This window comes from Streptomyces sp. SLBN-31 (genome assembly GCF_006715395.1).
GTDB lineage: Bacteria > Actinomycetota > Actinomycetes > Streptomycetales > Streptomycetaceae > Streptomyces.
This window is the reverse complement of sequence record NZ_VFNC01000003.1, coordinates 1-454,811: the sequence shown is the minus strand read 5'-3', so window position 1 is coordinate 454,811 and position 454,811 is coordinate 1. Positions and strand designations below refer to the sequence as shown.

Sequence of the window (454,811 nt, the reverse complement as noted above, 5' to 3'; positions counted from 1 at the left end):
GCGTTCCCCGAGTGGACGCCCCGTGCGGCCAGCTGGGCGAAGGTCGTGCACGAGGTGCAGGGCCTGGCCGGCGGCACCGCGCACACCCAGCCCCTGCTCGTACGGCAGCGCATCGAGGCCCGTTACGGCCTGGACAGCTCCTCCGCGTTCGAGCCCTCCGGCGACCCCCACCGGGTGACCGTCGGCGTGGACTGGGGCGGCAACCGCGTCCCCGAGTTCTCCGCGGCCGTCGCCTCCGTGCTCGTCGCGGGCAACGAGAAGACGGCGGGGAAGATGTGCGACGGCCGCCTGGTCACCGTGATGTGGCTCGCCCTGGCCTGGCAGGACGACCCGATGCAGTCGCTGCGCGACGTGCGCCTCGACGACAGCCTGAGCGGCTCGGCGATCGTCCTGTCCCCGACCGACCCGCTGAGCATGACGGCGGCGCAGACGGACGTCGTACGCGAGCTGCTCGGCAAGCCGCGCGGCGCTGTCGAGGCCGCGGTGAAGGCGCACTGGGCCCAGCTGACGGCACCGACGGTGACGACGGCCGACGCGGCACGGCTGCTGGGGGCCGCGGTGCCGAAGGGGGGCGAGGAGAAGTGCGAGAACTGACGAGGGCCGACGCGACGCGGAGAGAAGGGCGAGGTCTGGTACGGGAGTTGGCGGCGCCCGTGTGCCGGACGGTGCCGTGGCGCGCGCTGGCCGGCGGCAACCTGCTGGGCCTCTTGGCGGCGGCTGTTCCCCGTCTGTCGGGCGGGGCGGGCGGGCCCTGGGTGGCCCTCGCCCTCCTGCGGGCCGCCGTCCTGGCCCACGCCCTGGCCCTGGCCTTCCTCCTGGACGACCCGGCCCGGCACACCACGGCCGCGGTGCCGGTACGGCGCCCGCTGCGCGTCGCCCTCCGCCTCGCACTCGTCGCGCCGGTCACCGCGCTGTGGTGGACGGCCGCACTCCTGCTCGTTCCGTCCTCGGTGCGCCCTCCCGCGGGCGCCGTCACCCTGGAGGCGGCGGCGACCTGCGCCCTGGCGCTGGCCGGTGCCGCACTCGCCGTCCGTCTCGCGGACGAGCCGCGGCCGGGGCCGTCGGTGGCGGCGGCGCTGCTGTTCACGGCCTTCCTGACCGTGCTGCTGTGGCCGGAGCGGTGGCCGCTGTTCTGCTCGCCGGGCGACCCCAAGTGGGGCGAGGCGCACGAGCGGTGGGCGTGGCTGCTGGCCGGGGCGCTGCTCGTGCTGGGGGTGTGCCTGCGCGAGCCGGTGCGCGGAAGGGCGTGGCGCCGGGGGCGCCGGCCGTCCCTCAGTCCGTCCGGCGCCTGAACACGGCCCGGGCGGGCTCAGGTCTCCGTGCGGAACATCAGGTCCGTCTCGTACGTGACGAACCCCAGCCGCTCGTAGACGGAGACGGCCGTCTTGTTGTCGGCGTCCACGTACAGCATCGCGTTCGGCAGCCCCTGTCCCGCCAGGTGCCGCAACCCGATCGTGGTGAGCGCCTTGCCCAGGCCCCCGCCCTGCTCGCCGGGCCGCACGCCCAGCACGTACACCTCGCCCAGCCCTTCCTCGGCGTGCACCTTCGTCCAGTGGAACCCGACGAGTTCGTCGCCGCGGAGGGCGAGAAAGAACCCGGCCGGGTCGAACCACGGTTCGGCCTTGCGGTCGTCGAGGTCGCGCTGGGTGAGGGAGCCCTGTTCGGGGTGGTGGGCGAAGGCGGCGGCGTTCACCGCGAGCCACGCCGCGTCGTCGCGGCCGGGCACGAAGGCGCGGACCGTGACGCCCGGCGGCAGGACCGGGTCGGGCAGGTCCAGGCCGGTCAACGGCCGCCGCATCTGCCGCAGTTCGCGGAACAGCGTCAGGCCGAGGACCTGCGCGAGGTGCCGCGCCGCCGAGTGCCCGCCGTGGGCCCACACCCGCAGCCGCTTGCCGGACGCGGCGAGGAGCGCCGTGCCCAGCGCCCGTCCGTGGCCGTGCCCGCGGTGGGCGGGGTGGACGACCAGCTCGGCGGCGGGCGCCTCGACCGGGTCGGTGTCCTCCAGCTGGGCGTAGCCGACGAGTTCGTCGCCGACCGTGAGCAACAGATGCGAGACGCCCTCGCGCGCGCCGCCGCGCAGCTGCAGGCGCCCCTGTTCCGACACCGCCTGCCGGCCGTCGGCCTCGGCGGCCTCGGCCAGCAGCGCGAGCACGGCCTCGGTCTGCTCGCCGGTCAGCGCGGAATGGGTCTCGATGGAGCGGGGGCGGCCCGTGCGTGCGGTGTCGTCGCTGGTCATGCGTACGAGGGTAAGGGGCGGCCGCGGCAAAGTGGCGGCACGGGACGAACGGAACACAAAGGCAAAGCGGAGGACAAAGGGAAACCAGGATGTAACCAAGAACCCCCTGTTGTGCTACGCGCGTTGACCCTAGGCTGCGCCGGACGGAGCCGTGCCGTTCGGCGACATCCAGCAGACCCACAGGGGGGCGCATGCCAGCCACTTCCCAGCCGTATCCGTACCGCAGACGCGCTTACCGCCTGCTCGCCGCAGCCGCCGGTCTGGCCACCGTCGGCGCTCTCGCCGCCGCGCTCCCGGCGGACGCGCACGAGAACACGGGCGGCCACCACCCGAGCCGCTACCAGGACGTGCAACTGCTGTCCTTCAACGACCTGCACGGCAACCTGGAGCCGCCATCGGGTTCCTCCGGCCGGGTCACCGAGCTGCAGGCGGACGGCACCACGAAGACGATCGACGCGGGCGGTGTCGAGTACCTCGCGACCCACCTGCGCGAGGCCCGCCAGGGCAAGGCGTACTCCATCACGGCGGCCGGCGGCGACATGGTCGGCGCCTCCCCGCTGGTGTCGGGCCTCTTCCACGACGAGCCCACCATCGAGGCGCTCAACAAGCTCGACCTGGACGTCACCTCCGTCGGCAACCACGAGTTCGACGAGGGTGCCAAGGAGCTGAAGCGGCTGCAGTACGGCGGCTGCCACCCGACCGACGGCTGCTACACCGACGAGGGCTTCGAGGGCGCCGAGTTCCCCTACCTCGCCGCGAACGTCCTCGACGAGAAGACGAACAAGCCGATCCTCAAGCCGTACTGGGTCTGGAAGAAGAAGGACGTCCGGATCGGCTTCATCGGCGTGACCCTGGAGGACACCCCGGGTGTCGTCTCCGCGGACGGGGTCAAGGGCCTGAAGTTCAAGGACGAGGTCGAGACCATCAACAAGTACGCCAAGGTGCTGCGGGCCCAGGGCGTGAACTCCATCGTGGCCCTGATCCACGAGGGCGGGCTGCCGGCCTCCGGCGCGTACAACTACGACTGCGACTCCTCGGGCGCCGGCTCCGGTATCTCCGGCCCGATCGTGGACATCGCGAAGAACATCACCCCGTCCGTGGACGCCCTCGTCACCGGCCACACGCACGCGGCCTACGTCTGCACGATCCCGGACCCCTCGGGCAAGCCGCGCATGGTCACCTCGGCCGCGTCCTTCGGCCGCCTCTACACCGACACCACGCTGACCTACGACCGCCTCACCGGCGACATCGTCCGTACGGCGGTGAAGTCGGCGAACCACGTGGTGACCCGGACCGTCGCCAAGGCCCCGGACATGACCGAGCTGATCGGCCGCTGGAACACCCTCGCCGCCCCGGTCGGCAACCGCCCCATCGGCTACATCTCCGCCGACGTCCCCAACACCGGCACCGAGTCCCCGATGGGCGACCTGATCGCCGACGCGCAGCTCGCGTACGGCAGGAAGCTGGACGCGGGGACCGACCTCGCGCTGATGAACCCGGGCGGGGTGCGGGCCGGCCTGACCTACGCGGCCAAGGGCGCCGAGGGCGACGGCGTCGTCACCTACGCCGAGGGCTTCACCGTGCAGCCGTTCTCCAACACGGTGAACCTGCAGGACTTCACCGGCGCCCAGCTGATCCAGGTGCTCAAGGAGCAGGTGAGCGGCACGAACACGGCGGCGCCGAAGATCCTGCAGCCGTCGGCGAACCTGACGTACACCCTCGACCTGACGAAGACGGGCGCGGACCGCGTGGTCACCGACTCCATCAGGCTGAACGGCGCCGCGATCGACCCGGCCGCCACCTACCGCGTCGCCACCAACAGCTTCCTCGCGGGCGGCGGCGACGGCTTCACCACGCTGGGCCAGGGCACCAACGACCTCGTCGGCTCCGACGACCTGGCGGCGCTGGCGGAGTACCTGACCGCCAACTCCTCCGCGAGCGGCCCGCTCGCGCCCCCGGCCGCGAACCGCATCACGATCGTGCAGTAGCCGCAGCTCCCCGGTCAGGGGCCCGGTGCCGACAGGCGCCGGGCCCCTTTCCTTTTAAATTCTGTGTAAGTAAGGGTTCGGTTCCTGAATTGACATAAGAATCTTTCACAGGATCAACTCAGGAACCTCTCAGTGGAATTGGCCTTTTCTGCCTTCGGGAATGCCGTAGTGTTTTCCATGTCGAAAGCGAACGGCGCAAACGACACCGAACCCAAGGAGAGCGCGATGAGCTTCCACAAGATCGTCCCGGTCAAGAAGCAGCACAAGCCCGCTGCGTCGGCCCCCAAGAAGCCGGCTCCGAAGAAGCCCGCCGCGAAGCGCCGACCGGTCGGCCAACAGTACTGACGGAATTCTTACCGGTAATTCACTCGCGCAAATCAAGAAAGGCACGGACATGAGCTTCAAGAAGATCGCCCCGGTGAAGAAGAACGACTGCAAGAAGGCCGCCCCGGCCGCCGCCAGGAAGCCGGCCCCCAAGAAGACCGCCCCGAAGCGCCGCCCCGTCGGCCACCAGGGCTGAGGCACACCGCGCGGCGGGGCCATCGGCGGGCGAACGAGCCCGCCCGGTGGCCCCGCCCGGCCATGTCCGCACCACATGAAGGGAGTTGCCGACGATGACAGAGGTCCGCGCGGCCTTCGGCCGGTTCTGGCCGCTGACCCGCGGCGACCGCAGACGGCTGGTGACGATCGTCGCCTGCGTGATCGTGTCCGCGATCGCCGAGACCGCCTCGATCCTGCTGTTCGCCGAACTCACCGACAACGCCCTGAAGGCCGGCTCAATCTCCGCCTTCTGGGGACCGGCCGGCGCCTGGCTCGGCGTGGCCGTACTCGGCGCCCTCGTCGGCTACCTCGGCAACTCGCTCGCCACCTGGACCGCGGAGAGATTCGTCCTGCGCCTGCGCGCCGGGGTGTTCCGGCACGTCCAGGACCTGCCGCCGCACTTCTTCCAACGGCACCGTCAGGGCGACCTGGTCGAGCGCCTCACCGGTGACGTCGAGGCCATCGAGCAACTCGTCGTCTCCGGAGTCGTCGGCACGGTCTCCGCCGCCTTCTCCGCCGTCTTCTACGCCTGCGCCGCCCTCTACCTGCGCTGGGACCTGGCCCTGGCCACCTTCGTCCTCGCCCCCCTCTTCCTCCTCGCCGCCCGCCGGTTCGCCGGCCGCATCAAGACCGCGTCCCAGGACGAGAGGGTCGCCGACGGCGCGATCACCTCGGTGGTCGAGGAGTCTCTGGGCAACATCGTCCTCACCCAGGCCTACAACCGCCGCGCGGACGAGGAGAGGAAGCTCGACCGCGAGGCCCGCGCCTGGATGCGGGCGAGCGTGCGCGGCGCCCGGCTCGGCGAGATGTACGAGCAGTTCGTCGAGGTCGTCGAGACGCTGTGCGTCCTCGCCGTGATCGGCCTGGGCGTCTGGGAGATCTCCGCCGGCCGCATGACCCTCGGTCAGCTCCTGGCCTTCGCCGCCTTCATCGGCTACCTCTACCCGCCGGTCCGCAGCCTCGGCCGGCTCGGGCTCACCCTCACCGCGGCCACCGCGGGCGCCGAGCGGCTCAACGAGATCCTCGACGCGAAACCGGCCGTCACGGACCCCGCCCGGCCGGTCGACGAGTGGCCCGTGCGCGGCTGGGTGGGCTTCCAAGACGTCTCCTTCCGCTACCCGGAGTCCCGCCGCGCCTCCCTGCGCGACGTGACCTTCTCGGCGGGCCCCGGCGAGCTGGTGATCGTCACCGGAGCGAGCGGCGCCGGCAAGTCGACCCTCTCCAAACTCCTCACCCGCTTCTACGACCCCGCCCGGGGCGTGATCACCCTCGACGGCGTCCCGCTCACCGACCTCTCCCTGCGCTTCCTGCGCGAGAACGTGGCCCTGCTGCCCCAGGAGACCCTGATCCTCAACGGCACGATCCGCGAGAACATCGCCTGCGGCCGACCCGGCGCCGGCCACGAGGAGATCGAGCGGGCGGCGCGGGAGGCGGCGGCGCACAACTTCATCACCGCACTGCCCGAGGGCTACGACACCCCCATCGCCCCCGGCACGGCCGCCCTCTCCGGCGGCCAGCTCCAGCGCATCGCCATCGCCCGCGCCATGCTGCGCGCCGCACCGGTCCTCGTCCTGGACGAGCCGACCGCGGGCCTGGACGCGGTGGCCGCCCGCCAGGTGGCGACCCCCCTGCGCAAGTTGATGGCCGGCCGCACCACGATCATGATCACGCACGATCTGAGCCTGGCGCCGGACGCGGACCGCATCCTGGTCGTCGACCGCGGCCGGCTGGTGGAGACCGGCACCCACCGCGAACTCCTCGCGCGCGGCGGCGCCTACGCGGCCCTGGCCGAACCGCTGCCGGACGCCGTGGCCGACCTGCCGCCGGCGCCGGACGAGACGGTGATCCTCAGGTGGTAGGCCGCAGGGCCCACCACCGCTGCAGCACGGCGCCGAGGACCCCGTAGAAGACCAGCGGCACGACCACCAGCAGCAGGAACAGATGCTCGGGGCGGCCGGTGACGACCTCCCAGAAGTCGACCGCGAACATGGCGAAGAACACCACGATCGCGCTGTAGCCGGCCCGGATCCACGCCTTGCGCCGGGCCGCGCCCTGCCGGATGAGCTCCTCGACCCGCGGCTGCGGCTCCCAGGCCAGGCTGCGGTACGGGGCGGCGGCCAGGCACAGCTCCGAGACCTCGGCGTACGGGTCGCCCAACTGCCGGTCGTCCAGGTGCCAGAGCAGGTGCCGACGGCCCTCGAAGTCGTACAGGTAGGTCAGCCACCTCGGACCCTGCGAGCCCGAACCGCGCAGGGCGGGCTCGACCCGGATGTCGTACACGTCGGCCCAGTACCAGGACCGCGACCGCAGGCGGCCCTGGACGTTGATGCCGGAGGCCGTGACGCGGGTGTGCGCCCGCAGCTGCTCCAGGGCGATCCGGACGAGGGTCGCCGTGAAGAGCACGCCGACCGACAGGGGCGTCCAGTGCGGCGGGCCGTAGCCGTCGGCGGACGGATCGCCGACGCCACCGGCACGGAAGAGGGCGTTCCCGCCGATCAGCACCGCCACGCCCAGCTGCAGCATCGGCGGCCTGCGCCGTCTTCGGTACACCCGCTCGATCGCGCCCGAGTCCCCGCCCATACGCCCACCCCATTCTGTTCGAGGTGATCGTAAGGCGGGGACCTTCGGGCGTCAGGAGGCGGTCGGCGTCCAGTCGCCCAGCCAGTCCGCGACCTCCTGCTGGGCGGCCTGGGCGTCGGTCAGCTGGGGCCTGTCGCCACTCGCCGCACCCGAGCCCGCGCCGGTGTTCATGTACTCGGCGAACCGGTCGTCCTTCCAGGAGAAGCCGCTCATGTCGGTCCACGGGGTGGTCCGGATCGCCGCGCTGAGGCTGGTGTTGCGGACGGTGGTCTGCGGGTCGAGGCTCGCGTCACCGCCGGCGTGCCAGGGGCGCCCGAGGTAGAAGGAGCGGTCGGAGACGTCCCCGTTCACCGTGGAGTTGGCGATCAGGATGCCGTGGCGGCCCGCGGCGGTCGACGGGGCGGTGACGTACCCCGCGGAGGTGCCGTTGTAGCGCTTCTTCAGGGTGATGACCGACTTGTCGATGACCGCGGTCGCCCGGCCGAAGATGAAGTCGACGTTGCCGATGACGTAGGAGTTCGCCATGTAGACCCGGCCCGGCTTGTCCTTGGAGGCGGTGTCGACGAGCAGGGTGTCCTGGTCCCCGCTGACGATGACGCCGTCCAGGAACACCTTGTCGGCGCTGGTGCGCAGGGCGACGGCCTGCTGGGCGATGTCGGTGTGCGCGGCCTCGTCGAAGTCGTTGGAGACGGTCAGGTTGCGGGCCTGGAAGTCGTCGGCGTCCACGGCGACGGTCGCGCTGCCGCCGGTGCCGTACGTCCCCGAACCGTCGGGCTTCTGCGTGCCGGATGCGTTGTTGTAGACGATCACCGTGTCCTTGCGGCTGCCGCCGGTGCCCTGGATGGTGACGTGCGGCTTGTTCGCCGGGACCTTCACCAGCTCGCGGTACGTGCCCGGTTTGACGGAGATGACGACCCGCGAGGTGTTGTTCGCGGGTACGGCGTTCACCGCGGCCTGCACGGTCCTGTACTGGCCGCTGCCGTCCTGGGCGACGGTGAGGGTGGTGGCCGCCGCTGCCTTCGCCTGGGTGACGGGGAGCAGGCCGTAGGAGACGGCCGAGGCGGCCGCGACGACGAGCGGGACGGCGACGGCGAGCGCGGCCTTGGACCGGCGGTGCTGGGCCATGGGGGGTTTCCAATCCGTGCGGGGACGATGACCGCTGATGGGTCGTCACCCCAGGGGGAAAGGTTGCCGGGTCGCCGTCCTACTGCGCCGACTCCGGCGGCGGCGTCGGCGCGCCCGGCAGCCGTACGGTCGCCACGGTTCCGCCGCCCCGCGCACGCTCCAGCGTCACCTCGCCGCCGGCCTGCCGCACCGTGCGGACCACGATGGACAGGCCGAGCCCGGAACCGGGCAGTGCGCGGGCGCTCGGGGAACGCCAGAAGCGGTCGAAGACGTGGGGGAGTTCGTCCTCGGGGATGCCGGGGCCGTGGTCGCGGACGGTCAGCACGCCCTCGCTCAGCTGCACCTCGATGGTGCCGCCCTCCGGGCTGAACTTCACCGCGTTGTCGAGGATGTTGACCAGCGCCCGCTCCAGGGCGGAGGGTTCCGCGCGAACGTACCAGGGCTGGAGGTCGGCAGTGATCGTCAGCTCGGGGCCGCGGAGCCGCGCCCGGCGCAGGGCCGCCTCCGCGGTGTCCTGCAGCGAGACCACCTGCACGCGCTCGCCCCGCTGCCCCTCCGACCTCGCCAGCTCCTGCAGATCGCCGATCAGCGCCGCCAGTTCGGTCATCTGCGCCTTCACCGACGCCAGAAGCGCCTTGCGGTCGGCCTCGGGGATGGGGCGGCCGGTCTCCTCGCTGCGGGTGAGGAGCTCGATGTTGGTGCGCAGGGAGGTGAGGGGCGTACGCAGCTCGTGACCGGCGTCCGCGATGAGCTGCTGCTGCAACTCGCGCGAGCTGGCCAGTGAGGAGGTCATCGAGTTGAAGGAACGGGACAGCCGGGCCACCTCGTCCTCGGCGTCGTCCTCCACGGGGATGCGGATGCCGAGGTCCTCGGTCCGGGCGACGTGCTCCACGGCCTCCGTCAGCTTGTCCACGGGCCGCAGCCCGGCCCGGGCCACGGCCAGCCCGGCGGCACCGGAGCCGAGGACGCCGATGCCGGAGACGAGGAGGAGGATGAGGGCGAGTTCATTGAGGGTCGACTGGGTGCCCTTGAGCGGGACCGCGAGTTGCAGAGCGACCCCCTGGCCGTCGTTCTGGTCGACGCCCAGATAGAGGGTCAGCACCCGGACGGCGTTGCCGTGGCTGTCGGTGCCGTTGCGGACGTTGCCCCGGAGGAACTCCGCCGCTTTGATCACGTTCTTGTCGGAGCCGGTGACCTTGATGGTGCCCGGGGAAGTGGGATCGACGCAGGGATCGCCGCTCTCCTTGATCGCCTGGACGTAGTCGTTCCGGCCGGGATAGTTCTGGGGGTTCTCCTGCGGTGTCTGGGTGCACCTCTGCAGGAGCTGGTTGACCGTGCCGGGGCGCCTCGCCATCTGGTTGAGGTCGTCGTTGACCTGCTCGTACAACTTCCCCTGCACGATGAACCAGCACGTCACCGACACCGCCGCCACCGCGAACGCGACCGCCGCGGCGACCAGCATCGCCAGCCGGGAGCGGATCGGCAGCGTCTGGAAGCGCCGTAGGACCTTCTTCACTCCGCCCCGCCCTGCCGCAGCACATAACCCACGCCCCGCACGGTGTGCACGAGCCGCGGCTCGCCGCCCGCCTCCGTCTTGCGGCGCAGGTACATCACGTACACGTCCAGCGAGTTGGACGACGGCTCGAAGTCGAAGCCCCACACCGCCTTCAGGATCTGCTCCCGGGTCAGCACCTGCCTGGGGTGTGCCATGAACATCTCCAGGAGGGTGAACTCCGTGCGTGTCAGCTCCACCTGCCGACCGGCCCGCGTCACCTCCCGCGTCGCCAGGTCCATCCGCAGGCCGGCGAAGGTGAGCGCCTCGTCCTCGTCGGCCGTGCCGGCACCGGCCGCCGCGGCGTAGGAGCTGCGCCGCAGCAGCGCGCGCACGCGGGCGAAGAGCTCGTCCAGCTCGAACGGCTTGACCAGGTAGTCGTCGGCGCCCGCGTCGAGCCCGGTGACCCGGTCGCCGACCGTGTCGCGGGCGGTCAGCATCAGGATCGGCGTGGTGTCGCCCGCGCCGCGGATGCGGCGGGCCGCGGTGAGGCCGTCCATACGGGGCATCTGGATGTCGAGGACCACGAGGTCGGGGCGGTAGGCGGTGGCCTTGTCGAGGGCGTCGGCGCCGTCGACCGCGACCTCGGTGTCGTACCCCTCGAAGGCGAGGCTGCGCTGGAGTGCTTCGCGCACGGCCGGCTCGTCGTCGACGATCAGGATGCGCTGCGGTTCACGGTCGCCGTCGGCGGGGCTCATGGGATCCGGTTCCTCGGGTGCGGTGGGGTGCGGAGCTGGACGATCTCAGCGTCGCACGGTTTCAGCCTCGTACGGTACGGCGGCGGGTGCGGGCGGCCGTCGCCCGTCGCCCGGCGACGAGGGCGGGGGCCAGCTCCGGCGCGCGGCCCGCCGGTGCGTGCAGTTCGTACGCCACCTCGAGGGCCAGGGTGAAGGCGGCCGGGTCGGTGGCGGCGCCGGGGTGGGAGACCTGCTTGATCATGACGTACTCCTTGCTGTCGCGGTGGTGCGTGGGTCAGCTGGTGGAGCCCGACCGGAGCGTGGCCAGGTCGGCCTTGACGGTGTTGATAGGGATGGCGAAGCCGAGGCCGATGCTGCCGGCGTCCGAGGAGGACGAGCCCGAGGAAGAACTGGCGGAGTACATGGCCGAGTTGATGCCGATGATGTTGCCGCTCGCGTCGATCAGCGCGCCGCCGGAGTTGCCGGGGTTGAGGGAGGCGTCGGTCTGGATCGCCTTGTAGGTGGTGGTGGACGAGCCGGTGTCGCCGTTGAACTGCCGGCCGCCGAACTGGAACGGCCAGTTGCCGCCGCCGCCCTGCTGCTGGCCCTGGCCCTCGTCGGTGGAGACGGTCACGTCACGGTCGAGGGCGGAGACGATGCCGCTGGTGACGGTGCCGGACAGGCCCTCGGGGGAGCCGATCGCCACCACCGTGTCGCCGACCTGGACGCCGCTGGAGTTGCCGAGGGTGGCCGGCTTGAGTCCGGAGGCGCCCTCCACCTTGATCAGGGCGAGGTCCTTCTTGCTGTCGGTGCCGACGAGCTTCGCGGTGTACGACTTGCCGTCACTGGTCGTCACCTTGATCGACTGGGCGCCGGAGATGACGTGGTTGTTGGTGACGATCTCGCCGCCGCTGGTGATGATCACACCGGAGCCGGTGGACGTGCCGTTGCTCAGCGTGGCGCTGACCTCGACCACGCTCGGGCTGACGGCCGCAGCGATGGAGGCGACATCGCCCTTCTTGCCGGCGGGCACCGCATTGGTCGTCGTGGAGCTGGTGGCGACGGTGTCGCTGCCGGTCAGCTCCTGGAAGGCGTACGCGGTGCCGCCGCCTATCGCCGCGGCCACGATCGCCACGGCGGCCAGCAGGGCGAAGGGGCCGCGGGCGCGCTTCTTCGCGGCCGGCGCGGCTCCGGGCGCGGGCTCGGCGGGGACGGTGGGGAGCACCGCCGTACCGCCGCCCTCTCCGCCGGCCATGGACCGGGCCTGGTCCTCGCCCGGCCGCGCGGTGGTACCCGGCGCGACGCTGACCGGCTCCGCCTGCGCGGGCCGGTACGCCGGCGGGGGCGGCCACTCCGGATTCACGGGGGAGGAGGAGTGCTGCTGGGCGCCCTGGTAAGGGTTCTCGTACTGCTCGTACTCGCCGTCGCGGCGGAAGCTCTCGGTCATGTCATCGAGCTTGTCGCGCGACCATGAGAGCTTCCTGAGTGCCCGCTGAGAACGCCGCCAGAACCTCGTATGCCCGATATAAAGCCGATGACGGCGGCGGGCGGGGGTCTCTCAGAAACCCCTCATGAAGTCAGTCGCAGCCGCAGGATCCGCGGACGACCAGCCGGGACGGGAAGGTCTTCAGCCGCTCCCGCCGGGCGCCCGCCACCCGCAGACCGTCGTCCAGGACGAGGTCCACGGCGGCCCGGGCCATCGCGCTGCGGTCGGAGGCGACCGTCGTCAGCGGCGGGTCCGCGAGCGCCGCCTCCTTGATGTCGTCGAAGCCGGCCACCGCCAGCTCGCCGGGGACGTCGATGCGCAGTTCCCGCGCGGCCCGCAGCACGCCGATGGCCTGGTCGTCGGTGGAGCAGAAGACGGCGGGCGGCCGCCGCGGCCCGGAGAGGATCTCCAGCGCTATGCGGTAGGCGTCGTAGCGGTTGTACGGCGCCTCGAACAGCCGCCCCTCGGTCGGCTTGCCGGCCTCCTCCATCGCGCGCCGCCAGCCCTCGACGTGGTCGGAGACCGGGTCGCCGACGGCGGGTGTCTCGGCGGTGCCGCCCATACAGGCGACGTAGTCGTACCCGTGCTGCAGCAGATGCTGCACGGCGAGGTGGGCGCCGCCCAGGTCGTCGGTGACGACCGCGACGTCGTCGATGGCCTCCGGCCGCTCGTGCAGCAGTACGACCCGGGCGTCCCAGGCGTCGATCTCGGCGGCGGCGAGGTCGTTCAGGGCGTGCGAGACGAGGATGAGACCAGAGACCCTCATGCCGAGGAAGGCGCGCAGGTAGTGGACCTCGCGCTCGGCGACGTAGTCGGTGTTGCCGACGAGGACCATCTTCCCGCGCTCGGAGGCGGCCTGTTCGACCGCGTGGGCCATCTCGCCGAAGAAGGGCTGGCGCGCGTCCGGGATGATCAGGCCTATGAGGTCCGTCCGGCGGGACGCCATCGCCTGGGCGACCCGGTCGGGCCGGTACCCCAGCTCCTTGATCGCGGCGAGGACACGCTCGCGCGTGGCCGGGGCGACCGGCCGGGGTCCGTTGTTGATGACGTAGCTGACCACGGCGGTGGAAGTACCCGCCAGCCGCGCCACATCGTCCCGAGTCACCTTGGCCACGCGCGGAGTCTACGCGGATATACCCGGTCCGGGCAGGGCGAGCGGAACCTTCCCGCCGCCTCCTGTGCACAGGCAATGCCCTGCCCAGGGGCCGGTCATGCCTCGGCCGGCACCTCGGCGCCGTCCCGCACGGACGCGGTGTCCGCTTCGTCCGCCTTTGCCCGTTCCGCCGTGGCCTTGGCCTCCTCGGCGACGCGGTCGGCCTTCTCCGGGGTAACGAATCGATAACCGACGTTCCGGACGGTGCCGATCAGCGACTCGTGCTCGGGGCCGAGCTTGGCGCGCAGCCGCCTCACGTGCACGTCGACCGTTCGGGTGCCGCCGAAGTAGTCGTAGCCCCAGACCTCCTGCAGCAGCTGCGCGCGCGTGAAGACGCGGCCGGGGTGCTGGGCGAGGTACTTCAGGAGCTCGAACTCCTTGAAGGTGAGGTCGAGGACCCGCCCCTTGAGTTTCGCGCTGTAGGTGGCCTCGTCCACGGACAGGTCGCCGTTGCGGATCTCCATGGGGGAGTCGTCGTTGACGATCTGCTGCCGGCCCATGGCCAGCCGGAGCCGGGCCTCGACCTCCGCCGGGCCGGCGGTGTCGAGCAGGACGTCGTCGATGCCCCAGTCGGCGGTGACGGCGGCGAGGCCGCCCTCGGTGACGACGAGGATGAGCGGACAGCCCGGGCCGGTGGAGCGCAGCAGCTGGCACAGGCTGCGGACCTGCGGAAGGTCGCGTCGGCCGTCGATGAGGATGACGTCGGCACCCGGGGTGTCGACGAGTGCGGGGCCCTCCGCCGGCGCCACGCGTACGTTGTGCAGCAACAGGCCGAGTGCCGGGAGCACCTCCGTCGACGGCTGGAGGGCATTGGTCAGGAGCAGCAGAGAACTCATACGTCTGGTTCCTCCTCGGTCCCTGCGAGGACGTGTGCGGTGCGTCACCTGCTCTGCGATCCCGAAGGCCCCGTACACCGGCGGTCACCTGGAGTTTCCCGCTTCGTATACAACGCTTCCGAAAGCACAAAAGGACCCGGGGGCTACGCTGCCCGAGTCCTCTGCCCAGCAGAATAGCCCACATGAGCACTACTCCGGCAGGTCATGTGGCTCGTTCCACCGTCCGTCCGCATCCCGAGACGATCAGACGTGCACCTTTGCGGACGTTTCTCCACACGGACGACGGAGTGACGATCGATTCCGTATACGATCCGCCGGCCGCCGTATACGACACCTCCGCGCCACCCTCCGTCGACCTCGTGTTCGTCCTCGCCCACGGCTTCACCGGCGACGTGGACAAGCCCCACGTACGGCGGGTGGTGCAGGCGTTGACGCAGTTCGGGGCGGTGGTCTCGTTGTCCTTCCGCGGTCACGGCGCCTCCGGCGGGTGGTCGACGGTCGGCGACAAGGAGGTGCTCGACCTGGCGGCCGCGGTGGAGTGGGCGCGCGGCCTCGGGCACACGCGCGTGGCGACCGTCGGCTTCTCCATGGGCGGCTCGGTGGTGCTGCGGCACGCGGCGCTGTACGGGCCGGAGCGCGGGGGGCGCACCGAAGCGGCCACGGACGCGGTGGTCTCGGTGAGTGCGCCGGCCCGTTGGTACTACCGGGGCACGGCCCCCATGCGGAAGCTGCACTGGCTGGTGACGCGCCCGGAGGGCCGCCTGGTCGGCCGCTACGGATTCCGTACGCGCATCCACCACCGGGAGTGGAACCCGGTGCCCCTCTCCCCGGTGGAGGCCGTCCCGAGGATCGCCCCGACGCCCCTGCTGATCGTGCACGGCGACCGGGACGGCTACTTCCCCCTCGACCACCCCCGCATGCTGGCCGCGGCCGCCGGTGAACACGGCGAACTCTGGCTGGAGGACGGCATGGGCCACGCGGAACACGCGTCGACGGACGAACTCCTGGCCCGCATCGGAGAATGGGCCGCCGACGCGGCGGGCTAGCCTTGCGCTGTACACGCAATCTCCGGCTACGCCGGTACACAGCCGATCGACTCGCCATTGATTGAGGAACGGATGCCAAAGGTCACGGTGCGCTACTGGGCCGCCGCGAAGGCCGCGGCCGGGGTCGCCGAGGAGGCCTACGACGCGGCCACCCTCGCCGAGGCGCTCGACGCCGTGCGCGAGCGACACCCCGGTGAACTCGCGCGCGTGCTGCAGCGATGCTCGTTCCTCATCGACGGTGACCCCGTGGGGACCCGCGGGCATGAGACGGTACGGCTGGCCGACGGCGGCACGGTCGAGGTGCTCCCGCCGTTCGCAGGAGGGTGAGGATGACCGAGCAGCCGTACCAGAACCAGGACCCCTACCAGCAGGGTTACGACCCCCAGTGGCAGCAGGCGTACGACGACCAGTACGCCCAGCAGTACACGCAGCAGTGGCAGGGGCAGACGTGGGAGACGCAGGTGCAGCCGCCGGTGTCGTACCAGCCGCAGCAGACGCCGCAGGCCCAGCCGTACGGGTATCCGCAGCAGCCGCAGCACGTGCAGCCGCAGCCGTATGTGCAGGCGCCCGAAGAGCCCCGGCAGGCCGGCGTTCCTGAGCCCGCCCCCGCCTACGGCCCCGCCACCGTCGCCGGGAACTCCCGCGTCACGGACGCCCAGCGGGCGCGTCTGGAGGGCCGTTCCCCGATCATCGAGCCGGGGATGCAGCCGGCCGCGCTCACGGCGCTGCTGGGTCTGCTGCTGTCCGGTGCGGCGACGTTCGGCTCGTACGCCCTCCTCGTCCCGCTCGTCGTCCTCCAGGCCGTCACGGCGGCGGGCTGGTTCCGGCTGAACGGCATGTGGCCCGCGCGGCAGGGCATCGCCCTCGCCTTCCTCGGCGCCGTGGTCGCGGACGTCGCGCTGCTCGTCGCGGGGCGCGGAAACGGGCCGGCGGCCATTCTCGGCACCCTCGGCGTCTGGGTCCTGCTCTCCCTGGTCCTGCAGCTGCGCTCGCACGCCGACCCGGACGAGCGGATGTACGGCCTGATGGCCACGGTCGCCTCGGCGGCGCTGGCGATCGCCGCGGCCGGCTACCTCGCCGCCGACGCGGACGCGGTGACGGTCGGCGCCGCGGCGGTCGCGGTGGCCGTCCTGGCCCGCGCCCTGCCGCTGCCGACGCCGGCGTCGGTCGTCGTCTCCCTGCTCGCCGCCGCCGGCGCGGGCATCGCGGTCGGCGGCATGACGGACTTCGGCACGAAGGGCGCCGTCCTCGGCGCGGCGGCGGCGGCGTGCGCCCTGATCGGCCACCGGGTGGCCAGTTATGACTACCCGTCGAGGTTCGTCCACTTCACGGCCGGCGTGGCGCTCCCGCTGAGCGCGGCGGCCCCGCTGGTGTGGGTACTGGGCCGGTGATTCCCAGCCCGTCCGGCGTCTGAGGACGAGGCCCGCACGGCCGACAGGGGGATGTGGGGGCCGCAAGCCCCCAGGGACGGTGCCCGAACTCCCCGCGCCCTACGTCACAGCTGATCGACAATCCCCCGGCCGAGCCCCCGGCCAGGGTTACGCTCGCGAACGGCGGCCACTCGAACCCTGGAGACCGCCGGACCGCCAGACCGTCAGATCTCCGCCGTCGTCGGCCAGTTGGGGGAACACCGGATGCGCGCCCTGCGAATACTCCTGATCGTCGTCGTGATCCTCGGCGGTCTCTTCGTGATCGCCGACCGCGTCGCCGTCCACTTCGCCGAGAACGAGGCCGCGGACAAGGTCAGAACCACCGAGAACCTGGCCTCCACCCCGGACGTCTCCATCAAGGGCTTCCCGTTTCTCACCCAGGTCGCCTCCGGTGAACTGGACGACGTGCAGATCGGCATCAAGGACTACGAGGCCGACACGGGCGCGGGCAAGGGCGCCGGCGTGCCGGAGACGATCCGTATCGACGACCTGAAGGCCGACATGAAGGGCGTCTCCTTCTCCGGCGACTACAGCTCCGCCACCGCGACCAGTGCGACCGGCACGGCCACGGTCGCCTACGACGAGCTCCTGAAGGCAGCCAAGTCCGAGCCGACGCAGATCTTCCCCGGCATCAAGGCCCAGGTCGTCGACCTGTCCGACGGCGGCAACGGCAAGATCAAGGTCAATATCAAGATCACGACTCCGGCCGGTGCACGGACGTACCCGGTGCTCAGCTCGGTCACCGTCCACGGCGACTCGGTGCAGGTCCACGCCGACGACCTGCCCAAGCTGGTCGTCGACCTCGCCGACGCCCGTATCCGCTCGATCACCGACTTCCAGCAGACCATCGACCGGCTGCCCGGCGGTGTGAAGCTGGACAGTGTGCAGGCCGCGAAGAACGGTGTGGAGATCACGGTGAAGGGTTCGAACGTCAGGCTCGCGGGGTAGTACGAGCCCCGGCGGACCGCGGATCGCCCGCGTACGGACAACGGGGCCGTCCAGAAGGTGAGACGCCGTCGTCCGTACCGCAGATGTGGTGACCGATAGGTGTCCCCCGGAGCCCTGCGACCACGGCTCGGACCCCGCACTCATCCCACATCCCGGACGATCGCGTCTCGCCATGTGACACGCCGGTGACACGCCCGCCTGTCCGTCCCTACGATCGACCGTATGAAGCGACAGGCGGACCTCACGAAGCGGCGGGCAGTAGACCTGTGCCGCGTCGCCGCCATGCTCTGTCGCCCCTTCTGAGCGGACGGCGCAGGCCTCCGCATCCCCCCGCCCTGTTCAGGGCACTGGTGCGCCGCCCCCGTGCGAGCGCGCGTACCCCTCACACTCGTATGCCCCGCCGCAACTGCCCCGGAGGAGAAAGAGCATGAGCCGCAGCGACGTCCTGGTCGACGCCGACTGGGTCGAGGCCAACCTCGACGACCCGAACATCGCGATCGTGGAGGTGGACGAGGACACGTCCGCCTACGAGAAGAACCACATCAAGAACGCGATCCGCATCGACTGGACCAAGGACCTGCAGGACCCGGTCCGCCGCGACTTCATCGACCAGGAGGGCTTCGAGAAGCTCCTGTCGGCGAAGGGCATCGCCAACGACACGCTGGTGATCCTCTACGGCGGCAACAACAACTGGTTCGCGTCCTACGCCTACTGGTACTTCAAGCTCTACGGCCACGACAACGTCAAGCTGCTCGACGGCGGCCGCAAGAAGTGGGAGCTGGACGCCCGCGAGCTGGTCGAGGAGGTCCCCGAGCGCCCGGCCACGAACTACAAGGCCAAGCCGCAGGACACCTCCATCCGCGCCTTCCGCGACGACGTCGTGGCGGCCATCGGCTCGCAGAACCTGGTCGACGTCCGTTCGCCCGACGAGTTCTCCGGCAAGCTGCTCGCCCCGGCCCACCTGCCGCAGGAGCAGTCGCAGCGCCCGGGTCACGTCCCGAGCGCGCGCAACATCCCGTGGTCGAAGAACGCCAACGACGACGGCACCTTCAAGTCGGACGAGGAGCTCAAGGAGCTCTACGCCGAGGAGCAGGTGGACCTGGCGAAGGACACCATCGCCTACTGCCGTATCGGTGAGCGCTCCGCGCTGACCTGGTTCGTCCTGCACGAGCTGCTCGGCGTGGAGAACGTCAAGAACTACGACGGCTCCTGGACCGAGTACGGCTCCCTCGTCGGCGTGCCGATCGAGCTCGGCGCCAACAAGTAACCACCCCCCCGTACACATCCGGAAACCCGACCGGCCTTCCTCCGGTCAGACCCCTCTTGGAGAAAGACATGTGTGGAGCGAAGGCCGGCGGCCCCGACGCCTCGACGATCAAGCCCGGTGAGACCACCATCCAGGGTCAGGTGACCCGCGACGGCGAGCCGGTGACGGGCTACGTCCGTCTGCTGGACTCGACCGGCGAGTTCACCGCCGAGGTCCCCACCTCCGCGACGGGCCAGTTCCGCTTCTACGCGGCCGAGGGCACCTGGACCGTCCGCGCCCTGGTTCCCGGCGGCACCGCCGACCGCACGGTCGTCGTCGCCGAGAAGGGCGCGCTCGCCGAGGTCGCGATCGCGGTCTGAGACACCGAGACCGGCGAAGGGCCGTACCCACGGGTGGACACCCGGGGCACGGCCCTTCGCCGTGCCCCGGCATACCCTGGAGACATGCTGGCGCGTCGCCGTCGTACGTATTTCGCCATGATGGGCACCTGCGTGGCGCTGTTCGTCCTGGCCTGGGGAGTCGTCCGGATCTGGTCGGTCCCGGCGGCCGTCGCCATGTGCGTGGTGGCGATGGTCATCCCGCCCGTCGCCGCGATGGTCGCCAACCGGCGCGGCCCCGACGACCGCTGGTGGGACGACCCGTCCGGGGACCCGCAGTCGGACGAGTGGTGGGACGAGCTGGACGGCAAGAAGCGCCGTCAGTAGACGAGCGCCTGCGTGTCCTCGCCCAGCGCCTCCTGGACGAACACCTGGGCCCCGGCGATCCGTACGCCCTCGATGACGTCCTTCTCCGTGATGTCCCGCCGGGCCGCGCACTGCGTGCAGAGCGTCACGCGGCCGCCCGCGAGCAGGGAGTCGAGCAGGTCCGGCAGCGGCGCCGCGTGTGGCAGCTCGAACTCGGCGGCCCGGCCCGGCAGCGCGAACCACGCGGACTCGCCGGTCAGCCACAGGGAGACGTCGACGCCGCTGGCCACGGCCACCGCCGCCACCGTGAACGCCTGGGAGCACCGCTCGGGAGCGTCCGCCCCCGCCGTCACCTTGATCACGAGCTTCTTCGCCATGGCCGAATCGTAATCAACGCTGCTACAACTCCGGCCCCCGGCCATGAGTCTCCTGTGAGCGCGCATACGGAATGCGTGCTTCACGTTTTGTGGGGGGACGTCTTGGAAGTACCCGAAGTGCCCGAACGGCCGAAGGAGCCGGAAAGATCGGAAGCGGTGACGGCGGAGATGCCGGAGATGCCGGTGGTGCCGTTCGGGGTCACCGCGCCCGCCGAGCCCGTCGCGCCCGCCGAGCCCGTCGCGCCCGCCGAGCCCTCCGTGTCGCGGCCGCGGCGCCGGGGCCGTACCGCCCTGCTGATCGCCTGTGCGGCGGTCCTGGGTGTCGTCGCCGGCACCTGCACCGGCTACCTCGTCCAGGCCGACCGTGAGCCGACGAGGCTGCCCTCGTTGTCCCAGCCGATGCTCGGCCGGTCGAAGGGCGACGCCCCCGAGCCGCTGTCCGCCGTGCAGGACCGTCAGGTGAAGGTCGACGGCGACCTGCGCAAGCTGCTGGTGAAGAAGCCCGGCGGCGCGAAGGACGCCGAGTGGCTGTCCGGCGACGGCTGGATGGACCTGGCCGAGTACGCCGGCAGCTACGAGAAGCCGGGCACGATGTTCGGCAACCTCGTGCGCGACGAGTTCCGCCGCGCCGCCGTCACCGGCTGGACCGTCAGCAACCACCAGACCACCGAGGTCTACCTGGTCCAGTACCGCCAGCACCAGTCGCTGGAGGCCGCCGACTCCAGCGACAACGGCCAGTACTGGGCCGCGAAGAAGGCCGGCACCGACAGCTGGCCCATCCCCGGCACCGGCAGCGGCATGGTCTACGTCCACAACAGGCCGGAGACGAAGGTCGGCTACGTGCCGGTGTACGGCGCGGAGGCGCACGCCTACCGCGGCGACGTCGCCATGGAGATCTGGATGTACGACACCAGGCCGATCCCGAAGGCGAAGATCATGGACCTGGCGAAGCGGCAGATGGAGCGGCTGTGAGCGAGAACCCCAACGAGCCGACCACCCGGCCGGCCGAGACACCCCCGGCGGCGCCGCTCGCCGCGGAGCCGCCCGTCGTACCGTCGGCGCCGCTCGCCGCGGAGCCGCTCGTCGCACCGTCGGCCGAGTCGCCCGCCGCACCGCACGGTGAGCCGGCCGCCGCGCCGCTGGGTGAGCCCTTCGCCGTGCCGTTCGCCGAGCCGGCCGCCCGCAAGCCCCGCAACCGTGGGCGTATCGCCGCCGTCGCCGCCTCCGTGCTGGTCGTCCTGGGCGTCGTGGCGGGTGTCGGCTACACCGTCGTCACCGTCGACGGGGCCGACCGCGATGCCGGTGCGGCCGTCTGGAAGTTTCCGGAGCAGAAGGCCCCCGAAGCGAAGAAGGCCCCGGTGAAGGGTCTTGCCGGTCTGCTCGTGGAGTACGGCGACGGCTGGAAGCGCGGGCCCGACTTCGGTCAGTTCGCCGCGGACTCGGAGCTCGGCGCCGCCCAGGCGACCGCGCTGCGCAAGGAGTCCCTGCGCGACCTGCCGCGCACCGAGCGCAAGCAGCTCGAGAAGCTCATCGACAAGGAGCACGTCAAGGGCATGGCGATGCGCAGCTACGCCAAGGAGGCGGGCAGCGCGTTCTTCACGGACACCGCCGTCACCGTGAACATCACGCTGTCGCGGATGGAGAGCCCGTCCGTGGTCCGCAGGCTGTCCAACTCGCAGAACGCCCTCTTCGACTCCCTCGACTTCTTCCGCAAGGGCCCGAAGATCAAGGGCCACGGCAACGCCCAGTGCTTCCTGCCGCCCAAGAGCCTCGACAAGCACCTGGACGCGATGTACTGCTCCGCCTACCAGGGGAACATCCTGGTCCACGTCACGGCCAACGGCGTGAAGCCCTTCGACTCCAAGGGCGTCGCGGAACTCCTGGCGGACCAGCTCAAGCGCATCGGCGATCCCGGGGAGGCGGTATGACCGAGCAGACGGAACAGCAGCCCATGGTGGTGCCGCCCATGCCGGAGGCGCCGCCGGTGCAGTCACCGGCCCAGCCGCAGCCGCCCGTCAAGAAGGACCGTCGCGTGCTGCGCGCGGTCCTGCGCTGGACCGCCGCCGTCACCGCGTTCGCCGCGGTCGGGGCGGGGACGGCGTACGGGATCACCGGGATGCAGCGGACCGACCTGCCGGGCCTCGCCACGCAGTCGGACGGGCGCTGGGACTACCCGACGCTCACCAGGCCGCCGCTGCCGTCCGGCAGCCCGGAGCCCTTCGCCGAGCGCAACACGGCCGGCACCCACTACGCCGACCTGCGCGCCCTCCTGCTGCCCGCGCCCGAGGGCGCCGTGGCGGACGGGAAGCTGCGCGGCACGGACGGCTGGCTGGCGACGAAGGACTTCCTGGCCGAGTACGCGCAGAAGGAGACCCGGGACAACCTCAAGCAGTCGTTCACCGACGACGGTCTGCGGCACATCGCGGCCCGCGGCTGGACCACCCCGGACGGCACGCGCACCCGCGTCTACCTGCTGCAGTTCGGCACGGCGGCGGTCGTCGACGACCTGTTCTCCAGTGAGGCCCCGGCCGACGGCCCCACCGACCAGCTGCGCGGCACCATCACCTCCGTCTTCGACAGGGACTTCCCGACCGAGGCCCACGACTACAACGTCGAGTACTCGGCCTACGTCGAGACGACGCCGTACGGAGCCGAGCAGACCCGGCAGGCGTACCTGTCCGCCGGTGACGTCCTCGCGGTGATCGTGCAGTCCAGGAAGGGCAGGGCGAAGCCCGTACCGTTCCGGCAGACGGTGGCGCTGCAGAGCCAGCTGCTCGGCTGACCGGGGTACGGGCGTACCTCACACGGAGCACCGGGCCCCGGCCGCGTAAGCTGGGGCCCGGCCCTGTGCACGTACCGCACCTCCGCTCAACAAGGAGCACGTCGTGGAGATCCTCTTCGAAACCCTGCTGGTCCTGGTCTGCGTGGGCGTCCTCGCCTTCGCCTACCTGACCGTGAAGAAGCTGTACCAGGGCCAGCGCTGAACCCTCTCCAGGAACCCCTCCAGGAACCCCTCCAGGAATAGCCACTCATGATCGAGATCCCGTCCGACCTCCACAAGGACCTCGTGCCCCTCGCCTTCCTGCTCGGCAGCTGGGCCGGCGCGGGCGTGCACGACTTCCCCGGCTCCGAGAAGTGCAACTTCGGACAGGAGGTCGCCTTCTCGCACGACGGCCGGGACTTCCTGGAGTACGAGTCCCACACCTGGGTCCTCGACAACGACGGCAACAAGGTCCGCCCGCTGGAGTCCGAGCACGGCTTCTGGCGGATCGACGCCGACCGCAAGGTCGAGATCACCATGGTCCGCAACGACGGTGTCGTCGAGGTCTGGTACGGCGAGCTGGCCGACAAGAAGCCGCAGATCGACCTGGTCACGGACGCGGTGGCGCGTACGGCGGCGTCCGGCCCGTACACGGGCGGCAAGCGCCTGTACGGCTATGTCAACAGCGACCTGATGTGGGTCGGCGAGAAGCAGACCCCCGAGGTCGAGCTGCGCCCCTACATGTCGGCGCACCTGAAGAAGGTCGTCACCCCCGAGGACGTCGAGCGCTGGGCCAAGGCCCTGCCGGACGACATGCCGGACGACGGGATCGCCTTCTTCAAGTAGTCCTAGACTCTTCGGTGTGGTGAGCACCGACTGGAAGAGTGATCTGCGGCAGCGCGGTTACCGGCTGACCCCGCAGCGGCAACTTGTGCTCGAAGCCGTGGACACCCTTGAGCACGCGACCCCCGACGCCATCCTCACGGAAGTGAAGAAGACGGCGTCGGGGGTCAACATTTCCACGGTCTACCGGACGCTGGAGCTGCTGGAGGAACTGGGCCTGGTGAGCCATGCCCACCTCGGCCACGGCGCCCCGACGTACCACCTCGCCGACCGCCATCACCACATCCACCTGGTCTGCCGGGACTGCGAGAACGTGATCGAGGCCGATGTCTCGGTGGCAGCCGAGTTCACCGCGAAACTGCGCCGGGAGTTCGGCTTCGAGACGGACATGAAGCACTTCGCGATCTTCGGCCGCTGCCGGGACTGTTCGCTGAAGAGTTCAACTACCGAGTCGTAGGCTTGTGCCCATGAAGAGCCCTCTGCTGTCCCTGCCCGGCGCCGTCCCCGCCGAGGGTGCGGACGAAGGCGTAGCCGCCCACTACGGCGATCTGTTCCGTGAGCAGCGCGCCCTCGCCGACGGCACCGGTTTCGTCGACCTCTCGCACCGCGGTGTCGTCACCGTCTCCGGCGAGGACCGGCTGAGCTGGCTGCACCTGCTGCTTTCCCAGCACGTCAGCGAGCTGCCCGCCGGCCAGGCCACCGAGGCCCTGATCCTCTCCGCCCACGGCCACATCGAGCACGCGCTGTACCTGGTGGACGACGGTGAGACCGTCTGGGCGCACGTGGAGCCGGGGACCCAGGAGGCGCTGATCGCCTACCTGGAGTCGATGAAGTTCTTCTACCGGGTCGAAGTCGCCGACCGCACGGCCGAGTTCGCGGTCGTGCACCTGCCGGCCGGTTCGATCGCGGAGGTCCCGGAGGGCGTCGTCGTACGCGAGACGTCGTACGGCCGCGACCTGTTCCTGCCCCGCGCGGGCCTGGAGTCGTACGCGGAGAAGGCAGGCCCCGCCGTCGGCATCCTGGCCTATGAGGCCTTCCGCGTCGAACAGCACCGGCCCCGCCTCGGCTTCGAGACCGACCACCGCACCATCCCGCACGAGCTGGGCTGGATCGGTACGGCGGTGCACCTGCAGAAGGGCTGCTACCGCGGCCAGGAGACGGTCGCCCGGGTGCAGAACCTGGGCAAGCCGCCCCGCCGTCTGGTCTTCCTCCACCTGGACGGCAGCGAGGTCCACCTCCCCACCCCCGGCACCGAGATCCGCCTCGCCGACGAGGACCCCGACGGCCGCAAGATCGGCTTCATCACGACGTCGGTACGCCACCACGAACTGGGCCCGGTGGCCCTCGCCCTGGTCAAGCGGAACGTACCGGTGGACGCGCGCCTGATGGCGGGGGAGACGGCGGCGGCCCAGGAGGTCGTCGTCGAGCCCTGACGTCCTCGGATGTGCGGCCTGACGTCCTCGGATGCCCGGCCTGATGTTCAGATGTCCAACAGGACGGTGAACGGGCCGTCGTTGGTCAGCGCCACCCGCATCCGCGCGCCGAACCGGCCCGTCGCCACCGTCGCTCCCAGTGCCCGCAACTGGGCGACCACCTCGTCGACGAGGGGTTCGGCGACATCGCCGGGGGCGGCGGCGTTCCACGTGGGGCGGCGGCCCTTGCGGGCGTCGCCGTAGAGCGTGAACTGGCTGATGACGAGCAGCGGGGCGTCGATGTCGCTGCACGACTTCTCGTCGTGCAGCATCCGGATCGACCACAGCTTGCGGGCGAGCTGGGCGGCCTTCTCCTTGGTGTCCTCGTGCGTGACCCCGACCAGGACGCACAGCCCCTCGCCGATGATCTCCCCGACCGTCTCGCCGTCGACGACCACGCTCGCGCCGTCGACCCTCTGCACCACTGCACGCATGCGACCATCATGCCGGGCCGCCCGGAGAGGGCCGTGCGCGGGTTGATTATTGATCCTTAACCCCCCATCTGGGGCCGATCGGGGGCACTCGGTCACATAGCGGCCACTTGGGGTGGCACGATGCTTTCCACACGCCGGTCGAGGGGACGGTAGAGGCACATGAGCACACCGAGTACCGGGCGGCAGCCCGTCTCGTGCAGGGGAGAGCGGGCGCCGTCGAGGCCGCCCACGCAGCGCACCGACAGTCCGGTCGGGCCGGTCGCACCGGTGGGTGCGGTGGCTACGGTCGGCGCGGTCGCGTCGGTCGGTCCGCGGCTGCCCGCCGACCCGCCCGAGCACGACCTGGCCCTGCTGAGCCTGCCCGAACTGCGCACCCTGCGCCGGGACGCCCAGCGCGACGAGGCCGACCTCAGCTACGTCCGCCGGCTGCTGCAGGGCCGTATCGACATCCTGCGCGCGGAGCTGGCACGGAGGTCTCCGGCCGGGGCGGCGTCCGTTGTCGAACGGCTCTCGGAGATCCTCACGGACGCTCCCGCCCGCCACCGCTCCTCGGCCCGCCACGTCACCCTGGGCACCCCGCACAGCGCGGAGTACCGGCAACTGGCCGCCGACATGCTGGCCGAGGTCGAACTCTCCGACCTGGCCGCCCGCACCGACCTGGAGCTGAACACCGCCATGGGCCGCCTCGTGCGGTACGAGCAGCAGGTCTCCCGCCGCCGGCAACGGCTCCAGCGCACGACGGACGACTGCAGCGCCGAGATCACGCGCAGGTACCGGGAGGGCGAGGCGCAGGTGGACGACCTGCTGGTGTGAGGCGGGGGAGCGGGCCGCTGCCGGTGCGAGGCGGGGGCCTCGGGCGCCGCGCGGCGGGGAAGTGGGCCGCCGGTGCCGCGGGACGGGATAAAGCCCGCGACACCCCGATCCCGTGCACCTACCGTGAGCCCATGAGCCTCTCCGCCGACATCGACGTCCGCCCGATCACCGAGGCCGAGTTCCCCGACTGGCTCCGCGCCGTGAACACCGGCTTCCTGCGCGAACCCACCCCGACAGAAGCCGAACTGGACGCTCGACGGCTCCAGTTCGTGCCCGGCCGTTATCTCGGCGCCTTCGACGGGGGCAGGTGTGTCGCGACGTTCCTCTCCTTCGCGCAGGAGGTCACCGCGGTCGGCGGCGCGCCGGTCCAGGCCGACGCGGTGTCCGGTGTCACCGTCACCGCCACCCACCGCCGGCGCGGCCTGCTCACCCGCATGATGGGCCGGGACCTCGCCGAGGCGAAGGAGCGCGGCGACGTCGTGGCCACGCTCATTGCCGCCGAGTACCCGATCTACGGCCGCTACGGCTTCGGTGCGGCGACCACCGCCGCCGAGTGGACCGTGGAGACCCTGCGCACCGGGCTCGATCCGCGCTGGTCCGGCCCGGCCGACGGCGCCCGCGTCGACATCGTGGACGCCGAGGAGGTCCGTAAGTTCGGCCCCGAGCTCCACGACCGCTTCCGCCGGGCCACACCAGGCGCCGTCAGCCGCCGGGACTGGTGGTGGCAGGTCAACACCGGCGCCCTGCGCTTCCAGCCGAAGTGGACCGAGCCGTTCTTCGCCGCGTACCGGGCGGCCGACGGCACGGTCGAGGGTCTGGTCGCGTACGACGTGGAGGACTGCTGGGGAGAGGGCAAGCAGCAGCCGCAGGACACGGCGACCGTGCGGGGGCTGATCGCGACGACCCCGGCCGCCGAGCGCGCCCTGTGGTACCACCTGGCCTCGATCGACTGGGTCACGCGGGTCAAGACCGGCCCCCGCGCCCCCGACGACCTGCTGCCCCACCTCCTGCCGGACCCGAGGGCAGCCCGTATCACCTCGCAGGCGGACTGGCTGTGGGTGCGGATCCTGGATGTCGTACGGGCCCTGGAGGCACGGACGTACGAGGGCGCGGGATCGTTGGTGCTGGAGGTGGCCGACCCGGCCGGGTTCACGGGCGGCCGCTACCGGCTGGAGGCGTCACCGCAGGGCGTGTCCTGCGTGCCGACGAAGGACAACGCCGAACTCTCGCTGAACATCACCGAGTTGGCGCGACTGTGGCTCGGCGACGAGTCGGCGCTGCGGCTGGTGGCGCTGGGTCTGGTACGGGAAGAACGAGCGGGCGCCGCCCTGGTGGTCGACGCCCTGCTGCGTACGTCCAGGCGACCTTGGTGCCCGGACATGTTCTGAAGCCCTTCCGCTCGACGACGGTTGCCTGTTCATCCGTAGCTGTGCTCTTCGGTTGTGGCTGTGCGGGTGGAGCATTCAGTTGTGGCTGTGCGGGTGGGACTGTTCGGTTGTCGCTGTGGAGTTGTGGCTGTGCGCGGACTGACCGGGCTCCCGGCTCCCCTCCGGAAGGGAGCCCGGCCAGTCGAACCGGGATCAGGCCTCGAGTCCGATGGACAGTACAGCCAACCCTTCGAAAGCTTGACCATGTCACCGAAGTTGGCGACCAACTTCACTTCACTTATCTCCGCTTGGAAGCGTCTCATAACCACCTTCCCCGGAACTGCCCAAAGATGGCGGGAAGTTGTAGTGTTTGGTTGTGGACCCGAAACACGCCTCCGCCAATGGAGGGACGCGGTCACAGCGGTCACAGAAGTCACATCAGGATGTGGCCGACGAGTTGCGCGCCCGGATCAGGTCGGGCCGGCTCCGCGCGGGTCAACGCATGCCCACGCAGGCGAAACTGGCCGACGAGTTCGGCGTCGAGCGCGGTGTCGTACGCCAGGCGCTGCGGATCCTGCAGTCGGAGCACCTGCTGACCAACGTATCCAAGGGGGCGCCCGCGACGGTGGCTCCCGATCCGGGGCTGCGCAGCGCCCTGACCGGCCCCGGAGCTCCGCCGTTGCCCACGATGGTGGCCCTCGCTCCCCGGATAGCGAACGCCTTCGCGGCCCCGAACGTCGAGATCGACGCCCTCTGCCTGACCTCGGTCTCCCTCACCCTCGCCATCGGCGAACCACTGCGCCAGATCCACGCGGGGCGATTGAAACCAGCCAAGTTGGACGTCCGTGTGCTGCTGCCCAGCCGTGATATCGAACTGGCGTTTCCGACGCCGGTGGACCCTTCCGTCGACGGCCGGCTGCAGCGCCGCTGGCTGGCCCAGCGCAACGCCCAGGGCCAGGTCCTCAAGCACAACCTGCTGGCCCTGCGGGCCACACACGGCATCGACGTCCGGGTCACCTTCCGCGCGCTGCCCTTCACTCCGCCGGTGAAGCTGTACCTGCTCAACGGCGTGGAGGCCCTCTTCGCGTACTACACGCTGACGCGACGCGAGGAGAAGATCGACCACGAGCACCTGGAGATGTACGACGCCGAGGGCACCCAGTCGATGCTGTTCGCCTTCGAGCAGGGCGCCGGCCTGCGCGACACCACCTTCGTCGAGCAGTCGCACCTGTGGTTCAACGCACTGTGGGAGACGATCAGTTCGGAGCTGTTGCTCACGAGCTGATGTCTCCCGCACTGCGTTGAACAGGCTGTTTTCTCGGCTCATAGAGCGGGCCCCGCGACCAGCAGGGCGAGCACGACGGCTCCCATCGAGCTGACGGTCGGGTTCTTGGCCTTGATGCCCACGGTGAGCAGGAGCAGGCCGATGATTCCGGACACGCCGTACTTCCACTGGATGGTCTGCTCGATGCCGACGACGAAGATGGCGGAGAGGAGGGCGAGGGCAGGCACGATGGTTCCCCCTTCAGGCGGCGGAGTCGGCGGGATCGAGGAAGCAGAGGAAGCAAAACTTCCGCCAACTGGACCAAGTTGGCAGCCAACTCTACTTAAGTTGTCCCCACTTGGCACCTACTCATAAACAAGTCACAAACAACTCCCGGTAGATGGATCTAAGTTGTACCGTTTGGTCGTGACCCAGGAGAACGTGGCAGTGAACGGCAGCAGAAGGCTCTCCCCCCAGGAGATCGCCGACATCCTGCGGGAGCGGATCAACGACGGCGACCTCAAGGCCGGCGACCGCCTGCCCACTCAGGCCGAACTGGCCGAGGAGTTCGGGGTGGAACGCGGCGCCGTCCGCCAGGCCCTGCGCGTACTCCAGGACGACGGCCTGCTGACCAACGTCAGCAAGGGCAGCCCACCGCGGATCGCTACGCCGGCGCCGGTCGTGGGCGAACCGCAGCCGACGATGGTGGGACTGGCGCCACGGCTGACGGAGGCGTTCGCGGCCGACCACGTCCGCGTGGACGCCGCGTGCCTGACCGCGGAGACCTTGATGCTGGCCCTGGGCGAGCCCCTCCGCAGCATCCACGCGGGCGACATACGCCCCGAGTCGATCGACGTCCGCATCCTGCTGCCGTCCCGCGAGATCGCGCTGGCCTTCCCGGTCCCCGTCGACGGCCGCGGCGACGACGATCCGGTCCACCAGCGCTGGCTGTCCCAGCGCAACGCCCAGGGCCAGGTCCTCAAGCACAACCTGCTGGCCCTGCGCTCCTCGCACGGCATCGACGTGCGGGTCACCTTCCGCGCCCTGCCGTTCACCCCGCCCATCAAGCTCTACCTGCTCAACGGCACCGAGGCCCTCATCGCCTACTACATGATCACCAAGCGAGAGGAGGAGTGGGACAGCGAAACCCTGCAGATGTACGACACCCTGGGCGGCAAGTCCCTCCTCTTCTCCTTCGAACGGCGAGCCGGCCAGCGGGACGCGGCGTTCGTGGAGCAATCACAGAAGTGGTTCGACGCCCTCTGGGAAACCATCACCACGGACCTGACACTCTCCTAGTGACTTCTGATGTGACGCAGACTGACCGGGTGACAGCAGAGACAGGGAACCTGCGCGAACTGATCACCCACGCCCGCTTCGTGCTCTTCGACTTCGACGGACCCATCTGCCGGCTGTTCGCGGGGCATGCGGCGGAGGACATCGCCGGGAGTTTCGTGGAGTGGCTGGAGATCCGGGGACTGTCCGGAGTGCTGACGGACGAGGAGCGAAAGTACGAGGATCCGCAGGCGCTGCTGCGTGTCGTGGACGTCCGGCACCCGGGCAGTGACCTGGTGACGGAGATGGAGGAACGTCTCACCACGGAGGAGCTCAAGGCCGCGTCGACCGCGATGCCCACTCCCTTCGCCGATCCGTTGATCCGCACCTGGACGGCGGTGGGTTCCCGCCTGGCCGTCACGACGAACAACTCGGCCCGAATGGTCCACGAGTACCTGGACAAGCGCGGTCTGCTCTCCTGTTTCGCGCCCCACATCTACGGCCGTACCCGCGACCTCGGTCAGCTCAAGCCCGACCCGCACTGCCTCAACCGTGCCCTGCGCGCCATGGGGGCGGCGCCGTCCGAGGCCCTGATGATCGGCGACTCACCCGCGGACGTAGAGGCCGCACGCCAGGCCGGCGTGCCGTTCCTCGGCTACGCGCGTAACGAGGTCAAGTCGAACGCCCTGAGGACCGCGGGCGCCGAGACGGTGGTCGACTCGCTGTGGCCCCTGCTGGAGATATTGAGGGGCGGCCGGTAGGCGGTCGACCCACGGATTTGACTGGCTTCAGGCCTGGGTCATGAGCAGGACCAGCATGATGGCCCCGATGGACGCGTAGGTCGAGTTGCGGGCCCGGATACCGGCACCGACGAGCAGCAGGCTGATCACCCCCAGCAGTCCGTAGCGCGTCTGGAGCAGCTGGTCCAGGGCCGCGCTGAGGACAGCGGCCACCAACTGGATCGCGATCATGGGTCCCCCTGACGTCGCTTGCCGAGAAGCGATCAACTTGCAGTCCAATTGGGCTGGTTGCCGCAAAATGGTTCTGCCCTGACTGGTTGATCCCTTAACCGGCGGGCGAGTTGGACTGACTATTTGACTGGAACTGGGTTTCCTCGGCGACGAAGAGAGGTACGGTCGCGGTGTGAGCGGCGATCAGGGCGGTGAGGGCGGCGGCGGCAGGTCCGCTCGCGTCGCCGCTGCTCTGCGGGCTCGTATGGCCGACGGGACCTACGCGCTGGGGTCCAAGCTTCCGGCGCAGCGGGAACTGGCCGATGAGTTCGGCGTCTCCAGAGACACTGTGCAGCGGGCGCTCGGTGAGCTGCAGAACGAGGGCTGGATCGCCTCACGTCAGGGCAGTGGCTCCACGGTCCTCAAGGACCAGCGGATCGACTCGCCGACGGTCGGCAAGTGGCCCGATCGCAAAGTCACGTTGGGGCGGCTCATCGGGCAGGCCTTTCAGCAGTCAGAGGTGACGCTGGACGTCTTCACGCTCACCGCGGAGTCCCTGGACGCGCACATCCGGTACCAGGGAGAGCTGATCCAGGCCGGTGAGATCAGGCCGGAGAGTGTGGCTCTGCGCGTCCTGTTGCCGGCCGAGTCCGTGGAGCTCCCGTACTGGCGGTCTCAGGACCCGGACGAGGACCGGCTCCTGAAGCGCCGGTACGTCGGCATCATGCGCCGGTCGACGGCGACACTGCGCAGCGTGATGAGCCAGTTGAAGACCTCGAACCTCGTGCCCTCGGTCCACTTCGAGGTCCGGCGGATCCAGCTCGCGCCGACCTTCAAGCTCTACCTGGTCAACAACGAGGAGGCGCTGCACGGCTTCTACGAGGTCGTCATGCGCCCCATAGAGCTTGAGGGTGGCCGGCATATCACGACGGCGGATGTGGAAGGCGTGGCCGCGCGGCTCACCCACCACGTGAAAGATCCGCATTCCCAGGGAGCGGTGTTCCTGGAGAGCATGCAGAAGTGGTTCAACTCCGCCTGGGACGTACTCGGCATTCCGGAGGCGAATTTGGGGGAAGCTCTCTGAGTGTTCGCGCAGCCCGAATGACCGGGTGGTGCGAGGAAACCACGACTTCCGCTCCCCGGTCTTTCATCTGCGTGGCCCGGGCCCTCTTCTTCGTGTAGCCGATGAATGAGGTTCCGGCCGACCGGGCGGCATCCAAGTCCGAGATCTTGTCGCCGATAAGGAGGCATTCGGAGGCCTTGACGGACAGTTTGTCGATGGCCCGCCGTACGCAGTCCGGATCCGGTTTCATGAGACGTGCGTCGTCCGGGTCCCGGCCGAAAACACCGTCGAAGTTCGAGTGGAGCCGCACCCCGGGGAGTTCGAGGTACCTCCTGATCGGGTCCTCGGCGTTGTTGCTCACGACGGCCAGGCGCTTGCCGAGATCGGATGACAGTACTTTCACGAGCGTGAGGACGCCCCACGCTCGTACGGCGGTCTCGACAGCCGCGTCCTCCGCCCGCGTCACGATGTCCTCGGCGCGCTTGAGGGCCACCGGACTCAGGTCGTCCGGCTCGGCGTCGTACATGAGCCTGAGGCGCAGAAGTGCGTGGTGCGAGTCGACGCACTCCTCGACGTCCGGAGCGAGGCGTGCACGGCCCCACTCCTCCCGCGCGGCGTGCTTGATGTCGTCCGCCACGTCCTTCGTCGTCGAGCGTGTGCGGGGATCCCTGGGCCGGCCGGCGAAGAGAGCGCAGATCGGCCCGTCGAAGTCGAAGAGGACCGCCTTCGCGCGACCGAGAAGGGCCAGCAGGTCACCCCGCGGGTCATCCTGGTCGTCGGTCGCGTCGTCCAAAGGGCCTCCTTGCGGTCGTCGTGCCAGTTTTGCGCACCGCGCGGGACGGCCGCCAGCGCTTCCGGCCGGTTCACGCGCAGGTGTCGGCTCCTTCGCGCGCATGTACGCCGATTAGACCAACGAGGCGACCGAACCCTCGAATACCCGGGTTCTGCACCGGCGCTCGACCGCCGGGTAGTAGCCTGCGTCCCTCTTCATCATCGGCTCGATCAGAATGGCCGGAACCCAGCGCATGACATCCGCCTCGCTCCCCGACAGTCCGTCGCGGATCGCCGAGTTGAGCGTCGACGGCAGTGTCGTCCGAGACACGTTCACGGGGTATCACCATGTGACGCGTGTCCTGCCCTACGAAGGCCGGATCTGGGTCAAATGCCGGGAGCCCCGCGCGCAGATCCTGTGGTTCGACCGCAGGTGCTTCACGTCGGAGGAGGAGCTGCTCCTGAACCTCAGGGAGCTGGAGATCGAGCGCGTGCCTGATGTCGTGACGATCGGCCGTACGCACTTTCAGGGGTTCATCGAGGGCCGGACTCTCGGCGTCCGGCACTGGTGGCAGAGCCGTCGCGTGCCCGAAGTCCTTACCGACCAGCTACTGGAGATCTTCCGCCAACTGGTGCAGATCCGGCCAGACATGCTCAAGGCGCAGCGGCGCTGCACGGCGGACGACCGATCCGATGACTACGACACCGACGGATTCCTGGAACGCCTGATCGTCTTCATGGAGGATCAGGTCTACGCAGAGAATCTGCCGCTGTTCGAGGGCTTGTTCAGTGAACTCGGAATCGGAGAGGAATCGTTCACCCGTTTGCGGAAGAGCGTATACGGTCTGGAGCGTCGGCCTTTCTCCCTGCTGCACGCGGACCTGCACCGTGAGAACCTCATCGTGGACCCCCAAGGTCACATCTGGGTCATCGACTGGGAATTGGCCATGGTGGGCGACCCGCTGTACGACCTGGCCACCCACCTCTATCTGATGAAGTTCCCGGAGCCGCAGGAAAGACGTATGGCTCAGGAGTGGAGCCGGGTCGTCGAGCGTGCGCGGCAAGGAAGTTCACTCGGCTGGGAGGACGACCTGCCGCGTATTCTCGCTTTCAAGAAGGCGCAGTCGGTCTTCACCGACGTCATTCGCGTCTCCCTGCAACTGGACCGGCGAGGCGACCTCAACTGGTTCGGCCTCCCCTTCGCCGCCACCAAACTGCACCGGATCCTCCTCGCGGCGGCCGAGCCCCTGGGACTGGACACCGTGCCGAACCACTCACGGATCGCGAGGGCCCTGGTTCGTTGGCACCGCACAAAGGACCTGGGCAAAAGACCCACGGCGGACGTCCCGACCCCCACATCCTGACCGTACGTGCCCCGCACACCACACGCACTGCGGTGGTTTCCTCAAGGCCGCCCTTCTGAGGAGCCGTTCAGCTCTTCAGCAGCACCTTGCCCAGGACCCTTCGCTCCTCCACGGCCCGATGGGCGTCCGCCGCCCGCTCCAGTGCGAACACCTCCCCGATGACGGGTCGCAGCCGGCCGCCCGACACCTCGTCGAGCGCGTGCGCCCTCAGACGCGTCGCCTCCACGGGCCCGAACTGCACGTCCCCGATGCCGAGCAGACTGATCCCCCGTCGCTTCGCCTCCTCGGCGTCCACAGCGGCGAAGCCGCCCGTCGGGGCCCCGTGCGCGGAGAACCGGCCGCCGTCCAGGGTCAACGCGAAGGCCTCCGCGCCCAGGCGTCCGCCCACCCCGTCCAACACCACGTCCGCGCCCCCGCCCAGCGCCTCACGGGCCCTCTCCGTCCACCTGTCGTCCGAGACGTCCACAGCTTGCGCCGCTCCCAACCGCCGTACCAGGTTCAGCTTCTCGTCCCCCCGAGCCGCCCCGACCACCCGGGCGCCTCGCGCCGCGGCCAGCTGGACCAGGAGCGTCCCCATGCCTCCGGACGCCCCGAGGATCAGCACCCGGTCCCCGGTCCCGACGCCCGTCAGCTCGATCAGGCCCGTCGCCGTCACCCCGTCGTGCACCAGCGCGGCCGCGGTCGACAGATCCACTCCCTCCGGCACGACCGTCGCCCCGTCCACCGCGGCCACCGCCCGCGAGGCGTAGCCGTCCCGCACGAAGGACGCGATCCGGCGCCCCAGCCACTCGTCCGGGACGCCCTCACCCGCCGCGATCACGGTTCCCGACACGCCACCCCCGGGGACGTACGGCGGTGCCACCGCGAAGTACTCCCGCCCCCACCCCGCCCGCACCTGCGTCTCGACGAAGATCGTGTCGACGTACGCGACGTCGATCACCACCTCTCCGGGACCCGGCATCGGCTCCGGCAGCTCCACCGGTACCAGGACCTCGGGACCACCGAACTCCTTCGCCCGCACCGCTCGCATGCTCCGCCTCCAGTCGTCGTGAGGACTCCCGGGCAGTCTTCGACCTCAACCGGACTTGAGGTCAAGCGCGCTGGTTACGCTCACCCCATGACCGACATGGGCCTGCGTGAGCGCAAGAAGCTGCGGATGTACGAGGTGGTCTCCGAGACCGCCATCCGCCTCTTCCTCGAGAAGGGCTTCGATGCCGTCTCCGTCGCCGAGGTCGCCGCCGCCGCGGGGATCTCCAAGCCGACGCTGTTCCGGTACTTCCCGGCCAAGGAGGACCTGGTCCTGCACCGGATCGCCGACCACGAGGCGGAGGCCGCCCGAGTGGTGGCCCAGGGGCCGACCCCCGTCGCGGCGCTTCGGCGGCACTTTCTCGACGGGCTGGAGCGGGACGACCCCGTCACCGGGCTCAACGACCACCCCCAGGTGCTCGCCTTCCACTCCCTCCTCTACGGCACCCCCTCCCTCGTCGCCCGCGTGTACGCCTACCAGCAGCGTTCCGAGGACGCGCTCGCGCAGGCGCTCGGCGGTGGGCTGGAGGCGCGGCTGGCGGCGGGGCAGATCGTCGCCGTGCAGCGGATCCTCGCGCTGGACAACTGGCGGCGGATCGCCGCGGGGGAGCGGGTCGAGGAGGTGCGGCCGGACGCCGTCGCCGCCGCTGAGCGCGCGTTCGAGATGCTCGCCGCCGGGCTGTCCCAGTTCGCCTAGGGCACCAGACGACCGGGCCCAACCCCCACCGCCCGTGCACCCAGCTCAGTTGCCCGCGTCGAGGAGAGGCACCAACTCCTGCTCCTCGTAGGTCAGATGGGCCTCCAGCTCCAGGGTCAGGCGCTCGACCTCGGCGCGTGCGGTCGCCGGGTCCGTGGTCTCGTCGGTCACGGCGCGGCGCAGGTCCGCCACGAGGACGGCGATCCGTTCGTGCTCCTCGCGCAGCCGCCGGAACGCCGGGGCGGTCCCGGGATGGTGGTCGGCGAGCAGGGGGAACATCATCGTGTCCTCGCCCGCGTGATGGTTGTGCAGGCCCTGGCAGAAGGTCAGGCAGTTGACGCGGAGCTGGGCGCCGAGGGTGCCGCCGCCCGTGCCGTTCGCCATCTCCTCCCGGATCAGGGCGAGTTCGCGGCGGAAGACGTCGTGGACGAGCCTGATCGCCTCGCCGGGGGAGGAGGCGTTGATGTCCGGGGGCCCGGGGCGGGCGATCTCGTGGAGGGCGACGACGGGGATGAGCCGGTCGGTCTTGCGCTGGTACGCCGCCCAGCCCGCGTCGGCCTCCACCGCCCGCGCCCAGGCCTGCTCCCGCTTCTCGCCGTCCAGTACGACGGCGCGCGCCCGGTACCGGAACACGCCGCTGTCGACGTCCACCTGAGGGTGTGCGAGGAGGTTGTGGTACCAGTCCGGGTGCCGGTCCGAGCCGCCCGCCGAGGCGATGACCAGGACCCGGCCGGCGCCGTCGGGGAGGTAGCCGACGGGGGTGGTGTGCGGGGTGCCGGTGCGGGCGCCGGTGGTGGTCAGCAGCAAAAGCCGGGCTTTCGCGAAGTACCCGGTCAGGCGGCCTTTGTTGGCGCGGAACTCGTCGATGACCTGTTGGTTGAAGTCGTTGGGCATGGGGTGCTTGCTCTCTCTGCGGCTGGAATCTTCCGAGGTTCCGAAGGCGGTGCAGAGAAAGCGGCGGGCTCCTGGCCCGCCGCGGCCTCACTCAGAGGCCGGGCACCCAACTCGCTCACGGCACAAGGCCGACCCGGCAGTCATGGGAAGGGACGGTAGCGTCGCGCTCATGACTGACGCCAGCGAATTCCCGTTCCGGTCCGTCCCCACCACCACCCTCGCCGACCTCCTCGGCCGCCGGCAGGTCATGGACATCGGTATCCGCCCGCTGTGGGGGCCCGTCGGGCGGGTGGCCGGCCCGGCCTTCACCGTGCGCTGCCCCCCGGGGGACAACCTCATGCTCCATGCGGCCATCCACCGGGCGGCAGCGGGTTCGGTCGTCGTCGTGGAGTCGGGGGACACCGACTGGGCGCTGGCGGGCGGCAACGTGTGCGCCGTCGCCCAGCGGCGCGGCATCGCGGGCTTCGTCCTGGACGGACTGATCCGTGACCTCGGCGAGGTCCGGGAGGCACGGTTCCCGGTCTTCGCCCGGGGCGTCATCCCGATCCCGGGCGCCAAGGCCGCCGCGACGCCGCTGAACGAGCCCGTGACCTGCGGGGGCGTACGCGTCGCGGCCGGTGACATCGTGGTGGCCGACGAGGAGGGCGTGGTCGTCGTCCCCGCCGCGAGCGGCGACGAGATCCTGACCGCCGCCCGCGCCAAGCTCGCCAAGGAGGCCGCCGAACCGTTGGAGGCGTGGGAGGCGGAGCACCGGGCCCGCATCGACAAGATCCTCGCGGAGCAGGGCTTCGAGGGCTGACGTCCGTTCCCTTCCCCGCCTTCCATCGCCGATGCTGTCCCTGATGCTGCTCTTCCTCGACATCGACGGAACGCTGCTGCCCTTCGGAGCGGCGGCGCCCTACCCGTCGTACACCTCGCGCTTCGTTCCGCCCGCCGCCGCGGCGGCGCATCCGCTGCTGGACCGCATCGACCCCGGGCTCGGCGCCCGGCTGGCGTCGCTGGGGTGCGAGCTGGTGTGGGCCACGACCTGGCTGGACGACGCGAACACCTGCGTCGCACCCTGGCTCGGGCTGCCACCGCTGCCCGTGCTCGACTGGCCCGACGCCGACGAACCGGCACGGCTGCACTGGAAGACCCGGCCTCTGACCGCCTGGGCGGCCGGTCGGCCCTTCGTCTGGCTCGACGACGAACTCACCGCCGCCGACCGCGCCTGGGTGGCCGCCCGTCACCCGGCGCCGGCGCTGCTGCACCGGGTCGACCACCGGTGCGGAGTGACCGACGGCGACCTCGCCACGGTGCGGGAGTGGCTGGGCGGGTCCGCGGCGCCCGTGTGATGGCGACCCGGCGGCCTCCCACGGGGCAACCTCGGGGCCACCTCGCTGGTCATCCGGCCATGACGCAGATTCTCAACGGCCGGGGCGTCTCCACGACGTTCGACTCCGACGGCGTCCACACACACGGTCCCGACAGCGGATCGACATCCCGCTCCCGGCGATCCAGGAGGTGCGGACCGCCGACGCGCGGACCGTCGAGTTCCTGCTCACCGACGGCACGATCCAGCGCGCCGAGGGCGGCAACCGGGTCGCCACCAGCAGCTTCGCCGAGGCCGTGACCGCCGTGCTGCCCGAGCGCCGGGACCCGGCCGCCGGCGCCGTGGTCACCGACACGGGCACTCCCTCCGACCCGGCCCTCTAGGTGATCATGGCCCTGTGCGCGCTCGTGGTCCTCGCCTTCATCGGGTACGCGGTCTGGGTCGGCCTCACCCACGGCGCGCGGGTGGTCACGGTGGTCGTCGGCGTGCTGCCGCTGGTGGCCGGCGTCGTCCTGCCCGTCTCGGGCATCGCGGAGACCGTCCGCCGGATCGTGCACTCACCTACGACCCGGCCGAGCGCGTGAGGGCCGCCCGCGCGGACTGGCTGCCCTTCGTCGTCGGCAGGGTGTACGTGAAGGTCTTCGGGGGTGCCTTCCGGCTGCCCTTCGGTGTCGTGATGGTCTTCGGCGTGCTGTGGTGACACCGGCGCCGCAGCGGATCACCTCCGGACGGCCCCGGCGATCCGCAGGGCCGCCTGCTCGGGTGTGAGGTGCGTGGTGTCCACGACCTCGGCCTCGGCGTGCAGCCAGGTGCGGGCCGCCTCGGCGTAGGGCTCCAGGTACCGGAGGCGGAAAGGGGAGGGGCCCATGACCGTGTCGCCTTCGATGCGCCCGCGGAGCGTCTCCCGGTCGGCGTGGAGGACGAAGTGCCGTACGGGGATGGCGTGTCCGGCGAGCCCGGTGCTGATCTCGCGCCAGTACTGCTCGACCAGGACGGTCATCGGCATCACCAGGGTGCCGCCGGCGTAGTCGAGCACCCGGTGGGCGGTCTCGACCACGAGCGGCCGCCACGGCGGCCAGTGCTGGAAGTTGTCCGTCTCGGGCAGCCCGGGCCTGATGTCCATGAGCGTCTCGCCGACCTTCTCGGCATCGAACACCCGGGACTCCGGCAGCAGCCGCTGCACGAGGGCACTCGTCGTCGTCTTGCCCACGCCGTGCGTGCCGTTGATCCACACGATCATGCCCCCACGCTAGCCCGCCCGAGTGGTTTAGCGCACTATTGCAAGCAGCTGCTTGCAATAGTTAGCGCGAGGGTGCACAGTGGAGTCATGGCATCGCTCAACGTCGGCAATCTCGGTGAGTACCTGCGCGAGCAGCGGCGCAACGCGCAGCTGTCGCTCAGGCAGCTCGCCGACGCCGCCGGGGTGTCCAATCCGTACCTGAGCCAGATCGAGCGCGGGCTGCGCAAGCCGAGCGCGGACGTGCTGCAGCAGGTCGCCAAGGCCCTGCGGATCTCCGCCGAGACGCTGTACGTCCGCGCCGGCATCCTCGACGCCGAGCGGGACCGGGACGAGGTGGAGACGCGCGCCGTCATACTCGCCGATCCCACGCTCGACGAGCGGCAGAAGCAGGTGCTGCTGCAGATCTACGAGTCGTTCCGCAAGGAGAACGGCTTCGGGACGGACGCGGCCGGCGACGAGGACGACGCGGCCCGGACCAACGCCGCGGTCGTCGAGGCCGTCCGGTCCGGCGACGGCACGGTGGACACCGAGGGCGACGACACCGTCGTACGCCGCAGCCGGAAGGCACCCGAGACCCGCGCGGCCGGCGGACGCAAGAACGCCGCGCGCCGCACCCGCACGTCCGACGGCAGCGACGCCGAACCGCACGACCCGCAGCAGCCTGCCGGCTGAGCAGAACTGCCCCGGGATTCAAAACCCTCAGCTGAAAGCGACCGGGAAGGACCATCGTCATGGCCATCACCGACGACCTCAAGAAGACCCTCAGCAACCCGACGCCGCTCTACTTCGCCGCCGGTACCGCGGACCTCGCCTTCCAGCAGGCCAAGAAGGTGCCCGCGCTCGTCGAGCAGCTGCGCGCCGAGGCCCCGGCCCGGATCGAGGCCGTGCGCAACACCGACACCAAGGCCGTGCAGGAGAAGGCGCAGGCCAGGGCCAAGGAGGCGCAGGCCCGCGTCAAGGAGACGCAGGAGTCCCTCCAGACCAAGGTCAACGAGTTCATCAGCAACCTCGACGGTGACTTCAAGAAGCTCGGCGCCACCATCGACGCCGACCTGAAGAAGTTCGGGGAGACCGCCCAGGACATCGCCCTGCGCGGTGTCGGCGTCGCCGCCGAGTACGCCGTCAAGGCCCGGGAGACCTACGAGAAGGTCGCCGAGCACGGCGAGCAGGCCGTGAAGACCTGGCGCGGCGAGGCCGCCGAGGGCATCGAGTCCGTGGCCGAGAACGTCGAGGAGCTCGCCGTCGCCGTCGAGCCCAAGGCCGAGCCGGTCGAGGTCAAGGCCGAGCCCAGGCCCGCCACGGCCACCGCCGTCTCCACCCCCAAGAAGCCCGTCGCCAAGAAGGCGCCGGCGCCCCGCAAGACCACCGCGAAGAAGACCCCGCCGCCCGCCATGTGACACGCACGGGTGAACGAGGACGGGCCGGGCACTCCACGGGTGCTCGGCCCGTTGTCCGGGTAGCGGGAGTCCGGCACCGGGTACGGTGACCGCGTAAGGACGAGCCGAGTCGGGTGGTGGACGTTGTGCTGATGCAGGGCTTCGCAGGGTTCCTGGGGCTGCTCTATCTGGCCATGGTGGTCCTCGCCGTGGTGGCGCTGGTGATGGCCGCGCTCTTCCGCGACGACGCCTACCGGGCGGCCGACAAGCAGAACAAGGGCTTCTGGCTGATCATCCTCGGCATCGCGGTGGCGGTGAACCTCCTGGTGCCGATGCTCTTCCTGCAGCTCGCGGGCCTGGTGGCCTCGATCGTCTTCTTCGTGGACGTCCGCCCCGCCCTCAAGCAGGTCTCGGGCGGCGGATTCGGCCGCCGCCGCGGCGGCGGCAGCAGCAGTGACGGCCCCTACGGCCCGTACAACGGCGGCCGCTGACCTGAACCTCCCGCGTGAGGGCCGAGGCTCCCGGCCGGAGGCCTCGGCTCACCCAGGGCTTCAGCCCACCCGGTCCAGCAACAGCACCGCGACGTCGTCCGTCAGCTCGCCGCCGTTGAGGTCGCGCACCTCGTTCACCGCGGCCCGCAGCAGTTCCTCACCGCCGAGCCCCTCGCCCAGCAGCCGCCGGACCATCTCCACCATGCCGTCCTGCCCGAGCCGCTCCAGACCCTCCCCGACCCGGCCCTCGATCAGGCCGTCGGTGTAGAGCATCAGACTCCACTGCGGACCCAGCTCGACCTGCATCCGCGGCCACCGGGCCCCGGGCAGCAGCCCCAGAGCGGGTCCGTTGTTGTCGTACGGCAGCAGCTTCGCGGGCCGCCCGGGCCGGGCGACCAGCGGCGAGGGGTGACCGGCCAGACAGAGCCCGGCCCGCCGCCCGTCCGGCGCGATGTCGACGGTGCACAGGGTCGCGAAGATCTCGTCGTCCGCCCGCTCGTGCTCCAGCACCTGCTGCAGGGTCCCCAGCAGCTCGTCCCCGCACAGTCCCGCCAGCGTCAGCGCGCGCCAGGCGATCCGCAGCTCCACGCCGAGCGCGGCCTCGTCCGGGCCGTGCCCGCACACGTCGCCGATCATGGCGTGCACGGTCCCGTCCGGAGTCCGTACGACGTCGTAGAAGTCCCCGCCGAGCAGTGCGCGCGACCGCCCGGGCCGGTACCGCGCGGCGAAGCGCAGCTGGGAGCCCTCCAGCAGCGGAGTGGGCAGCAGGCCCCGCTCCAGACGCCGGTTCTCCTGTGCCCGCAGCCGCCCCTCGGCGAGCCGCCGCTCAGCCGTGTCGGAACGTTTCCTCTCGACGGCGTACCGGATCGCCCGGCTCAGCAGCCGTGCGTCCAGCTCGTCCCGGAAGAGATAGTCCTGGGCGCCCACCCGCACGGCCTCGGCGCCGCGCTCGGCGTCGCCGGACGCGGTGAGCGCGAGGACGGCGTGCCGAGGGGCGAGCTGCAGCACGTGCCGGAGCACGGCGAGCTCGTCCTTCTCGGCGCCGCGCCCGGGGGCGGGCAGGGCGAGGTCGAGCAGGATGCAGTGCACGTCGTCGGTGAGCAGCCGCTCGGCCTCGGTGAGGTTGCGGGCGGTGCGGACCCGGACGGGGGTGCCGGCCGAGTCCCGCAGTTCGGGCACGACGGTGGAGCCACCCGGATCGTCCTCGATCAGCAGCAGCGTCAGAGGTGCGGTGGCGGCGTGGTTGTCGACCTTGGCTTCCTTGCTCGGGGACGGGTCCTTGGAGGTGCCGCCTCGGTGCGCGGCCGGCGCCTGACCACTCTCCGCGGCCGGGAACGCTCGCTGCCGCGGTATGGGTACGGGCATCGTCTTGAGTTCCTTCCCTCCCCCCGAGGGCGCGGTGGACCGAGGGACCTCGAACCACCGACGGGGACCATAGCGGTAGTCGGCGGGCGAGCGGAATGGTGTGGGCCACGTCGCCGACACACCGGCCACTGTCATATGCCGCGATCCCTACCGCAGTTGGACAGGTCGGCCCACCAGGGGGAATGACGAAGGTCACGTCCGCCCGCGTTTGAACGGGGCCTGTGGTGCCGTGCGTCACGTGGCGCCGGTCTCACGCGTCCGGCCGTACCACCCCGAGGATCGGCATGGATCCGGCGCCGGCGATCGTCACGGTCCGCCCGGGCCGCGGGGCGTGCACGATCGCGCCGTCGCCGATGTACATGGCGACATGACTGGCGTCGTCGAAGTAGATGATGAGGTCCCCGGGCCGCATGTCCTTGATGTCGACGTGCTTGAGCTGCTTCCACTGCTCCTGCGACGTACGGGGAATGGGGCGGCCGGCGTTCAGCCACGCCTGCGAAGTGAGCCCCGAGCAGTCGTAGGACTTCGGCCCCTCGGCGCCCCACACGTACGGCTTGCCGATCTGCTCGGTGGCGAACTTGACGGCCTTCTTGCCCTCTTCGGACGCCTTGCCGTTGATGTCGTGGAGGATCCCGGAGTCGAGCCAGGCGGTCTGCGCCTTGTAGGCGGCCTCCTGCTCCAGCTTCGCGAGCCGCTCCTTCTCCTCCTTCTGCAACCGCCCCTGGAGTTCCTCGGCCCGCGCGATCTGCTTCTTGATCTTCTTCCGGGCCGCGTCCTTCGCCTTGCGGTTGGCCTCCAGCTTCTTCCACTGCGCGGAGGCGTCCGCCGCGTACTGCTGCAAGTCCTGCTGGGTGCGGGTCATTTCGGCGATGAGCCCCTTGGTGGCCCGCTGCCCCTCCAGCACCCTGCCCGCACCGTCGAGGAACTCCCGCGGATCGTCGCTGAGCAGCAACTGCGCCTCGTCGGGCAGCCCGCCCCCGCGGTACTGCGCGGCGGCAGCGGCCCCCGCCCGCTTCTTCAACTCGTCCAGCCGCTGCTGACTCTTGACGATCTTCTTGGCCAGGTCGACGATCGCGGCGGACTGTGTCCGCGCCTGTTCCTCGGCCGCGTTGTAGGAGTCCGTGGCCACGGCGGCGTCGTGGTAGAGCCGGTCGAGCTTGGCCTGGACGGCCTCAAGCTCCTTGTTGGAGGCGGGAGTCGCCGACGCGCTCGGCGTGGGCGTGGGGCTCGCGAACGCCGTCCCCGGCACCGCCAGCACGGTGACCGCGCAGACCACGGTCACGGCAGTCGCGAACAGACCGCGCTTGCCCGCACCCATAGCGCTCCCCCAACCTGATTTACCGTCAGTAACTTACGGCCGCTCGGGGGATCGTGCCACGGTCAGACGCAAAACGACAGAGCCCGTCGCACGGGAAACTTCCCCCTACGGCCTCTCCCCATGACGATCTCCCCGCCTTTGTGACGAACGCCGCACCGCATCCGTTCCCCGCAGGTCAAAGGCCCAGATCCCGTCACCTCGAAGGCGCCAAGGCCCCCCACTCCACCGTCACTTCACCCTGCCGCCACCGCCCGGGCCCATCCATCACGGGCCAGTCGACCGCCAGATCCCGCACGGCCCGCATCCAACGCTGCCGCGCGCCATAAGAGGCATACGGTGACGCGGCGGCCCAAGCCCGGTCGAAATCACGCAAGAAAGAATGAACGGGCTCACCCGCGACGTTCCGGTGAATAAGGGCCTTGGGAAGCCGTTCCGCGAGATCCGACGGCCGCTCCAACGACCCCAGCCGCGCAGCGAAGGTGACCGTACGAGGCCCTTCCGGCCCGAGCGCGACCCACACATGCCGACGCCCGATCTCGTCACAGGTCCCCTCCACGAGCAGCCCGTCCGACGTCAACCGCCCACACAGCCGCTCCCACACCGAGGCCACCTCACCCTCGTCGTACTGCCGCAGCACGTTCGCGGCCCGAATGAGCACCGGCCGCCCCGCCACAGGGACCTCGAACCCGCCGTGCAGAAAGACGAGCCCCTCCCGCTCGTACGCCTTCGCCGCGGCAACCCTGGCGGGCTCGATCTCAATCCCCACGACACGCGTCCGCGGAGCCACGCCTCGCAAGCGCTCCAGCAACTCCACGGCGGTCCAGGGAGCAGCCCCGTACCCCAAGTCGATCGCGACGGGATCGACGGCCCCCCGCAACGCCCGCCCCTGCACCGCCGCGATCCACCGGTCCATCCGCCGCAGCCGATTGGGATTGGTGGTCCCGCGCGTCACGTTCCCCACAGGTCGACGAATGGCACGGGCGCTCATGCCCAAGAGCGTAGGCGCCCCCGACCGCCCCGCGCGCAACGGCGAGAAGGGGCCGTGCCGGGGGGTGCCCGCCGGCAGCGTCGGGCGTCCATCACCGTCCACGCCCGACCCAACGGCACCGCCCGACCGAGGACGGACACCCCCGGCACGGCCCCGACCCACAACGGACGCGCACACACGCACCCACCAAGCCTCACCGCGACCCCCACCAGGCACCCACCACGCACCCCACCCCCGAACAGTTGAGCGACACCCGGTAATGCTTCGGCAAAAACCCCACCCCCCGGAATGGGAACGCCTTCCTCCGCTGTTCACCCAGGTTGAAGGCCCAAGCCCGGCATGCCCGCAGCAAGGAGGAACGCCAAGTGAGCCGACTGAGGCTCCACCGCCGCCCCCGCCGCGTAGCCATGCTCTCCGTGCACACCTCCCCGCTCCACCAGCCCGGCACAGGCGACGCCGGGGGCATGAACGTCTACATCGTCGAGCTGGCCCAACGCCTCGCCGCGATCAACGTGGAGGTGGAGGTCTTCACGCGCGCCACCACCGCGACCCTGCCCCCCACGGTCGAGCTGTCCCCCGGCGTCCTGGTCCGCCACGTCGACGCCGGCCCCTACGAGGGCCTGGCCAAGGAGGACCTGCCCGCGCAGCTCTGCGCCTTCACGCACGGCGTCATGCAGGCCTGGGCCGGCCACCGCCCGGGCTACTACGACCTGGTCCACTCCCACTACTGGCTCTCCGGCCACGTCGGCTGGCTCGCGGCCCAGCGCTGGGGCGTCCCCCTGGTCCACGCCATGCACACCATGGCCAAGGTCAAGAACGCCAACCTCGCCGACGGCGACACCCCCGAACCCGCCGCCCGCGTGATCGGCGAGACCCAGATCGTCAACGCGGCGGACCGCCTGATCGCCAACACCTCCGAAGAGGCGGACGAACTCGTACGCCACTACGACGCCGCCCCCGCCAAGGTCGCGGTGGTCCACCCCGGCGTCAACCTCGACCGCTTCCGCCCCGCGGACGGCCGGGCGGCGGCCCGCGCCCGCCTGGACCTCCCGCAGGACGCCCTGGTCCCCCTCTTCGCCGGCCGCATCCAGCCCCTCAAGGCGCCGGACATCCTCCTGCGCGCGGTGGCGGCGCTCCTCGACGACCGCCCCGACCTGCGCTCCCGGATCGTCGTCCCGATCGTCGGCGGCCCCAGCGGCAGCGGCCTCGCCAAGCCGGAGGGCCTGCAGAAGCTCGCCGCCCGCCTGGGCATCGCGGACGTGGTCCGCTTCCGGCCGCCCGTGGACCAGGACCAGCTGGCCGACTGGTTCCGGGCGGCGTCCCTCCTCGTCATGCCGTCGTACAGCGAGTCCTTCGGCCTGGTGGCGATAGAGGCACAGGCGGCGGGCACCCCCGTGCTGGCCGCGGCGGTCGGCGGACTCCCGGTGGCCGTGCGCGACACGGAGACCGGCTTCCTCGTACGGGGCCACAACCCCGCCGACTACGCGCGCGTGCTCCGCGCCTTCGCCGACGAGCCCGCGCTCACCCCCCGCATGGGCGCCGCGGCCGCCCGCCACGCCCAGTCCTTCGGCTGGGACACCGCGGCCGCCGCCACGGCGGACGTCTACACGGCCGCGATGCAGTCGCACCGCCGTCGCGTACGCTCGCACCATGGCTGACGGAGAGCAGGCGACACAGGCGGCCCAGATCGTCGAGACGGTCCTGAAGGATGCCGAACTGGAGTGGGAGAGCCCGGCCCCCGGCAACTACGTCGTCCAACTCCCGGGCACCCGCAAGCTCAAGACGACGGTCTCCCTCCTGCTCGGCCGCCACTCCCTGTCGCTCAACGCCTTCGTCATCCGCCACCCCGACGAGAACGAACCCGCGTTCCACCGCTGGCTCCTGGAACGCAACCTCAAGCTCTACGGCGTCGGTTACGCCGTCGACCACCTCGGCGACGTCTACGTCACCGCCAAGCTCCCCCTGTCCTGCGTCACCCCCGACGAGATCGACCGTCTCCTCGGACAGGTCCTGGAGGCGGCGGACGGCAGCTTCAACACCCTTCTGGAACTGGGCTTCGCGACGGCCATCCGCAGGGAGTACGAGTGGCGCGTGTCCCGCGGCGAGTCCACAAAAAACCTGGACGCCTTCACCCACCTGACCGAACGCCCCACCGACTGAACCAGCCCCGGCCCCCGGCGACCGCCGCGACTTACGCAACGCCGCAGCACGGCGTAACTACAGCCCGGAGCGATCTCCCCGCCGTCCCATTTTCGTTGCGTACCGGCCCGGTGGCACCCCCACCAGTTTGCGGAAGTGGCGGGTGAGGTGGGACTGGTCGAAGAAGCCGGTGGCCGCGGCCACCTCGCCCGGGGGGCGGCCGTCGAGGAGGAGGCGGCGGGCGCGGTCGACGCGTCGGGAGTTGAGGTACTGGTGCGGGGCGATGCCGTAGGCGGTGGAGAAGGCCCGTACGAGATGGGCCGGGTGGGCGTGGAGGAGGGCGGCGGCGTCGTCCAGGGTGAGCCCGGCGACGACGTGCTCGTCGAGGAGTTCGCGCAGCCGGCGGGCGAGGGCGGGGTCGGGGCGGGGGTCGTTGGTGAGCAGGCGGGGCCGCAGGTGGGAGCGCAGGCGCTCGCCGATGAACGTCAGCCGGCTCTCCGCCTCCAGCTCGTCGCCGGGGTGCGCGAGGGCGCCGTGCAGCTGGCCGACGCGGAGGCGCAGCTCCGGGTCGCGCAGGTCCGGCCGGTCGACGGCGGGGCCGATCAGTCCGTCGGGCAGGTGGGTGGCGTCGAGGTACAGGACGCGTTTGCGGAAGCCGTGCGGGGTGGCGGGGGAGCCGTTGTGCGGGACGTGCGGCGGGAGCAGGGTGACCGTGTCGTGCGGGGTGCCGTGCTCGTGCCGGTCGAGGTCGTACCGTACGGCCCCGTCGTCCACGATCAGCAGCGTCCACGCGTCGTGGACGTGCATCGGGTAGGCGTACTCGGTGAAGTGCGCGTGGAAGACCTCCACGACGCCCGGCACGGTCGGGCGCCACGCGGAGACTTCCTGCCGGGTGGCCATGCAAAGAACGTACAAGACGAGGTCGCGGGGCGGTCGGCAGTCTCGTTCCATGAGCAGCGAACCCATCCGTTTCGACACCAAGATCGCCGTCCTGCTGCGCGAGGACCTGGAGCCCTGGCAGCGTCTGAACGTCACCGCCTTCCTGGTCAGCGGCCTGGGCACCCAGGTTCCGGAGGTGGTCGGCGAGCCCTACGAGGACGCGGACGGCGTCCTGTACCTGCCGATGTTCCGCCAGCCGGTGATGATCTTCGAGGGGGCGAAGGAGACCCTGACCGCGGCCCACGCGCGCGTGCTGTCCCGGGCGCTCCCGCGCGCCCTGTTCACCTCCGACCTCTTCGCCACGGGCAACGACCGCGACAACCGGGCGGCGGTACGGGCCGTGGGGACCGGGGACCTGGACCTGGTGGGGCTGGCGGTGTACGGGCCGAAGAACGCGGTGGACAAGGTGGTGAAGGGCGCACGGATGCACCCGTGACGATGCACCGTGACGGCTTCTGACGCCGTGCGGCCGGAGTACGACCGAATCCGCGACCGAATCTGCACAATGAATGCGCAACCACGGGTTGCCCGGGTTCGGTTGGGAAGGAGTTGTCCGGTTCGGTACGCCCGCCGCAACGGCTGCCGGGCACCTGGCCGGGCGCGCCTGTAGAGAACCCGGCACCAACTGGTGTGCACACGCACACGGTTCGGTCGCCTACGCGCCCAACTGCCCTGCTGGGGACGGGTACGGACTGGATGCCCGGCACCCGGCGTGGTTTGATCCTGCGCACCGCGGCATGCCCGTCTGTACCCCCAGCGGGGCCGCCTCCCCCCCCATGTGGACCATCCATGCGAAGGGCAGTTTCCCCATGAACTCCGCTCCCCAGGTGCAGACCCTCGAGATCTCCGACGCCGAGCTCGACAACGTCTCGGGCGGCCTGAGCCCCCAGGCCGACCTCACCGTCGGCGCCACGACGCTCGGCACCGCGGCCGTGCTGTCCGAGGTCGACTCGGTCAAGGCGACCGCCCTCGGCGTCGCCGGCGGCACCCTCGGCGCGCTGCCCCAGCACGTCGGCGTGAACGTCTGCCTCTGACGAACGCGAGCGTCGGCATCCGGCGCACACCCGCAGCAGCGAGCCCCCTACCGGCGGAGAAGGCGGTAGGGGGCTCGTCGCGTCAGGAGGGTTCGTCGCGCGCCCCGGTCAGCCGGCGGCGACCTCTGCCCTGGCGGCCACGGGCCGCTCCGCCGCCGGCCCCTCCTCCGGCATGCGCCGCATCAGCACGCCGTATCCCACGGCGGCCAGCGTCCCGACGGCCGCGCACAGCCCCCACAGCCATCCGGCGCCGAGGTGGTCGATGACAACGCCGGACATCAGGGGGGCGACGAGCGCGGCGAGCGACCAGGACAGGGTGTAGACGCCCTGATAGCGGCCGCGGCCGTGGACCGGGGAGAGGCGTACGACCAGGCCCGTCTGGGTCGGCGCGTTGATCATCTCGCCGAGCGTCCACACGCACACGGTCAGGGCGAAGACGCCGACCGACCCGGCGAAGGCGGTGAGTCCGAAGCCGTAGCCGGCGAGGACGGACGAGACGACGAGCAGCCGCCGGGGGTCCCGGTCGGCGATGAACCGCGTCACCGGGATCTGCAGGGCGACGATCAGGATGCCGTTGACGGCGATCGCGAATCCGTAGTCGGCGGGCGTGAACCCGGCCGTGCCCATCGCGACCGGCAGGCCGACCGAGCCCTGCTGGAAGACGAGGGCGACGAGGAAGGACAGGCCCACGACGGCCATGTACCGCCCGTCGCGCAGCACGGTCCCGAGACCGATCCCCTCCTCCGCCTCCTTCTGCGTCGCCGTCCGCTCGGGCCGCGACTCGGGCAGCTTCAGGAACACCACGACCGCGCAGACGGCGGTCATGCCCGCCTCGATCAGGAAGCCGGCGAGGTAGCTGAACTCGGCGATGAATCCGGCGGCCATGGAGGAGATCGCGAAGCCGAGGTTGATGGCCCAGTAGTTGAGCGAGAAGGCCCGCACCCGGTCCTCGGGGCGGACGATGTCGGCCATCATGGCCTGCACCGCCGGCCGGGAGGCGTTGGAGGCCATGCCGACGAGGAAGGCGACCGCGGCGATCGCGACGGGGTCGTGCACGAAGCCGAGCAGCGCCACGCAGGCCGCGGTGGAGGACTGCGCGATCAGCAGCGTGGGCCGCCTGCCCAGCCGGTCGGCCATCACCCCGCCGCCCAGCGACGAGACGACACCGCCGAGCCCGTGCAGCGACGCGACGAGACCGGCGTAGGAAGCGGAGTAGCCGCGGTCGAGCGTCAGGTAGAGCGCCATGAAGGTCGCGACGAAGGCGCCGAGCCGGTTGACGAGGGTGCTCGTCCACAGCCACCAGAACTCGCGGGGGAGTCCGGAGACGGTCTCCCGGGCGGCACGTCTCAGACTGGCGACGGACATGGCGGATCCCCCACAGGTGTAAGCGGCTCAGGCGGCAGGGACAACTTACGGAGATGGGCTCACGTGAGCCACTCGATTAACAGATGCCGTCAACTGTCCGGCCCTCGGGCAGCCACGCGACCGGGCTAATGCGTGGATTACGCTCTGACCCATGGCCGACGCACCGTACAAGCTGATCCTCCTCCGCCACGGCGAGAGCGAGTGGAACGCGAAGAACCTGTTCACCGGCTGGGTGGACGTCAATCTGAACGAGAAGGGCGAGAAGGAGGCAGTCCGCGGTGGCGAGCTCCTGAAGGACGCCGACCTTCTCCCCGACGTGGTCCACACGTCCCTCCAGAAGCGCGCGATCCGCACGGCGCAGCTCGCCCTCGAGGCCGCCGACCGCCACTGGATCCCGGTCCAGCGCAGCTGGCGCCTGAACGAGCGCCACTACGGCGCCCTCCAGGGCAAGGACAAGGCGCAGACCCTCGCGGAGTTCGGCGAGGAGCAGTTCATGCTGTGGCGCCGTTCCTACGACACCCCGCCGCCGCCGCTCGAGGACGGCGCGGAGTGGTCGCAGGCCGACGACCCGCGCTACGCGACGATCCCGCCGGAGCTGCGCCCCCGCACGGAGTGCCTGAAGGACGTCGTCATCCGCATGCTGCCGTACTGGTACGACGGCATCGTCCCCGACCTCCTGGCCGGCCGCACGGTCCTCGTCGCCGCCCACGGCAACAGCCTGCGCGCCCTGGTCAAGCACCTGGACGGCATCTCGGACGCCGACATCGCGGGCCTGAACATCCCCACCGGCATCCCCCTCTCCTACGAACTCGACGCCGACTTCAAGCCGGTGACGAAGGGCGGCAAGTACCTCGACCCGGAGGCGGCCGCGGCAGCGATCGAGGCGGTCAAGAACCAGGGCAAGAAGAATTAGTCCGCACCGCTCAAGGCCCCTGTCCGCGGTTCGTCCGTGGCAGGGGCCCTGGTTTCGTACCGGGGCGTCCCTTCGGTACGGTCCCGGGGCATGGTGGTGAACGGTCGTGTGCCCGAGAAGGTGGCGTGGGTTCTGGTTCGGGACGGCCGGGTGCTGGTGACGCGTAGTCACGGCAGGGATCGTTTCTACTTCCCTGGTGGTCACCGGGAGCCGGGCGAGTCCGACGGCGAGACGCTGGTGCGGGAGATCGACGAGGAGTTGCGGGCGGCGATCGACCCCGGCTCCATGGTGCACTTCGGCACGTTCGAGATCGGTGAGGGCCATCCCGAGCACGGCCCCTTCCGGATGATCTGTTACACCGCCGATCACCGCGGCGAGCTCACCCCGTCACGCGAGATCGCCGAGCTCGCTTGGTTCGCCCACGCCGACAGGGGGCGGGTCTCGGCCGTCGACGCGATGGTCTTCGACGCGCTTCACCGGGCCGGCCGGCTTTTCTGACCCGCGACCGCCGTCCCGCTCCTTCAGCCGCTCTCCGGCCCCCACCGCTCCGGTCCCACCCCGCGCCAGTCGATCCACGGCGAGTCCGCCACCTCGGAGGGGTCGATCTCCAGGCCGGCGCGGCGGAGGAACTCGGCGACGTCCACGACGTTGTGGGCCAGGCCGAGGATCTCGCCGTCCACGCGTACGCGTCGTCCGCCCGTGGGGGAGGGCGGGTGCACGATCACGCGTATCGGTCCGGTCATGCCCTCAGGATCGTCCGGGACATACGGTCCCGCATTCCGGTGCGTCATTCGAGGACTCCGTGTGGATCATGGCCGGTTCGGACGAGGCAGGCCAGGATCGCCCGCAGTCGTGGCGCGGCAGGGGGCAGCGCGGACACGGCCAGCATCCCGCCGCCCGTGACCGAGCCGCTCACCTCGCGTCCCGCCCGACGGTGTTCCATTCCTGCTGTGCCTCGGCGGCCGGGTCGGCGGGAAACGATCGCATGCTCGAATTCAAGCACGTGTTCGATTTATGCGTCCATCGCCGGCCCTCGGACGCCCGCCCAGTCCTGGAGCGCCAGGGCGTGTTCGCGGATCAGGGACATACGGGCCTGCCATTCCGGACCGGCGGTGTGGTGCGGGTGCGCGGTGATCTGGGCCCCGTGCTTGCGGTAGAGCAGGCCCGTCTCACCGTGGAACCACCCGTCCGCAAGCGCGTCGAGTCCGAGGAGGAGACCCGTGTCGCCGGACGCCGGCAGGGCCATCCACCCTCCGAGGAGCGCGAGCAGCGCACGCCGGACGCAGAGGGTGGCGGGGTGGACCCGCGGGCGGCGGTGCTCGTCCCAGAAGGGGAAGGCGCTGCCCCGGGGGAGCGGTCCGGGCGGCGGGTCGCTCAGTTCGAACGAGACGGTGCTGCCGTCCTCGAGGAGGTCGCTGACGCGCGAGGTGGTCCAGCCGATCTCCGGCCGCTCCTCGAGTACGGCGATGTCGCGGGCGAGGACCCCCGGGGTGAGCCGGTCGTCGGCGTCGAGGTTCTTCACGTACCGGCCGGTGGACCGCGCGAAGGCCAGCGTGCGCGCCACGTGCGGGCCGCCGTGGCGGGCCGTGGAGATCCGGACGCGCGGGTCGTCGTCGGGCAGGTGGGCGGCCGCGTCCACACCGGGCCCGTCCTCCTGCACGCACCACTCCCACGACCAGCCCTCGGGCAGTCGCTGGGCGCGCAGGGAGGCGTACGCGCTCGTCAGGAACCGTACGGCCTCGCCGTGCACCGGTGTGACGACCGAGATGACCTGGCGGTGGACAGGGGTGTGGGTGGCGGGCATCCGGTCCGGCGCTCCCGAGACGTGTCGTGGATCAACTCGCCGCCGAGCCTAGTACCGCCCTGACACGCCCACGGACGAAGGGCCCCAGTGTGCTCACCGGGGCCCTTCGCTCACATGGGACTCAACCGCACTGACACGGATTGCCCGACTGGCACCCGCAGCCGCAGCCCGAGCCGCAGCCGCACGCGCCGAAGAGCGGGAGGCTCTTGGTCTCGGCGGGCCGGTCCGTCTCGCGCTCCTGCGTCGGGTCGGGCGTGGTGGGGGCTTCGGCCATGGGTCCTCCTGGAGCCTAGAGGCTGGTGCCTGTGCCCATTGCATGCCCGCCGTGCTGGGCGCATCAACGGCGCACGGTGGCGTCCGCACGCCCTGGCGTCACAGGTCACGCCCCTCGGCCGTGCCGTCCGCACGCCTGGCGTCGGCGGTTACGCCCCCTCGGAGCCCGCCACCGGCTGGATCTCCGGCTGGATGTCCGTCTGCAGGACGTCCGCGTGCTCACCGGTCACCAGGAACACCACGCGCTTGGCGACGGCCACCGCATGGTCGGCGAACCGCTCGTAGTAGCGGCCGAGGAGGGTGACGTCCACCGCCGTCTCGATGCCGTGCTTCCACCGGTCGTCCAGCAGGTGCTGGAAGAGCGTGCGGTGCAGCAGGTCCATCTCGTCGTCGTCCTGCTCCAGCTGCATCGCCAGGTCGACGTCCTTGGTGATGATGACCTCGGCCGCCTTCGCCATGAGGCGCTGGGCGAGCTGGCCCATCTCCAGGATGGTCGCGTGCAGGTCGTGCGGGATCGCCCGCTCAGGGAAGCGCAGCCGCGCGAGCTTCGCGACGTGCTGGGCGAGGTCGCCCGAGCGCTCCAGGTCGGCCGACATGCGCAGCGACGTGACGACGATCCGCAGGTCGGTCGCCACCGGCTGCTGGCGGGCGAGCAGGGCTATGGCCCTGGCCTCCAGGTCGTGCTGGAGCTCGTCGACCTTCTGGTCGCCTTCGATGACGGCCTCGGCGAGCTTCAGATCGGAGTCGAGGATGGCGGTCGTGGCGCGCCCGATCGCCGACCCGACCAGTCGGGCCATCTCCACCAGACCGTCGCCGATCGAATCAAGTTCCTCGTGGTACGCGTCCCGCATCAGGGTCCCTCTCTTACCTACGTGTGCCTCGGGGCTTCGGGGATCGGAAACCAGCCGCCGAACCGCTGCCGTGACCCCCACGCTCCCACGATCCGGCCGGAACGCGTCGGATTCCGTCATCCCAAATGAACCATCCCTGGCTCCAAGGTGAACTCTGGGCGACGAGTGTTCGAGCTCGCACGTCGACGGCTGTGGTGATGTCGTACCCCCTGCTTAACCTGTTTGCATGGACGTGAACGCGGCGGTCGCCGCAGCGGCAGCGATCGCCGGGGTGCTCACCGGTGTGATCGCCATGCTGGCGTTCCGCTGGAGCGAGCGGGAGCAGAAGCGCCCCACCCGCACCTCATTGCACACCGACCCGATGCTTCCACCGGGGGTGGACACCGTCCTGTCCGTGCTCCGGTCCTCGGCCGTCGTCCTGGACGAGGCCGACGCCGTCGTGAAGGCCAGCTCCGCGGCGTACGCCCTGGGACTGGTCCGCGGTGGCCGGCTCTCGGTCGAGCCGATGCTGCAGATGGCGAGGGACACCCGGCGGGACGGGGAGATACGCCAGGTCGAGCTCGACCTGCCCCGCCGCGGGACCGGCCGGGGCGACGCCCTGGCCGTCTCCGCGCGCGTGGCGCCGCTCGGCTCCCGGCTGGTGCTGCTGCTGGTCGAGGACCTCACCGAGGCCCGCAGGATCGAGGCGGTACGGCGCGACTTCGTCGCCAACGTCAGCCACGAGCTCAAGACGCCCGTCGGGGCGCTCTCCCTGCTGTCCGAGGCCGTCATGGACGCCTCCGACGACCCGGAGGCCGTCGAGCGCTTCGCCGGACGCATGCAGATAGAGGCCACGCGCCTGACCAACCTGGTCCAGGAGCTCATCGACCTCTCCCGGGTGCAGAACGACGACCCGCTGGAGGACGCCGAGCCCGTCCGGGTCGACGAGCTGGTCGCCGAGGCCATCGACCGCTGCCGCCACCAGGCCGGCGCAAAGCAGATCACCATGGCCGCCGGCGGCACCGCCGACCTGCACGTCTGGGGCAACCGAGGCCAACTCGCCGCGGCCCTCGGCAACCTCGTCGAGAACGCCGTGAACTACTCCCCGGCCCGGACCCGCGTGGGCATCGCCGCCCGCCGGGTGACCGCGCCCGGCGGAGACATGATCGAGGTCGCCGTGACCGACCAGGGCATCGGGATATCCGACAAGGACAAGGAGCGCATCTTCGAGCGCTTCTACCGCGTCGACCCGGCCCGTTCCCGCGCCACCGGCGGTACGGGCCTCGGTCTGGCGATCGTCAAGCACGTGGCCGCCTCGCACGGCGGGGAGGTCACGGTGTGGAGCGCCGAGAACCAGGGCTCCACGTTCACCCTCAGGCTGCCGGAGGCGGGTGCGGCCCGTGACCGCGCCCAGCAGCATCCCTACCTCGACGGTCTCGACGAAGAGTCCGGCGAACCCAACGAGTCATCCCCGTACGAACCGCTTCCCGCCCCGGAGGTCCTTCCGTGACCCGAGTGCTCGTCGTCGAGGACGAGGAGTCCTTCTCCGACGCCCTGTCCTACATGCTCCGCAAGGAGGGCTTCGAGGTCGCCGTGGCGACCACCGGCCCCGACGGACTCGACGAGTTCGAGCGCAACGGCGCCGACCTCGTCCTCCTCGACCTGATGCTGCCCGGGCTGCCGGGTACGGAGGTGTGCCGCCAGCTGCGCGGCCGCTCGAACGTCCCGGTCATCATGGTGACCGCCAAGGACAGCGAGATCGACAAGGTCGTCGGCCTGGAGATAGGGGCCGACGACTACGTCACCAAGCCGTTCTCCTCGCGCGAGCTGGTGGCCCGCATCCGGGCCGTGCTGCGCCGCCGCGGCGAGCCCGAGGAGGTCACCCCGGCCGCTCTGGAGGCCGGCCCGGTCCGCATGGACGTCGACCGCCACGTGGTGACGGTCTCCGGCTCCAAGGTCGACCTGCCCCTGAAGGAGTTCGACCTGCTGGAGATGCTCCTGCGCAACGCCGGCCGGGTGCTGACCCGCATGCAGCTCATCGACCGCGTCTGGGGCGCCGACTACGTGGGCGACACCAAGACCCTCGACGTCCACGTCAAGCGCCTGCGCGCCAAGATCGAGCCGGACCCGGGCGCGCCCAGATACCTGGTGACCGTGCGCGGGCTGGGCTACAAGTTCGAGCCGTAGAAAGACCGAGGGCCCGGACGACGGGCCCTGTGACCCGGTCGCCGGGCCACGGACAAGGGCGGGACCTCGTGACGAGGTCCCGCCCTTGACGCGTGTGCGGGCTCAGCCCGCCGACGCGCTCGCGGACGCCGAGTCGGTCGGCGTGGCCGAGGTCGACGGGGAAGCGGCCGAGTTGGACGGGCTCGGGGAGCCCGACGCGCTGTTCGTCGGCGTGGCGCTGGGAGCGGTCGTGGGGATGGTGCTCGGACCCCACTTGGTGAAGTAGCTCTCGGCCGGGACGACGAAGCCGCGCAGGCTGACGTCACCGGTCTTGCTGAAGGTGAAGGTGATCTTCCGGACGCTGCCGTCCTGGACGGCCTCACGCCCGCTGGGCAGCACGGCGCTGGCGTTGCCCTTGCCACCGATCACCACGGAGCCGTGCGCCGGGACGACGAGCTTGCCGTTGCCCTTGGCCGGCTTGACCTCGGCGGTCTGGTTGACATTCGGCAGGGTGATCGAGTCCACGGTCTGCGCGGTGGCGCCGTTGTTGAACAGCGTCGCCGAGATCACGGCGGGACCGGTGGCCTGCGGATCGGGCTGGGTGATGATCAGTGCGTTCTGGACCTTGATGTCGCCGACCTTTACGGCCGCGTTGTCCGGCTTGACCTGCAGGGTCTGGGCATCGGATCCGGCGCCGCACGCGGCGAGCGAGGCGATCGAGAACGCGATGGCGGCGGCGGCGAGTGCGCCGCGTCGAAGGCTGCTGCTCACGGCGGCGGCAACTCCTTGACTCGAACGTGGCGGCTTGTAAAGCCGCCCTAAGTATCTGTCAGCGGCCATAGGTTACCGAGCCGTTCCCGCGCCGCCGCACCCGACCCTCCCTCAAGGTGCGGGCTTCCCCCCGCAGGGGGGTGGCACGGGGCTCGTCCGGCATTCACATAAGCGCCCGAGTCATAGTCCGAGCGACGGCACGCAAATCTTCGGTGAAGGAATGCGGGGCCCTTCCCGGAATTGATCACGTGGGCCTCAACCGGGCCCGTGGCCGACCCCCGGTGATCAATTTCCGAATCGACGCGGAAGTGACACCCGGCACCGAACGGAGTAGCGGAAGTCGCACATCTGGAACCGGACATATGAGGATGTTCGTCCCCTCCTGAGGGCCTCCAGATGCGTGTAACGTACGGGTTTCACCTCCCCCGCAGAGCCCCTCCGACCTGCGAATACCTCCTTCCGCTCGGCCCGCGCAGCACGTTCCTGTTGCTGTTGTCAAGCCCCGAGATATGCCCTGACCTGCGAAAACGCCATTCAGAACCCGCCGTTTCCGTGTTACCCTGGATAGCCACGGAAGGGGTACCTGTCACATGACGTTCAAGGTTGGCGACACCGTGGTCTATCCCCATCACGGGGCCGCGCTGATCGAGGCCATCGAAACTCGCCAGATCAAAGGCGTGGACAAGACCTACTTGGTGCTGAAGGTCGCCCAGGGTGACCTGACGGTACGTGTGCCAGCGGACAATGCGGAGTTCGTCGGCGTACGTGATGTGGTCGGTCAGGACGGGCTGGACCGGGTCTTCGAGGTGCTGCGCGCGCCGTACGCCGAGGAGCCCACGAACTGGTCGCGTCGTTACAAGGCAAACCTGGAGAAGCTTGCCTCGGGTGATGTCATCAAGGTCGCGGAAGTTGTGCGTGACCTGTGGCGTCGCGAGCGCGAGCGCGGACTGTCCGCAGGTGAGAAGCGGATGCTCGCCAAGGCCCGCCAGATCCTGGTGAGCGAACTCGCCCTCGCGGAGAACACCAACGAGGACAAGGCCGAGGCTCTGCTCGACGAGGTCCTCGCGTCCTGAACCACTGACGCAGGCGCAAGCCCGCTTCAGCACTCAGTACATCGAAATGCCGCGGTGCCCGATGACGTATTTCCGTCGCCGGGCGCTGCGGCATGTTCGTACCCAGACGCGCCGTGCCGGTACGTCCTCTCGGGGTGGGCCCCCGATACTTGGTGTGCCGGGCCCGGGCAGCTGGCTCGACCAGGGTCACGGAAGGGTCCGGTCAAGGCGTCGCGCCCGGCACTTCCCAGGCCATACCCAACCAGGCCGAGCACACAAACCTGACAGGAACCGATGTCTGACGATTCGCGTCCTTCGCCCACGGAACCGCGTACCGCCGCGGTGATCCCGGCCGCCGGCCGAGGAGTACGGCTCGGCCCGGGCGCCCCCAAGGCGCTCCGCGCGCTGGGCGGCACTCCCATGCTCGTCCACGCGGTACGCGCGATGGCCGCCTCCCGCGCCGTCTCCCTGGTCGTCGTCGTGGCCCCGCCCGACGGCGCCCCCGAGGTCAAGTCGCTCCTCGACGCCCACGCGCTGCCCGAGCGGACGGACTTCCTGGTGGTCCCCGGCGGCGACTCCCGCCAGGAGTCCGTGCGGCTCGGCCTCGACGCCCTGCCCCCCGACTACGACATCGTGCTCGTCCACGACGCGGCGCGGCCCCTGGTGCCGGTCGACACGGTGGACGCGGTGATCGAGGCGGTACGGGCGGGAGCACCGGCCGTCGTACCCGCGCTGCCCCTCGCCGACACGGTGAAGGAGGTCGGGCCCGCGGACCCGGGCGAGCCCGAACCGGTGGTGGCCACCCCGTCGCGGGCCCGCCTGCGTGCCGTACAGACCCCGCAGGGCTTCGACCGGGCCACGCTGGTCCGGGCCCATGAGGAGGTCACCGAGGACGTCACCGACGACGCGAGCATGGTCGAGCGGCTCGGTCTGCGTGTCGTGGTCGTCCCCGGCCACGAGGAGGCCTTCAAGGTCACCCGCCCGCTGGACCTGGTCCTCGCGGAGGCGGTCCTGGCCCGCAGGAGGCTCAACGATGGCTTCTGAGCCGTACCCGCTGCCCCAGGTCGGCATCGGCACCGACATCCACGCCTTCGAGGAGGGTCGCGAGCTGTGGTGCGCCGGCCTGAAGTGGGAGGGCGAGGGGCCGGGGCTGGCCGGCCACTCCGACGCGGACGTCGTCGCGCACGCCGCCTGCAACGCGCTGTTCTCCGCCGCCGGACTCGGTGACCTGGGGCAGCACTTCGGCACCGGGCGCCCCGAGTGGTCCGGCGCGTCCGGCGTCACCCTGCTGACGGAGGCCGCCCGGATCGTGCGCGAGTCCGGCTTCCGGATCGGGAACGTCGCCGTACAGGTCGTGGGCCCGCGCCCGAAGATCGGCAAGCGGCGCGACGAGGCGCAGAAGCTGCTGTCCGAGGCGGCCGGGGCGCCGGTGTCCGTCTCGGGGGCCACGACCGACGGCCTCGGATTCCCCGGGCGGGACGAAGGCCTGATGGCCATCGCCACTGCACTCGTGGTGCGGGTGGGCTGACGGAGGGCGGGGGCACCCGGGACCGAAGTCGTGAAGGTGCCCCTGTCGGCCGTACCGACCTGAAGCGACCACCTGTGTCACGAATACGTGCGGCCTGAACGGAAGGTCGCGAGGCACTGCCCGGCGCCCACTACCCTGGAGACGTGACTATTCGCCTGTACGACACCAGCGCCCGGCAGATCCGTGACTTCACCCCGCTCACGCAGGGCTGCGTCTCGATCTACCTGTGTGGCGCCACCGTGCAGGCGGCCCCCCACATCGGGCACATCCGGTCGGGGCTCAACTTCGACATCATGCGCCGCTGGTTCGAGTACCGCGGCTACGACGTGACGTTCATCAGGAACGTCACCGACATCGACGACAAGATCATCTCCAAGGCGGAGCAGCAGAACCGCCCCTGGTGGTCCATCGGTTACGAGAACGAGCGGGCCTTCACCGAGGGCTACACCGTGCTCGGCTGCCTGCCGCCCACCTACGAGCCGCGGGCGACCGGCCACATCACCGAGATGGTCGAGATGATGCGCGGGCTGATCGAGCGCGGGCACGCCTACGAGGCGGACGGCAGCGTCTACTTCGACGTGCGCTCCTGGCCCTCCTACCTGGAGCTGTCCCGGCAGGACCTGGACGAGATGCGCCAGCCCGCCGAGGAGGGCATCACCGGCAAGCGGGACCCGCGGGACTTCGCGATGTGGAAGGCGGCCAAGCCGGGCGAGCCCGACTGGGAGACGCCGTGGGGCCGTGGCCGTCCGGGCTGGCACCTGGAGTGCTCGGCGATGGCGCACAAGTACCTCGGCACCGCCTTCGACATCCACGGCGGCGGCCTGGACCTGATCTTCCCGCACCACGAGAACGAGATCGCCCAGGCCAAGGCGTTCGGGGACGACTTCGCGCAGTACTGGGTGCACAACGCCTGGGTGACCATGAGCGGCGAGAAGATGTCCAAGTCGCTCGGAAACTCGGTCCTCGTCAGCGAGATGGTCAAGCACTGGCGGCCGATCGTGCTGCGCTACTACCTCGGCACCCCGCACTACCGCTCCACCATCGAGTACAGCGAGGACGCCCTGCGCGAGGCCGAGTCGGCGTTCGCACGGATCGAGGGCTTCATCCAGCGGGTCGTGGAGAAGGCCGGGGGAGCCGTCGAGCCGTCGGCCGACGTCCCGCCCGCCTTCGCCGAGGCCATGGACGACGACATGGGCGTACCGCAGGCGCTCGCGGTGGTGCACACCACGGTCCGGCAGGGCAACTCCGCGCTGGCGGCCGACGACAAGGAGGCGGCCGTCGCCCGGCTCGCCGAGGTGCGCGCCATGCTCGGCGTCCTCGGCCTGGACCCGCTCGACCCGCACTGGGCGGGCGAGGCCGACCGGGGTGAGGACCTGCACGGGGTCGTCGACTCCCTGGTCCGGATGGTCCTCGACCAGCGCGAGGCGGCCCGGGCCCGCAAGGACTGGGCCACCGCGGACGCGATCCGCGACCAGCTCAACCAGTCCGGGCTCGTCATCGAGGACGGCCCGCAGGGCCCCCGCTGGAACCTCGGGCCCCGCTGACACCGCCCCCGATCCGAAGATCGATTGTGCCGCCCGGCCCTCCGGGCGGCACACTGCATAGACGTACGCACACACTTCCGTAGAGAACAGGTAGGTCATGGCCACCAACAACCGCCGCATGTCCGGCAAGAAGGGCGCGCAGGTCGGCAGCGGCGGCCAGCGGCGCAAGGGCCTGGAGGGCAAGGGCCCGACCCCGCCCGCCGAGATGCGCAAGGGCCACAAGAAGAACCGCGTCGCCAACGCCAAGGCCAAGCAGTCGGTACGGCGTCCCGCGCCCCGCGGGCGCGGCGGCAAGTCCGCCTCCGAGCTGGTCGTCGGCCGCAACCCGGTGGTCGAGGCGCTGCGCGAGGGCGTGCCGGCCTCCACCCTCTACGTCCAGCAGTTCATCGACAACGACGAGCGGGTGCGCGAGGCCCTCCAGCTCGCCGCCGAGCGCGGCGGCATCAACCTCATGGAGGCCCCCCGCCCCGAGCTCGACCGGATGACCAACGGCCTCAACCACCAGGGCCTGGTCCTGCAGGTCCCGCCGTACGAGTACGCCCACCCCGAGGACCTGGCCAACGCCGCGTACGACGAGGGGGAGGACCCCCTGATCGTCGCGCTGGACGGCGTGACCGACCCGCGCAACCTCGGCGCGGTCGTCCGTTCCGTGTCGGCCTTCGGCGGCCACGGCGTCGTCGTACCCGAGCGGCGTGCGGCCGGTATGACCGCCGGTGCCTGGAAGACGTCCGCCGGCACCGCGGCCCGTACGCCCGTCGCCCGTGCCACGAACCTCACCCGCGCCCTGGAGTCGTACAAGAAGGCGGGCATCGTGGTCGTCGGCCTCGCCGCCGACGGCGAGCACGAGATCGGTGAGCTGGAGGCCCTGCACGGGCCGGTCGTGATCGTGGTCGGCAGCGAGGGTAAGGGACTGTCCCGGCTGGTCGGCGAGACCTGCGACTTCCGGGTGCGGATCCCGATGCCCGGCGGCGCCGAGTCGCTCAACGCCGGTGTGGCGGCGGGGATCGTGCTCTACGAGGCGGCGCGCCGACGCGGCTGAACACCCGTGCCCTTACTCACCCGTGCGGGTCAATCTGGGCGTCCGGGACAAGCTTGACGGGGTCCGGACACATCCGGCGGGTCAAGACAGTGTCCTAAGCAGACGTCACTCGGTTAGATGAGTGTGGACACCAGAACACCCCGCACACCCACGGGGGACCGCTCGTCGGGATTCGATTCCGGGTTCGACGACGCTCCCGCGCTGAGCATGGTGAAGGTGCCGAGCGATCCGGCGCAGGTCATCGTCAATCACGCCAGTTTCCGTGTGCAGCTCGGCGCGTCGACGCGCGCCCAAAACCCGCGGATCGCACGGCACTTGACCAACACCGACGAAACCGCCCGGATCGCCGCCGTGGGCGTCGCGGCCGGGGCGGGGGCCAGTGCCGGCGGCCGCCGGCGGCCCGTCGTCTGGAGCGGCCGGTCCGCCCCCGACGACACCGGGGCCCACCGCCTGCTCCAGGCGGTGCGCAGCGGCAGCGTCCGGCACGGCGAGGACCCGTCCGCCGACACCGGAGCCACCCAGGTCATCCCGCGCGTCGAGGTCGCCGGCAGCTCCTACGACCAGATCTACGACGGGCTGGACGCTACGGTCGAGACGCCCCTCGTCGGCCCCCAGCGCACCCACGACGACACCGGCGGCACCCGCATGCTGCCCGACATGCGTCCCGTCGGCAGCGCCTACGACGAGGAAACGGCCTACGGCGAGCGGGAGTTCGAGGACTTCGACGAGGCGGACGGGGAGGACGGCGAGGACCGCCAGGGCAGGCGCCACGGCGACGACCCGGCGCGGCACGCCTACTACCCCGGCCGCCGCATGAACCTCGGCGTCGTCCTGCTCCCCCTGCGCATCTTCCTCGGCTTCATCTCCATCTACGCCGGCATGGGCAAGCTCTGCGACCCCGTCTACTTCGACGGCGGCAAGCGCGGCTCCATGGTCAAGTGGCTCAACACCCTGCATCCCTGGGAAGTCGCCGAGCCGCTGCGCCAGTTCGCGCTGCACCACCCCGTCGGCTCGGGCCTCGTGATCGCCTTCGCGCAGGTCCTCGTCGGCGTCCTGACGGTCCTGGGCTGCTGGCAGCGGGTGGCCGCCGTCTTCGGCGCCCTGCTCTCCGCGGCGCTCATCGTCACCGTCAGCTGGAAGACGGTGCCCGTCTACGACGCCCCCGACATCATCTACCTCGCCGCCTGGTCCCCGCTGATCATCGCCGGCGCCCCCGTCTACTCCGTGGACGGCCGTCTCGCGGGCGGTGCCTGGCGCCGTCTCGGCCCCCGCGCCGACATCTGGGAGTTGCGCCTCCACGTGCTGCGCCGGGGCGCCCTGATCACGGCTGTCGTCACCGGCCTCACCCTGCTCACCGGGTCACTGCTCGGCGGCGCGGTCCGTGACGCCGACCGCGTGGTCGTCCCCCGGCCCGGCGAGGCCCCGCGCAACGAACTGCCGGGCTCCCCGCTCCCGCAGGAGCCGGGCCGCCGGCACTCGCAGTCGCCGTCGGCGTCCCACGCGCCCACCCGGGGTGCCACCGCCGGCACGTCGCCCTCCTCCGGTGCGGCGACCCCCCCGGGCGCGACCCGCGGCGCCACCACCGGTGCCCCCAGCCAGACCCAGGGCACCGCGGGCCAGGCCCCGCCGCAGCAGTCCTCCCCGGCCGGAGGCGCTCCCAGCACCACCTCCGGCCCCACCTCGGGCGGCTCCGGCTCGACGGGCGGCTCCGGCTCCGGAGGCGCCTCCTCCGGTCAGCCGGGCCTGGTGGGCGGCCTGTTGGGGTAACCGAGCCGGTGGGCGGGATGCTGGGCGAGCCCACCGGCTGAGACGAGCGCCCCACGCGACCGAAGGGCCCCGCACAAAGTGCGGGGCCCTTCTGGTGGGTGGTGAGAGGTCCTCAGCGGCTCAGGGCCGCCAGTTCCTTCGCGGCCTCGGTCAGGTCCTTCGCCGTGTCGATGGCGCGCCAGTACGCGCCCTGGGGGATCGGGAAGCCGGCCAGCCGCCGCTCGCGGGCCAGCCGGGGGAAGGTCGTCCGCTCGTGGTCCCCGCGCTCCGGAAGCAGCCCGGCGAACTCCGGTGAGAACACGTACACACCGGCGTTGATCTCGAAGGTCGACGGCGGCGCCTCGATGAAGTCGGTGATGTGGCCGAACCCGTCGGTCTTCACCGCGCCCCACGGAATGCGCGGCCGGGCCAGCGCCAGCGTCGCGACGGCGTCCCGCTCGGTGTGGAAGTCGGCCATGTCCCGCAGGGAGAAACGGGTCCAGATGTCGCCGTTGGTGGCGTACCAGGGCCGGTCGGGGTGGGGCAGATGGGCGGCCGCGTACTTCAGGCCGCCGCCGCGTCCGAGCGGCTCGGTCTCCACGACGGTCGTGACGCGCACGGGCAGGTCGGCGGACTTCAGCCAGTCCTGCAGGACCTCGGCGAGATGACCACAGCTGATGACGACGTCCGTCACGCCCTCCTCGGCCAGCCAAACGAGCTGGTGGCCGATGATCGGCGTCCCCGTACCGGGGATCTCGACCATCGGCTTGGGCCGGTCGTCGGTGTAGGGGCGCAGCCGGGAACCCTGGCCTCCGGCCAGGACGACGGCTTGTACGGGGCGGGACGCGGTGGTCGGATGGGTCATGGACGGAACTGTACGGCGCGCCCCGCGCGCCGCTCGATCCGGCAGCCCATCCTTAATCAGCCGTTACCCTCCTCCGAACCGAACCGAAGGAGGGTCGGCCGAGTCAGCCCTGTGCGGCGACGACGCCGGAGGCGAAGGACGTGTCGCAGACCGGGCGGGCGTACGACTGCGCCCGGGTCGGCCCGTACACGCGCGCCGCGGCGCGGCCCAGGGCGCGGGCGATGGAGAAGCAGTGGTCGGCGAGCGAGGGGTGCTCGGCCACGGCCTGCTGGAGGTGGGTGAGGACCACGCCGGGGTCCTTGTCCTGCAGTTCGGTCAGGAGCCGGTCGCGCAGCACGTCCTGCGGGGACCGGTGGACCGCCGCGGCGCCGCTCTTGGCGTCGTCGATCGCGTCCGATGCGGTGAGCACCGAGTTGGACGGGCTCCCCGTCCAGTTGACCCGGGTGACCGCGAGGGTCCCGGACAGCACCAGAAGGACGGGCAGGACGAGGGCGAGGGTGCGGCCGACCCGGCGGGCGGGGCCCTGGCCGCGTCGCGTCTGTTGGTTAGTGGAGTGCTTCACGCGAGTGAGGGTAGCGCCCGGTAATGATTTGGCGACATTTAGTCACCGATTCGGGGGATGAAGTGGTGCCTCTTTTTGGGTACGGCGTTGACGTACGGCGCTCGAAATGACCGCTCTGCCGGGGTATTTGTCGACAACGAAAAGGGCCCCGCAGCAGGTCGCGGGGCCCTCTTCGTCAACCTGGTGGAATTCACCCCGGTCGGTGGTTTTGTGCGGGCGTCGGCTGACGTCAGTCGGTCAGGCGCTCACCGGTGGAGGTGGAGAACACGTGGGTCTCGCCCGGACGCGGGACCACGTGCAGCGTGGAGCCCTTCTCCGGCACCCGGCGGCCCTCGACGCGGACGACGAGGTCCTTGGTCTGACCGCCGACCTCGGCGGTGCCGTAGACGTAGCCGTCGGCGCCGAGTTCCTCGACGACGTTCACCGAGACCGCGAGACCGGCCGGGGCGTCGGCGGTGTCCTTCGTGAGGGTCGCGGCGGCGCCGCCGCCCTCCTCCACGATGTCGAAGTGCTCGGGACGGACACCCACGGTGACCGTCTTGTCGCCCTTGTCGGAGGCGGCCTTCAGGGCGTCACGGTTGACCGGGACGACGCTGTTGCCGAACTTCACACCGCCGTCGGTGATCGGCACCTCGACCAGGTTCATGGCGGGGGAGCCGATGAAGCCGGCGACGAAGAGGTTGGCCGGGCGGTCGTACATGTTGCGCGGGGAGTCGACCTGCTGGAGCAGACCGTCCTTGAGGACGGCCACGCGGTCGCCCATCGTCATGGCCTCGACCTGGTCGTGGGTGACGTAGACGGTGGTGATGCCGAGACGGCGCTGCAGCGAGGCGATCTGCGTACGGGTGGACACGCGGAGCTTGGCGTCGAGGTTCGACAGCGGCTCGTCCATGAGGAAGACCTGCGGCTCACGCACGATGGCGCGGCCCATGGCGACACGCTGGCGCTGGCCGCCGGAGAGCGCCTTCGGCTTGCGGTCCAGGTACTCGCTGAGGTCGAGGATCTTCGCGGCCTCCTCGACCTTCTTGCGGATCTCCGCCTTGTTGACGCCGGCGATCTTCAGGGCGAAGCCCATGTTGTCGGCGACGGTCATGTGCGGGTACAGCGCGTAGTTCTGGAACACCATGGCGATGTCCCGGTCCTTCGGCGGCAGGTGGGTGACGTCGCGCTCGCCGATGCGGATGGCGCCGGCGTTGACGTCCTCGAGCCCCGCGAGCATCCGGAGCGAGGTGGACTTGCCGCAACCGGACGGACCGACGAGGACGAGGAACTCGCCGTCCCCGACCTCGATCTCCAGACCGTCGACGGCGGGCTTCTCGGTGCCCGGGTAGATCCGGGTCGCCTTGTCGAACGTAACAGTGGCCATGGTGAATGGGCCCCCTTCTACCGGCAGGAACGTGCCGGACGATCCGTTGTAGGAAGGTGGTGGTGTAGTCCACGAGGGTGAACTGGCACAGGACGGTACCTGGCGTTCAGCCGTATGTCAGTACCTGTCGGCATGTGAACTTCGCGGAAATTTTCGACAGGGGGCGGCTGGGACCTGGGTACACTGCCACGGGCGCGTACGGGACGTACGCCCCCAGGCCTCCTTAGCTCAGCTGGCCAGAGCAACGCACTTGTAATGCGTAGGTCGTCGGTTCGAATCCGACAGGGGGCTCCGAGAAGTCCGGGCCGGACCTACTCCGGCCTGGACTTTCCTGTTCCGCGGCCGAGGTCCGCCAGCGCCTGGTCCGTCAGGCGGTAGGTCGTCCACTCGTCCTGGGGGCGGGCGCCGAGGGACTCGTAGAAGGCGATGGCCGGGGCGTTCCAGTTCAGGACGGCCCACTCCAGGCGCTGGTAGCAGCGCTCGACGCAGATGCCGGCGAGTTCGGCGAGGAGGGCCCTGCCGTGGCCGGCGCCGCGGGCGGTGGGGCGGACGTAGAGGTCCTCCAGGTAGATGCCGTGGACTCCCCGCCAGGTGGAGAAGGTGAGGAACCACAGGGCGAAGCCGACCGGCTCGCCCGTGGCGTCGTCGACGGCGATGTGGGCGTGAACGGCGGGCCGCTCGCCGAAGAGCGCCTCCCGCAACTGTTCCTCGGTGGCCTTCACCTCGTGAAGCGCCTTCTCGTAGTCGGCCAGCTCCCGGACCAGGGCATGGATGAGGGGGACATCGGCGACGGTAGCGGTACGGATCATGCCGCTGAGGCTAGCCGGGGTAGTCGCGCAAGCGCTGGGCCGTCTCCAGTTGGTGGGGGGCGAGGGGGCGGGTGTCCTCGATGTCCCAGAGGGCGTTCTGCAGGAGGCGGCCCAGGGTCCAGGCGCGGGCTCGGGCGCGGTCCAGGGCCAGGACGTCGGTCATGGCGTCGAAGCGCCAGCGGATCTCGTCGGCCTCGAAGCGGTTGTGGAGGGCGGGCCAGAGGTCGAAGCCGGGGTCGCCGGACAGTGGCTTGGGGTCGATGGCCAGCCAGGGGGTGCGGTCGGAGGCGAGAACGTTCTCGTCGTGCAGGTCCCAGTGCAGAAGGCGGTCGCCGGGTTCGTCGGCGACTTCCCGTACGGCGGCGGCGCAGTCGGCGATCAGGCGGCGGGCCCCGGCGTCCGGGACGCGCTCCAGGGCCCGGGGTGTCTGCTCCAGCATGGCCCGCGTGATGTCGCCGAGGCGGCGCAGACCGGGTGGGGCGGGCAGCGCGGTGAGGTGGGCGAGGAGCCGGGCGATGACCAGGACGGCCTGCCGGGTGCCGGGGAGGGTGGAGAGCATCCGGCCGGCGTCGAGGCGCTCCAGGAGCATGGTGCCGGTGGCCGGGTCGTGGTCGAGGAGACGTACGGCTCCGGCGCCGTCCCATGCGCGCAGCGCGACCGGCTCGCCCTCGCTCTCCTCGTCGAGGAGTTGCAGCTTGAGCACGGCGGGTGTGCCGTCCGCCCGCAGGACCGGCAGGACCAGCGCGCTGACGCCGTGCATCGGATCCCCGTCCGGGCGCAGGGCCCACCGTCCGAGGAAGTCCTCCGTGAGTCCCGCAAGCCCCGCGACGAAGGCCCGCCCCGCCTCGCCGTTGAACCTCTCCTGCGCGGTCGCCAGTCCGTCCGGGATGTCGATCACCCCCGCGACGATACTTGCGTGCGTGAATCGCCTCATGCGAATTTCCCGGGGTTTCGGCGATCGCGTACGGGCCTACGTCCGCAGTGCCCCCGGCACGTACGTGTGGCTGGCGGTGCTGTTCGTCACGACGGTCGCGCTGCACCACATGTCCCCGGAGTTCGAGCAGCAGTTCCTGCGGCAGCGGTCCACGAACATCCACGAGCTGTCGAACGACCCGGTGCGGGTGCTGGTGCAGAGCGCGATGTGGATCGACAGCGGCCACTGGCTGCCGTACGCCGTCCTCTACACCGTCTTCCACGCACAGGCCGAACGCTGGCTGGGGACGGTCCGGTGGCTGGTCGTGTGCGTGGCCGCGCACGTGCTGGCGACGCTGATCAGCGAGCTGGCGCTGCTGAAGGCGATCCGGGACGGGATGGCGCCGCACTCTGCGGTCAACACGCTCGACATCGGGGTGAGTTACGCCCTGGCCGGGGTCGTCGCCGTGCTCGTCTACCGGATCGCGGCGCCCTGGCGGTATCCGTACCTGGCGGTCGTGCTGGTCGTCTACGGGGTGCCGCTGCTGTCCACTCCCACCTTCACCGACCTCGGGCACTTCGTGTCCGTGGCGATCGGACTGGCGTGTTATCCGCTGGTCAGAGGGCGTGGAAAAGCATGGAATCCGAAGGAGACAGCGGCCGCTCGGAGGGGTTAGCGTCCCGGCCATGAGCAGCTTGGCGAGCAGTGGCGTCGTGAACGGTGGCATCTCCTTCTGGTACGCCGACGACGGCTTCCCCGTGGTGCGGGAGCCGCTCGTCGGGGACGCGACGGCGGACGTGGTGATCGTCGGGGGCGGGTTCACGGGACTGTGGACCGCCTACTACCTGAAGAAGGCGGTGCCGTTCCTGCGGATCACCGTCCTGGAGCAGAAGTTCTGCGGGTACGGCGCCTCGGGGCGCAACGGCGGCTGGCTCTACAACGGGATCGCCGGGCGGGACCGGTACGCGAAGCTGCACGGCCACGAGGCCGCCGTACGGCTGCAGAAGGCCATGAACGACACCGTGGACGAGGTCGTCCAGGTGGCCGCGGAAGAGGGGATCGAGGCCGGCGTCCACAAGGGCGGGGTGCTCGAAGTAGCCACCACGGCGGCGCAGTTGGCCCGGCTGAGGGCGTTCCACGAGCACGAGGCGTCGTACGGGGAGAAGGACCGTGAGCTGTACGGCGCCCGGGAGACGGCCGAGCGGATCCGGGTCGCCGGCGCCGTCGGCTCCAGCTGGACCCCGCACGGCGCGCGGCTGCACCCGGTGAAGCTGGTCAAGGGGCTCGCGGCCGTCGTCGAGGCCCTCGGGGTGAGCATCTTCGAGTCGACGCCGGTGACGGAGATCCGGCCCAAGCATGCCGTCACCCCGTACGGGACGGTCCGCGCGCCGTACGTGCTGCGCTGCACGGAGGGGTTCACCGCCGCTCTGAAGGGACAGCGGCGCACCTGGCTGCCCATGAACTCCTCCATGATCGCCACCGAGCCGCTCACCGACGCGCAGTGGGAGTCGGTGGGCTGGGCGGGCCGCGAGGCGCTGGGGGACATGGCGCACGCGTACATGTACGCGCAGCGCACCGCCGACGGCCGGATCGCGCTGGGTGGGCGCGGGGTGCCCTACCGGTTCGGGTCGCGGACCGACAACGACGGGCGGACGCAGGAGGCGACCGTCGAGGCGCTGCGCGAGATCCTCGTCCGGTTCTTCCCGTCGCTGGCCGGCGTGCGCGTCGAGCACGCCTGGTCGGGGGTGCTCGGGGTGCCGCGGGACTGGTGCGCGACGGTGACGCTGGACCGCTCGACGGGCCTCGGCTGGGCGGGGGGGTACGTCGGTTCGGGCGTGGCCACCACCAACCTCGCCGCGCGCACCCTGCGCGATCTGGTGCAGCTCGACTCCGGGCAGGGGCAGAGGACGGAGCTGACCGAGCTGCCGTGGGTCGGGCACAAGGTGCGCAAGTGGGAGCCGGAGCCGCTGCGTTGGCTGGGCGTGCAGGGCATGTACGCCACCTACCGGGCGGCCGACGAGCGGGAACGGACCGGCCACAGCGTCCAGTCGTCGAGGCTGGCGCGGTTCGCGGACCGGGTGGCGGGCCGGAACTGACGATCTTGGCCGGATTCTTTACCGGCTGATTGCGTTCACAGGAAGCTCTCAAAACCCCCTTCCCAACAAAGCTGTTGGCCAGCTCATGTCACCGCTCCAAGGGGAGGGCACTTCATGACAGGCATCGGCCGGCGAAGAAGACGTGTGTGGGTGGTGCTCGCCACGTCCGCGGCGCTGGGTCTGACCGTCACTCAGGCCCAGGCGTCGTCAGGCCGCATCAGTCCGTTCGGCGTACGGGAACTCCACCAGCAGGCCCTTCTGCACCAACAGCAGAAGGGCCTGTCGGCTTTCGACGAGGCGGGGGACGACGAGGACGGGGGTGAGGCGCAGGAGGAGGCCGAGCAGGCCGACCAGTACGCGGAGGCGCGCACCTCGCCGGGCATCGTGGCGCCGGGCGCTTACGGGGCGGCGTACGACGCCCTGAAGGATCTGCCGCACGCGCACGGCCGTTGGGACGACGTGACGCGGCTGCCGTACGACTCCGACGACCCGCGCTACCGGGACATCAACTCCAACTCCAGCGGCGGCGCGGGCCGGGTGACCGGCCGGGTCACCGGGCTGGCGGCCGACAACCACGGCTATGTGTACGCCGGTTCGGCCAACGGCGGTGTGTTCCGCTCCCGCACCGGCGGCGGCCACTGGACGAACATCTCCGACCACCTGCCCGCCCTGTCCACCGGCGACCTGCAACTCGACGGCCACGGCCGCCTCTGGTACGCCACCGGCGAGGCCAACACCAGCGCGACCTCCTTCCTCGGCACGGGCGTCTACGTGCTGGACGACCCACGGCACGGCAGCTTCGGCAAACGCGACCGGGTCGGCGGCGACGAACTGGAGTCGACCTCCATCAACGCCCTGCGGTTCGCCGGGGACAAGGTGTGGGCGGCCACTACCGCGGGCGTCTGGAGCCACTCCGCCAAGACCCTCAAGGGCCACTGGAAGCTGGAGTTCGCTCCCAACCCGGACTATCTGCCGGGCGGTTCGAAGGCGAGCGATCCCAGCGCGCCGTACAAGAACATCACCAGCGACATCGCGGTCGACCCGAAGGACCCGGGCAAGGTCGTGCTGGCCGTCGGCTGGCGCGGCGGGGACACCTACAACGGCTTCTACGCCAGGTCCGGCGGGAGCTGGCAGCGGCTCACCGGCCTCGGGGACCTGCCGAGCAACGCCGAGGACGTCGGCAACGTCACCTTCGCGCGCAGCGTGGACGGCTCGCGGTACTACGCCATCGACCAGTCGCCGGAGCAGACCGCGGAGAACCCGGACAGCGGGCTGGAGGGCATCTTCGTCTCCAAGTCCGGTTCACCGACCGGCCCGTGGACGCGCATCGCCACCTACCAGCAGCTGCGCGACTCCGGTTCGGCGCTCACCGGCGCCGGATACCAGCCCGGCATCCAGGCCTGGTACAACCAGTTCCTCACCGTCGACCCGAAGAACCCCGACCACGTCTACGCCGGTCTGGAGGAGGTCTTCGAGACCAAGGACGGCGGCAAGAACTGGAGTGTCCCCGGCCCCTACTGGAACTTCGGTTTCCCCTGCTGGTCCATCGACCCGGCCAAGCAGACCGGTGACTGCCACCAGACCGTCCACGCCGACCAGCACTCGGTCGCGATCGGCAGCAATGGCGGTGCGCCCTACGTCGTCGTCGGCGACGACGGCGGTACCTTCCGACGGCCGCTGAACGGCAGCGCCGACGCCTCCGGCCACGCCACCGACTGGAAGCCCCTGAACGACGGCACGATGGACGCCCTGCAGTACTACTCGGTCGGTGTCGGCGTCGACCCGTCCCGGAAGGGCCTCGCCGTCACCGGCGGCCTGCAGGACAACGGCCAGTCCCAACTGCGGGCCGGCGACCGGGTGATGGGCTCCAACTTCGGCGGCGACGGCGGCGACACGATCACCGATCCGGCCAACGGCTGCAACATCGCCCAGGAGTACGTCTACCTGGCGGTCTCCGTCACCAACAACTGCGCCGTGAACGACGGAAGCTGGGTCACCGACCCCTCGAAGGCGACCACGTACTCCGTCGCCCCGCCCGACAACGCCACTGGCGAGGCGCGCTTCATCGCCCCGCTGAACGCCGACATCAAGGACCCGGGCACCTGGGTCGCGGGCGGCCGGCACGTGTGGATCAACACCAAGGGCTACGCCATCCGCAGCGGCACCGAGTGGCTGAACGCCTACGACCTCGGCGCGGGCCACACGGCCACCGCCGTCGCCTCCTCCGGCGGCCGGGTGTACGCCGCCTGGTGCGGCCCCTGCAACAACCAGGGCTTCACCCGCGGCATCGCGGTGGGCAACGCCGACGGCACGGGCTGGCACCAGCTGAGCCTCCCCGTCGACGGCACGGTCCCCAACCGCTACCTCTCCGGTCTGGCGATCGACCCGAAGAACTCCGACCACGTCCTGCTCGCCGTCAACGGCTTCTCCCGCAAGTGGACCGAGGGCCCGGGCGCGGGCGTCGGCCACCTCTTCGAGACCCGGGACGGCGGCGTCACCTGGAAGGACGTCTCCGGGAACCTGCCGGACGTGCCCGCCAACTCCGTGGCGCTGCTCCGGGGCGGCACGATCGCGCTGGGCACCGACCTCGGGGTGCTGGTGCGCACGCCGGGCTCGAAGACCTGGCGGGTGGCCGGCGACAACCTGCCGACCACCGCGGTCATGCAGCTGCGCACCGGTCCGGACGGACGGCTGTACGCGGCCACGCACGGAAGGGGTATCTGGGCGATCGACACCCGCAAACTGCGGTGAGTCGCTGAGGCGGTGAACGGGAAGGGGAGGGGCCCGCGGTCCGTGCGGCCCCTCCCCGTCTCTGTGCCCCCGGCCCGGCCGGACGGCTAGGCGACGGGCTCCGGCACCGGTGCCTCGGCCGCCGCCCCGTGCCGGGGCGCCCGGGCCGTCACCATCAGCCCCGCGATCAGCCCCGCCAGCAGCATGATCCCGGCCGCGCACCAGATGGCGACCGTGTAGCCGTGCACCACGCCCTCCTTGGCGATCAGGGCCCGCTGGGCCGGGTCGTGCAGATGGGCGGCGATGTAGGTGGCGCTGCTGCTGGTGGCGATCGTGTTCAGCAGGGCCGTACCGATCGAACCGCCGACCTGCTGCGAGGTGTTGACGGTCGCCGAGGTCACCCCGGAGTCCTGCGGGGCGACGCCCGCGGTGGCGGTGGCGAACACCGGCATGAAGGTCAGGCCCATGCCGAGGCCCATCAGGAGCAGGGCGGGCAGGATCTCGGTGGCGTAGGAGGAGTCGACCGTCATCCGCGTCAGCAGCAGCATGCCGCCCGCCGCGAGGACCATGCCGGGGACCATCAGCAGCCGTGGCGGCACGCGGTTCATCAGGCGGGCGGAGATCTGCGTGGAGCCGATGATGATCGCGGCGGTCAGCGGCAGGAAGCCCAGGCCCGTCTTCACGGGCGAGTAGCCGAGGACGACCTGCAGGTAGTACGTCATGAACAGGAACAGCCCGAACATGCCGATGGTCGCGAGCCCCATGGTCAGGAAGCAGCCGGCCCGGTTGCGGTCCTTGACGATGTGCAGCGGCAGCAGGGGCATGGGCGCCCGGGACTGCCACCACACGAACGCCGCCAGGAGTACGACGCCCACCGCGAACAGCGTCAGCACCAGCGGGTCGTCCCAGCCGCGCGGCTGAGCCTCGGAGAAGCCGTAGACGATCGCGACCAGTCCGCCGCAGCCCAGCAGTACGCCGGGCACGTCGAGACGGGCGCCCGCGTGGCCGGGTCGGTCGTGCAGCAGGGCGAAGGCGCCGAAGACGGCGACGATCGCGATGGGGATGTTGACGTAGAGGCACCAGCGCCAGTTCAGGTACTCGGTCAGCAGGCCGCCGACGATGAAGCCGATCGCCGAACCGCTGCCGGCCAGGGCGCCGTAGATGCCGAAGGCCTTGCCCCGCTCCTTCGGGTCGGTGAACGTCGTGGTCAGCAGTGACAGGGCGGAGGGCGCCAGGACCGCGGCGAAGGCGCCCTGGAGCGCGCGGGCGCCGAAGAGCATGCCCGAGCCGGTGGCGGCGCCGCCGAGCGCGGAGGCGGCGGCGAAGCCGATGAGCCCGATGACGAAGGTCCGTTTGCGTCCGACGAGGTCCGCGATCCGGCCGCCGAGCAGCAGCAGGCCGCCGAAGGCCAGCGTGTAGGCGGTGATCACCCACTGCCGGTTGCCGTCCGACATGCCCAGGTCGCGCTGCGCGGAGGGGAGCGCGATGTTCACGATGGTCGCGTCCAGGACCACCATGAGCTGCGCGAGCGCGATGACCACCAGGCCCCACCAGCGGCGGGGATCGGCGTCCGCGGGACCGCCGGCCTCCGCTGTTCGGGTGACACCCATCTGGTCAGAAGACCATCCATCGGGGCGCATCGCATCTGGGAGCGGTTTGTGGCTGGTCATGGCTCCAGAACCACCTTTCCGATCGTCCGGCGTGATTGCAGTGCGTGGTGCGCGGCCGCCGCCTCGGCGAGCGGGAAGCGCGTCACGGCCGGGGTGAGCCGGCCGGCGGCGGCCTCGGCGAGGGCGCGGAGTTCGAGGGTCTGCAGGGAGGCCTTGCGCAGCATCGCCGGGCCCAGGATCTGCTCGGAGACGCCGTCCACCAGGTAGGGCGAGCCGTCGCGGATGCCCTCGGCGGACCAGCCGAAGACGAGGTGTCTGCCGCCGGGCCCGAGCAGGCCGACGGCCTGCCGGGCGACCTCGCCGCCGACGCCGTCGAGGACGAGGGTGGCGGGCCGGCCGCCGAGATGGGCGCGGACCTTGTCCGCCCACTGCGGGTCCCGGTAGTCGACGGCGAGATCGGCGCCGTCTGCCTGGACGCGGGCCGTCTTCTCCGGTCCGCCCGCGAGGCCCACGACGTGGGCGCCGGTGTGCTTCGCGTACTGCACGAGCAGGGTGCCGATGCCGCCGGCGGCCGCCGGGATCACGACGACGGCGTCCGGGCCGAACTCGGCGAACTGCACGATCCCCATCGCCGTACGGCCCGTCCCGATCATGGCGACGGCCTCGGCGAAGTCCAGGTTCCGCGGTATCTCGTGCACCCGGTCGACGTCCGCGACGGCCAGTTCCGCGTAGCCCCCGGGCGCGAAACCGAGGTGGACGACCACGCGCCTGCCCAGCCACAGCCCGGCGACGCCCTCCCCGAGGGACTCCACGACACCGGCGACCTCGCGGCCGGGGACGGTGGGCAGGGCGGGCAGTTCGGGCAGGGGGCCCTGAGCGCCCTCGCGCAGGGCGGTGTCGAGCAGGTGGACGCCCGCGGCCGCCACGGCGACCCGGACCTGGCCGGGGCCCGGCACCGGGTCGTCGATCTCCTCGTGGGTCAGGTTCCCGGGCGGGCCGAAGGCGTGCAGGCGGATGGCGTGCATGACGGACTCCCTGTGTGCGGCGTCGTAGGCATCCGACTCTCCAACCTCGACATTGGTTGAGGTCAAGTGGTGAGTGCGCCGGCGAGGCGTTCTCGATGCATAGGACTCCTCCCGCGCCCGGAATGTGACATGCGGGGTGTCGTCGCAGGTCAGGGCTATCGGCAGGGTGATTGTCAGTGGCGGGGTGCAGCATGGGGGCATGGTGAGGCGTGCGACGGGCAGGACGGGTGGGGACGGCGGCGCCGGGGGTGGCTCCGGTGGCGGCCTCGGGGGTGCACGGCGTACGGCGGTGAAGGCGGCGCGTCGGCCCGAGCTGCGGCTGTACGAGCTACGGCCTTTCGACGGCGGGGGGTTGGAGCCGGACGGGGACTACGATGGTCTTCAGTTCCGGGAGTCCGACTTCGCCGGTCAGGACGGCGGGGGCGCCCGGTTCCTGGACTGCGCGCTGACGGGGTGCGCGGTGGACGAGACGCGGCTGCACCACGCGCGCGTACTCGACTCCGTCCTGACGGGGCTGCGGGGCGTGGGCACGGATCTCGCGGAGTCGACGCTGCGGGATGTGGAGCTGGTCGACGCCCGACTGGGCGGGGTGCAGATGCACGGCGCCGTGCTGGAGCGGGTGCTGGTCCGGGGCGGCAAGATCGACTACCTGAACCTGCGCGCGGCCCGGCTCAAGGACGTCGTCTTCGAGAGTTGTGTCCTGGTCGAGCCGGACTTCGGGAGCGCCCGGCTGGAACGGGTGGAGTTCGTCGACTGCGTCCTCAAGGGCGCCGACCTGACCGGGGCGGAGCTGAAGGACGTCGACCTGAGAGCGGCGGCCGAGCTGGACATCTCGGCCGGGGTGGAGAGATTGGCCGGGGCGGTGATCAGTCCGTCCCAACTGATGGATCTGGCGCCGGTGCTGGCGGCCCAGATGGGGATCCGGGTGGAGGGCTGACGACGTGGGGAGCTTCTACGGGAACGTGCTCGTGGCGCGGGCGTGCGACGAGGTGGTGCCGCTGCTCGGCGGGCCGGACGGGACGGGCATACGGGGGTTCGCGCTGCCGGTCGGCCCCGGTCACACCGCGGTCTACCCCGACCCGGAGACCGACGCGCCGGACCTCGCCGGGCCGTTGAGCCGGCTGCTGGGGGCACCGGCGCTGGGGTCGTACGTCTTCGACTCGGACGTACTGATCATGCATCTGTACGCGGACGGGGAGCTGAGGCACGCCTACGACTCGTGTCCCGGGTACTTCGACGAGCCGGCGGTCGACGGGAACCCGGTGGAGGTGGGGGTGTTCGAGTTCCCCGAGCCGGTCGGCGCCGACCCCGACGCCTTCGTCCCGCTGGCCTTCGGCCCCGTGGACCGGGAGGCGCTGGAGTCCGTGCTGCGGGGCACGCCCCTGGACCCGGACGACGGCCAGGACGGACGGTACGTGTTCGCCAACACCCAGCACTACGACGCGATGCTCTGCCTCGGCCTGAACGCGTGCCGGCTGAGCACGGGGTACCACTACCTGTCCCTCGGCGGCCTGCCGCACGAGACGAAGGCGGAGGAACTGCTGGCGATCGGCTAGGAGATCTTCGAAGCCCTTGCCGTCAGGAGACCCTCGGGAAGCGGGCCTGGAGACTCCAGATCGCCGGGTTCTCGCCGAGGTCCTCGTGCAGGTCGACCAGGTCGGCGAGCAGGTCGTGCAGGAAGTCGCGGGCCTCACGGCGCAGTTCGGCGTGGGAGAAGGTCAGCGGGGGTTCCTCGGCCGGCATCCAGTCGGCCTCGATGTCCACCCAGCCGAAGCGGCGCTCGAAGAGCATGCGGTCGGTGGACTCGGTGAAGTCCAGCTCCGCGTGCTGCGGCCGGGAGGCGCGTGAGCCCGCCGGATCCCGGTCCAGCCGTTCCACGATGTCGCACAGGGCCCACGCGAAGTCGAGCACCGGCACCCATCCCCAGGCTGTGGACAGTTCCCGGTCCTGCTTGGTGTCGGCGAGATAGACGTCGCCGCAGAACAGGTCGTGGCGCAGGGCGTGGACGTCCACGCGCCGGTAGTCCGTCTGGGGCGGATCCGGGAAGCGGTTGGAGAGGGCGTAACCGATGTCGAGCACGTACGAGATGGTGTCACGCCCCGCATAGGATCTCGGACGTGTCCCGTTTCGCGCCCGTCGTCCCGGCCGCCGTCACCCTCCTGCTGGCCCTCACCGCCTGCTCCGGCGGCGTCCACGGCACCCCGGGCGGCTCGGGCGTGCACGACCCGTACTTCCCGAAGGCGGGCAACGGCGGCTACGACGTCGATCACTACGACCTGAAACTCGCCTACACCCCCGGCAAGGGCAGCCGGGCCGGCCGCCTCACCGGCACCGCGACCCTCACCGCCCGCGCCGGCGAGGACCTCTCCGCCTTCGACCTCGACCTCAAGGGCCTGGACGTCGAGGACGTCACCGTCGAGGGCCGACGCGCCCGCTTCAACCGCACCGGCCAGGAACTGACCGTCCGCCCCCACGACGACATCGACGCCGCCGAGACCTTCCGTGTCACCGTCCGCTACTCCGGCACCCCGGAGACCATCACCGACCCCGACGGCTCCCAGGAGGGCTGGCTGCCCACCGCCGACGGCGCCCTCGCCCTCGGTGAGCCGACGGGGTCCATGGCGTGGTTCCCCGGCAACGACCACCCCTCCGACAAGGCGACGTACGACATGGCGATCACCGTGCCGAAGGGCCTGCAGGCCGTCTCCAACGGCGAGTTGACCGGCGAGCGGACCAGCGGGAACCGCACGACCTACACCTGGCACACCGCCGAGCCGATGGCGAGCTACGTCGCCACGGTCGCCGTCGGCCACTACGACATCACCCGCTCCACCATCGGCGAGGACCGCCTGCCGGTGTACGTCGCCGTCGATCCGACCGAGGCGAAGTCGGCCCGCAAGGTGCTGGCGAAGCTCCCCGAGATCATGGAGTGGGAGGAGTACAACTTCGGCCCGTACCCCTTTTCCTCCACCGGCGCGATCGTCGACCGCCCGCATGACGCCGAGTACGCCCTGGAGACCCAGAACCGGCCCGTCTTCCACGGCGCCCCCGACACCGGCACGCTCGTCCACGAACTCGCCCACCAGTGGTACGGCGACTCCGTCACGCCGAGGACCTGGCGGGACATGTGGCTCAACGAGGGCTTCGCGACGTACGCGGAATGGCTGTGGGACGAGGACCACGGCGGCGACACCGCCCAGCGGACCTTCGACCGACTCTACGCCCACGGCGAGGACGACTACCCCGACCTCTGGTCCTTCCCGCCGGCGGAACCCAGCAGCGCCGCACACATCTCCGACTCGCCGGTCTACGTGCGCGGCGCGATGGTCCTCCAGCAGATCCGCCGGACCGTTGGCGACGACACCTTCTACGACATCGTCCAGGGCTGGGCCGCCGCCCACCGCCACGGCAACGCGGACACCGCCGAGTTCACGGCCTACGTCGAGAAGAAGGCCCCGGACAAGGACTTCGACGCGATCTGGAAGGACTGGCTGTACGGAAAGGGCAGGCCGGACCACCCGTGACGGCGACCCGGCCCGCTCAACGCCCGAATGTGCCGGGCTAGTTGACGTTGACGGCCTTCCAGGCGGCCGCCACCGCGTTGTACTCCGCGCTGCCCGCGCCGTACAGGTCGCTCGCCGCCTTCAGGGTGCCGGCGCGGGCCCCCGCGTAGTCGGTCGAGGACGTGAAGTACGTGCTCAGGGCCCGGTACCAGATCTGGTCGGCCTTGGCGCGGCCGACGCCGGTGACCGTCGAGCCGTCGTACGTCGGGGAGTTGTAGGACACCCCGTTGATCGTCTTCGCGCCGCTGCCCTCGCTCAGCAGGTAGAAGAAGTGGTTCGCGACGCCGGAGGAGTAGTGCACGTCGAGGCGGCCGACGTTGCGCGACCAGTAGTCGGCGGACTTGCCGTCCTTGCTGGGCTTGTCCATGTAGCGCAGCGGGGTGCCGTTGCCGTTGATGTCGATCTTCTCGCCGATGAGGTAGTCACCGGGGTCGGAGGAGTTGTTGGCGAAGAACTCCACCGAGGTGCCGAAGATGTCGGAGGTGGCCTCGTTCAGGCCGCCCGACTCGCGGCTGTACTTCAGCCCCGCCGTGGCCGCGGTCAGCCCGTGGCTCATCTCGTGCCCGGCCACGTCGAGCGAGGTCAGCGGCTTGACGTTGCCCTGGCCGTCGCCGTACGTCATGCAGAAGCAGGTGTCGTCCCAGAAGGCGTTGACGTACGCGTTGCCGTAGTGGACCCGGGAGTAGGCGGCCTTGCCGTCGCCCGCGATGCCGTTGCGGTTGAAGGCGGACTTGTAGAAGTCCCAGGTGACGGCGGCGCCGTAGGCGGCGTCGACGGCGGCGGTCTGGCGGTTGGCCGCGGTGCCGTCGCCCCAGGTGTCGTCGGCGTCGTGGAAGAGGGTGCCGGTGCCGGACGTGCCGCCGTTCAGGTCGTACGTCTTGTGCCCGCCGCGTCCGCCGTCGACGAGGTCGTAGCCGCCGGAGGAGGAAGCGGTGGTGCCCAGGGGTACCGTGCCGCTGTACATGGCCGTGCCCGTGCCGGTGTCGACGGCCTGGTAGTCGAAGATCTTCTTCCCGGTGGCAGCGTCCGTGATCACGTGCAGCTCGCTCGGGGTGCCGTCGTCCTGGAGGCCCTTGACGACCGACTCGTACGCGAGGACGGGCTTGGCGCCGGCCGCCCAGATCACCTTGCGGGTGGTGGCCTGCGAGGAGCCGGTGCCCGCGAGGGCGGTCTTCCTGGCGGAGGCGGCGGACACGGAGGCGTCGGTCGACGCCACGGATATCCGGGCCTTGGTCGCCTTGGTGACGCCCTTGAGGGTGCCGTTCTTCGCCACGTGCGTGACCAGGTCGCCGCCGAGGACGGGCAGACCGGCGTAGGTGCGCTGGTAGCGGGTGTGGACGGTGCCGTTCGCGTCCTTCACCACGTCCTGGACGACGAGCTTCTCCTGCGCGCCGAGCCCGAGTTCACGGGCGGTCGAACCGGCGGCCTCCTGCGCCGACCGGAGCGCGGTGGCGCGGGCCGAGGCGGTGAGGGGGAGGGCGGTGACGCCGCTGGAGTGCGCGGGCGCGGCGGTGGCGGCGCCGTTCTGCAGGGCGAGCACGACCATCGCGGCGGAGCCGATCAGGGCGGCGGTGCGGAGCGTACGGGAACGCTGTCTCACTCGGTCTCCTTCGAGCCGGCCTCATGGCTGAGGCACAGGTGCGGCACAGGTGGGGCACAGAGTTGCGGCGAGCGAGGAGAGGTTGTCACCTGAACGAACTTTTTGACAGACCGCCGTCAAGAATTTACGTGTTCTTGTCCGAATGACATGACGCGAGGTTCGCTATGCGGACGGAGTGGGCAGTGTGAACTCCACTTAGATCAAGCGCAGTTGACGGCGAAAATGTCACACCTGGGCGCCCCGGGGACGCGCGCTCACACGGGCGGGTTGGTCAGTTCCTTGCGCAGCACCGCGCACGGGCGGCCGAGGTCGCGGTCCGGGCGGTGGTCGATGACCTCGTAGCCGAGGGTGGTCCAGAAGGCGAGGGCCTTGGGGTTGTTCTCCAGGACGGCGAGGCGGACCGCGGTGCGGCCGGCCCGTCGGAAGCCGTCCTCGACGAGCGTGGCGAACTGCCGTCCGTGGCCCCTCCCGTGCAGGGTCGCGTCCACCATCAGCAGGCCGATCCACGGGTCCGGGTCGGCCGGGTCGGGGTGGTGGGCCAGGGTGATGGCGATGCCGACCAGCCGGCCCTCGCTGCGGGCGAGCAGGACCTCGGCGTCCGGGTGCGCCAGGTCGTCGGCCAGTGCGGTCGCCACCTGCTCCGGACGGATGTCGTCCGGGTCCGGGAACTCGCCGCTGAGCGCGTGGAACGCGCGGTTGGAGGCGTACAGGGCGGTCAGCTCGGTCAGGAGCTCTCCGGGGAGGGCGCCGTCCGTCGGCACGAGTCGTTCGAGGATCATGCGGCGGACGCTACCCGGGCGGGCGGACGCGGAGCGCCTGCTTTTCGCGTGCTCAGGCGCCGGCCTTGTCCAACGCGCTCTGCAGCGACTGCCTGTAGCCCGTGCTGGTGTACGTCGCCCCGGACACGGTGTCGATCCGCGCGCTCTGCGCCCGCAACGTCTCCTGGTCGAGCTTGGGGACGGCCGTCGCGTTGATGTCCTTGCTGCGGGCGGTCTCGTCCGGGTACTGAACCGCGCTCGCCGAGGTGATCCTGCTGCCGGTGAGAGTGATCCGCACCTGGACGGGCCCGTACTTGGTCTGGGCCGTGGCCCCGGTGACGGTACGGGTCGTGGGTGCGGCCGAGGTGGTCTTCGGGGCGAAGGGGGCGCTGCTGGTCCGCGTGGGGGCGGCCGACGTGGAGTGCGACGGCCGCGCGGAGGACGACGGGGTGCGCTTCTTCCCGGGCGTCTGCGACGGCGAGGGAGAAGCGGACGCGGAGTGCGCGGACGCCGAGGGGGACGCGGAGGCCTGTGCCGTGAGCTTGGGCGCGGGGGTGGCCGCCTGCGCGAGTCCCGGGTCGGTGGTCGGCTTCAGCGCGATCAGCAGCACGATGCCGGAAACGGCGCCGGCGGTGGCCAGCAGGGCATGGCGGAACGGATGCTTCTTCCTCACGGCAGCTCCAGCGCGTCAGCGGTACGACGTGTCACAGGTCCGCCCTAGAACTCGAACGACTCGTGGTGGATACGGCGGTGCGGCACGTCGTACGGCGCCGGCGGAGACGAAGCCGACGAGGAGCAGCAGCGCCGTGCCCACCGTCGCCTTGACCATGTCCGGGTAGCCGGTGACGACGGAGACCGTCTGCGGCACGATGCCGGTGTTCGCCTGGAGGGCGTACCCGTACAGGATCAGCACGACGTGGGCGAGGGTCAGCGAGAGCGCGTAACGGCCGCCGCGGGCGTGCCAGCGCACCACGCGTTCGGAGCCGACGCGGCGTTCCAGCGCGGGGACGCGTGCCATCTGGGCGATCACGAGGGCGATCGCGTATCCGGCGAGCAGTCCGGTGATGCGGCCCGCGTTGACCAGCCGGTCGGCCGTGGTCGCCGCGACGGCCGGGGTGCCCCGCCACCACAGCCACACCATGGCGGCCGCGCCCGCCCAGGAGAGCAGGAGCAGGGGCGCGGCGGGGGAACGCCGGGGGCGGATGCGGCGCATGGTCTGCCGCCGTCCCGCCCGGCTGTGCTGGATGGTCGTCAAGGCCGTCTTTCCTTCGCTCGCCTTGGCTTCCCCCGCATCCACCTCCAGCGCACCGGCCGGAGCAGACGTCACAGTCCCGCGCGCACCAAGTACGGGCTCTGGGTGGGCCGACCCGACCTGAGCGAAGATGTTCCCAGTAGCCACGCCGCATTCGGGGACGGAAGCAGATGACCACCCAGCCACCGCCGTACGGAAACCAGCCTCCGCAGGGCTTCGGCCCGCCGCCCCCGCAGTACGCCCCCACCCCCGCCCAACCGCCCGCCGAGGGACCCGAGTTCATGGCGGTGGACGTCCACAACTCCATCGTGGTCGACGTCACGGGCGTCGCCTTCGAGGATCACGGCGCGGCCGTCGAGTTCTCCTGGCCGGAGATTCAGAGCGTCCACTACAAGGCGAGCCCCAACGGCAAGGCCCTGATGATGGCGGTGGTCCTGCCGAACGGCCAGTTCTACGAGTGCGTCGTCCAGGCGAAGCCCAGAGCCCAGCTGGGCCAGTGGTTCGCGCAACTGGCGGCGGTGCTGGGGTACTACCGGCCGATGGGCTGGTAACGCGGCAGGTCGTCGGTCGAGATCGTCCAGTCGCCGATCGTGACGTCCTCCCCGTAGACGAAGTCCTTGCGGGTGGCGTAGCGGGGGCCGTCGGGGGTGGGGTGGATGTCGGTGAGGACGGCCCCGGTGCCGGTGCGGGGGTCGAAGATCGCGTAGACGGGGACGCCGATCAGGGGGTAGTCGCGCAGCTTGGAGACCCAGTCATTGTCCGGGTTCGAGCGCGAGACGATCTCCACGGCGGCGACGAGAGAGCGGGGGTCGAAGGAACCGTCTCCCTCCATCTCCGCCTCGCTGATCACCATGACGTCGGGACGTCGCATGACGCCCTCGGGTTCGTCCTCGACGTCGGGCTCACCCGTATGGGCCACCAGCTCCTCGGGCATCACCTTCTCCAGGCGCTGCCGGACGCGCAGCACGGTGAGTTCGTGCGGCTTCGAGGGCGACATCATGTCGAGGACGATCCCTTCCTTGGTGATCTCGAACTTGCCGGGAAGGGTGTCGTCCGTGGAGTGCACGAAATCCCGCATGACCCGGTAGAGGTGGGATGCGCCGTGCCGCGCTTCGTCCGGGGCGATGGTCATGGCGCTCGCTCCTCGTCGTCTGTGCCCAGGGGCAAGGATCGTCGCCTTCATGCTAGGCGGCCTCGGTGAGATCGGATCGGCAGTCACCACAGCGTCCAGGAACGGGCGAGCGGAAGGCGCGGTCGCAGCCGTCGCAGTTGTGGAGAGGGTGGCGGACGGTCGGCGGTGGCGCGGGAGTCCGCACGGGTGGCGGGGGCGGGAGCTGGGCCGTCAGGCGGTGGGCCAGCAGGGCGGCCGGACGGCACAGGGGTTCTGCGGGGAGGGCCGTGGTGAGGGCTTCTCGTACGGTCGTGGGGGTCACGTCCCGTTCCAGCCAGGCGGCCACGTCCGGGGCCAGGTGGGCCGTGTCCTGCTCGCTGAGCAGGAGGCGTCTGTCGTGGGTGCGGAGGGTCGCGAGGATCTTCGTGGCCTGCTCGATGAGAGCGGGGACGGGGTAGGCGGGGAGCGGCACCGGGGGGAGGGGTTTCGGCGCGGACTCCCTCTTCGGACGGGTGTGCCTGGGGCGCGGGGCGTGGTCGTCGGCGCGGTGGTCCGGCCGGTTGCAGGAGACCGTGCGCGTGACGATACGGCCGCCCGAGACACGTCTGCGTTCGCGGCGCAGGTAGCCGTGGGCTTCCAGCTCGCGCAAGGCGGCCGCGATACGGGTCGCCCCCTCGGGGAAGGGGGCGGCGAGTGTCTTGATGTCGACGTGGGCGCGCTGGGGCAGCGACTGGATGTGCGTGGCCAGGCCGATGGCCAGCAGCGACAGCTCCGGGTGCTGAGCCAGGTGGTTGCCGATCACCGTGAAGCGTGTGGTGTGGCGGGTGTGCTCGTGGACCAGGCCGCCGGTTTCGGAATGCCGCCGGATCGGGTGTTTGTTGGCCGCAACGCGGGACTGGGCGTGCGGGGGCGCGCTAGGGTTTTTCGTGTCCATCAGGAAGTTGTTGCCTTCCTCGGTGGTCAGGCCCTCGCATCGGGATGCCAGTCCCGGCGAGGGCCGTTGCATGTGTGCGGTTGTGTTGCGCTGAGAGTAGGGCAGGCAACCAGGGCAAAATCCAGCTGAGTTGGTGATGTTCACCCGGGCGGGTGAGGGGCTGGGGTTTGGCTTGGTGGGGGTTCTTTCACCGGGTTCTTTCTTGGAATAGGCGGCCCGTGCCGCCGGAATACGGTTCCACCGGAGCACGGTTCGCCGTGTTCCGGTCGAGGCGGATCTCGGCCCATACCGTCTTGCGCGGTGACAGCCCCGGCACGACCCCCCACTTGTCCGCGAGCGCGTCGACCAGTACGAGGCCGCGACCCGACTCGGCTTCGCAGTCGGGGAGTTCGGCGCACGGCATACGGTCACCCCGTGTGTCCGTGACCTCGATGCGCAGGGTGTCGGCGACCACGTAGAGCGTCAGGCGGAAGTCGCGGCCCGGTACGCGGCCGTGCGTCACCGCGTTCGCCGCCAGCTCCGCCACGATGTGCTCCGCGGGGTCCAACGGCAGCCCCCAGGCTCGGAGTTGTTCTGTGGCCAGCAGCCTCGCCAGGCGCGCTCCCCGCGGGGTGGGGGAGAGCTGCACGCTGAAGTTGCGGATCGGGGTGGGGGATTCCTCGTTCACGTCACTCAGCGTGGCCGCCGACGTCTACCGTGAGGAGTGACTGCGCCGTTGCGTACGGTGACTGTCCGGAGCTTGTCCGGTGCTGTCCGGACTGTCGGGACGGCCCGTAGGGGCAGGGGCGTGCGTAGGGCCAGTACGACGGAGGGGCACGCGGGATGTCGGTGGACGCGGAGGCGGGACGGCTCAGGTCCGAGGCGGACGAGCCGGGTTGGGAGGTCGACCCGGACGACGAGTGGGGCGTCGCGGTCATCGCCACGGTCGGGCGGCAGCTCAAGCTGCGGCGCGAGGCCGTGGGGATGCGCGCCGCGGACTTCGGCAAGGCCGTCGGGTACGGCGAGGACCTCGTCTACAAGATCGAGGGCGGGAAGAGGATTCCCCGGCAGGAGTACCTGGACAGGGCGGACGAGGTGTTGGGGGCCGGGGGGCTTATTTCGGCGACCTGGGAGGACGTGAAGAAGGTCCGGTACCCGAAGAAGGTGCGGGAGCTGGGCAAGCTGGAGGCTCAGGCGGTCGAGATCGGGGTCTACGAGTGCAACATCATCGCCGGGTTGCTCCAGACGCCGGAGCATGCCCGGGCGGTCATCGGGGCGGCGCAGCCGCCGTACTCGCCGGACGACGTGGAACGCATGGTGGCGGCTCGTCTGGCCCGGCAGTCGGTCTTCGACCGGGACCCGGCCCCATCGATCCACTTCGTGCTGGAAGAGGCACCGCTGCGTCGCCAAGTCGGGGGCACAATGATGTGGCGACGGCAGCTCGAACGTCTGCTGGAGGCGGGCCGGTTGAACAACGTCACGCTTCAGGTCATGCCGACCAACACCGACCCCCATCCGGGGTTGGACGGCAGGATCGAGTTGTTGAAGTTCCCGGACGGGACAGCCGTGGCCCGCGCAGACGGTTGGTTCAATGGCCGACCGACCAATGATCCGAAACAGCTGCGTGTCATCGAACTGCAATATGGGATTATCCGGGCGCAGGCTCTCCCGCCAAGGGAGTCGCTTACCTTCGTTGAGCAACTGCTGGGAGAAACATGATTCGCAAGGCCCCCATCGGGGACGCCTCCGAACTGGCGTGGTTCAAGAGCAGCTACAGCGGCGGCACGAACGGCGAGTCCTGCGTCGAGGTCGCCAACACCCCCGCCGCGATCCACGTCCGCGACTCCAAGCACGCCACGGCCGGCCCCCGCCTGGCCTTCGCCCCGGCGGCCTGGACGGTGTTCGTCTCGCAGGCGTGAGCCCCTGGCCGCGGCGTGCCGCAGCCAGGGGCTCCGCTCAGCGCAGCGCGTCTCAGACGTTGACGCCGAAGTCCTGCGCGATGCCCACCAGGCCGGACGCGTAGCCCTGGCCCACGGCGCGGAACTTCCACTCCGCGCCGTTGCGGTACAGCTCGCCGAAGACCATCGCCGTCTCCGTGGCCGCGTCCTCGGAGAGGTCGTAGCGGGCGATCTCGGCGCCGCCGGCCTGGTTGACGATGCGGATGTAGGCGTTGCGGACCTGGCCGAAGTTCTGCGAGCGGTTCTCCGCGTCGTAGATCGAGACCGGGAAGACGATCTTGTCGATGTCGGCCGGGAGGGCCGCCAGGTTGACGTTGATCGCCTCGTCGTCGCCCGCGCCCTCGCCCGTGCGGTTGTCGCCGGTGTGGACGATGGTGTTGTCCGGGGTCTGCTTGTTGTTGAAGAACACGAAGTGGGCGTCCGAGTAGACCTTGCCCTGCGTGTTGACCGCGATGGCCGAGGCGTCGAGGTCGAAGTCCGTGCCGGTGGTGGTGCGGACGTCCCAGCCGAGGCCCACGGTGACGGCGGTCAGGCCCGGAGCCTCCTTGGTGAGCGAGACGTTGCCACCCTTGGACAGGCTTACAGCCATGGTTGGGAGTCCTTTCCCTCGTTTATGTACGGCAGTGAACCTACAGCTACCGGTATGAACGCCAAGAGGGGTACGGAAGGTTCCAGCTCTCTTTACTTTCTTTACCGAACTCCGGGTGAACGACCGCCGACGATCGCCGACGTTAATCGCGTGACGTGTGCGGGTCAGGCGCGCGACCATGGGGGCATGTCCGGTCCCTACTTCATCCGCGGCTCCGTCTCGCTCCCCGAGGCCGAGCTCCTGTGGCGTTTCTCGCGCTCCTCGGGGCCCGGCGGTCAGCACGTCAACACCAGTGACTCCCAGGTGGAGCTGCGATTCGACCTGGCCCGGACCGAGGCGCTGCCGGAGGTGTGGAAGGCGCGGGCGCTGGAGCGGCTCGCGGGGCGGCTCGTCGACGGCGTGATCGCCGTCCGCGCGTCCGAGCACCGCTCGCAGTGGCGCAACCGCGAGGCCGCGGCCGTACGCCTTGCCGCGCTGCTGGCCGAGGCGACGGCGCCGCCGCCCAAGCCGCGCCGCCCGACCCGTATCCCGCGGGGTATCAACGAGCGCCGGCTGCGGGAGAAGAAGCAGCGCTCCGACACGAAGCGGGGGCGTACGGGCCGCGACTGGTCCTAGGGCGGCCCCGACCGGGATCGTCTGTCACATCGCCGCCGCGCCGTCCGTCATAGGACCATGAGCGACAACCGGATTCCCTCGCACAACGAATTCCTCGCCCGGCGCTTCGAGGCGCACCGCCCGCATCTGCGTGCCGTCGCCTACCGCATGCTCGGCTCGGCCGCCGAGGCCGACGACGCGGTGCAGGAGACGTGGTTCCGGCTGAGCCGTTCCGACACGGCCGGGGTGGAGAACCTCGGGGGATGGCTGACGACCGTCGTCGGACGGGTGTGTCTCGACATGCTGCGCTCGCGCAGGTCGCGCGCGGAGGAGCCGCTGGAGCCGTTGGCGGGGCACGCGCGCGTGGCGGACGTCTCCGGCGGGGCCGACCCCGAGCAGCACGCGGTGCTCGCCGACTCGGTGGGCGTGGCGCTGCTGGTCGTACTGGAGACGCTGACGCCCGCCGAGCGGCTGGCGTTCGTGCTGCACGACCTGTTCGCGGTGCCGTACGAGGAGGTCGGGGAGATCGTGGGGCGCAGCCCCGTGGCGGCCAGGCAGCTCGCGAGCCGGGCGCGCAGGCGGGTGCAGGGGGCCGACCGGGTGCGGGGCGGCGATCCCGGGCGGCGGCGGGCCGTCGTGGACGCCTTCCTCGCCGCCGCGCGGGAAGGCGACTTCGAGGCGCTGGTCGCGCTGCTGGATCCGGATGTCGTCGCCCGCAGCGATGCCGGCGTGAACACGGGAGCGGTGGCGGTCGCCAAGGGCGCGTCCAGCTTCCGGCACTTCGCGGCCGTGGCGCGGCCCGCGCTGGTCGACGGCGCCACCGGACTGGCCGTGTACGTCGACGGACGCCTGGACCGCACGCTGGCCTTCGCGTTCGTGGGGGACAGGATCGCCGGCATCGACATCGTGACCTCCCCGGAGCGCGTCGCCGAGTGCGAGGTGACCCTCCTCTAGAGGTCCAGGACGCCGACCGTCTGGTCGCCGCTGGTCTCTCCCGTGGTGCGGAAGCCGAGGCGCAGGTAGAAGTTCTCGGGCCCGTCCGGGCCGGGATGCCAGGTGACGTAGCACTGCTTCCCGCCGCGGCGGCGGATCTCCGCGGACACGGACTCGACTGAACCGGCCGTAGCCGCGGCCCTGCTCCCCGGCCGCGATGTTCAGCCGCCACAGCCCGGAGCGGAACAGGGTGCCGTCCTCCTTCCAGTCGATGTCGACGAAGGCCATCAGGAAGCCGACCGGGCGGTCGCCGTCGACGATCAGGCGGGGCCAGGCCACGCCCGGGGGATGCACGTACGCCTCCGCCAGCGAGTGTGCGACCGGCTCGACCGCGTGTTCCTGGTCCGGACGGATGCGGATGGCTAGGGCGGCTTCGAGATTGCCGGGGGTGATCTCGACCAGGCGGGGGCCGGGCGGCTCGGGCGTCGTCATGCGCCGACCCTAGGAAGCACCCACGCGCGCGTGCCACGCAATTACGCGTCTCACCCCCCGCGCGACGGCTCTCAGCCCAGCTGCCGGTAGCGCCCCCGGAAATACGTCAGCGGGCCGCCGGTCGCGCTCGGCACGTCCGCAGTCAGGACGCGACCGATCACCAGGGTGTGGTCCCCGGCGGTCACCCGCTGCTCGGTGCGGCACTCCAGGGTGGCCAGCGCGCCGCCCACCAAGGGGGCGTTCGTGGCCTTTCCGCGGACGTACGGGATGTCCTCGAACATGAGGCGGTCGCTGATGCGGCCCTTCATCGCGAAGCGGCCGGCGATGTGGCGCTGGCTCTCCGAGAGGACCGAGACCGCCCACAGGGGCTGTTCGTCGAGGAGGTCGTCCATGCGGGCGCCGGTGCGCAGGCTGACCAGGACCAGGGGCGGGTCGAGGGAGACCGACAGGAACGCCGTGGCCGTCATGCCGACGTCCTCGCCGGCCGGCGCCGTCGGGTCGTCGGGGTCCAGCGGCGGCTCCTGCGCGGTCACCAGGACCACGCCGGCGGCCAGCCGGGACATGGCGGCGCGGAACTCGTCGTTGCTCACCCCCTCAGCATGCCCGGAGGCGGGCTCGGCAGTGATCGGGGATGCGGCAAGGGGAGTCTTCAGCACACCCGGAACGCTAATCTCCGGCCCGCGCGGGCCGCATCGGGCGGGGGTCCGAGAACGGACCTAGGTCCTTCGGCGGACGGCGGGCGGTCCGATCACGTACGCTTCTGCGTCATCTCCACATCCGCACAAAGTTTGCGTTCAGTAAACGCACAGGGAAAACGCAGAAACACCACTCAATTGTTCATCTTTCGCTGTGACTTGAGTCACAAGGGCCATGAATTGTTGACCCTGTGTACCGAGTGGGCAGCGCGCTGTGATTCAGTGGCTGGGAAGCTGCCAGAACGATACGCCGATGAGAACCCTTGATTCGCTGCGAGGTCTCGGGGGGAGGGCGAGCAATGGAGACCGAGTCGGAGCCCTACGTCCGCCTTGCGACCCTGCGGCAACTGCACCAGGTCATGGCCGACATGAACACCGCACGCAGTCTTGCGGACACGCTGCAGACCGTCGCCGACGGCGTCGTCACCGGACTCGGCTACGAGCTGGCGTGCGTCAACCTGGTCCGCCCCGACGGCGACCTCGTCGTCGCCGCGTTCGCGGGCAATCCCGCGGCCGAGGCACTGATCACCGGCCGCGTCGGCTCCCGCGAGTCCTGGGAGCGCCGGCTGAGCATGGGCGAACACTGGGGCGACCTGGTCTTCATATCGCACACCGAGGGCTGGGTCCTCGACGACGACGACGTGCCGCAGTGGTACACCGACGGGCCCGCGCCCCGCTTCGAGGACGAGTGGCACCCCTCCGACCGGCTCTTCGCCCCGATGTACACGCCCGCGGCGCCCGGCGGCTCCTGCGGTGAGCTGATCGGCGTGCTGTCCGTGGACCGGCCGCGCAACGGCCGCCGGCCGGGCGCGTGGGGACGCGAAGCGCTCCAGATGTACGCGTTCCAGGCCGCCATCGCGATCAGCAACGCGCGTCTTCGCTCCAACATGCAGCGGGCACTCGTCAGGCTCGAAAGGGAGCAGCAGGCGCTCAGGGCCAGCGAGGAGAGCTTCCGGCAGGCCTTCGAGTACGCCCCCTCCGGAATGGCCATCGCCGAGATGGGCGGCGACCAGCACGGCCGAATACTGCGGACCAACGACGCCCTGTGCCGGCTGCTCGGCCGGCCCGCCTCCGCGATGCGCCGCTACTCCTTCTCCGACCTCGTCCACCCCGAGGACATCGGCACGCTGCTGCGGACCTCCGCCGAGGGCGGACGCGCGGAACTGCGGCTGGGCCGCCGGGACGGCACGTACGTGTGGGTCTCGCTGCGCAACAGTGTCGTCGCGGACGCCGCCGACGGGCCGCGGTTCCTGCTCACCCACGTCGAGGACATAGAGGAGCGCAAGCGCCGCGAGCTGCAGCTCGCCCACCGCGCCTCCCACGACTCCCTCACCGGCCTGCCGAACTCCGCCGAGCTGCGCTCGCGCCTGTCCTCGCGGCTGTGCCGGCGCGCCACCCACCCCGGTGCCCTGGAGTCCCTGGACGCGGCCTTCGGGCACCCCGCCTACGACGTCAACGGCCACGGCTTCGACCTCCGGCCGGGCGGCACCGAGACCTTCGACGCCTTCGACCACCATGTGCACACCGTCGCCCCCGAGGGCGAGCGCGACGACGGCACCAAGGGGCTCGCGGTCCTCTTCTGCGACCTCGACGGCTTCAAGTCGATCAACGACCGGTTCGGGCACAACGCCGGTGACGCGGTCCTCATCGAGGTCGCCCGGCGGCTGACCCGGGGCGTGCGCGACGGCGACACGGTGGCCCGGCTCGGCGGTGACGAGTTCGTCGTCCTCGCCGACGGCCTCGGCCGCGCCGACGCCCAGGACCTGGCCGTACGCCTGCGCAACGAGATCATCCAGCCCATCCGCGTCGACGGGCGGGCCATGCGGGTCGGCGCCAGCTTCGGCATCGGGTGGGCGCACTGCGGAATGACTGCGGACGAAGTGTTGAAGTCTGCCGACGAGCGGATGTACGTAGAGAAACGATCTCGTCCCAAACAGCACAGACGGGCCGGGTGAACCGCAGGTCAGGGCCGGGGTGGCGGAACGGTGCGATCCGAGTCACCCGTTTGGGGCACGGGGAGCGGGTAGGCTCGCGAGTCTGACCCCCCGAATCGCGATCGACCCGCACCGCTGAGGAGTACCCAGGGATGACGTCCGGCAACAACGGCGCCACTACGCCCGAGGACGACGACCCGTTCGGCTACCTCTACGCCGATGGGCAGGCCAACGGCGCCCAGCCGCCCTCCGGCGGCGGCTACGGCTACCCGAACTCCGTCAACCGGGTGCGTGCGGTCGGCCAGCGGCAGTACGGCCAGCCCGCCCCGGGGCAGCAGCAGACGGCCGCCTACGGGCAGGCGCCGCAGCAGCAGGGCGCCTACGGTCAGTCGAACGCCCACTACGCGGCGCCGGAGACGTTCCCCGGCGGCGGCGCCCCGACGGCGCCCCAGCAGACGGGTCACGGCGGGGGCGGCGGTCGCCGCGGGCCGAACACCAAGGGTCTGCTGATCGGCGCGATCGCCGTGGTCGCCGCGGTCGTCATCGGCATCGGCGTGGCGATGATGAACGGCAACTCGGACGACAAGGCGGGCGGCGGCGCCTCCCCGACCCCGACGACGTCCCAGAACACCAAGCCCAGCCAGTCCCCGAGCAACGCGACCTCGACGGACCTCCCGAAGACCGACGCGAAGGACCTCCAGCTGGGGGGCGGCGCGACCAGGGCCTCGGACGTCAAGGGCGCCAAGTCGGACGGCGGCACCTATGTGACGGGGTTCAACGCCGTCGGTTCCTCGATCACTTGGACCGTCGACAACATCCCTGCGGGCGGTAAGTACAGCGTCTACGTCGGTTACAGCGTTCCCGGCAAGGACGCCACTGCCACCCTCACGGTCAATGGCACGCCTTCCAAGACGCCCGTCGGCCTCAAGAACTGGGCCGGGGCCGCGCAAGGTGATTACGAGAAGGGCTGGACGAAGACGTACAACTGGGTCCAGCTCAAAAAGGGCACGAACACCGTCAATCTCTCGTGCGGGCAGGGCAACCAGTGCGACGCCCTGATCGACCAGCTGTGGTTGGTGAAGGGGTGGGTCGGTAGCTGAGGAACGGGCAGAGCCCCGCCGTCTCCGTCGAGATGGCGGGGCTCTGCCCGTTCCTGCCCACGTCTTGGTCGTATTTACTCCGTCGTAGTTCTTGCGCCAAGGCCAGTAAACCTTGTTGCCGCCGGACTGTTCGCTTACGAGTCTGATACGGACATGATGGTCGTCCCCCAGCGTGTCTATCAAGTTGAACGTCAGTCCCACAGTGGCTCCGGGGCCTGGCCAGTTGCTGATCTTGACACCGCCTGAAGCGCCCGTGGTCGCGCAGCCTGCTGTACTCGCGGCTTGCGCCGGGGACGTCATGATCGCAGTCAGTGCCAAGGCCGTGGTGGCGGTGTTAGTTGCCCGAGTGCTTTATTCATTTTTCCTCTTCCTGGCTCTTTCGCGGTAAAGGGTGAATGGGAAAGGATTTTAGGTGTCTTAATGGGTGACGAGAAAGCGATATTCTTGCGGTTGGCCGGAAAGGGTCGCTTCCCGGCGAAAAGCGAAGCTGCCGGGAAGTCGTTTAGCCGACTCACGCCTTATGCGGCACTGGTCTCCATCGAAACGGTTACCCGGCCCAGCAGGTCCTCGTAGGTCGTGTGGTCGAACTCGCCGGCCGTCTGGGCCAGTACGGTCGCCGAGGACAGGGCGACGGCGCGGGCCAGGCGGTCCGGCCAGGGGAGTTGCTCCACCAGGCCGGACAGCAGGCCCGCCACCACTGAGTCGCCGGCGCCCGTCGGGTTGCCATGGACGGCGGCCGGTGGGACGGCACGCCAGCGGCCCTCGGGAGCCGCCGCCAGGAGTCCCGCCTTGCCCAGTGAGGCGACCACCGCCCGGGCACCCCTGCGCCGCACGTCCTGCGTGGCGCGCAGCGGTTCGTGGGAGCCGGTGAGTTCGGCCAGTTCGTCGGCGTTGGGCTTGATCAGGTCGGGGCGCGCGGCGACCCCGCGGCGCAGCGGCTCCCCGCTGGTGTCGAGCAGCACGGGGACGCCGGCCGCCTTCGCCGTGCGGACCAGGCCCGCGTACGCGCCGACCGGCACCCCGGGCGGCAGGCTGCCGCACAGGGCCACCGCCGACATCGACGGCAGCAGGTCCTCGTAGACCTCCTGGAAGGCCGCCCACTCGGCGGGTGTGACCGTGGGGCCGGGTTCGTTGAGCTGGGTCGTGTCGCCGGTTCGCTCGTCGACCACGGCGATCGTGCGCCGGGTCGGGCCGCCGACCGGGACGAGCGCGTCCACCACCCGGGGCGTGCCGGTGAGCCGCTCCTGGACGCTGCGGCCGGTCGCGCCGCCCGTGAAGCCGGTGACCGTCACCTCGTGACCGAGGGCCGCGAGCACGCGGGCCACGTTCAGGCCCTTGCCGCCGGGTCGTTCGGTGACCTCGGAGACCCGGTGGGAGGCGTGCGGGCGCAGACCCCGTACGCGATAGGTGATGTCGAGAGCGGTGTTCAGCGTGACCGTGAGGATCACCTGGGCCGACCTCCCCCGAAGACTGTTGCCGATGCGTGCCGACCGGACGTACGGCGGCCGTCATATTTTCGCAGGACGACCGCCGCACTCAACACCCGGACACATCACCCCAGTTGTGGATCGACCACCCATTCACCCCGGCGCATCACGCCCTTGAGGTCGAATTGCTGGTCCAGCAGCACCAGGTCGGCGTCCTTGCCGGGCTCCAGCGAGCCGATCCGGTCGTCCATGCCCAGCAGCCGGGCGGGGTTGGCGGAGATCGCGGCGACCACGTCCTCGATCGGGAGCCTGTCGACGGTCACCGCCCGTTTGAACGCGCGGTCCAGGGTGAGGGTGGACCCGGCGATCGAACCGCCCTCCACCAGGCGTGCGACGCCCTCGCTGACCTCCACCTCCAGCGGGCCGAGCATGTACCTGCCGTCGCCGAAGCCGGCCGCGTCCATGGCGTCCGTGATGAAGGCCACGCGTCCCGCGCCTGCGCGGTGGAAGGCCAACTGGAGCGCGGCCGGGTGCAGATGGGTGCCGTCGTCGATGAGCTCGACGGTGATCCGCTCGTCCTCCAGGAGGGCGGCGATCGGGCCCGGGGTGCGGTGGCCGAGGGCCGGCATGGCGTTGAAGAGGTGCGTGGCGACCGTGGCGCCGGCGTCGATGGCCTGCACCGTCTGCTCGTACGTCGCGTCGGTGTGCCCGACCGCCGCGATGACGCCGTGCTCGACGAGGAGGCGTACGGAGTCGAGGCCGCCCGGCAGCTCGGTGGCCAGGGTGACCATCCTGGCCCTGCCGCGCGCCGCGTCGATCAGCTTGCGGACCTCGGCGGGGTCGGGGTCGCGCAGGAGTTCCTCGGAGTGCGCGCCCTTGCGGCAGGGCGAGATGAAGGGGCCCTCGAAGTGGATGCCGGCGATGTCGCCCTGCTCGGCGAGTTCGCTGAGCAGCCCGGCGCGCTGGGCGAGGAAGTCCATGTCCCCGGTGACGGTCGAGGCGACGAGGGTGGTGGTGCCGTGCAGGCGGTGGGTGTGGATGCCGTGGAGGACGTCCTCGACCGTGCCGGAGGTGAAGGAGGCCCCGCCACCCCCGTGGTTGTGGATGTCGACGAAGCCGGGCACCAGCCAGTGGCCGGTCACGTCGACGACGTCGGCGTCTTCGGAAGCCGCGCCGACGATCCGCGTGCCGTCGACGATGACGCGGCCGTCGTGCACGACCCCGGTGGGGAGCACCACCCGGGCACCGGCGAGAACCTTGCGAGAACCCATCAGGTGGTTACCTCCGTACGGTCGGTTGTGGTCAACAGGTCCCAGGCCAGCAGCCCGGCACCGAGACAGCCCGCCGTGTCCCCCAGTCCCGCGGGGACGATCGACGGGAGTTTCTGGAAGGTCACCCGGCGTTCGACGGCCTCCCGCAGCGGTGTGAACAAGGTTTCCCCCGCCTCGGCCAGGCCGCCACCGATGATCAGGGTGCGCGGGTCCAGCAGGGTGAGGGCGGTCAGCAGGCCGTCGGCGAGGGCGTCGATCGCGCCCTGCCAGATCCGGACGGCGTTCGGGTCGCCGGACGTGACGGCCCGCGCGCAGTCGGCGGCGTCCGCGTCCGGGTCGCCGCAGGCCTTCGCCCACGCCTGGCCGACGGCCGCCGCGGAGGCGTACCGCTCCAGGCAGCCGGACTGGCCGCACGGACAGGGGGTCCCCGCGGGCCGTACGACGATGTGGCCGATCTCTCCGGCGAAGCCGTGTGCGCCAGACTCCACTCGGCCCGCCATGCCGATCGCGCCCGCGATGCCGGTGCCCAGGGCGACGAACAGGAAGCGGTCGGCGCCGCGGCCCGCGCCGATGCGGCCTTCGGCGAGTCCTCCGGTGCGCACGTCGTGGCCGAGGGCCACGGGCGCGCCGAGCCGGTGGGAGAGCAGGTCGCGCAGGGGGACGTCGCGCCAGCCGAGGTTGGCGGCGTAGGCGGCCAGGCCCCGCGGCTCGTCGACGATGCCCGGGACGGCTACCCCGGCGGCCGCGGCGGGCTCGCCGAGGTGCTCGACGCCGTACCCGCGCAGCTCGGCGGCGAAGTCGAGGATGCCCTCGACGACGGCGTCCGGCCCGCGCTCGCGTCCGGTCGCGCGGCGGGCCCGGTGCAGCAGCTCGCCGCCCGCGCCGACGAGGGCGGCCTTCATCCCGGTGCCGCCCACATCGAGGGCGATGACGTGTCTCACGGAGGACAGTGTGACCCCACTACCCTTGAGAGGTCTAGTCCACTTGCGTGGTGTAGACCTTAGAGAGTCCACATATTGAACGGCGAGACAGTTGGAGCGTGGCGTAGCAGTGCAGCGGCGCAAGGCGGGAACGGTCGCGGCGGTCGCCGCGCTGGGGATGACGGCGACCCTCGGGGGCTGCGGTGTCACCGGCGGTTCGGGAGACGTCACCCTGAGACTGGTCGCGGCGGACTACGGCGACTCCGCCGCCAACGGCTCCCAGAAGTACTGGGACAAGCTGGTGAAGGAGTACGAGAGCAAGCACTCGGGCGTGAAGGTCGACGTCACCGTCTACTCCTGGAACGACGTCGACCGCAAGGTCAAGGAGATGGTCGACGCCGGCAAGGCCCCCGACATGGCGCAGATCGGCGCGTACGCCGACTACGCCGCGAAGGACGAGCTCTACACGGCCGACGACCTGCTCTCCATCAGCACCCAGGCCGACTTCGCCTCCCAGCTGGCCACCGCGGGACAGGTCAAGGGCGTGCAGTACGGGATGCCGTTCGCGGCCTCGACGCGGTTGCTCTTCTACAACAAGACCCTCTTCGCGAACGCCGGCCTGACCCCGCCGAAGACGTGGAAGCAGCTCGCCGCCGACGCCGCGGCGCTCAAGGCGCGCGGCGTGAAGTACCCGTACGCGCTGCCGCTCGGCCCGGAGGAGGCGCAGGCCGAGACGATGCAGTGGATGCTCAGCGGTGGCGGCGGCTACACCGACACCGTCGGGTCCTACGGAATCGATTCGGCACAGAACGTCGCCACCTTCGACTGGCTCAAGGACGACCTTGTCGGCAAGGGGCTGACCGGGCCGGTCGCGCCCGGCAACCTCAACCGCGCCGCCGCGTTCTCCGCCTTCGCCAAGGGTGAGGTCGGCATGCTCAACGGCCACCCCTCGCTGATGAAGATCGCCGCGAAGAAGGGCGTGAAGTTCGGCATGGTGCCGATGCCCGGCTCGGGCGGGCGGAGCAGCACCTCGATGGGCGTGGCCGACTGGATGATGGCCTTCAAGAAGAACGGCCACGCGCAGCAGGTCGGCGACTTCCTCGACTTCGTCTACGACGAGAAGAACGTCCTGGCCTTCTCGCGCGAGTACGACCTGCTGCCGGTCACCAACTCGGCGTCCGAGGTGATGAGCTCGGACGAACGGGACGCCGATCTCAAGCCGTTCCTGGACGAGCTTCCGCAGTCGGAGCTGTACCCGGTCGGCAAGAGGTCCTGGGCGGCGGTCAGCGCGGCGGTGAAGAAGCGGATAGGCCAGGCGGTCGGGGCCAACGGCAGCCCCGCCGCCACCCTCTCCCAGCTCCAGGCGACGGCGTCGACGGCGGAGAGCGCGGACTGACTGTCAGTGGCGGGGGCTACGGTTCGCCGTATGGAACCGGAGCAGCTGGGGGAGCGTGAGCGGGCCGTCCTCGCCCTGGAGCGCCGGGGCTTTCCCGGCCCCGGCGCCAAGGAGCGCGCCATACGGGAGGAGCTGGGCCTGGCCCCCGTCCGCTACTACCAGCTCCTGAACGCCCTCCTGGACGACGAGCGGGCCCTCGCCCACGACCCGGTGACGGTGAACAGGCTGAGAAGGGTGCGGGAGCGGCGGCGGTCCGAGCGCTGACGGTTTCCGCGCATCCCGTGAGCCGCGCATGCCTCGCCCCATCGCGGTTAGGGTCCCCGTATGGGCACCCACACGGACACGGACCCCCTGCCGACGCCCGTCACGCGGGCCGGGCGGGAGGGGCTCGCCGCGATTCTCGACGATCCCGGGAAGGCGGTGCTGGCCTTCGACTTCGACGGCACCCTCGCGCCGATCGTTCCCGACCCCGAACAGGCCCGCGCCCACCCGGACGCCGTTCCCGCGCTGGCCGCCCTCGCCCCGAAGGTCGCCTCCGTGGCGGTGGTCACCGGCCGGCCGGCCGAGGTCGCCGTCCGGCACGGCGGTTTCGCGGGCGTCCCGGGCCTGGAGCACCTGGTGGTCCTCGGCCACTACGGCGCCGAGCGCTGGGACGCGGTCAGCGGCGAGGTCGGCGCGCCCGCCCCGCACCCCGGCGTCGCCGCCGTCCGCGCCGAACTGCCGGGCCTGCTGGAGCGGTCCGGGGCCGGACAGGGCGCGTGGATCGAGGAGAAGGGCGGGTTCGCGGTCGCCGTGCACACCCGCCGCGCCGCCGACCCCCAGGCCGCCTTCGAGGCCCTGCGCGAGCCGCTGACCGCCCTGGCCACCCGCCACGGGCTGATCGTCGAGCCGGGCCGTCTCGTCCTGGAGCTGCGCCCGCCGGGCATGGACAAGGGCGTGGCGCTCACCCGGTACGTCCGCGAGACCGGCGCGTCGGCGGTGCTGTACGCGGGCGACGACCTGGGCGACCTGCCGGCCTACGCGGCGGTGGACTCACTGCGCTCCGAGGGCACGCCGGGGCTGCTGGTGTGCAGCGGCAGCGACGAGGTGACGGAGCTGAGCCGGAGGGCGGACCTGGTGGTCGACGGACCGGCCGGAGTGGTCCGCCTGCTGTCCGCCCTCACCGCTCAACTCGGCTGACACCTGCGGCTGACACCTGCGGCTGACACCTGCGGTTGACGCCTGCGGTTGACGCCTGCGGTTGACGCCTGCTCTCGCAGCGCGGCTCGTTTGACGGTTGCGCGCGGCGCCGCTCGGTCGATGTCTGTTCTCGCCGCGAGGCTCGGCTGACGGCTGCCCGCTGCGGGGTTCGGTCGATGTCTGTTCTTGCGGCGCGGCTCGTTTGACGGCTGCGCGCGGCGCGGCTCGGCTGACAGCTGCCCGCTGCGGGGTTCGGCCGGTGTCTGTTGTCGCGGCTCAACCCGGATGGCCGACAAGCGCGTTCAGCTGGTCCAGGAACCACTGCGCCGGGGGCAGCGCGGTCGCCGAGGCGGCCAGCCGCTTGGCGCGCTCGGCGCGTTCCCCGGCCGGCATGGTCAGCGCGGTGTGCAGGGCGCGCGCCGTGCCGATCACGTCGTAGGGGTTCACCGTCACCGCGTCCTCGGCCAGCTCCTCGTACGCCCCCGCCTCCCGGGACAGCACCAGCACGCACCCCTCGTCGGAGACGACCGGGACCTCCTTGGCGACCAGGTTCATGCCGTCCCGGATGGGGTTGACGAGGGCCACATCGGCCAGCCGGTAGGCCGCCAGGGAGCGGGCGAAGTCGTCCTTCACATGGAGCACGACCGGGGTCCAGCCGGGCGTTCTGTACCGGGAGTTGATCTCCTCCGCCACGCGCTGCACCTCGGCGGTGTAGTCCCGGTAGACCGCCAGGTCCTGCCGGGAGGGGTAGGCGAAGGCCACGTGCACCACCCGCTCGCGCCACTCCGGGTGGTCCTCCAGCAGCTGCCGGTAGGCCAGCAGCCCGCGCACGATGTTCTTCGACAGCTCGGTCCGGTCGACCCGCACGATCGCTTTGCGGCCCGCCCCGATCTCCTCCCGCAGGGCCGCCACCCGCTCTTCGACGTCGGCCTCGTGGGACCGGTTCCGCAGGAAGTCGGCGTCCGCGCCGAGACCGTGCACACCGACGCGTGTCTCCCCGAGGCCGCCCACGAGCGCCGTACACGCCGTGAACGCCTCCGCCCAGCGGCGGGTCAGGAAGCCCAGCCGGTCGGCGCCGAGCATGCCGCGCAGCAGCTGCTCGGCGATGTCGTCGGGCAGCATCCGGAAGTACTCCACCGGCGCCCACGGCGTGTGCGAGAAGTGCGCGATCCTGAGGTCCGGCCGCAGCTCCCGCAGCATCCCCGGCACCAGGCACAGGTGGTAGTCCTGCACCAGCACCGCCGCGCCCTCCGCCGCCTCCTGGGCCAGCGCCTCGGCGAAGGCACGGTTGTACGTCTCGTACGACGCCCACTGCCGCCGGAACTCAGCGTCGAAGACCGGCTCCAGCGGCGTCTGGTACAGCATGTGGTGGACGAACCAGAGCACGGAGTTGGCGATGCCGTTGTAGGCGTCGGCGTGCACGTCGGCCGGGACGTCGAGCATCCGCACGCCGGGCTCGCCCTCCCCGCGCCGCACCGCCTCCCGGTCGCCGTCGGACAGCGCGGAGCACACCCACAGCGCGCCCGCGTCGGGACCGATCGCCGACAGGCCGGAGACCAGCCCGCCGCCGCCCCGCTTGGCGGCCAGCGAGCCGTCCGGCTGGAGTGTGTACGAGACCGGGCCGCGGTTGGACGCGACCAGTACCTGAGGGGCAGCGTCGTGCGAGGAAGCCATACGCCTCAACGTAGCCCGGTCCACAAACGCATAAACGTAACGACCACCCGGTCCGCGTATGCCCTACGCCACCTTGCGGCTCGCATACTCCGCGATCTCCGTCATCGGCGGCCGCTCCTCCGTGTCCACGGAGTAGGTGCGCGGCTCGAAGCCGTCCGTGCCCCGTTCGAACTGGGTGAGGGAGGGACGGACGAGATGGCCGCGGGCCAGGCGGAGCTGGGCCGTGCGGTAGATGGCCGCCGCCATCCGGCCGAGGGCCTGGCCGTCCTGGTGGCGGTGCTTGCGGACGCCTACGTCGACCTGGGCGAGCGCGTCCAGGCCCACCAGATGCAGGGCGTCGACCAGCATGCCCAGCTCGACCCCGTACCCGACGGGGAACGGCAGCTGTTCCAGCAGGCTGCGCCGGGCCGCGTACTCGCCGCCCAGCGGCTGCACGAAGCCGGCCAGCTGCGGCCAGTGCATGTTGAGCAGGGGGCGGGCCATCAGCTCGGTGACCCGGCCACCCTGTCCCTGCGCCCCGCCGAGGGGACGGTCGTACATGCCCTTGACCAGGTCGATCCCGGGGTCGGTGAGCAGCGGGCCGACGATCCCGGAGACGAAGTCGGAGGAGAACTCCTTCAGGTCGGCGTCGATGAAGCAGACGATGTCCCCGGTCGTGACCAGCAGCGAGCGCCACAGGACCTCGCCCTTGCCGGGGACCGTCGAGATGCGGGGCAGGATGTCGTCGCGGTGCACTACCCGCGCGCCGGCCGCCGCGGCGACCTGGGACGTGCGGTCGGTGGAACCGGAGTCGACGACCACGATCTCGTCGACGAGCGGGACCTGCTGCATCAGGTCGTGGCGGATGATCGCGACGATGTCGCCGACCGTCTCCTCCTCGTTGAGCGCGGGCAGCACGACACTGACCGACTGGCCCGTGCGCTGTTTCGCGGCGAGGATCTGGTGCAGCGGGCGGTCGGTGACGGACCAGGAGTGGGTGCTCAGCCAGCGCTCGACTTCTTCCAGCACGTAGGCGGCTCCTCTGCGTTCTCTCGGCGAAAGGACCGGATTGTGATCCATCTCGCGGTTCGGACGGCTATCTCAACTGTCCTGGCCTTCGGTTACAGTCTTGAACAACGCTGATGACCATCGCATGTCGGGGGTCGTCTCGCGTTCAACGAGTTCAACAACCACATACCGCTCATCCAGAGGGGCAGAGGGATACGGCCCGATGAAGCCCCGGCAACCCTCCAGCCGGTCTCGTAGATCAACGTTGATCATTCCGCGAGGCTCCCGGCTAGGGAAGGTGCCAAATCCGTCTCACGGCGAGATGCGTCGTGAGGAAGATGAGGAGAAAGGGCCTCGCCTCACATGGCTGCGCAGACTGTTGCAAGCACCACCGACTCCACGACCGTAGACCTCGGGCCCGCCTCGGCGCTTTCCTGCCGCGAGTGCGGTCACCGGGTGCCGCTCGGCCCGGTCTTCGCCTGCGAGGAGTGTTTCGGCCCGCTCGAGATCGCGTACGACTTCTCGGCCTACGACACCGAGGAGCTCCGCAAGCGCATCGAGGCGGGACCCGCGAACATCTGGCGCTACGCGCCGCTGCTGCCCGTCCCGGCGGACGTGGCGGACAAGCCGAACATCAACCCCGGCTGGACCAAGCTCGTCAAGGCCGAAAACCTGGCGCGCGAGCTGGGTGTCACCGGCGGACTGTACGTGAAGGACGACTCCGGCAACCCGACGCACTCCTTCAAGGACCGCGTCGTCGCCCAGGCCCTGGAGGCCGCGCGCGCCTTCGGCTTCACCACGCTCTCCTGCTCCTCCACCGGCAACCTCGCGGGTGCCGTCGGCGCCGCCGCGGCCCGCGCCGGCTTCCGGTCCTGCGTGTTCATCCCGCACGACCTGGAGCAGGGCAAGGTCGTCATGGCCGCGGTCTACGGCGGCGAGCTCGTGGGCATCGAGGGCAACTACGACGACGTGAACCGCTTCTGCTCCGAGCTGATCGGCGACCCGGCCGGCGAGGGATGGGGCTTCGTCAACGTCAACCTGCGGCCCTACTACGCGGAAGGGTCCAAGACCCTGGCGTACGAGATCTGCGAGCAGCTCGGCTGGAAGCTCCCCGACCAGCTCGTGGTCCCCATCGCCTCCGGCTCGCAGCTGACGAAGATCGACAAGGGGCTGCAGGAGCTGATCAAGCTCGGGCTCGTCGAGGACAAGCCGTACAAGATCTTCGGGGCTCAGGCCGAGGGGTGCTCGCCGGTGTCGGTCGCCTACAAGGCGGGCCACGACGTGGTGCGGCCGCAGAAGCCGAACACCATCGCCAAGTCCCTGGCCATCGGCAACCCGGCCGACGGGCCGTACGTCCTGGACATCGCGCGCCGCACGGGCGGTGCCGTGGAGGACGTGAACGACGAGCAGGTCGTCGACGCCATCAAGCTGCTGGCCCGCACCGAGGGCATCTTCGCCGAGACCGCCGGCGGCGTGACCGTGGGCGTGACGCGCAAGCTCATCGAGAACGGCGTGCTGGACCCGGCCCTGACCACGGTCGTGCTGAACACCGGCGACGGCCTCAAGACGCTGGATGCGGTGGCAGGCACGGGGTTGACTGCGACCATTCGCCCCAACCTCGATTCGTTCCGCGAGGCCGGGCTCGCCTAGCCGATCTTTCGACTGCGGGCCGGTGGGGGCTGGTCGCGCCCACGCGGCGGTAGCCGCACACCGAACACAGCCCCGCGCCCCTGGGGCGCTTACCTGACCGGAGGTCTTGAACATGAGCGTGTCCGTCCGCATCCCCACCATCCTGCGCACCTACACCGGCGGCCAGGCCGAGGTGAGCGCCGAGGGTGCCACCCTCGCCGAGGTCATCGCCGACCTGGAGAAGAACCACACCGGCATCGCCGCCCGCGTCCTGGACGACCAGGGCAAGCTGCGCCGCTTCGTCAACGTGTACGTCAACGACGACGACGTGCGGTTCGAGCAGGGACTGGAGACGGCGACCCCGGACGGTGCGGGCGTGTCGATCATCCCGGCCGTCGCCGGGGGCTGACCGAATGACCGATCATTACCTTCGGTAACGCCGGTTACGAAGAGTTCATCGAATTGCCCCCTCCGTAAGAGAAGCGGAGGGGGCAATTCAGTGTGGTTGAGCGCGGTACAGTTGGGGAACGCGCTGCTGATCTCCGGATCGGGAGCCCAGAATTCCTGCCGCGTGCCCGTCGAGATGCAGCCAAAGTGTGCATGCCTTTCGCGGCTTTTGTTCCTTTTATGGAGCCCGACTTGCCCTGAATTCGGGCGAATTCTCACTACATTCCGGACCCCTGCCGTCCAGAATTCTCGTCCGATTGACCTGTTGCAGACGGCAGTTGGACAGATACATTCAGCCGCGGTCGACGCGTTCCGGCGCACGCCCCCAAACCGTGGGGGGTGAGGTCTGACCCGGATCCGCGAAGTGCGGATCTGTGCAAGGGCCAGTAATAGGGGAGTTAGGCATGGCTCAGGGCACCGTCAAGTGGTTCAACGCGGAGAAGGGGTACGGCTTCATCGCGGTCGACGGTGGTGCGGATGTTTTCGTCCACTACAGCGCCATCCAGATGGACGGGTACCGCACCCTGGAAGAGGGCCAGCGGGTCGATTTCGAGATCTCGCAGGGCCAGAAGGGGCCGCAGGCGGACATGGTCCGACTGGCGACCAGCTGAAGCACGCGCCGGGTAGACAGCAGCGTCGTTCTTCTTTTCTTCGGAGGGCTCGTACCCCATGGGGAGTCATGGGTGCGGGCCCTCCGGCATGCCCGCGCTCCGCACGGCCCGACGCGCTCCGTCTGCGCCCCCCGCGCCCGGCGCTCCGGGGGCTCAGTCCACGGGAGGCGCTTGCACTCGGCAGGGGCGAGTGCTAATCATTGGCGTTAGCACTCTGAAGGTGAGAGTGACAAAGAAGGACCGGGTCGGTGAGGCCCGCAGGCCGGGTGGGGCAAGGAACCCACGGGTCGGCGAGCCGTCCGTCGCGGGCGCGGGCGCGGTCCGAAGGAATCACCCCCAGTCCTGGAGGGACCACTTCACATGGCCAAGATCATCGCGTTCGACGAGGAGGCGCGGCGCGGCCTCGAGCGCGGCATGAACCAGCTCGCGGACGCCGTGAAGGTGACGCTCGGCCCCAAGGGCCGCAACGTCGTCCTCGAGAAGAAGTGGGGCGCCCCCACGATCACCAACGATGGTGTCTCCATCGCCAAGGAGATCGAGCTCGAGGACCCGTACGAGAAGATCGGCGCCGAGCTGGTCAAGGAAGTCGCCAAGAAGACGGACGACGTCGCCGGTGACGGTACGACCACGGCGACCGTTCTCGCCCAGGCCCTGGTCAAGGAGGGCCTGCGCAACGTAGCCGCCGGCGCCAACCCGATGGCCCTCAAGCGCGGTATCGAGAAGGCCGTCGAGGCCGTCTCCGGTGCCCTGCTGGAGCAGGCGAAGGATGTCGAGACCAAGGAGCAGATCGCTTCGACGGCCTCCATCTCCGCCGCCGACACCCAGATCGGCGAGCTCATCGCCGAGGCCATGGACAAGGTCGGCAAGGAAGGCGTCATCACCGTCGAGGAGTCCCAGACCTTCGGTCTGGAGCTGGAGCTCACCGAGGGTATGCGCTTCGACAAGGGCTACATCTCGGCGTACTTCGCCACCGACATGGAGCGTATGGAGGCCGTCCTCGACGACCCGTACATCCTGATCGCCAACTCCAAGATCTCCTCGGTCAAGGACCTGCTCCCGCTGCTGGAGAAGGTCATGCAGTCGGGCAAGCCGCTGCTGATCATCGCCGAGGACGTCGAGGGCGAGGCCCTGTCGACCCTGGTCGTCAACAAGATCCGCGGCACCTTCAAGTCCGTCGCCGTCAAGGCCCCGGGCTTCGGCGACCGCCGCAAGGCCATGCTCGGCGACATCGCCATCCTCACGGGCGGCGAGGTCATCTCCGAGGAGGTCGGCCTCAAGCTGGAGAACGCCACCCTCGACCTGCTGGGCAAGGCCCGCAAGGTAGTCATCACCAAGGACGAGACCACCATCGTCGACGGTGCCGGTGCCAGCGACCAGGTCGCGGGCCGCGTGAACCAGATCCGCGCCGAGATCGAGAACAGCGACTCGGACTACGACCGCGAGAAGCTGCAGGAGCGCCTGGCGAAGCTCGCCGGCGGTGTCGCGGTCATCAAGGCCGGTGCCGCCACCGAGGTGGAGCTCAAGGAGCGCAAGCACCGCATCGAGGACGCCGTCCGCAACGCGAAGGCCGCCGTCGAGGAGGGCATCGTCGCCGGTGGTGGCGTCGCGCTCATCCAGGCGTCCAGCGTCTTCGAGAAGCTGGACCTCGAGGGTGACGAGGCGACCGGCGCCAACGCCGTGCGCATCGCGCTCGAGGCCCCGCTGAAGCAGATCGCCGTCAACGCCGGCCTCGAGGGCGGCGTCGTGGTGGAGAAGGTCCGCAACCTCACCCCGGGTCACGGCCTCAACGCCGCGACCGGCGAGTACGTCGACCTGGTCAAGGAAGGCATCATCGACCCGGCGAAGGTCACGCGCTCTGCCCTGCAGAACGCCGCCTCCATCGCCGCGCTCTTCCTCACCACCGAGGCCGTCATCGCCGACAAGCCGGAGAAGGCCGCCGCGCCCGCCGGTGGCGGCATGCCGGGCGGTGACATGGACTTCTGATCCGCCTGACGGCTGATCAACGTCCCTAAGGAGGGCGGCACTTCCTGCTCCGGCAGGCGGTGCCGCCCTTCGGCGTGTCCGGGGTCACAGGGCGGCCGGAAATGCGGTGACGCGTGCGGCGGTTGACGCTGAAGCAGTGTCTATGCGTATGCACATACCGAGGAGTACCCCCGCGTGACCGCCACCACCTCCCGCGCCGCCGAGATCCTGTCCCGGCCCACCGCGATCAACGGCCTGACCGTCCCCAACCGCATCGTGATGGCGCCGATGACCCGCCAGTTCTCCCCTGGCGGCATCCCCGGCGAGGACGTGGTCTCGTACTACGCCCGCCGCGCCGCCGCCGGCGTCGGTCTGATCGTCACCGAGGGCACCTATGTCGGCCACGAGTCCGCCGGGCAGAGCGACCGCGTCCCGCGCTTCCACGGCGAGCAGCAACTGGCGGGCTGGCAGCGGGTCGCCGAGGCGGTGCACGCGGCGGGCGGCACGATCGTGCCGCAGCTGTGGCACATCGGCATGGTCCGCGAGCAGGGCGACCCGCCCTTCCCCGACGCCCCCGCCGTCGGCCCCTCCGGCCTGGTCACCGCCGGTGCCGAGCCGACCGGCCGGGCGATGACCCAGCGCGACGTGGACGACGTCATCGGCGCGTTCGCCGAGGCCGCCGCGGCCGCCGAGCGCATCGGCTTCGACGGCGTGGAGATCCACGGCGCGCACGGCTACCTGGTCGACCAGTTCCTGTGGGCGGGGACGAACCACCGCACGGACGCGTACGGCGGTGACCTCGTCGCCCGTGCGAAGTTCGCGGCGGAGATCGTCGCGGCCGTGCGGGAGACCGTGTCGCCCGAGTTCCCGATCATCTTCCGCTACTCGCAGTGGAAGCAGCAGGACTACACCGCTCGGCTCGCCGAGACCCCCGAGGAGCTGGAGGCGATCCTCGCCCCGCTGGCGGCGGCGGGCGTCGACGCGTTCCACGCCTCCACCCGGCGTTACTGGCTGCCCGAGTTCGACGGCGCCGACCTGAACCTGGCCGGCTGGACGAAGAAGCTGACCGGCAAGCAGGTGATCACCGTCGGGTCCGTCGGGCTCGACGGCGACTTCATCCGCGGGTTCGCAGGCGAGGGATCGCCGGTACGGGGCATCGACGACCTGCTCGACCGGCTGGAGAGCGACGAGTACGACCTCGTGGCCGTGGGGCGGGCCCTGCTGCAGGACCCGGAGTGGGCCGCGAAGGTGCTGGCCGGCCGCTTCGACGAGCTGAAGCCCTACGACGCGGCGGCGCTGAAGTCCCTGAGCTGAACGGCGACTCCGCGCCGACCGCCGACCGCGGCCGGCGCGGAGTGCGCGGGTTTGCTTGATTCCAGCAAGCTTGTTCGTTTGAGTGGACCGGCAGCCCCGCATCCCCACCCGTGAGGAGCCGACGATGACGACAGCGGAAGGTCCGGTCGTACGCACCGGAGCCGGCGCGGTGCGAGGACGTCTGGAGGGCGGGCTGGCCGTCTTCCGGGGCGTGCCGTTCGCCGAACCGCCGGTGGGTGAGCTCCGGTTCCAGGCGCCGCGGCCCGTGCGGGCCTGGGACGGGGTACGGGAGGCGTACGCGTTCGGGCCGCCGCCCCCGCAGGATCTCGGTATCCAGGGCCGCAGGGGCGTGCTGGACGCGCCCGACGGCGACGACTGGCTCACCGTCAACGTCTGGACCCCGCAGGCCGATCCGGCCGCGCTCCGTCCGGTGATGGTGTGGATCTACGGCGGCGCCTACAAACTGGGCCACTCCGGCAGCCCCGGCTACGACGCCCAGCGCATCGCGCGCGACGGCGACCTGGTCGTCGTCACCCTCAACTACCGGGTCGGCGTGGAGGGGTTCGCGAGCATCGAGGGGGCGCCCGCCAACCGGGGCCTGCTCGACCAGGTCGCCGCCCTCGAGTGGGTACGGGACAACATCACGGCGTTCGGCGGCGACCCCGGGCGGGTGACCGTGTTCGGGGAGTCGGCGGGCGCGGGGTCGGTGGCGGCGCTGCTGGCCATGCCGAGGGCGCGGGGGCTGTTCGGGCGGGCGATCGCCCAGAGCGTGCCGGGCACCTACTTCTCCGACGAACTCGCCCGGGACATCGCCGCCGAGATCGCCAGGGAGGCCGGTCTGCCGCCGACGGCGGCCGCGCTGTCCGCCGTGGACCCCCGGCAACTCACCTCCGCCGGCGAGGCGTTGAGCGCGAAGATGCGGCAGTACGAGGACCGGTGGGGGCGGGCGGCGCCCACGGTCACGCCCTTCTCGCCGGTCGTCGACGGCGAGGTGCTGCCCGTCACCCCCTGGCAGGCGCTGGCCGCGGGCGCGGCCCGGGACCTGGACCTGCTCGTCGGGCACAACCGCGACGAGTGGCGGCTGTTCCTCGTCATGGGCGAACTGCTCGGCAAGGTCACCGAGGAGCAGGCGGCGTGGGCGCTGCGGACGTTCGGGCCCGGACCCGACGCTGAGCGGGCCTATCGCGCCGCCCACCCCGACGCCACCCCGAGCGACCTGTACGAACGCGTCCAGACGGACTGGCTGTTCACCATGCCGAGCCTGCGGCTGGCTCAGGCGCAGGTGGTGGGCGGCGGCCGCGCCCACTTCTACGAGCTGACCTGGCCGGCGCCCGGCGCGGGCGGCGTCCTCGGCGCCTGCCACGGCCTGGACATCCCCCTGCTGTTCGGCACGTTCGAGGCCGACCTCGGCAACCTGCTCTTCGCGGGGAGCGGTGTGCCGGCGGAGGCGGAGGAGCTGTCGGCGCGCTTCCGCGCGTCGTGGACGGCGTTCGCGCGCACCGGCGACCCGGGCTGGCCGGCGTACGGGGAGGCGGACCGTCTGGTCCAGGTACTGGACGCCCGGCCCGAGGTGCGGCCCTACCCCGAGGAGGCCACGCGGCAGCTGTGGGAGGGCTACGAGTTCACCCCCCTGCCGCTGCTCTCCCAGGCCGACAGGGCCTAGGCCGCCTCGGCGTTCAGAGGTTGCCCAGCGGCTCGATGTCGACCTTCACCGGGGTGCCCCACACCCGCAGCACCTCGTAGTCGGTGAACTCGTGCACCAGCCGGTAGGCCATGGCGGCGCGCGGGCCCCGGCGCTGGGCGGCGAGATACAGCTCCGCCTCGCGCCGGTCCCTCCTCGGCGTACCGCACAGCTGCCACTCCTGCCCCGTCCACAGCTCCGGCAGCCAGCGCTGCTGGGGCTGGGGGCGGTCGCCCCGGACGCCGTAGCGGGAGGGCGCGGACTCGGTGGGGTGCACAGGCAGGGAGCCGCCGTTGAACTCGGCGCGGCGGGCCGCCCGGCGCCGGGTCTCGCAGAGCAGGCAGCGGTCGGGGGCGCTCTCGTCGACCGGGCCGTTCGGGTGCTCGGCGCAGCGGGTGGCGGGGGCCGCCGTGGAGACGCTCTCGTCCAGCAGGTCCAGGGCGCGCCGCAGATCGGCCCTGACCTCGTGCAACCTGGCGTCCGGGGTGTCGGCGGTGAGGGCCTCGCCGTGCTCGCCGAGGAGGCGGAGGGCTCGGCCCAGGGCGGTGAGCTGGGCGTGGTTCATGGGTAACAGTCTGCACCGACAACGGCCCCGGGCCGCCGGCGCCGGTCCCTCAGCGGGCCGCCGCCAGCGCCGCCCGCAGGTGTCCGCCGGACTCCTCGAGCAGCCGGGCCGCCGTGGGGCCGTCGACGTCCGCCAGGAGGGTGAGGATCGCGTTCTTCACCTCGCCGTCCGTGGCCGCCAGGGCCCGCTCGATCTCCTCGTCCGGCGCTCCCGTGGCGAGGGCGACGATACGGCGGGAACGGGCCCGCAGCTTCTCGTTCGAGGCGCGTACGTCGACCATCAGGTTCCCGTACGTCTTGCCCAGCCGGATCATCGTGATCGTCGAGAGCATGTTGAGGACCAGCTTCTGCGCGGTGCCCGCCTTGAGCCGGGTGGAGCCGGTGACCAGTTCGGGCCCTACGACGATCTCGATGCCGTGCTCGGCGGCCGCGGCGAGCGCGCTGTCGGCGTTGCAGGCGAGCCCGACGGTCAGCGCGCCCTGCCGACGGGCGTGTTCGACGGCCGCGATGGCGTACGGGGTGCGCCCGGAGGCGGAGATGCCGACCACCGTGTCGGCGGCGGTGAGGGCGAGCGCGTCCAGGTCGGCGCGGGCGAGGTCGGCGGAGTCCTCGGCGCCCTCGACGGAGGTGACCATGGCGGCGGGACCGCCCGCGACGAGCCCGACCACCTGTTCCGGATCGGTGTTGAAGGTCGGCGGGCACTCGGAGGCGTCCAGCACGCCGAGCCGGCCGGCGGTCCCGGCACCGGCGTAGACGAGCCGGCCGCCGCGGGCCATGCGCTCGGCGATGGCGTCGATGGCGGCGGCGATCTCCGGCAGCCGTGCGGCGACGGACGCGGGGACGGTGGCGTCCTCGCCGTTCATGAGCCGGGCGATCTCCAGGGTGGGCAGCCGGTCGATGTCGGCGAGGTCGGGACGGAAGGCCTCGGTGGTGAGCGATTCCAACTCGGCGCGCAGATCACGGGGGTTGGAGGTGGAGGTCATGGTGGAGCGGCTCTTTCGTGAAGTGCTGCCGGGAACGTGAGAGAGGGAGGGGCGAGGGTCTAGCGCCGGTGCCGGTGGGCGAGCGCCTCGTACGACGCGGCCAGCGAGGGCGCCGCCGTCTCGTACGTCTTCTGCGCCACGCCCACGAACAGGCAGTCCACGACCAGCAGTTGACTGGTCCGGGACGACATCGCGGCCGGCCGCAGCTCGCTCTCCCGGGCGATGGACGTGGTCAGCACGTGATCGGCGTACTGCGCGACCGCCCCGTCCGGCCGCCCGGTGATCGCCACGGTCGTCGCCCCGCGTTCGAAGGCCACCCGCAGCGGCTCCACGACGTCCCCCGTCGACCCGGAGTGCGTTATGGCGATGGCGACGTCACCGGCCCGCAGCTGCACCGCGTTCGTCACGGCCAGGTGCGGGTCGCTGTGCGCGTGGGCTATCAGCCCTATCCGCAGCAGCTTCTGCGTGAGGTCCTGGGCGACCAGCCCCGACGCGCCCACCCCGTACACGTCGATGCGCCGCGCGACGGCGGCCGCGGCGACCGCGGCCCCCAGCTGCACGGTGTCGAGTCCGGCCGCCGTGTCGGCGAGCGTCTGCTGCTCGTCGTAGGCGAGTTTGGCCACGACGTCGGCGATGGGGTCGTCGACGGCGATGTCGGTGGTGATGGCGGGGGCGCGGCCCGACTGCTGCTGCGCCGCGAGTCCGGCGAGGGCCAGCCGCAGATCCCGGTACCCCGGGTACCCGAGCAGCCGGGCGGTGCGGACCACCGTCGCCTCGCTGGTGCCGGTGAGCTCGGCGAGCCCGGTGACCGTGAGGGCGGCGCAGCCGGCCGGGTCGCCCGCGACGGCCTCGGCGACGCGCTGCATGGAACGTGTCATGGAGGGGGCGAGCGTGCGCACCTTGGCGGCGAGGGCCGCGGGGGCGGGCGGCGCTGTGCCCGGCGTGCCCGCACCATGCCCGGCGAAAATTTCCTTCACGTTCTGGGTCACGTATGAAAGATATTTTCGGCCGGGGCACCGGTCAAGAGTGCGCACAATGGGTGCATGGATCCCTCCGACACCCCCGAAACCCCGGGCACCCCGGTCGCCCCCCTGGAGCGGGCGCTGCACGTGGCGCGCGCCCTCGTGCTCGCCGACCTGGCCGCGGGGCGGGTCGCCGCGGCGGACGTGGTGTCCATGGTCGAGGACTCCGTCGCCCAGCGGCGCTGGTGGGTCGAGCAGTGGCCCGAGGGCGTGGAGTTCGTGACGGGGCTGGTCGCCCAGGACGTCCAGGACGCCCTGCTGGAGACGTACGGCCGCTGGCCGCTGTGCCCGGTCTGCGGCTCCGGCGACCCGCACGCGCTGGAGGTCGAGCCCGAACTGGGCGCCGATCCGCACTGGGTCTGCCACAAGGCGGGCGTGCGGGTCGCGGCGGTCGGGGCGCTGGGGCCGGCGACGGGCGGGACGCCCGCGTCGTGACCGTCTACATCGATCCGCCGGACTGGCCCGGCCACGGCCGCATGTGGTCCCACCTCATCAGCGACGTCTCCTTCGACGAACTGCGGCTGTTCGCCGACGCGTTGGGCGTGCCGCGGCGCGCCTTCGAGCGCGACCACTACGACATCCCCTCGCACCGCTACGCGGACGCGGTGGCCGCCGGGGCCGTGCGGGTCAGCAGCCGTGAGGTGGTGCGGCTGCTGACCGCGGCGGGACTGCGACGGCCCAAGGGCCGGGCTCAGCCCCCGAGTTCGTAGGCGAAAGACTCCTCTTCCTCGCTCACCCTGCGGAACCCGGCGCGGGTGAGGACCGCCTGGGAGGGGAGGTTGTCGCGGTCGACCGTCGCGAAGAGTGAGCGGACGTCGTCCCGGGCGAACGCCCAGTCGGCGAGGGCCCGCAGCGCCTCGGTCGCGTAGCCGTTGCCGCGGGCGGACTCGGCCAGGTCGTAGCCGACCTCCGCCCGTCCCTCCTCGTCCGGGACGCCGTGGAAGCCCATGCCGCCGACCGCGCGGCCGTCCTCCCGGCGGACGAGGGCGAAGACGCCGAACTCGGGCCGGTGGAAACCTTCTTCATAGGCCTTGAGCATGAAGCCGGCGGCCTCCCGCGTGCCCGTGAACGGGCCGCCGGGGACCCAGTCGAAGCCGCCGTCGCCGCCGAGCACCAGGTCGCGCGCGGACGCCGGCGTGATGCCTTCCAGGGTGAGGCGGTCGGTGGTGTGGACGAGGTTGTTGTTCCAGCGCCACTCGGTCACCGGTGCGCGGCCGGGCAGTTCGCCGCGCCCGGTGGCCCACAGCAGGGTGCGCCAGGCGTCGGCGCCGGGCCGGACGTGCGGGAAGATCGTGGTGAGGATGAACTCGGCCAGGGCGGACGGGGGTTCGTAGGCCACCCGCAGGCCGCCCGCGATGTCGTACGTGTGCAGCAGCACCTCGGCGACGCCCATCGCGGCGAAGCCCTCGCGGTTCGCGCTGCGGAAGGGGTACGGGTGGAAGGCGCGGGCCTCGCGCGGGGCGGTGCGGACCGCCGCGGTCAGCAGGGCGCCCATCGACTCGACGAGGTGCAGCAGGCCCGTGTTGTCGGTGCCCTCGTCGAGCGTGATCTCGAAGGGGACGTAGCCGTCGCGGGCGCGTCCGGCGAGGTTCGCCCCGTACCCGACGAGGCACTCCGCGATGTGGAACGCCGTCTCGTGGACGGTCCACTCCATCCCGGCCGCCCGCACCGCCGTCCAGTCCCGGTCCACCGCAGGCCGCAGTGCCGCGAGACAGCCCGCGACGGCCTCTTCCACCTGATCCCCGCCCATTGCACGCATGGGCCGAAGGCTATTCGGCCGCCTCCGCGGCGGTCGACAGGATTTCCAGCTCGGAGGAGAGGTTGTAACGGGCCGTCGCCTCCCACTTCTCCCGTCCGTACGGCGTGCTGAACAGCTGGGGCAGTGCGAGGAGTTGACGCAGCACGTCGGCCCGTCCCGCGCGGAAGGCGTCGTTCGGCACGAAGTGGTACTCCTCGCGCACGGCCGCGGTGTAGGCGGCGTACGCGGCGGGCGGCGAGGCGAGGACCGCGAGGTCGGCGTCGCACAGGACCTGGCCGTCGCGGTCGTCGTCGGCGGGGTCGTGGGTGACGGTGAGCCGGACGAGCCGGGCGACCTCGGCGGTGGTGTCGTCGGGGACGCCGGCCTCGGGGAGGGCGCGTTCGGCGAGGCGGGCGGAGCGCTCCTCGTTCTCGGACCGGTCAGGGAGGTAGACGGCGTCGTGGAACCAGGCCGCCAGACGCACCGCGTCCGGATCGTCCGCGTATTCCTCCAGCGTGTCGACGTGGTCGAGGACGGCGACGAGGTGGGCGAGCGTGTGGTACCGGCGCTGCGGCTCCTGCCAGCGGGCCAGCAGGTTGTCGGCGTACGGCACCGGGTCGGGACCGGTGGCGGAGCCTCGGGCTCCGTCCAGGGCGCGGGTCCAGCGGGAACGCAGGGCGTCGAGATCGGCCATGCGTCCATTCTCCCGCCGATCACCTCCCGCCCCTAGCGTGACCCCATGACTACTACGACTCCCGAAGCACGTGACCCCGAACTTCCCGGCCGTCTCCTGGTCGCCGAGCGCGACGCTCTCGTACCGCTGCTGCGGGCCCGGCCGGACGCGGACTTCGCGCTGCCGACCACCGGGTGCCCGGGGTGGACCGTGCGGGACGTGCTCGCGCACTGTTCGTCCGCGCTGATGCGGGTGGTGGAGAGCCGGTTCGAGAAGGGCGTCTTCTCTCCCGAGGCCAACGACCGCGACATCGCCGAGCGGGCGGAGTGGACCAACCGGCAGGTCGTCGACGAGCTGGAGCGCGGGATGACCGAGGCCGGACCGGTGATCGCCAAGGCCGGCGGCATCCTGGACATGGTCGCGCTGGGCGAGTGGGTGCACGCCGGCGACGTACGCGAGGTGTGGGGCGAGCCGGGCGCCTACGCCGGCGCCGGGCTCCCGGACGCGCTCACCCTCCTGGCCCGGATCACCCGCGAGAAGGGCCGGGCGCCGCTCCACGCCGACCTGGAGGACAGGGACGAGCCGCTGCTGCTGGGCGAGGTGAGCGGGGAGCGGACGCCGGCCCGTTTCATCGGCGACGCCGCCACCCTCGTACGGCTGTACGCGGGCCGTCCGGTGCCGCGGGAGGTCTCGTACGAGCTGGCGGGAGCGGAGGCGGGGGACCTGAACATCTTTGGCTGAGGGGCGTCGTCGTGCGGGCGGCGGCAGGGGCGTAGTCTGTGAATTGGACTAGACCTGTGCACCGAGGTCGTACCGCCTGCCCAATCGACGAATGGGGTCCCATGAGCAAGCGTGCAGTCCTGGAGGTGATCGCCCTCGACGCCGAGGACGCGGTCGCCGCCCAGGCCGGAGGCGCGGACCGCCTCGAACTGGTCACCGACATGGCGGCCGACGGCCTGACCCCGCAGGCCACCACGTTCACCGCGATCCGCGCCGCCGTCGACATCTCGCTGCGCGTGATGCTGCGGCTGGCCGACGGGTTCACGGCGGGAGACGTGGAGCGGCTGGCCGGGGTCGCACAGGACATGCGGGCCGCGGGCGCCGACGAGTTCGTGCTCGGGTTCCTCGACGGCGAGGGCTGGGTCGACCTCGCCGCGGTGGAGCGGGTCGTCGCCGAACTGGACGGCTGCCGCTGGACCTTCCACCGGGCGATCGACCACACCGTCGACCGGGACGGGCTGCGCAAGCGGCTGGACGGCCTGCCGGGCCTGGACACCATCCTCACCGCGGGCTCGGCCACCGGCGTCGACGACGGGCTCCCGACCCTGCTCGCCGAGGCGGCCAGGGGCGGGGAGCCCGGCTACGAGCAGCGACTGCTGGTGGGCGGCGGCCTCCGGCTGGACCACGTACCGCGCCTGCGCACCGCCGGCATCGACGCGTTCCACATCGGCGGGGCGGCGAGGCCCGGAGGCTGGGACGCGCCGGTGTCCGCGGAGGCCGTCGGTCAGTGGCGCCGGGTCCTGGACGAGTCGGCGCCCCGGTAGCCGCTCACCCTTCGAGCTGGGGCGGCAGCGGCGCCGCGTGGGTGACGATCAGGCCGGAGACGGCTCGGGTGAGGGTCACGTACAGCCGGCGCAACCCCGTCCGCTCGTCCGGCTCGCCGTCCACCACGGCCTGCGGTTCGTCCAGGACGACGTAGTCGTACTCCAGGCCCTTGGCGAGCGAGGCCGGAACCAGGGTCAGCCGGGTCTCGGCCGTCGTCTCCTCGCCAGGGGCCAGGTGGCCGATGCCGGCCGCCGTCAGTGCCTCGGCGAGTGCCGGAACGCGGGCGTCGGCCGCGATGAGACCGGTCGAGCCCTCGTTGCGCAGCAACTCCGAGCAGGCGGCGACGACTTCATCGGTGGCCGCGACCGTTCGCAGGTCGAAGAAGCCGGGGTTCTCACGGACCGACGCGACCGGGGCGAGGCCGGGGGCGATGTGCGGCAGGAGACGGGAGGCGTAGGTGATGACGTCCGTCGGAACGCGGAAACCGGCCGTCAGCTCCTCGATCACCCCGTCGGCCTTGCCCAGGTGCGCCAGGGCCTCGTCCCAACTCCGGGTCGCCCAGGGCGTGGTGCCCTGCGCCAGGTCGCCGAGGACCGTCGCCGAGCCCGTGGTGCAGCGGCGGCCGACGGCGCGGTACTGCATGGGGGACAGGTCCTGCGCCTCGTCCAGGACCACATGGCCGAGGGAGTGGGTGCGCTGGACGATGTCCGTCGTCTCGTCGATCAGCACCGCGTCCGCCGCGGACCACCTGGCGGCCTTGACGCTGCGCACCGGCTTCGCCCACAGGATCGTCTTGCGCTCCTCCTCGGCCAGGACGCCCTCCGCGTGCTCCGCCAGGAAGTCCGCGTCGGTCAGCAGCCGCAGCACCAGCTTCGCCGGGTCGACCGGCGGCCAGATCTGCTTCACCGCCGCCTTCACCGCCGCGTTGCGGGCCACCGCGTCCTGCACCCGGTCGTCCGGCGCCTCACCGGAGCGCTCCATCTGCACCAGCACCGCGTGCGCGATGCGCTGCGGAAGGGCCTCACGGGCGGCGCCGTAACGGATGTCCCGGTTCAGCAACTCACGCACGATGTCCTGCAGTTCGTACGCCGGGACCCGCCAGCGGCGCGAGCCGCGCACCACGACCACCGGCTCGTCCGGCATGGTCACGTGCGAATACACGGCCCGCCGCAGCACCTCGGCCATCCGCGCGTCGCCCTTGACGACCGCGGCCGCCGCGTCGTCCGTCCCGCGCACCTCCACCTGCGCCACCAGGTCGTCCACCGTCGCCTGCTGCACGGTCAACTCGCCCAGCGCGGGCAGCACTTGCTCGATGTAGTGCAGGAAGGACCGGTTGGGCCCGATGACGAGCGTGCCGGTGCGGGCGAGGCGCTCGCGGTGGGCGTACAGCAGGTAGGCGACCCGGTGCAGGCCCACGGCCGTCTTCCCGGTGCCCGGGCCGCCCTGCACGCACACCGTGCCGCCGAGTCCGGACCGCACGATCTCGTCCTGCTCCGGCTGGATGGTGGCCACGATGTCCCGCATCGGGCCGACGCGCGGACGCTCGATCTCCTGCTGGAGCAGCTTGCTGGTGCGCGCCGCCTCCGCCGGGTCGGAGAGGTGCTCGTCCTCGTACGCGGTGATGTCGCCGCGCGTGTAGCCGAAGCGGCGGCGCAGCGCGATGTCCATCGGGTCCTTCTTGGACGCCCGGTAGAACGGCTGCGACACCGGCGCCCGCCAGTCGATGACCATCGGGTCGCCGTCGTGGTCGTGCACGTGCCGGCGCCCGATGTAGAAGCGCTCACCCTCCGCGCCCTCGGCCCGGTCCGCGCCCGGAGCGTGCAGGTAGTCCAGGCGGCCGAAGAACAGCGGGGTGTCGCTGAGGTCGGCCAGCGCCTTGATCCGCTCGTCGATCTGGCGGGCCAGGACCTCGGCGTTGACCCAGTTCGCGGTGACGTCGCGGATGTCCAGCGACTCGACGTCCTCGCGCATGGCGCGCAGCGCCGCACGGGATCCGGCGAGGTGGGCGCGCTCGCGGGAGAGGGGGTCGTCCAGGGGCGCGGGGTCGTCGACGGACGTGGACAAGGGGGTGCCTCCGAAGGTGCCGCGGGTCGGGTGACTGCTGCTGCGAGATGCCGGCCGGTTTCCGTCCGGTCGGCGGCGCTCCGTCGAGGGAGGCGGGCAAGAGCGGAGATTTTAGGCGAGGGGGCGCTGCGGTGGCCAACCGTTTTTCCGGGGGTACCGGCCCGGTCCCCGGCTCCCCCTAGGGGTTCGCCCTTCCATCCCCGGGTGGACGCCTTCACCCACGGGGGGTACCCAGGTATCACAGCAAGTGGGGACCTTGGGCCGATGCTCTCCTTATGTCCGGGACGACACCATGGACACATGAGTGCAGCGACCATCACCCCAGCCCCCGGTCGCCCGTCCGGTGCGACCCCCGTCTCCGACCTCCACGGCACCCACCGCCTCGGCAACGCCCTCCGCGCCATCCGCGTCTTCGCCGGCGCCGCCTTCGACGTCGTCATACTCGGCGAGTACGGCGAGGAAGCGGGCGTCCGCCGCAGGTGATCCGCGGGACCACCTGAGTAGGTGGCCACGCGTGGGATGAGTATCCGTACCGGTGCCCCGCCGTCCCGCGCCCCGGTTCACTGCTCGTATGACCACACAGCACTTCGCGGCACAGCCCCCGGCCTCGCCGGACCCGGCCGGGCGGGACCCCAGGGCCTGGATCCCGCCGCTGGTCGCGACGGTTCTCCTGGTGTTCCTGGGCCCCGTGGCACTGTTCTTCGGCGGCCTGTCCGCCATGGCGACGGACGCCTGCGGCCCTGACGACTGCTCGTCGGCGCTCACCACCCGCCTGGACCTGATCTACGGCACCCTCGACTACGGCATCCTGCCCACCCTCGCCGCGCTCGCCACCGCCTGGGCCCTGCCCTGGAAGCTGCGCTGGCTGCCCGTCCGTGTCCTCGCCGCCGTCGCCACCCTGCTCCCGGCGCTGTTCGTGCTGCTGCTGGTGTTCACCCTGCCCGCGCCCTGAGGGCGGGCCTCAGCCCTCCGCCAGGAGTTCGTCCGCGTCCACGATCCGGTAGGCGTACCCCTGCTCCGCCAGGAACCGCTGCCGGTGGGCGGCGAAGTCCTGGTCGATGGTGTCCCGGGCGACCACCGAGTAGAAGTGGGCCTGGTGGCCGTCGGCCTTCGGCCGCAGCACCCGCCCCAGCCGCTGCGCCTCCTCCTGCCGCGAACCGAAGGTGCCGGACACCTGGATCGCGACCGTCGCCTCCGGCAGGTCGATGGAGAAGTTCGCGACCTTCGACACCACCAGCACGCTGATCTCGCCCTCGCGGAAGGCGTCGAAGAGCTTCTCGCGCTGGGCGTTGGAGGTCTCGCCCTTGATGACGGGCGCGTTCAGATGCTCGCCCAGCTCGTCGAGCTGGTCGATGTACTGGCCGATGACGAGGGTCTGCTGCCCGGCGAACCGGCGTACCAGCGCCTCCGTGACCTTCCGCTTGGTCGCGGTCGTCGCGCAGAAGCGGTACTTCTCCTCCTGCTCGGCGGTGGCGTACGCGAGCCGCTCGGAGTCGGTGAGGTTGACCCGGACCTCCACGCAGTCGGCCGGAGCGATGTAGCCCTGCGCCTCGATCTCCTTCCACGGAGCGTCGAACCGCTTCGGGCCGATCAGCGAGAACACGTCCGACTCACGGCCGTCCTCGCGCACCAGGGTCGCCGTCAGGCCCAGCCGCCGCCGCGCCTGCAGGTCCGCGGTGAACTTGAACACCGGAGCCGGCAGCAGGTGCACCTCGTCGTAGACGATCAGCCCCCAGTCCCGGGAGTCGAACAGCTCCAGGTGCGGGTAGACGCCCTTCCGCTTCGTCGTCAGCACCTGGTACGTGGCGATGGTGACGGGCCGGATCTCCTTGCGGGTCCCGCTGTACTCGCCGATCTCCTCCTCGGTCAGCGAGGTCCGCTTCACCAGCTCGTGCTTCCACTGCCGGGCGGAGACGGTGTTGGTGACCAGGATGAGCGTCGTGGACTTGGCCTGCGCCATCGACCCGGCGCCCACCAGCGTCTTGCCGGCACCGCAGGGCAGCACGACGACCCCGCTACCGCCGTGCCAGAAGTTCTCCACCGCCTGCTTCTGGTACGGCCTGAGCGCCCATCCGTCCTCGGCGAGCTCGATCGGGTGCGCCTCGCCGTCCACGTACCCGGCGAGGTCCTCGGCCGGCCAGCCCAGCTTCAGCAGCGTCTGCTTGATCTGTCCGCGCTCGGAGGGGTGCACGGCGACGGTGTCGGGGTCGATGCGGGCGCCGACCAGCGGCGCGACGCGCTTGGAGCGCAGCACCTCCTCCAGCACCGGCCGGTCGGTGGTGGTCAGCACGAGGCCGTGCGCGGGGTGCTTGCTCAGCGTCAGCCGGCCGTACCGGTCCATCGTCTCGGCGACGTCCACGAGCAGCGCGTGCGGCACCGGGTAGCGGCTGAACTGCACCAGCGCGTCGACGACCTGCTCGGCGTCGTGCCCGGCGGCACGCGCGTTCCACAGCCCGAGCGGAGTCACCCGGTAGGTGTGGATGTGTTCGGGCGCCCGCTCCAGCTCCGCGAAGGCCGCGATGGCACGACGGCACTCATCGGCCTGCTCGTGGTCGACCTCCAGGAGCAGGGTCTTGTCGGACTGGACGATGAGAGGACCGTTCACCTAGGCACTTCCCTTCCGCACGGCCAAACGTCCAGTGTGCCTCAACCGCGGGTGATCAGGTCCGGTCGGCCGGGGGCTCCGCCAGGCGGCGCAGGTGCGGTCCGTACTCGGGGTCGGCTAGGGCGTGCGCGAACTGGGCGGTCAGATAGGCCAGCGGGTTGCCGGTGTCGTACCAGCGGCCCTGGATGACCTGGCCGTAGGCGGCCTTGGCGGCGGCGTAGGCGTTGATGGCGTCGGTGAGGTAGATCTCGCCGGTGCGGTGTTCGTACCAGGCGCTGGTCTGCTTGCGCAGTTCCTCGACGATCCCCGGGGTGACGACGTAGCCGCCGATGGCCGCGTAGGCGGAGGGCGCGTCCTGCGGCTCGGGCTTCTCCACCAGGCCGGTGATGCGCAGCAGCCCGTCGCCGAGGTCCTCCTTGACGCGGGGGACGCCGTAGCGCTGGGAGTCGGCCGGGTCCATGGGGAGCAGGGCTAGGACGGGGCAGCTGGTGGCCTCGTAGGCGCGGATCAGCTGCTGGGCGCGCGGGATCTCGGCGACGAAGACGTCGTCCGGCCACAGGACGAGGATCGGCTCGTCGCCGGTGTGGCGGGCCGCGTTGAGCACGGGGGTGCCGTTGCCGTACGGGCCGTGCTGGTCGAGGTAGGTGATGTGGCCGCGCCGGGACAGCTCGGCGACCTCCTCGACGGCGTCGGCGTAGGCCGTCTTGCCGTCGGCCCGCAGCTGGGCGACGAGTGCGGGATTCGGCCGGAAATGGTCCTGGATCAGGCCCTTGCCGCCGGAGACGACGATCGTGATGTCGGTGATCCCGGACGCCACCAGCTCGCGGACGGTGTGCTCGATGACCGGCTTGTCGCCGACCGGCAGCATCTCCTTCGGGATCGCCTTGGTGAGGGGGAGGAGGCGGGAGCCCAGCCCGGCGGCGGGGATGACTGCGCGGCGGATCGTCGTGGCCATGGGGTCGGTCCCTTTCGTCGGTCGCGGTCCGTCGGGAGACTGCCCCTCTCGGGCCGCGCGGAGGCATGCGGAGGTCGGGTTCACGCCTCGTCGGCGAGCTCGGCCACTCCCGTCACCCGGTGCAGCGGGTAGGTCCGTACCTCGTCCGCGGTGTGGTCGTACGCCGTCACGAAGCCGCCCTCGACGCGGATGGGAGCGATGACGCGCTGGCTGGCGGAGCCCTCGGCGTTGACGTACCCGATCCACAGCGCCTCGCCGGTCAGTACGGCGGCCTGCATGGTGGCGAGGGTCTCGGCGGAGCCGGTGCGGGGCAGGTCGCCGCCGGCGAGCGGGGCGGCGGTGGGCTTGCGCGGGGCGGTCGCGGCCAGGTCACCGGCCCGGATGGCGCGGATCGCGGCGGCGAGAAGGGTGGGGTCCGGGGCCGGCGGACCGTCGGGGACCGGCTCGGGGGGTGTGCGCAGCGGGGTGCGGTGGGCGTCGGCGCGGGTGATCAGGACGTCGCCCTCGGCGGACTCGGCGGCCGGCGCGAAGCCCATCGCGCGCAGGCCGTCCAGGAGGGCGGCCGGGGCGGCCTGGGTGGCCAGCACGGTCGGGGCGAGGCGGCGCAGGCGCAGGGCGGCGGCCCGCTTGTCGGCCATGATCTCGTTGAGCAGGGCGTCGTCGTCGCAGCGCACGTACGCCGAGGCCGCGCCGACCCTGAGGTGCCCGTGCTTACGGGCCACGTCGTCGATGAGGTACGCCAGCGGCTGGGGGACCGGCGTACGGGAGTGCGCGGTGAGGAAGGCGTGCAGGTCGGCGGCGGTCTGCCCGGCGTCCAGGGCGCGGCGCACGGAGCCGGGCGTGAACCGGTAGACGGTCGCCCCGCCCTTGGACTCGACGTCCGCGAGCACTCCGAGCATGTCGGCGAGCGGCCGCTGCAGGGGGCCGGGTGCCACGGCCGTGAGGTCGGCCTGGAGCAGCACGTGGTCGAGGGGTTCGGGCAGCAGGGGGGCGAGCAGCCGGGCGGCGGCCGCGGAGGCGACGGCCTGCTCGGTGGGGGAGAGGGGCTCCACGACGACCGGCGTGTGGTGCACGGGGAGCTTGTCGCCGGGCCCGGAGGACTCCGCCGCCCTGGCGGTGGGCGCCGGCGCTCCCAGCAGGGCCCGGCCGTGGGCCGACAGCGCTCCGCGTCCCGTGATCCCCAGCAGTTCCGCCTCCGACAGCGTCCAGCGGGCGAGCCGGGCGCGCAGGTCGTCCTCGCGGCGCTGCGGGCGTTCCCAGGCCAGGCGGGCCAGCACCGACTCGGCCGACGGGGCGGTGCCCTCCGGCAGCCCGGCCAGCAGGGTCAGCACCCGGTGGCGCACCTCAGGCGCGGCGGACCGGTCGAGGCCCGGGCCCAGCGCCGACAACGTACGGTCCTTCGCGTCCCGCCCGCCCACCAGCCCCGCCGTCCGCGTCGCCGTCAGCCAGGCCTCCGCGAGCCGGGTCCAGCGCAGGTCGGCGGGCTGTTGAAGCCACTCGTCGTGCGCCGGGGTCGCCGCGAACCGTTCGTCGGCCTCCCCGTCGGACGCCAACAGCCCTGCGGCGTAGGCGAGTTCGACCCAGAAGGCGGCGACGGGCTCGGCGACGTCGAGGGCGACGGCGGTCCGCTTGAGGTCCCGCACGCTCAGGCCGCCCGCGCGCAGCACCGCGGGGCCGCCCTCGTCCCAGTCCTTCAGCAGTTCCTCGACCGTGGCCAGCGCGGTGTACGCCTGCCCGGCCGCCGTCGCGTCCACAACCTGTGGACGGTGTGCGGCCGTCGCCTCAAGGGCCGGCGGCATCGGCTCGGTGGTGCGGTGCGCGCGGCCGGAGCGCAGGTGCAGGGCCACCTCGCGGGGCAGGACGACGGTGCCGGGCGCGGTGGGCAGCAGCAGCCCGCGGTCCAGCAGCCAGCGCAGCCGGGGTGCCGGGTCCGCGGTGACCTGGCCGTATGGCGGCCCCCACACCAGCCGGTCGAGCACCTCCCGGGACTCCGCGGGCGCCTCGGCGAGCAGCGCGGCCATGCGGGCGCGGTCGCTGAACAGGCCGGTCAGCGCGGCGACCGCGGAGACCGAGTCGTGCGTCGAGGCGAGCCCCGCCTTCGTCACGATCTCCTGGACGCGGCCCGGCGACATGCCCGCCGTGGCCTCCTGCACCGTGGGCCCGAGCCCCGTCGGGGACGGGTGCTGCGCGGACGGCGCGAGCAGTTCGCGGGCCGTCCGCACCAGCCGCAGCCGCTCGTCGTCGCCCCACACCAGGGCCTGCGCGCGCAGGGTGCCCAGGGCGCGGGGGAGCGCGGCGGCGACGGCCGGATCGCCCTGGTCGCCGGTCATCAGGCCGAGCAGTTCCCCGTACGACACCGGGTCCCCGGCGACCGCCAGCGCCTGTGCCGTCTGCTGCGCGAACCGGTCCAGCCGTTCCAGGGCCCGCACGACCGAGGCCCGGGTACCGGCCCGGGTGGCCAGCTGCGTGAGGTCGGTGGGCACGGGGGTGATGAGATCGGGGCGGGCACGCAGCAGCTCCGACAGGGAGGCGTCGTCCCTGAGCCGGAGCGCCTCTGCGAGGGAACGTGGGCCGGGGGTGCTCATCTGACCCACGTTAGCGGGTACGAGATGGGGGCGTTCCGCAACGAAAGGTGCGGACGGGCGGAGAACGGGGTGTTCACCTGCGCTACCGTCGTTGCGACGGGGTATCCAACGCACCCGCCCCGGAGGGGACTTCGTGGGTATCGAGAGCGACAAGGTCGTCTACGAGTATCTGAGCCGCGTCGGCGACGTGGCGCAGCAGCGGCAGTTGCCCTCGGCCGCCCGGATGCGGCTGGTCTCGGAGCTGCGCAACGAGATCGACCGGCGGCGGGCCAAGGCCACCGTCGACAGCCCGGCCGCGGTGCGCCGGATCATCAACCGGCTCGGCAGCCCCGACGAGGTCGTCGACGCGGCCGGCGGCGCACCGTCAGGGGGAGGCGCGGCGACCCCCACGCACGTGCCGGTGCAGCGGGACGACGAACCGGCGGGAGAGGAACCGCGCAAGGGCCTGCGCCGGGTCGTACCGCGCCCCCGCCCGAGCGGACCGGTACCCCTGGACAAGCCGTCCGGCCCGTCCGACGCCCCCTCCCCGCCGCACCTCGCCGGAGCCCACGAACTCGGCGGCAGCGCGACCCGGCCCGACTGGTGGCGGGTGGACAGCGCGCGGTTCGGCGACAGTCTGCCTCCGGGCTTCGTCGGCGGTGTGGAGATCCCGGACCTGCTCAGTGCCCCGCGCCCGCAGGAGGAGCGGGAGCAGGCACCCGCGACCGAGAAGGCCGAGAAGGCCGGGAAGACCGTCGAGCCCGTGGCGGAGGTGGTGCCCGAGGCCGGCGCGCCCGTCGCCGTCCGCCGCCGGCTCCTTCCGCTGTCCTCCGGCCACTGGAGCAACCCGCTTCTGCTGATCGCCGCCGGACTGCTCGTGGCCGGGGCGGTCCTCGGGAACTGGTTCGCCCTGCTGCTCGGCTGGCTCATCGCCTACGCCTCCCGCCGCCTGACCCAGAACGAGTCCAAGTGGGCGGTCGTCGGCATGCCCGGCCTGGCGGTGACGGCGGGTGTGGTGTGGCTGTGGGGCCGCAACGAGGGCCGTTGGGGCGACCCCATCGCGCACGGGCACATGAACGACGCGATCTCCCAGACCTGGCCGTGGGTGGTGCGGGGCGCGGCGGTGCTGTCGGCACTGTTCGTCGTGTGGCGCTCGCAGCGCAAGGCGTAGGCGCGCGGACGAGGTACGTGGAGGTCACACCCGGCGGACGGCCGGCCGTCGTAGGGGCCGGGCACAATGGCCCATATGGCCACCACGACCCAGCCCGCCCTCACCGTCGGCTTCGACCTCGACATGACCCTCATCGACTCCCGGCCCGGCATCCACGCCTGCTACCGGGCGCTGTCCGAGCGGACGGGGACGTACATCGACGCCGACCTCGCGGTCACCCGGCTCGGGCCGCCGCTGGCCGAGGAACTGGTCAACTGGTTCCCGGCGGAGCGCATCGAGGAGATGGCCGATCTGTACCGGTCGATGTATCCGACGATCGCGATCGCCGCGACGCCCGCGATGGCCGGCGCGCGCGAGGCCATCGACGCGGTGCGGGCGGCCGGCGGGCGGGCGATCGTCGTGACCGCCAAGTACGAGCCGAACGCCCGGCTGCACCTGGAACACCTCGGCATCCGGCCCGACGAACTGGTCGGTGACCTGTGGGCCGAGGGAAAGGCGCCGGCACTGCGCGAGCACGGCGCCGGGGTCTACGTCGGCGACCACACCGGCGACGTGCGCGGGGCGCGCACGGCCGAGGCCCTGTCGGTGGCCGTGGCGACCGGACCGTGCAGCGCGGAGGAACTGGCGACGGCCGGCGCGGACGTCGTTCTCGCCGATCTCCTGGAATTCCCGGCCTGGCTGGCCGAATACGACCGGTCCGACTCCTATCGGCCCGCCCGCGCCTGACGCCGCCCGGCCGCGATCGAGCGCAGCACTCCGGCGGCGGCGATCAGGAAGCCGACGCCCATGAGCATGCTCAGTCCGAACATGAACGTGGGAAATGGCTTCGCGTGCAGGAGCAGCGGAGCCACTGTGACCAGAGTGGCCACGGCGCCGATGAAGAACACGATGGCGCCGGCACGGATCAGTCGGTCACCGGGCGCGGCGGAATTCGTTTGGGTTTTGTCACGCACCGGACCAGGGTAGTTCCCAGCGCGAAGGAACAACCCGGCGACGTCTTGTCACCGGCCTGAAGACCATTAGCCTTGGTACCGGCGGGTCCGTGACGACCCGCCCAAGTGCTATCAAGAGCCGTTTCCGAAGCAGTTTTCCGACGAGTACGAGGACGAGGACAGACGTGCCTACCGGCAAGGTCAAGTGGTTCAACAGCGAGAAGGGCTTCGGCTTTCTCTCCCGTGACGACGGCGGTGACGTCTTCGTCCATTCCTCGGTCCTTCCCGCCGGAGTGGAGACGCTCAAGCCCGGCCAGCGAGTGGAGTTCGGCGTGGTCGCCGGACAGCGCGGTGACCAGGCCCTCTCGGTGACGGTTCTGGATCCGACCCCGTCGGTCGCGGCGGCCACCCGCAAGAAGCCGGACGAACTGGCGTCCATCGTCCAGGATCTGACGACCCTTCTCGAGAACATCACTCCGATGCTCGAACGGGGCCGCTACCCCGAGAAGACCGCGGGAAAGAAGATCGCCGGGCTGCTGCGGGCGGTCGCCGACCAGCTCGACGTGTAACACCGCGGACCGGCCGGCATGGGCGAGATACGGACCGACTCCGGCGCCGGGGCCACCACCGCGGCCCCGTCCGCCGAGTTGCTGGAGCGCATCCGCAAGCAGCGCCGCCAGACGCTGGAGCTGCTCACGGTGTCCGCCGTCGGCCTGGTCCCGTGGACGATCCTGCTGTGGTTCACGCTGCCCAGCGGCTACACCGTCCGCCAGTGGCGCACTGCCTGGGTCGGCTTCGACGCCCTGCTGGTGCTCGCGATGGCGTGCACCGCGGTACTCGGCTGGCGCCGCCACCGCGCGGTCGCCGTGGCGGCCACCGCGACCGCGGCCCTGCTGCTGTGCGACGCCTGGTTCGACGTGTCCCTGGCGCTGGGCACCCCGGACGTATGGCTCTCGGCGGCCCTCGCGGTGGTCGTGGAGGTCCCTCTGGCGGTCTTCCTCATCCGCAAGGTCCTGGCCATGCTCTCCCTGGCCCACTGGCCACCGCGCACTCCTTTGGGAGACGGTGACCGGGAGGCTTTGAAGGGGCGCGGGGAACGGCGCGACTAGCCCCGACGGGCCCACGGCCGCGTGACGGCGGACCGTGGCACCCCGGTGGGCGCCGTCAGGGAAACTGCAACGCCTCCGGTCCCAGCGCCGGGACCAGCCCCTCGGCCGCCGCCCGCGTCAGCAGCCCCCGTACCGCCGCGTAGCCGTCGTCGCCCAGCTCGGCCGTGAACTCGTTGACGTACAGCCCGATGTGCTGGTCGGCGACGGCCGGATCCATCTCCTGCGCGTGCTCCATGACATACGGCCGGGACACCTCGGGCGCGTCCCAGGCAGCCCGTACGGACGTACGAATGGACTCGGCCAGCGACTCCAGCGTCCGCGCGCCCAGCGACCGCTTCGCGATGATCGCGCCCAGCGGGATCGGCAGCCCGGTGGTGTCCTCCCAGTGCTCGCCCATGTCCGCGAGCTTGTGCAGCCCGTATTTCTGGTACGTGAAGCGCGCCTCGTGGATGACGAGACCGGCGTCGACCTTCCCGTCCCGCACGGCGGGCATGATCTCGTGGAAGGGCATGACGACGATCTCGCCGACCCCGCCCGGCAGGGTGTCCGCCGCCCACAGCCGGAACAGCAGATACGCCGTCGACTTCTCGCTCGGCACCGCCACCGTGCGTCCGGTCAGGTCGGCGCCGGGCTCCCGGGTCAGGACCAGCGGCCCGCAGCCCCGCCCCAGCGCGCCGCCGCACGGCAGCAGGGCGTACTCGTCGAGGACGTACGGCAGAACCGCGTACGACACCTTCAGCACGTCGAACTCGCCGCGCTCGGCCATGCCGTTGGTGACGTCGATGTCGGCGAAGGTCACGTCGAGGGCGGGGGCGCCGGCCACCCGGCCGTGGGCGAGGGCGTCGAAGACGAAGGTGTCGTTCGGGCAGGGCGAGTACGCGATCCGCAGGGGCTGCTCACTGGTCATACGGGTTCCAACTCTCCAGGACGGGCACGAGCTTCCCGAAGGCCGTCGTCAGGGCGGCAAGGGCGTCGCCGATGCGCCACGCGGCGCGGTCGCGCGGACCGACGGGGTTGGAGACCGCCCGGATCTCCAGCACGGGCACATGGTGGGCGGCGGCCGCCTCGGCCACCCCGAAGCCCTCCATGGCCTCGGCGAGGGCACGGGGGTGGCGGGCGCGCAGCTCGGCGGCGCGCCCGGCGGTGCCGGTGACCGTGGAGACGGTGAGCACCGCGCCGGGGCGTGCGCCGGTCGCGCTCACGATGTCTCGTACGAGTGTTTCCGGCGGACGGTGGGTGACGGTTCCGAAGCCGAGTTCCGTCACCGGCACGAACCCGTCGGCCGTCTCGGCCCCGAGGTCGGCCACGGTGATCTCGTCGGCGACGACGAGCGAGCCGACGGGCGCCTCGGGCGGGAAGCCGCCGGCGATACCGGCCGAGACGACCAGGCCGTAGGGGGCGCCTTCGAGGGCGGCGGTGGTGAGCGCGGTGGCGGTGGAGGCGGCCGCGAGGGCGGGTCCCACCCCGGCGGCGATCACGGTCACCGCGGTACCGGTGAACGCCCTGGCCACCGCGTCCCGTTCGATCGGGACGGCGGTGGCGACCAGGACACGTACCGAGGACGTGATCAGTCGTCCTTCTTCAGCTTGAACGACCACAGGCCCGTCACGCCGGTGCCGTTCTTCTTGCCGTCGCCGGCCTTGATGGACACGAGCGTCGAGTTGCCCGTGGCGCCGTACTGCTGGTTGAAGAAGACGCTGCCCGGGATGGTGCGGTAGGTCTTGTCGCTGTCCTCGGTGAGCGGCTGACCGTTCATCAGGATCGTCCACCGCTTGTCGGCGATCTTCGGGTCGACGCCGAAGCGGACCGTCTCGTCGGGGTCGACCTTGATGGACTTGAGGTCGGAGTCCTTCAGGCACTTCGCCAGGTCCGTGGTGTTGAGGTTCTTGCTCTCACCACCGCACGTGGCCTCCGAGCTCACCGAGGAACGGCCGACCGTGACCGTCGACAGCGGCGTCGGCTTGTCACAGGCCGACAGGACGAGCAGTCCGGCGGAAACGGCGCCGGCGACGGCGACGGCGCGGCGGCGTCGCACAGCGGATTGCATGAAGGTCATGGCGGAAGGCTATAGGGAGCGCCTGACGCTCTCCTTACCTGGGGTGCGACCTGCCTGTGTGTTACGCCACGCGGGGCGTCGTCCCGCCCCCGTGCCCGGCCGAGCTCAGCAGCCCGCGCACCGTCGTCACCCAGCCCGCGGCGAGGACCGCGGCGGCCAGGCACAGGCCCGCCGTGCCGTTGAGCGGCATCACGATGCCGACCGCGCCGCCCAGTACCCAGGCCATCTGCAGCATGGTCTCCGAGCGCGCGAACGCCGAGGTGCGCACGAGCTCCGGCACGTCCCGCTGGATCAGCGCGTCCAGGGACAGCTTGGCCAGCGCCAGGCAGAAGCCGGTCGTCGCTGTGAGACACGCCACGAGGAACGCGCCGAAGAAGATCGCCGCGACGATCGCCGCGCCCAGCACCACGGCCAGGACGGTGACGATGATGATCTCCGGCGCCCGCTGCCGCAGCCACGCCCCGACCGCCGTGCCGAGCGCGTTGCCCGCACCGGCCGCGACCGCGACCACGCCCAGCGACACGGCCGCGCTGGAGCCGGTCAGCGGGTGCTCGCGCAGCAGGAAGGCGAGGAAGAAGGTCAGGAACCCGGAGAGCCAGCGCAGGGCGGCGTTGGCGCCGAGCGCGTGGGTGACCGCGATGCCGACCGTGCGCAGCCCCGGCCGCTTGACGGGCTGCCGGTGCGGGCCGTGCAGGTGGGCCTCGTCCGCGGCCAGCAGCGCGATGTCCTCGCCCTTGGCCGAGTCGACCTTCGGGGCCAGGGTGAAGGACAGGAACATGCCCCAGATGTAGATCACGAAGGCGCCGTAGAGCGGCCAGCGCGGTCCGATGGCGTGCAGCCCGGCGCCGACGGGGGCGGCCACGCCGGTGGCGAGCAGACCGCCGAGGGTGACGCGGGAGTTGGCCTTCACCAGCGAAAAGCGGGGCGGAAGCAGCCGGGGCACGACGGCACTTCTCACCACGCCGTACGCCTTCGACGCGACCAGCACGCCCAGCGCCGCCGGATACAACTGCAGGCTGCCCGTGGAGACGGCGCTGGCGATGATCAGCGCGAGCAGGGCGCGGGCGAGCATGGAACCGGCCATCGCGGCGCGGCGGCCGTGCGGGAGCCGGTCCAGGAGCGGGCCGACGACGGGGGCGAGGACGGTGAACGGCGCCATCGTGATGGCGAGGTAGAGCGCGACGCGCCCGCGTGCCTCGTCCGTCGGCACGGAGAAGAAGACGGTCGAGGCCAGCGCGATGGTGATCATCAGATCGCCCGCGCCGTTCACGGCGTGCAGTTCGATCAGCTTGCCGAGCCCCGACTCGCCCGCCCCGTGCGCGTGCGTGGCCTTTCTGATTCCCCGGGCGGTTCCGGTCACCGGGAAGTGCAGGGCACGCCCGACGGCGCGGACGGACCCGCCGAACCGGCCCGAACCGCCACCACGACTGCTGCCCTTGATCCCACCGACCCCGGTGGTTCCTTGGGGCGTCCTTGCGGCTGCCACTCCGTCATAGTGCCCCGAGAAGGCCGTGTGTAGTGCGGTTACCGCGCGTATGGACGTGTACTTGCCGCGTCGCGGGACCATCGCGGGACGAGTGGACGGGGCCAAACGTCCCGTCGGTGTAGGCCAGGAGGTCGCGAGAAGGTAGCGTGCGTAGCGCGTCGTGGCGAACGTTCTCGGCCGCGCGCCTCACGGACATCCCGCAGAATGGATGCATGAGGTGCGCCCGAGCGCGATCGGGTGTGGACGTCGACGCGGTCCTTCGGTCCGCTCCGTCCGCTCCCGCCGCCTTCAGGCCGGCGCACCCGAGTGACGGCGTAGGAGAGAAGCGATACCTGTGAGCGCAGCGACAACGCGAAGCCGCACCCCCGACCGCCTGTGTGCCGAGGCCGTCGACCTCGCCCGCGCCGCAGCCGAGGAGGCCGCCGCGCCCGGCGTGGTGGGTGAGCACGCCGGACTCGTCTCCGAGGGCGACCGTGTCGTCACGCACTTCTTCGAGTGCAAGGAGCTCGGGTACCGCGGCTGGCGCTGGGCGGTGACGGTCGCGCGCGCGTCCCGCGCGAAGATCGTGACCCTTGACGAGGTTGTCCTCCTCCCCGGCCCCGACGCGCTGCTCGCCCCCGAGTGGGTGCCGTGGAGCGAGCGGCTGCGCCCCGGCGACATGGGGCCCGGCGACCTGCTGCCCACCGACGCCGAGGACCTGCGCCTGGAGCCCGGCTACTCCGGCGAGGACGAGCCGCCGCCGGCCTCCCCGGTCTCCGAGGAGATGGCGGAACTGGTGGAGGCGGAGGACGCGGAGGTCACCGGGGACGCCCCGGCGAACCTGCACGTCGTCCCGTCCCGCGGCACGATCGCGTCGGTGGCGGAGGAACTGGGCATGCGCCGGGCCCGGGTCCTGTCGCGCTACGGCCTGCACATCGCCGCGGACCGCTGGGAGGAGGCCTACGGCGCGAAGACGCCGATGGCCCAGGCGGCCCCCGCGGCCTGCGTCAGCTGCGGTTTCCTCCAGCCCATCGGCGGCTCGCTCGGCCAGGCCTTCGGCGTCTGCGCGAACGAGTTCTCCCCGGCCGACGGCCGTGTGGTCTCCCTCGCCTACGGCTGCGGCGGCCACTCGGAGGCGGCGGTCATGCCCAAGCCGCCGGTCCCGCCGCCACCGGTGATCGACGAGACCAGGGTCGACCCCTTCCCCCTCCGCCCGTCCGCCGACTCCGGCTCGGTCTCGGTCCTCCCGGACGAGGACACGGCGGAACTGGGCCACTCCTAGCCGACCGCCTCGACCCACTGCGGTTCAGGCCGGGCCAACCCGCTCGGCGATCGGTCGAGCCGGCGGGTGCGGGTCGGGGCGGGCCTTCGGCGGCCGGTCGGTTGAGCTGGTGCCGTTCGGGGTTGGGGCAGGCGGTCGGCGTCTGGTCGAGCCGGCGGGTGCGGGTCGGGGCGGGCCTTCGGCGGCTGGTCGGTTGAGCTGGTGCCGTTGGGGATCGGGGCAGGCGGTCGGCTCGTGGAGTCGGCGCTGTGTGGGCCGGGTAGATCACTCGGCGGCCGGTCGAGCCGGCGCTGTGCGGGCCGGGGCAGTCAGACTGCTCGGCGGCCGGTCGGATCGGCGCCGCAGGCTCTGGGTGGGCGGCCCGTTGCCTCGGCAGAGGCCGCGGCCGGTGGACGGTCGGGCTGTCGCCCCGACCGGCCCGTGGACGTGTGCCGTGCCCCACGGCGGTACCTTCGTGCTCACGTCGACGAGGAGAGTGAACGTGAGCAAGTTCGTGCGGCCCGCCGCCGAGGGCGCGGACCCCTTCGGGACCGCCCGTCTCAGGCGCGGCGTCCTCGATGCCTGGGCGACCAGCCCCGCCCGCTTCCGTGAGGACGCCAACGCCGAGGAGGACCTGGTCCTCGGCGGCTACCGGGACCGGCTCGTCGTCGAGCTCGCCCAGAACGCGGCCGACGCCGCGGCCAGGGCGGGAGTGCCCGGCCGGCTCCGTCTCACCCTCCGTGAGGGCGTCCTCGTCGCCGCCAACACCGGCGCCCCGCTGGACGCGGCCGGCGTCGAGTCGCTGGCCACCCTGCGCGCCTCGGCCAAGCGGGACACCGTCGAGGGCGCCATCGGCCGGTTCGGCGTCGGCTTCGCGGCCGTCCTCGCCGTCACCGACGAGCCCGCCATGGTCGGCCGGCACGGAGGCGTGCGCTGGTCCCTCGCCGAGGCCCGCGAGCTGGCCGCCGACACCGCCCGGCACAGCCCCGGGCTCGGCGACGAGATCCGCCGCCGGGACGGGCACGTGCCGCTGCTGCGGTTGCCGTTCGCCGCCGAGGGCACCGCCCCGGCCCCGTACGACACCGCCGTGATCCTCCCGCTGCGCGACGCCGCCGCCACCGACCTCGCCGAGCGGCTGCTGAACGCCGTCGACGACGCCCTCCTGCTCGCCCTCCCCGGCCTTGCGGAGGTCGTGGTGGAGACGGACACCGTCCGCACCCTCGGCCGCACCGCCGACGGCCCCTTCACGGTCGTGGAGGACTCCCGGGACGGCACCACCCGCTGGCGGACCTCGTCCGCGCACGGCCCCCTCACCCCGGACCTCCTCGCCGACCGCCCGGTGGAGGAACGCCTGCGCCCCCACTGGTCCGTGACCTGGGCCGTGCCCGCCGACGCCGACGGCAGCCCGGTCCACCCGCGCACCAGCCCCGTTCTGCACGCCCCCACGCCGAGCGACGAGCCGCTGGGCGTGCCCGCGCTGCTCATCGCGTCCTTCCCGCTGGACACCACCCGCCGCCACGCCGCCTCCGGCCCGCTCACCGACTTCCTCGTGCAGCGCGCGGCCGACGCGTACGCCGAACTGCTCGCCGAATGGCGGCCGGTGGGGGAGGGCATCATCGGGCTCGTCCCCGGCCCGCTGGGCAAGGGAGAGCTGGACGGCGCCCTGCGCGCGGCGATCCTGGAGCGGCTGCCGCGCACGGAGTTCCTGCCGCCGGCGGCCGAGCCCACCCGGGCCGGCGCCGTGGACTCCGGCCTCGGCGGGCCGGCTCGGGGCGGCGGCTCCGATTTCGGTGCGCCCGCCCTGGAAGCCGGCTCCCGCCCGTCCGACTCCTTCGGGGCCCGTGCCGTCGAATCCGCCGGGCAACAGGAAACGGACCTGCCCGAGTCCCTGCGCCCGCGCGACGCCGAGGTCGTCGAGGGCGCCGGTGCCGACACCGTCCGGGTGCTCGCCGAGGTGCTGCCGACCCTGCTGCCCGCCGGGCTCGAACGGCGCGTGGAGCTGCGGACGCTGGGCGTCGCCCGGGTGCCGTTGACGGACGCCGTGGACCGGCTGGCCGGGCTGGAGAAGGAGCCCGGCTGGTGGCGGCGGCTCTACGACAGCCTCGCCGGCGTCGACCCGGACCGGCTCTCCGGGCTTCCCGTACCGCTGGCCGACGGCCGGACCACCATCGGCCCCCGGCAGGTCCTGCTGCCCTCGCCGGACGCGGCCCGCATCGACCCGGAGGTCCTCGCCCGCCTCGGCCTGAAGGTCGCCCACCCGGACGCCGCCCATCCCCTCCTGGAGAAGCTGGGCGCCCTCCCCGCGACGGCGCGCGCCGTCCTGACCACTCCGCAGGTCCGTGCCGCGGTCGCCGCCTCCCTGGACGACGAGGGCGGCATCGACTGGGAGCAGGACGCGCCGGACGCGGAGGAACTGGCCGACACCGTCCTCGCCCTCGTGCGGGACGCCGGTCTTGAGCCGGGCGACGAGCCCTGGCTGGGCGCGCTGGCCCTCCACGACGAGGACGGGGAGCTCGCGCCCGCGGGCGAGCTCGTCCTGCCCGGCAGCCCCTTCCACCAGATCATGCGCGAGGGCGAACTGGCGTGTGTGGACGCCGAGTTGGCGGAGCGGTGGGGTGAGCAGCCGCTGGCGGCCTGCGGTGTGCTCGCGAACTTCGCGCTGGTGCGGGCCACGGACGTCGTCCTCGACCCGGACGAACTGGAGCCGCGCGACGGCGACTTCGCCGAGCCCGACGACGCCGGTCTGCTCGACGCCGTGGACGTGTGGAGCGAGGACGTCCTCGACCGCTTCCCCGACGCGCCGGTACCGCCGGTCGCCACCGAGCTGGTCGCCGTACGCGACCTGGACCTGGTGGACGACGACAAGTGGCCGCAAGCGCTGTCGTTGCTGGCCCGGCCGCCGTTGCGGGACGCGCTCACCCAGCCCGTGCGGATCCTGCTGCACGACGGCACGCACGAGGTCGTACGGCCGTACACGGCATGGTGGCTGCGCGGGCACCCGGTCCTCGACGGCCGCCGTCCCGCCGGCCTGCTGGCCTCCGGCGGCGACCCGCTGCTGCGCGGCCTGTACGACGAGGCCGACGCGACCGGCTTCGACGACGAGCAGGTGCTGCGGGCGCTGGGCGTGCGGACGTCGGTCGCCGCGCTGCTCGACGAGCCGGGCGGTGCCGCCGAACTGCTCGACCGTCTCGCCGACCCCGACCGGCAGGTCACCGGCGCCCAACTGCACGCTCTCTACGGCGCGTTGGCGGACCTGGACCCCGAGCAGGTCACCCTGCCCGACGAGTTGCGGGCCGTCGTCGACGGGCGGGTGGAGGTCGTGGACGCGGCCGACGCGGTGGTCTGCGACTCGCCCGACCTGCTGCCCTTCACCGAGGGCGTCCCGCTGCTGCCGGTACGCCCCGCGCGGGCGGCCGAGCTGGCGGAGCTGTTCCAGGTGCGGCGGCTGAGCGAGTCGGTGACGGGAGGGGTGGACTCCGAGGGCGCCGAGCACGACGTGCCGGAGTCGGTGCGGGTGCTGCTGGGCCCCCGTACCCCGTCGACGTACGTCGAACACGACGAACTCGTCGTGGACGGCGTGGCGTTGGACTGGCGTCTGACCGGCGACGGCGTCCTGCACGCGGCCACCCTGGAGGGCGTCGCCGCGGGCCTCGCCTGGGCGGCCGGCCAGTGGCCGCGCCGCTTCGAGGTGGCGGCCCTGCTGGAGGACCCGTCCCGCACGGAGGAACTGGCCCGGGACCGCTGGTTCGACTGACGCACCCCGTCGTCGTAACCGGACGTCCATGATCTCAAAATTTCCCGCACAAATTTTTTACGTCTGTACAACCATTCCCTTCTCTCGTGGATCTGATCACGCGAGTCAACAGACTCTCTGATCACTTGGGCCCCGGCCGGCCGGGGGACGACCACCGTCCGGGGTCCCACTCCACGTGGGGAACACATGCGTATTCGTGCCACCGTGGCCGCCCTCTCCGGCGCCCTGGCCATCACCGCCCTCGCCGTGCCCGCGGCGCACGCCGACGAGGTCGAGGGCGACACCGCCATCTCGAACGTCGTGGTGAACGGCGGCAAGGCGGTCGTCGTCGGACCGACGGCCACAAAGACGATCACCGTCAGCTTCACCGTCAAGGACGCCTCCGGCGTCGACTGGGCGCAGGCCATCCTGTACCACGGGGCGAACATCGACTCGTCGGACAGCGGCGCCGTCGCCAACAGCAGCGACCACCGCGCCACCTGCACCGCCGTCAACGCCACCACCTCGACGTGCAAGTCGACCTTCGACATGGAGCCCGGCTACAACCTCATCAACAAGGTGGCCGGCAGCTGGAAGGTCTGGGCGATCGCCACGGGCAAGGACGCCGACTACGTCCAGAAGGACAACGCCAAGTCCTTCTCCGTCCAGCGCGCCTCGAAGCTGACGGCCAACGCGTCGCCGGAGCCTGTGACCAAGGGCAAGACCATCACGGTCACCGGCAAGCTGTCCCGCGCCAACTGGGAGACCGGCGCCTACGCCGGCTACTCCGCCCAGCCGGTGAAGCTGCAGTTCCGCAAGAGCGGCTCCAGCACCTACACGACGCTGAAGACCATCACGTCGAACTCGACGGGCAACCTGAAGACCACGACGAAGGCCACGGCCGACGGCTACTTCCGGTACTCCTTCGCGGGCACCTCGACCACCCCGGCGGTCAGCGCCACCGGTGACTACGTCGACGTGCGGTAAGCGGCGTCACCCGCCTGCAACACCCCCTCCTTTTCATCCGAGGACACACATGCGTATTCGCACCACCGTGGCCGCCGTCACCGGCGCCCTGGCCCTGGCCGCTCTCGTCGTGCCCGCCGCGCAGGCCGCCGACGGCCCCTCGCTGGGCAAGGACGACATCGCCCGGGCCACCCAGGCCGTCAAGCAGGCCGCGCACACCAAGTCCGCCTTCACCACGGCCACCGCCGACACCGGCACCCCGTACGCGATCAACCTCACGTTCTCCAACGTGAAGATCAACAGCGGCAAGCCGATCGTCGTGGGCGTCGCGAACAAGGTCTCCGTCCCGGTGACGTACACCGTCACCCACGACGCCGGCTTCGACGTCAACGACCCCGCCGTCTGGCTGGACGTGGAGATCTACCGCGGCTCCTACGACGACCCGGACAACCTGCTCTTCGGCGACGACTGGCCGACCTGCACCGACACCTCGTCGACCACCGCCAGCTGCAAGGGCACCGTCGACGTCTACCCGGACATCGACCTGCTGGGCAACGCCGACGCCACCACCTGGAAGGCCGACGGCTACGCCATCGACTGGAACGACCAGGACCCGACGTCCGAGGACATCGACTTCAGCAAGGTCGGCTTCGCCTCCCAGGACAACCTTGGCACGACCAGGCTGCAGCGCTACTCGAAGCTGACGGTCAACGCCTCGCCGGAGCCGGTGACCAAGGGCAAGACCGTCACGGTCACCGGCAAGCTGTCCCGCGCCAACTGGGACGACCTCAAGTACCACGGCTACACCAACCAGTCCGTGAAGCTGCAGTTCCGCAAGAGCGGCTCCAGCACCTACACGACGCTGAAGACCATCACGTCGGACTCGACGGGCAACCTGAAGACGACGACGAAGGCCACGGTCGACGGCTACTTCCGGTACTCCTTCGCGGGCACCTCGACCACCCCCGCGGTCAACGCCGCCGGTGACTACGTCGACGTGAAGTAGGCGTGAAGTAGGCACAGAGCAGGCGTGTTGGGGCGGATTTCGTCCGGGATTCGCAATGAGTTCGCAATCCTCGGACAAAAATCCGCCCCATCCGTACAACCCCCCACATCCGTCACGGATCTGATCCCGTGAGCCAACAGGCTCCACAATCACTTTCTCCAACTGGGGAACACATGCGTATACGTGCCACTGTGGCCGCCGTCTCCGGCGCCCTGGCCCTCACCGCCTTCGCCGCGCCGGCCTCGCAGGCCGCCGGCTCCGCCACCTACCAGGCGGAGACCGCGAAGATCCTCGCCGCGCACGGCAGGACCACGTTCGGCGCCACCACCGCCACCACGGCGGCCGACCTCGGCGTCACCTTCTCGAACCTCAAGATCGCCTCCGCGATCAAGGTCGGCACGACGAACCACGTCAGCACCACGGTCACCTACACGCTGACCCACGGGGCGAACTACGACCTCTCGTCGGACGACTTCGACAACGGCCCGATCATCTACAAGGGCACGCTCGACAACCCGACCAACGTGCTCGGCGGCGTGGACCCGGCGACCTGCACCCCGGTCACCGACACCACCGCCAACTGCTCGGGCAAGATCGACATCTACCCGGCCGACGGCGACCTGATGAACGCCGACGCGGGCAAGTGGTCGGCCGCCGGGCTCGCGGTGCAGTACAGCACCAACGACTACTCCCTGCAGGGCGACCTCGGCTCCACGCTGGTCCAGCGCTACTCCAAGCTGACGGTGAACGCCGGTCCGGAGCCCGTCTACAAGGGCAGGACGATCACCTCGACCGGCAAGCTCTCCCGGGCCAACTGGGAGGACAACGCGTACCACGGCTACACCAACCAGCCGGTGAAGCTGCAGTTCCGCAAGGCCGGTACGAGTACCTACACCACGGTCAAGACGGTGTACTCGGACAAGTACGGCAACGTGAAGGCCACCGCCACCGCGGCGTCCGACGGCTACTGGCGCTTCCGTTTCGAGGGCACCTCGACCACCCCGGCCGTCTCGGCGACCGGTGACTACGTCGACGTGAAGTAACCCGGCACGCGAACGCTAGGCGGGAAAGCGGCGGTCGACCCACTTCCACAGGAACTCCAGGGCGACCGCCGCCACCGCCGCGATGCCGACCGCGATCCACGGCATCGTCACGCCGACCAGCTTCAGCGCGAAGAAGTGCTGCAACGACGGCACGACGAGCACGAAGAGGAACGCCACGCCCATCGAGGCGACCAGCGCGATCCGCCACCAGGTGTAGGGACGGGCGATGATCGCCAGAACCCACATGGAGATCAGGAAGAGCGTCAGGGTCGCCGCGCTGGTCTCCGCGTCCAACTGACCGGCCCCCGTGTAGTGGTGACGGGCTATCAGATATGTCACGAAGGTCGCGACCGCGGCCACCACCCCGCCCGGCACCGAGTACCGCATCACCCGCCGCACGAAGTGCGGTTTCGCCCGCTCCTTGTTGGGCGCCAGGGCGAGGAAGAAGGCCGGGACACCGATGGTCAGGGTGGACAGCAGCGTCAGGTGACGGGGCAGGAACGGGTACTCGACCTGCCAGCAGACCACCAGGATCGCCAGCAGCACGGAGTAGACCGTCTTCACCAGGAACAGGGTCGCCACCCGCGTGATGTTGCCGATGACCCGCCGGCCCTCCGCCACCACCGAGGGCAGGGTCGCGAAGCTGTTGTCGAGCAGCACGATCTGCGCCACGGCCCGCGTCGCCTCGGACCCCGACCCCATCGACACCCCGATGTCGGCGTCCTTCAGCGCCAGAACGTCGTTCACGCCGTCGCCGGTCATGGCGACGGCGTGCCCGCGCGACTGCAGCGCGCCCACCATGTCCCGCTTCTGCTTCGGGGTGACCCGCCCGAAGACGGTGCCCTCGTCGAGGGACTTCGCCATCTCCTCCTGCTCGGACGGCAGCGCGCGGGCGTCGACCGTGGTGCCGGTGAGCCCGAGTTTCGCCGCCACCGCGCCCACCGACACCGCGTTGTCGCCGGAGATGACCTTGGCCTGGACGTCCTGCTCGGCGAAGTAGCGCAGGGTGTCGGCCGCGTCGGGCCGCAACCGCTGCTCCAGCACGACCAGGGCGGTGGGGCGGGAACCTCGCGCCGGCTCGGGGTCGCCCAGCTCGCGCCGCGTGCGGGCCAGCAGCAGCACGCGCAGTCCCTGTTCGTTGAGACGCTCGGTCTCCGCGAGGGCCGGGTCGTCGTCGGCGAGCAGGACGTCCGGCGCCCCCAGCAGCCAGGTACTGGACTCGCCGTTGCCCTCGCTGAAGGCGGCCCCGCTGTACTTGCGGGCGGAGGAGAAGGGCAGCGCCTCGGTGCAGCGCCAGTCCTCGACGTCCGGGTAGGCGTCGATGACGGCCTGGAGCGAGGCGTTGGGGCGCGGGTCGGACTCGCCGAGCGCGCCGAGCACCTTGCGGACGTAGGACTCGTCGGCGCCCTGCAGCGGCCTGAGCTCGGTGACGTCCATGCCGCCCTCGGTGAGGGTGCCGGTCTTGTCGAGGCAGACGGTGTCGATGCGGGCCAGGCCCTCGATGGCCGGAAGCTCCTGGACGAGGCACTGTTTTCGGCCAAGTCGGATGACGCCGATGGCGAAGGCGACGGAGGTGAGGAGCACCAGCCCCTCTGGGACCATGGGCACGATCCCGCCGACCGTGCGGGCGACGGAGTCCTTGAACCCGTGCTGCTTGACGAAGAGCTGGCTGACGACCAGCCCGATCGCGGTCGGGATCATCATCCACGTGACGTACTTGAGGATCGTGGAGATGCCGGTGCGCAGCTCGGAGTGGACGAGGGTGAAGCGGGAGGCCTCCTCGGCCAGTTGGGCGGCGTAGGCCTCGCGGCCCACCTTGGTGGCCTGGAACGCGCCGCCGCCGGCGACCACGAAGCTGCCCGACATCACCTGGTCCCCGGGCCGTTTGACCACCGGGTCGGCCTCCCCGGTCAGCAGCGACTCGTCGATCTCCAGCCCGTCGGCCTCCACGCACACCCCGTCGACGACGGCCTTGTCGCCGGGCCCGATCTCGATGAGGTCGTCGAGCACGATCTCCGAGGTGCCGACCCGGGCGGCGACCCCGTCCCGCCGCACCGTGGGACGGGCCTCCCCGATCACGGCGAGCGAGTCGAGGGTCCGTTTCGCACGCCACTCCTGGATGATCCCGATGCCGGTGTTGGCGAGGATCACGTACCCGAACAGGCTGTCCTGGAACGGCGCGACGAACAGCATGATCAGCCAGAGCACGCCGATGATCGCGTTGAACCGGGTGAACACGTTCGCCCGGACGATCTCGCCGATCGACCGGCTGCTGCGCACCGGTACGTCGTTGACCTGTCCGCGGGACACCCGCTCGGCGACCTCGGCCGCGGTCAGACCGCGTGCCGCCACCGGCGTGCGGGGCGGGTGCACGGGGTCGAGTTCGGCGCCCGCGTCGATGTGGGTCATGCATTCGACGGTACGTGCGGATCTACGGCTTCACCCGCCGAGTGCGCGGAAGATCCGACCTGGGGAGGAGCGAAGTCGTGCGGTGGTCGTACGGCCTATTCGGCCGGTTCCGGTCCCGCGGCGGCCGACCTCCTGATCGCCGCGTCCCGCTTCCTGACGAAGTAGACGCCGTACAGGCCGAGCACACCCCCGGCCAGACACGTCCACAGCCACCACGTGTGTCCGTGGTCGTCGAACCAGCCGTAGAAGGGGAGCTGGACGAGGAAGAGGACGAACCAGAGGATCGTGCCGCCGGTGATGACCGGGACGACGGGGCCCTCAAGGGGCTCCGGCGCCTCGTGCTTGGGGGTCCACTTCGTCATGGGCACAGCTTACGAGGCGGGAGGGCGCGGGGGGAGACGGGCGGGGTGAGAGCGGGTCTACGCGCGGAGATAGCGTTTACCGGATTCATATGTTCATACTGAAACCGTTTCCGTCTGTCCACTTCTGCTCGTAGGAACATCCAATGCCCACCTCGGCTCCCGCCAAGGCCACCGCCCCGCAGCAGCCGGGGAACACCCCCGCCTCGGGTGCGCTCGACCGCCACTTCAAGATCTCCGAGCGGGGCAGCACCCTCGCCCGCGAGGTCCGCGGCGGCTTCGCCACCTTCTTCGCGATGGCCTACATCATCGTGCTGAACCCGATCATCCTCGGCAGCGCGAAGGACATGTACGGGCACCACCTGGACAACGGCCAGCTGGTCACCGCCACCGCCGTGACGGCCGCCTTCACCACCCTGCTGATGGGCGTCGTCGGCAACGTGCCCATCGCGCTGGCCGCCGGCCTCGGCGTGAACTCGGTCGTCGCGCTCCAGCTGGCGCCCCGGATGTCGTGGCCGGACGCCATGGGCATGGTCGTCCTGGCGGGTCTCGTCGTGATGCTGCTGGTCGCCACCGGCCTGCGCGAGCGCGTCATGAACGCCGTCCCCTACAGCCTGCGCAAGGCGATCTCGATCGGTATCGGCCTGTTCATCATGCTGATCGGGCTCGTCGACTCCGGCTTCGTCTCGCGCATCCCGGACGCCGCCCAGACCACCGTCCCGCTCCAGCTCGGTGCCGACGGTCACCTCAACGGCTGGCCGGTGCTGGTCTTCATCCTCGGCGCGCTGCTCACCCTGGCGCTCATCGTGCGCAAGGTCCCCGGCGCGATCCTGATCTCGATCGTGACGATGACGGTCCTCGCCGTGATCATCAACGCGGTCGCGAAAGTGCCGTCCTGGGGTCTGACGACGCCCAAGTGGCCGGGCAACCCGCTCGCGACCCCCGACTTCGGCCTGATCGGCAAGGTCAGCCTGTTCGGCGGCTTCTCCAAGGTCGGCGTGCTGACCGGTGTCCTGTTCGTCTTCACGGTCCTGCTGTCGTGCTTCTTCGACGCGATGGGCACGATCATGGGCGTCAGCGACGAGGCGAAGCTGACCAACGCCAACGGCGAGATGCCGGGCATCAACAAGGTCCTCTTCGTCGACGGCATCGCGGTCGCCGCGGGCGGCGCCAGCTCCTCCTCCGCCACCACCTGCTTCGTGGAGTCCACGGCCGGCGTCGGCGAGGGCGCCCGCACCGGCTTCGCGAACGTCGTGACCGGCGCGCTGTTCGCCGTCGCGCTGTTCCTGACCCCCGTGGCCACCATGGTCCCCTCCCAGGCGGCCACCCCGGCCCTGCTCGCGGTCGGCTTCCTGATCCTGGCCGGCTCGGTCAAGGAGATCGACTGGGCGGACTACACGATCGCCATCCCGGCCTTCGTGACGATGGTGATGATGCCGTTCACCTACTCGATCACCAACGGCATCGGCATGGGCTTCCTCACCTTCGCCGTCCTGCGCCTGGCCGCGGGCCGGGGGCGGGAGGTCCCGGTGGCGATGTACGTCGTCGCGGCGGTGTTCGGCTTCTACTACCTGATGCCGGCCCTGGGCCTGACGTGAGCACCGCTCACGTGACCCCGTAGAATTTCTCCGTCTCCTCGACGGCGGTCTGGAACCGCTCGTCGAAGTCGTCCCGAATGAGCGTCCGGACCACGTAGTCCTGGACGCTCATTCCTCTTTTGGCCGCACGGTCCCGGAGCCGTTCGAGCAGCTCCCCGTCCATCCGCAGGCTGAGCACGCTGGTCCCCATGAGGACGAGGGTCGCGGGCGGGTGCGGGGTGGCGTTCACTTTCCGCATCCGTCTCACTCGTACGGGTGATGGTTCGGTTGAGTGGCCGGATTCACGGGAATCCTCCCGCGCGCCAGCTTGTTTAGCGAGAGTAATGAGTTACGCTAAGGACATGCCGGACCTCACCCATGGCGACGACGTAGCCGCCGTGAACTCGCTTCGCTCAGGCGTCATGCGACTGTCCCGTCGACTGAAGCACCAGCGGGTCGACGAGTCGCTCAGCCCCACCGAGATGTCGGTGCTGGGCACCCTCTCCCTCTGCGGACAGGCCACCCCGGGCGAGCTCGCCCGCAAGGAGCACGTCCAGCCGCCGTCGATGACCCGCATCGTCGCGCTGCTGGAGGCCAAGGGACTGGTCCGGCTGGAGCCGCACCCCGAGGACCGGCGCCAGAAGGTCGTCACCAAGACCGAACAGGCCGAGGCCATGCTCGCGGAGAGCCGCGCCAAGCGAAACGCGTTCCTGGCCGATTTGGTCGAGGGCCTGGACGAGGACGAGTGGGCCGCACTGCGCGCCGCCGCCCCCGTGCTGGAGAAGCTCGCACACCTGTAAGCAGACCTACGCAAGGAGGCGAACCCTTTTGAGTTCGGGATCCGGAGCAGCTTCCGCCCCCGCACCGACCGCCCCTACCCCCTCCCGCAAGTCCTCGATGTTCAGCTCCCTGAGGGTCAGGAACTACCGGCTGTTCTTCCTCGGCCAGGTCGTCTCCAACATCGGCACCTGGATGCAGCGCATCGCCCAGGACTGGCTGGTCCTCAGCCTCACCGGCTCCGCGACCGCCGTCGGCGTCACGACGGGCCTGCAGTTCCTGCCGATGCTGCTCTTCGGCCTCTACGGCGGTGTCCTCGTCGACCGGCTGCCCAAGCGCCGCACCCTGCTGTTCACGCAGTCCGCGATGGGCCTCAGCGGGATCGCGCTCGCCGTGCTCACCCTGTCCGGCCACGTCCAGGTCTGGCACGTCTACCTGGCCGCCTTCTTCGTCGGCCTCGCCACCGTCGTCGACAACCCCGCCCGGCAGTCCTTCGTCACCGAGATGGTCGGCCGGGACCAGCTGCAGAACGCGGTCAGCCTGAACTCCGCGAACTTCCAGTCCGCCCGCCTGATCGGCCCCGCCGTCGCCGGGGTGATGATCACCGGGGTGGGCACCGGCTGGGCGTTCCTCTTCAACGGCCTGTCCTTCATCGCCACCCTCACCGGCCTGGTGATGATGAGGTCGCGCGAGCTGCACGCCGTGGAGCGCGCCCCGCGCGGCAAGGGCCAGCTGCGGGAGGGCCTGCACTACGTCGCCGGGCGCCCGGAGCTGATCTGGACGATCGTCCTGATCGGGTTCGTCAGCACCTTCGGCTTCAACTTCCCCGTCTACCTCTCGGCCTTCGCCGACGACGTATTCCACGCGGGCGCGGGCTCCTACAGCCTCTTCAACACCCTCATGGCCGTCGGCTCCCTGGCCGGCGCCCTGCTCGCGGCCCGCCGCGGCACGGCCCGGATGCGGGTGCTGGTGGTGGCCGCGGCGGCCTTCGGCACGCTGGAGATCGTGGCCGCCCTCGCCCCCTCGCTGTGGCTGTTCGCCCTGTTCATGGTCCCGATCGGCATGTTCGGCATGACGGTCAACGTCACCGCCAACACCAGCGTCCAGATGAGCACCGACCCGGCCATGCGGGGCCGGGTGATGTCCCTCTACATGATGGTGTTCATGGGCGGCTCGCCGGTGGGCGCGCCCATCGCCGGCTGGGTCACCGACACCTACGGCGTCCGGGCGGGCCTCGCGGCGGGCGGTGCCATCGCCGCGGGCGCGGCGGTCGTCATCGGCCTCGTCCTGGCCCGCGTCGGCAACCTGCGCCTGTCGGTCGGCTGGAACCGCGGCCACCCGCACGTCCGCTTCGTGCCGCGGGAGGCACAGGAGCAGCTGGCGCCCGCCGCCTGACGGGCGCCCCGGCCGGGACTACACGCGCCGCTCCAGCACCTGTCCCGGCCAGTCGCCCGCACCGAGGTAGGTCTCGGTGCGGGTGAAGCCGTTGTCCTCGTAGTAGCGGACGAGCCTGCCGTCGCCGCCCGCGTAGCAGTCGACCCGCAGCAGGCCGACGCCCGCGCCCCGTGTCACCTCGGCGGCGTGCGCGAGGAGCGCGCTTCCCACACCGTGGCCCTTGAAGCGGCGGTCGGAGGCCGGCCAGTGGATGTACCGCTCGGGCTCGCCGACCGGCGGCAGGTGGGACAGATAGGCGCCGGGCGCGTCGGTGAGGGTGAGGGTGGCGGCCGGCTCGCCGTCGGCCTCGGCGATGTAGGCGGCGCCCTCCTCCATGTACCGGACGACCGACTCCACCGTCCTCGGGCTCCGCGACAGCGGCTGCGTCCCTCTCCCCCATAGCCCTAAAGGCATGGGGGGACCCCCAGCCCCGTCCGCCCCCGCCCGGCCAGCCACTGAACGCAGCTGTCGAGCATGCCGAGTAGGACGGGAACGTCGTCGGATCCGGCGTCTCTGATGGTGATCTCCATGCGCCCATGGTGGCAGGCTGGTGTCCATGAGACTCTTCGCCGCGGTGCTGCCCCCGGAGAATGTGGCGGAGGAACTCGCCGCAGAACTGGCCGAGTTGAGGAGACTCCCCGGTGCGGACGGCCTGCGCTGGACCGGCCGCCCCGGCTGGCACTTCACCCTCGCCTTCTACGGGGAGGTCGCCGACGACGTCGTACCCGAGCTGTCGGAACGCCTGGCGCGGGCGGCACGGCGGTCCGGGGCGTTCCCGCTCGCCCTGCGCGGCGGCGGGCAGTTCGGGCACGGGCGGGCGCTGTGGGTGGGCGCCGAGGGGGAGACGGCCGCGCTGCGGCTGCTGGCCGACCGGGCGGAGGCGGCGGGCCGCAAGGTCGGCGTCGACATGGGGGAGCACCGGCGCTACAAGGCGCACCTGACGGTGGCGCGAAGCCGCGACGCGGTGGACGTACGCCCGTACCTGACGGCCCTGGGGGACTTCCGCAGCCGCACCTGGACGGTGGCGGAGCTGGTGCTGGTGCGCAGCGATCTGCCGAGGTCCGGGGTGCCGGGCGAGCAGCCCCGGTACGAGGCGGTCGCCCGTCGGCCGCTCGGCGGGGCCGGTTAGGCTCGGGGCGTGGACCCGAAGACCCGGAACCGGATCATGGCCGGTGTGCTCGTGCTGTTGTTCGTCGTGGTGGCGCTGACGGCGGCGCTCGGCAAGTGACCCCGACCGCCGCCGCACACCTGTGACGTCTACCAGGCGAAGGCCTCCGGAGACGGGCCGGGGCCCGGGAAGATCTCGTCGAGGCCGGTCAGCAGTTCCTCGCTCAGCTCCACCTCGGTCGCGCGGACCGCGGACTGGAGCTGCTCGGCCGTGCGCGGGCCGACGATCGGGCCGGTCACGCCCGGGCGGGTGAGCAGCCACGCGAGAGCCGTCTCGCCCGGCTCGACGCCGTGCTTGTCGAGCAGGTCCTCGTAGGCCTGGATCTGCGCGCGGATGGTGGTGTTGGTGAGGGAGTCGGCGGCCCGGCCGCTCGCCCGGCGCCCGCCCTCGACCTCCTTCTTGATCACACCGCCGAGCAGCCCGCCGTGCAGCGGCGACCAGGGGATGACCCCCAGGCCGTACTCCTGCGCGGCCGGGATGACCTCCATCTCGGCGCGGCGCTCGGCGAGGTTGTAGAGGCACTGCTCGCTGACGAGGCCGATGGTGCCGCCGCGGCGGGCGGCGATCTCGTTGGCCTGGGCGATCTTGTACCCGGGGAAGTTCGACGACCCGACGTAGAGGATCTTGCCCTGCGTGATCAGGGTGTCGATCGCCTGCCAGATCTCCTCGAAGGGGGTGGCGCGGTCGACGTGGTGGAACTGGTAGACGTCGATGTGGTCGGTCTGGAGCCGCTTGAGGCTGGCGTCCACGGCCCGCCGGATGTTCACGGCGGACAGCTTGTCGTGGTTGGGCCAGGCGTCGCCGTCGGCGGCCATGTTGCCGTACACCTTGGTGGCGAGGACGACCTTGTCACGCCGGTCGCCGCCCTTGGCGAACCAGTTGCCGATGATCTCCTCGGTGCGGCCCTTGTTCTCGCCCCAGCCGTACACGTTCGCGGTGTCGAAGAAGTTGATGCCGGCGTCCAGCGCCGCGTCCATGATCGCGTGGCTGTCGGCCTCGTTCGTCTGCGGTCCGAAGTTCATGGTGCCGAGGACGAGTCGGCTTACCTTGAGTCCCGTGCGTCCGAGCTGCGTGTACTTCATGACCACCTAGCCAACGGCGTGGAGTGCACTCTAGGCAAGGAGGTTCCGGTTCACCATGAGGGGGATGTCTTGAGAGCTGCTGTCCACGGTCCCGGGTTCCTGCTGCCGCTGGGGGCCGGGGGAGTCGCCGCGGGGGTGACGGTGTACGCCGTCGCCGCCACCTGGCGTGCCTGCGACGTCGGCAACGACTCCGCGAACGGGATGATCCTGCTCCTGTTGTTTCCCGTGCTGTGGGGCGTCTTCGCCGCGCTGTGGAGCGCCGTCCTGCGGCTCTTCGGCGCGGGCCGTCGCGCGGGCGCCTGTGCCGTCGCCGTCTGTGTGAGCGTGGGGCTCGTCTGGGGGCTGATCTCGTGGATCGGCGTCCTCGACTCGTATCCGGCACCGGTCTGCCCGGGGAACGTTCCGCCGTGGTGGCCGGAGATCATCCCCGTGTAGCGGGTGGCAGCGATCCAAGGAATTCCGTCCAGGTGAGCCGGGCGACCTGGAGGGGGCGGGACTCGGGGGACTTGGAGTCGCGGATGTGGATGGTGGTGGGGGTGAGGGCTATTTCCAGGCATTCGCCCTCGCTGCCGCTGTAGCTGCTCTTGAACCACACGAGGTTCCTGCTCATAGCTTCCCTGCCACCTCTTCGATCAGCATCGCGGACGCCTCGAGGCTGAGGGCCTGCGCTCGAAGGGTGCCATATTTGCCGAACAGATCTGCCAGGTCGGGCTGCTCGCTGACGAAGTAGCCGCCTCGATGGCCTTCGACGTAGGCGAGTTGGCGCCGCTCAGCGGTCTCCAGAAGGATCATGTTGCCGTTGAGGCCGGCATGTGTCTCCCGGTCGTGAGGCATGACCTGAACCTTGACGTGCCGAAGTCGGGCGATGGCGAGGATGTGGTGCAGCTGTTCCTTGAGCGTGTTGCGACCGCCCAACGGCCTTGTCAACGTGCTCTCTTCAAGTACGTAACTGACGCTTGGCGTCGGTGTGCGGGCGAACAGTTGCCCGCGAGCTACTCGAATCGCCACCTGCCGCTCGACCTCCTTGTCGTCCAGCGTCGGGCAGCAGTTGGACATGAAGACGGCCCGCGCGTAGGTCTCGGTCTGAAGCGACCCCGGAATCAGGTGCGTCTGGTACACGTGCAGGGCTGCCGCCTTCTTCTCTTCCTCCAGGTACCTCGGTCCACGGCTGCAGCCCGCTGCTTCCGAACTCCTCCTCCGAGAGCATCGCGAGTGCACCTTGTGCACCGAGCACCTGATCGGCCACCTCGACGAACCGGCCCTTCGGTGAACGCTCGCCTCTCTCCACCATCGCCACCTGGGACTTGGAGTAGCCGACGTGCCGGGCCAATGCTTCCTGGGTCATGTCGGCCCGCTCCCGATGGAACCGAAGCAGTACACCGAAGGCCCTGGACCCACGATCACCGAAGTGCACAACAACCTCCCCAAGTGCACAGCGCTGCACGGACGTTCCGCAGCACTGGTCACAGTATGTGAGCGGGCGGAACCATTTGCGTCATGAACGAGAGAATCTCCGCCCCCTGGATCCCCACCTGGATCCCCGCCTCCGGTCACGCGCTCCGTCACGCCGGCATCCACTTCGACGCCGTACGCGTCAAGGGAGCTGAGGCGGAACGCATCGCGTCGGAGTTGATGTCGGCCACCGACTTCGACGCGGGGCCGGTCGTCCAGGAGTTCGCCGGCGACCGGAACATGTACTTCCTGTTGCCCCCGCAAACCGCGTCGGCGCACCGCTGGCCGCCCGGCGCGCGGGCGTTGACGCGGGGGCACGGCTGCCTCGCCTACGTAGGTGTCCCGGCGCTGACCGGTGTCACCTGGCCGCTCGGCTGGCGGTCGGTGCCGTCGAGGGAAAGGCCCTTCGTCGATGGGGAGTTGCTGTCACGGATCGTGTCGGCGCACCCGATCGTCAGCCGCCGTTGAAGAAGATCAGCAGACCCCGCGCGGAGTCCGTGGCGGTGGCCGTGTTGGCCACGGCGAGGACGGCCAGGACCGGCGAGGACACCGCGGAGAGCGCGCCGAACGACCCCAGAACGCGCCGCGTCCGCCGCTGCCACCTTGCCGTCCTCGCGAACCGCCGCCACAGGGACACACTCACGCCCACGAGGAGGGCCGCGACGACGCCGGCGATCACCGCGAGGGTCGCGTGGTAGCGGGAGTTGTCGCTGATCATCGTCGCGAGGGCGGGCGGGGTCGAGGTGCCGCCCGGGTGCGAGGCGTCCGTCAGGCTCTGTCGGACCTGGTCGAGGGTGTCGGCGAGGGCGCCGTGGCCCGGTGTGCCGACGGGCAGCATCGACAGCAGCGAGGTGAAGGGGGCCGCCGCGCCCTGGACGTTGGCCATCACGACGAGCAGGGAGAGCAGGGCGAGGGCCGCGACGCACGTGCCCGCCGAAGCGAGCGCCGCCCTCCTCGCCGTACCGGGGCCGCCGGCTCGGGCGTAGGCCTGCCACAGCAGGATGCCGAGCGCGGTGAGCACGAGCAGCAGGAGCGTGGCGATCGCGGCCTTGGCCACGTGGAAGCGGAACCAGTAGTCGACGAGCTGCTGCATGTCCGGGGAGAGACGGCGGTCGCCGGAGTGCCAGTACTCGACGAAGCCGTCGCCGACGGCGTCGACGAGGTTGCGCTGGTTCGCGTAACCGCCCTGCGAGCCGTTCGCCGCCAGGGCGTGCGGGGCGAGGAGGAGGGCGGGGACCAGGGCCGTCGCGAGGACGGCGAGCAGGGCGAGCAGGCGCCCGTGGGCGGGGACGGGCGCGGCGGCTGGGCTGGACAAGGACATCCCCCTGGTTCGTACGGCTGCCGATCACCCTGCCGCACGCGGGGCCGCCCGGGCACTGGGGAGGGCCACCGGCCCGGGCGGGGGTTCGCCCTACCTCGCGCCCGGGCCGTACAGGACGGCGAACAGCGCGCGGGCGCGGGTGCCTTCGGGGGCGGCCGGGGACTGCCAGGCGCCGGTGACGTGGCCGATGGCGTCCGCCGGGCGGGTGTCGGGGGCGGTGGGGTCGAGGACGCGGTGGACGCGGAGGGTCGTGCCGCCCGGGGCAGGGAGCGTGGTGCCACGCTCGTCGTCGGTGATCTCGACCGGCCAGGACAGGGCGCCCAGGCCGGTGCCCGTGTAGGAGTGGGCCACCTCGTGGTCGGCGGTGTCCGTGATGCTCTGGGCCATGGCCGGGGCCCGGCCCTCGATCAGGGCGAGGAGTTCGGCGTACAGCACCGGGTCGTGGCAGCCGTCGTAGGCCCAGCGCGGGCCGAGGACGCCGTGCTCCATGGTGCCGACCAGTACGTGTTCGGCGCCGGGGAGAGGAGCGCCGCGGTAGGTGAGGGGCACGTGGTAGGCGACCGGTTCGGGGCCGGAGGTGTCGACGGCCACCATGAACTCGATCCCGACCTCGCCCTCGGGGTCGTCCAGCCGGAACCCGCCGGCCCTGACCAACTCCGGTGTGCCGGAACCGGCGTACCACGGGCGGGTGGGCAGCCAGGGGGTGAGCAGTTCCAGCTTGGTGGGCTTGACCGTGGTGCGGTGGATGATCGCCATGCGGCGGATTGTGCCAGTCAGTCGCGGGGGAACTCATCCGTCTTGAGCGTGAGACCGATGTCCGTGACGGTGAGGTCGACGTCCCCTCCGAAGCCGACAGTCGTCTCCGTCAGGTAGTCGCCGTCCTTGGGCTCGGTGAACAGGTGGCACTTGCCCTGGTAGGGGTCGGCGATGAGGTAGACGGGGAACAGCTTGTCCAGAGTCAGCTCGCCGCTGTGGTCGGCCATCTCGATCCTGTCTTAGAGGACGGTCATCGTGGCGCTCCTCCCCGGCTGCCCCACGGACAGGTACAGCCGCGCGGTACAACGACACGCACGGTGACCAGGTCGCGCGGAGGGGAACAGACCTCCGGTCGCCGCCGCGCCGGCTCAGCCGGCGTACGGCTCCCCGACCCCCCACGCCTGGTGCATGGCGTCCGCGAAGGCCGCCGCGATCTTGTGTTCGCCGCTCGCGTTCGGGTGGGTGCCGTCGTAGGTGTCGAGGTGGATGTCGTACGACGGCGGGGGTGAGGCGAGCAGGAGCGGGGAGCGGGGCTCGTCCAGGTCGGCGACGGCCTTCGCGAGGAGTTCGTTGAAGAGGGTCACCTGGGCGGCGAAGGGCGCGTCCTCGGCGGCGCGGACGTTGGGTATCACCGGCAGCACGGCCATGCGGACGCGCGGGTTCGCCGTGCGGGCCTCGGCCACGAAGCGGCGCACGTTCTCCGCCGTCTGCTCGGCGTTGGTGTAGAAGCCCAGGTCGATCAGGCCCAGCGAGACCAGGAGCACGTCCGCGCGCTGTGCACGCACCGCCTGAGCGATCAGCGGCGCCATGTGCAGCCAGCCCTCGCCCCAGCCGGCCAGGTGGGCGCGGGGGAAGTCGGGGTCGGCGTACTCGTACGACGTCGGGGCGTCCGTCGCCTTGTCGTACAGCGTCTCGCGGGGGCCGACGACGGCGCAGGGGCCGCCGTACGTGTCGCGCAGGTGCTGCCACATGCGGTAACGCCAGGTGTGTTCCCCGGCGCTCCCGATCGTCATGGAGTCCCCGACCGGCATGAACCTAAGCATCCGCTCATGATGGACGATGCGGGAGGGATCAATGGGACGGCCGGGGTGTGAGGCCCGCCACCCGTCGCTGCGGCGGTCGGCCCGCCCCGTGAACCACCGGCGGGGATGGCAGGCTTGGGGCATGCGTCGACCGTTCGCTCTACTCGCCGGGGTCCTGCTCGTGGGCGCCTTCGCCGTGCCCGCCTCCGCCGCCGACGGCAAGGGGGACAAGGGGTTCACGATCTCCGACCCCCGGATCACCGAGTCCAGCGGACTCGCCGCCTCCCACCTGCACCCCGGGATCTACTGGACCCACAACGACAGCAGCGACGGGCCGTACATCTACGCGGTCGACAGCGCCTCCGGCAGGACGGTCGCCCGCGTCGCCCTCAGCGGCATCGGCTCACCCCGCGACGTCGAGGCCATCTCCATCGGGCCGGACGACCAGATCTACGTCGGCGACATCGGCGACAACCTCGGCGGCAACTGGCCGTACGTGTGGATCTACCGGCTGCCCGAGCCGAAGAAGCTCGTCGACCAGACCGTGCGGGCCACGCAGTACGTCGTGAAGTACACCGACGGCGCCCGCAACGCCGAGTCGCTGGTCGTCGACCCGAAGACCGGGCGCGTGTACATCATCGACAAGAACGAGAACGGCGGGCACCTGTTCGAGGGCCCTGCCGAGCTCTCCGCCTCCGGCACCAACTACTTCCGACCCGTCGCCACCGTCGACCTCTGGGCCACGGACGCCGCCATCTCCCCGAACGGCAAGCAGCTCGCCGTGCGCGGCTACTTCGGGGGCATCTACTACGACTGGAACGGCGGCAGGATCAAGCGCAAGGGCCGGCTGGAGGTGCCGTTGCAGCGGCAGGGGGAGTCCGTCAGCTACTCGCCCGACGGGACCCGGCTGATGTACGGCAGTGAGGGCGCGGACAGTCCCGTCCAGGCCAAGGAAGCCCCCGGCGGTGCCGCCGCCGCCAAGACGCCCTCCGGCGGCGGCAGTTCGAGCGCCTCCGGCAGCGACGGCGGAAACTCGGGTGGCAACCTGAAGGTCGGCGCCCTGGCCGTGGTCGTGGTGGCGGCGCTGGCGTTCGGCGCGCGGCGGCTGTTCCGGCGCCGGTGACGTCGTAGTACTTGACGTGCTCATGTGACGTGGCTTCCATGGAGGCACCGGGTTGTGGGAGCGCTCCCACTCGTTTCGGGCCCGTGCCTCCCGAGGAGGAAGCAGCGACATGTTCCGCAGCCTGCGTAGAGCGCTGTGCGCGGTGGCCGCAGCGCTTGTGCTGCCGCTGGCCGGTGTCGGCGTCCAACCGGCCGACGCGGCGGCCGAGGCGGCCGGCGCCGGGTACTGGCACACCAGTGGCCGTCAGATCCTCGACGCGGCCGGGCAGCCGGTCCGGATCGCCGGGATCAACTGGTTCGGCTTCGAGACCGGCAACTACGTCCCCCACGGCCTGTGGTCCCGCGACTACAAGTCCATGATCGACCAGATGAGATCGCTGGGCTACAACACCATCCGGCTGCCCTACAGCGACGACATCTTCAAGTCCTCCACCGTCCCCACCAGCATCGACTTCAGCAGCGGCAAGAACGCCGACCTGCAGGGGCTCAACTCCCTCCAGGTGATGGACAAGCTAGTCGCCTACGCCGGCCAGGACGGGCTCAAGGTCATCCTCGACCGGCACCGCCCGGACTCCGGCGGCCAGTCGGCGCTCTGGTACACCTCGGCGGTCCCCGAGTCGACGTGGATCGCCAACCTCAAGGCGCTGGCCGCCCGTTACAAGGGCCAGGACACGGTGGTGGGCATCGACCTGCACAACGAGCCGCACGATCCGGCCTGCTGGGGCTGCGGGGACACGGCGACCGACTGGCGGCTCGCCGCCCAGCGCGCCGGGAACGCGGTGCTCTCCGTCAGTCCCGACCTGCTGATCTTCGTCGAGGGCGTGCAGACGTTCAACGGTGTCTCGGGGTGGTGGGGCGGCAACCTCATGGGAGTCGCCCAGTACCCGGTCCAACTGAGCGTGGCGAACCGGGTGGTGTACTCCGCCCACGACTACGCCACCAGCGTCGCCCAGCAGCCCTGGTTCAGCGACCCGTCCTTCCCCGGCAACATGCCGGGCGTCTGGGACAAGTACTGGGGCTACATCTTCAAGCAGAACATCGCGCCGGTGTGGGTGGGCGAGTTCGGTACCACGCTGGCCTCCACGACCGACCAGAAGTGGCTGGCCGCACTGGTGAGTTACCTGCGCCCGACGTCGACGTACGGCGCGGACTCCTTCAGCTGGACCTTCTGGTCCTGGAACCCCAACTCCGGTGACACCGGGGGGATCCTCAAGGACGACTGGCAGACCGTGGACACCGTGAAGGACGGGTATCTGGCGAGCGTCAAGGCGCCGCTGTTCCCGGGCACCGGCACGGGCGGCGGTGGCGGAGGCGGCGGTGGTGGCGGTGGCGGGAGCACCGCCGCGTGCAGTGCCTCCTACACCGTCAGCAGCGACTGGGGGAGCGGGTTCAACGCCGAGGTGAAGGTGACCAACACCGGTACCACGGCGATCGGTTCGTGGAAGGTGACCTGGACCTGGAGCGGGTCGCAGCAGGTCACGAACATGTGGAACGCCTCCTACACGCAGACCGGTTCGACGGTCACCGCCGCCAACGCCGCGCACAACGGCGGCCTCGCGGCGGGGAGTTCGGCGACGTTCGGGTTCGGAGGCGCGCCCGGCGGCGGTAGCGTGCCGACGGTGAGCTGTACGGCGTCGTAGGGGCCGTGTGTGACGGGGGCGCCCATGGAGGGAGCGGGCGCCTCCAGATCACAGGATTTTCAAATCTTTACGCAAGTTGTTCCTTCTGTTGGCGCTTCTTCGAAAGGATCCGGACAGGACCGTGAACTTTCCGGTCCTCCAACCCCCCATCTCGCGAGGGAACTTCATGAGAAGAAGCGCAGCCGTGCTGTGCGGCACGGCGGTCGTCCTTGCCGGATCGGTCACGGCGGTTCCCGCCGAGGCCAGCCCCTCCTCCTCCGCCCCCTCCTTCCAGCCGGCGAAGGTCACCTGGAAGAAGTGCGGCACGGACGACTCCCCGACCCTGCAGTGCGGGACGGTGAAGGTGCCCCTCGACTACGCCAAGCCGCAGGGCCGGAAGATAACCCTGGCCCTGACCCGGGTCCCGCACACCGCCACCAAGTTCCAGGGCCCGTTGCTGGTCAACCCCGGCGGCCCCGGCGGCAGCGGGCTGAGCCTCGCCCCCTTCGTCGCCTCCTCGCTGCCCAAGGCGGTCGCGGCCCAGTACGACGTCATCGGCTTCGACCCGCGCGGTGTCGGCGAGAGCAAGCCCGCCCTCGACTGCAAGCCGGGCTACTTCAACCCCGTCCGCCCGGCCAGCGTTCCCACCAGCCCGGCCATCGAGAAGGCCAACCTGGAGCGCGCCAAGTCCTTCGCCGCCGCCTGCGGCCGCAAGTACGCGGACGTGCTGCCGTACATCAACACGATCAGCGCCGTGAAGGACATGGACTCGATCCGCAAGTCCGTCGGCGCCAAGAAGATCAACTACTTCGGCTACTCCTACGGCACCTACCTGGGCCAGGTCTACGCCAAGCTCTTCCCGCACCAGGTGCGCCGCCTGGTCCTGGACTCGATCGTCGACCCCGAGGGGGTCTGGTACGACGACAACATCGGCCAGGACTACGCCTTCGACGCCCGCCACAAGGCACTCATGGCGTGGATCGCCAAGTACGACTCGACGTACAAGCTCGGCACCGACCCGGCCAAGATCGAGGCCAAGTGGTACGCGATGCAGGCCGAACTCGCCAAGACGCCCGCGGGCGGCAAGGTGGGCGCGGCGGAGCTGGAGGACACCTTCCTGCCCGGCGGCTACTACAACGGCTACTGGCCCTACCTGGCCCAGGCGTTCGCCGCGTACGTCAACGACCACAACTCCGCACCGCTGGTGACGGCGTACCAGAACTTCGCCGCCATCGACGCCTCCGGTGACAACGGCTACAGCGTGTACGCGGCCGTACAGTGCCGGGACGTGCCCTGGCCGCGGGACTGGAAGCAGTGGCAGAAGGACAACTGGGCGGTGTACGCCAAGGCGCCCTTCAACGCGTGGAACAACGCCTGGTACAACGCGCCGTGCGCGTTCTGGCCCACCAAGTCGCTGAAGCCGGTGAACGTCGCCAACTCCAAGCTGCCGCCGGTGCTGCTGTTCCAGGCGACGAACGACGCGGCCACCCCGTACCAGGGCGGTGTCACCGTCCACCGCCTGCTCAAGCACTCCAGCCTGGTCGTCGAGCAGGGCGGCGGCAACCACGGCATCACGCTGAGCGGCAACGCCTGCCTGGACAAGTACCTGGCGAAGTACCTGACCGACGGCACGGTCCCGCGCGGGCACGGCACGGCCGACGCGGTCTGCCAGAAGACGGCCGACCCGAAGCCGCTGAGCACGGCGAAGTCCGCGCTGACGGCGCAGCAGCCGGCCGCCGGGGCGCGCGGTGAGGCGCTGCACGGCATGCTCGGCTTCCGCGGCTGAGCGAAGTGCGAGAAGGGCGCCCGGTGTTCGCCGGGCGCCCTTCGTCGTCGTGCGTCGTCGTGCCGGGTGGCAGCGGTTACAGCTTCTCGATCACGTAGTCGATGCACTTCGTCAGCGCCTCGACGTCCGCCGGGTCGATCGCCGGGAACATCGCGACGCGCAGCTGGTTGCGGCCGAGCTTGCGGTAGGGCTCGGTGTCGACGATGCCGTTGGCGCGCAGCACCTTGGCGACGGCGGCCGCGTCGACCTCGTCGGAGAAGTCGATCGTGCCGATGACCTGGGAGCGCTTGGCCGGGTCGGCGACGAACGGCGTCGCGAACTTCACGTCCTCCGCCCAGCCGTACAGCGTGCGCGCGGAGGTGGCGGTGCGGCGCACCGCGAAGTCCAGGCCGCCCTGGCCGTTGATCCACTCCAGCTGCTGGTTCAGCAGGAACAGGGTGGCCAGCGCCGGGGTGTTGTACGTCTGGTTCTTGCGGGAGTTGTCGATCGCCGTCGGCAGCGAGAAGAACTCCGGGACGTGGCGGCCGGAGGCGTGGATCCGCTCGGCGCGCTCGATCGCGGCCGGGGAGAAGACGCCGATCCACAGGCCGCCGTCGGAGGCGAAGGACTTCTGCGGGGCGAAGTAGTAGACGTCCGTCTCGGCGACGTCCACCGGCAGGCCGCCGGCGCCGGAGGTGGCGTCGACCAGGACCAGGGCGCCCTCGTCGGCGCCGGCCACGCGCTTGATCGGCATGGCGACACCGGTGGAGGTCTCGTTGTGCGTGAAGGCGTAGACGTCGACGCCCGCCTCGGCCTGCGGCTCCGGGTGGGTGCCCGGGTCGGAGGCGATCACGGTCGGCTCGGCCAGCCACGGGGCCAGCTTGGCGGCCTTGGCGAACTTGGAGCTGAACTCGCCGAAGTTGAGGTGCTGGGACTTGTTCTCGATCAGCCCGTGCGTCGCGACGTCCCAGAAGGCCGTCGAGCCTCCGTTGCCGAGGATCACCTCGTAGCCCTCGGGCAGGGAGAACAGCTCGGAGATGCCCTCACGGACCTTGCCGACCAGGTTCTTCACCGGAGCCTGGCGGTGGGAGGTCCCCATGAGGGACGTACCGGTGGCGGCCAGCGCGTCCAGCGCTTCCGTCCGCACCTTGGAGGGGCCCGCGCCGAAACGTCCGTCGGCGGGCTTGATGTCAGCGGGAATCTGGATCTCAGCCACGAGCCGGAGCGTATCCCCTCGGCGAAACCGCACGGAAACGTGTCCGTTCGATGAGACGAGTTCTCCGGCCCGTGGACTCGTCGTGATCTACGAGAGCGTGAGCCGGACCGGCAGTTCGAACAGGTCGTTCTGGGTCACCACCGGCTTGTTGCGCAGTTCGGTGGCGGGTACCGCCAGGTCGAGGTCCGGGAAGCGGCCGTACAGGGCGGGCAGCGCGATCCCGGCCTCCAGGCGGGAGAGGGCGGCTCCGGGACAGACGTGGGGGCCGTGACCGAAGCTGATGTGACGGTTCTGCGAGGTCCGGGTGATGTCGAAGGCCCCGGCGGTCGGGCCGTGGGCCTCCTCGTCGCGGCCGATGGCGGCGTACGACACGATCAGCGCGTCGCCCGCCGGGAGGACCTTGTCGCCGACCCGCACGTCCTCGGTCGCGAAGCGGATCAGGACGTGGGAGGTGGGGGTGGAGTGGCGCAGGGTCTCCTCGGTGACCTGGGACCAGTCGGCCGCGCCGGACAGCACCAGGGACCGCTGATCCGGATGGAGTGACAGCTGGACCACCGCGTTGACGATGAGCGAGATCGTCGTCTCATGGCCGGCCGCGACCATCAGCTGGAGCGTGGAGACGATCTCCTCGTCGCTGAGGTGGTCGCCGTTCTCCGAGGCCAGGATCAGCGCCGAGGTCAGGTCGTCGCCCGGCTCGGCACGCTTGGCGGCGACCGTGCCGGCCATGATGCCCGCGAGCTCGGTGAGGGTGGCGACGACCTCGGCGGGCGGGGTCTGGGTGGAGAAGAACTTCTCGAAGAGCTCCTTCAGGCGGGGCAGGCGTGCCGGGGCGATGCCCATGAGATCGGCCACGACGTACATCGGCAGCGGGTAGGCGAAAGCGGCCTTCAGATCGACGACACCGTCCGTGGCCGCCGCGGCGAGGTCGTCGAGCAGCCGCTCGGTCAGCTCCGTGATCCGGCCCCGCATCTCCTCCACCCGGCGCGGGGTGAGCGCCTGGGCGACCAGCGCGCGCATCCGCCGGTGGTCGGCGCCGTCCACGGTGAGCATGGAGCGGCCCGGGTTGGCGAGACCGATGAGCGGCCAGTCCGGCGGGATCTCGCCGCGCCGCCAGGCGCCCCAGATGCCGATGTCCTTCACCAGACGCGGATCGGTGAGCAGCTGCTTGGCCTCGGCGTGCCGGGTGACCGCCCAGACGGGCACGCCACCGGGCAGCTCCACGGCGGCCAGCGGCCCCGCCGCCCGCAGCCGCGCGCTCTCGCCGTCCAGATCGCCCACGAACGGATCGAGCGCGATACGCGTCTCCTCCGCACGGCTCTGCTCAACACCGGTCGTCGTCATACGGGCCTCCTGGGCAGGGGGGTCGGGAATGGCGCACGTGGGTTTCGATTGCGGGGCGGGGCCGGGGGCGAGGTGGGTCACGGTGGGCGCCGGGGTCCGGTGGGTGAGGGCGGGGGCGAGGTGGGTCACGGTCGGCGCCGGGGTCTGGCGGGCGAGGGCGGGCGGTACGGGATCGGGGGCCGGGTCGTGTGGGCCGGTCGGTGGCAGGGGGGCGAGGGGCTTGGGTCGCCGGTCGGCGGCAGGGCTTCGGTCGTGGTCGAGGGGGTGGGCCGGGTCGCGGTCGGCGCCGGGGTCTGGCGGTCGGGGGCGGGCGGGTACGGGATCGGCGGCCGGGCCGGGTGGGCCGGTCGGCGGCAGAGGGGGTCCAGGGGCGGGGCTTGGGTCGCCGGCAGGGCTTCGGTCGTGGTCGAGGGGTGGAGCTTGGGGCGCCGGGTGGTGGGGGCGGGCGGTGGTGGTCGAAGGGTGGGGCTTGGGTCGCTGTGGCGGGGGTGGGTCAGAGGGTGGGGACCGGGGTGAAGCGGACCGGGAGGCGGGTGAGGCCTCTCAGCCAGGGGGAGGGGCGGCGGGTCAGGGACTCGGCGGGGACGGCCAGGTCGATGTCGGGCAGGCGGTCCAGCACGACCTCGATGCCGGTGCGCGCGATGACCTCGGCGATCTCCTGCGCCGGGAACGGGCACCGGTGCTCGCCGTGCCCGAAGGAGAAGTGCGCGCTGTTGCCGCCGGTGAGCGCGGAGCCGTCGGTGCGCACCTGCGGGTCGGAGTTGGCACCCTGCAGCCCGAGCAGCAGCAGGTCGCCGGCGCGGATGCGGCGGCCGCCGAGCTGGGTGTCGCGAGCGGCCCAGCGGCCGGCCACGTTCTGCGTGGGCGCGTCCTCCCACAGCACCTCGTTCATGGCGTCGGCGACGCTGTTGCGGCCGCCGAAGAGGGAGGCCGCGAAACGCTCGTCGGTCAGCATCAGGCGCAGCGAGTTGCCGATCCAGTCGGCCGTCGGCTGGTGGCCGGCCGCCATCATCACCATGAGGTCCTGGACGATCTCCTCGTCACCGAAGCCCGAGCGGTCGGCGAGCATCCTCGACACCACGTCGTCGGCGGGGCGGGCCTTGCGCTCGGCCACCAGCCGGGCCATGGAGCCGGCCAGGTGGGTCTGCCCGGCGAGCGCCCGCTCCCGGCCGTCGATCATGTCGTTCAGGGCGGTCACCAGACCCGGCCCCTGCTCGTCGGGGAAGCCGAAGAGCCGGGCCAGGACGCGCACCGGCAGCAGCATGGCGTACTCGGCGACGACGTCCGCCTCGCCCCGCCCGCACACCGCGTCGATGAGTTCATCGGCGAACTTCTCGGCGTGGCCGCGCAGTTCGGCAGGGGCGACGGCCTCCAGCGCGTCGCCGATCATCGCGGCGCGCTCGCGGTGGCGTTCGCCGACGGTGTAGAGGATCGAGGGCTGCCCGCGGCCGATCATCGGCAGCAGCGGCCAGTCGGCGGGGATGCGGTCCCACTGGTTCCACAGCCCGGAGTCCCGGCTGAACAGCACCGGATCGCCGGTGACCTGGTGCAGCTCGCGATAGCCCAGCACCAGCCAGGCCGGTACGCCGCCGTCGAGCACGACCGGGGTGACGGCACCGTGCTCGCGCCGCATCTCGCGGTACAGCCGGGCCGGTTCGGTCTGGAACCTTGGTCCACCGAGCGGTACGGGGACGGTCGCACCCGAGGGGATGCGGGCGTCAGAGGTTGCGGAGTCCAACGAGCACCTGTTCCAGGACGTCGGGGTCGATGACGGCGGCCTTCCTCGGGTGGCGGGCACTGACGCGGCCCGACGCGAGGAGGTCGGAGAGGAGGATCTTGGTGATGCCGACGGGGAGCCGCAGCTCGGCCGCCAACTCCACCACGGCGATGGGGCGCTGGGCCGCGCGCAGGATCGTCACGTGCTCCGACTGCATGCCGGGCGCCGGGTCGCACTCGGCGACCACGAGGGTCACCAGGTCGAAGGGGCTGTCCGGCGCGGAGCGGGCGCGGCCCTGGGTGAGGGTGTAGAGGCGGTCGGGTGAGTCGTCCCTGCCGGGGCGGCTCATGACGTCCGGGGCTGTGCGGTCAGATGCGGGCCGAGCTGTTCCACGAGTTCGCTCATGTTGTGCCCGACCAGTCCCGCGTCCGTGTCCTCCTCCGTGAGCACGGCCAGGTGCGCGCCGTCCCCCGCCTCCACGATGTACAGCACGCCGCCGTGGAACTCGGTCATCGCCGACCGTATGCCGCCGCTGCCGTCCCCGAACTCCATGGACGCGCCGTGCGCCAGCGACTGGATGCCTGCGGCGATCGCGGCGAGCTGGTCGGCCCGGTCGACGGTGAGCTCCGGTGTCCGGCACAGCTTCAGCCCGTCCCGCGACAGCACGAGCGCGTGCCGCGCCCCCGGGGTGCGCTCCAGCAGCCCCTCGATGAGCCAGGTGAGCTTCTCGTCCACAGTGGTCGCGCCGGTGCCGGTACCGGTCATGAGGTGGCGTTGCCTTCCGGGTGGGGGCGGGAGGTGCTGGTCGGATCGGGGGCGGATGCCGGGTCCGCGGGGGCGGCGGTGTCCCACGCCGGCGCGGACCCCAGGTCGGAGAGCGAGCCGCGTACGGCCCGCTGGAAGCTGCTGAAGCGGGCGGCGCGGGCCAGCGGGTCGTCCAGGGAGACGACGGCGGGGCGCGGCGGCTCGTCGTCGGCACGCGCGCGTACCCGCTCCTTTTCGACCTCCGCGAGCGCGCGGCCACGGCGCCGCTGGGGCAGGCCCTCGGGGAGGGGACCCGCGCCCCGGTCGGAGGCCTCGTGGCCGGGCAGGGGACTCTGCTCGGAGGAGGCGGGTTGGTGGTGGGTCTCGGCGGGGACGAGCGACGTGGAGTGCCCGTAGGACACCGGCCACTCCTCGCCGTAGGGGACCAGCGTCGCGCCGACGCCGCCGGGCCACGAACCCTCGCCGAGAGAACCGCCCTCGAACCACGGCCAGTTGGGCGTCCCGGTGTCGCCGGTCCCGGTCCGCTCGCCGGCGCCCCACTCCGCACCCTCGACCGGGCGTCCCGTCGGAGGTTCCGTCGCGGGTTCCGGCGGGGTTTCCGGGAGGGCGAGCGGGACGGGCGCGGGCGCGGCGGGCTGTTCCGGTACGAGGATGTCCTGCGGTACCAGCATCAGCACACCGGTGCCGCCGCGGGCGGACGGGCGGTAGGAGACCTTCAGGCCGTACTTGAGGGCGAGGCGGCCGACGACCGCGAGGCCGAGGCGGGTGCCGGTGAGGCCGCCCAGTCCGCCGAGGTCACCGGAGACGGCGCGCTCGGCGCGGCGCAACTGCACGTCGCCCATGACGAGCCCGCTGTCCTCGACGGACAGGATGACCCCGGCCGGCACCTCCTCGACGTAGACGTGCACCTCGGCGGTCGGCGGCGAGAAGTTGGCCGCGTTGTCGAGGAGTTCGGCGAGCGCGTGCATGACGCCCTCGGCGGCGTGTCCGGCGACCGCGGCCTCGCACGCCGAGTGCACGCGCACCCGCCGGTAGCCGCTGATGCGCCCCATCGCGCCCCGCAGGATCGACTCCATGCCGATCGGACGGGCCCACCGGCGCCCGGAGCGCGCCCCCGCGAGGACGGCGACGGAGTCGGCGATCCGGCCCGCCTGCGCGGTGCGGTGGTCGAGGTGGAGCAGGTCGGCGAGGACGTCCTCGTCCTCGTGCCGTTCCTCCATGGCGCGCAGGTCGGCGAGCATCCCGGTGGCCAGGGCCTGCATCCGGCCGGCCGCGTTGGCGGTGGCGGAGATCGCGGCGGCGCGTTCCTGCTCGGCCCGCCGGGCCCGTTCGGTGAGCTCGGCGTGCTCGGCGGCCGTGCGCGCCCGCTCCGCACCGATCGCGGCGGCCGACCGGGCACGCTCCTGGGCGAGTTCGGCGGCGTAGCGGGCGCGCTCCCGGGTCAGCTCCTCGGTCAGCCGCACCCGTTCCTGGTCGAACTCCGCGCTCTGCCGGATCCGGTCCTGCAGCAGCCGCCCGGTGTCCGCGGTGACGGCCTCCAGCCGGCGGCGGGTGATCCGGGCCGTCCGGACGGAGTGGGTGGCCACGGCGACGGCCACGCACAGCAGCAGGGCCCCGGCGCCCGCGCCGAGGGCGACCGGCACGCGCTGCGCCTGGGGCGTCCGGGCGACCGCGCCGGCCACCGCGAGGGCGGCCAGCACGGCGGTGAGCAGGGGGACGGGCGCGAGGGAGCGCAGGGAGGCACGTTCGCCGGGCTGGAGGGGGGCGGTCATGAGTCGGGTCCTCGGTCGGGGGTCCCCGGTGGGGGTCCTCGGTCGTCCTTGTCCTTGTCCGTGCCGTGAGCCTGTCCGTCTGCTGAGCGAGGAGCGACACCTGGTGCTCAACTGGCGGTCACTATATGGGAGTTCGTGATCGAATTGGGAAGGTTCGGAATCCGTTCACACTTTCCGTCCACCCATCGGTGAGCGTCCGGTGGACAGAACCGTCGTCACTGTCAGTGGTGGGATGCATGCTGGGGGCATGACGGATCTCGAGGCGGAGCTGCGGGGGGCCGTCCGTGGTGACGTCGGTTTCGACGTCATGGCCCGGGCGCTGACGACGATGGACGCGTCGAACTACCGGCGCGTCCCGCTGGGGGTGGTCGCGCCCCGGGACGCGGACGACGTGGCGGCCGTGCTGGCGGTGTGCCGGGAGCGCGGGGTGCCGGTCGTGGCGCGCGGCGGGGGCACGTCGATCGCCGGACAGGCGACCGGCACCGGAGTCGTACTGGACTTCACCCGCCATATGAACCGCCTGCTGGCCGTCGACCCCGAGGCGCGTACGGCCGTGGTCCAGCCCGGGCTCGTCCTGGACCGCCTCCAGGAGGCCGCCGCACCGCACGGCCTGCGCTTCGGCCCCGATCCCTCCACGCACAGCCGCTGCACCCTCGGCGGAATGATCGGCAACAACTCGTGCGGCTCCCACTCGGTGGCCTGGGGGACGACCGCGGACAGCGTGCGGGAGCTGGACGTGGTCACCGCGCGTGGCGAGCGGCTGCGGCTCGGGCGCGAGTGGGCCGGTGCGCCGCAGGGCCTGCGGGCGCTGGTGGAGGGGGAGTTGGCGCGGCTGCGGACCGGCTACCCGGAGCTGCCCCGCCGTATCTCCGGCTACGCGCTGGACGCGCTGCTGCCGGAGAGGGGCGCCGACGTCGCCCGGTCCTTCTGCGGCAGCGAGGGCACCCTCGGGGTGCTCACGGAGGCGGTCGTACGACTCGTCGAGGCACCCCGCGCGCGTGCGCTGGCCGTGCTGGGCTACGCGGACGAGAGCGCCGCCGCCGAGGCCGCGGCGGGACTGCTGCCGTACCGGCCGCTCACTGTGGAGGGGATGGCCGCGGATCTGGTCCCCGCCGCGTCGGCGGGGCTGCCGAGGGGCGGCGCGTGGCTGTTCGTGGAGGCGGGAGGGGAGTCGGCGGGCGAGGCACGCGCGCGTGCGGAGGCGATCGTGCGGGCGGCCGACGTCCTGGACTCGCTCATCGTGACCGACCCGGCCGGGCAGCGGGCGCTGTGGCGGATCCGCGAGGACGCGAGCGGCACGGCGACGCGGATGCCGGACGGCACCGAGGCGTGGCCCGGCTGGGAGGACTGCGCGGTGCCGCCCGCGCGGCTCGGCGCGTATCTGCGGGAGTTCCGGGGACTGTTGACGAGCCACGGCCTGCGCGGGACGCCGTACGGCCACTTCGGGGACGGCTGCATCCACGTCCGCATCGACTTCGACCTCCTGACCGGGGCGGGCGTCGCCCGCTTCCGCCGCTTCTCCGAGGAGCTGGCCGAACTCGTCGTGGCCCACGGCGGCTCGCTGTCCGGCGAGCACGGCGACGGACAGGCCCGGGCGGAACTGCTGCCGAAGATGTACGGCCCCGAACTGGTCGCCCTCTTCGAGCGGGCGAAGGCCGTCTGGGACCCCGACGACCTCCTCAACCCCGGGATGCTGGTCCGTCCCGCGCCCCTCGACGGCAACCTCCGCTTCTCCGTGCTGCCGCGCGAGCCGGTCGACGTGGCCTTCGGCTACCCCGCGGACGGCGGCGACTTCTCGGCGGCGGTCCGACGCTGCGTGGGAGTCGCCAAGTGCCGTACGACCTCCGCCGCCGGCACCTCCGTCATGTGCCCCTCCTTCCGGGCGACCGGCGCGGAGGAGCACTCCACCCGCGGGCGGGCCCGGCTGCTGCACGAGATGCTGGCCGGCGAGGTGATCACGAACGGCTGGCGGTCGACGGAGGTGCGGGACGCGCTCGATCTGTGCCTGTCCTGCAAGGGATGCCGTTCCGACTGCCCGGTCGAGGTCGACATGGCCACGTACAAGGCGGAGTTCCTGCACCACCACTACGCGGGACGGCGCCGCCCCGCCGCGCACTACAGCATGGGATGGCTGCCGCTGTGGCTGCGCTGGGTGACGCGGACACGGACGGCGGGCCTGGTCAACGCGCTCGCCTCGGTGGGCCCGGCGGCGGCCCTCGCCAAGCGGCTGGGCGGGATCGCGCCCGAGCGGGAGCTGCCGCGGATCGCGACCGAGACGTTCAGCCGGTGGTGGCGGCGCAGGACCGTGGAACAGGCGCGGTGGATGCCGGCCGAGTGGAAGGAGCGGGGCGGCCCGGCGGAGGCCCGGCCCACGGCCGAGGGCGACGGCGACTTCCCGCCCGTCGTCGCCCTGTGGCCCGACACCTTCACCGAGCACTTCGCGCCGGAGGTCGGGCAGGCGGCCCTGCGTGTCCTGGAGGCGGCCGGGCTGATGGTGATGCAGCCGCCGCGGATCAAGTGGAAGGCGGGGGTGGAGCAGACGCCCGACGGTGAGGCGTGGGGGTACAGCGAGAACCCGCTGACCTTCCGCCGCGCCCGCGTCTGCTGCGGGCTGACATACCTGTCGACGGGCCAACTCGACCGCGCACGAACGGTGTTGCGGCGCACCCTGGACCTGCTGGCCCCCTTCCTTGACCCGCGGCTGGGCGAGAGCGTCCCGGCGTTCGTCGTCCTGGAGCCGAGCTGCGCCGCGGCCCTGCGCACGGACCTGCCGGAGCTGCTGCACGACGATCCGCGCGCGGCCCGCCTCGCCGCCTCGGTCGTCACCTTCGCGGAGGCGCTGGAGCGGTACGCCCCCGACTGGACCCCGCCCGCCCTCGACCGTCCCGTCACCGGTCAGACCCACTGCCACCAGCACGCGGTCCTCGGCGACGCCCCCGACCGCCGGCTGCGCGAGGCCGCCGGGCTCACCGGCGAACTGACCGGCGGCTGCTGCGGCCTCGCGGGCAACTTCGGCTTCGAGAAGGGCCACTTCGAGGTCTCGGCGGCCTGCGCGGAGGAGCGGCTGCTGCCCGCCGTCCGCGAGGCCCCGGAGGGAACCGTGGTGCTGGCGGACGGCTTCTCGTGCCGCACGCAGCTTCGGCAACTGGCGGGAGTGCGGGCTCGGCACCTCGCGGAGGTGCTGGCGGAGGGACTCGACGAGCGTCCTTTCAAAAGGTTCCTCTCAGGTTCATAAGAGAACTCTCAGGTTCGGCGGGCGCTCCAAGGATTCTCCAAGGTATTCACAGCGCCTGCTTGCCATTCCATCGCCGACTTTGCCGTCGCTTGAGTTGTGGGGCGTGTAGGTTCACCGGTGTCGGGGAGCCGGACGCGGAATTCCCGAACCACTGAACTGCGAAACACTAGGAGTCGGAATGAGCCTCAAGAAGCTCGCCCCGCTGCCCCGAAGTCCAAGAAGCAGCTACCCCCGCCGCTGCCGAAGCCCAAGAAGAAGCACCCCAAGCCCCCGGTGCCGAAGCCGATCCCCGGCGGCGACCACAACTGAGTGAGTTCTGAGAGGGTCGACGGTATTCCGTCGGCCCTCTCTGCTTGCGGAATTCATCGACTTCCGCGGCAAATTCTCGCGACAGAAAGCGGAGGGAATGTGAAATGGATATGGACGAGGGCGACGAGGAGTACGAGTACGGCACCCCCACGATTCCGGCCCGTACCGCGTTCCGCCGTTTCTGGCCGCTGACCAGAGGGCTGCGCCGCTGGCTGCTGCTGGTCTGGGCGTGCACCGTGCTCGCCGCCGTCGCCGAGACCGAGGCGATCCTGGTCTTCAGCGACCTGACCGACAACGCCCTGCAGAAGGGATCACTGGCCGCCTTCTGGGGGCCGGCCGCGACGTGGCTGGCGGTCGCGGTGGTCGGCGCGGTCGTCGCCTACTCCGGCAACTCCCTCGCCGCCTGGGTCACCGAACGCTTCGTGATGAGACTGCGCGAGCACGTCTTCGACCACGTACAGCAGTTGCCCCCGCACTTCTTCCAACGCCACCGGCAGGGCGACCTGTTGTCCCGGCTGACCAGTGACGTCGAGGCGATCGAGACCATGGTCGTCTCCGGTCTCGTCGGCGCCGCGTCCGCCGCCTTCTCCGCCTTCTTCTACGCCGCCGCCGCCTTCTGGCTGCGCTGGGACCTGGCCGCCGCCACCTTCGTCCTGGCCCCCCTCTTCTGGCTGGCGGCCCGCCGGTTCTCCGGCTCCATCAAGGACGTGTCGCGGGACGGCCGGGTCGCCGACGGCGCGATCACCTCCGTCGTCGGGGAGTCCCTGTCCAACATCGTGCTCACCCAGGCGTACGACCGACGGGACGCCGAACGCCGCAGGCTGGGCGAGGAGGCGAACGCCTGGTTCCGCGCCTCGGTCCGCTCCACCCGCCTCAACGAGGCGTACCAGCAGCTCGTCGCCGTCATCGAGACCGTCTGCGTGCTCGCGGTCATCGGCATCGGCGCCTGGGAGATCTCCACCGGCCGGATGACCCTGGGCCAGTTGCTGGCCTTCTCCGCCTTCCTCGGCTACCTCTACCCCCCGGTGCGGGGTCTGGCCCAGCTCGGTCTGACGGTCACCGCCGCGACCGCGGGCGCGGAGCGGCTCATCGAGATCCTGGACGTCCGCCCCTCGGTCGCCGACCCCCGCCACGCCGCCGTGACCGGCCGCCCCGACGGCGCCGTCGAGGTACGTGACGTCTCCTTCACCTACCCGGGCGCCGACACCGTCGCCCTGCAGGGCCTGTCCTTCACCGTCGCCCCCGGCGAGCTGGTGATCGTCACCGGCCCGAGCGGCGCCGGCAAGTCCACGGTCTCCAAACTCCTGCTCCGCTTCTACGACCCGGACGCGGGCGACGTACTCCTGGACGGCGTACCGGTCCGGGACCTCCCCCTGGCCCGGCTGCGCGAGTACGTCACGCTCCTGCCGCAGGAGACGCTCGTCCTGCACGACACCGTCCGCGCCAACATCGCCTGCGGCCGCGCCGGCGCCAGCGACCACGCGATCGAGGAGGCCGCGCGGGCGGCGGACGCGCACGACTTCATCGTCCGGCTCCCCGACGGCTACGACACCCGGGTCGACCCCAACTCGGCCCGGCTGTCCGGCGGCCAGCTCCAGCGCCTCGCCATCGCGCGGGCGATCCTGCGCGACTCCCCGGTCCTCGTCCTGGACGAGCCCACGACCGGGCTCGACGCCATGGCCGCCCGTCGGGTGGTCAAGCCGCTGCGCCGCCTGATGGCCGGCCGCACGACCATCATGATCACCCACGATCTCAACCTGGCCCCCGACGCCGACCGCATCCTGGTCGTCGACCGGGGCCGGATCGTCGAGACCGGCCGGCACGAGGAGCTGCTCGCGCGGGGTGGCGCGTACGCGCGGCTGCACCGCTCCCAGAACAACGCGGTGATGGACACGGGTGAGCTGCGCATGCCCCTGTTCGTGGAACAGCAGCCGGCCGCGGTCCACATGCAGGAGGGGCACGGCACCTGGCAGGAACCGGCGCACCCCTACGAGCAGGCCGCTTACGACCAGTACGCGTACGACCGGTACGCCCCCGGCGCAGCCCCTGTGAGCCTCGACGACGGGCGCCCCCTCTTCCGGGACGAGGAACCCTGGCCCGGCATCTGAGGTCCATCATGCGGGACAGCCGCATAGCAGGTTTACGGGCCTGACAAAGGCTATTAGCCTGGACTCGGCAGTACATCACGCTGAACGAAACCCGAGCCGAGCCCCCTGGACCGCCCGTGACCAGCTCCAGCACGACCACCCCCGCCGCGTCGCAGGCCGTCGGCGGTCCGCCGCGCCCGAGCGGCTCCCTCGGCCCGGTCGGCCTGGTGCTGGCGGGCGGCGTCTCGGTGCAGTTCGGTGCCGCGGTCGCGGTGAACCTGATGCCGAGGGCCGGCGCGCTGGGCGTGGTCACGCTGCGGCTGCTCGCGGCGGCCGTCGTGCTGCTGCTGTTCTGCCGCCCCCGGCTGCGCGGCCACTCCCGTGCCGACTGGGGCACGGTGATCGTCTTCGGCGTCACCCTGGGCGCGATGAACGGCCTGTTCTACCAGGCCCTCGTCCGCATCCCGCTGGGCGCCGCGGTCACCCTGGAGGTCCTCGGCCCGCTGGCCCTGTCGGTGCTGGCCTCCCGCCGGGCGATCAACACCCTGTGGGCCGCCCTGGCCCTCGCCGGTGTCTTCCTCCTCGGCGGCGGGGGCTTCGGCGACCTCGACCTCGTCGGCGTGGCCTTCGCGCTCGGCGCGGGCGCCATGTGGGCGACGTACATCGTCTTCAGCGCGCGTACGGGGCAACGGTTCCCGCAGGCCGACGGGCTGGCGCTGGCCATGGCGGTGGGGGCGCTGCTCGTCCTCCCGCTGGGCATCGCCGAATCGGGTTCAAGGCTGTTCGACCCGGTGACGGTCGGGCTCGGCGCGGCGGTCGCGATCATGTCGTCGGTGCTGCCGTACACCCTGGAACTCCTGGCCCTGCGCCGGCTGCCCGCCTCCACCTTCGCCATCCTGATGAGCCTGGAACCCGCCCTCGCGGCCGCGGCCGGCTTCCTGGTCCTCGGACAGACCCTGTCCACGGTGCAGGTCGCGGCGATCGCCCTGGTCATCGCGGCGAGCATGGGCGCGGTCAGGACGCAGGTGGGACGAGGCAGGGCAAAGATGCCGACACCGGCCCCCGAGGCCTGACGCTTCGGCGCCGGCTTCCGGGCCTGACGCCCGGCGGTGCCCTTCTGGGCCTGACGGCCCCAGGGGCGGCCCTCCGGGGCCTGATGCTCGGCGGTGACTTCCGGGGCCTGACGCCTGGCGCTGCCCTTCGGGGCCTGACGGCCCCAGCGGTGGCCCCGGGGCCTGATGCTCGGCGGTGACTTCCGGGGCCTGACGCCCGGCGGTGCCCTTCGGGACCTGACGGCCCCAGCGGTGGCCCCGGGGTCTGACGGTCCCAGCGGTGGCCCAGGGGTCTGACGGCCCGGCGCCGGCCTCCGGGCCTGATGCCCCGGCGGTGACCTTCCCCCGATGCCCCGGCGGTGACCTTCGGGGCCTGACGGGCCCGGAGCCTGATGCTCGGCGGTGACTTCCGGGGCCTGACGCCCTGGCGGTGGCCCCCGGGGCCTGACGCCCGGCGGTGGCCCCCCGGGGCTGCCGGGCAGCAGGCAGGCTGGGTCGTCGCCGCCGTTAACCCGAGCCTGCTGACCGGCAACCTGCCCTGGCGCCTGGCGGTGGCCCCTCGGGGCCTGGCGTCTCGGCGCCTTCGAGGCCTGATGCCCTGGCGGTGGTCCCTGAGGCCTCATGCCCGGCGGTGGCTCCCCGCGCCCTGATGCCCCCGGCGCCGGCCTTCGAAGCCTGACGCCCCGGCGCCGGCTCCCGAGGCCTGGCGCCCCCGCGCCGGCCTTCGAGGCCTGATGTCCCCCCGCCGGCTGCCGGCCCGCACCCGGCGTACAAATTAATGCAAGCATGCTTGCTTGTTTCTTGGGGCGCTGCCATGCTCGCCCCATGGCTGACCCGACGCCCGTCATCGACGACCTGCGTGCGGAGAGCGAGGAACTCGACCTGCTCGTGGCCGAGTTGAGCCCCGAGCAGTGGGCACTCGCGACCCCCGCCCCCGGCTGGACCGTCGCTCATCAGATCGCGCACCTGGCGTGGACCGACCACTCCTCCGTGCTGGCCGTCACCGACCACGAGGCTTTCTCCCGCGAGGTCGAGAAGGCCCTGGCCGCGCCCGGGGACTTCGTGGACGAGGGCGCGGAGGAGGGCGCGCGGAAGCCGCCCGAGCGGCTGCTCGCCGACTGGCGGGCCGGACGGACGGCGCTGGAGGAGGCCCTGCGCGCCGCGCCCGACGGCGCCCGCTTCCCCTGGTACGGGCCGCCCATGTCCACCGCCTCCATGGCTACTGCCCGTCTCATGGAGACCTGGGCCCACGGCATGGACGTCGCCGACGCCCTCGGTGTCGAGCGCACCCCCACCGACCGGCTCCGCCACATCGTCCGCCTCGGAGTCCGCACCCGCGACTTCGCCTTCGGCGTGCACGGCATGCCCGTGCCGTTCGAGGAGTTCCGCGTCGAGCTGACCGCCCCCTCCGGCGAGCTGTGGACCCACGGCCCCGAGGACGCCGCCGACCGCGTCACCGGCCCCGCCCTCGACTTCTGCCTGCTGGTCACCCAGCGGGCCCACCGCTCCGACCTCGCCCTGCGCGCCGCCGGCCCCGACGCCGACCGCTGGCTGGACATCGCCCAGGCCTTCGCGGGCCCGCCGGGCAAGGGACGCCAGGCGAAGGGGGACGCCCCGTGACGGTGCTGCGCGTCGGCAACGCGTCCGGTTTCTACGGCGACCGCTTCGACGCCGTGCGGGAGATGCTCACCGGCGGCGACCTGGACGTCCTCACCGGCGACTACCTCGCCGAACTGACCATGCTGATCCTGGCGCGGGACCGCCTCAAGGACCCCGCCGCCGGGTACGCCCGCACCTTCCTGCGCCAGCTGGAGGAGTGCCTCGGCCTGGCCCACGAGCGCGGCGTCCGGATCGTCACCAACGCCGGCGGCCTCAACCCGGCCGGGCTCGCCGACGCCGTACGGGAGCTGGCCGGCCGGCTCGGCATCCCCGTCCGCGTCGCCCACGTCGAGGGAGACGACCTCAAGGCCCTGCATCCGGACAGCCTCGCCGCCCACGCCTACCTCGGCGGCTTCGGCATCGCCGAGTGCCTGCGGGCCGGCGCGGACGTCGTCGTCACCGGGCGGGTGACGGACGCGGCGCTCGTCACCGGGCCCGCCGCCGCCCACTTCGGCTGGGGGCCCGGCGACCACGACCGGCTCGCGGGCGCCGTCGTCGCCGGACACGTACTGGAGTGCGGGACCCAGGCCACCGGCGGCAACTACGCCTTCTTCACGGAAGGCGACGTCCGCCGTCCCGGCTTCCCGCTCGCCGAGCTCCACGAGGACGGCAGTTGCGTCATCACCAAGCACCCCGGCACCGGCGGCCTCGTCGACGTCGGCACGGTGACCGCGCAGCTGCTGTACGAGACGACGGGCGCCCGGTACGCCGGACCCGATGTCACCGCCCGCCTCGACACCGTCCGCCTCACCCAGGACGGCCCCGACCGCGTCCGCGTCGAGGGCGTGCGCGGCGAGGCACCGCCCCCCGTCCTCAAGGTCGGCCTCAACCGCCTCGGCGGCTTCCGCAACGAGGTCGCCTTCGTGCTCACCGGACTCGACATCGAGGCGAAGGCCGCGCTGGTGCGCGAGCAGATGGCGCCCGTGCTCGGCAAGGTCGCCGACGTGCGCTGGGAGACGGCCCGCACCGACCGGCCCGACGCGGACACGGAGGAGACGGCGAGCGCCCTGCTGCGGCTCGTCGTGCGCGACCCGGACGAGCACCTGGTCGGCCGGGCGCTGACCGGGGCGGCCGTGGAGCTGGCGCTGGCCAGTTACCCCGGCTTCCATGTGCTCGCCCCGCCCGGAAAGGGAACGCCCTTCGGGGTCTTCGAGGACGTGTACGTCCCCCAGGACACCGTCGACCACGTGGCCGTCCTGCACGACGGGCGCCGGGTGGCCGTGACACCGGCCCCCGACACCCTCGTACTCGCGGACCCGCCCGAGCCCGAGGCGCCGGAGCCGCTTCCCGCCGGGCCCGTCCGCCGGGCTCCCCTCGGGCTCGTCGCCGGCGCCCGCAGCGGGGACAAGGGCGGCAACGCCAACGTGGGGGTGTGGGCGCGGTCGGAGGCGGCCTGGCGCTGGCTCGCCCACGAGCTGACCACGGAACGCTTCCGGGAGCTGATCCCCGAAAGCCGGGACCTGCCCGTGACCCGGCACGCGCTGCCGAACCTGCGCGCCCTGAACTTCGTCGTCGAGGGCATCCTCGGCGCGGGCGTGGCCGCCCAGCACCGCTTCGACCCTCAGGCCAAGGCGCTCGGCGAATGGCTGCGCTCCCGCCACCTGGACATCCCGGAGGACCTGCTGTGACGGTGATCAACTCCGGCCTGGACACGGCCGGCCCCGACTACCGGGCGAACCGCGAGGCCATGCTCGCCAAGCTCGCCGACCTCGACGCCGAGCACGCCAAGGCCCTCGCGGGCGGCGGCGAGAAGTACGTCGCCCGGCACCGGGGGCGCGGCAAGCTGCTCGCCCGCGAACGCATCGAGCTGCTCCTCGACCCCGACACCCCCTTCCTGGAGCTGTCGCCGCTCGCCGCCTGGGGGAGCGAGTATGCGGTGGGCGCCTCGCTCGTCACCGGGATCGGCGTCGTCGAGGGCGTCGAGTGCCTGATCACCGCCAACGACCCGACCGTGCGCGGCGGCGCCAGCAACCCCTGGTCGCTGAAGAAGGCCCTGCGCGCCAACGACATCGCGCTCGCCAACCGGCTGCCCTGCATCAGCCTCGTGGAGTCGGGAGGCGCCGACCTGCCCTCCCAGAAGGAGATCTTCATCCCCGGCGGCGCGATCTTCCGCGACCTGACCCGGCTGTCGGCCGCCGGCATCCCCACCGTCGCCGTCGTCTTCGGCAACTCCACCGCCGGCGGCGCCTACATCCCCGGCATGTCCGACCACGTGATCATGGTCAAGGAGCGCGCCAAGGTCTTCCTCGGCGGACCGCCCCTGGTGAAGATGGCGACCGGCGAGGAGAGCGACGACGAGTCGCTGGGCGGCGCCGACATGCACGCGCGCGTGTCCGGTCTCGCCGACTACTTCGCCGTCGACGAACAGGACGCCCTGCGCCAGGCGCGGCGCGTGGTGGCGCGCCTCAACCACCGCAAGGCGTACGGCGATCCGGGGCCGGCCGAGCCGCCCAAGTACGACTCCGACGAGCTGCTGGGTATCGTCCCCGGCGACCTCAGGACCCCCTTCGACCCGCGCGAGGTGATCGCCCGCGTCGTCGACGCCTCCGACTTCGACGAGTTCAAGCCGCTGTACGGCACCAGCCTGGCCACCGGCTGGGCCACCCTGCACGGCTATCCCGTCGGCATCCTCGCCAACACCCAGGGCGTGCTGTTCAGCGAGGAGTCGCAGAAGGCCGCCCAGTTCATCCAGCTCGCCAACCAGCGCGACATCCCCCTGCTCTTCCTGCACAACACCACCGGCTACATGGTCGGCAAAGAGTACGAGCAGGGCGGCATCATCAAGCACGGCGCGATGATGATCAACGCCGTCTCCAACTCCAAGGTGCCGCACCTGTCGGTTCTCATGGGCGCCTCCTACGGCGCCGGGCACTACGGCATGTGCGGACGCGCCTACGACCCCCGGTTCCTGTTCGCCTGGCCCAGCGCCAAGTCCGCCGTGATGGGCCCGCAGCAGCTCGCCGGCGTGCTGTCGATCGTCGCCCGCCAGTCGGCGGCCGCGAAGGGGCACCCGTACGACGAGGACGCGGACGCCGCGCTGCGCGCCATGGTCGAGCAGCAGATCGAGTCCGAGTCGCTGCCCATGTTCCTGTCCGGGCGGCTGTACGACGACGGCGTCATCGACCCGCGCGACACCCGCACCGTCCTCGGCCTGTGCCTGTCGGCCGTCCACACGGCACCGTACGAGGGCGCGCGCGGCGGCTTCGGCGTCTTCCGGATGTGAGGGATCACGTGATTTCGACTCTGCTCGTCGCCAACCGGGGCGAGATCGCCTGCCGCGTCTTCCGCACCTGCCGTGAACTGGGCATCCGGACGGTCGCCGTGCACTCGGACGCCGACGAAGGCGCCCTGCACACGCGCGTGGCCGACACGGCCGTACGGCTGCCGGGCGCGGCGCCCGCGGACACCTACCTGCGCGGCGACCTGATCGTGAAGGCCGCCGTCGCCGCCGGCGCGGACGCCGTGCACCCCGGTTACGGCTTCCTCTCCGAGAACGCCGACTTCGCCCGCGCGGTCCTCGACGCGGGACTCATCTGGATCGGGCCGCCTCCGGAGGCTATCGAGGCGATGGCGTCCAAGACCCGCGCCAAGGACCTCATGGGCATCGCCCCCATGGCCACGGAGAACGTGACCGAGGCCGACCTGCCGGTGCTGGTGAAGGCGGCCGCGGGCGGCGGAGGGCGCGGAATGCGGATCGTGCGCCGCGCGGAGGAGCTGGACGCCGCACTGCGGGCCGCGCGCGCCGAGGCCGCGAGCGCCTTCGGCGACGGAGAGGTGTTCGTCGAGCCGTACCTGGAGGGTGGACGCCACGTCGAGGTCCAGGTCCTCGCCGATACCCACGGCACCGTGTGGACGCTGGGCACCCGCGACTGCTCCCTGCAGCGCCGCCACCAGAAGGTGATCGAGGAGGCGCCGGCGCCGGGCCTCTCCGAGCGGCTCACGGAGGAACTGCGCGCGCTGGCGGTACGCGCCGCGCGCGCCGTGGACTACGTGGGCGCCGGCACCGTCGAGTTCCTGGTCGCCGGCGACCGGGCGCACTTCCTGGAGATGAACACCCGCCTCCAGGTCGAACACCCGGTGACGGAGGCCGTGTTCGGCATCGACCTGGTCGCCGAGCAGATCCGCGTCGCCGAAGGCCACGCCCTCGCGAGCGACCCGCCGAGCGCGCACGGCCACGCCGTCGAGGCCCGCCTCTATGCCGAGGACCCCGCGGCGGACTGGGCACCGCAGACCGGCACCCTGCACCGCCTCGCCGTCCCCGGTGACGTCCGCCTGGACACCGGCTATGACGACGGCGACACCATCGGCGTCCACTACGACCCCATGCTCGCCAAGGTGATCGCCCACGCGCCCACGCGCGCGGAGGCGTTGCGCGCACTGGCGGGCGCCCTGGACCGCGCTGCCGTCCACGGCCCGGCCACCAACCGTGACCTCCTCGTCCGCTCCCTGCGCCACGAGGAGTTCACGAGCGGCCGCATGGACACCGGCTTCTACGACCGCCACCTGCCCGAACTGACGACCCCCGCGCCCGACCCCTGCGCCCCGCTGGCCGCCGCCCTCTCCCAGGCCCACGGAGCCTCCCGCTTCGGCGGCTGGCGCAACGTCCCCTCCCAGCCGCAGCTGAAGCGGTACGCGATGGCCGGTGAGGAGCACGAGGTCCGCTACCGGCACACCCGCGAGGGCCTGGAAGCCGACGGCGTCCGGGTCGTGCACGCCTCTCCCGACCTCGTCGTCCTCGAAGTGGACGGCGTACAGCGGAAGTTCGAGGTCGCGCGGTACGGCGACGAGGTGTACGTGGGCGCGTCCGCCCTGCGGGCCCTGCCCCGCTTCCTTGACCCCACCGCCCAGCACGCGCCGGGGTCCCTGCTGGCCCCCATGCCGGGCACGGTCGTCAGGGTGGCGGACGGCCTGGCCGTGGGAGCCGCGGTGCAGGCCGGCCAGCCCCTGCTCTGGCTGGAGGCCATGAAGATGCAGCACAAGATCACCGCCCCGGCCACGGGGACGGTCACGGACTTGCCGGTGACCGTCGGACAGCAAGTGACGGTCGGCCGGCTGCTGGCGGTCGTGCAGCCGACCCAGGGGCGCGAGGAACTGCGCGACCAGCCACCGACCACCCGCAGCCAGAAGGAGTCCTGATGACCCTCCTCGAATCCGAAGAGCACAAGGCCCTCCGCTCCGCCGTAGCCGCCCTCGGCAAACGCCACGGCCGCGACCACGACCGCGAAGCCCTCTGGGCAGAGGCGGCCAAACTCGGCTACCTCGGCGTCAACCTCCCGGAGGAGTACGGCGGCGGAGGCGGCGGAATTTCCGAACTCTCCATCGTTCTGGAGGAGTTGGGTGCCGCCGGCTGCCCTCTGCTCATGATGGTCGTCTCCCCGGCCATCTGCGGCACCGTCATCGCCCGCTTCGGCACGGACGCCCAGAAACGGGAATGGCTCCCCGGCCTCGCCGACGGCACCCGCACCATGGCCTTCGGCATCACCGAACCCGACGCAGGTTCCAACAGCCACCGCATCACCACCACCGCCCGCCGCGACGGCACAGACTGGCTCCTCACCGGCCGCAAGGTCTTCATCTCCGGCGTCGACATAGCCGACGCCACCCTCATCGTCGGCCGCACCGAGGACGCCCGCACCGGCAACCTCAAGCCCTGCCTGTTCATCGTCCCGCGTGACACCGAAGGCTTCCTGCGCCGCCCGATCGACATGGAACTGCAGGCCGTGGAGAAGCAGTTCGAGCTCACCCTCGACGACGTACGCCTGCCCGCGGACGCGCTCGTCGGCGACGAGGACGCCGGACTCCTCCAGCTCTTCGCCGGCCTCAACCCCGAACGCATCATGACGGCCGCCTTCGCGATCGGCATGGGCCGCCACGCCCTCGCCCAGGCCGTCACCTACGCCCGCGAACGCTCCGTGTGGAAGACCCCCATCGGCGCCCATCAGGCCATCGCGCACCCCCTCGCCCAGGCCCACATCGAGCTCGAACTCGCCCGCCTGATGATGCAGAAGGCCGCCGCCCTCTACGACTCCGGCGACGACGTCGGCGCGGGCGAAGCGGCCAACATGGCCAAGTACGCGGCCGCGGAGGCCTGCGTGAAGGCCGTCGACCAGGCCGTGCACACCCTCGGCGGCAACGGCCTCACCCGCGAATTCGGGCTCGCCCGGTTGATAACGGCGGCGCGCGTGGCTCGTATTGCTCCGGTGAGCAGGGAGATGATTCTCAACTACGTCTCCCACCAGACCCTGGGCCTGCCCAAGTCGTACTAGGAGGAACCGTGTTCCGGAGCGAGTACGCAGATGTAGCCGCAGTCGAACTCCCCATCCACGACGCGGTCCTGGGCCGGGCCGCCGAGTACGGTGACACGCCCGCCCTCATCGACGGCACCGACGGCACCACCCTCACCTACGAACAGCTCGACCGCTTCCACCGGCGCATCGCGGCCGCCCTCACCGAGACCGGCGTGCGCAAGGGCGACGTACTGGCCCTGCACAGCCCCAACACCATCGCCTTCCCGACCGCCTTCTACGCCGCCACGCGCGCGGGCGCCGCCGTCACCACCGTGCACCCCCTCGCCACCGCCGAGGAGTTCGCCAAGCAGCTCAAGGACTCCGCCGCCCGCTGGATCGTCACCGTCTCCCCGCTGCTGGAGACCGCACGCAGGGCCGCCGAACTCGCCGGCGGCGTCGAGGAGATCCTCGTCTGCGACAGCGCCCCCGGACACCGCTCCCTCATCGACATGCTGGCCTCCGCCGCGCCCGACCCGGTCGTCGACATCGACCCGGCCGAGGACATCGCGGCCCTCCCGTACTCCTCGGGCACCACCGGCATCCCCAAAGGCGTGATGCTCACCCACCGTCAGATCGCCACCAACCTCGCCCAGCTCGAATCGGCCATGCCGGCCGGCCCCGGCGACCGCATCCTCGCCGTCCTGCCCTTCTTCCACATCTACGGCCTCACCGCCCTGATGAACGCCCCCCTCAGGCTCGGCGCCACCGTCGTCGTCCTGCCCCGCTTCGAACTCGACACCTTCCTCGCGGCCATCCAGAACCACCGCATCACCGGCCTGTACGTCGCCCCGCCCATCGTCCTGGCCCTCGCCAAGCACCCCCTGGTCGAGCAGTACGACCTGTCGTCCCTGACCCACATCACCAGCGCGGCGGCCCCACTCGACGCGAGCCTCGCCGAAGCCTGCTCCCGGCGCCTGGGCCTGCCGCCCGTCGGCCAGGCCTACGGCATGACCGAACTCTCCCCCGGCACCCACGTCGTACCGCTCGACGCCATGCGCGACGCCCCTCCCGGCACCGTCGGTAAACTCATCGCCGGCACCCAGATGCGCATCGTCTCCCTCGACGACCCCGACAAGGACCTCGGCGTCGGCGAGTCCGGCGAGATCCTCATCCGCGGCCCCCAGGTCATGAAGGGCTACCTCGGTCGCCCCGACGCCACCGCCGCCATGATCGACAACGACGGCTGGCTGCACACCGGCGACGTCGGCCACGTGGACGCCGAGGGCTGGCTGTTCGTCGTCGACCGCGTCAAGGAACTCATCAAGTACAAGGGCTTCCAGGTCGCCCCCGCCGAACTCGAGGCGCTGCTCCTCACCCACCCCGGCATCGCCGACGCGGCGGTCATCGGCGTCTACAACGACGAGCACAACGAGGTCCCGCACGCCTACGTCGTCCGCCAGCCCACCGCCACCGACCTCACGGAGGGCGAGGTCATGATGTACGTCGCCGAACACGTCGCCCCCTACAAACGCGTCCGCCAGGTCACCTTCATCGACGACGTTCCCCGGGCCGCCTCCGGCAAGATCCTCCGCCGCGAACTGAGGGCACTGAAGGAGCGCACATGACCCTGGTCGGACGCACCTGCGCCCGGGGCGTCGAAACCCTCAGCCTCGACTCCCCGGCCAGCCGCAACGCGCTCTCCGCCGCCCTCGTCGGTGAACTCTCCGACGCGCTCACGGACTGCGCCAAGGACACCGACGTCCGCGCGATCGTCCTCACCCACACCGGCAACACCTTCTGCGCCGGCGCGGACCTGCGCGACCCGCCGCACCCCGACGCGCTGGTCGCACTGCTGCGGCAGATCGTTGAACTGCCCAAACCCGTCGTGGCCCGGGTCGCCGGGCACGTCCGCGCCGGTGGCCTCGGCCTGCTCGCGGCCTGCGACATGGCACTGGCCTCCTCCGACGCCACCTTCGCCTTCACCGAGGTACGCATCGGCGTGGCCCCCGCCGTCATCTCACTGCCCCTGCTGCCCCGCACCGACCCCCGCGCCCTCGCCCGCTACTACCTCACCGGAGAACGCCTCGACGCCACCGAGGCCGCCCGCATCGGCCTGCTCACGGCGGCCGGCGACGACGTCGACGCCGTACTGGCACCCGTCCTCGACGGCCTGCGCCGAGCCGCACCCCAGGGTCTGGCGGAGACGAAGGCACTGCTCACGGCTAAGGTGCTGGAAGCCTTCGACCGGGACGCGGACCACCTGACCGCGCTCTCGGCCCGGCTGTTCGCCTCCCCGCAGGCCCGCGAGGGAATGACGGCCTTCCTGGAACGACGGGATCCCACATGGGTGCTGTGACCACAGCCGACCGCGGCGAGCGCGCCCCCAAGCAGGACCGCAGCCGGGCCACCCGGCAACGTCTGCTGGAGGCCGCCGTCGCCTGCCTCGCCGAACACGGCTGGGCCGGCTCCACGGTCTCCGTCGTCGCCGAACGCGCCGGCGTCTCCCGCGGCGCCGCCCAGCACCACTTCCCGACCCGGGAGGACCTGTTCACCGCGGCCGTCGAATTCGTCGCCGAGGAACGGTCCACGGCCATCCGCGCCCTGTTCCCCGACGGAGCGGGCGACGACCGGCAGGCCGTGGTCACCGCCCTCGTCGACCTCTACACAGGACCCCTGTTCCGCGCCGCCCTGCACCTGTGGGTGGCCGCGTCCAACGAGGAGCCGCTGCGCCCCCGCGTCACAGAACTGGAGGCGCGAGTCGGCCGCGAGACCCACCGGATCGCGGTGGAACTGCTGGGCGCCGACGAGACCCGCCCCGGCGTACGGGAGACCGTGCAGGGCCTGCTCGACATGGCCCGGGGCCTCGGCCTGGCGAACCTGCTCACCGACGACACCGGGCGCCGCGACCGGGTGATCGCCCAGTGGTCGAGCATCCTCGACCGCATCCTCACGGACTGAGCCGCTCCACCCGCCAGCTCCCGTCCGCCTCCGCCACGTACCTGAGCCGGTCGTGCAGCCGGTTCTCCCGGCCCTGCCAGAACTCCACCGTCCGCGGCGCCACCCGGAAGCCGCCCCAGTGCGGCGGCACCGGCACCTGCTCGCCCTCCGGGTAGCGGGCCTCCAGCTCCGCGTAGGAGGCGTCCAGTTCGTCCCGGGAGGCGACGACACTGGACTGCGCGCTGGCCCAGGCGCCCAGCTGCGAGCCGTGCGGACGGGTGCGGAAGTACGCGGCGGTCTCGTCACGGCCGGTGCGGCGGGCGATGCCACCGACGATCACCTGGCGGGCCATGTGGTGCCACGGGAACAGCAGCGAGACGTACGGGTTCTGAGCGAGATCGCGGGCCTTGCGGGAGCCGTAGTTGGTGTAGAAGACGAAGCCCTGCTCGTCGAAGCCCTTCAGCAGCACCGTTCGAGAGCTCGGCCGGCCCTGGGCGTCGGCCGTGGAGACGACCATGGCGTTCGGCTCGAAGAGATGGGCCTCCGTCGCGGCCTGCGCGAACCAGTGCGCGAACTGTGCCACCGGAGTGTCGGCCAGATCGGACTCGGCGAGCCCTTCGGCCCGGTACTGCTTGCGCATGGCGGCGGGATCGAGGGGGACGGCGTTTCGATCGGTCACGCGGTCATCTTGCCGTACGCACGTGTGCCGTCCGGCACAGCGTCCGGCATCCTGGAGAGCCGGCACCTGGCACTGAGTGCCACAAAGACTCCCCAAATATGGCACTGGGGGATATCGTGCTGGTGTCGTTCCGGTTGAGCGACCAGCCGCACGGGGCATCACCAGGGTGGCCACAAGGACCACGAGTCGCACGACCGACCGGGGATCCAGTGGCCGAGCCGCCCGTACTTCTGCCCGTACCCACCACGAGGAGCCGCCTGATGTCCGACTTCGTACCCGGACTCGAGGGAGTCGTCGCGTTCGAGACGGAGATCGCCGAACCGGACAAGGAGGGCGGCGCCCTCCGCTACCGGGGCGTCGACATCGAGGACCTGGTCGGTCACGTCTCCTTCGGCAACGTCTGGGGGCTGCTGGTCGACGGGGCCTTCAACCCCGGCCTGCCGCCCGCCGAGCCCTTCCCCATCCCCGTGCACTCCGGCGACATCCGGGTGGACGTCCAGTCGGCCCTCGCCATGCTGGCACCGGTGTGGGGCCTGAAACCGCTGCTCGACATCGATGCCGAACAGGCCCGCGAGGACCTGGCCCGCGCCGCCGTCATGGCCCTGTCCTACGTCGCCCAGTCCGCCCGCGGCCAGGGCCGCCCCATGGTCCCCCAGAGCGAGATCGACAAGGCCCACTCCATCACCGAGCGCTTCATGATCCGCTGGCGCGGCGAGCCGGACCCCAAGCACGTCGCCGCCGTCGACGCCTACTGGACCTCCGCCGCCGAGCACGGCATGAACGCCTCGACCTTCACCGCACGGGTCATCGCCTCCACCGGCGCCGACGTGGCCGCCGCCCTCTCCGGCGCCGTGGGCGCCATGTCCGGCCCGCTGCACGGCGGCGCCCCCTCCCGCGTCCTCGGCATGATCGAGGAGATCGAGCGCACCGGCGACGCCGAGGCGTACGTCAAGCAGGCCCTCGACAAGGGCGAGCGACTGATGGGCTTCGGCCACCGCGTCTACCGCGCCGAGGACCCCCGCGCACGCGTCCTGCGCCGCACGGCCCGCGAGCTGGGCGCGCCCCGCTTCGAGGTCGCCGAGGCCCTGGAGAAGGCCGCCCTGGCCGAGCTGCACGCACGCCGCCCCGACCGGGTCCTGGCGACGAACGTCGAGTTCTGGGCGGCGATCGTGCTGGACTTCGCGGAGGTACCCGCGCACATGTTCACGTCGATGTTCACCTGCGCCCGTACGGCGGGCTGGTCGGCGCACATCCTGGAGCAGAAGCGCACCGGACGCCTGGTCCGGCCCTCCGCCCGCTACGTCGGCCCCGGCGCCCGCTCACCGCGCGAGGTCCAGGGATACGACGGCATCTCCGCCGGCTGACCCCGCACAACGCAGACGACCCGCGAGCTCTGGTCCCTCCGCCTCGGCGGAGGAGCCGGCCGGACGTACCGGCGAGCTCGCGGGTCGGGTGACTGCTTGGGATTGGGCCGGCTGCGCGCTTCTCTCACGCGCTGGTCCGGCACCGCACTAGATGTGGTGCAGGGCCACTAGCCCGCAGCCACCTCACGCGTCCGGTATTCATACATTCGCCGAACCACCTCCCTTCTGTGTGCCCACACAGTAAGAACCGCCCGGCCCGGGGATCAACCTCTTTTTTTTCGAGAGCTTTTTTCGACAGCCCTCGACGCGGGCGGCTCGGTAGCGTTCCGCACATGACGAACCGACGTGCGATTCTCAGCGGGTCCTCCTTCGAGGAGCGGATCGGGTATGCCCGGGCCGTGGTCGACGGGGAGTGGGTGCATGTGTCGGGGACCACGGGGTTCGACTACGCGGCCATGACGATCTCCGAGGACGTCGTCGAGCAGGCCGAGCAGTGTCTGCGGAACATCCAGGACGCGCTCGCGCAGGCCGGGTGCGGGTTGGAGGACGTCGTGCGGGTGCGGTACCTGCTGCCCGGGCGGGAGGACTTCGAGCCCTGCTGGCCGGTGCTCCGGCGGGCGTTCGGGGAGGTGCGGCCGGCGGCGACGATGATGGTGTGCGGGCTGGCCGATCCCCGGATGAGGATCGAGATCGAGGTGTACGCGCGGCGGCGCGAGCTGCGGATCGAGGCCGTGCACGGGGTGGAGATGCTGGAGGAGTGGCGGTACGTGCACAACGAGGTCGTGCCGCCCGCCGCGATGTCCCTCGACGACGCCCGGGGGCGGCTGGGGCGGTACCGGATGGAGAACGCGTACCTGGGGGACGTGCTCGTCGGGTGCTCCACGGTGCGGCCGCCGGAGGGCGAGGGCGCGGTGGCGACCGTGATCGCCCGTGTGCTGCCGGACTACCGGGGGCGGGGGTTCGGTACGGCTCTGTACGAGCGGGGTCTGGCCCACGCGCGCGTGCTGGGCGCGCGGGCCGTGGAGACGTGTGTGCTGGCGGCCAACGAGGACGGCCTGCGGTTCGCCGTGAAGCGGGGGTTCGTGGAGACCGAGCGGTACGTGCTCGACGGTGAGAGCGATCTGTGGGTGGATCTCAGGCTCGGAACGGATTGATCTTCTGCCGTCGGTGGGCCGATCCTGGAGACGGAGGCGGCTTGCAACGATTCCTTCAATCTTGTGGGAACTCGGTGTGTGCTGCGTCACGTTCCAGTTAGATGATTGCGAGTGAGCGAACCGGCGTGCCGTACGTGCGGACGCAGCTTGGCAGGGGGTCCAGGTGAGTGCTTCCCGGCGTAGTGGGACCACCGACGAGCTGGGGCCCGATGAGCCCGAGCGGGACGGTCCCGTGGGTCCCGACGGCTCGGATCTGCTCGCGGCTCTGCTCGACGGGATGGACGCGGCGCTGTGCGCCTTCGACGCGGGCGGTGTCGTCACGCACTGGAACCGCGAGGCCGAGCGGATCCTGGGCTGGACCGCGGCGGAGGCCGTGGGGCGGCACGGGTTCGCCGGGTGGGCCGTGCGGGAGGCGGACGCCGAGGAGGTCGAGGGGCGGCTGATGTCCGCCATGGAGGCCCCCGGACGGCAGGTGCACGAGTTCGCGCTGCTGACCAAGGACGGCGGACGGGTGCTCGTACGGACGCAGTCGGCGGCCGTGCGCGGGCCGGACGGCAAGCCGGCGGGGGTGTACTGCGCCTTCAGCGAGGTGCACACGCAGATCGACCTGGAGCGGTCGATCGCGCTGAGCGAGGCGCTGTTCGAGGACGCGAGCTGGGGTGTCGTGCTGGTCGACGCCGATCTGCGGCCGGCCGTGGTGAACGCGCATGCCGCGCGGTCGCTGGGCATCGGCCGTACGTCCGCGCTGGGGCGGCCGCTGGGCGAGCTGCTGGCGCAGGGTGTGGAGGAACTGGAGAGCGCGCTGACGCATGTGCTGGCGGAGGGCGCGCCGCCCGCGCCGGCCGAGGTCTGGGTGAGCGTGCGCACGCCGGAGGGCGAGCAGCGGCGGTGCTGGCGGTGCGGGTTCGTGCGGCTGGCCTCGCCGCTCGCGGAGGAGCCGGTGCCGCTCGGGGTCGGCTGGCTGTTCGTGGACGTCACCGAGGGCAAGCAGGGTGAGCAGGAGGCGTCGCTGCTGCGGTTCCGGGCGAACCAGCTGCACCGGGCGGCCCGGGCGGCGGCGGAGTGCGAGGACCCGCGGGAGGCGGCGACGATCCATCTGGACTTCGCGCTGGCCGGATTCGCCGATCACGCGCTGATCGACCGGGTGGCGGGGGGTCCGGTGGCCGACGCGGAGGCGGAGGGACCGGTGCGGCTTGTGCGGGTCGCGGCGACGCCTTCCGGGGCACCGGGGCCGAGTCTGCTGACGGGTGCGGCGGGGCTGCCAGTGCGGTACGGGCAGGGGCATCCGGCGTTGCAGTGCGTGGAGCGGGCGGGGTCGGTGCGGGCCAGTGTCGGGTCGGTGCCGGCGGAGCAGGCGCGGGAGTGGGCCGTGGGGCGGCAGTGGCCGGCGGACGCGGTGCACGCGTTGTGCGCGGTGTTGCGCAGCCGGGGCCGGACACTGGGGGTCGTGACGTTTCTGCGGGGGGCCGGCCGGAGTTCGTTCGAGCGGAGCGACGCTGTGTACGCGGAGGACGTGGCCGTGCGGATCGCGACGGCGCTGGATCTGGCGGGGGTCGGGGGGCCGGAGTAGGCGGCGGGCCGTGTGGTCGCCCGGTGGCTGTCCGGCCGCGGTCTAGTGCCGGTAGAAGATCCGGTCCCCGTACTCCTTCATCACCCGTGCGTTCCACTCGTGTCCGCCGTCCACGTTGCCCGACCTGAGCAGCGGTGGCTCGATGCCGCGGTCCGCCAGGGAGCCTGCCGCCGTGGCCATCACCGCCTGCATGATCGCGCTCGTGACGACGGTCGAGGCGGGGGCGAAGGGGGCGGGGACGGTGTCCAGGGCGAGGGTCGCGTCGCCGATGGCGATCTTGGAGTCGAGGACGATGTCGCAGTGGTCCTTGAGATAGGTGCCGGAGGCGTGGCGGGAGCGGGTCTGCGTCGCGTATGCCACCGAGGTGATGCCGATGACCTTCACGCCGAGGGCTCGGGCGTTCATGGCCATCTCGACGGGCAGCGCGTTGCGGCCGGAGAGGGAGATGATCACCAGGGCGTCGCCGGCGCGGAGCGGGGAGGTGTCCAGGACCGCGCTCGCGAGGCCGTCGACGCGCTCCAGGGCCGAGCCGAGCGTGGCCGGCATGACGTCGACGCCCACGACGCCGGGTACGACGAGGAGGTTCATCAGGGCGAGGCCGCCCGCGCGGTAGACGACGTCCTGGGCGGGCAGGGAGGAGTGTCCCGCGCCGAAGGCGAAGAGGCGGCCGCCGTCGGCGACGGTGTCGGCGAGCAGGGTGCCGGCCGCCGTGATGGACTGCGACTGCTCGTCTCGTACGCGCCGGAGGAGTTCGATCGCGGCGTCGAGGAACTGGTCGGCCAGTCTGCCGTCGCTCATGCGGGTCCTTTCGGGGCGCACCGTGCGGAGTCCGTGTCGCGGATCACGGTGCGGTCTGGACCAGTGCCGTGTCAATACGGCCGTCGGACCGTCCCGCGGCCCGGGTGGCCGGACCCGGCCACCGGCCTGTACTCGCCCGTAACCCGGTGGTTTCAACGGTGCGGCACGGTTGTCAGTGCTATGCGTCAGAATTGAGTCCAGGGCCAGCGCACGCGCCGGGTAGCCGTTCGTGCTTCCGGCAGATCTCATCGAGGGGCACGTATGTCCGGACTGATCGACACCACGGAGATGTATCTCCGCACCATCCTCGAGCTGGAGGAGGAAGGTGTGGTCCCCATGCGTGCCCGGATCGCCGAGCGGCTCGACCAGAGCGGGCCGACCGTGAGTCAGACGGTGGCGCGGATGGAGCGGGACGGCCTGGTCGCCGTGGCCGCCGACCGGCATCTGGAGCTGACGGACGAGGGCCGCCGGCTCGCCACGCGCGTGATGCGCAAGCACCGTCTGGCCGAGTGTCTGCTCGTCGATGTGATCGGCCTGGAGTGGGAGCAGGTGCACGCGGAGGCCTGCCGCTGGGAGCACGTGATGAGCGAGGCCGTGGAGCGGCGCGTGCTGGAGCTGCTGCGGCACCCGACCGAATCGCCCTACGGCAACCCGATCCCGGGGCTCGAGGAGCTCGGGGAGAAGGACGGCGCCGACCCGTTCCTGGACGAGGGCATGGTGTCGCTGGCGGACCTGGACCCGGGCGCGGACGGCAAGACGGTGGTGGTGCGCCGTATCGGCGAGCCGATCCAGACGGACGCGCAGCTGATGTACACGCTGCGGCGGGCGGGGGTGCAGCCCGGTTCGGTGGTGAGCGTAACGGAGTCGGCGGGCGGTGTGCTGGTCGGCAGCGGGGGAGAGGCGGCCGAGCTGGAGGCGGACGTGGCCTCCCACGTCTTCGTCGCCAAGCGCTGAGGCGGCCGGCCGGGTCGACTCCGGGGGCCGGGAAGGCGGTTGGGGCGTCTTGACGGTCCGTGGAATCCGAGATTCAGTGCGTCGAATCGCAGCGCTTCGACGGGGCGCGTGCGAGGCTTGCCCGTGAGGCATATGACCGGAGGGGGCGGAGGATGTGCCGCAGTCGCGTGGAGGGCCCCGGCGCCGTGCGGCGCCGGGGCCTGTCCTCCCCTGTGCTGACCCGGAGCCCCGAGCTCTCAGGGTCATTCCCCTCGGACCGGTTTCCCCGAGCGGTCCGCCTCCCGCAGAAGATCTCCCCTCGGCAGCGCCGATCATTCCTTGAGCGTGGTCACTCGAACGAGGGGTGTTGTCGGCAGACGAGGCATTTTCGAATACCCATTCGATAGTCTGCGCACCAGACAGGCAGCTGCACGGCACGGCAGGACACGGTTCACAGGACCGGCCGGCTCGAGCGGGAGCGAGCGGTCCGAGCGGAGCTAGGGGGGTGCCAGACGATGGCGCGACGCATCGACGTGACCGGGGCGGGTGGCGTACGCCTCGCGGCCTGGGAGTTCGGGGACCCTCCCAAGGCGGACCCCGCCACCCTCGTACCCGAACAGCCCGGCCCCCCGGACCGGGCCGCCCCGCCGGTCCACCAGGAGTACGGGCCCGGAGTCCTGTTATTGCACGGCCTCATGGGCCGCGCCTCGCACTGGGCCTCCACCGCCCGTTGGCTCTCCGAGCGGCACCGCGCCGTCGCCCTCGACCAGCGCGGCCATGGCCAGAGCGACAAGACCCCACAGGCCGCCTTCACCCGTGAGGCATACGTCGAGGACGCGGAGGCCGCGCTCGAACAGCTCGGTCTCGCCCCGGCCGTCCTCATCGGGCACGCCATGGGTGCGCTGACCGCCTGGCAGCTCGCCGCCAAGCGCCCCGACCTGGTACGAGGCGTGATCATCTGCGACATGCGGGCCTCTGCCCTCGGCGCCGCCTCCCAGCGCGAGTGGGCCGACTGGTTCCGGGCCTGGCCCGTCCCCTTCGCCACCCTGGCCGACGTGCGCAAGTGGTTCGGCGAGGACGATCCCTGGGTCGAGCGGCCCAACCCCGCGCGCGGGGAGTTCTACGCCGAGGTCATGCACGAGGGCGCCGACGGCTGGCGGCCCGTCTTCGACCCCGACCAGATGCTGAAGTCCCGGGAGACCTGGGTCTTCGACGCGCACTGGGAGGAGCTGGCGCAGGTGCGGTGCCCGGCGCTGGTGGTCCGGGGGCTCGACGGGGAGCTGGGCCGGGCCGAGGCCCAGGAGATGGTCCGGGTGCTGCCCCGCGGGGAGTACGCGGAGGTCACCGACGCCGGCCACCTCGTGCACTACGACCAGCCGGAGGGCTGGCGAGCGGCGATCGAGCCATTCCTGGACGCGGTGCTCACCAGCCCTTAGGGCCTGTCGTTCGGATCAGGTCGGCTGCAGGGGGCGGCGCGTCGAGGCGGCCCCGAGCGGGGTCGTGGGGGAGCGTGCAGCTGCAAGGCGGAGGAGGGAGTCGACGCGGAGCGCTGGGGGTGCCTCCTCCGGGGAGTGCGCACCAGGGCCCGCGACGCCGAGCTGATCCGAACGACAGGCCCTGGCTTCTCACCCCTTGCTCACCGCGGTCAGGATCTCCGGGAGGCGGGCCGCCGTGCGGGGGGCGGCCAGGCGCAGGCCCGCCCAGGTGATCGCCGCGCCGTAGGCGGCCCCGGCCGGCAGCAGCAGCCAGCCCCAGGAGTCGCCGTTCCGTGCCACGTTCGCCCAGATCGCGGCGGCGATGACCGGTGCGGCCAGCAGGGCCGCCGAGACCATGCCGCCGAAGATCGAGATCCAGGCGAGGCCGGTCTGGCCGGGGGCCACGTTCTTGTAGCCCTCCTGCGGGATGGAGTACGGGAAACGGGCGGACGTCCAGGCGCCGGTGGCCAGCATCGCGCCGAGCAGCGCGAAGGACAGGCCGAGGACCTCGGGCAGCCGCGCCCAGTCGCCGAGCATCGCGGTCGTCACGACCGTGACGAGGGTGGCGTACGGCAGGGTGATCACGAGCAGGGCGAACGCCCGGCCGCGCAACTCGACGTAGGCGTCCCGGCCGGAGGAGATGGTCATCGCGACGATCCAGAACGCGGAGGTGTCCTGGCCGAACTGGTTGTACATCTGGATGCCGAGCATGCCGGCGGCGAAGCACGCGAAGTACACGGAGCCGGTGCCCTGCAGGGCGTTGAAGACGGGCACGATCAGGCCGATGGCCAGCGACGTCACCCAGGCCGCCTTGGTCTTGGGGTCGCGCCACACGTACCGCAGGCTGCGTTCCATGACCGTGCCGGTGCGGCCGGGCGGCAGCAGCCGCGCGAGGCCGGTGCCGGCGCGGCCCCGGGCGGCCGGCTCGGCGGACACCTGGAGCGTCGAGCCGTCGGGCGAGGTCATCAGCCGGGTCAGATGACGCGACCACACGGCGATGAGGGCGGCCAACGCGCCCGCGCTCAGCGCAAGTTGGGCGGCGGCGGCCCCGTACGCACCGGAGCTCACCGAGTCCACCGCGCCGATCGCCGAGGCGGGCGGCACCCACTTCGCCACGTCGCCCGCCGGAGCGAGCTGCGCGAGCCCGCTCGAACCCAGCCGCTGCGCGCCGAAGTTGACCACCTGCGCGCCGATCGCGATGACGAGCCCGCTGAGCACCGCCAGATCGCGGCCCTTGCGGCTGGTCAGCAGCCGGATGTTGGCGGCGGCGACGGCCCGCGCGAGGGCCACGCACACCAGCAGGGCCAGCACGACGGCGACGACGGCGACGGCGTACGCCGCTCCGCCGTGCGCGACGGTGATCACCGAGCCGGTCAGCAGGAGCAGGGTGAACAGCGGCCCGATGCCGACGAGGGAGGCCGCCAGCAGGGCCCGTACCAGAGGCCGCGGGCGCAGCGGCAGCATCACCAGGCGGGTCGGGTCCAGGGTCTCGTCCCCGCCGGGGAAGAACAGCGGCATCACCGCCCAGCCCAGCGCCAGTACGGCCGTCAGCAGGACGACCACCGACTCGGCGTGCGCGTGGCCGCGCAGCGCGGCCAGGCCCAGCAGCTGCAGCGCCCCGAAGAGCAGCACGACGACGGCGGAGACCACGTAGGCGGCCCGCCGGCCCCCCGACTGCCGCAGCCCGTTGCGCAGCAGCGACAGCTTCAGCCGTACGACGACGGCGGTGACGTCGGCGGTCGTCATCGTCCGCCGCCCAGCCAGTCGAGATCGGAACCGGTGTCGCGGCCGCCCGCGCCGACGAGTTCCAGGAACGCCTTCTGCAGCGAGGGGGCCTCGCCGCGGACCTCGGCGAGGGTGCCCTGGGCGCGGATGCGGCCGGCGGCCATCACGGCGACCCAGTCGCACAGGGACTCGACGAGCTCCATGACGTGGGAGGAGAAGACGACGGTGGCGCCCGACGCGGTGTAGCGCTCCAGCACGCCCCTGATGGTCTGCGCGGACACCGGGTCCACGCCCTCGAACGGCTCGTCCAGGAAGAGCACTTCGGGATTGTGCAGCAGGGCGGCCGCGAGCCCGATCTTCTTGCGCATGCCGGTCGAGTAGTCGACGACGAGCTTGTGCTGGGCGCCGGCCAGGTCCAGCACGTCGAGCAGCTGGGTGGCCCGCTTGTCGACCTCGGCGCCGGGCAGTCCGCGCAACCGGCCGCTGTAGACGAGCAGTTCGCGTCCCGACAGCCGCTCGAACAGTCGCAGTCCCTCCGGCAGCACCCCGATCCGCGCCTTCACGGCCACCGGATCCCGCCACACGTCGTGCCCCACGACCTCGACGGTGCCCTGGTCCGGCCGCAGCAGCCCGGTCACCATGGAGAGGGTGGTGGTCTTCCCGGCCCCGTTGGGCCCCACGAGCCCGATGAACTTCCCGGCCGGCAGTTCGAGATCGATCCCGGCGACCGCGATCTGCTGCCCGAACCGTTTCCAGAGGCCTTGAACGCGTACGGCGGCTGAGGTCATGAGTGAACCCTACGGGCAGGTGGCGCCCCTCAGGGGTGCGGGCCGCACCCGATGTCCGGCTCCGCCGCGCGGGCGCACGTCACCTGTCCCGGCCGCACGCGTAGGCCAGCGGTGACGTCAGCTCCTCCGCGTCCGGCAGCCACCGATTGGCGGGCGTGGGCCGGCAGGCCCACTGGACGGCGCCGCGCGAGCCGAACCGGGTCGGCGGGGCGGCCACGTACGCGCCCTCGCCGAGCACGGCCAGATCGAGGGACGTGGGAGGCCAGCCGAGCTTGCGCAGCAGCTCGGGCACCTTCATGGACGCACCCGGCAGCACGAAGAAGTGCATCCGCCGGTCCGGCGTCAGCGTCACGGGGCCCAGCGTCAGCTCCATGCGCTCCATGCGGGCCAGCGCCAGGAACCCGGCCGTCTCCGGGACGGAGATCGCGTCGAACGTACGCCCCGTCGGCAGCAGGATCGACGCCGTCGGCTGCTTCTGCCACATCCGGCGCGCGACGGTCGCACTGCCCGTGGCCTGCGTCGCCCAGTCCTCCCGCGCGGGATGTGCGCCCGGCGCGGCGCACGCCGCGTCGCCGCAGGAACAGTGCTGCACCCCGTCTGCGGCTTCCAGCCAGGTGCCGGGAAAGACGTCCCAGTGACGGTCCTCGGCGTAGCGTACGGCTGTCTCCAGCAGCGATTCGCCGCGCTGCTTCGGGATCTGAGCGGCTTCGGTGCCCGCGATCGTCTCTTCCACGATGAACACAACTCCCGCACCCACCTGGAGTTACGGGCGTAACGCGCGCGGGGGAGGGGCATCGATCCCTCGTCCGGGGCGCATGGATGCACGTGTGGGGGCGCGCGGGAGGAACCACGGCGTGAGGTGGGTAGCCACGAAGGGGGCGGCTTCCCTTCAAGAGGCCCTTACCCAGGCAATCCTCGGAATTCCTCGCATGACGCGCATTTTGCGCATGTCGGCGGGGCATTGATCTTCGAGGCCGGATCTTTTCGCCCTGAACGGCGGGGGGTTCGGTCGTGGAAGACACGCCAACTCGGTGCGTGGGCAGGCACCGCAGCCACAGGGGGTAGTGCCAATGGCCGCAAGGCCTCTCGTCGCGCGGCAGCCGAACGAACGGCTGCAGGCGCTCATCCAGGAGGCGGGGTGCTCGAACGCCGGGCTCGCCCGCCGCGTCAACATGTGCGGTGCCGAGCACGGCCTCGACCTGCGCTACGACAAGACGTCCGTGGCCCGCTGGCTGCGCGGACAGCAGCCGCGGGGCCGGGCGCCCGCGATCATCGCCGAGGCGCTGGGCCGCAAACTGGGCCGCACGGTCACGATCGACGAGATCGGCATGGCCAACGGCAAGAACCTCGCCTCCGGCGTCGGCCTGCAGTTCTCGCCGACGGTCCTGGGGGCCATCGAGCAGGTCTGCGAGCTGTGGCGCAGCGACGTCGGCCGGCGGGACTTCCTGTCCGGCTCGTCCGTCGCCGCCTCCGCGCTCGTCGAGCCCAGCCGTGACTGGCTGATCTCCTCGCCCGACTCGCAGGTGGCGCGCTCGGCGGGGCCGCGGGTCGGCCAGTCCGACGTGGCCGCCGTGCAGGCGATGACGCAGGCGCTCGTGGACCTCGACCACCAGTACGGCAGCGGGCATGTGCGCCCGGTCGTCGTGCACTACCTCAACAGCGTCGTCTCCGGCCTGCTGGCGGGCTCCTACCGGGAGGCGGTGGGGCGCGACCTGTTCGCCGCGGTCGCCCGACTCACCGAACTCGCCGGGTACATGGCCGTCGACACCGGCCAACCCGGCCTGGCCCAGCGGTACTACATCCAGGCGCTGCGGCTCGCCCAGGCGGCGGGCGACCGCGGCTACGGCGGCTATGTGCTGGCCGCCTCCATGAGCCACCTCGCCGCACAGCTCGGCAACCCGCGCGAGATCGCCCAGTTGGCGCGGGCGGCGCAGGAGGGGGCGCGCGGGCGCGTCACCCCGCGCGCGGAAGCCATGTTCCACGCGGCGGAGGCGCGCGGGCACGCCCTGATGGGCGATGCGCGGGCGGCTCAGACGGCGTCCGGGCGGGCGGTGAGCGCGCTGGAGGCGGCCGACTCCGCCTCCGGGGACGACCCGGTGTGGATCGCGCACTTCGACGAGGCCTATCTGGCCGACGAGTTGGCGCACTGCCACCGCGACCTCGGACAGGCCGACGCGGCGGCGCGGCGTGCGGAGGAGTCGCTGGCCGGGCTGCCGGAGACGAAGGCGCGCAGGCGGGCCATCGGCTATGTGCTGCTGGCCACCGCGCAGGTGCAGCAGCGCGAGATCGAGCAGGCCTGCAACACCGGCCTCAAAGCGGTGGAGTTGCTGGAGAGCGTGCGCTCCAACCGGGGCGCCGAGTACCTGGAGGACTTCCAGCAGCGGCTCCAGCCGTACCAGGAGGAGCCGGTGGTACGGGAGTTCGGGGCCCGGATGGAGCTGCAGGCGGCGGCGTGAACGGGCGGGAAACGGTTGGTTGACGATCTGATTCGATCGGAGGTGGACATATACGACGACCTGCAAAGCTCCCCTGTTACCGCCGTCACAGGGGAGCAGGTTGCGCCCTGAGCTGTGTCGCACCCGGCTCGGGGGACCCGGTAGCGTGAGCCGACGGTTTCACAAGGTCCCCCATTAGTAGGAGTCCCGGTGACGCAGAGTGGACAGAGCGAGGAGCCCTCGCAGCGCCAGGCGCGCGAAGGCATCGTGCTGCCCTCCGACGGCGGCGAACCGTTGCTGCCGGGCATGCTGGGCAACCAGGCCGGCCCGCGGAACGGATCGCCGCAGGGCGATCAGGGCGGATCGCACACCGCGCAGTACGGCGACCCCTACGCCGGGCAGCAGCCCGGGCCGCAGACGCCGGCCTCGGCGCCGCCCGGCGGCCAGTCCTGGGGCACGCCCTGGGGCCCCGACCGGCAGGAGACCGCGCCCCCGGCGCCGGGCCAGGGCTGGGACACCCCGCCGGCCCAGTCCTGGGGCACGCCCGGCCCGTACCAGCAGCCGGCCACGGACCAGTGGAGCGCCGCGTCACAGCCGCTGCCGCAGGAGGGCGCGCCGTCCGCGTCCCACGGCGGCGCGGCGCAGCCCATGCCGGGCGCCTCGCCGAACGACGGCTACGCGCCCGCCGCCCAGCAGCCGACGTCCGGCTCCCCACTGCCGCCGGCGAACCCCTATCCGGGCGCCCCCGGCTACGCCGCTCCCGCCGCCTTCGGTGCCCCCCTGCCGCCCGCGGACGAGGGCGCCACCCAGGTCATACCCCCGGTCACCGGCGGTGTGCCCGGCAGTGAGGGGGCGACACAGTATCTGCCGCCCGTGCCCGCGGACGAGGGCGCCACCCAGTTCCTGCCGCCCGTGGGCCCCGGCGCGCTGCCGCCCCAGACCGGTGGCCACCACTCCGGCGAGGCGACCCAGTTCCTCGGCCGGCCGGACCGGGCCGGTGCCGGGCCGCTGCCGCCCGCCGCCGACCCGGACGCACAGGCCACGCAGTACATCCCGCCGGTGGGCGACCACCGTCAGCCGCCCGCCGAGTTCGACAACCTCTTCCGCGGCGCACCGGGCGGCGAGGCCCCGGCGGGCTCCACGCAGCAGCTGCCGCGCTTCGAGCAGCCGCAGCCCCGGCAGCAGCCCGCCTACGGCGGCCAACAGTCCTCGTACTTCCCGCCGGGACGCGACGACGACGGCGGCGGCCGGGGCGGACGCGGCGGCCGTACGAAGTCGCGCGTGCCGCTGATCGCGGCCGTCGGCATCGGCATCGTCGTGCTCGGCGTCGGCGCGGGCGCGCTGCTGGGCGGTGGCGGCGGGGACGACGGCAAGGACAACAACCAGCCGGTCTCCGCCACGGCCCCGGCCGGCGACGGCTCGGCCTCACCGTCCGCCGACCCCGCCAAGCAGCAGGCCGTCGCGCTGGACAAGCTCCTGGCCGACAGCGGCAACAGCCGGGCGTCGGTGATCAACGCGGTGGCCGACGTCAAGGCCTGCCGGAACCTGGGCGCCGCGGCCTCGGATCTGCGGGCCGCCGCCAAGCAGCGCGGCGAGCTGGTCACCCGGCTGTCCGGCCTGTCCGTGGACCGGCTCCCGGCCCACGCCGACCTGACCGCGGCCCTCACCAAGGCCTGGCAGGCCTCCGCGTCCGCCGACAACCACTACGCGGCCTGGGCCGACCAGGTCGGCGGTCGGAAGGGCTGCCACAAGGGCCAGGCCCGCTCCACCGGGCAGACCGCGGCGGGCAACGCCGCGAGCGGCACCGCCAGCCAGCAGAAGCTCAGGGCCTCGCGGCTGTGGAACTCCATCGCGAAGTCGTACGGCCTGACCCAGCGCGGACCGACCCAGCTCTGAGCCGGTCCCGGCGTGGCGCGGACGGTCAGTCGACGTCCGCGCCCTGCAGGGTCTTCGCCACGTCGAGGAAGCCCGGCTTCGCCGTCACCAGCTGCCCCTGTCGTACGACCTGCAGCGTCACGTCCGTGTTGACGATCCGGGAGAAGCCGATGGTGGCCACCGGACCCTGGTCGCTCCACTTCAGGGGCGGTGTCAGTCCGCCGGTGGTGACCTTCAGGCCGTCGTCGAGGGCGCGGCGCACGGAGTCGGCGGTGACGTTCCCGCCGCCCAGCGAGTCGACGACCTTCTTGAACACCGTGTAGGCGATCCAGGTCGTCTGCACGCCGACGTCACCGGCGTCGATCCGGTTGTCGCCGAAGGCCTGCTCGCTGATCACCTTTTTCATCGGGGCCCAGCGCGCGTCGCTCGACACCGGATACCAGCCGGTGACGTAAGAGCCCTCGTACGGACCCGACGTGCCGCCGGACTCGTTGATCACCGTCTGGTCGACGCTGTCGAGGGTGGCCGCGGTCCGCACCGCCGGATACTCGTCGCGTTCGCGCCGGAAGGAGTCCATGAAGGTGCTGGTGCGGTCCCCGAGCGCGGGGATCGCGCACCCCCTCTTCACCGAGTCGACGGCGGTGGCGGCCAGGGCCTTCTCGGCCGGCCCCGCGTACTCGTTCGTGTCGTCCGCGGCCCGCTGGTCGATCAAGGGCCGGTGCCCGCCGGCCTTCAGGCCGGAGTCGAGCATGGGGGGAAGCTCGTCGCCCGCGATGGTGTCGGGACGGACGAGCGCGACGGGCCCGCAGCTCGCGGCGAGTTCCTTGCCGAGGCCGGCCAGCAGCGTCGGCTGGCCGCCGTTGACCGGGTAGGACAGCGGACTGGTGAACTCGGAGGTGGTGGCGCCGTAGCCGCCTATGAAGGGGATGCCGGCGCCCTCCAGGTCGGGGAGGTAGAACTCGCCGTACTGGCTGTAGGAGCCGACGACCGCGACGACGTTCTGCTTGACGGCCGTCCGCGCGCACTTGGCGGCGGCCACGCTGTCGTTGTGGTCGTTGCAGGTCAGGACCTTGAGCTTGCGGCCGCCCAGGCCGCCGTGGGCGTTGACGTACCGGGCGTAGGCCTGGGCGAAGGCCGGCATGCCGGGCTTGTTGGTGGCCTTGGTGCCCTGTGGCGCCCAGGTCATCACCGTGATCGGGCCGTCCCCGGCACCCCCCGTGGTACCGGGGATGACCCCGCATCCGGTGGCGAGGGACGCACACACCGCCAGGGCTCCCGCCGCGAGGGCGGTCGCTCTGCCGGGCCGGGTGCGTGTGGGGAGGAAGGTGCTGCGGAAGCGTCGCCTGCCGGTCATGGACACACACGCTTCCGTCACATCGCCAACCCCGAGGTGACCTACGGTTATTGATCGGTGACGTGCAGGTGAATTGCGGGGGCTGGTGAGGCGCTGGTGCGAAAGAACGTACGATCGGTGACCGTGCAAGGTTCGGACAACTCTTCCCGTCGCGGTCGTCGCTCCTCCACCATGGGCGGTATGCCACTGAACGACATGCCGTGGTGGCGCTGGCGCAGCAATGTGCGCTCCGCGCTGCACATGCTCTCCGACCCGGGGTTCCAGCAGAACGTCTGGCTGGCCGGCGTCGACGGGTACGGGGACGTCACCGACGCCGTGTACCGCCTGGTCGAGGACACCTGGCTGGACAACTGGTCCGCCGAGAAGTACGTCGGCACGATCTTCCGGGACTCCCAGGAGGCGGCCCTCGTCGACACCGCCGTGCTGCGCGTGCTGCGGATCATGCACCAGGTCGGGCCGGACGCGCCGGTCTCCGCGTACCTGGAGCACCAGGGCTGGCCGGAGGCGGTACGGGCGGCGCGGGACGCGCACGTACGCATGGCCGTGTCCGACGGTGAGGACCCGGACGCGCCGCCGCGCACCCTCGAGGTGCTGCGGATCATGACGCGTTCCGCTTAGCGGACGCCGGTTCGGACCCGAGTTCACTTATGGGACCCTGTCCTGCATGAGCGAGCAGTCCACCCGAGCCGCGGCGAACCCCGCCGACCAGTACGTCCTCACTCTCTCCTGCCCGGACAAGAAGGGCATCGTGCACGCCGTGTCGAGCTACCTGTTCATGACCGGCTGCAACATCGAGGACAGTCAGCAGTTCGGCGACCACGACACGGGTCTGTTCTTCATGCGCGTCCACTTCTCGGCGGACGAGCCGGTGACGGTGGACAAGCTGCGCGCCAGTTTCGCCGCGATCGGTGACGCCTTCCACATGGACTGGCAGATCAACCGGGCCGACGAGAAGATGCGGATCGTCCTGATGGTCAGCAGGTTCGGGCACTGCCTGAACGACCTGCTCTTCCGGGCCCGTATCGGCGCGCTGCCCGTGGAGATCGCGGCCGTGGTGTCCAACCACACGGACTTCGCCGAGCTGGTGGCCTCGTACAACGTTCCCTTCCACCACATTCCGGTGACGAAGGACACCAAGGCGGAGGCCGAGGCGCGGCTGCTCGAGGTCGTCCGGGAGAACGACGTCGAACTGGTCGTGCTGGCGCGGTACATGCAGGTGCTCTCAGATGAACTGTGCAAGCAGCTGAGCGGGCGGATCATCAACATCCACCACTCGTTCCTGCCGAGCTTCAAGGGTGCGAAGCCGTATCACCAGGCGCACACCCGGGGGGTCAAGCTCATCGGGGCGACCGCGCACTACGTGACCGCGGATCTCGACGAGGGGCCGATCATCGAGCAGGAGGTCGAGCGGGTCGGGCACGACGTCACGCCGGACCAGCTGGTGGCGATCGGGCGGGACGTGGAGTGCCAGGCGTTGGCGCGGGCGGTGAAGTGGCATGCCGAGCGGAGGATTCTGCTGAACGGCCGCCGAACCGTGGTGTTCGCCTAGCGGCGGGCTCGGGGGGTTCGGTACGTCGTCGGGCGCGGGTGAGTGGGGGCTGGTCGCGCAGTTCCTCGCGCCCCTAAAGGCCTTGGGGCGGACGCGGTTCAGCGGGACGGGTGCTGGCGAAGAGGCCTGTAGTGGACCCACTCAGGGGCGCGGGGAACTGCGCGACCAGCCCCCACCGACCCGCACCCGCCGGAGGGCCGGAACCCCGTCCTACATCCTGCTCAGTGTCGCCGCCGCGAACAGTACGTCTCTGATTGCGTCGCGGTCCCCCACCTGCCCCGCGGCCGCCTCCTCCGGCGGCACGTGGCCGGCTGCCAGGCGGCAGAACTCCACGCCGTCAAGGGCGACGTGGGCCACCTCGTGCTCGGGCGACGCCTGTGCCGCCGGTGAGTCCAGCGGGATCAGCCACTCACCCCCGCCGAGGCCCTCGATCTCCAGCCGCAGGCTCCGTCCGGGGCCGCCGGCCACCCCGAGGTGCCGTCCGCGGGCGGGCGACGCGAGACCCTCCTGCCGCCGCCCCGCCAGCACGGCGGGCAGCATGCGCGCGGCCAGATCGATCATGCGGTTCAGATGCCGGGGCGCGGGCGGCTCGTACGGATAGTCGACGGCCTCGGCGATGTCCTCCGCGTGCACCCAGCACTCGAAGGCCCGGTCCAGCATCGCGTCGTGCAGGGGCAGCGTGAAGTCGCCGTAGGAGACGGCCGGCCGGCCCGAACCGGAGCCGCCGGTGAAGGACACCGTGCGCACCAGGTCGTGGCTCTGCTCGCGCCAGGGCCCCCGGACCGCGCGCGTGGGCGGGGACGGGGCGGTGCGCCAGAGCGCCTCGGTGCGGGACGCCGGGCCGGAGCCGTCCGCGGTGCCGTCGCCCAGCGGGTCGTCGAGGCCGAGCGCGACCGCGACCAGGCCGTCGACGCACAGCAGGTGGGCGATGACACCGGCGACGGTCGTACGGCGGCTGGTCGGACCCGCGCCGTCGAACCAGCGCAGCCGCACGGGCGCGTGCCACTCGGCGTCGCCTATGTCCTGCAGCAGGGCGTCGAGCCGGGCCGTCTCCGCGTCGTACGGGGCCGCCCAGTCCGGCACCGGGATGCGCGGCGGGCGCCGGTCGAGGCAGCCCTGCAGGACGCGGGTGCGCAGGGCCGGGTCCAGGTCGAGGCTCTCCGGCGGGTGCAGCAGGCCCACCGCGTCGCGCAGCCGCAGCGCCTCCTCCGCGCAGGGGCCGCAGCCGCCCAGGTGCTCCTCGACGGCGGCCGCCTCCTCCGCCGAGCAGGCGGCCAGGGCCCACGCCCCGAGCAGGGACTTCAGGACCTGGTGCTCCAGGACCAGCGGCACCTGCGCCGGCTCCTGCGGAGTGGGCAGCGGCCGGTCGCCGTCCTCGACGGAGGCCCGGGGCGTGGGTATGCGCAGCGGGTTCTCGGGCTCGTGCCGTTCGTCGAACGCCTCGAAGCCGCTCACACCGCACCCCCGTGTCCGGGGGGTGCCCCGGGGGCGCCGGCGTCGTGGGCGGTGGACAGCAACTGGAGGCCGAGGCGGAGGCGGCGGCGCGCCTCGTCCTCGGTGACGCCGAGGTCGGCGGCGGTCTGGCGGTAGTCACGGCGCTGGAAGTAGGCCAGGTCGAGCGCGGCGCGCAGCGGGGAGGGCATGGAGGTGACGATGTAGTCGGCGCGGGCGGCGACCGAGGCGCGGCGGACCTTGCGCTCCAGTTCCTCGGCGGAGCCGCCGCCCCGGGCGAGCGCGGCGGTCTCGGTGGCGCGCAGCCGCTGCACGGCGAGGCGGTGGGTCAGCGTGGCGACCCAGGAGCGCAGCGGGCCCTGCTTGGGGTCGTAGGTCTCGGGGTGCTCCCAGACATGGGCGAAGACGTCCCTGGTGATGTGGTCGGCGGCCCGCTCGTCGCCGAGGACGCGGTGGGCCAGGCCGTGCACGAGCGAGGCGAAACGGTCGTAGAGCTCGCCGAGGGCGGCCGCCTCACCGCGTGCCAGTCGCTGCTGCATCTTGCGGTCCCAGCGAGGCGGTGCGTCCTTCTTCGCCATGCGGTCCCCTCACCCTGTCCGTCGGCCTGCCCGCGCTCTCGTCCAGCCTGCGTCCACCGTCTCCTCGAATGTAGTCGGCACCTCTGACAGCGCACGCCCCTTTGTGGCAATGCGCGCCCCCATGGAACCGCCAGGTGATAGTGGACCTTCGTCCACCCCTCACCATCATCCGATCAGATCTGTCCTGACCTGATCGAACAGGATCGAAGCAGACAAAAACAAGCCTCTTTCGATCGGTTTCCGTTTCTCCTGAGGAGTTTCAGGGAACGGCCGCTGGGCAGCCACGCTGCGAGGAAGCGTAGGAATGGCTTCCGTTTTGGCGGGGGTTCCGGCGAACGAAGGGCCTGGTGGTGGCGTTCTATGTGACCGGCGTCGAGCAGGGCGAATGGACCGTGCTCAGTGTGTCGGGCGAGCTGGACCTGGTGACGTCTCCAGCGCTGCGTCAGCGGGTGCACGACGCGGTGGCCGACGGCCGCCACAGTCTCGTCCTCGACCTCTCGGAGGTCTTCTTCTGCGACTCCAGCGGCGTCGGCGTGCTCATAGCCGCCCGCCGGCTGATCCGCTCCTGCCAGGGCAGCCTGCGGCTGATCCTCCCCGCGCGGGGCGCGGTCGAAGGTTCGCACGTCAACCGGGTCCTCGGCGCCCTCGGCGTGCGCAGACTGTTCGACGTGTACGCCGACCTGGACGAGGCCGTCGCCGAGGAGGCCGGACCACTGTCGGCTTAGCGACGCCCATAGGGGCTGCCCGACCCTTTCGCCACACGGTCGTCCCAGAATTCCCCCGGTCTTGGCACAAGCGTCGCTTTCGGGCGCCCGGACGCGCCGACGCGTCGTACGCTCCGGTCCAGGAACACCCCGACGTGACGTGAGGCGGCTCGAGAAGATGGTCAGCAGCGAGTACGAGCGCAGGATCGCCGCCCGGTTCGCCACCTTCGACCAGGACGGCAACGGCTACATCGACCGCGAGGACTTCAACGTGGCGGCCAAGGCGCTGCTCACCGAGTTCGGTGTCGCGGCCCGCTCCGACAAGGGGCAGGCCCTGTACGCGGGCGCCGAGGCCTTCTGGCAGGGCATGGCCGGGATCGCGGACCGGGACGGCGACCAGCGCATCACCCGCGAGGAGTTCGTCACGGGCGCGGTCAAGCGCCTGCGCGACAACCCCGACCGGTTCGCCGAGATCGCCCGCCCCTTCCTGCACGCGGCCCTCGACCTCGCCGACTCCGACGGCGACCGGGCGGCCACCGTCGCGGACACCGTGCGCGTGCTGCGCGTTCTGGGGGCGGCCGAGGAGGTCGCCCGGGCGGCCGCCGCCACGCTCGACACCGACGGCGACGGCAGGGTCGGGGAGGCGGAGATCGTGGCCGCGTTCGCCCGCTACTTCACCGTTCCCGAGTAGTGCCGTCCGTGTAGCGCTCGCGCAGTTTGTACTTGAGCACCTTGCGCAGCGTGTCGTTGCGCGGAAGGGCGTCCACGACCTCCAGCTGTTCCGGCAGCTTGTGCACCGACAGCCCTTCCGCGCGCAGGTACGACGTCACCGCCTCCAGCGTCAACTCCTGTGCGCCCGGCGGCTGTTCGACCACAGCGCAGACCCGTTCCCCGCGCTCGGCGTCCGGCAGCCCGATCACCGCGACGTCCCCGACGGCCGGGTGGGCGGCCAGCAGGTCCTCGATCTCCTTGGCCGAGATGTTCTCGCCCTTGCGGATGATGACGTCCTTGAGCCGGCCGGTGAGCACCAGGTGGCCGCTGTCCGTCACGAACCCCAGGTCCCCGGTGCGCAGGAATCCCTCGTCGTCGAAGGCCTCGGCGGTCTGCGCCGGATCCAGATAGCCCTGGCAGACGGCCTCCCCGCGCAGCCGCACCTCGCCGTCGACGATCCGTATCTCCATGCCCTGCGGCGGCCGTCCCTCGGTCGTCGCCAGGTTCTCCACGCTGTCCTCCGGGTCGCCCATGGTGATCATCGGCACCTCGGTCATGCCGTACCCGTGGGTGAGCTGCACGCCCATCTCCCGTACGACGGCGTGGTACACCTCCGGCGGCTTCGGGGCGCCGCCGCCCGCGAGCAGCCGTAGCGAGGGGATGACCCTGGTGTCCGGCTGCTTGCGCTGCTCGGCGAGGAACATCGAGTAGAACGCCGTGGACCCGCCGGCCACCGTCACTTTGTGCCTGCGGTACTGCTCCAGCGCGTCCGGCAGCGCGAACTGCTCGAACATCACCGCGGGGAAGCCGTACAGCAGCAGCATCACCGTGTAGTCGGGCCCCGCTATGTGCGCGTAGGGGAAGGCCATCGAGCCCACGTCGTCGGCCGAAAGGCGCAGCGCGTGGGCGAGGCAGGAGCCGCCGGCGATGAGCGAACGGTCCGTGTGCAGCACGCCCTTGGGGTCCGACGTCGTCCCCGAGGTCCAGTAGATCCAGCGGACCGAGGTGCCCTCGGCGGGCGGCGGGGGCAGCACGGCCGGGTCGCCCTCCGGGAGGCCGTCGTACGCCTCGAAGACGCCCTTCGCGCCCAGCCGCCGTGCCATCTCGGCGTGGTCGAAGCCCCGCCAGGTCCCCGGCACGGCGAAGAACTCCGCCTTCGACTCCCGCAGCGCGAAGCCGACCTCGCGGTCCCGGTAGAAGGGGATGACCGGCGTCTGTACGGCGCCCAGGCGGGCCAGCGCGAAGGAGAGCAGGGCCGTCTCGATGCGGGTGGGCAGCTGCCAGGCGACCACCGTGCCGGGGCGCACGCCCATGTCGTACAGGCCGGCCGCCACGCGCTCGGCACCCGTGCGCAGTTCCCCGAAGGTCAGGCAGCGGTCGTCCTGGAGGAGGACCGGGCGGTCGGGGGTGCGGCCGGCGCGGCGGACGACCAGGTCCCACAGGGTCCGGGCGGAGCTCAGGGAGTGCGGGGTCTCGTTCACGGGTGCCCCCTGCTTGGCTGACGACTCGTCAGGTGACATGCTATCTGACGACCCATCAGATAGCGCCCGTCAGGGAAACACCGTCCGGCGGAGGGGACCATGGACACCGAACTGCCCCGCATCATCAGCGTCGACGACCACGTGATCGAGCCCGCGCACCTCTTCGACACCTGGCTGCCGGAGAAGTACCGCGACCGCGGCCCCCAGGCCCTGACCGCCGGCATCGGCGAACTCGCCTACGTCGGCGGCAAGTACCAGATCACGATGGACCCGGACGGCCCGCCGACCGACTGGTGGATCTACGAGGACCTGAAGTTCCCGTACAAACGCAACATCGCCGCCGTCGGCTTCGACCGTGACGAGATGACCCTGGAGGGCATCACCCGGCAGGAGATGCGGCGCGGCTGCTGGGACCCGAAGGCCCGCCTTCAGGACATGGACCTCAACCACGTCGAGGCCTCCCTGTGCTTCCCCTCCTTTCCCCGCTTCTGCGGGCAGACCTTCGCCGAGGCGCACGACAAGGAGGTCGCGCTGGCCTGTGTGCGCGCCTACAACGACTGGATGGTCGAGGAGTGGTGCGGGGACAGCGGCGGACGGCTCATCCCGCTGTGCCTGATCCCGCTGTGGGACGTGGAGCTCGCGGTCGCGGAGATCCGGCGCAACGCCGCGCGCGGGGTGAAGGCGGTGACGTTCTCCGAGATCCCCACCTACCTCGGCCTGCCGTCCATCCACTCCGGCCACTGGGATCCGTTCTTCGCCGTGTGCCAGGAGACCGGCACGGTCGTCAACATGCACATCGGGTCCTCGTCCCAGATGCCGGCCGCGTCCCCGGACGCCCCGCCGGCGGTCCAGGCCTCCCTCAGCTTCAACAACGCCATGGCCTCGATGATGGACTTCCTCTTCAGCGGCGTGCTGGTGCGCTTCCCCCGCCTCAAACTCGCCTACTCCGAAGGGCAGATGGGCTGGATCCCGTACGCCCTGGAACGCGCCGACGACGTCTGGGAGGAGCACCGCGCCTGGGGCGGTGTGCGCGACCTGGTCCCGGAGCCGCCGTCCACGTACTACTACCGGCAGATGTTCTGCTGCTTCTTCCGCGACAAGCACGGAGTGGCGTCCCTGGACGCGGTCGGCCGGGACAACGCCACCTTCGAGACCGACTATCCGCACGTCGACTCGACCTTCCCGCACACCAAGGAGATCGCCCTCGACCACGTGAAGGGACTCGACGACGAGACGGTCTACAAGCTGATGCGGGGCAACGCGATCCGCATGCTCGATCTCGACCTGGACCGCTAGTGGACCTGTCGTACACCCCGGAAGAGGAGGAGTTCCGGGCGCGGTTGCGCGAATGGCTCGGCAAGGTACTGCCGACGCTGCCGCCGAAGCCGTCCCCCGACGACTGGCCCGGGCGCCGGGCCTACGACCTCGGCTGGCAGCGGATGCTGTACGACGCCGGGTACGCCGACGTCCACTGGGAGGGCACACCGAGCGTCCGGCTGATCTTCCTGGAGGAGACCGAGAAGGCGGGCGCGCCCTATGTCGGCGCCAACTTCGTGGGCCTGCTGCACGCCGGGCCCACCATCGCGGCCGAGGGCACGCCGGAACAGCGGGCGCGCTGGCTGCCGCCGGTCCTGCGCGGCGAGGAGGTCTGGTGCCAGGGCTTCAGCGAACCCGACGCCGGCTCCGACCTCGCGGCACTGCGCACCCGTGCGCGCAGGGACGGCGACGACTACGTGGTCAGCGGGTCCAAGATCTGGACCTCCCACGCCGAGGTGGCCGACTGGTGCGAACTGCTGGTGCGGACCGACCCGGAGGCCCCCAAGCACAAGGGCATCAGCTGGCTGGCCATGCCCATGGACGCTCCCGGCATCACCGTACGGCCGCTGCGGACCCTCGCCGGGTCGGCCGAGTTCGCCGAGATGTTCCTCGACGACGTGCGGGTGCCCGTCGCCAACCGGGTCGGGGACGAGAACGACGGCTGGCGCGTGACGATGGTGACGCTCTCCTTCGAGCGCGGCACGGCGTTCGTCGGAGAGGTGGTCGCCTGCCGGCGTGTACTGGGCGAACTGGCGGTCGCCGCACGGCGGAACGGGCGCTGGGACGATGCCGCGCTCCGGCGGCGGCTCGGCCGGCTGAACGCCGAGTTCCGGGCGCTGTGGCGGCTGACGCAGTGGAACGTGAGCGAGGCGGAGGCCTCCGGCGGTGTGCCGGGGGTGGGGGGCTCGGTCTTCAAGCTGCGGTACTCGCATGCCCGGCAGGAGCTGTACGACGCGGCGGCGGAGGTGCTGGGGCCGGACTCGCTGGATCTGGAGCGGCCGTGGATGCCCGACCGGCTGTCGTCGCTGTCGTACACCATCGCGGCCGGGACCTCGCAGATCCAGCGGAACATCGTGGGAGAGCGGATTCTCGGGCTGCCGAAGGGGAGGTGAGCGGTGCGGTTTCAACTGACGTCGGAGCAGGGGGCGTTGCGCGGGGCCATGCGGGGGGCTTTGCGTCGTACGGCGGGTGCGGGTTCGTGGGGGCCGGTCGCGCCCCGCGGCGGAGCCGCAGATGGACACAGCCCCGCGCCCCTTGGGGGCGCTGCCGAACCCGGCGCTTCTCCGCCACGTCTGGACCGGGAGCTGTGGCGGACGCTCGGAGAGCTCGGGTTCTTTTCGCTGCGGTTGCCCGAAGCCGATGGCGGGGCCGGACTGGGGTTGCCGGAGGCCGTGCTGGTTTTCGAGGAGGCCGGGAGGGCGCTGGTGCCCGGGCCGCTCGTCGCCACGCATCTCGCCGCCGGGGAGGTGCCGGGGGCGGCCGAGGGGGAGGTCGTCGTGGCCGCCGCCGACGGCAGGCTCGTGGAGTGGCTTCAGGAGGCGGACGTCGTGCGGCCGGGGGCCGAGGGGGCCGTACCGATGAAGTCGGTGGATCCGCTCACGCCGCTGCACCGGGTGCCCGCACCGGCCCGTACCGATCCGGTCGCCGTACTCCTCACCGCGGCAGAGCAGCTCGGGACCGCCGGGCGGGCGTGCGAGCTGGCCGTGCAACACGCCCGGGCGCGTGAGCAGTTCGGGCAGCCGATCGGGGCCTTCCAGGCGGTCAAGCACCTGTGCGCGCAGATGCTGGTGCGCGTCGAGGTGGCTCGCGCCGCGGTCTACGCGGCCGCCGTGACCGCCGAGCGGGCCGACATCGCCGCGGCCCGGCTGCTGGCCGACGAGGCCGCCGTGCGCGGTGCCCGCGACTGCCTCCAGGTGCACGGCGGCATGGGCTTCACCTGGGAGTGCGAGGTGCATCTGCTGCTGAAGCGGGCGTGGGTGCGCTCGGAACGTGGCGGCGGCGGCACGGAGAGTGAGGAGCTGCTCGCGGCCGACCTCGTGGCATGAACAGGGCGGGCCTGCGGCTTTCCGTCGGGTGGCCTCTCGGATGTCGCGGATCGTGGCACGCCCGGAATTACGGAGCGTTGATACCGGGTTGTGTCCTACGTGTGACCCGTCACGGCCTGGAGTCGGCGACCCGCTCCGGTACCTTCTGTGGGATGCGAGTGGTTCCGGGCGCGATCCGTACCGGTGTCGCCCCCGGGGCGGCTCCTGATCCGGCCTGTTCGACTCCTCGCAGGGAGCGTCGCACAGTATGCCGCACGGGTACTCCTTCGCGCTGGAATATGCCCGAAGCGCTTGTTGAGGTGACTGTACGTCAACCATGCTGTCGTGCAAGGGATTCACGTTCCGTGACCCCTGCCCTGGGCTCTGTGTCGGCTGTTGTTCTGGTCATGCAGAAAATGGCTACGATCGTGGCCCCCGCCGCGGTGACTCTGGCAAGGCTCGCGCGGCATGAGGTCATGTGTCCGCCGGTTCGGATGGTGTGAGCGGTGCAGGTGCTTCAAGTGCAGCTGGAGATCCGGCCCGACCCCACTGAGGTGGGGCGAGCCCGGAGGTGGACCCTTTCGCGCCTCGCCGTGTCCGGAATAGCGGCCGACGAGCCGCTCGCCGAGACGCTGATCCTGCTCGTCTCCGAACTGGTCACCAACGCCGTGGTGCACACCGGCTGTCCGGCCGTGCTGCGCCTGAGCCTGCCCGAGGAGGCGGCCGAGCCGTCCACCGTCCGCCTCGAGGTCGCCGATGCCAGCGACCGGGCCCCGGTGCCCCGGTGCGCGGACGGCGACGCGACCGGCGGGCGCGGGCTCGCCCTCGTCGACGGCCTCGCCGACCGCTGGGGCTGGAGCCCCGAGGGGGCCGGCAAGCGCATCTGGTGCGAACTCGACCGCTGTGACCGGCCGCGGGACGCGGCCAGCTGTCTGGGTGGTGTCCCGGTCTGCGAGGGGCTGGCTTTCGAGACGGTGTGACGGTTCGAGACGCCGTCAGCGTCCGAAAACCTGTGGCCGGTTGTCGTCACGTCCGATGCACGGTGGCAGAAATCCCGCCGTCCCAGGCTCCGCGCGGTGCGGTGCGCCGGGGCCGTGCATCCGTGCGCGGTCGTTGCAAATAGGGCGTAAGTCATAAATCTCCGTATGCCTGTTGACGCGCCGTGACCGGATGAACACGCTGGGGGTCAGCGATTCGCCGCGAGGGGACGGCGAGGGTTTCGGTGACGGAGGTCCTCGTCGAGTGCGGGTCGTGAGTCGGCGTCAGCTCTTGAGGGTTCAGGGCCGAAGGGCTGGGGCGGGTACGCCGGGGTCGGATGGCGGCGCGTATGCCGTACTCGGGGCGGCTGGGGAAGTCGCGCCGCCAGACGACGCTTCCCGCCGGACGACGCTCACCGCCGACGGCGCTCTCCTACAGCACGGCCACGGGGGCCACCGGAGTCCCCGTCGCGCCGACGAAGGGCTCCGGCATCGCCGACAGCAGGAACGCGTAGCGGCCACTCTCTCCACAGGCTGTGGACAGTTCTTCGAGATTCCAGTTCTGGCCCTGCAGCATCCCCATCTCCACCAGGTCGAGCGCGTGCACCGGCAGCCACAGGTCCTCGATCTCGGGTGGGAAGATCTCGAACGTCAGGGTGTCGTCGGCGACGGCGGCCACGTCGCGCGCGTGGAACCACTCCGGGGTCCGGACGGACAGCCCGGGCGACGGATAGCCGTACCCCTCCCGGTCCCCGGCGAGATACACCTGGATCTGCCCGGTCCGAACGAGTACGACGTCGCCGGCGCGCACGCGCGTCCCCGCGAGGTCCTCGGCCGCCTCCAGGTCCTCCGGCGTGACCGCGTGCGAGCCGTCGAGCCGGTCCGTGCCGAGCGCCCGGGCCACGTCCAGCAGAACCCCGCGCGAGACCACGTGCCGCGCCTTGTCGATGCCGCCGAACTCCGCGCCGGCGTGCGAGGTGATCGTGGTGGCCGGGCGGCCGTTGTAGAGCCTGCCCGAGTGCGAGACATGGGTCAGGGCGTCCCAGTGGGTGGCCGCCTGCAGGCCCATGGTCACTACGTCGTCGCTGCACGCCACCGTCCCCGGGCCGAAGAGCTCCTGGTTGATCTGCACCATGGCGTGCAGCGGGTTGACGCGTCCCGGGATCAGCCCGCTCTGCACGCCGTCCTGCCTCAGGGGCAGGGCGAGCGGGACGCGGCGGCCGGAGCGGACGGTGGCGGCCGCCTCGCGGACGACCTCGTCGGTGATCAGGTTGAGGGTGCCGATCTCGTCGTCGGCTCCCCAACGCCCCCAGTTGTTCACGCGCTTGGCGATCTCGTGGAACTCGGCCGGAAATGACATCGGCTCTCCCCGGGGCTTGTCCTCAGGTATCTGACGGGTCATAAAATCTAACGGTCCGTCAGAAACCGCGGGAAGGGGCCGGGCGTGGGGAACTTCTTGGCAGGCAAGGTGATCGCCGTGACCGGGGCCGGACGGGGTATCGGGCGGGCCGTCGCGCTGGCCGCCGCCGCCGAGGGGGCGCGGGTGGTCGTCAACGACTACGGCGTCTCGGTCGCGGGCGAGTCGCCCACGAGTGAGGTCGCCGAGGGCGTGGTCAAGGAGATCGAGGCCGCGGGCGGGGAAGCGGTCGCCGTCGCCGACGACGTGTCCACGATGGCCGGCGGACAGCGGATCGTCGACCTGGCGCTGTCCTCGTACGGGCGGCTCGACGGGGTCGTGTGCGTCGCCGGGATCCTGCGGGAGCGGATGCTGTTCAACATGTCCGAGGACGAGTGGGACCCGGTCCTCGCCACGCATCTGAAGGGCACGTTCACGGTCTTCCGGGCGGCATCCGCGGTGATGCGCGCACAGCGGGCGGGGACGCTGATCGGGTTCACCAGCGGCAACCACCAGGGCTCGGTGTCGCAGGCCAACTACAGCGCCGCCAAGGGCGGGATCATCTCGCTCGTCCGCAGCGCGGCGCTGGGCCTGCACAAGTACGGGGTGACCGCCAACGCGGTCGCGCCGGTCGCCCGTACCCGGATGTCGGCCAACGTGCCCATGGAGCTCGCCGAGATCGGGGAGCCGGAGGACGTGGCGGCCCTCGTGGTCTATCTGCTGTCGGACCGCGCGAAGGAGATCACCGGGCAGGTGTACACGATCGCCGGGCCGAAGCTGGCGGTGTGGGCGCAGCCGAGGGAGTTGCGGGCGGCTTACGCCTCCGGCGGGTGGACGCCGGAGACGCTCGCGGAGTTTCTGCCGGGGTCGGTGGGGGTGGATCCGATGCCGATGCTGTTGCAGTTGGAGGCGATGGAGAGGGCGGCGCGGGAGGGGGCTCGGCCGAACGCCCAGTAGCTCGGGGGTTCGGTGTGTGGGCGGGTGCGGGTTGTCCGTGGCTTGTCGCGCCCACGCGGCGGAGCCGCACATCGACACAGCCCCGCGCCCCTGGGGGGGCGAGTCCCCACGGCAACAAGAGCACCCTCCCCTTCCTGTGAGGAGACGTCCGTGGACTTCGGATTCAGTGTCGAGGACGAGGTGTTCCGGGGCGAGGCCCGGGGCTGGCTGCGTGCGCATGTCGGGTCCGATCCGGACCGTCGGGTCTGGGAGCGCACGCTCGGGAAGGCCGGGTGGATCGGGCTCGGGTGGGGTGAGGGCGGGTACGGGAACCGGACCGCCACCCTCACGCAGCAGGTCGCCTGGGCCGAGGAGTACGCGCGGTCGGGGGCGCCGCCCCGGTCCGGGCACATCGGGGAGAACCTGCTCGCCCCCACACTCGTCGCGCACGGCACCGACGAGCAGAAGGCGCGGTTCCTGCCGCCGATCGCCGCCGGGGACGAGCTGTGGTGTCAGGGGTACAGCGAGCCGGACGCGGGGTCCGACCTGGCCGGGGTGCGGACCGCCGCCGTGCGTGAGGGCGAGGGCTACCGGATCTCCGGGCAGAAGATCTGGACGTCGCTGGCGCACGAGGCGGACTGGTGTTTCGTCCTGGCGCGCACGGAGGCCGGCTCGCGCCGGCACCACGGGCTGACCTTCCTGCTCGTCCCGATGGACCAGCCGGGGCGGATCGAGGTGCGGCCGATCCGGCAGATGACCGGCACGAGCGAGTTCAACGAGGTCTTCTTCGACGGGGCGCACGCGCGTGCGGAGCACGTCGTCGGCGCGGAGGGGCAGGGCTGGCGGGTCGCGATGAGCCTGCTCGGTTTCGAGCGGGGGGTGTCCACGCTGGCCCAGCAGATCGGATTCGCCGAGGAGTTGACGCGGGTGGTGCGGACGGCCGTGCGCACCGGCGCCGCCGACGACCCCGTCGTACGGGCCGCGCTCGTGCGGCAGTGGGCCGAGTTGCGTGCCATGCGCTGGAACGCCCTGCGCACCCTGGGCGGCTCCGGTGACGCCGGTGCGCCGAGCGTGTCCAAGCTGCTGTGGGCCGACTGGCACCAGCGGCTGGGGGAGTTGGCGGTACTGGTGCGCGGGGCGGAGGCGTCCGCCGGGCCGCGGGACTGGGCGCCCGAGGCGCCGTACGAGATCGACCGCGACCAGCAGCTGTTCCTGTTCTCCCGGGCCGACACCATCTACGGCGGCTCCGACCAGGTCCAGCGCACGATCATCGCCGAGCGCGTGCTCGGCCTGCCGAGGGAGCCCAAGGGGGTCGTCTGATGCGCGCAGTGGTGTTCGACGGGAAGCGGGTCGAGGTCGTGGACGACCTCGAGGTGCGGGACCCGGGACCGGGCGAGGTGCGGGTGGCGCTGTCGGCGGCCGGGCTGTGCCACAGCGACCTCTCGGTGGTGGACGGGACCATCCCCTTCCCCGTCCCGGTGGTGCTGGGGCACGAGGGGGCGGGGGTGGTGGAGGCCGTCGGCGCCGGGGTCACCCATGTCGCGGCCGGGGACCACGTGGCGCTGTCCACGCTCGCCAACTGCGGCACGTGCGCGGACTGCGACCGGGGGCGGCCGACGATGTGCCGGAAGGCGATCGGGCGGCCGGGGAAGCCCTTCGCGCGGGGCGGGAAGGCGGTGTACCAGTTCGCCTCCAACTCCGCCTTCGCCGAGTCCACGGTGGTGAAGGCCGTGCAGGCGGTGCGCATTCCGAAGGACATCCCGATGCCGTCCGCCGCGCTCATCGGCTGCGGGGTGCTGACCGGGGTGGGCGCCGTACTCAACCGGGCGCGCGTGGACCGCGGGGAGTCCGTCCTTGTCATCGGTACCGGCGGCATCGGGCTGAACGTCCTGCAGGGCGCGCGGATCGCGGGGGCGTCGCGGATCGTCGCGGTCGACGCGAACCCCGCCAAGGAGGCCGTGGCGCGGCAGTTCGGCGCGACCGACTTCCTGACCTCCACGCACGGGGTACGAGAGGTGCTGCCCCACGGCGTCGACCACGCCTTCGAGTGCGTCGGACGAGTCGAACTGGTCCGGCAGGCCGTCGACCTCCTGGACCGCCACGGCCAGGCCGTCCTGCTCGGCACGGCGCCCGCGAAGGCGGAGGCGTCCTTCCTCGTCTCCTCGATGTTCCTGGACAAGTCGATCCTCGGCTGCCGGTACGGCTCCTCCCGGCCGCAGCGCGACATCCCGCTGTACGCCGAGCTCTACCGGCAGGGCCGTCTGATGCTGGACGAGCTGGTGACCGCCACCTATCCGCTGGAGGACTTCGAGAAGGCGGTGGGCGACGCCGAGGCGGGCCGGGTGGCCAGGGCGGTACTGACCTTCTGACCTCGTCAGGCCGATTCCAGGGCGACGGCGGACTCGGGCTCGTGGTCGCCTCCCGTGCTGGTGGCGCGGAAGGTGCGGCGGTAGGCGGTCGGGGTGACTCCGAGCGCCGTCTGCAGGTGCTGGCGCATCGACTGGGCCGTGCCGAAGCCGGCGTCGTGGGCGATCCGGTCCATGGAGAGGCCGGTGGTCTCCAGGAGCTGGCGGGCCCGTTCCACGCGCTGCTGGGTGAGCCACTGGCCGGGGCTGACGCCGACCTCCTCGCGGAAGCGGCGCGTGAAGGTCCGTACCGACATGGACTCCTGCGCGGCCATGTCGCGGAGCTGGATCGGCTCGTGGAGGCGGCCCAGGGCCCAGGCGCGGGCCCCTCGCGTGGTCGCGAGCCGGGGCTCGGGGACCGGCCGCTGGATGTACTGCGCCTGGCCGCCGTCGCGGTGCGGCGGTACGACGGTGCGGCGGGCCACCTCGTTGGCGACGGCCGTGCCGTGGTCGCGGCGCACCATGTGCAGGCACAGGTCGATGCCGGCCGCGACCCCGGCCGAGGTCAGGACGTCGCCGTCGTCGATGAACAGGACGTTCGGGTCGACGTCGACCTGCGGGAAGAGGCGCTGCAACTGGTCGGTCTCCGCCCAGTGCGTGGTCGCGGGCCGGCCGTCGAGATAGCCGGCGGCGGCCAGCACGAAGACGCCGGTGCAGATGGAGGCGAGCCGGGTGCCGGGGCGGATGTGGGCGAGGGCGGCGGCCAGCTCGTCGGTCAGGACGCCCTCCTCGAAGACCGGACCGAGTTCGTACGACGCCGGGACGATCACCGTGTCGGCGGTGGCCAGCAGCTCCGGGCCGTGCTCGACCGCGATCGCGAAGTCGGCGTCGGTGCGCACCGGGCCGGGCGGCCGGACCGAGCAGGTCAGAACCTTGTACAGGTGGCGCCCCTGGGCGTCCCGGGGGCGCCCGAAGATGCGGTGCGGGATGCCCAGCTCGAAGGGGATCAGCCCGTCCATGGCGAGGACCACCACACGGTGCGGGCGGAACTCGGGCTCGACGGGCTCTTTCCAGAGGCTGCTCGTGGCCGTGTCCATGGCCAGATCCTAACGAATGCTGTCCTTCGGGCCAGTGGTCGCGCGGAACCGCGGACCGGATGCTCTATGGCGTGACCCAGACAACCGAACCCGCAGTCGTCGAGGCGGCCGGCGAGCCCCGCGGATCCCGTCGCGTCCACCGCGCCTGGTTCGTCGCCGCCGTCACCTTCGTGACGATCATTGGCGCCGCCGCCTTCCGCTCGCTCCCCGGACTGCTCATCGACCCGCTGCACCAGGACTTCGGCTGGTCGCGCGGCACGATCGGCGCCGCGGTCTCCGTCAACCTCGCGCTGTACGGCCTGACCGCCCCGTTCGCGGCGGCGCTCATGGACCGCTTCGGCATCCGCAAGGTCGTCGCCGTGGCCCTGACCGTGATCGCGCTCGGCTCCGGCCTGACGGTGTGGATGACGGCGGCCTGGCAGCTGATGCTCTGCTGGGGCCTGCTGGTCGGTCTCGGCTCCGGCTCGATGGCCCTCGCCTTCGCGGCGACGGTCACCAACCGCTGGTTCACCGAGCGCCGGGGTCTGGTCACGGGCATCCTCACCGCCGCCTCCGCCTCCGGCCAGCTGATCTTCCTCCCGCTGCTGTCCTGGATCGTGGAGAAGCACGACTGGCGTCCGGCGGCCGTCACGGTGGCCCTGGCCGCGCTCGCCGTCGTCCCCTTCGTCTGGCTGCTGCTGCGCGACCACCCGGCGGACGTGGGTCTGAAGCCGTACGGCGCCGTGGAGTTCGTACCGAAGCCCGAGCCCGCGGTCGGAGCCGCCCGTCGCGCGGTCACGGTCCTGGTGAAGGCCTCCCGCACCGGGACCTTCTGGCTGCTGGCCGGCACCTTCGCGATCTGCGGCGCCTCCACCAACGGCCTGGTCCAGACCCACTTCGTGCCCGCGGCCCACGACCACGGCATGCCCGTCCAGGCGGCGGCCTCGCTGCTCGCGGTGATCGGCGTCTTCGACGTGGTCGGCACGATCGCCTCCGGCTGGTTCACCGACCGCTTCGAACCGCGCCGGCTGCTCGCCGTCTACTACGCCCTGCGCGGCGTCTCCCTGCTGTTCCTGCCGATGCTGCTGGCGCCGAGCGTCCATCCGCCGATGCTGTTCTTCATCATCTTCTACGGCCTGGACTGGGTCGCCACCGTCCCGCCGACCGTGGCGCTGTGCCGGGAGCAGTACGGCGACGACAGTGCGATCGTCTTCGGCTGGGTCCTCGCCTCCCACCAGGTCGGCGCGGCGCTGATCGCCGTCCTCGGCGGTGTGGCGCGTGACGTGTTCGGCTCGTACGACATGGTCTGGTACGCGTCGGGCGCGCTGTGCGCGGCGGCGGCACTGATGGCGCTGGTGATCCGCCGCAGGCCACTGCCGGTCACCGCGCCGACCGGCGCGACGGCCTAGCGGAAGCGGCCCAAGGCCTATGGTCTGTCGTTTGGATCAGGTCGGCTGCAGGGGACGGCGCGTTGCGGCCGAGCCGAGCGGGATCGTGGGGGAGCGTGCAGCTGCAAGGCGGAGGAGGGAGTCGACGCGATGGGGGGTCCCCCCACTCGAGCGAAGCCGAGAGTGAGGGAGTCGGCGAGTGACGACAACGCGGCTGGGGGTGCCCCCTCTGGGGGAGGGCGCACCAGGGCCCGCGACGCCGAGCCGATCCAAACGACGGCCCTAGCGGAAGCGGCCCCTGTGGAAGAGCAGGGGCTCCGCCTCCGCTGCGTCCGTGCCCAGCGCCTCCACCCGCCCCACCACGATGAGGTGGTCACCTCCGGTGTGCACCGCGTGGACCGTGCAGTCGATCCAGGCGAGCGCACCGGCCAGGCGCGGAGAGCCGGAGGCCGGGGCCGCGTCGTACGCGACCCCCGAGAACTTGTCCGCGCCGCTCACCGCGAAGCTCCGGCACAACTCGCCCTGCCCGGCGCTCAGGACGTTGACGCAGAAGACGCCCGCGCGGGCGATGCGCGGCCAGGTCGTCGACGTACGGCCGACCATGAAGGCGATCAGGGGCGGCTCGAGGGAGAGGGAGGAGAAGGACTGGCAGGCGAAGCCGGCGGGGGTGTCCTCGCCGGGTCCGGCGGGCGCGGTGACGATGGTGACGCCCGTCGCGAAGCTGCCGAGGACGCGGCGGAACTCGGCCGGATCGACCGGCGCCCGCTCGTCCTCGCCGACGCAGCGCAGCTCAGGGCGCGGCAGCGCCTCCACGGGGGCCGGGGTTCCCGACCTCAGGTACCGGACGGCGGCCGCGGCCGCTCCTGCGTGTCCCATCACCCCTCCATTGAAGCTGACGGTTCGTCAGATGGGAAGGTCAGCGGCCCCGGTACTCCGGGCTTCTGCGCTCCACGAAGCTCCGCACGCCCTCCTGGGCGTCCGCCGTCGTCATGTTGATCTCCTGGGCGGCGGCCTCGGCGGCGAAGGCGGCCGCCCGGTCGCCGTCGAGGGAGGCGTTGACGAGCTGCTTGGTCAGGGCGAGGGCCCGGGTGGGGCCGACGGCGAGGCGGGCCGCCCAGTCACGGGCCGTCTTGTCCAACTCGGCGTCGGGTACGACCCGGTTGACCAGGCCGATGCGCTGGGCGTCGGCGGCCGGGAGCGCGTCGCCGAAGAACATCAGTTCCTTCGCGCGATGCGGGCCGATCAGACGGGGGAGGAGATAGGCGCCCCCGCCGTCCGGCACGAGCCCGCGGCGCACGAACACCTCGATGAACTTCGCCGACTCGGCGGCCAGTACGAGATCGCAGGCGAGGGCGAGATGCGCGCCGAGGCCCGCCGCCGTGCCGTTCACCGCCGCGATCACCGGCTTCTCGCAGTCCAGGACGGCGGCGATCAGGCGCTGCGCGCCGGTGCGGATCACGCGCGCCACATCGCCGGCGACCCGCTCCCCGCCCGCCGTCCCGCCCCGCAGGTCGGCTCCCGCGCAGAACCCGCGGCCGGTCCCGGTGACGACGACGGCCCGCACCTCCGGGTCGGCCGAGGCGTCCGCCAACAGGTCGATGAGCAGGTCGCGTTGGTCGGGAGTGAGCGCGTTGAGGGCCTCGGGCCGGTTCAGGGTGAGGTGGGCGACCCCGGCGTCGAGGGTGTGCAGCACCCCGGTCACCGGCACACCGCCAGCGCGTCCAGCGCCACCGCGCCCTGTCCCCTGGGCAGCACCATCAGGGGGTTGATGTCGAGCTCCGCGAGTTCGTCCCCGAGCTCCAGCGCCATGCGCTGCACCCGCAGGACGACCTCGACGAGCGCGTCCAGGTCGGCCGGCGGACGCCCCCGCACCCCGTCGAGCAGGGCCCGCCCGCGCAGGTCGCCGAGCATGTCCCGGGCCTGCTCCTCCCCGAAGGGCGGCACACGTACGGCCACGTCGTGCAGCACCTCGACCAGCACCCCGCCGAGGCCCACGGTCACGGTCGGCCCGAAGAGCTCGTCGTGGGTGACGCCGACGACCATCTCCACGCCCTTCTCGACCATCTGGCAGACCAGCACGCCGTCGAGCGCGATGCCCTCGTGGCGGGCGATGTCGGTCAACTCCCGGTAGGCGTCCCGGACCTGGCTCGCGGAGGTGAGCCCGACCTTCACCAGCCCCAGCTCGGTCTTGTGCGCGATCTGCGCTCCGGAGGCCTTCATCACCACCGGGTAGCCCACCAGGCCGGCCGCGCGTACGGCGGCCGCAGCGCTGGTCACCAGCTGCTCGCGCGGCACCCGGATCCCGTACGCCCGCAGCAGTTGCTTGGCGGCGTGCTCGCTCAGCTGCTGACCCGGGCGCATCAGCGCCTGCGCCTTGCGGAAGGACGGCGAGGGGGTGCGCGGGGCCTCGTCGAAGGGGGAGCGGTAGCGGGCGGTGAAGCGGTGGTGGTCGAGGTGGGCGCGGACGGCGGTGACGCAGTTCGCCGCGGTGCGGAAGGTGGCCACCCGGGAGGAGCCGAGCAGCACCTCCCGGTAGGCGGGCTCGGTGCCGACCGGTGAACCCCACACCACGCAGACCAGCTTGTCCGTCCGCTCCGCCGCGTCCACCAGGTCCTTGACGAGCCGGTCGCTCAGGGGCGGGAACGGGCCGGTGATCGGGCAGATGAGCACGCCCACCGCCGGGTCGTCGAGGATCGCGTCGATGATCTTCCGGCCGCGTTCGTCGCCGACCGGATGGCCGCCGTTGTCCACGGGGTTGGCAACGCTCAGGTACTCGGGTATCCACTGGTGCAGCTCGGCCTGCTTCGCCTCGGACAGCACCGGCAGCCGCAGCCCCGCCTCGGTGGCGAGGTCGGCGAAGTGGGCGCCCGTGCCGCCCGAGATGGAGTAGACGACGACCCCGTCGGCCACCGGCGGCCTGGCGCGGGCCAGCAAGGCGGCGGTGTCCTGGAGTTCGTCGAGGCCGTCCACCCGGATCACGCCGAACTGCCGCAGCGCCGCGTCCACCACGGTGTCCGCGCCGGTCAGCTTTCCGGTGTGGGAGGCGGCCGTGCGCGCGCCGGTCTCGGTGCGCCCCACCTTCACGGCGACGACCGGCACCTTGCGGCGGGCGGCCCGGTCGGCGGCGAGCAGGAAGGACCGGCCGTCCTTGAGGCCCTCGATGTAGCAGGCGATGGCGCCGACCTCGGGCCGCTCGGCGAAGTAGGAGAGGAAGTCGGCCGTCTCCAGGTCCGCCTCGTTGCCGGTGGGCGCCCAGTGGGAGAGGCGGATGCCGAGCTCCTGGAGGGCGAAGACCGGGCGGCCCTGGTGGCCGGACTGGGTGATCAGGGCGATGGCCGGACCGTCGAGGTCGTCGCGGAACCGTTCGAAGGCGTTGAGGTTGGTGTTGGGGCCCAGCAGGCGCATGCCGGAGCGGGCCACGGTGGCGGCGAGACGCTCCTGCGCGGCCGCGCCCGCCGCGCCGGTCTCGGCGAACCCGGAGGCGAAGACGACCGCGAACTTCGCCTTGGCCTCGGCCAGTTCGTCGAGCACCGGCAGGGGGTCGGCGACCAGCAGGACGGCCAGGTCGACCTGTTCGGGCAGGTCGGCGACGGACGGGGAGCAGGGGATGCCGAAGACGGACGGCCGGCTGGGGTGGACGGGGTGCAGTCGCGCCCCGACCCGCTCGGCCCAGGCGACCAGCTGCCGGGTGATGCCGGTGTTGGGCCGCCCCTCGGCGTCCGAGGCGCCGACGACGGCCACGGACTCGGGCCGGAAGAACCGGTCCAGATCGGGGACCTCGGCATGGAGGGGGCGGCCGCTGACGTCGAGGTCGTCGACGTCGGCCGGCCGGCCGTGGACGGCGGGTCCGGGTTGCTCGCCGCAGGCGATGACCCGGGCCCGGCGGGAGTCGGTGGTGAGGGTGCCGTGGGTTGATCCAAGCATCGGTCCGCCCGCTCCTGTGTGACAGCCAATAACTGACGTAGTGTCAGATTAGGTGAACTGACGCAGTGTCAGGAACCGCTGTGCACGCAAAGTTGGTGAAGCCGCAACCGGATCAACCCCAGGACCCGGCGGATCACAGAGCGGCGAGCACCTCCTTCGCCGCCCGCTCGCCCGACCGCACCGCGCCGTCCATGAAGCCGGTCCAGTACGTGGAGGTCTCGGTGCCCGCCCAGTGGATGCCGCCGGCCGGCTTGCGCAGGGCCGCGCCGTACTCGGTGAGGACGCCGGGCGGGGCGTAGGCGACCGGACCGCCGCGCGAGAAGCCCTCGTTGTCCCAGCGCTGCAGGACGAAGGAGGTCGGCGACTTGGCCTTGTCGCCGAAGTAGGTGACGTAGTCCTTCAGGACGGCCGCCTTCACCTCGTCGACGGAGGAGGCGTCGTAGACGCGCATCTCGTCGGCCTCGATGAAGCCCATCAGAGCGCCGTAGGAGGCGTCGGGCGGGGAGTTGTCGAAGGTGGAGCGGACCACGCCGGAGTCGCTGACGACCTGGCCGTTGAGGCCGTCGGCGCGCCAGAACGGGGTGTCGTAGACCGCGATGGCCTTGCCGATCGAGCCCATCGGCATCCGCTGGCTCAGCTGGTCGCGGGCGGCCGGCAGCAGCGGGTCGAAGACGATCCGGCCGGTCAGCGGCAGCGGCACGGCGACGACGACCTTCTTCGCCGTCACGGTGATGCCGTCCGCGGTCACCACGTACGTGCCGCCGGACCGCACCACCGACCGCACCGGCGCGCTGAGCACCACCCGGTCGCCGAGCGCGGCGGCCAGCTTGATAGGCACCTGCTGGGAGCCGCCCACGAAGCGGGACTCCTGGGCGCCGTTCGCGGTGTCGGTGAGGCGTTCCAGGGTGCCGGGGTTGGACTCGTTGCCGGCGGCCGCTATGTAGAACAGGACGTAGAGCAGGGAGAGTTCACGCGGCTGGGCCGAGAAGATCGAGGTGCAGGCCACGTCGAGGAGGAACTTCGCCGACGGCACGATCGCGTTGGCGTTCAGCCAGCTCTCGAAGGTCTGCTTGTCCCATTCGGCGGCCTTGGCCGCCGTCCACGGCGCGTCGACGGGCACCGTCTTGGCCATGTCGTCCAGCTTGGCCTGCACGATCGCGGCGTTGGCGAGGCCGGCCGCGTCGACGGGCGGCACCGAGCCGAGGAGGCCGTCGGTGGCGTACGGGGTGCGGGTGCCGTCCTTGTAGAGCAGGTTCTTGCCGGTGTTGTACGTCGTGAAGGTGGCCACGCCCAGCGAGTCGGCGAGCGCCTTGATGCGGTCCTGGGTGGGGCCGATGAACTCGCCGCCGCCCTCGGTGACCCCGCCGTTGGCGAGGGAGAGGTTGACGACCCGGCCGCCGACGCGGTCCCGGGCCTCCAGGACGGCCACCGTCCTTCCGCCGGCCACCAGGTTCCGGGCCGCCGTCAGGCCGGCGATGCCGCCGCCGATCACGGCGACGTCCACGTCCCGGGCGGATGCCGCCGTGGCGGTTCCGGCGCTGGTGCTGGTGAGGGCCACGGCGCCCGCCGCCGCGGCGGCGCCGCCGAGCAGGGAACGCCGGGAGAACTGTCTTTCGCGTGCCACGTGCGTCCTCCGAGTGGAGAGAGTGTGGAGCCAGAAAGTGAGCGGTGTTCACATTCTGGCCCGGTAGGGCGGCACACTTCAACGCTCCCGTCACATCTGGCACGTGGGTAAGGAGAGTGTTGAGGAAGGGAGTTGAGGGTTTCCGGGGCCTGCGAGGCGTCGGGCCCCAGGTCAGCCGGGCAGCCGGGAGAGGGTGTGCCCGCCGTTCCGCACCACGGCCTTCGCGATCTTCTCGGCGTCCGTCGCCACCTCGCGGAGGGTGCCGCTGAGGGGGGTGGTGAAGCCGGTGAAGTGCAGGCCGGGCGCGTCCTGCGGGGCGCGGGCGCCGTGCGCGAGGGGTCTGCCCCGGTCGTCCAGCACACCGAGGTGACCGACGAGGCCCTCCAGCGCGCGGACGTATCCGGTGGCGGCGACGACCGCATCCGGGGAGATGCGGGTGCCGTCGGCGAGGACGACCTTGCCGGACTCGAAGCCGTCGACGGCGGCCACCACCTCGACGCGGCCCTTGCGCACGGCATCGATGAGACCGACGTCCTGGACCGGGATGGCGCCGTCCTTCGCACGGCTGTAGAGGCCGGTGTCCGGGCGGGGCAGGCCCTGCGCGGACAGGTCCGGCACGCTGAGCCTCGCCAGCGGCCGCGCCAGCCGGTCGACGAGCCCGACCGGCAGCCGCCGTACGAGCACCCCGGTGTACTGGGCAGCCCAGCCGGCCGTCGAGCGCCGGACGATGTGCGGGGCCGTGCGCACCGACAGCCGCACCCGCGAGGCGCCGCCCTTCACCAGGTCCACGGCGATCTCGGCGCCGGTGTTGCCGGCGCCGACGACGAGGACGTCACGGCCGGCGTAGGGCTCGGGGTTGCGGTAGTCGGAGGCGTGCGCGAAGTCGCCGGTGTAGTCCTCCAGGCCGGCCCAGTCGGGCACGTACGGGGTGTGGTTGTAGCCGGTGGCGACGACCACGGCCGCCCCGGTCAGCTCCCGGCCGCCGGTGGCGTGCAGCAGCCAGCCGGTGCCGTCGGGGGAGCGCTCCACGCGCGAGACCTCGACGCCGGTGACGATCTCCAGCTCGTGCACCTCGGCGTACTTCTCCAGGTAGCGCACCACGTCGTCCCGGGCCGCCCAGCGCCCGAACCGGCGCGGTATCGGCAGCCCCGGCAGGGCCGACAGCCGCCGGGTGGTGTGCAGGTGCAGCCGGTCGTAGTGCCGCCGCCAGGAGTCTCCCACCCGGTCCGACTTCTCCAGCACGACGGCGCGTATGCCCCGGGCCCGCAGCGCGTACGCGACGGAGAGCCCCGCCGGACCGCCGCCGACGATGTAGACGGGACGGTCCGAGGGGCTCGGGGACGGTGTGGAGTCGGCCATGAGCGCGAGCGTAATCACGCACCAGCTTGATGGGTCTCGGTCAAGACCGGAATTGGTTGCGGATTGATCACGCCTGTAGGAGGAGTGGGTGGGGCTTGTGACGTAGAACACCTGGTTGTGGTCGTACGGGGGAGCCCCGCCCGGGTGGTCCCGTGCCGGGCTACTTCCGCGCGCCCTTGAAGCCCGTCACCTTGGCGATCCAGGCGATGAAGTCGCCCGGGTCGGTGTTCGCGCCGTGGCCCTGGTCCCAGTAGTAGAGGTGGTCGACGTCGTCGCCCAGCCCGGCCGCGGCGGCCGCGAGGTTGGCGGAGATGACGTGCGAGGTGTCGGTGTCGTTGGTGCCGAGGCGGATCCACCAGTGCTTGGAGCGGCGGCCGTTGACCTTGTCCACCAGGTGGTACATCGGGTTCATCAGGTGCAGCTTCTCGGGGATGTCGGCGGCGACCCGCTTGGTGCTGAGCCCGGTGGTGTCGTTCTTCGCGCCGTAGGCGGTGAAGTGACGGTTCTGCGTGGTGCCCGCGCCGAACTCGTTGTTCTCGCCGGCCGACAGGTCGAAGGCGTCGAAGGCGGGCGCGGTCTTCTTCCGGGCGCCGACGTGGGTGAGGTAGTCGTCCCAGGTGAAGGTTGCCTTGCCGGCGGAGAAGGTGATGAAGGTGTTCTTCGCCAGGTACGTCTCGCGCTCGGAGTCCGACAGGCCGGCGAGGTACCTGGTCGCCGACGGCCGCATGTACTGCTCGAGCAGGTACTCGTCGTAGTTGCGGGCGGTCAGCGCGCCGAAGCGGTTCAGGCCGCGCAGCTTCAGAGACGCCTGGTACTCGGCGAACTGCGCGGCGAGGTCCTTCGACACGCTCTGGTCGACGACCTTGCCGGTGGACTGGGTGGCGTTGGCGCCCCAGTTCCACTCGTAGGCGCCGTCGGCGTGCTCCAGGTCGGTGATGGGGCACCAGGCGCCGGTCGCGAAGATCGCGTCGGAGGCGTCGGCCGCCCCGAGCTCCCTCAGGTACCCGTCGTAGATCGGGCTGTCGCCCGAGGCGCCGAGCAGCGCCGACAGCGCGCCGCCCGCACTCGTGCCGGCCGACACGATGCGGTCCACGTCGCCCGGGATGCGCCCCTTGTTGTACCTGACGTACCGCACGGCCGCCTTGAGGTCGACGATCGCGGCGGGGGCGGTGCCGTAGTACTCGCCGGCGGAGTTCTTCAGGGTGCGGCCGCGCGCGCCGGGCTCGACGACGACGTAGCCGGCGGCCAGGGCGAGGAGCTGGTTGGAGGCGGTGGCGCCGCCGGTGGCGTTGTTGTTGCCGTTCGCGCCCGGGGCCGAGGCGCTGCCGCTGGGGACACCGCCGGGAGCGCCGCCGCTCATGCCGCCGGCGCCGACACCCGTCGCGTCCGCCACGGAGGACGGCATGTAGCCGCCGACGGAGTTCGCGAACAGAATCGGCGCGGCGCTCGCGTCGACCGCCTTGCCGTCGATCTCCACCGGGACGCTGACGTTCAGGGACTGGTAGGTCTCGTCCACCGGCTTGGCGACATAGGTGATCGCCTTCCAGAAGTGGTACGTCACCGCGTGCTCGTCGCCGTCGGTGTCGGTGACCGTCGTCGTCAGCTTCTCGTAGCCGTCCGGGTCGAAGACCAGCGAGCCGGAGGAGGACGCGAACGACGAGGAGCCGGTGGAGGCCTGGGCGCCGAGGGCGATGCCGCCGACCGCGGCGACGCCCGCCGTGGCGCCGATGCCCATCACGACGGTCCTGCGCTTGACTGCCCTGTGCTTCACGGTTTCGTCTCCCTCGGTAGGCGGGTTGCGTCTGTGAAGCTAGCGAGAGTGCAGACAAAATTGCCAACAATCCGAGGGGATTCATGGCGACCCCACAGCTTCACGGGCAACGCACGGGCGGCTTCCGGGATCGCTGTATCTGACGTACCGTCAGATGTCATGGACTCGATCTGGCTCACGGGCGCGCAGTGGCTGGCCGTGCTGCGCATAGGACTCGGGCTGTGGTGGCTGGAGAGCTGGCGGCACAAGGACCGCAAGGCCTGGTTCGAGCGCGGGACCGGGATCAGGTGGGCGGCCGACATCGCGGCCAAGCACCGCTGGAACGCCGTACGTTCCGGCTTCGAGGTCATGGTGGCGCCCCGGCCGCGCGCGATGGCGTACGTCGTCGTCTACGCGGAACTGGCACTCGGCCTCGGCCTCGTCGCCGGGTTCCTGACACCGGTCGCCCTGGTCGGGGGCCTGCTGCTGAACGTCCTCTACTTCACCCTCATGGTCCACGAGGTCGCCGAGCAGGGGCAGAACTCGATGATGGCGCTGATGTCACTGGTCGGCCTGTTCGGGATGTCGTGGCAGACCTGGTCGCTCGACAGCGCGCTGGGACTGTTCTGATGGGCTCCGCCCGCCACGACCTCCCCGAGGCCGACGCCTTCACCCGCGCCTACTGGGACGCGGCCGCCGAGGGCCGGCTGCTCATCCGCCGGTGCGGGGCCTGCGGGCGGGCGCACCACTACCCGCGGGAGTTCTGCCCGTACTGCTGGAGCGAGGACGTGGTCTGGGAGCGGGCGAGCGGGCGGGCCGCGCTCTACACCTGGTCGGTCGTGCACCGCAACGACCTGCCGCCCTTCGGGGAGCGCACGCCGTACGTCGCCGCCGTGGTCGACCTCGCGGAGGGGCCGCGGATGATGACCGAGGTCGTGGGGTGCGCGGAGCCGGCCGCCGGCCTGGAGCTCGAGGTGGCGTTCCGGGAGGGAGTGCCGGTGTTCCGGCCGCGCGGACCCGGCACAGCGGCTTGAATGGGGCGATGCCCCGCGTCGACGAACAGCACACCCTCTCGCCCTTCCCCGTCCTGCACGGGCACGGCCTGCGCCTGCGGCCGTGGGACGCCCGCAGCGAGACCGACGTCGCGAACTGGCTGCGCGGCCTGACCGACCCGGACTTCCGGCGCTGGAACACCCCGCTCAGGCCGGTCACCGACCTGGAGTCGGCCCATGAGTCGCTGAGCGCGAAGACACTGAGCGCGGCGGAGGGCACCGGGGTCTCCTACTGCGTGACCGACTCCGCGAGCGGCACCGTCCTCGGTCATATCGGCCTCAACCTCATCAACCACGCGCTGAGCAACGCCCGCGTCGGCTACTGGGTGCTGCCCGAGGCGCGCGGGCGCGGGGTCGCCACCCGCGCCCTGGCCGTGGCGTCCCGCTGGGCGTTCACCGAACTCGGCCTGCACCGGCTGGAACTCGACCACGCCCTCGGCCACGAGGCCTCCTGCCGGATCGCCGAGCGGTGCGGTTTCCGGTACGAGGGGACGCTGCGCGGAGCGATGTTCGAGGCGGGCCGGCAGGACGCGTTCCGTGACATGCACCTGCACGGCCGCCTGGCGACGGACGCGGAGCCGGAAGAGCTGTAATTCGGAGGCGCCGGGCGCCGGGTCCGGGCGACCATGGGGCATGCGGCCCGATGACTGGTACTCCCTCGACGACCTGGACGCCTTCCTCACGCGCGCCGGGGCCTTCCTCCGCTCCCGCCCCGCCCTGCACACCGTCCCGCTGACGGTGACCGAGGGCCTGCGCACCCGCGGAGCGGCCCACTACGGCGGCGAGGCCCCGTACTTCGGTGTGCTGGAGAGGGACGGCACCGTCCGTGCCGCCTACTTCTGCACCCCTCCCTACGAGCTGTACGTGACCGCCCTCGCTCCCGAGGAGACGGACGCCCTGGCCGTCCATCTGGCGGGCCTCGGACGACCGTTGGCCGGGGTCAACGGCGAGGCCGCCACCGCCCGCGCGCTCGCCGAGGCCTGGCAGCGGCACACGGGCGGGACCGCGGCGGAGCGCGAACGCCACCGGCTGTACCGGCTGGGCACGCTGACGGAACCGGGACCCGTGCCGAAGGGCCGGCCACGGGTGGCCCAGGAGGCCGACCGGCGGCAACTGGAGCGCTGGCACGAGGAGTTCACGCAGGCCGTCGGCGCCCATGCGACGGTGCCCGCGGACCGGTGTGCCGACGCCCGCCTCTCCTACGGCGGGGTCACCTTCTGGGAGGACACCGACGGCACCCCCCTGTCCATGGCCGGGGTGACGCCGCCGGTCGCCGGCCAGATCCGCGTGGCACCCGTCTACACCCCGGCCCACCTGCGCGGCCGCGGATACGCGGGGGCGGTCACGGCCGAGGTCAGCCGGGCCGCGCTGGCGGCGGGCGCGCAGGAGGTGCTGCTGTTCACGGACCTCGCCAACCCGACCAGCAACGCCCTCTATCAGCGCATCGGCTACCGCCCGGTGGCCGACTTCACGGTCTACGGCTTCACCGGGACCTGAGCGCTCACGGCCACAGCAGCTCCTTCACCCAACGGCCCTCCTGGAGGCGGTAGTTCAGCCGCACGTGCCGGCGCCGTTCGTCGCCCTGGAAGAACTCCGCCTCCTGCAGACGCAGTCGGTACAGGGTCCAGGACGGCACGGGCGCGCCGGGCTCCTGCCGGGCCCGCTCCCAGGCCGCCTCGGAGGCCCGCGCCAACTCCTCCACCGACCCCAGGACCTCGCTCTGGCGGCCGGTGAGGGCCGCGGCGAGGGCGCCGGTGGAGCGGGCGTGCAGATCGCCCTGGGACTCGGCCGAGGGCGCGGCGGTGACCGGGCCGCGGAGGCGGACCTGGCGGCCCAGGCGCGGCCAGTAGAAGCAGAGGGCGGCGTACGGCCGCGCCCGGAGCTGCCTGCCCTTGTGGCTGCTCGCATGCGTCGCGAACGTCCAGCCGTCCGCGTCCGCGCCGTGCAGCATCACGATCCGTACGTCCGCCTCGCCGTCCTCGCCGGAGGTGGCCAGGGACATCGTGTGCGGCTCCGGCTGACCGTCCGCCACCGCCTCGGCGAACCAGGCGGTGAACAGGGGCAGGGGCTCGTCGGGCGCGCCGGCCGGGTCGAACGGGCGGAGGTCGGTGACCTCCGGGTCCCACACCCGGAGCGACCGCAGCAGTTCGTGGAGATCCTCGCTCATGCGCCGAGTATCGCCTCGCCGGCCCGCACCGAACGATTCACCCGCCACCTCCGCCCGCGGCACACGAACCCCCTCCGGCCACCGGACCAGGGCGGTGGGCAGTGCTGCTCGCCGTCGCCCGGGCCCCTCACCGGCGGTGACCGGGTACGGCCCGACATCCCGCGGCGGCGGCCTGCCCCGCCTGCGCGCGGGCGATTGTTCCGGCGCGGCACCGTCTCGACCGGCGCCCCACGACTGGACACCTCCCCCGGGGATGCCGCCCGCCCCGGCCGGGGCTCTCGGCTTCCGACCACGACCGGCACCCCGCTCGGATCGCCGTCTCGGACGACTGCCACCGCGGCCGCCCCGCCGGCCAACTCCGCACGGCGGTAGGTTGGCCGGGAAGGCGCGCGCGGAGGAAGGCGGGACGAGGGTGAGGACTCGCTGGGGCGGCGCGCTCGTCGCCGGTCTGCTTCTCGCGTCCCTCACGTCCTGCGTCTCCGGCCCCGACCCGAGCCCCGGCCCCTCCCTCACCGCTCCCGGGACCTTCCACCTGCGCCCCGTCGGCGACACCTCGGGCCCGCACGACAAGCTCCCCTTCCACCTCTCCGCCACCGACGGGACCGGCGGCCGGGAGCGTGAGGGCCGGACCCTCACCGCCGACGTGCTGCCCGGCTCGGAGAAGGCCGTCGCCCTGCGCAGGAGCGGGAACTGCCGGGGCGGCCCCACCCATGTGACCTGCGAGGTGGGTGCCGAGTACGACAACTGGAGCGACAGCCCCCGCGTCTCCCCGGTGGCCGCCAAGGGCAGCAGGCCGGGGGACACCGGAGTCGTCCGGTTCACGTACACCACGGCCAAGGGCAGGAAGCTCACCGCGCGCACCCGCGCCGTCGTGGGCGAACCGGTCCTCGAAGCCCTCACCCGCGCCTTCCTCACGGACGTCCGCCCGGGGGCCGAGCTGACCGAGCCGGTCGTGATCCGCAACACGGGCGAGGTGCCCGTGGAGGGCGTCGGTCTCGAACTCGGCGCAGGCGAGATGGAGTTCGCCGAGAAGTACGCCAACTGCCGCTACCCGGAGCCCTACCACGACCACATCGCGGTCTGTGAGTTCCCCGGCCTGCGAATCGACCCCGGCCGGACCGTCGTCCTGCGGCCCGCCGTGCGACTGCGCGCCTCGAAGACCCACATGTACACCTCGTTCCGCCACGACGTGTGGGCCCTGGCCCTGGGCCGCCACTACGGCACCACCCCCAAGGGCGGCGACCGCGGCGACGGCCCCACCCTGGCGGCCGAGCCCGGGACGGCTCCCAGCGGGCCCTGGGTCAAGGGCGGCGGCTTCACCTACGTCGCCCTGGACACCCACGCCGACTACGCGGTCGAGGACGTCGCCCTGCACGGCGCCCCCGGCACCAGACGCACCTTCCGGCTGACCGTCCGCAACGACGGCCCCGGGGACGCGGGCGCCGTCGCCCGCCTGGTCTTCGAGCCGCCGCCCGGCACGACCATGGTGAAGCAGCCCATGGAGGAGTACGACGACGGCGTGTACCAGCCCTACTGCGACTCCGCCGACTTCACCTACACCTGTGACGTCGGCCCGCTGAAGCCCGGCGGTACGCGCACCTTCGAGTTCACCGCCCTGCTGGGCGAGCCGGGCACCGGCCGGCTGCTCCTGCGGGACGGCAAGCCGAGCGCCGCGTGGGACCGGGGCAGGCGGGACGACGATCCGGCCGACGACCTGGCCGTGATCACCGTCGGCGAGTGACCGCCGGGTTTCAGTCCCGCCCCAGCACCACCGTCCCCGACGAGCAGAACCAGCCGCCCGTCCCCGAGGCCACCCCGAGCCGCGGCACCTGCCCGTCCCGTCCGCGCACCTGACGCGCCCCGGCCTCCCCGCGCAGCTGCCGTACCGCCTCCACGAGCAGGAACAGCCCCCGCATCCCCGGGTGCTGCGCCGACAGTCCGCCCCCGTCCGTGTTCACCGGCAGCTCCCCGCCCTCCACCCGCAGGCGGCCCTTCTCCACGAACGCCCCGCCCTCCCCCTTCCCGCAGAACCCGAGATCCTCGAGGGTCACCAGGGTCATGTAGGTGAAGGCGTCGTAGATCTGCGCGAAGTCCATCTCGTCGGGCCGCACGCCCGCCCGCTCGAACGCCAGCCGCCCGCTCACCGCCGCCGGTGACACAGTGAAGTCCGTCCACTCCGACATCGCCGCGTGGCTGACGTGCTCCCCGGTGCCGAGCACCCGGACGGGGGTGGTACGGCAGTCCCGTACGTACTCCTCGGCCGCCAGCAGCACCGCCGCCCCGCCGTCGGAGCGGATGCAGCAGTGCAGCTTGGTGAACGGGTCGGCGATCATCGGGCCGGACAGGACCTCGTCCACCGTGACCGGCTCGCGGAACATGGCGTCGGGATTCAGGGCCGCGTTCGCCCTCGCCTGCACGGCCACCTCCGCCAACTGCTCGATCGTCGTGCCGTGTTCGATCATGTGGCGGCGGGCGGCCATGGCGTACTTGGCGATGAGCGTGTGGCCGTAGGGGACCTCGAACTGCAGCGGGCCGCGCGCGCCGAAGGAGAGGTTCCCGGTGCGCCGGCCGGCCCTGATGTCCGCGCGGGCCGTGGAGCCGTACACGAGCAGCACGGCGTTCGCGTGCCCGGCCGCGATCGCGTCCGCCGCGTGCGCCGCCATCACCTCCCACGTCGAACCGCCGACCGCCGTGGAGTCGACCCAGGTGGGGCGCAGGCCCAGGTACTCGGCCACCTCGACCGGCGGCAGCGTGCCGAGGCCGGCCGACGCGAAGCCGTCGACGTGCCGGCGCTGCAGTCCCGCGTCCGCGAGGGCGCGGCGGGCCGCCTGGGCGTGCAGGGCGTACGGCGTCGCGTCGTCCACGCGCCCGCAGTCGGACAGGGCGACGCCGACCACGGCCACCCCGCGGCTCCCGCGTGTCATGAGAGGTCTCCTCCCCCTGGGCATCTCGTTCCCACCCCCCTAATATGACGGACCGTCAGATCCGGAGGGAAGAGCCATGGACGCGAGCTTCACCGCCGAACAGGACGAGATCCGCCGCACCCTGCGCGAACTGCTCCGCAAACGCTGCGGCCCCGAGGCGCTGCGCGCCGCCCTGGACACCCCGGACGGCCACGACCCGGCCCTGTGGCCCCTCCTCGCCGGCCGGCTCGGCCTGCCCGGCCTGGCCCTCCCGGAGGCGTACGACGGGGTCGGCTGCTCGACGGCCGAGCTCGCCCTGGCCGCCGAGGAGACCGGCCGGGTCCTCGCGCCCACCCCGCTCCTGGCGACCTGCGCCCTGGCCGCGCCCCTGGTCCTCGCCCTCGGCACCGAGTCCCAGCGCGCCGCCCTGCTGCCCCGCCTCGCCGCCGGCGCCCTGACCGCCGCCCTAGCCGTCCCCGGCACTTCCCTCGCCACCGCGCTCGCGCTGACCGGCGACAACGGCGGCGAGTGGGCCGGCGGCGGGCGGGCCGGGGGAGTGCAGGCCAGGCGGGCGGGGGAGCGGTGGCTGCTGTACGGGCAGGTCGAGCAGGTGCTGGACGGGCACAGTGCGGGGCTGCTGCTGGTCGCCGCCCACACCGGCGGCTACGCCCGGTCACGGACCCTCCTGTTCCTCGTACGGGGGAACGCGGACGGCCTCGTGCGCGTACGGCAGACCGCGCTCGACGTCACCCGGCCGCAGGCCCGCCTGGAACTGCGCGACGTGGAGGGTGAGCTGCTCGGCGAGGACGGCGCGGACGTCCTGGGCGCCCTCGCGACCGTGGGCGACGCCGCCGCCGCCGTGCTGGCCTGCGAGGCCGTCGGGGCCGCCGACCGGGCGCTGGAGCGGACCGTGGAGTACGTCGGGCAGCGGGAGCAGTTCGGGCGGGCGATCGGCTCCTTCCAGGCGGTCAAGCACCGGCTGGCCGACGTCTACGTCGGGGTGCAGGCGGCGAGGTCGGCGGCCTACTACGCGGCCTGGGCCACCGCCGGCCGCGAGCCCGTGGGCGGGCTGGCGCTCGCGCAGGCGCTGGAGGCCCTGCGCCGGGCCGCCGCGGAGGGCATCCAGCTGCACGGCGGCATCGGTTTCACCTGGGAGCACGAGGCGCACCTGTACTTCAAGCGGGCCGCCGGTGACGAACTGCTGTTCGGGCCGGTGCACCGGCTGCGGGCGCACGCGGCCGACGCCGCGCGACTCTTCGAGGACCGGGAGGTGGCGGTGTGATCGGCGAACGTGTGGTGCAGCGGATCTCGTCGACGAGGGGCTTCGCCAAGGTGGCCCCGCATGTCGTGCCGGCGCTGGACCGCGCCGTGCACCGGATGACCCGCGGCAGGGTGATCCTCAGCGCCCAGCTGCTGCCCGGCGTCATCCTGACCTCGACCGGCGCGAAGAGCGGGCTGCCCCGCCGCACGCCCCTGGCGTGCATGCCCGAGGACGACGGCCGGAGCTGGATCCTCGTCGGCTCCAATTTCGGCCGCACCGACCACCCCGCCTGGACCCACAACCTCCTCGCCCACCCGGACGCGGAGATCAGCTTCAAGGGCGAGGACGTCCCGGTGCGCGCCCGGCTGCTGACGGGCGGGGAACGGGCGGACGTGTGGAAGCGGCTGCTCGTCTTCTGGCCTCCGTACGCGACCTACCAGGAGCGCGTGGAGCGGGAGATCAGGGTCTTCCGGATCGGCCGGCGATAGCGGCAGGCGGCGGCTCACCGGGTGAACCGCCGCCTGCCAGACAGGACTTGAACCCAATCGCGGACCTATTTGGTCGGCTTCTTGCCCGTCACGCCCAGGTACACCAAGAGCGCCAGGTTCGGCTTCAGTTCGGCCTGCTTCACACCCCAGGTCTGGAAGCCCTTCTGGTGCGAGGCGACGGCCGCGAGCATCGCGACCAGCGAACCGGCGACCGCGGCCGGGTTCACGTCCTTGTCGACCTTGCCCTTGGACTGCAGCTCGGCGACCGAGTCCGCGAGGGAGTTGTTCACCGAGTTGAGGATCTTCATGCGGATCTTGTAGAACCGCTTGTCGCCCTCGGCCGCGCCGAGGTCGACGACGCGCAGGATCGCGTCGTTCTTGCGCCAGAACTCCAGGAAGCCGTCCACGAGTTCCTGCGCGGTCTGCCAGCCGGCCTTGCCGACCCAGGAGCGGCCCTCCAGCAGCGCCGTCAACTGGCCGCCTTCGGTGGCCATTTGCTCGGCGATCTCCAGGACGGCGCCCTCGACGTCCGGGAAGTACTGGTAGAAGGTCGCGGGTGAAGTCCCCGCCTTCCGGGCGACATCGATGACTTTGACGTCCCGGTAGGGGGAGGAGCTGAGCATCTCGCTGAGGCAGTCGAGCAGCTTCTGCCGGGTCGCCTGCCCACGCCGGCCGGCCACACGGCCGTCGACGGTACGCACTTGTCCTGTCATGCCGTCAGCTTACCGAGGGGTGATCGGAGCGCGATTCGGCCGACTGCAAATGGGGTGCACGGGGGTGTGGAGGCAGGTGTGCCTGGTCCTGCGGGGTGCGTGAGACGCCGTTAGTTTGGCGGTATGGCCGAAAACAGGGCATCCGCGTACGGAGAGGGCGTCCCCTGCTGGGTGGACGCGCAGCTTCCCGACGTCGAGGCGGGCAAGCGGTTCTACGGTGAGCTCTTCGGGTGGACCTTCGAGGAACAGCGCTACGGCGGCTCGGTGTGGGCGCACCAGCGGGGTGAGCCGGTGGCCGCGCTCGCCCGCAAGGCGGACGGGCGGCTGCCCACCGTCTGGACGGTGTATTTCTGCACGCCGGACGTGGAGGCGCTGGCCGACCGGGTCTGGGCGGCCGGTGGCCAGGTCGTGACCGCGCCCGTCCCGGTGGGCGACCTGGGCACGACCGCGCTGGTCACCGACCCCGAGGGCGCCGTCTTCGGCCTCTGGGAGCCGGGCGGCCACCCCGGCTTCGGCAGGCGGCACGAGCCGGGCACCTTCGCCTGGGCCGAGCTGTACGCCCGCGACACCGAGGCCGCCAACACCTTCTACGGTGAGCTCTTCCACGACGCCCTGTTCGGGCCGGACGCCGAGCCGGACTTCGGGCGGGCGGCCGTCTCCGAGGTCTTCCCGGCCGAGATGCCGCCGCACTTCCTCGTCCACTTCGCGGTCGAGGACTGCGAAGAGGTCCTCGGCACCGTTGGCCGGCTCGGCGGCCGTGTCCAGGCACCACCATTCGAGACGTCGTACGGAAGGGTGGCGGTCGTCACCGACAATCAAGGGGCCTCGTTCGCCGTACTGGAGCGACCCGAGCGCTGAGCCGAGCCGGGAATCGTGCTGTTTTGGGGTGAGACACCCCGATTCACGCCCGGGTTCGCCACAGGTGCCCGGGCCAGGAAGAATCGGGGTGCGTGCCGCCATGGCGGTGCGGTGGTGAGACGCTGCACTTCGGTCGCGTAATCATGTGACTGGCGCGGCTCGTACGGGGAGGTGGCAGGCAGAGTGGTGGATCAGCTGACGCAGCACGATCCGCGGCGGATCGGGCCGTTCGAGGTGCTGGGACGGCTGGGAGCCGGCGGCATGGGGCTGGTCTATCTCGCGCGCTCGGCGTCGGGCCGGCGCGTGGCGATCAAGACGGTCCGGACCGAGCTCGCCGAGGACCAGCTCTTCCGCGTGCGCTTCACGCGAGAGGTGGAGGCGGCCCGGGCGGTCTCCGGCTTCTACACGGCCGCGGTCGTCGACGCCGACCCGCGTGCTGCCGTGCCCTGGCTGGCCACCGCGTACGTCCCCGCGCCCTCGCTCGAGGAGATAGTGAACGAGTGCGGGCCGCTCCCGGCCCAGGCGGTGCGCTGGCTCGCCGCCGGCGTGGCCGAGGCGCTGCAGTCCATCCACGGCGCCGGGCTGGTCCACCGTGACCTCAAGCCATCGAACGTCCTGGTGGTCGAGGACGGCCCCCGGGTGATCGACTTCGGTATCGCCTCCGGTGTCTCGAACACCCGTCTGACCATGACGAACGTCGCCGTCGGCACCCCCGCCTACATGTCCCCGGAGCAGGCCAAGGACTCGCGCAGCGTGACCGGCGCGAGCGACGTCTTCTCGCTCGGCTCGATGCTGGTCTTCGCCGCCACCGGCCACCCGCCCTTCCACGGCGCCAACCCGGTCGAGACGGTCTTCATGCTGCTGCGCGAGGGCCCTGACCTGGAGGGCCTGCCGGACGAGCTGCGCCCGCTCATCGAGTCCTGCATGCAGATGGAGGCCACGGCCCGCCCCAACCCGGCCGACCTTCAGGCCCAGCTCGCCCCGCACCTGTTCGGCTCCGGCTCCGACGACAGCGGTACGGCCTCGGCGTGGCTGCCCGACAAGGCCGTCGCCCTGATCGAGGCGCGGGGCCGCGGTGGCCGCCCGGCGCCGCAGGGCCCCGGCCGCCGTCAAGGCGCCCCCGCCCCCATCCCGCCGCCGCCCTCGCACGACCCGGCGCCTGTCCCCGTCGGCGCCCCCGACACCGGCCCGGTCCGGCTGGCCGGTGCCCAGGTGCCCATCGGTCCCGGCCCGCGGGTCGCCGACGTCCGCTCGGCCGCCGTCAAGGCACCCCCGCCGGAGGCCGCCCTGGCCGCTTCCTGGTCCAAGGCCCGCCCGGGCGTCAACGGCACCGACCCCGCCGTGGGCCCCGCCGTGCCGGCGCCCGCGGTCCCGGAGACCGCGGCCGGCTGGCGCCCCTGGCGGTTCCGCATGTCCAACGACGTCTGGGGCACCCCGTCGGTCTCCGGCGACCTCGTCTACGTCACCTCCTTCGAGGTGCACGCCCTGGACGTGGCCACCGGGCGGCGCCGCTTCAAGACCCGGGACGTCGCCTGGTCGATGGCGGTCGCGGACGGCCGTATCCACGCCTCCGACGGGCCCACGCTGTTCGCCCTGGACTGCCGGGAGGGCGCCGACCTGTGGCGGCTGTCCACGGACGCCTGGGTGTACTCCCTGCACGCCGACCGCGGCACGGTCGTCACCGGCACGCGCGGCGGCGGCGTCCAGGCCTGGGAGGCCTCGAACGGGCAGAAGCTGTGGGAGCTCACCGGCGCCCAGACCGACTTCGAGTCGCCGGAGGCCGGGCCCGCCGTCCACGAGGGCACGGTCTACGTCTGGCAGGACGCCCGGCTGCGCGCCCTGGACGCCCGCACGGGCGACGAGCGCTGGTCCTACCCGATCGGCGACGCGGCCTCCTGCGGCGGCGTCCCGGTCCGGGTGACGCCCGCGCCCGACGGCTACGCGTACGTCTCCGCCGGCACCCGCGTGGTGGCCCTCGACATCGCGAACGGCCACGTCAAGTGGCACTTCGAGGCCCCGGCGGTCTTCCTCTCCCCGCCCGCCTTCGCGCCCGGCCCGGCGGTCACCGGCGGTGGCATCTACCTCGCCGACTACCTCGGCACGGTCTACGCCCTCGACGCCGCCGACGGCCGCGACCGCTGGCGCATCGCCACCGAGTCCCGCTCCTCGATCGACCCGGTCCTGGTGGCGGCGGGCCACGTCCACGTCGGCAGCGGCAAGGGCCTCTACACCCTGGACGCGGTCACGGGCACGCCCAAGTGGCGCTTCCAGGCGGGCGGCGACATCGTCGGCGCCCCGGCCGTCGCGGAGGGCCGTATCCACTTCGGCTCCACCGACCACCTGCTGTACACGCTGAAGGCCGACGACGGCCGGCTGCGCTGGAAGCTGGCGACCGGCGGCGAGATCACCGGCTCGCCCGTGGTCCGCGACGGGGTCGTGTACGCGTGCAGCAAGGACCGGTGCGTGTACGCGCTGGACGCGGAGAAGGGCACGGGAACCGCGCGCACCGCGTGAGACGTCGGTGATGGCCGTCGTGCCGGCTGACGGAAGGGTGTGGACGGCGGCCGTCCCCCCGACGCTACGCCCGGTGCACGACGACCGCCATGCGTTGCGGTGGTGCCGCGAGTGGGACGGTGACGCCGCGCGCGTACGGCCCGGTGTCGAGCGGACGCCTAACGCGTCCGGAACTCCTTGTGCCGTCCGGCGAACAGTTCCGCCTGCCGTTCGCCGGGGAGGTTGCCGAGCGCGATCAGGTGGGGTGCCTGCGCGAACCCGGCGGCGACGGCGTTCTCCCGGGCCGCCCACTGTGCCCGCACGGTGCCCTGGACGCCCTCGGCGGGATACCCGGCGAGCACGGTGGCGCACCGCGTCGCCGCCGCCAACGCCTCGCCGGGGGCGGTGAGTTCGGAGACCAGGCCGATGGCGTGGGCGCGCTCGGCGGAGATCCGTTCCGCCGTCCCCATGAGCATCATCCGGGCGACCTCGCCGTACGGCATCCGCTGGGCCAGCAGCACCGACTCGTAGGCGCTGACCATGCCGTACGTCGTGTGCGGGTCGAAGAAGGCGGCGGTTGCGTCGGCGACGAGGAAGTCCGACTCCCCGAGGAGGTAGAAGGCGCCCCCGCAGGCCATGCCGGTCACCGCGGCGATCACCGGCTTCCACAGGTCGTTGGACTTGGGTCCCACCCGCAGGAGCGGGTCGTCGGCCATGTAGGGGGAGGAGGGCTGGGGGACCACGGCGTCCCGGTCGAGGCCGGTGCAGAAGGCCCGCTCCCCGGCGCCGGTCAGGACGACCGCCCGTACGGAGTCGTCGAACCGCAACTCCCGCCACACCTGCCGGAGTTCGTCGCGCATGGTGAGGTCGATGGCATTGTGGCGTTCGGGCCGGTCGAGGGTGACGACGGCGACGCCGGTGTCCTCGTCGGCGGCCAGGCGCACGGTCGTCGTCATGGGCGCTCCAGGACCCACTGGGGCAGTCCGCCGTCGGTGAAGACGACCTGGACCTTCGCGCCGATCCGGATGCGCTCGGGCGGCACCGAGTCCAGCCGCGCCCCCGCCTCGGCGACGAGGTTGCCGACGAGCCGGACGCGCGGGGCGTCGGCGAGTTCGACGACGATCACGTTGTACGGGGCCTGCTCGGCGTAGGCGGGCAGCAGCGGTGGGTGGGGAAAGACGTAGGACCAGATGCGTCCGTGGCCCTCCGTGCGGCGCCACTCGGTGGCGAAGGACTGGCAGTGCGGGCAGCAGGGACGGGGCGGGAAGCGCGGCTCGCCGCAGTCGGCGCAGGCCTGCACGCGCAGTTCGCCCTGTCGGGCGTAGCCCCAGAAGGGGGCGCCGTCGGTGTCGGTGACGGGGGTCAGCATCGCGGGCTCGGAGGGCATGCGCGTCTCAACTCCTCAGCAGCAGGGCGGAGGTGGGAACCCCCTCGCCGGCGGTGACGAGGCAGGTGGCGGCGTCCGGGACCTGGGCGGTGCTGGTGCCGCGCAGCTGCCGTACGCCTTCGTTGATCAGGTTGAAGCCGTGCACGTAGGCCTCGCTGAGTCCGCCGCCGGCGGTGTTCAGGGGCAGTCGTCCGCCGATCTCCAGCGCGCCCTGCTCGGTGAACGCCCCGCCCTCGCCGCGCCCGCAGAAGCCGTAGCCCTCCAGGGACAGCGGGATGAGCGCGGTGAACGCGTCGTAGATCTGGGCGACGTCGACGTCCTGGGGCGTGAACTCGGCGTGTTTCCAAAGGTGTCGGGCGGCGGTCCAGGCGGGGCCGGTGAGCGGGTCGTCGTTCCAGTAGTTGACCATTCCGTGGTGCTGGGCGGGCAGGCCCTGGGCGGCTGAGTGGACGTAGACGGGTGTGTGCCGGCAGTCCCGGGCGCGCTCGGCGCTGACCACCACGCAGGCCAACGCGCCGTCGGTCTCCAGGCAGTTGTCGAAGAGGCACAGGGGCTCGCTGATCCAGCGGGCGGTCATGTACATCTCGCGGGTCAGCGGGCGGTCGTACATGACGGCGGCCGGGTTCTGGTTGGCGCGGTTGCGGCAGGCGAGGGCGACGTTGAAGAGGTGGTCGCGGGTCGCGCCGTACTCGTGCATGTAGCGGCGCGTCAGCATGGCGATCTCGTCCGCCGGGCGGAGCAGGCCGAAGGGGCGGGTCCACTGGGCGGGGGTGGGGAGCTGGACGGTGGTGTTGGTCCAGGGGCGCGGGCCGGAGCCTCTCTTGCGCGAGCGCCAGGCGACGCCGACGCTCGCCTGCCCGGTGGCGATGGCTGCGGCGAGGTGGGCGACCGTGGCGCACGAACCGCCGCCGCCGTAGCCCACCTTGCTGAAGAAGGTCAGGTCGCCGAGGCCGACGGCCTTCGCCAGCTCCACCTCGTCCGTCTCCTCCATGGTGTAGGAGGCCAGGGCGTCGACCTCGCCGGGGGCGATGCCGGCGTCGTCGAGTGCGGCGAGCACGGCACGGCAGGCCAGCGTGCGCTCGTCCTCGGCGAGGCGCTTGGCGAAGGCCGTCTGCCCTATGCCGACGATCGCGGTGGCGTCCTTGAGTCCGGGCATGTCGGGGCACCTCCGCGTGGGGACAGGGCGGCTGACAGTGCGTCAGGTTACAGCTAATCTGACGGGTAGTCAGCTACGAGGTTGGGGGCTGTTGTGCGCGGTGACGTGGAGTGGGGCAGCATTCCGGGACTCGTCCGCTCGGCGGCCGAGCGGTACGCCGACGACGAGGCGGTGGTGGAGGGCCGCACCCGGATCACGTACGCCGAACTGGGCGCCCGCGTCGAACGGTCGGCGGCGGCCTGCCTCGCCGCGGGCGTCGAGCCGGGCGACCGGTTGGGGATCTGGGCGCCGAACTCGCTGGACTGGATCGTCGCGGCACTCGGCGCCGTGTCGGCCGGGGCGGTGCTGGTGCCGGTCAATACGCGCTTCAAGGGCTCGGAGGCCGTCGAGGTGCTGCGCGGCAGCGGGGCCCGGCTGCTCTTCGTCACCGGGACGTTCCTCGGGACGTCGTACGTGGCCTCGCTGCGGCGGGCGATCGCCGAGGGGCCGGGGCTGCCGGGCCTGGAGCAGGTGGTGGTGCTGTCCGACGACGCGCCCGCCGACTTCCGGACCTGGAAGGACTTCCTCGCGGGCGGCGACGGGGTCGCGGCCGGCCGGGCGCGGGCCCGCGCGGCGGCGGTGGAGGGCTCCTGGCCGTCGGACATCGTCTTCACGTCCGGCACGACGGGCCGCCCCAAGGGCGCGGTGATCACGCACGCACAGTCGCTGCGGGCGTACGAGATCTGGTGCGACCTCGCCGGCCTGCGGCGGGGCGACCGCTACCTCGTCGTCAACCCCTTCTTCCACACCTTCGGTTACAAGGCCGGCGTCCTGGCCTGTCTGATGCGGGGTGCGACGATGATCCCCCAGCCGGTGTTCAACGTGGACACGGTCCTGGCCAACATCGCGGCGGAGCGCGTCTCGGTACTGCCCGGCCCGCCCACCCTGCACCAGTCGCTGCTGGACCACCCGGCGCGGGACGCGCACGACCTGTCCGCGCTGCGGCTGGTGGTGACGGGCGCCGCGGTGGTGCCGTTGCGGCTGGTGGAGCGGCTGCGCGGGGAACTGGGCGTGGAGACGGTCCTGACGGCGTACGGCCTGTCGGAGGCCTCCGGCATCGTCACGATGTGCCGCCGCGGCGACGACCCGACGGTGATCGCCTCGACGTCCGGCCGGGCGATCCCCGGCACCGAGGTCCGGGTCGAGGCGCCGGCCGGCGAACCCGGCGAGGTCCTGGTCCGCGGCTTCAACGTCATGCGCGGCTACTACGAGGACGAGGCGGCGACGGCGGAGGTGCTGGGCGGGGACGGCTGGCTGCGCACGGGCGACGTGGGCGTCCTGGACGCCGCGGGGAACCTGCGGATCACCGACCGGATCAAGGACATGTTCATCGTCGGCGGCTTCAACGCCTATCCGGCGGAGATAGAGCAACTCCTCGGCCTGCACCCGGACGTGGCCGACGTAGCGGTCATCGGCGTACCGGACCCCCGCCTGGGCGAGGTCGGCAAGGCCTACGTGGTGCGCCGGCCGGGAGCCGTGCTGACGGCCGACGACCTGATGGCCTGGTCCCGGCGGGAGATGGCGAACTACAAGGTCCCCAGAGTGGTGGAGTTCGTCCCCCGACTGCCCCGCAACGCGAGCGGGAAGGTCGTCAAGGGCGAGCTGCGGCGCCGGCGGCCCTGATCCCGCCGGCGGCGGACGCGCGCCGAGCGCGACGGCTCCCCTCCGGGCCGTCGCGCTCGATCCCCCGTACGCGCGGGCTTACTTCGTCGGCGTGAAGGGCTCCGACGTGGCGTGCATGTCCTTGGTCTCCAGCGGCTCGTCGGTGGCGTGCATGTCGTCCGTCGTCGCCGGCTCGTCCGTGGCGTGCATGTCCTGGGCGGTCGCCTTGGCGTCCGTGGCGTGCATGTCGGCAGGCTTGAGCTCGTCGCTCATCTTCGTCAACTCCCCTTGGGTCTGTTCGGCTGCGTGGATCGCAAGGCCCGCCCGGTCACTCCCCCGAGGATGGCCGGGCGGGCCTGTTCGGGCCGTTCACCCTAATCAGTGGGTGCGGGACCCTCCGCAGCGACCCGTCTGCCCCCCGACGCGACGGATCGACTGAGTCGAGGATGGCGGACGGCGATAAACGAATGATGAACGGCCCGACGAGGCCGTTCAGGCCGCTCGTACGGGGGTCAGCAGCGCGTGTACCTCCGCGGCCTCGGGCGAGCCGAGCTCCTCGTAGATGCCGATCGCCTCCTGCCAGCAGACGTGGGCCCGGCCGATCTGCCCGATGCCGTCGAGGGCGCGGCCGAGGACGGTCAGGACGTTGCCCCGGCGCCACTCGCCGCCGATGCCGCGCAGGACGGTCAGCGCCATCTCGGCGTTGGCAGCGGCCTGCGCGGGCCGTCGGGCGGCGAGGTCGACCTCGGCCAGCCGGAACAGGCTCATGCCCTCCCACAGGCGCTGGCGGCTCTCCCGGAACACCTCCAGGGCCTCGTGCAGACGATGGCTCGCACCGTCCAGCTCGCCGCTCTGGGTGAGCGCCAGACCGAGTGCGTACCGGGCGTTCGCCCCACGCATGGAGTTGCCCATGGCGTCGTAGAGCTCGATGCCCTGCTGAGCCAGCTCGACCGCGCTCGCCGTGCGGCCGGTGGCGAGGTGGATGCGGGAGAGGTTGCACAGGGCGCTGGCCTCGCCCGCGCGGTCGTTCAGGGTGCGGAAGTGCTGGATGGCCTGCGAGAGGTGCTCCTCGCCGTCCTCGTGGCGGTTCTGGTAGAGCGCCATGATCCCGCGGGCGTTCCGGGCCCAGCAGACGGGCAGCAGGTCGTCCGCGCGCTGCGCCAGGAGTGTGACGCGCTCCGCCTCCTGGTCCGCCTGCTCGAAACGGCCGCTGACGTGGTGGACGTTCACCTGGGTCATCAGGGCGCGCGCCTCGGCCCGGTCGGCGCCGAACCTGCGGGCCGCCTCCAGCAGGCCCTCCGCGGTCGCCTCGTACTCACGGGAGTTGGCCCCCGACTCGGACAGGTCGTGCGCGACCCAGAGCAGGTCGACGGCGCGGCTGAGCGTCTCGGGCCGGCCCGCGGCCTGCCGCACACAGGCGAGCAGGCAGATCGCCTCCGCGTAGAGCCAGTCCTGTGCCGCTCTCAGCTCCGTGAACCCCAGCCCGGGGTACGCGGTCCCCTCCAGGTGGTCCACCAGCCGGTCACCCGGCCGTTCGAGGGCGTACACGCCGGCCGCCGTCGCCAGGTAGAAGTCCAGCAGGCGGGAGAGGGCGGCCTCACGCTCGCTCGGCGGCCACTCGTCGCGTTCCGCGCACGCACGCGCGTAGAGCCGTACGAGGTCGTGGTAGCGGTAGCGGCCGGGCGCCGCCGACTCCAGCAGCGAGGTGTCCACGAGGGACTCCAGCAGGTCCTCCGTCTCCTGCGCGGGCAGGTCGAGGACGGCCGCGGCGGCCGACAGCGAGATGTCCGGGCCGTCCGCGAGCCCGAGCAGCCGGAAGGCGCGGGCCTGGGCCGGCTCCAGCTGGCCGTAGCCCAGTTCGAAGGTGGCCTTGACCGCGAGGTCCCCGGCCTGGAGCTCGTCCAGGCGGCGCCGCTCGTCCGCCAGTTTCGCCGCGAGGACGGAGACCGTCCACGTTCTGCGGGCCGCCAGCCGGGAGGCGGCGATACGGATCGCCAGGGGCAGGAAGCCGCAGGCAGCGACCACGTCCAGGGCGGCCTCCCGCTCCGACGCCACCCGCTCCTCGCCGACGATCTTCGTGAACAGCTGCAGTGCCTCGTCCGGTGACATCACGTCCAGGTCCACCAGATGGGCCCCCGCGAGGTCCACCATCCGCACCCGCGAGGTCACCAGGGCCGCGCAGCCCTCCGTCCCGGGCAGCAGCGGACGTACCTGGGCGGCGTCCCGGGCGTTGTCGAGCAGGACCAGGACCCGGCGGCCGTCGAGGACCGAGCGGTACAGGGCGGCCCGTTCCTCCAGAAAGTCCGGGATCGCGGTGTCGGGGGTCCCGAGGGCCCGCAGGAAGGAGCCCAGCACCGTCTCCGGTTCGGCGGCCCGCGCCCCGGCTCCCATCAGGTCGACGTACAACTGGCCGTCGGGGAAGGCAGACCGGGCCTGGTGGGCGACGTGCACCGCGAGCGTCGTCTTGCCGACGCCGCCGATGCCGGCCAGCGCCGAGACCGCCATCACCCGGCCCTCGGCGGAGGACAGGACCTCGCCGAGCTCGCGCACGAAGGCGGCCCGTCCGGTGAAGTCCGGGACGGTGGCGGGGAGCTGGGCGGGACGCACGGGGGCGGCGGCGGGCTCGGCCGGCGGGGCGGAGGGTTCCGCCAGGCCGGGGTCGGCCTCCAGGATGCGCTGCTGCAGCTCGCGCAGGGCCGGGCGGGGGTCGACGCCCAGCTCGTCGGCCAGCAGGCGGCGGGTGTCCGCGTACACCGCGAGGGCCTCCGCCTGCCGGCCGCTGCGGTACAGCGCCAGCATCAGCAGCTCGCGCAGGCGTTCGCGCAGCGGGTGGGCCGCGGTGAGGGCGGTGAGCTCGGAGACGGCCTCCGCGTGGCAGCCCTGCTCCAAATCCATGTCCAGGCGGGATTCGAGGAGTTGCAGGCGCCATTCCTCCAGGCGGACGCGCTGGGCCTCCGCGTACGGGCCGGGTACGCCCGCCAGCGTCTCCCCGTCCCACAGGGCCAGCGCGCGGTCCAGCACCTCGCGGGCGTGGCACAGGTCCCCGGCGCTCTTGGCCTTCTCCGCCTCGGTCGCCAGGTCCTGGGCAACCGCCAGGTCGAGGGCGCCCTCGGCGAGGCCGCGGATCGCGTAGCCGCCCGACTCGCTCACCAGCACCCCGGCGTCCAGCACCTTGCGCAGTCGCGACGCGTACGTGCGCACCGCCGCCAGCGCCTGCGACGGCGGCTCCTCGCCCCACAGGGCGTCGATCAGCTCGGCAGCGGTCGCCGTACGGCCCTCGCGCAGCAGCAGGGCGGCCAGCAGGGCGCGTTGCTGGGGGGAGCCGGTGTTCACCGACTCGTTCCCGCGCCGGGCGCGCACGGGTCCGAGCACGCCGAAGCACAGGGCCGCAGGCTCCGCAGAGGGGCTCGAACGCCTCTGCTCGGGCACCCGCGGTACACGGTCGACCATCGCCGTCCCCCTAGACACAGTGAGCAACCCCGTCAGTCTGCCTTGTCCAGGGCGGATGCGTCAGCTGTGGAGGGGGCGGTCACGGCCGGACGGGCGCTATGTCACAAGGCCCTCACGTGGCCTTCGCACACTTCCGCACAGACCCGGACGGGAAACAGCCCGTCGACCGACAGCTGACGGTTCGTCAGATCGGCGCTACCGTGAGCGCCATGGACACCGACCTGACGTTCCCTCAGATCATCTCCGTCGACGACCACACCGTGGAGCCCGCGGACGTCTGGCAGAGCCGTCTGCCCAAGAAGTACCTGGACGTCGGCCCCCGCATCGTCCGGGCCCCGCTGAAGGAGATCTCCTTCCTCGGCGGCCGCTTCCGCCCCGTCATGGGCGCCCCCGGTGACGACGGCCCGCTGGGCGACTGGTGGCTCTACGAGGAGCTCCAGCGCCCCCTGACCCGCCTCGACACGGCCGTGGGCTACTCAAGGGACGAGATAAAACTCGAGGTCATCACCTACGAGCAGATGCGGCCGGGGTCCTACGACGTCCCGCAGCGGCTGGCCGACATGGACGTCAACCACGTCCAGTCCGCCGTCTGCTTCCCGACCTTCCCGCGTTTTTGCGGGCAGACCTTCACCGAGGCCAAGGACCACGAGCTGGGCCTGCTGTGCGTGCGGGCCTACAACGACTGGATGGTGGAGGAGTGGTGCGGCCCGCAGGCGCAGGGCCGGCTCATCCCCCTCACCCTCATCCCGCTCTGGGACGCCGAACTCGCTGCCGCCGAGGTCCGCCGCAACGCCGCCCGCGGGGTCCGCGCGGTCGCCTTCTCCGAGATCCCCCCGCACCTGGGCCTGCCCTCCGTGCACTCCGACGACTGGGACCCCTTCCTCGCCGCCTGCGACGAGACCGGCACGGTCGTCGCCATGCACATCGGCTCCAGCAGCCGCATGCCGTCCACCTCCAAGGACGCCCCGCCCGCGGTCGGTTCGACGATCACCTTCGCCAACTGCTGCTTCTCGATGGTCGACTGGCTGATGAGCGGCAAGTTCGAGCGCTTCCCGAACCTCAAGGTCATGTACGCCGAGGGCCAGATCGGCTGGATCCCGTACATCCTGGAGCGCGCGGACGTCGTCTGGGAGGAGAACCGGGGCTGGGGCGGGGTCGCCGACAAGGTGCACCGGCCGCCGTCCGAACTCTTCGCCGAGCACGTCTACGGCTGCTTCTTCGACGACGCCTTCGGGCTGCGCAACCTTGACGCCATCGGCCTGGGCAACGTCCTGTACGAGACCGACTATCCGCACTCCGACTCCACCTGGCCCAAGTCCCGCGAGGTCGGCGAGGCGCAGATGGGCCACCTGGACCCGGCCGCCGTGGAGCGGATCGTCCGCGGCAACGCCATCGACCTGCTGGGACTGACCCCCGAGGGGCTCTGGCGACCGTGACCGCGCTGTCGTACGGCATCCAGTTGCCCGTCCAGTCCCAGAGCACCATGTACGCCGAGCCCTGGGAGGCGGCGGCCGGCCCCGAGGACCTGCTCGCCGTCGCCCGGACCGCGGACCGCGCGGGCTTCGACTACATCGCCTCCTGCGACCACGTGGCCATCCCGCGCCGGCTCGCCCCCGCGATGAGCACGGTCTGGTACGACCCCGTCGCCACCCTCGCCTTCCTGGCGGCGGCGACCGAGCGGGTCCGGCTGCTGAGCCATGTGGCGATCGTGGGGCTGAGGCACCCCCTGCTCACCGCCAAGCAGTACGCCACCCTCGACCGGCTCAGCGCAGGACGCCTGATCCTCGGGGTCGGGGCCGGTCATGTGCGGGAGGAGTTCGAGGTGCTGGGCGTGGACTTCGAGCGGCGCGGAGCGGTCCTGGACGAGACCGTCGACGCCCTGCGCGCGGCCCTCGGCACCGAGGAGTTCCCCGAACACCACGGCAAGCGCTACGACTTCGAGGGCCTGGGCCAACGCCCCCGCCCCGCCCAGGACCGCGTCCCCCTCTGGGTCGGCGGTTCGTCCCCCGCCGCCGTCCGCAGGGCCGCGCTCAAGGGCGACGGCTGGCTGCCGCAGGGCGACCCGCGCGACCGCCTGCCCGAACAGATCGCCCTGCTCGGGCGGCTGCGCGCCGAGGCCGGCATCGAGGACCCGCTGACCGTCGGCGCCATCACCGAGCCCCTGTACGTCGGCACACCCTCCTGGGACGTCGGCCGCCGCACCCTGACCGGCCCCCCGGACCGCCTCGCCGAGTCCCTGCGCGCCTACGGCGCGATGGGCGTGCACCAGATCCAGGTGCGGTTCCGCTGCCGCGACCGCGGCGAACTCACCGACCAGATGGCGGCCTTCGGCGCCGAAGTCGCGCCCGATCTGTAGAGGAGTTGTGGCATGGGCAAGCTGGACGGACGCGTCGTGCTCGTCACCGGGGCGGCGCGCGGACAGGGCGAGCAGGAGGCCCGCCTGTTCAGGGCGGAAGGTGCCGAGGTCGTCGTCGCCGACGTCCTCGACGACCAGGGCGAGGCGCTCGCGCGCGAGATCGGCGGCCGGTACGTCCACCTCGACGTGGGCGAGGAGGAACAGTGGCGCGCGGCCGTGAGTGCGGTCAAGGACGCCCACGGCCGGATCGACGGCCTCGTCAACAACGCCGGCATCCTGCGCTTCAACGCCCTGGTCGACACGCCTCTCGACGAGTTCATGCAGGTCGTGCGGGTCAACCAGGTCGGCTGCTTCCTCGGCATCAGGACGGTGGCGCCGGTCATGGAGGACGGCGGCACGATCGTCAACACCGCCTCCTACACGGCGGTGACCGGCATGGCGGCGGTCGGCACCTACGCCGCCACCAAGCACGCCATCCTCGGCCTCACCCGCGTCGCCGCGCTGGAGCTCGCCCACCGCGGCATCCGCGTCAACGCCATGTGCCCCGGCGCCATCGACACCGCGATGTCCAACCCGGCCCAGCTGGACCCGACGGCCGACGCGGAGGAGACCGGCCGGGCGCTGGACGAGCTGTACCGCAAGCTCGTGCCGCTCGGGCGTATCGGCAAGCCGGCCGAGGTGGCGCGGCTGGCGCTGTTCCTGACGTGCGAGGACTCGTCGTACATCACCGGACAGCCCTTCGTGATCGACGGCGGGTGGCTGGCGGGCGTCAGTGTCATCTGACGGGCATCTGACGGGCCATCAGCTATTGACCCTCCCTGCCGGTGGTGCAACAGTCGACCAGAACTGACGGGGCGTCAGAAACTCTGGGACCGGGGACGGTGAACCTCCGTGGAATTCGGGCTCTTTGTACAGGGGTATGTGGGCAAGCGCGCCGAGACCGATCCGCTCGCGGAACACAAGGCGCTGATGGAGGAGACCGAGTACGTCATCCAGGCGGACAGGTCGGGCTTCAAGTACGCGTGGGCGTCCGAGCACCACTTCCTGGAGGAGTACTCCCACCTCTCCGCCAACGACGTGTTCCTCGGCTACCTGGCGCACGCGACGGAACGCATCCACCTCGGATCGGGCATCTTCAACCCGCTGGCGCAGGTCAACCATCCGGTGAAGGTCGCGGAGAAGGTCGCGATGCTCGACCACCTCACCGGCAACCGCTTCGAGTTCGGCAGCGGGCGCGGCGCCGGGTCGCACGAGATCCTCGGGTTCATACCGGGCGTGACCGACATGAACTTCACCAAGGAGATCTGGGAAGAGACCATCGCCGAGTTCCCCAAGATGTGGCTGCAGGACGAGTACGTCGGTTTCCAGGGCAAGTTCTGGCAGCTGCCGCCGCGCAAGGTGCTGCCCAAGCCGTACGGCAAGTCGCACCCGGCGATGTGGTACGCGGCCGGGTCGCCGCCGTCGTACGCGATGGCCGCGAGGAAGGGACTCGGCGTGCTGGGCTTCAGCATCCAGAAGGTCTCCGACATGGAATGGGTGCTGGAGCAGTACAAGACGGCGATCGTGAACGCCGAACCGGTGGGCGACTTCGTCAACGACAACGTGATGGTGACGACGACGGCCATCTGCGCGCCGACGCACGCGGAGGCGATCGACATCGCCGTGCACGGGGGACTGCACTACCTGCCCTCGCTGGTGTTCCGGTACCACGACACCTTCCCCCGTCCCGAGGGCTTCCCGGTGTGGCCGGAGACGCTGCCGGAGTACACGCCGGAGTTCGTGGAGCTGCTGATCGAGGAGGAGCTGCTGATCTGCGGGGACCCGGACGAGGTGCTCACGCAGTGCAAGCGGTGGGAGCAGGCGGGGGCGGACCAGCTGAGCTTCGGGCTGCCGGTGGGGGTGCCGAAGGAGGAGACGTTGCAGACGATCCGGTTGATCGGGGAGCACGTGATTCCGAAGATCGATACGGATCCTGTGCATCGGACCTCGCGGTTCCGGGGGGCTGTCTGAGGTCGTACGGCGGCTGCGGGTGTGTGGGGGCTGATCGCGCAGTTCCCCGCGCCCCTTGGGTGGGACATGTGCCCGCACGTGAGAAGGGAGCCTCCATGCTTGATCACCTCATCAAGGGCGCGACCGTCGTCGACGGGACCGGTGCGCCCGGCCGTATCGCCGACGTCGGCACACGGGACGGCCGTATCGCCGTGATCGGATCCGTCACCGAGGAAGCCCGCACCACCGAGGACGCCTCCGGGCTCGTCCTCGCGCCCGGGTTCGTCGATCCGCATACGCACTACGACGCGCAGCTGTTCTGGGATCCGTACGCGACGCCGTCGCTGAACCACGGGGTGACGACCGTCGCGGCCGGGAACTGCGGGTTCACGCTCGCGCCGCTCAACCCGGCCCGCCCCGAGGACGCCGACTACACGCGCCGCATGATGTCCAAGGTCGAGGGCATGTCGCTGACCGCGCTGGAGGAGGGGGCGCCCTGGAGCTGGAGCTCGTTCGGGGAGTACCTGGACGCGCTCGAGGGGCGGATCGCCGTCAACGCCGGTTTCATGGTGGGGCATTGTGCGCTGCGCCGGTACGTCATGGGGCCGGACGCCGTCGGCGGACAGCCCGACGAGGAGCAACTGAACCGGATCGTGGGGCTGTTGCACGACGCCATGGACGCCGGTGCCTGGGGCTTCTCCACCACCCAGTCCCGCACGCACTCCGACGGCGACGGCCAGCCGGTCGCCTCCCGGCACGCGCTGCCCGCCGAACTGCTGGCCCTGTCCCGGGCCGTCGGCGAGCACGAGGGCACCCAGATCGAGGCGATCGTCGCCGGCTGCCTCGACCAGTTCAGCGACGCCGAGATCGAGCTGTTCGCCGAGATGAGCGCGGCGGCCGGACGGCCCCTGAACTGGAACGTGCTAACCATCGACGCGGCCGTGCCCGAGCGGGTGCCACGGCAGCTCCAGGCCAGCGAGCAGGCACGCAAGGCGGGCGGCCGGGTCGTCGCCCTCACCATGCCGATCCTGACCCCGATGAACATGTCCCTGGGCACCTTCTGCGCCCTCAACCTCATCCCCGGCTGGGGCCCCGTCCTCGGCCTGCCCGTACCCGAGCGCATCGCCCGGCTGCGGGACGCGGAGGTACGGGCCGAGATGCTCCGGCGCGCCGACTCCAAGGAGGCCGGCGTGCTGCGGCGGCTGACGAACTTCGGCCGGTACGTCATCGGGGACACCTACAGCGAGGCCAACCGCGGACTGAGCGGACGGGTGGTCGGCGACATCGCCCGGGAGCGCGGCCAGGACCCCTTCCACTGCATGGTGGAGATCTGCGCCGCCGACGAACTGCGTACGGTCCTGTGGCCCATGCCCACCGACAACGACCCCGCCTCCTGGGCGCTGCGCGCCGAGACCTGGCAGCACGAGGACGTCCTGCTGGGCGGGTCCGACGCGGGCGCGCACCTGGACCGCATGTGCGGGGCGCCGTACACCACCCGCTTCCTCGGCGACTGCCTGCGCCGACGCAGGCTGGTCGGCCTGGAGCAGGCGGTGAAGATGCTGACCGACGACCCGGCGCAGCTGTTCGGCCTGCGCGAGCGGGGCCGGATCCAGGAGGGTTTCCATGCCGACCTGGTGCTCTTCGACCCGGAGCGGATCGACGCGGGCCAGGCCACCTTGGTGCACGACCTGCCGGGTGACAGCCCGCGGCTGGACGCCAGGGCGATCGGCGTGCGGGCCGTCTGGGTCAACGGGGTCGAGGTGATCAGGGACGACGCGGTCAGCGGCGCCGTACCGGGCAGGGTCCTGCGCTCCGGGCGGGACACCAGGACGGTGAGCACCAGGTGAGCGAGGCGGCCGACGGGCAGCGGCTGTTCGTCGGGGGCGAGTGGACCGAGCCGGACGGCGGACACTACGCGGTGGTCGACCCGGCGACCGAGGAGACCGTCGGGTGGGCCCCGGAGGCCTCGCTGGATCAGGTGCGCGCGGCCTGCGCCGCGGCCCGCGAGGCCTTCGGGCCGTGGTCGAGGACGGCGCCGGAGGAGCGGGCGGCGGTGCTGGGCCGGGCGGCCGGTGTCATCGGGGCCCACTTCGCGCCGTACGCCGAACTCGCCCAGGCCGAGACGGGGGCGACCACGGGGACCGCCCGGGCGATGCAGGTCGGGGTGGGCATGGCCCGCTTCCGGCGGTACGCGCGCGTGGAGCCCGCCGAGTGGGCGATCCCACCGCAGATCAACGACGCCGGCCCGATGGGGAGGGCCGGGGTGATGGGCGCGCTCGCGGTGCGGCAGCCGGTGGGTGTCGTCGCGTGCATCACCTCCTACAACAACCCGTGGGCGAACCCGGCCGGCAAGATCGCCCCCGCGCTCGCCATGGGCAACACCGTGGTCGTCAAGCCCGCCCCGCAGGACCCGCTGTCGGTCTACCGGATGGCGGAGGCGCTGGAGGCGGCCGGAGTCCCGCGGGGGGTCGTGAACGTGGTCTCCGGCCGGTCGGTGGAAGTCGGCCAGGCGGTGGTGGAGTCGGCCGACGTCGACATGGTCAGCTTCACCGGGTCGACGGCGGTGGGACGGCGGATCGGCGAGGTGTGCGGCCGCTCCATGAAACGGCAGCTCATGGAGCTGGGCGGCAAGGGCGCGGCGCTCGTCTTCGACGACGCCGACCTGGGCTCGGCGGTGGCCGGGATCGGCACCACCTTCTCCTTCTACAGCGGACAGATCTGCACGGCACCGACGCGGGTGCTGGCGCAGAGGGGGGTGTACGACCGTCTCGTGGATCAACTGGCCGCCTATGCAAGCCGGTTGAAGGTCGGCGATCCGAGGCAGCCGGACACGGTGGTCGGGCCGGTGATCTCCGCCGCCCACCGGGACCGGGTGGAGTCGTACGTCGAACTGGGCCGCAAGGAGGGAGCGGTGGTGGTCGCCGGCGGTGAACGGCCGCCGTATGAACGCGGCTTCCACGTCGCGCCCACCCTCCTCGCGGACTGCACCAACGACATGCGCGTGGCCCGGGAGGAGATCTTCGGGCCGGTGGTCGTGGTGATCCCGTTCGACGACGAGGACGAGGGCGTCGCCCTCGCCGACGACAGCGACTACGGGCTCATCGACTACGTGTGGTCCGGCGACGTCGCCCGTGCCTTCCGGGTGGCCCGGCGGCTGCGGGCCGGCGGGGTCGGCGTGAACACCGTCGGCCGCAACATGGAGGCGCCCTTCGGCGGCTTCAAGGACAGCGGGGTCGGCCGCGACTGCGGGTCGTACGCGCTGCACGCCTACGGCGAGGTGCAGTCGATCGTGTGGCCCGGCTGACCCCTGCCTACGGGGCGTCGTCCAGATCCACCCGCACCGTCAGCAGCCCGGCGCCGACCGTCCGCACCGCGGCACTGTTCATCCGGGGCAGGCCGCGCAGCCGGGCGACGGGGTCGTCGTCGGGCAGGAGATGGGCCGTGCCGGTGTGCCAGCGGCCGCGCAGCCGGACCCGGACCCGGGGATCGGCCTTGATGTTGCGCACGTACTGCGAACGCTCCCCGAACTCCGACACCAGCCAGAAGGAGCCCCCGGCCCTCCGCCCGCCGACCGGCGTACGGCGGGGGAGGCCGGAGGTGCGGCCGGTGGTCTCCAGGAGGGTGTGGGTGGGCAGACGGCGCATCACGCGGTTCAGGACCCGCTGGAAGGCCGTGACGACGCGGTACTTGGTCTCACTGTCCATGCGTCGACTTCACCACGAAAACCGATGGAACGGCGCCGTGGTGCACCGCTACCGTGCCGCCGGACCGAGTCGTCTGGTGAAGGGCGTGCCGTTGTACACCGTGTGAGACCTCCCGAGTGCTGATTCGTCGCGCGTCGCGCCTGTGCGCCGCGCCCCTTTCTGCTGCGGATTTCTCACTGAAACCGGTGTACTTCTGTGCTCAAGACCTGGGTGGTCGTACCCACCTGCCTGCCACTTGTCCTGCGCCGTTGCCACACGTGCGCGTCCGGGACCTTCCGGCCGAACGGCAAGTTCCGCGTCAACGCCAACCACAAGCTCATCGACGCCTGGCTTCTCGCGCTCTGCACCTCCTGCGGGGACACCGCGAAGTTCACGGTCCTGGAGCGGGCGAACGTGCGCTCCGTACGGCACGAGCTGCTGGACCGTATGCACGACAACGACTCCGCTCTGGCGGCCGAGTTGCTCCGGGACCCCGTCCTTCGGCGCCGCAACCGGGTCGCGCTCGACTGGGCCGACGCCTGGCGTCTCGACACGGGCGGACCGGATCACCACCCCGAGGGTGAGGTGATCGACGTCTCGGTCCGTTTCGCGGCGCCGATCCCGGTCCGGCCGGTGCGGCTGATCGCCGAAGGCTGCGGTCTGTCACGGGCCGAGGCCGAGAGGCTGATCGCCGCGGGGAAGGTCGTCTCGGCGGTCCGCCTGGGCGGCCGGCTCCGCGGTGACTTCACCTTCATGCTCAAGCGCTGAGCCCCGCCGCGCGGCCGGGGGCCCGTCCGGCGAGACCCGCCGGCAGGCACTCCGGCCGCGCGTCAACGGCCTGGGAACTCCGGGTTGGTGAAGGCGGCCATCGCCCCCGGCAGCGGCCCCGCAGCCGTCTCGTGGCGCAGTTCCGCGCGGACGTACCCGGTGCGCGCCGCGGTCGTCCGCCACTCCACGACACCCGAGCCCGTCACCGGCCGGGGGCACAGGTGAGGACCGGGCACACCGTCGACGTGGACCGGCCCCACGACCCGTGGAACCCGGCGCCGAATCCCGACTGGTCGGTGTGTACATCGCATGCCGTACCCGGTATGGATGACCCATGCGAATCGCCGTCACGATCTTCCTCACCGACGAGACCATCGCCCCCGTCCGGCTCGCCCGTGAGCTGGAGCGGCGCGGGTTCGCGGGCCTGTACCTGCCCGAGCACACCCACATCCCGGTCGAGCGCGCGACCCCGTACCCGGCGGGCGGCGACCTGCCCCCCGAGTACGGCCGCACCCTCGACCCCTTCGTCGCCCTCGGCCAGGCCGCCGCCGTGACCGAGCGGCTCGGCCTCGGCACCGGCATCACCCTGGTCGCCCAGCACGATCCGATCGCCCTCGCCAAGCAGATCGCCACCCTCGACCACCTCTCCGACGGCCGGTTCACCCTCGGCCTCGGCTTCGGCTGGAACGTCGAGGAGGCCGCCGACCACGGCGTGCAGTGGCGCACCCGGCGGGAGCTGGTGCGCGACCGGATGGCACTGATGCGGGCACTGTGGGCCGATGAACCGACCGCCTACGAGGGGGAGTTCGGGAGCGTACGGGCCTCCTCCGCGTACCCCAAGCCGGTCCGGAAGCCGCGCGGTCCGGTCGTCGGCCCGCGCACCCTCGTCGGCGGGGCGGCAGGCCCCAAGCTGTTCTCGCACATCTGCGAATACGCCGACGGCTGGATGCCCATCGGCGGGCGCGGCCTCACCGAGTCGCTGCCGGTGCTGCGCGCCGCCTGGGCGGACGCGGGCCGCGACCCCGCCGCCCTCCAGATCGTCCCGTACGCCGTCTTCCCCCGCCCCGGCAAGCTCGCGCACTACGCCGACCTGGGCATCGAAGAGGTCGTGGTCCAGCTGCCGCCCGCGGGTGAGACGGAGGTGCTGCGGGCCTTGGACGGGTACGCCGAGTACGTGTGAACCCGGGACCCGGGCGGGCGGCCGTATTGCGTCGCGGCTGCCGCCGCGTGGGCGCGACCAGCCACAACGCACCCGCAGCCGACAACGGAGACCTCGAACGTATGCTCAAGAAATGACGACTTCCGCGACCGGAACCGGCCCCACCGAGAACTCCCTGCGTCGCGCCCTCAAACGTGCCCGTGACGGTGTCGCCCTCGACGTCACCGAGGCGGCCGTCCTGCTCCAGGCCCGCGGCGAGGCGCTCACCGACCTCGCCGCGTCCGCCGCCCGGGTACGGGACGCGGGGCTCGAACAGGCCGGGCGCCCCGGGGTCATCACGTACTCGAAGAGCGTCTTCATCCCCCTCACCCGGCTGTGCCGGGACAAGTGCCACTACTGCACCTTCGTCACCGTCCCCGGCAAGCTGCGCCGCGCCGGGCACGGGATGTTCATGTCCCCGGACGAGGTCCTCGACATCGCCCGCAAGGGCGCCGCCCTCGGCTGCAAGGAAGCCCTCATCACCCTCGGCGACAAGCCCGAGGAGCGCTGGCCGGAGGCCCGCGAGTGGCTGGACGCGCACGGCTACGACGACACCGTCGCCTACGTCCGCGCCATCTCCGTCCGCATCCTGGAGGAGACCGGGCTGCTGCCCCACCTCAACCCGGGCGTGATGTCCTGGACCGATTTCCAGCGGCTCAAGCCCGTCGCCCCGTCCATGGGGATGATGCTGGAGACCACCGCCACCCGCCTGTGGTCCGAGCCCGGCGGGCCGCACTTCGGCTCCCCGGACAAGGAGCCCGCCGTACGCCTGCGCGTCCTGGAGGACGCCGGGCGGTCCTCCGTCCCCTTCACCTCCGGGCTGCTGATCGGCATCGGCGAGACCTACGAGGAGCGGGCCGAGTCCCTGTTCGCGCTCCGCAAGGTCTCCCGCGCCTACCACGGCATCCAGGAACTGATCATCCAGAACTTCCGCGCCAAGCCGGACACCGCGATGCGCGGCATGCCCGACGCCGAGCTGGACGAGCTGGTCGCCACCGTCGCCGTCGCCCGGCACATCATGGGGCCGAGCGCCTGCCTCCAGGCCCCGCCCAACCTCGTCGAGGGCGAGTACGAGCGGCTGATCGGGGCGGGCATCGACGACTGGGGCGGGGTGTCCCCGCTGACCATCGACCACGTCAACCCCGAACGGCCCTGGCCGCAGATCGAGGAGCTGACCGAGCGCTCCCGCGCCGCCGGCTTCGAGCTGCGCGAACGCCTGTGCGTGTACCCGGAGTTCGTCACCCGCGGCGAGCCCTGGCTGGACCCGCGGCTGCGCCCGCACGTGCGCGCCCTGGCCGACCCGGAGACCGGGCTGGCCCTCCCGGACGCGGTGGTCGAGGGCCGCCCGTGGCAGGAGCCCGAGGAGGCCTTCACCGCCTCCGGCCGCACCGATCTGCACACCTCCATCGACACCGAGGGCCGTACCGCCGACCGGCGCGAGGACTTCGACGAGGTCTACGGCGACTGGGCGGAGCTGCGCGAGGCGGCCGCGCCCGGCATGGCGCCCGAGCGCATCGACACCGATGTGCGGGCCGCGCTGGCGACCGCCGCCGACGACCCGACGAAGCTCACCGACGACGAGGCGCTGGCGCTGCTGCACGCGGACGGCCCCGCGCTGGACGCCCTGACCCGGATCGCCGACGACGTGCGCAGGTCGGCGGTGGGCGACGAGGTGACGTACATCGTCACCCGCAACATCAACTTCACCAACGTCTGCTACACCGGCTGCCGGTTCTGCGCGTTCGCGCAGCGCAGGACGGACGCCGACGCCTACACGCTCTCCCTGGAGCAGGTCGCCGACCGGGCGCAGCAGGCGTGGGACGTGGGCGCGGTCGAGGTGTGCATGCAGGGCGGGATCCACCCCGACCTGCCGGGGACGGCGTACTTCGACATCGCGCGCGCGGTGAAGGAGCGGGTGCCGGGCATGCACGTGCACGCCTTCTCCCCCATGGAGGTCGTCAACGGCGCCACCCGCACCGGCTTGTCGGTGCGGGAGTGGCTGACCGCGGCGAAGGAGGCCGGCCTGGACACCATCCCCGGCACGGCGGCCGAGATCCTCGACGACGAGGTCCGCTGGATCCTCACCAAGGGCAAGCTGCCCACCGCCACCTGGATCGAGGTCATCGAGACCGCCCACGAACTGGGCATCCGGTCGTCGTCGACCATGATGTACGGGCACGTCGACCAGCCCCGGCACTGGCTCGGCCACCTGCGCACGCTGGCCGGCATCCAGCAACGCACCGGCGGCTTCACGGAGTTCGTGACGCTCCCCTTCATCCACACCAACGCCCCGGTCTACCTGGCGGGGATCGCCCGGCCCGGCCCGTCGGTCCGCGACAACCGGGCGGTGACCGCGATGGCCCGGCTGCTGCTGCACCCGTACATCCCGAACATCCAGACCAGCTGGGTCAAGCTGGGCACGGACGGCGCGGCGCAGATGCTGCGCTCGGGCGCCAACGACCTGGGCGGCACGCTGATGGAGGAGACGATCTCCCGGATGGCCGGGTCCTCCTACGGCTCGTACAAGTCGGTCAAGGACCTGATCGCGGTGGCGGAGGCGGCGGGGCGGCCGGCGAGGCCGCGGACGACGCTGTACGGCGAGGTTCCGCAGGAACGGCAGCGGGCGGCGACGGTCTCCGACGGGCACCTGCCGGAGCTGCTGCCGGTGCTGGACTGACACGGGGGAGCACCACAGTACGATGATCGGACCCCTGTTCCGACGGGTGTCAGGGGTCCTGTATCCGAGGAGTTGCGTGCCGTGCCAGCCCCCAAGGTCTGGGTGACCGGTCTGACGGTAGGAGCCATCGCCGCCGTCGCCGTCCTGGCCGTGCAGGCCGACAAGGGACCGAAGCCCCATGCGGTCGCCTCCAAGCCGAACGCCTCGGCGTCGGCGGGCGCGCAGCCCCACGCCACGAGGACGAAGTCACCGGCCGCGGTGCCGAGCGGCTCCGGCACCGGCCGCCGGATCGTCTACTCGCTCGGCCACAAGACGGTGTGGCTGGTCGACGCGAGCGACGCGGCCCGCCGCACCTTCGCGGTGTGGCCGGGGACGGTCGCACCCGCCCCCGGCGCCTACACGGTCGGCACGCGCACCGAGGGCCCGATCACCGGCTCGGACGGTGTGAAGATCGAGCACATCGTCTACTTCTCCGTCAGCTCCGGAGTGAACATCGCCTTCTCCAACGCGGTCGACGGGACGTCCCCGCCGCCCGCGTCCGGCACCCGCACCGGCGGTATCCGGATGAAGGCGGCGGACGGAGCGGCGCTGTGGACCTTCGCGACGGCCGGCACGAAGGTCGCGGTCGTCAAGTAGTGGCGTCGGTACGCCGGTTGTCGCTGAACAGCACGACGAGCAGCGTGATCCCGGCGAAGACGAACACCCGCAGCGCGGCGTCCAGACCGTTCCAGGTCTTCGACTGCCACATGGAGAACCACTCCCCGCCGACGGCGATGAAACCGGCGCCGAACAGCAGGAGCACCATCAGCAGTCCGTAGGTGGAGACGGTGCGGGCGCGCACGTGGTCCCGGCGGGCCCACAGCCAGGTCCCGTAGATCAGGACGATCGCGGCGAGCGTCTCCCAGACGATGATCGTGACGTACGCGGCGTTCTGCAGGCCCTTGCTGGTGATGGCCCGCCACATCAGGTCGTCGTCCTTGAACGTGGTGTCCATGGCCAGGACGTGCTGCACGAACGCCTGGTTGGTCCCGAAGTCGGTGATGTTGCCGAAGGCGACGAGCGCGATGTAGAGGGCGACGCTCGCCGTGAGGAGCGCGGCGGTGAGGGTGAGGGCGCGGGTGTGGGGGGTTGTGACCGTGGTCGGGCCGGTCGTTGTGTTGGTGGACATGACAGCCATCTTTCCCCGGCGTGATCGGTCTGCGCACCGGATCGCCCCCTGAACCGACCGTCCTCGTTCGATTACAGTGCTGAACTGTCGTATGTCGGGCGGGGCCCTCGGGGAGGTTCTGGTGGGTGGGACAGCCGGGGCCGTCTGGGGCCGCGCGGAACAGCAGGACTTCCGCAGCCGGGTGCGCGGCACACTGCTCGGATCCGCCGTCGGGGACGCGCTGGGAGCGCCGGTCGACGGGCTGGACCTGGACGGAATCCGGGAGGGGTACGGCGCCGAGGGGCTCGCCGATCTCGGTGTCGCCTACGGCAGACGCGGAGCGGTCACCCACCTCACCCAGCTCACCCTGTTCAGCGTGGACGGGCTGATACGCGCCCAGGTCCGGCGGGACACCGGCGCCTGGCATCCGCCGACCGACCTGCACCGCGCCTATCTGCGGTGGGCGGCCACCCAGCGCGACTGGGGGCCCGACGAGCGGCGCAAGGACGACGGCTGGCTGGCCCGCGAGGAGTGGCTGTACGCCCGGCGGGACCCGGCCCGCTCGCTGCTGATCGGCTTCGGCGACGAGAACATGGGCACCCTGGACGCGCCCAAGAACCCCGGCGAGGTGGGACCGGAGGCGGTGGCCCGCTCCGCCCCCTTCGGGCTCCTGGTCGGCTGGGAGCCGCAGCTCGTCGTGCAGCTCGCGGTGGAGTGCGCGGCGCAGACCCACGGGCACCCGATGGCCTACCTGTCGGCGGGGGCGTACGCCGTCGTCGTGCACGGGCTGGCCCGCGGCGAGACCCTCGACGCGGCCGTCCAGCGGGCGCTCGCCCTGCTCGCGGCGCGCCCCGGGCACGAGTCGGTCTCCGGCGCCCTCCAGCACGCCCTGGGCGCGGTCCGCCAGGGCATGCCGACGCCCGCCCGGGTCGCCGAGCTCGCCGGGGACCGTACGGCGGAGGGGACGCTGGCCGCGGCCGTGTACTGCGCGCTGGTCGGCGAGGACGTCCGGCACGGCCTGTGTCTGGCCGTGAACCAGGACGGCCCGTCGGGGGCGACGGCCTCGCTGACCGGCGGGCTGCTGGGCGCCCTGCACGGGGAGACGGCCCTGCCACCGGCCTGGCTGGCCGAGCTGGAGGGCCGCCCCACCATCCTGGAACTGGCCGACGACTTCGCCATGGAAATGACCCAGGGCCCCGCCCTGCACGGCCCGGCAGGCGCCTCCCCGGGCTGGCTGACCCGCTACCCGAGGGCCTGACGGCCGCCGAGGACCGCCGGCGGTCGGTCCACCGGTCCGGTGAGCGCCGGTGCTTCCCCGGTCGGGCGGCCCGCTGTTCGCGGTTCGGGGCCGGGGGTCTGTCGGCGGTTTGATCCCACCTGGTGGGCGGACGCTGGTGTTTCCCTGGTCGGGCGGCCTGTTGTTCGCGGTTCGGGGCCGGGGGTCTGTCGGCGGTTTGATCCCACCTGGTGGGCGGACGGCGGTGTTTCCCTGGTCGGGCGGCCCGTTGTTCGCGGTTCGGGGCACGGGGTCCGTCGGTGGCTTGATCCCATCTGCCCGGCGAGCGCCGCGCGTCCGCGCCGGCCGGGCCGCCCCGGCACCTGGATTTCCCGGGCGCCCGCAGCGCTCCCGCGGCATCGCGAGCCCACCCGTGACCGTGGCGGTCGGCCGCACTAGGCCCTGTCGGCAAATTCCCGCCTGCCCGGAGGCGACAGGGCCTAAGCCTTGTCGGCCGCCTCCCGGGCCGTCCGCTCCAGGCGGTCGCGGTAGTCCTGCCACCAGGCCGGGTCGTTCGACGGCAGGTTGGTGCTGTCCTGGAGCCAGCCCGCTGAACCGTCGAGCTGTTCGCGGAGGATGTCGGCCTGGCCCGCGTGCCGCTGGGTGTCGGCGAGGACCCGGACCAACGCGTGGTGCAGGGTGATCTCGTCCTTGCCGTCCTGCCACCACGGCACCCTGCCGACCGTGTCCGGGGGCAGTGCCGCGACGGTGGCGTCGGCGTGCGGCCACGCCTGCCGGTAGCGGTCGACGATGTCCGCCCGGGACTCCTCGCCGGTCGCCCACATGTCGCCGTTGTCGTCACCGACGGGCCCGTACCAGGGGCGGCCCGGCGCGGCGGGCCGCCCGAACGTGTCGCCCAGGTAGCCGAGTTCGACGTAGGTCACGTGCTTTACCAGGCCCAGCAGATTGGTGCCGGTCGGGGTGAGGGGGCGCCGGACGTCGTACTCGGACAGGCCCTCCAGCTTCCACAGCAGGGCGTCACGGGCGTCCTGGAGGTAGCGGAGGAGGTCGGCCCGCGGGCCCGGGGGGAGTGTGGTGGTCATGCCGGTCAGTCTGCCGAGCGTGCGGTCCGCCGGCACCGGCTTTTCCCCTCCCCCCGCGCCCGGGGCGTCAGTCCTTCACCGGCGTGCGGCCCAGCGCGTCCTCCACGCCTTCCGCCGGACCCGGTACGGCGACCGCCGTGCTGTCGTCGTCCGTGTTGATCCTCTCGATGACCGCCAGGCGCTCCGGGGTGTCCTCCGGCTTCAGGTAGCCGATGAGGATGTAGAGGACCAGGGAGACGGCCAGCGGGATGGAGACCTGGTACTGCAGCGGGACGCCGCCGTCGATGTTCCAGTTGATGGGGTAGTTGACCAGCCAGAAGGCCAGCAGGCCCATGCCCCAGCTGGTCAGCGCCGCCGTCGGGCCGGAGCGGCGGAAGGGGCGCAGCAGGCCCAGCATCATCGGGATGGCGATCGGCCCCATCAGACCGGCGACCCACTTGATGACGACCGTGATGATGTCCTTGAAGGCGGGCGAGTTGACCTGGGTCGCCACCGCCATCGACAGGGCGAGGAAGACCACGGTGGTCACCCGGGCCGCGATCAGCCCGGACCGCTGCCCCCACTCACGGGCCCGCCGGGACAGCACGGGCGCCGCGTCCCGGGTGAAGACGGCCGCGATCGCGTTGGCGTCGGAGGAGCACATGGCCATCGTGTGGGAGAAGAACCCGACGATCACCAGCCCCAACAGGCCGTGCGGGAGCAGCTGTTCGGTCATCAGGCCGTAGGAGTCGGAGCCGTCCGGCTTCTGGGCGTGCACCAGCAGCGGCGACATCCACATGGGGAAGAACAGCACGACCGGCCAGACGAGCCACAGCGCGGCGGACAGCCGGGCCGAGCGCGTGGCCTCGTGCGGGGAACCCGTCGCCATGTAGCGCTGGGCCTGGTTGAGCATGCCGCCGTTGTACTCGAAGAGCTTGATGAACAGGAACGCCAGGAGGAAGACGGTGCCGTAGGGGCCGACGAGGGGCTTGCCGTGACCGTGCAGGGCCGGCTGGTCCCACGCCTCGAAGAAGCCGATGCCCTTGTCGTTCAGCTTCAGCACGACCGCCACGAACATCGAGACGCCCGCCAGCAACTGGATGACGAACTGGCCCAGTTCGGTCAGCGCGTCCGCCCACAGCCCGCCGATCGTGCAGTAGATCGCGGTGATCGCGCCGGTGATCAGGATGCCCTGGTTCAGGGTGATGCCGGTGAAGACGGACAGCAGCGTGGCGATCGCCGCCCACTTCGCGCCCACGTCGACGATCTTCAGCAGCATGCCCGACCAGGCGAGGGCCTGCTGGGTCTTCAGGTCGTAGCGGTTCTTCAGGTACTCCAGCGGGGAGGCCACCTGGAGCCGGGAGCGCAGGCGGTTGATCCGTGGCGCGAACAGCTTCGAGCCGATGGCGATGCCCAGCGCGATCGGGAAGGACCAGGTCACGAAGGACGTCACGCCGTAGGTGTAGGCGATACCCGCGTACCCCGTGAACAGGACCGCGCTGTAGCCGGACATGTGGTGCGAGATGCCGGACAGCCACCAGGGCATCTTGCCGCCGGCGGTGAAGAAGTCGCTGACGTTGCCCACCTGCTTGTGCGACCAGACGCCGATCGCCACCATCACGCCGAAGTAGCCGATGAGCACGGCCCAGTCGAGACTGTTCATGAGCCCCCTTCCAGGGTCCGCTGCCGGGGACGGGCATGACGAACTCTGAGCGGGGTGGCATGATCACAGCAAGCAAGTGGCGGTTCAAGAGCGGGTAAAATCGTTCCGCTTGATGGTCGACGTTCATCTACATGAACAGCCAGTGTGGCTGGATTCCGACCGTCAGCGCATCAGTTCCCCTGCGTTGACCAGCAGCGACTGCCCGGTGATGGCCCGCGCCCGGTCCGAGGCGAGGAACACCGCCGCGTCGGCCACGTCCGCGTCCGTGGCGAGGTCGGGAAGGGCCATCCGGTCGGACAGCCGCTTGAGCACCTCCGCCTCCGGCACCCCCTCCGTATGGGCCGTGAACTGCACGTACGCCTGCACCGGCGGTCCCCACATCCAGCCGGGCAGCACGGTGTTGACCCGGACGCGGTGCGGTCCGAGCTCGCGCGCCAGCGAGTACATCGCGCTCGTCAGCGCACCCTTGGAAGCCGCGTACGCCGCCTGCCGCACCTGCGTGGGCGCGGCGACGGAGGACTGCGTACCGATGAAGACCACCGAACCGCCCGCCGCTTTCAGGCCCGGCAGACACGCCCGTGTCATCCGCAGCGAACCCAGCAGGTTCACGTCGATCACCGACTGCCAGGTCGCGAAGTCCGCGTCCTCCAGGCCGCCGAAGTAGCCGTCCCACGCGGCCACATGGACGACCGCGTCGATCCGGCCGAAGCGCTCCTGCGCGAGCGCGGCCAGCGCCTCGCACTGGGTTTCGTCGGTGATGTCCGTCGGCCGGTACGCCGTGTGCGCCCCGTCCGGATCGATCTCGGCCGTGCTCTTGGCGAGGTTCACCTCCGTGCGCGCCCCGAGCACCGCGTTGCCGCCGTCGCGCACGACTGCCGCCGCGACCTGGTGACCGAGCCCGACGCCGACTCCCGAGACGACGACGGTCTTGCCCGTGAGCAGTGACATCCGAGCCTCCGGGGGTATGGCCAATTATCTGACGGGGCGTCAGAGTATGGGCGACCGGCGGAGGACGGAAGGGGAGCGACGTGAGCGAGGAAACCCGGAGCGACGTGTACGCCGAACTGGCCGCCGTGGGGCCCTACGGGGTCCGTCCCGGCCACGCCCTCATCACCATGGTGGAGCCGCACCCCGGCCATGAGTACGCGTACAACCGCTGGTACGAGGACGACCACTACTACGCCGGCGCGATGGCCATGCCCTGGATGTTCGCCGGCCGCCGCTGGGTGGCCACCCGCGACCTCCAACTGCTGCGCTATCCGGAGAAGTCGGCGGTCGCCCAGCCGGTCACCGCCGGCTGCTACATCTCGACGTACTGGGTCACCGACGGCCGCTACGACGACCACATGAGGTGGACCGTGGCGATCAACAAGCGGCTGAACCGGGACGCCCGCGTCTACCAGGACCGCACCCACGTCTTCACGGCGTTCCAGGACCACGAGGCGACGGTCTACCGGGACGGGGCGGCCGGCCCCCGCGACTTCCACGCCCTCGACCACCCCTACGCGGGGCTGGTGGTGGAGGTCATCGACGCCGAATCGGCCGGGCAGCGGGCCGAGTTGCTCGAATGGCTGCGGGCGCGGCACCTGCCGAAGCGGCTCGCGGGGTCCCCGGCGGCCATGGTGACCGTGTTCCGGCCGACCCCGCTGCCGGGCGACCGGATGACGTACGTGAAGCAGGTGGAGGGCGTGGACACCCGGCTGACGCTGCTGTGGTTCCTGGAGGCCGATCCGCGGGAGTGCTGGGAGGCGTACTTCACGGGGCTGGACGGGCCGGTGGGCGAGACGGGGCTGGGGAGGGTGGAGCTGGTGGCGCCGTTCGTCCCGACGGTCCCGGGCACGGACAGGTACGTCGACCGACTGCGCTAGGGCCTGGGCTCCGGGCACAGGCCGAGCCCCCTCGGCAAGGACGGCGAAGCTGGTCGAGAGGGCTCTTGCTGTGCTGCTTGTGAAGTTGTGCTCGGGGGAAGGACGGTCCGAAGATCGTGAGTCCCTTCCGCTACGCCTTGATCGACGCGACGAACGTGTTCCACGCCTCGGCCGGGAAGGCCAGCACCGGGCCCTCGGTGACCTTGGAGTCCCGGACGGCCATCGCCGCGACAACCGGTGACTTGATCTCGACGCACGCGCCGTTGCCCGTGGAGTACGAGGACTTGGTCCACGTGTCCGTGGCGCCCTGACGAATTGCCATTTTTGCTCCGGAATGCCAGTCGTTGAGTTGCTGTCACCGCACGACGAGTCCGACTCCGGACCCACAGCGCGGTTTGCGCCAACCTGTGATGTGTGGTGGCGTGATCGACGCTACTCGCCCACCTCGGTGTACGAAGCGACTATTCACTCGACTGGATGGCATATTCCAGGTGGGTCTTCCACTGGAGACCCAGGAAGGTGTACGGTACGGCGCTTCAGCGGGCGTACTCCTTCGCGATGTCCGCGATGAACTGCCGTGAGTGGTCCGGGTTGAGGGCCTGAGCCCGCAGGTGCTCGTACATCACGCTGTACTTCTGCACGTCGTTCGCCTTCTCCAGGTACAGGTCGCTGGTGACGCCCTCGATGTAGACCACGCTGGAGTCGGCCGCGTCCGGGAACTCGAGGATCGCGTACTGGCCGTTGAGGCCGGGATGCGCTCCCATGTCGAAGGGGATCACCTGCACCGTGACGTGCGGCAGCTGGGACTGCTCGACGAGGTGCTCCAACTGGTCCCGCATCAGCGAGCGGTTGCCCACCACCCGGCGCAGGGCCGCCTCGTCCATCACCGTCCACAGCCGCAGCGGGTTCTCCGGGGCGGTGATTCGTTCCTGCCGGCGCAGCCGCACCTGCACGCGCTTCTCGATGTCGGCGGCCGCGGTCTCGGGCAGGGCGCCCGCGATCAGCGTCTCGGCGTACTGCCGCGTCTGCAGCAGGCCCGGCACGACCTGCGGATCGTAGACGCGCAGGCTCGCCGCGTCCGTCTCCAGCCCGATGTACACGCTGTAGGGGATGTCGCCGAAGGAGTGCCACCACCCCTGCTGGCGGCTGTCCTTGGCCATCTGCATCAGCGAATCGACGATCCGGTGGTCCTCGACCTCGTACACCCCGCACAGGTCGCGGACGTCGCGCTGGCTGATGCTGCGCCGTCCGTTCTCCAGCCGGCTGATCTTCGACTGCGACACCAGCAGCCGCTCCGCCACTTCCTCGGCCGTCATGCCCTTGAGCTCACGGAGCCGGCGCAGCTCCTGGCCCAGCCGGCGTCGCCTGACGGTGGGATTGACACTTGACGCCACGGGACGTGCACCTCCGGCTGCGGGCCTCTGCTTGCCACTTTGCGTATCTGCTGTTGAGCAGATTGCCACCAAGGTGCTTTCTACCGCTGGGAAACGGCGGATATGCGCTGGATACACGCCAGTTCGCGGGGTTCGCGGGCGTGGCGGCGCGACACGGCACGGAACCGGGCCCGCGGGCCGGGGCGCGCGTCGCCGCCCGAGCGGGCCGCCGGACACGAAGCGGCCGCGCGGGACGGCGGAACCGTTACGCCACCCGTATCCGAGGACACGGACGGCATACGGTCCCGCCGTCCCGCGCGGACCAGCGGCTCCCGAACCGGGGCTGGGGACTCAGCTGCGGCGTGCGGTGCTTGGGCGGTGCTGTGCGATGCGGTGCCGGTGTGCCGTGGGACCGCGGCTCAGTGGGCCACGACACGTGCCATGGGTCCGCGGCGCGGCTGCATCGGAACGCCACGAGCGGGTTCCGGTGCGGGCCCGACGGGTCCGGCGGCCTGGCGGCCGGCCGGGGCCGGGCTGCGGCGGGGCTGGGCGCCCACGCCGTTCTGGACGTCCATCACGGCGTGCGCGACGAGACCGCCCATGGGGTCGTGCCTGATCAGGTCCCGCAGCCGGGAGCGGGACGACCGTCCCTCGTTCCCCGGGTACAGGTGCTTGCCGAGGCCGACCGCGTGCGCCAGTGCGGCGAGCGCCGCGGTCCGTGGGTCCGGCGGTACGCCGGTACGGATCGCGGAGTCCAGCCGGGCCCTGATCTCCCGGCTGATGGCGTTGTCCGTCGCCTGGTAGCGAGTCGTCGGCAGCACTCCGCACATCTGGCCCGCCACGGCATGCACCATGCCGCACCGCTCCAGATGTGAGAGGTAGGTCTGGCGCAGCCCAAGGCGCGGCCCGCCGATCCAGTTCACTGCCCGCACGGGAGCGCCACGCCTTCGCAGCAACTCCAACGCGCAGTCCAACGTTGGATCTCCAGTCGGCCGTGGTACGACCACGGCGATACGATCCCCGTCTGGGGCTATCCGTCCGGCCAGCGCCAGCTCCACTAGCTGTGCTCCGGCCAGACCGAGGTCGAGCGACTGCGGCTGCGCAGTGGTACCCGTGGCCGGGTCCAATGCCAGCAGCAGAAGCTCCTCCGGAAGTGTTCTGCGGCTCCTGCCCATCCATGCCTCCCCGCGTGGATGAATGACAGGGTGACCCCTCTCACATTGGTCTGTCGAGGGTGCGTGACCTCTTTGTGAGGGAACCGGTAGGTATGTCGTTCTCGTCTACCGCAGGGGTCAAGCCCGCACACAGGACACTGGTACATGGTTCGGACAGCGCTGCAAGCGGTGTCCCGGGCGGCGATTCACGGTTCGGTTGACGGTTCGGCAGCCGCGTGCGGGGCATGCGGCGGCACATGGAGGAGGCATCGGTGGCGGGCGAGTCCCCCGACAGGTCGAAGCAGCGCGAGTCGTCGGCAGAACCGACGTCGGGGAGCGCGGGTCCGGTTCCCGAGGCCAGGACGGCCGCCGATGAGGAACCGGGTACGCGCGGAGGCGTGGATACGGCCACGCGGGTGCTTTCGGTATGTGATCTCCTGACGGAAGCCGAGAAGACGGCGGAGACGGCGGACGAGGAGGCCGAGGCCGCCGACGCGGCGAGGCAGGCGGCCGGGGACTCGGGGTCCGGTGACTCCGGGGCCTCCGGCGCCGACGAATCGGGCGCCAAGGATTCCGGGGCCGGCCCCAAGGGTTCCGGCGCCGAAGACTCCGGGACCGACGACTCCGACGATGAGGCGTCCGGGAAGGCCGAGGGCGCCGCGGAGGGCCTCGGCGGGGACGGAAGCGGTACGGAGCCTTCCGGCGCCGCCGAGACCGCCGAGAAGGCCCCCCAGGGCGCCGAGAGCGGCGACGAGAGCGCCTCCGGGGACGCCGACGCCGATTCCGACGTGGAGGCGGCCTCGGGGCGCCAGGGAGGCGAGGACGGCGCGGAGGCCGGTACGGACGCGAGTTCCGAGAGCGACGCGGACTCCGAGTACCGTGAGGGCCCCGACGCGGGTGCGGCCTCCAAGTCCGGCGCAGCTTCCGGTGCCGTGGCGGACTCCGACGGTGGCGGGCGTTCCGACGCCGAGTCGGTCTCGCCCGGGGGAGACGTTTCGGCTGACGGCGAGGAGAGCGGGGCCGAGGCCGACCGCGACTCCGCGTCGGACGACGTGGCCGACGACGAGACGGACCGCGGTTCGGGCGGCTCCGTCGGCGATGAGCGGCTGCGCGCGGCCGTGGCCGCCTGGGTCCGCTCGGGCGACTCCGACGGCGACGAGAAGTCCGAGGGTTCCGCGAAGCCGGCGGACGCCGAGGACGGGAAGCCGTCCGCGAAGACCGACGACGACAGCGGCGAGGCCGGTTCGGCCGAGGCGGAGTCGGAGGCGGAGCCCGAGGACGCGGTGGGCGACGCCGAGCCGAAGGACGCGGTGGCCGATGGCGAGGCCGCCGACGCCGAGCCCGAGGACGCCGTCGCCGACGCCGTGCCCGCGGCGAAGGCCGGCTCCGCCGAGCCGAAGCCCGACAAGGATGCCGGCTCCGAGGCCGACGCCAAGCCCGTCGATCAGCCCACCGCCATCTTCAAGCGCCCCACCCCCCGGGTCGACCAGCCGACGACCATGCTCAAGCTCACCGACCCCAAGCCGGACCCGAAGCCGGACGTCACGTCGGACCCCGAGCGGACCAGCAAGTTCGTGGCTCTCAAGCCCCTGGACGACCCGGCGGCGAAGAAGCCGAAGCCGGCGCCCGCGGAGGCCACGGCGTCCGTCCCGCAGGTCGGTCCCGAGCGCACCACCCAGCAGCCGCTCCCGCCCAAGCCCCCGCTGGACCTGCTGGCGGAGCTGACCAACACCCCGCCGCCGCCGGAGACCCCGGTCCGCACGATCGTCCGCCGGGTCAAGATCTGGACGCCGCTGGTCCTGCTGCTGGCCGTCGTCTTCGCGATCGTGCAGGCGGTCCGCCCGCTCCCGGCCCCCACCCTCGACCTCACCGCCGAGGAGAGCTACACCTTCGACGGCGGCAAGGCCGACATCCCGTGGCCGGCGTCCGGCGAAGGCGCCCTCGACGTCCAGGGCATCGGTTCCTTCGGCTCCTCCGGCGCGCAGAAGCCCGTCCCGATCGCCAGTGTCGCCAAGGTCATGACCACGTACCTGATCCTGCGCGACCACCCCCTCAAGGGGGACGGCGAGAAGATCAAGGTCGACCGGACGGCGGAGGACCAGGCGACCGCGGACGGCGAGTCGACGGTTCAGGTGAAGGCCGGTGACACGATCACCCAGAGGGAGGCCCTGGAGGGCGTCCTGATCGCGTCCGCGAACAACGTGGCCCGACTGCTGGCCCGCTGGGACGCCGGGTCCGAGAAGGCGTTCGCGAGCAAGATGAACGCCGCCGCCAAGGACCTCGGGATGACGAACACGACGTACACCGACCCCTCGGGCCTGAAGAAGACCACCGTCTCCACGGCCGCGGACCAGGTGAGGCTCGCGAAGGCCGCGATGAAGAACCCGAGCTTCCGCGAGATCGCCCGGATGATGGAGTACACCGACTACAAGGGCAGCAAGCACAGCAACTGGAACCGTCTGGTCGGCTACAACGGCGTCATCGGCATCAAGACCGGCACCACCACCGCGGCCGGCGGCAACCTCGTCTTCGCGGCCGTCAAGCAGGTCGGCGGGGAGACCCGGACCATCGTGGGCGCCGTCCTCGGGCAGGGCCCCGGCGGCAGCGACAACACCATCCTCGCCGGCGCGCTGGACGCCGGCGACAAGCTGATCCGGGCCGCGCAGGGCGCCCTGAAGTCGGCGACGATCCTGAAGAAGGGCGACGTCGTCGGCTACGTCGACGACGGCCTCGGCGGTCGTACCCCCGTCGTGATCACCAAGGACGTCTCGGCCGTCGGCTGGGCGGGGCTGAAGGTGAAGCTGTCCTTCGTCACGGGCGAGCTGCCGCACTCTGCGAAGGCCGGCACCAAGGTCGGCACCCTCACCGTCGGCGACGGCGGCACGAGTGGTGCGGTGCAGGTCCCGGTGCAGTTGCAGAAGGACCTCGCCGAGCCCGGTTTCACCGACAAGCTGACCCGCCTCGGCTGACCGGCCGGGCAGGCCGTGGCGTACCGGCCGCCGTCCCCCGGGGGCGGCGGCCGGTGTGTCTGCCGGGGCAGGCCGCGGGGTGGCGGTGTCGGCGCTGCGTGCTAGCGTCACGAAACGGGGCAGGCCGTCGCGCAGGGGACGCGGCAGGGAAAGCCCCGGGGACGTGGCCGCGAACGCGCGGGCAACGGGACGCGTCCTGTGGGCAGAGGACCAGAACAGAAGACGGGACACTACGGGGAGTGCCTTCAGGTGGCCACTGCGGAGCCGACACGCGCCGACGACGCCGATCCGGGACGGGGAGCCGGCCCGCGAATACGCGTGCCCGTACCGCGCGTCGACGCCCCTGACGGCGACGACCGCACGCGGGACGACCGTACGCCGGACGCCCCCGCCAAGGACGTCCCGTCCCGCGCGACGACCCTGCTGCTCGCCCTGCGCGAGCGGCTGCTGCGGCACCCGGTGCTCTCGATCACCGCGCTCGCCGGCGCCCTCCACATCGCCTGGTTCTTCACGTCCGCGAACAGTGGCGGCGACCTCGCGGCACAGGACGCGTGGGCCGAGTTCGTCGGCCGGCACCCCGACTCGGCGTACAACCTCGCCTGGTACGGCGGCATGCACCCGGTGTCGTACTCGGTGGTGTCGCCGTATCTGATGTCCGTGCTCGGCGTGCGGACGACGATGATGATCGCGGGCACCGTCTCGGCCGGTCTGCTCACCATGATCCTCATCCGCAGCCGGTCGGTGAAGAACCCCCTGTGGGCCTCGCTGGCGGGTGTCTTCGCGTTCCTGTGCAACGCGGCCTCGGGACGGGTGACCTTCGGCCTGGGCACCGTGTTCGCGCTGGGCGCGGTCGCCGTCGTGTTCTGCTGGCCGCACAAGTGGCGCTACCGCAGAGGCGCGAAGGCGGCCTGCGCGGCGCCGCTGGCCGCGCTCGCCACGCTCGCCTCACCGGTGGCCGGGCTGTTCGTGGGGCTGGTGGCCGTCGCCCTGTTCCTGCAGAAGCGCCGGCCCGGCGCCTGGGCACTGGGTCTCGCGCCGGCCGCGGTGGTGGCCCTGTCGGCCTGGCTGTTCCCCTTCTCCGGCACCCAGCCGATGAACGTCGGCTCCGCCAGCCTGCCGTTCATCTACGCGGTCCTGGTCTTCGCGCTCGTCCCCAGGAAGTGGACGACGGTCCGGCTCACCTCCGCGGTGTACGGCCTGTCCGTCCTCGCCGTGTGGATCGTCAGCTCCCAGATCGGCTCCAACATCACCCGGCTGGCGATGCTCTTCGCCGGCGTCACGCTGGTCGCCGTGCTGCCGTTCAAGACCCGGCGCACCCGCGAGTGGTACCTGACGGTGCTGGCCATCGCCGGCTTCACCTTCTGGATCGGGTTCAAGGCGGTCGACGACGTCGTGCGCACCACCCCGACCGCCTCCTGGGCGCGCGAGCTGGCCCCGCTCGTCAACGAGCTCCAGGGGGTCGGCGCCGAGAAGGGCCGCGTCGAGGTGGTCCCCGCGCGCTCCCACCGCGAGGCCTCCGCCCTCGCCCCGTACGTCAACCTGGCCCGCGGCTGGAACCGCCAGGCCGACATGGAGCGCAACCCCCTCTTCTACGACGACACCCTCAACTCGGCGAACTACCACGAATGGCTGCGCCGCTGGGCCGTGCACTTCGTCGTGCTGCCCAAGGGCGAGCCGGACGGCGACGGCGGCGAGCGCGAGCGGGAGCTCGTCCAGCGGGGCATGCCGTATCTGCGGCAGATCTGGGGCGACGCCAACTGGCAGCTGTTCCGGGTCACCGACCCGACCCCGCTCGCCGACCCGCCCGCCACCGTGGACCGCGCCGACCAGGGCGAGCTGACCATCGAGGTGAAGAAGCCCGGCCGGGTGCTGATCCGGGTCCCCTACTCCCCGTGGCTCGGCCTGGTCGACGCCAAGGGCAAGGGTGTGAAGCCCCCGCAGGAGACGGACGCCTCCAAGCACCGCGCCGACGGCCTGCCGAAGTCGTACGACAACGTCAACGGCTGCCTGATGCAGACGGAGGAGGACGCCGAGGGCGACAAGTGGACCATCCTGCTGGCGCCCAAGGCGGGGACGTACCGGCTGGGGGCGCCGTACCAGCTGCCGCGGGGCACTCCGTGTCCCGACGAGCTGAAGTAGCGCCCCCAGGGCGTCACTTCACCGGGAACGCCACGTCGCACACCTCGTCCTCGGGCCCCGCCGCGTCCCAGTCCGCGAAGTAGACCTCCCGGCAGGGCCCGGCCTGCCGGAGCCCCTGCGCGGCGATCCACTGCTCCACCGCCTCGAACGCCGCCATGATCTGCGGGTGGGCCACCTGCGCCTTGGTGATCCGCGTGTACGCCAGCCGCTGGGCCGGTTCCACCCGCACCCCGGTCTCCCAGGTCCGGCCGTGCTCCTGCGCCCAGGCCCGGGCCGCCCTCTCGTCGGCGACCGGCACGCACGACTCCGCCGGACCGTCGCTCTCCATCGACACCTCGGCGTGGTAGACGACGTACGGCGCCGCCGTCACGCCCCCGCACTCCCGGGCCGCCGACTCCAGCCGGCCCAGCGACGCGCCGATCCACGCCGGCAGCTCGTCCGCCAGCGTGTGCCGTGACTGGGTGATCACCACCCGCGCCGGTACCTCCACGGTCTCGACCACGAACTTCCCGTACATCTCGGAGCTCCTCCCCGACAGCCGTCCACGGAGGTACTCGGCGAGCGTCCGCTGCCCGGCCAGCCGGGTCTCCACGTCCGCCCAGTACGCGGCGAGCAGGCCGGCGCCCTCGGTGCCGTCCGCCTCGACCACCTCGGCGATCCGGGCCAGCGGCATGTCGAGCTGCCGCAGCAGCGCCACCAGCCGGGCCCGTTCCACCTGGCCCGCCCGGTAGTAGCGGTAGCCGCTGAGCTCGTCCACGTGGGCCGGGGCCAGCAGGCCGAGGCGGTCGTAGAGCCGCAGTGCCTTGGCCGAGAGCCGCGCCCGGGCCGCGAACGCGCCGATGGTGAGCAGTTCGTCGTCCACCCGGGCATCCTCCGTCATCGCGCGGAACCGTTCCGCCCGACGACGAGGGATGCTCACCCTTGCCCCAGGGACAAGGTCAACGACAGGGCCTAGGCGAGGGCGCTCTCGATCGCCGTGACGACCTCCGCCGCCTCCGGCTCGGTCTGCGGGGAGAAGCGGGCGACGACCTTGCCGTCGCGGCCGACCAGGAACTTCTCGAAGTTCCAGCGGATGTCGCCGTCGTGGCCCTCGGCGTCGGCGAAGGAGACCAGGCGGTCGTAGAGAGGGTGTCGCCCGTCCCCGTTGACCTCGATCTTCTCCGTCAGCGGGAAGGTCACGCCGTACGTCGCCGAGCAGAACTCGGCGATCTCCTCGGCGCTGCCGGGCTCCTGGCCCATGAACTGGTTGCAGGGCACGCCGAGCACGGTGAAGCCCTGGTCGGCGAAGCGTTCCTGGAGCCGCTCCAGGCCGGTGTACTGCGGGGTCAGCCCGCACCGGGAGGCCACGTTCACGATGAGTACGGCCCGCCCCGCGTACTGGGAGAGGTCGGCCGGTCCACCCTTGAGGGCGCCGATCTCCACGTCGAGGGGTCCGGCGCCGTTGCTGTCTGCGGTCGTCATGAGCGGATGCTAACTCCGTCGCGTGCCGGGCCGGTCCTGGGCCTCCACCAGAACGTCACCGGCCGGCGTGCGGGAGTAGAGCACCGAACGGCCCGCCCGGCGCCGCTCCACCAGGCCCGCCTCCAGCAGCACCTTCAGATGCCGGCCGACCGAGCCGAGCCCCTGGCCGGTCACGGCGGTCAGCTGACTGGTGCTCATGGGGGAGCCGAGCAGCACGAGAGCCGCGGCCCGGGCAGGGCCAAGGAGGGCGGCCAGGCTCGCGGGCGCGGGCCGCGCGGTGGGGTCGGCGAGGGCTCCCGCGCAGGTGTAGACGAGGGCGTACCGCTCGGGCTCCTCCCAGGACACCCAGCCCGCCTTCGGCGTGACCGGCACGAAGACCAGCTCGGCGCCGGAGATGTTGCGCGGCGGATACTCGTGCAGGTTCACCTGAAGCCGGTTCTCCCCGAGCCACCGGCTGCGCCCCGGCCGCAGCGAGTCGAGGACGCTCGCCCAGCCGCCCTGACTGACCTGCGCGGTGCGGGCGACGACATCGGCCCGCAGGATGTGCCGGCGGCGGTTCCAGTACGGCCGTACGGCCTCGGTCCACACGTGGGTCAGGAGGTCGGCCGCGCGCTCCGGGAGATCGTCGCGGTGGAGACCGGCGGGAAGCGGTGCCCCCTGGAGGGCGACGACGACGTCGGCCCGGGCCTGGACGGGGTCGGTCGCCCGGACCCGGGCCAGGCCCTCCTCGATGGACTCGCCGTCCCTGGGGGTGGGCGCGAGGAAGTCGGCGATCCATCCCCCACGTTCGACTGCGCTCACGCGGGGAGACCCCCATCGGCCGAGCCCGGCCCGCACCAGCCGCGCGGTCAACGGATCGGCCGCCAGCAGCGCCCGGTAGGGCGGGAGGTGGGTGCGCAGCCAGGCCTGTTCACCAGGGTGCGCGGCTTCGCCGCGGTGCATCAGCTGAAGGCAGGCGAAGGTCTCGGCGAGCGGGGACAGCACGAACCGGCTGCGGGCCAGGGTGTCGGCGTCGATCTGCCACCAGCCCATGCCCGCCCGCCCCTCGGCCCATGACGTTTCGCGTCCACGCGAAACAATAACCACCGCTTCACGGCTCTTCGCAGACTCCGGCGCATGCGCAGTTACCGAGATCTCTTCCGCACCCCGGAGTTCACCCCGTTCTTCCTCTCCTCGGCGGGCCTCACCGTGGCCCAGACGATCGGCGGTCTGGCGCTCGGCACGCTGGTCTACCGGGCCACCGACTCACCGCTGCTGTCGGCGGTGAGCATGTTCGGGCCGCAGCTGGCGCAGGTACTGGGCGCGACCTTCCTGCTCTCCGGCGCCGACCGGCTGGCGCCGAGGTCGACGCTGACCGGCATCGGCCTGTCCTTCGCGGCCGGTTCGGCACTGCTGGCGTTGCCCGGACTGCCGGTGTGGGGCGTCTTCGCCGTCGTCCTGCCGCAGGGGCTTGTCGCCTCGCTCGGCGGGGGAGTCCGCTGGGGGTTGCTGAACGAGATCCTCTCCAAGGACGGCTACCTGCTGGGGCGTTCGGTGTTCAACATGCTGTCCGGACTCATGCAGATCACCGGATACGCGACCGGCGGCGCCCTCCTCGCGGTCCTGTCCCCGCGCGCCTGCCTGCTGCTGTCGGCGGGGCTCTACGCCGGCTCCGCCCTCGCCGTCCGCCTGGGCCTGACCGCCCGGCCGCCGCGCGCCTCGGGCCGCCCGTCCGTGGCGGCGACCTGGCGCACGAACCGCCTGCTGTGGTCGTCCCCGCCCCGCCGCCTCACCTACCTGGGCCTGTGGCTGCCCAACGGCCTGGTCGTCGGCTGCGAATCCCTCTACGTCTCCTACGATCCCCGGGCCGCCGGCGCCCTGTTCGCGGCCGCGGCGCTGGGCATGTTCGCCGGTGACGTGACCGTCGGCCGTATCGTCCCGGCCGCCCTGCGCCCCCGCCTGGCCACGCCGTTGCTCCTGGTGCTGGCCGCGCCCTACCTGCTGTTCGCGCTGCACCCCGCCCTGCCGTGGTCGGCCCTCCTGGCCGCCCTCGCCTCGGTCGGCTTCGGCGCGAGCCTCGTCCAGCAGGAGCACCTGATGTCCCTCACCCCGGACGAACTCTCCGGTCACGCGCTCGGGTTGCACTCGTCGGGCATGCTGACCATGCAGGGCGTCGCCGCCGCGCTGGCGGGCTCGGTGGCCCAACTCACCTCGCCCGCCGTGGCGACGACGGTCATGGCGGCCACCTCGACCGCCGTGACGCTGGTGCTGGCTACTGCCCGGGGGTCGCGGTCCGCGGGTCGGGCAGCGGGGCCGGTGCCGGGGCCGGTGCCGCGGAAGCAGTCGGAACGGGAGCCGTCGTAGCGGCCGCGCCCGTCGTAGCCGTCTGCTCGCCCGTCATCTTCTGCGCGGCCTTGTCGAAGTACCGCAGCAGCTCCACCGGGAACGGCATCACGAGCGTGGAGTTCTTCTCGGCCGCCACCTCCACGACCGTCTGCAGCAGGCGCAGCTGCATGGCCTCGGGCGTGTCGGACATGATGCGGGAGGCGTTGGCGAGCTGCTGGGCGGCCTGGAACTCGCCGTCCGCGGTGATGACCCGGGCCCGCCGCTCCCGCTCCGCCTCGGCCTGCCGGGACATCGACCGCTTGAGCGACTCCGGCAGCTGCACGTCCTTGATCTCCACGCGGTCGATGTGGACGCCCCAGCCGGCGGCCGGGCTGTCGATCATCAGGGCGAGCCCCTCGTGCAGCCGCTCACGGTCGGACAGCAGGTCGTCGAGGTCGCTCTTGCCGATGATGGAACGCAGGGAGGACTGGGCGACCTGGCCGACGGCGAAGACGTAGTCCTGGACCTCGATGGCGGCCCGGAGCGGATCGGTCACCCGGAAGTAGACGACCGCGTCGACCTTCACCGAGACGTTGTCCTTGGTGATGCCCTCCTGGGTGGGCACCGGCATCGTGACCACCTGCGTGTTCACCTTCCGCATCCGGTCGACGAACGGAATCAGGAACGTCACGCCCGGCTGCCGGTACGACGGCAGGGCCTTGCCCATCCGGAACACGACCCCGCGCTCGACCTGGTTGACCACCCGCATACCGCTGCGCAGCACGAGCAGGGCGGCCAGGGCCACCAGCACGAGTGCGACCACAGTGCCTTCCATGGCACTCCATTCCTCGAAAAGATTCCCCGTAAGGATCGCGACAAGGAAGTAGACACCGGACGGAGTTGGCCGGATGCGCCCGCACGCGTCAGGAGATCGTCAAGAAAGCCGTCCCGCACACGGTCCTGCGCGCGGCCCCGCACCGCGGGTCGTCGTCGTGGGCGCCGGCTTCGGCGGCATCGCCGTCGCCGCCGAACTCCTGCGGCACGGACTGGACGACGTGACCCTGCTGGAGGCGGCGCCGGAACCGGGCGGCACCTGGTTCCACAACCGCTATCCGGGCGCCGCCTGTGACGTGCCGAGCCACCTGTACTCGTACTCCTTCGCCCAACGCGCCTCCTGGGCCCACCTGTTCTCCCGCCGGGACGAGATCCTGCGGTACCTGCGGGAGACCGCGGACGCCCTCGGCATCACCCCGCGGATCGTCACCGGCACGACGGTCACCTCATGCGCCTGGGACGAGGGGACCCGGACGTGGACGGTGCGCGCGGGGGAGGGGCGGGAGTGGGTCGCGGACGCCGTCGTGCTGGCCACCGGGCAGCTCGACAAACCGGCCTACCCGGCGGTGGAGGGACTGTCCGACTTCGCGGGACGCAGCTTCCACTCCGCCCGCTGGGACGAGGACTACGACCTGCGGGGCAAACGGGTGGCCGTCATCGGCACGGGGGCGAGCGCGGTCCAGCTCGTGCCGCGCATAGCGCCGCTCACCGCGCACTTGACGGTGTTCCAGCGGACCGGGAACTGGTTCCTGCCGGGCACGAGCCGGCCGATGCCGGCCACCCTGAACCGGCCGCTGCGAACACCCTGGGCCCGCCGGCTGTGGCGCCGGCTCCTCTTCCACGGCATCGAACTGCTCACCCTGTGCATACGCCACCCCCGCACCGTCGGCCGCGTCGGCGCCCTGCTGTCCGCCGCGCACATGCGCCGCGGGCTGCCCGACCCCGAACTGCGCCGCAAGGTCTGGCCGGACTACGCCTTCGGCTGCAAACGGGTCCTGCTCAGCTCGGACTTCCTGCCGGCCCTCGCCCGCCCCGACGTGGAGCTGGTGACGGACCGGATCGTGCGGATGACCCCCGAGGGGCCGCTCACCGAGGACGGAAGGCTGCACGAGGTCGACTGCGTGATTCACGCGACCGGCTTCCGCACCAACACCTTCATGCTGCCCATGGCGATAAGCGGCGTGAACGGCCGCACGATCGCCCGGAGTTGGGCACACGGGGCCCACGCCCACCTCGGGATCATGGTGCCCGGCTTCCCCTCCCTGTTCCTCATGTACGGCCCCAACACCAACACCTCAGGCGGGTCCATCCTGTTCTTTCTGGAGGCGCAGGCCGCCTTCGTGCGCCGGGCCCTGCAGCTGGCCCGGCGCAACGGAGCCGCGGCCCTGGACGTGCGACCCGAGGTGGAGGAGGCGGGGCTCGCCGCCCTGCGGGCGCGGTTCGAGGGCACGGCATGGCAGTCGTGCTCCTCCTGGTACCGCACGCCCGACGGCCGCAATGTCGCCAACTGGCCGGGATACATGCAGGAGTATGCCGAGCGCACCCGCCAACCGACTCCGGCCGACTTCCGGTTCGTCCCGCCGCCGGACCGGTGACCTCGTCGGGCATCCGGCCTGGCCCCGCCCGCTACAACGGCGGCTCGTCGGCCAGCCGCAGCAGCCACTGGGCCGCCGCGGCGCCGCCCGCCAGATCCGTGCCGTCCGCCGCGCCCGGAAAGAGCCGGCCCCAGGAGCAGGCCCGCCCGATCGCGCCCAGCCGCCAGGCCGGGCCGAGGGCGCGGCGCAGCTCCGCCGCGCTGTGACCGTCGGCCGTCCAGGGCTCGAGATAGGCGTCCCGAAGACGGGGCAGCACGCCGGGCCCGTGGCGGTCCACGGCACAGCGGGCGGGGACCAGGAAGCTGCAGAAGGGGTGCGTCACCAGGCCGTCGCCCCAGTCGAAGAAGGTGAAACGGCCCCGCTCCGGCGCATGGAAGACCTGCCCCTCATGCAGGTCCGAGTGATCCAGACAGTCGCCCACACCGGCCTCCGCCAGCTCGGCACACCACCGCTCCACGCGCGGCCGCAGCCCGTCCAGCACCGCCCGTTCCTCCCCGGTCAGCGCCCCGTTCGCCTCGACGAGCCGGTCGAACAGCCCGGTCAGTTCGGCGGTACGGGCCCGGGGCACGCCGAGCGCCTCGATCGCCCCGGCGTGCGGTACGAGCGCGCGCTGCACCTCGGCGTACTGGCCCAGCATCTCCTCCCAGGCCCGCGGGCCGGCCTCCCCGGCATCGAGGGTGTCGGCGAACCTCCGCCCCCCGTCGGGCAGCAGCGACCAGCCGCGCTCCGTGTCCACCGCGACCGGTGCCAGCACCCGCTGCGGCACCCACCCCGCCAGAGCCTCGCCCAGTGCCGCCTCGAAGCGGCTGCCGGGCGGATTGGCCTTGAACCACACCGCCCCGTCGGCACCGTCGACGGCCAGCCGCACCAGCACCGACCAGGGCCGCACCCGCACCTGCCGAGCCCCGGTCTCGTGCAGCCCGTGCGCCCCGAGCACCTCGCTCACCCAGCCCAGGGCGGCGCCCCGCCACGCCTCGTCGTCCCAGGGCGTCACCGCCGTCGGAAACCGCCCCCGGTCCACACTCGGCGAGCCGGCCACCTTCACGTCGTCGCTCATCGCGCCATCCCACCACCACGAAGACGGGGGCAGCACCTGGATTTACGACGTCACAGTGCCCGAGACCGAAGCGCTCCGGGCGCCCTCGGCGAGCCACGGCCAGTCGGCCTCGCGGCCCGCCTCGACCAGCGGGATCAGCCGGAACGCGGCATCACTGAGTCCGCCGAAGGTGTGCCGGTGCGGGCCGGACGCGGCATGGCCCATCGCATAGCCCGCCAGGTTCCACGTGTAGACGGGAACGCGCACGGGGACCGCGCGCAACGGGTCGGCCCAGGGCGTCAGTTCGGTCTGCTCGTCGGTCACCACGACCACCCGGTCGTGCCGGTCGTAGTGCCGGGTGACCGCCGCCGCCGTGTTGGTGCCGCCGAGATCGTGGAAGCGGTCCAGAACGCGCAGCACCTTCTCGTCCGGCGCGACCTCGACACGGCGGCTGTCGCTGCCGAACTCGACCAGGTCCGCCCGCTCCGCCCGCATCGCCAGCGCCGTACCGAAGACGGCAGCCGTGTCGGCACGGTTGAGCTGGGTCCGCTCGCTGGGCCGGTCGAACATCGAGCCCGAACGGTCCACCAGCACCAGCGTGCGGCCGGGTAGCTCGGGAACGTTGGCCAGGGAGTGCCCGAGGGCCGCCTCCAGGGCGTCCTCCCAGCGCCGCGAGGGCGCGTTGCGGTGCGCGGCCAGATAGCGGAAGGGGAACTGACGGGAGCGCCGCACCTCGGCCGGATCGGCGATCCGCCGGGCCACCTCGGCGGCCACCCGGTCGCTCACCCCCGCGAGGTCGAAGTTGCGCAGGTTGCGGACGAGCGCCATCGGCCCCATCGACGGGATCACCGCCTCCCACACGGCCGCGTCCAACGGCCCCTGCAGCCAGCCCGCCACCGACTCCCAGGTCATCCCGGCCGCCGCCAGCCGCGCGGCCCCGTCCTCCCCGGTGACCAGCGCGTACCGCTCTTCGACCGGCACGGCCAGCAGCGCCCGGTGCGCGGCCGGCAGCTCCTCGCCGGCGGGCGGCACGGCACCCTCGCCGCGGTGCCGCCGGTCGATGGCGTACCGGAACAGCCCGCCCTGCCAAGGGCGTTCGGGATGCGGCGAGGGGTGGGTCAGCTCGACGACGTCACCGAATCGGTAACCCCGCGACCCGGTGTCGTACTTGAGCAGCGCCCGCCCGGTGTACAGGCGCCGCACGGCGTCGGCGACACCCCGCTTCACGGGCTGCGGCAGCGCCCGCCCGTACCGGCCGGTCCAGTACGCGAGCAACTCGCCGGGCTCGTCGGCCCGTTGCAGTACGGCGTCCACGGCCTGCCGGGAGAAGCCGGTCAGCCCCGCCTCCTGCCTGGCCCGCACGAACTCGGCCGCGCCCACGAGGGACGCGGTCCGCATGTGCGCCTCGGTGCGCAGCCAGCGCAACAGGCCGACCGTCCACTCGGGGTCGCTGACGGCGAGGGAGCGCACCAGCCGCTCGTAGCGCTCGTCACGGGCGCCGGCGTCCTCGTAGAAGCTGTGGTGGCCCACCATGTTGGCGACGGCCAGCAGGAAGAGCTCGGCCTTGGGCGTACGGGCGTATCCCGCGCCGCCCTGATGGGTGCGGCCGCGCCACGGAAAGACCGCCCTGGGGCGCGCGGCCCCCAACGGGCCGGACGCCGGCAGCAGCTACCGTCCGTGGGTGGAGAGCGACGACGTCGCTCCGCCCGCGGTCAAGCCCGGAATCTCCGCCTGAATCTCGCTTCTGGCCTCGGACTTGGCGCGCTGACGGTTGAAATGGGTCATGCAGAAGGTCCCCCTGGAAGCACCTTGGAAAAAGGTGGCGCCTTCCGAGATCGAAAGGGCACCGGTGTGGTCTCTGACAGGAAGTAACCGGGGCACAGCGCATCGGAAGGCGTCGGAACCGGACGCTACCGGGCCCGCTGCGGGAACGCATTCGAATTATTGCGGGGCGCGCTTTCGCGCCTTGCTACCAGGCCCTGATGCCGGTGCCGGTGGTGGTGCCGGTACCGGTCAACGAGCCCGCACCGCCCGCTGCAGCGCCTCCGCCGCGAGCCGCGTGGCCGCGCGGCGCGTCGCCGAGCCGAGGAGATCCGTACGAATGGGGCCGCCGGCCGCGAGATGGCGGTCGTAGGGCAGGTGCACGACGCTGACGCCCGTCTCCCGCAGATGCGCCGTCGCCGTCTTCAGATCGAGGTTCGGGTCGGGCGTGGCCGAGATGAGCGCGACGACGGTGGACGCGAGGGCGGAGTGCGGCAGTTGCGCCAGCCAGTCCAGTACGACCCGGGTGCCGCCGACACCCTCGGCGGTCAGCGGCGCGACCACCACCCGCGCGTGCGCGGTGTCCATGGCCGTACGGGCCACCTCGCCCGGCAGCGTCTCGCAGTCCACGACCGTCACGCCGAAGTACCGGCGCAGCGCGAGCGTCGCCTTGCGGTACGTCCGGATGTCCAGCGGCGCCCCGACCCGCCCCTGACTCGCCGGCAGCAGCCAGCCGCCGCCGGAGACCGGCACCAAGTAGCCGATGACGTCGGTGAGTTGCATCGAGGGCTTGAGGATCTGCGCCAGATCCCCGACGGACCAGCGCACCGACTCCGCCCCCAGCCGCACCGGAAGCGTTCCCAGCGCGGCGTCCGCCTCCAGCGCGAGTACCGGATCGTGCCGGTAGTGGTTGAAGGCCCGGGCCAGCAGCGCGGCGGTCGTCGTCTTGCCCACGCCACCCCGGATGGACGTCACCGCGATGACCCGCCCGCTGGCGACCGGCTGCTGCAACTCCCGCCCGACCCGCGTCTCTTCGGCCACGTCCTGCGCGGCGGAGGACGTCAGCCGACGAATCGAGTGCGCCGTACGCCGACTCACGGAGTCCCCGTGCGCGGGCTTCCCGAGAGCGAGCGCAAGCCGGGGGTCGAGGGTGGGGACGGACTCGGGGGTGGGCTGGACGAGGGCGGGGGTGGAGGGGCGGCGAGGGTTGGGGGTCGGGGGAGTTGGGGGAGCCGGCGGCATGGGGGGTGGCGTCGGTTGTGGGGTGGGGGTGGGCTCCGGCACGAGCGCGGGCGCGGGCATGGGCACGTGCTGGGGTAGGGGGGTGGGCTCGGAGTGTGGGGTCGGCTCCGGCTGGGCTGCCGGGACGGCGTGCGGAGCGGGCTCCGGACGGGCTGCCGGGATGGGCTGCGGGTCGAAGTCGGTCAGGGGCTGCGAGCGAACCTTCTCCAACTGCCCTTCCCCCTCCCCCCGTTCCTGCTGCTCTGTGGGTACGTCGTCGGAGGCGGTCGCGGCGGCGACGCGCGCCGAAAGAGACCACCCCGGGTTGGGACGCTGCTCGTCGGGGTGCCGTACCGGAAGGGGAGCCCGGTCCCCCGGGGCGTCGCTGTCCGAGGACGGGCGGGACTCGGCCGCGGTCTCCTGAACGGCGGCCGGCGCCACCGTGTCGCCGCCGCCCTGCATCTTCCGCGGTACCTCGTCCTGCCGACCGTCACCGCTGCCCTGAGCCCGGTCCATCGCCGCCGCCCCGCTCTCGCCCACGTTCACGTCCATGTCCACGCTCACGCTCACGCGAAGGTTCCGAGCAGCCGCCCGTACACCCCGAAGACGCCGATCACGAGGGGGAACAGAGCGATCACCCCGACCGACTCGAGTACATCGCCGTACCGCCGCACCCGTACTCGTACCCGCTCGGACGGCCGGACCACGAGCACGCACAGCGTGACGGCGGCCGCCACGACGAGCGCGGCGATCGCCGCGCCGGCCCCACCCGTACCACCTCGCTCCGCCCACACCCAGGTCAGCCGGACGGCCACCACGGCACCGGCCAGGAACAACGCCGCGACCTCGGGCACCAGGGGGTAGGCCCGGGCGCGCAGCGTGAGCACCAGGGCGACAGCAAGAGCGAGCGTCACCGTCCACGCGTTCACCGTACGCAGCGCGAGCACTCCGCCCACGGCGGCGGACCCGGCCGTCACGAGAGTGGCGAGGGCGAGTTCCCGGTGTGCGGCGGCGAGCGCGGTGGACACCTGATACCGGCTCACGGACGAGTCGCCGGACCGTCGGTCGTCAAGCCCGGAAAGCCCGGAAGCCGTGAGGGCGGAACGCGGCAGCAGGCCGAGAGCGAGGACGGACACCACTGCGAGCAGAGCGCCGGCCCGTCCCACGGCGGTCACCGCGACGGCGGCCTCCCAGCACACGGTGCTTCCCACGACGGCGACGGCTCCGAAGTACCCGGCACGTCCCAGCGGGGAACACCGTCCGAGGAGCGACAGGGCGACGGCAACGACCCCGGCGACCCCCGCGAGCCGCGCGGCACCGGACCATTCCTGGCCATCGGCGAGGCTCCACACCCCGACGACACCGACGGCACCGCCGACGGCGACGAGGACCGCGCCCACCCCGCGCCCTTCACCGACCCGCGCGAACAGGACCCCGGCGAGAGCGGCGAGCGTGGCGACGGCGAGGAGGACCCCACCCACGCTCACCGCGTCGAACTCCCGGCGAGCCAGCAAGGAGGCGACCAGCGCCCACCCCACGACCGCGCAACCGGCGACAACACGCTTCGCCGGCGCCTCCCATCGCCAGGCCCGTACGTCCAGATCGGCGGCGGCCGCGTCGGACACGCCACGCACGAGCCGCAGCACGGCCCCGTCGACGACCCCGGCGGACTCCAACGTGACTTCGGGATCGAGCACACTGCCGTCGGCGGTCACCAGATGCCGCGTTTGCGGTCGCGTACCCACGCGGTCGTCGATGAGCCGCAGCACCTCGGGAAGCAACCGTCCGACCGGCTCCTGCGAGGGCAACACCAGTTCCACGCGCCGCCGTTCACCCACCAGGGTGACCCGGCTCAACGCGAGCCCCGTACGGCTCGAAGCCCCCGTAGATATCACGCGCTCGAACTTATCACCGGCGGGAAGAGGGCCCGCCGCTCGTCACAGGGCCCATGGCGACCACCCCACACACCCCACACACAACCCGGCAACGACCCCCACACCCGCAAACGCGCCCGACCCCGCCGCCGGACGTACGTCCTCCCCGCCGGGCACCCTCCAAGGGCGGCTGACCTGCGCGGGTGACATATTCTCGCCCTACTTGCCATGCCTGCGGCCGGGGGGGATTCACGGCTGGGGCGGGCCCGAACCATTTGGGGATTCATGCGCATGAAATCCATAGGTGCCGTCCTCACCGGCGCCCTGGCGCTTTCCGCCTCCGCCGCCGTCGCCCCGGCCGCCCACGCGACGGAGACCGGCGTGGTGATCCAGAAGCTGTCGGTGAACGGCGGCAAGCCGATCGTCCTCGGCACCTCGCAGACCGAGTCGTTCACCATCTCGGTGACCGCCTCGGACGACTCGGGGATCAGCAAGGACCTCGCGTTCCTCCAGATCGACCGGGAGGTCGGCGACGACTACTGGTCGTACCACGGCACCCCGACGTGCACCGCGGTCAACACCACCACCTCCACCTGCAAGCTCACCGTCAAGCTCGACTCGGGCTGGGGTGTGCCCCGCAACACCCTCGCGGGCATGTGGGACGTGACCGTTCAACTCAAGTCGAAGGACGGCGACCTCTACAACAACGGCGGCGCCGCCAAGCACCCGGTCCTGCGCCGGGGCACGCTCAGCGTCAACGCCGGCCCCGAGCCGGTCACCAAGGGCAAGCCGATCACGGTCACGGGCAAGCTGGCCCGCGCCAACTGGGACAAGCGCGTCTACGCGGGCTACACCAACCAGCCGGTGAAGCTCCAGTTCCGCAAGGCGGGCACCAGCACCTACACGACCCTCAAGACGATCTACACCAACTCGACGGGCAACCTCTCGACCACGGCCACGGCAACCACGGACGGCTACTGGCGCTGGTCCTTCGCAGGCACCCCCACCACATCACCGACCACCACCCCAGGCGACTACGTCGACGTCCACTGACGAACGGGTGTGCCACGGCCGCGATCACGGCAAAGGGCCAGTTCGAGGGGATCAAGCCCTTGAACTGGCCCTCAGTCGTGTGCCCCCGGCAGGATTCGAACCTGCGACACCCGCTTCAGGAGTTCGATCAACGCCCGTCCCTTGGGCCGTCGTCGGTATCCTGCCCGGCGAGCACCAGGCCGCGCGACAACAGGGCTGTTGCACTCGGGACAGGGCGGAGCATCGTCGGGCAAGGGAGATCCATTCCGGGCGCGCCTGGATGGCTTGTGCCTGGACCGGCGCGATCGTCAGCCCGAGGCCCTGGCCCCGTCGATTCTCGGCTGCTCCGGTCCGCAAGTGTTGCGGCCCGTGGGCGAGCAGCTCTGCCGAAGCCCGAAGCTTCGTGCCCTGGTTTGCGTACGACGACGACGGCGCCGTTCACCGTCGGTGAGACCGGTGCCCGCCCGTGCCGGTGGGCGTTGCCGGATCAGCCTGTTCCGCGCCCGCGTTCGGCCTCGACACCTCCAACAGCTTCTCGACCAGCCTGCGCACCCGAGGACCGGGTCCCGCATCAGATCGCCTTGCTTTCGAGGCCTCGCAGCCTGAGCGGTGCGCGGGTGAGCGGCTGCCATGTCCACCGAGTCCTCGTGCGGTCACCGGCCCCGGTGACCTGTACGACGGCTGTGACGTGTCTCACCGGAACTCGCCCGCACCGTACGTCAGTTCAGAACGTGACCACAGATATGCGAACCCGGGTGCGAAACGGAGATCCGGACGCCTTCGCGGAACTCTTCGACGCGTGCGCCCGCGCGGTGTACAACCACGCCTTCCGGCTGACCGCCGACTGGTCGCTGGCCGAGGACGTGATGTCGACGACCTTCATGGAGGCGTGGCGGCGCCGCGCCTCGGTCGAGGCCGAAGGGGGCTCGCTGCGTCCGTGGCTGCTGGGCATCGCCACCAACGTCGCCCGCTCCCACCACCGCAGCAACCGCCGCTACCGCAACGCGGCGTGCGCCGCGGCCGCCGCGCACGCCGCCGAGGAACGGGTCGAGGACCACGCCGAGGAGACCGCCGGACGCCTGGACGACCGGCGCCGCATCAACGCCACGCTCGCCGCCCTCAGTCTGCTCAAGCGCCCCGAGCGTGAGGTCCTGACCCTGTGCCTGTGGGAGGGGATGGAGTATGCCGAGGCGGCTCGCGCCCTCGGCATCCCGGTCGGCACCGTCCGCTCCCGCCTCTCCCGCGCCCGCGCCAGGCTGCGCAAGCTCGCCGATGCACAACTGCTCGGAGAAAAAAGGGAACCCACCCGCACGAACCGGCAGATAACAGGTGATCGCGGATACGCGGTCCGGTCCGCACAGGAAGGAAACCGATGAACGCCAGCCCCTCCCACCGGCCCCACCCGGCCGAGTGGACGGAGACGCAGAGTCTGCTGCCCTCCGCCGAGCGGGATCTGCCGGCGGGCCGCCACCAGTTCCACAAGGAGCAGATGATGGCCCGGATCCACGAAGACCTCCGCACCTCCTCCCGTACGTCCGCCACCTCTCCGGTCGCGCCCGTGAAGCGCTCGAACCCGTTCCTGCGCCGTACGATCCTCCTGCCCGCCGCGGCCTTCGCCCTGGCCGGCGCGGTCGTGGGCGGCCTCGCCCTCACCGGCGGCGGGGCGGACGACGGCAGGGCCGCCCTGGCCACCGGCCCCGCACTGACCACCCGGATCGGCGCCGCCGACGCCAAGGGCGCCCCCCAGCTCCTCGAACGCATCTCCCTGGCCGCCGCCGACACCTCCGCGCCCACCCCGCGCAAGGGCCAGTACATCTACATCGCCTCGAAGGTGGCCGACAGCTACATCAAGACCGACGGCGACAAGCGCGAGGCGGTCAGCAACGAGCTGCACTCCCGCCAGGTCTGGAACTCCCTCGACGGCAGGGACGGCTGGCTGATCGAGGCCGGTGAGACCAGCGACAAGGGCATCACCCTGAAGAGCGACACCCCGTTCAGCGGCGCCTACAACGCCCTGGCCGGGCTGCCGACCGATCCCGACGCGCTGCTGCAGCGGATCTACCGTGCCTCGGACGCCAACCGGGACCCCGAAGTCCCGCGCGACCAGGCCGCCTTCGTCGCGATCGGCGATCTGCTGTTCGAGAGCTACCCGCCTGCCGAGGTCGGCGCCGCCCTCTACAAGGCCGCGGCCAAGATCCCCGGAGTCGTCTCGGTGGATGACGCGGTCGACGCCATGGGCCGGCACGGGGTCGCGATCGCGCGGCAGAACGACACCGACGGCGAGCGCACCGAGTGGATCTTCGACAAGAAGACCCTGCAGTTCCTCGGCGAGCGCATCGTGGTGGTCAAGGCCACGGCGGGCAATCCCCTCAAGGTCGGTACCGTCACGCACACCAGCGCGATCACCGAGCGCGCGGTCGTCGACGCCGCCAAGCAGGTCCCCGGGCAGGTGAGCTGAATGCGCGACAGAACCGCAAGCGCCTCGCTGGCCGCCCTGCTGGTGGCGGGGCTGATGACGGGTGTCTCGGTGGCGGCCACGGGCTCCGGCCTCGGCTTACGGACGCAGGACACCGCCACCGTCGCGGCGCCCGGCGGCTCCGCCCCCGGCGCGCGGACCGCCGGCTCCGCCTCCGCGGCCGGCCGGTACGTCACCCTCCTCACCGGCGACCGGGTCCGGTTGGACGCCCGGGGCCGGGTGACGGGCGTACGGCGGGCACCGGGCCGTGAGCACGTCCCGGTGTCCGTGCGCGGCGTCGGGGGCGATCAGTACGTCGTTCCCGCCGACGCCGCCGCCCTGATCGGCCAAGGCGTCCTGGACATACGGCTGTTCGATGTCAGCGGCCTGATACGCGCCGGCTACGACGACACCCGGCGCGGCACGCTCCCGCTGATCGTGTCGTACGAGGGCAAGTCCGCCCAGCGCAGGAGCACCCAGAAGTCACTGGTCGCGGACGCGGACGCCACCGTGAGCCGGGAGCTGCCCAGTGTGGCGGGCGCCGCGATCACCGTGCCCAAGGCCGGGGCCGACGACATGTGGCAGGCCCTCACCGAGGAGGGGGGAGTCGCGCGGGTCTGGCTGGACGGCCGGTTCAAAGCGCCGGCGGACGAAGGCGGCGCGAAGTCCGGGGAGGCGGCCGGGGAGGCGGGCGGCGGCGTGGCGCAGATCGGCGCCCCGGCCGCCTGGGCGGCCGGATACGACGGCAAGGGCGTCAAGGTCGCCGTCCTGGACACCGGCGTCGACACCACCCACCCGGACCTCGCCTCGGCGGTGAAGGCCTCGAAGAACTTCACCGGCACCGGCAGCACCGACGACATGGCCGGCCACGGCACCCATGTGGCCGCGACGCTGGCGGGCTCCGGCGCACGGTCCGGCGGCCGGTACAAGGGCGTCGCGCCCGGTGCCGGGATCCTCAACGCCAAGGTGCTTAACGACAGCGGCGAGGGCAGCGACTCCAGCGTCATCGCGGGCCTGGAGTGGGCCGCCGGGCAGGGTGCCAAGGTGGCCAACCTCAGCCTGGGCCAGGAGGACACCCCGGGGGAGGACCCGGTCGAGGCGGCGGTGAACGCCCTCTCGAAGAGCACCGGCATGCTCACCGTCGCCGCGGCCGGCAACGAGGGCCCCGACGCGGGAACCGTCGACTCCCCGGGGGCCGCGGAGTCGGCGCTCACCGTGGGCGCCGTCGACGGCGAGGACCGGCTCGCCGACTTCTCCAGCACCGGCCCGACCGCCGACAGCGCGCTGAAACCGGACCTCACGGCGCCGGGCGTGGACATCGTCTCGGCGAAGGCGGCGCACGGCCACATGGGCGACCCGGCTGCCGACGGCTATGTCTCCATGTCCGGTACGTCGATGGCGACGCCGCATGTCGCGGGGGCGGCCGCGATCCTCGCCCAGCGGCACCCCGACTGGACCGGCGCACGGATCAAGCAGGCGCTCACCGCGTCCACCACCCCGGCCACCGGCGCGACCGGTTACCAGCAGGGGACGGGCCGGGTCGACGTGTCCCGGGCACTGGAGGGGGCGGTGGCGAGCGAACAGACCTCCGTGTCCTTCGGCAAGCAGCGGTGGCCCCACACCGACGACCGGCCGGTCACCCAGCACATCACCTACCGCAACGACGGTGACCACCCCGTCACCCTCGACCTGACGGCCACCGCGACCGGCCCCGGAGGCAGCACGTCCCCCGAGGGCATGTTCACGCTGAGCACCACTCAGCTCACCGTCCCGACGGGCGGCACCGCCGGCGTCGATCTCACCGCGGACACCCGCGTCGAGGCGGCGGACGGCGCCTACTCGGGCACGCTGGTCGCCACCGCGCGGAACGGCGCCGAACCCGCTGCCGTACGGACCGCCTTCGGCGTCGTACGCGAGGCCGAGGCACACGACCTCACCCTGAAGTTCCTCGACCGCGGCGGCCAGCCCGTGAGCGCTCCGCTGACCGAGATCCTCGGGTACTCGGGCACGTACTGGACCACGAACCTCGAGGACTACGAGCAGATCTCCAAGGGCGTGTACCGGGTGCGGGTCCCGCGCGGCGACTACGTCGTGGACACCGTGATGGAAGACGCCAGGGGCACCTCCGCGCTGGTCCGGCCGCGGCTCTCGCTGACCGGGGACACCACGGTCGTCTTCGACGCGCGCAAGGCGAAGCCGGTCCGGATCACCGCGCCGCAGGGCGCGAAGATGTCCGACGGCCAGCTCAACCTCGCCGTGGGCACCGGAGACACCGGGAGCGAACCGCACAACAGCACCCTGTTCTGGGGAACGTTCAAGAACCTGCGCACCGCGACCCTGGGACCGACCGCCCCTCCCGGGAGGCTCAGCACGCAGCTCGGCGGCCTGTGGCAGAAGGGCAGCACCACCTACCACCTGCTCCACAACCTGCCCGACCGCTTCCCCACCGGCTATCGGCACACCACGCGCATGAACGAACTGGCCCTGCTGAAGCGGAACTTCGGCTCGTCCGTCACACACCGCAAGGGCATCGTCAACGTCCTGTGGAGCGGCCCCACCCTGTCGCTGGGCACGGTGAGCGACCCCTTCCCGCTGCCGACGACCGCGAAGATCTACGTCACCACGCCCAAGGGCTTCAAGTGGACGGCCAACCTGGGCCAGCGAAACGCCTCCGGAGACGACGAGGACGTCTTCTACGGCACGGAGAGCGCGAGGTCGTACCAGGCGGGCCGGACCTACGCGGCCACGTACAACGTCGGTGTCTTCAGCCCGATCACCGGCGGCCCGTACGGCGCACAGCGCGACGGCGACACCCTGGACCTGTGCGTCCCCGACCTCGCCGACGGGAGCGGACACCCCGCCTTCTCCACAGCGAAACGCCACACCACGGTCACCGCGGACGGCAGCACCCTGCTCGACAACGACGGCAACCTCTGCCAGACCGTGGAGAAGCTCCCGTCCGTCCCGGCCCGCTACACGATCCGCACGAACCTGACCCGCCCGCCAGGCGTGGCCACGACCACGAGCCGCCTGACAGCGGCCTGGACCTTCACGTCCAGCCCGTCCGACTCCGGCTCGCTGCCCCTCTCCACGGTCCGCTTCCACCCGAAGCTGACCCCGACCGGCACGGCCCCCGCGGGCCGCCGCACCACGATCCCCCTCTCCCTCCAGGGCCCGGCGGCCACCGACCTGAAATCCCTGACGGTGAAGGTCTCCTACGACGCCGGCAAGACATGGTCCCCCGCCCCAGTGACCACCACCCACGGCAAAAGGACCCTCACCCTGACCCACCCGGAAAACGCCCGCTCGGTCTCCCTCAAATCCACCCTGACCGACACCACCGGCAACACCTACACGGTGACGATCCTGAAGGCATACCTCCTGACCTGACGTGGTCCAGCCACTCCTCGACGCGGCCCTCGACGGCGGGAGCCGGCACCCGGCAGCTGATGACGGGCATGGGCCACAGCAGCTCCCGAGCCGCGCTGATCCACTCCTCCTGAGCTGGCCCTTCTGTCTGTGCCCCCGGCAGGATTCGAACCTGCGACACCCGCTTTGGGAGTGGGATCGGATCCTTGCTGGGCGGTGTTCGGTTGCGACGGATGCTGCTGTCCGTGCAGGTCAGCAGCACCCGGCATGGTGCTTGATCTCGTTCGTGACGGCTGGCGCTACACCGTCCGCTCACGCATCGCTCACGCAATCGACCTGCATGACCAGCGGGAGATCACCACCGCGAGGGCACGGAACTACCCGCCAGCTCGGAGTTTTCCAACTGTGAAGAGGCTTCAACCGGCGGTGGCGCTCGCTGTGAGAACGCGGATGGCTTCGCGAGTGTTGTCCGCAGCGAAGCGGACTTCTCGCACTTCCTGCGTCGGCTTGCCCGTCTTGGGCGCCACCGGGTACGGCTCGCGCAGCTTGATGCTGAGGGTGGTGGAGTCGCCGATCGGCATCGCTAGTACTCCGTCGGTGATCTGGACGGCCCTCCGGTAGCCGCTGTGCCGGGCCGTACGTACCGACTCCACAAGTTCGAGTGGAATGGTGATCTGGGTGAAGTGCGCGAAGCGCAGCACCGCCTTGCCGTCGCCCACGGTGTGGGGGCGAATGGAGAGCGCCGCGATGAACCCGACGATCCATACCGTCCCGTACACGGAGAGGACCAGCAGAATGATGCGTACCACTGACCAGGGGACGAGGAATTCGACAGCGAGGATCTCAAGCGGTACGAGAAAGACCATCACCCACATGATTGGCTTGATTTCGGAGCCGTAGGTCAGGATCTCGTGGCCCTCTGGAGCGTCAGGCTTACGACGGATCCAACGCCACAGGGCGCGGAAGAGCCCGAACTCCATCCCCATCGCCTTGGCGACGGGCGCGGGCAGGACTGCGGACAGGGCCTGGTTGAGGGCCTCCTGCCCGTCGGCTCCCTGACTCCGGGAGGCCTTGAACGCCCGTCTGGCGAGCGTGAGTTCGGTGATGACGATCCCGGCGAGAAGGACTTCGAGGAGCAGTCCCACCACCACGGCCTCGCCCAGGCTGAACACGCCGGTCCAGACGAGACAGACCTGGGCGAGGACAACAGTCGGTGCCGCCCATCGGGCGGCGGTCGCCAGGGATTTTCGCAACGTCAACCACCTGTCCCTGCAACGATGCTCGATGCCCTCACCATCGCCCCAGTTTCTTTTCCACCGAAGGCGAGGAGAGCCCTCGGGTGGCCGTTTTCCGGTCGTGCGTGGCGGGCGGTGGAGAAAGGTGCGCCGCGCACGCCGCCGCCACCGCTTCTCCCAGTCCTGTTCCACGACGACCCAGCTCTCGCCGGTCAGCTGCTGTTCGAAGAAGGCGTAGGGCAGCAGGCCGTATCCCTGGCGACCCCAACCGGTTCCCCAGCTGTTGCGGATCCGGAAGGCGCCCGGTTCGGTGCCGCGGGGAGAAATTCCGGAGATCAACTCTCCGTCCGCTCACGCAAACGGCTCCGGACGAGGAGTCCGAGGCCGAGCAGCAACCCTCCCTGGGGAAGAAACCCCAGGTCAGAGCGGTACTACGTTGTGCCCCCGGCAGGATTCGAACCTGCGACACCCGCTTTAGGAGAGCGGTGCTCTATCCCCTGAGCTACGAAGGCGTGGTCGTGGTCGTGAAGGCCACAGGCGTCAGCGTACCGGATCTGTTCCGGGGATCGCTCGGATCTTGTCCCGGGGCGCGGGTAGCCCGCGTCACGCCCACCGCCACCCCCGCTACCCCCGTCACGCCCCCCGCTACTCCCCTCACACCAGCCCCCTCACACCACCGCCACCCCCGTGAACCGCCCCGCCACCCGCAGGTCGCCCTCGATTTGGTTCGCCGTCGCGCGTAGCTCCGGCAGGATGTCCCGTGCGCACTCCTCGACCGTGTGCCGGGCCGCGTGCATGGCCACGTTCAGGGCCGCCACGACCCGGCCGGTGCGGTCCCGTACCGGTACCGCGATGGATCGGAGGCCGTCCTCCAACTCCTCGTCGACCAGGGCGTATCCCTGCGCCCGGACCTCGTCCAGTACGCGCCGCAGGGTCGCGAGGTCCGTGACCGTGTGCCTGGTCAGTGGCCGTAGCGGTGCCAGGGCGCTCAGCTCGCGCTCGCGCTCCGGGTCGGGCAGGTCCGCCAGCATCACGCGCCCCATGGACGCCGCGTACGCCGGCAGCCGGGTTCCGACGGTGATGTTCACGCTCATCACCCGGCCCGTCGCCACCCGCGCCGTGTACTGGATGTCCCGGCCGGACAGCACCGACAGCGACGTCGACTCGTGGACCCGCTCCGAGAGCTCGGTCATGTGCGGCAGCGCGATCTCCGGCAGCGAGGTCCGCGACAGCGGCGGAAACCCCAGTCCCAGTACCCGGGGGGTGAGTTCGAAGACGCGGTCCCTCGCTCTCACCAGCCCGAGGTGCTCGTACGTGATGAGTGCCCGGCGCGCCGTCGCCCGGGCGAGCCCCGTCGCCTGGGCGACCTCCGTCAGGGTCAGCGCCGCCCGGCCCTCCCCGAAGGCGGTCAGCACCGTCAGTCCACGTGCCAGGGACTCCACGAACTCCCGGCCCAGCTCCTGCTTGGACGCGCCGGTCCAGGTCGCCAGGCCCGACGGGGGAGGCGCGGTGGCGCGTGCCGGCGTACGCAGGTCGTTCTGCATGCCCCGCACCGCCTCCCGCAGCCGCGGCAGCAGCGTCTCGCGCAGATCCGCCGCCGTGTGCCGGCTGGTGTGGCTGACGACGTTCGCCGCGCACGCGATCCGGCCGGTACGGGGATCCCGTACGGGGACGGACACGGCGACCAGCCCCGGTTCGATCAACTGGTCGTCCAGCGCCCAGCCGCCCTCCGCCGCCGCTCGTACCCGCCTCTCGAAGTCCCCCTCCGCATAAGCCACTTGGCGCGGCGGTACGGCCGCGAAGCCGCTGTCCTCCGGATCCGCGGCCCGCCGCGCGCGCCACGCCCGCCACTCCGGCTCCCGCCACTCCGTCGCGAACAGCGCGCCCGGCGCGGTGCGTTCGGTCGGCAGCAGGTCGCCGATGCGGAAGCTGAGGGACATCGCGCGGCGGCGGGTGGCCTGGTGGATGAAGCGGATGCCGTCGCGGTCGGCGACCGCCAGGGACACGGACTCGTCCAGTTCGTCGGCCAGGACGTCGGCGCGTTCGGCCAGGAGCGACGGGAGGCGCAGGGCCGCGAGGTACGCGTTGCCGAGCTCCATCACGCGGGGCGTGAGGACCGCGTCGCGGCCGTCCAGGCGGACGTAGCCCATGCGGGCCAGCGTGGAGGTGATGCGGTCGACCGTGGAGCGGGCCAGCCCCGTCGTCCGCTCCAGCGCGCTCAGGCTCAGTGTGCCGCCCGCCTCCGTCAGCGTACGCAGCACGGCGACCCCGCGGATCAGCGGCGTGACCGCCTCGGCCGGCACGCCGGTGTCGGAGACGGTGTCGAGGGCGGGATTCGCGGGTGGCATCGGCTCTCCGGTACGGCGGTCAGGGCAGCCCTACCGTAAACGGCACCCCCACCCTCGCGCCCCGGCAACCGCCCCCCTCCCTCACCGCCGCCCCACCACCACCCGATACCCCCCATCCGCCCCCACCCCCGCCACCTCGATCCACACTCCCCTCTTCATGTCCTTGAAGACCTCCCCGACGCCGAACGGCGCGTCCGAGAGTTCCGCCTGTACGTTCGGGCTCCGGGTGCACCCCCCGCTGTCCCGCTGGGAGTCGTACACCGTCACCGGGCCCATCCCGGTGTCCACGTCCGCGTCGACGCGGTAGATCAGTACTCCCGGCCGGCAGACCGCCTCGTCGTTGCCCGCGCGGGTGCGGACCTCGACGGCGTACCCCGTCCGGGGGCCGAGGGGGACGAAGATCAGTTTCGGGCCGCCCGCGCGCTCCAGGGGCGTCAGGGCGTACGACATCGTCCCGTGCGCCGCCGCGCAGGCGACCTGGGAGGCGTCCAGCCAGCCCAGTTTCCACTTGTGCCAGCCCAGGAGGTCGTTGTTGGCACCCCAGTCCTCGCTCATGATGTCCCAGTGGCCGACCGCGCCCCCGCCCTCCTGTGTGTAGAGGTCGGGGAGGCCGAAGACGTGGCCGTTCTCGTGGGGGAGTACGCGGTAGCCGGTGCGACCGTAGGAGCCGGAGCCGTCGTCCTGGCGGGAGTAGACGAAGGAGGCGTTCGCCACCGGGACGCCGTCGGCGACCGGCGCCTCCGTGTTGCCGGCGAAGGTCACCGACAGGACCGTGTCCAGCGCCGAGGGGCCCGCGTTCGGGGTGATCAGGACGTTCAGGAAGTCGTAGTCGCGGAAGTCGACCTTGGGGTCGGCCGCGCCGACGATGTCCTGGACCAGGTCGCGGTAGCCGGGGTCGAAGGGGGCGCCGCGTTCTATGCCGTACGCCTTGAACGGCTTGGGCATGCGCAGCCAGTGCCGGATCGGGGCCTCGGGGCGGTAGTCGAGGCGGCCGTAGGAGGCGGTGCGGAACCATCTCGCGGTCTGCGGGAAGAACTCGCGGTAGCGGTCGAGCGCGTCGCCGGGGCCGGGGGCGTCGGGGAAGTCGACCATCAGGGTCAGGGCGTGGACGGTGCCCGTGGAGCGGGAGTAGCCGGCGGAGGTCGGTACGCCCTCCGACATCTGGACGGTGTGACCGCCGCTGATCATGCAGGGGCCGAAGGCCGAGCCGCGGGCCGCCGTGATCGGGCCCGCCCCGGCCGCGCTGGCCGGTGTCCGCAGGTGCCCGCTACCGGCCGAGGTGCTGACCGCGAGGAGCATGGCGGTGACGGACGCGAGGGCGGCGACGCGGCGCAGACGTATCCGACGGCTGAGCTGCATGTACGGGCCCTTCGTCCTGGCAGCCGCCGGTGTCGGGCTGCGCCCTTTCGATCACCCTCGGTCGCGGGGTGGGCGGGCGCTCGCTGGAGGAGTCCGAACGTGGGGTCGGACGGAGAGCGGGCCGTGATGCGAACATCAGTGGGATGTGACGCAGGTCACGTCATAACTTCTCCTCAACCCGAAATAACCGGGGAGCGTCTCCCCGTTTAGTCAGGTGTCCGAGCGAAACGGGGACAGCTTCCCCGGATCGCGCAGAACAGAAAGCCAAGGAGTCCACCGTGACCGCCACGACGACCGCGAAGCCCGCGCAGCGCAAGGTGACCCGGCCGCGTGCCGACGCCCTGCGCAACCGGGAGCGGATCGTCACCGCCGCCCGCGAGATGTTCACCGAGTTCGGCCCGTACGTGCCGCTCGACGACATCGCCCGCCGGGCCGGCGTCGGCAACGCCACGGTGTACCGCAACTTCCCCGACCGCGACGCGCTCGTCCGCGAGGTCGTCTGCTCCGTCATGGACCGGACGTCGGAGGCGGCCGAGCAGGCGCTCGCGGAGACCGGGGACGCCTTCGAGGCGCTCGAGCGTTTCGTGCACATCGCCGCCGACGAGCGGATCAGCGCGCTGTGCCCGATGGTCCAGAGCACCTTCGACCAGAACCACCCCGATCTCGAAGCGGCCCGTGAGCGGTGCGAGCAGATCGTCGCGTCGCTGATGGACCGTGCCAAGGCGGCCGGCCAGCTGCGGACCGACGTCGGCGTCGGCGACCTGATGGTCGTCGTGGCCCAGCTCAGCCGGCCCCCGGCGGGCACGGACTGCCTCACCAGCGACCGCTTCGTCCACCGCCATCTGCAAATGTTCCTGGACGGACTGCGGGCCCCGGCCCGATCGGTCCTGCCGGGCGCGCCCGTCACCGTGGAGGACCTGCGCCGGCCCTGCGACTAGTACAGCCGATGAGTTCCGCCGCTCGCGGCGGTCAGAACTCCCGAGACCTGACACACACCACCACCGACTGACCGGTTCTCGCCCTGGGCGAGCCGTCCCCTTACGACAGCCTTTTTCCGTCACGAAGTCCCGAAGTGGGTACCCCCATGTCTGAAACAGCCGTAAAGGCTCCCGGCAGCACCCCAGGTGCCGCCGATTCCAACCGCTGGAAGGCGCTCGTCTTCATCGCGCTCGCCCAGCTGATGGTCGTCCTCGACGCCACCATCGTGAACATCGCGCTGCCCTCCGCCCAGGCCGACCTGGGCATCTCGGACGGCAACCGGCAGTGGGTCGTCACGGCCTACGCCCTGGCCTTCGGCGGTCTGCTGCTCTTCGGCGGCCGGATCGCCGACCTGTGGGGCCGCAAGCGGGCCTTCGTCATAGGTCTGACCGGCTTCGCCGCCGCCTCCGCGCTCGGCGGGGCGGCCACCAGCGGCGCCATGATGTTCGGCGCCCGTGCCCTGCAGGGCGTCTTCGGTGCCATGCTCGCGCCCGCCGCGCTCTCCCTGCTCGCCGTGATGTTCACGGACGCCAAGGAGCGTGCCAAGGCGTTCGGCATCTACGGCGCGATCGCCGGTGGCGGCGGCGCCGTCGGCTTCATCCTCGGCGGTGTGCTGACCGAGTACCTGGACTGGCGCTGGACGTTCTTCGTCAACATCCCGTTCGCGATCGTCGCCGCGCTGGGCGCCTACTTCGTCATCCGTGAGCCGGAGGGCGGCCGCAACCGCAACCCGCTCGACATCCCGGGCGTGCTGCTGTCCACCCTCGGTCTGGTCTCGCTCGTCTACGGCTTCACCCGCGCCGAGTCCGACGGCTGGGGCGACTCCCTGACGGTCGGCCTGTTCGTCGCCTCCGCGGTGCTGCTGCTGGCCTTCGTCGTCACCGAGGCCAAGGTCAAGGCCCCGCTGCTGCCCCTGCGGGTGATCACCGACCGCAACCGCGGCGGCATCTACCTCTCACTCGGTATCGCGATCATCGCGATGTTCGGCACCTTCCTGTTCCTGACCTACTACCTGCAGGTCATCAACGGATACTCACCGATCAAGACGGGCTTCGCCTTCCTGCCGATGATCGCGGGCATGATGATCGGCTCCACCCAGATCGGCGCCCGCCTGATGACCCGGGTTCCGGCCCGGGCGCTGATGGGCCCCGGCTTCCTGGTCGCCGCCGTCGGCATGCTGCTGATGACGCAGCTGGAGATCGGCTCGTCGTACGCCTCGACGATCCTGCCCTCGATGCTGCTGCTCGGTCTCGGCATGGGTACGGCGTTCATGCCGGCCATGTCCCTGGCCACGCTGGGCGTCGAGCCCCGTGACGCCGGTGTCGCCTCCGCGATGGTCAACACCTCGCAGCAGGTGGGCGGCGCCATCGGCACGGCCCTGCTGAACACGATCGCCGCCTCCGCGACGACCGCGTACATCAAGGACCACATCGCCTCCGCGACCTCCAAGTCGCAGGCGCAGCTGGTGCAGATGCAGGGTGCGGTGCACGGCTACACCAACGCGATCTGGATCGCGGTCGGCATGCTGGTCCTGGCCGCCGTGGTCGTCGTGACCCTGGTCAACGCCGGCCGACCCGGTTCGACCGCCGTGGCCGGGTCCGAGGAGGGCGTCGAGGACGAGCTGGCCGTGCCGGTGGTCGCCCACTGACGGCGGCCGCCCGGCCGTACCCCTTCGGAACCACTCGTACGTAGGAGGAAGGGGACGCCTCCTGCGTACGACCCCAGGACCTGCCCTGGTTCGCTGAGTGAGCGGCTCAGCGGAGCCAGGGCAGGTCCGCGCCCGCTTCGTCGGGCTGCAGCCCCTCGGCGACGATCTGCATGATCTCGCCGAGGGCTTTCTGCTGTTCGGGGGTCAGACGGTCGAACACCGCCTGGCGTACAGCCGTGACGTGGCCCGGCGCGGTCCGCCGCAGCACCTCGTGGCCCTGCTCGGTGAGCACCGCGAACTGGCCCCGCTTGTCGGAGGGACAGTCCTCGCGGCGCACCCAGCCGTTCTTCTCCAGCCGGGCGATGGCGTGGGAGAGGCGGGAGCGGGTGATCTTCGCCTTCATCGCCAGCTCGGTCATCCGCAGCCGGCCGTCCGGAGCCTCGGCGAGGGCGACGAGGAGGCCGTAGTAGACGTGCGGCATGCCCGCCTCGCGCTGGAGCTGGCGGTCGAGGTGGTCCTCCAGGAGCGTGGTGGCGTGGATGTAGGAGCGCCAGACGCGCTGCTCCTCGTCGGAGAGCCAGGGGGTGTCCGCGGGGGGCTCCTGTGCCGCGGGGGCGGGTGCAGCGGAGGTGGGTGCCGTCTTCATGCATCCACTGTACGAGACCTCTCCTTGAAATTTAAACAAATGACGCGTACCGTCTTTTCATAGAGTTTTAGATTTCAACCATCCGGCCGACATCATCCGTTCAACAGGCCACAGGAACCCTCGGGAGTCACCGTCATGTCCGCCGAAACGCCGGAGCGCATGCCCGCCCTCTACCTCAGCCACGGCGCGCCGCCCCTCGCGGACGACCCCGTTTGGCCCGGCCAGCTCGCCGCGTGGTCCGCGGACCTGCCCCGCCCCAAGGCGATCCTCATGGTCTCCGCCCACTGGGAGGAGGCCCCGCTCGCCCTCGGCGCGGTCGAGACGGTCCCGCTCGTCTACGACTTCTGGGGCTTCCCCGAGCACTACTACCGCGTCCGCTACGACGCCCCCGGCGCCCCCGAACTCGCCGAGTCCGTCCGCAAGTTGCTGCGCGCGCCGGGCGTGCCCGTGCAGGACATCCCGGACCGGGGGCTGGACCACGGCGCGTACGTCCCGCTCGTCGAGATGTTCCCGGCCGCCGACATCCCCGTACTGCAGATCTCCATGCCCACGCTCGACCCGGTGAAGCTGATGGAGATCGGCCGCAAGCTGGCGCCCCTGCGCGACGAGGGCGTGCTGATCGTCGGCTCCGGCTTCTTCACCCACAACCTGGCCGCGCTGCGGCACGTCGGACAGGGGGTGCCCGGCTGGTCGGCCGAGTTCGACGACTGGGGGCACGGCAGGCTGGAGGACGGCGACGTCGACGCGCTGCTCGACTTCCTGCACAAGTCGCCGGCCGGCCGGCTCGCCCACCCGCGCACCGAGCACTTCGCCCCGCTCTTCGTCACCATGGGCGCCGCGGACGCGGCCGGCGAACTGGACGCGCAGAAGTCGGTGATCGACGGCTTCTGGATGGGGCTGGCGAAGCGGTCGGTGCAGTTCGGCTGACCGCCGGGGCGGCCCCGCCTACAGCTCCTTCTCGTACCAGGCGACGTCCCAGTAACGGCCGAACTTCCGGCCCACCTCCCGGTACGTACCGACGTGACGGAACCCGAAGCGTTCATGCAGCCGCGTGGACGCTTCGTTGGGCTGAGCGATGCCCGCGTAGGCGCGGTGCAGGTCCTCGCCCCCCAGGGCCTCGAAGAGGGCCTTGTACAGCAGGGTGCCGATGCCGCGCCGGCCCGCGTCCGGGGCCACGTACACCGTCGTCTCCACAGAGGTCGAGTACGCGGGCTTGGCTCGATAAGGGCTGGATGTGGCGTAGCCCAGAATCTCCTGTGTGTCCGCTTCCGTGGCAACCAACAGGCGGTACGGCCCGTCTTCAGGGTGGGAGAGCAGCCACGGACGGCGCTCCCGGGGAGTGAAGGCGGCGGTGTCGAATGTGATGGGCGTCTCACGTACGTAGTGGTTGTAGATGTCGGTGAGGGCTTCGAGGTCGTTCTCGACTCCCGGCCTGACCTGCACCTCTGCACGCTCCGACGGCATCAGACCTCCTCGTGTGGCCGGACAGGGTACTGCATGATCAGAAAAAACGAGGGACGGGTTGGGAATTCTGTCCGGATTCCAGTCGTTGTTTCCATCAGACGCAGGGCACCCGACAAAGGTGCTGAGCGGTACTCGAAGACGAGTGCCGACGTCTGAAGGACCACCCGCCAGCCCACCATCACAAGGGAGCACGCATGGCAACCCGTGCCGTCGCCCGTCGTCAGTCCGCCGCCGGCGAGACCGGTGACGCGGCACGCAGTGTTCGCGCTCATGGCGGCGAGATCGCAGACCGCGACCTGGTCGGCATGTACCTCGACGAGATAGCGCGCACACCGCTGCTCGACGCCGCCAAGGAGGTCGAGCTGTCCCAGATCATCGAGGCGGGTGTGTTCGCGCGACAGGTTCTCGACGGGTACGAGGAGTCCAAGGCCGAGGCCACCCGCGAGGAGCTGGAGGCTCTCGTCGCCGAGGGTGAGCGCGCCAAGGACATCTTCATCCGCTCCAACCTCCGTCTGGTCGTGGCCGTGGCCCGTCGCTACCCCCGTAGCGGCCTGCCCCTGCTGGACCTCATCCAGGAGGGCAACGCCGGGCTGGTCCGCGCGGTCGAGAAGTTCGACTACCGCAAGGGCTTCAAGTTCTCCACGTACGCGACCTGGTGGATCCGTCAGGCCATCACCCGCTCGATAGCCGACCAGTCCCGCACCATCCGCCTCCCCGTCCACCTGGTCGAGGAGCTGGGCCGGATCCGCCGTGTGCAGCGCGAGTTCAACCGCGAGCACGGCCGCGACCCGGAGCCCGCGGAGATCGCGGCCGAACTCGGTTCCAACGCCGATCGCGTGACGGACGTCCTGGACTGGGCCCGCGACCCGGTCTCCCTGAACATGTCGGTGGACGACCAGGGCGAGACCCAGTTCGGCGACCTGCTGGAGGACACCTCCGCGGTCTCCCCGGAGCAGTCGGTCCTCACCCTGCTGCGCAGCGAGGAGCTGGACGACCTCATCGGCCGCCTCGACCCGCGCACGGCCTCCATCATCAAGATGCGCTACGGCATCGAGGACGGCCGCGAGCGCACGCTGACCGAGGTCGGCAAGGAGCACGGCCTGACGCGCGAGCGCATCCGTCAGATCGAGAAGCACGCGCTGCTGCAGCTGAAGAAGCTGGCCCGCGACACCGGCTTCGAGGCGGCTGCGTAACACCGACGGTGGCTGCGGCCGGGGCGTGCGCGTGGGGGCGCGTGCGAGCCGGCCCGCCGCGGCGGCGTACGACGGTCGTGGGCCGCGTACGCCGGGTGGCGGAAGACCGCGCAAACATGGCGCGTAACGCCGCTTCAACAGGCGGTGCCCTGGGAAAAAGACTTCAGGGCACAGGAGTTCGGGCGAACCGACAGGCGTTCGGGGCGATCCGGACCGGCACGGCTGCCTCTGAACGACCCTCCGGACCAAGTCCCGACGCACACCCCCCCCGGCGCCGGGACTCTCCCTGAGCCGGGCTTCGGCGCCCTCCCCCCGGGCGTCGTAGCCCGGCTCTTTTTCGTCCGTGGGCTTTCCCGCGGCCGACGCTTTCCGCATGCAGGCGTCGGCGTCTTCACGCATGGTGGGCGTTTCCGCGCACGTTGGAGGGCGGGGCACCCCGAACCTGAACCCCGGGGTGGCCCGCCGGTGGCAGATTGTGCCACATCGGCATAGCCTGCCGAATGTGAGCAGCCCCACCCCCGCACCGACCCCCCGCTCCTCCACGGCGGCGCCGCTCTCCCTGACCGAGCGGCGCAAGGCCGCGACCCGGATGGAGATCGCCCGCGCCGCGGCAGGCCTGTTCGTACGGCAGGGCCTGCGTGCCACCCGCGCGGAGGACATCGCCCAGGCCGCGGGAGTCGCCCCCCGCACCTTCTACCGCTACTTCGCGACCAAGGAGGAGGCCGTCGCCCCCCTCTACGCGGCGGGCGCCCAGCGCTGGACGGAGGCCCTCGCCGAGGCCCCCGCCCACCTCTCCGTCCCCCAGGCCCTGGAACACGCGGTCCGCCACACCCTCACCCCGGGCGCCGGCGTCTCGGCGGCCTCCTGGGAACTGGTCCGCACCCTCATCCGCCTGACCGACGACAGCCCGGCGCTGGCCAAGGTCTGGGCCGAGGTGTGCCAGGAGTCGGAGGGGCGGCTGGGGGAGGTGCTGGCGGAGAGGCTGGTGGCGGGGGCCTGGGAGGGTGGCGGGGACGCCGTTGGGGGCCGGAGAGGTTCTGACGGCGTCGGCGGCGGCCAGGGAGGTTCTGACGGCGATGGGCGTGACAACGTTGGCAGTCGAGTGGCCGGGTCCCCGCGGCTGAGGTTCGCCGCCGCCGTCGCCGGGGCCGCCGTACGGGTGGCCGTCGAGGTGTGGGCGGCGGGCGGGGCGCCGGCGAGCGGGGAGCAGGGCCCGGGGGCGCTGGCGCTGCGGAATCTGGAGGCGGTGCGGGACTTTCCGTGGGACGGGATCGCGGGGGAGGCGTAGGTGCCGCGGGGGCGCGGGGGAGGCGTGGTCGAGCGCGGGGTCGTGGGGGAGGAGTGGTCGAGCGCGGTGTCCCGGGGGAGGGCGCGGTTTTCTTGTGGCGCGGCGGTCGGCGTCCGGCGCCGTCACCCACCCGCGGCGTGTGTCAGCCGCGCGCCCAACTCCCCTGCCTGCCGCACCAGTTCGGCAGGCTCCTGCACGGTGAACTCGAAGCCCAGCAGAGCCAGCCGTACCGCGGTCCACTCGGGCGCGTCCCCGGATCTGCCCCGCAGCCGGCAGGAGTTGGCGTCCAGGGGCTCCGGTGTCCCCAGCCATGCCGGGACCTTCGCGGCGACGGCCTCGGCGGGCGCGGCGAAGGTGACCTCGAAGTCGTAGACCTCCTGCTGGCGTTGCATCGAGCGGCGCAGGTACTCGGCCGCGTCCCCCGTCGGCAGCTCCCGCGGAGCGAACCGCGCGCCGGTCGCGAAGGGCTCGCTCACCCGGTCGACGCGGAAGGTCCGCCAGTCGGCGCGGTCGAGGTCGTAGGCGACGAGGTACCAGCGGCGTCCGGTCGACACGAGCCGGTACGGCTCCGTCAGGCGCCGTGATTCCGTTCCGTCGCCGGCGCGGTAGGCGAAGCGCAGCCGCTCCCGCCCGGCGACCGTGGAGGCCATGACGGTCAGCGTCTCGGGCGCGATGCTCGCCCCGTCGCCGCTGGTCAGCGGAGTGGTCGCGGCCTGCAGGGTGGTGACGCGGTGGCGCAGGCGGGAGGGCAGGACCTGCTCCAGCTTCGCCAGGGCCCGTACGGAGGCCTCGTCGACGCCTTCGAGGGCGTGCCCGGCGCCTGCCCTGAGGCCCACCGCGATGGCCACGGCCTCCTCGTCGTCGAGGACCAGCGGGGGCATCGCCTTGCCCGCCACCAGCCGGTAGCCGCCGTCGGCGCCCATGGTGGCCTGTACCGGATAGCCGAGTTCGCGCAGCCGGTCGATGTCCCGGCGGACCGTGCGCCGGGACACCCCGAGCCGCTCGGCGAGCTCTCCGCCGGGCCATTCGCGGGGTGTCTGGAGGAGGGAGAGGAGCGTCAGGAGCCGGGCCGGGGTGTCCGTCGTCATGCTGTCGAGGATGCCGCAGAAGTAGGACCTGTTCTGTCCTACTGAGGTCATAGCTTCGAGCTATGAACCGCATCGAGAACCCCGTCGTACCGCCGGACCGGCGCCGCTGGTTCGCCCTCGCCATCGTGATGACCGCGGCCTTCATGGACCTCGTCGACGTCACGATCGTCAACGTCGCCATCCCGTCGATCCAGTGGGACGCGGGCGCCTCCTTCAGCCAGATCCAGTGGATCACGGCCGGCTATGCCCTGGCCTTCGCCGCCGGACTGATCACGGGAGGCCGCCTCGGTGACATTCATGGCCGAAAGCGACTGTTCCTCATCGGGATCGGCGGTTTCACCCTCGCCTCGGCACTGTGCGGCTTCGCCGCCAACCCGGAGATGCTCGTCGCCTCGCGCGTCCTGCAGGGCGGTATGGCCGCGATGATGGTGCCGCAGGTGCTGTCGATCGTGCACGCCACCTTTCCGGCGCACGAGCGCGGCAAGGTGTTCGGGCTCTTCGGGGCCGTCGTGGGCCTGGGCGCGGTGCTCGGTCCGCTGCTGGGCGCCCTGCTGACGGAGTGGAACCTGTTCGGGCTCGAGTGGCGGCCCATCTTCCTCATCAACCTGCCGGTCGGCGTCGCGGGCCTGATCCTGGGCAGCCGCTTCATCACCGAGTCGAAGGCGCCGCGGGCACTCAAACTCGACCTGGTGGGCGTGGCCCTGGTGACACTGGGGCTGCTGATGCTGCTCTACCCGCTGACCCGGGGACGCGAGCTGGGCTGGCCGCTGTGGGGGTACGCCTCGATGGCCGGCGCGCTGCTGGTCTTCGGAGCGCTGGTGGCGTACGAGCGGCGCAAGGCGGAGCGGGACGGCTCGCCGCTGGTCGAGCTCTCACTGTTCCGGGTCAAGAGCTTCGCGGCCGGTATCGCCGTGCAGACCGTCTTCGGGGTCGCGCTCGGCGTGTTCTTCCTGGTCTGGACGCTGTACATGCAGATCGGCCTGGGCTGGAGCCCGTTGCGGGCGGGCCTGACCGGCATCCCCTTCTCCATCGCGGTCTCGACGGCGGCCGGACTGTCCGTACAGAAACTGGTGCCGCGCTTCGGGCGGAAGGTGCTGCAGGCGGGCGCGCTGCTGATGGTGGCCGGCGTACTGCTCTACATCTGGGAGTCCGAGCGGTACGGCCTCGGCATCGCCTCCTGGCAGATGGCGCTGCCGCTGGTCGTGATGGGCGTCGGCATGGGTCTGATCGTCGCGCCCCTGACGGACGCGGTGCTCACGGACGTACCGCGCGAGCACGCCGGCTCGGCGTCCGGGCTCATCAACACGGTGCAGCAGATGGGGAACGCGCTGGGCCTCGGCCTGGTGTCGGTGGTGTTCTTCGGCGTCGTCGGGGACCGGCTGACGTCCGCGCAGATGGGGCCGGCGTACGTGAACGCCTTCCAGCACGCCCTGGGGTGGGTGGCGGCCGTGATGGGGGCGATCTTCCTGCTGATGTTCGCGCTGCCACGGCGGGCGGCACAGCAGGTCGGGGGCGGCGACGGTACGGCCGTCGGCGACGGTACGGACGTGGACGACGGTACGGACGTCCACGACGGTACGGACGTCTCGGTGGCGGCGGTGTAGCGGACGGGCGCGTTCGCGCGGCGCGCGCTGCCGCGGCGGAGGCGCGCCGACCGTGGGGCCTCCCACTCCCTCAGGGGGTGGGAGGCCCGTTTGTGTCCGACAGGGGGTGGGAGGCCCGTTTGTGTCCGGATGATGCCCGGGACTGTTTACTTTCCGGAAATCCGGGCGTAGCCTCCGTTGAGAAACCACAAGTTCGGGCATCAGGTGGAGACACTCGGACATCGAGGCGGAGGCGAACGGAGATGTACGCACCCGAGCGGCAGCAGGAGATCCTCCGGCTCGCCCGTGACGGCGGCCGCGTGGACGTCGTATCGCTGGCCGAGGAGTTCCAGGTCACGGCGGAGACCATCCGCCGGGACCTGAAGGCTCTCGACCGCGCCGGCCTGGTCCGCAGGGTGCACGGCGGCGCCATACCGGCCGGACGCCTCGACTTCGAGCCGGACCTCGCCGAGCGCGAGGGCACCTCCACTGACGAGAAGGACCGCATCGCCAAGGCCGCCGTGGCGGAACTGCCGACCGAGGGCACGATGATCCTCGACGCGGGTACGACGGTGGCACGCCTCGCCGCCGCGATCCCGCTGGAGTCCTCCCTCACCGTCGTCACGCACAGCCTGCCGATCGCCGCGCGCCTCGCAGACCATCCGGGCATCCAGCTCCACCTCGTCGGGGGGCGCGTACGGCACCGCACGCGCGCCGCCGTCGACGCGTGGGCGCTGCGCGCGTACGGCGAGATCCGCGCCGACGTGCTGTTCATCGCGGCCAACGGCTTCTCCGCCGAGCACGGTCTGACCACCCCCGACCTCGCCGAGGCCGCGGTCAAGCGCGCGGCCGTGGCCGCCGCCCGCCGCGTGGTGCTGCTCGCCGACTCCTCCAAGCACGGCCAGGAGCACTTCGCCCGCTTCGGCGGCCTGAGCGACGTGGACCTGCTGATCACCGACAGCGGGCTGAGCCGAGAAGACGCCGTCGACATCGAGCGCGGCGGCACGGAAGTAGTGCGCGCATGATCCTCACCGTCACCCCCAACCCCTCCCTCGACCGCACCTACGAGGTCCCCTCGCTCGACCGCGGCGAGGTCATCCGCGCCACCGGCGAGCGCATGGACCCGGGCGGCAAGGGCGTGAACGTCTCGCGCGCCGTCGCGGCCGCCGGACGGCGCACGGTGGCGGTTCTGCCCCTGGGTGGTGCGCCGGGCGCGCTCGTCGCCCACCTGCTCGACGCCCAGGGCATCGAGGTCGCGCCGGTGCCGGTTGCCGGGGCCACCCGTTCCAACATCGCACTCGCCGAGGCGGACGGCGTGCTGACCAAGATCAACGCGCCGGGTCCGGAACTGTCGGCGGAGGAGCAGGAACTGCTGCTGGAGACGGTGCGCGCGCAGTCGCGCGACGCGGACTGGATCGCGTGCTGCGGGAGCCTGCCGCGAGGGCTCGCGCCGGCGTGGTACGCCGATGTCGTAGCGCGGGCGCACGCCGGGGGCGCACGGATCGCGCTGGACACCTCGGGGCGTGCGCTCCTGGAGGCGCTGCGCGAGCGGCCCGACGTGGTGAAGCCGAACGCCGAGGAGCTCGCGGAGGCAGTCGGGCGCCCCCTGGCCACGGTGGGCGACGCGGTGAAGGCGGCCGAGGAGTTGCGCGAGATGGGCGCGCGCGCCGTGCTCGCGAGCCTGGGCGCCGACGGACAGCTCCTGGTGGACGGCGCGGGCGCATGGTTCGGCAGCGCGCGCGTGGACGTCGTACGAAGCAACGTGGGTGCCGGTGATTCGTCCCTGGCCGGCTTCCTGATCGCCGGCGGCAGCGGACCGGAGGCGCTCGCCTCGGCGGTGGCGCACGGCGCGGCGGCCGTCCAGCTGCCCGGCAGCGTGATGCCGACGCCCGGCGACCTGGACCTGGCGGCGGTGACGGTGACCGCTGACGTGCCGGTGGACCGCGAGTTGTCGGAGCCCGTGTCATGAACGTCCGCACCACCCCCGTTTCCGGTTTCCGTCCCACGGCCCCCGGGCGGCGAGGCTCCCCGTTACTCGCCGCGGCCGACGGGGGGCAGGGCCACCTGAGCCGCCCTGTCCCCACCGGGAGGCGGGGTTTCCCCGGCCCCGCCTCCGCCGGCACCGCCCACACCGCCGGCCCCGCCCACAGCGGCGGCCCCGAGTTTCCCGCCACCCCCCACAGCACCCCTGTCCCCACCCCCGCCCACCCCACTCCACGGGCGATACGCGTGCTAAGGAGCCCGCGATGAGCGACATGATCACCGCGGATCTGGTCGATCTCGACCTGTCCGCCGACACCAAGGAAGCGGCGGCGCGTGCCCTCGCCGAACGCATGGTGGCCCTGGGCCGGGTGACCGACCTGGAGGGCTTCCTCGCCGATGTGGCGGCGCGCGAGGCGCAGATGCCGACCGGCCTGGACGGCGGAATCGGCATCCCGCACTGCCGCAGCGAGCACGTGACCGAGCCGACGCTCGCCTTCGGGCGCAGCACCGCGGGGATCGACTTCGGCGCGGCGGACGGCCCCGCCGACCTGATCTTCCTGATCGCGGCGCCCGCCGGTGCCGACGACGCCCACCTGACGATCCTGTCGTCGCTGGCCCGCCAGCTGATGAACGCGGAGTTCACGGCCGCGCTGCGGTCGGTGGGGGACGCGTCGGCCGCGGCCGCGCTGATCCGCGGGGACGAGGCGCCCGAGGCGGCGGCCGAGGGCGCCGGCGCCACGAAGGGCGCCTCCGAGGACTCCGTGGCGTCGTCGGTGGCGGCCTCCGCCGACGACGCCACGGACAGCACCGCCCCGGCGCCGGGCGCGGGCGCCACCGCCGAGGACGTCCCTGCCGAGCGGCCGTTCCGCATCGTCGCCGTCACCTCCTGCCCGACCGGCATCGCCCACACGTACATGGCGGCCGAGTCGCTGGAGAACGCGGGCCGTGAGGCGGGCGTCGAGGTCGTCGTCGAGACGCAGGGCTCGGCCGGGTTCACCCGGCTCGACCCGGGCGTCATCGCGGCGGCGGACGGCGTGATCTTCGCGCACGACGTCCCCGTACGGGAGAAGGAACGCTTCGCCGGCAAGCCCACCGTCGACGTCGGCGTGAAGGCCGGCATCAACCGGCCCGGCGAGCTGATCACCGAGGTGCGCGGCAAGGCCACGCGCGGCGAGGTGACCGCGGGCGCCCCCTCGGGCGCGGGCACGCCGGTCGAACGCGCCGGCGACTCCGGCGAGGGGTACGGCACGAAGCTGCGCAAGTGGCTGATGTCCGGCGTGAGTTACATGGTCCCGTTCGTCGCGGCCGGCGGTCTGCTGATCGCCCTCGGATTCGCGGTCGGCGGATACAAGATCAAGTCGGCGCCCTCGGTGATGGACCACTTCGTCTGGACGCAGACCGACAGCTGGGCCGCCCTGATGTTCCAGATCGGCGCCGTGGCCTTCGGCTTCCTGGTCCCGGTACTGGCCGGCTACATCGCCTACGGCATGGCGGACCGCCCGGGTCTCGTCCCCGGCTTCGTCGGCGGCATGATCGCCTCCACGATCAGTGCGGGCTTCCTCGGCGGCCTGGTGGCCGGTCTGCTGGCCGGTGGCGTGGTGATGGCCATCCAGAAGATCGACATCCCACCGGTGCTGCGCGGCATCATGCCGGTGGTGGTCATCCCGCTGATCTCCTCGGCGATCGTCGGATTCCTGATGTTCGTCGTGGTCGGCAAGCCCATCGCCTCCGCCCAGAAGGCCATGACCGACTGGCTGAACGGCCTCTCCGGCTCCAACGCCATCCTGCTCGGCGCTCTGCTCGGCCTGATGATGTGCTTCGACCTCGGCGGCCCCGTCAACAAGGTCGCGTACACCTTCGCCACCGCTGGCATCGCCGTCTCCAACCCGAGCGACTCCGCGATGAAGATCATGGCGGCGGTCATGGCGGCCGGTATGGTGCCGCCGCTGGCGATGGCTCTGGCCACCACGGTCCGCGGCAAGCTCTTCACCGAGACCGAGCGCGAGAACGGCAAGGCCGCCTGGGTCCTCGGCGCCTCCTTCATCTCCGAGGGCGCCATTCCGTTCGCCGCCGCCGACCCGTTGCGCGTCATCCCCTCCGCCATGGTGGGCGGCGCGATCACCGGCTCCCTGTCGATGGCCTTCAGCGCCACCCTGCGCGCCCCTCACGGCGGCATCTTCGTCGTCCCGCTGATCGGCAACGCCTTCCTCTACCTGATCGCCATCGCGGTCGGCGTGTGCGTCACCACCGCCCTGGTCGTCGTACTGAAGGGCATGCGCAAGCCGGCACCCGGCGTCGTGGGAACCGGCAAGGCGGACGGCGCGGCCGCCGCTGCGGCGGAGGCGAAGCAGCCGGTCGCGGCGTAAGGCTCCGTATGTCTCTTTGAGGCGCTGTGAGTGGTTCACGCCACCTGCGAGATACGTCACGGTCCGGACCCAAGGGTCCGGACCGTGGTGTCTACTGGGCGCATGCCTGATGAGCACGTCCCTGTTCTCCAGTCGATGGGCGCGGCGATACTCCTCCTCACCGCTGCCCTCTGGGTATTCGCCCTGTACGCCCTCGCTCGCCGCGGTCACTTCGGGCCGGGTCCGCGGCTCGCCGTCCGCCGCAGTCCGGGCGTCCTCCCGCGCCGGCGCCAGTCCGCTCCTCACCTGGAGTCGGTCGAACTGACCCCGGCGGAGAGAGCCGCGTTCGCGGGGCTCGTACGACAGCTCAGCGACGGCCGCTGAGGCGCACGCCGGGGGCGCGCGACCGAACCGCACGCCGGGGCGCGCATTGACATCGGGCGCGGGGGACGGGCGCTGGGCGCCGTCCGCTCCTCAGGAGACCTGCGCCGCCCGCCGCTCCATGGCGTCCCGGGCCGCGTCCTCCGTGACGTACACCTCGCACATGTGCCGCCCGTCGGGCGTCGCCGTGTGTTCGACCTCCCAGAGGGAGAGCTCCTCGCCGTCACGCAGCAGGAACGCGTGCTCGTAGAGCGCGAAGCACAGTCCCGCGCGCCGCACGCGGCAGGGGCGCCCGAAGGCCTGCGTGATCTGGTGCGCGAACGCCGTGGTGAGTAAAGCGGCCGTCTCCGCGCCCGGCCGGTCGGCGTTCTCCGCGCGGCGCAGGAGCCGGCGCGCGTGGTCCGCCGAGTCGTCCGGCACATACGCGTGCCGGGGCGCGGGCACAGGCGACAACTGCACCGTCACCGGCAACTCGAAGTCGGGGGTGTCCGGCGGCAGGGGCAGGCGCGCGGTGGCGGCGCGCAGCTCCTCCTCGTCGACGTAGACCTCGTGCTGGGCGGCGCTGCCCGGCGCGGGGTTGTGCACGAGCTCCCACAGGGTGAGTGCCGAGCCGTCGGCGAGCAGCCATGTGTGCCGGTACGTCTCGCGGTGCAGCCCCGAACTGTGGTGCGCGGAGTGCAGCGAGCTGTCGTGCGCCAGCGCGCAGTCGAGGCGCTGTATGACCTCGTCCGGCAGCTCGAAGGAGTTCAGGGCACGGCCGAGGAGTCGCGCGAGGTGCTCCTCCGGAGACTCGGGCGACTCGGGTGGTTCGTACGCTGCTGTCTCGTACGGAACGCTCAAGGTTTCTCCCGGCGTTGCTGCATGTCACCTTGTGGGTGCATACCGTAGCCCCTCGGTCGGACATCATGTCCGGGAACCGAGAAAACGTGCGCACGGAAAACGAGCGGGCCGTGTGAGAAATTCCCACACGGCCCGATGACCTGTCAGAATCCGCTGCTCAGGCGGCCCTTGAGGCGATCATGAGTGCGTGTACGGCGATCACGCGGCGCTTCCCGCGACCCACTCGTTCCACGGCAGATTCCAGCCGTTGAGTCCGTTGTCCGGCGCCACCGTCTTGTCGGGGGAGTTCTTGACGATCACCACGTCCCCGATGAGCGAGTTGTCGTAGAACCACTTGGCGTTCGTGGCACCCTGCGCGCCCTGCACGTCCGCGAGCCCCACGCAGCCGTGGCTGGTGCCCTCGCGGCCGAAGGGCGGGTTGCCCTTGTTGTACCAGTAGTTGCCGTGGAGGAACGTCCCCGACGTCGTCAGTCGCATCGCGTGCGGCACGTCCGGGATGTCGTACTCGCCGCCCAGCCCCACCGTCTGGCTGTTCATGCGCGTCTGCACGAACTTCTCGGAGATCACCATCTGCCCGTTGTACGTGGTGTGCTCCGGGCTGCCCGACGAGATCGGCAGCGTCTTGAACGTCTTGCCGTCCCGCACCACGGTCATGGTCTGCGTGTTCACGTCGACCGTGGAGACCTGCGAGCGCCCGATGGTGAAGGTGACGGACTTCTTCTGCACCCCGTAGACGCCGTTCGCGCCCTCGACCCCGTCCAGGTCGATCTTCATGGTGACCTTGGCGCCGGCCTTCCAGTACTCCTGCGGCCGGAAGTCGAGCCGCTGCGACCCGAACCAGTGCCCGACCACCTTCTGCCCGCTGCTGGAGATGACCGTGATGTGCGACTGCACGGCCTTCCGGTCGCTGATCACCTTGTCGAAGTTGAACGACACCGGCATCCCGACCCCGACCGTGGTCCCGTTGTCCGGCGTGTACGTTCCGATGAAGCTGTTCGCCGAAGTGACCGTGGTGAAGATGGAGTTGGCGGCGGCCGTACGACCGTTGGAGTCCTTCGCGGTCGCCGAGATCTGGTACTTGGTCCCGCGCTCCAACTGTCCGTTCGGCTTCCAGGCGCCGCCGTTGCCGGATATCGAACCCGGCACGGACTGTCCCGTTCCCGCCACCGTCATCTTCACGTCGGTCAGTCTGCCCCCGCTGACCTTCACGCCGGTCGTGTTGATGGACCCGGCGGTCGAGCCGTCCTTCGCCGAGATGGTGATCTTCGCCGTGGACGTCTTGGCCGAGCTGTTGCCGGTCTTGCTGTCGCTGTTCGAGTCGGCGTTGGCGTCACCGCCGCAGGCGGTGAGGGTGAGGGCGCCGACCATCAGGACGGCACTTGCCCCCAGTGCGCGCCGCGCTGCCATGTTCGGCGTCTTCACGTGCTGCTCCCGGTTTTCGTGGTGTGCGTGCTCCGCTCCAGTGCGTGGTGAAAGAGGGGGCGGGTGGTCCGGGAGGTTCCCGCCCGTACGCCTTGGACGCCGTCACGTGACAGAACCGGGACAATGTGGGGGAGAGGCATTGTGGCTGGTGGGGGGCGCAGGCGCGCGGGTGCGGCGCGCGCGGCGCGGCGCGCGTTGCGGACTCGGGCGGCGCGCCCCGCGTGTGCGGGGGCCGCCGCTCACCGGCTCCCGTACAACTCCTCGTACGACGGCCACGCCCCGCCCGGCCCGTCCACCGACTCCGCGGCGCGCACGGCGCGCACGATGGCCCGTGTCACCAGGTCCGCGCCCGCGGCGAGGATCTCGTTGAGGGCGAGGGGGTGTTCGGCGTCGAGCGGGCGCGCTCCCGTCGCCAGCGCGAACACCGTGTCGCCGTCGTTGAGCAGGTGGACCGGCCGCACGGCGCGTGCGATGCCGTCGTGCGCCGTGCCGGCGAGCTTCTGCGCCTGCGCCTTCGACAGGTCCGCGTCGGTGGCGACCACGGCGAGGGTGGTGTTGAGCGGCGGGCGCCCGTTCTTCGCCGCGCACTCGGCGAGACGTCGGCGCGCTGCCTCGTGCACGCCCGCCTCCGGGTAGTTCACCCGCCCTTGGAACAACTCCCCGTACAGGACGCCCGTTTCGGGGTCCATCGCCGAGCCCGCCGCGTTCGCCACCACCAGCGCCGCCACCGTGACCCCGGAGCCGAGAACAGCGCTCGCGGTACCCACTCCGCCCTTGAGCGGCCCGACTGTCGCGCCCGTTCCCGCGCCCACGCACCCTTCCGGCACGGGCGCGCCGACCGCGCCGGCCGCGGCCGCCTCGACCGCGGCCCGCCCGGCGGCGGCGTCGGGCCGGGCGCGGAAGTCGCCGCCCCGCCCCAGGTCGAAGACGCACGCGGCGGGCACCACCGGCACGACGTGCGCCGGATCCGGCCCTACGCGCACTCCACGCCCCTGCTCCTCCAGCCAGCCCATCACCCCGGAAGCCGCGTCGAGCCCGTACGCGCTGCCGCCGGTCAGCACGACCGCCTCCACCTTCTGCACGAGGTTGCGCGGGTCGAGGGCGTCGGTCTCCTTCGTGCCGGGGCCGCCGCCACGGACGTCCACGGCGGCCACCGCGCCGCCTTCGGGGGCGAGGACGACGGTGGTTCCGGTGAGCCGGCCGTCACCGGTGCGCGTCGCGTGCCCTACGCGCACTCCGATGACGTCGGTCAAAGCGTCAACTGCCATGGACCCAGTGTGGACCGGACCCATGACGTGAGCGGGCCCTTCAGCGGACCGGAGTGGTTACGCGCTCCCCGCCTGCCCCCGTCGCCCGGCGCCCCTTGGCGACCATGCGCGCCGTCAGGGTCACACCGGTCGCCACCGCGAGCCCCGACACGATGCCGGCCGCGAGCACCGCCCAGTCGCCCAGGAAAGTGCAGGCGATCACCAGGAGTGCCGTGACGGGCAGCACCAGCTGCTGCGCGATGCCCACCTTGAAGTAGCGGGAGTGCAGCGCCCACACCGTGAGCAGGTACAGCGCCGTAGGCAGGGTCACCGCGGCCGACGCGGCCAGCGTGGAGATGTGCGCCTTGCCGACCGCCTGCTCCACCGCCACCTCCAGTCCCGCTCCGACCGCCGCGGCCGAGGTGAAGATCAGGTAGTGGCCGTAACCCCAGAGGAACGCCTGCCTGCTGGTGCGCAGGCGTCCGTGGATCGGCACGACGAAGTAGATCCACCAGGCGGCGAAGACGATGAGCAGTCCGCCGGCGGCGATCGGCAGCAGTTCGCCCAGTGCGTCGTGCTCGTCCACCCCCGACTTCACGGCGACCGTGGCGGCGGCGATCGTCTCGCCGAGCACGATGATGGTGAACAGCCCGTAGCGCTCGGCGATGTGGTGCGGGTGCCAGGCCGTACTGGAGTCCTTCTCCGCGTAGAGGGGCACGCACAGCTCCGCGATCGCCATCACCAGGAAGACCCAGGGACGGGCCGGTTCGGGCAGCACGACCAGTCCGAGCCAGCCGACCATGCACAGCAGGATGCCGCCCGCGTACCTAAGGGCGGTGGTTCTCTCCGCGCCCTGTGCCGATCTCGCCGCTCTCAGCCACTGCGCGGCCATCGCCAGCCGCATGATCAGGTAGCCGAGCCAGACCACGGTGTAGTCGTGGTCCTCGAAGGCCCGTGAGATTCCGGCGGCCAGGACGAGGACGCCGGCGATCTGGACGAGGGTGACGACCCGGTAGAGGGCGTCGTCGTTGTCGTACGCCGAGGCGAACCAGGTGAAGTTCATCCAGGCCCACCAGATGGCGAAGAACTGCATCGCGTAGCTCATGATGCCGTTGCCCGCGTGCCCCTCGGCCACGGCGTGCACCAGGCCGACGCCCGCCTGGGCGATGGCCACGACGAAGCACAGGTCGAAGAAGAGCTCGAGCGGCGAAGCGACACGATGCGCCTCGTCGCGGCCGCGCGCGGTGAGCCGGCGCAGCGGTCTGTGGCGTTCGTGCGCGCCGGAGGGCGCCGGGGGAGGAGTCGCGCTGGACGTCATGGACCCAAGCACACCAGATAACCTGCCGAAATTCTTGTGAAGCAATTCACAAGCGGTCTCGGTCCTAAGGTCCCATTGAAAAGGCCAGGTCATTGGCCTCCGTCGACGTTCTGATCGATTATCGATAGGACCTTTGGACCGAGATCGGGGACCAACGCAACTCCCTGCGGCGCCCGCGTCGGCGTGCAATGGATCCGTACCCACGAAGCGATGCGGAAGGTCTCGGCCATGACTGCCACTCCTGCGGAAACCACTCCCGTCACCCCTGCCGAGGAGACGCCGCGCGAACCGTCCCCGCAAGGAGACGCCTGGAAGGGCTTCCGCGGCGGCCTGTGGCGCGACACCGTCGACGTCCGCGACTTCGTCCAGCACAACTACGCCCCTTACGAGGGCGACGGTTCCTTCCTCGCCGGCCCCACCGAACGCACCGACAAGGTCTGGAACCAGCTCCTCGGGATGTTCCCGACCGAGATCGAGCGCGGCATCTACGACGTCGACACCAAAACGCCCTCGCGCATCGACGCCTTCGCCCCCGGATACATCGACCGCGACCTCGACCTGATCGTCGGCCTCCAGACCGACGCCCCGCTCAAGCGCGCCATCATGCCCAACGGCGGCTGGCGCATGGTCGAGGCCGCCCTGAAGGCCTACGGGTACGAGCCCGACGCGGCCGTCCGGGAGATCTACACCAAGCTCCGCAAGACCCACAACGACGGTGTCTTCGACGCCTACACCCCCGAGATCCGCGCCTGCCGTTCCTCCGGCATCATCACCGGCCTGCCCGACGCCTACGGCCGCGGCCGCATCATCGGCGACTACCGTCGCGTCCCCCTCTACGGCGTGGACCGGCTCATCGTCGCGAAGCGAGCGGACAAACTCGCAGTCGAAGTCCTCTGGCCGAGTGCGGAGGTGATCCAGGAACGCGAGGAAATCTCCGAGCAGATCCGCGCCCTCGAAGAACTCAAGGCCATGGCCCTCTCCTACGGCTACGACATCTCCGGCCCCGCCCGCACCGGTCGCGACGCCGTCCAGTGGCTGTACTTCGCCTACCTCGCCGCCGTCAAGGAACAGAACGGCGCCGCCATGTCGATCGGCCGCATCGACGCCTTCCTCGACATCTACCTCCAGCGCGACATCGAGGCCGGCCTGCTCACCGAGTCCGAGGCCCAGGAGATCATCGACGACTTCGTCATCAAGCTCCGCATCGTGCGCTTCCTGCGCACCCCCGAGTACAACGAGCTCTACTCCGGCGACCCCACCTGGGTCACCTGGTCCATGGGCGGCATCGGCACCGACGGGCGCCCCCTGGTCACCCGCACCACCTTCCGCGCCCTCAACACGCTCTACAACCTCGGTCCGGCCCCCGAGCCCAACCTCACCGTCTTCTGGTCCCCGCGCCTGCCGGAGGCCTTCAAGAAGTACGCCTCCCAGGTCGCCATCGACACCAGCGCCCTGCAGTTCGAGTCCGACGACCTCATGCGCCCCAAGTACGGTGACGACACCGCCATCGCCTGCTGCGTCTCCGCGATGGCCATGGGCAAGCAGATGCAGTTCTTCGGTGCCCGCGTCAACGTCGCCAAGGCCCTCCTCTACGCCATCAACGGCGGCCGCGACGAGAAGACCGGCAAGCCGGTCGTCGAGGGCTTCGAACCGATCACCGACGAGTACCTCGACTACGACACCGTTCTGGCCCGCTACGACGCCATGCTCGGCTGGCTCGCCAAGACGTACGTGCACGCGCTCAACGTCATCCACTACATGCACGACAAGTACGCCTACGAGCGCCTCGAAATGGCCCTGCACGACCGGGCGATCCTGCGCACCATGGCGTGCGGCATCGCCGGCCTGTCCGTCGCGGCCGACTCGCTGTCCGCCATCAAGCACGCACGCGTGAAGGTCGTGCGGGACGAAACCGGACTGGCCGTCGACTACGTCATCGAGGGCGAGTACCCGGCGTACGGCAACAACGACGACCGGGCCGACGACCTCGCCCGCTGGATCGTCCACGACTTCATGGAGAAGGTCCGCCGTCACCCGACGTACCGCGACGCGGTGCACACCCAGTCGGTCCTGACGATCACCTCGAACGTCGTCTACGGCAAGAAGACCGGCAACACTCCCGACGGCCGCCGCTCGGGCACCCCCTTCGCGCCCGGCGCCAACCCCATGAACGGGCGGGACGAGCACGGTTACATCGCCTCGGCGCTCTCCGTCGCCAAGCTCCCGTACGACGACGCGGAGGACGGCATCTCGCTGACCAACACCATCACCCCGGACGCCCTGGGCCGTACTCCCGAGGAGCGCGTCGCCAACCTCTCCGGAGTCCTGGACGGGTTCGTGGCCGACGACGGGTTCCACATGAACGTCAACGTCCTCGACCGGGCGACCCTGGAGGACGCGATGGAGCACCCCGAGAAGTACCCGCAGCTGACCATCCGGGTCTCCGGCTACGCGGTCAACTTCGTCCGCCTTACCCGCGAGCAGCAGCTCGACGTCATCAACCGCACCTTCCACGGCTCGCTCTGAGGAGCAAGGACGATGACTCCGCTTCTTCCTACGGCGTCGGTTCTGCCGGCGCCGGCCTGCGGGCCCGTTCCCGCGGCGGCCACCCCGGCCGCCGCGGCGACCCGGCGCGAGGTGGTCGGCTCGGTCCACTCCTGGGACCTGTCGACCGGTGTCGACGGCCCCGGCACCCGCTTCGTCACCTTCCTGTCGGGCTGCCCGCTGACTTGCCTGTACTGCCACAACCCCGACACCTGGCGGATGCGCGACGGCAAGCGCACCACGGCCGACGAGATCGTCGCCGAGGCCCGCAAGTACACGCGCTTCATCGCCGCCGCCGGCGGCGGGGCGACCATCAGCGGGGGCGAGCCCCTGCTCCAACCCGTCTTCACCGGCGAGCTGCTGCACCGCTTCAGGCACGAACTCGGCCTGCACACCGCCCTCGACACCTCGGGCTTCCTCGGCGTCCGCGCCACCGACGCCCTGCTGAGGGACACCGACCTGGTCCTGCTCGACATCAAGTCCTGGGACCGCGCCACGTACCGCAAGGTCACCGGCCGCCCCCTGGAGCCCACCCTCGTCTTCGCCCGGCGCCTGGCGGACCTCGGCAAGGAGGTCCACGTCCGCTTCGTGCTCGTTCCCGGCCTCACCGACGACCCGGCCAACATCGAGGGGGTCGCCGCCTTCGCCGCATCGCTCGGCAACGTCACACGCGTCGACGTCCTGCCCTTCCACAAGCTGGGCGAGGCCAAGTGGCAGGCGCTGGGCCGCCCCTTCGTCCTGCACGACACACCCGCCCCGACCGCCGAAGAGACCGCTGCGGCCAGGAGCATCTTCGAGTCCCACGGACTGCGCGCCGTCTGAACCGCCCGGACGGCGCCCGTCCGCGGGGCCGTACCCTGGAGGCATGACCTCCGCCCCCGCCCCCGAGCCGCGCGCCCCCAAGCCCGCGTTGATCTTCGACGACCCGCTGGACCAGCAGTCCTCGGACGACACGGACCGCGGCTGGGGCGAGCGACCCGCCGCCGAGAGCGACAGCGCGGCCGACCTGAAGCGCTTCCTCGACGAGAAGCCGCCCCACCACCTCTGAGCCGCTCGGACAGCCGTACGCCTCCCCCAGCGGCCCGCCGTCGCTACCGCCCGCCGGACCCGGCCCCACGCTGCGCGAGCAGAGCGTCGCGGATCTCCTTCAGAACCTCCAGCTCGGTCACCTCGATCACTTCCTGCGTGCCCTCCCTGGCCTTCCTGCGGGCCTCCTGCCGCGCCAGGTACTTCGACATCGGCAGCACCATCAGGAAGTAGACGACCGCCGCGGTGATCACGAAGGTGAGGGTGGCGCCGAGGACGGAGCCCCACATGATCGGGATGCCGCTCTTCACCGTGCCGTCCGCGGTCACCCGGCACGGAGCCTGCACACAGGAGGTGTAGTTGTCGAGGTTCTTCGTCCCGATCGCCCCGACCACCGGGTTGATGATCCCCTTCACCAGCGAGTTCACGATGTTGGTGAAGGCGGCGCCGATGACCACCGCTACGGCCAGGTCGACGACGTTCCCGCGCATCAGGAAGGCCTTGAAGCCCTGCCAGACGCTCGGTTCCTTCTTCTTGATCACCTACGGGCCTCTTCTCGCATGCACAGGTTGAAGACCGAACAGCTCCGCAACCTACGTCAACACGCGGCCGTCCTGTCCAACCAGGTAGCTCCAACGAGGGGCTTGAGAAGAATGTCCGCAGGATACGGACAGCGCGGCTCAGCACAGCGTCACCGCCAGACGTGCCGTCGCGCCCGCGCCGGCGAGGCGCGCCGCGGTCGCCCGGGGAACCGAGAGCACGACCAACGCCCCGTTTCCGGCGTCGTCGCCCGACGGCTCCGGAACCCCCGTCACTCGCGCCCCGCGCGCGACCACACGAGCGTCACCGCCGGTGGCCGTCTCCCGGGCGGCGATGACGTCCACCCGGTCGCCGGGCCTGAGCAGTCGGACGGTGGCGCCGTCGGCGATACGTACCGGCGCGGCCACGACCTCGACGGCACGGTGCTTTCGCACGGGATCCGCCACCGGATGCCCGCGGGCCTGCTCGCCGGCCCTCGGGCCCGCCGCCACCAGGGCGGCCGCGGTCACGGCGAGGCCCGCCGCCACGGCGCGCCTGCGGTGCCGTACGAGGCGTTGCAACTGGTACCGCCCGCCCCGCACCCGCACGGGAGCGAAGTGCGGCACCTCACACGTGGCGGGGACGTCGGTTCCGGGCGGGCGCGAGGAGGAGGGGGAGGGGTAGGGGGCCGGAAGGGGAATGGACATGCGGGATCACCACCTGCGTCGGGGAATCGGCTTGCAGGCCCACGATGAGGCCTTGCGCCGATGCCCGCTGAGACCGGTGGACTACCGACGGGTTGTGGAAAACTCCCTCACCCGAACGTGAAGTTCCGCCGCCTCGGCTGCCTCCGACTCCTCTCCCCGCACCTTTCCCGCAGCCTTCCCCGCACCTCTCCCATCACCGCGTCACGGCAGGTCGAAGCCGGGATTCATGCCGCCCAGCGCCTTGGTGCACAGGCAGTCGCGGTCCTCGTTCGCGGGCAGGCCCGCCACCGCGTCGAACAACACGCCCCGCAGCCGGTCCACGTTCGCGGCGAAGACCCGCAACACCTCGTCGTGCGAGACGCCTTCGCCGGTCTCCGCGCCCGCGTCGAGGTCGGTCACCAACGTCATCGAGGTGTAGCAGAGTTCCAGTTCACGGGCGAGCGCCGCCTCCGGGTGGCCGGTCATGCCCACCACCGACCAGCCCTGGGCCTGGTGCCACAACGATTCGGCACGGGTCGAGAAGCGCGGTCCCTCGACCACAACCAGCGTGCCTGCATCCACCGGCTCCCAGTCCCGGCCGCGTGCGGCCTTCAACGCGGCCGCCCGCCCGACGGGGCAGTAGGGGTCGGCCAGGGAGACGTGGACCACGTTCGGCACATCGCCACCGGGCAGCGGCAGCCCGTCGAAGTACGTACCGAGCCGGGACTTCGTACGGTCTACCAGCTGATCCGGCACGAGCAGCGTGCCCGGGCCGTACTCGGGGCGCAGGCCGCCCACCGCGCACGGGCCCAGCACCTGGCGGACACCGACCGATCGCAGCGCCCACAGGTTGGCCCGGTAGTTGATCCGGTGCGGAGGCAGGTGGTGACCGCGGCCGTGGCGGGGCAGGAAGGCGACCCGCCGTCCGGCGACCTCGCCGAGGAAGAGGGAGTCGCTGGGGGGCCCGTACGGGGTATCCACCTGGACCTCGGTCACGTCCTCGAGGAACGAGTAGAAGCCCGAGCCGCCGATTACACCGATCTCTGCGTTCGCCATGGTCAGCACAGTATCCGGCGACGGCCCCGCGCGGAGAGGGGCTCCGGGAACGCCGACGACCCCGCCGTCGTGCGACGGCAGGGTCCTGTGAGCGTGTCCTAGGCCGCGGAGCTGTTGCTCGAGGAGGTGCTCGTGCCCGAGGACTTCGAGTCCGAGGACGACGAAGACGGGGTAGAGGCGGACGTCGACGGCTTGGACGACGCCGGCGAGCTGCTCGACGAGGAGCCGCGGCTGTCGTTGCGGTAGAAGCCCGAGCCCTTGAAGACAATGCCGACCGCGGAGAACACCTTCTTCAGGCGGCCACCGCAGTTGGGGCACTCGGTAAGGGCGTCATCGGTGAACTTCTGCACCGCCTCGAGGCCCTCGCCGCACTCGGTGCACTGGTACTGGTAGGTGGGCACTGTCTTCCTCCTGGCACTCTCACTCAATGAGTGCTAACGAGGGTCCATAGTGACGTATTCCTGAGGATCAGTCCACCGTCATCGGCATGCGGTGACCGACGCCACGTGCCACGGTCCGGCTCCGGGGCCGTGCGACCAGCCGAGAGCGCAGGGCAACCAGGGTCGCCAGGGCGAGGACCGTACCGGCCATCGGCACCAGGAAACCGGCGCCACCCCAGAAGCGGTCCTCCAGCTGGCCTGCGATGGTCACGGCCGCCGCCTGGCCGAGCGCGACCGCGCCGGTCAGCCAGGTGAACGCCTCGGTACGGGCCCCGGCCGGGACCAGGCCCTCGACCAGCGTGTAACCGGTGATCAGCGCGGGCGCGATGCACATGCCCACGAGCAGACCCAGACCGGCCAGGGCGAGCACCGAGTGCGCGGCCCACAGACCGGAGGCCGTCAGCGCGAGCGCGCCGTAGCCGACGACGAGGCGCCGCTGCGGGGCCACCTTCCAGGCCACCGCGCCGCACACGATGCCGGAGAGCATGTTGCCCGCGGCGAAGGTGCCGTAGAGGACGCCGTTCAGCCCTGGCTCGCCGATCGACTCGCTGAACGCTGCCAGCGACACCTGCATGCCGCCGAAGACGGAACCGATGCCGAGGAAGATCGCGATCAGCACGCGCACACCGGGGACGCGCAGCGCGGAAGCGTGCTCCACGCGCGCGTGCCCGGCGGCGGTGACGGCGGGCTGGGTGCCCTTCTGCGCGGCGAACAGCAGACCGCCGATCAGAGTGAGCGCCGCTTCGGTGACCAGGCCCGCGGCGGGGGTGACGGCGGTGCACAGGGCGGTGGCCAGCAGCGGGCCGAAGACGAAGGTCAGCTCGTCCGTGACGGACTCGAAGGCGGCCGCGGTCGTCATCAGGGGCGTGCCCTGAAGCTTCACGCCCCAGCGGGCGCGCACCATGGGGCCGACCTGCGGCACCGAGGCGCCCGTGGGCACGGCCGCCGCGAACAGCGCCCACAGCGGCGCGTGGGCCAGCGCGAGCGCCGTCAGGGTCAGGCCCGACAGCGCGTGCAGCAGCACACCGGGAACCAGCACGGCGCGCTGCCCGTAGCGGTCCGCGAGCCTGCCGCTGTAGGGCGCGAACAGCGCCATGGAGACACCGGTGACGGCCGCGGCGGCGCCCGCCGCGCCGTACGAGCCGGTGGTGTGCTGCACGAGCAGCACGATGGAGATGGTGAGCATCGCGAACGGCTGACGCGCCGCGAAACCGGGGAGCAGGAACGTCCAGGCACCTCGGGTGCGCAGCAGTTGTCCGTATCCGGGGCGGGAGGAAGCCGGCGAGTCCTTCGACGGCTCGGTGGTGACCGTGGACGCCACGGCCCGTGCCTTTCTGCCGCCTGGTAGCGCGCCCGTGCGGGGGCGCCGAGAGCTGTCCTCTTGCGCGGACTGCGGTAGATGCCGGTGCCCGCAGTGGAGGGCAGCCCGACCGCCATACGGTCGCGCCAGCTCTGCGTCAGGCAGAGTTGGTTCGATCTGGGTCTGCCTTCATCCTACAAGGATCGATCAGCGGTGTGCCTGTGAAAGCGAGCACCATCGGCCCGGTTCGCCTGTGATTGGCGGGGGTGTGAACCGTACGAAATACGCCCTTAACGTCACGCGAGCCGCGTCGCGCGCTGCGCCCCCCACGCTCGGCGCCCCGTACTCGGAGCCCCGTACTCAGCGCTCCGCGCCCGCCCCGTTCGCGCCCAGCCACCCAGCCAGCTTGCCCCCGCGCCCGACGGCGCGCAGGCGCTTCTCCGCGGCGTCCCGGACGGGATCCGTGGCGACGACGAGGAGCTCGTCGCCTTTGCGCAGCACCGTCGTCGGCAGGGGGACAAACGATTTTCCGTCGCGGACGACGAGGGTGACGGCGGCGCCGGCGGGCAGGCGCAGCTCGTTGACCTCGACGCCGTGCATCTTCGAGCCCTCGGGGATGGCGACGGACAGCAGGTGCCCGCGCAGCCGCTCCAGGGGGGCGGACTCGATGCCCAGGTCGGCGGCCTCACCGCTTCCTCCCAGGCGCAGCTGGCGGGCGAGCCAGGGCAGCGTCGGGCCCTGGATCAGGGTGTAGACGACGACCAGCACGAAGACGATGTTGAAGATGCGGCGGCTGGCGTCGACGCCCTCCACCATCGGGATCGTCGCCAGGATGATGGGCACCGCGCCGCGCAGTCCGGCCCAGGACATCAGAGCCTGCTCCTGCCACGGCACCCGGAACGGCGTGAGGCACAGCACCACGCTCAGGGGGCGCGCGACCATGGTGAGCACCAGGCCGATGACGAGCGCGGGCACCACGTCGTCGCCGAGTTCGTGCGGCGTCACCAGGAGTCCGAGCAGGACGAACATGCCGATCTGGGCAATCCAGCCGAGCCCGTCGGCGAATCCGCGCGTGGCGGGCCAGTGCGGCAGCTTGGCGTTGCCCATCACCATCGAGGCGAGGTAGACGCCGAGGAAGCCGCTGCCGTGCGCCAGCGCGCCGCCCGCGTACGCCGTGACGGCGATCGCCATGACGGCGATCGGATACAGGCCGGAGGCGGGCAGGGCCACGTGCCGCAGGCCCCAGGAGCCGAGCCAGCCCACGGTGAGCCCGATGGCCGCGCCGATGGCCAGTTCCAGCGCTATCTCACCCACCAGTACGTACCAGTGCTCCACGGGTCCCGCCGTGGAGAAGGCGACCACCAGGATGACCACGGGGGCGTCGTTGAAGCCGGACTCGGCTTCCAGGGTGCCCGTCACGCGCGCGGGGAGGGGAATTTTCCGCAGCACCGAGAACACCGCCGCCGCGTCCGTCGAGGAGACGACCGCCCCGACGATGAGCGCCTGCCGCCACTCCAGCCCGATCAGGTAGTGCGCCGCCGACGCCGTGACCCCGACGCTCACCCCGACCCCCGCCAGCGCCAGCGCGGAGGCGGCCGGCAGGGCCGGCCTGACCTCCTTCCACTTCGTGCCCAGACCGCCCTCGGCCAGGATCACCACGAGGGCGGCGTATCCGATGACCTGGGTCAGCTCGGTGTTGTCGAAGTGGATGTCGCCGATGCCGTCCTGGCCCATCAGGACCCCGATCCCCAGGTAAACGAGCAGGCTGGGGAGCCCGCTGCGCGAGGAGATCCGAACCGCTGCCACAGCGACGAGCAGAACGAGCGAGCAGACGAGCAGAAGCTGGTTGAGGTGGTGGACAGTCAGCGGCCGTTCCCTTCCCCGGCTCACACGCATCCCGCGCGGGAGCTCTCGTACATAGGACACGAAGTCGTCGAACTCCGCATCCAAGTACTTCGTTACCTTACCTAACTCTTGACGATTTCTTGACGCTCGCCGAGGCAAGATCGAACACCGGCCGGCTCTCGTTCCCGACTCCGCGTCAAGGGGCACAGGGCCCTGCGCCTATGGTTGCTCCAGCACTCCAGGACCGCCTGCCGCTCGCGTTAGGACAGCAAGGACAGCGATGCCCCCCAACACCACCGCCACAACGGGTGACAAGCCTGGCAAGTCCGGCAGGAAGAAGGGGCGAAAAGCCCGACTCGTCGTGCTGGTACTGGTCCTGGCCATCATCGGAGGCATCGCCTACGGGGCGTACTGGTCCATCAGTACGGTGCGCGCGTCCTTCCCGCAGACGAAGGGGTCGCTCACGCTCGACGGTCTGTCAGGGCCCGTCGACGTCAAGCGCGACGGTTACGGCATCTCGCAGATCTACGCCTCCTCCGACGAGGACCTGTTCATGGCGCAGGGCTTCGTCCAGGCGCAGGACCGGTTCTACGAGATGGACGTGCGCCGTCACATGACCTCCGGGCGCCTGTCGGAGATGTTCGGCAAGAGCCAGTTTAAGAACGACGAGTTCCTGCGCACCCTGGGCTGGGACCGCGTCGCCAAGGAGGAGTACGACACCAAGCTGTCGGCCTCTTCCAAGAAGTACCTCCAGGCGTACGCCAAGGGAGTCAACGCCTACCTGCAGGGCAAGAATGGCAAGGACATCTCCCTGGAGTACGCCGCCCTGGGCTTCACCAACGACTACAAGCCGGCGAAGTGGACCCCTGTCGACTCGATCTCGTGGCTGAAGGCGATGGCCTGGGACCTGCGCGGCAACATGCAGGACGAGATCGACCGCGCCCTGATGACCAGCCGCCTCGGCCCCAAGCAGATCGCCGACCTGTACCCGGACTACCCGTACAGCCGCAACAAGGCGATCGTGCAGGAGGGCGAGTACAACTCGTTCACCAAGACGTTCGAGCAGAAGGGCTCCTCCTCCACCGGCGGAACCTCCACCGGCGGAACCTCCACAAGCGGTTCTACGGGCACGTCGTCGACGTCGGGGACCTCGGCCCTGCAGAGCCAGCTCTCGGGCCTCTACAACGTCCTGGACAACGTTCCCACGGCCGTCGGTGTGAACGGCCAGGGCATCGGTTCCAACTCATGGGTCGTCGCCGGCAGCCACACCATCACCGGTCACCCCCTCCTCGCCAACGACCCGCACCTGTCGGCCTCGCTGCCGTCCGTCTGGTACCAGATGGGCCTGCACTGCCGCACGGTCTCCAGCAAGTGCCGGTACGACGTCACTGGTTACACCTTCGCCGGCATGCCCGGCGTGATCATCGGCCACAACCAGAACATCGCCTGGGGCATGACCAACTCCGGCGTCGACGTCACCGACCTGTACCTGGAGAAGATCAACGGCGACGGGTACCTCTACGACGGCACCGTCAAGCCCTTCAAGACCCGCGAGGAGACCATCAAGGTCGCCGGGGGCGCGTCCAAGAAGATCATCGTCCGTGAGACCGCCGACGGCATGCCTCTGCTGTCCGACCGGGACGACGAACTCGTGAAGGTCGGCAAGAAGGCCTCCGTCGACACCGCGGCGCCCGACCGCGGCGACGGCTACGGCATCGCCCTGCGCTGGACGGCACTCGACCCTGGTAACTCCATGGACGCCGTCTTCGCCATGGACAGGGCGTCGAACTGGAGCGACTTCCGTTCCGCCGCCACCCTGTTCGACGTGCCGTCGCAGAACCTCGTCTACGCCGACAAGACCAACATCGGCTACACGCTGCCCGGAAAGATCCCCACGCGCGCGAAGAAGGACGACGGCTCGATCCCCGTGCCGGGCTGGGACTCCGACTACAAGTGGACCGGGTACGTCCCGAAGGACGCGCTGCCCTACGAGTTCAACCCCAAGCGCGGCTACATCGTCACCGCCAACCAGGCCGTGATCGACAAGGACAAGTATCCCTACACCCTCACCACCGACTGGGGTTACGGCACCCGCAGCCAGCGCATCAGCGACCTGATCGAGTCGAAGATCAAGGGCGGCGGCAAGGTCTCCACCGACGACATGCGGCAGATGCAGCTCGACAACAGCAGCGAGATCGCCAAGCTGCTCGTGCCCAAGCTGCTGAAGATCGACATCGGGGACAAGAGCGTCCGCGAGGCGCAGGAGCTCCTCGAGGGCTGGGACTACACCCAGGACGCCGACTCCGCGGCGGCCGCCTACTTCAACGCGGTCTGGCGCAACGTCCTCAAGCTCGCCTTCGGCAACAAGCTGCCAAAGGAGCTGCGCGTCCAGGGCCAGTGCCTGTGGGTCGACCCCGTCAACACAACCGGGCCCGCGGACGAGACGAACAAGGTCCGCGAGTGCGGCGAGCGCGACACCGACCAGGCGCAGCCGGACGGCGGCGACCGCTGGTTCGAGGTCGTGCGCAACCTCATGAACGACCCCAAGAGCGACTGGTGGTCCACCCCCAAGTCGCTGACCCGGCCGGGCGCGAGCGACAACCGCGACGACCTGTTCAAGCGCGCGATGATCGACGCCCGCTGGGAGCTGACCGCCAAGCTGGGCAAGGACATCGACTCCTGGAGCTGGGGCCGGCTGCACCGCCTGTTCCTGAAGAACCAGACGCTCGGCACCGAAGGACCCGCTTTCCTCCAGCGCATCCTCAACCGCGGCCCCTGGAAGCTCAGCGGCGGCGAGGCGACGGTGAATGCCACCGGTTGGAACGCCGCGGGAGGCTACGGCGTCGTCTGGGTGCCGTCGATGCGCATGGTGGTCAACCTCGGCGACCTCGACAAATCGAAGTGGATCAACCTCACCGGCGCCTCCGGGCACGCCTTCAGCGCCCACTACACCGACCAGACCGGCAAGTGGGCCAAGGGCGAACTCCTCGACTGGGACTTCTCGCAGAAGGCGGTCGACAACAACGCCAGGGACACGCTGGTACTGAAGCCGTGAGCCGCCGACGGTAGAGCGCGGATCGGAAAAAGGGGCCCTTCACCGGTGTGAGGGGCCCCTTTCCGGCGCGTGGGAGAAGGGGGTTTCCGTGCATTCCGCGCATGGGCAGAGGGTGTGTGCGGGGCTCGCGAGGCGTGGGGTGCGCTGGGGCTGGGGGTGCGCGGGGCGTGAGCGCAGGAGGCGGGGCGCGTGGAGATCGACGCGCGCCTCCCGGGAGTTCACGCGCCGCTACGGAAGCGGCGCAAGCCCGACGGCGTCACCACCGCGTGCACAGGCCGGTCGTGCGCCTCCTCCGGCACGCGCTCGACGACCTCAGTGTCGTACAGCAGGACCACGAGCGCGGGGCGTGCGCCCGCGCGCTCCAGGCGGGCGAGCACGCGGTCGTACGATCCGCCGCCGCGTCCCAGACGCATACCGCGCGCGTCGACCGCGAGCCCCGGCAGCAGCACGACGTCCGCCTCGGTCACGGCTTCCGGCCCGAGACGTACCCCGGACGGCTCGAACAGCGCCATTCTGCCGCTGTGTTGGACGCGTGCGAGGGAGTGTTCGCCGGTGTACGCGCCCCAGTCCAGGTCGTTGTCGGGCAGGAGCGCCGGGAGCAGGACCCGCACGCCCCGCGCGCGCAGCGCGTCCAACAGCGCGAGGGTGCCCGGTTCGCTTCCGACCGAGACGTACGCCGCCACGGTGCGCGCCTGCGCCAGCTCAGGCAGTTCGAGAGCGCGCCCAGCCAGCGCCTCCGCGGCTTTTTGCACGTCATCCGCCGTCAACCTGTTTCTCACCGCGAGGAGCTCTCGCCGCAACATTCGCTTGTCAGGCTCGGCCGCACGTCCGTCGTGACTTGCGTCTGGCACCGCGTATCCCTCCTAATGCGCTCATATGAGAGCCAATTAATCGGAGCCTCAGATTCCCTCCCAAGGCACCGGATAGGGTTGCGGACATGACTCAGGCGCAACCCAGGATCAGCAAGGCTGTCATCCCCGCAGCAGGTCTCGGCACCCGGTTCCTGCCGGCCACCAAGGCCACTCCCAAGGAGATGCTGCCGGTCGTCGACAAGCCGGCTATCCAGTACGTGGTCGAGGAGGCCGTGTCCGCCGGTCTCGACGACGTCCTCATGATCACAGGCCGCAACAAGCGCCCCCTCGAGGACCACTTCGACCGCAACTACGAGCTCGAGTCGGCCCTGCAGAAGAAGGGCGACGCCAAGCGGCTCGCCAAGGTCCAGGAGTCCAGCGACCTTGCCACCATGCACTACGTGCGCCAGGGCGACCCCAGGGGCCTGGGTCACGCCGTGCTGTGCGCCGCCCCGCACGTCGGGCACGAGCCCTTCGCCGTCCTGCTCGGCGACGACCTGATCGACCCGCGCGACCCGCTTCTCGCCCGCATGGTCGAGGTCCAGGAGCAGTGCGGCGGCAGCGTCATCGCGCTCATGGAGGTCGCCCCGGAGCAGATCCACCTCTACGGGTGCGCGGCCGTCGAGGCCACCGAGGACGGCGACGTCGTCCGGGTGACGGGCATGGTCGAGAAGCCCGACGCCTCCGACGCCCCCTCGAACTTCGCGATCATCGGCCGCTACGTCCTCGACCCGCACATCTTCGACATACTGCGCAAGACCGAGCCGGGCCGAGGCGGCGAGATCCAGCTCACCGACGCCCTGCAGCAGCTCGCGCAGGACGAGAAGGTCGGCGGTCCGGTGCACGGCGTGGTCTTCAAGGGCCGTCGCTATGACACCGGGGACCGTGGCGACTATCTGCGTGCCATTGTCAGACTCGCGTGCGAACGTGAAGACCTGGGCCCGGACTTCCGGACCTGGCTTCGCAGTTACGTAGCCGAGGAGATGTAGGGATTTGAGCAGCGCCGCGACCCGCGCCACCGGCCCGGACCACCTGTGGTCGGTGGACGAACACCTGGAGGACATCCTCACGACCGTCCGCCCCCTGGAGCCCATCGAGCTGAACCTCCTGGACGCGCAGGGCTGCGTCCTGGTCGAGGACGTCACGGTGCCGGTATCGCTGCCGCCGTTCGACAACAGCTCCATGGACGGGTACGCGGTGCGGGTCGCGGATGTCGCGGGCGCGAGCGAGGAGTTCCCCGCGGTGCTGGACGTCGTCGGGGACGTCGCGGCGGGCCAGGCGGACCTGCTCCACGTGGGCCCCGGCCAGGCCGCCCGCATCATGACCGGTGCCCCGCTGCCGCCCGGGGCGGAGACCGTCGTGCCCGTCGAGTGGACCGACGGGGGCCTCGGCGAAGGCCCGGTGACCGGGATGCGCGCCCGTAGCCTGGCCCCCGAGGGCGCCGAGGGGCACGTGCACGTGTACCGGTCGGCCGAGGCACGCGCGCACGTGCGCGCCATGGGCAGCGACGTGAAGGCCGGTGACCGGGCGCTGGAGGCGGGCACTGTCCTCGGGCCGCCGCAGATCGGTCTGCTCGCCGCGATCGGGCGCGGCACGGTTCGCGTACGCCCGCGCCCGCGCGTGGTCGTCGTCTCCACCGGCAGCGAACTCGTCCAGCCCGACGAGCAACTGGGCAGCGGCCAGATCTACGACTCCAACAGCTTCGCCCTCACCGCCGCCGCCCGGGACGCCGGTGCCATCGCCTACCGCGTGGGCGCGGTCGCCGACGACGCCGAGACACTGCGCTCGACCATCGAGGACCAGCTCGTGCGCGCCGACCTCATGGTCACCACGGGAGGCGTCAGTGTCGGGGCGTACGACGTCGTCAAGGAAGCCCTGTCACACGTCGGGGACGAGGACGAGGCGGGCAGCGGAGTGGAGTTCCGCAAGCTGGCCATGCAGCCCGGAAAGCCCCAGGGCTTCGGTTCCATCGGCCCCGACCACACCCCGCTGCTCGCCCTCCCCGGCAACCCCGTCTCGTCGTACGTCTCCTTCGAGCTGTTCGTCCGTCCCGCGATCCGCACCCTGATGGGGCTCGACGACGTCCACCGGCCCACGACCCGCGCCACCCTCGCCGCCGACAACGCGCTGACCTCGCCGAAGGGCCGGCGGCAGTTCCTGCGCGGGACGTACGCGGACGGCGGCGTGACCCCGGTCGGCGGTGCCGGATCGCACCTGGTCGCGGCGCTCGCGCACGCCGACGCGCTGATCGTCGTCCCGGAGGACGTGGAGTCCGTCGAGCCCGGTACCGAAGTCGAGGTCGTCCTGCTCGGCTGAGCCCACGCGCGCGTGCCGGACCATGGGGCAGTCCTGGTCCGTTGTCTGCGCCGACATGGGGGTACCGTGTCGCGCACAACAGGCCCACGCGCCGCACCGCGAGGGGCCCGGACCGGGAGCGCCGCACAGCATGAGTACGCAGGACCGACTGACGCACATCGACGAGGCGGGCGCCGCCCGCATGGTCGACGTATCCGGCAAGGACGTGACCGCGCGCACCGCGCGGGCCAGCGGACGCGTACTCGTCTCACCGCGTGTGGTCGAGCTGCTGCGCGGGGAGGGCATGCCCAAGGGCGACGCCCTCGCCACCGCGCGAATCGCGGGGATCATGGGCGCCAAGCGCACCCCGGACCTCATCCCGCTCTGTCACCCCCTCGCGGTGTCCGGTGTGAAACTGGATCTGTCGGTCGCGGACGACGCCGTGGAGATCACGGCCACCGTGAAGACCACGGACCGCACGGGCGTCGAGATGGAGGCCCTCACCGCGGTCTCCGTCGCCGCGCTCACCGTGATCGACATGGTCAAGGCGGTCGACAAGGGAGCGGTCATCACGGACGTGCGCGTGGAGGAGAAGACGGGCGGCAAGTCGGGCGACTGGAGCCGGGCGTGAGCGCCGGGGCGCGCGCCGGAAGCGGTGCGCCGTATCGCGCGCTGGTCGTGACCGCCTCCAACCGCGCCGCCGCCGGCGTCTACGAGGACAAGGGCGGTCCACTGATCGCCGCGGGTCTCGAAGGCTTCGGCTTCGCCGTCGACGGCCCGCAGGTCGTCCCCGACGGCGATCCGGTCGAGGCCGCGCTGAGGGCCGGCACCGAGGAAGGCTACGACGTGATCGTGACCACCGGCGGCACCGGCATCTCGCCCACCGACCGCACGCCGGAGGTCACCCGCTCGGTCGTCGACTACGAGGTGCCGGGCATCGCGGAGGCCATCCGGGCGTTCGGACGGGAGAAGGTGCCGACCGCCGCGCTCTCCCGCGGCCTGGCCGGAGTGGCGGGAAGGACACTGATCGTCAATCTGCCGGGCTCCACCGGCGGGGTGAAGGACGGGCTGGCCGTCCTGGAGTCCCTCCTGGTGCACGCCGTCGACCAGATCCGCGGCGGCGACCATCCCAGACCCGGCGCCACCAGTGGGGGTGCGAGCTGAACAGCCCATCCTGGCCCGTCGTGCTGGCGGACGGCGACATCGTCCTCCGGCCGATAAAGCTGCGCGACCAGCGGGCGTGGCGCGAGGTCAACCGGCGCAACCGCGACTGGCTGCGCCCCTGGGAGGCGACCATTCCGCCGCCCACGCCCAGCGGGCCGATCGCGCACCGGCCGACCTACCGCCAGATGGTGAGGCATCTGCGATCCGAGGCGAATTCGGGCCGGATGCTGCCGTTCGTCATCGAGTACCAGGGGCGGTTGGTCGGTCAGTTGACGGTCGCGGGAATCACCTGGGGATCGATGTGTTCGGGGCACATCGGCTACTGGGTGGACGAGTCGGTGGCCGGGCGCGGAGTGATGCCGACGTCCGTGGCGCTTGTCGTGGACCACTGTTTCCGAACGGTTGGTCTGCACCGCATCGAGGTCTGCATTCGCCCGGAGAACGGGCCCAGTCGCCGGGTCGTGGAGAAACTCGGATTCCGCGAGGAGGGACTCAGACCGCGTTATCTCCACATCGATGGCGCCTGGCGCGACCACCTCGTCTTCGCGCTCACCGCGGAAGAGGTACCGGACGGGTTGCTCAACCGTTGGCGACGGGCACGCTCCCAGCGACCCTCCGACGACGCGCCACGAGAGACCGCGCGGGACCCGCAGAACACGCCGGGGAATCCCGCATGGCCGTCCCATAGTCAAGAAAATTGAATAAATGTTCGAAATTGATCGGTCCGCGACCGCCTCAAGACATTAATTTCGCCGCCTCGGCGGGCCGCTGATCGCATCGGTCACAAAAAAAGTTCGAAATATCAGCCAGATCGTGCGACACACCGGCCCAATTGGCGGATGGCCTCGCGCAAACCCCTCTACGGTGTGAGGCGTGAGCAGCAGCGGCCTCATCTACGCAGTCATTGTCGGGGCCTGGGCCGCCTACTTGGTGCCGATGTGGCTCCGTAGGCAGGACGAGCTGAACGAGGCCCGTCCGACGGAACGCTTCAGCACAGCCATCCGGTTGCTGTCCGGACGGGCGGGGATGGAGCGCCGGTACGCCAAGGACCTGCGCGCGCGCTCCGCCGACGAGGGGGAGCCCGGCGCCGACGCTCCGGACGATGTCACCGACTCGGTGGACGTCCGGGCCTTCGCCATGCCTCCGGCGCGGCACCAGACCCGCGCGGAAGTGCAGTCTCCGGCGCCCGGGCGTGCGCAACCGGCGCGCGAACAGGCGGGAGCGCCGGCGGCCGCGTCGAGCGCCGCCCCGGCGCGCGCATCGAACCCCACGCCCGCGCGCGCAGCAGACTCCGCGCCCGCGCGCAAGCGCCCGCCCATCGCGCGGCGCACGCCCTCGCAGGAAGCGGCCGCGGCCCGCGCCCGGCGCACGAAGGTTCTCGCGCGCCGTCGGCGCACAACCGTGGTGCTCTTCATCGCGTTCACGCTGGGCGCGATCGTCGCCGCCGTCGGCGGACTCGCCTTCCTCTGGGCGCCCGGCGTCCCCGCCGTGCTGCTCAGCGCGTACATCGCCCACCTGCGCTCCCAGGAACGCCGCCGCTTCGCCTACCAGATGGACCGGCGTCGTGCCGAGGCCGCGGCGCAGCGGCTCAGGGAGCGCGCGCGGCAGCCGCGCCGGCGCGTGACCGCCGAGGTCGACACCGACGAACCGGAAGAGGGCCCAGAGACCGAGACCGATCCCGGCCTGTCCGCGCTCGCCGCCGACCGGCGGGCGCTGGTGGAGCAGACCGACCATGCGGAGTGGGTCGACCAGCAGCGTGAGCGGCAGCGGCGGCCCGGGCACGGGGACAGCTGGGACCCGGTCCCGGTGCCGTTGCCGACGTACGTGACCGCGCCGGTCGCGCCGCGGGCCACCGCGGACGTGGACCTCGGGGCGCCGGACGCGTGGAGTTCGGCGCGGTCGAGTTCCGTCGCCCCCGAGCAGGAGGCGCAGGCCGGCTCCCGGGCCGAGCGGCGGGACGCGGAGGCGGCGGACGAGGCCGCTTGCGGCGAGGAGGCCGCGGAGGCGAGGGCCGACGACGACGGGCGCTGTGACGCCCGCCGGGCGGCTTCCGCGCGGCGGGCCAGGGAGCGGGGGCGTACGCCGTTGTTCGACCAGTACGAGGACGGCGAGCGGCCGCGGGCCGCGAACGAGTAGCGCCCCACCGCGCCCCCACCCCACCCGCACCCGCCCCACCTGTGGTGCTGCCGTCCGCCGGGCCCGGAACGGATTTCCGGGCACGCGGATCGGGGTGCTAGAGTTTCACTCGTTGCAAGGGCCTGTGGCGCAGTCCGGTAGCGCACCTCGTTCGCATCGAGGGGGCCAGGGGTTCAAATCCCCTCAGGTCCACGCAGCATGGAGCCCCTGTCGGTGATGGCCGACAGGGGCTCTTGCACGTCCTGCGGCACAGGCCGCGGGCGAACGCGCGAAGTACGCCCGCCCGCCCGGGCAGTTGAGCGGCTACAGCGCCTTCGCGAAGCAGCGGCTCGCCTCGTAGTGCCGGTAGTAGCCGAACTTCCCGCACGGTTCGTAACCGCTGGAGGTGTACAGGGCGATGGCCTCCGGCTGCTTGGTGCCGGTCTCCAGGACCATGCGGGCCCGCCCCGCGGCCCGGGCGTCCTCCTCCAGGGCGGCCAGGATGCGCCGGGCGACGCCCCGGCCGCGCATCGCCTCCACCACGAACATGCGCTTGAGCTCGGCGTCGCCGTCGAGGTTGCCCTCTCCGTTGGAGTCCTGGGAGCGCCATCCGCCGGTGGCCACCGGGGTGTCGTCGACGTCGTAGGCGATCAGGTAGACGCCGTTCGGCGGCTCGAAGTCGGCCGGGTCGAGGAAGGTGGCGTCGCCGCCGTCGCCGTAGCGGGCGTGGTATTCGGCCTGGACCTCGTCGTTGAGCTTGACGGCGTCGGGGTGGTCGAAGGCGACCCGGCGAATGTTCATGCTGTGGACCGTACACCTATGCGAAGTAGGGAGATGGACGTCGTCCAGTGTGCCGATATCGTTCCCGCGTGCCCACTGTGACCTCGGACAACATGTCCAGCCGCCGAGGTCGGCCATGAGGTCGAGGAGAGTGTTGTGACGACGGTGACCTCCGTCAACGTCAATGGACTGCGTGCCGCCGCGAAGAAGGGCTTCGTGGAGTGGCTCGCGGCGACCGGCGCCGACGTGCTCTGTCTGCAGGAGGTGCGGGCCGAGCCGCAGCAGCTGCCGGAGCAGGTCCGCACCCCCGACGGCTGGTACGTCGTACACGCGCCCGCCGCCGCCAAGGGCCGGGCCGGCGTCTCCCTCTACACGCGCCGTGAGCCCGACCGCGTCCAAGTCGGCTTCGGCTCGGCCGAGTTCGACGGCAGCGGGCGCTACGTCGAGGCGGATCTGCCCGGCATCACCGTCGCCTCCCTCTACCTCCCCTCCGGCGAGGTCGGCACCGAGCGCCAGGACGAGAAGGTCCGTTTCATGGGCGAGTTCCTCGCCTATCTGAAGGGGCTGCGCGAGCGGGCCGCCGCCGACGGCCGGGAGGTCGTCGTGTGCGGCGACTGGAACATCGCCCACCGGCCGGCCGACCTGAAGAACTGGCGCGCCAACCAGAAGAACTCCGGGTTCCTGCCCGAGGAGCGCGAGTGGCTCTCCCGGGTCCTCGATCCCGCGGACGGCGGGTACGTCGACGTCGTACGGGCGCTGCATCCGGAGGCGGAGGGGCCGTACTCGTGGTGGTCGTACCGGGGGCGGGCCTTCGACAACGACAGCGGCTGGCGCATCGACTACCACCTCGCCACGCCCGGGCTCGCGGCCAGGGCCGTCAAGGGGTACGTGGAGCGGGCCGCCGCGCATGCCGAGCGGTGGTCGGACCACGCGCCGGTGACCGTCGTGTACGAGTGAGGTCCCGGCGTCGTACGCGACGAACGTCACAGCGCCGTGGCCGATGACTCCGGTTGTCGAACGGGTGAGCGGACATGCTCCCTGTACGGAACGGCGCGGACGGCGTGGGACGGTGCTCACCGGTCGGAGGGGCGACGCGTGCGGGGGCAGGAGCGGGGCGGCGGCCACAACGAGATCAGCGGCGGCGTCCTGCACGGACCCAGCGTGCAGGCGTCGGCCGTGTACGGCGGGATCCACATCGGCACCGACAACGCGGCGGCCGCCCGGGCGCGGCCGTGGCAACTGCCGCCCGCGGTCGCGCTGACGGACCGTACCGCCGAGGTGGCGAGCCTGGACGGCGTGCGGGCCCGCGCCGTGCGGCACGGGCAGGCGGCCCTCGCCGCGGTGAGCGGACTGGGCGGGGTGGGCAAGACGGCCCTGGCCCTGGCCTGGCTGCACCGGCTGCGCCCCGACTTCCCGGGCGGTCAGCTCTACGCCGATCTGGGCGCCCAGTCGCCGGCCGGCCCCGCCGACCCCGGCGAGGTGCTCGGCGGGTTCCTCCGGGGGCTCGGCGTGCCGTCGCAGCAGGTGCCGTACGGCATCGCTGAGCGCGCCGCCCTCTACCGCTCCCTCACCGCGGAGCGCCGGATCGTGGTGCTGCTGGACGACGCCGCGACGGCTGCGCAGGTACGGCCGCTGCTGCCCGGCGGGCCGAACGTCACCCTGGTCACCAGCCGCCGGCGGATGTCGGGGCTGACCCTCGAAGGCGGCCACCAGGTGCATCTGGAGCCGCTCGCCCCGGAGGCCGCCGTCGAACTGCTGGCGGTCACCCTCGCCGACGACCGGGTGGCCACGCAGCCGGACGACGCCCGTGAACTGGTCGGTCTGTGCGCCGGGTTGCCGCTCGCGGTGCGGGTCGCGGGCGCCCGGCTCGCGGCCCGGCCGCACCGGCCGCTCACCACGATGGTCCGGGCGCTGGCGGCGGAGCGGGGCCGGCTGGACGCGCTGGCGATCGACGGTGACCAGGGGGTGCGGGCGGCGCTGGACCTGTCGTACCAGGGCCTGCCCGCCGACGCCGCCCGGCTCTACCGGCTGCTCGGGCTGCACCCGGGCACGGAGTTCGGGACGGCGGCGGCGCGGGCCCTCCTCGGCGGGGCGGACGGGGGTGCGGACCGGTCCGCGGGTGAGCTGCTGGACGTTCTGCACGACGCGAATCTGCTCGTCGAGGTCGGTGAGGACCGTTACCGGTTCCACGACCTCGTACGACTGCACGCCGTGGCCCGGGCGGAGCAGGACGAGCCGGCCGGGGCGCGGGCGGCGGCGTTCCGGCGGTTCGCCGACCACTGCGTGGCCACCGCGACCCGCGCCGAGACGGCCGTCGACCCCCGGCATCCGCTGCGCGAGCGCTCGTACGGGCCCGGCCCGGTAATCACGGAGGACTTCGGCGCGGGCGAGCAGGCGGCCCTGGACTGGACCGAGCGGGAACTGCCCACCCTGATGGCGGTCGTCCGCCGGGCCCGGGCCGCGGGTGCTCCCGAGGCGGCCTGGCAACTCGCCGACGCGCTGGGGCCGTTCTTCATCCGGCGCAAGCACTACGACCACTGGTGCGCCGCCTACCGCGACGGGTTCGCCGCCGCCGAGGCGCTGGCGGACACGGCGGCCCGGTGCCGGATGCTGACCTCCGGCGGTCTCGGCGAACTGGGCCGGGGCGACCATGCGCGGGCGCTGGAGATGTTCGAGCGGGCGGCACGGCTGTTCGAGGCCGAGGGGGACCGGCTCGGGCACGCCCGCACCCTCAACTACCGGGGCCTCGCCGAACACCGCCTGGGCCGGCTGGACGCGGCGGCCGAGCTGTTCGCCCGCGCCGCCGTGGAGTTGCCCGAATGCGGCGACCACCGGGCCGGGGCGCTCGCCCGCCTCAACGCGGCCGACGTCGAACTGGGCCTCGGCCGGCCGGCGCGGGCCGGCGAGGAGGCCGCGGCGGCGCACGCGGTGCTGCGGGACGTGCACGACACGTACAACGCCGCGCGCGCCGAGATCCTGCTCGGCCGGGTCGCCCTGCGCCGCGGCCGGCCGGAGGAGGCCGAGGAACGGCTCCTCGCCGCGCTGGCCGTGCTGCGGGAGGCCGGCGCCCACTACGAGGTGGCGCGTGCACTGGAGTCGCTGGGCGAGGCCGCAGGCCGACGGGGCCTGAACGACCTCGCCCGCGACCGGTACCAGGAGGCCCTCGACCTCTACACAGCGGTGCACCGCCCGGCACCGGCAGCCGACGTACGCGCCCGCCTGCGGGAACTGCCCGAGCCGAGTCAGGGCCAGGGCGGCTGACGCCGTTCGGCGGACGGCGGTGCTGCGGGACACTCCCGCAGCACCGCGACCGGCCCGCCCGGCGCCTCGGCCAGCCGCTCCGGCGGCAGTCCCGCCACCAGCCAGGCATGCGCCAGCGAGGCCCAGGTCGGCCACGAGCACAGGGCGGCATGCCGAGAGGTGAGCGTCAGCCGTACGACGTCGCCGGTACCGGAGTGCAGGGCGTGCAGGGCGACTCCCGGACCCAGGCGGAGCCAGCACCGGTCGGCGTCGTGTACCGCCACCACCGCCGCGCCCGGGTGGGCCGTGGCCAGCCTGTCGGCCGTGGTGGGGCCGGGGCCGGAGGCCACCAGGACGTCGGCGAGCAGCGGCCAGGGATGCGGCGCGGGCAGAACCACCCGCAGATGCCGGTCCACGACCGTGCCCCGCGAGCCGGTGAGCGAGACCTCGTGCGCGCGGGGGCAGATGGATGAGTCCTCGTGCTCGCGCGGGCCGGTGGATGTGAGCTCGTGCGCGCGGGGGCCGTCCAGCGCCTCTTCGTACTCGCGCCGGTCGGTGAGTGAGACCTCGTGCGCATGCGGGCCGGTGGATGTGAGCTCGGGTGCGCGGGGGCCGTCCAGCGACCCCTCGTGCACGCGCGGGCCGATGGATGAGTCCTCGGGTGCGCGGGGGCCGTCCAGCGCCCCTTCGTACTCGCGCCGGCCGGTGAGCGAGACCTCGTGCGCATGCGGGCCGGTGGATGTGACCTCGGGTGCGCAGGGGCCGTCCGGCGAGACCGCGTACACGCGCCGGTCGGTGAGTGAGACCTCGTATGCGCTGGGGGCGTTCACGGGGCGCCGTACCGGACCGTCACCGGAGGGGCTGCGTGTTCGGGTGGGGTGGGGGCCGAGGGGGCGCGGAGACGGAGTGCGCGGTAGATCAGGGCGCGCATCAGGGAGGCGAAGCGGCCCGGTTCGGAGCTGAGCCGGGAGGCGATGCGGGCGTAGTCGGCCGCACGGTACGCGGCGCTGGTGCCGCGCAGTTGGCGGCGCAGGGAGCGGCCGCGGTGGATCCGGGGCGCCAGCGCGCGCAGTTCGGCCATGGGGGAGCCGGGGTCGAGATCGGTGTCCGGGGAGCCGGCGGTCAGGATGCGGGCGCCGGTCATGGTGCCGTACAGGGCCACCGAGCCGTGGTCGCCCACGATGTGGTCGGCGGCGACCACCGCGCCGGCCCACTCCGCGTGCTGGCTGACCAGGGCGACGCCGGCCCGGGCGAGTCCGGCGAAGGCGCTGCGGATGTGCCACTCGCTGTGCGCGTTCCAGACGTGCGAGTGGAGCATCACGACGATGCGGAACTCCTCCCGGGGCAGTTCGGCGGCCAGCCGCGCCAGCAGGTCCCACTGCCGGCCCAGGAGCGAGTCGGGTCCCCAGGTGGAGCAGACCAGCACGAGTTCCTGCCCCGGGCGGGCGCCCAACGCCCGCCGGTACTGCGCCCGGTGGGGCAGGCTGGCCGCCACGCGGTCGTGGCAGGGGTCGCCGACCACCTCGGCCACCGGCAGCGCCTCGGGGCACAGCCTGCCGAGGCGGATCCGGTCCTGCTCGTGCGCGAGGGCGATCGCTGCGGGTACGACCATCCCGTCCCGCACGAGCCACTGCCGGCCCAGCCCGTACACCTCGCGGGCGGCCGTGCCCCGGCCGCGCGGGCCGCCGGGCGCCGAGATGCGCTTGTTGTACGACGCCCCGTGCGGCAGCACGACCACCGGCACGCTCAGCTCGTGCAGACCGCCGTGGCTCGCGGCCAGGGCGAGGTCGAAGCGGGTGTGGACGGCCTGGCTCCAGGGCACCACGAGTGCCCGGATGTTCTCGAGGAACCGTTCCACGCCGTCGTTGAAGACGTCGTTGGCCATGGTGAAAACGGTCTGGATCCGCGGATCTCCCTCCAGTAATCGGACCGCTTCCAGCAGGCGCTGTGCGGAGGTCACCGTGTGGACCACGGCGAGCACCCGCCGGCGGATCCGGAAGGTGGCCCAGCGCTCCACGTCGAGGCGCAGCGGCACGGCAGGGCGCCGGTCGGCGTCCGGCATCAGCAGACTCATACGAACTCCCCCGTGGAATCCATGAGTTGGTGGACGGTTCGGGTGGGGCCGCGATCGGCCGCCGAGAGCGGTCTGCCCGCGGGGGATGGACGGTGGCCTTGCAGAAACCTTGCACGGTGGTGGAAGCGGGGAGCCCGGTTCCCGCATGCGCCCCTCACGCGCCCGTGCGCCCTGTCCCGCCCCCTGTGGGCCATCACACGCTGCGTCACCGTGAAGGTGAACAGGTGTCCGTACGCTCGGCGTAAACCACCTGGGGGACGTGGTGGACCTTCTTGCACTGGGGCCTCTGGAACTGTGGCACCAGGGGCACCAGTACCCGCTCGGCTCGGTCAAAGAGCGCTGCGTGCTGGCCGTGCTGCTCTACGCCCGGGGTGACCCGGTCTCCGTGGACACCCTGGTCGGCCGGGTCTGGGGTGAGGAGGACCCGCCGCCGACCGCCGTGGACACCCTGCGCACCTACCTCTCCCGGCTGCGCACCCGGCTCGACCGCGCGGTCGGTGCTCTTGCCCAGGTGGAGCGGACCTCGCCGGGCCGTTACCGGCTGCGGGTGGAGGGCCCGGACGACGTGGACCTCGTACGGTTCCAGCGGCTGCGCGCCGAGGCGCGGGCCGCCGCCGGGCGCGGGGAGCGGGAGTACGCCGTGGGACTGCTGCACACCGCGGCGGCGCTGTGGCGCGGGGAGCCGTTCGCGGAGTTCGGCGGCGACTGGGCGGCCTCCGTGCGGGCCCGGCTGACCGAGGACCACCGCCGGGTGCGGGAGGAACGCATCCGGCTGGAGCTGGAACTCGGCCGGCACGCCGACCTCGTCGGCGAACTGCACGAACTGGTCTCCCAGAACCCGTTCGCCCAGCAGGCCGTGGCCGCGCTCATGCTGGCCCTGCACCGCTCGGGCCGCGACGACGAGGCCCTGGCCGTGTACGCCGGCACCCGGCGCCGCCTGCGCGACGAGCTGGGCATCGACCCGGGCGCCGAACTGCAGAGCCTGCACGTCCGCATCCTCGCCCAGGACCCGGCGCTCTCGGACCCGCCGGCGTGGAGCATCGCCGTCACGCCGACCGTTGCCGCATCACCGGCGGAACCCGACGGCACCAGCGGCAGCAGTCTGCCGCGGGACACCCGGGACTTCACCGGCCGTTCGAGCGAGCTGGAGCTGCTGCTCGCCGACCCGGCCCCCGGCGGCCACGGCACCGCGCTGCCGCTCACCGTCGTGCACGGGATGCCCGGCGTGGGGAAGTCCGCGCTGATCGTCCATGCCGCGCACCGCCTGCGCGCCCGCTACCCGGACGGCCAGTTCTACGTCGACCTGCGGGCCTACAGCGACCAGCCGCCGTACGAGCCCGCCGACGCGCTGGCGTTCCTGCTGCACGCCGTCGGGGTGCCCGACCCGTTGCCCGCCACGCTCGACGAGCGGATCGCGCGCTGGCGGGAGTGGACCGCGCACCGCCGCGTCCTGGTCGTCCTCGACAACGCGCGCGACGCCGAACAGGTACGGCCGCTGCTGCCCGGTTCGCCGCGCTGCCGGGCGATCGTGGCCAGCCGCAACGTGCTCGCCGACCTGGACGGCGCCGGCTTCCTGCCCCTTGACGTGCTGTCCGTGTCGGAGGCCGCCTCACTGTTCGCGCGCGTCGCGGGCGCGGCCCGGGTCTCGGACACCGCCACCCTGCGCAGCGTCGTGGAACTGTGCGCCTGCCATCCGCTGACCCTGCAGCTGCTGGCCGGCCGGTTCCGGCACCGGGACACCTGGGACCTGGAGTACGTCGTGGACCGGCTGGCCCGCGCCGACGACCGCCTCGACGAGTTCGGCGAGCGCGTCGCCACCGCGCTGCGGCTGAGCTGCGCCGATCTCGATCCGGCGGCGCGTCGGCTGTTCCGCCGGCTCGCGCTGCACCCGGGCCCGGACATCACGCTGGAGGCGGCGACGGCGCTGGCGGGGGACGGCGACGCGGGTGCCGTGCGACGCGCGGCGGACTCGCTGCTGGACCGTCATCTGCTGGACGAGCCCGTCCGGGACCGGTACCGGCTGCACGACCTGGCGCGCGCCTTCGGGGCACGCCTGGGTCGGCGCGAGGATCCGGCGTCGGCGCGGCGCGCGGCCCTGCGCCGGCTCATGGCGTACTACCTCACCACCGCCGACCGCGCGGACCGGCTGGCCCACCCCCGTCGCCGCAGACGGCAGGTACCGCCGGAGCTCGGCTCGCCGTACGCCGCGGACTTCACCGCCGCGCGCGGGAGCGGGGCCGCGGTCGACGCCGCGGCGGTGTGGCTGAGCGTGGAGCGGGCCAACCTGCTGGCCGTGGCGCGGACGGCGGCGGCCGAGTTCCCGGAGTACGCCGTCCTGTTCCCGCACGTCCTGGCCCACTCCCTCAGGCGCTGGGGCACTCACGACATCACCGCGCAGCTGCACGAGGCGGCCCTGGTGGTGCTCCGGCCGGGCGGCGACCGTGCCGCCCTGGCACAGCTCCTGGTGGAGCGGGCGGGCGCGCTGGCCCGGGAGAACCACGCGGCGGCCCTCGCCGCGGCCACGGAGGCGCTGGCCCTGTTCGAGGACCTCGACGACGACCGGGGCCGCGCGGACGCCCTGCTGGAGATCGGCCGTGCCCACCTGGGCGCCGGGCGGGGCGAGGCGTGTCTGCGGGAACTGGACCGGGCCCTGGAGCTGTACCGGCGGGTGGGGGACCGGCACGGGGTGGCGGCGACGCTGAACGTGCAGGGGACGGCGTCGGTGCACCGGGCGGAGTACGGGGAGGCGATGCGGCGGTTCGCCACGGTGCTCGACATCAGCCGGGAGCTCGGCGACGTGACCGGGGAGGCGATCGCCTGGAACAACACGGGCGACATCCTCATGGCCACGAAGCGCTACCCGGAGGCCCGGCACCACTACGAGCAGGCGCTGGCCCTGATGCGGGACGTCGGCGGCCGCAAGGAGCTGGCCGTGATCCACATGAATCTGGGCGCCGTTCTCCAGGCCACCGGACAGCCGGCCCTGGCCCTCACCTGTTTCCGGCGGGCCCTGGCCGGTCACCGGGCGGGCGGTGACGCCATCGGCGAGGTGAACACGCTCATCTGTCTGGGCGAGACGTGCGCGGCGGCGGGGCGGACGGACGACGCCCTCGCGCATTTCCACGCGGCGGAGAAAGTCTCCCGAAGAATCGATAATTCATACGAACGGCAAAGGGCATTGCTCGGAGTGGCTGACACGCAGTGCCGGGCGGGGCGGTGGAACGAGGCGTTGGAGACGTATCGAAGCGCGCTGGAGATAGCGAGAAAGTACAGCTATTCGCTCTGCTCGGCGCACGCCCTGGCGGGGATTTCCCGAACGTGTCTGTCGCTGCGGAACGTTTCCGCCGCCCGCGCCCATGCGGAGGACGCGCTGGCGCTCTACCAGCGGTTGGGGGTGGTGGCCGAGGCGGAGGAACTGCGTCGGCTCCTCGCGGCTACCAAATGCACTCCGCATACGCTGCGGTCATGTTCATGATAAATACAGCCGCAGTGCAGAGCGCGACCACGGCAATCGAACGTCTGGGCACTTTACTCCTGACACGTACACATGTTTGCGCAGCTCCAGTTCGAATCTGCGGGGAAAGATTAGCGGAAGGAGTGTCACCGCTGAGACGTTTTAGCGTTCGGAATTCCGTTTAGTCGTCAACTGCCCGAACCGGCGGTCCAGTGCCAGTGACAGTTCCGCTTCCACCACGCTCCGCGCCAGCGGGCGCAGGCGGTACAGGTCCTCCTCGGGGCCGTGGCGCAGGACCAGCTCGGCGAACATCTCGGCCAGGGCGTCGGCGTGCTCGCGGACGCGGGCGCCCGCCTGGAGGACCTCGGCGAGGGGGATGCCCTCGCGCACCAGCGCGGAGGAGACGTCGAGGAGGCGCCGGCTGATGTGGACGATCTCGCCGCCGTCGGTGCCGAGGTAGCCGAGGTCGAGGGCGGCGGCGAGGTTCTCCGTGGTGACCTGGCCCTCGAAGCGGGCGGCGAGTTCCTCGGGGGTGAGGCGGACCGGCTCCTCCTCCGTCGGCTCGACGCCCAGCAGGTCGGCGACGTCGCGGCCGTGGTCGAGGGCCTCCGCCAGTTCCGCGATGCCGGTGAGGGTGTGGCCGCGCTCCAGCAGCGCCGCGATCGTGCGCAGACGGGCCAGGTGGTCGTCGTCGTACCAGGCGATGCGGCCCTCGCGGCGCGGTGGCGGGATCAGCTTGCGTTCGCGGTAGAAGCGCAGGGTGCGCACCGTGATGCCGGCCAGGCGGGCCAGTTCCTCCATGCGGTACTCACGCTTGTCAGCCACGCCCGAACCCTACGTTGTACCCGCGGTAACTTTCCTGGCCCCGCCCCCTACCCATCGGTACGGAGCTGTTCTAACCTCCCATTGCGCCAGTGTTCACTGGCATGGTCGCGTGAGGGAAGGGCGTCGGCATGGCTGAGCGGGAGCATGTGCGGGTGGCGGTGATCGGGTCCGGGTTCGGCGGGCTCGGGGCCGCCGTACGGCTGCGACGCGAGGGCGTCACGGACTTCGTGGTGCTGGAACGGGCGAGCGGCGTCGGCGGCACCTGGCGCGACAACAGCTATCCCGGGTGCGCCTGCGACGTGCCGTCGCACCTGTACTCGTTCTCCTTCGCCCCCAACCCGGACTGGCCGCGCACCTTCTCCGGGCAGGAGCACATCCACGCCTACCTCGAGCACGTCACGGACCTCTTCGGGCTGCGCCCGCACATCCGCTTCGACTCCGAGGTGAAGCGGATGACCTGGGACGGCGAGCAGCTGCGCTGGGACATCGAGACGGCCGGCGGAAGCCTCTCCGCCGACTTCGTCGTCTCCGCCACCGGGCCGCTGTCCGACCCCAAGATCCCCGAGATCCCCGGGCTGGACTCCTTCCCCGGCAAGGTCTTCCACTCCGCCCGCTGGGACCACGACTACGACCTGCGCGGCAAGCGCGTGGCGATGGTCGGGACGGGCGCCTCGGCCATCCAGATCGTGCCGAGCATCCAGCCCGAGGTCTCCCGCCTCACCCTCTTCCAGCGCACCCCGCCCTGGGTCATGCCCCGCGTCGACCGGGCCATCAGCGGCGCCGAGCGGGCCCTGCACCGGGCGCTGCCCTTCACCGCGCAGGCCCGTCGCGGACTGCTGTGGGGCATCAGGGAGCTGCAGGTCCAGGCGTTCACCAAGCACCCCAACGAGCTGGGTTTCGTCGAGCAGTTGGCCAAGCGGAACATGGCCCGGGCCATCAAGGACCCTGCCCTGCGCGCCAAGCTGACCCCCGACTACCGCATCGGCTGCAAGCGCATCCTGCTGAGCAGCGCCTACTACCCGGCGCTCGCCGAGCCCAACGTGGACGTCGTCGCCGGCGGGCTGAGCGAGGTCCGCGGGTCCACCGTCGTGGCCGCCGACGGCACCGAGGCCGAGGTCGACGCGATCATCTTCGGCACCGGTTTCCACGTCACCGACATGCCGATCGCGGAGCGGGTCGTGGGGGCGGACGGCCGGACGCTCGCCGAGACCTGGAAGGGCGGTATGGAGGCGCTGCGCGGGGCGTCCGTGCCGGGCTTCCCCAACTGGATGACCGTCATCGGGCCCAACACCGGGCTCGGCAACTCGTCGATGATCCTCATGATCGAGTCGCAGCTCACCTACATGGTCGACTTCCTGCGGCAGCTGGACGTCCTGGGCGGCCGCGCGGCCCTCGACGCCCGGCCGAGCGCCGTCGACGCCTGGACCCGGCGGGTGCAGGAGCGCATGAAGCGCACGGTCTGGGACACCGGCGGCTGCACCAGCTGGTACATGGACGCCAACGGCCGCAACACCACCATCTGGCCGGGTACGACGACCGAGTTCCGGCGTGCGACGCGGCGGGTGGACCTCGCGGAGTACGAACTCGTGCGCGCGCCGGCGGCCAAGGACACGGCGAAGAAGGAGGTGTCCGCGTGAGCCGCCTCATGCACGTCTCCTCCGGGCCGTACGCCCCACCCGAGCCCGTCCGCGTGCTCACCGTCACCTCCGCCGACGGCGCCGCCCTCCACGTCGAGGTGCACGGACCCGAGGACGCGCCCGCCGTGGTCCTCGCCCACGGCTGGACCTGCTCCACCGCCTTCTGGGCCGCGCAGATCCGGGACCTCGCCGCCGACCACCGCGTCATCGCCTACGACCAGCGCGGCCACGGACGCAGCCCCGCGAGCCCCGCCTGCACCCCCGACGCCCTCGCCGACGACCTCGAAGCCGTGCTGAAGGCGACCCTCGCGTCCGGCGAGAAGGCCGTGATCGCCGGTCACTCCATGGGCGGCATGACCGTGCTGGCGGCCGCGGCCCGGCCCGTCTTCCGGGAGCACGCCGCGGCCGTCCTGCTATGCAGCACCGGCTCCTCGCGGCTGGTCGCCGAGTCGACCGTCGTCCCCATGCGGCCCGGCCGGCTGCGGACCTGGCTGACCCGGCACATCCTGGGGGCGCGGGCCCCGCTCGGGCCGGTCACGCCTCTCGCGCGGCGCATCCTCAAGTACGGGACGATGGGCCCGGGTTCGGCACCGCACATGGTGGAGGCCTGCGCGCGGATCGTGCACGCGTGTCCGCGCAAGGTGCGCCACGCCTGGTCGAACGTGCTGAACCTGCTCGATCTCGACCACGGCGTAAGGGAGTTGAGGGTGCCGACGGCCGTCGTCGTCGGGACCGCCGACCGGCTCACCCCGCCCGTACACGCACGGGCCCTGGTGGCCGCGCTGCCGAACTGCGTGGACTCCACCGAGCTGCCGGGACTCGGCCACATGACGCCGGTCGAGGCGCCGGAACTGGTCACCGACCGGATCCGGGACCTCGTGACGACGTACGCAACGATCAAGGAGGGTGCATGAGCAGGGTCAGCCTCGAAGGACAGGTCGCCGTCGTCACGGGCGCCGCGCGCGGTGTGGGCGAGCTGCTCGCCCGCAAGCTGTCGGCGCGCGGCGCCAAGGTGGCACTGGTGGGGCTGGAGCCGGACGCCCTCAAGCAGGTCTCCGAACGGCTGCACAGCGAGAGCGACCACTGGTACGCCGACGTCACCGACCACGAGGCGATGGCCCGGGTCGCGCGCGAGGTCAAGGAGCGCTTCGGGAAGGTCGACATCGTGGTCGCCAACGCGGGCGTGGCGACCGGCGGGCCCTTCGTGGACTCCGACCCGGAGGCGTGGCGGCGGGTCATCGAGGTGAACCTCATCGGGTCCGCCGTGACCGCCCGCGCCTTCCTGCCCGTTCTGATGGAGAGCCGCGGCTATCTGCTGCAGATCGCCTCCCTCGCCGCGATCACCCCGGCGCCGATGATGACGGCGTACTGCGCCTCCAAGTCCGGTGTGGAGGCGTACGCGCACAGTCTGCGGGCCGAGGTCGGCTACAAGGGCGTGCGGGTCGGCGTCGGCTATCTGTCCTGGACCGACACGGACATGGTGCGCGGCGCGGACCAGGACGAGGTCATGCGGGAGCTGCGGCAGCGGCTGCCGTGGCCGTCCAACAAGACCTATCCGCTGGGCCCGGCCGTGGACCGTCTCGTGGCCGGCATCGAGCGGCGCGCCGGCCATGTCTACGGGCAGTGGTGGCTGCGCGGGATGCAGGGCGTGCGCGGGTACCTGCCGAGCATCATCGGGTCGGTCGGACAGCGGGAGATGAAGCGGTTCGCGCCCCGGTTGGCGGGGATGCGGCAGGGGCTCGTCGGCGCAGGTGGGGCGGCCGACGAGGAGGCCCGGGCTACGCACCGTAACTGATCGAAATGCGCGCTGTGTCCGCCCGTGTGAATCTGATGAAGGCCCCGCTCAGGGGCTCTTCCCCCCCACTCGATACGGGAGTGAACCCACATGGGTATGAAGGACAAGTTCCAGGACCAGTCGGAGCAGTGGCAGCAGCAGGCCAAGCAGAAGGCCCAGGAGGCCAGGGAGCAGGGCCAGCAGCGTGGCCGGCAGGACCGGGACCGCATGCGTGACGAGCAGCCGGAGCGGATGCGCGAGGAGCAGGACCGGCTCGAAGAGGACTTCGACGCTTAGTCGCTGCGCCGGCGTTCGCCGGTGAGGTGGGGTGCCCTGCGTTTTGGGGCGCCCCACTTCTGCGTTCTGTGCGCGGTTCCCCGCGCCCCTTCAAGACGCCGTACGGGGAGGGAGCTTTGGGCGGGAGCGGTCCGGGACGTTTGAATAGTCGGGGGGCGTTGCCGGGGGGTTGGACTCCAGGAGTTGTACGGCCAGTTGGACCGCGTCGTCCAGTTGGGCGTGGCGGCCCTCCGCCCAGTCCAGGGGGGTGCGGAGGATCTCCAGGTCCGGGGTCACGCCCCGGTTCTCCACACCCCAGCCGTACGCGTCGAACCACGCCGCGTTCATCGGAACCGTGATCACCGTTCCGTCGCCCAGTTCGTGGCGGCCGGTCATGCCGACCACTCCGCCCCAGGTGCGCTGGCCGATGACGGGGCCGAGCTTCAGGAGTTTGAAAGCGGCCGTGATCATGTCGCCGTCGGAGGAGGTCGCCTCGTCGGCGAGGGCGACCACCGGGCCGCGCGGGGCGTTGGAGGCGTACGACACCGGCTGGGCGTTGCGCGTCAGGTCCCAGCCGATGATGGTGCGGGTGAGCTTCTCCACCACCAGTTCGCTGATGTGCCCGCCCGCGTTGCCGCGCACGTCGACGATCAGGGCGGGGCGGGACACCTCCATCCGCAGGTCCCGGTTGAACTGGGCCCAGCCCGAGCCGCCCATGTCCGGGATGTGCAGGTAGCCGCAGCGGCCTCCGCTCAACTCCCGTACCACCGCCCGGCGTTTGGCCACCCAGTCCTGGTAGCGCAGGGGACGTTCGTCGACCAGGGGGACCACGGCGACCCGGCGCGAGCGGCCCGCCTCGCCCTCCGCGGGTGTGAAGGTGAGCTCGACGGTCGTGCCGCCCGCGCCGGCCAGCAGCGGATACGGCCCGGTCAGCGGGTCCACCGGCCGGCCGTCGACATGGGTGAGGACGGCGCCCTCACGGATTCCGGTGCCCGCCAGCGGGGAGCGCGCCTTGGAGTCCGAGGAGTCGCCGGGCAGGATCCGCCTGACCACCCAACCCGCCTCCCGGCGCGCGAAGTTGGCGCCCAGCAGGCCCTGCCGGCGCTGGTAGTGGGGCGGTCCCTCGTTGCGGCGGGCGGCGGTGACGTAGGCGTGCGAGGTGCCCAGTTCGCCCAGCACCTCGCGCAGCAGGTCGGCGAACTCGTCCGGGGACGCGACCCGTTCGACCAGCGGACGGTACTGGTCGAGCACCCCGGCCCAGTCGACCCCGCACATCCCCGGCTCCCAGAAGTAGGCCCGGATCAGCCGGCCCGCCTCCTCGTACGACTGGCGCCACTCGGCCGCCGGGTCGACCTCGTGCAGGATGCGGCGCAGGTCGATCCAGACCGTCGTGTCGCTGTCGCCCGACTCGCCGGCGGGGACGGCGCGCAGATCGCCCTCGTCGACCACCACCAGGCGGGTTCCGTCGCCGCTGACCGCGAACCAGTCGAGGTGGTCGACCAGTTCGGACTTCCTGGCCTTGCTGATGGTGAAGTGCTCCAGCGTCGGCCGGCCGCTGGTGTCGTCCGGGTTGACGAAGGTCTCGCCGAGCGCGCCCGAGATCGGCCAGCGCAGCCAGACCAGCCCGCCGCCCGCCACCGGGAACAGCGCCGAGTACTTCGAGGCGGCGACCGGGAAGGGCGTGACCCGGCTCTCCAGCCCCTCGACCTCGACGGTCACCGCCCCGTCGCCCTCCTCCTCGTCGACGGGGTCCAGCCCGCCCGCGGCCGGCCGGCCCTCGGGGTTCAGCGCGAAGGGGGAGGGGGTCGCGGAGGACAGGGGGACCAGGTAGGGGCGGCAGCCGAGCGGGAAGGACAGGTCCCCGGTGTGGACGTCGTAGACCGGATCGAAGCCGCGCCAGGAGAGGAACGCCAGATAGCGGCCGTCCCTGGTGAACACCGGGTTCTCGTCCTCGAAGCGGCCGTTGGTCACGTCCACGACCAACCGCTCCCCGTGGCCCTTGGGGGCGATACGGGCCATCTTGATCTGCCGCAGGGTCCGGCCGATCCCCGGATGCGACCAGGTCAGCCACCCTCCGTCCGGCGAGAAGGCGAGGTCACGGACGGGGCCGTTGGCCGACCGGATCAGCTCGGTCACCTCGCCGTTGGAGTCCTCGCTCGCGTCGATCAGCAGCAGGCGCCCGTCGTGCGAGGCGAGGGCGAGGCGCTCGCCCCGGGGATCGGAGACCAGCTCCAGCACGCGGCCCAGCTCCCCGGAGGCCGGCCGGCGCGGCTCCCGGTCGCCGGTCGCGCGCGGCAGCTGGGCGATCTCGACGGCGTCCTCGCCCTCCGCGTCCGTCACATAGGCGACCTGGCCGGTCGAGCCAAGCATCTCCGGGAGCCGGACCCGCACGCCGGGGGTGTCCGTGATCGTGCGGGCGGGTCCGTCGCGGTGGGTCAGCCAGTACAGGCTGCCGCGTACGACGACGGCGCTCGCGCGGCCGGTCTCGTCGACGGACAGACCGTTGACGTGCTGACCGGCCGGCACCTGGTAGGTACGGCGTCCCGCGCGCGGCCCGCTCAGCCGCACGTCGAGTCTGCGCGGTTCGCTCGCGAGGTCGTCGACGATCCACAGGTCCCCGGCGCACTGGTAGACCACCCGGGTGCCGTCGCTGGAGGCGTGCCGGGCGTAGAAGGCGTCGTGATCGGTGTGACGGCGCAGGTCGGAGCCGTCGTACGCGCACGAGTACAGGTTGCCGATGCCCTCGTGGTCGGAGAGGAACGCGATCCGGCCGCCGACGAACATGGGTGAGTGGAGGTGGCCCTCCAGGCCGTCGAGCAACCGTTCGCCGTGGAACCACAGCCGGCCCGTCGCCCCGCCCCGGTACCGCTTCCAGGCGGCCGGCTCGTGCGGCGGGGTGCCGGTGAGCAGCAGGGTCTTGCGCTCGCCGTCGATCTCGGCGACCTGGATGTCGGAGACCGGCCCCCAGGGAAGCTTGCGGCCGGGGTCGCCGCCGGGGGAGACCTTGTAGGCCCAGGTGAAGTAGGAGAACGGTTCGCCGTGGGAGGCGACGGCCAGGATGGTGCCCTGCGGGGTCCAGCCGCAGACCTGGGTGTCGGCGGAGCCCCAGTGGGTGAGCTGTCTGCCGGGCCCGCCGCCGTCCACCGGCACCACGTGGATCTCCGGCACCAGGCTGCGCCAGCTCGTGTACGCGATGGCGCCGCCGTCCGGCGAGAAGCGCGGGTGGCCGATCTTCGTGCGGTCAACGGTGAGGCGCCAGGCGCGTCCCGGGCCGTCGAGGGGGGCCAGCCAGAGGTCGTCCTCTGCGACGAAGCACAACAACTCACCGCTCAGGTGCGGCAGGCGCAGATAGCTCACCTCCCCATGCTTTTCCGGCAAATGGGGCCGGGCAACTTATGCGGCTTTCACGTTCGTGAGCCAAGACACGTACGAAACGGTTTCGTTTCGTTCGGTTTGGGGGTATCTTCATGAACGTACAAAGAAACGAACGTCCCGAGCGGGAAGGCGAGTGGCATGACCGAGGTGACAACCGCGCGTCGCAGTCGCATCACGCCCGAGCGCGAGGCCGAGTTGTACGAGGCCGTGCTCGACCTGCTCAGGGAGGTCGGCTACGACGCCCTCACCATGGACGCCGTGGCGGCCCGCACCAAGTCCAGCAAGGCGACGCTCTACCGCCAGTGGGGCGGCAAGGCCGAGCTGGTCGCGAAGGCGGTGCGGCACAACAAGCCGGGCGGCTTCGGTCTCGGTGAGATCGACACCGGGTCGCTCAGGGGCGACCTGCACGCCCTGACCATGCGTTCGGACGACTGCGAGATGGAGCAGAACTCCGCGCTGATGCGAGGTCTGGCCATGGCCATCCATGGCAACCCGGACCTGCTGAAGGCGTTCCGGGAGTATCTGATCGAGCCGGAGATGGCCGAGTTCCGCCGTGTGGTGCAACGGGCGGTCGACCGGGGCGAGGTCCGTGCGGACAACCCCGCGATCGACTACGTGATGCACATGATGATCGGTGGGTTCGCCGCCCGCACGATGATCGACGAGCAGCCGCCGACGCAGGCGTTCCTTCTGTCGTACATCGACGCCGTGGTCCTGCCGGCCCTCGGCGTCTGACCCCTCCCCACCCCCTCCCCACCACCTGACGTCACCGCTCAAGTCGTCGGGACGGTCGCCCATGCCTCCCCGCCGGGCGATCACCCCTGCTCCGAAACACCCCACGACCTGACCGGGAGTACGCCCACGTGGCCACGTTCCTCTACCGACTCGGCCGGTTCGCCTTCCGGCGACGGCACTTCGTCGCACTGTTCTGGGTGGCGCTGCTGACGCTCGCCGGCGTCGCCGCGGCCGGCGCGCCCGCCGCCGGCTCCACCTCCTTCTCCATCCCGGGCACGGAAGCGCAGAAGGCTTTCGACCTGCTGGACCAGCGTTTCCCCGGCTCCAACTCGGACGGTGCCACCGCCCGCGTCGTCTTCAAGGCGCCCGGCGGCGAGAAGATGACCGACGCCGCCAACAAGGCGACCGTCGAGAAGACGGTGAAGGAGCTGGCCGACGGCTCCGAGGTCACCTCCGTCGCCGACCCGTACCCCGCGCACGCCGTCAGCAAGGACGGCACGGTGGCGTACGCGTCCGTGCGGTACGACAAGTCCGGCATGGAACTCAAGGACGCCTCCCGCACCGCCCTCGAGGACACCGCGAAGCAGGCGCGGGACGCCGGGCTGACCGTCGAGATCGGCGGTGACGCGCTGCAGGCGGGCGCCGAACCGGGCGCGGCCGGCGAGGTCGTCGGCCTTGCCATCGCCGCCGTCGTCCTCGTCATCACCCTCGGCTCACTCGTCGCCGCCGGACTGCCGCTGCTGACGGCGATGATCGGCGTCGGCATCGGCGTCTCCGGCATCACCGCCCTCGCCAAGACGCTCGACCTCGGCGACACGACCTCCACCCTCGCCCTGATGATCGGCCTCGCCGTCGGCATCGACTACGCGCTGTTCATCGTCTCCCGCTACCGCGGCGAACTCGCCGAGGGCCGCAGCCGCGAGGAGGCGGTCGGCCGGGCGGCCGGCACGGCCGGCTCCGCGGTGGTCTTCGCCGGCCTGACGGTCGTGATCGCGCTGGCCGGCCTGTCGGTCGTCGGCGTCCCGATGCTCACCAAGATGGGCCTCGCGGCGGCCGCCACCGTCCTGGTCGCCGTCCTCATCGCGCTGACCATGATCCCGGCACTGCTCGGCTACGCGGGCCGCAAGGTCAGGCCGGCGGGCGAGAAGCGACGCAAGAGCGACGGCCCCCGTTCCACCAAGCCCGGCCTGGGCGAGCGCTGGGCGAGCTTCGTCGTACGGCGCCCGGCCGCCGTGCTGCTGCTCGGCGTGGTCGGCCTCGGCGCGGTCGCCGTCCCGGCCACCCAGCTGGAACTGGGCCTGCCCGACGACGGATCGCAGCCCACGTCCACCACGCAGCGGCGTGCCTACGACCTGCTGTCGGAGGGCTTCGGCCCCGGCTTCAACGGCCCCCTGATGATCGTCGTCGACGCCAAGGGCAGCGACGACCCCAGGACGGCGGCGAACCGAGTCGCCGAGGACATCAAGAACCTGAAGGACGTCACCACGGTCACCCCGGCGGTCTTCAACAGGGCCGGTGACACCGCGATGATCACCGTGGTCCCCGGTTCCAAGCCGTCCTCCACGCAGACCGAGGACCTGGTGCACGCGATCCGCGACAAGGGCGCGGATGTCAGGGCCGAGACCGGCGCGAAGGTCCTGGTCACCGGCACCACGGCCATGAACATCGACTTCTCGCAGAAGCTCAACGACGCGTTGGTCCCGTACCTGGGCCTGGTGGTCGGTCTCGCGTTCCTGCTGCTGATCGCGGTGTTCCGCTCGGTCCTGGTCCCGCTGAAGGCTGCCCTCGGCTTCCTGCTCAGCGTGCTGGCCGCGCTCGGCGCCGTGGTCGCGGTCTTCCAGTGGGGCTGGCTCGGGGGCCTGCTCGGGGTGGAGCAGACCGGCCCGATCATGTCGATGATGCCGATCTTCATGGTGGGCGTGGTCTTCGGCCTGGCGATGGACTACGAGGTCTTCCTCGTGACCCGGATGCGCGAGGCGTACGTCCACGGTGAGACGCCCGGCCAGGCGGTGGTCACCGGGTTCCGGCACAGCGCGCGGGTCGTGGCGGCCGCCGCGGTCATCATGATCGCCGTCTTCGGAGGCTTCATCACCTCCAGCGAGTCCATGATCAAGATGATCGGCTTCGGCCTGGCGATCGCCGTCTTCTTCGACGCGTTCGTCGTCCGCATGGCCATCGTCCCGGCGGTACTGGCACTGCTCGGCCGCCGGGCCTGGTGGCTGCCGAAGTGGCTGGACCGGGCGTTGCCCAACGTGGACGTCGAGGGCGAGGGACTGAAGACCCTCGACGCCGCGAGGGGTGACCGGGACTCGGATCCGGACGAGGACCGGGAGCTGGTGAAGGCCTGACGGCCTCTGAAGGGCAGCGCCGTAGGAAACGGACCGTTGTCAGTGGCGCCGCCTAACGTGGCGGCATGACCACACTCTCCGAACGACCCCACACCGCCCTGCTGGTGATCGACGTCCAGCAGGGCGTCGTCGCGTCCGCGTACGAGCGGGACGCGGTCGTCGCGAACATCGCGTCCCTCGTCGACAGGGCCCGGGCCGAGGACGTCCCGGTCGTCTGGGTCCAGCACTCCGACGACGAACTGGAGAAGGGCGGCGACGACTGGCGTACGTTCCCGAACTGCCGCGCCGCGACTCCGAGCCGCTGGTCCACAAGAACTACGGCGACTCCTTCGAGGCCACCGACCTGGAGCGGGTCCTCGCCGAGGCGGGCGTCGGCCATCTCGTCGTCACGGGCGCGGAGACGGACGCGTGCATCCGGTCCACCATCCACGGCGCGTTCGCACGGGGCTACGACGTCACGCTCGTCGCCGACGCGCACACCGCCAACGACCAGAGCGAGTGGGGCGCCCCGCCGCCGGAGCAGGTCATCGCCCACACGAACCTGTACTGGCGCTGGCAGGGGGCGCCGGGGCGCAGGGCGGCGGTGACGGACACGAAGGACGTGGAGTTCGGCGGCTGAGACATCGGTTTCCTGGTTCCCGCATCCTGAAGCGACCGCTTCCGCCTACCGTGACCGATGACATTGTGTGAACGGCCGGTGACTGCCCGGCGTTTGTCTCGGACTGTCCCGGCTGTCCGCGATGCCGTCCGGGTACGGGGCGCGTTGGAGGTGGTCATGAACGAGGGCGTGGACGAGGCCGGTTGGGATGTGGAACCGGGGGACGAGATCGAGCCGATCGTGCAGGCCGTGGGACACCTGCTGAAGGTGTGCCGCGAAGGCGCGGGCATGCGGCCTGCCGAGTTCGGTGAACTCATGGGATACGGCGAGGACATGGTCCGCAAGATGGAGCGGGGACAGCGGATTCCGCGGCCGGAGTTCCTGGACAGGGCGGACACGGTCCTCAAGGCGCAGGGCCATCTGCGGGCGTTCACGGAGGACATGCGCAGGGCGCGGTATCCGAAGAAGGTGCGGGAGCTGGCCGAGATGGAGGAGCGGGCGGTCGAGGTGCTCCTCTATCGCAATCACAACATCCACGGTCTCCTGCAGACGCCGGAGTACGCGAAGGCCCTGTTCGAGACGCACCAGCCCGCGCTCACGGCGGACGTGGTGGAGCGGGAGACGGCCGCCCGCATGTCCCGTAAGGCGATCTTCGACCGGGACCCCGCTCCGACGCTCGGTTTCGTCCAGGAACAGGTGACGCTCGAGCGGCCGATCGGCGGGAGGATGGTGCTACGCCGACAGCTGGAACACCTCCTGGGGGTGGCGCAGTTGAGGAACGTCACCTTTCAGGTCATGCCGACCGAACGCGAGGACCACGCGGGCATGCAGGGGCTGATTGACGTGATGAAGTTCGGGGACGGGACGGCCATCGGGCGTTCCGACGGAGCGTTCAACGGCCGTCCCGTCTCGAGTCATCGTGATCTTCAGATCCTCGAACTGCGCTATGGGATGATCCGGGCGCAGGCTCTGACGCCGAAAGAGTCGCTGGCCTTCGTCGAACAAGTGCTGGGGAGACTATGAGCACTACGGAACTCCGCTGGTTCAAGAGCAGCTACAGCGACAGCAGTGAACCCGGCGACTGCGTCGAAGTCGCCGTCACTCCCGCCACGATCCACATCCGCGACTCCAAGGCCCCGCGGGCCGCGCACCTGGCCGTCGCCCGCACCACCTGGACCGTCTTCCTCACCCTCGTGTCGCGCTGAACTCGGTCGCGTGTCGGGTACACCCACCGCTAGCGTGCCATGCATGACGAGCGCTGATGCCACCGACGGTTCCGCAGTCCACCCACGGTTTGCCGACGCCCTGCGCGAGCTGGGCCTCGACGGCCTGCGCGGCCGGGTGCGCCGGTTCCCGGACGCGACCCGCACCGCGGCCGAGGCCGCGGCGGCGATCGGGTGCGAGCTGAGCCAGATCTGCAAGTCGCTGATCTTCGCGGCCGACGGCGTGCCGGTGCTGGTGCTGATGGACGGGTCGTCCCGGGTGGACGTCGAGCGGGTGCGGCACGAACTCGGCGCCGAGAAGGTGACGCGGGCCAAGGCCGACGTGGTGAGGGAGACGACCGGGTACGCCATCGGCGGCGTACCGCCCTTCGGGCACCGTACGCGGACCCGGGTGCTGGCCGACCGGTCGCTGCTCGCGCACGAGGTGGTGTGGGCGGCCGCCGGGACGCCGTACACGGTCTTTCCCATGGAGCCCAAGGAACTGATCGCCCACGCGGGCGCGACCCTGGTGGACGTGCGAGAGCCGGCGTCGTGACCCCGCTGGTCGCCACGGCGGTCCTGTTCGCCGCGGTCACGCACGCCAGCTGGAACGCCATCGCCCACCGGATCACCGACAAGCTGGTCGGGTTCACGCTGATCGCGGGCGGCGGGATGCTGATCGGGCTGGCCATGCTGCCGTTCGTGCCGGTCCCGGCGGCGGCCGCGTGGCCGTACCTGATCGGCTCGGCCGTCATCCACGCCGCCTACTACGTACTGCTGATGAAGTCCTTCCGGCTCGGTGACTTCGGGCAGGCGTACCCGATCGCCCGCGGCACCGCGCCGCTGGTCGTCACCGTTCTCGCCGCGGTCTTCGCGCACGAGGTGCCCGACGGGTGGGCGGCGGCCGGTATCGCCCTGTCCTGCGCCGGGCTGACCGGGGTCGCCCTGTGGGGGCTGCGCGGGCGCCGGCCGAACTGGGCGGCGATCGGCGCGGCCCTGGCCACCGGGCTGACCATCGCCGGCTACACGGTCGTGGACGGGCTCGGCGTACGGGCCTCGGGATCCTCCCTCGGGTACATCGCCTGGCTGATGGCCGTGGAGGGCGTGGCGATCCCGGCGTACGCGCTGACCCGCCTGCGCGGGGAGTTCCTGACCGTCCTACGGCCGTTCGCCGCCGTGGGCCTGCTGGGCGCCGCCCTCTCCGTCCTCGCCTACGGCCTTGTCCTGTGGGCCCAGACCAAGGCGGAGCTCGCCCCGATCGCGGCCCTACGCGAGTCGTCGATCATCGTCGGCGCGGCGATAGGCGCGGTGTTCTTCAAGGAACGCTTCGGAGCCCCCCGCATCATGGCCGCCGGCCTCCTGGTGGCGGGCATCGGGCTGATGCTGCACGCGAGTTAGGTGGTGCTCGTGAGCAGCAGCGAATCGGCATGGTCCGAGCGTGAACTGCCGGCGTTCTTCAGGCGCTGGCGCACCGAATGGAACGACGAGGAGCTCTCCCCGGCCAACTACCTCGACTACGAGGGCGGCCTTCGTTTCGTCCTGTCTGCGGCCTGGCTGTTCTGCCCCGAGACGGTCGAGTACCGGGGTTGCGTCTTCCTGAAGGACCGGTTCAGCCAGGCCGCTGTCGACGATTGGTTCACGAAGCCGGGCCAGGAGCGGCAACACGTCGAAGCTGTCGTCAACCATGTCGAGTTGTGGGCCACATTCGGCAACACCGCCCTCACGGATGACGAACACCTCGGAGACGAACTGCCCCAACTCGCACTGAGTCTGGGCGAGTGCTGGCAGGGAGTCCTGTCCTCGCGCCATCCTGATCGGGAAATCACCGTCGAGGTGAGCGACGAAGAGGACGGATCTTACGGGCCGACTGTCACCTTCTGGACATCTCCCGCCATCCCGGATCTCGGCTAGGCCTACAGGCCGTTCGCTGCCGCGTACCGCACGCGAGCCGGAGCCGACCGCCCCTGTCTCCGGCTCTGGAGGAGACCCCGGCAACGTTGTCCGGAACATAACGCCAAGCGTTGGCCAAGCCGCGGTCTGCGTTGAGTTGTCGTGCACACGATTTGTCGATGCCTTGACGATCCGTTCCACCAACGTTCAGCCGGCCGTCCGTGCCTGGGTTGTGTGTCGTCCCTAGGGTCCCGACGGATTCCGGAAGAAGGGACTCATGGACGCACTCCACGCAGTCCGGGCCCGTGCGGTCACCAAGTGCTTCGGCGACGTCGTCGCACTCGACGCCGTCGACCTGGATGTGACGCAGGGTCGGATCCACGGCCTGGTCGGCCCGAACGGCGCCGGCAAGACGACGCTGCTCGGCCTGCTGCTGGGCCTGGCCGTCGCCGACGCGGGCGGCCTCGACATCCTCGGCGTGCCCGTGGGGCGGGCGTTCGGCGTGCCCGACGGGGTCGCCGGGTTCGTCGACGGGCCCGGCCTGTACCCCTCGCTGACCGCACGTCAGAATCTGGCCGCGCTGGCCCGGCTGCGCGGCGAGGACCCGCGTACGGCCCGGGTCGACGAAGCCCTCGACGAGGTCGGACTCACCGACGTCGCCGACGACAGGGCCCGCGGCTTCTCCCTCGGCATGCGCCAGCGGCTCGGGCTCGCCGCCGCCCTGCTCACCAGGCCCCGGTTGCTGGTCCTCGACGAGCCCGCCAACGGCCTCGACCCGGCCGGCAAGCGGCATGTGCACGGCGTCCTCGCCCGACTCGCCGCGGACGGCACCGCCGTCGTGCTCTCCAGCCACCGTATGGACGACCTGGAGGCCCTGTGCTCCGAGGTCACCATCCTCGCCACCGGGCGGGTCGTGTTCTCCGGCCCGCTGGGCAAGCTGGCGGCCGAGAACCGCGAACTCGACTACCGGCTGCGCACGTCCGACCCGCGGGCCGCGCGCCGGCTGGCCGCCGGGACGGCCGGCATCCGGATCGTCGACGACCCGGGGCCGGGGACGCGGCAGGACGCCGAGACGCTCGTCCTGCGCGGGCTCGTGCCCGCCCTCGACGAACTGGTGTCCGCGATCGTCCGCTCGGGCGTCGCGGTCCGCGAACTGGCCCCCGTGGTCTCGCCGTTGGAGGCCGCCTTCCTCGCCCTCACCGACCAGCGCGAGGAGGCCGGCAGATGAGTACCGCCCTCGCCGACGACGAGGTCGTCGGCGCCCGACCCGTCTCCGTCCCGCGCGGCTACCGCTTCGAACTGGTCAAGCTGGTCTCGCAGTGGCGCATCCGCCTGCTGGTGCTGGTCTGCTGGATCGCGCCGGGCGTCTTCGTCGCCGGCGTGGGCGGGCAGAGCACCCTGCCCTCCGACACCCTCTTCGGTCGCTGGATGCACGCCACCGGGTGGGCCGGGCCGCTGGTGATGCTCGGCTTCGCCGGCACCTGGGCGCTCCCGCTGCTGACCTCCCTGGTCGCGGGTGACGTCTTCGCCTCCGAGGACCGGCTCGGCACCTGGCGGCACCTGCTGGTCGCCGTCCGCTCACCCCGGCGGATCTTCGTGGCGAAGTCCCTGGCCAGCCTCACCGTGATCCTGCTGCTGGTGGCCGGGCTGGCCGTCTCCAGCACGGCCGGCGGCCTCGCCTCGGTCGGCGACCAGCCCCTGGTCGGCCTCGACGGCCACCGGCTGACGTCCTCCGACACCGCCGTACGCGTCCTGCTCGCCTGGGTCGCCGCCCTGGCCCCCACCCTGGCCCTCGCCGCGATCGGCCTGCTCGGTTCGGTCGCGCTCGGCCGGTCCCCGACGGGCCTGCTGCTGCCACCGCTCGTCGCCCTCGGCATGCAGGTCGCCCAAATGCTGCCGCTGCCGGTCGCCGTACGCCTCGCCCTGCCCGGCTACGCCTTCATCTCCTGGAACGGCCTGTTCACCAGCCCGGCCCAGCTCGCCCCGCTCCTGATCGGCGTCGCGGTGAGCCTCGTATGGGCGCTGCTCGCGACCGCGCTGGCCCATCTGCTGTTCCTGCGCCGGGACTTCACCGACCTCGCCTACGACGGTGCCGGGCGCCGCGCGATCACCCTCGGGCTGCTGCCCCTGGCCGGCCTGACCGCGCTCACCGTCGCCAGCGTCGCCGCGTTCACCCCCTCCACCGGCTCCGGCATCACCCGGGACAAGGTCCAGCGGTCGGTGGCCACCGCTTTCGCGCACCTGTACCGCATGCAGACCGAACAGCTGCACCGCCCCGCCGTCACCGAGGCCCGGCTGCGTTCCACCGCGGCCTGCACCAAGAGCGACGGCCAGGGCGCCCAGAGCGGCGCGGGCAACGACTGGCGCTGCGTCGTCATCTGGCATCTCCCCGGCGTCCCGGTACCGGGCCAGGCCGTCTACCAGCTCGACGTCACCTCGGACGGGCGGTTCGTCGCCGACGGCGACGGGCCGAAGGAAGTCAACGGCTACTTCCTGGTGCGCACCCCGACAGGGGACGCGCCGAACCCGCTGTGGCAGTTCGACGGCAACGTCGACCTGCTCGACACCACCTCGAAGGGATAGTTCCATGCAGGTAACACGGCAGCGCCGGGTCAACGAGAAGGAGCAGCTCAACCTCTTCGGCAGACGCGTCGGCCGCCGCGCCGTGCTGGTGACGGCGGGCATCGCCGTCGCCCTCGGCGTCACGGGCACGGCGGTCGCCTCGACGTGGCAGTTCGGCAGCCGGCAGGTCGCCGAGGACACCCCCGAGGGACAGGTCATCTCCAGCGACCAGTTCCTCAAGCCGTACGGCAGCCGCACGGTCGTCAACGACGGCAAGATCATGTCGTCGACGGTGGCTCCGGACGGAAGCCACCTCGCCGCCTCGGTCGCCGACGGCGACGCCTCCCTGGTCATCATGGACCTGAGCACCGGTCAGGTGATCCAGAAGGTCGGCACCAACAAGGCGGACGACCTGCGCATCAAGAGCGCCTCGGTCGGCCAGGAGGGCCCCACCTACTCGCCCGACGGCACCCAGCTGTGGCTCGGCCAGACCGACGGCTACACCCGGTTCACCGTCGGCTCCGACGGCACCCTCTCCGACCCCGTGGCCGTCCCGATCCCGGCCGACGGCGCCCAGCACGCGCTCGTGGGCGCCGTCGTGTTCTCCGCCGACGGCTCCACCGTGTACGCGGCCGTCAACGGCCAGAACCGCGTCGTCGCCCTCGACGCGGCGACCGGAACCGTCCGGCACAGCTGGGCCGTCGGCAACGCCCCGCGCGGCCTCGCCATGGCCGACGGCAAGCTGTACGTCGGCAACGAGGGCGGCCGTCCCGCCAAGGACGGCGACACCACCATCAACTCGTACGGCACCGACGTACCGGCGGACCCCGATACCGGCGCCACCACCACCGGCACGGTCAGCGTCATCGACACCACCGACCCGTCCGCCGCGGTCGGCTCCATCGACGTCGGCCTGCACCCCACCGCCGTATACGCGGCGAAGGGCGCGGTGTTCGTCACCAACACCGCCGACAACAACGTCTCGGTCATCGACACCCGCAAGGACAAGGTCGTCCAGACCATCGCGACCCAGCCGTGGCCCGAGGCGAAGGTCGGCTACGAGCCGAACGCGGTCACCCTCACCGACGACGGCCGCCTGCTGGTCACCCTCGGCCGCGCGAACGCCGTCGCCGTCTACCGCTACAAGTCGCCGCAAGAGCCCGCCGGTTACGTCGGCCTGCTGCCCACCGACTACTTCCCCTCGGAGATCACCACCGTCGGCGACGACGTCGTGGTCTCCAACACCCGCGGCATAGACGCCCGCCGCCCCACCACCGCCACCGGCCACGGCACCCACGACACCACGTCGAGCATCACGCGGTTCACCCTGCCCGACGACCACGTCGTCCGGGCCCGGACCGTCAGGGTCTTCAAGCAGAACGGCTGGACGCCCGGCTCGGTCGTCACCTCGAGCGGCAAGAGCCACGTGCCGGCGCTCCCCGTCCCGCTGCGCCTCGGCGACCCCTCGACGATCAAACACGTCTTCCTGCTGGTGAAGGAGAACCGCACCTACGACCAGGTCTACGGCGACCTCCCGCAGGGCGACGGCGACTCCTCGCTGGCCACGTTCGGCGAGAACGTCACCCCCAACCAGCACGCGCTGGCCGACCGGTTCGGGCTCTACGACAACTTCTACGACGTCGGCACCAACTCCGCCGAGGGCCACAACTGGCTGATGCAGTCCGACAACCCGGAGTACACCGAGTCCTCCGCCGGCGAGTACCAGCGCAGCTACGACACCGAGAACGACGCCCTCGGCCACCAGAAGTCCGGTTTCATCTGGAGCGGCGCGCAGGCGGCCGGCAGGTCCGTCAAGGACTTCGGCGAGTTCCAGTCGCTGGAGAGCAAGCCGGCCGACGCCAGCTGGCAGAACCTGTACTGCGACAGCAAGACCATGGAAACCACCGGCGCGCAGACCCAGTACCCCATCCAGACCGGCTCGGCGATCCCCTCCCTCAACAAGGTGTCGGTCCAGGGCTTCCCGATGTTCGACCTCAGCGTCCCGGACATCTACAAGGAACAGATCTGGAAGCAGGACTTCGAGAAGAACGGCCCGGCGAACCTCAACATGTTCTGGTTCTCCAACGACCACACCGGCGGCCCCGCCAACGCCGCCGCCGAGGTCGCCGACAACGACCTCGCCGTCGGCCGCATGGTCGACGAGATCTCCCACAGCAGGTACTGGAAGGACTCGGCGATCTTCGTCGTCGAGGACGACTCGCAGAACGGCCTCGACCACGTCGACGGCCACCGCGCCCCGGTCCAGATCATCAGCCCCTGGGCCCAGCGCGACACGGTCGACAGCCACTACTACTCGCAGATCACGATGATCCGCACCATCGAGCAGATCCTCGGGATCCACCCGATGAACCAGAAGGACAGCGCCGCCACCCCCATGTACGGGGCGTTCACCCTGAAGCCGGACACCACGCCGTTCACGGCCGTCCCCAACCGCACCTCCCTCACCCTCGGCGTCACCCCCCAGCCACCCTGCGGCCCGGACACCCCCGCGCCGCAGGACCCCTCGGCCGCCGCCGCCCCGACGTCCGCCGCGGTCCCCGAGGCCAAGCAGGCACTCGCGGACGAGTGGAAGACCTGGGCCTCGCACCAGCGCCTGACCGGCCCGCACGCCGTGCCCGACTACGCCAACAACGAGCAGATGAACCGCTACACCTGGTACCAGACCCACAACTGGACCAAGCCCTACCCCGGCGACAAGAAGGTCTACGCGCCGAACGACGTGCCCGGCGCCTACCTCCCCTCCGCGGAGTCCGACGGCTGACCCGGTACCCCTCGCGCGAAGGGGTCCCCGGGGAGCACCCTGGAAGCAGGTGTTCCGGAGGTGATCGTCATGATGCACACCGCTGTGGGATGGCACGTGGAGATGGAGTTCAGCGAGGACGAGACCCACACACGGGCCGTCGCGATGGTTCGCCTGCCCGACGGTACCGAGGTACGGGCCCATGGGCACGCGAGCCGCCACCACACCGACTCCAATCAGCCGAGGGTCGGCGAGGAGATCGCCGGCGCGCGGGCGCTGAACGAACTCGCCATGCAACTGCTCACCAAGGCGCACGGCGAGATCGACTCGGCCTCCGGCCGGACCTCCCACCCGATCAACGTCTGAGCGGCGGGCTCACGGCCGAGCGGCAGGCGTACGGCTGAGCGTCAGGCGGAGCCGAGGGACGCGCGCAGCGCCCGTACGAGCGCCTGCGCCCTCGGGTCCGCCGTCACGCTCTTCCTGAAGCCGTTGGTCACATAGCCGAAGGCGATGCCCGAGTCGGGGTCGGCGAAGCCGAGGGCGCCGCCGCGGCCCGGGTGGCCGAAGGAGGTGGGGGACAGCAGCGGGGAAGCCGCTCCGTGCAGCATGTAGCCCAGGCCGAACCTGGTCGCCACCACCAGCACGCGGTCCGGCCCCGCGCTGCGCTCGGCGCGGGCCAGCTCGACCGTCTCCGGCGTGAACAGGCGGCTGCCGCCGTCCACTTCGCCGATCAGCGAGGCGTAGAAACGGGCCAGTCCGTCCGCCGTCGCGACGCCGTTGGAGGCCGGCAGGGTCGCGGCCCGGTAGGCGGGGTCGTTCTCGTCGGGCAGCGGCGTGATCGCGGCGAAGGCGCGGCGGGTGAGGGAGGCGGGGTCGGCATAGGCCTCGGAGACCTCCCGCTTGGGGCGCGTCCGCAGACCGCGCGGATCGGCCGGGGGATCGATCTGCGCCACGCGGCCCGCGCGCGCCCGCTCGCCATCGGGCAGTCCGAGCCACAGGTCCGCGCCGAGCGGGCCGGCGATCTCACCGGCGATCCATTCGCCGATGTCCCGCCCGGTCACCCGCCGCACCAGCTCGCCGGTCAGCCAGCTGTACGTCTGCGCGTGATACCCGTGGTCCGTCCCCGGCTCCCACACCGGCGCCTGGGCCGCGACCGCCTCGGCGCCTAGGTCAGGGTCGGCGGCCTGCGCGGGCGTGAGCGGCGTGTCCAGCACCGGCACGCCGGCCCGGTGCGCGAGCAGGTGCCACACCCGCGTGCGCTCCTTGCCGGCCGCTTTGAACTCCGGCCAGTACTCACCGACCGGCGCGTCCAGATCCAGCTCCCCGCGCTGGTGCAGCAGCAGGACTACGGCGGCGGCGACGCCCTTGGTCGCCGAGCGCACGACCTGCGCGGTGCCGCGCCGCCAGGGCTCGGTGCCGTCGACGTCCCTGGCCCCGGCCCACAGGTCGACGACCCGGTGCCCGTCCCGGTAGACGGCCACCGCCGCGCCGCGGTCCCCGAGCACGTCGAAGTTCCTCGCGAACGCTTCCCCGACCGGTTCGAAGCCCTCGGCGACCGCACCGTTCACGTCCACGTCCGTACTCCTCCTCGCCCTGTCCCGCTCTCCTGATCAACCAAGCAGAATCGTCACGTCGATGTTCCCGCGGGTCGCGTTCGAGTAAGGGCACACCTCGTGCGCCGCGTCCACCAGCTTCGCCGCGACGCCCGGATCCAGGACCGGCAGGGAGACGCTGAGGGCGACCGCCAGGCCGTAGCCGCGGGTCCTGTTGGGGCCGATGCCGACCTTGGCGGCGACGGTCGAGCCCGTCAGGTCGTAGCCCATGCGGTTGCCGACAAGGATCAGGGCGTTGTGGAAGCAGGAGCTGTAGCCGGCCGCGAAGAGCTGCTCGGGGTTGGTGCCGTCACCGTCGCCGCCCAGCTGCGGCGGCATCGCCACCTTCAGCTGGATGTGGCCGTCCTGGCTGGTGACGTAGCCGTTCCGGCCGCCGTGCGCGGTCGCCTCGGCGACGTACATGATCTTCGTCGGACGGGTGTCCGGCGTCTCGGTGTCGGCCGTGAGGTCGTCGCTCATGGCGCTCATGGATGCCCCCCAGAACGAGTGTGCGCGAGTACATCGTGCACAAGGTACTGGCCGGTAGGTCGGTATCGTGGGTCGGGGGGATGCAACCGGGGGTAACGGCTGGTGGGGGTGTGCTCGGGGGCGTGTTATTCGGGAGCGCGCGCTGTCAGGCGGGGCGCTCTGCCGCTTCGTGCGCCCTTTCCGCGAGCCTCCACAACTCCTCGCGCAACCGCGCGACCTCTTCGGTGCCGAGCCCCGTCGCCGTGAGCAGGGCGCCCGGCACGCACGCCGCGCGCTCCCGCAGTTCCTCTCCGCGCCCCGTGCACGCGACGAGCACCGAGCGCTCGTCGTGGGCCGCGCGCTCCCGGCGCACCACCCCCGCGCTCTCCAGCCGCTTGAGCAACGGCGACATCGTGCCGTAGTCGAGCCGCAGGGCGGCGGCGAGCTCTTTCACCGTCGTCTCGCCGCGCTCCCACAGGACGAGCAGCACCAGGTACTGGGGGTAGGTGAGGCCGAGTTCCTCCAGCACCGGGCGGTAGGCGGCGGTCACCGCGCGCTGGGCCGCGTACAGCGCGAAGCACAGCTGATCGTCGAGCAGCGGCGAGGCCGCGGCCGGCGTCTGGTCCTCGTTCGTCACGCGCCCATTGTCACGGACGGCCCGTGCCCGCCGTCACCGAACGGGGATCGAAGCCGAAGGGAAGCTCCAGGCGGTGGGCGCGCATGAGGTCGTCGTCGGAGAGGAGTTCGCCCGTGCCGCCGTCCGCGGCGATCACGCCCTCGCTGAGGATCAGGGAGCGCGGGCACAGCTCCAGCGCGTACGGCAGGTCATGGGTGACCATCAGGACCGTCACGTCCAGGGCGCGCAGGATGTCGGCCAGTTCGCGGCGCGAGGCCGGGTCGAGGTTTGAGGAGGGCTCGTCCAGGACGAGGATCTCCGGCTCCATGGCGAGGACCGTGGCGACGGCCACCCGGCGCCGCTGTCCGAAGGAGAGATGGTGCGGGGGACGGTCCTTGAACTCCGCCATGCCGACCAGCGCGAGCGCCCGGTCGACCCGCTCCTCCAGCTTGGCGCCCCGCAGCCCGGCCGCCGCCGGCCCGAACGCCACGTCCTCGCGCACGGTCGGCATGAACAGCTGGTCGTCCGGGTCCTGGAAGACGATCCCGACCCGGCGCCGGATCTCCGCCATGTGCCGCTTGCCGACGGGCAGCCCGGCGACGGTCACCGTTCCCGCGCCGCCGGTCAGGATGCCGTTGAGGTGGAGCACGAGGGTCGTCTTGCCCGCGCCGTTCGGGCCGAGCAGCGCGACCCGTTCGCCGCGCTCGATGCGCAAGTCCACGCCGAACAGCGCCTGATGGCCGTCGGGGTAGGCGAAGGCCAGTCCGGCCACTTCCAGGGAAGGCGTCTCGACAGTCACAGGGTCCATCCCAGCAGGCAGACGACAAGGGCGGCGAAGGGGAGGGCGAGGGCGTACGACCACTGCGCCCGGGACGCGGTCACCTCGTCGATGACCGGCATCGAACCGGCGTATCCGCGGCTGACCATGGCCAGGTGCACGCGCTCCCCGCGCTCGTAGGAGCGGATGAACAGGGCGCCCGCGCTCTTCGCGAGCACCCCCCAGTGCCGCACGCCCCGCGCCTCGAACCCGCGCGACTCCCGCGCGATCCGCATGCGCCGCATCTCGTCGGTGATGACGTCGCCGTAGCGGATCATGAAGGAGGCGATCTGGACGAGGAGCGGCGGGAGCTTCAACCGCTGCAGGCCCAGCAGCAGTTCGCGCAGTTCGGTGGTGGAGGCCAGCAGGACCGACGTGGCCACGCCGAGCGTGCCCTTGGCGAGCACGTTCCACGCCCCCCACAGGCCGTTGACGCTCAGAGACACCCCCAGGACGTCCACCCGCTCGCCCTCTGCCACGAACGGCATGAGCACGGCGAACGCCACGAACGGCACCTCGATCAGCAGCCGCTTGAGGACGAAGCCGGCGGGCACGCGCGCGTAGTGCGCGACGGCGCCCAGGAGGACGGCGTACAGACCGAAGGCCCACATCGCCTCCCGCGGGGTCGAGACGACGACCACGACGAACGCGAAGGCGGCGGCGAGCTTGGTGTGCGGCGGCAGGGCGTGCACGGGGGAGTGCCCGTGCCGGTAGAGCCGGTGTGCGTGTCCCGCGCCCATGTCAGACGGCGCTCGTACTCGTCGGCGAGACGTCCGGCGTACGCCGGCGGCGCACGACCCAGAACACCGCGCTCCCGGCGACCACCGTCACGCCGACGCCGATCACGCCCGCCAGCCCCCCGGACAGGCGGGCGTCCTCGACGTCCTTGACGCCGTAGTGGGCCAGCGGGGAGTCGGCCGAGCCGTGCCGCTCGGCCTTCTTGTCGATGCCCTCGTCGTGCGCGACCTTCTCCAGTCCGTCGGGGCTGGAGGAGGCGTAGAAGCTGACGAAGCCGGCCAGGACGAGGGAGGTCGCGAGACCGGTGATCCACAGCGCGCGGCGGGAAGTGCGCGCCGCGACGGGCGCCGTGCGCGCCCCATCGGCCGCCGGTGCATCCACGAGCGCGCCGTTCACGCGCAGCTTCAGTCGCTGTCGCAGGCCGCGCGCGCCGTGCACGAGATCCGGGCGCACGGCGATCACCGCGCCCACCGTCAGCGCCGTGATCACCGCCTCCCCGAGCCCGATGAGCACATGCACGCCGATCATCGCGGTGGCGACCTTGCCGAGGGAGACGTCGGTCGTCCCGCCGACGGCGTAGATGAGGGTGAACGCCACCGCCGCGGCCGGCACCGACAGCAGCGCGGCGACGAAGGAGGCGACGGTGACCGAACGCCGCCCGCGCGGCAGCACCTTCACCAGCAGACGGAAGACGGCGTAGGAGACGACCGTCGTGACGATCGCCATGTCCGTGATGTTCACGCCGAGCGCGGTCAGCCCGCCGTCCGCGAAGAGGATCCCCTGCATGAGCAGGACCACGGAGATGCAGAGCACACCGGTGTAGGGGCCGACGAGGATCGCCGCCAGCGCCCCGCCCAGCAGATGCCCGCTGGTACCGGCCGCGACGGGGAAGTTGAGCATCTGCACCGCGAAGATGAAGGCCGCGACCAGACCGGCCAACGGGGCGGTTCTCTCGTCCAGTTCGCGTCGCGCGCCGCGCAGGCTCACGGCGACGGCGGCGGCGGCGACCACGCCGGTCGCGGCCGAGGTGGGCGCGTCGATGAATCCGTCAGGCACATGCACCGTTCGATGATAATGCCTTGTTGCGAACCTCTTGCAAGAGCGAGTGGGTCGTATCTCGGACCGTTGCTCATTCGTCAAGAGGCATGAACGGGAAAATATGGGACATTGGAAGGGGGTGGACGCACAGATTCCGCACAGGTCACGCTCCGTGAGAGGGCCGTCACGATGTCTGTAGTCGAACAGTACGCGCGAGCCCACATCGTCTCCGACGCCGCGATACCGATCGACGAAGCGGTCCCCGTGGTGCTGCGCTACGACCCGGAGACCGACCCGCGTTCGGTGCGGTTCGACCTGCCGGGCACCCGCGAATGGACCTGCTCCCGCTCGCTCCTCGAACAGGGCCTGCGCGCCCCGGCCGGCACCGGACAGGTCCGCGTATGGCCGTGCGGCCGCGTGCAGGCGGTCGTCGAGTTCCACTCCCCGCAGGGCGTGTCGGTGGTGCAGTTCGAGACGAAGGCACTGCTCAGGTTCCTGCGCCGCACCTACCTGGCGGCGGCACCCGTCAGTCGCTGACCGGCACCGCCCGCCCGCGCCCGGACGCCGTGGCTCAGCCCATCTTCAGCAGCGCCGCCACGATCGGACCGGCCGTGTCACCGCCGTGACCGCCCGCCTGGACCACGCCCGCCGCCGCGAGGTCGCCCCGGTAGGCGGTGAACCAGCCGTTCGGCTTCTTCTGGTTGTCCACCTCGGCCGAGCCCGTCTTCGCGCCGGCGTCACCGCTCACCCCGGACATCGCCTTGGCCGCCGTGCCGTAGCCCGCCGTGTACCGCATGACGTCCTTCAGCCAGGCCTGCGTCTGCGACGACATCGTCCGGGAGGCCTTCGCCAGCGTGCGGTGGTCCACGTCGGGGGAGACCAGGTACGGCTGGCGGAAGACGCCCGACTCCACGGTCGCCGAGACCGACGCCATGTTCAGCGGGTTCATGCGCACCCCGCCCTGGCCGATCAGCGAGGCACCCATCTGCGCGCCGCTCTGCACCGGGATCGAGCCGTCGAAGGTCGGGACGCCGATGGCCCAGTTGTTCATACCGAGGCCGTAGACCTGCTGGGCCTCCGTCGTCAGGTCGCTGTTGGACAGCTTCGGCGCGAAGTTGATGAAGGCGTTGTTGCAGGAGGCGCCGAAGGCCAGCTTGAAGGTGCCCTGCTTGATCTCCGAGTTGTCGTCGTTGTGGAAGGTCCAGCCCGCGAGCTTGTACTTCTTGGGGCAGGGGTGCGACTGGTCCGGCTTGACGAGCCCCTTCTCGAACAGCATCGTCGACGTCACGATCTTCATCGTGGAGCCCGGGGCCAGGGAGCCCTGGAAGGCCGTGTTGAAGCCGGGGTTGTGGTTCGCCACGGCCAGGATCTCGCCGGTCGACGGGCGCAGGACCACGACCGAGGACCGGTCCTTCGCGGCGACCTGCCGCTCGGCCGCCGCCTGGAAGGTGGGGCTCAGCGTCGTCTTCACCTTGCCCGGGGTGCCCTTGGTCAGCGTCAGCAGGCTCTTGTCGGACAGCTTGGCCTTCTGCGAGGTCTTGCCGCGCACCACGTCCAGCTCGATGCCCGCCTTTCCGCCGGCGATCTTGCCGTACTTCTCGCGCAGGCCGTCCAGGACGGGGCCCAGCGACGGGTACTTGGCGGTCGTCAGCTCGCCGCCGTCACGGCCGTAGGCCTTGACCGGAGGCGTCCCCGCCTCGCCGGTGACCAGCGTGTCGCCGTCCTTCAGGTCCGGGTGGACGACGGAGGAGTGCCAGTCGACCAGCGGTTTGCCGGTCTCCTTGTCGCGTACGACTGTCAGCGAACTGTCGTACGCCAGCGGCTTGCTGGTGCCCTTGTACGCGACCGTGCCCTTGACGGAGAAGGGGACCTTGTCGCCGGTGCGGGTGCCCGGGGTGAGGGTGACGCCCGTGATGTGGGCGTCCTTGGTGTAGCCGGTGAGCAGGGTGGTGGCCGCCGTCGGGTCGTTCGTGACGGCGGCTGCCTGAGCGGCCTTGCCCGCCTTCCAGGACGTCAGGAACTTCGTCGCGGCGGTCTGCACCTCGGTGGCCGACAGCGGGCCGGTCTTGACGTGCTTGTGGTCGCCCGCGGACGCCGAGGTGCTCCCGTCGTCGGCCGAGGCCCCGGGGCCGTACAGCGCGTACGCGCCGAGGCCGGCGCCGCCGACGACCACGGCGATCACCCCGCCGATGACGGCGGACCCGGTCTTCCGTCGCTCGGCGACGCGCCTTCTGTTGCCCACAGTTCCCGTCCTTCGCTACTTCCCCAGGGTCCCCGTTGCCCTCATCCATCCCAACGACGGCACCAGCCTAGAGTCCCCAAGCGGAGGGGAAACTTCAGCCTGCCGTCCGTAGCACAGCTGCGACAATCGGGCCCGCCGCCGTGCCGCCGTGGCCGCCCTCCTCGGTCATGGCCGCGGCCGCCATGTCGTCGCGGAACCCGGTGAACCAGCTGTTGGACACGGTCTGCCCGTCGACCTCCGCGGAACCGGTCTTGGCGCCGATGTCCCCACGCAGCCCGGCCATGGCGTCCATCGCCGTCCCCTGGGTCGCGGTGAGCCGCATCATCTGCCGCAGCTGGTCGGAGGTGCTCGCGGACAGCCCCTTGGCGGTGGCCAGTTCGCGGTCGTCCAGGTTCGGCGGGACCAGGTAGGGCTGGCGGAAGCGGCCGGTGATGGCCGTCGCGGTGACCGAGGCCATGTTCAGCGGGCTCATCTGCACCTGGCCCTGGCCGATCGCGTTGGCGGCGCGGTCCGGGCCGCTGACCGTGGGCACCTTGCCGTCGAAGGACGTGATGCCCGTCTTCCAGTTGTCCCGGCCGAGCCCGAAGCGGTCCCGGGCCTCCTGCGTGAGCGAGGAGTCGGTGAGCGGCTTCTCGTCGATGAGCTTGATGAAGGCGGTGTTGCAGGAACGCAGGAAGCTGTTGGCGAGCGTGGCGTTCTCGTTGGGCTGCATGTTCTTGAGGTTGGTGAAGGTCTGGCTCTGCCAGGTGGCGCTCGGCGGACAGGGCGCCGGGCCGTTCATCGAGGTCACACCGTTGTCGATGAGCATCGCGGCGGTGATGATCTTCATCGTGGAGCCGGGCGCGACCTCGCCCTCGAACGCCGCGTTGAACTGGTCCCCGCGGTTGTTGGCCACTGCCAGCACCTCACCGGTGCTGGGCTTGACGGCCACCACCGACGACTGGTCGAACTTCTTCACCGCCGTTTCGGCCGCCGCCTGCGCGCTCGCGCTGATCGTGGTCCGCAGCCGGCCCGCCTTCCCCTTGGCGAGGGTCACCAGCGTGGTGTCGGCCACCCCCTCCGCCTGGTGGTGGACGGCCAGCTCGATGCCGGGCGTGCCGCCCGCCTTGTCGCCGTAGCGCTGGCGCAGGGTGTCGATGACGGGCCCGAGCGACGGGTACTTCTCTTTCGTCAGCACGGCCCCGTTCCGGTCCACGGCCTCGATCTCCGGGCTCGCGGACTCGCCCGTGACCAGTGTGTCGCCGGTCTTGAGCTGCGGATGGACGACCGACGGCCGCCAGTCGACCAACGCCCGCCCGGTGGTCCGGCCCCGCACGACCGTCAACTCGCTCTTGTACGTCAGCGGCTTGGACCTGCCCTGGTACGACACCGTCGCCCTGACCGTGAAGGGCACCGTCGCCCCGCTCGCCGCGCCCGGGGTGATCTTCACCTTCTTGATGTGCGCGCTCTCGCTGTAGCCCGTCAGCAGCGGCCGGGCTCCCGCGTCGTCGTTCGTGTACGTGGCCGCCCGGGCCGCCTCCCCCTTCGACCAGGCGGCCAGGAACTTGGCCGACGTCTGCTTGATCTCGTCCTTGCTCGGCGGCCCCGTCTTCACGGACGCCGCTCCGCCGTCGCCGTCACCGTTCAGCGCCGACACGATGTTGAAGGCGCCGTACCCGGCGCCGCCCACCATCACGGCGAACACGCTGCCTATGACGGCGACCTTGACCCCCTTGGCCATGTCTCTCCCCGTTTCCCCGTACAACGATCCCCCGCACTGTAGGCGGCGGGAGAGGGGGCTGTGAGGGATGTTGCCCATGTTGGTACGGATCCGGCCGCACCGTGGGCACGGACCGGCTACACCCAGGTGTCCAGCCACATACGTGAACGCCAGCTGTCGATCGGGATCGCGGTGCCGGTGTACAGGGGCCAGAAGTAGATGAAGTTCCAGGCGATCAGCAGGACCAGGACGCCCGCGCCCGTCGCCCCGGCCACCCGGCGCGTGTCGCTGGAGCCCGGCGGACCGATGACCGCGCCCAGCAGCATCGCCACCGCCAGGCACAGGAACGGCACGAAGACGACGGCGTAGAAGAAGAAGATCGTCCGTTCCTGGTACATGAACCAGGGCAGATAGCCGGCCGCCACACCGCAGGCGATGGCACCGGCCCGCCAGTCGCGGCGGAACAGCCAGCGCCACAGGACGTACAGGACCGCGAAGCCCGCCACCCACCACAGCAGCGGTGTGCCGATGGCGAGGACCTCACGGGCGCACTTCTGGCCCGCGTCGGCGGCGCAGCCGTCCGCGCCGGGCGAGGGGGACTCGTAGAAGTACGACACCGGCCGGCCGTCGACGATCCAGCTCCACGGGTTGGACATGTACGTGTGCGGCGAGGACAGGCCGATGTGGAATTCGTAGACCTCGTGCTCGTAGTGCCACAGGCTGCGCAGCCAGTCCGGCAGGAAGGTGAAGTGGCCGCCCCGGCCGTCGGTCGCGGCCCAGTTGCGGAAGTAGCCGCCGGAGCCGTCCGCGGGGGAGAGGATCCAGCGGATCCAGGAGAGCAGGTAGACGGTGACGGCGATGACGGACATCACCACCCACGACACGATCGACTCGGCCGCCCAGATCAGCGAGATCCGGTGGCGGGCGCCCGCGGTCCTGCGCGCCCCGACGTCCCACAGCGCGGTCATCAGGGCGAACGCGGCCAGGAAGTACAGGCCGTTCCACTTCGTGCCGATCGCGAGGCCCAGCAGCACGGCCGCCGCCCACCGCCAGGGGCGCAGGCCCAGCCAGGTGGTGTCGGCGATGTGCGCGTCGGGCCGCACCAGACCGTCCGGGCTCACTGGGAGGGCGGCGGCGAGTCTGGCGCGCGCCTGGTCCCGGTCGATCACCAGGCACCCGAACGCGGCCAGTACGAAGAACATCAGTACGCCGTCGAGCAGCGCGGTGCGGCTCATCACGAAGTGCAGCCCGTCCACCGCCATCAGCGCGCCGGCCAGGCAGCCGAGGAAGGTGGAACGGAAGATCCGGCGGCCGATGCGGCACAGCATCAGCACCGACAGCATGCCGAGCACGGCGGTCATGAACCGCCAGCCGAACGGGTCGAACCCGAACATCAGCTCGCCCAGCCCGATCACGTACTTGCCGACCGGCGGATGCACGACATAGGCCGCGTCCGTCGGGATCTTGACATGTCCGTGCGAGGAGATGATCAGGTCGTTGGCGTTCTTGTCCCAGTTGACCTCGAAGCCGCGGTGGACGATCGCCCAGGCGTCCTTGGCGTAGTACGTCTCGTCGAATATCACCGCCTTCGGGCTGCCCAGGTGCCAGAAGCGCATCACGCCCGCCAGCAGCGTCACCAGCAGCGGGCCGACCCAGCCGGACCAGCGCGCGATCCGTCCGGCGAGCGTCGGCCGCACGCCCAGCACCTGCCACAGCCGCGGGCTCGGTTCGGTGAACGGCGGCACCAGACGCGCACGGACGTCGCCTCTGGACCCGGCCGAGTATCCGAAACGGCGCAGCCGCAGCTGCCAGGCCGGCCGCTCGTCTTCAGGGGTCTGGCCTTGCCGGGTGTCCGGGGAGGACGCGGTACTGGTCACCGCGCCATCGTAGGGAACGGTTCTGTGTGAGTCCCGTGCATGGCAGGTAAGGGTTCGAATGCGTTCGCTTCCGTCGCTCCCTGGGAGGATGGGGAGGTGACCGGAATCCTCGTACTCGCAGGCACCCCCATCGGCGACATCGCGGACGCGCCCCCGCGACTGGCCCAGGAGCTCGCCGGGGCCGACCTCGTGGCCGCCGAGGACACGCGGCGGCTCAGGCGGCTGACCCAGGCGCTGGGCGTCACGCCCAAGGGGCGCGTGGTGTCGTACTTCGAGGGCAACGAGTCCGCCCGCACACCCGAGCTGGTCGAGGAACTGGTGAACGGGGCGCGCGTGCTGCTCGTCACCGACGCCGGCATGCCCTCCGTGTCCGACCCCGGTTACCGGCTGGTCGCCGCCGCCGTGGAGAAGGACATCCGGGTCACCGCCGTGCCGGGCCCGTCCGCCGTGCTCACCGCGCTCGCCCTGTCGGGGCTTCCCGTGGACCGGTTCTGCTTCGAGGGGTTCCTGCCGCGCAAGGCGGGGGAACGGCTGACGCGCCTGAAGGAGGTCGCCGAGGAGCGGCGCACGCTCGTCTACTTCGAGGCCCCGCACCGACTCGACGACACCCTCGCCGCGATGGCGGAGGCGTTCGGCGCCGACCGGCGGGCGGCCGTGTGCCGGGAACTGACCAAGACGTACGAGGAGGTCAGGCGCGGCCCGCTGGCGGAACTCGCGGAGTGGGCGGCCGCGGGGGTGCGCGGCGAGATCACGGTGGTTGTGGAGGGGGCGCCCGAGCGGGGCGCGCAGGACGTGAGCGCCGAGGAGCTCGTGCGCCGTGTGCGCGTGCGCGAGGAGGCCGGGGAGCGCCGCAAGGAGGCGATCGCGGCCGTCGCGGCCCAGGCGGGCCTGCCGAAACGGGAGGTCTTCGACGCGGTTGTGGCCGCGAAGAACGCCGCTTCGGCGAGTGGTTCGTGAGACTTTCGTGAAGTCCGCCACACCCCCTCTGAGCAGGGCGCATCTCTCCTGAGCGAGCGCCCCACGGACAGGCAAAGGGCTGTCGTGAAAAGCAAAGCCCCAAGGGGTGAGCGGGGGTGGTATGGCAAGGAAAGTCCAAATCGGATCCAACACTCGACAGGCCTGCTGCGATCACGCCGCCGGAAGCGTCCACTGGATGAAGGGACGCACCCGTCCCTTTGTCCAGCGGACAAGAGGAGCTGGCATGAGCGAGATCGAAGGACAGACCGCCCTGCGCGGCGCGGCCACCGCGGTCGTCCATGAGTCGTACTCCTTCGCCTGCATGCGCTGCGGGCACGGCTGGGAGCAGTCGTACGAGATAGAGCACCACACCGACGCCGACGGCCACGAGTTCGTGATGTACGTGGCGAACGGACGGATCGTCCCCTCCCCGCTGTCCCGGCCGACCTGCCAGAACTGCGACGCCCACGTCGTGCGGATCATGCGGCCGGGGCGGGTCTCCGCGGCGCACGACGCGGCGCACCGGTCCCACCGGCAGGCCCCGCAGGCCGGGCCCGTGGAGGCGCCGGAGCCGGCCGCCGACGGCGCGGAGCCGGAGGAGCACCACCACTGGCATCTGTCCGATCTCCTGCACCCCTTCCAGCGCAAGGCGGGCTGACAGCTCCCGGGGCCGGGACGGCATGCCCCTTTCGTAGGATCGGGGCATGCCTTCCTCCAGCTCGAAGACCGGTGACCAGAGCGCACCGCCGCTCCCGGCGCCCCTCAGGGTGCCCGTCGCCGACTCCCACACCCACCTCGACATGCAGTCCGGCACGGTGGAGGAGGCGCTGGCCAAGGCCGCGTCGGTGGGCGTGACCACCGTCGTCCAGGTCGGCTGCGACGTACGCGGCTCGCAGTGGGCAGCGCGGACGGCAGAGGAGTTCGAGAACGTCCACGCCGCCGTCGCCCTGCACCCGAACGAGGCGCCGCGCATCGTGCACGGCGACCCCGACGGCTGGTCCCGGCAGGGGGCGCGTGAACCGGGGGGCGCCACGGCGCTCGACGAGGCGCTCGCCGAGATCGACCGCCTGGCCGCGCTCCCCCACGTCAAGGGCGTCGGCGAGACCGGCCTCGACTACTTCCGCACCGGACCCGAGGGCAAGGAGGCGCAGGAGCGCTCCTTCCGCGCCCACATCGAGATCGCCAAGCGGCACGGCAAGGCGCTCGTCATCCACGACCGCGACGCCCACGCGGACGTGCTGCGCGTGCTGAAGGAGGAGGGCGCCCCCGAGCGCACCGTCTTCCACTGCTACTCCGGCGACGCCGAGATGGCCGAGACGTGCGCCCGCGCCGGCTACTTCATGTCCTTCGCCGGCAACGTCACCTTCAAGAACGCCCAGAACCTGCGCGACGCCCTGGCGGTGGCCCCGGCGGAGCTGCTGCTCGTGGAGACCGACGCGCCCTTCCTCACCCCGGTGCCGTACCGCGGACGGCCCAACGCCCCGTATCTCATTCCGGTCACGGTGCGCGCCATGGCCGCCGTCCGGGGCGTCGACGAGGACGTCCTGGCGACGGCACTCGCCGCGAACACCGCCCGCGCCTTCGATTACTGACCCTTAACGCACGACTGTGCGTAGCCGCGTCGCTTTGGAGAGTGACGGTCGCTCCGCTAGGTTCTGTGGGCCCGATCCGGACCCCTCTGGACCCAACGGCCCCTGGAGCGTGTCGGCGTGAGCAACTCGCAGTACGAGACGTATGAGGCGTACGGCCCGGCCGCGCCGTCCGAGGCGTACCCGCCGTCGCCGGGATACGACGGCTTCGGAGACGGCCTCGACGAGGGATTCGACGGGGGGTTCGGCGACGACCGATTCCGTGACCGCGGTTTCGACGCGCACAGCGCGCGGACGCTGCCGGCGGCGCATGTGGTGTCGGAGGCGACGGTGGTGTCCGGTGCGCTTGGGGCGTACGGAGGTCCGCACGCGCCCGCGTACGAGGCGTACGAGGCGTACGGAACCGGTGTCGACGCGCCGCGCGAGCCCTACGAGGCGGCGCTGCCGCGTCAGACGGGGCCCGTGGTGAACGAGGGGGCGCCCGACGAGGTCGCGCGCGCCGTCGCGGGCGGGCGCGGTTCGCGCCGGCGCAAGGTCCGGTACGCCGAGCGCTCGGACAGCTCCGTGCGCCGCCTGCTCCCGCAGGCGCTGGTCGTCGCCTTCCTCGCCGGCGGCACCTCCGCGTTCGTCGCCAACGACAAGGCGATCGAGCTGACCGTCGACGGCGAACCGCGCACCCTGCACACCTTCGCGGACGACGTGACGGAACTCCTCGCGGAGGAGGGCGTCGCCGTAGGGGAGCACGACGTGGTCGCGCCCGCCCCCGGCACCGCGCTCGCCAGCGGCGACGAGGTGGCGGTGCACTACGGGCGCCCCGTGCGGCTCACACTCGACGGACACCGGCGCGAGATGTGGACGACGGCGCACACCGTGCAGGGGGCGCTCGACCAACTGGGCGTGCGCGCGGAGGGCGCGTACATGTCCGTCTCGCGCTCCCAGCCCATCGGACGCGCCGGCCTCGCCCTCGACGTCCGCACCGAACGCTCCGTGACGATCATGGCCGACGGCCGCGCCCGCACCGTACGCACGAACGCGGCGACCGTGCGCGAGGCCGTCGAGGAGGCAGGCGTCACCCTGCGCGGCGAGGACACGACGTCCGTCCCGGGCGACAGCTTCCCGCGCGACGGACAGACGGTGACCGTGCTGCGTGTGAGGGGCAGCGAGGAGGTCCGCGAGGAGCCGATCCCGTTCGAGACGGAACGCCGGAACGACCCCACGCTGTTCAAGGGGACTGAGGTCGTCGAGCAGACCGGGCAGCCGGGTCTGCGGCGCGACACCTACGCCCTGCGGACCGTCAACGGCGTCCGGCAGAAGCCGCGCAGGACCGACTCCGACGTGGTGCGCGAGCCGCGCAGACAGATCGTGCGGGTCGGCACCAAGCCGCTGCCGACGTCCGCGCACGGGGCGGACGGCCTGAACTGGCACGGGCTGGCGGCGTGCGAGTCGGGCGGCAGGCCGGACGCGGTCGACCCTTCGGGGACGTACGGGGGCCTGTACCAGTTCGACACCCGCACCTGGCACAGCCTCGGCGGCAGCGGGCGGCCGCAGGACGCCACGGCGGAGGAGCAGACGCTGCGGGCGAAGAAGCTCTACATGCGGCGCGGGACGAGCCCGTGGCCGCACTGCGGGACGCGCCTGCACGGGTGAGCCGCGCCGACGGGAGCGCGCCGACGCCCTCAGCCGCGCGGACGGGGCCGCGCCGACGCCCTCAGCCGCGCGGACGGGGCCGCGCCGACGCCCTCAGCCGCGCGGACGGGGCCGCGCCGACGCCCCCGTACCCTTGTCCCGTGAGCAGCAGCCCCGCCCCAGACGCCCTCCTCGGGCCCGCCGACGTACGCGAACTCGCGGCCGCCCTCGGCGTGCGTCCCACCAAGCAGCGCGGCCAGAACTTCGTGATCGACGCGAACACGGTCCGCCGTATCGTGCGCACCGCCGAAGTCCGCCCCGACGACGTGGTGGTGGAGGTCGGCCCCGGGCTCGGCTCGCTGACGCTCGCGCTGCTGGAGGCCGCCGAGCACGTCATCGCCGTGGAGATCGACGACGTACTGGCCGCCGCGCTGCCCGCGACCGTCGCGGCCCGCATGCCGGAGCGCGCCGGGAGTTTCGCGCTGGTCCACTCCGACGCGATGCACGTCGCCGAGCTGCCCGGCCCCGCCCCGACGGCGCTGGTGGCGAACCTGCCGTACAACGTCGCCGTCCCGGTCCTGCTGCACATGCTCGAGACCTTCCCGACCATCGAACGCACCCTGGTCATGGTCCAGTCGGAGGTCGCCGACCGCCTCGCCGCGGGGCCCGGTTCGAAGGTGTACGGCGTGCCGTCCGTGAAGGCCAACTGGTACGCCGAGGTCAAGCGGGCCGGGGCGATCGGGCGGAACGTCTTCTGGCCCGCGCCGAACGTCGACAGCGGCCTCGTGGCGCTCACCCGGCGCACCGAGCCGGTCCGGACCACCGCCTCCAAGGCCGAGGTGTTCGCCGTGGTCGACGCCGCCTTCGCGCAGCGCCGCAAGACGCTGCGGGCCGCGCTCGCCGGATGGGCCGGTTCGGCCCCGGCGGCGGAGGCGGCCCTGGTCGCCGCCGGGGTGTCGCCGCAGGCGCGCGGCGAGGCGCTCACCGTCGAGGAGTTCGCGCGCATCGCGGAGAACAAGGGGGCCGGCGCCGCCGGGCCCGTCGAGCACAAGGAGCCCCGTCCCCAGTGAGCGTCACCGTCCGCGTCCCCGCCAAGGTCAACGTGCAGCTCGCGGTGGGTGCCGCCCGACCCGACGGCTTCCACGACCTGGCCAACGTCTTCCTCGCGGTCGGCCTCTACGACGAGGTGACCGTGACGCCGGCCGAGGAACTGCGCGTCACCTGCGAGGGCGCCGACGCCGACCAGGTCCCCCTGGACCGTACGAACCTCGCCGCGCGGGCCGCGCTCGCGCTCGCCGAACGTCGGGGCATCGAGCCGGCCGTGCACATCCACATCGCCAAGGACATCCCGGTCGCCGGCGGCATGGCGGGCGGCAGCGCGGACGGCGCGGGCGCGCTGCTGGCCTGCGACGCGCTGTGGGGTGCGGGCGCCTCCCGGGCCGAACTGCTCGCCATCTGCGCCGAGTTGGGCAGTGACGTGCCGTTCAGCCTGGTCGGCGGGGCGGCGCTGGGCACCGGGCGCGGCGAACAGCTGACCGCCCTGGAGGTGGGCGGCACCTTCCACTGGGTGTTCGCGATGGCCGGGCGGGGGCTGTCGACGCCGGCCGTGTTCCGGGAGTTCGACCGGCTCACGGCGGGCCTCGACGTCCCCGAGCCGGTCGCCTCTCAGGAGCTGCTCGACGCCCTCGCCAAGGGCGACGCGGACGCGCTCGCCGCCGCCGTCTCCAACGACCTGCAGCCCGCCGCCCTCTCGCTCTTCCCGGAGCTCGCCGACACCCTGGCCACGGGCCGCGCCGCCGGCTCCCTCGCCGCGCTCGTCTCCGGATCGGGGCCGACGACGGCGTTCCTCGCCCGAGACGCGCGGTCGGCGGCGAAGGTGGCGGAGGCGCTGGAGGCCTCGGGCACCTGCCGCACGGTGCGTACGACGTCGGGTCCGGCACCGGGCGCGACGGTGCTCGGCGGCACGCACGCGTAGGGGCGCGTCCGCGAGGGGATCTTCGCCCGATCTCCACAGGAACGTCCCACGACCGCGCTACGGGCGGGGTGGGTGGGACGGATAAGGTCCGTTGATACTTCAAGCGCTTGCTGTTGCGCGTGACGACCTCTGCACAGCCGAAGGATCACTCGTGCCCGAGTCCGAACCCCCCACCCCTGCCTCCGCGCCCACCCACCGCCGCAAGCGGTCTCTGTCACGCCGGGGCGCGATCGGCGCCGGCGTGGCCATGGCCGGCGCCGCCGTCCTGACGCCGGCCGTCTTCGCGGCCACCGAGTCCGACCCCGGTTCCGCCCCCGGCTCCGGTTCCGGCTCGGCCTCCGGCGGCGACCCCGCCACCACGCCGGAGACGTTCCCGGCGACCCGCTCGGCCGCCGCCATCGGCACCGGTACCGCCACCACCTCCTTCGCCGCCTCCTACGTCGGCGTGCGCTGGAGCGGCGACCCGGGCGGCGCGGGCATCCGCTTCCCGGGCGACACCGGCTTCCAGTCGCTCACCGGCGGCTGCGCGAGCGTCGACGGCGGCGGCACGGCCCTGGTGGCGGCCGGCAACGCGAAGACGTACGAGGTGAGGGCGGCGGACGGCACGACGGACGTGCGCTCGCTCGCGATCGACACCGCCCGCGGGCCGGGCCGCACCTTCCAGGTGCCCTCGCAGCCCACGCGCGTGCGTGGCGTGCGGTATCTGTCCCGCCCGGCCTGGGGCGCCGACGAGTCCAAGCGGTACAAGAACGGGCAGGTCAACTCGCCGGAGAAGTACTACGCGCTGCAGTCGATCACGGTCCACCACACGGACACCCCGAACGACGACCCCGACCCGGCGGCGACCGTGCGCGCGATCTACGAGTACCACGCGGTCACCCTTGACTGGGGCGACATCGGCTACCACTTCCTGATCGACGAGGCCGGCGACGTCTACGAGGGCCGCTACTCCGGCGACGACGGCATCCCCGCCTTCAACACCGACGGCGACCTGGTCACCGCCTTCCACACCGCCGGCTACAACTCCGGCAACCTCGGCATCGCCCTCCTCGGCACCCTGACCGACCAAGGCCCCACGGACGCCGCGAGAGCCTCGCTGACCCGCCTGATCAAGGTGATCGCCCGCTTCAAGGGCCTCGACCCGCGGGCGCAGATCACGTACACCAACCCCGTCAACGGCGTCACCAAGAACGTCACGACGGTCGGCGGCCACCGCGACTGGCTCCAGACCGACTGCCCCGGCCGGACGATGTACGACCTCCTGACCGAGGTCCGCGCGGACGCCTCAGGCTGATCCCGGTTTTCCACAGGCCACCCTGCTCGGGATCGGCCAGCCACCGGCGCGCTGAGGCCCTGTCGCCGGTCTCCCGCCTGCCCCGCGGGGCCCCGCCCTACGGGCGGACGACGGGAGACCGGCGACAGGGCCTACGCTGGGAGGCTGATCGTCCCCCCGGGCAGGAGAGAAATGGCCGTCAATCTGGTCAATGTCGAGAACGTCAGCAAGGTGTACGGCACTCGTGCCCTCCTCGACGGCGTCTCCCTCGGCGTCTCCGAAGGCGACCGGATCGGGGTCGTGGGACGCAACGGGGACGGCAAGACCACGCTCATCCGCATGCTGGCCAAGCTCGAGGAGGCCGACACCGGGCGCGTCACCCACTCCGGAGGGCTGCGCCTGGGGGTGCTCACCCAGCACGACTCCCTGGACCCGAACGCCACCGTGCGGCACGAGGTCATCCGCGACATGGCCGACCACGAGTGGGCGGGCAACTCCAAGATCCGGGACGTGCTCACCGGGCTGTTCGGCGGGCTGGACCTGCCCGGTTTCCCGCAGGGCCTCGACACCGTCATCGCGCCCCTGTCCGGCGGTGAGCGCCGCCGTATCGCCCTGGCCAAACTGCTCATCGAGGAACAGGACCTGATCGTCCTCGACGAGCCGACCAACCACCTCGACGTCGAGGGCATCGCCTGGCTCGCCCGTCACCTGCGCGAGCGCCGCTCCGCGCTGGTCTGCGTCACGCACGACCGCTGGTTCCTGGACCAGGTGTGCACGCGCATGTGGGACGTGCAGAAGGGCGACGTCTACGAGTACGAGGGCGGCTACTCGGACTACGTCTTCGCACGCGCCGAGCGCGAGCGCATCGCCGCCACCGAGGAGGCCAAGCGGCAGAACCTCGTCCGCAAGGAGCTGGCCTGGCTGCGCCGCGGGGCACCCGCGCGCACCTCCAAGCCGCGCTTCCGCGTCGAGGCCGCCAACGAGCTGATCAAGGACGTACCGCCGCCCCGGGACAGCTCCGAGCTGATGAAGTTCGCCTCCTCGCGACTCGGCAAGACGGTCTTCGACCTGGAGGACGTCACCGTCCAGGCCGGCCCCAAGGTGCTGCTCAAGCACGTCACCTGGCAGCTCGGCCCCGGCGACCGCATCGGCCTGGTCGGTGTGAACGGCGCCGGCAAGACCTCCCTGCTGCGGGCGATGGCGGAGGCGGCCCGCACGGAGGGCGAGACACAGCCCGTGGGCGGGCGGGTCAGCGTGGGCAAGACCGTCAAGCTCGCCTACCTCTCCCAGGAGGTCGCCGAGCTGAACCCGAACCTGCGGGTGCTGGAGGCCGTCCAGCAGGTGCGCGAGCGCGTCGACCTCGGCAAGGGACGCGAGATGACCGCCGGGCAGCTGTGCGAGACGTTCGGCTTCAACAAGGAGAAGCAGTGGACGCCGGTCGGCGACCTCTCCGGCGGTGAGCGCCGCCGGCTCCAGCTGCTGCGGCTGCTCATGGACGAGCCCAACGTCCTCTTCCTCGACGAGCCCACCAACGACCTCGACATCGAGACCCTGACCCAGCTGGAGGACCTCCTCGACGGCTGGCCCGGCTCGATGATCGTCATCTCCCACGACCGGTTCTTCGTCGAGCGCACCACCGACCGCGTCTTCGCGCTGCTGGGCGACGCCACGTTGCGGATGCTGCCGCGTGGCATCGACGAGTACCTGGAGCGACGGCAGCGGATGGAGGAGGCGGTCGCCGCGGCCGCCCCGGTCGCGGACAAGCCCGTCGCCGAGAAGAGCTCCGCCGACCAGCGCGCCGCGAAGAAGGAACTGCAGAAGATCGAGCGGCAGTTGGACAAGGTCTCCGAGCGGGAGACCAAGCTGCACGCCCAGATCGCCGAGAACGCCACGGACTTCGCGAAGGTGGCGGAACTGGACGCGGAACTGCGTGACTTGGCCGGCCAGCGGGAGGAACTGGAGCTGCGCTGGCTCGAACTCGCCGAGGACGCGTGAAGGACGTGTGAAGGCGTAACGGCGGTATCACGGGCCGGTCGTCCCTTGGGAACAGCGGACGAGCCGGCCCGGTGCGTTGTCGGTGCCGAGTGATAGAAAGAGCCGTCTGAGAACTGTCTGAGTACGACTCCGGCTCATCAAGCGCCTCGCGGCGTGGCTGGAAATCAGTGATCGAACGGGGGAAAGCGCTGATGACACAGCCGCCGCAGGGTGGTTTCGGGCCGCCGCAGGATCCGCCGCCGGAGGGCGGATTCGGGGCGCCGCCGCCCCCGCAGTCCCCGCCGCCGCAGGGCCCGTCGTCCCCGCAGCCCGGCTACGGCCACCCCCAGCCTCCACCACCGCCTCAGCCGCCCGCGCAGCCACCCCAGCAGCCGGGCCCGTACGCCCAGCAGCCCGGTCCGTACGCGCAGCCCAACCCATACGGCCAACCTGGCCCCTACGGTCAGCCCCAGCAGCCCGGCCCGTACGGAGCGCAGCCCGGCTACGGGTATCCGTCGCAGCCCCAGTACCCGGGCGGCCCCGGAATGCCGCCGACCGGTCCCCGCAAGGGCAGGCCGGTGCTGATCGCGGTGGCGGCCGTCCTCGCCCTGGCCGTCATCGGCGGCGTCGCGTACGCGGTGACCCGCGGCGGGGACGACGGCAAGAAGCCGGTCGCCGGGCAGAGCGACGACCCCAAGCCCACCGCGTCCGGCACGTCGGGCGGCTCCGGCGGTACGAAGGGCTCCGACCCCGAGGACCTCAACTCGGGCCGCCAGGCCGGTGAGGCGAAGGTCCTCTGGTACAAGTCGCCGCCGGACACGCCCGGTTCGGGTGCCGACGCCCCGGGCATGTGGATCACCGGCAAGACGGTGGTGAAGGCGGCGTACAAGCAGGTCTTCGCCTACGGCGTGGCCGACGGCGCGACGGCCTGGGGCCCGTTGACCTTCCCGCAGAAGATCTGCTCGGTCACCCCCCAGAAGTCGGCCGACGACAAGGTCGTGGTGGCGTACGAGAGTGGCACCGGCGAGCGCGCCAAGTGCAACAAGCTCCAGCAACTCGACCTGAACACCGGCGCGGAGGGCTGGAGCGGCACGCTCGGCGACGGCGCGCTGTTCGACAACACCATCAACGTCTCGCTGTCCATCACCGGCAAGACGGTGGTGGCGGGCCGCGCCCAGTCCGGGGTGGGATTCGACGTCGACAGCGGCAAGAAGCTGTTCGAGAAGACGAAGTACGGCAGTTCCTGCTTCCCGACCGCGTTCGCGGGCGGCGCCAGGCTGGTCTCCGTCGCGTCCTGCGACGCCTCCGAGGCGAACGAGCACGAGGAGATCCAGGAGCTCGACCCGAAGACCGGCAAGGTCAGGTGGACGCAGGAGTTCGACAAGGGCTGGACCGTCTCACGGACCTACTCCGTCGACCCGCTCGTCGTCTACAGCACCAACGAGGACAAGAAGGCCTGGAACATCTCCACCTTCGACGCCAAGGGGCGCTTCCGCTCCCAGGTCGGATTCGACGAGAACTTCGCCCCGCAGTGCGGCTGGCAGATCCTCGACCGCGACCTGCAGGGCTGCGAGGGCGTGGCGGCCGACGCGAACACGCTCTACCTGCCGACCAAGGCGACCACCGGGCCGAACGAGATCGTCGCCATCAACCTGGCCAGCGGCAAGGAGAAGTGGCGCGTGAAGTCCCCGGCGGACGAGTCGATGCTGCCGATGAAGGTGGAGGGCGGCAAGCTCATCGCCTATGTCGAGCCGTCGTACGACGCGGGCGGCGAGGTCGTGTCGATCGCGACGAGCGGCTCGGACCACAAGCCGGCGAAGCTGCTGCGCAACCCGGCGGGCACGGCCGACCTGGAGAACGGCTTCTACTCCAAGGCCTACGACTGGGTCGACGGCCGCTTCTACCTCTCCTCGACGAGGCTGGCCGGCAACGACGACTCGAAGGGGAAGCTGATTCTCGCCTTCGGCAACTGACGCCGCCCCACGGCTCCCCACATCCCCGTCGCCCCGCCGCCCCGCCTCGAGGTACCCCGCCATGACCCAGCCCCCGCCCCCGCCGAACCAGCCGCCGAACCAGCCCCCGCAGCAGCCCGGCTTCGGCCCGCCCCAGGGCCAGCAGCCGCCGCAGACGCCCCCGCAGCAGCCGGGATTCGGCGCCCCGCAGACCCCGCCGCAGCCGCAGCCGCCCTACGGCACCCCGCAGCCGGGCTACGGCTACCCCCAGGCCCCCCAGCCCCCGCAGCAGCCCGGCTACGGCTACCCCACGCCGCAGCCTCCGTACGGCCAGCCGCCCAACCCCTATGGCCAGCAGCCCGGTTACGGCTATCCGCAGCAGCCCGTACCGCCGCACCCCCAGGCCGGCGGGCGGAAGAACAACACGCCGCTGATCGTCGTCGCGGCGGTCGCCGCGCTCGCGCTCGTCGTCGGCGGCATCTGGTACTTCGCGTCCGCCGGTGGCGACGACAAGAAGGACCAGACCGCGAACTCCAGCGGTGGCACCGGCGGCGGCGACGGCGGTGGCGGTGACACCGGCAAGGGCGGTGTCGACGGCAAGGGCGAGGAGAAGGTGCCCGCCGACACCGCATCCAAGCTGCTGTACAAGCTCCCCTCGCCCAAGGTCGACGACACCACCGTGGTGTCCGGCTCCTGGCTGACCGACAAGGTGTACGTCAAGAGCGGCGTCGCGCAGATCAGCGCGTACGACCTCGACAAGGGCACCAAGCAGTGGACGATCAAGCTGCCCGGCCCGGTCTGCACGGTCAGCCGGCACACCACCGACGACCACCGCACGGCCGTCCTCTTCCAGCCCAGGATGCCGGCGAAGAACAGGTCGGCCGGATGCAGCCAGGTCGCGGCGATCGACCTGGACGCGGGCAAGAAGCTGTGGACGAAGTCGGTCGGTGACGGCGCCGGCGGGACGATCACGTTCAGCAACGTCACCGTCAGCGCGAGCACGGTCGCCGCGGGCGGCCTGCAGGGAGGCGCTGCGTTCGACGTCGCCGGCGGCAAGCCGCTGTGGGCCCCGAAGGCCACCGACAACTGTTACGACGCCGGGTACGGCGGCGGCGAGAAGCTGGTCGCGGTGCTCAAGTGCGGTCAGTACGGCGAGCGCCTGCTGCACATCCAGACCATCGACCCGCAGACGGGGAAGGTGATCTCGGACTACAAGATGGCCAAGGGCATCGAGTACGCCTCCGTGGTCTCGACGAACCCGCTGGTCGTGGCGGCCGACGCGGGCGACAGCGCCGGGGACGGCAGCGAGATCTCGGACTTCTACTCCATCGACAACAAGACCGGCAAGCTGATCAACCGGATCTCGGCGCCGGGCAAGCAGTACGCGGCCCGCTGCGACGGCATCACGAAGATCGAGGGCTGCACCGGTCTCGCCGTGGGCAACGACCGGCTGTACGTGCCGACCGAGGAGCACAGCGGCACCAAGGAGTACAGCCAGACCAACGAGGTCGTCGCCTTCGACCTGGCCACCGGCAAGCAGACCGGCCAGCGCGCCGACGCCGGCGACGGCTACACGATCACGCCACTGCGCATGGACAACGGCAACCTGATCGCGTACAAGCGCCCGCCGTACGACAAGGGCGGCCAGATCGTCAGCATCGACGGTGGCTCCTTCAAGGAGACGACGCTGCTGGAGAACCCGGCGACCGGTCCCGCGCGCTCGGCGGAGACCACGATGTCACCGGACTACTCCGAGATCCTCTACTCGCAGGGCCACCTGTTCATGGCCTCGCAGTTCGCCGACAAGTCGTCGTCGGCGGGGGACAAGTACCTGGCCCTGGCGTTCGGTACGCGCAGTTGAATCACCCACGTATGAGAGAAAAACAAGATATTCCGTCGATCCGGGGCAGTTCTCACCGGTAGGGGGAGCGCAACGTCGAACAAGCGTGTAGCTTCCGGGGGCATGAAGAGCGGGGGAGCCGGGAGGGGGGTTCCTGTCCGCGCGGACCGGTGGGCACCCATGGTGGGGCATGCCTGGGGATCCACTGGGGTGAGTGGGGGGTTTGCTCGATGGGAGTGCGGCTCATGGTGGTCGACGACCACCGACTGCTGGCCGAGGCGCTGGCCTCGGCGCTGAAGCTGCGGGGGCACCGGGTGCTGGCCGCCGCGGCGCCGGCCGCGGGCGCGGCGGAGCTGGTGATCACCCGCGCGCCGGAGGTGTGCCTGCTGGGTACGGCGACACCGGCCGAGCCGGGCATGTTCGACCCGGTGGTGCGGATCAAGCGGGAGCGTCCGCAGGTGGCGGTGCTGGTGCTGGGCCCCGTGCCCAGTCCGCGCGGGATAGCCGCGGCCTTCGCCGCCGGCGCCTCCGGCTACGTACGCCACGACGAGCGCATCGAGGGCGTCGAGCGGGCCATCATGAAGGCCCGGGCGGGTGAGGCGGCGGTCGCTCCGCAACTGCTGCAGGGGGCTTTCAGTGAGCTGCTCAACCCCGCCGCCCAGCCCGACGACGAGGGCCAGCGTCTGCTGCAGATGCTCACGCCCAGGGAGGTCGAGGTGCTGGTCCGGGTCGCCGACGGCGAGGACACCCGGCTGATCGCGGCGGGCATGGGCATCGCCCCGTCGACCGCGCGCACCCACGTCCAGCGGGTCCTGATGAAACTGGGCGTCGGCTCCCGCCTGGAGGCGGCGGCGCTGGCGGCCCGCACGGGCCTGCTGGACCGGGCGGGACCGCTGTCGCACCCGGTGCCGGAGACGGGAGCGGGGCCGGAGGCGTCGTAGCCTCCGGCCCCGCGGCCGTCACTCGGCGGGCTTGTCCGGCAGGTCCTCGGGCGTGACCTCGGGGACCGTCGGCGGGGTGGGCCGCAGCTTCAGCCAGGCCAGGAAGAAGAGGCCCAGCAGCAGCATCCCGATCCCGGTCCACAGGTTGATGTTGATGCCCTGGGCCTTGTCGATGGCGGCCTGGTCGTCGGTGATGCCGGTGATGGTGACGATCACGCCGTAGAGGACGAACAGGCCGCCGATGATGCGGCGCAGGTCGAAGATGCGGGCCGCGGTGGCCGACTTCTTCTGCAGTTCGGAGACCTCGCGCTGCACGTCCTGCTCGGAGTACGCGTGCGGCTCGGGGTGTTCGGAGGGGCTGGGAAACTCGGACATGGTCTCTCGATCCTCCCGCGATCAGAGCGAGAACGGGATGTAGCAGGCGGCAGCGATGATCACCGCGCCCCAGCCCAGCAGGGCCGGCCTGCGGTACCAGGCGTCGTCGCCGGGGGCGGGGGGCTCGGTCATGCCGGGGGAGGTGGTGCCGTAGACCAGGCCCTGGAGCTCCTCGGCGGGCTTGGGCTTGGTGAACAGGGACACGGCGAACATCACGATCGCGCCGGCGGCGAAGCCGACCATGGCCGAGACGAAGTTGGCGCCCTGGTCGGAGGGGATGTCGACGACGCCCTGCTTGTAGATCACGAAGTAGTTCACCATCGCGGAGACGGTGCCCGCGAGCAGGCCCCAGAAGCCGGACCTGGTGGAGGCGCGCTTCCAGAACATGCCGATGATGAAGACGACGAACATCGGCACGTTGAAGAAGGAGAACAGCGTCTGCAGGTAGCTCATGATGTTCGAGAACGACGAGGCCAGGAACGCCGTGCCGATCGACGCGCAGACGCCGATCACGGTGATCAGGCGGCCGAAGCGGACGTAGTACTCGTCCTCGCGGCCCTTGACGATGTAGCGGCCCCAGATGTCGTTGGTGAAGACCGTGTTGAAGGACGACACGTTGGCCGCCATGCCGGCCATGAAGGCGGCGAGCAGGCCGGTGATCGCGATGCCGAGGACACCGTTGGGCAGCAGCTCGTGCATCAGGTACAGGATGGCGTCGTTGTACTGGTAGCCCGACTTGGCGGTGCCGAAGCCGGGGACCAGAGCCGCCGCGACGAGCCCGGGGATCATCACCAGGAAGACGATGAAGATCTTCGGGTACGCGGCGATGAGCGGGGTGCGCTGGGCGGCGGAGAGGTTCTTCGCGGACAGGGCGCGCTGCACCTCGGCGAAGTTCGTCGTCCAGTAGCCGAAGGAGAGCACGAAGCCGAGGCCCAGGACGATCGTCAGCCAGTTGGCGCCGAGCGGGTTGGAGCTGCCGATGCCGGTGCCGCCCCAGGCGGTGGTGAAGTTGGCGCCGTGCTGCGCGGTGAGCTTGTCGGTCAGGCCGCCCCAGCCGCCGACCTTCTTCAGGCTCAGGATGACGATCGGGATGAGGGCCGCGAGGATCACGAAGAACTGCAGCACCTCGTTGTAGATCGCGGACGACAGACCGCCGAGGGTGATGTAGGCGAGCACGAAGGCGCCGGCGACCACGATGGCGACCCACTGCGGCCAGCCGAGCAGCGCCTCGACGACGAGCGCGAGGGAGTAGAGGTTCACACCGGCGATCAGGATGGCCGCGACGGCGAACAGGATCGAACTCAGCAGATGTGCCCATTTGTCGAAGCGCAGCAGCAGCATCTCGGGAACCGAGCGGACCTTGCTGCCGTAGTAGAAGGGCATCATCACCAGGCCGAGGAAGACCATGGCCGGGATGGCGCCGATCCAGTACCAGTGAACGGTGTACGCGCCGTACTGCGCGCTGTTGGCCGCCATGCCGAGGATCTCGGTGGCGGCCAGGTTGGCGGAGATGAAGGCGAGACCGGTGATCCAGGCGGGCAGGGAGCGTCCGGAGAGAAAGAAGTCGAGGCTGGTCTTCACCGATCTGCGGGCGGCGAAGCCGATGCCCAGGACGACGACGAAGTAGATGCCGAGGATCGTGTAGTCGAGCCAGCTTGTGGGGAGTCGTAGCTCGGCGGCGAGGGGGACAGCCATGTTTGTGGGGGTTTGCATAAGAACTCGCTTCGCTGCGTGAACGGATCCAGAGCGGAACCTATGCCTCGGTGTTCAGTAATTGAACACTTCGGTTGATGCCCTTTGTTGGATTGTGATGTTGACGACTCTGGGTGATCGTGTTCCAATGTGTTTGGTTATGTTTGATGGCTGTGCAGCTGAGTGAGTGGCTCGGATAGGGAGTCCGCAGTGAAGAAGACGTCGACCCGACTGGCCGACGGTCGCGAGCTGATCTACTACGACCTGCGCGACGACGTCGTGCGCGACGCGGTGGACGAGCGACCCCTGGAGCGGACCCACACCACCTCCGAGATCCGCCGCGACCCGCTGCTCGGCGACAGCGTTGCCATCGCCTCGCACCGACAGGGGCGCACCTACCATCCGCCGGCCGACGAGTGCCCGCTGTGCCCCTCCCAGGACGGGCGGCTGAGTGAGATCCCGGACTCGTCGTACGACGTCGTCGTCTTCGAGAACCGTTTCCCCTCCCTCGCCGGAGACTCGGGCCGCTGCGAGGTCGTCTGCTTCACCTCCGACCACAACGCGTCCTTCGCCGACCTCACCGAGGAGCAGGCCGCCCTGGTGCTGGACGCGTGGACGGACCGCACGTCGGAGCTGTCGCATCTGGCCTCCGTGGAGCAGGTGTTCTGCTTCGAGAACCGCGGCGCCGAGATCGGCGTGACCCTGGGTCACCCGCACGGCCAGATCTACGCCTACCCCTTCACCACCCCTCGCACCGCGCTGATGCTGCGGCAACTCGCCCAGTACAAGGAGGCGACCGGCGGGGGGAACCTCTTCGATCATGTTCTCGAGCATGAACTCGCCGACGGGCGGGTCGTCCTCGAGGGTGAACACTGGGTGGCGTTCGTGCCGTACGCGGCGCACTGGCCCTACGAGGTCCACCTGTACCCCAAGCACCGGGTGCCGGACCTGCTCGCGATGGGCGAGGAGGCGCGCACAGAGTTCCCCAAGGTCTATCTGGAACTGTTGAGGCGCTTCGACCGGATCTTCGGCGAGAACGAGCCGCCGACGCCGTACATCTCGGCCTGGCACCAGGCCCCGTTCGGCGCGCTGGAGGAGTTCGAGGGCGTCAACCGCGACGACTTCGCGCTCCACCTAGAGCTTTTCACCATTCGCCGTACGTCCGGCAAGCTGAAGTTCCTCGCGGGTTCCGAGTCCGGCATGAACGTGTTCATCAACGACGTGCCGCCGGAGCGCGCGGCCGAGCGACTGCGAGAGGTAGCGAGTTGATGAGCGGCAAGTATCTGGTCACCGGTGGCGCGGGCTATGTCGGCAGCGTGGTCGCCCAGCACCTGCTGGAGGCGGGCCACGAGGTCACCGTCCTCGACAACCTGACCACCGGGTTCCGCGAGGGAGTCCCGGCGGGCGCCACCTTCGTCGAGGGTGACATCCGCGACGCCGCCAAGTGGCTGGACTCCTCCTACGAGGCCGTCCTGCACTTCGCCGCGTTCTCGCAGGTCGGCGAGTCGGTCGTGAAGCCCGAGAAGTACTGGGACAACAACGTCGGCGGCACCATGGCGCTGCTCGGCGCGATGCGCGAGGCCGGCGTGCGCAAGCTCGTCTTCTCCTCCACGGCGGCGACCTACGGCGAGCCGGAGCAGGTCCCGATCGTCGAGACCGCCCCGACGAAGCCGACCAACCCCTACGGCGCCACCAAGCTCGCCGTCGACCACATGATCAGCGGCGAGGCGGCCGCCCATGGCCTGGGCGCGGTCTCCCTGCGCTACTTCAACGTGGCGGGCGCCTACGGCGCGTGCGGCGAGCGCCACGACCCCGAGTCGCACCTGATCCCCCTCGTCCTCCAGGTCGCCCAGGGCAGGCGCGAGGCCATCTCGGTGTACGGCGACGACTACCCGACGCCCGACGGCACCTGCGTGCGCGACTACATCCACGTCGCGGACCTGGCCGAGGCCCACCTGCTCGCGCTGAAGGCCGCCACCTCCGGCGAGCACCTGATCTGCAACCTCGGCAACGGCGAGGGCTTCTCCGTCCGCCAGGTCATCGAGACCGTCCGCCAGGTCACCGGCCACCCCATCCCCGAGGTCGTGGCCCCGCGCCGCGGCGGCGACCCGGCGGTCCTGGTGGCCTCGGCGCACAGCGCCCGCGAGAAACTGGGCTGGAACCCGTCCCGCGCGGATCTCGCGGGAATCGTCGCGGACGCGTGGGAGTTCGCGCAGAACATCTCCAGGGAGCAGTAGTGGGTGCACAGCAGGTCCGGGAAGGCTTCGCCGCGCTGTACGGGGCCGAACCGGAGGGCGTCTGGTCGGCGCCGGGCCGCGTCAACCTCATCGGTGAACACACCGACTACAACGACGGCTTCGTGATGCCCTTCGCGCTGCCGCACACCGCCGTCGCGGCCGTCTCGCGCCGCGCCGACGGCGTGCTGCGCCTGCACTCGGCGGACGTCGAGGGCGGCGTGGCGCAGCTGCGTCTGGACGACCTGGCACCGGAGTCCGACCGGAACTGGACGGCGTACCCGGCGGGTGTCGTCTGGGCGCTGCGCGAGGCCGGTCACGCGGTGACCGGCGCCGATGTGCACCTGGCGTCGACGGTCCCCTCCGGCGCGGGCCTGTCCTCCTCGGCCGCGCTGGAGGTCGTGATCGCCCTGGCGCTCAACGACCTGTTCGAACTGGGGCTGCAGCGCTGGCAGTTGGCCCGCCTGTGCCAGCGCGCCGAGAACGTCTACGTCGGCGCGCCCACCGGCATCATGGACCAGACGGCCTCGGCCTGCTGCGAGGAGGGGCACGCCCTGTTCCTCGACACCCGGGACCTCTCCCAGAGGCAGATCCCCTTCGACCTCGCGGCCGAGGGCATGCGCCTGCTGGTGGTGGACACCCAGGTCAAGCACTCCCACAGCGAGGGCGAGTACGGCAAGCGCCGGGCGGGCTGCGAGCGGGGCGCGGCGCTGCTCGGCGTCGACGCGCTGCGGGACGTGCCGTACGCCGAACTCGACGACGCGCTCGCGCGGTTGGGCGACGACGAGGAGGCGGTCCGCCTGGTGCGGCACGTCGTCACCGAGGACGAGCGGGTGGAGAAGATCGTCTCCCTGCTGAAGGCGGGCGACCCGCGTGCCATCGGCCCGGTGCTGGTGGCCGGCCACGCGTCCCTGCGCGACGACTTCCGCATCTCCTGCCCGGAGCTGGACCTGGCGGTCGACACGGCGCTCGCGGCCGGTGCCCTGGGCGCGCGGATGACGGGCGGCGGCTTCGGCGGCTCGGCGATCGTCCTGGCGGAGGCCGCCGACGTCGAGACCATCACGAAGGCGGTCGAGGAGGCCTTCGCGACGGCGGAGTTCACCGCCCCGCGGATCTTCGAGGCGGTCCCGGCGGCCGGGGCCCGCAGGCTCAGCTGAGCCGCTTGGTCAGGGTGTACTCGGTGATCCCCGGCGGATAGTCGGGGATCACGCACACCACGTCGTACCCCTGCTTCTTGTAGAAGTCCGGCGCCTGGAAGTCCCAGGTCTCCAGGCGCACGGAAGCACAGCCACGCTCCCGCTTCGCGATGCGCTCCGCCGCCGCGAGCAGTTGCGAACCCAGCCCCACTCCCCGGTGGCGCGCGTCCACCCACAGATAGGTCACGTGCAGCCACGTCGTCCAGGTGTGGCCGACCAGTCCGCCCGCGAGGGCGTCGGTGTCGTCCAACGCCCATATGTGCAGCGGAAGTTCCCGTTCACCTGGGGTTCCCCGCAGCGCGCGCAGCACCGGGGAGGCCGCCATGTTGGTCTCGCGCAGACGGGTTCGGAGAAGATCGCGCCGGGCCCTGTCGACTTCTGTCTCAAGACGAAACATGCGGCTCACGATAAACGCGTCGGACCGCCAGTTCTGCAAATAACCTTCCCCTCCCGGCCCCCAGCCGTACCCTGATGAGCAGCACCGGTGGGGGCCGGTGCCGATCAGGGGGCGAGACAGTCGGGTACGACACCCGAAGTGGGGGTAGCAGTTTTTGCACGGCGGCGGCCGTGCCGGGCCATCGCGCCGGGCGTCGTACCCGCGCCCGTACCGTCTCCCGAACAAAGGGGTCCCCTGCTCTTCAGGAGCCTGGGGAAGGGGGTTTCGTGGTTCGCATCCGAGTCCTGGTCGTCGACGACCACCGCATCTTCGCCGAGTCGCTCGCCGCAGCCCTTGCGGCCGAGCCCGACGTCGACGTCTCCGCCGCGGGCAGCGGTCCCGCCGCGCTGCGCAGCCTGGAGCGGGCGGCGGCCGAGGGGCGCCGCTTCGACGTGCTGCTCGTCGACGCCGACCTGGGCGGCAACCTGCCCGGTGTGCGGCCCGCCGTGCCCGTCCAGGAGGTGGGTGAGGACGGTCTCGTCGACGGGATCTCGCTGGTCGCCGGAGTGCGCAGCGGGCAGCCGGGGGTGCGGATCGTCGTCCTCGCGGAGAAGGACGATCCGCGGCGCGCCGCGCTCGCCCTGCAGGCCGGGGCGTCCGGCTGGGTCGCCAAGGACTGCTCGCTGTCGAGACTCCTGAACGTCATCCGGGGCGTTCTGCGCGACGAGACCCATCTGCCGCCCGCCCTGCTGACGGGCGTGCTCAGGGAGCTGACGGCCGCGCGCAAGCACCGCACCGAGAGCGAGCGGCTGGTGGAGTCCCTCACGCCGAGGGAGCGCGAGGTGCTGTGCTGCATGGTGGCGGGGCTCGGCCGGAAGGCGGTCGCCGAGCGGCTGTTCCTCTCGCCGCACACGGTGCGCACCCATATGCAGAACGTCCTCGGCAAACTGGGGGTGCACAGCACGCTGGCCGCCGTCGCCCTCGCCCGCCGGGCCGGGGTCGGTCCGGTGGACCTAGCCGGGGATGTTGTCGAACGGGGCGGTCAGCTGGCGTAGCAGCCCGGCGAGTTCACCGCGCTGGGCGCGGGAGAGCTCGGCGAGGATCGCCCGCTCCTGGTCGAGCAGGCCGGCCAGGGCCTGGTCCGCGCGGTCCTGGCCCTCGCTCGTCAGGCGCACCAGCACACCGCGCCGGTCGCTCGGGTCGGGCAGCCGTTCCACCAGGCCCTTCTTCGTGAGCCGGTCGATGCGGTTGGTCATGGTGCCGGAGGTGACCAGGGTCTGCGTCAGCAGCTGTCCCGGTGAGAGCTGGTACGGGGTCCCCGCGCGTCGGAGCGCGGTCAGCACGTCGAACTCCCAGGGCTCCAGGCTGTGCTCGGCGAACGCCAGCCTGCGGGCCCGGTCCAGGTGCCGTGCCAGTCTGCTCACCCTGCTGAGCACCTCGAGCGGTTCCACGTCGAGGTCCGGGCGCTCCCGGCGCCACGCAGCGACCAGCCGATCGACCTCGTCCTCCATGGCGATCAGTGTAGTGGTTGTGTCGATGTGAAGTCTCTTGATGTCGAGTCTCTTGACATCGAGAGAATTTGGCGGGGAAGGTAGCGGTCATGAGCAGCCCTGCCTGGGACCCCGCCCAGTACCTCCGCCACGCCGGCCACCGCGCCCGGCCCTTCGCCGACCTCCTCGCGCGCGTCCCCGACCCGCCCTCCGCCGAACCGGCCGTCGCAGACCTCGGCTGCGGCCCCGGCAACGTCACCGTCCTGCTCGCTGAGCGCTGGCCCACCGCGCACATCACCGGCTACGACAACTCGCCCGAGATGCTCGACCGCGCCGTGACCGAGCACGCGGGACCCACACCCGGCGGGGGACACCTCGACTTCGCCCACGCCGACGTCCGCACCTGGACACCCGCACGGCCGTACGACCTGATCGTCAGCAACGCCACCCTGCAGTGGATCCCCGGGCACGCGGAGCGGTTCGGCGAGTGGATCGCGGGGCTCGCACCGGGCGGCACCTTCGCCTTCCAGGTGCCCGGCAACTTCTCCGCTCCCAGCCACCGGCTGATGCGCGAGATCGCCCGCTCCCCCCGTTTCGCGGACCGCCTCGCCGACCTCCTGCGCCACGACGACGCCGTCCTCGCCCCGCAGGCCTACCTGGAGCGGCTGACCTCCCTCGGCTGCGCGGCCGACGTGTGGGAGACGACGTACATGCATCTGCTGACCGGCGAGGACCCGGTGCTGGACTGGGTGAAAGGGACCGGGCTGCGGCCCGTCCTGACCGCCCTCGCCGACGATCCCGAGGCCCGCGAGGAGTTCCTCGCCGAGTACCGCGCGGCCCTGCGCGAGGCCTATCCCGCCACCGCGTACGGCACCCCGTTCCCGTTCCGCCGGATCTTCGCCGTCGCCCGCAAGGAGGCCTGATGCTCACCGCCGTCGACCACGTCCAGCTCGCCGCCCCCGCCGGCTGCGAGGACCTGCTGCGCGCCTACTACACGGACGTCCTCGGCATGAGAGAGATCCCCAAGCCGCCGGTGCTCGCCGCGCGCGGAGGCTGCTGGTTCCAGGCGGGCGCCGTCCAGCTGCACCTCGGAGTGGAGGAGGACTTCCGGCCTGCGAAGAAGGCACACCCGGGGCTGCGGGTCACCGGCATCGAGGCCTACGCGGCCCACCTGGAGGCCGGTGGAGCGCGGGTCGTCTGGGACGGCGATCTGCCCGGGCACCGGCGCTTCTACTCCGAGGACCCCGTGGGCAACCGGCTGGAGTTCCTGGAGCCGGTTGCCGGAGTTTGCCCCGCCCCTTGAGGGCTACCCGCCGTATGACAGTGAAGTCCCGCTGACTGGGAGTGAACTCTGATGGCAGGCGAACAGAAGGCCAAGGGCAAGAAGGAACAGGCCAAGGGCAAGGTCAAGGAGACGGTGGGCCGTGCTGTCGGCAACGAGAGCATGGAGGCCGAGGGCCGCGCCCAGCAGTCCAAGGGCGACGCCCGCCAGGCCAAGGAGAAGGCCAAGGACGTCTTCAAGCACTGACGCGCACGCGACGGGAGCGCTCAGCTCTTGCGGTGCCCTATGAGCCGCGGCTTCTGCTCCAGCCCGTCCAGCCCGTGCCACGCCAGGTTCACCAGGTGGGCCGCGACCTCCGCCTTCTTCGGACGGCGCACGTCCAGCCACCACTGACCGGTCAGCGCGACCATGCCGACCAGAGCCTGCGCGTACAGGGGGGCGAGCTTGGGGTCGAAGCCGCGGCTCTTGAACTCCCGGCCCAGGATGTCCTCCACCTGGGTGGCGATGTCCGAGATCAGCGAGGCGAACGTACCCGTCGACTGCGGGATGGGGGAGTCGCGGACCAGGATGCGGAAGCCGTCCGTGTACTCCTCGATGTAGTCCAGCAGCGCGAACGCGGCCTGCTCGCACAGCTCACGCGGATGGCCGGCGGTCAGCGAACTGGTGACCATGTCCAGCAGCCGCCGCATCTCACGGTCCACGACCACCGCGTACAGGCCCTCCTTGCCGCCGAAGTGCTCGTACACCACCGGCTTGGACACCCCGGCCTTCGCCGCGATCTCCTCCACGGACGTGCCCTCGAAGCCCTTCGCCGCGAAGAGGGTGCGGCCGATCTCCAGCAGCTGCTGACGGCGCTCGGCACCCGTCATGCGGGTGCGCCGCACGCGCCGCGGTTTGTCGGTGCTCTCGGTGCTGCTGGAGTCGGTCGCCACGGCGTCAATCATGCCGCCTCGGCGGTCTCCTTCCGGCGCCGAGACCCATCTTCCCCGGTGTTACGGCGCGAATCGATACGTGAGCGTGACGGCCAGCGCACGTCGTACGCCCAGCCGAACGCCTCGAACCAGCGGATCAGACGGGCACTGGAGTCGAGCTGCCAGCGCTCCACACCGTGCCGCGCCGACGTCGGGTCGGCGTGGTGCAGGTTGTGCCAGGACTCGCCGCACGACAGCACGGCCAGCCACCAGACGTTGCCCGAACGGTCCCGCGACTTGAACGGCCGCTTGCCGACCGCGTGGCAGATCGAGTTGATCGACCAGGTGACGTGGTGCAGCAGAGCCACCCGAACGAGTGAGCCCCAGAAGAACCCGGTGAACGCACCCCACCAGGACCAGGTGACCAGCCCGCCGATCACCGGCGGAAGCGCCAGCGACAGCACCGTCCACCACACGAACTGGCGGGAGATCGCGCGGATCGCCGGGTCCTTGATCAGATCCGGCGCGTACTTGTCCTGCGGGGTCTGCTCCTCGTCGAACATCCAGGCGATGTGCGCCCACCACAGGCCCTTGATCAGGGCCGGGACCGTCTCCCCGAAACGCCACGGCGAGTGCGGGTCGCCCTCCGCGTCGGAGAACTTGTGGTGCTTGCGGTGGTCCGCCACCCAGCGGACCAGAGGGCCCTCGACCGCCATCGACCCCATGATCGCCAGGGCGATCCGCAGGGGCCGCTTGGCCTTGAAGGAACCGTGCGTGAAATAGCGGTGAAAACCGATCGTGATGCCGTGGCAGCCCAGGTAGTAGAAGAAGACCAGCAGACCGAGGTCCAGCCAGCTCACCCCCCAGCCCCACGCCAGCGGAACCGCGGCAAGCAGCGCGAGGAACGGAACGGTGATGAACAGCAGCAGCGTGATCTGCTCGATCGACCGCTTCTGCTCACCGCCCAGCGTGGCCGAGGGAGTTGGGTCGGTCGTCTTCGGGGCGTCTGCGATCACATCGGATCTCGTGGTCATGGGCGTCCCCTGTGGGGTCGAGGGTTGAGAGAGATGCCGGACGGTAGAAACCGGGCACGCCTTCCTACGGTTCCGTAACCTACGGCGTCGTAAGTATGGCAGTGCCCCGCCCGGCGGCAAGAGCCCGAGAGTCTGCGCGTCCGCATGGACACCTATCCTTGGAGTCGGTCGGACAGCGCGGTCCGCTCTGATTCATTCCCGGATGTCAGGGCCGTATGCGGCGCCCGCCGCGCGGTCCCGGCTGCCGGGTTCCCTCCCAGACGAGCTTCAACACTGCAAGGAGCCGCACCTGTGAGCAGTGCCGACGACCAGACCACGACGACCAGCAGTGAGCTGCGCGCCGACATCCGCCGGCTGGGTGACCTTCTGGGCGAGACCCTCGTCCGCCAGGAGGGCCCCGAGCTTCTGGAACTCGTCGAAAAGGTCCGCCGCCTCACGCGCGAGGACGGAGAGGCCGCCGCTGAACTGCTGCGCGGCACCGAACTGGAGACCGCGGCCAAGCTGGTCCGCGCCTTCTCCACCTACTTCCACCTGGCCAACGTCACCGAACAGGTGCACCGCGGCCGTGAACTGCGTGCCCGGCGCGCCGCCGAGGGCGGCCTGCTGGCCCGCACCGCCGACCGACTAAAGGACGCCGACCCCGAACACCTGCGCCAGACGGTCGCCCACCTCAACGTCCGCCCCGTCTTCACGGCCCACCCCACCGAGGCCGCCCGCCGCTCGGTGCTCAACAAGCTCCGGCGCATCGCCGCGCTCCTGGAGACCCCGGTCATCGCCTCCGACCGGCGCCGCCTCGACACCCGCCTGGCCGAGAACATCGACCTGGTGTGGCAGACCGACGAGCTGCGCGTCGTCAGGCCCGAACCCGCCGACGAGGCCCGCAACGCCATCTACTACCTCGACGAGCTCCACGCGGGCGCCGTCGGCGACGTCCTGGAGGACCTGACGGCCGAGCTGGAACGGGTCGGGCTGAAGCTGCCGGACGACAGCCGGCCGCTGACCTTCGGCACCTGGATCGGCGGCGACCGCGACGGCAACCCGAACGTCACCCCCCAGGTCACCTGGGACGTCCTCATCCTCCAGCACGAGCACGGCATCAACGACGCCCTGGAGATGATCGACGAGCTGCGCGGCTTCCTCTCCAACTCCATCCGCTACACCGGCGCCACCGAGGAACTCCTGGCATCCCTCCAGGCCGACCTCGACCGCCTCCCCGAGATCAGCCCCCGCTACAAGCGCCTCAACGCCGAGGAGCCCTACCGCCTCAAGGCCACCTGCATCCGGCAGAAGCTGGAGAACACCAAGCAGCGCCTCGCCAAGGGCACCCCGCACGAGGACGGCCGCGACTACCTCGGCACCTCCCAGCTGCTCGCCGACCTCACCCTCATCCAGAACTCCCTGCGCGCACACCGCGGCGACCTGTTCGCCGACGGCCGCATGGACCGCACCATCCGCACGCTGGCCGCCTTCGGCCTCCAGCTCGCCACCATGGACGTACGCGAACACGCCGACGCCCACCACCACGCCCTCGGCCAGCTCTTCGACCGCCTCGGCGAGGAGTCCTGGCGGTACGTCGACATGCCCCGCGAGTACCGGGCCCGGCTGCTCGCCAAGGAGCTGCGCTCCAGAAGGCCGCTCGCCCCCACCCCGGCGCCCGTCGACGCCGCCGGCGCCAAGACCCTCGGCGTGTTCGAGACGATCAAGCGGGCCCTCGCCGTCTTCGGACCCGAGGTCATCGAGTCGTACATCATCTCCATGTGCCAGGGCGCCGACGACGTCTTCGCCGCCGCCGTCCTCGCCCGCGAGGCCGGCCTCATCGACCTGCACGCCGGCTGGGCGAAGATCGGCATCGTGCCGCTGCTGGAGACCACCGACGAGCTCAAGGCCGCCGACACCATCCTCGAGGACATGCTCTCCGACCCGTCCTACCGGCGCCTGGTGGCGCTGCGCGGCGACGTCCAGGAGGTCATGCTCGGCTACTCCGACTCCTCCAAGTTCGGCGGCATCACCACCTCCCAGTGGGAGATCCACCGCGCCCAGCGCCGGCTGCGCGACGTCGCCCACCGCTACGGCGTACGACTGCGCCTCTTCCACGGCCGCGGCGGCACCGTCGGCCGCGGCGGCGGCCCCTCCCACGACGCGATCCTCGCCCAGCCCTGGGGCACTCTGGAAGGCGAGATCAAGGTCACCGAACAGGGCGAGGTCATCTCCGACAAGTACCTCATCCCCTCCCTGGCCAGGGAGAACCTGGAACTGACGGTCGCCGCCACCCTGCAGGCCTCCGCCCTGCACACCGCGCCCCGCCAGTCCGACGAGGCACTCGCCCGCTGGGACGCGGCCATGGACGTCATCTCGGACGCCGCCCACGCCGCCTACCGCACCCTCGTCGAGGACCCGGACCTGCCGACGTACTTCCTCGCGTCGACGCCGGTGGACCAGCTCGCCGACCTGCACCTGGGCTCCCGGCCCTCCCGCCGCCCCGGCTCCGGCGTCTCGCTCGACGGCCTGCGCGCCATCCCGTGGGTCTTCGGCTGGACCCAGTCCCGCCAGATCGTCCCCGGCTGGTTCGGCGTCGGCTCCGGTCTGAAGGCGCTGCGCGAGGCGGGCCTGGACACGGTGCTCGACGAGATGCACGAGCAGTGGCACTTCTTCCGCAACTTCATCTCCAACGTCGAGATGACGCTCGCCAAGACCGACCTGCGCATCGCCTCGCACTACGTCGACACCCTCGTCCCCGACGAGCTCAAGCACGTCTTCGACACCATCCGCACCGAACACGAACTGACCGTCCGCGAGGTCCTGCGGGTGACCGGCGAGAGCGAACTCCTCGACGCCACCCCGGTCCTGAAGCAGACCTTCGCCATCCGCGACGCCTACCTGGACCCCATCTCCTACCTCCAGGTGACCCTCCTCAAGCGGCAGCGTGACGCCGCGGCCGCCGGCGAGGAACCCGACCCGCTGCTCGCGCGCGCCCTGCTCCTCACCGTCAACGGCGTGGCCGCGGGCCTGCGCAACACCGGCTGAGCCCGAAAACGGCGGTGCCCCCGAGTGTCGTACTCGGGGGCACCGCCGTTTCACACCCTTGTCAGGCCCGGCGCCGCCGGACCACCAGGTAGCCGCCGGCCGCCACCAGCGCGGCCGCCAGGCCCGACAGCAGGCCGACCGGCGCGCCGTTGCCCGTCTCGGCGAGGTCGCCCGAGTCGCTGCCACCCTGTGCGGACGGCGACGAGGACGCGGACACGCCTCCGGACGGCGACGAGCTCGGAGACGCGGAGGACCCGGCCGAGGGCGAGGCGGACGCGGACGCCGAGGCAGACGACGACGGGGACGCCGACGAGGACGGGGTGGAACCGCCGCCCTCGTCCTTGCAGTCCGTCCAGAACACCTTCTGCTTCGCGGCACCCTTCTCGCCGTCGAAGTTCCAGAAGAGCTTGTAGTGCCCGTCGGGCAGCGACAGGTCCTCGGTGCGGCCGTGACCCTTGGCATCCAGCGCGATCGCGCCGGACTTCACCGTCTCGCCCTTGCTGCCGGCGCTCGGCGCCCAGGCCTCGATGTGCCAGTCCACTTCCTGCACGGCGTCGAAACCGAACGCGTCCAGGTAGAACGTGCAGACGTGCGGCTCGTTGCGCTTGAGCTCCTCACCGGTCTTGGCGTCGTGGATCTTCACGGTCCCGTTGTCCCCGGGAGCGGTGGCATGGGCTGCGACGGGCGCGGAGAACAACGCGGCCGCGGCGACGGCGGACAGAGCGCCGGCGCGAGTGAGGGTACGCATGGGGCAAATCCATCTTCGAGTTACGGACGGGAAGATGTGGAGGGGGCGGCTCAGCATCCAGCCGCGGCTGACCCGAGGTCAATCACGAACGGACAACACTTGGGTGCTCCACAGCAGTGAAGAACACGAAAACCCCTCACATGGTCACGAAAGCCGCGGTGAGCAACGCGACCCCCGACCCCGCCATCACCCACGCGAGCCGCGTCCGCCGCAGCCCCCCGGCCACCACGACCGACGCCAGCAACAACGCCCCGCCCAGCGGAACCCACGCGTACAGCACCCCGGCCGGCCCCGACCGCACCACCTCGTCGCCCCCCGGCATCACCACCACCGAGTACGACTTCCCCTTCTTCACGGCGGCCGTCTTGTCGATGACCACCCGCGCATGCCCCGGCGAGCCGGGCGAGAGCGGCGTGAACGGCCCCGTACAGCTCCGCCCGCCGCACCGCGTCACCTCGATCGTGCCGCGCTCCCGCCCCTTGGTGAGCATCACGTACGGAGCGGTCCGCCACGACCCCCACACCCCGGCGACCAGAATCAGCACCGCCAGCGCACCCATCACCACGACCCGCCCGAACCGCAACGCGGTACCGGAGACCCGGGCCTGACGGGAGGAGGTGATGGCAGAGGCGGGCATGGCCGGGATCATTGGCCATGCCTGAGCGCCCGGTCAACTCGCTTGGGGGACAAGTCAGGAGTTGTACGTGCTTTGCGCTCGCTCCAGCCCCTCGATGACAAGGCACTCCACCGCGTCCGCGGCCCGGTCCACGAAGTAGTCCAACTCCTTGCGCTCCGCGGAGGAGAAGTCCTTCAGCACGAAGTCCGCGACCTGCATACGACCCGGCGGCCGCCCGATCCCGAACCGCACCCGGTGATAGTCGGCCCCGAACGCCTTCGTCATCGACTTCAGACCGTTGTGCCCGTTGTCCCCACCACCGAGCTTCAGCCGCAACGTCCCGTAGTCGATGTCCAGCTCGTCATGGACGGCCACCACGTTCGCCACCGGCACCTTGTAGAAGTCCCGCAGAGCGTTGACCGGACCACCCGACAGGTTCATGTACGACATCGGCTTGACCAGGATCACCCGGCGGTTGGCCGGCCCCGGAGGCCCGATTCGCCCCTCCACGACCTGGGCCTGCGCCTTGCCCGCCCGCTTGAACCTCCCTCCGATCCGCCCGGCCAGCAGATCGGCCACCATGAAACCCACGTTGTGCCGGTTGCCGGCGTACTCCGGCCCGGGATTGCCGAGCCCGACGACCAGCCAGGGGGCGTTGGCGGGGGTGGTCACGTCCATCTCTCCTCGATACGCGCCAGCCGCTGCCCCGTACGGGAACAGCGGCTGACGAAACGACGATCCGTGCGGATCAGGCCTCGGCGACGGCCTCGTCGCCCTCGGACTCCTCGCCCTCGGACTCCTCCGCCTGCGCGGCCAGGACCTGGAGGACGACCGCGTCCTCCTCGACGGCCAGCGTGGTGCCCTTGGGCAGCGTGATGTCCTTGGCGAGGACGGAGGCACCGGCCTGCAGGCCCTCGACGGAGACCGTCACGGACTCGGGGATGTGCGTGGCCTCGGCCTCGACCGGAAGCGCGTTCAGGACGTGCTCCAGCAGGTTGCCACCCGGGGCCAGCTCGCCCTCGGTGTGGACCGGCACCTCGACCGTGACCTTCTCGCCCCGCTTGACCAGCTGCAGGTCGACGTGCTCAAGGAAGCCCTTGATGGCGTCACGCTGAACGGCCTTCGGAATCGCCAACTCGCTGCTCTTGCCGTCGATGTCCAGGGAGATCAGGACGTTCGGCGTACGCAGCGCCAGCAGCAGGTCGTGGCCCGGAAGGGTCAGGTGCAGCGGGTCCGAGCCGTGGCCGTACAGCACACCGGGAACCTTGTTGTCACGGCGGATACGGCGGGCGGCACCCTTGCCGAACTCGGTGCGCGTCTCGGCGCTGAGCTTGACCTCGGACATGTGGATCACTCCTCGTACAGGTAGATGCGGACGTGGTCACCCGGCCACGAACGGCCTGCTACGAAGAGCGCGTCGATAACGGACAGCCGTACCTCGCGGAACGAGTACGGCCTCCCTCGCCGAGCAACTGGAGCAGTCTACTCGGCGCGGGAGGCCACAGAAAAATCGATCATGCAGAAGCGTTCATACAGCTCACTGCTCGTCGAACAGGCTCGTCACCGAACCGTCCTCGAACACCTCACGCACCGCACTCGCGATCGTCGGCGCGATCGACAGCACCGTGATCTTGTCCAGCTCCAACTCGCTCGGCGTCGGCAGCGTGTTCGTGAACACGAACTCACTCACCTTCGAGTTCTTCAACCGATCCGCCGCCGGACCCGACAGCACACCGTGCGTCGCCGTCACGATGACATCCTCCGCACCGTGCGCGAACAGCGCGTCCGCCGCCGCGCAGATCGTGCCACCCGTGTCGATCATGTCGTCGACCAGGACACACACCCGGCCCTTCACCTCACCGACCACCTCATGCACGGTGACCTGGTTGGCGACGTCCTTGTCCCGGCGCTTGTGCACGATCGCCAGCGGCGCACCCAGCCGGTCGCACCAGCGGTCCGCGACCCGAACCCGGCCCGCGTCCGGCGACACCACCGTCAGCTTGTTCCGGTCGACCTTCGCCCCCACATAGTCCGCCAGCAGCGGCAGCGCGAACAGGTGATCCACCGGACCGTCGAAGAAGCCCTGGATCTGGTCCGTGTGCAGATCCACGGTCAGAATCCGGTCCGCACCCGCCGTCTTCATCAGATCGGCGATCAGCCGCGCCGAGATCGGCTCACGACCACGGTGCTTCTTGTCCTGCCGCGCATAGCCGTAGAACGGCACGATCACCGTGATCGACCGCGCCGACGCCCGCTTCAGAGCGTCGATCATGATCAACTGCTCCATGATCCACTTGTTGATCGGAGCCGTGTGGCTCTGGATCAGGAAACAGTCCGCACCACGAGCCGACTCCTCATACCGCACATAGATCTCACCGTTGGCGAAATCGAAGGCCTTCGTCGGGACGACCCCGACACCCAGCTGCTGGGCGACCTCCTCGGCAAGCTCGGGGTGGGCGCGGCCGGAGAAGAACATCATCTTCTTCTCGCCGGTCGTCTTGATCCCGGTCACAGCTGTCTCCTCAGAGGTGTCTCAACTGGGTGTGCACTTATCACCGTACGCCGTGTCGAAGGCATCCGTTTCCGGTCAGTCTTCGCTCTCGACCTGCCGAGACGCCGCCTCGGCCGCCTTCGCCGCCGCGCTCCCCGGACGCTTACGAGCCACCCAACCCTCGATATTCCGCTGCTGACCACGGGCCACAGCCAGCGAACCGGGCGGCACATCCTTCGTGATCACGGACCCGGCAGCGGTGTACGCACCGTCCCCGACCGTGACAGGAGCCACAAACATATTGTCCGAGCCAGTACGACAATGCGACCCGACCGTGGTGTGGTGCTTCTCCTGACCGTCATAGTTGACGAACACGCTGGCAGCACCGATGTTCGTGTACTCACCGATCGTCGCGTCACCGACATAGGACAAGTGAGGCACCTTGGTGCCCTCACCGATCACGGCGTTCTTGGTCTCCACATACGTACCGATCTTGCCCTTCGCACCCAGCCGCGTACCAGGCCGCAGATAGGCGAACGGCCCCACCGTCGCGCCCGGCCCCACCTCCGCACCGTCCGCCACCGTGTTGTCCACCCGGGCACCGGCCCCCACACGCGTATCCGTCAGCCGGCTGTTCGGCCCCACCTCGGCACCCTCACCCAGATGCGTGGAACCGTGCAACTGCGTCCCCGGATGCACCACCGCGTCCTGCTCGAACGTCACGGTGACATCCACCCACGTGGTCGCCGGATCGACCACCGTCACACCGCCCAGCATCGCCCGCGTCAGCAGTCGGTCGTTCAGAATCCGCCGCGCCTCACTCAACTGCACACGGTTGTTGATACCGGCGATCTCCCGGTGATCCGCCGCCACACAGGCCCCCACCCGATGACCCGCCTCACGCAGAATCCCGAGGACATCCGTCAGATACTCCTCACCCTGACTGTTGTCCGTACGAACCTTCTTCAACGCGTCGAAGAGCAACTGACCGTCGAACGCGAACACACCCGAGTTGATCTCACGAATCGCCCGCTGCGCCTCGGAAGCGTCCTTGTGCTCGACGATCTGCGTCACCGCACCCGTGGCCTCGTCCCGCACGATCCGCCCGTAACCGGTCGCGTCCGGGACCTCGGCCGTCAGCACCGTCACGGCGTTCGCGTCGCCCGAGTGCGTCGCCGCCAGCCGCGACAACGTCTCACCGCTCAGCAGCGGAGTGTCCCCGCACACGACCACCACCGTGCCGTCCACGCTGCCGCCCAGGGACTCCAGCGCGATACGCACCGCGTGACCGGTGCCGTTCTGCTCCGCCTGCACCGCGGTGCGCACCCCGGGGTCGATCTCGCCGAGATGCGCGGCCACCTTCTCCCGCGCGTGGCCGACGACGACCACCAGGTTCTCGGGGTCCAACTCACGGGAGGCGGCGAGCACATGGCCGACCAGGCTGCGGCCGCAGATCTCGTGCAGGACCTTCGGTGTGGCCGACTTCATACGGGTGCCCTCACCCGCTGCGAGAACGACGACGGCTGCCGGGCGAATGGCGCTCACGGGGTGGCCCTTCGGCTGTGGAGGAGGTGGGGACATCCGAAGGATACCGGGGCGTTTCCTGGGGGACATGGGAGCGGGCCCTGACGGTGCTTTCACCGGTCAGGACCCGAACTGAGTAGTGCTCCCGGGGGAGGACTCGAACCCCCATGATCAGAACCAAAATCTGACGTCTTGCCCTTAGACGACCCGGGATGGCCGCTATGTCCGATTCTGTGAATCGGGCGCGGTCGCAGCCCCTACTATGCCGTACCACCAGCCTTCGATGCGACGGTACAGATCAGCTCCGCCCCGCACGTCGATGCGCAGGCAGCCGTGGTAGTTCTCCCCGGTGTTCTTCCGGTTGGTGCGCGGGTTGTGCTTCTTGAGCGCCGTCCTCAGCAGCGCAGACCTCTCGATGCCCACATGGGTCGCCCAGAATTTTTCGGCGAGCGCGACGTCGGCGGACTCGTGGATGTGGACGGCGAACCTAAGGGCCGAAGGGTCGACTTGGAGCAGTTTCAGCCAGGCCAGGAAGACCGCCACCATGTCGGGGTCGCTGTTGACGAAGGTGATGCGTTCTCGTCGGCTGTAGGGCTTGCTCTTGGCTCCCTCGGCCCAGTACAGGCCGACGCCGACCAGGAATAGTTCGCGTTCGGTCAGCCGTCCCACTTCGGCCGCCGCCATCCGCTTCGTGCGCTGTCGCTCCTCCTCTCGCAACCGCAGTTTCGCCTCCCAGCCGCGCTTGGCGATGGCTGAGGCCTCCTCGCGGGTGCGTGTCCGACGCTCCGGCTTCGGCAGGTCCCGTACCCACAAGGAGATCGAGCTCTTGGAGCAGCCGAGTTCCAGCTGGATCCGGTCGTAGGTCCAGCCCTGGAGGCGGAGTTCGCGGGCCCTGGCCCTCAGGTCGTCCTTCGCGTTCGGGCGCTTCGTCCATTCGGGAGGGGGTTCGCCCTCCAGGAGGCGGTTGAGGATGTCGTTGTTGTCGACGCGGAGCCGGTCGCGGATCTGGCGTCGGCTGAGTCCCTCGCGTCGCAGCGCGACCGCCCGTTCGCGGAGTCCTTCGAAGTCGGCGTATTTGCCACACAGCTGTGCCATGGGCATACCGTCCGGGCGGAATGGTCGGTTCCGGTGTCGAACGGTGAGCGATTCAGCAGTTCGAGGGAAAGAGGGTCCTTTCGTGCTCGTCCGGTCACGGAATGTGGTGTAGGCCAGTCGCGGAAACTCGCCGGAAAACCGGCCGGGAACGCCCGTAGGCTGGAGGCATGACCACGACGGGGGAAGACCACACCGCGGCCCGGGGAGGGCCGTGGTGGTGGGCGAGGTGGCGCAGCGCGGCGTTGGATGTGGGGCTGGCGCTGGCGTCGGCGTTGGAGTGCGCGTTCGAAGGTGTGCGGTTCGCGCGGGACGCGGGGATTCCCGTGGCCGCGGGGGTCGTGTTCGGGGTGTTGGCCGGTTCTGCGCTGTTGGTGCGCCGGCAGTGGCCGATCGCGGTGGTGCTGGTGTCGATCGCGATCACGCCCGCCCAGATGGGTTATCTGATGGGCATCGTCGGGCTGTACACGCTCGCGGCCTCGGAGCTGCCGCGCCGCATTATCGGTTCTCTGGCCGGTATGTCCCTGGTGGGCATGTTGATCGTGATGTTCGTGCGGGTGCGGCAGGACATGGCGCGGGGGACGTGGGATCTGGGTGACTGGTTCGTGCCGTTCGCGGCGATCACGACCGCGATCGGGATGACGGCGCCGCCGTTGTTGCTGGGTCTGTACGTGGGGGCGCGGCGTCGGCTGATGGAGAGTCTGCGGGAGCGTGCGGACAGCCTGGAGCGGGAGTTGATGTTGCTCGCGGAGCGTGCGGAGGAGCGCGCGGAGTGGGCGAGGAACGAGGAGCGGACGCGGATCGCCCGGGAGATGCATGACGTGGTCGCGCATCGGGTGAGTCTGATGGTGGTGCATGCCGCGGCGTTGCAGGCGGTCGCCCGTAAGGATCCGGAGAAGGCGGTGAAGAACGCCGTGCTGGTGGGGGACATGGGTCGGCAGGCGTTGACGGAGCTGCGGGAGATGCTCGGGGTGTTGCGCAGTGGGGACGGTGCCGGGGCGCGGCGGGGTGAGCATGCGGTGCCGCTGGCGGCGGTGGGGGTGGCGGCCGCGGTGGCTGCTTCTCGGGTCGTGGAGGAGGGGGAGGGGCCCTGCCTCTCGGAGCTGGAGGAGTTGATCGGGCAGTCGGCGGCCGCGGGGATGGTCGTGGATCTGTCGGTGGAGGGGGAGGCGCGCGCGTACAGCGCGGAGATCGAGCAGACGGCGTACCGCGTGGTGCAGGAGGCGTTGACGAACGTCCACAAGCATGCGGCGGGTGCGAAGACGTATGTGCGGTTGGCGCATCGGGTGTCGGAGATCGCGATGCAGGTGGAGAACGAGCCGCCGCCGGAGGTGGGGTCGGCGTCGGCGCGGTTGCCGTCCGGGGGGAACGGGCTGGTGGGGATGAAGGAGCGGGTGGCCGCGCTGGGTGGGGTGTTTGTGTCGGGGCCGACGGATGCGGGGGGTTTTCGGGTGTCGGCGGTGATTCCGGCGGTGGTCGCGGCGGTGTAGGGCGGTTGTCGGCCTGGGGGAGCCTGCGGTGAGGCGGCCGGGGTGGGTCAGCCTGCGGTGAGGCGGACGGGTTCGATTCCGGAGACGAGGCCGGCGAGGGCCTGGTCGATGTCGGGGCCGAGGTACCAGTCGCCGGTGTGGTCGAGGGCGTAGACGCGGCCTTCGGCGTCGATGGCGAGGAGGGCGTCGGTGTCGGTCTCGGTGCCGAGGGGGCTGACCTCGGTGTCGAGGGCGCGGCCGAGGTCGCCGAGGGTGCGGGCCATGTGGAGTCCGTGCAGGGGGTCCAGGTGGACGGCGGTGGGGGCGATCTGGCGGCCGGGTCCGGTGGGCGTGAGGTGGAGGCCGCCGAATTCGGCCCAGGCTTCGACGGCGGCGGGGAAGACGGCGTGCCGGTGGCCGGCGGGTGACTGGTGGTCCCGTAGTGCGTCGGCCCAGATCTCGGCCTGCTTTATGTCCCAGCGTCCGGGTTGCCAGCCGGCGGCGCGCAGGGCGGCGTCGACGGGTACGGGGAAGCGCGTGGTGGAGGTGCGGTCGGGGTGCATCTGCCCTTCGATCGTCGAGGTCATGGACCGGCCGTGGGGCCGTCTTGCGGGTGTGGGGTGGGGGTGGCCGTCTGCCGCCGTGGGGCGGGCGGGTCAGTCGCCTGTCGCGGTGGGGTCGACGATGCGTACGCCGAAGTGGGCGCTGAGGGCGGTGCAGGCGCGGCAGGGTGCGGCGAAGCTGCCGTGGAGGGGGTCGCCGTCCTCGCGGATGCGGCGGGCGGTGAGTTTGGCCTGCTTGAGGGCTTTGCGTGCCTCGCCGTTGGTCATGGGTTTGCGGGCGGCGCGTTTGCTGCGTGCGGCGTCGGCGGTTGCTACGTGGCGGGAGATGAGGATCGTTTCGGCGCAGCGGCCGGTGAAGCGGTCGCGTTGGTCGCTGGTGAGGGTGTCGAGGAAGTCCTGGACGAGGGGGTGCAGGGCGGGTGGTTCCTCGCCGCGGGCGGCGGTGCCGGTGAGGGTGGCGCCGCGGACGGAGAGGGCGGCGGCGACGGTGGGGAGTATGCCGTCGCGGCGGTGGTGGAGGGCGGGCACGGGTGTGGTGTCGGTGGCGCTCCAGCCGATGCGGGGGTCGCCGGAGCGTCCCGTGTGCGTTGGCGTGTGCGGTGCCGTTTGCGGTCCCGTCTGCGTCGCGTTCATGATCGTCATCCCCTCCCGAGCATTTCCTCGGAGGAGACAGAGTGCCAAACTCCGTTGCTGGTGCGGTAGCTGGGGCGGTGCGACACGCCCGGGTTTGGGCGGTGTGTAAGGGCGGGGTGACGGCTGGTCACGGAAGCGGAGTGCGGCTGACCGGTGCCCGGTGACCGGTGTCGGCGTACCGCATAGGCTGTCGCCACCGCGATCCATGCGGCTGCCGCGTGCCGTGCGGTTGACGCGTGGAGACAGTCAGTCATACGGGGTGCGGTGGCCGGAGGTGGTCATCGGGGTCCGTACAGAACGCCGCAGGGGGCAACCGCCATGACGACAGGTCGGCTCGGGCTGGGGGCACCGCCCAGCCGCCAGGCCGGGGGAGAAGCCGTGCCGCCGAACGCGGCCTATGCCGGGCAGGTCGTGCATTTCCCGGATCCGGTTCGGGCGGCGCGTCACCCGAGAGGGGTACGTGTCGATGAGCACGGTTACCCCGACTTCTCGCCGTACGCGCGTGCCGCCGCGGAGATCGCGGAGCCGCCGGAGGGTTTCGGGGTCGACGAGCTCAGGCTGACGGACTACGTCTCGGCGAACGCGGTGCTGGCGGCTTCCGGGCACGATCTGTGGGACACGGTGGCGTCGGTGGCGACGCCGCACGGCTGGACGTGGCATCACGTGGTGGGGTCGCGGCGGCTGGAGTTGGTGCCGGTCGAGGTGAAGGCGTTGCTGCGGCATCACGGTGGGATCGCCACGGCGGCGGTGGACCAGGGCAAGCGGGGGACGCGGCCGTTGCAGGAGACGCGGCCGGCGCATTTCGGGTTGCCGAAGTCGGGTGTGGCGGTGACGGAGGCGCAGGTGCAGGGGGTCGAGGAGGACCTCGGGTACCGGTTGCCGGGTGCGTACCGTTCGTTTTTGAAGGCGGCGGGCGGGTGTGCGCCGGTGGGGACCGCGCTGGACGCGGAGTTGGGCCTGCTGATCGACCAGCCGTTCTTCACGGTGCGGGACGAGGCGGCGGTCAATGATCTGGTTTACGTCAACAAGTGTCTTCGTGATCACCTGACGAAGGATTACCTGGGGGTCGCGTTCGTGCAGGGCGGGTTGCTCGCGGTGAAGGTGAAGGGCGAGCGGATCGGTTCGGTGTGGTTCTGCGCGTACGACGACGCGCGGGACGTGGATCCTTCGTGGGCGCCGGCGGACCGGGTGGAGCGGCTGCTGATGCCGTGCGGTGAGGACTTCGATGTCTTCCTGTCCCGACTGGCGGGTTCTCCGCCGGAGTTGGAGACCGTGGCGAACCTGATGGTGGACGGCGGGTTCGCGCGTGCGGTGCCGGTGTCCTCCTCTTCTTCGTCTTCGGCGTCTTCGTCGTCTTCTGCGGCTGTGGGGGAGTGAGCTTCGCGATGGTGACGTTCGCGCAGGCGCAGGAGCGCGCGGAAGAGTGGATCAACGGTGATGTGCCGTCGTACCAGCATCGTGAGGTGCGGGTGCGGGAGTTCGAGCTGGGCTTCGTGGTGTGGGCGGAGGACCGTGCGGAGGGTCCGCGCTCGGACGGTGGCGCGCAGCGGCTGGTGATCGCCCGGGACAGCGGTGAGGCGACGTTGTGGCCGTCCTTGCCGGTGGGCGAGGTGATTCGCCGGTACGAGGAGGAGTACGGCCGTCCGCAGGCCGACCCGGAACCGGCGCCTGCGTCGGCCGCTTCGGCGCGGGTGGATCTGAACCAGACGTCGTTCCTGCTGAGTCCGCCGGAGTGGTTGCAGGAGGCGGCGGACAAGCTCGGGATCGCGGATCGGCGGGGCGAGGCCGGGGCGGGTGCTGGTGCCGGTGCTGGTGCTGGTACCGGGAGTGGGGCGTTGGCCGAGACGCAGCCCGGGCCGGGGGCGGCTGCCGTGCCCGAGGGGGCGACCCCTTGGGCCGGGACCGACACCAACGCCGATGCCGGTGAGGACCGTTCGGTGCCGCTGCCGGCGACCGTCTTCGCACCTCCGCTGAACGAGGCGGGGGACGATACGCCGCCGGACGCGGTCACCGAACTGATGTCGGGGGGCAGCGCGCTTCCGCCGACGGTGCGGGGGTCGGCGGTGGACGCGGCGGGCGTGGCCGACGTGGCGGGCGTTCGGGGTGCGCCGGAGGCGCCTTCGTACGGTTACCCGCAGAGCGCGGGCAGCGCTGCCGCGCCGGGTACGCCTCCTCCGGGCGCGCCTGCGCCGGGTGCGGTGCCGCCCCCTCCGCCTCCGCCGGGTGCTTCCTCTTACGGTTATCCGCAGGCTCCCGGCGCCGCGCCGGGGTTGCCCCAGCCGCCCGGCGCTCCGGGTGCCCCGGGGATTCCGGGTGCTCCGGGACGGGCGCTCGCGCCGAACGCCGGCGACATCGCCGACGCCGCGACCAGCAAGGCAGGGCCTCCGCCGCGCCGGGGTGCGACGCCGCCTCCGCCGCCCCCTCCGGGTACCCCGGGGGCTCCGGGCGCGCGGGAGGGAAGCGCGCCGCCGCCGCCTCCTCCGGCCGGGCCGGGAGCAGGCGGGTACGTCCCCACGCAGCTCGTGTCGGCGCTCGGTCCCGGCGGACCGGAGGATGCCGTCGCACCGCAGGCCCCGGGCGCGCCGCAGCCGCCCGGCGCGCCGCATCCGCCGGGCGCCCCCAAGCCGCCCGGTGCGCCGAACGTGCCCGGGGGCGCGCCTCCGGCCGGCGTTCACCATGCCGCCACGATGTTCGCCGACCCCGGTGCCATGGGGCCGGGCGGGGGCGCGCCGCAGCCTCCAGGCGCCCCCGGTGTTCCGGGTGCGCCCGGCGTGCAGTCGGCTCCTGGCGCCCCGCGTGTACCGAACGCGCCTGGTGCACCGGGAGTGCCGAGCGCCCCGGGCATGCCGGGAGCGCCGGGCGCATCCCAGCTTCCGAGCGCCCCAGGCATCCCCGGCGCGCCCGGCGCCCCGCAGCCCCCGAGCGCCCCAGGCGCTCCCGGCACCCCCGGCGCGCAAGGCCCGTCCGGGGGCGCGCGAGGCGCCGTTCACCACGCGGAGACCGTGCTGGCCGCGCCGCCGGTTGGCGGCCCGGGCGCGCCCCCCATGGGCCCGCCCGGCGCGCCCCCGCCGCCGCAAGCCCCCGGAGAGCCGCCCGCTCCGGGCCCGCCCGCCGCACCGGGCGCCCCCGGCATGGCGTCCGGCGCCCCCGGCACGGCACCGGCCGCTCCCCAGCCGCCGATGCCCCCGGCCCCCGGCACGACGCCTCCGCCACCGGGCCAGCCCATGCCAGGCCAGCAGCCCCAGGCCTCCGGCCACCCCGTGCCCGGTCAGCAACCCCCGCCCCCCGGCCACCCCGTGCCCGGCCAGCAACCTCCGGCCCCCGGCCAGCAGCCGCCGGCGTACGGCTACCCGCAGCCTCAGCCGCAGGGGCAGCCGACGGTCGGCCCCGGCTACCAGGCCGTGCTGCGCTACCGGGCGCAGGACGGTTCGGAGCAGCAGCTGATCCGGCGTTCCGCGCCGGGCATGCCGCATCCGGAGTGGCAGATCTTCCATGAGCTGCGCGGTATGAACGTGCCGCCGGACCAGGTGCTGGAGCTGCACACCGAGTTGGAGTCGTGTGAGCTGCCGGGTGCGTACTGTGCGCGGATGATCCGGGAGCAGTGGCCGCAGGCGCGGATCACGAGCATCGCGCCCTACGGCACGGATCATGCGAGCCGGCAGCAGGGTATGCAGCAACTGCTGGCGCATCAGGGTGAGTTGCACCAGGTGGCGGACGGGCCCGCGCGGCCGGCGCCGCTGCGGGCGCCGTTGCCGCCGGTGCAGTCGGCGCCGCCGGTGCCGCCGGAGGCCATCGCGCAGGAGTTGGGCGCGGCGTTCGGGCCGGGGATCTTCCGGTTCGAGCAGCAGGCCGTGTCCCGGCAGGGTGTGCCGCCGATCGTGGCGCAGTCGCTGGTGGTGGCGGGGCTGCCGATGGACATGGGTCCGTTCTTCTGGGCGCAGGCCCAGCCGGGGCGGCCGGTGCCGACGCTCGCCGAGCTGGCGCAGGAGCGCGGGGTGCAGCCTGCCTCGGACGCGGGGTCGTACCTGGTGATGGGCAGCGACTTCGGCAAGGCGATCTGTGTGCAGTACGGGTCGGCGAACATCGTGGCCGTGCCGGTGGAGGCGGGGCCCGGCGGGGCGCCGGTGCCGCCGCAGTTCGTGAACACCGGGCTGCCCGAGTTCCAGCGCTGTCTGGCGCTGCTCGGGCGGATGTGGCGGCTGAGGTTCGGGCTGAACCAGGAGCAGGCGGGGCGTTGGACCGTCGACTTCCAGGCCCAGCTGGCCTCGCTGGACCCGGCGGCGCTGGGGTCGCCGGAGAGCTGGTGGTCGGTGCTGCTGGAGGAGATGTGGGACGGCCTGCTGTGACGTCGTGTTGACGCCCGCGTGAGCGGTTCCTCGGGCCGGGCCCGGTCGTTGTGACCGGGCCCGGCCTTTTTGCGTGCGCCGGCCCGGTCCTTTTGCGTGCGCGCGCTCTCCGTGGCGGCGCGGGCGCCCCGACCGTGACCCGTGCGCGGAGTGTCGCGTTATGAACACTTACGTCCGATACCTCAAGATGTGCGCGCAATCATCTTTTCGTGTCCGTTCGGCGTAGAGGGGTTCCAGGATGAGCAGCGCATCGGTCTCGCCCCACGGCTTCGGGGCCGCACGGGGGCGCGGTTACCGCCCCGATCAGGTCGACGCCTACGCCGCCGCCCTCTCCCACGACCGGGACGCCGCCTGGGAGCGGGCCGCCCGTCTCACCGTGCTCACCCGGGAGATGGAGGAGGAGGCGGCGCGGCTGCGGGAGGCGGTGACGCGGCTCGCGCCGCAGGCCTACGAGACGCTCGGGGAGGGCGCGCGCCGCCTGTTCCAGCTCGCCCAGGAGGAGGCGGCTGCCGTGCGGGAGGGCGCGCGACAGGAGGCGCAACGCCTTGCGGAAGAGGCGCAGGAGCGCGCCCACGGCGTGCGCGACGCCGCACAGGCGCACGCCGACACAGTGCGCGCCGACGCCGACGAACGCGCCCGTCAATGCCTCCTCGCCGCGCGCGCCGAGGCCGACGAGATCCGCGTCTCCGCCCGGCGTGAAGTGAAGGAGAGGCGCGGTGAGGCTCTGGGCGCGCTGCGGGAAGTGCGCCGCCGCACCTCCGCGACGCTCGCCGAGCAGGCCAAGGAGCTCGCCGAGCGCTGGGAGGAGGCGGAGCGGGCGGAGAGCGAGCGCGTGGACGCGGCGGCGGCGCGGGAGGCCGAGCGGGTGGCGCTGGCGGAGCAGGCGCTGTCGGAGGCGAAGCGGGCGTTCGGGGAGGCGGAGGAGTCCGGGCGCCGCTGCCAGGAGGAGGCACGCGCGCGTGCCGCCGAGATTCTGGCGGAGGCGCGGCTGCGGGAGGAGCGGATCGCCCGGGAGACGGAGCAGGTGCTGCGCGCGCACGGTGAGCGGTGGGACGACGTGCAGGCGCAGATGGACTTCGTACGGAGCAGCCTCACGGCGTTGACGGGGTCGACGCAGGGGGAGTGAACGCGGGGCGGGGGCGGCCACGGCGGTGGCGCCCTCGGGCGTGAGCGCACGGGCCGGCCGAACCGCGAACCTCACGATCGCCGACCGGTGTCGTTCAGCCGCCCCTGCGCACGGCCCCCGCCAGGATCCAGCCCTCCACGGCCTCGTACTCGTGCCGCTGTTCCTCCGACGCGCGCCGGCCGGACAAGACCGTGCCGAGCCAGCCGAAGGCGAAGCCGAGGGGGATGGTGAGCAGGCCCGTCGTGGTGAAGTGGAACCAGTTGAAGTCGGCCTCGGGGAAGGCGGAGACGGGGGAGCCGGAGACGAGGTTCGTGCCCGGCATCACGACGAGCACGGACAGTGTGCCGCCGATCAGGGTGCTGAGCAGGCCCGTCCGTGTGAAGCGGCGCCAGAAGAGGCTGTAGAGCAGGGCCGGGGCGATGGCCGAGGCGCCCAGGCAGAAGGACAGTGTCACCAGGGGCTGCAGGCTGCGGTGCTGGACCAGGGTGGCCAGGAGGATCGCCGGGGCGCCCACCGCGAGCGCGGAGGCCCGGGCCAGCGCCATCTCGCGGCGGGCCGTCAGTTGCCGCATGTGCGTGGCGAAGACGTCGTGGGCGAGGGAGTTGGCGCAGGCGAGGATCATGCCGGCGACGGACGCGAGCAGCGTCAGGAAGATCGCCGTGGTGACGGTGGTGAACAGGAACGTCTCCGCCGTGGAGACGTCCGGGCCGAACGCGGCCCGTGAACCCAGCAGGTACGCCGTGTTGCCCTGCGGGTCGGCCTGTGCGATGACCGCCCGTCCGATCAGCGCCGTGGCGCCGAAGCCGACGACCGTCATGATGAGGACGAACACGACGACGGACGACACCGCCCAGGACATCGACCGGCGCACCTGGCGGGCGCTGTTGGCGGTGTACATGCGCATCGTGACGTGCGGGAGGCAGGCGCCGCCGATGACGACCGTCAGTTCCGAACTGATCATGTACAGGCGGGGGTTGGGGCTGCCGGCGAACTGCACGCCGGAGTGCAGGAACCGGGAGCCGACCCCGCTCTGAGCGGCGGCGGCGTGGAAGAGGGCGCCGGGGTCCCAGTCGAAGCGGCGCAGCACCAGCAGGGCGACCACTGCTCCCGAGCCCAGCAGCATGACCATCTTCAGGATCTGGATGAGGGCCGTGCCCTTCATGCCGCCGATCGCCGCGTAACTGATCATCAGGGCGCCCAGTCCGATGATGCAGCCCGTCTTCAGCGAGTCGCCGGAGAAGCCGAGGATGAAAGCCAGCAGCTGTCCGGTGCCGGCGAGTTGGACCAGCATCAGGGGCAGCAGTGCGGCGATGGTCACCACGCACGCGGTGATGCGCACCGCGCGTCCGGGCATCCGCCGGGTCAGCGCGTCGCCCATGGTGAACCGGCCCGCGTTGCGCAGGGGTTCGGCCAGCAGGAACATCAGCAGCATCAGCGACAGGGCGGTGCTGAGTGCCAGCACGATGCCGTCGTAGCCGCACAGGGCGATCACCCCGCCGGTGCCCAGGACGCTTGCCGCGGAGATGTAGTCGCCCGCGATGGCCAGGCCGTTGCGCATGGGGGACAGGGAGCCGTAGCCGGTGTAGAACTCGTCGAGGTCGTCCCGGTCGGGGCCGGTCATCACGCACAGCAGCAGCGTGATGGTGGCGATGGCGGAGAACGCGACGAGGGACATCGCCTGCGCGTTGCCGCTGAAGCCGTTGGTCATCGCCGGGCCTCCCGCTTGGCGTCCAGTTCGGACTGCTTGCGGATGCGGTCCGCGATGGGATCGACGCGGCGGCGGGCCGTGCGCTCGTACAGTGCGATCGCCAGCCAGGTGACGGGGATCTGCAGGAGGGCGAGCAGCAGTCCGGCGGGCAGTCCGTCCACGACGCCGGTCGTCATCACCGACGGGGCGAAGGCGGACAGCACCAGGAAGAGGACGAAGTAGCCGAAGGCGGTGAGTGCGGCGGTACGGCGCTGCCAGCGGTAGGCGCTGCGCAGCACGCGCAGGTCGCTGTGGTGGCCGAGGGGCGGGTGGGGCGGACGGGGCGGGACGACGCGCTGCGGCGGCGCGGTGTGCGGCTGCCACGGGTAGGTGGCGTCGTAAGCGGGGGATGGGCCGTGGGGCTCATGGGACATCCCGGTGCTCCTTGCGTGGCTCGGGTCCGGTGCGGGACCGCAGGGAGGTGGGGGGCGGGCGAGCCACGCACGTTACTAGCCAGTTGGGGGGTGCGCGAGGTTTTCCACAAACTGGCTGGTCGGTACGCGCTTACTACGCTGAGCTGCGGTGTTACCCGCGTTAACCCATCGATCGCGTGGATCCCGAGGCCCGGAACCGAGGCCTGGCCGTCAGTCCTTGAGCACCGGGAAACGCCGTGGCGCCACAAGCAGCAGGACCACGAAGGCGAGCGCCGCCGCGCACCCGGCGCCGACGTACACCGCGTGCACCGCGTCCGCGATCGCGTGCCGGGTCGCCTCCGGCACGCCGTCGCCGTCCAGCCCCCGCGTCACCGAGTCCAGGTCGCTCGCACCGCCCAGGCGGGAGGCCAGCACCCCGTTGGCCACCGCGCCGAACACCGACGCGCCGATCGTCTGGCCGGTCTGCCGGCAGAAGAGCACCGACGCCGTGGCCGTCCCGCGCTCCGCCCAGCCCACCGTCGACTGCACCCCGACGATCAGCGGCAGCTGGAACAGCCCCAGCGCCGCCCCCAGCAGCAGCATCAGCAGCGCGGGCTGCCAGGCGGAGCCCGGATACGGCAGGAACGGGAAACCGAACAGGATCAGCGTCGCCGTCCCGATGCCCAGCAGCGCCGTGTCGCGGAAGCCGATCCTGCCGTACACGTGCTGGCTGAGCGCCGCCGACACCGGCCAGCTCAACGTCCACACGGACAGCACGAATCCGGCCGCCACGGGCGCCAGCCCGAGCACCGACTGCGCGTACGTGGGCAGGAACACGCTCGGCGCCACCATCAACAGCCCCAGCGCGCCCAGCGCCAGATTGACCGCCGCGATCGTCCGGCGCCGCCACACCCACCCGGGGATGATCGGCTCGGCCGCCCGGCGTTCGACCACGACCACGACACCGGCCAGCGCCAGTCCCGTACCGAACAGGGCCACGGACGGCGCCGACAGCCACGGCCACGCCACCCCGCCCTGCACCAGGGCCGTCAGCAGCACACCGCCGCAGGCGAACACCGCCAACGCGCCCGCCCAGTCGATGCGCGGGCGGCCGGCCGACTCCCGTTCCGGCTCGTGGAGATGGCGGATGACCAGCCACAACGCCACCGCGCCGATGGGCAGGTTGACGAGGAAGATCCAGCGCCAGTCGGCGTACGCCGCCAGCACCCCGCCGACGCCCGGGCCGGCCACCGCCGACACCGCCCACACCGTCGACAGCTTGGCCTGGATCTTCGGGCGCTCCTTGAGCGGATACAGGTCCGCTGCCAGCGTCTGGACCGTGCCCTGCAGGGCCCCGCCGCCCAGGCCCTGGACGATGCGGAAGGCGATCAGCGCCCCCATGTTCCAGGCCCCGGCGCACAGCAGCGAGCCGAGCAGGAACACCGCCGCGCCCGCGACCAGCACCGGTTTGCGGCCGAAGGTGTCGGAGAGCTTGCCGTACACCGGGAGCGTGACGGTGACGGCGAGCAGATAGCCGGAGAACAGCCAGGAGAAGTACGAGAAGCCGCCGAGGTCGCCGACGATCTGCGGAACGGCCGTGGAGACGATGGTGGAGTCCAGGGCGGCCAGTGCCATCGCGAGCATGAGCGCGGCGACCACGGCCCCTCTGCGGCCGGTGGACGCGGGTGACCGCTCCTCTGCCACCGCGGCCTGTATTCCGGTCTCCCCCTGGTCCACGAGATTCCTTCCCCTTGCACCTATCCGCCGCGGGACAGCTTCCCATTGACCCTCACGTAGCGGCAGGGTGCAGGCTCGGTGGGCCGGTGGGTGGAGAGAACCCCGAGACCCTCTCCACCCGTCGGTGGACTGCCCCTAGGGGTTCCTCCGTACTACGGCTCGGGGAGGGTTCGTCCCACTGGAGGACGAGAGAGCCCGGGGTCCGTCCTTAACCTGGCTTTACGCCGCTGGGGGGCGGTTGACCGAACCGGCGGGGGTGGGGTTTTCCCCCGTAGAAGAGGGTGCCGGGCACCAGCGCGCCGGACCCCTTGGCGGGACCAGACTCATCGTCGAAGCAGTTCGGGACGCACACCGGCTCGCGCAACCGGGGCCAAGCGACTCATCCAATGACCGACATAGGAGATATGCCATGACATCGGCCGTAACCATTCCCAGGCACGGGGGCACTGGAGGGCGTACGGCCGTTGCCGCGCGGGCGCGGCAGGTCGTCAAGGCGTACGGGGCCGGGGAGACCCGTGTCGTCGCCCTCGATCACGTGGACGTGGACATCGCCCGCAGGCAGTTCACCGCGATCATGGGGCCCTCGGGCTCCGGCAAGTCCACGCTGATGCACTGCCTCGCCGGGCTCGACACCGTGACCTCCGGGCAGATCTACCTCGACGAGACGGAGATCACCGGCCTGAAGGACAAGAAGCTCACCCGGCTGCGGCGCGACCGGATCGGGTTCATCTTCCAGGCGTTCAACCTGCTGCCCACGCTGAACGCGATCGAGAACATCACGCTGCCCATGGACATCGCCGGCCGCAAGCCGGACCAGCAGTGGCTGGCGCGCGTGGTGGACACCGTCGGCCTCTCCGACCGGCTCAAGCACCGGCCCGCCCAGCTCTCCGGCGGCCAGCAGCAGCGTGTCGCCGTGGCCCGGGCACTGGCCGCCCGCCCCGAGATCATCTTCGGTGACGAGCCGACCGGAAACCTCGACTCACGCGCGGGTGCCGAGGTCCTCGGCTTCCTGCGCCGGTCCGTCGACGAGCTCGGCCAGACCATCGTGATGGTCACGCACGATCCGGTCGCGGCCTCGTACGCGGACCGGGTGCTGTACCTCGCCGACGGCCGGATCGTCGACGAGATGCAGCGGCCGACCGCCGAGGCCGTCCTGGACCGCATGAAGGACTTCGACGCCCGGGGGCGTACGTCATGACCGTCCTGAAGACCTCCCTGCGCAACTTCTTCGCGCACAAGGGGCGCATGGCCCTGTCGGCCATAGCCGTCCTGCTGTCCGTCGCCTTCGTCTGCGGGACGCTGGTGTTCACGGACACCATGAACACCACCTTCGACAAGCTGTTCCAGGCCACCTCCTCCGATGTGACCGTCAGCGCCAAGGGCGCCTCGGACAGCGGTGAGACGACGTCCGACAACGGCAGGCCGCCCGTCATGCCGGCCTCCGTGCTCACCAAGGTGCGCGCGGCCCAGGGCGTGAAGTCGGCCCAGGGCACCGTCTTCTCGACCTCGGTGACCGTCGTCGACGACAACAAGGACAGCCTCTCGCCCTCCAGCGGCGCCCCCACCATCGTGGGCAGCTGGAACGGCAACGACGCCCGCACCATGAAGATCACCTCCGGTACGGCGCCCAAGGGCCCCGACCAGGTGATGGTGGACCGCGACACCGTCGACAAGCACCACCTCAAGCTCGGTGACGAGCTCGCCGTGATCAGCGCGGTCGGCACGCACCGCGCGAAGATCTCGGGCATCGCCGACTTCCAGGTCACCAACCCCGGCGCGGCGATCTTCTATCTGGACACGAAGACGGCCCAGCAGACGCTCGTCGGCAGGACCGGTGTCTTCACCAACGTCAACGTCACGGCCGCCTCCGCGGTGACCGACCCGCAGCTGAAGAAGAACGTCCTCGCCGAACTCGGCACCGGCTACAAGGTGCAGACCGCCAAGGAGACCGCCGACGCCAACCAGAAGGACGTCGAGGGCTTCATGAACGTCATGAAGTACGCGATGCTCGGCTTCGCCGGGATCGCCTTCCTGGTCGGCATCTTCCTGATCATCAACACCTTCTCGATGCTGGTCGCCCAGCGGACGCGGGAGATCGGCCTGATGCGGGCCATCGGCTCGAGCCGGAAGCAGGTCAACCGGTCGGTGCTGGCCGAGGCGCTGCTGCTGGGCCTGTTCGGATCCGTCCTCGGGGTCGGCGCGGGGGTCGGCCTGGCGGTCGGCCTGATGAAACTCATGGGCTCCATGGGCATGCACCTGTCGACCAGCGATCTGACGGTCGCCTGGACCACCCCGGTGGTCGGCCTGATCCTCGGTGTCGTCGTCACCGTCCTCGCCGCCTACCTGCCCGCCCGCCGGGCCGGGAAGGTCTCCCCGATGGCCGCCCTGCGCGACGCCGGCGCCCCCGCCGACGCCAAGGCCGGCCGCGTACGGGCCCTGGTGGGCGTGCTCCTCACCGGCGCCGGCGGCTACTGCCTCTACCTGGCCGCGGGCGTCAGCAAGGCCGCCGACGGCTCGCTGTGGCTGGGCCTGGGCATCGTGCTCTCGCTCATCGGCTTCGTCGTCATCGGCCCGCTCCTCGCGGGCGGTGTGGTGCGCGTCCTGGGCGCCGTACTGCTGCGGATGTTCGGTCCGGTCGGCCGCATGGCCGAGCGCAACGCACTGCGCAACCCGCGCCGCACCGGCGCCACGGGCGCCGCCCTGATGATCGGGCTCGCGCTGGTCGCCTGCCTGTCGGTCGTCGGCTCCTCCATGGTCGCCTCCGCGACCGACCAGCTCGACAAGACCGTCGGCACGGACTTCATCATCCAGTCCGACAGCGGGCAGCTGGTGACCCCGCAGGCGGTCAAGGCGGTCAAGGACACGCCGGGACTGGCGCGGGTCACCGAGTACCGGTCGACTCAGGCCGACTACACCACGCCCGACGGCAAGCTCCTCAAGGACACCGACATCACGGCGGCCGACCCGACGTACGCGACGGACCTGCGCACCAAGACGGTCGCCGGCAACCTCGAGGACGCCTACCGCCCCGACTCCATGTCGGTGCACGAGAAGTTCGCCAAGGCACACGACATCCACCTCGGCTCGAAGATCAAGGTCGCCTTCCAGGGCGGCCGCACCGCCGACCTGACCGTCCGCGCGATCACCAGCAGTGACGTGGTGATCGACCAGGGCGCCAAGTACACGTCGATCACGACGCTCGCCAAGTACGTCCCGGCCGACAAGATGCCCCTCGACCAGCTGGTCTTCGCCACCGCCGAGAAGGGGCAGCAGGACGCCGCGTACAAGTCGCTGAAGTCCGCGCTGCACGACTACCCGCAGTACAAGGTGCGCGACCAGACCGACTACAAGCAGGCGCTGAAGGACCAGATCGGCCAGCTGCTGAACATGATCTACGGCCTGCTCGCCCTGGCGATCATCGTCGCGATCCTGGGTGTGGTGAACACCCTGGCCCTGTCGGTGGTGGAGCGGACCCGGGAGATCGGCCTGATGCGGGCCATCGGCCTCTCCCGCCGCCAGCTGCGCCGCATGATCCGCATGGAGTCGGTCGTCATCGCCCTCTTCGGCGCCCTGCTGGGCCTGGGACTGGGCATGGGCTGGGGCGCCACGGCCCAGAAGCTGCTCGCCCTGGAGGGCCTGAAGGTCCTGGACATCCCCTGGCCGACGATCATCGCGGTCTTCCTCGGATCGGCCTTCGTGGGCCTGTTCGCGGCACTGATCCCGGCGTTCCGGGCGGGCCGGATGAACGTCCTGAACGCCATCGCCACCGAATAGCCACCGCATACGGGGGTTGCGGGGGAACGGCCCGGCGCCGGGGAGTCCTGGGGGACTCACCGGCGCCGGGCCTGTGTCCATGCCCGCACGGCTCGCTCCCTCACACCGGTGCGACTCAGCCCGGCAGGCGTTCGCGCCCCCGCCAACACCGGCCACGCCGGAAACCGACGTTGTCCACAGCCCCGGCGCCCCCGCGAAGCGCGACGTACGCTGGAGGTACCCCCGGCCCGCAGCGCGCGTCGGGCGATTCGCGTTGCCCACCCCCCGGACGAAAGCCGCCCAGAATGAGCCTGCACGGTCTGCTCGACGCCGTCGTCAAGGACCCCGCCCTCGCGGAAGCGATCAAGGCGGGTGCCGACGGCAACCGCATGCACGTCGACCTGGTCGGCCCCCCGGCGGCCCGCCCCTTCGCGGTCGCCGCGCTGGCCCGCGAGACCGGCCGCCCGGTGCTGGCGGTGACGGCGACCGGCCGGGAGGCCGAGGACCTCGCCGCCGCCCTGAGGTCGCTGCTGCCGCCGGACGGCGTCGTGGAGTACCCGTCCTGGGAGACCCTCCCGCACGAGCGGCTCAGCCCCCGCAGCGACACCGTCGGCCGCCGCCTGGCCGTCCTGCGCCGGCTCGCCCACCCCAGCCCCGACGACCCCGAGACCGGCCCGGTCTCCGTGGTCGTCGCGCCCGTACGATCCGTGCTGCAGCCGCAGGTCAAGGGGCTCGGTGACCTGGAGCCGGTCGCGCTCAGGACCGGGCGGACGGCCGACCTGAACGAGATCGTCGAGGCCCTCGCCGCCGCCGCGTACGCGCGCGTGGAGCTTGTCGAGAAGCGCGGCGAGTTCGCCGTACGAGGCGGGATCCTCGACGTCTTCCCGCCCACCGAGGAACACCCCCTGCGCGTCGAGTTCTGGGGCGACGACGTCGAGGAGATCCGCTACTTCAAGGTCGCCGACCAGCGCTCCCTCGAAGTCGCCGAGCACGGGCTGTGGGCGCCCCCCTGCCGTGAACTTCTGTTGACGGACGACGTCCGTACGCGTGCGCGTGTCCTCGCCGAACAGCACCCCGAGCTCGGCGAGCTGCTCGGCAAGATCGCCGAGGGGATCGCCGTGGAGGGCATGGAGTCACTGGCTCCCGTCCTCGTCGACGACATGGAGCTGCTGCTCGACGTCCTGCCCAAGGGCGCCATGGCCGTCGTGTGCGATCCGGAGCGGGTACGCACGCGTGCCGCCGACCTGGTCGCCACCAGCCAGGAGTTCCTGCAGGCCTCCTGGGCCGCCACGGCGGGCGGCGGCGAGGCGCCCATCGACGTCGGCGCGGCCTCCCTGTGGTCCATCGCGGACGTCCGGGACCGGGCGCGCGAAATGGACATGATGTGGTGGTCGGTGTCGCCGTTCGCCGCCGACGAAGAGCTGGACGCGGACACCCTCAAGCTCGGCATGCACGCCCCCGAGACCTACCGCGGCGACACCGCCAAGGCCCTCGCCGACACCAAGGGCTGGCTCGCCGACGGCTGGCGCACGGTCTTCGTCACCGAGGGCCACGGCCCCGCGGCCCGCACGGTCGAGGTGCTGGGCGGTGAGGGCATCGCGGCCCGCCTGGACGCCGAACTGGGCGCGATCTCCCCGTCCGTCGTGCACGTGGCGTGCGGCTCGATCGACTACGGCTTCGTCGACCCGGCCCTGAGGCTCGCGGTCCTGACCGAGACCGACCTCTCCGGGCAGAAGGCGGCCGGCAAGGACGGCGCCCGGATGCCGGCCCGTCGCCGCAAGACCATCGACCCGCTCACCCTGGAGGCGGGCGACTACATCGTCCACGAGCAGCACGGCGTGGGCCGCTACATCGAGATGGTGCAGCGCACCGTCCAGGGCGCCACCCGTGAGTACCTGGTCGTCGAGTACGCCCCCGCCAAGCGCGGCCAGCCCGGCGACCGCCTCTACATCCCCACCGACCAGCTCGAACAGATCACCAAGTACGTCGGCGGCGAGGCCCCCACCCTGCACCGGCTCGGCGGCGCCGACTGGACCAAGACCAAGGCGCGCGCCAAGAAGGCCGTCAAGGAGATCGCGGCCGACCTCATCAAGCTCTACAGCGCGCGGATGGCGGCGCCCGGCCACGCCTTCGGATCCGACACCCCCTGGCAGCGCGAGCTGGAGGACGCCTTCCCCTACGCGGAGACCCCCGACCAGCTCACCACCATCGCCGAGGTCAAGGAGGACATGGAGAAGACGGTCCCCATGGACCGCCTGATCTGCGGCGACGTCGGCTACGGCAAGACCGAGATCGCCGTGCGCGCCGCCTTCAAGGCCGTCCAGGACGGCAAGCAGGTCGCGGTCCTGGTGCCGACCACGCTGCTGGTGCAGCAGCACTTCGGGACGTTCTCCGAGCGCTACTCCCAGTTCCCGGTAAACGTAAGGGCGTTGAGCCGCTTCCAGACCGACACCGAGGCCAAGGCGGTGCTGGAGGGACTGCGCGAGGGCTCGGTGGACGTCGTCATCGGCACCCACCGCCTGTTCTCCTCCGAGACCAAGTTCAAGGACCTGGGCCTGGTCATCGTCGACGAGGAGCAGCGCTTCGGCGTCGAGCACAAGGAGCAGCTGAAGAAGCTGCGCGCCAACGTCGACGTGCTGACGATGTCCGCGACCCCGATCCCGCGCACCCTGGAGATGGCCGTCACCGGCATCCGCGAGATGTCGACCATCACCACCCCGCCGGAGGAGCGCCACCCGGTGCTGACCTTCGTCGGCCCGTACGAGGAGAAGCAGATCGGCGCCGCCATCCGCCGTGAACTGCTGCGCGAGGGCCAGGTCTTCTACATCCACAACCGGGTGGAGTCCATCGACCGGGCCGCGTCCCGCCTGCGCGAGATCGTGCCCGAGGCGCGTATCGCCACCGCCCACGGCCAGATGTCGGAGTCGACGCTGGAACAGGTCGTCGTCGACTTCTGGGAGAAGAAGTACGACGTCCTGGTCTCCACGACGATCGTCGAGTCCGGCATCGACATCTCCAACGCCAACACCCTGATCGTCGAGCGCGGCGACAACTTCGGCCTCTCGCAGCTGCACCAGCTGCGCGGCCGGGTCGGCCGCGGCCGTGAGCGCGGTTACGCCTACTTCCTCTACCCGCCGGAGAAGCCGCTGACGGAGACGGCCCACGAGCGTCTCGCCACCATCGCCCAGCACACCGAGATGGGCGCGGGCATGTACGTGGCGATGAAGGACCTGGAGATCCGCGGCGCCGGAAACCTCCTCGGCGGCGAGCAGTCCGGTCACATCGCGGGCGTCGGCTTCGACCTGTACGTGCGCATGGTCGGCGAGGCCGTCGCGGACTACCGGGCCTCCCTGGAGGGCGGCGTGGAGGAGGAGCCGCCGCTCGAGGTCAAGATCGAGCTTCCGGTCGACGCCCACGTGCCGCACGACTACGCCCCCGGTGAGCGGCTGCGCCTGCAGGCCTACCGTGCCATCGCCTCCGCCAACACGGAGGAGGACATCAAGTCGGTCCGCGAGGAACTCGTCGACCGCTACGGCAAGTTGCCCGAGCCGGTGGAGAACCTGCTGCTCGTGGCGGCCCTGCGCATGCTCGCCCGCGCGTGCGGCGTCGGTGAGGTCGTCCTGCAGGGCAACAACATCCGCTTCGCGCCGGTGGAGTTGAGGGAGTCCCAGGAACTGCGGGTCAAGCGCCTCTACCCCGGGACGGTCATCAAGCCGGCGGCGCACCAGGTGCTGGTGCCGCGGCCCAAGACGGCGAAGGTCGGCGGGAAGCCGTTGGTCGGACGGGAGTTGCTGGGCTGGGTCGGGGAATTCCTGACGTCGATCCTGGGGTCCTGACCCTGCCCCTCCCTCGCCCGTCCTGAACAGGCGTCAGGCCACCGGCCCTTGGAGGGCCGGTGGCCTGAACGTCAGTACGTGGCGAGCCGTTCGCGAGCGGCCGTGCGGGGACCGGTCTACGGCTGGTCGGGGCGGTCGCGGTCGCGATCCATGCCGAGCTGGTCCTCGAGCCTCTGCTGGCCCTTGTCGACCTGGCTCTCGTACTTGTTGCCCGTCCTCTCGTTGACCTTCTTCTCCGCGGCGTCGGACATGCCCTTGGCCTTGTCCTGCGCCATGCGGTTGCTCTTGAACCTGTCGAAGATGCCCATCCAGAGCTCCTTCCATAGGTGACTCAGAATCGACGATACGGCCGGTATGAGGCAAATGCCCACTCGTGGGGCGCCCATCGGAACCCGGCACGGCCCTCGTGCGTGCCCCCGTGCGCCCTGTCGCTACGGTGTGCGCGGAGTCGTACAGGGAAAACGCCCCGTGCGGGGGCCCACCGGGGTGACAAAGGGGAGGGACGCATCGTGAGGCGTCTGAGGGGCGGGACCGCGGCTGCCGTCGTGCTGGTGTTCGCCGTGGCCGGGTGCAAGGCGGAGACGACCACCGGGACCGGGGGTCCGCGGGAGACCGGGGGCGGCGGGGCCGCGTTCACGGCGGCCGAGTCGCTGACCGTCAAGGGCCGGGCGCCGAAGACCGGCTACTCGCGGGAACGGTTCGGCACCGCCTGGGCCGACACCGACTCCAACTCCTGCGACACCCGCGACGACATCCTCAAACGGGACCTGGACGAGGTGAAGTTCACCGGCGGCCACTGCAAGGTGTCGTACGGCGTACTGGAGTCGGACCCCTACTCCGGCAAGAAGGTCACCTACCGGCGCGGCCGCAGCCTCGTCGACATCGACCACGTCGTCCCCCTCTCCGACGCCTGGCAGAAGGGCGCCAAGTACTGGGACGCGGGCAAGCGCATAGCCCTCGCCAACGACCCGCTCAACCTCATAGCGGTCGACGCGAGCACCAACCGTTCGAAGGGCGACGGCGACACGGCGACATGGCTGCCCCCGAACAAGGCGTACCGGTGCACGTACGTCGCCGCCCAGGTCGCGGTGAAGAAGAAGTACCAGCTGTGGGTGACCGCAGCCGAGAAGGCCGCCATGGAGAAGGTGCTCCGGACGTGTCCGGGGCAGAAGCTCCCCGCCGGCGGCAACCCGACGGAGGCCCCGGCGCGGTTCCACGCGGGCTGACCGGAGCGTCCCTACGATTCCGCGCGGCCGACCGGAGCGTTCGTACGATTCCGCGGATTGCCTGCGGCCCGGCAGGGTGCGCGCGTCGGTGAGCGCGCACCCTGCCGGGCCGGTACGGGACGTGCGGTGGATCAGGCGGGCTTCAGGTCCTTCAGGGACGTCAGGAGCCGGCTCGTCAGCTTCTTCGCCGTCGCGGCGCCGTTGTCGCTGCCCGCCGTGGACAGCACGGTGACCACGGCGTTGCCCGAACGGGCCGCGACGAGCGTGGTCCCGTTCTCCCAGGCGCCGCTCGTCAGGGTCATCGTGTAGGCCTCGTCACCGAGCCCGGACGTCGCGGCACCGGCGACCTTCACCTTGGCGTGGGCGTCCGTGTCCGTGAACGTGGCGCACTCCGCCGCGACGGACTGGAGCTGCTTCATCACGGCACCGGCCGTCGAGCCCTGGAACTCGTCGATCTCCTGGGCCATTTCCTCGGTCTTGTCCTGGTTGACGTAGTCGTCCTGGGCGAACGACACGCCTCCCTCGTAGCCGGTCACCTGGAGCCAGGCCGTGGCCTCCAGCTTGGTGCAGTCCGGCTTGCCGGTCTTCCGGGAGGACGGGGACAGGAACTGCCCGCCGCTGTCCGACGCGCCGTCGGCCTCGAGGGTGAACCCGGCCGGGAAGGCCGACGCGGGAGCCAGCGCCGTCTTCAGCTCCGTACCCGTGGCCAGACCGGCGTTGAGGTCCTTGGCCTTGGCCGGCTTGGCGCTCGTGCCCGTGTCGTAGGACGAGTCGGCGGACGAAGCGGAGGAACAGGCGGTGAGCGCCAGGGGGAGCGCCGCGACGGCGAACAGCGTGGCGACACGGGGCGAGAGACGCATGACAGTCCTTCAACGGGGTGTGGTGAAAGGGGAGGTGAGTGTGTGTGGGGGGGCGGGGCGGGGCGGGGCGGTTGCGGGGCCGGAGACGGGCTTGGCCGGTTCGGTCAGGCCTTCTTCCAGTCCTTGCAGCCGGTCGTCTTGAAGTAGCCGTCCGAGGCGCTGATGGTGACGACGGCCGTGCCGCTGACGTTGTTGTTGGCGATGATGGAGTTCATGTCGCCCTTGGCGTCCTTGGTGCGCTCCCAGTAGCAGGAGTCGTCGGTGTTGCCGGTGGAACGGTAGGTGCCGGGCGCGATGTCGGCGCCGACTCTGAACATGCCGCCGTCGCCGGCCATCCGGGCGGCGGGCGTGCCCTTGGCCTTCGCCTTGAGCTCGACGGCCTCCCAGTCCTTGCAGCCGTTGGACTTGAAGATCTTGTCGGTGGCCTTGACGGTCACGTAACTGGCGCCGGTGACGTTGTCGTTGGCGAGGATCGAGTCCATCTCGCCCTTGGCGTCCTTGGCGCGCTCCCAGTAGCACATGCCGTCGCTGTTGCCGGTGGTGCGGTAGGTGCCGGGCTTGATGTCCTTGCCGACGCGGAACTCGCCGTCCCCGGCGAAGGCGACCTTCTTCTCGGCGGCCTTCGTGCCGCCGCTGTCCTTGCCCTTGGCGGTCTTCTTGCCGTCGGAGTCGTGGCCGGCGGAGGCCGAGGTGCCCTTGTCGCTGCCGCTCTTTCCGTTGTCGTCGCCGTTGTTGCCGGCGTTCGCCGACACGGCACCGATGACGACGATCCCGACGACGGCCCCCAGTGCGACCTTGCCCTTCATGCCCATGGCTGTGTCCCCCCTCGGACGGTGCGGCCGCCTCCTAGTCGGCGGCCGCTGTTCGATGGGTCAATAACAGCAGAGCTTGTGAACCGAGTCAACATGGTTCACGAGATGAGATGTGTACACGGGCGTGAAGGGGTAGATCTTGCCTGCGTCGGTATGCTCGGCTCACACGCAGAGGTCGGGGATCACGGGGACGACGAGGGGAGCCGACGGGTGCAGGACAACGCGACAGAGGTGACCGCCGCCGGAATCGCCCGGCTGGCCGGCGTCGGCCGCGCCGCCGTCAGTAACTGGCGCCGCCGCCACGCCGACTTTCCCAAGCCGGTCGGCGGCACCGAGACCAGCCCCTCCTTCGCGCTCGCCGAGGTCGAGGCCTGGCTGCGCAAGCAGGGGAAACTCGCCGAGGTCCCGCTGCGCGAACGCGTCTGGCAGCAGCTCGCGGGGCACCCCGAGGGGCCGGTCACCGCGCTCACGCACGCGGGGTGCGTACTGCTGCTCATCCACGACCGGCCGACGGTGTGGCTCGAGGTCGGTTCGGGGTCGGACGAGCGGCTGGCCGCGATGCTGCCGGGGGCGCTGGAGCAAGTGCTGGTGCCGCGGTTCGGCGCGGGGGTCGCGAAGGCGTCGGTCACTGTGAACGCTCCGGTTTCTGTGAACTCGCCGTCGCCGGTCAACCCGCCGTCCGGAGCGAGCACGCCTGAGGCTGTGAATAGATCGCCGTCGTTGGTTCACGGCGTGAACGCCCCCTCTGCGGTTCACGCTGTGAACGCCTCGCCGGCGGTTCACACCCCCACCGGCCCCCAACTCCTCCCCTCCGCCCCCCTCCTGCGCGGCGCCGCCGAACTCGCCGCCGACCTGGGCGCCCGGCAGGCCTTCGAGTTCCTGCTCGGTCGGCATCTCGACGCCAACCCGCGCCAGTACACGCTCACCCCCACCGAACTCGCCGGCCTCATGGCCGACCTGGCCGGCCCGGCCCGCACCCTCCTCGACCCGGCCGGCGGCACCGGCACCCTCCTGCGCGCCGTCTCCCCCCGCCCCGACCAGGAGCTCTACACCCAGGACAGCGCCCCCGACCTCGCCGCGCTCACCGCGCTCCGCCTCGCCCTGCACACCCGCGCCACCGTGCGCGCCGCCGCCGGCGACACCCTGCGCGCCGACGCCTTCCCCGACCTGCGCGCCGACGCCGTCCTGTGCCACCCGCCGTTCAACGAGCGCAACTGGGGGCACGACGAACTCGCCTACGACCCCCGCTGGGAGTACGGCTTCCCCGCCCGCAACGAGTCCGAGCTCGCCTGGATCCAGCACGCCCTCGCCCGCCTGCGCGACGGCGGCACCGCCGTACTGCTCATGCCGCCCGCCGCCGCCTCCCGCCGCTCCGGCCGCCGTATCCGCGCCGACCTGCTGCGCCGCGGCGCGCTGCGCGCCGTCGTCGCACTGCCGATCGGCGCGGCACCGCCGTACAACATCCCGCTCCACCTGTGGGTGCTGCACCGGCCCGACAAGGCGCCCGCGCAGCCCGAGGTGCTGCTCGTCGACACCGGGCAGTACGCGACGGAGGGGCGCGGCGGCCCCGACTGGCGGGCGGTGCGCGAGGCCGTGCTGGAGGCCTGGGGCGCCTTCGACCGCGCGGGCACCCTTCAGGAACGGCCGGGGCTGGCCCGCTCCCTCCCCGTCATCGACCTCCTCGACGACGACGTCGACCTCGCGCCGGCCCGCCATCTGCCGCCGCCGACCGCGGCCGACGGCACCGACGCGCTCACCGCCGTACGCGAACGACTCGGCGACACCCTGCGCCTGACGGTCGAACTGACTCCGCCGCCCGCCGACCCCGCGCAGCCGGCGCCCCGCTGGCCGTTCACGACCGTCGGTGAACTCGCGCGAGGGGGTGCCCTGGTGATGCGTACGGGCGGAAACGGCGGCCACGCGCGTGTGCCCGTTCTCACCGACCACGACGTGCTCGCCGGTACGGCGCCCTCCGGCACGCTTCCCGAGAGCGACGAGGAGGCCGTGCTGACCGAGCCGGGCGACGTCGTCGTGCCGGTGCTCGGCGGTGGCGCGGTGGCGCGCGTGATCGACGACGCGACGGGGGGCGCCGCCCTGGGGCGCAACCTCGTTCTTCTGCGCCCCGATCGCACGGCGCTCGACCCCTGGTTCCTGGCCGGCTTCCTGCGCGGCACCGCCAACAACCGCCAGGCCAGCAGCTACGCCTCCACGGCCACGCGCCTGGATGTGCGCCGGCTCCAACTGCCCCGGCTCGCGCTCGACGAACAACGGCGCTACGGCGCGCGGTTCCGCGCACTCGACGAGTTCGAGCGGGCGCTCAGGCGCGCGAACCGGCTCGGGGACCAGCTCGTGCGCGGTATGTACGACGGGCTGACGGACGGGACGGTGGCGCCCGGCCGAGACGGCTGAGGCGGCGCCTCCAGGACCACGCGCCGTCGTACGGAGTGGATCAGCAGGACAACGGTTCGGTACAAGCCGGACCGGTTGTCCTTGTCGGCCTATACGCTCGGACACGGCACACACGTCCGCCCCCACCAGGCCTCCAGGAGCAGCCATGCAAGGCCCCGGCTACGCGCCGCCTCCGCCGAAGCGACCCTCGACGGGTGTGCTGGTCGTGCTGCGCGTGATCTTCGTGGCCGTGGCGATCCTGAGCATCGGGTTCCTGGCGTGGGTGGCGACGCTCCGCGCGGCGATCGTGACGCGCCGGGCCGTCGACTGGTGGGTCTTCGCGGCTTCGGTGGTGGTCCTGGGCACCAGCTTCGCCTTCCTCAGCACCGACCACACCGACGACTTCAGCAGCCCGAACGGCAACATCGGCATGAGCATCCTCCTGCTGAACGCGGTGGCCTGCGCCGGGTACTTCCTCTACGCGGACATACGCCACTTCAGCCGGCCCGGCCGCCCGGCCTGCGCCGGGCAGCCGCCGATGACGCCGGGTTACGGATACCCGCAGTCCTCCTCGCCGTTCACCGCGGCGACCGTGCCGAGCACCCCGCGGCCGCCGTACACCCCGCCCCCGATGCCCCACACGCCCGCGCCCCCCGTACCCGCCTCCCACACGCCCGTGCCCCAGCCGCCCGCGACGGCCCCCGCGCCGCCGCAGCGGCCCGCGCCCGCCCGCATCGACCAGGTGCGCGCCGAACTCGACGAGCTCAGCGACTACTTGCGCAAGCACCCCGGCGGGAGCGACGGCAACCACGAGGGCGGAAGGTGACCGTGACGGCAGGACGCGTCGTCGCCGGGCGGTACGAACTGTCCACGCTCATCGGACAGGGCGGCATGGGACAGGTCTGGACGGCCTACGACCAACGGCTCGACCGGCGCGTGGCGGTGAAGCTGCTGCGCCCCGACAAGGTGGCGGGCCAGGAGGCCGACGAACTGCGGCGGCGGTTCGTGCGCGAGTGCAGGGTGACCGCGCAGGTCGACCACCCCGGGCTCGTCACCGTGCACGACGCGGGCAGCGAGGGCGAGGAACTGTTCCTCGTCATGCAGTACGTCGACGGCGCGGACCTCTCCGACCACCTCGCCGAGCACGACCCGTACCCGTGGCAGTGGGCCGTCGCGGTGGCCGCGCAACTGTGCGCCGTGCTGAGCGCCGTGCACGCCGTGCCGATCGTCCACCGCGACCTCAAGCCGCGCAACGTGATGGTCAAGCAGGACGGCACCGTCACCGTCCTCGACCTGGGCGTGGCCTCCGTCATGGACGCCGACACCACCCGGCTCACGCACACCGGCACGCCCATCGGCTCGCCCGCCTACATGGCGCCCGAGCAGGCGATGGGCGGCGCGGTCGGCCCGTACACCGACCTGTACGCGCTCGGCGTGCTCCTGCACGAACTGCTCAGTGGTGACGTCCCGTTCGCCGGCTCCACCGCGCTCGGCGTGCTGCACCGGCACCTCTACGAGCCCCCGGTGCCCGTGCGCCGTATCCGCCCCGAGGTGCCCGAGCCGCTCGAAGCGCTCGTCCTGCGCCTGCTCGCGAAGGACCCGCAGCATCGCCCGGCGTCCGCGCAGGAGGTGTACGAGCACCTGGCGCTGCTCCTGCCCGCGCGCGGGACGCCCACGGGGGCGCCCCTCGACCCCACGCGCCCCTTCCTGCGCCCGCACGCCCCCTGGCCGGACCGCGCGCGCACGCCCGCGCCCCAGCCCGCCCCCGTCACGCCCGTGCCCGAGAGCGCCGAGAAACCGGACGTCGCACGCGCCGTCGACGAGGTCAAGCGCCTCCTCGGCGAGGGTCGCATCACCCAGGCCGTCGACATCCTCGGCGCGATCCTGCCCGCCGCTGCGGAGCAGCACGGCGAGCACTCCCCGGTCGTCCGCACCCTCCGCAAGCAGTACGCGGCCACGCTCATGGACGACGGCCAGTACCGGCGCGCGCTGCCCGAACTGCGCCGTCTCGCCGACGAACGCGCCGCCGAGGCCGGGCAGGCCGACCCGCAGTCGCTCCGGTTCCGCTACGAGGCCGCCCAGTGCCTGGAGGCGCTCGGCGATCCGGCGGGGGCGCTCGCGGAGTACCGCGCGCTGCTGCCGTACTACGAGAACCAGTACGTGTCGGCGGGCAACCCCGAGCTCTCGCACGAGGTCCGCCGCCGCATCGGCCACCTCCTCCTCGCCCTCGGCGACCGCCCCGCCGCGCACGACGCGCTCGCGCGCCTGCTGATGGACGTGGAGCACCTGCGCGGCCCCGCCCACCCGCTCGCGGCCGAGATCCGCCGCACCCTTCAGTGGCTCGGACAGGTGCGCGGCTAGCGGAAGGCGCACGATTTTGCCGTGCCATGAGGGAATCTTGTGAACCCACGGGGCTGGAGTTTCCCGAACGCATGAACGTCGCCGGATAGGTTGCGGTTCGTTTTTGCCAGGCATCGCCTCGAATGCGCGGGCAATCGCACGCGTGGGCAATCGCCTCGACGCACAACCAAGGGTGGGGAATCCATGGCCGGCCACCGGCAGTCCAAGAAGCGCAGATACATCACGTGGGCCGTCGCCGGCGCCGCCGTCGTCGCCGGGGCGGGCATCGCCGCGCAGACCTCCATGGCCGCCACCACCTGGCCCGCGCAGAAGACGTACACCGGGCGGGCCTTCGACACCTGCGCCGCGCCCTCCCTGTCCGCGATGAAGGCCTGGCACACCGGCTTCTACGGCGCCGCCGCCGTCTACGTCGGCGGCCGGAACCGGGGCTGCTCCCAACCCAACCTCACCGCCTCCTGGGTCAAGTCCGTCAGCACCCTCGGCTGGAAGCTCATCCCGCTCTACGTCGGCGCCCAGCCGCCCTGCCAGTCCGGCTCCAACCCCGAGAAACTCACCGCCACGACCGCCGCCTCCCTCGGCAGGACCGACGCGGACGACGCCGTCGCCAAGGCCTCAGCGCTCGGCATGAAGGCCGGCAGCCCGATCTACCTGGACATGGAGTCGTACGACATCACGAACACGTCGTGCAACAACGCCGTGCTCACCTACGTCCGCGCCTTCGACAAGGAACTGCGCGCCAAGACCTACCGGGCCGGCTACTACGGCTTCACCAGCTCCAGCGCCAAGGCCATCGCGAACGCCACCGACAAGACGGACCTGCCGGGCAACCTCTGGTACGCCCTGTGGGACAAGCAGAACACCACGACGGCGGACTGGCCGTTCGGCTCGACCCAGTACACCGGACACAGCCGCGGCCACCAGTACCTGGTCAACAGCAAGGAGACGCGCAACGGCTACACGATCACCGTGGACCGCGACGCGTGGGACGCCCCGGTGGCCATCACCGGCTGAGCCTCCTCGGGCCTCCTGGCCGGGGCGGTGCCCGACGCCGCGGTGAATCGTTGGTCGAATGGGTCGGTCGAAGGCTTGGCCACAGCCGTCCCACTGCCTAACATCGATCACCGCAAGACTTTGTGCACCGTCGCACAATCTCCTCGGGAGGCTTCCTTGCACCGCCGTCGTCGCACCGCGCTCCTGCTCACCGCCGCGATCGCCGCTGCGGCACCCCTGCTCACCGCCTGCGGAAGCGACTCGCATCCCGGCGCCGCGGCCGTCGTCGGCGACCAGCGGATCACCGTGGGGCAGCTGCAGAACCGGGTCAACGAGGTACGCGCGGCCCAGCGCGCGGCCGTGGCGAACGACGCGCAGTACAAGCAGGCCGTCGCCCAGACCGGCAGCCTCACCCGCGACACCCTGCACAACATGGTGCTCGACCGGGTACTGCACCGGGCCGCCCAGGACAACGGCGTGGCCGTCACCACCAAGGAGATCCAGCAGATGCGCACCGGCCTGGAACAGCAGGTCGGCGGCTCCAAGGCGCTCGAGACGGCATGGCTGCAGCAGTACGGCGTGGCCCCCAGGCGCCTCGACGACAGCCTCCGCCTCCAGCTGGAGGCACAGAAACTCGCCCAGACCCTCGGCACCGACACCAGCAAGCCCGCCTTCTGGAGCGCCCTGTCCAAGGCCTCCAACGAACTCCACGTCGACCTCAACCCGCGCTACGGCTCCTGGGACGTCCAGAAGAGCAGCCGCGTGGACGCGAAGACGCCGTGGGTGCGAGAGGTCACGACGGCGGCCTCGCAGGGCACCCCGTAGCCGGAGGAACGGTCCGGCAGCAAGGCGGGCGCCCCTGTGGACGCCCGCTCCTGCCTGTGCACGGACGTCTGCCCCTGTGGACCCCCGCCTGTGGACAACTCGTGGGGCTGTCGGCGACGTGCGTTAGCTTCGAATCGTGAACGCAACCAGCTTCGACCCCGCCCCCGACCAGGACCCCGAAGAGGCCCTCGCCCCCGGCCGCATCGTCCTGCTCACCACCAGCCACCGCGTCGCGCCCGGTCTTCTCTCCTGGCCCGCCTGGCAGGTCCTGCACGCCGCCGACCGCGTGCTGTGCGCGGACGGCGCCCACCCGCAGCTGCCCTATCTGCGGGAGGCGGGCATAGGGGTCGACGATGCGTCCCCGACGGCGGAGGAATTGGTGGCCGCCTGCGCCGGAGGCCGCACGGTGGTCGTCGTCGCCACGGGCGAGGGCGAGCCCGCCCTCACCGACGGCCTGGCACGCCTCGCCGGTTCGGGCCGGGTGAGCATGCCCGAGCTGGAACTCCTCCCCGCCTCCTACGACCTCCCCGGCGCCCGTCTCCTGGACCTCGTCCAGGTCATGGACCGGATCCGCGCCGAGTGCCCCTGGTCCTCCCAGCAGACCCACAAGGGCCTGGCGAAGTACGGCATCGAGGAGGCATACGAACTCGTCGAGGCGATCGAGGACGGTGACCGCGACGAGCTGCGCGAGGAACTGGGGGACGTCCTGCTCCAGGTCGTCTTCCACTCCCGCATCGCCGAGGAGGACCCGGACGCCCCCTTCTCCATCGACGACGTGGCCGGCGGCATCGTCGCGAAACTCATCCACCGCCACCCGCACGTCTTCGGCGACGAGACCGCCTCGACCCCGGAGGAGGTCAAGGAGCACTGGCTGCGCACCAAGGCGATCGAGAAGCAGCGGGAGTCGGTGACCGACGGCATACCCCTCGGCCAGCCCGGCCTCGCCCTCGCCTCGAAGCTGGCGTCGAGGGTGCGCACGGCGGACTTGGAGGTGCCGCTGCCCACCGGGGAGGGCATCGGGTACGAATTGCTGGCGCTGGCGGCGCGGGCGGAGGCCGAGGGAGTGGATCCCGAGGCGGCCCTGCGCGTGGCGGCGCGGACCTATCGCGACGCGGTGCGCAGGGCCGAGGGGCTTGAGCGTTAGTACCGTTGTCCCGAGCGCGGGGCGAGGCAAGGGGGCCTGATGGAAGCCGAGTTGGCGGCGCTGGCGGCTGCGGGAAGCTCGGCGGTCGTGCAGGCGATGGCGACGGACGCGTGGGCCGGCGTCCGGGAACGCGTCGCGCGGATCCTCGCCGCCACTGAAAGCGGCGCCGGCGGGGAGGGTCGCGCGGGTGGGCAGGGCCGCGCCGACGGTGAGAGCGGCGAGGGCGGTGAGAGCCCGGCGGACGGGAAGGAGCGCGCCGAGGGTGAGGACCGTGCCGACGAGGGGCGCCGTGCCCAGGAGGGGCGCCCTGCCGAGGAGGGGCGTCACGCCGAGGACGAGGGCCGTGCCGACGAGGAGCGCCTCGCCGCAGGAGCGGCCGAACTCGACCTGGCCAGGGAGAAGCTGCTGGCCGCGGACGGCATGGACATGGTCACCGAGGCCATCGAGACCCACACGGAGGCCGAGCTGCGCGCGAGGCTGCGTCGGCTGCTCGCCGCAGACCCGGGTGCCGCAGCCGAACTGCGCGACCTCATAGCCGAGTTCGCGCCGCTCGCGGACGGCAGCCCGGCGGTCACCAACACGATCACCGGGGGAACCTTCGACGCTCCCGTCGTGCAGGCCGGCACGATCCAGTCGCTGACCCTGCACCACACCCCCGAGGCCGCCAAGGACCACATCGACTTCCGCGAGAGCACCTTCAACGGCACCGCGATCGGCGTGCAGCACGTCCACGCCGCCGCGCCCGAGCGGCCCCGCGCCGTCGCCGACGGCTGGCCACTCCTGGGCGCCCTCCGGCTCCCTCCCGGCGTACGGCCCGCGCGCCGCCTCGGCGACGAGACGGACCAGCCGCCGTACGTGCCGCGCGACTGCGACCCGGCGCTCGACCGTCTGCTGGCGGAGGCGCTGCGCTCGGGGGGCCTGGTCGTGGTCACCGGGGAGCCGCTCGCCGGGAAGACGAGGACGGCCTGGGAAGGGCTGAAGCGAGCCGCCGCCGACGGCACTCGTGTCTGCGTCGCGCACGAAGGCACCGACCTCGGCTCCCTGTCCGGCGCACTGCAGGGGCGCGACCCCGAGGGCACTCACGTGGTGTGGCTGGACGACCTCGCGGGCCACCTCGACGAGCAGGGGCGGACGGCCGGAGTCGTCTCCCGGCTCACGCACGAGGGCGTGCTCGTGCTGGCGACGATGCGGGACGAGGCGTACGCGACGCACGGGTTCGGGGACCATCCCCACGCCCGGCTGCTGCGCGGGGCCCGCAAGCTCGAACTGACCTGCCGTTGGAGCGGGCCGGAACTGGAACGGCTGGCGGAGGCTCAGGCGCGGGACCCGAGGCTGGAGGACGCGGTCCGCTGGCGGGAGGAGCTGGGCGTGACCCAGTTCCTCGCGGTCGGGCCGGAGCTGGGGGAGGAGTGGCGCTGGGCTCGGCGGCCGGACGGGCGGCCGTGGGGGTACGAGCTGGTGCGGGCGGCGATCGACGCGGCCAGGTGTGGGCTGCGGCGCCCGTTGGCGGCGCCGGAATGGCGGATGCTGCTCGTCGGTGCCGAGTACGGGGTGCTCCTGGAGGACGAGTGGCTGTCCGAGGAGCTGTCCTGGGCCGGTCGGCCTCGCCTCGGCGTCACGGGGCTGCTCGTTCCGGAGGAAGGGGAGGGCGGCAGGGCCTGGCGGGCGAGCGGAGCCCTGGTGGCGGACGCGTTGCGTTCCCCCGGGTTCCCGCCGCCCGGGCCCTACCTCTGGCGGAACATGACCGCGCTGGCACAGCGGGCGGGCGCCGCCGAGTTGGGCGCGGTCGTCGCCGCCGGCCGTGCGGCCCTGCGGGCCTCTGCCGCGGCGGGTGACGCCGACGCCCGCAAGGTCATCACCGACCTCGCGGACCTGGCCGGCGACGAGGCGGACGCGGACCGCTGGCGCGGGCTGCACTTCAACGCGGTCGGCGACCGGGAGAAGGCCTTCCACTTCCTGGAGAGGGCGGCGAGCGCGGGCCACCCGGAGGGCCGGCTGGACCTCGCGGCCCTGCACCTCGTCCGCGCCGAACACTGGCTGGCCGAGGCGGCCGAAGACGGCTCCCCGGCCGCCGCGGCCACCCTCGCCGCCCTCCGCGAGGCACTCCCCCCGAACCCGGATACGGTCAAGGAGTGACCGGCCAGCCCACCCCCGACCAGCCCACCCCCACCACGGCACCCACCCCCGCGCCCGCCACCCCGGCCTCAGCGACCCGCACCCCCGCGCCCGCGACACCCGCGACCCCCGAGCCCGACGCCCCCGCCACCCCGGTGGAGCCCGCCACCCCGGTGGAGCCCGCCACCCCGGTGGAGCCCGCCACCCCGGCGGAGCCCGCCACCCCGGCGGAGCCCGCCACCCCGGCGGAGCTCACCACCCCCGCGAGCCCCGACCTCTTCACCTGGGAATTCGCCACCAACCCCTACCCCGCCTACGCCTGGCTCCGCACCCACGCCCCCGTGCACCGGACGACCCTGCCCAGCGGGGTCGAGGCCTGGCTGGTCACGCGTTACGCCGATGCCAAGCAGACCCTCGCCGACAACCGGCTCTCCAAGAATCCGGCCCACCACGACGAGCCCGCGCACGCCAAGGGCAAGACGGGCATTCCCGGTGAGCGCAAGGCCGAGTTGATGACGCATCTGCTCAACATCGACCCGCCCGACCACACCCGGCTGCGCCGCCTCGTCTCCAAGGCGTTCACGCCCCGCAGGGTGGCCGAATTCGCGCCGCGCGTACAGCAGTTGACCGATCGGTTCATCGACGGGTTCGCGGGGAAGGGCGAGGCCGACCTCATCCACGAGTTCGCCTTCCCACTCCCCATCCATGCGATCTGCGACCTGCTCGGCGTCCCCCGCGAGGACCAGGACGACTTCCGGGACTGGGCGGGGATGATGATCCGGCATCAGGGCGGGCCCAGGGGCGGGGTGGCGCGGTCGGTGAAGAAGATGCGCGCCTATCTCGCCGACCTCATCCACCGCAAGCGCGCCGCCCTCCCGGACACCCCCGCCCCCGGCGAGGACCTCATCTCCGGTCTGATCCGAGCCTCCGACCACGGCGAGCACCTCACCGAGAACGAGGCCGCGGCGATGGCCTTCATCCTGCTCTTCGCGGGGTTCGAGACCACCGTCAACCTCATCGGCAACGGCACCTTCGCCCTCCTCGCCCACCCCGAGCAGCGCGCCCGCCTGCAGAGCTCCCTCGCCGCGGGCGAACGCGGCCTGCTGGAGACCGGCGTCGAGGAACTCCTGCGCTACGACGGCCCGGTGGAGCTCGCCACCTGGCGGTTCGCCACCGAGCCGCTGACGATCGGCGGACAGCACATCGCGGCCGGCGACCCCGTCCTCGTCGTTCTCGCCGCCGCGGACCGCGACCCCGCCCGTTTCACCGAACCCGACACCCTCGACCTGTCCCGACGCGACAACCAGCACCTGGGATACGGCCACGGCATCCACTACTGCCTGGGCGCCCCGCTGGCCCGGCTGGAGGGCCAGACCGCCCTCGCGACGCTCCTCACGCGGCTGCCGAACCTCCGACTGGCCGGGGAACCGGGGGAGTTGAGGTGGCGGGGCGGGCTCATCATGCGCGGACTCCGCACGCTCCCGGTCGAGTTCACCCCGGTCGACGTATCGCGTCCGACCGCGCAAACGTGACACGCGCTCAAGTCTGTGATCTTCACGTGATCTACGCGGCATTAACTTGTGACAAGTGATCGGTAGCCGCTACGTTCACGGATCAACAGCGGCGCGAGGTTTGGCCCAAGCTTCACGCGCCGCGGTCACTGCTGTCTCGCGAAAGGCCCTCCGCATGCTCTCCGGGAACGGTCGTCACCGTCGCCCCCGCCAGGCTCCGGCTCTCCTCGTCGCGGCCGGAGTGACCGGCTCCGCCATCGCGATCCCGCTGTTCGCCGCGGGTGGCGCCAGCGCCGCCGACGGGACCACCTGGGACAAGGTGGCGCAGTGCGAGACGGGTGGCTCCTGGAGCGAGAACAGCGGCAGCGGCTTCTACGGCGGCCTGAAGCTGTCCCAGGCGGACTGGGAGAAGTACGGCGGCCTCGACTACGCCCCCCGGCCCGACCTGGCCAGCCGCAACCAGCAGATAGCCGTCGCCGAGAAGCTCCTGGACGCCGAAGGGGTCGGCGCTTTCCACACCTGTGGACTGACGTCGGGGCTCAGCAAGGACTCAGGGTCGGCCGACGTGGACACCGGCATCGGGGGCGGATCATCCGACTCGTCCGGTTCTTCTGACAGTTCGGACTCCACCGGTTTGTCCAATTCGTCGGGTAACGCGTCGAGCGACTCGTCCGGCGACTCCGCCTCCTCGGACGCGTCCGGTTCACCCTCGGCCTCTCCCGGCTCTTCCTCGCATTCCAGTGGCAAGTCCAGCAAATCGGACAGCTCGGCCTCGCCCTCCACCTCGACTCCGAGCGCGTCCCAGGGTGCCGGCGACTCGTCCGCGGGACGGGCGAAGAGTGACGAGTCGGACAATTCTCAGCAGGCCCTGGGCTCTTGGAGCCTCGTCGACACCGGAGCCGTCGACTCCGCGACGACCGGCAGTGGCACCGCCGGCACCGGCAAGCACCGCGGCGCCAGTGCCGACGAGAGTGCCGACGGCGGCGCCGCGAAGGCCGCCGCGCACGACTCGTACACGGTCCGCACCGGGGACACTCTCGCCTCCATCGCCGACTCCCTTGACGTGGACGGCGGATGGCGCGCCGTCTATGACGCGAACAGGCAGGCCATCGGTACCGACCCGAACCACATCTTCACCGGTCAGACCCTGGATCTCCCTGCCGAATAGGGCGAAATACGGCGGGAGTTCACGTCACGCTTCGCGTTGAATGTCCGGTTTGGCGAAAGTGTGGGATGAGTCTCAGAAGCCCTGATCGTCTTTGAAATTCCGCGGATTCCGTGTCTACGGTCATGACCGCTCGGCAACCCGAGCCCCGTCTGCCGCAACGCCGAATCCTGCCAGCGGCCGTACGGGAACAGTCGTCGCTTGACAGCGCCGTAGGCAGGAGCGGGGGACCCAAGGTAAGTGCCCCACCGGGTGGTTGACGGTGGTGGCTCGGGGTGAAGCCGCGGCTCGCGAGAGCGAGGCCGCGGCCGGGCAACTCAACCGGCCCGAACCCGACAGCTCACCTCGCAGGCGTCGGTGAGGGGATCCACCATGCTGTTTTCCGGCAAGGGCAAGCACCGTCGTCCGTCCAAGGCCACCCGCGCTGCCGCGCTCGCCGGTGTCACCGGTGTCGCCATCGCCGCCCCGCTGATGGCGGCCGGCAACGCCTCCGCCGCCACCGCCTCCGAGTGGGACGCCGTCGCCCAGTGCGAGTCGGGCGGCAACTGGTCCATCAACACCGGCAACGGCTACTACGGCGGCCTGCAGTTCTCCGCCTCCACCTGGGCCGCGTACGGCGGTACCGCGTACGCCCCGCAGGCCAACCAGGCCTCCAAGTCCCAGCAGATAGCCGTCGCCGAGAAGGTCCTCGCCTCCCAGGGCAAGGGCGCCTGGCCGGTCTGCGGCACGGGCCTGTCCAGCGCCGCCTACAACGGCGCCGGTGCCTCCACCGGCTCGTCGAGCAGCACCACCACCCGCTCGACCGCCGAGCAGCAGGCCTCCCGCTCCTCCGAGCGTCCGGCCGCCAAGAAGTCGACCAAGACCGTCACCACCCCGACCGGCAAGAAGGTCAAGAAGGGTGACGGCGAGTACAAGGTCGTCAAGGGCGACACCCTCAGCTCCATCGCCGCCGAGCACAAGGTCAAGGGCGGCTGGAAGAAGCTGTTCGACCTGAACAAGGGCATCGTCGAGGACGCCAACCTGATCTACCCCGGTCAGCAGCTGCACCTGAAGTAAGGCACAGCCGAACCACAGGCCCCGCACATCCGTGTCCCCCACAGTGGGGGCACGTGAGGGCCACCCCCGTCCCCATGGGCTCCCCGCTCCGGTGCGTCTTCCCCCGTACGCACCGGAGCGGGGCTTTTCTCTGTCCGGCGTAGGCCCGTCGCCCGTCCGTCGTCGCCCGGGATACATGCTGTGTTCACCCGTCTTTGTTCCGTGGGTGAACAATAGGTACCGTCTGTCCTTGTCCACGGGACGGTCGGTCGGCTGGCCGATGGCCCCGGGGCGGTTAGGCTCTAGTCGCAAGGCTGAGGTGGGGCCTGGAAAGGCCCATGTGCCCCGCACAACCAGCGTCACATCCAAGAAGGAGATGCTCGTGCCGTCCATCGACGTCGTCGTAGCCCGGGAAATCCTGGACTCCCGAGGCAACCCCACGGTCGAGGTCGAGGTCGGCCTCGACGACGGCAGCACGGGTCGTGCCGCCGTCCCGTCCGGCGCCTCCACGGGCGCCTTCGAGGCCATCGAGCTCCGCGACGGCGACCCCAACCGCTACAAGGGCAAGGGTGTCGAGAAGGCCGTCCTCGCCGTCATCGAGCAGATCGGCCCGGAGCTGGTCGGCTACGACGCCACCGAGCAGCGCCTGATCGACCAGGCCATGTTCGACCTGGACGCCACCGACAACAAGGGCTCGCTCGGCGCCAACGCCATCCTCGGCGTCTCGCTCGCCGTCGCCCACGCCGCCTCCGAGGCCAGCGACCTCCCCCTCTTCCGCTACCTGGGCGGCCCGAACGCGCACCTGCTGCCGGTGCCGATGATGAACATCCTGAACGGCGGCTCGCACGCCGACTCCAACGTGGACATCCAGGAGTTCATGATCGCCCCGATCGGCGCGGAGACCTTCTCCGAGGCCCTGCGCTGGGGCGCCGAGGTCTACCACACCCTCAAGTCCGTGCTGAAGTCCAAGGGCCTGGCCACCGGCCTCGGCGACGAGGGCGGCTTCGCCCCGAACCTGGGCTCCAACCGTGACGCCCTCGACCTGATCCTCGAGGCCATCAAGCAGGCCGGGTACGTCCCCGGCGAGCAGATCGCCCTCGCGCTCGACGTCGCCGCCTCCGAGTTCTACAAGGACGGCAAGTACCAGTTCGAGGGCAAGGACCGCTCGGCCGCCGAGATGACGGAGTACTACGAGGAGCTCGTGGCGGCCTACCCGCTCGTCTCCATCGAGGACCCGCTGTTCGAAGACGACTGGGCCGGCTGGAAGGTCCTCACGGACAAGCTCGGCGACAAGGTGCAGATCGTCGGCGACGACCTGTTCGTCACCAACCCCGAGCGCCTGGCCCGCGGCATCGAGGAGGGCACCGCCAACGCCCTGCTGGTCAAGGTCAACCAGATCGGCTCGCTGACCGAGACCCTGGACGCCGTCGAGTTGGCCCAGCGCAACGGCTTCAAGTGCATGATGTCCCACCGCTCCGGCGAGACCGAGGACGTCACCATCGCCGACCTCGCCGTCGCCACCAACTGCGGCCAGATCAAGACCGGCGCCCCGGCCCGCTCCGAGCGCGTCGCCAAGTACAACCAGCTGCTGCGCATCGAGGAGATCCTCGACGACGCCGCGGTGTACGCGGGCCGCAGCGCCTTCCCGCGCTTCAAGGGCTGAGCCGCAAAGGGTCAATCCTGAGCCAGTCGTACGTACGTCCCCGCACCGGTCCCGTACCGTGTGCGGGGACGTACGCACGTGTGAACGGCATGAACGGGAGGCGGGGACATGGCCGTGAAGGACCGGGACCGGTTCTCCACCGCGACCAGGCTCAGACTGCTCGGCGAGCAGACGGCGGCCCGGGTCTACCGCTCCCAGACCAAACGGCAGGCCCACCGCTCCCGGCTGACGGGCCGCGCCGCGCTGCTCGCCCTGGTGCTGTGCACCCTCGTCGTGGCCCTCGCCTACCCGATAAGGCAGTACGTCTCCCAGCGCGCCGAGATCTCCGACCTGCAGCGCCAGGAGCAGCAGGCCAAGGAGCGGGTCGAGCAGCTGCGCGACCTCAAGGCACGCTGGCAGGACGACTCCTACGCCGAGCAGCAGATCCGGCAGCGCCTGCACTACGTGATGCCGGGCGAGACGGGATACGTCGTCGTCGACCCGGACCGCGCCAAGCGGTCGCGCGCCGAACGGGACGCCGCCGACCGCCCGTGGTACGCGAACGTCTGGGACGGGGTCGACAAGTCCGACGCCTCCGACCAGTGACCTGACCAGAAAGACAGTTCTCAGTGGAAACGCCTCCGCCGCCCACCCCGCGCACCGAGCCCACCGACGCCGACGTCGAGGCCTTCAAGCAGCAGCTCGGGCGGCCGCCGCGCGGGCTGCGCGCGATCGCCCACCGCTGCCCGTGCGGACAACCGGACGTCGTGGAGACGGCGCCCCGGCTGCCGGACGGCACGCCCTTCCCGACGACGTACTACCTGACGTGCCCGCGCGCCGCCTCGGCGATCGGCACGCTGGAGGCGAACGGCGTCATGAAGGAGATGACGGAGCGGCTGCGGACCGACCCGGAGCTGGCCGCCGCGTACCGTGCCGCGCACGAGGACTACATCCGGCGGCGCGACGAGATCGAGGTGCTGGAGGGCTTCCCGAGCGCGGGCGGCATGCCGGACCGGGTGAAGTGCCTGCACGTGCTCGTGGGCCACTCCCTGGCCGCGGGCCCGGGCGTCAACCCCCTGGGCGACGAGGCCATCGCGATGCTCCCCGAGTGGTGGCTCAAGGGCCCGTGCGTGCAGCCGCTGGCGGCACCGGACCCGGCGGACGAGTTCCCCGGCGAGGAGGCCGAGGAGGACCCGACCGTGGTCCGCAGCGGCTTCTTCTCGGCCCGGCCGATGACGCCCAGGGGCTTCAGCCGGGTCGCCGCGGTCGACTGCGGCACCAACTCCATCCGGCTGCTGGTCGCCGACGTCAACCCCGGCACCGGCGAACTGCTGGAGCTGGACCGGCGCATGACGATCGTTCGGCTCGGCCAGGACGTGGACCGCACCGGCCGGCTGGCCCCGGAGGCGCTGGAGCGCACCTTCGCGGCCTGCCGGGAGTACGCGGAGGTGATCCGCGACCTGGGCGCCGAGAAGGTCCGTTTCGTGGCCACCTCGGCCTCCCGGGACGCCTCCAACCGGGACGACTTCGTGCAGGGCGTCGTCGACATCCTCGGCGTCGAGCCCGAGGTGATCTCCGGTGAGCAGGAGGCGGAGTTCTCCTTCACGGGGGCGACCAAGGAACTCAAGGGCCGCGACGACCTCGCCCGGCCCTACCTGGTCGTGGACATCGGAGGCGGGTCGACCGAGTTCGTCGTGGGGGACGACCACGTGCGGGCGGCCCGCTCGGTGGACGTCGGCTGTGTGCGGATGACCGAGCGGCACCTCGTGGTCGACGGCGCGGTCACCGACCCGCCCTCCGAGGAGCAGATCGCGGCCATGCGGGCCGACATCGAGCGGGCCCTGGACCTCGCGGAGGAGACGGTGCCGCTCGGCGAGGCGCGGACGCTGGTCGGGCTCGCCGGATCGGTGACCACCGTGTCGGCCATCGCCCAGGAGCTGCCCGAGTACGACTCCGCGCGCATCCACCACTCCCGCGTCTCGCGCGAGCGCGTCCGCGAGATCACCGACCGGCTGCTGCGCTCCACCCACGCCGAGCGGGCGGCCGTGCCGTCCATGCACCCGGGACGCGTGGACGTCATCGCCGCCGGGGCCCTCGTCCTGCTGTCGATCATGGAGCGGACGGGCGCCGAGGAGGTCGTCGTCAGCGAGCACGACATCCTCGACGGCATCGCGTGGTCGGTGGCGTAGGTCTCGTTTGTTACCGATAGGTAGCTCTCTGACGAGCAGGTCGGATAGCGTATGAGCGCACCGGAGGGGCCTTCGCGGGCCCCTCCGTTATGTGTCGTCGGGAAAGTTCGTGAAGTTCTTCACAAGGAATTCCGCCCCCGAGATCCGTGAAACGGTCCCGGTTGGGCCTTTCGAGGGTCCAACGGCCCCTTGAACATGTTCAGAATCATGGTATGAAGGGGGTCCCGGAGGCCCTCGAGGAGAGGTGTTTCGGAGGACTCACCGCACCTCCGGAGGCCCAGAGAGGCAGCTCACGCGGCATTGACAACGGGTCGTAACGGACCTGGCCCGAGGGTCCGCGCCAGGACCTTGGTCACGCGGGTCGCGGAGGATAACACACACCTTGTCGGAGCTTGTGAAGGGGCGCACGAGCTACCCCCCTGAGACGGGTGGATACTCGATGCCATGAGCACCACGGAGCGTCCCAGGATCCTCGTAGTAGGCGGTGGGTACGTAGGCCTGTACGCAGCTCGGCGCATCCTCAAGAAGATGCGCTACGGCGAGGCGACCGTCACGGTCGTCGACCCCCGGTCGTACATGACCTACCAGCCCTTCCTCCCCGAAACCGCAGCCGGCAACATCTCCCCGCGCCACGTCGTCGTCCCGTTGCGACGCGTGCTGCCGAAGGCGGAGGTCCTCACCGGCCGCGTCACCACCATCGACCAGGACCGCAAGGTGGCCACGATCTCCCCGCTGGTCGGTGAGGCGTACGAGCTGCCCTTCGACTACCTGGTGATCGCGCTCGGCGCGGTCTCCCGCACCTTCCCGATCCCCGGCCTCGCCGAACAGGGCATCGGTATGAAGGGCATCGAGGAGGCCATCGGCCTGCGCAACCACGTGCTGGAGCAGCTCGACAAGGCCGACTCCACCACGGACGAGGAGATCCGGCGCAAGGCCCTCACCTTCGTCTTCGTCGGCGGCGGCTTCGCCGGTGCGGAGACCATCGGTGAGGTCGAGGACATGGCCCGCGACGCGGCCAAGTACTACAAGAACGTGTCCCGCGAGGACATGCGCTTCATCCTCGTCGACGCCGCCGACAAGATCCTGCCCGAGGTCGGCCCCAAGCTGGGCGCCTACGGCAAGGAGCACCTGGAGAGCCGCGGCGTGGAGATCTACCTCTCCACCTCGATGGACTCCTGCGTCGACGGCCACGTGGTGCTGAAGAACGGCCTCGAGGTCGACTCCAACACCGTCGTGTGGACCGCCGGTGTGAAGCCCAACCCGGCGCTGGCCCGCTACGGCCTGCCGCTCGGCCCCCGCGGCCACGTGGACTGCGAGCCGACCCTCCAGGTCAAGGGCACCGACTACATCTGGGCCGCCGGCGACAACGCCCAGGTTCCGGACCTCGCCGGCCGCAAGGCGGGCAACGAGAACGCCTGGTGCCCGCCGAACGCCCAGCACGCCCTGCGTCAGGCCAAGGTCCTCGGCGACAACGTGATCTCCGGTCTGCGGGGCTTCCCGCAGAAGGACTACAGCCACGCCAACAAGGGTGCGGTGGCCGGTCTCGGCCTCCACAAGGGCGTCGCGATGATCGTCATGGGCAAGATGAAGATCAAGCTCAAGGGCCGTCTCGCTTGGTACATGCACCGCGGTTACCACGGCATGGCGATGCCGACCTTCAACCGCAAGATCCGCGTCTTCGCCGACTGGACCCTCGGCATGTTCCTCAAGCGCGAGGTCGTCTCCCTGGGCGCCATGGAGAACCCGCGCGAGGAGTTCTACGAGGCCGCCAAGCCCGTCCCGGCGGCCGCGAAGCAGGAGAAGACCGAGGCCAAGGCCTCCTGACCGGACCCCGGTCGCCGAACGAACCGAAGGACCTCCCGCCATCCGTGGTGCGGGAGGTCCTTCGGCGTTCGGGCTCCGGGTCCGGGCTCCGGGTCCGGACTCCGAATGGGCGACCCGAGTAGATGGTCTCTGCACCTTTTTGCATATTCGTGACGCCGCCGGGGGACTGCACAGTCGCCCGGGTTTTGTTTTCGTGGTGCTGGGCATTCCGGGATCGCCTGTCACGGAGGTGTGCGCCATGGCCGACGCCGCGTCGCGGCTGAAGAGCCTCGTCGAACAGTTGCTGGGAGCGCCGTTGCCGGTGCGCATCCGCGCCTGGGACGGTTCGCAGGCGGGGCCGCCGGACGCGCCGGCCCTGGTCGTGCGCAACCGCCGCGCCGTGCGCCGCCTGCTGTGGAAGCCGGGAGAACTGGGGCTCGCGCGGGCCTGGGTCGCCGGGGACCTCGACATCGAGGGGGACCTGTACGCCACCCTCGACCTCATGGCGGAGCTGGTGTGGGAGCGCGGGGAGGACGCCCGGAGCCTGCCGCAGATGCTGCGGGACCCCGAGGTGCGGGCCGCCGTACGCGGCCTCGTGAAGATCGCCGGGCTGCCGCTGCCGCCCGCGCCGCCCCGCGAGGAGGTCCGCAAGGTCCGGCACCTGCACACAAGGCGCACCGACAAACGGGCCATCAGCCACCACTACGACGTCGGCAACGACTTCTACGAGATCGTCCTCGGCCCCTCGATGGTCTACTCGTGCGCCTACTGGCCCTCCCCGGACGCCACCCTGGAGCGGGCCCAGCACGACAAGCTCGAACTCGTCTGCCGCAAGCTCGGTCTGACGGAGGGACAGCGGCTCCTCGACGTCGGCTGCGGCTGGGGCTCCATGGCCGTCCACGCGTCGCGCGAGCACGGGGTGAACGTCGTCGGCATCACCCTCTCCCACGAACAGGCCGCCTACGCCCGCAAGCGCGTCGCCGACGCGGGGCTGACCGACCGGGTGGAGATCCGGGTGCAGGACTACCGGGACGTCGCCGACGGCCCGTACGACGCCGTCTCGTCGATCGGGATGGCCGAACACGTGGGCGCGGACCGATACCTGGAGTACGCCGAGAACCTGCACCGGCTGCTGCGGCCGGGCGGACGGCTGCTCAACCACCAGATCGCCCGCCGGCCACAGGGCGACGAGTCGGCCTACGACGTCGACGAGTTCATCGACGCGTACGTCTTCCCCGACGGCGAACTCGCGCCCCTCGGCACGACCGTCACCCAGCTCGAACGCGCCGGGTTCGAGGTGCGCGACGTCGAGTCCATCCGCGAGCACTACGGGCTCACCCTGCGCCGGTGGGTGACCAATCTGGAGGCCCAGTGGCCGCGCGCGATGCGGCTTGCCGGGCCCGGGCGGGCCAGAGTGTGGCGGCTGTACATGGCCGCCTGCGCCCTCGCCTTCGAGCACAACCGCATCGGCGTCAACCAGGTGCTGGCCGTACGGACGCCGGAGGACGGCGGGTCCGGGATGCCGCTGCGAGCCCGGACGTGGGGTGCGGATCCCGCGTAGAAGCGCCCGGGAGTACGTACGAGGGGGCCCGTCCGAGCGTCGGACGGGGCCCCCTCGTGGCGTACCGCTACTCCGACTTGATCGCCGTCAGCATGTTCAGGCGGGCGGCGCGCCGGGCCGGCCACAGGGCCGCCAGGATGCCGACCGTCGCCGCGAGGAGGAGGAAGACGGCCATCCTCGCCCAGGGCAGGACCAGTTCGTACGTCGCCATCTTCGTGCCGAGCAGCTCGCCGGCCGCCCAGCCGAAGAAGACGCCCAGGCCGATGCCGAGCACCCCGCCGAACAGGGAGATGACCAGGGACTCCAGGCGCACCATGCGCTTGATGCCCTTGCGGTCGAGACCGATCGCGCGGAGCATGCCGATCTCCTGCGAGCGTTCGAAGACCGACATGGCCAGGGTGTTGATGACGCCGAGGACGGCCACGATCACCGCCATGGCCAGCAGGCCGTAGAGCATGTTCAGCATCAGCGTGAACATCTGCGCGATGTCGTTGGACAGGTCCTGCTTGCTCTGGACCTTGATGGCCGGGTTGGTTCCGAGGGCCTTCTCCAGCTTGTCCTTCGTGGCGCTCGACGCCCCGTCGGCCGTCCGGACCAGGACCTGCATGTCGCCCGGGTCGGTCATGTGCGGGGTGACCACGGCCTTGTCCAGCAGGATGCCCCTGATCAGCTCGTTGCCCTCGTAGACCCCGGAGACCGTCAGGCGGGAGGACCTGCCGTCCTCGTAGTGCGCGGTGAAGGCCGAACCGGCCTTCCAGCCGTGCGACTTGGCGGTGTCCTCGTCGACGACGACCTGCGTGCCGCCCACCTTGAAGGTGCCCTGGTCGACCTTGAGGTCGGTCAGCTCGCCGATCGCGGCGCCGTTCACCCCGGTCAGGGACTCGCCCGTGCCGTCGATGCGCGAGTAGACGTTGCGCAGCGGGCTGGTGGCGGTCACCCCACCGGTCGCGTTCAGTTTCCGGTCGACGTCCGGCGAGAGGTAGTTGCCGTTGGCCATGGAGACCACGTAGTCGGCCCTGATCGCGGCGGAGGCCATCTTGTCGATCGACTTCTGCAGGCTGCCCGCCATCACCGTCATGCCGGTGATGAGGGTGAGTCCGATCATCAGCGCGGACGCGGTGGCCGCGGTGCGGCGCGGGTTGCGCACCGAGTTCTGGCGGGCCAGCTTGCCCGCGACACCGAAGATCCGCAAGGCCGGCGCGGCGGCCGCGATCAGCGGGCGCGACAGCAGCGGCGTGAGGATGAAGACGCCGATGATCAGCAGGACCGCGCCGAGACCCATCGGGGCCTGACCGTCCGAGCCGTCCATCGTCGTGGCGGCCAGCACCACCGCGACGCCCGCGGCGCTGAACAGCGCACCCAGGGTGTTGCGCAGCACCAGTGACTTGGTCGTCGCCTGGGCGTGGATGCTGCCTCATCGCGGCGACCGGCGGGATCTTCGCGGCCCGGCGGCCGGGCAGCCAGGCCGCCAGCATGGTGATGACGATGCCGACCACGAGGGCGCTCGCGACCGTGCCCGGCGTGATGACCAGCGGCCCGTCCGGGACGGTTGGGCGCCGAGGGTGCCCATCAGCGAGCGCAGACCGGCGCCGATGCCGATGCCCGCGACCAGGCCCGTGACGCCCGCGACCGTGCCGACCACGAACGCCTCGATCAAGCACCGACGGGTGACCTGGCGGCGCGAGGCGCCGACCGCGCGCATCAGCGCGAGTTCCCGGGTGCGCTGGGCGACCAGCATGGTGAAGGTGTTGGCGATGATGAACGTGCCGACGAAGAGCGCGATGCCGCGAAGACCAGCAGGCCCTGCTTCAGCCCGCTCATCGAGGACGAGATCTGCTCGGCCTGGTCGTCGGCGAGCTTCTGGCCGGTGGTGGTCTCCACCCGCTCCGTGCCCAAGCGCCTTGTCCAGCCCGGCCTTCAGCGCCGGCCTGGGAGGTGCCGGCGGCGGCCTTCACGTCGATCTCGTCGTACGTGCCGGGCTTGCCGAACAGCTTCTGGGCGGTGGCGTGTCGAACAGGGCGAGGCTGCCGCCGGCCGGCGACGTTGCCGTCGTCGGTGGTGAAGACGCCGCTGATCGTCGGGGTGAGGACCGGGCCGTCGACGGAGAGGCGGACCGTGTCGCCGACCTTGTACCCGGCGCGTTCGGCCGTCTTCGCGTCGATGGCGACCTGGTTCGCGCCGTGCGGAGCGCTGCGGCCTTGAGCGGGTACGGGCGTCCTTGTCGCCCCAGTAGTTGCCGCCCTGCGACTGGAAGCCGCCGCCGATGAGCTTGCCGTGCTTGTCGGCGATGGCGGTGAAGCCGTTCACGACGCCGACCGCGGAGGCCGCGCCCGGCACCTTCGCGCTCCGGTCGAGCATGGCCTGGGTCAGCTCGGGCGTCTTGCTGATCGTGTTGCCCTTGTCCTCCTGGTACTTGGCGGACACGGCGACGTCGACCCGGTCGAAGCCCTTGGCCGAACTGTTCTGGTAGGCGTCGGAGATGGTGTTGGTGAAGACCAGGGTCCCGGAGACGAACGCGACGCCGAGCATGACGGCGAGCACGGTCATCAACAGCCTGGCCTTGTGCGCAAGCACGTCGCGCAGGGCGGTGCGGAACATCAGCTGGTACGGCCCTTCGCGTCGAACTGCTTCATGAAGTCCAGGACGGACTCCGCGGTGGGGCCGTACATGTGGTCGACGATCCGTCCGTCCGCGAGGAAGACCACCCGGTCCGCGTACGCCGCCGCCACCGGGTCGTGGGTCACCATCACGACCGTCTGCCCCAGCTCCCGAACGGAGTTGCGCAGGAAGCCCAGGACCTCGGCGCCGGAGCGGGAGTCGAGGTTTCCGGTCGGCTCGTCGCCGAAGATGATGTCCGGCCTGGAGGCGAGGGCCCGGGCGACGGCCACGCGCTGCTGCTGGCCGCCGGAGAGCTGGGAGGGGCGGTGGCCGAGCCGGTCGCGCAGGCCCACCATCTCGATGACCCGCTCCAGCCACTGCTTGTCCGGCTTGCGGCCCGCGATGTCCATCGGAAGGGTGATGTTCTCCAGGGCCGTGAGCGTCGGCAGCAGGTTGAACGCCTGGAAGATGAAGCCGATCTTGTCCCGGCGCAACTTGGTGAGCTGCTTGTCCTTGAGCGAGCCCAACTCGGTCTCGCCGATGCGCACGGATCCCGAGGAGAAGGTGTCGAGGCCGGCCACGCAGTGCATCAGCGTGGACTTGCCCGACCCGGAGGGGCCCATGATCGCGGTGAACTCGGCCGCC

Annotated in this window: 408 protein-coding genes, 4 tRNA genes, 9 pseudogenes and 2 riboswitches (1 of these 423 running past the window's edge); of the genes and pseudogenes, 239 read left to right on the top strand and 182 right to left on the bottom strand. The window is 71.4% G+C overall.

The features are described 5' to 3' along the window. A protein-coding gene (locus tag FBY22_RS39650; RefSeq protein ID WP_142153212.1) for an ABC transporter permease crosses the window boundary here: on the top strand, positions 1–594 show its 3' portion. It extends 942 nt beyond the left edge of the window; the window shows 594 of its 1,536 coding nt (coding positions 943–1,536); its start codon lies off the left edge, out of view; the stop codon is at positions 592–594. After that, positions 582–1,292 carry an ABC transporter gene (locus FBY22_RS39645; RefSeq protein ID WP_260845366.1) on the top strand — a complete coding sequence of 237 codons (711 nt, stop codon included), beginning with the start codon at positions 582–584 and terminating at the stop codon, positions 1,290–1,292. Before FBY22_RS39650 ends, FBY22_RS39645 begins: the two co-directional genes overlap by 13 nt. 17 nt (positions 1,293–1,309) lie before the next feature. On the opposite strand, the gene mshD is transcribed toward FBY22_RS39645, so the two are convergent. Next, entirely contained in the window at positions 1,310–2,236 is a 927-nt protein-coding gene (mshD, locus tag FBY22_RS39640) for a mycothiol synthase (RefSeq protein WP_142153210.1), read from the bottom strand. A gap of 191 nt (positions 2,237–2,427) precedes the next feature. Here mshD and FBY22_RS39635 point away from each other — a divergent pair, with 191 nt between their 5' ends. The 3 genes from FBY22_RS39635 to FBY22_RS39630 all read left to right on the top strand — a co-directional run bounded on the left by FBY22_RS39635 (position 2,428) and on the right by FBY22_RS39630 (position 6,623). Further along, entirely contained in the window at positions 2,428–4,224 is a 1,797-nt protein-coding gene (locus tag FBY22_RS39635) for a bifunctional UDP-sugar hydrolase/5'-nucleotidase (protein ID WP_142153208.1), read from the top strand. A 394-nt stretch (positions 4,225–4,618) separates the two neighbouring features. Continuing rightward, a complete protein-coding gene (locus tag FBY22_RS45595) occupies positions 4,619–4,744 on the top strand; it encodes a hypothetical protein (RefSeq protein ID WP_260845365.1) in 126 nt (41 codons plus the stop codon). 94 nt (positions 4,745–4,838) lie between these two features. After that, on the top strand, positions 4,839–6,623 hold the full coding sequence (locus FBY22_RS39630) for an ABC transporter ATP-binding protein (RefSeq protein ID WP_142153206.1): 1,785 nt from the start codon (positions 4,839–4,841) through the stop codon (positions 6,621–6,623). On the opposite strand, the gene FBY22_RS39625 is transcribed toward FBY22_RS39630, so the two are convergent. The 8 genes and pseudogenes from FBY22_RS39625 to FBY22_RS39590 all read right to left on the bottom strand — a co-directional run bounded on the left by FBY22_RS39625 (position 6,613) and on the right by FBY22_RS39590 (position 14,173). After that, complete coding sequence (locus FBY22_RS39625) at positions 6,613–7,344, bottom strand: PH domain-containing protein (RefSeq protein WP_142153204.1); 732 nt, start codon at positions 7,342–7,344, stop codon at positions 6,613–6,615. The genes FBY22_RS39630 and FBY22_RS39625 overlap by 11 nt on opposite strands. A 51-nt stretch (positions 7,345–7,395) precedes the next feature. Continuing rightward, positions 7,396–8,367 (bottom strand): annotated as a pseudogene (locus FBY22_RS39620) (pectinesterase family protein); the annotation flags it as partial. Positions 8,368–8,548: 181 nt separating this feature from the next. Next, complete coding sequence (locus FBY22_RS39615; RefSeq protein WP_142153200.1) at positions 8,549–9,985, bottom strand: HAMP domain-containing sensor histidine kinase; 1,437 nt, start codon at positions 9,983–9,985, stop codon at positions 8,549–8,551. Then, the gene (locus FBY22_RS39610; RefSeq protein WP_142153198.1) at positions 9,982–10,719 is read right to left on the bottom strand and encodes a response regulator transcription factor; all 738 of its coding nucleotides are present in this window, start codon (positions 10,717–10,719) and stop codon (positions 9,982–9,984) included. The genes FBY22_RS39615 and FBY22_RS39610 overlap by 4 nt, the downstream gene beginning before the upstream one ends. A 61-nt stretch (positions 10,720–10,780) precedes the next feature. Further along, positions 10,781–10,960, bottom strand: a complete 180-nt coding sequence (locus FBY22_RS39605; RefSeq protein WP_142153196.1) for a hypothetical protein — start codon at positions 10,958–10,960, stop codon at positions 10,781–10,783. A 33-nt stretch (positions 10,961–10,993) separates the two neighbouring features. Further along, positions 10,994–12,145, bottom strand: coding sequence for a S1C family serine protease (locus tag FBY22_RS39600; protein WP_142153194.1), 1,152 nt, complete (start codon positions 12,143–12,145; stop codon positions 10,994–10,996). A gap of 130 nt (positions 12,146–12,275) precedes the next feature. Next, positions 12,276–13,298 (bottom strand): LacI family DNA-binding transcriptional regulator, encoded by a 1,023-nt coding sequence (locus tag FBY22_RS39595; protein WP_142153192.1) that lies wholly within the window; start codon positions 13,296–13,298, stop codon positions 12,276–12,278. A 95-nt stretch (positions 13,299–13,393) separates the two neighbouring features. Beyond that, positions 13,394–14,173 carry a response regulator transcription factor gene (locus FBY22_RS39590; RefSeq protein ID WP_142153191.1) on the bottom strand — a complete coding sequence of 260 codons (780 nt, stop codon included), beginning with the start codon at positions 14,171–14,173 and terminating at the stop codon, positions 13,394–13,396. Positions 14,174–14,355: 182 nt separating this feature from the next. Here FBY22_RS39590 and FBY22_RS39585 point away from each other — a divergent pair, with 182 nt between their 5' ends. From FBY22_RS39585 to FBY22_RS39555, 8 genes are all read left to right on the top strand, one after another. Further along, positions 14,356–15,219 (top strand): S9 family peptidase, encoded by an 864-nt coding sequence (locus FBY22_RS39585; RefSeq protein WP_142153189.1) that lies wholly within the window; start codon positions 14,356–14,358, stop codon positions 15,217–15,219. 72 nt (positions 15,220–15,291) lie between these two features. Further along, on the top strand, positions 15,292–15,546 hold the full coding sequence (locus FBY22_RS39580; RefSeq protein WP_142153187.1) for a MoaD/ThiS family protein: 255 nt from the start codon (positions 15,292–15,294) through the stop codon (positions 15,544–15,546). Between the two features lie 2 nt (positions 15,547–15,548). Beyond that, positions 15,549–16,610, top strand: coding sequence for a hypothetical protein (locus FBY22_RS39575; RefSeq protein WP_142153185.1), 1,062 nt, complete (start codon positions 15,549–15,551; stop codon positions 16,608–16,610). A gap of 243 nt (positions 16,611–16,853) precedes the next feature. After that, positions 16,854–17,597 carry a DUF2993 domain-containing protein gene (locus FBY22_RS39570; RefSeq protein WP_142153183.1) on the top strand — a complete coding sequence of 248 codons (744 nt, stop codon included), beginning with the start codon at positions 16,854–16,856 and terminating at the stop codon, positions 17,595–17,597. A gap of 222 nt (positions 17,598–17,819) precedes the next feature. Beyond that, positions 17,820–17,900: an Ms5788A family Cys-rich leader peptide gene (locus tag FBY22_RS46140; RefSeq protein ID WP_350751515.1), complete on the top strand. Its 81-nt coding sequence runs from the start codon at positions 17,820–17,822 to the stop codon at positions 17,898–17,900. Between the two features lie 124 nt (positions 17,901–18,024). Then, complete coding sequence (locus tag FBY22_RS39565; RefSeq protein WP_142153181.1) at positions 18,025–18,864, top strand: sulfurtransferase; 840 nt, start codon at positions 18,025–18,027, stop codon at positions 18,862–18,864. Between the two features lie 68 nt (positions 18,865–18,932). Beyond that, the gene (locus tag FBY22_RS39560) at positions 18,933–19,223 is read left to right on the top strand and encodes a DUF1416 domain-containing protein (RefSeq protein WP_043502058.1); all 291 of its coding nucleotides are present in this window, start codon (positions 18,933–18,935) and stop codon (positions 19,221–19,223) included. 33 nt (positions 19,224–19,256) lie between these two features. Next, positions 19,257–19,568 (top strand): DUF3099 domain-containing protein, encoded by a 312-nt coding sequence (locus tag FBY22_RS39555; protein ID WP_142153179.1) that lies wholly within the window; start codon positions 19,257–19,259, stop codon positions 19,566–19,568. Here FBY22_RS39555 and FBY22_RS39550 read toward each other — a convergent pair. After that, positions 19,562–19,924 (bottom strand): DsrE family protein, encoded by a 363-nt coding sequence (locus FBY22_RS39550; RefSeq protein WP_142153176.1) that lies wholly within the window; start codon positions 19,922–19,924, stop codon positions 19,562–19,564. The two genes, FBY22_RS39555 and FBY22_RS39550, sit on opposite strands and share 7 nt — an antisense overlap. Positions 19,925–20,080: 156 nt before the next feature. On the opposite strand from FBY22_RS39550, the gene FBY22_RS39545 reads away from it, so the two are divergent. From FBY22_RS39545 to FBY22_RS39515, 6 genes are all read left to right on the top strand, one after another. Continuing rightward, positions 20,081–20,896: a hypothetical protein gene (locus FBY22_RS39545; RefSeq protein ID WP_260845364.1), complete on the top strand. Its 816-nt coding sequence runs from the start codon at positions 20,081–20,083 to the stop codon at positions 20,894–20,896. Further along, complete coding sequence (locus tag FBY22_RS39540) at positions 20,893–21,852, top strand: hypothetical protein (protein WP_260845363.1); 960 nt, start codon at positions 20,893–20,895, stop codon at positions 21,850–21,852. Before FBY22_RS39545 ends, FBY22_RS39540 begins: the two co-directional genes overlap by 4 nt. Then, a complete protein-coding gene (locus tag FBY22_RS39535) occupies positions 21,849–22,706 on the top strand; it encodes a hypothetical protein (protein ID WP_174267414.1) in 858 nt (285 codons plus the stop codon). Before FBY22_RS39540 ends, FBY22_RS39535 begins: the two co-directional genes overlap by 4 nt. 249 nt (positions 22,707–22,955) lie before the next feature. Beyond that, entirely contained in the window at positions 22,956–23,531 is a 576-nt protein-coding gene (locus FBY22_RS39525; RefSeq protein WP_142153170.1) for an FABP family protein, read from the top strand. Positions 23,532–23,547: 16 nt separating this feature from the next. Beyond that, positions 23,548–23,985, top strand: coding sequence for a Fur family transcriptional regulator (locus tag FBY22_RS39520; RefSeq protein ID WP_142153168.1), 438 nt, complete (start codon positions 23,548–23,550; stop codon positions 23,983–23,985). A 10-nt stretch (positions 23,986–23,995) separates the two neighbouring features. Then, complete coding sequence (locus FBY22_RS39515; RefSeq protein ID WP_142153166.1) at positions 23,996–24,961, top strand: folate-binding protein YgfZ; 966 nt, start codon at positions 23,996–23,998, stop codon at positions 24,959–24,961. Positions 24,962–25,008: 47 nt separating this feature from the next. On the opposite strand, the gene dtd is transcribed toward FBY22_RS39515, so the two are convergent. After that, positions 25,009–25,434: a D-aminoacyl-tRNA deacylase gene (gene dtd, locus FBY22_RS39510; protein ID WP_142153164.1), complete on the bottom strand. Its 426-nt coding sequence runs from the start codon at positions 25,432–25,434 to the stop codon at positions 25,009–25,011. Between the two features lie 159 nt (positions 25,435–25,593). On the opposite strand from dtd, the gene FBY22_RS39505 reads away from it, so the two are divergent. The 3 genes from FBY22_RS39505 (at position 25,594) to FBY22_RS39495 (ending at position 28,899) form a co-directional block, all read left to right on the top strand. Next, positions 25,594–26,247, top strand: a complete 654-nt coding sequence (locus FBY22_RS39505; protein ID WP_142153162.1) for an aerial mycelium formation protein — start codon at positions 25,594–25,596, stop codon at positions 26,245–26,247. A gap of 131 nt (positions 26,248–26,378) precedes the next feature. Then, positions 26,379–27,635, top strand: coding sequence for a GNAT family N-acetyltransferase (locus FBY22_RS39500; RefSeq protein ID WP_142153160.1), 1,257 nt, complete (start codon positions 26,379–26,381; stop codon positions 27,633–27,635). A 349-nt stretch (positions 27,636–27,984) separates the two neighbouring features. Further along, on the top strand, positions 27,985–28,899 hold the full coding sequence (locus tag FBY22_RS39495; protein ID WP_142153158.1) for a winged helix-turn-helix domain-containing protein: 915 nt from the start codon (positions 27,985–27,987) through the stop codon (positions 28,897–28,899). Between the two features lie 38 nt (positions 28,900–28,937). Here FBY22_RS39495 and FBY22_RS39490 read toward each other — a convergent pair whose 3' ends face one another. After that, positions 28,938–29,126, bottom strand: a complete 189-nt coding sequence (locus tag FBY22_RS39490) for a hypothetical protein (RefSeq protein WP_142153156.1) — start codon at positions 29,124–29,126, stop codon at positions 28,938–28,940. A 172-nt stretch (positions 29,127–29,298) separates the two neighbouring features. Here FBY22_RS39490 and FBY22_RS39485 point away from each other — a divergent pair, with 172 nt between their 5' ends. Next, complete coding sequence (locus FBY22_RS39485; protein WP_142153154.1) at positions 29,299–30,177, top strand: GntR family transcriptional regulator; 879 nt, start codon at positions 29,299–29,301, stop codon at positions 30,175–30,177. Continuing rightward, a complete protein-coding gene (locus FBY22_RS39480) occupies positions 30,177–30,914 on the top strand; it encodes an HAD family hydrolase (RefSeq protein ID WP_260845362.1) in 738 nt (245 codons plus the stop codon). The genes FBY22_RS39485 and FBY22_RS39480 overlap by 1 nt, the downstream gene beginning before the upstream one ends. A gap of 27 nt (positions 30,915–30,941) precedes the next feature. Here the strand turns inward: FBY22_RS39480 and FBY22_RS39475 are convergent, their stop codons facing one another. Beyond that, positions 30,942–31,124 (bottom strand): hypothetical protein, encoded by a 183-nt coding sequence (locus FBY22_RS39475; protein ID WP_142153150.1) that lies wholly within the window; start codon positions 31,122–31,124, stop codon positions 30,942–30,944. A gap of 172 nt (positions 31,125–31,296) precedes the next feature. Between FBY22_RS39475 and FBY22_RS39470 the strand changes: the two genes are divergently transcribed. Further along, a complete protein-coding gene (locus FBY22_RS39470) occupies positions 31,297–32,187 on the top strand; it encodes a winged helix-turn-helix domain-containing protein (RefSeq protein ID WP_142153148.1) in 891 nt (296 codons plus the stop codon). On the opposite strand, the gene FBY22_RS39465 is transcribed toward FBY22_RS39470, so the two are convergent. After that, a complete protein-coding gene (locus FBY22_RS39465) occupies positions 32,129–32,959 on the bottom strand; it encodes an HAD family hydrolase (RefSeq protein WP_260845361.1) in 831 nt (276 codons plus the stop codon). The two genes, FBY22_RS39470 and FBY22_RS39465, sit on opposite strands and share 59 nt — an antisense overlap. A 214-nt stretch (positions 32,960–33,173) precedes the next feature. Between FBY22_RS39465 and FBY22_RS39460 the strand changes: the two genes are divergently transcribed. Next, complete coding sequence (locus FBY22_RS39460) at positions 33,174–34,301, top strand: phosphotransferase (protein WP_260845360.1); 1,128 nt, start codon at positions 33,174–33,176, stop codon at positions 34,299–34,301. Between the two features lie 67 nt (positions 34,302–34,368). On the opposite strand, the gene FBY22_RS39455 is transcribed toward FBY22_RS39460, so the two are convergent. Then, positions 34,369–35,331 carry a zinc-binding dehydrogenase gene (locus FBY22_RS39455; protein WP_142153144.1) on the bottom strand — a complete coding sequence of 321 codons (963 nt, stop codon included), beginning with the start codon at positions 35,329–35,331 and terminating at the stop codon, positions 34,369–34,371. Positions 35,332–35,418: 87 nt separating this feature from the next. Between FBY22_RS39455 and FBY22_RS39450 the strand changes: the two genes are divergently transcribed. Beyond that, the gene (locus FBY22_RS39450; RefSeq protein ID WP_142153142.1) at positions 35,419–36,024 is read left to right on the top strand and encodes a TetR/AcrR family transcriptional regulator; all 606 of its coding nucleotides are present in this window, start codon (positions 35,419–35,421) and stop codon (positions 36,022–36,024) included. A gap of 45 nt (positions 36,025–36,069) precedes the next feature. On the opposite strand, the gene FBY22_RS39445 is transcribed toward FBY22_RS39450, so the two are convergent. Next, positions 36,070–36,918, bottom strand: coding sequence for a nitroreductase/quinone reductase family protein (locus tag FBY22_RS39445; RefSeq protein WP_142153140.1), 849 nt, complete (start codon positions 36,916–36,918; stop codon positions 36,070–36,072). Positions 36,919–37,087: 169 nt separating this feature from the next. On the opposite strand from FBY22_RS39445, the gene FBY22_RS39440 reads away from it, so the two are divergent. From FBY22_RS39440 to FBY22_RS39425, 4 genes are all read left to right on the top strand, one after another. Then, the gene (locus FBY22_RS39440; RefSeq protein ID WP_142153138.1) at positions 37,088–37,717 is read left to right on the top strand and encodes an RraA family protein; all 630 of its coding nucleotides are present in this window, start codon (positions 37,088–37,090) and stop codon (positions 37,715–37,717) included. 43 nt (positions 37,718–37,760) lie between these two features. After that, complete coding sequence (locus FBY22_RS39435) at positions 37,761–38,252, top strand: HAD domain-containing protein (protein ID WP_142153136.1); 492 nt, start codon at positions 37,761–37,763, stop codon at positions 38,250–38,252. A 169-nt stretch (positions 38,253–38,421) separates the two neighbouring features. Next, positions 38,422–38,613 carry a hypothetical protein gene (locus FBY22_RS39430; RefSeq protein ID WP_142153134.1) on the top strand — a complete coding sequence of 64 codons (192 nt, stop codon included), beginning with the start codon at positions 38,422–38,424 and terminating at the stop codon, positions 38,611–38,613. 6 nt (positions 38,614–38,619) lie between these two features. Then, the gene (locus tag FBY22_RS39425) at positions 38,620–38,814 is read left to right on the top strand and encodes a hypothetical protein (RefSeq protein ID WP_142153132.1); all 195 of its coding nucleotides are present in this window, start codon (positions 38,620–38,622) and stop codon (positions 38,812–38,814) included. Positions 38,815–38,948: 134 nt separating this feature from the next. On the opposite strand, the gene FBY22_RS39420 is transcribed toward FBY22_RS39425, so the two are convergent. Further along, positions 38,949–39,470 carry an ATP-binding protein gene (locus FBY22_RS39420; protein ID WP_142153130.1) on the bottom strand — a complete coding sequence of 174 codons (522 nt, stop codon included), beginning with the start codon at positions 39,468–39,470 and terminating at the stop codon, positions 38,949–38,951. Between the two features lie 87 nt (positions 39,471–39,557). On the opposite strand from FBY22_RS39420, the gene FBY22_RS39415 reads away from it, so the two are divergent. The 3 genes from FBY22_RS39415 (at position 39,558) to FBY22_RS39405 (ending at position 41,337) form a co-directional block, all read left to right on the top strand. Then, complete coding sequence (locus FBY22_RS39415) at positions 39,558–40,142, top strand: helix-turn-helix domain-containing protein (RefSeq protein ID WP_142153128.1); 585 nt, start codon at positions 39,558–39,560, stop codon at positions 40,140–40,142. A gap of 59 nt (positions 40,143–40,201) precedes the next feature. Next, the gene (locus tag FBY22_RS39410) at positions 40,202–40,867 is read left to right on the top strand and encodes a hypothetical protein (protein WP_142153126.1); all 666 of its coding nucleotides are present in this window, start codon (positions 40,202–40,204) and stop codon (positions 40,865–40,867) included. 131 nt (positions 40,868–40,998) lie between these two features. Next, positions 40,999–41,337, top strand: a complete 339-nt coding sequence (locus FBY22_RS39405) for a DUF2516 family protein (protein ID WP_142153124.1) — start codon at positions 40,999–41,001, stop codon at positions 41,335–41,337. A 60-nt stretch (positions 41,338–41,397) separates the two neighbouring features. Here the strand turns inward: FBY22_RS39405 and FBY22_RS39400 are convergent, their stop codons facing one another. From FBY22_RS39400 to FBY22_RS39390, 3 genes are all read right to left on the bottom strand, one after another. Continuing rightward, positions 41,398–42,702, bottom strand: coding sequence for a PP2C family protein-serine/threonine phosphatase (locus FBY22_RS39400; RefSeq protein ID WP_174267412.1), 1,305 nt, complete (start codon positions 42,700–42,702; stop codon positions 41,398–41,400). A 250-nt stretch (positions 42,703–42,952) separates the two neighbouring features. Further along, the gene (locus FBY22_RS39395; RefSeq protein WP_142153120.1) at positions 42,953–44,020 is read right to left on the bottom strand and encodes an NlpC/P60 family protein; all 1,068 of its coding nucleotides are present in this window, start codon (positions 44,018–44,020) and stop codon (positions 42,953–42,955) included. A 193-nt stretch (positions 44,021–44,213) separates the two neighbouring features. After that, positions 44,214–45,008, bottom strand: coding sequence for a class I SAM-dependent methyltransferase (locus tag FBY22_RS39390; RefSeq protein WP_142153118.1), 795 nt, complete (start codon positions 45,006–45,008; stop codon positions 44,214–44,216). 320 nt (positions 45,009–45,328) lie between these two features. On the opposite strand from FBY22_RS39390, the gene mshA reads away from it, so the two are divergent. Then, positions 45,329–46,666, top strand: coding sequence for a D-inositol-3-phosphate glycosyltransferase (gene mshA, locus FBY22_RS39385; RefSeq protein WP_142153116.1), 1,338 nt, complete (start codon positions 45,329–45,331; stop codon positions 46,664–46,666). Further along, entirely contained in the window at positions 46,659–47,168 is a 510-nt protein-coding gene (locus FBY22_RS39380) for a YbjN domain-containing protein (protein WP_142153114.1), read from the top strand. Before mshA ends, FBY22_RS39380 begins: the two co-directional genes overlap by 8 nt. 57 nt (positions 47,169–47,225) lie before the next feature. On the opposite strand, the gene FBY22_RS39375 is transcribed toward FBY22_RS39380, so the two are convergent. Beyond that, on the bottom strand, positions 47,226–48,047 hold the full coding sequence (locus FBY22_RS39375; RefSeq protein ID WP_142153112.1) for an AraC family transcriptional regulator: 822 nt from the start codon (positions 48,045–48,047) through the stop codon (positions 47,226–47,228). A gap of 49 nt (positions 48,048–48,096) precedes the next feature. Between FBY22_RS39375 and FBY22_RS39370 the strand changes: the two genes are divergently transcribed. Beyond that, positions 48,097–48,522, top strand: a complete 426-nt coding sequence (locus tag FBY22_RS39370) for a DUF2000 domain-containing protein (protein ID WP_142153110.1) — start codon at positions 48,097–48,099, stop codon at positions 48,520–48,522. 373 nt (positions 48,523–48,895) lie between these two features. Continuing rightward, the gene (locus FBY22_RS39365) at positions 48,896–49,120 is read left to right on the top strand and encodes a hypothetical protein (RefSeq protein WP_142153108.1); all 225 of its coding nucleotides are present in this window, start codon (positions 48,896–48,898) and stop codon (positions 49,118–49,120) included. Positions 49,121–49,228: 108 nt separating this feature from the next. Here the strand turns inward: FBY22_RS39365 and FBY22_RS39360 are convergent, their stop codons facing one another. Then, positions 49,229–50,485: an MFS transporter gene (locus tag FBY22_RS39360; RefSeq protein WP_174267411.1), complete on the bottom strand. Its 1,257-nt coding sequence runs from the start codon at positions 50,483–50,485 to the stop codon at positions 49,229–49,231. 151 nt (positions 50,486–50,636) lie between these two features. On the opposite strand from FBY22_RS39360, the gene FBY22_RS39355 reads away from it, so the two are divergent. Both FBY22_RS39355 and FBY22_RS39350 read left to right on the top strand, forming a co-directional pair. Next, complete coding sequence (locus tag FBY22_RS39355) at positions 50,637–51,398, top strand: phosphoglyceromutase (RefSeq protein ID WP_142153106.1); 762 nt, start codon at positions 50,637–50,639, stop codon at positions 51,396–51,398. Between the two features lie 90 nt (positions 51,399–51,488). Continuing rightward, a complete protein-coding gene (locus tag FBY22_RS39350; protein WP_142153104.1) occupies positions 51,489–51,896 on the top strand; it encodes an NUDIX domain-containing protein in 408 nt (135 codons plus the stop codon). A 23-nt stretch (positions 51,897–51,919) separates the two neighbouring features. Here FBY22_RS39350 and FBY22_RS39345 read toward each other — a convergent pair whose 3' ends face one another. From FBY22_RS39345 to phoU, 4 genes are all read right to left on the bottom strand, one after another. Next, positions 51,920–52,141, bottom strand: a complete 222-nt coding sequence (locus FBY22_RS39345; protein WP_174267410.1) for a hypothetical protein — start codon at positions 52,139–52,141, stop codon at positions 51,920–51,922. Between the two features lie 269 nt (positions 52,142–52,410). Further along, on the bottom strand, positions 52,411–53,202 hold the full coding sequence (locus tag FBY22_RS39340; RefSeq protein ID WP_142153102.1) for a glycosyltransferase family 2 protein: 792 nt from the start codon (positions 53,200–53,202) through the stop codon (positions 52,411–52,413). Positions 53,203–53,323: 121 nt separating this feature from the next. Beyond that, complete coding sequence (locus tag FBY22_RS44365) at positions 53,324–53,476, bottom strand: hypothetical protein (RefSeq protein WP_174267409.1); 153 nt, start codon at positions 53,474–53,476, stop codon at positions 53,324–53,326. Between the two features lie 148 nt (positions 53,477–53,624). Continuing rightward, positions 53,625–54,326 (bottom strand): phosphate signaling complex protein PhoU, encoded by a 702-nt coding sequence (gene phoU / locus FBY22_RS39335; RefSeq protein ID WP_142153100.1) that lies wholly within the window; start codon positions 54,324–54,326, stop codon positions 53,625–53,627. A 226-nt stretch (positions 54,327–54,552) separates the two neighbouring features. On the opposite strand from phoU, the gene FBY22_RS39330 reads away from it, so the two are divergent. Beyond that, complete coding sequence (locus FBY22_RS39330; protein WP_142153098.1) at positions 54,553–55,815, top strand: cell wall metabolism sensor histidine kinase WalK; 1,263 nt, start codon at positions 54,553–54,555, stop codon at positions 55,813–55,815. Further along, a complete protein-coding gene (locus tag FBY22_RS39325; protein ID WP_015659563.1) occupies positions 55,812–56,492 on the top strand; it encodes a response regulator transcription factor in 681 nt (226 codons plus the stop codon). Before FBY22_RS39330 ends, FBY22_RS39325 begins: the two co-directional genes overlap by 4 nt. A 102-nt stretch (positions 56,493–56,594) precedes the next feature. Here the strand turns inward: FBY22_RS39325 and FBY22_RS39320 are convergent, their stop codons facing one another. Next, positions 56,595–57,242: a DUF461 domain-containing protein gene (locus FBY22_RS39320; RefSeq protein ID WP_142153096.1), complete on the bottom strand. Its 648-nt coding sequence runs from the start codon at positions 57,240–57,242 to the stop codon at positions 56,595–56,597. Positions 57,243–57,832: 590 nt separating this feature from the next. On the opposite strand from FBY22_RS39320, the gene FBY22_RS39310 reads away from it, so the two are divergent. From FBY22_RS39310 to FBY22_RS39285, 6 genes are all read left to right on the top strand, one after another. Then, complete coding sequence (locus tag FBY22_RS39310; RefSeq protein ID WP_003953493.1) at positions 57,833–58,315, top strand: CarD family transcriptional regulator; 483 nt, start codon at positions 57,833–57,835, stop codon at positions 58,313–58,315. A 273-nt stretch (positions 58,316–58,588) separates the two neighbouring features. After that, positions 58,589–59,338: a 2-C-methyl-D-erythritol 4-phosphate cytidylyltransferase gene (gene ispD, locus FBY22_RS39305; RefSeq protein ID WP_142153094.1), complete on the top strand. Its 750-nt coding sequence runs from the start codon at positions 58,589–58,591 to the stop codon at positions 59,336–59,338. Then, on the top strand, positions 59,328–59,822 hold the full coding sequence (gene ispF, locus FBY22_RS39300; RefSeq protein ID WP_142153092.1) for a 2-C-methyl-D-erythritol 2,4-cyclodiphosphate synthase: 495 nt from the start codon (positions 59,328–59,330) through the stop codon (positions 59,820–59,822). Before ispD ends, ispF begins: the two co-directional genes overlap by 11 nt. Positions 59,823–59,965: 143 nt before the next feature. Continuing rightward, positions 59,966–61,366: a cysteine--tRNA ligase gene (gene cysS / locus FBY22_RS39295; RefSeq protein WP_142153090.1), complete on the top strand. Its 1,401-nt coding sequence runs from the start codon at positions 59,966–59,968 to the stop codon at positions 61,364–61,366. A 97-nt stretch (positions 61,367–61,463) separates the two neighbouring features. After that, complete coding sequence (gene rlmB / locus FBY22_RS39290) at positions 61,464–62,405, top strand: 23S rRNA (guanosine(2251)-2'-O)-methyltransferase RlmB (RefSeq protein ID WP_142153088.1); 942 nt, start codon at positions 61,464–61,466, stop codon at positions 62,403–62,405. A 117-nt stretch (positions 62,406–62,522) separates the two neighbouring features. Continuing rightward, positions 62,523–64,172 carry a DoxX family membrane protein gene (locus tag FBY22_RS39285; protein WP_142153086.1) on the top strand — a complete coding sequence of 550 codons (1,650 nt, stop codon included), beginning with the start codon at positions 62,523–62,525 and terminating at the stop codon, positions 64,170–64,172. A gap of 112 nt (positions 64,173–64,284) precedes the next feature. On the opposite strand, the gene FBY22_RS39280 is transcribed toward FBY22_RS39285, so the two are convergent. The 3 genes from FBY22_RS39280 to FBY22_RS39270 form a co-directional block, all read right to left on the bottom strand. Further along, complete coding sequence (locus FBY22_RS39280) at positions 64,285–65,016, bottom strand: nucleotidyltransferase family protein (RefSeq protein WP_142153084.1); 732 nt, start codon at positions 65,014–65,016, stop codon at positions 64,285–64,287. Between the two features lie 103 nt (positions 65,017–65,119). Further along, the gene (locus FBY22_RS39275) at positions 65,120–65,578 is read right to left on the bottom strand and encodes a hypothetical protein (RefSeq protein ID WP_142153082.1); all 459 of its coding nucleotides are present in this window, start codon (positions 65,576–65,578) and stop codon (positions 65,120–65,122) included. Between the two features lie 229 nt (positions 65,579–65,807). Beyond that, entirely contained in the window at positions 65,808–66,944 is a 1,137-nt protein-coding gene (locus FBY22_RS39270; RefSeq protein WP_142153080.1) for an ABC transporter ATP-binding protein, read from the bottom strand. Positions 66,945–67,161: 217 nt separating this feature from the next. On the opposite strand from FBY22_RS39270, the gene FBY22_RS39265 reads away from it, so the two are divergent. After that, positions 67,162–67,235: transfer RNA gene (locus tag FBY22_RS39265), tRNA-Thr, on the top strand. 20 nt (positions 67,236–67,255) lie between these two features. Here FBY22_RS39265 and FBY22_RS39260 read toward each other — a convergent pair. Both FBY22_RS39260 and FBY22_RS39255 read right to left on the bottom strand, forming a co-directional pair. Next, entirely contained in the window at positions 67,256–67,753 is a 498-nt protein-coding gene (locus tag FBY22_RS39260) for a GNAT family N-acetyltransferase (RefSeq protein WP_142153078.1), read from the bottom strand. A 10-nt stretch (positions 67,754–67,763) separates the two neighbouring features. Further along, the gene (locus tag FBY22_RS39255) at positions 67,764–68,687 is read right to left on the bottom strand and encodes an aminoglycoside phosphotransferase family protein (RefSeq protein WP_142153076.1); all 924 of its coding nucleotides are present in this window, start codon (positions 68,685–68,687) and stop codon (positions 67,764–67,766) included. Here FBY22_RS39255 and FBY22_RS39250 point away from each other — a divergent pair. The 3 genes from FBY22_RS39250 to FBY22_RS39240 all read left to right on the top strand — a co-directional run bounded on the left by FBY22_RS39250 (position 68,686) and on the right by FBY22_RS39240 (position 73,513). Further along, on the top strand, positions 68,686–69,342 hold the full coding sequence (locus tag FBY22_RS39250; protein ID WP_174267408.1) for a rhomboid-like protein: 657 nt from the start codon (positions 68,686–68,688) through the stop codon (positions 69,340–69,342). The genes FBY22_RS39255 and FBY22_RS39250 overlap by 2 nt on opposite strands. Positions 69,343–69,352: 10 nt before the next feature. Further along, the gene (locus FBY22_RS39245; RefSeq protein ID WP_174267407.1) at positions 69,353–70,762 is read left to right on the top strand and encodes an FAD-binding oxidoreductase; all 1,410 of its coding nucleotides are present in this window, start codon (positions 69,353–69,355) and stop codon (positions 70,760–70,762) included. A 114-nt stretch (positions 70,763–70,876) separates the two neighbouring features. Then, positions 70,877–73,513: a glycosyl hydrolase gene (locus tag FBY22_RS39240; protein WP_142153074.1), complete on the top strand. Its 2,637-nt coding sequence runs from the start codon at positions 70,877–70,879 to the stop codon at positions 73,511–73,513. An 86-nt stretch (positions 73,514–73,599) separates the two neighbouring features. Here the strand turns inward: FBY22_RS39240 and FBY22_RS39235 are convergent, their stop codons facing one another. Further along, entirely contained in the window at positions 73,600–75,102 is a 1,503-nt protein-coding gene (locus FBY22_RS39235; RefSeq protein ID WP_142153072.1) for an MFS transporter, read from the bottom strand. Positions 75,103–75,158: 56 nt separating this feature from the next. Then, complete coding sequence (locus FBY22_RS39230) at positions 75,159–76,127, bottom strand: zinc-binding dehydrogenase (protein WP_142153070.1); 969 nt, start codon at positions 76,125–76,127, stop codon at positions 75,159–75,161. A 199-nt stretch (positions 76,128–76,326) separates the two neighbouring features. Between FBY22_RS39230 and FBY22_RS39225 the strand changes: the two genes are divergently transcribed. Both FBY22_RS39225 and FBY22_RS39220 read left to right on the top strand, forming a co-directional pair. Further along, entirely contained in the window at positions 76,327–77,064 is a 738-nt protein-coding gene (locus FBY22_RS39225; protein ID WP_142153068.1) for a pentapeptide repeat-containing protein, read from the top strand. Between the two features lie 4 nt (positions 77,065–77,068). Then, positions 77,069–77,683, top strand: a complete 615-nt coding sequence (locus tag FBY22_RS39220) for a hypothetical protein (protein ID WP_142153066.1) — start codon at positions 77,069–77,071, stop codon at positions 77,681–77,683. A gap of 22 nt (positions 77,684–77,705) precedes the next feature. On the opposite strand, the gene FBY22_RS39215 is transcribed toward FBY22_RS39220, so the two are convergent. Next, positions 77,706–78,206 (bottom strand): hypothetical protein, encoded by a 501-nt coding sequence (locus FBY22_RS39215; RefSeq protein ID WP_142153064.1) that lies wholly within the window; start codon positions 78,204–78,206, stop codon positions 77,706–77,708. Between the two features lie 38 nt (positions 78,207–78,244). Between FBY22_RS39215 and FBY22_RS39210 the strand changes: the two genes are divergently transcribed. Continuing rightward, the gene (locus FBY22_RS39210) at positions 78,245–79,651 is read left to right on the top strand and encodes a M1 family metallopeptidase (protein ID WP_142153061.1); all 1,407 of its coding nucleotides are present in this window, start codon (positions 78,245–78,247) and stop codon (positions 79,649–79,651) included. A gap of 37 nt (positions 79,652–79,688) precedes the next feature. Here the strand turns inward: FBY22_RS39210 and FBY22_RS39205 are convergent, their stop codons facing one another. The 4 genes and pseudogenes from FBY22_RS39205 to FBY22_RS39190 form a co-directional block, all read right to left on the bottom strand. Further along, positions 79,689–81,236, bottom strand: a complete 1,548-nt coding sequence (locus FBY22_RS39205; RefSeq protein ID WP_142154594.1) for a M4 family metallopeptidase — start codon at positions 81,234–81,236, stop codon at positions 79,689–79,691. A gap of 308 nt (positions 81,237–81,544) precedes the next feature. Next, positions 81,545–82,069: a GNAT family N-acetyltransferase gene (locus FBY22_RS39200; RefSeq protein ID WP_142153059.1), complete on the bottom strand. Its 525-nt coding sequence runs from the start codon at positions 82,067–82,069 to the stop codon at positions 81,545–81,547. Between the two features lie 52 nt (positions 82,070–82,121). Further along, complete coding sequence (locus FBY22_RS44360; RefSeq protein WP_174267406.1) at positions 82,122–82,721, bottom strand: FMN-binding protein; 600 nt, start codon at positions 82,719–82,721, stop codon at positions 82,122–82,124. Between the two features lie 75 nt (positions 82,722–82,796). Next, a pseudogene (locus tag FBY22_RS39190) lies at positions 82,797–83,261 on the bottom strand (ferric reductase-like transmembrane domain-containing protein); the annotation flags it as partial. Between the two features lie 209 nt (positions 83,262–83,470). On the opposite strand from FBY22_RS39190, the gene FBY22_RS39185 reads away from it, so the two are divergent. Beyond that, positions 83,471–83,851 carry a hypothetical protein gene (locus tag FBY22_RS39185; RefSeq protein ID WP_142153057.1) on the top strand — a complete coding sequence of 127 codons (381 nt, stop codon included), beginning with the start codon at positions 83,471–83,473 and terminating at the stop codon, positions 83,849–83,851. Here the strand turns inward: FBY22_RS39185 and FBY22_RS39180 are convergent. The 3 genes from FBY22_RS39180 to FBY22_RS39170 form a co-directional block, all read right to left on the bottom strand. After that, positions 83,830–84,432: a Uma2 family endonuclease gene (locus tag FBY22_RS39180; protein WP_142153055.1), complete on the bottom strand. Its 603-nt coding sequence runs from the start codon at positions 84,430–84,432 to the stop codon at positions 83,830–83,832. The genes FBY22_RS39185 and FBY22_RS39180 overlap by 22 nt on opposite strands. A 52-nt stretch (positions 84,433–84,484) precedes the next feature. Further along, positions 84,485–85,345 (bottom strand): helix-turn-helix domain-containing protein, encoded by an 861-nt coding sequence (locus tag FBY22_RS39175; RefSeq protein ID WP_142153053.1) that lies wholly within the window; start codon positions 85,343–85,345, stop codon positions 84,485–84,487. A 187-nt stretch (positions 85,346–85,532) separates the two neighbouring features. Next, positions 85,533–86,012 carry an ATP-binding protein gene (locus FBY22_RS39170; RefSeq protein ID WP_142153051.1) on the bottom strand — a complete coding sequence of 160 codons (480 nt, stop codon included), beginning with the start codon at positions 86,010–86,012 and terminating at the stop codon, positions 85,533–85,535. Positions 86,013–86,167: 155 nt separating this feature from the next. Between FBY22_RS39170 and FBY22_RS39165 the strand changes: the two genes are divergently transcribed. Continuing rightward, on the top strand, positions 86,168–87,043 hold the full coding sequence (locus FBY22_RS39165; RefSeq protein ID WP_142153049.1) for a helix-turn-helix transcriptional regulator: 876 nt from the start codon (positions 86,168–86,170) through the stop codon (positions 87,041–87,043). Continuing rightward, the gene (locus FBY22_RS39160; RefSeq protein WP_142153047.1) at positions 87,040–87,243 is read left to right on the top strand and encodes a DUF397 domain-containing protein; all 204 of its coding nucleotides are present in this window, start codon (positions 87,040–87,042) and stop codon (positions 87,241–87,243) included. Before FBY22_RS39165 ends, FBY22_RS39160 begins: the two co-directional genes overlap by 4 nt. Before the next feature lie 52 nt (positions 87,244–87,295). Here FBY22_RS39160 and FBY22_RS39155 read toward each other — a convergent pair whose 3' ends face one another. Continuing rightward, positions 87,296–87,871, bottom strand: coding sequence for a TerD family protein (locus FBY22_RS39155; protein WP_030829245.1), 576 nt, complete (start codon positions 87,869–87,871; stop codon positions 87,296–87,298). Between the two features lie 186 nt (positions 87,872–88,057). On the opposite strand from FBY22_RS39155, the gene arfB reads away from it, so the two are divergent. Beyond that, positions 88,058–88,486, top strand: a complete 429-nt coding sequence (gene arfB / locus FBY22_RS39150) for an alternative ribosome rescue aminoacyl-tRNA hydrolase ArfB (RefSeq protein WP_142153045.1) — start codon at positions 88,058–88,060, stop codon at positions 88,484–88,486. A 57-nt stretch (positions 88,487–88,543) separates the two neighbouring features. Then, on the top strand, positions 88,544–89,419 hold the full coding sequence (locus FBY22_RS39145; protein WP_142153043.1) for a sigma-70 family RNA polymerase sigma factor: 876 nt from the start codon (positions 88,544–88,546) through the stop codon (positions 89,417–89,419). On the opposite strand, the pseudogene FBY22_RS39140 reads toward FBY22_RS39145, so the two are convergent. Next, a pseudogene (locus FBY22_RS39140) lies at positions 89,416–89,890 on the bottom strand (GNAT family N-acetyltransferase). The gene FBY22_RS39145 and the pseudogene FBY22_RS39140 sit on opposite strands and share 4 nt — an antisense overlap. 71 nt (positions 89,891–89,961) lie before the next feature. Next, positions 89,962–90,546, bottom strand: a complete 585-nt coding sequence (locus FBY22_RS39135) for a flavin reductase family protein (protein WP_142153041.1) — start codon at positions 90,544–90,546, stop codon at positions 89,962–89,964. Between the two features lie 338 nt (positions 90,547–90,884). On the opposite strand from FBY22_RS39135, the gene cdgB reads away from it, so the two are divergent. Further along, a complete protein-coding gene (gene cdgB, locus FBY22_RS39130; RefSeq protein ID WP_142153039.1) occupies positions 90,885–92,540 on the top strand; it encodes a diguanylate cyclase CdgB in 1,656 nt (551 codons plus the stop codon). A gap of 131 nt (positions 92,541–92,671) precedes the next feature. Then, positions 92,672–93,619 (top strand): carbohydrate-binding protein, encoded by a 948-nt coding sequence (locus FBY22_RS39125; protein ID WP_142153037.1) that lies wholly within the window; start codon positions 92,672–92,674, stop codon positions 93,617–93,619. A 518-nt stretch (positions 93,620–94,137) separates the two neighbouring features. Here the strand turns inward: FBY22_RS39125 and FBY22_RS39120 are convergent. The 3 genes from FBY22_RS39120 to FBY22_RS39110 form a co-directional block, all read right to left on the bottom strand. Further along, positions 94,138–95,067 carry a 1-phosphofructokinase family hexose kinase gene (locus FBY22_RS39120; RefSeq protein WP_142153035.1) on the bottom strand — a complete coding sequence of 310 codons (930 nt, stop codon included), beginning with the start codon at positions 95,065–95,067 and terminating at the stop codon, positions 94,138–94,140. A 104-nt stretch (positions 95,068–95,171) separates the two neighbouring features. Beyond that, on the bottom strand, positions 95,172–96,317 hold the full coding sequence (nagA, locus tag FBY22_RS39115) for an N-acetylglucosamine-6-phosphate deacetylase (RefSeq protein ID WP_142153033.1): 1,146 nt from the start codon (positions 96,315–96,317) through the stop codon (positions 95,172–95,174). Continuing rightward, positions 96,317–97,258, bottom strand: coding sequence for an ROK family protein (locus FBY22_RS39110; RefSeq protein WP_142153031.1), 942 nt, complete (start codon positions 97,256–97,258; stop codon positions 96,317–96,319). Before FBY22_RS39110 ends, nagA begins: the two co-directional genes overlap by 1 nt. Before the next feature lie 157 nt (positions 97,259–97,415). Between FBY22_RS39110 and FBY22_RS39105 the strand changes: the two genes are divergently transcribed. From FBY22_RS39105 to otsB, 3 genes are read left to right on the top strand one after another with little or no spacing between them, the layout of a single operon-like run. Beyond that, entirely contained in the window at positions 97,416–98,633 is a 1,218-nt protein-coding gene (locus tag FBY22_RS39105; RefSeq protein ID WP_142154589.1) for an extracellular solute-binding protein, read from the top strand. Positions 98,634–98,663: 30 nt separating this feature from the next. Further along, complete coding sequence (locus FBY22_RS39100) at positions 98,664–98,897, top strand: DUF3263 domain-containing protein (RefSeq protein WP_058924627.1); 234 nt, start codon at positions 98,664–98,666, stop codon at positions 98,895–98,897. A gap of 60 nt (positions 98,898–98,957) precedes the next feature. Continuing rightward, positions 98,958–99,812, top strand: a complete 855-nt coding sequence (gene otsB / locus FBY22_RS39095) for a trehalose-phosphatase (RefSeq protein ID WP_142153029.1) — start codon at positions 98,958–98,960, stop codon at positions 99,810–99,812. Positions 99,813–100,088: 276 nt separating this feature from the next. Here otsB and FBY22_RS39090 read toward each other — a convergent pair whose 3' ends face one another. Next, the gene (locus FBY22_RS39090; protein WP_142153027.1) at positions 100,089–101,486 is read right to left on the bottom strand and encodes a trehalose-6-phosphate synthase; all 1,398 of its coding nucleotides are present in this window, start codon (positions 101,484–101,486) and stop codon (positions 100,089–100,091) included. A gap of 63 nt (positions 101,487–101,549) precedes the next feature. Next, the gene (locus FBY22_RS39085; protein WP_142153025.1) at positions 101,550–102,494 is read right to left on the bottom strand and encodes a glucosyl-3-phosphoglycerate synthase; all 945 of its coding nucleotides are present in this window, start codon (positions 102,492–102,494) and stop codon (positions 101,550–101,552) included. A 169-nt stretch (positions 102,495–102,663) separates the two neighbouring features. Further along, positions 102,664–102,818: riboswitch (SAM riboswitch) on the top strand. An 18-nt stretch (positions 102,819–102,836) separates the two neighbouring features. Between FBY22_RS39085 and thrC the strand changes: the two genes are divergently transcribed. The 6 genes from thrC (at position 102,837) to FBY22_RS39055 (ending at position 110,099) form a co-directional block, all read left to right on the top strand. After that, positions 102,837–104,123, top strand: coding sequence for a threonine synthase (gene thrC, locus FBY22_RS39080; protein ID WP_142153023.1), 1,287 nt, complete (start codon positions 102,837–102,839; stop codon positions 104,121–104,123). Positions 104,124–104,235: 112 nt separating this feature from the next. Then, on the top strand, positions 104,236–104,511 hold the full coding sequence (locus tag FBY22_RS39075) for a MoaD/ThiS family protein (RefSeq protein ID WP_142153020.1): 276 nt from the start codon (positions 104,236–104,238) through the stop codon (positions 104,509–104,511). Between the two features lie 442 nt (positions 104,512–104,953). Then, positions 104,954–105,160, top strand: a complete 207-nt coding sequence (locus FBY22_RS39070) for a cold-shock protein (RefSeq protein WP_019057200.1) — start codon at positions 104,954–104,956, stop codon at positions 105,158–105,160. Positions 105,161–105,520: 360 nt separating this feature from the next. Then, positions 105,521–107,143 (top strand): chaperonin GroEL, encoded by a 1,623-nt coding sequence (gene groL / locus FBY22_RS39065; RefSeq protein WP_142153018.1) that lies wholly within the window; start codon positions 105,521–105,523, stop codon positions 107,141–107,143. Positions 107,144–107,317: 174 nt separating this feature from the next. Continuing rightward, on the top strand, positions 107,318–108,436 hold the full coding sequence (locus FBY22_RS39060) for an NADH:flavin oxidoreductase (protein WP_142153016.1): 1,119 nt from the start codon (positions 107,318–107,320) through the stop codon (positions 108,434–108,436). A gap of 124 nt (positions 108,437–108,560) precedes the next feature. Continuing rightward, positions 108,561–110,099 (top strand): carboxylesterase/lipase family protein, encoded by a 1,539-nt coding sequence (locus FBY22_RS39055; RefSeq protein WP_142153014.1) that lies wholly within the window; start codon positions 108,561–108,563, stop codon positions 110,097–110,099. A gap of 13 nt (positions 110,100–110,112) precedes the next feature. Here FBY22_RS39055 and FBY22_RS39050 read toward each other — a convergent pair whose 3' ends face one another. From FBY22_RS39050 to FBY22_RS39040, 3 genes are read right to left on the bottom strand one after another with little or no spacing between them, the layout of a single operon-like run. Continuing rightward, positions 110,113–110,682: a hypothetical protein gene (locus FBY22_RS39050; RefSeq protein WP_142153012.1), complete on the bottom strand. Its 570-nt coding sequence runs from the start codon at positions 110,680–110,682 to the stop codon at positions 110,113–110,115. Between the two features lie 49 nt (positions 110,683–110,731). Continuing rightward, the gene (gene murQ, locus FBY22_RS39045; protein WP_142153010.1) at positions 110,732–111,664 is read right to left on the bottom strand and encodes an N-acetylmuramic acid 6-phosphate etherase; all 933 of its coding nucleotides are present in this window, start codon (positions 111,662–111,664) and stop codon (positions 110,732–110,734) included. A gap of 59 nt (positions 111,665–111,723) precedes the next feature. After that, positions 111,724–112,653, bottom strand: a complete 930-nt coding sequence (locus tag FBY22_RS39040; protein WP_142153008.1) for a MurR/RpiR family transcriptional regulator — start codon at positions 112,651–112,653, stop codon at positions 111,724–111,726. A gap of 54 nt (positions 112,654–112,707) precedes the next feature. On the opposite strand from FBY22_RS39040, the gene FBY22_RS39035 reads away from it, so the two are divergent. Next, on the top strand, positions 112,708–113,121 hold the full coding sequence (locus FBY22_RS39035) for a hypothetical protein (protein WP_142153006.1): 414 nt from the start codon (positions 112,708–112,710) through the stop codon (positions 113,119–113,121). Next, positions 113,118–113,396 carry a DUF4031 domain-containing protein gene (locus FBY22_RS39030; RefSeq protein ID WP_142153004.1) on the top strand — a complete coding sequence of 93 codons (279 nt, stop codon included), beginning with the start codon at positions 113,118–113,120 and terminating at the stop codon, positions 113,394–113,396. Before FBY22_RS39035 ends, FBY22_RS39030 begins: the two co-directional genes overlap by 4 nt. Here the strand turns inward: FBY22_RS39030 and FBY22_RS39025 are convergent. Both FBY22_RS39025 and FBY22_RS39020 read right to left on the bottom strand, forming a co-directional pair. Then, the gene (locus FBY22_RS39025) at positions 113,378–114,436 is read right to left on the bottom strand and encodes a GNAT family N-acetyltransferase (RefSeq protein ID WP_174267446.1); all 1,059 of its coding nucleotides are present in this window, start codon (positions 114,434–114,436) and stop codon (positions 113,378–113,380) included. The two genes, FBY22_RS39030 and FBY22_RS39025, sit on opposite strands and share 19 nt — an antisense overlap. A gap of 19 nt (positions 114,437–114,455) precedes the next feature. Continuing rightward, a complete protein-coding gene (locus tag FBY22_RS39020; protein ID WP_142153002.1) occupies positions 114,456–115,118 on the bottom strand; it encodes a hypothetical protein in 663 nt (220 codons plus the stop codon). A gap of 45 nt (positions 115,119–115,163) precedes the next feature. On the opposite strand from FBY22_RS39020, the gene FBY22_RS39015 reads away from it, so the two are divergent. Beyond that, positions 115,164–115,838, top strand: coding sequence for a maleylpyruvate isomerase family mycothiol-dependent enzyme (locus FBY22_RS39015; protein ID WP_142153000.1), 675 nt, complete (start codon positions 115,164–115,166; stop codon positions 115,836–115,838). Positions 115,839–115,939: 101 nt separating this feature from the next. Continuing rightward, positions 115,940–116,641 (top strand): copper homeostasis protein CutC, encoded by a 702-nt coding sequence (locus FBY22_RS39010; protein WP_142152998.1) that lies wholly within the window; start codon positions 115,940–115,942, stop codon positions 116,639–116,641. 4 nt (positions 116,642–116,645) lie between these two features. Here the strand turns inward: FBY22_RS39010 and FBY22_RS39005 are convergent, their stop codons facing one another. After that, positions 116,646–118,706, bottom strand: coding sequence for a UvrD-helicase domain-containing protein (locus tag FBY22_RS39005; RefSeq protein ID WP_142152996.1), 2,061 nt, complete (start codon positions 118,704–118,706; stop codon positions 116,646–116,648). 300 nt (positions 118,707–119,006) lie between these two features. Between FBY22_RS39005 and FBY22_RS39000 the strand changes: the two genes are divergently transcribed. Next, positions 119,007–119,189 carry a hypothetical protein gene (locus FBY22_RS39000; protein ID WP_174267405.1) on the top strand — a complete coding sequence of 61 codons (183 nt, stop codon included), beginning with the start codon at positions 119,007–119,009 and terminating at the stop codon, positions 119,187–119,189. Positions 119,190–119,277: 88 nt separating this feature from the next. Next, on the top strand, positions 119,278–119,658 hold the full coding sequence (locus tag FBY22_RS38995; RefSeq protein WP_142152992.1) for a hypothetical protein: 381 nt from the start codon (positions 119,278–119,280) through the stop codon (positions 119,656–119,658). 9 nt (positions 119,659–119,667) lie between these two features. On the opposite strand, the gene FBY22_RS38990 is transcribed toward FBY22_RS38995, so the two are convergent. From FBY22_RS38990 to FBY22_RS38980, 3 genes are all read right to left on the bottom strand, one after another. After that, the gene (locus tag FBY22_RS38990) at positions 119,668–121,311 is read right to left on the bottom strand and encodes a DNA repair helicase XPB (RefSeq protein WP_142152990.1); all 1,644 of its coding nucleotides are present in this window, start codon (positions 121,309–121,311) and stop codon (positions 119,668–119,670) included. 55 nt (positions 121,312–121,366) lie between these two features. Then, positions 121,367–122,266 (bottom strand): UTP--glucose-1-phosphate uridylyltransferase, encoded by a 900-nt coding sequence (locus tag FBY22_RS38985; RefSeq protein WP_142152988.1) that lies wholly within the window; start codon positions 122,264–122,266, stop codon positions 121,367–121,369. Between the two features lie 80 nt (positions 122,267–122,346). Beyond that, a complete protein-coding gene (locus tag FBY22_RS38980; protein ID WP_142152986.1) occupies positions 122,347–124,851 on the bottom strand; it encodes a helicase C-terminal domain-containing protein in 2,505 nt (834 codons plus the stop codon). A 133-nt stretch (positions 124,852–124,984) separates the two neighbouring features. Here FBY22_RS38980 and FBY22_RS38975 point away from each other — a divergent pair, with 133 nt between their 5' ends. Together FBY22_RS38975 and FBY22_RS38970 are read left to right on the top strand one after the other, a co-directional pair. After that, a complete protein-coding gene (locus FBY22_RS38975; protein ID WP_142152984.1) occupies positions 124,985–126,001 on the top strand; it encodes a hypothetical protein in 1,017 nt (338 codons plus the stop codon). A 75-nt stretch (positions 126,002–126,076) separates the two neighbouring features. Further along, positions 126,077–126,727 carry an HAD family hydrolase gene (locus tag FBY22_RS38970; RefSeq protein ID WP_399212693.1) on the top strand — a complete coding sequence of 217 codons (651 nt, stop codon included), beginning with the start codon at positions 126,077–126,079 and terminating at the stop codon, positions 126,725–126,727. On the opposite strand, the gene FBY22_RS38965 is transcribed toward FBY22_RS38970, so the two are convergent. After that, positions 126,706–126,954, bottom strand: a complete 249-nt coding sequence (locus FBY22_RS38965; RefSeq protein WP_058924653.1) for a hypothetical protein — start codon at positions 126,952–126,954, stop codon at positions 126,706–126,708. The genes FBY22_RS38970 and FBY22_RS38965 overlap by 22 nt on opposite strands. A gap of 164 nt (positions 126,955–127,118) precedes the next feature. On the opposite strand from FBY22_RS38965, the gene FBY22_RS45845 reads away from it, so the two are divergent. Together FBY22_RS45845 and FBY22_RS38955 are read left to right on the top strand one after the other, a co-directional pair. Next, entirely contained in the window at positions 127,119–127,502 is a 384-nt protein-coding gene (locus tag FBY22_RS45845) for a cold-shock protein (protein ID WP_058924654.1), read from the top strand. An 18-nt stretch (positions 127,503–127,520) separates the two neighbouring features. Beyond that, positions 127,521–128,042: a hypothetical protein gene (locus tag FBY22_RS38955; protein ID WP_142152980.1), complete on the top strand. Its 522-nt coding sequence runs from the start codon at positions 127,521–127,523 to the stop codon at positions 128,040–128,042. Positions 128,043–128,097: 55 nt separating this feature from the next. Here FBY22_RS38955 and FBY22_RS38950 read toward each other — a convergent pair whose 3' ends face one another. From FBY22_RS38950 to FBY22_RS38935, 4 genes are all read right to left on the bottom strand, one after another. Continuing rightward, positions 128,098–128,949 (bottom strand): 1,4-dihydroxy-6-naphthoate synthase, encoded by an 852-nt coding sequence (locus FBY22_RS38950; protein ID WP_142152978.1) that lies wholly within the window; start codon positions 128,947–128,949, stop codon positions 128,098–128,100. After that, complete coding sequence (locus tag FBY22_RS38945) at positions 128,939–129,640, bottom strand: futalosine hydrolase (protein ID WP_142152976.1); 702 nt, start codon at positions 129,638–129,640, stop codon at positions 128,939–128,941. Before FBY22_RS38945 ends, FBY22_RS38950 begins: the two co-directional genes overlap by 11 nt. Continuing rightward, positions 129,610–130,098: a DUF2771 domain-containing protein gene (locus FBY22_RS38940; protein ID WP_142152974.1), complete on the bottom strand. Its 489-nt coding sequence runs from the start codon at positions 130,096–130,098 to the stop codon at positions 129,610–129,612. Before FBY22_RS38940 ends, FBY22_RS38945 begins: the two co-directional genes overlap by 31 nt. Before the next feature lie 61 nt (positions 130,099–130,159). Beyond that, entirely contained in the window at positions 130,160–131,584 is a 1,425-nt protein-coding gene (locus tag FBY22_RS38935; RefSeq protein ID WP_174267404.1) for an MFS transporter, read from the bottom strand. Positions 131,585–131,918: 334 nt separating this feature from the next. Between FBY22_RS38935 and FBY22_RS38930 the strand changes: the two genes are divergently transcribed. From FBY22_RS38930 to FBY22_RS38910, 5 genes are all read left to right on the top strand, one after another. Beyond that, positions 131,919–132,845 (top strand): DUF3027 domain-containing protein, encoded by a 927-nt coding sequence (locus FBY22_RS38930; protein WP_142152972.1) that lies wholly within the window; start codon positions 131,919–131,921, stop codon positions 132,843–132,845. Positions 132,846–133,326: 481 nt separating this feature from the next. Next, the gene (locus FBY22_RS38925; RefSeq protein WP_142152970.1) at positions 133,327–136,578 is read left to right on the top strand and encodes a sacsin N-terminal ATP-binding-like domain-containing protein; all 3,252 of its coding nucleotides are present in this window, start codon (positions 133,327–133,329) and stop codon (positions 136,576–136,578) included. Positions 136,579–136,764: 186 nt separating this feature from the next. After that, the gene (locus FBY22_RS38920) at positions 136,765–137,544 is read left to right on the top strand and encodes a calcium-binding protein (RefSeq protein ID WP_142152968.1); all 780 of its coding nucleotides are present in this window, start codon (positions 136,765–136,767) and stop codon (positions 137,542–137,544) included. Between the two features lie 49 nt (positions 137,545–137,593). Beyond that, positions 137,594–138,529, top strand: coding sequence for a hypothetical protein (locus FBY22_RS38915; RefSeq protein WP_142152966.1), 936 nt, complete (start codon positions 137,594–137,596; stop codon positions 138,527–138,529). Positions 138,530–138,702: 173 nt separating this feature from the next. After that, positions 138,703–139,572 (top strand): hypothetical protein, encoded by an 870-nt coding sequence (locus FBY22_RS38910; protein ID WP_142152964.1) that lies wholly within the window; start codon positions 138,703–138,705, stop codon positions 139,570–139,572. Positions 139,573–139,587: 15 nt separating this feature from the next. On the opposite strand, the gene FBY22_RS38905 is transcribed toward FBY22_RS38910, so the two are convergent. Both FBY22_RS38905 and FBY22_RS38900 read right to left on the bottom strand, forming a co-directional pair. Further along, complete coding sequence (locus FBY22_RS38905) at positions 139,588–141,981, bottom strand: HAD-IC family P-type ATPase (RefSeq protein WP_142152962.1); 2,394 nt, start codon at positions 141,979–141,981, stop codon at positions 139,588–139,590. A 95-nt stretch (positions 141,982–142,076) separates the two neighbouring features. After that, positions 142,077–142,343, bottom strand: a complete 267-nt coding sequence (locus FBY22_RS38900; protein WP_142152960.1) for a DUF2530 domain-containing protein — start codon at positions 142,341–142,343, stop codon at positions 142,077–142,079. 143 nt (positions 142,344–142,486) lie between these two features. Here FBY22_RS38900 and FBY22_RS38895 point away from each other — a divergent pair, with 143 nt between their 5' ends. Then, positions 142,487–143,938, top strand: a complete 1,452-nt coding sequence (locus FBY22_RS38895) for an NCS2 family permease (protein WP_142152958.1) — start codon at positions 142,487–142,489, stop codon at positions 143,936–143,938. Positions 143,939–143,945: 7 nt separating this feature from the next. On the opposite strand, the gene FBY22_RS38890 is transcribed toward FBY22_RS38895, so the two are convergent. Continuing rightward, entirely contained in the window at positions 143,946–144,176 is a 231-nt protein-coding gene (locus FBY22_RS38890) for a ribbon-helix-helix protein, CopG family (protein WP_142152956.1), read from the bottom strand. 103 nt (positions 144,177–144,279) lie between these two features. On the opposite strand from FBY22_RS38890, the gene FBY22_RS38885 reads away from it, so the two are divergent. Both FBY22_RS38885 and FBY22_RS38880 read left to right on the top strand, forming a co-directional pair. Continuing rightward, a complete protein-coding gene (locus FBY22_RS38885; RefSeq protein WP_142152954.1) occupies positions 144,280–144,717 on the top strand; it encodes a MarR family winged helix-turn-helix transcriptional regulator in 438 nt (145 codons plus the stop codon). 28 nt (positions 144,718–144,745) lie between these two features. Continuing rightward, positions 144,746–146,089 carry an MFS transporter gene (locus FBY22_RS38880; RefSeq protein WP_399212686.1) on the top strand — a complete coding sequence of 448 codons (1,344 nt, stop codon included), beginning with the start codon at positions 144,746–144,748 and terminating at the stop codon, positions 146,087–146,089. 18 nt (positions 146,090–146,107) lie between these two features. On the opposite strand, the pseudogene FBY22_RS38875 reads toward FBY22_RS38880, so the two are convergent. After that, positions 146,108–146,658 (bottom strand): annotated as a pseudogene (locus tag FBY22_RS38875) (GNAT family N-acetyltransferase). 26 nt (positions 146,659–146,684) lie between these two features. Between FBY22_RS38875 and thpR the strand changes: the two are divergent. Beyond that, on the top strand, positions 146,685–147,257 hold the full coding sequence (thpR, locus tag FBY22_RS38870) for an RNA 2',3'-cyclic phosphodiesterase (protein WP_142152951.1): 573 nt from the start codon (positions 146,685–146,687) through the stop codon (positions 147,255–147,257). Between the two features lie 128 nt (positions 147,258–147,385). On the opposite strand, the gene FBY22_RS38865 is transcribed toward thpR, so the two are convergent. Continuing rightward, positions 147,386–148,378, bottom strand: coding sequence for an aldo/keto reductase (locus FBY22_RS38865; protein WP_142152949.1), 993 nt, complete (start codon positions 148,376–148,378; stop codon positions 147,386–147,388). Between the two features lie 69 nt (positions 148,379–148,447). On the opposite strand from FBY22_RS38865, the gene FBY22_RS38860 reads away from it, so the two are divergent. Then, complete coding sequence (locus FBY22_RS38860) at positions 148,448–148,813, top strand: hypothetical protein (protein WP_142152947.1); 366 nt, start codon at positions 148,448–148,450, stop codon at positions 148,811–148,813. On the opposite strand, the gene FBY22_RS38855 is transcribed toward FBY22_RS38860, so the two are convergent. The 3 genes and pseudogenes from FBY22_RS38855 to FBY22_RS45840 form a co-directional block, all read right to left on the bottom strand. Beyond that, positions 148,800–148,988, bottom strand: a complete 189-nt coding sequence (locus tag FBY22_RS38855; protein WP_142152945.1) for a DUF397 domain-containing protein — start codon at positions 148,986–148,988, stop codon at positions 148,800–148,802. The genes FBY22_RS38860 and FBY22_RS38855 overlap by 14 nt on opposite strands. After that, positions 148,985–149,497: a DUF5753 domain-containing protein gene (locus FBY22_RS38850; RefSeq protein ID WP_313905484.1), complete on the bottom strand. Its 513-nt coding sequence runs from the start codon at positions 149,495–149,497 to the stop codon at positions 148,985–148,987. Before FBY22_RS38850 ends, FBY22_RS38855 begins: the two co-directional genes overlap by 4 nt. Before the next feature lie 151 nt (positions 149,498–149,648). Further along, positions 149,649–149,723, bottom strand: a pseudogene (locus FBY22_RS45840) (helix-turn-helix domain-containing protein); the annotation flags it as partial. Between the two features lie 152 nt (positions 149,724–149,875). Here FBY22_RS45840 and FBY22_RS38845 point away from each other — a divergent pair. Further along, complete coding sequence (locus tag FBY22_RS38845) at positions 149,876–150,298, top strand: hypothetical protein (protein ID WP_142152944.1); 423 nt, start codon at positions 149,876–149,878, stop codon at positions 150,296–150,298. On the opposite strand, the gene FBY22_RS38840 is transcribed toward FBY22_RS38845, so the two are convergent. The 4 genes and pseudogenes from FBY22_RS38840 to FBY22_RS38825 all read right to left on the bottom strand — a co-directional run bounded on the left by FBY22_RS38840 (position 150,285) and on the right by FBY22_RS38825 (position 152,950). Further along, positions 150,285–151,145 (bottom strand): hypothetical protein, encoded by an 861-nt coding sequence (locus FBY22_RS38840; RefSeq protein ID WP_260845359.1) that lies wholly within the window; start codon positions 151,143–151,145, stop codon positions 150,285–150,287. The two genes, FBY22_RS38845 and FBY22_RS38840, sit on opposite strands and share 14 nt — an antisense overlap. Before the next feature lie 96 nt (positions 151,146–151,241). Beyond that, positions 151,242–151,907, bottom strand: coding sequence for a maltokinase N-terminal cap-like domain-containing protein (locus tag FBY22_RS38835; RefSeq protein ID WP_142152940.1), 666 nt, complete (start codon positions 151,905–151,907; stop codon positions 151,242–151,244). A gap of 17 nt (positions 151,908–151,924) precedes the next feature. Then, positions 151,925–152,092 (bottom strand): annotated as a pseudogene (locus tag FBY22_RS45585) (Uma2 family endonuclease); the annotation flags it as partial. Between the two features lie 183 nt (positions 152,093–152,275). Then, entirely contained in the window at positions 152,276–152,950 is a 675-nt protein-coding gene (locus FBY22_RS38825) for an SGNH/GDSL hydrolase family protein (RefSeq protein WP_142152938.1), read from the bottom strand. Between the two features lie 121 nt (positions 152,951–153,071). Here FBY22_RS38825 and FBY22_RS38820 point away from each other — a divergent pair, with 121 nt between their 5' ends. The 3 genes from FBY22_RS38820 (at position 153,072) to FBY22_RS38810 (ending at position 157,456) form a co-directional block, all read left to right on the top strand. Continuing rightward, on the top strand, positions 153,072–154,052 hold the full coding sequence (locus FBY22_RS38820; protein WP_142152935.1) for a WD40 repeat domain-containing protein: 981 nt from the start codon (positions 153,072–153,074) through the stop codon (positions 154,050–154,052). A gap of 109 nt (positions 154,053–154,161) precedes the next feature. After that, a complete protein-coding gene (locus FBY22_RS38815; RefSeq protein WP_142152933.1) occupies positions 154,162–155,691 on the top strand; it encodes a cellulase family glycosylhydrolase in 1,530 nt (509 codons plus the stop codon). A gap of 166 nt (positions 155,692–155,857) precedes the next feature. Beyond that, the gene (locus FBY22_RS38810) at positions 155,858–157,456 is read left to right on the top strand and encodes an alpha/beta hydrolase (RefSeq protein WP_142152931.1); all 1,599 of its coding nucleotides are present in this window, start codon (positions 155,858–155,860) and stop codon (positions 157,454–157,456) included. A gap of 76 nt (positions 157,457–157,532) precedes the next feature. Here FBY22_RS38810 and serC read toward each other — a convergent pair whose 3' ends face one another. The 6 genes from serC to FBY22_RS38780 form a co-directional block, all read right to left on the bottom strand. After that, complete coding sequence (serC, locus tag FBY22_RS38805; protein WP_142152929.1) at positions 157,533–158,651, bottom strand: phosphoserine transaminase; 1,119 nt, start codon at positions 158,649–158,651, stop codon at positions 157,533–157,535. Positions 158,652–158,738: 87 nt separating this feature from the next. Then, positions 158,739–159,992, bottom strand: a complete 1,254-nt coding sequence (locus FBY22_RS38800) for a cytochrome P450 (protein WP_142152927.1) — start codon at positions 159,990–159,992, stop codon at positions 158,739–158,741. Between the two features lie 493 nt (positions 159,993–160,485). Beyond that, positions 160,486–161,730, bottom strand: a complete 1,245-nt coding sequence (locus FBY22_RS38795; protein ID WP_260845358.1) for a cytochrome P450 — start codon at positions 161,728–161,730, stop codon at positions 160,486–160,488. Beyond that, on the bottom strand, positions 161,711–162,058 hold the full coding sequence (locus tag FBY22_RS38790) for a DUF742 domain-containing protein (RefSeq protein ID WP_142152925.1): 348 nt from the start codon (positions 162,056–162,058) through the stop codon (positions 161,711–161,713). The genes FBY22_RS38795 and FBY22_RS38790 overlap by 20 nt, the downstream gene beginning before the upstream one ends. After that, positions 162,055–162,474: a roadblock/LC7 domain-containing protein gene (locus tag FBY22_RS38785; RefSeq protein WP_142152923.1), complete on the bottom strand. Its 420-nt coding sequence runs from the start codon at positions 162,472–162,474 to the stop codon at positions 162,055–162,057. The genes FBY22_RS38790 and FBY22_RS38785 overlap by 4 nt, the downstream gene beginning before the upstream one ends. Continuing rightward, the gene (locus tag FBY22_RS38780) at positions 162,471–164,246 is read right to left on the bottom strand and encodes an ATP-binding protein (protein WP_142152921.1); all 1,776 of its coding nucleotides are present in this window, start codon (positions 164,244–164,246) and stop codon (positions 162,471–162,473) included. Before FBY22_RS38780 ends, FBY22_RS38785 begins: the two co-directional genes overlap by 4 nt. Before the next feature lie 247 nt (positions 164,247–164,493). Between FBY22_RS38780 and FBY22_RS38775 the strand changes: the two genes are divergently transcribed. From FBY22_RS38775 to FBY22_RS38725, 11 genes are all read left to right on the top strand, one after another. Then, complete coding sequence (locus FBY22_RS38775) at positions 164,494–167,481, top strand: FAD-binding and (Fe-S)-binding domain-containing protein (RefSeq protein WP_142152919.1); 2,988 nt, start codon at positions 164,494–164,496, stop codon at positions 167,479–167,481. Positions 167,482–167,894: 413 nt separating this feature from the next. Next, positions 167,895–169,898 carry an ABC transporter ATP-binding protein gene (locus FBY22_RS38770; protein WP_399212677.1) on the top strand — a complete coding sequence of 668 codons (2,004 nt, stop codon included), beginning with the start codon at positions 167,895–167,897 and terminating at the stop codon, positions 169,896–169,898. Positions 169,899–170,014: 116 nt separating this feature from the next. After that, positions 170,015–170,950 (top strand): DMT family transporter, encoded by a 936-nt coding sequence (locus FBY22_RS38765; protein ID WP_142152917.1) that lies wholly within the window; start codon positions 170,015–170,017, stop codon positions 170,948–170,950. An 804-nt stretch (positions 170,951–171,754) separates the two neighbouring features. Then, entirely contained in the window at positions 171,755–172,549 is a 795-nt protein-coding gene (locus FBY22_RS38760; protein ID WP_142152915.1) for a TIGR03084 family metal-binding protein, read from the top strand. Beyond that, positions 172,546–174,216, top strand: coding sequence for an acyclic terpene utilization AtuA family protein (locus FBY22_RS38755; protein WP_142152913.1), 1,671 nt, complete (start codon positions 172,546–172,548; stop codon positions 174,214–174,216). Before FBY22_RS38760 ends, FBY22_RS38755 begins: the two co-directional genes overlap by 4 nt. Then, on the top strand, positions 174,171–175,811 hold the full coding sequence (locus tag FBY22_RS38750; protein ID WP_399212674.1) for an acyl-CoA carboxylase subunit beta: 1,641 nt from the start codon (positions 174,171–174,173) through the stop codon (positions 175,809–175,811). Before FBY22_RS38755 ends, FBY22_RS38750 begins: the two co-directional genes overlap by 46 nt. An 8-nt stretch (positions 175,812–175,819) precedes the next feature. Continuing rightward, complete coding sequence (locus FBY22_RS38745) at positions 175,820–177,724, top strand: biotin carboxylase N-terminal domain-containing protein (RefSeq protein ID WP_142152909.1); 1,905 nt, start codon at positions 175,820–175,822, stop codon at positions 177,722–177,724. Next, positions 177,724–178,854: an acyl-CoA dehydrogenase family protein gene (locus FBY22_RS38740; protein ID WP_142152907.1), complete on the top strand. Its 1,131-nt coding sequence runs from the start codon at positions 177,724–177,726 to the stop codon at positions 178,852–178,854. The genes FBY22_RS38745 and FBY22_RS38740 overlap by 1 nt, the downstream gene beginning before the upstream one ends. An 8-nt stretch (positions 178,855–178,862) precedes the next feature. Next, positions 178,863–180,440, top strand: a complete 1,578-nt coding sequence (locus tag FBY22_RS38735) for a 4-coumarate--CoA ligase family protein (RefSeq protein ID WP_142152905.1) — start codon at positions 178,863–178,865, stop codon at positions 180,438–180,440. Beyond that, positions 180,437–181,171, top strand: coding sequence for an enoyl-CoA hydratase family protein (locus FBY22_RS38730; protein ID WP_142152903.1), 735 nt, complete (start codon positions 180,437–180,439; stop codon positions 181,169–181,171). The genes FBY22_RS38735 and FBY22_RS38730 overlap by 4 nt, the downstream gene beginning before the upstream one ends. After that, a complete protein-coding gene (locus FBY22_RS38725; protein ID WP_174267403.1) occupies positions 181,159–181,773 on the top strand; it encodes a TetR/AcrR family transcriptional regulator in 615 nt (204 codons plus the stop codon). Before FBY22_RS38730 ends, FBY22_RS38725 begins: the two co-directional genes overlap by 13 nt. Here the strand turns inward: FBY22_RS38725 and pdxH are convergent. Further along, complete coding sequence (gene pdxH / locus FBY22_RS38720) at positions 181,763–182,392, bottom strand: pyridoxamine 5'-phosphate oxidase (protein WP_399212984.1); 630 nt, start codon at positions 182,390–182,392, stop codon at positions 181,763–181,765. The two genes, FBY22_RS38725 and pdxH, sit on opposite strands and share 11 nt — an antisense overlap. A 299-nt stretch (positions 182,393–182,691) precedes the next feature. On the opposite strand from pdxH, the gene FBY22_RS38715 reads away from it, so the two are divergent. The 3 genes from FBY22_RS38715 (at position 182,692) to FBY22_RS38705 (ending at position 186,519) form a co-directional block, all read left to right on the top strand. After that, positions 182,692–183,795 carry a citrate synthase 2 gene (locus FBY22_RS38715; protein WP_142152899.1) on the top strand — a complete coding sequence of 368 codons (1,104 nt, stop codon included), beginning with the start codon at positions 182,692–182,694 and terminating at the stop codon, positions 183,793–183,795. A gap of 332 nt (positions 183,796–184,127) precedes the next feature. Continuing rightward, on the top strand, positions 184,128–184,949 hold the full coding sequence (locus tag FBY22_RS38710; RefSeq protein WP_142152897.1) for a GNAT family N-acetyltransferase: 822 nt from the start codon (positions 184,128–184,130) through the stop codon (positions 184,947–184,949). A 163-nt stretch (positions 184,950–185,112) separates the two neighbouring features. After that, on the top strand, positions 185,113–186,519 hold the full coding sequence (locus FBY22_RS38705; RefSeq protein ID WP_142152895.1) for a PAS domain-containing protein: 1,407 nt from the start codon (positions 185,113–185,115) through the stop codon (positions 186,517–186,519). A 42-nt stretch (positions 186,520–186,561) separates the two neighbouring features. On the opposite strand, the gene FBY22_RS38700 is transcribed toward FBY22_RS38705, so the two are convergent. Then, positions 186,562–187,317 carry an SIS domain-containing protein gene (locus tag FBY22_RS38700; protein WP_142152894.1) on the bottom strand — a complete coding sequence of 252 codons (756 nt, stop codon included), beginning with the start codon at positions 187,315–187,317 and terminating at the stop codon, positions 186,562–186,564. A gap of 261 nt (positions 187,318–187,578) precedes the next feature. On the opposite strand from FBY22_RS38700, the gene FBY22_RS38695 reads away from it, so the two are divergent. Then, positions 187,579–188,271, top strand: coding sequence for a metal-dependent transcriptional regulator (locus FBY22_RS38695; protein ID WP_058924701.1), 693 nt, complete (start codon positions 187,579–187,581; stop codon positions 188,269–188,271). A 494-nt stretch (positions 188,272–188,765) separates the two neighbouring features. After that, positions 188,766–189,686 carry an alpha/beta fold hydrolase gene (locus FBY22_RS38690; protein WP_142152892.1) on the top strand — a complete coding sequence of 307 codons (921 nt, stop codon included), beginning with the start codon at positions 188,766–188,768 and terminating at the stop codon, positions 189,684–189,686. 189 nt (positions 189,687–189,875) lie between these two features. Here FBY22_RS38690 and FBY22_RS38685 read toward each other — a convergent pair whose 3' ends face one another. The 3 genes from FBY22_RS38685 to FBY22_RS38675 all read right to left on the bottom strand — a co-directional run bounded on the left by FBY22_RS38685 (position 189,876) and on the right by FBY22_RS38675 (position 192,980). Continuing rightward, positions 189,876–191,471 (bottom strand): transporter, encoded by a 1,596-nt coding sequence (locus tag FBY22_RS38685; protein WP_142152890.1) that lies wholly within the window; start codon positions 191,469–191,471, stop codon positions 189,876–189,878. Beyond that, the gene (locus FBY22_RS38680) at positions 191,468–192,238 is read right to left on the bottom strand and encodes an ABC transporter ATP-binding protein (RefSeq protein WP_142152888.1); all 771 of its coding nucleotides are present in this window, start codon (positions 192,236–192,238) and stop codon (positions 191,468–191,470) included. Before FBY22_RS38680 ends, FBY22_RS38685 begins: the two co-directional genes overlap by 4 nt. A gap of 79 nt (positions 192,239–192,317) precedes the next feature. Continuing rightward, entirely contained in the window at positions 192,318–192,980 is a 663-nt protein-coding gene (locus tag FBY22_RS38675) for a bifunctional DNA primase/polymerase (RefSeq protein ID WP_142152886.1), read from the bottom strand. A 328-nt stretch (positions 192,981–193,308) separates the two neighbouring features. Here FBY22_RS38675 and FBY22_RS38670 point away from each other — a divergent pair, with 328 nt between their 5' ends. Both FBY22_RS38670 and FBY22_RS38665 read left to right on the top strand, forming a co-directional pair. After that, positions 193,309–194,694, top strand: coding sequence for a transcriptional regulator (locus tag FBY22_RS38670; RefSeq protein WP_142152884.1), 1,386 nt, complete (start codon positions 193,309–193,311; stop codon positions 194,692–194,694). 189 nt (positions 194,695–194,883) lie between these two features. Beyond that, positions 194,884–196,569, top strand: coding sequence for a hypothetical protein (locus tag FBY22_RS38665; RefSeq protein WP_142152882.1), 1,686 nt, complete (start codon positions 194,884–194,886; stop codon positions 196,567–196,569). A 25-nt stretch (positions 196,570–196,594) separates the two neighbouring features. On the opposite strand, the gene FBY22_RS38660 is transcribed toward FBY22_RS38665, so the two are convergent. After that, positions 196,595–197,902 carry an ABC transporter substrate-binding protein gene (locus tag FBY22_RS38660; protein WP_142152880.1) on the bottom strand — a complete coding sequence of 436 codons (1,308 nt, stop codon included), beginning with the start codon at positions 197,900–197,902 and terminating at the stop codon, positions 196,595–196,597. 117 nt (positions 197,903–198,019) lie between these two features. Here FBY22_RS38660 and FBY22_RS38655 point away from each other — a divergent pair, with 117 nt between their 5' ends. Beyond that, positions 198,020–198,520, top strand: a complete 501-nt coding sequence (locus FBY22_RS38655) for an SCO4402 family protein (RefSeq protein ID WP_142152877.1) — start codon at positions 198,020–198,022, stop codon at positions 198,518–198,520. Between the two features lie 46 nt (positions 198,521–198,566). Continuing rightward, positions 198,567–199,451 carry a formyltetrahydrofolate deformylase gene (purU, locus tag FBY22_RS38650; protein ID WP_142152875.1) on the top strand — a complete coding sequence of 295 codons (885 nt, stop codon included), beginning with the start codon at positions 198,567–198,569 and terminating at the stop codon, positions 199,449–199,451. Positions 199,452–199,661: 210 nt separating this feature from the next. Here purU and FBY22_RS38645 read toward each other — a convergent pair whose 3' ends face one another. Both FBY22_RS38645 and FBY22_RS38640 read right to left on the bottom strand, forming a co-directional pair. Continuing rightward, positions 199,662–200,906, bottom strand: a complete 1,245-nt coding sequence (locus tag FBY22_RS38645) for a zf-HC2 domain-containing protein (RefSeq protein ID WP_142152873.1) — start codon at positions 200,904–200,906, stop codon at positions 199,662–199,664. Next, the gene (locus tag FBY22_RS38640) at positions 200,903–201,481 is read right to left on the bottom strand and encodes a sigma-70 family RNA polymerase sigma factor (RefSeq protein ID WP_142152871.1); all 579 of its coding nucleotides are present in this window, start codon (positions 201,479–201,481) and stop codon (positions 200,903–200,905) included. Before FBY22_RS38640 ends, FBY22_RS38645 begins: the two co-directional genes overlap by 4 nt. A gap of 344 nt (positions 201,482–201,825) precedes the next feature. Here FBY22_RS38640 and FBY22_RS38635 point away from each other — a divergent pair, with 344 nt between their 5' ends. Continuing rightward, positions 201,826–202,206, top strand: a complete 381-nt coding sequence (locus FBY22_RS38635) for an STAS domain-containing protein (RefSeq protein WP_142152869.1) — start codon at positions 201,826–201,828, stop codon at positions 202,204–202,206. A gap of 157 nt (positions 202,207–202,363) precedes the next feature. Further along, complete coding sequence (locus tag FBY22_RS38630; RefSeq protein WP_142154578.1) at positions 202,364–202,876, top strand: EF-hand domain-containing protein; 513 nt, start codon at positions 202,364–202,366, stop codon at positions 202,874–202,876. Here FBY22_RS38630 and FBY22_RS38625 read toward each other — a convergent pair. Beyond that, positions 202,860–204,377: a class I adenylate-forming enzyme family protein gene (locus tag FBY22_RS38625; RefSeq protein WP_142152867.1), complete on the bottom strand. Its 1,518-nt coding sequence runs from the start codon at positions 204,375–204,377 to the stop codon at positions 202,860–202,862. The genes FBY22_RS38630 and FBY22_RS38625 overlap by 17 nt on opposite strands. A 99-nt stretch (positions 204,378–204,476) precedes the next feature. Between FBY22_RS38625 and FBY22_RS38620 the strand changes: the two genes are divergently transcribed. From FBY22_RS38620 to FBY22_RS38605, 4 genes are all read left to right on the top strand, one after another. Beyond that, positions 204,477–205,673, top strand: a complete 1,197-nt coding sequence (locus FBY22_RS38620) for an amidohydrolase family protein (protein WP_142152865.1) — start codon at positions 204,477–204,479, stop codon at positions 205,671–205,673. Then, positions 205,673–206,806, top strand: coding sequence for an acyl-CoA dehydrogenase family protein (locus FBY22_RS38615; RefSeq protein WP_142152863.1), 1,134 nt, complete (start codon positions 205,673–205,675; stop codon positions 206,804–206,806). Before FBY22_RS38620 ends, FBY22_RS38615 begins: the two co-directional genes overlap by 1 nt. 3 nt (positions 206,807–206,809) lie before the next feature. Then, entirely contained in the window at positions 206,810–207,739 is a 930-nt protein-coding gene (locus FBY22_RS38610; RefSeq protein ID WP_260845357.1) for an acyl-CoA dehydrogenase, read from the top strand. Between the two features lie 500 nt (positions 207,740–208,239). Further along, the gene (locus FBY22_RS38605; protein WP_142154574.1) at positions 208,240–208,698 is read left to right on the top strand and encodes an ATP-binding protein; all 459 of its coding nucleotides are present in this window, start codon (positions 208,240–208,242) and stop codon (positions 208,696–208,698) included. A 430-nt stretch (positions 208,699–209,128) separates the two neighbouring features. Here the strand turns inward: FBY22_RS38605 and FBY22_RS38600 are convergent, their stop codons facing one another. After that, positions 209,129–210,055 carry a cyclase family protein gene (locus FBY22_RS38600; protein ID WP_142152861.1) on the bottom strand — a complete coding sequence of 309 codons (927 nt, stop codon included), beginning with the start codon at positions 210,053–210,055 and terminating at the stop codon, positions 209,129–209,131. Between the two features lie 84 nt (positions 210,056–210,139). Between FBY22_RS38600 and FBY22_RS38595 the strand changes: the two genes are divergently transcribed. The 3 genes from FBY22_RS38595 (at position 210,140) to FBY22_RS38585 (ending at position 213,396) form a co-directional block, all read left to right on the top strand. Then, positions 210,140–211,048: an SDR family oxidoreductase gene (locus FBY22_RS38595; RefSeq protein ID WP_142152859.1), complete on the top strand. Its 909-nt coding sequence runs from the start codon at positions 210,140–210,142 to the stop codon at positions 211,046–211,048. A 150-nt stretch (positions 211,049–211,198) separates the two neighbouring features. After that, on the top strand, positions 211,199–212,347 hold the full coding sequence (locus FBY22_RS38590; protein ID WP_142152857.1) for an acyl-CoA dehydrogenase family protein: 1,149 nt from the start codon (positions 211,199–211,201) through the stop codon (positions 212,345–212,347). Continuing rightward, a complete protein-coding gene (locus tag FBY22_RS38585) occupies positions 212,347–213,396 on the top strand; it encodes a Zn-dependent alcohol dehydrogenase (RefSeq protein WP_142152855.1) in 1,050 nt (349 codons plus the stop codon). Before FBY22_RS38590 ends, FBY22_RS38585 begins: the two co-directional genes overlap by 1 nt. A 5-nt stretch (positions 213,397–213,401) precedes the next feature. On the opposite strand, the gene FBY22_RS38580 is transcribed toward FBY22_RS38585, so the two are convergent. Further along, a complete protein-coding gene (locus FBY22_RS38580) occupies positions 213,402–214,469 on the bottom strand; it encodes a GlxA family transcriptional regulator (RefSeq protein ID WP_142152854.1) in 1,068 nt (355 codons plus the stop codon). A gap of 71 nt (positions 214,470–214,540) precedes the next feature. Here FBY22_RS38580 and FBY22_RS38575 point away from each other — a divergent pair, with 71 nt between their 5' ends. Next, positions 214,541–215,857: an MFS transporter gene (locus FBY22_RS38575; protein ID WP_399212663.1), complete on the top strand. Its 1,317-nt coding sequence runs from the start codon at positions 214,541–214,543 to the stop codon at positions 215,855–215,857. 261 nt (positions 215,858–216,118) lie between these two features. Here the strand turns inward: FBY22_RS38575 and FBY22_RS38570 are convergent, their stop codons facing one another. From FBY22_RS38570 to FBY22_RS38545, 6 genes are all read right to left on the bottom strand, one after another. Beyond that, positions 216,119–216,712: a flavin reductase family protein gene (locus FBY22_RS38570; protein ID WP_142152849.1), complete on the bottom strand. Its 594-nt coding sequence runs from the start codon at positions 216,710–216,712 to the stop codon at positions 216,119–216,121. A 40-nt stretch (positions 216,713–216,752) separates the two neighbouring features. Then, complete coding sequence (locus FBY22_RS38565; protein ID WP_142152847.1) at positions 216,753–217,544, bottom strand: enoyl-CoA hydratase/isomerase family protein; 792 nt, start codon at positions 217,542–217,544, stop codon at positions 216,753–216,755. Then, positions 217,535–219,760, bottom strand: a complete 2,226-nt coding sequence (locus tag FBY22_RS38560) for an acetate--CoA ligase family protein (RefSeq protein WP_142152845.1) — start codon at positions 219,758–219,760, stop codon at positions 217,535–217,537. Before FBY22_RS38560 ends, FBY22_RS38565 begins: the two co-directional genes overlap by 10 nt. A gap of 133 nt (positions 219,761–219,893) precedes the next feature. Further along, positions 219,894–221,384, bottom strand: a complete 1,491-nt coding sequence (locus FBY22_RS38555) for an FAD-dependent oxidoreductase (protein ID WP_142152843.1) — start codon at positions 221,382–221,384, stop codon at positions 219,894–219,896. Positions 221,385–221,555: 171 nt separating this feature from the next. After that, positions 221,556–222,743, bottom strand: coding sequence for an NAD(P)/FAD-dependent oxidoreductase (locus FBY22_RS38550; RefSeq protein WP_142152841.1), 1,188 nt, complete (start codon positions 222,741–222,743; stop codon positions 221,556–221,558). A 160-nt stretch (positions 222,744–222,903) separates the two neighbouring features. Next, on the bottom strand, positions 222,904–224,478 hold the full coding sequence (locus FBY22_RS38545; RefSeq protein WP_142154572.1) for a subtype B tannase: 1,575 nt from the start codon (positions 224,476–224,478) through the stop codon (positions 222,904–222,906). Between the two features lie 195 nt (positions 224,479–224,673). Between FBY22_RS38545 and FBY22_RS38540 the strand changes: the two genes are divergently transcribed. The 4 genes from FBY22_RS38540 to FBY22_RS38525 are packed head-to-tail and all read left to right on the top strand — an operon-like array spanning position 224,674 to position 227,042. Next, positions 224,674–225,123, top strand: coding sequence for a DoxX family protein (locus tag FBY22_RS38540; RefSeq protein ID WP_142152839.1), 450 nt, complete (start codon positions 224,674–224,676; stop codon positions 225,121–225,123). Then, positions 225,123–225,527 (top strand): Zn-ribbon domain-containing OB-fold protein, encoded by a 405-nt coding sequence (locus FBY22_RS38535; RefSeq protein ID WP_142152837.1) that lies wholly within the window; start codon positions 225,123–225,125, stop codon positions 225,525–225,527. The genes FBY22_RS38540 and FBY22_RS38535 overlap by 1 nt, the downstream gene beginning before the upstream one ends. 8 nt (positions 225,528–225,535) lie before the next feature. Beyond that, a complete protein-coding gene (locus tag FBY22_RS38530; RefSeq protein WP_142152835.1) occupies positions 225,536–226,138 on the top strand; it encodes a GNAT family N-acetyltransferase in 603 nt (200 codons plus the stop codon). 40 nt (positions 226,139–226,178) lie between these two features. Further along, entirely contained in the window at positions 226,179–227,042 is an 864-nt protein-coding gene (locus FBY22_RS38525; protein ID WP_142152833.1) for a GNAT family N-acetyltransferase, read from the top strand. A gap of 4 nt (positions 227,043–227,046) precedes the next feature. On the opposite strand, the gene FBY22_RS38520 is transcribed toward FBY22_RS38525, so the two are convergent. Next, positions 227,047–227,712 (bottom strand): pyridoxal 5'-phosphate synthase, encoded by a 666-nt coding sequence (locus FBY22_RS38520; RefSeq protein WP_142152831.1) that lies wholly within the window; start codon positions 227,710–227,712, stop codon positions 227,047–227,049. Positions 227,713–228,124: 412 nt separating this feature from the next. On the opposite strand from FBY22_RS38520, the gene FBY22_RS38515 reads away from it, so the two are divergent. Then, positions 228,125–229,453 (top strand): hypothetical protein, encoded by a 1,329-nt coding sequence (locus FBY22_RS38515; protein WP_142152830.1) that lies wholly within the window; start codon positions 228,125–228,127, stop codon positions 229,451–229,453. A 10-nt stretch (positions 229,454–229,463) separates the two neighbouring features. On the opposite strand, the gene FBY22_RS38510 is transcribed toward FBY22_RS38515, so the two are convergent. Beyond that, entirely contained in the window at positions 229,464–230,636 is a 1,173-nt protein-coding gene (locus FBY22_RS38510; RefSeq protein ID WP_142152828.1) for a thiolase C-terminal domain-containing protein, read from the bottom strand. A 76-nt stretch (positions 230,637–230,712) separates the two neighbouring features. Between FBY22_RS38510 and FBY22_RS38505 the strand changes: the two genes are divergently transcribed. After that, positions 230,713–231,897, top strand: coding sequence for an acyl-CoA dehydrogenase family protein (locus FBY22_RS38505; RefSeq protein WP_142152826.1), 1,185 nt, complete (start codon positions 230,713–230,715; stop codon positions 231,895–231,897). Next, a complete protein-coding gene (locus FBY22_RS38500) occupies positions 231,894–232,364 on the top strand; it encodes a nitroreductase family deazaflavin-dependent oxidoreductase (RefSeq protein WP_142152823.1) in 471 nt (156 codons plus the stop codon). The genes FBY22_RS38505 and FBY22_RS38500 overlap by 4 nt, the downstream gene beginning before the upstream one ends. 65 nt (positions 232,365–232,429) lie before the next feature. Here FBY22_RS38500 and FBY22_RS38495 read toward each other — a convergent pair whose 3' ends face one another. Continuing rightward, positions 232,430–233,065 (bottom strand): TetR family transcriptional regulator, encoded by a 636-nt coding sequence (locus FBY22_RS38495; RefSeq protein ID WP_142154570.1) that lies wholly within the window; start codon positions 233,063–233,065, stop codon positions 232,430–232,432. 135 nt (positions 233,066–233,200) lie between these two features. On the opposite strand from FBY22_RS38495, the gene FBY22_RS38490 reads away from it, so the two are divergent. Together FBY22_RS38490 and FBY22_RS38485 are read left to right on the top strand one after the other, a co-directional pair. Further along, positions 233,201–233,935 (top strand): VOC family protein, encoded by a 735-nt coding sequence (locus FBY22_RS38490; RefSeq protein ID WP_142152821.1) that lies wholly within the window; start codon positions 233,201–233,203, stop codon positions 233,933–233,935. Positions 233,936–234,118: 183 nt separating this feature from the next. Next, positions 234,119–236,449, top strand: coding sequence for a PQQ-binding-like beta-propeller repeat protein (locus FBY22_RS38485; protein ID WP_142152819.1), 2,331 nt, complete (start codon positions 234,119–234,121; stop codon positions 236,447–236,449). Between the two features lie 158 nt (positions 236,450–236,607). Here FBY22_RS38485 and FBY22_RS38480 read toward each other — a convergent pair whose 3' ends face one another. The 3 genes from FBY22_RS38480 to FBY22_RS38470 are packed head-to-tail and all read right to left on the bottom strand — an operon-like array spanning position 236,608 to position 238,971. Continuing rightward, complete coding sequence (locus FBY22_RS38480) at positions 236,608–237,384, bottom strand: enoyl-CoA hydratase/isomerase family protein (protein ID WP_142152817.1); 777 nt, start codon at positions 237,382–237,384, stop codon at positions 236,608–236,610. Beyond that, complete coding sequence (locus FBY22_RS38475; RefSeq protein ID WP_142154568.1) at positions 237,381–237,797, bottom strand: Zn-ribbon domain-containing OB-fold protein; 417 nt, start codon at positions 237,795–237,797, stop codon at positions 237,381–237,383. The genes FBY22_RS38480 and FBY22_RS38475 overlap by 4 nt, the downstream gene beginning before the upstream one ends. A 25-nt stretch (positions 237,798–237,822) precedes the next feature. Further along, positions 237,823–238,971 (bottom strand): lipid-transfer protein, encoded by a 1,149-nt coding sequence (locus FBY22_RS38470; protein WP_142152815.1) that lies wholly within the window; start codon positions 238,969–238,971, stop codon positions 237,823–237,825. Positions 238,972–239,064: 93 nt separating this feature from the next. On the opposite strand from FBY22_RS38470, the gene FBY22_RS38465 reads away from it, so the two are divergent. Next, positions 239,065–240,633 carry a FadD3 family acyl-CoA ligase gene (locus FBY22_RS38465; protein ID WP_260845356.1) on the top strand — a complete coding sequence of 523 codons (1,569 nt, stop codon included), beginning with the start codon at positions 239,065–239,067 and terminating at the stop codon, positions 240,631–240,633. Between the two features lie 78 nt (positions 240,634–240,711). Here FBY22_RS38465 and FBY22_RS44355 read toward each other — a convergent pair whose 3' ends face one another. Together FBY22_RS44355 and FBY22_RS38460 are read right to left on the bottom strand one after the other, a co-directional pair. Continuing rightward, positions 240,712–240,885, bottom strand: coding sequence for a hypothetical protein (locus FBY22_RS44355; protein WP_174267402.1), 174 nt, complete (start codon positions 240,883–240,885; stop codon positions 240,712–240,714). A gap of 219 nt (positions 240,886–241,104) precedes the next feature. Further along, positions 241,105–244,062 carry a BTAD domain-containing putative transcriptional regulator gene (locus FBY22_RS38460; protein ID WP_142152813.1) on the bottom strand — a complete coding sequence of 986 codons (2,958 nt, stop codon included), beginning with the start codon at positions 244,060–244,062 and terminating at the stop codon, positions 241,105–241,107. A 209-nt stretch (positions 244,063–244,271) separates the two neighbouring features. Between FBY22_RS38460 and FBY22_RS38455 the strand changes: the two genes are divergently transcribed. The 6 genes from FBY22_RS38455 (at position 244,272) to FBY22_RS38430 (ending at position 251,711) form a co-directional block, all read left to right on the top strand. After that, positions 244,272–245,498 carry an amidohydrolase family protein gene (locus tag FBY22_RS38455; protein WP_174267401.1) on the top strand — a complete coding sequence of 409 codons (1,227 nt, stop codon included), beginning with the start codon at positions 244,272–244,274 and terminating at the stop codon, positions 245,496–245,498. Continuing rightward, the gene (locus FBY22_RS38450; protein ID WP_399212655.1) at positions 245,495–246,418 is read left to right on the top strand and encodes a TIGR03619 family F420-dependent LLM class oxidoreductase; all 924 of its coding nucleotides are present in this window, start codon (positions 245,495–245,497) and stop codon (positions 246,416–246,418) included. The genes FBY22_RS38455 and FBY22_RS38450 overlap by 4 nt, the downstream gene beginning before the upstream one ends. A 12-nt stretch (positions 246,419–246,430) precedes the next feature. Then, positions 246,431–247,201, top strand: a complete 771-nt coding sequence (locus tag FBY22_RS38445; RefSeq protein WP_142152809.1) for an SDR family NAD(P)-dependent oxidoreductase — start codon at positions 246,431–246,433, stop codon at positions 247,199–247,201. Between the two features lie 108 nt (positions 247,202–247,309). Beyond that, positions 247,310–248,428, top strand: a complete 1,119-nt coding sequence (locus FBY22_RS38440; protein WP_142152807.1) for an LLM class flavin-dependent oxidoreductase — start codon at positions 247,310–247,312, stop codon at positions 248,426–248,428. 95 nt (positions 248,429–248,523) lie between these two features. Continuing rightward, complete coding sequence (locus tag FBY22_RS38435; RefSeq protein WP_142152805.1) at positions 248,524–250,254, top strand: amidohydrolase family protein; 1,731 nt, start codon at positions 248,524–248,526, stop codon at positions 250,252–250,254. Next, positions 250,251–251,711 (top strand): aldehyde dehydrogenase family protein, encoded by a 1,461-nt coding sequence (locus FBY22_RS38430; protein ID WP_142152803.1) that lies wholly within the window; start codon positions 250,251–250,253, stop codon positions 251,709–251,711. The genes FBY22_RS38435 and FBY22_RS38430 overlap by 4 nt, the downstream gene beginning before the upstream one ends. A 7-nt stretch (positions 251,712–251,718) precedes the next feature. Here FBY22_RS38430 and FBY22_RS38425 read toward each other — a convergent pair whose 3' ends face one another. Then, positions 251,719–252,111 (bottom strand): nitroreductase/quinone reductase family protein, encoded by a 393-nt coding sequence (locus FBY22_RS38425; RefSeq protein ID WP_142152801.1) that lies wholly within the window; start codon positions 252,109–252,111, stop codon positions 251,719–251,721. Positions 252,112–252,306: 195 nt separating this feature from the next. On the opposite strand from FBY22_RS38425, the gene FBY22_RS38420 reads away from it, so the two are divergent. Next, positions 252,307–252,858 carry a DUF1062 domain-containing protein gene (locus FBY22_RS38420; RefSeq protein ID WP_142152799.1) on the top strand — a complete coding sequence of 184 codons (552 nt, stop codon included), beginning with the start codon at positions 252,307–252,309 and terminating at the stop codon, positions 252,856–252,858. Positions 252,859–252,920: 62 nt separating this feature from the next. On the opposite strand, the pseudogene FBY22_RS38415 reads toward FBY22_RS38420, so the two are convergent. Further along, a pseudogene (locus tag FBY22_RS38415) lies at positions 252,921–253,073 on the bottom strand (phosphoesterase); the annotation flags it as partial. Positions 253,074–253,192: 119 nt separating this feature from the next. On the opposite strand from FBY22_RS38415, the gene FBY22_RS38410 reads away from it, so the two are divergent. The 3 genes from FBY22_RS38410 (at position 253,193) to FBY22_RS38400 (ending at position 257,369) form a co-directional block, all read left to right on the top strand. Next, positions 253,193–254,038: an LLM class F420-dependent oxidoreductase gene (locus FBY22_RS38410; RefSeq protein ID WP_142152797.1), complete on the top strand. Its 846-nt coding sequence runs from the start codon at positions 253,193–253,195 to the stop codon at positions 254,036–254,038. A gap of 112 nt (positions 254,039–254,150) precedes the next feature. Continuing rightward, complete coding sequence (locus FBY22_RS38405) at positions 254,151–256,733, top strand: bifunctional FO biosynthesis protein CofGH (RefSeq protein WP_142152796.1); 2,583 nt, start codon at positions 254,151–254,153, stop codon at positions 256,731–256,733. Positions 256,734–256,814: 81 nt separating this feature from the next. Beyond that, the gene (locus tag FBY22_RS38400) at positions 256,815–257,369 is read left to right on the top strand and encodes a hypothetical protein (protein WP_174267400.1); all 555 of its coding nucleotides are present in this window, start codon (positions 256,815–256,817) and stop codon (positions 257,367–257,369) included. Here the strand turns inward: FBY22_RS38400 and FBY22_RS38395 are convergent. Further along, positions 257,362–257,901 (bottom strand): DUF2165 domain-containing protein, encoded by a 540-nt coding sequence (locus FBY22_RS38395; RefSeq protein ID WP_142152794.1) that lies wholly within the window; start codon positions 257,899–257,901, stop codon positions 257,362–257,364. The genes FBY22_RS38400 and FBY22_RS38395 overlap by 8 nt on opposite strands. A 121-nt stretch (positions 257,902–258,022) precedes the next feature. Here FBY22_RS38395 and FBY22_RS38390 point away from each other — a divergent pair, with 121 nt between their 5' ends. Next, positions 258,023–259,138: an ADP-ribosylglycohydrolase family protein gene (locus FBY22_RS38390; RefSeq protein WP_142152793.1), complete on the top strand. Its 1,116-nt coding sequence runs from the start codon at positions 258,023–258,025 to the stop codon at positions 259,136–259,138. A 458-nt stretch (positions 259,139–259,596) separates the two neighbouring features. Here FBY22_RS38390 and FBY22_RS38385 read toward each other — a convergent pair whose 3' ends face one another. The 3 genes from FBY22_RS38385 to FBY22_RS38375 form a co-directional block, all read right to left on the bottom strand. After that, a complete protein-coding gene (locus FBY22_RS38385; protein ID WP_142152792.1) occupies positions 259,597–260,199 on the bottom strand; it encodes a DinB family protein in 603 nt (200 codons plus the stop codon). 67 nt (positions 260,200–260,266) lie between these two features. Further along, a complete protein-coding gene (locus FBY22_RS38380; RefSeq protein WP_142152791.1) occupies positions 260,267–261,841 on the bottom strand; it encodes a sodium:solute symporter family protein in 1,575 nt (524 codons plus the stop codon). 162 nt (positions 261,842–262,003) lie between these two features. Further along, the gene (locus FBY22_RS38375; RefSeq protein WP_142152790.1) at positions 262,004–262,789 is read right to left on the bottom strand and encodes an SDR family oxidoreductase; all 786 of its coding nucleotides are present in this window, start codon (positions 262,787–262,789) and stop codon (positions 262,004–262,006) included. A gap of 80 nt (positions 262,790–262,869) precedes the next feature. Here FBY22_RS38375 and FBY22_RS38370 point away from each other — a divergent pair, with 80 nt between their 5' ends. Further along, positions 262,870–263,709: a hypothetical protein gene (locus tag FBY22_RS38370; protein WP_142152789.1), complete on the top strand. Its 840-nt coding sequence runs from the start codon at positions 262,870–262,872 to the stop codon at positions 263,707–263,709. Positions 263,710–263,839: 130 nt separating this feature from the next. Here the strand turns inward: FBY22_RS38370 and FBY22_RS38365 are convergent, their stop codons facing one another. From FBY22_RS38365 to FBY22_RS38355, 3 genes are all read right to left on the bottom strand, one after another. Continuing rightward, on the bottom strand, positions 263,840–264,031 hold the full coding sequence (locus FBY22_RS38365; RefSeq protein ID WP_058924760.1) for a DUF397 domain-containing protein: 192 nt from the start codon (positions 264,029–264,031) through the stop codon (positions 263,840–263,842). A 214-nt stretch (positions 264,032–264,245) separates the two neighbouring features. Beyond that, the gene (locus FBY22_RS38360; protein ID WP_142152788.1) at positions 264,246–265,103 is read right to left on the bottom strand and encodes a helix-turn-helix transcriptional regulator; all 858 of its coding nucleotides are present in this window, start codon (positions 265,101–265,103) and stop codon (positions 264,246–264,248) included. Positions 265,104–265,501: 398 nt separating this feature from the next. Continuing rightward, the gene (locus FBY22_RS38355) at positions 265,502–266,257 is read right to left on the bottom strand and encodes a GPP34 family phosphoprotein (RefSeq protein ID WP_142152787.1); all 756 of its coding nucleotides are present in this window, start codon (positions 266,255–266,257) and stop codon (positions 265,502–265,504) included. A gap of 236 nt (positions 266,258–266,493) precedes the next feature. Between FBY22_RS38355 and FBY22_RS38350 the strand changes: the two genes are divergently transcribed. Both FBY22_RS38350 and FBY22_RS38345 read left to right on the top strand, forming a co-directional pair. Next, the gene (locus FBY22_RS38350; RefSeq protein ID WP_142152786.1) at positions 266,494–269,205 is read left to right on the top strand and encodes a D-alanyl-D-alanine carboxypeptidase; all 2,712 of its coding nucleotides are present in this window, start codon (positions 266,494–266,496) and stop codon (positions 269,203–269,205) included. 249 nt (positions 269,206–269,454) lie between these two features. Beyond that, entirely contained in the window at positions 269,455–271,344 is a 1,890-nt protein-coding gene (locus FBY22_RS38345; protein WP_142152785.1) for an MFS transporter, read from the top strand. Between the two features lie 13 nt (positions 271,345–271,357). Here FBY22_RS38345 and FBY22_RS38340 read toward each other — a convergent pair whose 3' ends face one another. From FBY22_RS38340 to FBY22_RS38330, 3 genes are all read right to left on the bottom strand, one after another. Then, entirely contained in the window at positions 271,358–272,224 is an 867-nt protein-coding gene (locus FBY22_RS38340) for a MerR family transcriptional regulator (RefSeq protein ID WP_142152784.1), read from the bottom strand. A 71-nt stretch (positions 272,225–272,295) separates the two neighbouring features. Beyond that, a complete protein-coding gene (locus FBY22_RS38335) occupies positions 272,296–272,805 on the bottom strand; it encodes a glutathione peroxidase (protein WP_142152783.1) in 510 nt (169 codons plus the stop codon). Positions 272,806–272,814: 9 nt separating this feature from the next. Further along, the gene (locus tag FBY22_RS38330) at positions 272,815–273,837 is read right to left on the bottom strand and encodes a helix-turn-helix transcriptional regulator (protein WP_142152782.1); all 1,023 of its coding nucleotides are present in this window, start codon (positions 273,835–273,837) and stop codon (positions 272,815–272,817) included. Positions 273,838–273,921: 84 nt separating this feature from the next. Between FBY22_RS38330 and FBY22_RS38325 the strand changes: the two genes are divergently transcribed. Further along, entirely contained in the window at positions 273,922–275,148 is a 1,227-nt protein-coding gene (locus FBY22_RS38325) for an MFS transporter (RefSeq protein ID WP_260845355.1), read from the top strand. Here FBY22_RS38325 and FBY22_RS38320 read toward each other — a convergent pair. Beyond that, positions 275,057–275,944, bottom strand: a complete 888-nt coding sequence (locus FBY22_RS38320; RefSeq protein WP_142152781.1) for a slipin family protein — start codon at positions 275,942–275,944, stop codon at positions 275,057–275,059. The two genes, FBY22_RS38325 and FBY22_RS38320, sit on opposite strands and share 92 nt — an antisense overlap. 157 nt (positions 275,945–276,101) lie before the next feature. Between FBY22_RS38320 and FBY22_RS38315 the strand changes: the two genes are divergently transcribed. Continuing rightward, positions 276,102–277,538, top strand: coding sequence for an NAD(P)/FAD-dependent oxidoreductase (locus tag FBY22_RS38315; protein ID WP_222127842.1), 1,437 nt, complete (start codon positions 276,102–276,104; stop codon positions 277,536–277,538). Positions 277,539–277,569: 31 nt separating this feature from the next. Here the strand turns inward: FBY22_RS38315 and FBY22_RS38310 are convergent, their stop codons facing one another. From FBY22_RS38310 to FBY22_RS38295, 4 genes are all read right to left on the bottom strand, one after another. After that, entirely contained in the window at positions 277,570–278,595 is a 1,026-nt protein-coding gene (locus FBY22_RS38310) for a phosphotransferase (RefSeq protein ID WP_142152779.1), read from the bottom strand. Between the two features lie 42 nt (positions 278,596–278,637). After that, on the bottom strand, positions 278,638–280,221 hold the full coding sequence (locus FBY22_RS38305; RefSeq protein WP_260845354.1) for a TROVE domain-containing protein: 1,584 nt from the start codon (positions 280,219–280,221) through the stop codon (positions 278,638–278,640). A 366-nt stretch (positions 280,222–280,587) separates the two neighbouring features. After that, positions 280,588–282,126 (bottom strand): hypothetical protein, encoded by a 1,539-nt coding sequence (locus FBY22_RS45835; protein WP_313905483.1) that lies wholly within the window; start codon positions 282,124–282,126, stop codon positions 280,588–280,590. Beyond that, positions 282,123–283,412, bottom strand: a complete 1,290-nt coding sequence (locus FBY22_RS38295) for an EsaB/YukD family protein (protein WP_260845353.1) — start codon at positions 283,410–283,412, stop codon at positions 282,123–282,125. The genes FBY22_RS45835 and FBY22_RS38295 overlap by 4 nt, the downstream gene beginning before the upstream one ends. A 309-nt stretch (positions 283,413–283,721) precedes the next feature. Here FBY22_RS38295 and FBY22_RS38290 point away from each other — a divergent pair, with 309 nt between their 5' ends. The 4 genes from FBY22_RS38290 to FBY22_RS38275 all read left to right on the top strand — a co-directional run bounded on the left by FBY22_RS38290 (position 283,722) and on the right by FBY22_RS38275 (position 290,307). Then, positions 283,722–284,483: a hypothetical protein gene (locus FBY22_RS38290; RefSeq protein WP_313905482.1), complete on the top strand. Its 762-nt coding sequence runs from the start codon at positions 283,722–283,724 to the stop codon at positions 284,481–284,483. Positions 284,484–285,193: 710 nt separating this feature from the next. Further along, positions 285,194–285,838, top strand: coding sequence for an RNA polymerase sigma factor (locus tag FBY22_RS38285; protein ID WP_142152775.1), 645 nt, complete (start codon positions 285,194–285,196; stop codon positions 285,836–285,838). Beyond that, positions 285,835–286,920 carry a CU044_5270 family protein gene (locus FBY22_RS38280; RefSeq protein ID WP_142152774.1) on the top strand — a complete coding sequence of 362 codons (1,086 nt, stop codon included), beginning with the start codon at positions 285,835–285,837 and terminating at the stop codon, positions 286,918–286,920. Before FBY22_RS38285 ends, FBY22_RS38280 begins: the two co-directional genes overlap by 4 nt. After that, the gene (locus FBY22_RS38275) at positions 286,921–290,307 is read left to right on the top strand and encodes a S8 family peptidase (RefSeq protein ID WP_142152773.1); all 3,387 of its coding nucleotides are present in this window, start codon (positions 286,921–286,923) and stop codon (positions 290,305–290,307) included. 395 nt (positions 290,308–290,702) lie between these two features. Here the strand turns inward: FBY22_RS38275 and FBY22_RS38270 are convergent, their stop codons facing one another. The 4 genes from FBY22_RS38270 to FBY22_RS38255 form a co-directional block, all read right to left on the bottom strand. Next, a complete protein-coding gene (locus FBY22_RS38270) occupies positions 290,703–291,860 on the bottom strand; it encodes a hypothetical protein (protein ID WP_260845352.1) in 1,158 nt (385 codons plus the stop codon). A 100-nt stretch (positions 291,861–291,960) separates the two neighbouring features. Next, positions 291,961–292,033 (bottom strand) — tRNA-Arg (locus FBY22_RS38265). Positions 292,034–292,189: 156 nt separating this feature from the next. Further along, positions 292,190–293,869 carry an IclR family transcriptional regulator C-terminal domain-containing protein gene (locus FBY22_RS38260; protein WP_142152772.1) on the bottom strand — a complete coding sequence of 560 codons (1,680 nt, stop codon included), beginning with the start codon at positions 293,867–293,869 and terminating at the stop codon, positions 292,190–292,192. Positions 293,870–293,950: 81 nt separating this feature from the next. Then, complete coding sequence (locus tag FBY22_RS38255) at positions 293,951–295,228, bottom strand: M6 family metalloprotease domain-containing protein (RefSeq protein ID WP_142152771.1); 1,278 nt, start codon at positions 295,226–295,228, stop codon at positions 293,951–293,953. A gap of 278 nt (positions 295,229–295,506) precedes the next feature. Between FBY22_RS38255 and FBY22_RS38250 the strand changes: the two genes are divergently transcribed. Both FBY22_RS38250 and FBY22_RS38245 read left to right on the top strand, forming a co-directional pair. Next, the gene (locus FBY22_RS38250) at positions 295,507–296,166 is read left to right on the top strand and encodes a TetR/AcrR family transcriptional regulator (RefSeq protein WP_142152770.1); all 660 of its coding nucleotides are present in this window, start codon (positions 295,507–295,509) and stop codon (positions 296,164–296,166) included. 146 nt (positions 296,167–296,312) lie between these two features. Beyond that, positions 296,313–297,854 carry an MFS transporter gene (locus FBY22_RS38245; RefSeq protein ID WP_142152769.1) on the top strand — a complete coding sequence of 514 codons (1,542 nt, stop codon included), beginning with the start codon at positions 296,313–296,315 and terminating at the stop codon, positions 297,852–297,854. A 106-nt stretch (positions 297,855–297,960) separates the two neighbouring features. On the opposite strand, the gene FBY22_RS38240 is transcribed toward FBY22_RS38245, so the two are convergent. Continuing rightward, positions 297,961–298,500, bottom strand: coding sequence for a MarR family winged helix-turn-helix transcriptional regulator (locus tag FBY22_RS38240; RefSeq protein ID WP_142152768.1), 540 nt, complete (start codon positions 298,498–298,500; stop codon positions 297,961–297,963). A gap of 135 nt (positions 298,501–298,635) precedes the next feature. Here FBY22_RS38240 and FBY22_RS38235 point away from each other — a divergent pair, with 135 nt between their 5' ends. Beyond that, positions 298,636–299,427, top strand: a complete 792-nt coding sequence (locus tag FBY22_RS38235) for a dioxygenase (RefSeq protein ID WP_142152767.1) — start codon at positions 298,636–298,638, stop codon at positions 299,425–299,427. Between the two features lie 18 nt (positions 299,428–299,445). Here FBY22_RS38235 and FBY22_RS38230 read toward each other — a convergent pair whose 3' ends face one another. After that, the gene (locus FBY22_RS38230) at positions 299,446–299,964 is read right to left on the bottom strand and encodes a GNAT family N-acetyltransferase (RefSeq protein WP_142152766.1); all 519 of its coding nucleotides are present in this window, start codon (positions 299,962–299,964) and stop codon (positions 299,446–299,448) included. Between the two features lie 194 nt (positions 299,965–300,158). On the opposite strand from FBY22_RS38230, the gene FBY22_RS38225 reads away from it, so the two are divergent. Both FBY22_RS38225 and FBY22_RS38220 read left to right on the top strand, forming a co-directional pair. Further along, entirely contained in the window at positions 300,159–301,157 is a 999-nt protein-coding gene (locus tag FBY22_RS38225; RefSeq protein WP_142152765.1) for an RNA polymerase sigma factor RpoD/SigA, read from the top strand. Positions 301,158–301,659: 502 nt separating this feature from the next. Then, entirely contained in the window at positions 301,660–302,445 is a 786-nt protein-coding gene (locus FBY22_RS38220) for a TetR/AcrR family transcriptional regulator (RefSeq protein WP_260845351.1), read from the top strand. Positions 302,446–302,567: 122 nt separating this feature from the next. Here the strand turns inward: FBY22_RS38220 and FBY22_RS38215 are convergent, their stop codons facing one another. After that, a complete protein-coding gene (locus FBY22_RS38215) occupies positions 302,568–303,533 on the bottom strand; it encodes a YafY family protein (protein WP_142152764.1) in 966 nt (321 codons plus the stop codon). A gap of 62 nt (positions 303,534–303,595) precedes the next feature. Here FBY22_RS38215 and FBY22_RS38210 point away from each other — a divergent pair, with 62 nt between their 5' ends. From FBY22_RS38210 to FBY22_RS38190, 5 genes are all read left to right on the top strand, one after another. Beyond that, the gene (locus FBY22_RS38210; protein ID WP_260845350.1) at positions 303,596–305,137 is read left to right on the top strand and encodes an MFS transporter; all 1,542 of its coding nucleotides are present in this window, start codon (positions 303,596–303,598) and stop codon (positions 305,135–305,137) included. Between the two features lie 242 nt (positions 305,138–305,379). Further along, on the top strand, positions 305,380–306,141 hold the full coding sequence (locus FBY22_RS38205) for a DeoR/GlpR family DNA-binding transcription regulator (RefSeq protein WP_142152763.1): 762 nt from the start codon (positions 305,380–305,382) through the stop codon (positions 306,139–306,141). Further along, positions 306,138–307,085, top strand: coding sequence for a 1-phosphofructokinase (gene pfkB / locus FBY22_RS38200; protein ID WP_142152762.1), 948 nt, complete (start codon positions 306,138–306,140; stop codon positions 307,083–307,085). Before FBY22_RS38205 ends, pfkB begins: the two co-directional genes overlap by 4 nt. Before the next feature lie 277 nt (positions 307,086–307,362). Further along, positions 307,363–309,465 carry a fructose-specific PTS transporter subunit EIIC gene (locus tag FBY22_RS38195; protein ID WP_142152761.1) on the top strand — a complete coding sequence of 701 codons (2,103 nt, stop codon included), beginning with the start codon at positions 307,363–307,365 and terminating at the stop codon, positions 309,463–309,465. A 102-nt stretch (positions 309,466–309,567) separates the two neighbouring features. Continuing rightward, the gene (locus tag FBY22_RS38190; protein WP_142152760.1) at positions 309,568–309,828 is read left to right on the top strand and encodes a hypothetical protein; all 261 of its coding nucleotides are present in this window, start codon (positions 309,568–309,570) and stop codon (positions 309,826–309,828) included. 90 nt (positions 309,829–309,918) lie between these two features. Here FBY22_RS38190 and FBY22_RS38185 read toward each other — a convergent pair whose 3' ends face one another. From FBY22_RS38185 to FBY22_RS38170, 4 genes are all read right to left on the bottom strand, one after another. After that, positions 309,919–310,665, bottom strand: coding sequence for a DUF6227 family protein (locus FBY22_RS38185; RefSeq protein ID WP_142152759.1), 747 nt, complete (start codon positions 310,663–310,665; stop codon positions 309,919–309,921). Positions 310,666–310,863: 198 nt separating this feature from the next. Continuing rightward, complete coding sequence (locus tag FBY22_RS38180) at positions 310,864–312,033, bottom strand: Ig-like domain-containing protein (protein ID WP_142154556.1); 1,170 nt, start codon at positions 312,031–312,033, stop codon at positions 310,864–310,866. A gap of 293 nt (positions 312,034–312,326) precedes the next feature. Next, positions 312,327–313,355, bottom strand: a complete 1,029-nt coding sequence (locus tag FBY22_RS38175) for a P1 family peptidase (protein ID WP_142152758.1) — start codon at positions 313,353–313,355, stop codon at positions 312,327–312,329. A gap of 40 nt (positions 313,356–313,395) precedes the next feature. Beyond that, positions 313,396–314,652: a low temperature requirement protein A gene (locus tag FBY22_RS38170; protein ID WP_142152757.1), complete on the bottom strand. Its 1,257-nt coding sequence runs from the start codon at positions 314,650–314,652 to the stop codon at positions 313,396–313,398. A 228-nt stretch (positions 314,653–314,880) separates the two neighbouring features. Here FBY22_RS38170 and pflB point away from each other — a divergent pair, with 228 nt between their 5' ends. From pflB to FBY22_RS38155, 3 genes are read left to right on the top strand one after another with little or no spacing between them, the layout of a single operon-like run. After that, positions 314,881–317,178 (top strand): formate C-acetyltransferase, encoded by a 2,298-nt coding sequence (pflB, locus tag FBY22_RS38165; RefSeq protein ID WP_142152756.1) that lies wholly within the window; start codon positions 314,881–314,883, stop codon positions 317,176–317,178. Between the two features lie 12 nt (positions 317,179–317,190). Then, entirely contained in the window at positions 317,191–318,018 is an 828-nt protein-coding gene (gene pflA / locus FBY22_RS38160) for a pyruvate formate-lyase-activating protein (RefSeq protein WP_142152755.1), read from the top strand. A gap of 43 nt (positions 318,019–318,061) precedes the next feature. Continuing rightward, complete coding sequence (locus FBY22_RS38155) at positions 318,062–318,244, top strand: hypothetical protein (RefSeq protein WP_142152754.1); 183 nt, start codon at positions 318,062–318,064, stop codon at positions 318,242–318,244. Positions 318,245–318,287: 43 nt separating this feature from the next. On the opposite strand, the gene mscL is transcribed toward FBY22_RS38155, so the two are convergent. The 6 genes from mscL to FBY22_RS38120 all read right to left on the bottom strand — a co-directional run bounded on the left by mscL (position 318,288) and on the right by FBY22_RS38120 (position 324,119). Then, a complete protein-coding gene (mscL, locus tag FBY22_RS38150; protein WP_142152753.1) occupies positions 318,288–318,764 on the bottom strand; it encodes a large conductance mechanosensitive channel protein MscL in 477 nt (158 codons plus the stop codon). A gap of 138 nt (positions 318,765–318,902) precedes the next feature. Continuing rightward, on the bottom strand, positions 318,903–319,448 hold the full coding sequence (locus tag FBY22_RS38145; RefSeq protein ID WP_142152752.1) for a hypothetical protein: 546 nt from the start codon (positions 319,446–319,448) through the stop codon (positions 318,903–318,905). A gap of 201 nt (positions 319,449–319,649) precedes the next feature. Continuing rightward, entirely contained in the window at positions 319,650–320,483 is an 834-nt protein-coding gene (locus FBY22_RS38140; protein ID WP_142152751.1) for an S-methyl-5'-thioadenosine phosphorylase, read from the bottom strand. Positions 320,484–320,581: 98 nt separating this feature from the next. Continuing rightward, positions 320,582–320,884, bottom strand: coding sequence for an FmdB family zinc ribbon protein (locus tag FBY22_RS38135; protein ID WP_142152750.1), 303 nt, complete (start codon positions 320,882–320,884; stop codon positions 320,582–320,584). Between the two features lie 67 nt (positions 320,885–320,951). After that, positions 320,952–322,244, bottom strand: a complete 1,293-nt coding sequence (locus FBY22_RS38130) for an MFS transporter (protein WP_142152749.1) — start codon at positions 322,242–322,244, stop codon at positions 320,952–320,954. Positions 322,245–322,583: 339 nt separating this feature from the next. Beyond that, positions 322,584–324,119, bottom strand: a complete 1,536-nt coding sequence (locus FBY22_RS38120) for a potassium/proton antiporter (protein WP_142154554.1) — start codon at positions 324,117–324,119, stop codon at positions 322,584–322,586. Between the two features lie 229 nt (positions 324,120–324,348). Here FBY22_RS38120 and FBY22_RS38115 point away from each other — a divergent pair, with 229 nt between their 5' ends. Then, positions 324,349–327,123: a penicillin acylase family protein gene (locus FBY22_RS38115; RefSeq protein WP_142152748.1), complete on the top strand. Its 2,775-nt coding sequence runs from the start codon at positions 324,349–324,351 to the stop codon at positions 327,121–327,123. Positions 327,124–327,341: 218 nt separating this feature from the next. Here FBY22_RS38115 and FBY22_RS38110 read toward each other — a convergent pair whose 3' ends face one another. Next, a complete protein-coding gene (locus FBY22_RS38110) occupies positions 327,342–327,926 on the bottom strand; it encodes a 5-formyltetrahydrofolate cyclo-ligase (RefSeq protein ID WP_142154552.1) in 585 nt (194 codons plus the stop codon). A gap of 134 nt (positions 327,927–328,060) precedes the next feature. Between FBY22_RS38110 and galU the strand changes: the two genes are divergently transcribed. The 7 genes from galU to FBY22_RS38075 all read left to right on the top strand — a co-directional run bounded on the left by galU (position 328,061) and on the right by FBY22_RS38075 (position 333,761). Further along, positions 328,061–328,963, top strand: a complete 903-nt coding sequence (galU, locus tag FBY22_RS38105) for a UTP--glucose-1-phosphate uridylyltransferase GalU (protein WP_142152747.1) — start codon at positions 328,061–328,063, stop codon at positions 328,961–328,963. Positions 328,964–328,967: 4 nt separating this feature from the next. Then, entirely contained in the window at positions 328,968–330,290 is a 1,323-nt protein-coding gene (gene glp / locus FBY22_RS38100; protein ID WP_142152746.1) for a gephyrin-like molybdotransferase Glp, read from the top strand. A 130-nt stretch (positions 330,291–330,420) separates the two neighbouring features. Beyond that, positions 330,421–330,900, top strand: coding sequence for a cyclic pyranopterin monophosphate synthase MoaC (moaC, locus tag FBY22_RS38095; RefSeq protein WP_142152745.1), 480 nt, complete (start codon positions 330,421–330,423; stop codon positions 330,898–330,900). Beyond that, positions 330,897–331,433 carry a molybdenum cofactor biosynthesis protein B gene (locus tag FBY22_RS38090; protein ID WP_142152744.1) on the top strand — a complete coding sequence of 179 codons (537 nt, stop codon included), beginning with the start codon at positions 330,897–330,899 and terminating at the stop codon, positions 331,431–331,433. Before moaC ends, FBY22_RS38090 begins: the two co-directional genes overlap by 4 nt. Positions 331,434–331,453: 20 nt before the next feature. Beyond that, entirely contained in the window at positions 331,454–332,134 is a 681-nt protein-coding gene (locus tag FBY22_RS38085; protein ID WP_142152743.1) for a GNAT family N-acetyltransferase, read from the top strand. 172 nt (positions 332,135–332,306) lie between these two features. Next, complete coding sequence (gene glpR / locus FBY22_RS38080) at positions 332,307–333,569, top strand: gephyrin-like molybdotransferase receptor GlpR (protein WP_142152742.1); 1,263 nt, start codon at positions 332,307–332,309, stop codon at positions 333,567–333,569. 118 nt (positions 333,570–333,687) lie between these two features. Next, a tRNA-Ala gene (locus FBY22_RS38075) sits at positions 333,688–333,761 on the top strand. A gap of 111 nt (positions 333,762–333,872) precedes the next feature. Here the strand turns inward: FBY22_RS38075 and FBY22_RS38070 are convergent. Continuing rightward, on the bottom strand, positions 333,873–334,349 hold the full coding sequence (locus FBY22_RS38070) for a GNAT family N-acetyltransferase (protein ID WP_142152741.1): 477 nt from the start codon (positions 334,347–334,349) through the stop codon (positions 333,873–333,875). A gap of 135 nt (positions 334,350–334,484) precedes the next feature. Between FBY22_RS38070 and FBY22_RS38065 the strand changes: the two genes are divergently transcribed. Then, complete coding sequence (locus FBY22_RS38065) at positions 334,485–335,285, top strand: exodeoxyribonuclease III (protein ID WP_142152740.1); 801 nt, start codon at positions 334,485–334,487, stop codon at positions 335,283–335,285. 138 nt (positions 335,286–335,423) lie between these two features. Then, a complete protein-coding gene (locus FBY22_RS38060) occupies positions 335,424–337,589 on the top strand; it encodes a tetratricopeptide repeat protein (RefSeq protein ID WP_142152739.1) in 2,166 nt (721 codons plus the stop codon). On the opposite strand, the gene FBY22_RS38055 is transcribed toward FBY22_RS38060, so the two are convergent. Both FBY22_RS38055 and FBY22_RS38050 read right to left on the bottom strand, forming a co-directional pair. Continuing rightward, the gene (locus FBY22_RS38055) at positions 337,571–338,398 is read right to left on the bottom strand and encodes a hypothetical protein (RefSeq protein ID WP_142152738.1); all 828 of its coding nucleotides are present in this window, start codon (positions 338,396–338,398) and stop codon (positions 337,571–337,573) included. The two genes, FBY22_RS38060 and FBY22_RS38055, sit on opposite strands and share 19 nt — an antisense overlap. After that, positions 338,395–339,642: a hypothetical protein gene (locus FBY22_RS38050; protein ID WP_142152737.1), complete on the bottom strand. Its 1,248-nt coding sequence runs from the start codon at positions 339,640–339,642 to the stop codon at positions 338,395–338,397. Before FBY22_RS38050 ends, FBY22_RS38055 begins: the two co-directional genes overlap by 4 nt. A gap of 259 nt (positions 339,643–339,901) precedes the next feature. Here FBY22_RS38050 and FBY22_RS38045 point away from each other — a divergent pair, with 259 nt between their 5' ends. Then, positions 339,902–343,117, top strand: coding sequence for a tetratricopeptide repeat protein (locus FBY22_RS38045; protein WP_142152736.1), 3,216 nt, complete (start codon positions 339,902–339,904; stop codon positions 343,115–343,117). Between the two features lie 141 nt (positions 343,118–343,258). Here the strand turns inward: FBY22_RS38045 and FBY22_RS38040 are convergent, their stop codons facing one another. Then, on the bottom strand, positions 343,259–343,921 hold the full coding sequence (locus tag FBY22_RS38040; protein ID WP_142152735.1) for a MerR family transcriptional regulator: 663 nt from the start codon (positions 343,919–343,921) through the stop codon (positions 343,259–343,261). 128 nt (positions 343,922–344,049) lie between these two features. On the opposite strand from FBY22_RS38040, the gene FBY22_RS38035 reads away from it, so the two are divergent. The 4 genes from FBY22_RS38035 (at position 344,050) to FBY22_RS38020 (ending at position 347,629) form a co-directional block, all read left to right on the top strand. Continuing rightward, positions 344,050–345,558, top strand: a complete 1,509-nt coding sequence (locus tag FBY22_RS38035; protein WP_142152734.1) for an NAD(P)/FAD-dependent oxidoreductase — start codon at positions 344,050–344,052, stop codon at positions 345,556–345,558. Continuing rightward, positions 345,555–346,472, top strand: a complete 918-nt coding sequence (locus FBY22_RS38030; RefSeq protein ID WP_142152733.1) for an alpha/beta fold hydrolase — start codon at positions 345,555–345,557, stop codon at positions 346,470–346,472. Before FBY22_RS38035 ends, FBY22_RS38030 begins: the two co-directional genes overlap by 4 nt. Beyond that, a complete protein-coding gene (locus FBY22_RS38025) occupies positions 346,469–347,353 on the top strand; it encodes an SDR family oxidoreductase (protein WP_142152732.1) in 885 nt (294 codons plus the stop codon). Before FBY22_RS38030 ends, FBY22_RS38025 begins: the two co-directional genes overlap by 4 nt. A gap of 90 nt (positions 347,354–347,443) precedes the next feature. After that, on the top strand, positions 347,444–347,629 hold the full coding sequence (locus FBY22_RS38020; protein ID WP_058924817.1) for a hypothetical protein: 186 nt from the start codon (positions 347,444–347,446) through the stop codon (positions 347,627–347,629). A 90-nt stretch (positions 347,630–347,719) separates the two neighbouring features. Here FBY22_RS38020 and FBY22_RS38015 read toward each other — a convergent pair whose 3' ends face one another. Next, on the bottom strand, positions 347,720–350,965 hold the full coding sequence (locus tag FBY22_RS38015) for a S41 family peptidase (protein WP_142152731.1): 3,246 nt from the start codon (positions 350,963–350,965) through the stop codon (positions 347,720–347,722). A 156-nt stretch (positions 350,966–351,121) separates the two neighbouring features. On the opposite strand from FBY22_RS38015, the gene FBY22_RS38010 reads away from it, so the two are divergent. The 12 genes and pseudogenes from FBY22_RS38010 to FBY22_RS37955 all read left to right on the top strand — a co-directional run bounded on the left by FBY22_RS38010 (position 351,122) and on the right by FBY22_RS37955 (position 363,445). Continuing rightward, positions 351,122–351,718: a TetR/AcrR family transcriptional regulator gene (locus FBY22_RS38010; RefSeq protein WP_142152730.1), complete on the top strand. Its 597-nt coding sequence runs from the start codon at positions 351,122–351,124 to the stop codon at positions 351,716–351,718. 128 nt (positions 351,719–351,846) lie between these two features. Beyond that, entirely contained in the window at positions 351,847–354,066 is a 2,220-nt protein-coding gene (locus FBY22_RS38005; protein WP_142152729.1) for an MMPL family transporter, read from the top strand. Positions 354,067–354,131: 65 nt separating this feature from the next. After that, positions 354,132–354,685: pseudogene (locus FBY22_RS38000) on the top strand (cysteine hydrolase family protein). 156 nt (positions 354,686–354,841) lie between these two features. Beyond that, the gene (locus FBY22_RS37995) at positions 354,842–355,687 is read left to right on the top strand and encodes a helix-turn-helix transcriptional regulator (RefSeq protein WP_142152728.1); all 846 of its coding nucleotides are present in this window, start codon (positions 354,842–354,844) and stop codon (positions 355,685–355,687) included. Further along, on the top strand, positions 355,684–355,869 hold the full coding sequence (locus tag FBY22_RS37990; protein WP_142152727.1) for a DUF397 domain-containing protein: 186 nt from the start codon (positions 355,684–355,686) through the stop codon (positions 355,867–355,869). Before FBY22_RS37995 ends, FBY22_RS37990 begins: the two co-directional genes overlap by 4 nt. A gap of 43 nt (positions 355,870–355,912) precedes the next feature. After that, on the top strand, positions 355,913–356,422 hold the full coding sequence (locus tag FBY22_RS37985; protein ID WP_174267399.1) for a YbaK/EbsC family protein: 510 nt from the start codon (positions 355,913–355,915) through the stop codon (positions 356,420–356,422). Then, positions 356,419–357,264, top strand: a complete 846-nt coding sequence (locus FBY22_RS37980; protein ID WP_142152725.1) for a DMT family transporter — start codon at positions 356,419–356,421, stop codon at positions 357,262–357,264. The genes FBY22_RS37985 and FBY22_RS37980 overlap by 4 nt, the downstream gene beginning before the upstream one ends. 9 nt (positions 357,265–357,273) lie before the next feature. Further along, a complete protein-coding gene (locus FBY22_RS37975) occupies positions 357,274–357,777 on the top strand; it encodes a hypothetical protein (protein ID WP_142152724.1) in 504 nt (167 codons plus the stop codon). Positions 357,778–358,033: 256 nt separating this feature from the next. Continuing rightward, positions 358,034–358,984 carry an ABC transporter ATP-binding protein gene (locus FBY22_RS37970; RefSeq protein WP_142152723.1) on the top strand — a complete coding sequence of 317 codons (951 nt, stop codon included), beginning with the start codon at positions 358,034–358,036 and terminating at the stop codon, positions 358,982–358,984. Continuing rightward, positions 358,981–360,339, top strand: coding sequence for an ABC transporter permease (locus tag FBY22_RS37965; RefSeq protein WP_142152722.1), 1,359 nt, complete (start codon positions 358,981–358,983; stop codon positions 360,337–360,339). Before FBY22_RS37970 ends, FBY22_RS37965 begins: the two co-directional genes overlap by 4 nt. Positions 360,340–360,343: 4 nt before the next feature. Continuing rightward, positions 360,344–363,100: a bifunctional YncE family protein/alkaline phosphatase family protein gene (locus FBY22_RS37960; protein WP_142152721.1), complete on the top strand. Its 2,757-nt coding sequence runs from the start codon at positions 360,344–360,346 to the stop codon at positions 363,098–363,100. Between the two features lie 69 nt (positions 363,101–363,169). Next, entirely contained in the window at positions 363,170–363,445 is a 276-nt protein-coding gene (locus FBY22_RS37955; RefSeq protein WP_142152720.1) for a DUF1876 domain-containing protein, read from the top strand. A 41-nt stretch (positions 363,446–363,486) separates the two neighbouring features. Here the strand turns inward: FBY22_RS37955 and FBY22_RS37950 are convergent, their stop codons facing one another. From FBY22_RS37950 to FBY22_RS37925, 6 genes are all read right to left on the bottom strand, one after another. After that, the gene (locus FBY22_RS37950) at positions 363,487–364,653 is read right to left on the bottom strand and encodes a serine hydrolase domain-containing protein (protein WP_142152719.1); all 1,167 of its coding nucleotides are present in this window, start codon (positions 364,651–364,653) and stop codon (positions 363,487–363,489) included. Between the two features lie 36 nt (positions 364,654–364,689). Then, positions 364,690–365,151 carry an organic hydroperoxide resistance protein gene (locus FBY22_RS37945; RefSeq protein ID WP_142154550.1) on the bottom strand — a complete coding sequence of 154 codons (462 nt, stop codon included), beginning with the start codon at positions 365,149–365,151 and terminating at the stop codon, positions 364,690–364,692. 154 nt (positions 365,152–365,305) lie between these two features. After that, a complete protein-coding gene (locus tag FBY22_RS37940) occupies positions 365,306–365,776 on the bottom strand; it encodes a MarR family winged helix-turn-helix transcriptional regulator (RefSeq protein ID WP_142152718.1) in 471 nt (156 codons plus the stop codon). 10 nt (positions 365,777–365,786) lie between these two features. After that, the gene (locus FBY22_RS37935; RefSeq protein ID WP_142152717.1) at positions 365,787–366,563 is read right to left on the bottom strand and encodes an energy-coupling factor ABC transporter ATP-binding protein; all 777 of its coding nucleotides are present in this window, start codon (positions 366,561–366,563) and stop codon (positions 365,787–365,789) included. After that, on the bottom strand, positions 366,551–367,312 hold the full coding sequence (gene cbiQ, locus FBY22_RS37930; protein ID WP_142152716.1) for a cobalt ECF transporter T component CbiQ: 762 nt from the start codon (positions 367,310–367,312) through the stop codon (positions 366,551–366,553). The genes FBY22_RS37935 and cbiQ overlap by 13 nt, the downstream gene beginning before the upstream one ends. A gap of 1 nt (position 367,313) precedes the next feature. Further along, complete coding sequence (locus FBY22_RS37925) at positions 367,314–368,372, bottom strand: energy-coupling factor ABC transporter permease (protein WP_142152715.1); 1,059 nt, start codon at positions 368,370–368,372, stop codon at positions 367,314–367,316. A gap of 165 nt (positions 368,373–368,537) precedes the next feature. On the opposite strand from FBY22_RS37925, the gene FBY22_RS37920 reads away from it, so the two are divergent. Continuing rightward, the gene (locus FBY22_RS37920; RefSeq protein WP_142152714.1) at positions 368,538–368,885 is read left to right on the top strand and encodes an SsgA family sporulation/cell division regulator; all 348 of its coding nucleotides are present in this window, start codon (positions 368,538–368,540) and stop codon (positions 368,883–368,885) included. A 34-nt stretch (positions 368,886–368,919) separates the two neighbouring features. Here FBY22_RS37920 and FBY22_RS37915 read toward each other — a convergent pair whose 3' ends face one another. From FBY22_RS37915 to FBY22_RS37905, 3 genes are all read right to left on the bottom strand, one after another. Continuing rightward, positions 368,920–370,590: a penicillin-binding transpeptidase domain-containing protein gene (locus FBY22_RS37915; RefSeq protein ID WP_142152713.1), complete on the bottom strand. Its 1,671-nt coding sequence runs from the start codon at positions 370,588–370,590 to the stop codon at positions 368,920–368,922. 94 nt (positions 370,591–370,684) lie between these two features. Continuing rightward, the gene (locus tag FBY22_RS37910; RefSeq protein ID WP_142152712.1) at positions 370,685–372,310 is read right to left on the bottom strand and encodes a penicillin-binding transpeptidase domain-containing protein; all 1,626 of its coding nucleotides are present in this window, start codon (positions 372,308–372,310) and stop codon (positions 370,685–370,687) included. A 116-nt stretch (positions 372,311–372,426) separates the two neighbouring features. Continuing rightward, a complete protein-coding gene (locus FBY22_RS37905; protein WP_142152711.1) occupies positions 372,427–374,166 on the bottom strand; it encodes a dolichyl-phosphate-mannose--protein mannosyltransferase in 1,740 nt (579 codons plus the stop codon). Between the two features lie 96 nt (positions 374,167–374,262). Between FBY22_RS37905 and rsmI the strand changes: the two genes are divergently transcribed. The 11 genes from rsmI to FBY22_RS37850 all read left to right on the top strand — a co-directional run bounded on the left by rsmI (position 374,263) and on the right by FBY22_RS37850 (position 388,293). Next, entirely contained in the window at positions 374,263–375,123 is an 861-nt protein-coding gene (rsmI, locus tag FBY22_RS37900; protein WP_142152710.1) for a 16S rRNA (cytidine(1402)-2'-O)-methyltransferase, read from the top strand. A gap of 244 nt (positions 375,124–375,367) precedes the next feature. After that, entirely contained in the window at positions 375,368–375,781 is a 414-nt protein-coding gene (locus tag FBY22_RS37895; protein WP_142152709.1) for a hypothetical protein, read from the top strand. A gap of 46 nt (positions 375,782–375,827) precedes the next feature. Next, a complete protein-coding gene (locus FBY22_RS37890) occupies positions 375,828–376,715 on the top strand; it encodes a TatD family hydrolase (RefSeq protein ID WP_142152708.1) in 888 nt (295 codons plus the stop codon). Between the two features lie 117 nt (positions 376,716–376,832). Next, positions 376,833–378,359: a resuscitation-promoting factor gene (locus FBY22_RS37885; RefSeq protein ID WP_313905481.1), complete on the top strand. Its 1,527-nt coding sequence runs from the start codon at positions 376,833–376,835 to the stop codon at positions 378,357–378,359. A 140-nt stretch (positions 378,360–378,499) separates the two neighbouring features. Further along, positions 378,500–379,408, top strand: a complete 909-nt coding sequence (rsmA, locus tag FBY22_RS37880; RefSeq protein ID WP_142152707.1) for a 16S rRNA (adenine(1518)-N(6)/adenine(1519)-N(6))-dimethyltransferase RsmA — start codon at positions 378,500–378,502, stop codon at positions 379,406–379,408. Beyond that, entirely contained in the window at positions 379,405–380,313 is a 909-nt protein-coding gene (locus FBY22_RS37875) for a 4-(cytidine 5'-diphospho)-2-C-methyl-D-erythritol kinase (protein ID WP_142152706.1), read from the top strand. The genes rsmA and FBY22_RS37875 overlap by 4 nt, the downstream gene beginning before the upstream one ends. 151 nt (positions 380,314–380,464) lie before the next feature. Then, positions 380,465–381,607 (top strand): peptidoglycan recognition family protein, encoded by a 1,143-nt coding sequence (locus FBY22_RS37870; RefSeq protein WP_313905480.1) that lies wholly within the window; start codon positions 380,465–380,467, stop codon positions 381,605–381,607. 171 nt (positions 381,608–381,778) lie between these two features. Continuing rightward, positions 381,779–383,581, top strand: a complete 1,803-nt coding sequence (locus tag FBY22_RS37865) for an ABC-F family ATP-binding cassette domain-containing protein (protein ID WP_142152705.1) — start codon at positions 381,779–381,781, stop codon at positions 383,579–383,581. Between the two features lie 191 nt (positions 383,582–383,772). After that, entirely contained in the window at positions 383,773–385,533 is a 1,761-nt protein-coding gene (locus FBY22_RS37860; RefSeq protein WP_142152704.1) for a PQQ-binding-like beta-propeller repeat protein, read from the top strand. A 61-nt stretch (positions 385,534–385,594) separates the two neighbouring features. Next, on the top strand, positions 385,595–387,373 hold the full coding sequence (locus tag FBY22_RS37855) for a PQQ-binding-like beta-propeller repeat protein (RefSeq protein WP_142152703.1): 1,779 nt from the start codon (positions 385,595–385,597) through the stop codon (positions 387,371–387,373). 209 nt (positions 387,374–387,582) lie between these two features. Beyond that, positions 387,583–388,293 (top strand): response regulator transcription factor, encoded by a 711-nt coding sequence (locus tag FBY22_RS37850; RefSeq protein ID WP_142152702.1) that lies wholly within the window; start codon positions 387,583–387,585, stop codon positions 388,291–388,293. 18 nt (positions 388,294–388,311) lie between these two features. Here FBY22_RS37850 and FBY22_RS37845 read toward each other — a convergent pair whose 3' ends face one another. Together FBY22_RS37845 and FBY22_RS37840 are read right to left on the bottom strand one after the other, a co-directional pair. After that, positions 388,312–388,668, bottom strand: coding sequence for a hypothetical protein (locus FBY22_RS37845; RefSeq protein ID WP_142152701.1), 357 nt, complete (start codon positions 388,666–388,668; stop codon positions 388,312–388,314). 21 nt (positions 388,669–388,689) lie between these two features. Then, positions 388,690–390,381, bottom strand: a complete 1,692-nt coding sequence (locus FBY22_RS37840; protein ID WP_142152700.1) for a sodium:solute symporter family protein — start codon at positions 390,379–390,381, stop codon at positions 388,690–388,692. A gap of 189 nt (positions 390,382–390,570) precedes the next feature. Here FBY22_RS37840 and galT point away from each other — a divergent pair, with 189 nt between their 5' ends. Genes galT through galK form a run of 3 tightly spaced genes read left to right on the top strand, consistent with a single transcriptional unit; the run spans position 390,571 to position 393,751 of the window. Continuing rightward, the gene (gene galT / locus FBY22_RS37835) at positions 390,571–391,629 is read left to right on the top strand and encodes a galactose-1-phosphate uridylyltransferase (protein WP_142152699.1); all 1,059 of its coding nucleotides are present in this window, start codon (positions 390,571–390,573) and stop codon (positions 391,627–391,629) included. Further along, on the top strand, positions 391,629–392,597 hold the full coding sequence (galE, locus tag FBY22_RS37830) for a UDP-glucose 4-epimerase GalE (RefSeq protein ID WP_142152698.1): 969 nt from the start codon (positions 391,629–391,631) through the stop codon (positions 392,595–392,597). Before galT ends, galE begins: the two co-directional genes overlap by 1 nt. Beyond that, positions 392,597–393,751 (top strand): galactokinase, encoded by a 1,155-nt coding sequence (galK, locus tag FBY22_RS37825; RefSeq protein WP_142152697.1) that lies wholly within the window; start codon positions 392,597–392,599, stop codon positions 393,749–393,751. The genes galE and galK overlap by 1 nt, the downstream gene beginning before the upstream one ends. Here the strand turns inward: galK and FBY22_RS37820 are convergent. Then, entirely contained in the window at positions 393,744–394,187 is a 444-nt protein-coding gene (locus FBY22_RS37820) for an N-acetyltransferase (protein WP_142152696.1), read from the bottom strand. The genes galK and FBY22_RS37820 overlap by 8 nt on opposite strands. Before the next feature lie 266 nt (positions 394,188–394,453). Between FBY22_RS37820 and FBY22_RS37815 the strand changes: the two genes are divergently transcribed. Next, positions 394,454–395,221: a response regulator transcription factor gene (locus tag FBY22_RS37815; protein ID WP_142152695.1), complete on the top strand. Its 768-nt coding sequence runs from the start codon at positions 394,454–394,456 to the stop codon at positions 395,219–395,221. On the opposite strand, the gene FBY22_RS37810 is transcribed toward FBY22_RS37815, so the two are convergent. Further along, entirely contained in the window at positions 395,180–395,677 is a 498-nt protein-coding gene (locus tag FBY22_RS37810; protein WP_142152694.1) for a MarR family winged helix-turn-helix transcriptional regulator, read from the bottom strand. The genes FBY22_RS37815 and FBY22_RS37810 overlap by 42 nt on opposite strands. Before the next feature lie 89 nt (positions 395,678–395,766). Between FBY22_RS37810 and FBY22_RS37805 the strand changes: the two genes are divergently transcribed. From FBY22_RS37805 to FBY22_RS37795, 3 genes are read left to right on the top strand one after another with little or no spacing between them, the layout of a single operon-like run. Next, complete coding sequence (locus FBY22_RS37805) at positions 395,767–396,579, top strand: trans-aconitate 2-methyltransferase (RefSeq protein WP_142152693.1); 813 nt, start codon at positions 395,767–395,769, stop codon at positions 396,577–396,579. Continuing rightward, on the top strand, positions 396,579–396,959 hold the full coding sequence (locus FBY22_RS37800; RefSeq protein ID WP_142152692.1) for a VOC family protein: 381 nt from the start codon (positions 396,579–396,581) through the stop codon (positions 396,957–396,959). The genes FBY22_RS37805 and FBY22_RS37800 overlap by 1 nt, the downstream gene beginning before the upstream one ends. A 51-nt stretch (positions 396,960–397,010) precedes the next feature. Beyond that, the gene (locus tag FBY22_RS37795; RefSeq protein ID WP_142152691.1) at positions 397,011–397,184 is read left to right on the top strand and encodes a CsbD family protein; all 174 of its coding nucleotides are present in this window, start codon (positions 397,011–397,013) and stop codon (positions 397,182–397,184) included. Between the two features lie 20 nt (positions 397,185–397,204). Here the strand turns inward: FBY22_RS37795 and FBY22_RS37790 are convergent, their stop codons facing one another. Next, positions 397,205–397,882 carry a TetR/AcrR family transcriptional regulator gene (locus FBY22_RS37790; RefSeq protein WP_142152690.1) on the bottom strand — a complete coding sequence of 226 codons (678 nt, stop codon included), beginning with the start codon at positions 397,880–397,882 and terminating at the stop codon, positions 397,205–397,207. Further along, complete coding sequence (locus FBY22_RS37785; protein ID WP_142152689.1) at positions 397,879–398,883, bottom strand: fatty acid desaturase; 1,005 nt, start codon at positions 398,881–398,883, stop codon at positions 397,879–397,881. Before FBY22_RS37785 ends, FBY22_RS37790 begins: the two co-directional genes overlap by 4 nt. A gap of 291 nt (positions 398,884–399,174) precedes the next feature. Between FBY22_RS37785 and ppc the strand changes: the two genes are divergently transcribed. Next, positions 399,175–401,907, top strand: coding sequence for a phosphoenolpyruvate carboxylase (gene ppc, locus FBY22_RS37780; RefSeq protein WP_142152688.1), 2,733 nt, complete (start codon positions 399,175–399,177; stop codon positions 401,905–401,907). A 61-nt stretch (positions 401,908–401,968) separates the two neighbouring features. On the opposite strand, the gene FBY22_RS37775 is transcribed toward ppc, so the two are convergent. The 8 genes from FBY22_RS37775 to FBY22_RS37740 all read right to left on the bottom strand — a co-directional run bounded on the left by FBY22_RS37775 (position 401,969) and on the right by FBY22_RS37740 (position 408,381). Continuing rightward, complete coding sequence (locus FBY22_RS37775; RefSeq protein WP_142152687.1) at positions 401,969–402,655, bottom strand: LPXTG cell wall anchor domain-containing protein; 687 nt, start codon at positions 402,653–402,655, stop codon at positions 401,969–401,971. Between the two features lie 136 nt (positions 402,656–402,791). Next, positions 402,792–403,304, bottom strand: coding sequence for a hypothetical protein (locus FBY22_RS37770; RefSeq protein WP_142152686.1), 513 nt, complete (start codon positions 403,302–403,304; stop codon positions 402,792–402,794). A gap of 42 nt (positions 403,305–403,346) precedes the next feature. Beyond that, positions 403,347–403,949, bottom strand: coding sequence for an aminoacyl-tRNA hydrolase (pth, locus tag FBY22_RS37765; protein WP_142152685.1), 603 nt, complete (start codon positions 403,947–403,949; stop codon positions 403,347–403,349). 70 nt (positions 403,950–404,019) lie between these two features. Next, positions 404,020–404,616, bottom strand: a complete 597-nt coding sequence (locus FBY22_RS37760; protein WP_142152684.1) for a 50S ribosomal protein L25/general stress protein Ctc — start codon at positions 404,614–404,616, stop codon at positions 404,020–404,022. Between the two features lie 192 nt (positions 404,617–404,808). Further along, positions 404,809–405,783 (bottom strand): ribose-phosphate diphosphokinase, encoded by a 975-nt coding sequence (locus FBY22_RS37755; protein WP_142152683.1) that lies wholly within the window; start codon positions 405,781–405,783, stop codon positions 404,809–404,811. A 75-nt stretch (positions 405,784–405,858) separates the two neighbouring features. After that, positions 405,859–407,307 (bottom strand): bifunctional UDP-N-acetylglucosamine diphosphorylase/glucosamine-1-phosphate N-acetyltransferase GlmU, encoded by a 1,449-nt coding sequence (glmU, locus tag FBY22_RS37750; protein ID WP_142152682.1) that lies wholly within the window; start codon positions 407,305–407,307, stop codon positions 405,859–405,861. Between the two features lie 121 nt (positions 407,308–407,428). Continuing rightward, positions 407,429–407,499, bottom strand: a tRNA-Gln gene (locus FBY22_RS37745). 6 nt (positions 407,500–407,505) lie between these two features. Further along, positions 407,506–408,381: a hypothetical protein gene (locus FBY22_RS37740; protein WP_142152681.1), complete on the bottom strand. Its 876-nt coding sequence runs from the start codon at positions 408,379–408,381 to the stop codon at positions 407,506–407,508. Positions 408,382–408,548: 167 nt separating this feature from the next. Between FBY22_RS37740 and FBY22_RS37735 the strand changes: the two genes are divergently transcribed. Further along, entirely contained in the window at positions 408,549–409,868 is a 1,320-nt protein-coding gene (locus tag FBY22_RS37735) for a sensor histidine kinase (protein WP_142152680.1), read from the top strand. Between the two features lie 47 nt (positions 409,869–409,915). On the opposite strand, the gene FBY22_RS37730 is transcribed toward FBY22_RS37735, so the two are convergent. Continuing rightward, positions 409,916–410,410, bottom strand: a complete 495-nt coding sequence (locus FBY22_RS37730; protein ID WP_142154534.1) for an SUKH-3 domain-containing protein — start codon at positions 410,408–410,410, stop codon at positions 409,916–409,918. Between the two features lie 93 nt (positions 410,411–410,503). Further along, complete coding sequence (locus FBY22_RS37725) at positions 410,504–411,052, bottom strand: YwqJ-related putative deaminase (RefSeq protein ID WP_142152679.1); 549 nt, start codon at positions 411,050–411,052, stop codon at positions 410,504–410,506. Positions 411,053–411,361: 309 nt separating this feature from the next. Between FBY22_RS37725 and FBY22_RS37720 the strand changes: the two genes are divergently transcribed. The 3 genes from FBY22_RS37720 (at position 411,362) to FBY22_RS37710 (ending at position 416,515) form a co-directional block, all read left to right on the top strand. Beyond that, a complete protein-coding gene (locus FBY22_RS37720) occupies positions 411,362–412,420 on the top strand; it encodes an SMI1/KNR4 family protein (protein ID WP_142152678.1) in 1,059 nt (352 codons plus the stop codon). Positions 412,421–412,428: 8 nt separating this feature from the next. Continuing rightward, the gene (locus tag FBY22_RS37715; protein ID WP_142152677.1) at positions 412,429–415,389 is read left to right on the top strand and encodes an SUKH-4 family immunity protein; all 2,961 of its coding nucleotides are present in this window, start codon (positions 412,429–412,431) and stop codon (positions 415,387–415,389) included. A 238-nt stretch (positions 415,390–415,627) separates the two neighbouring features. Then, entirely contained in the window at positions 415,628–416,515 is an 888-nt protein-coding gene (locus FBY22_RS37710; protein WP_142152676.1) for a cellulose-binding protein, read from the top strand. A gap of 94 nt (positions 416,516–416,609) precedes the next feature. Here the strand turns inward: FBY22_RS37710 and FBY22_RS37705 are convergent, their stop codons facing one another. The 3 genes from FBY22_RS37705 to FBY22_RS37695 form a co-directional block, all read right to left on the bottom strand. After that, entirely contained in the window at positions 416,610–418,223 is a 1,614-nt protein-coding gene (locus tag FBY22_RS37705; RefSeq protein ID WP_142152675.1) for a cation acetate symporter, read from the bottom strand. Then, positions 418,220–418,636: a DUF485 domain-containing protein gene (locus tag FBY22_RS37700; RefSeq protein WP_142152674.1), complete on the bottom strand. Its 417-nt coding sequence runs from the start codon at positions 418,634–418,636 to the stop codon at positions 418,220–418,222. The genes FBY22_RS37705 and FBY22_RS37700 overlap by 4 nt, the downstream gene beginning before the upstream one ends. Positions 418,637–418,846: 210 nt before the next feature. After that, positions 418,847–420,352 carry an MFS transporter gene (locus FBY22_RS37695; protein ID WP_399212610.1) on the bottom strand — a complete coding sequence of 502 codons (1,506 nt, stop codon included), beginning with the start codon at positions 420,350–420,352 and terminating at the stop codon, positions 418,847–418,849. A gap of 409 nt (positions 420,353–420,761) precedes the next feature. Here FBY22_RS37695 and FBY22_RS37690 point away from each other — a divergent pair, with 409 nt between their 5' ends. The 3 genes from FBY22_RS37690 (at position 420,762) to mfd (ending at position 427,941) form a co-directional block, all read left to right on the top strand. Then, positions 420,762–421,550, top strand: coding sequence for an ABC transporter ATP-binding protein (locus FBY22_RS37690; RefSeq protein WP_142152673.1), 789 nt, complete (start codon positions 420,762–420,764; stop codon positions 421,548–421,550). Beyond that, positions 421,547–424,126, top strand: a complete 2,580-nt coding sequence (locus tag FBY22_RS37685; RefSeq protein ID WP_142152672.1) for an ABC transporter permease — start codon at positions 421,547–421,549, stop codon at positions 424,124–424,126. The genes FBY22_RS37690 and FBY22_RS37685 overlap by 4 nt, the downstream gene beginning before the upstream one ends. Positions 424,127–424,410: 284 nt before the next feature. Then, positions 424,411–427,941: a transcription-repair coupling factor gene (mfd, locus tag FBY22_RS37680; protein WP_142152671.1), complete on the top strand. Its 3,531-nt coding sequence runs from the start codon at positions 424,411–424,413 to the stop codon at positions 427,939–427,941. 116 nt (positions 427,942–428,057) lie between these two features. Here mfd and FBY22_RS37675 read toward each other — a convergent pair whose 3' ends face one another. Next, complete coding sequence (locus tag FBY22_RS37675) at positions 428,058–428,249, bottom strand: antitoxin (RefSeq protein ID WP_142152670.1); 192 nt, start codon at positions 428,247–428,249, stop codon at positions 428,058–428,060. Between the two features lie 201 nt (positions 428,250–428,450). On the opposite strand from FBY22_RS37675, the gene FBY22_RS37670 reads away from it, so the two are divergent. Then, a complete protein-coding gene (locus tag FBY22_RS37670) occupies positions 428,451–429,167 on the top strand; it encodes an HNH endonuclease family protein (RefSeq protein WP_142152669.1) in 717 nt (238 codons plus the stop codon). Between the two features lie 131 nt (positions 429,168–429,298). Here FBY22_RS37670 and FBY22_RS37665 read toward each other — a convergent pair whose 3' ends face one another. Continuing rightward, positions 429,299–430,027, bottom strand: a complete 729-nt coding sequence (locus FBY22_RS37665; RefSeq protein WP_142152668.1) for a hypothetical protein — start codon at positions 430,025–430,027, stop codon at positions 429,299–429,301. 104 nt (positions 430,028–430,131) lie between these two features. Further along, positions 430,132–430,839 carry a hypothetical protein gene (locus FBY22_RS37660; protein ID WP_142152667.1) on the bottom strand — a complete coding sequence of 236 codons (708 nt, stop codon included), beginning with the start codon at positions 430,837–430,839 and terminating at the stop codon, positions 430,132–430,134. Positions 430,840–431,049: 210 nt separating this feature from the next. Between FBY22_RS37660 and FBY22_RS37655 the strand changes: the two genes are divergently transcribed. The 16 genes and pseudogenes from FBY22_RS37655 (at position 431,050) to FBY22_RS37585 (ending at position 451,568) form a co-directional block, all read left to right on the top strand. After that, entirely contained in the window at positions 431,050–433,248 is a 2,199-nt protein-coding gene (locus FBY22_RS37655; RefSeq protein ID WP_142152666.1) for an N-6 DNA methylase, read from the top strand. 145 nt (positions 433,249–433,393) lie between these two features. Then, on the top strand, positions 433,394–434,053 hold the full coding sequence (locus tag FBY22_RS37650) for a hypothetical protein (RefSeq protein ID WP_142152665.1): 660 nt from the start codon (positions 433,394–433,396) through the stop codon (positions 434,051–434,053). A 38-nt stretch (positions 434,054–434,091) separates the two neighbouring features. Next, entirely contained in the window at positions 434,092–435,588 is a 1,497-nt protein-coding gene (locus tag FBY22_RS37645) for a serine/threonine-protein kinase (RefSeq protein ID WP_260845406.1), read from the top strand. Positions 435,589–435,771: 183 nt separating this feature from the next. Then, the gene (locus FBY22_RS37640; protein WP_142152663.1) at positions 435,772–436,599 is read left to right on the top strand and encodes a glycoside hydrolase domain-containing protein; all 828 of its coding nucleotides are present in this window, start codon (positions 435,772–435,774) and stop codon (positions 436,597–436,599) included. A gap of 156 nt (positions 436,600–436,755) precedes the next feature. Continuing rightward, positions 436,756–437,403, top strand: coding sequence for a SurA N-terminal domain-containing protein (locus tag FBY22_RS37635; protein ID WP_142152662.1), 648 nt, complete (start codon positions 436,756–436,758; stop codon positions 437,401–437,403). 136 nt (positions 437,404–437,539) lie between these two features. After that, a complete protein-coding gene (locus FBY22_RS37630) occupies positions 437,540–438,547 on the top strand; it encodes a nucleoside triphosphate pyrophosphohydrolase (protein WP_142152661.1) in 1,008 nt (335 codons plus the stop codon). Positions 438,548–438,586: 39 nt separating this feature from the next. Further along, positions 438,587–440,683, top strand: coding sequence for a hypothetical protein (locus FBY22_RS37625; protein WP_142152660.1), 2,097 nt, complete (start codon positions 438,587–438,589; stop codon positions 440,681–440,683). A gap of 170 nt (positions 440,684–440,853) precedes the next feature. Continuing rightward, positions 440,854–442,194: a cytochrome P450 gene (locus FBY22_RS37620; RefSeq protein WP_142154530.1), complete on the top strand. Its 1,341-nt coding sequence runs from the start codon at positions 440,854–440,856 to the stop codon at positions 442,192–442,194. Between the two features lie 154 nt (positions 442,195–442,348). Next, positions 442,349–443,341, top strand: coding sequence for a transglycosylase family protein (locus FBY22_RS37615; RefSeq protein ID WP_142152659.1), 993 nt, complete (start codon positions 442,349–442,351; stop codon positions 443,339–443,341). A 148-nt stretch (positions 443,342–443,489) separates the two neighbouring features. Further along, a riboswitch (cyclic di-AMP (ydaO/yuaA leader) is annotated at positions 443,490–443,707 on the top strand. Between the two features lie 3 nt (positions 443,708–443,710). Next, on the top strand, positions 443,711–444,394 hold the full coding sequence (locus FBY22_RS37610; RefSeq protein ID WP_142152658.1) for a transglycosylase family protein: 684 nt from the start codon (positions 443,711–443,713) through the stop codon (positions 444,392–444,394). 355 nt (positions 444,395–444,749) lie between these two features. Beyond that, positions 444,750–446,036 carry a phosphopyruvate hydratase gene (gene eno / locus FBY22_RS37605; protein ID WP_058924887.1) on the top strand — a complete coding sequence of 429 codons (1,287 nt, stop codon included), beginning with the start codon at positions 444,750–444,752 and terminating at the stop codon, positions 446,034–446,036. A gap of 108 nt (positions 446,037–446,144) precedes the next feature. Beyond that, a complete protein-coding gene (locus FBY22_RS37600; protein WP_142152407.1) occupies positions 446,145–446,621 on the top strand; it encodes a septum formation initiator family protein in 477 nt (158 codons plus the stop codon). Positions 446,622–446,644: 23 nt separating this feature from the next. Then, a pseudogene (locus FBY22_RS45830) lies at positions 446,645–447,094 on the top strand (DUF501 domain-containing protein); the annotation flags it as partial. A gap of 153 nt (positions 447,095–447,247) precedes the next feature. Further along, complete coding sequence (locus tag FBY22_RS45565; RefSeq protein WP_260845346.1) at positions 447,248–448,204, top strand: Ppx/GppA phosphatase family protein; 957 nt, start codon at positions 447,248–447,250, stop codon at positions 448,202–448,204. Between the two features lie 444 nt (positions 448,205–448,648). Then, positions 448,649–450,028, top strand: a complete 1,380-nt coding sequence (locus FBY22_RS37590) for an NAD(P)/FAD-dependent oxidoreductase (RefSeq protein ID WP_142152405.1) — start codon at positions 448,649–448,651, stop codon at positions 450,026–450,028. A gap of 238 nt (positions 450,029–450,266) precedes the next feature. Then, positions 450,267–451,568 (top strand): cyclopropane-fatty-acyl-phospholipid synthase family protein, encoded by a 1,302-nt coding sequence (locus FBY22_RS37585; RefSeq protein ID WP_142152404.1) that lies wholly within the window; start codon positions 450,267–450,269, stop codon positions 451,566–451,568. Between the two features lie 67 nt (positions 451,569–451,635). On the opposite strand, the gene FBY22_RS46135 is transcribed toward FBY22_RS37585, so the two are convergent. From FBY22_RS46135 to FBY22_RS37575, 4 genes are all read right to left on the bottom strand, one after another. Then, on the bottom strand, positions 451,636–452,946 hold the full coding sequence (locus tag FBY22_RS46135; RefSeq protein ID WP_399212603.1) for an ABC transporter permease: 1,311 nt from the start codon (positions 452,944–452,946) through the stop codon (positions 451,636–451,638). Positions 452,947–452,982: 36 nt separating this feature from the next. Further along, positions 452,983–453,306: an FtsX-like permease family protein gene (locus FBY22_RS46130; RefSeq protein ID WP_399212601.1), complete on the bottom strand. Its 324-nt coding sequence runs from the start codon at positions 453,304–453,306 to the stop codon at positions 452,983–452,985. Positions 453,307–453,385: 79 nt separating this feature from the next. Next, positions 453,386–453,730 (bottom strand): hypothetical protein, encoded by a 345-nt coding sequence (locus FBY22_RS46125; protein WP_399212977.1) that lies wholly within the window; start codon positions 453,728–453,730, stop codon positions 453,386–453,388. A 435-nt stretch (positions 453,731–454,165) separates the two neighbouring features. Beyond that, the coding region (locus tag FBY22_RS37575) for an ABC transporter ATP-binding protein (RefSeq protein WP_142152657.1) at positions 454,166–454,811 on the bottom strand (646 nt) is incomplete at its 5' end.

Bases quoted from the DNA above. Each gene is read 5' to 3' on its own strand.
- mshD (WP_142153210.1), bottom strand. From the start codon at position 2,236: ATGACCAGCGACGACACCGCACGCACGGGCCGCCCCCGCTCCATCGAG.
- FBY22_RS39635 (WP_142153208.1), top strand. From the start codon at position 2,428: ATGCCAGCCACTTCCCAGCCGTATCCGTACCGCAGACGCGCTTACCGC.
- FBY22_RS45595 (WP_260845365.1), top strand. From the start codon at position 4,619: ATGAGCTTCAAGAAGATCGCCCCGGTGAAGAAGAACGACTGCAAGAAG.
- FBY22_RS39630 (WP_142153206.1), top strand. From the start codon at position 4,839: ATGACAGAGGTCCGCGCGGCCTTCGGCCGGTTCTGGCCGCTGACCCGC.
- FBY22_RS39625 (WP_142153204.1), bottom strand. From the start codon at position 7,344: ATGGGCGGGGACTCGGGCGCGATCGAGCGGGTGTACCGAAGACGGCGC.
- FBY22_RS39610 (WP_142153198.1), bottom strand. From the start codon at position 10,719: ATGAGCCCCGCCGACGGCGACCGTGAACCGCAGCGCATCCTGATCGTC.
- FBY22_RS39605 (WP_142153196.1), bottom strand. From the start codon at position 10,960: ATGATCAAGCAGGTCTCCCACCCCGGCGCCGCCACCGACCCGGCCGCC.
- FBY22_RS39600 (WP_142153194.1), bottom strand. From the start codon at position 12,145: ATGACCGAGAGCTTCCGCCGCGACGGCGAGTACGAGCAGTACGAGAAC.
- FBY22_RS39590 (WP_142153191.1), bottom strand. From the start codon at position 14,173: ATGAGTTCTCTGCTGCTCCTGACCAATGCCCTCCAGCCGTCGACGGAG.
- FBY22_RS39585 (WP_142153189.1), top strand. From the start codon at position 14,356: ATGAGCACTACTCCGGCAGGTCATGTGGCTCGTTCCACCGTCCGTCCG.
- FBY22_RS39580 (WP_142153187.1), top strand. From the start codon at position 15,292: ATGCCAAAGGTCACGGTGCGCTACTGGGCCGCCGCGAAGGCCGCGGCC.
- FBY22_RS39575 (WP_142153185.1), top strand. From the start codon at position 15,549: ATGACCGAGCAGCCGTACCAGAACCAGGACCCCTACCAGCAGGGTTAC.
- FBY22_RS39570 (WP_142153183.1), top strand. From the start codon at position 16,854: ATGCGCGCCCTGCGAATACTCCTGATCGTCGTCGTGATCCTCGGCGGT.
- FBY22_RS46140 (WP_350751515.1), top strand. From the start codon at position 17,820: ATGAAGCGACAGGCGGACCTCACGAAGCGGCGGGCAGTAGACCTGTGC.
- FBY22_RS39565 (WP_142153181.1), top strand. From the start codon at position 18,025: ATGAGCCGCAGCGACGTCCTGGTCGACGCCGACTGGGTCGAGGCCAAC.
- FBY22_RS39560 (WP_043502058.1), top strand. From the start codon at position 18,933: ATGTGTGGAGCGAAGGCCGGCGGCCCCGACGCCTCGACGATCAAGCCC.
- FBY22_RS39550 (WP_142153176.1), bottom strand. From the start codon at position 19,924: ATGGCGAAGAAGCTCGTGATCAAGGTGACGGCGGGGGCGGACGCTCCC.
- FBY22_RS39535 (WP_174267414.1), top strand. From the start codon at position 21,849: ATGACCGAGCAGACGGAACAGCAGCCCATGGTGGTGCCGCCCATGCCG.
- FBY22_RS39525 (WP_142153170.1), top strand. From the start codon at position 22,956: ATGATCGAGATCCCGTCCGACCTCCACAAGGACCTCGTGCCCCTCGCC.
- FBY22_RS39515 (WP_142153166.1), top strand. From the start codon at position 23,996: ATGAAGAGCCCTCTGCTGTCCCTGCCCGGCGCCGTCCCCGCCGAGGGT.
- dtd (WP_142153164.1), bottom strand. From the start codon at position 25,434: ATGCGTGCAGTGGTGCAGAGGGTCGACGGCGCGAGCGTGGTCGTCGAC.
- FBY22_RS39505 (WP_142153162.1), top strand. From the start codon at position 25,594: ATGAGCACACCGAGTACCGGGCGGCAGCCCGTCTCGTGCAGGGGAGAG.
- FBY22_RS39500 (WP_142153160.1), top strand. From the start codon at position 26,379: ATGAGCCTCTCCGCCGACATCGACGTCCGCCCGATCACCGAGGCCGAG.
- FBY22_RS39475 (WP_142153150.1), bottom strand. From the start codon at position 31,124: ATGATCGCGATCCAGTTGGTGGCCGCTGTCCTCAGCGCGGCCCTGGAC.
- FBY22_RS39460 (WP_260845360.1), top strand. From the start codon at position 33,174: ATGGCCGGAACCCAGCGCATGACATCCGCCTCGCTCCCCGACAGTCCG.
- FBY22_RS39455 (WP_142153144.1), bottom strand. From the start codon at position 35,331: ATGCGAGCGGTGCGGGCGAAGGAGTTCGGTGGTCCCGAGGTCCTGGTA.
- FBY22_RS39450 (WP_142153142.1), top strand. From the start codon at position 35,419: ATGACCGACATGGGCCTGCGTGAGCGCAAGAAGCTGCGGATGTACGAG.
- FBY22_RS39445 (WP_142153140.1), bottom strand. From the start codon at position 36,918: ATGCCCAACGACTTCAACCAACAGGTCATCGACGAGTTCCGCGCCAAC.
- FBY22_RS39440 (WP_142153138.1), top strand. From the start codon at position 37,088: ATGACTGACGCCAGCGAATTCCCGTTCCGGTCCGTCCCCACCACCACC.
- FBY22_RS39435 (WP_142153136.1), top strand. From the start codon at position 37,761: ATGCTGCTCTTCCTCGACATCGACGGAACGCTGCTGCCCTTCGGAGCG.
- FBY22_RS39425 (WP_142153132.1), top strand. From the start codon at position 38,620: ATGGCCCTGTGCGCGCTCGTGGTCCTCGCCTTCATCGGGTACGCGGTC.
- FBY22_RS39420 (WP_142153130.1), bottom strand. From the start codon at position 39,470: ATGATCGTGTGGATCAACGGCACGCACGGCGTGGGCAAGACGACGACG.
- FBY22_RS39415 (WP_142153128.1), top strand. From the start codon at position 39,558: ATGGCATCGCTCAACGTCGGCAATCTCGGTGAGTACCTGCGCGAGCAG.
- FBY22_RS39410 (WP_142153126.1), top strand. From the start codon at position 40,202: ATGGCCATCACCGACGACCTCAAGAAGACCCTCAGCAACCCGACGCCG.
- FBY22_RS39405 (WP_142153124.1), top strand. From the start codon at position 40,999: ATGCAGGGCTTCGCAGGGTTCCTGGGGCTGCTCTATCTGGCCATGGTG.
- FBY22_RS39400 (WP_174267412.1), bottom strand. From the start codon at position 42,702: ATGCCCGTACCCATACCGCGGCAGCGAGCGTTCCCGGCCGCGGAGAGT.
- FBY22_RS39395 (WP_142153120.1), bottom strand. From the start codon at position 44,020: ATGGGTGCGGGCAAGCGCGGTCTGTTCGCGACTGCCGTGACCGTGGTC.
- FBY22_RS39390 (WP_142153118.1), bottom strand. From the start codon at position 45,008: ATGAGCGCCCGTGCCATTCGTCGACCTGTGGGGAACGTGACGCGCGGG.
- FBY22_RS39380 (WP_142153114.1), top strand. From the start codon at position 46,659: ATGGCTGACGGAGAGCAGGCGACACAGGCGGCCCAGATCGTCGAGACG.
- FBY22_RS39375 (WP_142153112.1), bottom strand. From the start codon at position 48,047: ATGGCCACCCGGCAGGAAGTCTCCGCGTGGCGCCCGACCGTGCCGGGC.
- FBY22_RS39370 (WP_142153110.1), top strand. From the start codon at position 48,097: ATGAGCAGCGAACCCATCCGTTTCGACACCAAGATCGCCGTCCTGCTG.
- FBY22_RS39365 (WP_142153108.1), top strand. From the start codon at position 48,896: ATGAACTCCGCTCCCCAGGTGCAGACCCTCGAGATCTCCGACGCCGAG.
- FBY22_RS39360 (WP_174267411.1), bottom strand. From the start codon at position 50,485: ATGTCCGTCGCCAGTCTGAGACGTGCCGCCCGGGAGACCGTCTCCGGA.
- FBY22_RS39355 (WP_142153106.1), top strand. From the start codon at position 50,637: ATGGCCGACGCACCGTACAAGCTGATCCTCCTCCGCCACGGCGAGAGC.
- FBY22_RS39350 (WP_142153104.1), top strand. From the start codon at position 51,489: ATGGTGGTGAACGGTCGTGTGCCCGAGAAGGTGGCGTGGGTTCTGGTT.
- FBY22_RS39345 (WP_174267410.1), bottom strand. From the start codon at position 52,141: ATGACCGGACCGATACGCGTGATCGTGCACCCGCCCTCCCCCACGGGC.
- FBY22_RS39340 (WP_142153102.1), bottom strand. From the start codon at position 53,202: ATGCCCGCCACCCACACCCCTGTCCACCGCCAGGTCATCTCGGTCGTC.
- FBY22_RS44365 (WP_174267409.1), bottom strand. From the start codon at position 53,476: ATGGCCGAAGCCCCCACCACGCCCGACCCGACGCAGGAGCGCGAGACG.
- phoU (WP_142153100.1), bottom strand. From the start codon at position 54,326: ATGCGGGACGCGTACCACGAGGAACTTGATTCGATCGGCGACGGTCTG.
- FBY22_RS39330 (WP_142153098.1), top strand. From the start codon at position 54,553: ATGGACGTGAACGCGGCGGTCGCCGCAGCGGCAGCGATCGCCGGGGTG.
- FBY22_RS39310 (WP_003953493.1), top strand. From the start codon at position 57,833: ATGACGTTCAAGGTTGGCGACACCGTGGTCTATCCCCATCACGGGGCC.
- ispD (WP_142153094.1), top strand. From the start codon at position 58,589: ATGTCTGACGATTCGCGTCCTTCGCCCACGGAACCGCGTACCGCCGCG.
- ispF (WP_142153092.1), top strand. From the start codon at position 59,328: ATGGCTTCTGAGCCGTACCCGCTGCCCCAGGTCGGCATCGGCACCGAC.
- rlmB (WP_142153088.1), top strand. From the start codon at position 61,464: ATGGCCACCAACAACCGCCGCATGTCCGGCAAGAAGGGCGCGCAGGTC.
- FBY22_RS39285 (WP_142153086.1), top strand. From the start codon at position 62,523: ATGAGTGTGGACACCAGAACACCCCGCACACCCACGGGGGACCGCTCG.
- FBY22_RS39280 (WP_142153084.1), bottom strand. From the start codon at position 65,016: ATGACCCATCCGACCACCGCGTCCCGCCCCGTACAAGCCGTCGTCCTG.
- FBY22_RS39270 (WP_142153080.1), bottom strand. From the start codon at position 66,944: ATGGCCACTGTTACGTTCGACAAGGCGACCCGGATCTACCCGGGCACC.
- FBY22_RS39260 (WP_142153078.1), bottom strand. From the start codon at position 67,753: ATGATCCGTACCGCTACCGTCGCCGATGTCCCCCTCATCCATGCCCTG.
- FBY22_RS39250 (WP_174267408.1), top strand. From the start codon at position 68,686: ATGCGAATTTCCCGGGGTTTCGGCGATCGCGTACGGGCCTACGTCCGC.
- FBY22_RS39255 (WP_142153076.1), bottom strand. From the start codon at position 68,687: ATGAGGCGATTCACGCACGCAAGTATCGTCGCGGGGGTGATCGACATC.
- FBY22_RS39245 (WP_174267407.1), top strand. From the start codon at position 69,353: ATGAGCAGCTTGGCGAGCAGTGGCGTCGTGAACGGTGGCATCTCCTTC.
- FBY22_RS39240 (WP_142153074.1), top strand. From the start codon at position 70,877: ATGACAGGCATCGGCCGGCGAAGAAGACGTGTGTGGGTGGTGCTCGCC.
- FBY22_RS39235 (WP_142153072.1), bottom strand. From the start codon at position 75,102: ATGGGTGTCACCCGAACAGCGGAGGCCGGCGGTCCCGCGGACGCCGAT.
- FBY22_RS39230 (WP_142153070.1), bottom strand. From the start codon at position 76,127: ATGCACGCCATCCGCCTGCACGCCTTCGGCCCGCCCGGGAACCTGACC.
- FBY22_RS39225 (WP_142153068.1), top strand. From the start codon at position 76,327: ATGGTGAGGCGTGCGACGGGCAGGACGGGTGGGGACGGCGGCGCCGGG.
- FBY22_RS39205 (WP_142154594.1), bottom strand. From the start codon at position 81,236: ATGGTCGTGCTCGCCCTGCAGAACGGCGCCGCCACCGCCGCGCCCGCG.
- FBY22_RS39200 (WP_142153059.1), bottom strand. From the start codon at position 82,069: ATGATCCTCGAACGACTCGTGCCGACGGACGGCGCCCTCCCCGGAGAG.
- FBY22_RS39185 (WP_142153057.1), top strand. From the start codon at position 83,471: ATGACCACCCAGCCACCGCCGTACGGAAACCAGCCTCCGCAGGGCTTC.
- FBY22_RS39180 (WP_142153055.1), bottom strand. From the start codon at position 84,432: ATGACCATCGCCCCGGACGAAGCGCGGCACGGCGCATCCCACCTCTAC.
- FBY22_RS39175 (WP_142153053.1), bottom strand. From the start codon at position 85,345: ATGGACACGAAAAACCCTAGCGCGCCCCCGCACGCCCAGTCCCGCGTT.
- FBY22_RS39165 (WP_142153049.1), top strand. From the start codon at position 86,168: ATGTCGGTGGACGCGGAGGCGGGACGGCTCAGGTCCGAGGCGGACGAG.
- FBY22_RS39160 (WP_142153047.1), top strand. From the start codon at position 87,040: ATGATTCGCAAGGCCCCCATCGGGGACGCCTCCGAACTGGCGTGGTTC.
- FBY22_RS39155 (WP_030829245.1), bottom strand. From the start codon at position 87,871: ATGGCTGTAAGCCTGTCCAAGGGTGGCAACGTCTCGCTCACCAAGGAG.
- arfB (WP_142153045.1), top strand. From the start codon at position 88,058: ATGTCCGGTCCCTACTTCATCCGCGGCTCCGTCTCGCTCCCCGAGGCC.
- FBY22_RS39145 (WP_142153043.1), top strand. From the start codon at position 88,544: ATGAGCGACAACCGGATTCCCTCGCACAACGAATTCCTCGCCCGGCGC.
- cdgB (WP_142153039.1), top strand. From the start codon at position 90,885: ATGGAGACCGAGTCGGAGCCCTACGTCCGCCTTGCGACCCTGCGGCAA.
- FBY22_RS39125 (WP_142153037.1), top strand. From the start codon at position 92,672: ATGACGTCCGGCAACAACGGCGCCACTACGCCCGAGGACGACGACCCG.
- nagA (WP_142153033.1), bottom strand. From the start codon at position 96,317: ATGGGTTCTCGCAAGGTTCTCGCCGGTGCCCGGGTGGTGCTCCCCACC.
- FBY22_RS39105 (WP_142154589.1), top strand. From the start codon at position 97,416: ATGACGGCGACCCTCGGGGGCTGCGGTGTCACCGGCGGTTCGGGAGAC.
- FBY22_RS39100 (WP_058924627.1), top strand. From the start codon at position 98,664: ATGGAACCGGAGCAGCTGGGGGAGCGTGAGCGGGCCGTCCTCGCCCTG.
- otsB (WP_142153029.1), top strand. From the start codon at position 98,958: ATGGGCACCCACACGGACACGGACCCCCTGCCGACGCCCGTCACGCGG.
- FBY22_RS39090 (WP_142153027.1), bottom strand. From the start codon at position 101,486: ATGGCTTCCTCGCACGACGCTGCCCCTCAGGTACTGGTCGCGTCCAAC.
- thrC (WP_142153023.1), top strand. From the start codon at position 102,837: ATGGCTGCGCAGACTGTTGCAAGCACCACCGACTCCACGACCGTAGAC.
- FBY22_RS39075 (WP_142153020.1), top strand. From the start codon at position 104,236: ATGAGCGTGTCCGTCCGCATCCCCACCATCCTGCGCACCTACACCGGC.
- FBY22_RS39070 (WP_019057200.1), top strand. From the start codon at position 104,954: ATGGCTCAGGGCACCGTCAAGTGGTTCAACGCGGAGAAGGGGTACGGC.
- groL (WP_142153018.1), top strand. From the start codon at position 105,521: ATGGCCAAGATCATCGCGTTCGACGAGGAGGCGCGGCGCGGCCTCGAG.
- FBY22_RS39055 (WP_142153014.1), top strand. From the start codon at position 108,561: ATGACGACAGCGGAAGGTCCGGTCGTACGCACCGGAGCCGGCGCGGTG.
- FBY22_RS39050 (WP_142153012.1), bottom strand. From the start codon at position 110,682: ATGAACCACGCCCAGCTCACCGCCCTGGGCCGAGCCCTCCGCCTCCTC.
- murQ (WP_142153010.1), bottom strand. From the start codon at position 111,664: ATGACCTCCACCTCCAACCCCCGTGATCTGCGCGCCGAGTTGGAATCG.
- FBY22_RS39035 (WP_142153006.1), top strand. From the start codon at position 112,708: ATGGATCCCTCCGACACCCCCGAAACCCCGGGCACCCCGGTCGCCCCC.
- FBY22_RS39025 (WP_174267446.1), bottom strand. From the start codon at position 114,436: ATGGGCGGGGATCAGGTGGAAGAGGCCGTCGCGGGCTGTCTCGCGGCA.
- FBY22_RS39020 (WP_142153002.1), bottom strand. From the start codon at position 115,118: ATGGCCGATCTCGACGCCCTGCGTTCCCGCTGGACCCGCGCCCTGGAC.
- FBY22_RS39015 (WP_142153000.1), top strand. From the start codon at position 115,164: ATGACTACTACGACTCCCGAAGCACGTGACCCCGAACTTCCCGGCCGT.
- FBY22_RS39010 (WP_142152998.1), top strand. From the start codon at position 115,940: ATGAGCAAGCGTGCAGTCCTGGAGGTGATCGCCCTCGACGCCGAGGAC.
- FBY22_RS39000 (WP_174267405.1), top strand. From the start codon at position 119,007: ATGAGTGCAGCGACCATCACCCCAGCCCCCGGTCGCCCGTCCGGTGCG.
- FBY22_RS38995 (WP_142152992.1), top strand. From the start codon at position 119,278: ATGACCACACAGCACTTCGCGGCACAGCCCCCGGCCTCGCCGGACCCG.
- FBY22_RS38985 (WP_142152988.1), bottom strand. From the start codon at position 122,266: ATGGCCACGACGATCCGCCGCGCAGTCATCCCCGCCGCCGGGCTGGGC.
- FBY22_RS38980 (WP_142152986.1), bottom strand. From the start codon at position 124,851: ATGAGCACCCCCGGCCCACGTTCCCTCGCAGAGGCGCTCCGGCTCAGG.
- FBY22_RS38970 (WP_399212693.1), top strand. From the start codon at position 126,077: ATGGCCACCACGACCCAGCCCGCCCTCACCGTCGGCTTCGACCTCGAC.
- FBY22_RS38955 (WP_142152980.1), top strand. From the start codon at position 127,521: ATGGGCGAGATACGGACCGACTCCGGCGCCGGGGCCACCACCGCGGCC.
- FBY22_RS38950 (WP_142152978.1), bottom strand. From the start codon at position 128,949: ATGACCAGTGAGCAGCCCCTGCGGATCGCGTACTCGCCCTGCCCGAAC.
- FBY22_RS38940 (WP_142152974.1), bottom strand. From the start codon at position 130,098: ATGACCTTCATGCAATCCGCTGTGCGACGCCGCCGCGCCGTCGCCGTC.
- FBY22_RS38920 (WP_142152968.1), top strand. From the start codon at position 136,765: ATGCGTATTCGTGCCACCGTGGCCGCCCTCTCCGGCGCCCTGGCCATC.
- FBY22_RS38915 (WP_142152966.1), top strand. From the start codon at position 137,594: ATGCGTATTCGCACCACCGTGGCCGCCGTCACCGGCGCCCTGGCCCTG.
- FBY22_RS38910 (WP_142152964.1), top strand. From the start codon at position 138,703: ATGCGTATACGTGCCACTGTGGCCGCCGTCTCCGGCGCCCTGGCCCTC.
- FBY22_RS38905 (WP_142152962.1), bottom strand. From the start codon at position 141,981: ATGACCCACATCGACGCGGGCGCCGAACTCGACCCCGTGCACCCGCCC.
- FBY22_RS38900 (WP_142152960.1), bottom strand. From the start codon at position 142,343: ATGACGAAGTGGACCCCCAAGCACGAGGCGCCGGAGCCCCTTGAGGGC.
- FBY22_RS38895 (WP_142152958.1), top strand. From the start codon at position 142,487: ATGCCCACCTCGGCTCCCGCCAAGGCCACCGCCCCGCAGCAGCCGGGG.
- FBY22_RS38890 (WP_142152956.1), bottom strand. From the start codon at position 144,176: ATGCGGAAAGTGAACGCCACCCCGCACCCGCCCGCGACCCTCGTCCTC.
- FBY22_RS38885 (WP_142152954.1), top strand. From the start codon at position 144,280: ATGCCGGACCTCACCCATGGCGACGACGTAGCCGCCGTGAACTCGCTT.
- thpR (WP_142152951.1), top strand. From the start codon at position 146,685: ATGAGACTCTTCGCCGCGGTGCTGCCCCCGGAGAATGTGGCGGAGGAA.
- FBY22_RS38865 (WP_142152949.1), bottom strand. From the start codon at position 148,378: ATGAAGTACACGCAGCTCGGACGCACGGGACTCAAGGTAAGCCGACTC.
- FBY22_RS38855 (WP_142152945.1), bottom strand. From the start codon at position 148,988: ATGAGCAGGAACCTCGTGTGGTTCAAGAGCAGCTACAGCGGCAGCGAG.
- FBY22_RS38845 (WP_142152944.1), top strand. From the start codon at position 149,876: ATGAACGAGAGAATCTCCGCCCCCTGGATCCCCACCTGGATCCCCGCC.
- FBY22_RS38835 (WP_142152940.1), bottom strand. From the start codon at position 151,907: ATGGCGATCATCCACCGCACCACGGTCAAGCCCACCAAGCTGGAACTG.
- FBY22_RS38825 (WP_142152938.1), bottom strand. From the start codon at position 152,950: ATGCTTAGGTTCATGCCGGTCGGGGACTCCATGACGATCGGGAGCGCC.
- FBY22_RS38820 (WP_142152935.1), top strand. From the start codon at position 153,072: ATGCGTCGACCGTTCGCTCTACTCGCCGGGGTCCTGCTCGTGGGCGCC.
- FBY22_RS38815 (WP_142152933.1), top strand. From the start codon at position 154,162: ATGTTCCGCAGCCTGCGTAGAGCGCTGTGCGCGGTGGCCGCAGCGCTT.
- FBY22_RS38810 (WP_142152931.1), top strand. From the start codon at position 155,858: ATGAGAAGAAGCGCAGCCGTGCTGTGCGGCACGGCGGTCGTCCTTGCC.
- FBY22_RS38800 (WP_142152927.1), bottom strand. From the start codon at position 159,992: ATGACGACGACCGGTGTTGAGCAGAGCCGTGCGGAGGAGACGCGTATC.
- FBY22_RS38790 (WP_142152925.1), bottom strand. From the start codon at position 162,058: ATGAGCCGCCCCGGCAGGGACGACTCACCCGACCGCCTCTACACCCTC.
- FBY22_RS38785 (WP_142152923.1), bottom strand. From the start codon at position 162,474: ATGACCGGTACCGGCACCGGCGCGACCACTGTGGACGAGAAGCTCACC.
- FBY22_RS38780 (WP_142152921.1), bottom strand. From the start codon at position 164,246: ATGACCGCCCCCCTCCAGCCCGGCGAACGTGCCTCCCTGCGCTCCCTC.
- FBY22_RS38775 (WP_142152919.1), top strand. From the start codon at position 164,494: ATGACGGATCTCGAGGCGGAGCTGCGGGGGGCCGTCCGTGGTGACGTC.
- FBY22_RS38770 (WP_399212677.1), top strand. From the start codon at position 167,895: ATGGATATGGACGAGGGCGACGAGGAGTACGAGTACGGCACCCCCACG.
- FBY22_RS38760 (WP_142152915.1), top strand. From the start codon at position 171,755: ATGGCTGACCCGACGCCCGTCATCGACGACCTGCGTGCGGAGAGCGAG.
- FBY22_RS38750 (WP_399212674.1), top strand. From the start codon at position 174,171: ATGGCTGCGCTCCCGCCACCTGGACATCCCGGAGGACCTGCTGTGACG.
- FBY22_RS38740 (WP_142152907.1), top strand. From the start codon at position 177,724: ATGACCCTCCTCGAATCCGAAGAGCACAAGGCCCTCCGCTCCGCCGTA.
- FBY22_RS38730 (WP_142152903.1), top strand. From the start codon at position 180,437: ATGACCCTGGTCGGACGCACCTGCGCCCGGGGCGTCGAAACCCTCAGC.
- FBY22_RS38725 (WP_174267403.1), top strand. From the start codon at position 181,159: ATGGGTGCTGTGACCACAGCCGACCGCGGCGAGCGCGCCCCCAAGCAG.
- pdxH (WP_399212984.1), bottom strand. From the start codon at position 182,392: ATGCGCAAGCAGTACCGGGCCGAAGGGCTCGCCGAGTCCGATCTGGCC.
- FBY22_RS38715 (WP_142152899.1), top strand. From the start codon at position 182,692: ATGTCCGACTTCGTACCCGGACTCGAGGGAGTCGTCGCGTTCGAGACG.
- FBY22_RS38710 (WP_142152897.1), top strand. From the start codon at position 184,128: ATGACGAACCGACGTGCGATTCTCAGCGGGTCCTCCTTCGAGGAGCGG.
- FBY22_RS38700 (WP_142152894.1), bottom strand. From the start codon at position 187,317: ATGAGCGACGGCAGACTGGCCGACCAGTTCCTCGACGCCGCGATCGAA.
- FBY22_RS38695 (WP_058924701.1), top strand. From the start codon at position 187,579: ATGTCCGGACTGATCGACACCACGGAGATGTATCTCCGCACCATCCTC.
- FBY22_RS38690 (WP_142152892.1), top strand. From the start codon at position 188,766: ATGGCGCGACGCATCGACGTGACCGGGGCGGGTGGCGTACGCCTCGCG.
- FBY22_RS38685 (WP_142152890.1), bottom strand. From the start codon at position 191,471: ATGACGACCGCCGACGTCACCGCCGTCGTCGTACGGCTGAAGCTGTCG.
- FBY22_RS38680 (WP_142152888.1), bottom strand. From the start codon at position 192,238: ATGACCTCAGCCGCCGTACGCGTTCAAGGCCTCTGGAAACGGTTCGGG.
- FBY22_RS38670 (WP_142152884.1), top strand. From the start codon at position 193,309: ATGGCCGCAAGGCCTCTCGTCGCGCGGCAGCCGAACGAACGGCTGCAG.
- FBY22_RS38660 (WP_142152880.1), bottom strand. From the start codon at position 197,902: ATGACCGGCAGGCGACGCTTCCGCAGCACCTTCCTCCCCACACGCACC.
- purU (WP_142152875.1), top strand. From the start codon at position 198,567: ATGAGCGAGCAGTCCACCCGAGCCGCGGCGAACCCCGCCGACCAGTAC.
- FBY22_RS38640 (WP_142152871.1), bottom strand. From the start codon at position 201,481: ATGGCGAAGAAGGACGCACCGCCTCGCTGGGACCGCAAGATGCAGCAG.
- FBY22_RS38630 (WP_142154578.1), top strand. From the start codon at position 202,364: ATGGTCAGCAGCGAGTACGAGCGCAGGATCGCCGCCCGGTTCGCCACC.
- FBY22_RS38620 (WP_142152865.1), top strand. From the start codon at position 204,477: ATGGACACCGAACTGCCCCGCATCATCAGCGTCGACGACCACGTGATC.
- FBY22_RS38600 (WP_142152861.1), bottom strand. From the start codon at position 210,055: ATGTCATTTCCGGCCGAGTTCCACGAGATCGCCAAGCGCGTGAACAAC.
- FBY22_RS38585 (WP_142152855.1), top strand. From the start codon at position 212,347: ATGCGCGCAGTGGTGTTCGACGGGAAGCGGGTCGAGGTCGTGGACGAC.
- FBY22_RS38580 (WP_142152854.1), bottom strand. From the start codon at position 214,469: ATGGACACGGCCACGAGCAGCCTCTGGAAAGAGCCCGTCGAGCCCGAG.
- FBY22_RS38570 (WP_142152849.1), bottom strand. From the start codon at position 216,712: ATGGGACACGCAGGAGCGGCCGCGGCCGCCGTCCGGTACCTGAGGTCG.
- FBY22_RS38560 (WP_142152845.1), bottom strand. From the start codon at position 219,760: ATGCTTGGATCAACCCACGGCACCCTCACCACCGACTCCCGCCGGGCC.
- FBY22_RS38550 (WP_142152841.1), bottom strand. From the start codon at position 222,743: ATGGCCGACTCCACACCGTCCCCGAGCCCCTCGGACCGTCCCGTCTAC.
- FBY22_RS38545 (WP_142154572.1), bottom strand. From the start codon at position 224,478: ATGGGCATCGGCGCCACGGCGGGCGTCGCCGCGGTCGGCGGCATCGCC.
- FBY22_RS38540 (WP_142152839.1), top strand. From the start codon at position 224,674: ATGGACTCGATCTGGCTCACGGGCGCGCAGTGGCTGGCCGTGCTGCGC.
- FBY22_RS38535 (WP_142152837.1), top strand. From the start codon at position 225,123: ATGGGCTCCGCCCGCCACGACCTCCCCGAGGCCGACGCCTTCACCCGC.
- FBY22_RS38530 (WP_142152835.1), top strand. From the start codon at position 225,536: ATGCCCCGCGTCGACGAACAGCACACCCTCTCGCCCTTCCCCGTCCTG.
- FBY22_RS38525 (WP_142152833.1), top strand. From the start codon at position 226,179: ATGCGGCCCGATGACTGGTACTCCCTCGACGACCTGGACGCCTTCCTC.
- FBY22_RS38520 (WP_142152831.1), bottom strand. From the start codon at position 227,712: ATGAGCGAGGATCTCCACGAACTGCTGCGGTCGCTCCGGGTGTGGGAC.
- FBY22_RS38510 (WP_142152828.1), bottom strand. From the start codon at position 230,636: ATGACACGCGGGAGCCGCGGGGTGGCCGTGGTCGGCGTCGCCCTGTCC.
- FBY22_RS38505 (WP_142152826.1), top strand. From the start codon at position 230,713: ATGGACGCGAGCTTCACCGCCGAACAGGACGAGATCCGCCGCACCCTG.
- FBY22_RS38490 (WP_142152821.1), top strand. From the start codon at position 233,201: ATGGCCGAAAACAGGGCATCCGCGTACGGAGAGGGCGTCCCCTGCTGG.
- FBY22_RS38480 (WP_142152817.1), bottom strand. From the start codon at position 237,384: ATGACGACGACCGTGCGCCTGGCCGCCGACGAGGACACCGGCGTCGCC.
- FBY22_RS38475 (WP_142154568.1), bottom strand. From the start codon at position 237,797: ATGCTGACCCCCGTCACCGACACCGACGGCGCCCCCTTCTGGGGCTAC.
- FBY22_RS38470 (WP_142152815.1), bottom strand. From the start codon at position 238,971: ATGCCCGGACTCAAGGACGCCACCGCGATCGTCGGCATAGGGCAGACG.
- FBY22_RS44355 (WP_174267402.1), bottom strand. From the start codon at position 240,885: ATGAGCGACGAGCTCAAGCCTGCCGACATGCACGCCACGGACGCCAAG.
- FBY22_RS38460 (WP_142152813.1), bottom strand. From the start codon at position 244,062: ATGGTCGACCGTGTACCGCGGGTGCCCGAGCAGAGGCGTTCGAGCCCC.
- FBY22_RS38455 (WP_174267401.1), top strand. From the start codon at position 244,272: ATGGACACCGACCTGACGTTCCCTCAGATCATCTCCGTCGACGACCAC.
- FBY22_RS38445 (WP_142152809.1), top strand. From the start codon at position 246,431: ATGGGCAAGCTGGACGGACGCGTCGTGCTCGTCACCGGGGCGGCGCGC.
- FBY22_RS38435 (WP_142152805.1), top strand. From the start codon at position 248,524: ATGCTTGATCACCTCATCAAGGGCGCGACCGTCGTCGACGGGACCGGT.
- FBY22_RS38425 (WP_142152801.1), bottom strand. From the start codon at position 252,111: ATGGACAGTGAGACCAAGTACCGCGTCGTCACGGCCTTCCAGCGGGTC.
- FBY22_RS38410 (WP_142152797.1), top strand. From the start codon at position 253,193: ATGCGAATCGCCGTCACGATCTTCCTCACCGACGAGACCATCGCCCCC.
- FBY22_RS38405 (WP_142152796.1), top strand. From the start codon at position 254,151: ATGACGACTTCCGCGACCGGAACCGGCCCCACCGAGAACTCCCTGCGT.
- FBY22_RS38395 (WP_142152794.1), bottom strand. From the start codon at position 257,901: ATGTCCACCAACACAACGACCGGCCCGACCACGGTCACAACCCCCCAC.
- FBY22_RS38385 (WP_142152792.1), bottom strand. From the start codon at position 260,199: ATGACCACCACACTCCCCCCGGGCCCGCGGGCCGACCTCCTCCGCTAC.
- FBY22_RS38380 (WP_142152791.1), bottom strand. From the start codon at position 261,841: ATGAACAGTCTCGACTGGGCCGTGCTCATCGGCTACTTCGGCGTGATG.
- FBY22_RS38375 (WP_142152790.1), bottom strand. From the start codon at position 262,789: ATGTCACTGCTCACGGGCAAGACCGTCGTCGTCTCGGGAGTCGGCGTC.
- FBY22_RS38365 (WP_058924760.1), bottom strand. From the start codon at position 264,031: ATGGCAATTCGTCAGGGCGCCACGGACACGTGGACCAAGTCCTCGTAC.
- FBY22_RS38355 (WP_142152787.1), bottom strand. From the start codon at position 266,257: ATGGGCAGGAGCCGCAGAACACTTCCGGAGGAGCTTCTGCTGCTGGCA.
- FBY22_RS38350 (WP_142152786.1), top strand. From the start codon at position 266,494: ATGGAGGAGGCATCGGTGGCGGGCGAGTCCCCCGACAGGTCGAAGCAG.
- FBY22_RS38340 (WP_142152784.1), bottom strand. From the start codon at position 272,224: ATGACGGAGGATGCCCGGGTGGACGACGAACTGCTCACCATCGGCGCG.
- FBY22_RS38335 (WP_142152783.1), bottom strand. From the start codon at position 272,805: ATGACGACCGCAGACAGCAACGGCGCCGGACCCCTCGACGTGGAGATC.
- FBY22_RS38330 (WP_142152782.1), bottom strand. From the start codon at position 273,837: ATGGGCTGGTGGCAGATCGACGCCGACACCCTGGCCCGCAGCCGGTTC.
- FBY22_RS38325 (WP_260845355.1), top strand. From the start codon at position 273,922: ATGCGCAGTTACCGAGATCTCTTCCGCACCCCGGAGTTCACCCCGTTC.
- FBY22_RS38320 (WP_142152781.1), bottom strand. From the start codon at position 275,944: ATGGAAGGCACTGTGGTCGCACTCGTGCTGGTGGCCCTGGCCGCCCTG.
- FBY22_RS38310 (WP_142152779.1), bottom strand. From the start codon at position 278,595: ATGAGCGACGACGTGAAGGTGGCCGGCTCGCCGAGTGTGGACCGGGGG.
- FBY22_RS38290 (WP_313905482.1), top strand. From the start codon at position 283,722: ATGAAATCCATAGGTGCCGTCCTCACCGGCGCCCTGGCGCTTTCCGCC.
- FBY22_RS38280 (WP_142152774.1), top strand. From the start codon at position 285,835: ATGAACGCCAGCCCCTCCCACCGGCCCCACCCGGCCGAGTGGACGGAG.
- FBY22_RS38275 (WP_142152773.1), top strand. From the start codon at position 286,921: ATGCGCGACAGAACCGCAAGCGCCTCGCTGGCCGCCCTGCTGGTGGCG.
- FBY22_RS38260 (WP_142152772.1), bottom strand. From the start codon at position 293,869: ATGCCACCCGCGAATCCCGCCCTCGACACCGTCTCCGACACCGGCGTG.
- FBY22_RS38255 (WP_142152771.1), bottom strand. From the start codon at position 295,228: ATGCAGCTCAGCCGTCGGATACGTCTGCGCCGCGTCGCCGCCCTCGCG.
- FBY22_RS38245 (WP_142152769.1), top strand. From the start codon at position 296,313: ATGTCTGAAACAGCCGTAAAGGCTCCCGGCAGCACCCCAGGTGCCGCC.
- FBY22_RS38240 (WP_142152768.1), bottom strand. From the start codon at position 298,500: ATGAAGACGGCACCCACCTCCGCTGCACCCGCCCCCGCGGCACAGGAG.
- FBY22_RS38235 (WP_142152767.1), top strand. From the start codon at position 298,636: ATGTCCGCCGAAACGCCGGAGCGCATGCCCGCCCTCTACCTCAGCCAC.
- FBY22_RS38230 (WP_142152766.1), bottom strand. From the start codon at position 299,964: ATGCCGTCGGAGCGTGCAGAGGTGCAGGTCAGGCCGGGAGTCGAGAAC.
- FBY22_RS38225 (WP_142152765.1), top strand. From the start codon at position 300,159: ATGGCAACCCGTGCCGTCGCCCGTCGTCAGTCCGCCGCCGGCGAGACC.
- FBY22_RS38215 (WP_142152764.1), bottom strand. From the start codon at position 303,533: ATGACGACGGACACCCCGGCCCGGCTCCTGACGCTCCTCTCCCTCCTC.
- FBY22_RS38210 (WP_260845350.1), top strand. From the start codon at position 303,596: ATGAACCGCATCGAGAACCCCGTCGTACCGCCGGACCGGCGCCGCTGG.
- FBY22_RS38205 (WP_142152763.1), top strand. From the start codon at position 305,380: ATGTACGCACCCGAGCGGCAGCAGGAGATCCTCCGGCTCGCCCGTGAC.
- pfkB (WP_142152762.1), top strand. From the start codon at position 306,138: ATGATCCTCACCGTCACCCCCAACCCCTCCCTCGACCGCACCTACGAG.
- FBY22_RS38195 (WP_142152761.1), top strand. From the start codon at position 307,363: ATGAGCGACATGATCACCGCGGATCTGGTCGATCTCGACCTGTCCGCC.
- FBY22_RS38190 (WP_142152760.1), top strand. From the start codon at position 309,568: ATGCCTGATGAGCACGTCCCTGTTCTCCAGTCGATGGGCGCGGCGATA.
- FBY22_RS38180 (WP_142154556.1), bottom strand. From the start codon at position 312,033: ATGGTCGGCGCCCTCACCCTCACCGCCTGCGGCGGTGACGCCAACGCC.
- FBY22_RS38175 (WP_142152758.1), bottom strand. From the start codon at position 313,355: ATGGCAGTTGACGCTTTGACCGACGTCATCGGAGTGCGCGTAGGGCAC.
- FBY22_RS38170 (WP_142152757.1), bottom strand. From the start codon at position 314,652: ATGACGTCCAGCGCGACTCCTCCCCCGGCGCCCTCCGGCGCGCACGAA.
- pflB (WP_142152756.1), top strand. From the start codon at position 314,881: ATGACTGCCACTCCTGCGGAAACCACTCCCGTCACCCCTGCCGAGGAG.
- pflA (WP_142152755.1), top strand. From the start codon at position 317,191: ATGACTCCGCTTCTTCCTACGGCGTCGGTTCTGCCGGCGCCGGCCTGC.
- FBY22_RS38155 (WP_142152754.1), top strand. From the start codon at position 318,062: ATGACCTCCGCCCCCGCCCCCGAGCCGCGCGCCCCCAAGCCCGCGTTG.
- FBY22_RS38145 (WP_142152752.1), bottom strand. From the start codon at position 319,448: ATGTCCATTCCCCTTCCGGCCCCCTACCCCTCCCCCTCCTCCTCGCGC.
- FBY22_RS38140 (WP_142152751.1), bottom strand. From the start codon at position 320,483: ATGGCGAACGCAGAGATCGGTGTAATCGGCGGCTCGGGCTTCTACTCG.
- FBY22_RS38120 (WP_142154554.1), bottom strand. From the start codon at position 324,119: ATGCGTGTGAGCCGGGGAAGGGAACGGCCGCTGACTGTCCACCACCTC.
- FBY22_RS38115 (WP_142152748.1), top strand. From the start codon at position 324,349: ATGCCCCCCAACACCACCGCCACAACGGGTGACAAGCCTGGCAAGTCC.
- FBY22_RS38110 (WP_142154552.1), bottom strand. From the start codon at position 327,926: ATGTTGCGGCGAGAGCTCCTCGCGGTGAGAAACAGGTTGACGGCGGAT.
- galU (WP_142152747.1), top strand. From the start codon at position 328,061: ATGACTCAGGCGCAACCCAGGATCAGCAAGGCTGTCATCCCCGCAGCA.
- moaC (WP_142152745.1), top strand. From the start codon at position 330,421: ATGAGTACGCAGGACCGACTGACGCACATCGACGAGGCGGGCGCCGCC.
- FBY22_RS38070 (WP_142152741.1), bottom strand. From the start codon at position 334,349: ATGAACATTCGCCGGGTCGCCTTCGACCACCCCGACGCCGTCAAGCTC.
- FBY22_RS38050 (WP_142152737.1), bottom strand. From the start codon at position 339,642: ATGAGTCTGCTGATGCCGGACGCCGACCGGCGCCCTGCCGTGCCGCTG.
- FBY22_RS38035 (WP_142152734.1), top strand. From the start codon at position 344,050: ATGGCTGAGCGGGAGCATGTGCGGGTGGCGGTGATCGGGTCCGGGTTC.
- FBY22_RS38025 (WP_142152732.1), top strand. From the start codon at position 346,469: ATGAGCAGGGTCAGCCTCGAAGGACAGGTCGCCGTCGTCACGGGCGCC.
- FBY22_RS38020 (WP_058924817.1), top strand. From the start codon at position 347,444: ATGGGTATGAAGGACAAGTTCCAGGACCAGTCGGAGCAGTGGCAGCAG.
- FBY22_RS38010 (WP_142152730.1), top strand. From the start codon at position 351,122: ATGACCGAGGTGACAACCGCGCGTCGCAGTCGCATCACGCCCGAGCGC.
- FBY22_RS37995 (WP_142152728.1), top strand. From the start codon at position 354,842: ATGAACGAGGGCGTGGACGAGGCCGGTTGGGATGTGGAACCGGGGGAC.
- FBY22_RS37990 (WP_142152727.1), top strand. From the start codon at position 355,684: ATGAGCACTACGGAACTCCGCTGGTTCAAGAGCAGCTACAGCGACAGC.
- FBY22_RS37985 (WP_174267399.1), top strand. From the start codon at position 355,913: ATGACGAGCGCTGATGCCACCGACGGTTCCGCAGTCCACCCACGGTTT.
- FBY22_RS37970 (WP_142152723.1), top strand. From the start codon at position 358,034: ATGGACGCACTCCACGCAGTCCGGGCCCGTGCGGTCACCAAGTGCTTC.
- FBY22_RS37965 (WP_142152722.1), top strand. From the start codon at position 358,981: ATGAGTACCGCCCTCGCCGACGACGAGGTCGTCGGCGCCCGACCCGTC.
- FBY22_RS37960 (WP_142152721.1), top strand. From the start codon at position 360,344: ATGCAGGTAACACGGCAGCGCCGGGTCAACGAGAAGGAGCAGCTCAAC.
- FBY22_RS37955 (WP_142152720.1), top strand. From the start codon at position 363,170: ATGATGCACACCGCTGTGGGATGGCACGTGGAGATGGAGTTCAGCGAG.
- FBY22_RS37945 (WP_142154550.1), bottom strand. From the start codon at position 365,151: ATGAGCGACGACCTCACGGCCGACACCGAGACGCCGGACACCCGTCCG.
- FBY22_RS37935 (WP_142152717.1), bottom strand. From the start codon at position 366,563: ATGGACCCTGTGACTGTCGAGACGCCTTCCCTGGAAGTGGCCGGACTG.
- cbiQ (WP_142152716.1), bottom strand. From the start codon at position 367,312: ATGGGCGCGGGACACGCACACCGGCTCTACCGGCACGGGCACTCCCCC.
- FBY22_RS37920 (WP_142152714.1), top strand. From the start codon at position 368,538: ATGTCTGTAGTCGAACAGTACGCGCGAGCCCACATCGTCTCCGACGCC.
- FBY22_RS37910 (WP_142152712.1), bottom strand. From the start codon at position 372,310: ATGGCCAAGGGGGTCAAGGTCGCCGTCATAGGCAGCGTGTTCGCCGTG.
- FBY22_RS37895 (WP_142152709.1), top strand. From the start codon at position 375,368: ATGAGCGAGATCGAAGGACAGACCGCCCTGCGCGGCGCGGCCACCGCG.
- FBY22_RS37890 (WP_142152708.1), top strand. From the start codon at position 375,828: ATGCCTTCCTCCAGCTCGAAGACCGGTGACCAGAGCGCACCGCCGCTC.
- FBY22_RS37865 (WP_142152705.1), top strand. From the start codon at position 381,779: ATGGCCGTCAATCTGGTCAATGTCGAGAACGTCAGCAAGGTGTACGGC.
- FBY22_RS37860 (WP_142152704.1), top strand. From the start codon at position 383,773: ATGACACAGCCGCCGCAGGGTGGTTTCGGGCCGCCGCAGGATCCGCCG.
- FBY22_RS37855 (WP_142152703.1), top strand. From the start codon at position 385,595: ATGACCCAGCCCCCGCCCCCGCCGAACCAGCCGCCGAACCAGCCCCCG.
- FBY22_RS37850 (WP_142152702.1), top strand. From the start codon at position 387,583: ATGGGAGTGCGGCTCATGGTGGTCGACGACCACCGACTGCTGGCCGAG.
- FBY22_RS37845 (WP_142152701.1), bottom strand. From the start codon at position 388,668: ATGTCCGAGTTTCCCAGCCCCTCCGAACACCCCGAGCCGCACGCGTAC.
- FBY22_RS37840 (WP_142152700.1), bottom strand. From the start codon at position 390,381: ATGCAAACCCCCACAAACATGGCTGTCCCCCTCGCCGCCGAGCTACGA.
- galE (WP_142152698.1), top strand. From the start codon at position 391,629: ATGAGCGGCAAGTATCTGGTCACCGGTGGCGCGGGCTATGTCGGCAGC.
- FBY22_RS37820 (WP_142152696.1), bottom strand. From the start codon at position 394,187: ATGTTTCGTCTTGAGACAGAAGTCGACAGGGCCCGGCGCGATCTTCTC.
- FBY22_RS37810 (WP_142152694.1), bottom strand. From the start codon at position 395,677: ATGGAGGACGAGGTCGATCGGCTGGTCGCTGCGTGGCGCCGGGAGCGC.
- FBY22_RS37805 (WP_142152693.1), top strand. From the start codon at position 395,767: ATGAGCAGCCCTGCCTGGGACCCCGCCCAGTACCTCCGCCACGCCGGC.
- FBY22_RS37800 (WP_142152692.1), top strand. From the start codon at position 396,579: ATGCTCACCGCCGTCGACCACGTCCAGCTCGCCGCCCCCGCCGGCTGC.
- FBY22_RS37795 (WP_142152691.1), top strand. From the start codon at position 397,011: ATGGCAGGCGAACAGAAGGCCAAGGGCAAGAAGGAACAGGCCAAGGGC.
- FBY22_RS37790 (WP_142152690.1), bottom strand. From the start codon at position 397,882: ATGATTGACGCCGTGGCGACCGACTCCAGCAGCACCGAGAGCACCGAC.
- FBY22_RS37785 (WP_142152689.1), bottom strand. From the start codon at position 398,883: ATGACCACGAGATCCGATGTGATCGCAGACGCCCCGAAGACGACCGAC.
- FBY22_RS37775 (WP_142152687.1), bottom strand. From the start codon at position 402,655: ATGCGTACCCTCACTCGCGCCGGCGCTCTGTCCGCCGTCGCCGCGGCC.
- FBY22_RS37770 (WP_142152686.1), bottom strand. From the start codon at position 403,304: ATGATCCCGGCCATGCCCGCCTCTGCCATCACCTCCTCCCGTCAGGCC.
- pth (WP_142152685.1), bottom strand. From the start codon at position 403,949: ATGGACGTGACCACCCCCGCCAACGCCCCCTGGCTGGTCGTCGGGCTC.
- FBY22_RS37760 (WP_142152684.1), bottom strand. From the start codon at position 404,616: ATGTCCGAGGTCAAGCTCAGCGCCGAGACGCGCACCGAGTTCGGCAAG.
- FBY22_RS37740 (WP_142152681.1), bottom strand. From the start codon at position 408,381: ATGGCACAGCTGTGTGGCAAATACGCCGACTTCGAAGGACTCCGCGAA.
- FBY22_RS37735 (WP_142152680.1), top strand. From the start codon at position 408,549: ATGACCACGACGGGGGAAGACCACACCGCGGCCCGGGGAGGGCCGTGG.
- FBY22_RS37730 (WP_142154534.1), bottom strand. From the start codon at position 410,410: ATGCACCCCGACCGCACCTCCACCACGCGCTTCCCCGTACCCGTCGAC.
- FBY22_RS37725 (WP_142152679.1), bottom strand. From the start codon at position 411,052: ATGACGATCATGAACGCGACGCAGACGGGACCGCAAACGGCACCGCAC.
- FBY22_RS37720 (WP_142152678.1), top strand. From the start codon at position 411,362: ATGACGACAGGTCGGCTCGGGCTGGGGGCACCGCCCAGCCGCCAGGCC.
- FBY22_RS37715 (WP_142152677.1), top strand. From the start codon at position 412,429: ATGGTGACGTTCGCGCAGGCGCAGGAGCGCGCGGAAGAGTGGATCAAC.
- FBY22_RS37710 (WP_142152676.1), top strand. From the start codon at position 415,628: ATGAGCAGCGCATCGGTCTCGCCCCACGGCTTCGGGGCCGCACGGGGG.
- FBY22_RS37705 (WP_142152675.1), bottom strand. From the start codon at position 418,223: ATGACCAACGGCTTCAGCGGCAACGCGCAGGCGATGTCCCTCGTCGCG.
- FBY22_RS37700 (WP_142152674.1), bottom strand. From the start codon at position 418,636: ATGTCCCATGAGCCCCACGGCCCATCCCCCGCTTACGACGCCACCTAC.
- FBY22_RS37690 (WP_142152673.1), top strand. From the start codon at position 420,762: ATGACATCGGCCGTAACCATTCCCAGGCACGGGGGCACTGGAGGGCGT.
- FBY22_RS37685 (WP_142152672.1), top strand. From the start codon at position 421,547: ATGACCGTCCTGAAGACCTCCCTGCGCAACTTCTTCGCGCACAAGGGG.
- mfd (WP_142152671.1), top strand. From the start codon at position 424,411: ATGAGCCTGCACGGTCTGCTCGACGCCGTCGTCAAGGACCCCGCCCTC.
- FBY22_RS37675 (WP_142152670.1), bottom strand. From the start codon at position 428,249: ATGGGCATCTTCGACAGGTTCAAGAGCAACCGCATGGCGCAGGACAAG.
- FBY22_RS37665 (WP_142152668.1), bottom strand. From the start codon at position 430,027: ATGCGTCTCTCGCCCCGTGTCGCCACGCTGTTCGCCGTCGCGGCGCTC.
- FBY22_RS37660 (WP_142152667.1), bottom strand. From the start codon at position 430,839: ATGGGCATGAAGGGCAAGGTCGCACTGGGGGCCGTCGTCGGGATCGTC.
- FBY22_RS37650 (WP_142152665.1), top strand. From the start codon at position 433,394: ATGCAAGGCCCCGGCTACGCGCCGCCTCCGCCGAAGCGACCCTCGACG.
- FBY22_RS37640 (WP_142152663.1), top strand. From the start codon at position 435,772: ATGGCCGGCCACCGGCAGTCCAAGAAGCGCAGATACATCACGTGGGCC.
- FBY22_RS37625 (WP_142152660.1), top strand. From the start codon at position 438,587: ATGGAAGCCGAGTTGGCGGCGCTGGCGGCTGCGGGAAGCTCGGCGGTC.
- FBY22_RS37615 (WP_142152659.1), top strand. From the start codon at position 442,349: ATGCTCTCCGGGAACGGTCGTCACCGTCGCCCCCGCCAGGCTCCGGCT.
- FBY22_RS37610 (WP_142152658.1), top strand. From the start codon at position 443,711: ATGCTGTTTTCCGGCAAGGGCAAGCACCGTCGTCCGTCCAAGGCCACC.
- eno (WP_058924887.1), top strand. From the start codon at position 444,750: ATGCTCGTGCCGTCCATCGACGTCGTCGTAGCCCGGGAAATCCTGGAC.
- FBY22_RS37600 (WP_142152407.1), top strand. From the start codon at position 446,145: ATGGCCGTGAAGGACCGGGACCGGTTCTCCACCGCGACCAGGCTCAGA.
- FBY22_RS45565 (WP_260845346.1), top strand. From the start codon at position 447,248: ATGACGCCCAGGGGCTTCAGCCGGGTCGCCGCGGTCGACTGCGGCACC.
- FBY22_RS37590 (WP_142152405.1), top strand. From the start codon at position 448,649: ATGAGCACCACGGAGCGTCCCAGGATCCTCGTAGTAGGCGGTGGGTAC.
- FBY22_RS37585 (WP_142152404.1), top strand. From the start codon at position 450,267: ATGGCCGACGCCGCGTCGCGGCTGAAGAGCCTCGTCGAACAGTTGCTG.
- FBY22_RS46130 (WP_399212601.1), bottom strand. From the start codon at position 453,306: ATGCTGGTCGCCCAGCGCACCCGGGAACTCGCGCTGATGCGCGCGGTC.